The organism is Dolichospermum sp. DET69, from assembly GCA_017355425.1.
Taxonomy (GTDB): domain Bacteria; phylum Cyanobacteriota; class Cyanobacteriia; order Cyanobacteriales; family Nostocaceae; genus Dolichospermum.
Map to the genome: position 1 here is coordinate 216443 of CP070233.1, position 461373 is coordinate 677815.

403 protein-coding genes, 18 pseudogenes and 1 riboswitch (2 of these 422 only partly in view) are annotated in these 461373 nt (G+C 38.1%); of the genes and pseudogenes, 221 read left to right on the plus strand and 200 right to left on the minus strand.

Annotated features, from left to right (window positions below):
- The 4 genes from EZY12_01200 to EZY12_01215 form a co-directional block, all read left to right on the plus strand.
- On the plus strand, positions 1-1660 hold the 3' portion of the coding sequence (locus EZY12_01200; GenBank protein QSX68361.1) for an esterase-like activity of phytase family protein. The gene continues 734 nt to the left of window position 1, outside the view; the window shows 1660 of its 2394 coding nt (coding positions 735-2394); its start codon lies beyond the left edge, outside the window; its stop codon occupies positions 1658-1660.
- A 152-nt stretch (positions 1661-1812) separates the two neighbouring features.
- Complete coding sequence (locus EZY12_01205; protein ID QSX68362.1) at positions 1813-2391, plus strand: Uma2 family endonuclease; 579 nt, start codon at positions 1813-1815, stop codon at positions 2389-2391.
- Positions 2392-2452: 61 nt separating this feature from the next.
- Entirely contained in the window at positions 2453-3031 is a 579-nt protein-coding gene (locus EZY12_01210) for a hypothetical protein (protein QSX68363.1), read from the plus strand.
- 318 nt (positions 3032-3349) lie between these two features.
- Complete coding sequence (locus EZY12_01215; protein ID QSX70468.1) at positions 3350-3865, plus strand: peptidylprolyl isomerase; 516 nt, start codon at positions 3350-3352, stop codon at positions 3863-3865.
- A gap of 107 nt (positions 3866-3972) precedes the next feature.
- Here the strand turns inward: EZY12_01215 and EZY12_01220 are convergent, their stop codons facing one another.
- Both EZY12_01220 and EZY12_01225 read right to left on the minus strand, forming a co-directional pair.
- Positions 3973-4548, minus strand: coding sequence for a Uma2 family endonuclease (locus tag EZY12_01220; protein QSX68364.1), 576 nt, complete (start codon positions 4546-4548; stop codon positions 3973-3975).
- A 286-nt stretch (positions 4549-4834) separates the two neighbouring features.
- The gene (locus EZY12_01225; GenBank protein QSX68365.1) at positions 4835-5611 is read right to left on the minus strand and encodes a Uma2 family endonuclease; all 777 of its coding nucleotides are present in this window, start codon (positions 5609-5611) and stop codon (positions 4835-4837) included.
- 483 nt (positions 5612-6094) lie between these two features.
- Here EZY12_01225 and EZY12_01230 point away from each other — a divergent pair, with 483 nt between their 5' ends.
- Together EZY12_01230 and EZY12_01235 are read left to right on the plus strand one after the other, a co-directional pair.
- Positions 6095-6727, plus strand: coding sequence for a hypothetical protein (locus EZY12_01230; GenBank protein ID QSX68366.1), 633 nt, complete (start codon positions 6095-6097; stop codon positions 6725-6727).
- Between the two features lie 113 nt (positions 6728-6840).
- Positions 6841-7041, plus strand: a complete 201-nt coding sequence (locus tag EZY12_01235; protein ID QSX68367.1) for a hypothetical protein — start codon at positions 6841-6843, stop codon at positions 7039-7041.
- Positions 7042-7195: 154 nt separating this feature from the next.
- Here EZY12_01235 and EZY12_01240 read toward each other — a convergent pair whose 3' ends face one another.
- On the minus strand, positions 7196-7537 hold the full coding sequence (locus EZY12_01240; protein ID QSX68368.1) for a DUF5615 family PIN-like protein: 342 nt from the start codon (positions 7535-7537) through the stop codon (positions 7196-7198).
- Positions 7534-7758 (minus strand): DUF433 domain-containing protein, encoded by a 225-nt coding sequence (locus tag EZY12_01245; GenBank protein QSX68369.1) that lies wholly within the window; start codon positions 7756-7758, stop codon positions 7534-7536. The genes EZY12_01240 and EZY12_01245 overlap by 4 nt, the downstream gene beginning before the upstream one ends.
- 273 nt (positions 7759-8031) lie before the next feature.
- Here EZY12_01245 and EZY12_01250 point away from each other — a divergent pair, with 273 nt between their 5' ends.
- From EZY12_01250 to EZY12_01260, 3 genes are all read left to right on the plus strand, one after another.
- The gene (locus tag EZY12_01250; GenBank protein QSX68370.1) at positions 8032-8790 is read left to right on the plus strand and encodes a hypothetical protein; all 759 of its coding nucleotides are present in this window, start codon (positions 8032-8034) and stop codon (positions 8788-8790) included.
- Between the two features lie 65 nt (positions 8791-8855).
- Positions 8856-9104: a hypothetical protein gene (locus EZY12_01255; protein QSX68371.1), complete on the plus strand. Its 249-nt coding sequence runs from the start codon at positions 8856-8858 to the stop codon at positions 9102-9104.
- The gene (locus tag EZY12_01260) at positions 9091-9537 is read left to right on the plus strand and encodes an HNH endonuclease (protein ID QSX68372.1); all 447 of its coding nucleotides are present in this window, start codon (positions 9091-9093) and stop codon (positions 9535-9537) included. The genes EZY12_01255 and EZY12_01260 overlap by 14 nt, the downstream gene beginning before the upstream one ends.
- 284 nt (positions 9538-9821) lie before the next feature.
- Here EZY12_01260 and nifD read toward each other — a convergent pair whose 3' ends face one another.
- Both nifD and nifH read right to left on the minus strand, forming a co-directional pair.
- Entirely contained in the window at positions 9822-11216 is a 1395-nt protein-coding gene (gene nifD, locus EZY12_01265) for a nitrogenase molybdenum-iron protein alpha chain (protein ID QSX68373.1), read from the minus strand.
- A 174-nt stretch (positions 11217-11390) separates the two neighbouring features.
- Positions 11391-11834: pseudogene (gene nifH, locus EZY12_01270) on the minus strand (nitrogenase reductase).
- Between the two features lie 110 nt (positions 11835-11944).
- Here nifH and EZY12_01275 point away from each other — a divergent pair.
- Together EZY12_01275 and EZY12_01280 are read left to right on the plus strand one after the other, a co-directional pair.
- Positions 11945-13372, plus strand: coding sequence for an integrase (locus tag EZY12_01275; protein ID QSX68374.1), 1428 nt, complete (start codon positions 11945-11947; stop codon positions 13370-13372).
- A gap of 69 nt (positions 13373-13441) precedes the next feature.
- Positions 13442-14047, plus strand: coding sequence for a hypothetical protein (locus tag EZY12_01280; protein QSX68375.1), 606 nt, complete (start codon positions 13442-13444; stop codon positions 14045-14047).
- Between the two features lie 29 nt (positions 14048-14076).
- On the opposite strand, the gene EZY12_01285 is transcribed toward EZY12_01280, so the two are convergent.
- The 3 genes from EZY12_01285 to EZY12_01295 are packed head-to-tail and all read right to left on the minus strand — an operon-like array spanning position 14077 to position 14872.
- Positions 14077-14310, minus strand: a complete 234-nt coding sequence (locus EZY12_01285) for a hypothetical protein (GenBank protein ID QSX68376.1) — start codon at positions 14308-14310, stop codon at positions 14077-14079.
- Positions 14310-14597, minus strand: coding sequence for a type II toxin-antitoxin system HigB family toxin (locus EZY12_01290; GenBank protein QSX68377.1), 288 nt, complete (start codon positions 14595-14597; stop codon positions 14310-14312). The genes EZY12_01285 and EZY12_01290 overlap by 1 nt, the downstream gene beginning before the upstream one ends.
- A 26-nt stretch (positions 14598-14623) precedes the next feature.
- Positions 14624-14872 (minus strand): type II toxin-antitoxin system ParD family antitoxin, encoded by a 249-nt coding sequence (locus EZY12_01295; protein ID QSX68378.1) that lies wholly within the window; start codon positions 14870-14872, stop codon positions 14624-14626.
- Between the two features lie 368 nt (positions 14873-15240).
- On the opposite strand from EZY12_01295, the gene EZY12_01300 reads away from it, so the two are divergent.
- Complete coding sequence (locus EZY12_01300) at positions 15241-16119, plus strand: helix-turn-helix transcriptional regulator (GenBank protein ID QSX68379.1); 879 nt, start codon at positions 15241-15243, stop codon at positions 16117-16119.
- A gap of 34 nt (positions 16120-16153) precedes the next feature.
- Here the strand turns inward: EZY12_01300 and EZY12_01305 are convergent, their stop codons facing one another.
- The 6 genes from EZY12_01305 to nifB form a co-directional block, all read right to left on the minus strand.
- On the minus strand, positions 16154-16891 hold the full coding sequence (locus EZY12_01305; GenBank protein ID QSX68380.1) for a hypothetical protein: 738 nt from the start codon (positions 16889-16891) through the stop codon (positions 16154-16156).
- 240 nt (positions 16892-17131) lie between these two features.
- Positions 17132-17569 (minus strand): AAA family ATPase, encoded by a 438-nt coding sequence (locus EZY12_01310; protein QSX68381.1) that lies wholly within the window; start codon positions 17567-17569, stop codon positions 17132-17134.
- Between the two features lie 237 nt (positions 17570-17806).
- Positions 17807-18706, minus strand: a complete 900-nt coding sequence (gene nifU, locus EZY12_01315; GenBank protein QSX68382.1) for a Fe-S cluster assembly protein NifU — start codon at positions 18704-18706, stop codon at positions 17807-17809.
- 94 nt (positions 18707-18800) lie between these two features.
- Positions 18801-20006, minus strand: a complete 1206-nt coding sequence (gene nifS / locus EZY12_01320; protein ID QSX68383.1) for a cysteine desulfurase NifS — start codon at positions 20004-20006, stop codon at positions 18801-18803.
- A gap of 89 nt (positions 20007-20095) precedes the next feature.
- The gene (locus EZY12_01325; GenBank protein QSX68384.1) at positions 20096-20440 is read right to left on the minus strand and encodes a 4Fe-4S binding protein; all 345 of its coding nucleotides are present in this window, start codon (positions 20438-20440) and stop codon (positions 20096-20098) included.
- Positions 20441-20550: 110 nt separating this feature from the next.
- A complete protein-coding gene (gene nifB / locus EZY12_01330) occupies positions 20551-21996 on the minus strand; it encodes a nitrogenase cofactor biosynthesis protein NifB (protein QSX68385.1) in 1446 nt (481 codons plus the stop codon).
- A gap of 1433 nt (positions 21997-23429) precedes the next feature.
- Between nifB and EZY12_01335 the strand changes: the two genes are divergently transcribed.
- The 4 genes from EZY12_01335 to EZY12_01350 all read left to right on the plus strand — a co-directional run bounded on the left by EZY12_01335 (position 23430) and on the right by EZY12_01350 (position 34699).
- Positions 23430-25595 (plus strand): CHASE2 domain-containing protein, encoded by a 2166-nt coding sequence (locus EZY12_01335; protein ID QSX70469.1) that lies wholly within the window; start codon positions 23430-23432, stop codon positions 25593-25595.
- Positions 25596-25858: 263 nt separating this feature from the next.
- Positions 25859-27763, plus strand: a complete 1905-nt coding sequence (locus EZY12_01340) for a ShlB/FhaC/HecB family hemolysin secretion/activation protein (protein ID QSX68386.1) — start codon at positions 25859-25861, stop codon at positions 27761-27763.
- On the plus strand, positions 27760-31845 hold the full coding sequence (locus EZY12_01345; protein QSX68387.1) for an S-layer family protein: 4086 nt from the start codon (positions 27760-27762) through the stop codon (positions 31843-31845). The genes EZY12_01340 and EZY12_01345 overlap by 4 nt, the downstream gene beginning before the upstream one ends.
- A gap of 13 nt (positions 31846-31858) precedes the next feature.
- A complete protein-coding gene (locus EZY12_01350) occupies positions 31859-34699 on the plus strand; it encodes a CHAT domain-containing protein (protein QSX68388.1) in 2841 nt (946 codons plus the stop codon).
- Positions 34700-34785: 86 nt separating this feature from the next.
- Here EZY12_01350 and EZY12_01355 read toward each other — a convergent pair whose 3' ends face one another.
- Entirely contained in the window at positions 34786-35733 is a 948-nt protein-coding gene (locus tag EZY12_01355) for a DUF928 domain-containing protein (protein ID QSX68389.1), read from the minus strand.
- Between the two features lie 1021 nt (positions 35734-36754).
- Between EZY12_01355 and EZY12_01360 the strand changes: the two genes are divergently transcribed.
- Positions 36755-37246 (plus strand): DUF2141 domain-containing protein, encoded by a 492-nt coding sequence (locus EZY12_01360; GenBank protein ID QSX68390.1) that lies wholly within the window; start codon positions 36755-36757, stop codon positions 37244-37246.
- Between the two features lie 119 nt (positions 37247-37365).
- Here the strand turns inward: EZY12_01360 and EZY12_01365 are convergent, their stop codons facing one another.
- Positions 37366-38157, minus strand: a complete 792-nt coding sequence (locus tag EZY12_01365) for a penicillin-binding protein activator LpoB (protein QSX68391.1) — start codon at positions 38155-38157, stop codon at positions 37366-37368.
- Positions 38158-38366: 209 nt separating this feature from the next.
- On the minus strand, positions 38367-38903 hold the full coding sequence (locus tag EZY12_01370; protein QSX68392.1) for a Uma2 family endonuclease: 537 nt from the start codon (positions 38901-38903) through the stop codon (positions 38367-38369).
- A gap of 600 nt (positions 38904-39503) precedes the next feature.
- Here EZY12_01370 and cysE point away from each other — a divergent pair.
- From cysE to EZY12_01410, 8 genes and pseudogenes are all read left to right on the plus strand, one after another.
- On the plus strand, positions 39504-40235 hold the full coding sequence (gene cysE / locus EZY12_01375; GenBank protein ID QSX68393.1) for a serine O-acetyltransferase: 732 nt from the start codon (positions 39504-39506) through the stop codon (positions 40233-40235).
- Between the two features lie 28 nt (positions 40236-40263).
- Positions 40264-40518: a hypothetical protein gene (locus EZY12_01380; GenBank protein ID QSX68394.1), complete on the plus strand. Its 255-nt coding sequence runs from the start codon at positions 40264-40266 to the stop codon at positions 40516-40518.
- A gap of 271 nt (positions 40519-40789) precedes the next feature.
- Positions 40790-40987, plus strand: coding sequence for a DUF2949 domain-containing protein (locus EZY12_01385; protein QSX68395.1), 198 nt, complete (start codon positions 40790-40792; stop codon positions 40985-40987).
- Positions 40988-41335: 348 nt separating this feature from the next.
- Positions 41336-42466 carry a homocitrate synthase gene (gene nifV / locus EZY12_01390; protein ID QSX68396.1) on the plus strand — a complete coding sequence of 377 codons (1131 nt, stop codon included), beginning with the start codon at positions 41336-41338 and terminating at the stop codon, positions 42464-42466.
- Positions 42456-42743 carry a nitrogen fixation protein NifZ gene (locus tag EZY12_01395; GenBank protein ID QSX68397.1) on the plus strand — a complete coding sequence of 96 codons (288 nt, stop codon included), beginning with the start codon at positions 42456-42458 and terminating at the stop codon, positions 42741-42743. The genes nifV and EZY12_01395 overlap by 11 nt, the downstream gene beginning before the upstream one ends.
- On the plus strand, positions 42718-42921 hold the full coding sequence (nifT, locus tag EZY12_01400) for a putative nitrogen fixation protein NifT (protein QSX68398.1): 204 nt from the start codon (positions 42718-42720) through the stop codon (positions 42919-42921). Before EZY12_01395 ends, nifT begins: the two co-directional genes overlap by 26 nt.
- 166 nt (positions 42922-43087) lie before the next feature.
- Positions 43088-43162, plus strand: a pseudogene (locus EZY12_01405) ((2Fe-2S) ferredoxin domain-containing protein).
- A 127-nt stretch (positions 43163-43289) separates the two neighbouring features.
- Positions 43290-43835 (plus strand): (2Fe-2S) ferredoxin domain-containing protein, encoded by a 546-nt coding sequence (locus EZY12_01410; GenBank protein QSX68399.1) that lies wholly within the window; start codon positions 43290-43292, stop codon positions 43833-43835.
- A 2155-nt stretch (positions 43836-45990) separates the two neighbouring features.
- Here the strand turns inward: EZY12_01410 and EZY12_01415 are convergent.
- Positions 45991-47385, minus strand: a complete 1395-nt coding sequence (locus EZY12_01415) for an AAA family ATPase (protein ID QSX68400.1) — start codon at positions 47383-47385, stop codon at positions 45991-45993.
- 318 nt (positions 47386-47703) lie between these two features.
- Here EZY12_01415 and EZY12_01420 point away from each other — a divergent pair, with 318 nt between their 5' ends.
- The gene (locus tag EZY12_01420; GenBank protein ID QSX68401.1) at positions 47704-48279 is read left to right on the plus strand and encodes a Uma2 family endonuclease; all 576 of its coding nucleotides are present in this window, start codon (positions 47704-47706) and stop codon (positions 48277-48279) included.
- A gap of 364 nt (positions 48280-48643) precedes the next feature.
- Positions 48644-49177 (plus strand): hypothetical protein, encoded by a 534-nt coding sequence (locus EZY12_01425; GenBank protein QSX68402.1) that lies wholly within the window; start codon positions 48644-48646, stop codon positions 49175-49177.
- Positions 49178-49282: 105 nt separating this feature from the next.
- Here the strand turns inward: EZY12_01425 and EZY12_01430 are convergent, their stop codons facing one another.
- A complete protein-coding gene (locus EZY12_01430) occupies positions 49283-50665 on the minus strand; it encodes a 1-acyl-sn-glycerol-3-phosphate acyltransferase (GenBank protein QSX68403.1) in 1383 nt (460 codons plus the stop codon).
- A 152-nt stretch (positions 50666-50817) separates the two neighbouring features.
- Between EZY12_01430 and EZY12_01435 the strand changes: the two genes are divergently transcribed.
- From EZY12_01435 to EZY12_01450, 4 genes are all read left to right on the plus strand, one after another.
- On the plus strand, positions 50818-52626 hold the full coding sequence (locus EZY12_01435; GenBank protein ID QSX68404.1) for a proline--tRNA ligase: 1809 nt from the start codon (positions 50818-50820) through the stop codon (positions 52624-52626).
- A gap of 78 nt (positions 52627-52704) precedes the next feature.
- Positions 52705-52986, plus strand: coding sequence for a UPF0175 family protein (locus EZY12_01440; GenBank protein ID QSX68405.1), 282 nt, complete (start codon positions 52705-52707; stop codon positions 52984-52986).
- On the plus strand, positions 52983-53465 hold the full coding sequence (locus tag EZY12_01445) for a DUF3368 domain-containing protein (protein ID QSX68406.1): 483 nt from the start codon (positions 52983-52985) through the stop codon (positions 53463-53465). Before EZY12_01440 ends, EZY12_01445 begins: the two co-directional genes overlap by 4 nt.
- Positions 53466-53640: 175 nt before the next feature.
- Positions 53641-55311 (plus strand): SUMF1/EgtB/PvdO family nonheme iron enzyme, encoded by a 1671-nt coding sequence (locus EZY12_01450; protein ID QSX68407.1) that lies wholly within the window; start codon positions 53641-53643, stop codon positions 55309-55311.
- 3 nt (positions 55312-55314) lie between these two features.
- On the opposite strand, the gene EZY12_01455 is transcribed toward EZY12_01450, so the two are convergent.
- Positions 55315-56058, minus strand: coding sequence for a Uma2 family endonuclease (locus EZY12_01455; GenBank protein ID QSX70470.1), 744 nt, complete (start codon positions 56056-56058; stop codon positions 55315-55317).
- Positions 56059-56378: 320 nt separating this feature from the next.
- Here EZY12_01455 and EZY12_01460 point away from each other — a divergent pair, with 320 nt between their 5' ends.
- Positions 56379-56990, plus strand: a complete 612-nt coding sequence (locus EZY12_01460) for a GerMN domain-containing protein (GenBank protein QSX68408.1) — start codon at positions 56379-56381, stop codon at positions 56988-56990.
- A gap of 60 nt (positions 56991-57050) precedes the next feature.
- On the opposite strand, the gene accB is transcribed toward EZY12_01460, so the two are convergent.
- Positions 57051-57575, minus strand: a complete 525-nt coding sequence (gene accB / locus EZY12_01465) for an acetyl-CoA carboxylase biotin carboxyl carrier protein (GenBank protein ID QSX68409.1) — start codon at positions 57573-57575, stop codon at positions 57051-57053.
- A gap of 187 nt (positions 57576-57762) precedes the next feature.
- The gene (efp, locus tag EZY12_01470; protein QSX68410.1) at positions 57763-58320 is read right to left on the minus strand and encodes an elongation factor P; all 558 of its coding nucleotides are present in this window, start codon (positions 58318-58320) and stop codon (positions 57763-57765) included.
- Here efp and EZY12_01475 point away from each other — a divergent pair.
- Positions 58319-58513 (plus strand): hypothetical protein, encoded by a 195-nt coding sequence (locus EZY12_01475; protein ID QSX68411.1) that lies wholly within the window; start codon positions 58319-58321, stop codon positions 58511-58513. The two genes, efp and EZY12_01475, sit on opposite strands and share 2 nt — an antisense overlap.
- A 43-nt stretch (positions 58514-58556) precedes the next feature.
- Positions 58557-59663 (plus strand): peptidylprolyl isomerase, encoded by a 1107-nt coding sequence (locus tag EZY12_01480; GenBank protein ID QSX68412.1) that lies wholly within the window; start codon positions 58557-58559, stop codon positions 59661-59663.
- A gap of 144 nt (positions 59664-59807) precedes the next feature.
- On the opposite strand, the gene EZY12_01485 is transcribed toward EZY12_01480, so the two are convergent.
- From EZY12_01485 to EZY12_01495, 3 genes are all read right to left on the minus strand, one after another.
- Positions 59808-60626, minus strand: a complete 819-nt coding sequence (locus tag EZY12_01485; GenBank protein ID QSX68413.1) for a hypothetical protein — start codon at positions 60624-60626, stop codon at positions 59808-59810.
- Positions 60627-60805: 179 nt separating this feature from the next.
- Complete coding sequence (locus tag EZY12_01490; protein ID QSX68414.1) at positions 60806-61378, minus strand: hypothetical protein; 573 nt, start codon at positions 61376-61378, stop codon at positions 60806-60808.
- 129 nt (positions 61379-61507) lie between these two features.
- Positions 61508-62401 (minus strand): aspartoacylase, encoded by an 894-nt coding sequence (locus EZY12_01495; protein QSX68415.1) that lies wholly within the window; start codon positions 62399-62401, stop codon positions 61508-61510.
- A gap of 133 nt (positions 62402-62534) precedes the next feature.
- Between EZY12_01495 and EZY12_01500 the strand changes: the two genes are divergently transcribed.
- Positions 62535-63530: a LysR family transcriptional regulator gene (locus tag EZY12_01500; protein ID QSX68416.1), complete on the plus strand. Its 996-nt coding sequence runs from the start codon at positions 62535-62537 to the stop codon at positions 63528-63530.
- A gap of 41 nt (positions 63531-63571) precedes the next feature.
- On the opposite strand, the gene EZY12_01505 is transcribed toward EZY12_01500, so the two are convergent.
- Positions 63572-64207 carry a type I restriction endonuclease subunit R gene (locus EZY12_01505; protein ID QSX68417.1) on the minus strand — a complete coding sequence of 212 codons (636 nt, stop codon included), beginning with the start codon at positions 64205-64207 and terminating at the stop codon, positions 63572-63574.
- A gap of 60 nt (positions 64208-64267) precedes the next feature.
- Positions 64268-64840 (minus strand): Uma2 family endonuclease, encoded by a 573-nt coding sequence (locus tag EZY12_01510; GenBank protein ID QSX68418.1) that lies wholly within the window; start codon positions 64838-64840, stop codon positions 64268-64270.
- Between the two features lie 61 nt (positions 64841-64901).
- Between EZY12_01510 and EZY12_01515 the strand changes: the two genes are divergently transcribed.
- Complete coding sequence (locus EZY12_01515; GenBank protein ID QSX68419.1) at positions 64902-65924, plus strand: thiamine-phosphate kinase; 1023 nt, start codon at positions 64902-64904, stop codon at positions 65922-65924.
- Positions 65925-66087: 163 nt separating this feature from the next.
- Here the strand turns inward: EZY12_01515 and EZY12_01520 are convergent, their stop codons facing one another.
- Positions 66088-67101 carry a type I glyceraldehyde-3-phosphate dehydrogenase gene (locus EZY12_01520; GenBank protein ID QSX68420.1) on the minus strand — a complete coding sequence of 338 codons (1014 nt, stop codon included), beginning with the start codon at positions 67099-67101 and terminating at the stop codon, positions 66088-66090.
- A gap of 912 nt (positions 67102-68013) precedes the next feature.
- Between EZY12_01520 and EZY12_01525 the strand changes: the two genes are divergently transcribed.
- The 7 genes and pseudogenes from EZY12_01525 (at position 68014) to EZY12_01555 (ending at position 73604) form a co-directional block, all read left to right on the plus strand.
- A complete protein-coding gene (locus EZY12_01525) occupies positions 68014-69474 on the plus strand; it encodes a UDP-N-acetylmuramate--L-alanine ligase (GenBank protein QSX68421.1) in 1461 nt (486 codons plus the stop codon).
- Positions 69475-69732: 258 nt separating this feature from the next.
- Complete coding sequence (gene murB / locus EZY12_01530; GenBank protein QSX68422.1) at positions 69733-70731, plus strand: UDP-N-acetylmuramate dehydrogenase; 999 nt, start codon at positions 69733-69735, stop codon at positions 70729-70731.
- Between the two features lie 87 nt (positions 70732-70818).
- Positions 70819-71166 (plus strand): YbaB/EbfC family nucleoid-associated protein, encoded by a 348-nt coding sequence (locus tag EZY12_01535; GenBank protein QSX68423.1) that lies wholly within the window; start codon positions 70819-70821, stop codon positions 71164-71166.
- Between the two features lie 206 nt (positions 71167-71372).
- A complete protein-coding gene (locus tag EZY12_01540) occupies positions 71373-71678 on the plus strand; it encodes a low molecular weight phosphotyrosine protein phosphatase (protein ID QSX68424.1) in 306 nt (101 codons plus the stop codon).
- A 223-nt stretch (positions 71679-71901) separates the two neighbouring features.
- Entirely contained in the window at positions 71902-73149 is a 1248-nt protein-coding gene (locus EZY12_01545; protein QSX68425.1) for an RRXRR domain-containing protein, read from the plus strand.
- A 38-nt stretch (positions 73150-73187) separates the two neighbouring features.
- A pseudogene (locus EZY12_01550) lies at positions 73188-73367 on the plus strand (low molecular weight phosphotyrosine protein phosphatase).
- Between the two features lie 117 nt (positions 73368-73484).
- A pseudogene (locus EZY12_01555) lies at positions 73485-73604 on the plus strand (Uma2 family endonuclease).
- Positions 73605-74754: 1150 nt separating this feature from the next.
- Here EZY12_01555 and EZY12_01560 read toward each other — a convergent pair.
- From EZY12_01560 to EZY12_01595, 8 genes are all read right to left on the minus strand, one after another.
- Positions 74755-76665 (minus strand): DNA primase, encoded by a 1911-nt coding sequence (locus EZY12_01560; protein ID QSX68426.1) that lies wholly within the window; start codon positions 76663-76665, stop codon positions 74755-74757.
- A gap of 260 nt (positions 76666-76925) precedes the next feature.
- Complete coding sequence (locus EZY12_01565) at positions 76926-77480, minus strand: hypothetical protein (protein ID QSX68427.1); 555 nt, start codon at positions 77478-77480, stop codon at positions 76926-76928.
- Positions 77481-77576: 96 nt separating this feature from the next.
- A complete protein-coding gene (locus EZY12_01570; protein QSX68428.1) occupies positions 77577-78041 on the minus strand; it encodes a hydrocarbon-binding protein in 465 nt (154 codons plus the stop codon).
- Between the two features lie 127 nt (positions 78042-78168).
- Positions 78169-79041 carry a DUF4388 domain-containing protein gene (locus EZY12_01575; GenBank protein QSX68429.1) on the minus strand — a complete coding sequence of 291 codons (873 nt, stop codon included), beginning with the start codon at positions 79039-79041 and terminating at the stop codon, positions 78169-78171.
- 77 nt (positions 79042-79118) lie between these two features.
- Positions 79119-79664, minus strand: coding sequence for an ATP/GTP-binding protein (locus tag EZY12_01580; protein ID QSX68430.1), 546 nt, complete (start codon positions 79662-79664; stop codon positions 79119-79121).
- Positions 79665-79882: 218 nt separating this feature from the next.
- The gene (locus EZY12_01585; GenBank protein ID QSX68431.1) at positions 79883-80254 is read right to left on the minus strand and encodes a roadblock/LC7 domain-containing protein; all 372 of its coding nucleotides are present in this window, start codon (positions 80252-80254) and stop codon (positions 79883-79885) included.
- A 779-nt stretch (positions 80255-81033) separates the two neighbouring features.
- Positions 81034-81699, minus strand: a complete 666-nt coding sequence (locus tag EZY12_01590; GenBank protein QSX68432.1) for a response regulator transcription factor — start codon at positions 81697-81699, stop codon at positions 81034-81036.
- Between the two features lie 2 nt (positions 81700-81701).
- Entirely contained in the window at positions 81702-82907 is a 1206-nt protein-coding gene (locus tag EZY12_01595; GenBank protein ID QSX68433.1) for a sensor histidine kinase, read from the minus strand.
- Positions 82908-83158: 251 nt separating this feature from the next.
- On the opposite strand from EZY12_01595, the gene EZY12_01600 reads away from it, so the two are divergent.
- The 4 genes from EZY12_01600 (at position 83159) to EZY12_01615 (ending at position 88369) form a co-directional block, all read left to right on the plus strand.
- Positions 83159-83662: a P pilus assembly/Cpx signaling pathway, periplasmic inhibitor/zinc-resistance associated protein gene (locus tag EZY12_01600; protein ID QSX68434.1), complete on the plus strand. Its 504-nt coding sequence runs from the start codon at positions 83159-83161 to the stop codon at positions 83660-83662.
- 235 nt (positions 83663-83897) lie between these two features.
- On the plus strand, positions 83898-84077 hold the full coding sequence (locus tag EZY12_01605; GenBank protein ID QSX68435.1) for a ssl1498 family light-harvesting-like protein: 180 nt from the start codon (positions 83898-83900) through the stop codon (positions 84075-84077).
- 216 nt (positions 84078-84293) lie between these two features.
- Positions 84294-86477 (plus strand): tetratricopeptide repeat protein, encoded by a 2184-nt coding sequence (locus EZY12_01610; protein QSX68436.1) that lies wholly within the window; start codon positions 84294-84296, stop codon positions 86475-86477.
- A 35-nt stretch (positions 86478-86512) separates the two neighbouring features.
- On the plus strand, positions 86513-88369 hold the full coding sequence (locus tag EZY12_01615; protein QSX68437.1) for an ABC transporter ATP-binding protein: 1857 nt from the start codon (positions 86513-86515) through the stop codon (positions 88367-88369).
- 318 nt (positions 88370-88687) lie between these two features.
- Here EZY12_01615 and EZY12_01620 read toward each other — a convergent pair whose 3' ends face one another.
- A complete protein-coding gene (locus EZY12_01620; protein ID QSX70864.1) occupies positions 88688-88867 on the minus strand; it encodes a hypothetical protein in 180 nt (59 codons plus the stop codon).
- A 12-nt stretch (positions 88868-88879) separates the two neighbouring features.
- The gene (locus tag EZY12_01625; GenBank protein QSX68438.1) at positions 88880-89185 is read right to left on the minus strand and encodes a hypothetical protein; all 306 of its coding nucleotides are present in this window, start codon (positions 89183-89185) and stop codon (positions 88880-88882) included.
- A gap of 250 nt (positions 89186-89435) precedes the next feature.
- On the opposite strand from EZY12_01625, the gene EZY12_01630 reads away from it, so the two are divergent.
- From EZY12_01630 to EZY12_01640, 3 genes are all read left to right on the plus strand, one after another.
- The gene (locus EZY12_01630) at positions 89436-90410 is read left to right on the plus strand and encodes a cysteine synthase A (GenBank protein QSX68439.1); all 975 of its coding nucleotides are present in this window, start codon (positions 89436-89438) and stop codon (positions 90408-90410) included.
- A 207-nt stretch (positions 90411-90617) separates the two neighbouring features.
- The gene (locus tag EZY12_01635) at positions 90618-90941 is read left to right on the plus strand and encodes a (2Fe-2S) ferredoxin domain-containing protein (protein QSX68440.1); all 324 of its coding nucleotides are present in this window, start codon (positions 90618-90620) and stop codon (positions 90939-90941) included.
- A gap of 55 nt (positions 90942-90996) precedes the next feature.
- Complete coding sequence (locus tag EZY12_01640; protein QSX68441.1) at positions 90997-91587, plus strand: hypothetical protein; 591 nt, start codon at positions 90997-90999, stop codon at positions 91585-91587.
- Positions 91588-91737: 150 nt separating this feature from the next.
- Here the strand turns inward: EZY12_01640 and EZY12_01645 are convergent, their stop codons facing one another.
- A complete protein-coding gene (locus tag EZY12_01645; protein QSX68442.1) occupies positions 91738-91953 on the minus strand; it encodes a hypothetical protein in 216 nt (71 codons plus the stop codon).
- 379 nt (positions 91954-92332) lie between these two features.
- Here EZY12_01645 and EZY12_01650 point away from each other — a divergent pair, with 379 nt between their 5' ends.
- The 3 genes and pseudogenes from EZY12_01650 to EZY12_01660 all read left to right on the plus strand — a co-directional run bounded on the left by EZY12_01650 (position 92333) and on the right by EZY12_01660 (position 94220).
- Positions 92333-92734 (plus strand): GxxExxY protein, encoded by a 402-nt coding sequence (locus EZY12_01650; GenBank protein QSX68443.1) that lies wholly within the window; start codon positions 92333-92335, stop codon positions 92732-92734.
- A 663-nt stretch (positions 92735-93397) separates the two neighbouring features.
- A pseudogene (locus tag EZY12_01655) lies at positions 93398-93490 on the plus strand (type II toxin-antitoxin system HigB family toxin).
- 298 nt (positions 93491-93788) lie between these two features.
- On the plus strand, positions 93789-94220 hold the full coding sequence (locus EZY12_01660) for a transcriptional regulator (protein QSX68444.1): 432 nt from the start codon (positions 93789-93791) through the stop codon (positions 94218-94220).
- Positions 94221-94639: 419 nt separating this feature from the next.
- On the opposite strand, the gene EZY12_01665 is transcribed toward EZY12_01660, so the two are convergent.
- From EZY12_01665 to EZY12_01700, 8 genes are all read right to left on the minus strand, one after another.
- Positions 94640-94933 (minus strand): hypothetical protein, encoded by a 294-nt coding sequence (locus EZY12_01665; protein QSX68445.1) that lies wholly within the window; start codon positions 94931-94933, stop codon positions 94640-94642.
- A 43-nt stretch (positions 94934-94976) separates the two neighbouring features.
- Positions 94977-95384: a PIN domain nuclease gene (locus EZY12_01670; GenBank protein ID QSX70471.1), complete on the minus strand. Its 408-nt coding sequence runs from the start codon at positions 95382-95384 to the stop codon at positions 94977-94979.
- Positions 95371-95583 (minus strand): type II toxin-antitoxin system VapB family antitoxin, encoded by a 213-nt coding sequence (locus EZY12_01675; protein ID QSX68446.1) that lies wholly within the window; start codon positions 95581-95583, stop codon positions 95371-95373. The genes EZY12_01670 and EZY12_01675 overlap by 14 nt, the downstream gene beginning before the upstream one ends.
- A gap of 1459 nt (positions 95584-97042) precedes the next feature.
- Positions 97043-99913, minus strand: a complete 2871-nt coding sequence (gcvP, locus tag EZY12_01680; protein ID QSX68447.1) for an aminomethyl-transferring glycine dehydrogenase — start codon at positions 99911-99913, stop codon at positions 97043-97045.
- 109 nt (positions 99914-100022) lie between these two features.
- Positions 100023-100925, minus strand: coding sequence for a rhodanese-related sulfurtransferase (locus EZY12_01685; protein QSX68448.1), 903 nt, complete (start codon positions 100923-100925; stop codon positions 100023-100025).
- 52 nt (positions 100926-100977) lie between these two features.
- A complete protein-coding gene (locus EZY12_01690) occupies positions 100978-101430 on the minus strand; it encodes an HNH endonuclease (GenBank protein QSX68449.1) in 453 nt (150 codons plus the stop codon).
- Complete coding sequence (locus EZY12_01695; protein ID QSX68450.1) at positions 101430-101831, minus strand: hypothetical protein; 402 nt, start codon at positions 101829-101831, stop codon at positions 101430-101432. Before EZY12_01695 ends, EZY12_01690 begins: the two co-directional genes overlap by 1 nt.
- A gap of 992 nt (positions 101832-102823) precedes the next feature.
- On the minus strand, positions 102824-103456 hold the full coding sequence (locus EZY12_01700) for a DUF938 domain-containing protein (protein ID QSX68451.1): 633 nt from the start codon (positions 103454-103456) through the stop codon (positions 102824-102826).
- 93 nt (positions 103457-103549) lie between these two features.
- Between EZY12_01700 and EZY12_01705 the strand changes: the two genes are divergently transcribed.
- The gene (locus EZY12_01705; protein ID QSX68452.1) at positions 103550-104959 is read left to right on the plus strand and encodes a 1-acyl-sn-glycerol-3-phosphate acyltransferase; all 1410 of its coding nucleotides are present in this window, start codon (positions 103550-103552) and stop codon (positions 104957-104959) included.
- Between the two features lie 425 nt (positions 104960-105384).
- On the opposite strand, the gene EZY12_01710 is transcribed toward EZY12_01705, so the two are convergent.
- The 11 genes from EZY12_01710 to EZY12_01760 form a co-directional block, all read right to left on the minus strand.
- Positions 105385-106758: an HlyD family efflux transporter periplasmic adaptor subunit gene (locus EZY12_01710; GenBank protein ID QSX68453.1), complete on the minus strand. Its 1374-nt coding sequence runs from the start codon at positions 106756-106758 to the stop codon at positions 105385-105387.
- A gap of 334 nt (positions 106759-107092) precedes the next feature.
- The gene (locus tag EZY12_01715) at positions 107093-109234 is read right to left on the minus strand and encodes a peptidase domain-containing ABC transporter (protein ID QSX68454.1); all 2142 of its coding nucleotides are present in this window, start codon (positions 109232-109234) and stop codon (positions 107093-107095) included.
- Between the two features lie 127 nt (positions 109235-109361).
- Entirely contained in the window at positions 109362-109724 is a 363-nt protein-coding gene (locus EZY12_01720; protein QSX68455.1) for a hypothetical protein, read from the minus strand.
- Between the two features lie 151 nt (positions 109725-109875).
- Positions 109876-110130 carry a hypothetical protein gene (locus tag EZY12_01725; protein ID QSX68456.1) on the minus strand — a complete coding sequence of 85 codons (255 nt, stop codon included), beginning with the start codon at positions 110128-110130 and terminating at the stop codon, positions 109876-109878.
- A gap of 59 nt (positions 110131-110189) precedes the next feature.
- Entirely contained in the window at positions 110190-110561 is a 372-nt protein-coding gene (locus EZY12_01730; GenBank protein QSX68457.1) for a hypothetical protein, read from the minus strand.
- Between the two features lie 359 nt (positions 110562-110920).
- Positions 110921-111124 carry a hypothetical protein gene (locus EZY12_01735; GenBank protein ID QSX68458.1) on the minus strand — a complete coding sequence of 68 codons (204 nt, stop codon included), beginning with the start codon at positions 111122-111124 and terminating at the stop codon, positions 110921-110923.
- Between the two features lie 102 nt (positions 111125-111226).
- A complete protein-coding gene (locus tag EZY12_01740) occupies positions 111227-111406 on the minus strand; it encodes a ferrous iron transport protein A (GenBank protein ID QSX70472.1) in 180 nt (59 codons plus the stop codon).
- Complete coding sequence (locus EZY12_01745) at positions 111361-112077, minus strand: DUF4476 domain-containing protein (GenBank protein ID QSX68459.1); 717 nt, start codon at positions 112075-112077, stop codon at positions 111361-111363. Before EZY12_01745 ends, EZY12_01740 begins: the two co-directional genes overlap by 46 nt.
- Before the next feature lie 697 nt (positions 112078-112774).
- Positions 112775-113233: a hypothetical protein gene (locus EZY12_01750; GenBank protein ID QSX68460.1), complete on the minus strand. Its 459-nt coding sequence runs from the start codon at positions 113231-113233 to the stop codon at positions 112775-112777.
- 101 nt (positions 113234-113334) lie between these two features.
- Positions 113335-116361, minus strand: a complete 3027-nt coding sequence (locus tag EZY12_01755) for a valine--tRNA ligase (protein QSX68461.1) — start codon at positions 116359-116361, stop codon at positions 113335-113337.
- A 77-nt stretch (positions 116362-116438) separates the two neighbouring features.
- The gene (locus EZY12_01760; protein ID QSX68462.1) at positions 116439-117647 is read right to left on the minus strand and encodes a transposase; all 1209 of its coding nucleotides are present in this window, start codon (positions 117645-117647) and stop codon (positions 116439-116441) included.
- Positions 117648-118036: 389 nt separating this feature from the next.
- On the opposite strand from EZY12_01760, the gene EZY12_01765 reads away from it, so the two are divergent.
- The gene (locus EZY12_01765; protein ID QSX68463.1) at positions 118037-118960 is read left to right on the plus strand and encodes an SDR family oxidoreductase; all 924 of its coding nucleotides are present in this window, start codon (positions 118037-118039) and stop codon (positions 118958-118960) included.
- A gap of 231 nt (positions 118961-119191) precedes the next feature.
- The gene (locus EZY12_01770; GenBank protein QSX68464.1) at positions 119192-120583 is read left to right on the plus strand and encodes a UDP-glucose/GDP-mannose dehydrogenase family protein; all 1392 of its coding nucleotides are present in this window, start codon (positions 119192-119194) and stop codon (positions 120581-120583) included.
- 192 nt (positions 120584-120775) lie between these two features.
- On the opposite strand, the gene EZY12_01775 is transcribed toward EZY12_01770, so the two are convergent.
- Both EZY12_01775 and EZY12_01780 read right to left on the minus strand, forming a co-directional pair.
- Positions 120776-121570 (minus strand): DUF2993 domain-containing protein, encoded by a 795-nt coding sequence (locus tag EZY12_01775; protein ID QSX68465.1) that lies wholly within the window; start codon positions 121568-121570, stop codon positions 120776-120778.
- Between the two features lie 492 nt (positions 121571-122062).
- On the minus strand, positions 122063-123826 hold the full coding sequence (locus EZY12_01780; GenBank protein ID QSX68466.1) for an alkaline phosphatase: 1764 nt from the start codon (positions 123824-123826) through the stop codon (positions 122063-122065).
- A 79-nt stretch (positions 123827-123905) separates the two neighbouring features.
- On the opposite strand from EZY12_01780, the gene psb28 reads away from it, so the two are divergent.
- On the plus strand, positions 123906-124241 hold the full coding sequence (gene psb28, locus EZY12_01785; protein QSX70473.1) for a photosystem II reaction center protein Psb28: 336 nt from the start codon (positions 123906-123908) through the stop codon (positions 124239-124241).
- A gap of 78 nt (positions 124242-124319) precedes the next feature.
- Positions 124320-124829: a MogA/MoaB family molybdenum cofactor biosynthesis protein gene (locus EZY12_01790; GenBank protein QSX68467.1), complete on the plus strand. Its 510-nt coding sequence runs from the start codon at positions 124320-124322 to the stop codon at positions 124827-124829.
- Positions 124830-127519: 2690 nt separating this feature from the next.
- Here the strand turns inward: EZY12_01790 and EZY12_01795 are convergent.
- From EZY12_01795 to EZY12_01805, 3 genes are all read right to left on the minus strand, one after another.
- On the minus strand, positions 127520-128059 hold the full coding sequence (locus tag EZY12_01795; GenBank protein QSX68468.1) for a hypothetical protein: 540 nt from the start codon (positions 128057-128059) through the stop codon (positions 127520-127522).
- Between the two features lie 923 nt (positions 128060-128982).
- A complete protein-coding gene (locus tag EZY12_01800) occupies positions 128983-131634 on the minus strand; it encodes a serine protease (GenBank protein QSX68469.1) in 2652 nt (883 codons plus the stop codon).
- Positions 131635-132737: 1103 nt separating this feature from the next.
- Positions 132738-133280, minus strand: a complete 543-nt coding sequence (locus EZY12_01805) for a COP23 domain-containing protein (GenBank protein ID QSX68470.1) — start codon at positions 133278-133280, stop codon at positions 132738-132740.
- 367 nt (positions 133281-133647) lie between these two features.
- On the opposite strand from EZY12_01805, the gene EZY12_01810 reads away from it, so the two are divergent.
- Positions 133648-135159: a serine/threonine protein kinase gene (locus EZY12_01810; protein ID QSX70474.1), complete on the plus strand. Its 1512-nt coding sequence runs from the start codon at positions 133648-133650 to the stop codon at positions 135157-135159.
- A gap of 363 nt (positions 135160-135522) precedes the next feature.
- Here EZY12_01810 and EZY12_01815 read toward each other — a convergent pair whose 3' ends face one another.
- Together EZY12_01815 and EZY12_01820 are read right to left on the minus strand one after the other, a co-directional pair.
- Positions 135523-136623: a phospho-N-acetylmuramoyl-pentapeptide-transferase gene (locus EZY12_01815; GenBank protein ID QSX68471.1), complete on the minus strand. Its 1101-nt coding sequence runs from the start codon at positions 136621-136623 to the stop codon at positions 135523-135525.
- Between the two features lie 291 nt (positions 136624-136914).
- The gene (locus tag EZY12_01820) at positions 136915-137151 is read right to left on the minus strand and encodes a DUF3134 domain-containing protein (GenBank protein ID QSX68472.1); all 237 of its coding nucleotides are present in this window, start codon (positions 137149-137151) and stop codon (positions 136915-136917) included.
- Between the two features lie 670 nt (positions 137152-137821).
- On the opposite strand from EZY12_01820, the gene EZY12_01825 reads away from it, so the two are divergent.
- The 5 genes from EZY12_01825 (at position 137822) to EZY12_01845 (ending at position 140737) form a co-directional block, all read left to right on the plus strand.
- On the plus strand, positions 137822-138406 hold the full coding sequence (locus EZY12_01825) for a PAP/fibrillin family protein (GenBank protein ID QSX68473.1): 585 nt from the start codon (positions 137822-137824) through the stop codon (positions 138404-138406).
- A 211-nt stretch (positions 138407-138617) separates the two neighbouring features.
- Positions 138618-138851, plus strand: coding sequence for a photosystem I reaction center subunit IV (locus tag EZY12_01830; protein ID QSX68474.1), 234 nt, complete (start codon positions 138618-138620; stop codon positions 138849-138851).
- A gap of 115 nt (positions 138852-138966) precedes the next feature.
- Positions 138967-139842 (plus strand): DNA-formamidopyrimidine glycosylase, encoded by an 876-nt coding sequence (locus tag EZY12_01835; protein ID QSX68475.1) that lies wholly within the window; start codon positions 138967-138969, stop codon positions 139840-139842.
- Between the two features lie 255 nt (positions 139843-140097).
- Entirely contained in the window at positions 140098-140361 is a 264-nt protein-coding gene (locus EZY12_01840) for a hypothetical protein (protein ID QSX68476.1), read from the plus strand.
- A 190-nt stretch (positions 140362-140551) separates the two neighbouring features.
- A complete protein-coding gene (locus EZY12_01845; GenBank protein ID QSX70475.1) occupies positions 140552-140737 on the plus strand; it encodes a DUF2283 domain-containing protein in 186 nt (61 codons plus the stop codon).
- Positions 140738-141442: 705 nt separating this feature from the next.
- On the opposite strand, the gene EZY12_01850 is transcribed toward EZY12_01845, so the two are convergent.
- On the minus strand, positions 141443-143893 hold the full coding sequence (locus tag EZY12_01850; protein QSX68477.1) for an ATP-dependent Clp protease ATP-binding subunit: 2451 nt from the start codon (positions 143891-143893) through the stop codon (positions 141443-141445).
- A 244-nt stretch (positions 143894-144137) separates the two neighbouring features.
- On the opposite strand from EZY12_01850, the gene EZY12_01855 reads away from it, so the two are divergent.
- A complete protein-coding gene (locus EZY12_01855; protein ID QSX68478.1) occupies positions 144138-144434 on the plus strand; it encodes a DUF3288 family protein in 297 nt (98 codons plus the stop codon).
- Positions 144435-144522: 88 nt separating this feature from the next.
- On the opposite strand, the gene EZY12_01860 is transcribed toward EZY12_01855, so the two are convergent.
- Both EZY12_01860 and EZY12_01865 read right to left on the minus strand, forming a co-directional pair.
- A complete protein-coding gene (locus EZY12_01860) occupies positions 144523-145938 on the minus strand; it encodes an MCE family protein (protein ID QSX68479.1) in 1416 nt (471 codons plus the stop codon).
- Positions 145939-145988: 50 nt separating this feature from the next.
- Complete coding sequence (locus tag EZY12_01865; GenBank protein QSX68480.1) at positions 145989-146780, minus strand: ATP-binding cassette domain-containing protein; 792 nt, start codon at positions 146778-146780, stop codon at positions 145989-145991.
- Positions 146781-146877: 97 nt separating this feature from the next.
- Here EZY12_01865 and EZY12_01870 point away from each other — a divergent pair, with 97 nt between their 5' ends.
- Complete coding sequence (locus EZY12_01870) at positions 146878-147267, plus strand: MAPEG family protein (protein ID QSX68481.1); 390 nt, start codon at positions 146878-146880, stop codon at positions 147265-147267.
- Between the two features lie 91 nt (positions 147268-147358).
- On the opposite strand, the gene ald is transcribed toward EZY12_01870, so the two are convergent.
- Positions 147359-148450 (minus strand): alanine dehydrogenase, encoded by a 1092-nt coding sequence (gene ald / locus EZY12_01875; GenBank protein QSX68482.1) that lies wholly within the window; start codon positions 148448-148450, stop codon positions 147359-147361.
- 248 nt (positions 148451-148698) lie between these two features.
- Here ald and EZY12_01880 point away from each other — a divergent pair, with 248 nt between their 5' ends.
- On the plus strand, positions 148699-148869 hold the full coding sequence (locus EZY12_01880; GenBank protein QSX68483.1) for a hypothetical protein: 171 nt from the start codon (positions 148699-148701) through the stop codon (positions 148867-148869).
- Positions 148870-148914: 45 nt separating this feature from the next.
- Here EZY12_01880 and EZY12_01885 read toward each other — a convergent pair whose 3' ends face one another.
- The gene (locus EZY12_01885; protein ID QSX68484.1) at positions 148915-149106 is read right to left on the minus strand and encodes a hypothetical protein; all 192 of its coding nucleotides are present in this window, start codon (positions 149104-149106) and stop codon (positions 148915-148917) included.
- An 868-nt stretch (positions 149107-149974) separates the two neighbouring features.
- Between EZY12_01885 and EZY12_01890 the strand changes: the two genes are divergently transcribed.
- From EZY12_01890 to rdgB, 3 genes are all read left to right on the plus strand, one after another.
- Positions 149975-150268 (plus strand): hypothetical protein, encoded by a 294-nt coding sequence (locus tag EZY12_01890; protein ID QSX70476.1) that lies wholly within the window; start codon positions 149975-149977, stop codon positions 150266-150268.
- 342 nt (positions 150269-150610) lie between these two features.
- Entirely contained in the window at positions 150611-151219 is a 609-nt protein-coding gene (locus EZY12_01895) for a Uma2 family endonuclease (protein QSX68485.1), read from the plus strand.
- Positions 151220-151274: 55 nt separating this feature from the next.
- Positions 151275-151853: an RdgB/HAM1 family non-canonical purine NTP pyrophosphatase gene (rdgB, locus tag EZY12_01900; GenBank protein QSX68486.1), complete on the plus strand. Its 579-nt coding sequence runs from the start codon at positions 151275-151277 to the stop codon at positions 151851-151853.
- 60 nt (positions 151854-151913) lie between these two features.
- Here rdgB and EZY12_01905 read toward each other — a convergent pair whose 3' ends face one another.
- From EZY12_01905 to EZY12_01925, 5 genes are all read right to left on the minus strand, one after another.
- Positions 151914-152165 (minus strand): UPF0175 family protein, encoded by a 252-nt coding sequence (locus EZY12_01905; GenBank protein ID QSX68487.1) that lies wholly within the window; start codon positions 152163-152165, stop codon positions 151914-151916.
- A gap of 71 nt (positions 152166-152236) precedes the next feature.
- Complete coding sequence (locus tag EZY12_01910) at positions 152237-152551, minus strand: type II toxin-antitoxin system HicB family antitoxin (protein QSX68488.1); 315 nt, start codon at positions 152549-152551, stop codon at positions 152237-152239.
- Between the two features lie 26 nt (positions 152552-152577).
- Positions 152578-152916: a XisI protein gene (locus EZY12_01915; protein ID QSX68489.1), complete on the minus strand. Its 339-nt coding sequence runs from the start codon at positions 152914-152916 to the stop codon at positions 152578-152580.
- Positions 152917-152947: 31 nt separating this feature from the next.
- Positions 152948-153736 (minus strand): DUF1828 domain-containing protein, encoded by a 789-nt coding sequence (locus EZY12_01920; protein ID QSX68490.1) that lies wholly within the window; start codon positions 153734-153736, stop codon positions 152948-152950.
- A complete protein-coding gene (locus tag EZY12_01925; protein QSX68491.1) occupies positions 153736-154191 on the minus strand; it encodes a hypothetical protein in 456 nt (151 codons plus the stop codon). The genes EZY12_01920 and EZY12_01925 overlap by 1 nt, the downstream gene beginning before the upstream one ends.
- Before the next feature lie 298 nt (positions 154192-154489).
- Between EZY12_01925 and EZY12_01930 the strand changes: the two are divergent.
- From EZY12_01930 to EZY12_01945, 4 genes and pseudogenes are all read left to right on the plus strand, one after another.
- Positions 154490-155056 (plus strand): annotated as a pseudogene (locus tag EZY12_01930) (pentapeptide repeat-containing protein).
- Positions 155057-155233: 177 nt separating this feature from the next.
- Positions 155234-155440, plus strand: a complete 207-nt coding sequence (locus EZY12_01935) for a DUF559 domain-containing protein (GenBank protein QSX70477.1) — start codon at positions 155234-155236, stop codon at positions 155438-155440.
- A gap of 143 nt (positions 155441-155583) precedes the next feature.
- Positions 155584-156633 (plus strand): cobalamin biosynthesis protein CobW, encoded by a 1050-nt coding sequence (cobW, locus tag EZY12_01940; GenBank protein QSX68492.1) that lies wholly within the window; start codon positions 155584-155586, stop codon positions 156631-156633.
- A 1-nt stretch (position 156634) separates the two neighbouring features.
- Positions 156635-157108, plus strand: a complete 474-nt coding sequence (locus tag EZY12_01945) for a DUF4281 domain-containing protein (protein QSX68493.1) — start codon at positions 156635-156637, stop codon at positions 157106-157108.
- 254 nt (positions 157109-157362) lie between these two features.
- On the opposite strand, the gene EZY12_01950 is transcribed toward EZY12_01945, so the two are convergent.
- The 7 genes from EZY12_01950 to EZY12_01980 all read right to left on the minus strand — a co-directional run bounded on the left by EZY12_01950 (position 157363) and on the right by EZY12_01980 (position 162171).
- Positions 157363-157698, minus strand: a complete 336-nt coding sequence (locus tag EZY12_01950; protein ID QSX68494.1) for a XisI protein — start codon at positions 157696-157698, stop codon at positions 157363-157365.
- Positions 157686-158102 carry a XisH family protein gene (locus EZY12_01955; GenBank protein QSX68495.1) on the minus strand — a complete coding sequence of 139 codons (417 nt, stop codon included), beginning with the start codon at positions 158100-158102 and terminating at the stop codon, positions 157686-157688. Before EZY12_01955 ends, EZY12_01950 begins: the two co-directional genes overlap by 13 nt.
- An 83-nt stretch (positions 158103-158185) precedes the next feature.
- Positions 158186-158410 (minus strand): acetyltransferase, encoded by a 225-nt coding sequence (locus tag EZY12_01960; GenBank protein ID QSX68496.1) that lies wholly within the window; start codon positions 158408-158410, stop codon positions 158186-158188.
- Positions 158411-158467: 57 nt separating this feature from the next.
- The gene (locus tag EZY12_01965; GenBank protein QSX68497.1) at positions 158468-158776 is read right to left on the minus strand and encodes a DUF3181 family protein; all 309 of its coding nucleotides are present in this window, start codon (positions 158774-158776) and stop codon (positions 158468-158470) included.
- Positions 158777-158894: 118 nt separating this feature from the next.
- Entirely contained in the window at positions 158895-159152 is a 258-nt protein-coding gene (locus EZY12_01970; GenBank protein QSX68498.1) for a hypothetical protein, read from the minus strand.
- A 291-nt stretch (positions 159153-159443) separates the two neighbouring features.
- Positions 159444-159707: a hypothetical protein gene (locus tag EZY12_01975; protein ID QSX68499.1), complete on the minus strand. Its 264-nt coding sequence runs from the start codon at positions 159705-159707 to the stop codon at positions 159444-159446.
- A gap of 808 nt (positions 159708-160515) precedes the next feature.
- On the minus strand, positions 160516-162171 hold the full coding sequence (locus tag EZY12_01980; protein ID QSX70478.1) for an IS1634 family transposase: 1656 nt from the start codon (positions 162169-162171) through the stop codon (positions 160516-160518).
- Between the two features lie 359 nt (positions 162172-162530).
- On the opposite strand from EZY12_01980, the gene EZY12_01985 reads away from it, so the two are divergent.
- The 8 genes from EZY12_01985 to EZY12_02020 all read left to right on the plus strand — a co-directional run bounded on the left by EZY12_01985 (position 162531) and on the right by EZY12_02020 (position 166891).
- Positions 162531-162947 (plus strand): hypothetical protein, encoded by a 417-nt coding sequence (locus EZY12_01985; GenBank protein ID QSX68500.1) that lies wholly within the window; start codon positions 162531-162533, stop codon positions 162945-162947.
- Positions 162948-162979: 32 nt separating this feature from the next.
- The gene (locus EZY12_01990; protein ID QSX68501.1) at positions 162980-164380 is read left to right on the plus strand and encodes a TldD/PmbA family protein; all 1401 of its coding nucleotides are present in this window, start codon (positions 162980-162982) and stop codon (positions 164378-164380) included.
- 205 nt (positions 164381-164585) lie between these two features.
- Positions 164586-164894 (plus strand): hypothetical protein, encoded by a 309-nt coding sequence (locus EZY12_01995; protein QSX68502.1) that lies wholly within the window; start codon positions 164586-164588, stop codon positions 164892-164894.
- A 113-nt stretch (positions 164895-165007) separates the two neighbouring features.
- Positions 165008-165487, plus strand: coding sequence for a WG repeat-containing protein (locus tag EZY12_02000; GenBank protein ID QSX68503.1), 480 nt, complete (start codon positions 165008-165010; stop codon positions 165485-165487).
- Positions 165488-165494: 7 nt separating this feature from the next.
- Complete coding sequence (locus EZY12_02005; GenBank protein ID QSX68504.1) at positions 165495-165854, plus strand: type II toxin-antitoxin system RelE/ParE family toxin; 360 nt, start codon at positions 165495-165497, stop codon at positions 165852-165854.
- A gap of 10 nt (positions 165855-165864) precedes the next feature.
- Positions 165865-166194, plus strand: coding sequence for an XRE family transcriptional regulator (locus tag EZY12_02010; GenBank protein QSX68505.1), 330 nt, complete (start codon positions 165865-165867; stop codon positions 166192-166194).
- A 9-nt stretch (positions 166195-166203) separates the two neighbouring features.
- Positions 166204-166506 (plus strand): type II toxin-antitoxin system HigB family toxin, encoded by a 303-nt coding sequence (locus tag EZY12_02015; protein ID QSX68506.1) that lies wholly within the window; start codon positions 166204-166206, stop codon positions 166504-166506.
- A complete protein-coding gene (locus tag EZY12_02020) occupies positions 166466-166891 on the plus strand; it encodes a transcriptional regulator (GenBank protein ID QSX68507.1) in 426 nt (141 codons plus the stop codon). The genes EZY12_02015 and EZY12_02020 overlap by 41 nt, the downstream gene beginning before the upstream one ends.
- Positions 166892-166981: 90 nt before the next feature.
- Here EZY12_02020 and purQ read toward each other — a convergent pair whose 3' ends face one another.
- The gene (gene purQ / locus EZY12_02025; GenBank protein QSX68508.1) at positions 166982-167653 is read right to left on the minus strand and encodes a phosphoribosylformylglycinamidine synthase subunit PurQ; all 672 of its coding nucleotides are present in this window, start codon (positions 167651-167653) and stop codon (positions 166982-166984) included.
- Positions 167654-167656: 3 nt separating this feature from the next.
- Between purQ and EZY12_02030 the strand changes: the two genes are divergently transcribed.
- Entirely contained in the window at positions 167657-167824 is a 168-nt protein-coding gene (locus tag EZY12_02030; protein QSX68509.1) for a hypothetical protein, read from the plus strand.
- Between the two features lie 80 nt (positions 167825-167904).
- Here EZY12_02030 and purS read toward each other — a convergent pair whose 3' ends face one another.
- Positions 167905-168183: a phosphoribosylformylglycinamidine synthase subunit PurS gene (gene purS, locus EZY12_02035; GenBank protein QSX70479.1), complete on the minus strand. Its 279-nt coding sequence runs from the start codon at positions 168181-168183 to the stop codon at positions 167905-167907.
- A 145-nt stretch (positions 168184-168328) separates the two neighbouring features.
- On the opposite strand from purS, the gene EZY12_02040 reads away from it, so the two are divergent.
- Positions 168329-168712, plus strand: a complete 384-nt coding sequence (locus tag EZY12_02040; protein QSX68510.1) for a transcriptional repressor — start codon at positions 168329-168331, stop codon at positions 168710-168712.
- A gap of 146 nt (positions 168713-168858) precedes the next feature.
- Here EZY12_02040 and EZY12_02045 read toward each other — a convergent pair whose 3' ends face one another.
- Positions 168859-169836: an SPFH/Band 7/PHB domain protein gene (locus EZY12_02045; protein ID QSX68511.1), complete on the minus strand. Its 978-nt coding sequence runs from the start codon at positions 169834-169836 to the stop codon at positions 168859-168861.
- Positions 169837-169980: 144 nt separating this feature from the next.
- A complete protein-coding gene (locus EZY12_02050) occupies positions 169981-170415 on the minus strand; it encodes an NfeD family protein (protein ID QSX68512.1) in 435 nt (144 codons plus the stop codon).
- Between the two features lie 214 nt (positions 170416-170629).
- On the opposite strand from EZY12_02050, the gene EZY12_02055 reads away from it, so the two are divergent.
- Entirely contained in the window at positions 170630-172573 is a 1944-nt protein-coding gene (locus tag EZY12_02055) for a protein phosphatase 2C domain-containing protein (GenBank protein QSX70480.1), read from the plus strand.
- Positions 172574-172681: 108 nt separating this feature from the next.
- The gene (locus EZY12_02060; protein QSX68513.1) at positions 172682-172903 is read left to right on the plus strand and encodes a ferredoxin-thioredoxin reductase variable chain; all 222 of its coding nucleotides are present in this window, start codon (positions 172682-172684) and stop codon (positions 172901-172903) included.
- A gap of 37 nt (positions 172904-172940) precedes the next feature.
- Here the strand turns inward: EZY12_02060 and EZY12_02065 are convergent, their stop codons facing one another.
- Both EZY12_02065 and EZY12_02070 read right to left on the minus strand, forming a co-directional pair.
- Positions 172941-173717: a 4'-phosphopantetheinyl transferase superfamily protein gene (locus EZY12_02065; protein ID QSX68514.1), complete on the minus strand. Its 777-nt coding sequence runs from the start codon at positions 173715-173717 to the stop codon at positions 172941-172943.
- A gap of 356 nt (positions 173718-174073) precedes the next feature.
- Positions 174074-175114: pseudogene (locus tag EZY12_02070) on the minus strand (alpha/beta fold hydrolase).
- Between the two features lie 232 nt (positions 175115-175346).
- Between EZY12_02070 and EZY12_02075 the strand changes: the two are divergent.
- The 11 genes from EZY12_02075 (at position 175347) to EZY12_02125 (ending at position 187359) form a co-directional block, all read left to right on the plus strand.
- Entirely contained in the window at positions 175347-176090 is a 744-nt protein-coding gene (locus tag EZY12_02075) for a response regulator transcription factor (GenBank protein ID QSX68515.1), read from the plus strand.
- A gap of 543 nt (positions 176091-176633) precedes the next feature.
- Complete coding sequence (gene der, locus EZY12_02080; GenBank protein ID QSX68516.1) at positions 176634-177998, plus strand: ribosome biogenesis GTPase Der; 1365 nt, start codon at positions 176634-176636, stop codon at positions 177996-177998.
- A gap of 135 nt (positions 177999-178133) precedes the next feature.
- Entirely contained in the window at positions 178134-179066 is a 933-nt protein-coding gene (locus tag EZY12_02085; GenBank protein ID QSX68517.1) for an energy-coupling factor transporter transmembrane protein EcfT, read from the plus strand.
- Between the two features lie 199 nt (positions 179067-179265).
- Positions 179266-179697 (plus strand): nucleotidyltransferase family protein, encoded by a 432-nt coding sequence (locus EZY12_02090; GenBank protein ID QSX68518.1) that lies wholly within the window; start codon positions 179266-179268, stop codon positions 179695-179697.
- A 232-nt stretch (positions 179698-179929) separates the two neighbouring features.
- The gene (locus EZY12_02095; protein ID QSX68519.1) at positions 179930-181213 is read left to right on the plus strand and encodes an HNH endonuclease; all 1284 of its coding nucleotides are present in this window, start codon (positions 179930-179932) and stop codon (positions 181211-181213) included.
- A 213-nt stretch (positions 181214-181426) separates the two neighbouring features.
- Entirely contained in the window at positions 181427-181759 is a 333-nt protein-coding gene (locus EZY12_02100) for a hypothetical protein (protein ID QSX68520.1), read from the plus strand.
- Positions 181760-181819: 60 nt separating this feature from the next.
- Complete coding sequence (locus EZY12_02105; GenBank protein QSX68521.1) at positions 181820-183925, plus strand: pentapeptide repeat-containing protein; 2106 nt, start codon at positions 181820-181822, stop codon at positions 183923-183925.
- Between the two features lie 310 nt (positions 183926-184235).
- Positions 184236-184730: a hypothetical protein gene (locus tag EZY12_02110; GenBank protein ID QSX68522.1), complete on the plus strand. Its 495-nt coding sequence runs from the start codon at positions 184236-184238 to the stop codon at positions 184728-184730.
- Between the two features lie 52 nt (positions 184731-184782).
- The gene (locus EZY12_02115; GenBank protein QSX68523.1) at positions 184783-185604 is read left to right on the plus strand and encodes an ion transporter; all 822 of its coding nucleotides are present in this window, start codon (positions 184783-184785) and stop codon (positions 185602-185604) included.
- Positions 185605-185775: 171 nt separating this feature from the next.
- Positions 185776-186144, plus strand: a complete 369-nt coding sequence (locus EZY12_02120; protein ID QSX68524.1) for a hypothetical protein — start codon at positions 185776-185778, stop codon at positions 186142-186144.
- A gap of 150 nt (positions 186145-186294) precedes the next feature.
- Positions 186295-187359, plus strand: a complete 1065-nt coding sequence (locus EZY12_02125) for a hybrid sensor histidine kinase/response regulator (GenBank protein QSX68525.1) — start codon at positions 186295-186297, stop codon at positions 187357-187359.
- A gap of 74 nt (positions 187360-187433) precedes the next feature.
- On the opposite strand, the gene EZY12_02130 is transcribed toward EZY12_02125, so the two are convergent.
- Positions 187434-188018 carry a Uma2 family endonuclease gene (locus tag EZY12_02130; GenBank protein ID QSX68526.1) on the minus strand — a complete coding sequence of 195 codons (585 nt, stop codon included), beginning with the start codon at positions 188016-188018 and terminating at the stop codon, positions 187434-187436.
- Between the two features lie 4 nt (positions 188019-188022).
- Entirely contained in the window at positions 188023-190212 is a 2190-nt protein-coding gene (locus EZY12_02135; GenBank protein QSX68527.1) for a transglycosylase SLT domain-containing protein, read from the minus strand.
- Between the two features lie 229 nt (positions 190213-190441).
- Between EZY12_02135 and EZY12_02140 the strand changes: the two genes are divergently transcribed.
- Positions 190442-191509 (plus strand): DUF262 domain-containing protein, encoded by a 1068-nt coding sequence (locus tag EZY12_02140; GenBank protein ID QSX68528.1) that lies wholly within the window; start codon positions 190442-190444, stop codon positions 191507-191509.
- Between the two features lie 10 nt (positions 191510-191519).
- Positions 191520-192527, plus strand: coding sequence for a hypothetical protein (locus EZY12_02145; GenBank protein ID QSX68529.1), 1008 nt, complete (start codon positions 191520-191522; stop codon positions 192525-192527).
- Between the two features lie 51 nt (positions 192528-192578).
- Here EZY12_02145 and EZY12_02150 read toward each other — a convergent pair whose 3' ends face one another.
- Positions 192579-193175 carry a thylakoid membrane photosystem I accumulation factor gene (locus tag EZY12_02150; protein ID QSX68530.1) on the minus strand — a complete coding sequence of 199 codons (597 nt, stop codon included), beginning with the start codon at positions 193173-193175 and terminating at the stop codon, positions 192579-192581.
- A gap of 263 nt (positions 193176-193438) precedes the next feature.
- On the opposite strand from EZY12_02150, the gene EZY12_02155 reads away from it, so the two are divergent.
- The 8 genes from EZY12_02155 (at position 193439) to EZY12_02190 (ending at position 203812) form a co-directional block, all read left to right on the plus strand.
- On the plus strand, positions 193439-194782 hold the full coding sequence (locus tag EZY12_02155; GenBank protein QSX68531.1) for a Mur ligase family protein: 1344 nt from the start codon (positions 193439-193441) through the stop codon (positions 194780-194782).
- 11 nt (positions 194783-194793) lie between these two features.
- Positions 194794-195069 carry a hypothetical protein gene (locus EZY12_02160; protein QSX68532.1) on the plus strand — a complete coding sequence of 92 codons (276 nt, stop codon included), beginning with the start codon at positions 194794-194796 and terminating at the stop codon, positions 195067-195069.
- A 344-nt stretch (positions 195070-195413) separates the two neighbouring features.
- On the plus strand, positions 195414-196400 hold the full coding sequence (locus EZY12_02165; protein QSX68533.1) for a zinc ABC transporter substrate-binding protein: 987 nt from the start codon (positions 195414-195416) through the stop codon (positions 196398-196400).
- 132 nt (positions 196401-196532) lie between these two features.
- Positions 196533-197612 carry a trypsin-like peptidase domain-containing protein gene (locus tag EZY12_02170; GenBank protein ID QSX68534.1) on the plus strand — a complete coding sequence of 360 codons (1080 nt, stop codon included), beginning with the start codon at positions 196533-196535 and terminating at the stop codon, positions 197610-197612.
- 129 nt (positions 197613-197741) lie between these two features.
- Complete coding sequence (locus tag EZY12_02175) at positions 197742-198296, plus strand: COP23 domain-containing protein (GenBank protein ID QSX68535.1); 555 nt, start codon at positions 197742-197744, stop codon at positions 198294-198296.
- Between the two features lie 406 nt (positions 198297-198702).
- Complete coding sequence (locus EZY12_02180) at positions 198703-202713, plus strand: tetratricopeptide repeat protein (GenBank protein ID QSX68536.1); 4011 nt, start codon at positions 198703-198705, stop codon at positions 202711-202713.
- Positions 202714-203201: 488 nt separating this feature from the next.
- Positions 203202-203423, plus strand: a complete 222-nt coding sequence (locus EZY12_02185) for a hypothetical protein (GenBank protein QSX68537.1) — start codon at positions 203202-203204, stop codon at positions 203421-203423.
- Positions 203420-203812, plus strand: coding sequence for a type II toxin-antitoxin system VapC family toxin (locus tag EZY12_02190; protein QSX68538.1), 393 nt, complete (start codon positions 203420-203422; stop codon positions 203810-203812). Before EZY12_02185 ends, EZY12_02190 begins: the two co-directional genes overlap by 4 nt.
- 210 nt (positions 203813-204022) lie before the next feature.
- Here EZY12_02190 and EZY12_02195 read toward each other — a convergent pair whose 3' ends face one another.
- The 5 genes from EZY12_02195 to EZY12_02215 form a co-directional block, all read right to left on the minus strand.
- Complete coding sequence (locus EZY12_02195; GenBank protein ID QSX68539.1) at positions 204023-205465, minus strand: phosphoglucomutase/phosphomannomutase family protein; 1443 nt, start codon at positions 205463-205465, stop codon at positions 204023-204025.
- Between the two features lie 69 nt (positions 205466-205534).
- Complete coding sequence (locus tag EZY12_02200) at positions 205535-206185, minus strand: phosphoribosylglycinamide formyltransferase (GenBank protein QSX68540.1); 651 nt, start codon at positions 206183-206185, stop codon at positions 205535-205537.
- Between the two features lie 656 nt (positions 206186-206841).
- Positions 206842-207621, minus strand: a complete 780-nt coding sequence (locus EZY12_02205; protein ID QSX68541.1) for an ABC transporter permease subunit — start codon at positions 207619-207621, stop codon at positions 206842-206844.
- Positions 207622-207641: 20 nt separating this feature from the next.
- A complete protein-coding gene (locus EZY12_02210) occupies positions 207642-208652 on the minus strand; it encodes a DUF5357 domain-containing protein (protein ID QSX68542.1) in 1011 nt (336 codons plus the stop codon).
- 41 nt (positions 208653-208693) lie between these two features.
- Positions 208694-209230, minus strand: coding sequence for a filament integrity protein fraC (locus EZY12_02215; protein ID QSX68543.1), 537 nt, complete (start codon positions 209228-209230; stop codon positions 208694-208696).
- A gap of 465 nt (positions 209231-209695) precedes the next feature.
- Here EZY12_02215 and EZY12_02220 point away from each other — a divergent pair, with 465 nt between their 5' ends.
- Positions 209696-210832, plus strand: a complete 1137-nt coding sequence (locus tag EZY12_02220; GenBank protein QSX68544.1) for a cob(I)yrinic acid a,c-diamide adenosyltransferase — start codon at positions 209696-209698, stop codon at positions 210830-210832.
- 112 nt (positions 210833-210944) lie between these two features.
- On the opposite strand, the gene EZY12_02225 is transcribed toward EZY12_02220, so the two are convergent.
- The 5 genes and pseudogenes from EZY12_02225 to EZY12_02245 form a co-directional block, all read right to left on the minus strand.
- Positions 210945-211172, minus strand: a complete 228-nt coding sequence (locus EZY12_02225) for a hypothetical protein (GenBank protein QSX68545.1) — start codon at positions 211170-211172, stop codon at positions 210945-210947.
- Positions 211173-211322: 150 nt separating this feature from the next.
- Positions 211323-211668 (minus strand): annotated as a pseudogene (locus EZY12_02230) (type II toxin-antitoxin system PemK/MazF family toxin).
- Positions 211661-211852, minus strand: a complete 192-nt coding sequence (locus tag EZY12_02235) for a hypothetical protein (protein ID QSX68546.1) — start codon at positions 211850-211852, stop codon at positions 211661-211663. The pseudogene EZY12_02230 and the gene EZY12_02235 overlap by 8 nt, the downstream one beginning before the upstream one ends.
- Before the next feature lie 307 nt (positions 211853-212159).
- Positions 212160-212693, minus strand: coding sequence for a hypothetical protein (locus EZY12_02240; GenBank protein ID QSX68547.1), 534 nt, complete (start codon positions 212691-212693; stop codon positions 212160-212162).
- An 83-nt stretch (positions 212694-212776) separates the two neighbouring features.
- Entirely contained in the window at positions 212777-213676 is a 900-nt protein-coding gene (locus tag EZY12_02245; protein ID QSX68548.1) for a hypothetical protein, read from the minus strand.
- Positions 213677-213724: 48 nt separating this feature from the next.
- Here EZY12_02245 and EZY12_02250 point away from each other — a divergent pair, with 48 nt between their 5' ends.
- From EZY12_02250 to EZY12_02260, 3 genes are all read left to right on the plus strand, one after another.
- A complete protein-coding gene (locus EZY12_02250) occupies positions 213725-213958 on the plus strand; it encodes a DUF433 domain-containing protein (GenBank protein ID QSX70481.1) in 234 nt (77 codons plus the stop codon).
- On the plus strand, positions 213955-214296 hold the full coding sequence (locus tag EZY12_02255; protein ID QSX68549.1) for a DUF5615 family PIN-like protein: 342 nt from the start codon (positions 213955-213957) through the stop codon (positions 214294-214296). The genes EZY12_02250 and EZY12_02255 overlap by 4 nt, the downstream gene beginning before the upstream one ends.
- Before the next feature lie 715 nt (positions 214297-215011).
- Positions 215012-215263 carry a hypothetical protein gene (locus EZY12_02260; protein QSX68550.1) on the plus strand — a complete coding sequence of 84 codons (252 nt, stop codon included), beginning with the start codon at positions 215012-215014 and terminating at the stop codon, positions 215261-215263.
- Between the two features lie 13 nt (positions 215264-215276).
- On the opposite strand, the gene EZY12_02265 is transcribed toward EZY12_02260, so the two are convergent.
- Together EZY12_02265 and thiC are read right to left on the minus strand one after the other, a co-directional pair.
- Positions 215277-215462 (minus strand): PCP reductase family protein, encoded by a 186-nt coding sequence (locus EZY12_02265; protein QSX68551.1) that lies wholly within the window; start codon positions 215460-215462, stop codon positions 215277-215279.
- A 76-nt stretch (positions 215463-215538) separates the two neighbouring features.
- Positions 215539-216912: a phosphomethylpyrimidine synthase gene (thiC, locus tag EZY12_02270; GenBank protein ID QSX68552.1), complete on the minus strand. Its 1374-nt coding sequence runs from the start codon at positions 216910-216912 to the stop codon at positions 215539-215541.
- Positions 216913-216919: 7 nt separating this feature from the next.
- Positions 216920-217016, minus strand: a riboswitch (TPP riboswitch).
- A 543-nt stretch (positions 217017-217559) separates the two neighbouring features.
- Here thiC and EZY12_02275 point away from each other — a divergent pair.
- The 5 genes from EZY12_02275 to psbN all read left to right on the plus strand — a co-directional run bounded on the left by EZY12_02275 (position 217560) and on the right by psbN (position 220381).
- Complete coding sequence (locus tag EZY12_02275; GenBank protein QSX68553.1) at positions 217560-217748, plus strand: hypothetical protein; 189 nt, start codon at positions 217560-217562, stop codon at positions 217746-217748.
- Positions 217749-218006: 258 nt separating this feature from the next.
- Complete coding sequence (psbH, locus tag EZY12_02280; protein ID QSX68554.1) at positions 218007-218210, plus strand: photosystem II reaction center protein PsbH; 204 nt, start codon at positions 218007-218009, stop codon at positions 218208-218210.
- Positions 218211-218668: 458 nt separating this feature from the next.
- The gene (locus EZY12_02285) at positions 218669-218923 is read left to right on the plus strand and encodes a TatA/E family twin arginine-targeting protein translocase (GenBank protein ID QSX68555.1); all 255 of its coding nucleotides are present in this window, start codon (positions 218669-218671) and stop codon (positions 218921-218923) included.
- Between the two features lie 2 nt (positions 218924-218925).
- Positions 218926-219570, plus strand: coding sequence for an aminoacyl-tRNA hydrolase (locus EZY12_02290; protein QSX68556.1), 645 nt, complete (start codon positions 218926-218928; stop codon positions 219568-219570).
- A 673-nt stretch (positions 219571-220243) separates the two neighbouring features.
- On the plus strand, positions 220244-220381 hold the full coding sequence (gene psbN / locus EZY12_02295; protein QSX68557.1) for a photosystem II reaction center protein PsbN: 138 nt from the start codon (positions 220244-220246) through the stop codon (positions 220379-220381).
- A 43-nt stretch (positions 220382-220424) separates the two neighbouring features.
- Here psbN and EZY12_02300 read toward each other — a convergent pair whose 3' ends face one another.
- Positions 220425-222491, minus strand: a complete 2067-nt coding sequence (locus EZY12_02300; GenBank protein QSX68558.1) for a response regulator — start codon at positions 222489-222491, stop codon at positions 220425-220427.
- Positions 222492-222493: 2 nt separating this feature from the next.
- Positions 222494-223531 carry an ABC transporter substrate-binding protein gene (locus EZY12_02305; protein QSX68559.1) on the minus strand — a complete coding sequence of 346 codons (1038 nt, stop codon included), beginning with the start codon at positions 223529-223531 and terminating at the stop codon, positions 222494-222496.
- A 59-nt stretch (positions 223532-223590) separates the two neighbouring features.
- Between EZY12_02305 and EZY12_02310 the strand changes: the two are divergent.
- A pseudogene (locus EZY12_02310) lies at positions 223591-223758 on the plus strand (four helix bundle protein).
- A 514-nt stretch (positions 223759-224272) separates the two neighbouring features.
- Positions 224273-225601, plus strand: coding sequence for an adenylosuccinate synthase (locus tag EZY12_02315; protein ID QSX68560.1), 1329 nt, complete (start codon positions 224273-224275; stop codon positions 225599-225601).
- A 49-nt stretch (positions 225602-225650) separates the two neighbouring features.
- Here the strand turns inward: EZY12_02315 and EZY12_02320 are convergent, their stop codons facing one another.
- Positions 225651-225791: a hypothetical protein gene (locus tag EZY12_02320; protein QSX68561.1), complete on the minus strand. Its 141-nt coding sequence runs from the start codon at positions 225789-225791 to the stop codon at positions 225651-225653.
- Between the two features lie 12 nt (positions 225792-225803).
- On the opposite strand from EZY12_02320, the gene rplY reads away from it, so the two are divergent.
- The 6 genes from rplY to EZY12_02350 all read left to right on the plus strand — a co-directional run bounded on the left by rplY (position 225804) and on the right by EZY12_02350 (position 232770).
- On the plus strand, positions 225804-226103 hold the full coding sequence (rplY, locus tag EZY12_02325; protein QSX68562.1) for a 50S ribosomal protein L25: 300 nt from the start codon (positions 225804-225806) through the stop codon (positions 226101-226103).
- Between the two features lie 123 nt (positions 226104-226226).
- Positions 226227-227765 carry an AAA family ATPase gene (locus EZY12_02330; GenBank protein QSX68563.1) on the plus strand — a complete coding sequence of 513 codons (1539 nt, stop codon included), beginning with the start codon at positions 226227-226229 and terminating at the stop codon, positions 227763-227765.
- A gap of 321 nt (positions 227766-228086) precedes the next feature.
- A complete protein-coding gene (locus EZY12_02335) occupies positions 228087-228596 on the plus strand; it encodes a hypothetical protein (GenBank protein QSX68564.1) in 510 nt (169 codons plus the stop codon).
- A 24-nt stretch (positions 228597-228620) separates the two neighbouring features.
- Positions 228621-229412, plus strand: coding sequence for a YdcF family protein (locus tag EZY12_02340; protein QSX68565.1), 792 nt, complete (start codon positions 228621-228623; stop codon positions 229410-229412).
- Positions 229413-230081: 669 nt separating this feature from the next.
- Complete coding sequence (hisD, locus tag EZY12_02345; GenBank protein QSX68566.1) at positions 230082-231377, plus strand: histidinol dehydrogenase; 1296 nt, start codon at positions 230082-230084, stop codon at positions 231375-231377.
- 223 nt (positions 231378-231600) lie between these two features.
- Positions 231601-232770 carry a homocysteine biosynthesis protein gene (locus EZY12_02350; protein ID QSX68567.1) on the plus strand — a complete coding sequence of 390 codons (1170 nt, stop codon included), beginning with the start codon at positions 231601-231603 and terminating at the stop codon, positions 232768-232770.
- Between the two features lie 151 nt (positions 232771-232921).
- Here EZY12_02350 and EZY12_02355 read toward each other — a convergent pair whose 3' ends face one another.
- Entirely contained in the window at positions 232922-233923 is a 1002-nt protein-coding gene (locus tag EZY12_02355; protein ID QSX68568.1) for a hypothetical protein, read from the minus strand.
- Between the two features lie 392 nt (positions 233924-234315).
- Between EZY12_02355 and EZY12_02360 the strand changes: the two genes are divergently transcribed.
- The gene (locus EZY12_02360; GenBank protein ID QSX68569.1) at positions 234316-235209 is read left to right on the plus strand and encodes a Tfp pilus assembly protein PilF; all 894 of its coding nucleotides are present in this window, start codon (positions 234316-234318) and stop codon (positions 235207-235209) included.
- 1824 nt (positions 235210-237033) lie between these two features.
- Here the strand turns inward: EZY12_02360 and EZY12_02365 are convergent.
- Both EZY12_02365 and EZY12_02370 read right to left on the minus strand, forming a co-directional pair.
- A complete protein-coding gene (locus EZY12_02365; protein QSX68570.1) occupies positions 237034-240498 on the minus strand; it encodes a DUF4347 domain-containing protein in 3465 nt (1154 codons plus the stop codon).
- 746 nt (positions 240499-241244) lie between these two features.
- Positions 241245-241862, minus strand: coding sequence for a TMEM165/GDT1 family protein (locus tag EZY12_02370; GenBank protein QSX68571.1), 618 nt, complete (start codon positions 241860-241862; stop codon positions 241245-241247).
- Between the two features lie 579 nt (positions 241863-242441).
- Between EZY12_02370 and arsM the strand changes: the two genes are divergently transcribed.
- A complete protein-coding gene (gene arsM, locus EZY12_02375) occupies positions 242442-243410 on the plus strand; it encodes an arsenosugar biosynthesis arsenite methyltransferase ArsM (protein QSX68572.1) in 969 nt (322 codons plus the stop codon).
- A 295-nt stretch (positions 243411-243705) separates the two neighbouring features.
- Here arsM and EZY12_02380 read toward each other — a convergent pair whose 3' ends face one another.
- The gene (locus tag EZY12_02380) at positions 243706-244530 is read right to left on the minus strand and encodes an Rpn family recombination-promoting nuclease/putative transposase (GenBank protein ID QSX68573.1); all 825 of its coding nucleotides are present in this window, start codon (positions 244528-244530) and stop codon (positions 243706-243708) included.
- 324 nt (positions 244531-244854) lie between these two features.
- Between EZY12_02380 and EZY12_02385 the strand changes: the two genes are divergently transcribed.
- From EZY12_02385 to EZY12_02405, 5 genes are all read left to right on the plus strand, one after another.
- A complete protein-coding gene (locus EZY12_02385) occupies positions 244855-245352 on the plus strand; it encodes a hypothetical protein (protein QSX68574.1) in 498 nt (165 codons plus the stop codon).
- Position 245353: 1 nt separating this feature from the next.
- Positions 245354-246688 carry an SUMF1/EgtB/PvdO family nonheme iron enzyme gene (locus EZY12_02390; GenBank protein ID QSX68575.1) on the plus strand — a complete coding sequence of 445 codons (1335 nt, stop codon included), beginning with the start codon at positions 245354-245356 and terminating at the stop codon, positions 246686-246688.
- A gap of 230 nt (positions 246689-246918) precedes the next feature.
- On the plus strand, positions 246919-247926 hold the full coding sequence (gene arsS, locus EZY12_02395; protein ID QSX68576.1) for an arsenosugar biosynthesis radical SAM protein ArsS: 1008 nt from the start codon (positions 246919-246921) through the stop codon (positions 247924-247926).
- A gap of 246 nt (positions 247927-248172) precedes the next feature.
- Positions 248173-248601 carry an EVE domain-containing protein gene (locus EZY12_02400; protein ID QSX68577.1) on the plus strand — a complete coding sequence of 143 codons (429 nt, stop codon included), beginning with the start codon at positions 248173-248175 and terminating at the stop codon, positions 248599-248601.
- Positions 248602-248936: 335 nt separating this feature from the next.
- Complete coding sequence (locus EZY12_02405; protein ID QSX68578.1) at positions 248937-250121, plus strand: NAD(P)H-quinone oxidoreductase subunit H; 1185 nt, start codon at positions 248937-248939, stop codon at positions 250119-250121.
- Positions 250122-250205: 84 nt separating this feature from the next.
- On the opposite strand, the gene EZY12_02410 is transcribed toward EZY12_02405, so the two are convergent.
- Entirely contained in the window at positions 250206-250865 is a 660-nt protein-coding gene (locus tag EZY12_02410; protein QSX68579.1) for a hypothetical protein, read from the minus strand.
- A gap of 211 nt (positions 250866-251076) precedes the next feature.
- Positions 251077-251895, minus strand: coding sequence for a bifunctional hydroxymethylpyrimidine kinase/phosphomethylpyrimidine kinase (thiD, locus tag EZY12_02415; GenBank protein ID QSX68580.1), 819 nt, complete (start codon positions 251893-251895; stop codon positions 251077-251079).
- A gap of 172 nt (positions 251896-252067) precedes the next feature.
- Here thiD and EZY12_02420 point away from each other — a divergent pair, with 172 nt between their 5' ends.
- Complete coding sequence (locus EZY12_02420; protein QSX68581.1) at positions 252068-252721, plus strand: alpha-ketoglutarate-dependent dioxygenase AlkB; 654 nt, start codon at positions 252068-252070, stop codon at positions 252719-252721.
- Between the two features lie 42 nt (positions 252722-252763).
- On the opposite strand, the gene EZY12_02425 is transcribed toward EZY12_02420, so the two are convergent.
- From EZY12_02425 to EZY12_02455, 7 genes are all read right to left on the minus strand, one after another.
- Positions 252764-253630 (minus strand): DUF4435 domain-containing protein, encoded by an 867-nt coding sequence (locus EZY12_02425; protein ID QSX68582.1) that lies wholly within the window; start codon positions 253628-253630, stop codon positions 252764-252766.
- Positions 253627-254958: an AAA family ATPase gene (locus tag EZY12_02430; protein QSX68583.1), complete on the minus strand. Its 1332-nt coding sequence runs from the start codon at positions 254956-254958 to the stop codon at positions 253627-253629. Before EZY12_02430 ends, EZY12_02425 begins: the two co-directional genes overlap by 4 nt.
- A gap of 38 nt (positions 254959-254996) precedes the next feature.
- Positions 254997-255425, minus strand: coding sequence for a hypothetical protein (locus EZY12_02435; GenBank protein QSX68584.1), 429 nt, complete (start codon positions 255423-255425; stop codon positions 254997-254999).
- A gap of 548 nt (positions 255426-255973) precedes the next feature.
- A complete protein-coding gene (fabG, locus tag EZY12_02440) occupies positions 255974-256669 on the minus strand; it encodes a 3-oxoacyl-ACP reductase FabG (protein ID QSX68585.1) in 696 nt (231 codons plus the stop codon).
- Positions 256670-256801: 132 nt separating this feature from the next.
- Entirely contained in the window at positions 256802-257119 is a 318-nt protein-coding gene (gene trxA, locus EZY12_02445) for a thioredoxin (GenBank protein ID QSX68586.1), read from the minus strand.
- Between the two features lie 125 nt (positions 257120-257244).
- Positions 257245-258537, minus strand: a complete 1293-nt coding sequence (locus tag EZY12_02450; GenBank protein ID QSX68587.1) for a 2-oxo acid dehydrogenase subunit E2 — start codon at positions 258535-258537, stop codon at positions 257245-257247.
- A gap of 392 nt (positions 258538-258929) precedes the next feature.
- Complete coding sequence (locus EZY12_02455; GenBank protein ID QSX68588.1) at positions 258930-259112, minus strand: hypothetical protein; 183 nt, start codon at positions 259110-259112, stop codon at positions 258930-258932.
- Positions 259113-259191: 79 nt separating this feature from the next.
- Here EZY12_02455 and EZY12_02460 point away from each other — a divergent pair, with 79 nt between their 5' ends.
- Complete coding sequence (locus EZY12_02460; protein ID QSX70482.1) at positions 259192-260493, plus strand: transposase; 1302 nt, start codon at positions 259192-259194, stop codon at positions 260491-260493.
- Positions 260494-260632: 139 nt separating this feature from the next.
- Here the strand turns inward: EZY12_02460 and EZY12_02465 are convergent, their stop codons facing one another.
- From EZY12_02465 to recQ, 3 genes are all read right to left on the minus strand, one after another.
- Entirely contained in the window at positions 260633-261082 is a 450-nt protein-coding gene (locus EZY12_02465) for a YlqD family protein (protein ID QSX68589.1), read from the minus strand.
- Positions 261083-261101: 19 nt separating this feature from the next.
- Positions 261102-263042 carry a long-chain fatty acid--CoA ligase gene (locus tag EZY12_02470; GenBank protein QSX68590.1) on the minus strand — a complete coding sequence of 647 codons (1941 nt, stop codon included), beginning with the start codon at positions 263040-263042 and terminating at the stop codon, positions 261102-261104.
- Positions 263043-263554: 512 nt separating this feature from the next.
- Entirely contained in the window at positions 263555-265744 is a 2190-nt protein-coding gene (gene recQ / locus EZY12_02475) for a DNA helicase RecQ (GenBank protein QSX68591.1), read from the minus strand.
- 381 nt (positions 265745-266125) lie between these two features.
- Here recQ and EZY12_02480 point away from each other — a divergent pair, with 381 nt between their 5' ends.
- Complete coding sequence (locus EZY12_02480) at positions 266126-266635, plus strand: DUF29 family protein (protein QSX68592.1); 510 nt, start codon at positions 266126-266128, stop codon at positions 266633-266635.
- Positions 266636-266701: 66 nt separating this feature from the next.
- Here the strand turns inward: EZY12_02480 and EZY12_02485 are convergent, their stop codons facing one another.
- Positions 266702-268105 (minus strand): HEAT repeat domain-containing protein, encoded by a 1404-nt coding sequence (locus EZY12_02485; GenBank protein ID QSX68593.1) that lies wholly within the window; start codon positions 268103-268105, stop codon positions 266702-266704.
- A gap of 149 nt (positions 268106-268254) precedes the next feature.
- Between EZY12_02485 and EZY12_02490 the strand changes: the two genes are divergently transcribed.
- Entirely contained in the window at positions 268255-268539 is a 285-nt protein-coding gene (locus EZY12_02490; protein ID QSX70483.1) for a DUF427 domain-containing protein, read from the plus strand.
- A 733-nt stretch (positions 268540-269272) separates the two neighbouring features.
- Here EZY12_02490 and EZY12_02495 read toward each other — a convergent pair.
- Entirely contained in the window at positions 269273-269707 is a 435-nt protein-coding gene (locus tag EZY12_02495; protein ID QSX68594.1) for a molybdopterin-binding protein, read from the minus strand.
- A 265-nt stretch (positions 269708-269972) separates the two neighbouring features.
- Here EZY12_02495 and EZY12_02500 point away from each other — a divergent pair, with 265 nt between their 5' ends.
- Complete coding sequence (locus EZY12_02500; GenBank protein ID QSX68595.1) at positions 269973-270827, plus strand: DUF72 domain-containing protein; 855 nt, start codon at positions 269973-269975, stop codon at positions 270825-270827.
- 32 nt (positions 270828-270859) lie between these two features.
- Positions 270860-271288, plus strand: coding sequence for a hypothetical protein (locus EZY12_02505; GenBank protein QSX68596.1), 429 nt, complete (start codon positions 270860-270862; stop codon positions 271286-271288).
- Between the two features lie 150 nt (positions 271289-271438).
- On the opposite strand, the gene EZY12_02510 is transcribed toward EZY12_02505, so the two are convergent.
- Both EZY12_02510 and EZY12_02515 read right to left on the minus strand, forming a co-directional pair.
- Positions 271439-271864: a PIN domain-containing protein gene (locus tag EZY12_02510; protein QSX68597.1), complete on the minus strand. Its 426-nt coding sequence runs from the start codon at positions 271862-271864 to the stop codon at positions 271439-271441.
- Positions 271861-272127, minus strand: coding sequence for a hypothetical protein (locus tag EZY12_02515; protein ID QSX68598.1), 267 nt, complete (start codon positions 272125-272127; stop codon positions 271861-271863). The genes EZY12_02510 and EZY12_02515 overlap by 4 nt, the downstream gene beginning before the upstream one ends.
- Before the next feature lie 159 nt (positions 272128-272286).
- Between EZY12_02515 and EZY12_02520 the strand changes: the two genes are divergently transcribed.
- Complete coding sequence (locus EZY12_02520; protein QSX68599.1) at positions 272287-272514, plus strand: DUF2281 domain-containing protein; 228 nt, start codon at positions 272287-272289, stop codon at positions 272512-272514.
- Positions 272511-272889 (plus strand): annotated as a pseudogene (locus EZY12_02525) (type II toxin-antitoxin system VapC family toxin). Before EZY12_02520 ends, EZY12_02525 begins: the two are co-directional and overlap by 4 nt.
- A gap of 62 nt (positions 272890-272951) precedes the next feature.
- On the opposite strand, the gene hisA reads toward EZY12_02525, so the two are convergent.
- The 3 genes from hisA to EZY12_02540 form a co-directional block, all read right to left on the minus strand.
- Positions 272952-273725: a 1-(5-phosphoribosyl)-5-[(5-phosphoribosylamino)methylideneamino]imidazole-4-carboxamide isomerase gene (hisA, locus tag EZY12_02530; protein ID QSX68600.1), complete on the minus strand. Its 774-nt coding sequence runs from the start codon at positions 273723-273725 to the stop codon at positions 272952-272954.
- Positions 273726-273846: 121 nt separating this feature from the next.
- Complete coding sequence (locus EZY12_02535; GenBank protein ID QSX68601.1) at positions 273847-274170, minus strand: DUF3593 domain-containing protein; 324 nt, start codon at positions 274168-274170, stop codon at positions 273847-273849.
- Positions 274167-274502 carry a DUF2499 domain-containing protein gene (locus tag EZY12_02540; protein ID QSX68602.1) on the minus strand — a complete coding sequence of 112 codons (336 nt, stop codon included), beginning with the start codon at positions 274500-274502 and terminating at the stop codon, positions 274167-274169. The genes EZY12_02535 and EZY12_02540 overlap by 4 nt, the downstream gene beginning before the upstream one ends.
- A 27-nt stretch (positions 274503-274529) precedes the next feature.
- On the opposite strand from EZY12_02540, the gene csaB reads away from it, so the two are divergent.
- Positions 274530-275576, plus strand: coding sequence for a polysaccharide pyruvyl transferase CsaB (gene csaB, locus EZY12_02545; GenBank protein ID QSX68603.1), 1047 nt, complete (start codon positions 274530-274532; stop codon positions 275574-275576).
- A 186-nt stretch (positions 275577-275762) separates the two neighbouring features.
- On the opposite strand, the gene EZY12_02550 is transcribed toward csaB, so the two are convergent.
- From EZY12_02550 to acs, 6 genes and pseudogenes are all read right to left on the minus strand, one after another.
- Positions 275763-276176, minus strand: a complete 414-nt coding sequence (locus EZY12_02550) for a type II toxin-antitoxin system VapC family toxin (GenBank protein ID QSX68604.1) — start codon at positions 276174-276176, stop codon at positions 275763-275765.
- A 13-nt stretch (positions 276177-276189) separates the two neighbouring features.
- Positions 276190-276435: a hypothetical protein gene (locus tag EZY12_02555; protein QSX68605.1), complete on the minus strand. Its 246-nt coding sequence runs from the start codon at positions 276433-276435 to the stop codon at positions 276190-276192.
- A 614-nt stretch (positions 276436-277049) separates the two neighbouring features.
- Positions 277050-277631: a Uma2 family endonuclease gene (locus EZY12_02560; GenBank protein QSX68606.1), complete on the minus strand. Its 582-nt coding sequence runs from the start codon at positions 277629-277631 to the stop codon at positions 277050-277052.
- Between the two features lie 58 nt (positions 277632-277689).
- On the minus strand, positions 277690-278301 hold the full coding sequence (locus tag EZY12_02565) for a DUF4365 domain-containing protein (protein ID QSX68607.1): 612 nt from the start codon (positions 278299-278301) through the stop codon (positions 277690-277692).
- Between the two features lie 4 nt (positions 278302-278305).
- Positions 278306-278784 (minus strand): annotated as a pseudogene (locus tag EZY12_02570) (DUF4365 domain-containing protein).
- A gap of 116 nt (positions 278785-278900) precedes the next feature.
- Positions 278901-280871, minus strand: a complete 1971-nt coding sequence (acs, locus tag EZY12_02575; GenBank protein QSX68608.1) for an acetate--CoA ligase — start codon at positions 280869-280871, stop codon at positions 278901-278903.
- Positions 280872-281145: 274 nt separating this feature from the next.
- On the opposite strand from acs, the gene EZY12_02580 reads away from it, so the two are divergent.
- The 9 genes from EZY12_02580 to EZY12_02620 all read left to right on the plus strand — a co-directional run bounded on the left by EZY12_02580 (position 281146) and on the right by EZY12_02620 (position 294926).
- The gene (locus EZY12_02580) at positions 281146-281838 is read left to right on the plus strand and encodes a hypothetical protein (GenBank protein QSX68609.1); all 693 of its coding nucleotides are present in this window, start codon (positions 281146-281148) and stop codon (positions 281836-281838) included.
- Positions 281839-281904: 66 nt separating this feature from the next.
- Entirely contained in the window at positions 281905-282363 is a 459-nt protein-coding gene (locus EZY12_02585) for a hypothetical protein (GenBank protein ID QSX68610.1), read from the plus strand.
- A gap of 418 nt (positions 282364-282781) precedes the next feature.
- Entirely contained in the window at positions 282782-284590 is a 1809-nt protein-coding gene (locus tag EZY12_02590) for a carbohydrate porin (GenBank protein QSX68611.1), read from the plus strand.
- A gap of 4029 nt (positions 284591-288619) precedes the next feature.
- A complete protein-coding gene (locus tag EZY12_02595) occupies positions 288620-289369 on the plus strand; it encodes a DUF928 domain-containing protein (protein QSX68612.1) in 750 nt (249 codons plus the stop codon).
- Between the two features lie 2 nt (positions 289370-289371).
- A complete protein-coding gene (locus EZY12_02600) occupies positions 289372-291606 on the plus strand; it encodes an adenylate/guanylate cyclase domain-containing protein (protein QSX68613.1) in 2235 nt (744 codons plus the stop codon).
- 69 nt (positions 291607-291675) lie between these two features.
- A complete protein-coding gene (locus tag EZY12_02605) occupies positions 291676-292458 on the plus strand; it encodes an MBL fold metallo-hydrolase (GenBank protein ID QSX68614.1) in 783 nt (260 codons plus the stop codon).
- Positions 292459-292482: 24 nt separating this feature from the next.
- Positions 292483-292725: a hypothetical protein gene (locus EZY12_02610; protein ID QSX68615.1), complete on the plus strand. Its 243-nt coding sequence runs from the start codon at positions 292483-292485 to the stop codon at positions 292723-292725.
- A 47-nt stretch (positions 292726-292772) separates the two neighbouring features.
- The gene (locus tag EZY12_02615) at positions 292773-293381 is read left to right on the plus strand and encodes an IS607 family transposase (GenBank protein QSX68616.1); all 609 of its coding nucleotides are present in this window, start codon (positions 292773-292775) and stop codon (positions 293379-293381) included.
- Between the two features lie 27 nt (positions 293382-293408).
- Complete coding sequence (locus tag EZY12_02620; protein QSX68617.1) at positions 293409-294926, plus strand: addiction module component; 1518 nt, start codon at positions 293409-293411, stop codon at positions 294924-294926.
- A gap of 73 nt (positions 294927-294999) precedes the next feature.
- Here EZY12_02620 and EZY12_02625 read toward each other — a convergent pair whose 3' ends face one another.
- Positions 295000-296178 (minus strand): low temperature requirement protein A, encoded by a 1179-nt coding sequence (locus EZY12_02625; GenBank protein ID QSX68618.1) that lies wholly within the window; start codon positions 296176-296178, stop codon positions 295000-295002.
- A gap of 584 nt (positions 296179-296762) precedes the next feature.
- On the opposite strand from EZY12_02625, the gene EZY12_02630 reads away from it, so the two are divergent.
- The 16 genes and pseudogenes from EZY12_02630 (at position 296763) to EZY12_02705 (ending at position 318923) form a co-directional block, all read left to right on the plus strand.
- Positions 296763-301049: a DUF4114 domain-containing protein gene (locus EZY12_02630; protein ID QSX68619.1), complete on the plus strand. Its 4287-nt coding sequence runs from the start codon at positions 296763-296765 to the stop codon at positions 301047-301049.
- 121 nt (positions 301050-301170) lie between these two features.
- On the plus strand, positions 301171-302976 hold the full coding sequence (locus EZY12_02635; protein QSX68620.1) for a carbohydrate porin: 1806 nt from the start codon (positions 301171-301173) through the stop codon (positions 302974-302976).
- 700 nt (positions 302977-303676) lie between these two features.
- A complete protein-coding gene (locus EZY12_02640) occupies positions 303677-304018 on the plus strand; it encodes a carboxymuconolactone decarboxylase family protein (protein ID QSX68621.1) in 342 nt (113 codons plus the stop codon).
- A gap of 421 nt (positions 304019-304439) precedes the next feature.
- Positions 304440-305993, plus strand: a complete 1554-nt coding sequence (locus EZY12_02645; GenBank protein QSX68622.1) for an EthD domain-containing protein — start codon at positions 304440-304442, stop codon at positions 305991-305993.
- 1 nt (position 305994) lies between these two features.
- Positions 305995-306342: pseudogene (locus tag EZY12_02650) on the plus strand (carboxymuconolactone decarboxylase family protein).
- A gap of 30 nt (positions 306343-306372) precedes the next feature.
- Positions 306373-307287 (plus strand): annotated as a pseudogene (locus EZY12_02655) (EthD domain-containing protein).
- Positions 307288-307731: 444 nt separating this feature from the next.
- Positions 307732-308562: pseudogene (locus EZY12_02660) on the plus strand (nuclear transport factor 2 family protein).
- Between the two features lie 12 nt (positions 308563-308574).
- Positions 308575-309153, plus strand: coding sequence for a nuclear transport factor 2 family protein (locus EZY12_02665; GenBank protein QSX70484.1), 579 nt, complete (start codon positions 308575-308577; stop codon positions 309151-309153).
- Between the two features lie 25 nt (positions 309154-309178).
- Positions 309179-310687, plus strand: a complete 1509-nt coding sequence (locus EZY12_02670) for a nuclear transport factor 2 family protein (GenBank protein ID QSX68623.1) — start codon at positions 309179-309181, stop codon at positions 310685-310687.
- Between the two features lie 171 nt (positions 310688-310858).
- Entirely contained in the window at positions 310859-311461 is a 603-nt protein-coding gene (locus tag EZY12_02675; protein ID QSX68624.1) for a DJ-1/PfpI family protein, read from the plus strand.
- 54 nt (positions 311462-311515) lie between these two features.
- Positions 311516-313336 carry an AGE family epimerase/isomerase gene (locus EZY12_02680; protein QSX68625.1) on the plus strand — a complete coding sequence of 607 codons (1821 nt, stop codon included), beginning with the start codon at positions 311516-311518 and terminating at the stop codon, positions 313334-313336.
- A 92-nt stretch (positions 313337-313428) separates the two neighbouring features.
- On the plus strand, positions 313429-313761 hold the full coding sequence (locus EZY12_02685) for an STAS domain-containing protein (GenBank protein ID QSX70485.1): 333 nt from the start codon (positions 313429-313431) through the stop codon (positions 313759-313761).
- Positions 313762-313772: 11 nt separating this feature from the next.
- Entirely contained in the window at positions 313773-315893 is a 2121-nt protein-coding gene (gene glgX, locus EZY12_02690) for a glycogen debranching protein GlgX (protein QSX68626.1), read from the plus strand.
- Positions 315894-315972: 79 nt separating this feature from the next.
- On the plus strand, positions 315973-316293 hold the full coding sequence (locus EZY12_02695; protein QSX68627.1) for an anti-sigma factor antagonist: 321 nt from the start codon (positions 315973-315975) through the stop codon (positions 316291-316293).
- 222 nt (positions 316294-316515) lie between these two features.
- Positions 316516-316935: an ATP-binding protein gene (locus tag EZY12_02700; protein QSX68628.1), complete on the plus strand. Its 420-nt coding sequence runs from the start codon at positions 316516-316518 to the stop codon at positions 316933-316935.
- A 518-nt stretch (positions 316936-317453) separates the two neighbouring features.
- Positions 317454-318923: a SpoIIE family protein phosphatase gene (locus tag EZY12_02705; GenBank protein QSX68629.1), complete on the plus strand. Its 1470-nt coding sequence runs from the start codon at positions 317454-317456 to the stop codon at positions 318921-318923.
- A gap of 80 nt (positions 318924-319003) precedes the next feature.
- Here the strand turns inward: EZY12_02705 and EZY12_02710 are convergent, their stop codons facing one another.
- Positions 319004-319654 (minus strand): bifunctional phosphoribosyl-AMP cyclohydrolase/phosphoribosyl-ATP diphosphatase HisIE, encoded by a 651-nt coding sequence (locus tag EZY12_02710; protein QSX68630.1) that lies wholly within the window; start codon positions 319652-319654, stop codon positions 319004-319006.
- Positions 319655-319791: 137 nt separating this feature from the next.
- On the opposite strand from EZY12_02710, the gene hemL reads away from it, so the two are divergent.
- The 5 genes from hemL to EZY12_02735 all read left to right on the plus strand — a co-directional run bounded on the left by hemL (position 319792) and on the right by EZY12_02735 (position 327355).
- On the plus strand, positions 319792-321090 hold the full coding sequence (gene hemL, locus EZY12_02715; GenBank protein ID QSX68631.1) for a glutamate-1-semialdehyde 2,1-aminomutase: 1299 nt from the start codon (positions 319792-319794) through the stop codon (positions 321088-321090).
- Between the two features lie 788 nt (positions 321091-321878).
- Positions 321879-323498, plus strand: coding sequence for a pentapeptide repeat-containing protein (locus EZY12_02720; GenBank protein ID QSX68632.1), 1620 nt, complete (start codon positions 321879-321881; stop codon positions 323496-323498).
- 1061 nt (positions 323499-324559) lie between these two features.
- The gene (locus EZY12_02725; GenBank protein QSX68633.1) at positions 324560-325756 is read left to right on the plus strand and encodes an ABC exporter membrane fusion protein; all 1197 of its coding nucleotides are present in this window, start codon (positions 324560-324562) and stop codon (positions 325754-325756) included.
- Positions 325757-325822: 66 nt separating this feature from the next.
- Positions 325823-326008 (plus strand): hypothetical protein, encoded by a 186-nt coding sequence (locus tag EZY12_02730; protein QSX70865.1) that lies wholly within the window; start codon positions 325823-325825, stop codon positions 326006-326008.
- 171 nt (positions 326009-326179) lie between these two features.
- The gene (locus tag EZY12_02735) at positions 326180-327355 is read left to right on the plus strand and encodes an FtsX-like permease family protein (GenBank protein ID QSX68634.1); all 1176 of its coding nucleotides are present in this window, start codon (positions 326180-326182) and stop codon (positions 327353-327355) included.
- Between the two features lie 522 nt (positions 327356-327877).
- Here EZY12_02735 and EZY12_02740 read toward each other — a convergent pair.
- Positions 327878-328414 (minus strand): outer membrane beta-barrel protein, encoded by a 537-nt coding sequence (locus EZY12_02740; protein ID QSX68635.1) that lies wholly within the window; start codon positions 328412-328414, stop codon positions 327878-327880.
- 303 nt (positions 328415-328717) lie between these two features.
- On the opposite strand from EZY12_02740, the gene EZY12_02745 reads away from it, so the two are divergent.
- A complete protein-coding gene (locus EZY12_02745) occupies positions 328718-329893 on the plus strand; it encodes an ISH3 family transposase (GenBank protein QSX68636.1) in 1176 nt (391 codons plus the stop codon).
- Between the two features lie 25 nt (positions 329894-329918).
- Here the strand turns inward: EZY12_02745 and EZY12_02750 are convergent, their stop codons facing one another.
- Positions 329919-330164, minus strand: coding sequence for a hypothetical protein (locus tag EZY12_02750; GenBank protein QSX68637.1), 246 nt, complete (start codon positions 330162-330164; stop codon positions 329919-329921).
- 500 nt (positions 330165-330664) lie between these two features.
- On the opposite strand from EZY12_02750, the gene tilS reads away from it, so the two are divergent.
- Entirely contained in the window at positions 330665-331642 is a 978-nt protein-coding gene (tilS, locus tag EZY12_02755) for a tRNA lysidine(34) synthetase TilS (protein QSX68638.1), read from the plus strand.
- 540 nt (positions 331643-332182) lie between these two features.
- Here tilS and EZY12_02760 read toward each other — a convergent pair.
- Positions 332183-333937 (minus strand): hypothetical protein, encoded by a 1755-nt coding sequence (locus tag EZY12_02760; protein QSX68639.1) that lies wholly within the window; start codon positions 333935-333937, stop codon positions 332183-332185.
- A 1104-nt stretch (positions 333938-335041) separates the two neighbouring features.
- Between EZY12_02760 and EZY12_02765 the strand changes: the two genes are divergently transcribed.
- The 7 genes from EZY12_02765 (at position 335042) to EZY12_02795 (ending at position 350942) form a co-directional block, all read left to right on the plus strand.
- The gene (locus tag EZY12_02765) at positions 335042-336223 is read left to right on the plus strand and encodes a DUF4388 domain-containing protein (protein QSX68640.1); all 1182 of its coding nucleotides are present in this window, start codon (positions 335042-335044) and stop codon (positions 336221-336223) included.
- A 219-nt stretch (positions 336224-336442) separates the two neighbouring features.
- Positions 336443-336814: a response regulator gene (locus EZY12_02770; protein QSX68641.1), complete on the plus strand. Its 372-nt coding sequence runs from the start codon at positions 336443-336445 to the stop codon at positions 336812-336814.
- Between the two features lie 7 nt (positions 336815-336821).
- Positions 336822-337355 carry a purine-binding chemotaxis protein CheW gene (locus EZY12_02775; GenBank protein ID QSX68642.1) on the plus strand — a complete coding sequence of 178 codons (534 nt, stop codon included), beginning with the start codon at positions 336822-336824 and terminating at the stop codon, positions 337353-337355.
- A gap of 55 nt (positions 337356-337410) precedes the next feature.
- Entirely contained in the window at positions 337411-340371 is a 2961-nt protein-coding gene (locus tag EZY12_02780) for a HAMP domain-containing protein (GenBank protein QSX68643.1), read from the plus strand.
- Between the two features lie 324 nt (positions 340372-340695).
- Positions 340696-345924, plus strand: coding sequence for a response regulator (locus EZY12_02785; GenBank protein ID QSX68644.1), 5229 nt, complete (start codon positions 340696-340698; stop codon positions 345922-345924).
- Between the two features lie 981 nt (positions 345925-346905).
- Positions 346906-350085, plus strand: a complete 3180-nt coding sequence (locus EZY12_02790) for a DEAD/DEAH box helicase (protein QSX68645.1) — start codon at positions 346906-346908, stop codon at positions 350083-350085.
- Between the two features lie 17 nt (positions 350086-350102).
- Positions 350103-350942 carry an SWIM zinc finger family protein gene (locus EZY12_02795; protein QSX68646.1) on the plus strand — a complete coding sequence of 280 codons (840 nt, stop codon included), beginning with the start codon at positions 350103-350105 and terminating at the stop codon, positions 350940-350942.
- A 122-nt stretch (positions 350943-351064) separates the two neighbouring features.
- Here the strand turns inward: EZY12_02795 and hrmK are convergent, their stop codons facing one another.
- Entirely contained in the window at positions 351065-352882 is a 1818-nt protein-coding gene (hrmK, locus tag EZY12_02800) for a hybrid histidine kinase/response regulator HrmK (GenBank protein QSX68647.1), read from the minus strand.
- A gap of 367 nt (positions 352883-353249) precedes the next feature.
- On the opposite strand from hrmK, the gene EZY12_02805 reads away from it, so the two are divergent.
- Positions 353250-354119 carry a branched-chain amino acid ABC transporter permease gene (locus tag EZY12_02805; protein QSX68648.1) on the plus strand — a complete coding sequence of 290 codons (870 nt, stop codon included), beginning with the start codon at positions 353250-353252 and terminating at the stop codon, positions 354117-354119.
- Between the two features lie 144 nt (positions 354120-354263).
- Here EZY12_02805 and EZY12_02810 read toward each other — a convergent pair whose 3' ends face one another.
- Complete coding sequence (locus tag EZY12_02810; GenBank protein QSX68649.1) at positions 354264-354383, minus strand: photosystem I protein PsaX; 120 nt, start codon at positions 354381-354383, stop codon at positions 354264-354266.
- Between the two features lie 401 nt (positions 354384-354784).
- Positions 354785-355687, minus strand: a complete 903-nt coding sequence (gene lipA, locus EZY12_02815; protein QSX68650.1) for a lipoyl synthase — start codon at positions 355685-355687, stop codon at positions 354785-354787.
- A gap of 326 nt (positions 355688-356013) precedes the next feature.
- Here lipA and EZY12_02820 point away from each other — a divergent pair, with 326 nt between their 5' ends.
- Positions 356014-356586 (plus strand): response regulator, encoded by a 573-nt coding sequence (locus EZY12_02820; protein QSX68651.1) that lies wholly within the window; start codon positions 356014-356016, stop codon positions 356584-356586.
- A gap of 679 nt (positions 356587-357265) precedes the next feature.
- Here the strand turns inward: EZY12_02820 and EZY12_02825 are convergent.
- From EZY12_02825 to EZY12_02845, 5 genes and pseudogenes are all read right to left on the minus strand, one after another.
- Positions 357266-362683, minus strand: coding sequence for a hypothetical protein (locus EZY12_02825; GenBank protein QSX68652.1), 5418 nt, complete (start codon positions 362681-362683; stop codon positions 357266-357268).
- A gap of 233 nt (positions 362684-362916) precedes the next feature.
- Positions 362917-364479 (minus strand): NAD(P)H-quinone oxidoreductase subunit N, encoded by a 1563-nt coding sequence (locus EZY12_02830; protein QSX68653.1) that lies wholly within the window; start codon positions 364477-364479, stop codon positions 362917-362919.
- Between the two features lie 561 nt (positions 364480-365040).
- A pseudogene (locus EZY12_02835) lies at positions 365041-365394 on the minus strand (MarR family transcriptional regulator).
- A gap of 184 nt (positions 365395-365578) precedes the next feature.
- Positions 365579-366004 (minus strand): PIN domain-containing protein, encoded by a 426-nt coding sequence (locus EZY12_02840; GenBank protein ID QSX68654.1) that lies wholly within the window; start codon positions 366002-366004, stop codon positions 365579-365581.
- On the minus strand, positions 366004-366240 hold the full coding sequence (locus EZY12_02845; GenBank protein ID QSX68655.1) for a hypothetical protein: 237 nt from the start codon (positions 366238-366240) through the stop codon (positions 366004-366006). Before EZY12_02845 ends, EZY12_02840 begins: the two co-directional genes overlap by 1 nt.
- Before the next feature lie 202 nt (positions 366241-366442).
- Between EZY12_02845 and EZY12_02850 the strand changes: the two genes are divergently transcribed.
- Positions 366443-366721: a type II toxin-antitoxin system Phd/YefM family antitoxin gene (locus EZY12_02850; GenBank protein QSX68656.1), complete on the plus strand. Its 279-nt coding sequence runs from the start codon at positions 366443-366445 to the stop codon at positions 366719-366721.
- 131 nt (positions 366722-366852) lie between these two features.
- Here EZY12_02850 and EZY12_02855 read toward each other — a convergent pair whose 3' ends face one another.
- From EZY12_02855 to EZY12_02885, 7 genes are all read right to left on the minus strand, one after another.
- Complete coding sequence (locus tag EZY12_02855; GenBank protein QSX68657.1) at positions 366853-367047, minus strand: hypothetical protein; 195 nt, start codon at positions 367045-367047, stop codon at positions 366853-366855.
- 87 nt (positions 367048-367134) lie between these two features.
- Positions 367135-367296: a hypothetical protein gene (locus EZY12_02860; protein QSX68658.1), complete on the minus strand. Its 162-nt coding sequence runs from the start codon at positions 367294-367296 to the stop codon at positions 367135-367137.
- Positions 367296-367538: a type II toxin-antitoxin system HicB family antitoxin gene (locus tag EZY12_02865; GenBank protein QSX68659.1), complete on the minus strand. Its 243-nt coding sequence runs from the start codon at positions 367536-367538 to the stop codon at positions 367296-367298. The genes EZY12_02860 and EZY12_02865 overlap by 1 nt, the downstream gene beginning before the upstream one ends.
- Before the next feature lie 659 nt (positions 367539-368197).
- On the minus strand, positions 368198-373162 hold the full coding sequence (locus tag EZY12_02870) for a M10 family metallopeptidase C-terminal domain-containing protein (protein ID QSX68660.1): 4965 nt from the start codon (positions 373160-373162) through the stop codon (positions 368198-368200).
- 409 nt (positions 373163-373571) lie between these two features.
- Positions 373572-373787: a hypothetical protein gene (locus tag EZY12_02875; protein QSX68661.1), complete on the minus strand. Its 216-nt coding sequence runs from the start codon at positions 373785-373787 to the stop codon at positions 373572-373574.
- 42 nt (positions 373788-373829) lie between these two features.
- Positions 373830-374828: a hypothetical protein gene (locus tag EZY12_02880; protein QSX68662.1), complete on the minus strand. Its 999-nt coding sequence runs from the start codon at positions 374826-374828 to the stop codon at positions 373830-373832.
- An 835-nt stretch (positions 374829-375663) separates the two neighbouring features.
- Positions 375664-376674 (minus strand): hypothetical protein, encoded by a 1011-nt coding sequence (locus EZY12_02885; GenBank protein ID QSX68663.1) that lies wholly within the window; start codon positions 376672-376674, stop codon positions 375664-375666.
- 726 nt (positions 376675-377400) lie between these two features.
- Between EZY12_02885 and topA the strand changes: the two genes are divergently transcribed.
- From topA to EZY12_02930, 9 genes are all read left to right on the plus strand, one after another.
- Positions 377401-380043, plus strand: coding sequence for a type I DNA topoisomerase (topA, locus tag EZY12_02890; protein QSX68664.1), 2643 nt, complete (start codon positions 377401-377403; stop codon positions 380041-380043).
- Between the two features lie 372 nt (positions 380044-380415).
- Positions 380416-380556 carry a hypothetical protein gene (locus EZY12_02895; GenBank protein QSX68665.1) on the plus strand — a complete coding sequence of 47 codons (141 nt, stop codon included), beginning with the start codon at positions 380416-380418 and terminating at the stop codon, positions 380554-380556.
- Between the two features lie 25 nt (positions 380557-380581).
- Positions 380582-381025 (plus strand): type II 3-dehydroquinate dehydratase, encoded by a 444-nt coding sequence (aroQ, locus tag EZY12_02900; protein QSX68666.1) that lies wholly within the window; start codon positions 380582-380584, stop codon positions 381023-381025.
- A gap of 76 nt (positions 381026-381101) precedes the next feature.
- Entirely contained in the window at positions 381102-381998 is an 897-nt protein-coding gene (locus EZY12_02905; protein QSX68667.1) for an ADP-ribosylglycohydrolase family protein, read from the plus strand.
- Between the two features lie 312 nt (positions 381999-382310).
- The gene (locus EZY12_02910) at positions 382311-384926 is read left to right on the plus strand and encodes an HDIG domain-containing protein (GenBank protein ID QSX68668.1); all 2616 of its coding nucleotides are present in this window, start codon (positions 382311-382313) and stop codon (positions 384924-384926) included.
- A gap of 245 nt (positions 384927-385171) precedes the next feature.
- Positions 385172-385777: a VWA domain-containing protein gene (locus tag EZY12_02915; protein ID QSX68669.1), complete on the plus strand. Its 606-nt coding sequence runs from the start codon at positions 385172-385174 to the stop codon at positions 385775-385777.
- A gap of 34 nt (positions 385778-385811) precedes the next feature.
- Positions 385812-386417 (plus strand): VWA domain-containing protein, encoded by a 606-nt coding sequence (locus EZY12_02920; protein QSX68670.1) that lies wholly within the window; start codon positions 385812-385814, stop codon positions 386415-386417.
- A gap of 201 nt (positions 386418-386618) precedes the next feature.
- Positions 386619-387002, plus strand: coding sequence for a hypothetical protein (locus EZY12_02925; protein ID QSX70486.1), 384 nt, complete (start codon positions 386619-386621; stop codon positions 387000-387002).
- Positions 387003-388112: 1110 nt separating this feature from the next.
- Complete coding sequence (locus EZY12_02930; protein QSX68671.1) at positions 388113-388670, plus strand: Uma2 family endonuclease; 558 nt, start codon at positions 388113-388115, stop codon at positions 388668-388670.
- Positions 388671-388831: 161 nt separating this feature from the next.
- On the opposite strand, the gene EZY12_02935 is transcribed toward EZY12_02930, so the two are convergent.
- From EZY12_02935 to EZY12_02945, 3 genes are all read right to left on the minus strand, one after another.
- The gene (locus EZY12_02935) at positions 388832-390097 is read right to left on the minus strand and encodes a glycoside hydrolase family 10 protein (protein QSX68672.1); all 1266 of its coding nucleotides are present in this window, start codon (positions 390095-390097) and stop codon (positions 388832-388834) included.
- 445 nt (positions 390098-390542) lie between these two features.
- Complete coding sequence (locus EZY12_02940) at positions 390543-394919, minus strand: PAS domain S-box protein (protein ID QSX68673.1); 4377 nt, start codon at positions 394917-394919, stop codon at positions 390543-390545.
- Between the two features lie 1211 nt (positions 394920-396130).
- On the minus strand, positions 396131-396625 hold the full coding sequence (locus EZY12_02945; protein ID QSX68674.1) for a bifunctional nuclease family protein: 495 nt from the start codon (positions 396623-396625) through the stop codon (positions 396131-396133).
- A 695-nt stretch (positions 396626-397320) separates the two neighbouring features.
- Between EZY12_02945 and EZY12_02950 the strand changes: the two genes are divergently transcribed.
- Complete coding sequence (locus tag EZY12_02950; GenBank protein QSX68675.1) at positions 397321-397989, plus strand: riboflavin synthase; 669 nt, start codon at positions 397321-397323, stop codon at positions 397987-397989.
- Here the strand turns inward: EZY12_02950 and EZY12_02955 are convergent.
- From EZY12_02955 to EZY12_02965, 3 genes are all read right to left on the minus strand, one after another.
- Entirely contained in the window at positions 397943-398161 is a 219-nt protein-coding gene (locus EZY12_02955) for a hypothetical protein (protein ID QSX68676.1), read from the minus strand. The genes EZY12_02950 and EZY12_02955 overlap by 47 nt on opposite strands.
- Positions 398162-398270: 109 nt before the next feature.
- Positions 398271-399839 carry a M23 family metallopeptidase gene (locus EZY12_02960; GenBank protein QSX68677.1) on the minus strand — a complete coding sequence of 523 codons (1569 nt, stop codon included), beginning with the start codon at positions 399837-399839 and terminating at the stop codon, positions 398271-398273.
- 432 nt (positions 399840-400271) lie between these two features.
- Positions 400272-401084 (minus strand): biotin--[acetyl-CoA-carboxylase] ligase, encoded by an 813-nt coding sequence (locus EZY12_02965; GenBank protein ID QSX70487.1) that lies wholly within the window; start codon positions 401082-401084, stop codon positions 400272-400274.
- Between the two features lie 522 nt (positions 401085-401606).
- Here EZY12_02965 and pgeF point away from each other — a divergent pair.
- Positions 401607-402386, plus strand: a complete 780-nt coding sequence (gene pgeF / locus EZY12_02970; protein ID QSX68678.1) for a peptidoglycan editing factor PgeF — start codon at positions 401607-401609, stop codon at positions 402384-402386.
- Between the two features lie 31 nt (positions 402387-402417).
- Positions 402418-403020 (plus strand): Uma2 family endonuclease, encoded by a 603-nt coding sequence (locus EZY12_02975; protein ID QSX68679.1) that lies wholly within the window; start codon positions 402418-402420, stop codon positions 403018-403020.
- Between the two features lie 3 nt (positions 403021-403023).
- Here EZY12_02975 and EZY12_02980 read toward each other — a convergent pair whose 3' ends face one another.
- Genes EZY12_02980 through EZY12_02990 form a run of 3 tightly spaced genes read right to left on the minus strand, consistent with a single transcriptional unit; the run spans position 403024 to position 404740 of the window.
- The gene (locus EZY12_02980; protein QSX68680.1) at positions 403024-403602 is read right to left on the minus strand and encodes a Uma2 family endonuclease; all 579 of its coding nucleotides are present in this window, start codon (positions 403600-403602) and stop codon (positions 403024-403026) included.
- A 44-nt stretch (positions 403603-403646) separates the two neighbouring features.
- Complete coding sequence (locus tag EZY12_02985) at positions 403647-404258, minus strand: DUF4935 domain-containing protein (protein ID QSX68681.1); 612 nt, start codon at positions 404256-404258, stop codon at positions 403647-403649.
- A gap of 5 nt (positions 404259-404263) precedes the next feature.
- Entirely contained in the window at positions 404264-404740 is a 477-nt protein-coding gene (locus EZY12_02990; protein QSX68682.1) for a hypothetical protein, read from the minus strand.
- Positions 404741-405240: 500 nt separating this feature from the next.
- On the opposite strand from EZY12_02990, the gene EZY12_02995 reads away from it, so the two are divergent.
- The 3 genes from EZY12_02995 to EZY12_03005 all read left to right on the plus strand — a co-directional run bounded on the left by EZY12_02995 (position 405241) and on the right by EZY12_03005 (position 406722).
- Positions 405241-405486 (plus strand): Calvin cycle protein CP12, encoded by a 246-nt coding sequence (locus EZY12_02995; protein ID QSX68683.1) that lies wholly within the window; start codon positions 405241-405243, stop codon positions 405484-405486.
- 209 nt (positions 405487-405695) lie between these two features.
- On the plus strand, positions 405696-406286 hold the full coding sequence (locus tag EZY12_03000) for a DUF3177 family protein (GenBank protein QSX68684.1): 591 nt from the start codon (positions 405696-405698) through the stop codon (positions 406284-406286).
- A gap of 136 nt (positions 406287-406422) precedes the next feature.
- Positions 406423-406722 carry a hypothetical protein gene (locus tag EZY12_03005; protein ID QSX68685.1) on the plus strand — a complete coding sequence of 100 codons (300 nt, stop codon included), beginning with the start codon at positions 406423-406425 and terminating at the stop codon, positions 406720-406722.
- Here EZY12_03005 and EZY12_03010 read toward each other — a convergent pair.
- Complete coding sequence (locus EZY12_03010; GenBank protein QSX68686.1) at positions 406705-407286, minus strand: hypothetical protein; 582 nt, start codon at positions 407284-407286, stop codon at positions 406705-406707. The two genes, EZY12_03005 and EZY12_03010, sit on opposite strands and share 18 nt — an antisense overlap.
- Positions 407287-407322: 36 nt before the next feature.
- Here EZY12_03010 and EZY12_03015 point away from each other — a divergent pair, with 36 nt between their 5' ends.
- The 4 genes from EZY12_03015 to gshB all read left to right on the plus strand — a co-directional run bounded on the left by EZY12_03015 (position 407323) and on the right by gshB (position 413299).
- Positions 407323-408438: a cobalt-precorrin-5B (C(1))-methyltransferase gene (locus tag EZY12_03015; GenBank protein ID QSX68687.1), complete on the plus strand. Its 1116-nt coding sequence runs from the start codon at positions 407323-407325 to the stop codon at positions 408436-408438.
- Positions 408439-410012: 1574 nt separating this feature from the next.
- Positions 410013-411635, plus strand: a complete 1623-nt coding sequence (gene guaA, locus EZY12_03020; GenBank protein ID QSX68688.1) for a glutamine-hydrolyzing GMP synthase — start codon at positions 410013-410015, stop codon at positions 411633-411635.
- 224 nt (positions 411636-411859) lie between these two features.
- Positions 411860-412135 (plus strand): glutaredoxin 3, encoded by a 276-nt coding sequence (grxC, locus tag EZY12_03025; GenBank protein ID QSX68689.1) that lies wholly within the window; start codon positions 411860-411862, stop codon positions 412133-412135.
- 201 nt (positions 412136-412336) lie between these two features.
- Positions 412337-413299: a glutathione synthase gene (gshB, locus tag EZY12_03030; GenBank protein QSX68690.1), complete on the plus strand. Its 963-nt coding sequence runs from the start codon at positions 412337-412339 to the stop codon at positions 413297-413299.
- Between the two features lie 517 nt (positions 413300-413816).
- Here gshB and EZY12_03035 read toward each other — a convergent pair.
- From EZY12_03035 to EZY12_03055, 5 genes are all read right to left on the minus strand, one after another.
- Entirely contained in the window at positions 413817-415472 is a 1656-nt protein-coding gene (locus EZY12_03035) for an IS1634 family transposase (GenBank protein QSX70488.1), read from the minus strand.
- A gap of 353 nt (positions 415473-415825) precedes the next feature.
- Entirely contained in the window at positions 415826-417127 is a 1302-nt protein-coding gene (ftsZ, locus tag EZY12_03040) for a cell division protein FtsZ (protein ID QSX68691.1), read from the minus strand.
- A gap of 1067 nt (positions 417128-418194) precedes the next feature.
- Positions 418195-419100, minus strand: a complete 906-nt coding sequence (locus EZY12_03045) for an FtsQ-type POTRA domain-containing protein (GenBank protein ID QSX68692.1) — start codon at positions 419098-419100, stop codon at positions 418195-418197.
- Positions 419101-419145: 45 nt separating this feature from the next.
- Positions 419146-419499, minus strand: a complete 354-nt coding sequence (locus EZY12_03050; protein ID QSX68693.1) for a hypothetical protein — start codon at positions 419497-419499, stop codon at positions 419146-419148.
- Between the two features lie 193 nt (positions 419500-419692).
- Positions 419693-420997, minus strand: coding sequence for a transposase (locus EZY12_03055; protein QSX70489.1), 1305 nt, complete (start codon positions 420995-420997; stop codon positions 419693-419695).
- Positions 420998-421078: 81 nt separating this feature from the next.
- Here EZY12_03055 and EZY12_03060 point away from each other — a divergent pair, with 81 nt between their 5' ends.
- The 7 genes from EZY12_03060 (at position 421079) to psaI (ending at position 428189) form a co-directional block, all read left to right on the plus strand.
- On the plus strand, positions 421079-421213 hold the full coding sequence (locus EZY12_03060; GenBank protein ID QSX68694.1) for a ribbon-helix-helix protein, CopG family: 135 nt from the start codon (positions 421079-421081) through the stop codon (positions 421211-421213).
- A gap of 407 nt (positions 421214-421620) precedes the next feature.
- On the plus strand, positions 421621-422451 hold the full coding sequence (locus EZY12_03065; GenBank protein ID QSX68695.1) for a photosystem II manganese-stabilizing polypeptide: 831 nt from the start codon (positions 421621-421623) through the stop codon (positions 422449-422451).
- 755 nt (positions 422452-423206) lie between these two features.
- Positions 423207-423983, plus strand: coding sequence for an RNA polymerase sigma factor SigF (locus EZY12_03070; GenBank protein QSX68696.1), 777 nt, complete (start codon positions 423207-423209; stop codon positions 423981-423983).
- 204 nt (positions 423984-424187) lie between these two features.
- The gene (locus EZY12_03075) at positions 424188-425102 is read left to right on the plus strand and encodes a hypothetical protein (protein ID QSX68697.1); all 915 of its coding nucleotides are present in this window, start codon (positions 424188-424190) and stop codon (positions 425100-425102) included.
- 2 nt (positions 425103-425104) lie between these two features.
- On the plus strand, positions 425105-425359 hold the full coding sequence (locus EZY12_03080; protein ID QSX68698.1) for a hypothetical protein: 255 nt from the start codon (positions 425105-425107) through the stop codon (positions 425357-425359).
- A 137-nt stretch (positions 425360-425496) separates the two neighbouring features.
- Positions 425497-427971: a hypothetical protein gene (locus EZY12_03085; GenBank protein QSX68699.1), complete on the plus strand. Its 2475-nt coding sequence runs from the start codon at positions 425497-425499 to the stop codon at positions 427969-427971.
- Positions 427972-428048: 77 nt separating this feature from the next.
- A complete protein-coding gene (gene psaI / locus EZY12_03090; GenBank protein QSX68700.1) occupies positions 428049-428189 on the plus strand; it encodes a photosystem I reaction center subunit VIII in 141 nt (46 codons plus the stop codon).
- A gap of 183 nt (positions 428190-428372) precedes the next feature.
- On the opposite strand, the gene EZY12_03095 is transcribed toward psaI, so the two are convergent.
- The 6 genes from EZY12_03095 to EZY12_03120 form a co-directional block, all read right to left on the minus strand.
- Positions 428373-428492, minus strand: a complete 120-nt coding sequence (locus EZY12_03095; protein ID QSX68701.1) for a photosystem II reaction center protein J — start codon at positions 428490-428492, stop codon at positions 428373-428375.
- A 132-nt stretch (positions 428493-428624) separates the two neighbouring features.
- Positions 428625-428744, minus strand: coding sequence for a photosystem II reaction center protein L (locus tag EZY12_03100; protein ID QSX68702.1), 120 nt, complete (start codon positions 428742-428744; stop codon positions 428625-428627).
- Positions 428745-428753: 9 nt separating this feature from the next.
- Positions 428754-428891 carry a cytochrome b559 subunit beta gene (locus EZY12_03105; GenBank protein ID QSX68703.1) on the minus strand — a complete coding sequence of 46 codons (138 nt, stop codon included), beginning with the start codon at positions 428889-428891 and terminating at the stop codon, positions 428754-428756.
- Between the two features lie 9 nt (positions 428892-428900).
- On the minus strand, positions 428901-429149 hold the full coding sequence (psbE, locus tag EZY12_03110) for a cytochrome b559 subunit alpha (GenBank protein QSX68704.1): 249 nt from the start codon (positions 429147-429149) through the stop codon (positions 428901-428903).
- Between the two features lie 101 nt (positions 429150-429250).
- A complete protein-coding gene (locus EZY12_03115; protein ID QSX68705.1) occupies positions 429251-430270 on the minus strand; it encodes a photosynthesis system II assembly factor Ycf48 in 1020 nt (339 codons plus the stop codon).
- Between the two features lie 74 nt (positions 430271-430344).
- A complete protein-coding gene (locus EZY12_03120; protein ID QSX68706.1) occupies positions 430345-430689 on the minus strand; it encodes a rubredoxin in 345 nt (114 codons plus the stop codon).
- A 261-nt stretch (positions 430690-430950) separates the two neighbouring features.
- On the opposite strand from EZY12_03120, the gene EZY12_03125 reads away from it, so the two are divergent.
- The 5 genes from EZY12_03125 to EZY12_03145 all read left to right on the plus strand — a co-directional run bounded on the left by EZY12_03125 (position 430951) and on the right by EZY12_03145 (position 433793).
- Complete coding sequence (locus tag EZY12_03125) at positions 430951-431313, plus strand: NAD(P)H-quinone oxidoreductase subunit 3 (GenBank protein QSX68707.1); 363 nt, start codon at positions 430951-430953, stop codon at positions 431311-431313.
- Positions 431304-432041, plus strand: coding sequence for an NADH dehydrogenase subunit K (locus EZY12_03130; protein ID QSX68708.1), 738 nt, complete (start codon positions 431304-431306; stop codon positions 432039-432041). Before EZY12_03125 ends, EZY12_03130 begins: the two co-directional genes overlap by 10 nt.
- The gene (locus EZY12_03135; GenBank protein QSX68709.1) at positions 432034-432561 is read left to right on the plus strand and encodes an NAD(P)H-quinone oxidoreductase subunit J; all 528 of its coding nucleotides are present in this window, start codon (positions 432034-432036) and stop codon (positions 432559-432561) included. Before EZY12_03130 ends, EZY12_03135 begins: the two co-directional genes overlap by 8 nt.
- A gap of 337 nt (positions 432562-432898) precedes the next feature.
- The gene (locus EZY12_03140) at positions 432899-433342 is read left to right on the plus strand and encodes a hypothetical protein (protein ID QSX68710.1); all 444 of its coding nucleotides are present in this window, start codon (positions 432899-432901) and stop codon (positions 433340-433342) included.
- A 214-nt stretch (positions 433343-433556) separates the two neighbouring features.
- Positions 433557-433793 carry a hypothetical protein gene (locus EZY12_03145; protein QSX68711.1) on the plus strand — a complete coding sequence of 79 codons (237 nt, stop codon included), beginning with the start codon at positions 433557-433559 and terminating at the stop codon, positions 433791-433793.
- A gap of 113 nt (positions 433794-433906) precedes the next feature.
- On the opposite strand, the gene EZY12_03150 is transcribed toward EZY12_03145, so the two are convergent.
- The 4 genes from EZY12_03150 to EZY12_03165 form a co-directional block, all read right to left on the minus strand.
- On the minus strand, positions 433907-434293 hold the full coding sequence (locus EZY12_03150) for a type II toxin-antitoxin system VapC family toxin (GenBank protein ID QSX68712.1): 387 nt from the start codon (positions 434291-434293) through the stop codon (positions 433907-433909).
- A 2-nt stretch (positions 434294-434295) separates the two neighbouring features.
- The gene (locus tag EZY12_03155) at positions 434296-434517 is read right to left on the minus strand and encodes a type II toxin-antitoxin system prevent-host-death family antitoxin (GenBank protein QSX68713.1); all 222 of its coding nucleotides are present in this window, start codon (positions 434515-434517) and stop codon (positions 434296-434298) included.
- 223 nt (positions 434518-434740) lie between these two features.
- The gene (locus EZY12_03160) at positions 434741-434959 is read right to left on the minus strand and encodes a hypothetical protein (protein ID QSX68714.1); all 219 of its coding nucleotides are present in this window, start codon (positions 434957-434959) and stop codon (positions 434741-434743) included.
- A gap of 33 nt (positions 434960-434992) precedes the next feature.
- A complete protein-coding gene (locus EZY12_03165) occupies positions 434993-435838 on the minus strand; it encodes a 50S ribosome-binding GTPase (protein ID QSX70490.1) in 846 nt (281 codons plus the stop codon).
- Here EZY12_03165 and EZY12_03170 point away from each other — a divergent pair.
- Together EZY12_03170 and EZY12_03175 are read left to right on the plus strand one after the other, a co-directional pair.
- A complete protein-coding gene (locus tag EZY12_03170) occupies positions 435808-437001 on the plus strand; it encodes an AAA family ATPase (GenBank protein ID QSX68715.1) in 1194 nt (397 codons plus the stop codon). The two genes, EZY12_03165 and EZY12_03170, sit on opposite strands and share 31 nt — an antisense overlap.
- 98 nt (positions 437002-437099) lie before the next feature.
- A complete protein-coding gene (locus EZY12_03175; protein QSX68716.1) occupies positions 437100-437810 on the plus strand; it encodes a Uma2 family endonuclease in 711 nt (236 codons plus the stop codon).
- Positions 437811-437843: 33 nt separating this feature from the next.
- Here EZY12_03175 and EZY12_03180 read toward each other — a convergent pair.
- Positions 437844-438896: pseudogene (locus EZY12_03180) on the minus strand (pentapeptide repeat-containing protein).
- Positions 438871-439302 (minus strand): NUDIX hydrolase, encoded by a 432-nt coding sequence (locus tag EZY12_03185; GenBank protein ID QSX68717.1) that lies wholly within the window; start codon positions 439300-439302, stop codon positions 438871-438873. Before EZY12_03185 ends, EZY12_03180 begins: the two are co-directional and overlap by 26 nt.
- Positions 439303-439449: 147 nt before the next feature.
- On the opposite strand from EZY12_03185, the gene malQ reads away from it, so the two are divergent.
- A complete protein-coding gene (gene malQ / locus EZY12_03190) occupies positions 439450-440952 on the plus strand; it encodes a 4-alpha-glucanotransferase (protein ID QSX68718.1) in 1503 nt (500 codons plus the stop codon).
- Between the two features lie 111 nt (positions 440953-441063).
- Here the strand turns inward: malQ and EZY12_03195 are convergent, their stop codons facing one another.
- The 3 genes from EZY12_03195 to EZY12_03205 are packed head-to-tail and all read right to left on the minus strand — an operon-like array spanning position 441064 to position 442774.
- Positions 441064-441204 carry a hypothetical protein gene (locus EZY12_03195; GenBank protein QSX68719.1) on the minus strand — a complete coding sequence of 47 codons (141 nt, stop codon included), beginning with the start codon at positions 441202-441204 and terminating at the stop codon, positions 441064-441066.
- Positions 441205-441210: 6 nt separating this feature from the next.
- Positions 441211-441984: a helix-turn-helix domain-containing protein gene (locus EZY12_03200; protein QSX68720.1), complete on the minus strand. Its 774-nt coding sequence runs from the start codon at positions 441982-441984 to the stop codon at positions 441211-441213.
- 16 nt (positions 441985-442000) lie between these two features.
- Positions 442001-442774 carry an rRNA pseudouridine synthase gene (locus EZY12_03205; GenBank protein QSX68721.1) on the minus strand — a complete coding sequence of 258 codons (774 nt, stop codon included), beginning with the start codon at positions 442772-442774 and terminating at the stop codon, positions 442001-442003.
- A gap of 142 nt (positions 442775-442916) precedes the next feature.
- Between EZY12_03205 and EZY12_03210 the strand changes: the two genes are divergently transcribed.
- Positions 442917-443630, plus strand: coding sequence for a DUF2993 domain-containing protein (locus tag EZY12_03210; protein ID QSX68722.1), 714 nt, complete (start codon positions 442917-442919; stop codon positions 443628-443630).
- Between the two features lie 104 nt (positions 443631-443734).
- Here the strand turns inward: EZY12_03210 and EZY12_03215 are convergent, their stop codons facing one another.
- Both EZY12_03215 and cbiT read right to left on the minus strand, forming a co-directional pair.
- Positions 443735-444625 (minus strand): phosphatidate cytidylyltransferase, encoded by an 891-nt coding sequence (locus EZY12_03215; GenBank protein QSX68723.1) that lies wholly within the window; start codon positions 444623-444625, stop codon positions 443735-443737.
- A gap of 66 nt (positions 444626-444691) precedes the next feature.
- Positions 444692-445294, minus strand: a complete 603-nt coding sequence (cbiT, locus tag EZY12_03220) for a precorrin-6Y C5,15-methyltransferase subunit CbiT (protein ID QSX68724.1) — start codon at positions 445292-445294, stop codon at positions 444692-444694.
- A 96-nt stretch (positions 445295-445390) separates the two neighbouring features.
- Between cbiT and EZY12_03225 the strand changes: the two genes are divergently transcribed.
- Together EZY12_03225 and tatA are read left to right on the plus strand one after the other, a co-directional pair.
- Positions 445391-446827 (plus strand): serine/threonine protein kinase, encoded by a 1437-nt coding sequence (locus EZY12_03225; protein ID QSX70491.1) that lies wholly within the window; start codon positions 445391-445393, stop codon positions 446825-446827.
- 41 nt (positions 446828-446868) lie between these two features.
- Complete coding sequence (gene tatA / locus EZY12_03230; GenBank protein QSX68725.1) at positions 446869-447039, plus strand: twin-arginine translocase TatA/TatE family subunit; 171 nt, start codon at positions 446869-446871, stop codon at positions 447037-447039.
- A 132-nt stretch (positions 447040-447171) separates the two neighbouring features.
- Here the strand turns inward: tatA and EZY12_03235 are convergent, their stop codons facing one another.
- The 9 genes and pseudogenes from EZY12_03235 to EZY12_03275 form a co-directional block, all read right to left on the minus strand.
- Positions 447172-447858 (minus strand): Uma2 family endonuclease, encoded by a 687-nt coding sequence (locus EZY12_03235; GenBank protein ID QSX70492.1) that lies wholly within the window; start codon positions 447856-447858, stop codon positions 447172-447174.
- A 47-nt stretch (positions 447859-447905) separates the two neighbouring features.
- Positions 447906-448133 (minus strand): hypothetical protein, encoded by a 228-nt coding sequence (locus tag EZY12_03240; protein ID QSX68726.1) that lies wholly within the window; start codon positions 448131-448133, stop codon positions 447906-447908.
- A complete protein-coding gene (locus EZY12_03245) occupies positions 448120-448386 on the minus strand; it encodes a hypothetical protein (GenBank protein QSX68727.1) in 267 nt (88 codons plus the stop codon). Before EZY12_03245 ends, EZY12_03240 begins: the two co-directional genes overlap by 14 nt.
- A gap of 631 nt (positions 448387-449017) precedes the next feature.
- On the minus strand, positions 449018-450592 hold the full coding sequence (locus tag EZY12_03250) for a reverse transcriptase N-terminal domain-containing protein (protein QSX68728.1): 1575 nt from the start codon (positions 450590-450592) through the stop codon (positions 449018-449020).
- Between the two features lie 553 nt (positions 450593-451145).
- A pseudogene (locus tag EZY12_03255) lies at positions 451146-452369 on the minus strand (RRXRR domain-containing protein).
- A 733-nt stretch (positions 452370-453102) separates the two neighbouring features.
- Positions 453103-454584: an amidophosphoribosyltransferase gene (locus tag EZY12_03260; GenBank protein ID QSX68729.1), complete on the minus strand. Its 1482-nt coding sequence runs from the start codon at positions 454582-454584 to the stop codon at positions 453103-453105.
- Between the two features lie 210 nt (positions 454585-454794).
- Positions 454795-457227: a phosphoribosylformylglycinamidine synthase subunit PurL gene (gene purL / locus EZY12_03265; GenBank protein QSX68730.1), complete on the minus strand. Its 2433-nt coding sequence runs from the start codon at positions 457225-457227 to the stop codon at positions 454795-454797.
- A gap of 640 nt (positions 457228-457867) precedes the next feature.
- A complete protein-coding gene (locus EZY12_03270) occupies positions 457868-458080 on the minus strand; it encodes a type II toxin-antitoxin system HicB family antitoxin (GenBank protein QSX68731.1) in 213 nt (70 codons plus the stop codon).
- Between the two features lie 2 nt (positions 458081-458082).
- Entirely contained in the window at positions 458083-458271 is a 189-nt protein-coding gene (locus tag EZY12_03275; GenBank protein QSX68732.1) for a type II toxin-antitoxin system HicA family toxin, read from the minus strand.
- Between the two features lie 60 nt (positions 458272-458331).
- Here EZY12_03275 and EZY12_03280 point away from each other — a divergent pair, with 60 nt between their 5' ends.
- On the plus strand, positions 458332-458556 hold the full coding sequence (locus EZY12_03280) for a hypothetical protein (protein ID QSX68733.1): 225 nt from the start codon (positions 458332-458334) through the stop codon (positions 458554-458556).
- A 292-nt stretch (positions 458557-458848) separates the two neighbouring features.
- On the opposite strand, the pseudogene EZY12_03285 reads toward EZY12_03280, so the two are convergent.
- Positions 458849-459247, minus strand: a pseudogene (locus EZY12_03285) (type II toxin-antitoxin system VapC family toxin).
- Positions 459244-459501 carry a DUF2281 domain-containing protein gene (locus EZY12_03290; GenBank protein QSX68734.1) on the minus strand — a complete coding sequence of 86 codons (258 nt, stop codon included), beginning with the start codon at positions 459499-459501 and terminating at the stop codon, positions 459244-459246. Before EZY12_03290 ends, EZY12_03285 begins: the two are co-directional and overlap by 4 nt.
- Positions 459502-459683: 182 nt before the next feature.
- Between EZY12_03290 and EZY12_03295 the strand changes: the two genes are divergently transcribed.
- Entirely contained in the window at positions 459684-460460 is a 777-nt protein-coding gene (locus tag EZY12_03295) for a class II aldolase/adducin family protein (GenBank protein QSX68735.1), read from the plus strand.
- A gap of 261 nt (positions 460461-460721) precedes the next feature.
- Here the strand turns inward: EZY12_03295 and mnmA are convergent, their stop codons facing one another.
- Positions 460722-461373: the 3' portion of a tRNA 2-thiouridine(34) synthase MnmA gene (gene mnmA, locus EZY12_03300; GenBank protein QSX68736.1), read on the minus strand. The gene runs 404 nt beyond the window's last position; only the last 652 of its 1056 coding nucleotides appear in the window; its start codon lies beyond the right edge, outside the window; it ends in the stop codon at positions 460722-460724.

Genomic DNA, 461373 nt, shown 5'->3' on the forward strand with positions numbered 1-461373 from the left:
TAAACTGGAGAAGACTTCTAACAACCAGTCAATCAATGACTTGACAGCTATCAATGATAATGAATACTTAGTCATTGAAAAAGACCGCTTAACTGGGGCTGCTGCTGAATTCAAAAAGATTTATAAAATTAACTTGACCCAGGTAGACTCCAATGGCTATCTTATCAAGCAAGAAGTCGCTGACTTGTTAAACATTCAAGACCCCAATGACTTGAATGGTGATGGTTCAACCAGCTTTAAATTGCCATTCCAAAACGTTGAAGCTTTCACCATCGTTGACAAAAATACCATTCTGGTAACAAACGACAACGATTTTCCTTTCATTGCCGGCAGCAGAACCCCTGGTGAAGTAGATGGAAATGAAGTCGCTCTGTTGAAACTAGACACTCCTCTTAACATACCCAGAAGATTGAGCATCAGTGATGTAACTGTGGTAGAGGGATCAAATGCTTTGGTGACAGTGACTCTGAATGAAGCTAGTTCTACTGCTGTAACAGTTAACTACGCTACCACTGCTGGTACTGCTACTGCTGGTACTGACTACAGCGCTGCTCCTGGTAACACACTCAGCGGCACACTCACCTTTGCTCCAGGGCAGACCAGCAAGACTATCACCTTTCAGACTACATCTGATACAACTGCTGAAGCGAATGAAAAATTCACCGTCACATTAACTAACCCCGTTGGTGCAACTATCCCCTTCGTGACCGGCACAGTCACTATCACTGATACCGTTAGCTCTGCTACTACTGCTACATTAGCGGCAACAAAAACAAACCTGACCCTAACTGGAACTGCCAATGTTAATGGTACAGGCAACACCACTAATAACATTATTAGTGGTAACGGTGGTAATAACCTGCTTGATGGTGCTGCTGGTAATGACACCCTCATTGGTGGTGCTGGTAACGACACCCTCATTGGTGGTTTAGGTAATGACAATCTTGATGGTGGTGCAGGTGATGATACTTATCTCTTCACTCTCACTGGACTAGGTAACGACATCATTAGGGATGCCTCTGGTAAAGATACCATTAGCTTTACTGGTGCTGCGGCTACATTAGGCGCTCGTGTGAATTTGGGTGTCATCACTGCTCAAACCGTTGTGGGTACTACAAAAATCACATTAACTGCGGTAGATGCCATTGAAAACGCCATTGGTGGTTTGGGTAATGACCGTCTCATCGGTAATACTTTTAACAACCTCTTAGACGGTGGTGCTGGTAATGACTCCTTAGCTGGTGGTGCTGGTAATGACACCCTGGTTGGTGGTCTGGGTACTGACAACTTAGTTGGTGGCGCTGGTAATGACCAGTTCGTATTCAATGGCGCCACAGCTTTTAGTGCAACAACTTTTGGTTTAGACAACATCGCTGACTTTAGCGCGGGTGACAAGATAGTTTTGAGCAAGACAGTATTTGCGGCTCTAACCAGTGTTGCTGGTGCCGGATTTAGTGCTGCTTCAGACTTTGCCGTTGTTACAGATGATGCTGACGCAGCAACTAGCAGCGCTAGTATTGTTTATAACGCAGTCTTCGGTAGCCTCTTCTATAACCAAAATGGTGCTGCTGCTGGCTTTGGTACCGGTGGTGAGTTTGCAGCTGTAAGTATCATTGATGCTCCTACTTTGCTTGCTAACGACTTCATTGTTACCGTTTAATCTGGAGTTATTACTTACACCCAGATTTTTCACAAGCAATAACTTAGTTTATTGATTCTACTAATGCGGGGAAGTAACACTTCCTCGCTTTTTTTTGATTGGATATTTTTGTAGGTTGCTATAATCAACAACAAAGTTGAAAACATCCTGATATGATAGCCATTCCCCAACAACCGACAAAAATGACCATTGAGGAATATCTCCCATGGGAACTTGACCAAGATATTCGCTATGAATACATCAACGGCGAAGTTTTTGCCATGACTGGTGGTACAATTCCCCACAATGATATTACTCTCAATCTTTACACTGCTTTACATCCTCATGTCCGTCCTAGAGGTTGTCGAGTCAATGTATTAGATGTAAAACTGCAAATTAGTCCTAACAGTGTATATTTCTATCCCGATCTTATCGTTAGTTGCCACCCTGATGACCTCAATGCCCGTAAAGTTATTCAAAATCCTAAATTAATTGTTGAAGTTCTTTCTCCCGGTACAAGCGGTAAAGATAGAGGAGAAAAATTCAGATATTATTTAACAATGCCTAGTTTACAAGAATACATCTTGATTGATTCTGAAAACATCTCTGTTGAACGTTATTGTCGAGGAGAAGGAAGAATGTGGCTTTATTATCCCTATAGTAGCGGAGATATTGTCACCCTATCAAGCATTGAATTTGAATTTCCCATAGAAATGCTTTATGATGGTGTGGGATTGGAAACAGAAACATAAAATCACATTTCCCAAATAAATTTGATTAATGTCAACTAAAATTTAATACCTTATTAGAATTATGGCCAAGCGCAAAAAAAGCAATCTTCAATGGATTAAAGAAACCCTAGAATTAAAACCGGATCATCACTGGGAAGGACCTGATGATTATAAGATTTTTGTAGCTGGGAGAGGTGCGGTTCGCTTTAATGTTCCCCAAAATTGGGTATTTGAACCACAAGAAAAATCTTTCAAGTTCATGGATAAAAAACCACCTGATGATGATTGTTGTTTGGAGGTATCGTACAATCATTTACCTCCCAACGACTGGACACTGTTTCCCCTCAAACACACTTTGAAGAAAATCATGGAAGATGATAGCCGTGATGTGATTGAAAGGGGAGAAGTGATTACTGTTAAGCGACAAACAGCCCGGATTATGTGGTGTCAAATTAAATTTATTGACACTCAAACTGAACCCAGAGAAGCTTTTTCGCGGACTTGTGTTGGTTTGGGTTCAAATATTCAGTGTTTGATTACCTTTGATTATTGGGCAGATCAAGCAGAGCAATTAATACCGATTTGGGATGAAGTTATGCGGAGTTTGACACTAGGATTATATATCAGAGATCCGAGAACTGGTTTAGCTTTTCCTGATTAAGTAAGTGGGCGTTAAAAAATATAATATAAACCTAACCCCCCAACCCCCTTCCCTACCAGGGAAGGGGGAGTCAAAGCCTCTCCCCTGGTAGGGGAGAGGTTTGGAGAGAGGTTTTATATTTAATTGTGCCAAGCTACTTAAAATGCCGATAAAATAACCTCAGCTTGAGTTTTTGCATTACGAGTGGAGGTTGTTGGTTTGACAGTAGGTGGTGCGAATTTGGGTTAATTGTGGATGTTGGTGAACATTATTTCCTAGATTTTGGCTAAACTAGAAGCGACAAAGCAACCCATTACAAAGATTAGTAATTCAATATTCATGGCAAATCCCACCGCAACTCTAGAAACTTCCCTTGGTACGATTACTCTTGAGCTATTCACCGATGTTATGCCTATAACGGCGGGAAATTTCATCAAATTGGCTAAAAGTGGATTTTATGATGGTCTGCATTTCCACCGTGTAATTAAAAACTTCATGGTGCAGTTTGGTTGTCCTCACAGTAAAGATCCTAGCTCTCCTCGTGCGGGTACAGGTAATAGTCCTGATGGTTGCATTCAAGATGAGCATCCTGAAGATGGGAAACTTTCTAACGAACCAGGCACTCTATCTATGGCTAATACGGGGTCCCCTAATAGTGGCAGTTGCCAGTTTTTCATCAACACTGTCCACAATCACTATCTGGATTGGTTTACACCTGGTCAATCTAAGCATCCTGTTTTCGGTCGAGTTACTGAAGGGATGGATGTATTAAAAGCCATTGAAACTACTCCCACAGGATCAGGCGATCGCCCCAAAACTCCAGTTAAAATGATCAAAGTGACTATCCACGAATAAAATCAAGGATTTAGTGCGGAGGTTTCTCCGCACACCGTTATCTTCAGGCACAATCCCATGTTTTTCATGAAAGAACTCCACAGAACAACTAATTCGGATGAAACAAACTAACCTTGAGTTTCTTCTTCAGTAAAGATAGGAGGCCATAATTCAGAAACAGCTAATTCCCAACCTGGAAAAAGTTCTGGTAAAGTTAAAATATCGCCATTATTTAAAATAGTTGGTTTACTTTGATGACGATAAACAGTTACAGTTTCTTCATCAGGATCAATTAAAATTCCAATAATCGCACCTAATTTGATAAAGTTGAGAATTTTAGTAACTAAAGGTTTAATTCTATCACTTTGAGATTTAATTTCTACTACTAAATCTGGTACAAGTTCGCCAAAATACCGGGGACTTTGACGCAGACGTGCAGCCCGCACAAAAGAAACATCTGGTGCGGTGAGGTTGCTATCAGGTAAAATAAAACCCCCAGCAGAATCAAATACTCTTCCTAAACGACGAGGATTTACCCAAGCAAAGAGGAAAGCAATTAAACGACTACTAATTTCACTAGATACAATATCTGATGGACCCACTATAGAAATTTTCCCGTTTGTTAATTCAACATCATAATCTAAACCAGCTTCACTGAAAGCGGTTTGAACTTGTTCTACATCTTTAAGGGTCATGATTGGCATAAAATAATCCTGCTAATATATAAGAGGGTGTTTGAAAAGTCTAATTTATACCCACCTGGCGACTAGAAGTCACAGCTACACAGACAAAACCCACCTTCGTGGGTTAAATAACCTTAATTTTTCGTTAGTCCACGCACCATCTGGACTTTGCTTGTGTAGTAGCGTACCCTTCGGGAAGCAAGCTACGCGAAGCGTGCCGGAGGCATCTTTATATTCGCCCAAAACTTTTCAAACATCCTCTAAAGTTGGGGTAATTAAAACAAACACAATTTGATTTTAGATTTCCTTAAATCGTATCTGGATCAATATTTAACTCTCTCAATTTTGCGGCTAACCTTTGGGATTTTTCATCTGATATTTTCGCCTTTTCTGCTTCCATTGCTGCTCTTGTTGCTTCCATCTCTGCTCTTGTTGCTTCCATCTCTGCTCTTGTCGTTTCCATCTCTGCGCTTTCTTCCGGTGTAGGAACTAAAACTCCTGATGACGTAAAATATCTTAATAAACCCTCATGAATCCCTAAATATAACCCCAATTCTTCACTCCATAAATGTCCTTTTTCATTAGGTTGTAAGGGTTGATATTTGCCACTGATTAAATTAAATCCTGCAAATTCTAATGTATAAGGATCAAACCAAAAATAATCAGGTGTACGGAAAGTATCTTGATAAAGTAGTTTTTTAGTTTCTCTATCAGTTTTAGCTGTAGTTGGTGAAAGAATTTCGATAATGACATGAGGATATTTGCCATTTTCTTCCCACACTACCCAACTTTTTCTAGTTTTCCGTTCTGTTCCTAAAACTACGAAAAAATCTGGACCTCTAACATCTTCTGATTTTTTTTGATGAGGACTATAGTAAATACTTAGGTTTCCGACAGCATAAAAATCAGTTCTTTCCTTCCATAGCCATTCTAAACATTTAAAGAGGAGAATAATTTGTCGTAAATGTAGTTCTGTTTCCACAGGAGGTTCATCACTATATAGGTCACTGGGGGGGAAAATGATATCTTCTGATATATCTTCTGATGTGTTAGTTTGTAATTCCAGTGCTTGAGTAATCATCATGTATGATACCAAGTAATTATTGATTTATTGTAGCATTAATTGTCAATTACTTTCACTGAATTATCGCAAATCTCTTAAACATTTGCCATAGCTTTTTGCCGTCATCCACACGATCTAAAAATTGCTCGACCAAAAGGAACTTACCTTAAGGGACTTCAAATTAAAAAAATACCCAAAAATTTTTTGTGGTGCGGGACGAAAAGCCCGCTAACCATCAAGGACGGGCAGGATGCCCATCCCACAAAATTGGGTAATTTATTTTTTGGTGTTCCCTAAGAACAAGCCCCATATCTCATCAACCGCCTTGTCACCCGTTAAGCAGAAAATTAACACACATTGAAATGGCTAATTCTAGGTCATTAAATGGTAGCATAGATGATTACTTATGGTAACTATTTATAGTAAATATTGGACTGATTTGGCACAAGGTTGTTAGATGTTGTTGAGACGTTTTTTAACTTCCCTTTGATATTTCTTGTTAGTATGCATACCAACCCCTTTAAACAATTACAAGTCAATCTTTCTGTAACCGCTGCTACTATAGCCTTGTTGGTTACTGCGCCATCAATGGCTCATGGTCAAGTTAATAGTACCACCACTAAGCCGACCTCATCAAATTCTAAGACATCAGTAGTTAATATATCCATTACTGAGGCTGAAGTGCTGGCTGCTCAAAAAGCCTGGGGTGAAGCACTGGTTTCTATCAGTACCACCTATGATGAAAAGGGGATAGCCGCTGCTAGAACATTGGCTGACAATATAATAAATAAAGCATATGCTTATCAATCGGGATTGGTGTTGTTCAAGCCAACCTTGACAACTGGAGACCAGACCTTCCGCACGACACACAAAGGAGCTTTGTCTTATTTTGTGGGTGGTGATTCTTCCTTCCCTAAAGATACTGGTTTTGCTCTCAAAGGATGGCGAAAGGTGGAAATTCGCAACGCTGGTATTTTTATTGTTGGTAATACTGCTACCACTATGGGTAATGTTTCCATAACTGATAAAACAGGTAAAGTCACAACAGTAGATAAAACCTGGCAGTTTATTAGAGGTAGTGATGGAAAATTGCGTATTATTGTACACCATTCTTCTCTGCCCTATAGTCCAAAATAAATATGAAATAGACCCCTGACTTCTCTAAGAAGTCGGGGATATGAAATAACTCTATTGATGAGCGATCTGCTGGGAGCAGTGCCTTTAGAAATGAGGAAATCTAATCAACATTTATGATTATTGTTATGCGATCGCAGTTACTTCAAAATGCTAATTGGATTGGAATTTCGATTATTAGCCAGATTGAATTCTTAGTGTTTTCTGGGCTAACGGAAAGCGATATTCAACTGTTTCAACAATTTATTGAGCAGGTGGAAATTGTTGGTTTGACAGCGAGTGATGCCGTATTAGTTGAGAAGATTATTACCAAGTAATTATTGGTTTATTGTAGCATTAATTGTCAGAAATGGCTAACGCCACGCCGCGCTATCAGGATGTCCAGGATTTAAGGATTTACAGGATGTGATTGATTATTTTTTCAAATTATGTTGGGTTGTGTTGTTGCGTAACCCAACCTACAAACTAAAACTATTTGAATGCTTCGATTTGATCGGAATAAACATTAATTAGTTTGTGATTAATAACTAACATTTCAATCTCCGGCCAAACTCTAGCTAGAAATGAATGAAATTCACGTTTTCGCATATTCCCAAAACGCAGATGTACTATTTTAGGTGGGGATAAATCAACCATTAACCGATCCGAAAAATCAGCATCTTTGGTAACAATTACCAATTCTTTTTCCTTTGCATATTCCCAAATTTGGGTATCACTCGGACTATTCCCTAAAATGGAAACATGAATGATGGGCAAAGATGGAATAAATTGGATTTTAATAGGGAGATTTTCATCAAATAAAAATCCATTCATGCAATTTTTCTCACTTCGTAATGATTCCCCATCAATTTTGCTGCGAATTGGATGCAAGCATAAATATCTTCCCTTTCTAAAGATGGGTATTCTTCTAATATTTCCTCGATAGAATCACCTGCACCTAAAAATTCCATAATTGTTTGTACTGTAATTCGAGTGTTAGCAATAATAGGTCTTCCATTACAAATATCTGGATTAATATTGATTCTAGTTGCCATTTTGTTTACTCCTTTTGATGGTTTATTAATTGTAGCATTTGTCAGAATCAGGATGTCCAGGATTTTAGGATTTACAGGATGTAATGGATTATTTTTTCAAATTATATTGGGTTTTGCTGTTGCTTAACCCAAGTTTATATCTTAAAGGTATGTTAGAGGAAGTGGTAGACCATACCTACAGGTTTATAAATTTGCTAGTATTAAATCTTGACGCTGAGTGAAATTATACTCTAAAATTATACTGAATCAAATCAAATTGGAGTTTATATATCCATGATCAACCAGCAAAATACAAGTAATAAAGTTATTCAAGAACTACAAAACCAAATTGGCGACAAAATCATCGCTTCTTTTGATATGGTTGCACAAGATAGAAGTAATTATTTTGCTAAAAATCCTTATCAACATCAAAGACCTTCCACAGAGTCAGCTAATTCAATTGTGAATGGCTATGCAAAATGTAATGGAGGGATATCAGCAGCAGCTAATTTAGTACCAGCAGGTCCATTGGGAATATTAGCAGTTGCTCCAGAAATTATCACAGTAATGCGAAACCAAATTGCGATGATTTATGATGTGGGTGTAGCTTATGACAAGCAGCAATATTTAAACAAAGAACTATTAGCAAGTGTCTTAATTTCTTCATTGGGTACAGCAGCAAATAGAGTTATTGTTATCAAAGCTAGTGAAATTATCGCTAGAAAATTAACCCCGTCCATGTTTAAACGTATAGTTCATCAATTAACAGCAACCGTAGTCAACAGCGCAGCGAAATCAAGCGTTAGCAAATGGTTGCCTGGAGTTGGTCCTACTGCTATGGGTTTATGGTCAGCCTATTCAACTAAACAAGTAGGTAATAAGGCTATTCAAATATTTGAAAAAGAAATTGAGATATTAGATGAGACTCAATCATTAAGTGAAAGTAGCATTGAATATACTGATAATCTTTTTCCTACAGCTGACAACTTTACATACCGTTACATACCTTTAAATTTTCCTGTTTACCTACTTAATACAAACCTTAAACATTAATGATAGCGATCGCACTTTCCCAAATATCCAATGATAAGATCAAGAAAACTAAAGATAATTTACCAATGACAACTACACTAGTTAAACCATCCCAATTACTACCTGAAGGAATCTGCATCAAGCATATCAACAACCTCATGCTATTCAAATTTACCGATAAGCTAGGTGAACGGATGCAAGAACTGCTTGATAAAAACAAATTAGATACCCTCACCCCAGAGGAAGCAATAGAACTAGAGGCAATAGGTGAACTTGACGACATCTTCAGTTATATTAACGCTGCTGTTGCCGCTCAAGACCATGCCCATTCCTAAAACTCTTTATCAGCAAGTCAGACAACGCGCTCAATGTCGCTGCGAATACTGTCACTACCCTGAACTTCTCAGCACAGCACCTCTTTCTATTGACCATTTGCAACCTCAATCTCTGGGAGGTACGGATAATTTCGATAATCTTGCTCTGGCCTGTCGTCGTTGCAACGAAAGACGCTACAACTTCACTACGGGTATTGATCCTGATACGGGAAAAGAAACTCCCTTGTTTAATCCCCGTCAGCAAATCTGGTCTGAACACTTTATCTGGAAATATGACGGCTTATGTATTATTGGTACTACTCCTACGGGGTGTGCAACCTGTGAACGTCTTGATCTAAATGATGAACGTCGTGGAGAAAAATTCATTCAGAAATCTCGACAAAGATGGGTTGAAAGTGGTCTACATCCTCCTGAAGATGATCCACAAGAATGATGGAAAAAATAGTTATTAGGGTACATTGGACAAATAATCTAATTAGAAAAAGATCAATTAAAAATCTAACAGACCCTAGTATTTAGTCTAATAAAATTCCCAATAAAAAAGTTTTCTATTGAACATTCTTGATTTAAGCCAAATTTAAGCCAAATCTCAAAATCAGATATAATCAGACTTTTACTACTTGCAGTTATCCACAAACAATGTTATTATCAAACATAATAAATTTCATTTAGTCTAAAAATTAAACTCTCTTAATTCCCCAACAAAAAAACCTCAACTTAACGCACCTTTCCACCAACATAATCAAGTTCGGAGTAATCCCAAGAGTGCATTTGACGGAAAGGAAGACCCATCTTTTGGAAGACATACTTCTCTTTCACACCAGAAGCAACTAAGTCTGGCTTCAATGCTTTGATGAACTCTTCAAATTCGTAAGCGGTAACGTCGTCATAAACGATTGTTCCGTTTTCGATGTAGTGAGTAGTACGTTTATAGTCGTCATTATGAGCGAACTCATAACCTGTACCAATCATCTTCATTCCTAAATCTTGGAAAGCGGGAACAACGTGACGAGGACGTAGACCACCAACCATCATTGCAACTGTCTTACCTTCCAAACGGGGGCGATATTGACCAACAATCGCATCCATTGTGGGTTGGTATTTAGCAATTACTTTTTCAGCATTTGCTTGAATCTTCGCGTCAAACTTAGAAGCGATTTCACGTAAAGATGCTGCAATCTTGGTAGGTCCAAAGAAATTATATTCTAACCAGGGTATACCATAAGCCTCTTCCATATGTCTGCTGATGTAGTTCATCGAGCGGTAACAGTGGATGAGGTTCATCTTCACGTTGGGGGTCATCAACATTTCGTTGATTGTACCGTCACCAGACCATTGAGCAACAACACGCAAACCGATTTCTTCTAATAAGATGCGGCTGGCCCAAGCGTCACCACCGATGTTGTAGTCACCAATGATGGCTACGTCATAAGGAGTGCCTTCAAACTTGAGAGTACCGTCTTTCTTAGCTTTGTCTGCTCTGGGGAATACCCAGTCACGAATCATGTCGTTAGCGATGTGGTGTCCTAAAGACTGAGACACACCACGGAAACCTTCGCAACGGACAGGAATAACTGGCTTACCGATGGTTTTGGATGTATTTCTAGCTACTGCTTCGATGTCATCCCCAATTAGACCGATAGGACATTCAGATTGAATAGAAACCCCACGGTTTAAAGGGAATAATACGTCTAATTCTTCAATTAATTTAGTGAGTTTCTTGTCACCACCAAACACGATGTCGCGTTCTTGGAAGTCGGAGGTGAAGTTCATAGTACCAAAGGTATCAATACCTGTTGTACCTAAGTAGTAGTTACGACGACCAGACCAAGACCAGTAACCGCAACCTACAGGACCATGACTGATGTGGATCATGTCCTTGATAGGACCCCAAACCACACCTTTAGAACCTGCGTAAGCACAACCACGAGCGGTCATTACACCAGGTAAAGATTTGATGTTAGATTTAACACCACAATCAGCCTTACCTTCTTCATATACATTTAAATGCTTCTCACGCTTCTTAGCAGCTTTTTCGGGGTAAGCTTTGAGAACTTCTTTAACTAGTTCTTTTCTTTGTTCAACAATCTTCTTGTCGTCGGTCGAAGCCATTGTTAATCTCTCTTGCTCCTAAGGGAACGCAATTAGGGATGAGGTTGAGGTGTTTGGGGATATTAAGTCCCCTATTGTGATAGAGGAAATGTTGGTCAAAGGTGAGAGCTTTTGATGTGATGCTCTCTGCCTTTTTCCTGGTGCTAAAAATTCTTTCTTCGTAGCGAATTATGCTTATTTAGCAAGCAATTTTGCAGCATTTTCTTCGCTTTCAAGAATACCGAATTCGATTAACAATTCTTCCAACTCTTCCATTTCGATAGGTGTGGGGATGGTGAGGTGTTTGTTGTTAATGATCTTCTTAGCTAATTCGCGGTATTCGTTAGCTTGTTTGCTATCAGGTGCATACTCGTTCACTGTCATACGACGTAGTTCAGCGTGTTGAACTATGTTGTCGCGGGGAACGTAGTGAATCATTTGAGTGTTCAAACGTTTTGCCAAGGTTTCGATTAATTCGATTTCTCGGTCAGTGTTACGGCTGTTACAGATCAAACCACCTAAACGTACTCCACCGGAGTGAGCATACTTAAGTACACCACGAGCGATGTTGTTTGCAGCGTACATCGCCATCATTTCACCTGATGTAACGATGTAGATTTCTTGTGCTTTACCTTCACGGGTAAGACTATTGATATAATCTAAATTCACGTAAAGTGTTTATTTTCTACAATGTTTACTGCGATCATTGTCAGAAATGGACAGTTTTTTTATTAGGGTGAATCTAGGGTATGAACAGATCACAGGAAGCATTTGCCGATTTTCAACCAACAGCTATCACGGATGGGGGATATTTAGGTAGAATGCAAGCAGTAAATGACCAAGAAGTTCACATCACAACTAAGTTACAGACGGAATTAAAAGCGGTAAATACTAGACTAAAAGCAGCTAAGGTTTGTGTTTATATCCGAAAATCTGGTAATTGTTTACAGTTGAGAAGTACCCTACCTATTAAACCAGGGGATATTGATAAAAACGGTAGCGGTACAAAACAATATGATATTTCTTTGAATATTCCCTTTAATTTTGATGGCTTGAATACCGCAGAAGAAGAGGCTTATGAACTAGGAAAACTGATTGCTAGAAAACAATTTCAATGGACAGATAAATATTTAGGAAAAACAAGAATTAAAGCTAATTTACAAAATATTAGTGACTTAATTATAAATTTTGAAGAAACTTATTTTCAAACTAGAAAACGGACTTTGAAAAGTGAAAATACTTTTAATAGTTATCAATATATTGCCCAAAAGCATTTACCGAAGGATAAACTAGCGATAAATGCTAATTTTATTGAAGCTGTGCAATCTTGTAGTTCTTCAGATAGTGTGAAAAATGAGTTAATTAAGGTGATTCGGGTGTTATGTAAATGTTCTGGTTTAGAAGTACCGGAGTTAAATAACTTTAAAATCCAATCTACTGCTAAAAGAAAGCGGGATATACCGACAGATTTAGAAATTGAGAAAGAATATTTAAGGTTTCAAAACTATGCTTTGAACCGTCCCACTAAGTTAATAAATAGGGAAGATCGGAATAATTGGAAATTATGGAGATGGGTATATGGAATGTTGTCAACTTATGGATTAAGACCATTAGAAATTTTTGTTAAACCTGATTTAGATTGGTGGTTATCATCAGATAATACCATGAATACATGGCGAGTAAATGAAGAATGTAAAACTGGAGACAGGGAAGCATTACCATTATATCCGCGTTGGATTGAGAGTTTTAATTTGAAAAATGATCAAGAAGCAATTGAGTTATTAAAAGCAAAGATTGCCGATAAAATTACCAGTAAACAACTTAATGCCGTGCGACATGGTACAGATAGATGGTTTAGATTTGTAGAGATTCCCTTTCAACCCTATGATTTACGTCACGCCTGGGCAATTAGAGCGCATTTGATGGGGATTCCTATTAAAGCTGCGGCTGATAATTTGGGTCATTCTGTGAATATGCACACTTCAATTTATCAGAAGTGGTTTAGTTTAGAAAATCGCAATGTGGCTATTGAAGAAGCTATTAAGAAGAAGTCAAAGGCGGAAGAGTTACAAGAGATGGTTATTCACCTGGAAAGGGAAAATGATCGGTTAAGAATTGAGAATGAACGATTGAGGTTGCAGATGGGACACAGTTTGATGAAAATTGAGTTAAGATAAGAGTTAGCCTCACGCTCTAGACGCAGAGGCGCAAAGAGTAATTTTATAAAACTAGGAATGTTATAAGATATGTCTTATAGTCAATTTACATCTATTGGTAAGGTTAAAGAAGCTTTTGGGTTAAAAACTCAGGAAGGTGGGCGTTTTATTCCTGTTATTGAAAAAATTGAACCATCTGTGACGCTAAAAGCATATCTTGAAGAAAGTTTACCGCTTGCTGGTTCTGCTAGTGAAAAAGCACGTTCAGAAGGGATTATTTACCCAGTTTTGTTAGAGGTCAGAAGAATTTTAGATCGGCAAATTAGTTTATTTTCGGGTGAAGATTTTACAGTTGATGAGTCAGTGGGACTTAATGGAATTTGCGATTTTCTATTAAGTAGTTCTCCTGAAGTGTTAGAAATTGAAGCGCCTGTAATTGTCATTGTCGAAGCAAAAAAGGCTGATTTAAGAACTGGATTTGGACAATGTATTGCAGAGATGGTGGCCGCGCAAAGATTTAATGCTGCTAAAAATAATCCCCTTAGCGTTATTTATGGTGTAATTAGTAGTGGTACACAATGGCGTTTCCTGAAGTTGGAAAATGATCTTGTCACTATTGATTTGATGGATTATGCTCTCCCACCTGTGGAAGAAATTTTGAGTATGTTAGTTTGGATGATGCAAAATGGGGGTTAATTCAGCAATTAAAAATTACTTCCCAATAGTTAATCTATATCCTCTAGTTCAGGAATATGTTCATTTTCATAGTTTTCAATTAAAACTCCGATGACTTCCATGAGTGAAGCAAGGGGATGGCTTTCATCTTCACCAACTTGATCTATAAGAGAATCTAGTATATCAACTAAGTGTTCATATTCCTGTTCTGTGTGAGGAACAAAGACATTTTCGGCAATGGATGACCAAGCATTAATGGTTTTTTCAAAGTTTAAAGTTTGCATTATTCTTTCCACTTTCCTTCATCATATTCTGAATGTGTTAGCACAGCACGGATATAGATTTTTTGGCGGTTATAATGAATTGCTGCAATTAGTCTAACTTTGTTACCACCAATATTAAAAACTGTCAATTTACCAACTTGATCTGCTGATGGAAACATTTGACGGAGTTCTACAAATGAGATAAATTCATTTTCCTTTACTAATTGATACCACTGAGATAGAGCATTTTTTGTATCTGGATAAAGTTTAGCAAATTCATTTAGTCGTTTACGAGTAATAATGTGCATTTGAAAAACCCTGATTTCTTAGTAATTTAGTCATATTTTAACTTTTGTGGTAGTTGTTGAAAAACTAATTCACCTTCTATTACTTCACCTTGACGAATTTGCTCTGTTCCTTCAGCAATTTTTCGTCTTAATTCACTAAGTTGCTTTTCTTTTTCCTCATGTTGTTCTAAAAGTTGAAAAGCTATGGATAATAACTCATCAATGCTTTTATATTTACCTTGTTGTAGTTTTTCAAGAATGTATTTTTCCTGATCTGGCTTGACTGCAATTTGCATTTTTATCTCCTTATCTTTGAATTGATAATAATTCTCCAGATTATATCCTTAACATTCATTTTAGCATTAAATCACCTACTTTTATCCACTAAATGCGATTCCTACGGAGTGCTTCGCTATCGCACCTATAACCCAACAATACGGGAAAAGCGTTAGTGTAGCTCACGGAAGGTATCGCTCACTCAAAACCCACAACACCGGAAATGCGATCGCTAGGTCGCGCTGCGCTATCGCTCTCTCCTGACAAATATCGGAAATACGTTCTTTCCAGTTCATTGTAGGTATCGCTTGCAATTTAGTTTATATCCTGTTTTGGGATATCCCATATTAGGATACTAAACTGCTTATGTTTTTCTAGTTAAGTACCCATGACTTTATCTATTTTTACAGAGCAATATACAAAATTTCGAGAACTTCTTATACAATATCGTCAACGCATTTCAGTCACTCAAGCACAATTAGCGCAAACATTAAACCGTCCACAATCTTTTGTATCAAAGTATGAAAGTGGTGAACGCAGACTTGACATTATAGAGTTTCTGGAAATTGCAGCAGTTCTTCAATTTGATCCTTGTGAATTACTAAAAAGAGTTAATGATGATAAATTACCAACCCAGACTATTATGGATGAATGGGAAGTTACAGCAAATGAATTGACAATTTTATTGGAAGAAAATCCTAGTCTGAGAGGAATGCTTTTGGGCTATGTTGCCGAACTTAAACTCAGGAAAATAATTGCTAATTTTCCTGGTGTAAAATACATGAAAAAGTTTGATGATCATGATAGAAAAAAGAAAGGGGATTTGCACATTATTTATCATCATCGAGCCTTTAGTATTGAGTCTAAATCTTTGCAAAAGACTCAAAGTAAATGGAACAAAGAAAGTCAAACTTGGTTTGGAAAAGCTCAAGTAGATGCCAGTGATAATCGTGAAATTATTCTTCCTAATGGTAGAAAATTAAAAACAACCCTTCTTATAAGAGGAGAATTTGATATTCTGGCTGTTAATTGTTATGGATTTAATAAAATATGGAACTTTCAATTTGCTAAAAACTGTGATTTACCATGTTCATCCTACAAAAAATATACAGAAGAAGAAAGAAACTTTTTAATATCTAGTTTGATACCTGTAAGTTGGCCACCGCAACCCCCATTTTATAGCGATTTGACAGAATTACTGGAGCAAATGCTCGAAGCCGGGGAAGGTTGTGATCCTTCAGAGTTGGGATTAGAGCAGGAAATATAGAAATTATAAATTCTATAAGTTCCTTCTATAAATCCTACTTCTTTTTTATAAATACAAGGAAGTATGAATGATTTTTTCGAGCGTGTACTTGCTTTTTTAATCTGCTGACTGAAGGCTTATTAGTTCTCATAACAACAAATAAGTCTTTTGTGTAGTAGCCATTTTTTTCATATTCGTTAATTATTTCTACATGAGTTAACCATTGCTTTCCTGCACTAACTTCATCTTGACATTTGACTATTAATATTCCATCCTTTCTTAAAATTCTATAGGCTTCCTTGCCAGCTTTAAAGTATACATCAGTAACGGCTGCGTGCCATTTCTTGGTACCAATATTTTCAGTATCTTCATTAATTTCATTTCCATTTGAGTAAGCATCAGAAAATGAATAATGTGTACCAGAACCAGCTTTTTGTGAGGCTTCTTTTCTATAAAAGCCTTCCATATATGGAGGATCTAAAACTACACAATCTATTGATTGATTTTGATATGGTAATTTACGACAGTCTACTCCAGTGGATATGTCAGTAGCAAGAAGTTTATACTTATCTTTAGGCACATTTTGCCAAAAAACCCCTTTTCCCCAAGTAACATCCGCCACAATAGACCCTTCTGGAACGTGCAATTCGAGAATATTGGGAAAAACTTCGGCGTTTCCTGATAAATAAGCAGACATTATCAAGTCTGAAGTTGATTCACCACCTTGCTTACGCTTGTTGAGGGAGATATTTTCGCTATCGGATTGTAAGATTGATCGCTGTATGTATTGCATAGGGTTCAATATTATCCTGTTTTAAGATAAATATAATTAGAGTCATTATAAACCATCAATCAGTAACACATTTATCAAAAATCATGTATTCCTCTTGACGCTAGGGACAAAATAGGGTAAACAAAAGAATAAACCCTAACAAAAACCCCATTTCCCCCAAATTCCCCAGGGCAAAAATAGGGCATAAAAAAATCAAAATTCCCAACCAATTGCATTAACAAAAACCCTAGACAAAATAGCTTAATCTTCACGGATAGGCATAGCAAAACCACCACATACAACGTCACCTAGTACGTCATAAGATACGAAATCTAAATCTGTGTAAGCACCGTTTTCTTCTAGGAAGTTAATAGCGGTGATAATACCACGACCGGCGCAACCTACACCGGGTTCTGGACCACCAGATTCCACACATTTAACATCGCGGAAACCGGTCAACATGACTTCATGAAGTTCTAGATCTTCAACAGATCCTCTTTCAGCAGCCAAGGAAAGAACTGTGGTTTGAGCCTTAGAGTGCAACATCAAACGGGTAGAGTCAGCCTTAGGATCGCAACCTACGATCATGATGCGTTGACCCATTTCAGCCATAGCGGCTAAAGTATTTTGAGAAGTGGTAGATTTACCGATACCGCCCTTGCCGTAGAAAGCTATCTGTCTAATTTTTTCTTCAGTCATTGTTCGTGTTTCCTAGAATTAGTTGATTGGTGAGTTTATCTTTTGTCTGTTGGTTCTCACGGCCAAGTTCTACGGCGGTGAGCGTTTGTAGAACGTCGCTATGGAGGCGATCGCTCTACAGAAAATAGAGTAGTGTTCATGGTATTTATGAAGTTGTAAGGATTTTTTTCTTTGTTAGTTGTCAGCAGTCAGTTGTTTTTTGCTAATGACTAATGACCACTGACTAATGACTAATTTCTAAACTGCTTCGACGATGATTTCTTTACTAATGCGATCGCGTAATCTCGCTTCAATCGCAATCTTTAAAGTTGCAGTGCTGCTAGAACATGAACCGCAAGCACCTTTCAGAATGACTTTAATTTTATCGCCTTCTACATCATAAAGTTCTACATCTCCCCCGTCGGCGATTAAAACGGGTCGGACTTCTTCATCTAATACTTTTTGAATCAGGGCAATTTTTTGAACTGTAGTTAATGGTCTTTGTTGCTCTGAACTAGGAATTTCTGTTTTAGCGTTCGCCATGTAGCTGTAGAGATTTTTGTTGGCGGCTTCCTGCTTTACTTCTCTTATTATATCATCAATCTTCGTTAAACAGGAACCGCATCCGCCACCAGCTTTTACATAATTTGTTACTTGCTCTGCACTGAAGAGATTGTTTTGTGCAACTGCTTTCTTTATCTTAGCATCAGTTATTCCAAAACAACTACAGATGAGGACACCTTCTTCATCGTCATGTGCCTCTAAAGGAATACCACGATAATTATAAATCGCAGCTTCTAAAGCTTCTTGACCCATAACAGAACAGTGCATTTTGGCTTCAGGTAAACCACCTAAATAATCAGCGATTTCCTTATTTGTTACTCCCAAAGCTTCATCTAAAGTCAAACCTTTAACCATTTCAGTTAAAGCGCTAGAAGAAGCGATCGCACTGGTACAACCAAAAGTTTGAAATCGAGCATCAAGAATTTTATCTGTTGCTTCTTCAACTTTCAAATGTAATCTTAAAGCATCACCACAAGCAATACTTCCCACTTCACCAGTTGCCAGCTTAACACCAGCTTCACCAGTTTCTTCAATTGCACCCTGGTTTTTAGGATCGTAAAATAACTCTAATACTTTATCAGTGTAGTCCCACATAGTTAATTTTAGATTTTGGATTTTGGATTTTAGATTGCTAATTCGTAATTTTTGATTGGTCAGCAGTCTGTTTTCATCTACTACTGACCACTGACTAATGACTACTGACTACTGACTGCTGTTGTAACCAATCGGCATTATCATTTTTGAAGGGAGATAAAGCTCGAAGACGGTCAACAATTTCCGGCATGACTGCAATTACTTGCTCAATTTCAGCTTCTGTAGTGTAGCGAGAAAGACTGAAGCGAATTGAACCATGTAGAGTAGTGTAGGGTAAACCCATAGCTCGTAAAACGTGGGAAGCTTCTAAAGAACCAGAAGTACAAGCAGAACCAGAAGAAGCACAAATACCGTACTTATTTAAGGAGAGTAAAATTGCTTCACCTTCAATATATTTGAAACCGATATTTGTCGTATTTGGCAATCTATTTTTGATGTCGCCATTTACTTCACAATCGGCAATTTTAGCCAGAAGAGACTTTTCCAAATAATCACGCAACTTTCTTTCTTTAGTAGTTGCCTCTTCTAAATGTGAAAGTTCCAATTCCGCAGCTTTGCCTAAAGCGATAATTCCGGGAACATTCTCTGTACCTGCTCTTCTTCCTCTTTCTTGATGTCCACCAATTAATAAAGGACGGAATCTCACCCCACGTCTGACATACAAAGCACCAATACCTTTAGGAGCATGAATTTTGTGACCAGATATAGTTAACATATCTATTGTGCTGGTCTTCATATTCAAGGGTATTTTACCTACCGCTTGGACTGCATCAACGTGGAAGATTGCTCCATATTCTTTAACTCTAACACCAATTTCTTCAATGGGAAAAATTGTGCCGGTTTCATTATTGGCATACATTATTGTTACCAAAGCTGTATTACCAGTTAGAGCAGCTTCTAACTCATTCAAATCTATTTGTCCCTTAGCATTTACTGACAAATAGGTAACTTGATAACCTTTAGATTCTAATTGTTTGCAGACACTTAAAACTGCGGGATGTTCTACTTGGGAAGTGATGATGTGGCGTTTTTCGGGTTGAGCTAATAACGCCGCATGAATAGCAGCATTATCACCTTCAGTTCCGCAACTGGTAAAAACAATTTCTGATTCTTCTGCTCCGAGTAAAGCCGCAACTTGTTCTCTAGCTGCTTTTACAGCTTTCCCAAGTTGTCCACCAAAAGTGTGCATACTAGAAGGATTAGCATAGTAGTCCGTCAAATAAGGCATCATAGCCTCAACAACTTGAGGATCTATTTTAGTGGTGGCATTATTATCAAGATAGATACAATTATTTTGCATAATTTCCATATAAAGATTATGAGTAATTGTTAACTGTTAACTGTTAACTGTTGACGGTTGACTGTTAACTGTCAACCGTCAACCGTCAACTATATAACTACTTGTCCCTGCTGTTTTTGCAACTGTTCGGAAAACTTCTGAGAATAAGATTTGTACCAATTCTCCCAGTAGTCTTGTTTATTGGTTAACTTTGCTAAAACACGGCTGTAAGTAGCAAACCAACTTTCCCAATAATCACTAGGTTGTTTAACGCAACCATCAACAGTAGGACAACTGGCTTTACATTGAGCTACAGTGTGAATACTACCAGCGCAATTTGTGCAAAGTTTAGAGTCAATCCAATAATTACCGTCAACTTCTTGAATTGCACCGGTAGGACAAACAGATAAACACAACTTGCAGGAAATACACTGGCTAGTAATTTCGTAAGCCATGATTATTTACCTTTGTGTAAATTGGTGAAGAGGTAAAAGGTAATAGGTGATTAGTTGTTGAAAAAAAGGTGATTGGAACGTAATACCCATTACCAATTACCAATTACCTATTACCCATTAGCCTTAACGTATTGCTCGTAAAATTCTAAAGCAACCTTTTCAATTACGTCATAGGCTTCAACAGTTTTTATTCCTGCTGCTTCTAGTTTTTCTTTGGGACAATTGCCTATTTTCGATACCAAAACTGCTTTACAATCCGCGATTGCTTTCATTATATTATCTGCGGTAGCTTCTTCGCTGTAACCACCTTGACAATATTGATCAATCTTGCGGTGACTTACAAAACGGACTTCATTACCATCAACTTCATAAACTTGAAATTCTTTGGCGTGTCCGAAGTGTTGGTTAACTAATCCACCGCCTTTTGTTGCTACTGCAATCAAAATTTTGGGTTTATTTTCTAGAGACTCCACAGCATTTGATTTTGCTTTGTCTTTAGCTGCTTTAATTTCTTCTCTAAATTTCTCAATCCCTTCGTGAACTTCTTGACGGGTTTCAAAGTTATATTCTGGAGCCATTTCCATGAACTTATCTTTAGTAAATTCTTGGCTACGATCTTCTCCTAATAATCCTACCGCATCTGCTCGACACTGACGACAGTGGCGCATCATTTTCATATTACCAGAGCAATTGTCTTGGACTTCTTTCAGTTCTTTTCCTGTTGGTCCACGTTGACCAGTTAAACCGAAATGTGTACCATGTTCTGGTGCAGAAATTAGCGGCATGATGTTGTGTAAGAATGCACCTCTTTCACGAATAGCCTTATTAACTTCTACCAAATGTTGATCATTAACTCCGGGAATCATCACAGAATTAACTTTGCATAAGATATCAGCTTCTCTGAGAGCTTGCAATCCTTCCAACTGCTTTTCTAGGAGAATTTTTGCTCCTTCAACACCTCTGTAACGTTTGCGTTTATAGTGAACCCAAGAATAGATTTGTGCGCCTATTTCAGGGTCAATGGTATTAAGAGTGATAGTAACGTGATCTATATTTAATTGTTTGATGCGATCAATATGTTCTGTCAGCATCAAACCGTTAGTAGATAAGCACAATTTAATATCTGGTGCTTTATCGGCAATTAATTCAAAAGTCCGAAAAGTTTTTTCTGGATTAGCCAAAGGATCACCAGGTCCCGCAACTCCCAATACAGTCATTTGGGGAATTTTACCCGCAATTACTAACACTTTATGTGCGGCTTCTTCCGGTGTGAGCAGTTCGCTCACTACTCCAGGACGACTTTCGTTAGCGCAGTCATACTTGCGGTTACAATAGTTACATTGAATATTACAAGCTGGAGCAACGGCAACGTGCATCCGTGCATAGTGATGATGAGCCTCTTCACTATAGCAAGGGTGTTTAGAAATGCGTTCTATGAGTTTTTCGTCCATTTCTGGAGTTGTGCTGCTGTCGCAACCGCAAGCAGCAGATGTAGCGGGGGTGATAATGGCATTCTGAAAGTCGGAGGTGAGAATATCTGTAGCAGGTAGTGTCATTGAATTTCGCTGTTGGAGGTGGACTTGAGAGCCACTGTGGGAGATGCTTTTACTACTGCCAATATCTAAATTATTTTAGACATGGTGCTAATCTCATCCCTCCACTCACTTTTGACTGCTAACTTGGTTTTGTTAAGGAGCGTTAAGTGATTGGCGATAAATGATTTATAGCAGCCCTTTTTTTTGCCCCCCTTGGTTTGCAAAGGATAGAACTTATTAGATTTATTATGTTTGTACTCAAATCCTTAAATCCTTGCATTGCAACCATACAAAAATTAAAAAATATTTTTTCGGGTTGGGGTGCGAGTATTTATAGTTAGGGGTACGAGTATTTATAGTTAGGGGTTCAGGATTTCTTTGTACTCATCTCAAACTCAATATCTGTAAGGGTCTTGGCTATATTTTTAGCGAATTTTCCTGATATTCGACTGTACTCAACTTTCCTGCAAATTCTCCTAAAAACTCTTGTTATTCAGAGATTTGAGGTTAAAAAACTGGAGTAAAATCAACCCGATTACTCCAGGTAGGTGCGAAATTCAATTCTGTATACAACCTATCATTTTTTTTGGCGTAAAAATGCAATTTATATTTTTTTAAGTTTTCGATTATTAATGATATTTTTATAGCTGTATTGCTTGCTATACAATAAATACAGCCTAATTACACCATCTATATTAATGCAGATAATTTGCAAAAGATTTAATTTTTTGATCATTATTAGGACTTATACTCAAAACGGCTAGTACCGCAGAGCGGAAGTCAAAAGTCAAAAGTCAAAACGAAGACAGTATAGGCTTTGTAACGATTTAGAATGGTTGGTTCACTTACGCCGCAGTGTACTAGAAGCTAGACTTTTTTATCATACAAAGAACAAGGTTCAAAGCCTCTCCAGTATTAAATATTATTCCTTTTCCCTCTCCTCTTAGGAGAGGGATAGGGAGAGGTGCGGGGAGAGGTTTGGAGAGGGGTTTTAGGGAACACCAAAAAATAAATTACCCAATTTTGTGGGATGGGCATCCTGCCCGTCCTTGATGATTAGCGGGCTTTTCGCCCCGCACCACAAGAAATTTTTGGGTATTTTTTTAATTGGAAGTCCCTTAGAAGGTATTTGAAGAGTTTTGAGTTGGTTACGCAAAACCATCTTCAATATATTATACTCTATAGTAATGCCAGATCGGTTATACAGTAGACATCTCCAAAAAAGAATGTAGAGACGTTCCATGGAACGTCTTTACAAGAGTTCTAGGATACGTACATTTAATTTCTGGAGATGTCTAATATAAGCGTTGTGGAAATGTAGTCATTATGCAACGCCTTAACTTGTCCAGATTTCCGCTTAAATATATTCAAGCTAGTTAACTATCATTTCTAAGTTGAAAAGTATGGAAAGGACTATTTTACATGACTCCAATATCATCAATAAACTGATGAGAATGTTGTCAAACTTCCTCAAATTCCGAAACCAACCAGTGATTATTTGTGGTGCGGTTACAGTCTTAGTCATAGGACTTCAGAAACTGCAAGTATTAGAGACCATAGAATTGAAAATCTATGATCAGATGATACAACTACTTCCTGATCAAGGTCCAGATCAGCGACTATTAATCATCAGTATAACGGAAGAAGACCTGCAAAAATGGAATTGGCCTTTATCCGGTGAAACTTTAGATCGGTTGTTCGATAAACTAGAACAATATCAACCCAGAGCCATTGGTTTAGATATTTTCCGTGACTTACCAGTACAACCCGGTCACGAAAAACTACTACAACGCCTACAGCAAAGTGATGTGATTATCCCAGTCTGTAAACACGCTGACAGTAAAAGTGATGGTATTGCATCACCCCAAGGTGTAGAACCATCACAGGCAGGATTTAGTGACCTAGTGGAAGATACTGATGGTTTTATTCGCCGTAATTTAATCTCAGTGAATGTGGAGAAGTCCGATAATTGCCAAAGTCCCTATTCCTTAAGCTGGCAATTAGCCACAAAATATCTAGCAGTTGGCGGTATTCAACCCCAATTAACAACTAAAAAAGAACTAAAACTCCGCAATGTTGTTTTTAAACCTCTAGAAGCTCACTCTGGTGGTTATGAGAATGCAGATACCCAAGGATACCAAATTCTCCTGAATTATCGTTCTCACCGTCAAATTGCCCCACAAGTCACTCTTACAGACATACTTTCAGATAAAATTCAACCCAACTTAGTTAAAGACCGGATTGTTTTCATAGGTTCTACAGCACCAAGCTTAAAAGATGTTTTTAATACCCCATTTAATTCTGGAAAAGCGGACGATTCTGGGAGAATAACAGGTGTAGAAATTCATGCACAAATTACTAGTGAGATTCTCAGTACCGTTTTAAACAACCAGCCTTTATTTTGGTTTTTACCCCTTTGGGGTGAATTCCTCTGGATAGGAACATGGTCTGCCATTGGTGGATTTTTAGCTTGCCGCATTCGTCATCCATTAGGCTTAGGTATAGGACAAACTATATCCTTACTGGTTCTATTTGCTGGCAACTTTATTATTTTTACTCAAGCGGGATGGTTGCCAGTGATTGCTCCAGCACTGAGTTTAATTTTGACAACTAATGCCGTAATTGCCTACAGTAATTATGCAAGTAAGCAAGAAGAACAAAAAATTAGGGGAATATTAGAGAAACAAGCAGAGATAATCGCCCAGTTGCGATCGCATCAGGTCAATGCTGAGTATAATAATACCAATTATGTTTCAGGACAACCATTAAACAACAATACCCTCCTCAAAGGACGTTATCAAATTACTGAGAGATTGGGTGGTGGTGGATTTGGTAAAACTTACTTAGCCGCAGATACTCAACGGCCAAGAAATCCTCTCTGTGTTGTCAAACAAATGAGTCCGGCCAAACGAGATCCAGAATACTTGAAAATAGCTACTCGTCTATTCAATAATGAAGCATCTATTCTGGAAACCTTGGGAAAACACCAACAAATACCCCAATTATTAGCATTCTTTGAACAAAATCAGGAATTTTATTTAATTCAGGAATATATTGAGGGTCATACTTTAACTAAGGAGTTAACTCCTGGGATATGTTGCTCCTATGATCAGGTAATCAATATCCTCAAAGAGGTTTTACAGGTACTCGTTTTTGTCCATAGTTATGGTGTCATTCACCGAGATATTAAACCCGATAACTTAATCAGGCGAAAAGAAGATGATAAGATTGTTTTGATTGATTTTGGTGGTGTTAAACAAATCCAATCTCAACAGCAGACTCCAGAGAATCTGACTATTGGTTTTGGTACCATGAATTACGCACCCGGTGAACAATTGAATGGAATGCCAAGATTGAACAGTGATATTTATGCTTTGGGAATTATCGCTATCCAAGCCTTAACAGGGATAACTCCCAAAGATTTTCGGAGACATGGGAATACGGGTTTAATTGTCATTGCTAACACATCTTCCACGGGTGAGGGGACTTTGCAAAATTGGCAACGAATAGCAAGTATCAATGACAATAACGAATTGGTTAGAGTCTTAAATAAGATGGTAAGTATTGATTTTACCAAAAGATATGAGTCAGTTAAGGAGATACTGGAAGATCTTAATTAAGTCAGAGGAGAGCGCGGTATATTAAATCACCCCACCCTAACCCTCCCCTTGTAAAGGGGAGGGGACTGGATTTTTGTTTTCACTCTTCACAAGGGACTAAGGGGGGTAAATCTTTTCACAAAAGCGAACTAAACAAAGGTAGCCACATAAGGTTAATTCTCAAGGATATTTAATAAATTTTAACCATATTTTAAATTGATACTTGTGAAATTAATTACGGTTCATCGTATACTGAGGGTGTCGAAAAACTTGGGAGTTATTCCATGTCCCCGCCAGCATCCAGTGTGAGAGTTAGTTATCAGCAACAGCATTATTGCCAAGATGATATTACCAGCATCTCGTCCAGGTTTTCCTTACTATCAGAGATTTTCGCCCATGGAAACCCTCAAAACCTAAAAATTTACCCACCTAATCATGGTTTTCCGATTGTATTATCTGCCACTCAAACAGCTTGGGTAGGTGTAGCTTGTTTTGGGATTTTTTCCTTGGGATTGATGAATGCAGGGGTTGTTCAAGCACAATCAATCGTGAGTCAAATCCCCACCAGACCCACATTAACGACACCTGAACCCCCTCTACCCACTCCCCAACCCATAGAAGAACCGAAACTGGAAACCCCACCCTCTCCAGTCACTCCTTCTCCTTTGGAAAATATTCCGGGGACTGTGAATATCAAGGGATTTGAATTTGTCGGTAATACAGCCTTTACTCAGGAAAAATTAAGATCAGCAGTCAATGATTTAATTGATAAAGAAATTACATTTCCTGATTTAATATCAGTGGAATATCGTATAAATAACCTGTACCGGAATCAGGGTTATATCAACTCTGCGGCCGTGATTGAGCCTCAAAATATTTCCGCTCAAGGGGGAATAGTTAAGGTGACAATTATTGAAGGAGGCATCGAAAATATTGTTATTAAAGGAACTCGACGCTTAAAATCTGATTATATTCGTTCCCGGTTGGGTTTAAGCACCAAAGCTCCCCTCAATCAAGAGCGTATTCTTCAAGCTTTACAACTGCTGAAAACTGACCCCCAAATTCAGGATATTTCTGCACAAATATCACAGGGAGTTAGACCAGATTTAAGTGTCTTAGAAGTTACTATCAAAGAAGCAGATACCTTTCATATTGATATTTTCACCAATAACGGCCGCGCTCCCAGTGTCGGTAGTTGGCGACGGGGAACGACAATTACTGACAATAATCTGTCTGGTTGGGGTGATAGTTTTAGTCTTAGTTACTCTAACACCGATGGTAGCAACGCCTTAGATGTCAGCTATGGTTTACCACTAAATCCCCGCAATGGGACAATTAAAGTCTCTGGAGGAGTCACCAGAACCAGCGTCACAGAACCACCCTTTGATCAACTAGATATTACTGGTAACTCCAGTTACTACGAAGTAGGTTTTAATCAACCATTATGGCAAACTCCTAGTCAAGAATTGGGTTTAGGTTTAGCTTTTTCCCGACAAATCAGTAAAACTAAACTCGGTTCAGACGGTTTTCCTTTGTCTATTGGTGCAAATGACAACGGTGAAACTCGCATTTCTAAAATTGCTTTTTCTCAAAATTGGGTGACACGCAACTCAAAATCTGTACTAGGTCTTTATTCTCAATTTAATTTTGGACTAGGGATATTGGATGCTACTATCAATAATAACGGTATTCCCGATAGTCGTTTTTTCGCATGGCGTGGACAGGGACAATACGTACGTTCTTTGAATCGCCAAAATGATATGTTACTGATGGTGCGTTCTAACTTACAGTTGAGCAAAGAGAGTCTTGTACCTCTAGAACAGTTTGGTATAGGGGGATTATCCAGCGTCCGGGGTTATCGTCAGGATGCTTTGTTAAAGGATAATGGCTTCTTACTATCTACAGAACTTCAGTTTCCTATTATACGTAGAGTCAATCAGCAAGGTGGATTATCTCTTATTCCCTTTGTAGATTTTGGCACGGGATGGAGTAGTGGTAACACTAAGAATATAAATCCTGGTAATACCAGCAAAGATGGCTCTTTGGTCGGTGCTGGTCTGGGTTTACAGTGGAAATCAGATCAACTCAAGGCTCGTATTGATTGGGGACATACTCTAATTGATCTGAATTCTCAGGATAAAACATCATCAGAAAACCGTTTATACTTCTCTGTGGAGTCAAGATTATGAAGCTTAACCTATCTGGAACAACCCTAATTCAACAATTAATATTACAGATTATCACTGGCTTAATTGTCGCTGCTAATACTGGGATAGTTAAGGCGCAACTGACACCGGATAATACCGTTGGTTCTACTACTAGAAGTGATACTGTTAAGGGACTTACCAGTGATATCATTGAGGGAGGAGCAACCCGTGGTACTAATTTATTTCACAGTTTCACTAATTTTAATGTAGATGCTGGTAAGGGAGTTTATTTTAGTAACCCTGCTGATATTAACAACATTTTAACCAGGGTTACTGGCAGCAGTCAGTCAAATATTTTCGGAACTTTAGGGGTGTTAGGTAATGCTAACCTGTTTTTAATTAATCCCAATGGTATTAGTTTTGGTCCAAATGCTCAGTTAGATGTCAAAGGTTCTTTTGTCGCTTCCACTGCGGATAAAATTGTTTTTGATAACTACGAGTTTACTACCACTAATCCCACAGCGCCACCGTTGTTAACTGTGAATATTCCTCTAGGGTTAGGTTTCCGCAATAATCCTGGGGATATTAATGTTAATCTAGCTGGTTCTACCCTAGCATTTAATAACGGTCAGGGATTGAAAGTTCCTCAAGACAAAACCCTAGCCCTAATTGGTGGTAATGTCAATATTAATGGTAATGGTGTTGATGCAGAAGGATTGAGAGCGGGAATTTTATCACCGGGAAGTCAGATACAATTGGGTGGTTTAACCCAGACGGGAACTGTTAATTTCAACGAAAATTTCTACTCAACCTTTCCTCAAGGTGTGACTAGGGGAAATGTCAGTTTAAGTAATGGTGCTGAAATCAATGTCCGTGCTGCTGGTGGTGGTAGTATTACCATAAATTCCCGAAATTTGAATGTGAATGAGAATAGTAGGGTGCGTGGGGGGATACAAAAGAATTTAGGTTCAGTAAATGCTCAAGCAGGGAATATTGACATTAATAATATTGAGCAAGTCACCCTAGATAATGCGGTTATTGCTAATATTGTAGACGAGTTTGGTAAGGGGAATGCTGGGAATATTAATATCCACACTTCATCTTTAACCTTGAAAAATGATAGTACGATTAATACTAGTGTCTTTGCTGCCTCTAGTGAAGGGAATGGGGGTAACATCACTATTGATACTGCAAATTTAACTCTGGAAAATGGTAATTTCATTAGTGCCGATACCAATGGTAAAGGTAATGCTGGAAATGTTGCAATTAAGGCTACCCAAGGGGTGACTGTGGGGGAAAAAGCCGTGCTATCTAGTGACGTAAACGATACAGCACAAGGAAATAGCGGGGGTATTACTATTGATACTGCAACTTTAACTCTGGAAAATGGTAGTTTTATTGGTGCCGATACCAGAGGTAAAGGTAATGCTGGAAGTGTTGCAATTAAGGCTACCCAAGGGGTCAATGTCCGGGGGTGGCTATCTAGTGACGTAAAAGGTACAGCACAGGGGAATAGTGGAGGTATTACTATTGATACTTCAACTTTAACCCTGGAAAATGGTGGTTTTATTAGTGCCGATACCAGAGGTAAAGGTAATGCTGGAAGTGTTGCAATTAAGGCTACCCAAGGGGTGACTGTCGGGGAAAAAGCCCTGCTATCTAGTGACGTAACCGATACAGCACAAGGGAATGGAGGTAACGTTACTATTGATACTTCAACTTTAACTCTGAAAAATGGTGGTTTTATTAGTGCCGATACCAAAGGTAAAGGTAATGCTGGGAATGTTGCAATTCAGGCTAACCAAGGGGTGACTGTCGGGGGATTTCTATCTAGTGGGGTAACGGATACAGGAGAGGGAAATGGTGGAGGTATTACTATTGATACTTCTTCTTTAACCCTGGAAAATGGTGGTATTATTAGTACCAGTATTCTTGGTAAAGGTGATGCGGGAAATATCACAATTAACGCTACCCAAGGGGTAAATGTCCGAGGGGGCCTATCTAGTGGGGTATTCAATACAGGAGAGGGAAATAGCGGGGATATCACTATTACCACTCCTACTCTAAATTTGGAAAATGGTGGTATTATTAGTACCAGTATTCTTGGTAAAGGTGATGCGGGAAATATCACAATTAACGCTATTCAAGGGGTGACTGTCGGGGGACTCCTAACTAGTGGGGTATTCAGTACAATAGAGACAATAGATAGAAATAGCGGGGGTAAAGTCACCATTAATACTTCAACTTTAACTGTGGAAAATGGTGGTTCTATTAATGCCAGTACCTATGGTAAAGGTGATGCTGGGAATATCGCAATTAAGGCTACTCAAGGGGTAAATGTCCGGGGAGAGCTAACTAGTGACGTAAAAAATACAGCACAGGGGAATAGTGGGGGTATTAATATTGATACTTCAACTTTAACTCTGAAAAATGGTGGTCTTATTAATGCCAGTACCTATGGCAAAGGTAATGCTGGGAATATCGCAATTCAGGCTACCCAAGGGGTGACTGTCGGGGGACTGCTATCTAGTGGAGTAACGGCTACAGGAGAGGGAAATAGCGGGGGTATTACTATTGATACTTCTTCTTTAACCCTGGAAAATGGTGGTTTTATTAATGCCAGTACCTTTGGTAAAGGTAATGCTGGGAATATCGCAATTCAGGCTACCCAAGGAGTAAATGTCGGGGGACTCCTAACTAGTGGGGTAACGGATACAGGAGTGGGAAATAGTGGGGGTATTACTATTGATACTTCAACTTTAACCCTGGAAAATGGTGGTTTTATTAATGCCAGTACCAGTGGTAAAGGTAATGCTGGGGACATCGTAATTAGCGCTTACCAAGGGGTAACTATTGGGGGATATCTATCTAGTGGAGTATTCAGTACGGGAGAGGGAAATAGTGGGGGTATCACTATCAAAGCTGGTGATATAAACATCAAGGGCGTTGGTGACAATAATATTACTTCTCAAATTAATACTACTACTTCTGGTAAAGGTAATGCTGGTGATATTAATATATCAGCAAGTAACATTACCATTGATCAAGGTGTGGTTTATAGTTCTGCGCTTGGAGATGGTGAAGGAAAAGGTGGTAATATCAACATTAATACCTCTAATTTAACATTAAAAAATGGTTATATTAGTACTGAAACTACTAGTAAAGGTGATGCTGGGAATATTCAACTTGGAATCACAGACAACCTCAAATTAACCAATAGTACCATCTCCTCCGGGACAGACTCTACGGGAAAAGCAGGAAGCATTAACATTGACCCCAAATTTTATTATAATTCTTGCATCGTGGGGGGATGTGTTACAATATTCATCTCAGAATATAATGTCTCCACACTGATAGAATTGGATAGTTCTCAAATCACTGTGAATAGTCAAGGATCAGCAGATGGTGGTAATATTACTCTAATAGGAAATAACCTAAATCTGAATAATTCTACCATCTCAGCCAGTACCAAAAGTGGACAGGGCGGTAATATCACCCTGAATATTCCCGATACTATCCGTCAAAATAATAGCCAAATTGAAGCTAGTGCCGGAGACAAGGGTAATGGTGGTAACGTGACAATTAACACTAATTTTATCATTGGTAATAGTAGTGAAAATAGAATTAGTGCTAATGCAAAGCAAGGTGCAGGTGGGAATATCAAGATTACCACCCAGGGAATATTCGGGTATAAAGATAATCAAATTGACGCTAGTTCGGAAACAGGTGTTAATGGAGTTGTAGAAACAAAGACTCCAGAAGTAGACCCTAGTCAAGGATTAATTGATTTACCTGAAAATTTACTCACTGCTGCCATTATCACCAATTCTTGCCGTCAAGGACAAAATTCATTAATAGTTAAAGGTAGGGGGGGTTTAGCCTTGACTTCAGATCAACTGCCTAGTAGTAGTGAGGTAGAAGTAAGTTTAATTGCCTCCACATCTGTAAAATCATCATCAGCAATTAACCCTACATCTGCAAACATAGAAAAAACAGCATTTAAAACCATTATTCCAGCCCAGGGTTGGGAAATCAATAGTCAGGGAGATGTGGTTTTGGTCGGTCATTCCACAGGAAACCCCGCTGAGAGAGTCAATACTGCTATTACTTGTGCATCAAATTAAGGTGGAGTTGAAAATGAGCATAAATCAGAAAACAACCCGGAAAACAACCCAGAAAAACAAATTCTCCCTGCAAAAAAGATTCTATCGTTCTCTTTTGCCACTGATTTTACTTTTTTGTTTTTCCCTGGCTATTACTCCCGTAATTGCCCAAAATCAGATAAATAAACCGGATAATGGCCAATTAATTCAACAAGCAAGCCAATTGTATAAAGCTGGGAAATTTAGCGAAGCTATCCCAATTTGGGAACAAGCTATCCAGTCCTTACCCCAGGATTCTCTTAATCAAGCCTTAGTACGAAGTAATCTTGCTTTGACTTATCAGCAAGAGGGAAAATGGGAATTAGCTAAGAGCGAAATTAACCAAAGTCTGAAGATTTTAGAGTCTGCTAAAATTACTACAGAACAACAGAGTATTTTAGCTCAAGCCCTGGATATTCAAGGACAACTTCAGCAAAAAACCGGAGATTCTCAAGCAGCTTTAAATACATGGCAGCAAGCAGCGAAACTATATCCTAACTCTGTAAATAATCAAATGGGGTTGATAAATCAGATTAACCAAGCTCAAGCTATGCAAGACTTGGGACTGTATCCGCGAGCTTGTCAAACTTTATTGGCTGTTCTTGGTTATACTGAGAAAAAATGTATGATTTCTGATTTGGAAATTAATACAATTAAAGATAAAATATCAGGTAGTTATCAGAAAACCTATCAAGCTAAGGCTTTCAGAAGTCTTGGTAATGTCATGCGTCTGACAGGTAATTTAGCAGAAGCTGAAAAAATTCTCCAAGCTAGTTTAGATATTGCCAGAAAAAGTGGTTCTAGAGAAGATCAGAGTAAGGTTTTACTGAATTTAGGTAACACTCAACGGGACTTAGCTAATAGAAATATAGAACTAAATAATGATGCAGGACTTCAATACCAAGAACAAGCTTTAGAACAATATCAAAAAGCGGCTTCTCCTTCTTCTTCACCGATTGTACAACTTCAATCTCAACTGAGTCAATTAGAAATTTTAATGGAACAGGGAGAATTATTCACAAAACAGGGAAAAAATGATATAAAACAGGGAAACGATGAAGGGCAGAAAAACAAGGAAATGGGACAGAAAAAATGGAAAGAAGCCACTGATTTAAAAAATAAAATCAAAGTTCCATTAACCTATTTGTCCCCTAGTCGAGAGAGTATTTATGCTCAAATTAAATACGTGAAAAATTCTCTGTGTTTAGAGCAACAACAGCCTAATTGTCTGAAACCAACCACCCTAAATTTATCATCTGTGAAAGCAGAATCTTTCCAAGAGGCGGTGAAGATGTTAAATCAAACTGATGAAGTTGCCAGTCAATTGGAAGACAAGGGGACACAATCTTCTATCATGGGATTATTGGGTCAATTAGCCGAAAGTCGTCAAGACTGGAATAGTGCTAATAATTACACCCAAAAAGCATTAGATTATTCTCGCCAAGCTAAAGCACCAGAACTAACCTATCAATGGCAATGGCAAGAGGGACGGATATTTAAGGCTCAGGGTAAAAATAAAGAGGCTCTTAACTCTTATAAAACATCATTAGCAACACTGAAATCTCTCCGCCGTGATCTTGTTGCTGTTAACCGAGATAGTCAATTTAATTTTCGGGAGAATACTGAGCCTGTTTATCTAGAATATGTAAGTTTACTTTTGCAACCGCAAGAAGTACCACCAGAAGACCTGAAATTGGCTCGTGAAACCATTGATTCTTTAAAATTAGCAGAGTTAGAAAACTTTTTGCGATCAGCCTGTGATGATAATTCTAGCAAGCCAGTGAGTATTGATGAGGTGATTGATAAACAAGATCCTAACGCCGCGCTGATTTATCCTGTGCTATTAGAAGACCGTTTTGAGGTGATTGTCAAGTTACCCCAAAGGCCTTTAACTCGTTATACTTCCAAGATTGAGAAAAATAAACAAGATTTTGAGCGTGACATTGCAGACGCAAGAACTATTATTACCGCTGAAAGTGATGGTAGTGATCGTGAATTACCCGTTATTGCCCAAACATTATATAATTTGATTATTCGTCCTGGGGAAAAAGACTTACAGGAGAGTGAGGTGAAAACTTTAGTTTTTGTCCTAGATAGTTCTTTGCAAAATTTTCCCATGTCGGTGTTAAGCAAGGGTAAGGAAAACGGTCAGCGAAAATATCTGATCGAACAGTATAATATTGCTTTAGCTCCTAGTTTGCAACTGGTGGACGTTCAGCGGTTCCAAAAGAAAAATGTCCCGGCCTTAATCGCTGGATTGAGTGATTCACGAACTATTGAAGGTAGAGAGTTTGGTGAGTTAAAGTCTGTGAAGGATGAAATTAACAATATTAAATCCCTACTGCCTAATTCAACTAAGTTACTTAATCAAGAGTTTACCAGCAACGCCTTGACTAATAGGCTTAATTCCTCCTCTTTTTCAATTATTCATCTGGCCACCCATGGTGCGTTTAGTTCCCAACCTGATCAGACTTTTATTGTTACCTCCGATAAGAAGCTAAGAGTCAATGAGTTAGATAATTTATTGCGTTCGAGAGATCCGGTGGAATTATTGGTATTAAGTGCCTGTGAGACTTTAACGGGGGACAAGAGAGCATCTTTGGGATTAGCGGGTGTTGCTATCAGGGGAGGTACACGGAGTACATTGGGAACTCTGTGGCTAGTTGATGACGAGTCAACCTCCATGCTCATGGCTAAGTTTTATGAGGCTTTTAAGAATCAGAATATTAGTAAAGCTGATGCTTTGCGTCAAGCCCAACTAGCATTACTGCAAAGTCAGGACTACAAAGATCCTAAGTATTGGGCGGGTTACGTTCTTTTGGGTAATTGGTTGTAAATCCTCTTAAATCAAAAAGATCCCCGACTTCTTTAAGAAGTCGGGGATCTGGGTTAAGTATTTGCAAAAAAACTGCTCAATTATCTTCAATTCAGAGGTGGTTCTTGGGCAATGTTTGCCTCTTCCAAGTGTTTAACTGATGTTAATAATTGCTCCCAATAATTCTGAACTGTGGGATCATTGGGTTTTTCACGACGTAAATCAGCCAAGGTGGTAATGGCATTTTCCCAAATTCCAGATGCAGCATAAAGCATTACTTGCTCTATAGGATTACTGGTCTGTTGGATGGCATCTGAGAGGTTATCATCTTTAACAACCTGAATTACACCAGTTAAGGACAGGTCTGCTTGTTTGCCAGAATTAGAGCAATTTGCTGATAAAATCCAATTGTATTTCTGATCCAGTTTTAATGGGCTATGATCAGGTACTTTGATACTGAAAATGCCTCCTTGGGGAGGTGTTTTGAAGTTCTTGGTGTACAAGGGTTCATCAGCCTCATCTCTGAGGACAAATTCGAGAGATTGAATTGGTTCAGCAGTTTTAGGAATGTAGAAAAAGAATGTCGGATGATTTGATGTCGTCAGTTGTGAGCTATCAGTATCAGACATAGCTGTTAAGGCTGTCAATTCTGATTGATGATTTTTCCCATCCAAACTACTAACAGCATTTAAGCAACTTCTTGTTGATCCTGTTCTGGTTGCTCCTTGTCTCAGTCTCATGGGTTTGGTGGGAACAAAGCTAAGGCTAAGTAGCTTACCCCGGCCAATGTAGGCTTGTACATTGCTGATAGCATTTTGAGCATAGCGATCGCCGGGAATTAATTGTTCAGCCTGCTTGAAAAAAGGTAAAGCTGCTTTAAAATTTCTAACTGCGGTTTTTTTGTACCCTTCCCGCATATACTGATTGTAAAGTTCACGGTTATGATTATTGGGAGTAGCTAGAGCAACAGATGAACCGGGGGTTTGACTGACCACCTCTAAAGGTAGAGATAGAAACCCCGCTAGAAGTAATCCTGTCAGAATGGAGTTTCGCATAAAACAGATAATGATTGGTTGAAAAGTCTTTTATTAATCAATCCTTAATGTCTGGAACCACCGAGATATGTAACTGTTAAGTTGCCGTCTATAGGGTCATTGTTCTGCAATCAGATAAAATCTGGATCTTTGCAGTTGGTTTAAGCTAGAATACAAAATATATTATACTCCATAATTTTAATGATGACGGATTTTAATTGATTAGTTTTAATTAAGTAAGTTAGCGTTAAAAATTGTCCTGATGACAAAGAAATAGGAAAGGGTGAACAGCGACAGAGAAGGCATTTTGGGCAATTTTACCTTCCGTTACTTATGTCGGTTTTCTGCTATTCACTTACTTAGGGTTTGCTGAATAAAACTGAACCCTTTTATTAATAAGGGTTTCGCTAATTTTTATCACAAGAAAGTGCAAGGTTTTGGCAAATGGAGTCTCAAAATTGGTGCATTTTCCTGGGTCAGATTTAGAAAATTGAGGATATCCAGATGGCTGAAACTGTTCCCTGTTAAGAGTTCCCTGCCCTCACGAACAACTTTTATGGCTTACGCCACGCTACGCTATCAGCAAACCCTATTTAATAATTTTTAACAGTATTTTTAATTGATATTTGTGAAGTTAATACCATTTACCTACTTATCAATTAATTTTTCTGTCACCACATCAGACTTTAGAGGGTGTTTGATAGCGAAGCGTGGCGTTAGCCATAAAGTATTAAATAAAACCAATAATCTCCAAAAACCTAACCCCCCTACCCCCCTTCCCTACGTTAGCGCAGCGTGCCGAAGGCTGGGAAGGGGGGTTTCAAAGCCTCTCCCCGCTTCGGGGGAGAGGTTTACAAGAGGGGTTAATTTATACCTTGAAAACTTTTAAAACATCCTCTTAATCCCCATGATTTTTAATATCTTCTTACTTCCTGTTATACTTGTAAAAGTGATGTTCTTGTAGCTATTACACAATCGTAAAATCTACATTTACAAGATTGCTAAATAAAATATTGGTTCTATTTATATAGAGGGTAAATTAATGAAGCAAGATTTAAAAATTCCGTTAGGTCAAGCGTCAAGTCGGGGGCTAATATTGCTACTTCCTATTTTGATAAATTTCCTATTTTTAGCGAGTGCTAGAGCCGATTCAAATAGTAATTTGACAATTGATGTGGCTGGAATAAAAAAACAATCTGGAAAAATTTGCGCTACTCTTTTTTCTGAGAGTAAAGGATTTCCTAGCGATAGTAAACAAGCTTTGCAATCCGAGTGTATCGAAGTTAAAGAAACACTTCAAAAACTGATTTTCAAGAACTTAAAGCCAGGTAATTACGCTGTTGCATTAATTCATGATGCCAATGGAGATGGTATTCTCAATAGTAATTCTTTTGGTATGCCCACCGAAGGTTTTGGATTTTCTAAAAATCCATTAGTTCTCACAGGACCACCTAAGTTTAATGACTCTGCTGTTGCAGTAGCAGGTATTAATACTGATATTCAGATTGAGTTAAAATACTTTGTAAATCCTTAATTGAAATGTTGGCGTTGCATCATAGCAATATGAATTTAGCAACGCCCAAATGAAGATGAGCGAGCATTGGGGAAAATTGCGATCCACTATGTAGTTATTCACTCTTCCCCCATCTGCATTTATTCTAATTCTAAAACTTTTTGAGTATTATCACGACGACGCTGTTCTTTCTTTTCAAAATCAGCTACACAGCTACCTTTATCAACCATTACACAGCTTAGATAATTGGTGATTTCGACCAACCCTGCACGAAGTGCTTTACCGACAGGGGCTTTGGTTGTTTTCTCATTATTACCACCAATATTGATACCAGAAAAACTTATACCACCAGAATTGCCCTTAGATTCACTAGTTGCAAGTCCTTCAACTGTGCGGGAATAAACTACTTCTCCATTGCTGGAATCCACAACACGCAGGTCAATGGCAACATAAGCTTTTTCCTTTTCTTTTCTGGTGCCACCACCTAGACCAAAACCACCTATCCTAATCCCGCTTATCCCTAATCCACCAGATTCCTTATTAACCCCTTCTTCATAAGCAGTGACTTTGCCCAGAATAATATATTTTGCTCCAGTCAGTTCTCCCTTCTTTGCACCGGTTTCCTTGCGAACTAATCCAGCTTCAGCAAGCTCTTGTTCGGAAAGGACTGCTCCTAGCTTTTGTCTCTCAACAACGGTGAATTTTCCTGTTGATGTTAATTCATTGCTAAGAGCATCTGCCAACTGCTGAGATGTGTTAGTGTTCCACCACCACCAGTTTGAGTTAGTTTCATTCTTGAAGTCTGGTACTGAAATTCTAGGCTTTTCTTGAGCAAAAGCATTAAGGCTGCCAATGGACAAACTCAAAGTTACGGTTGTTAAAGCAAGTAAAGTCTGCTGAATTAAGCGCTGATAAGCAGAAGACGTTTTCATAATTATAGTCCTGTGGCAATTAAACTAAAATTGTTATAACAGTGATCAACACATAGAGAATTTATCATAATCTAAAGTAAATAACAATACCAAATTTTTTTTAAGAAAGCCGGAAGAATAAGGATTTTGGACTATGGACTGATTTAGATATTGTGGTTCTACCGTTAAAATCCGGTTTTAGCTAGGAGTCTTCAACACTTACTCAAAAATCATCGTTGCTGAGTCAACGCGATTACGGTGGCGACAGTCAATTCTGAAATGTTGCCAAGAGTGGGGAGTATGTCCGTGCCAGCATAAACAAGTGGTAACTCTTTATTTTCCCAAACCCAGATTTGCTTTCTCTGAATATCAATAAGCCAAGCAAGTTGTGTACCGTTACTTAAGCAGTGCAGAATTTTGTTTTGTATATCTAAGGTGCTTTGGTCTGGGGAGCGAATTTCAATTAACCAGTCTGGTGGACCTTGTAGCGGTCCATCTTCATGAGAAAGACGCTCGCTCTTAATAACAGCAATATCCGGTACGGGAGACATCGGAGGTACGATACAGCGGAGTTCTTGGATAGCCTCGTAGGCATTAGTTTGGCTGTTGATTGCATTAACAAGGTTACGTTGGAGGCGGGAATGAAACAGCGTTGGCATGGGTTTTTGCTGGGCTTTTCCTTGGATAAACTCCCAGGCAGGAGAGGCTTCAATATTGGGTTGCTGAAGAAAATCGTCTAAGGGATTGATGAGGGTAAAAGATTGCATAGTTGCCTCAGCAGTAAGAAAAAATTCTTATGATGTTAATTTTGTTTTTACAAACATTTTATAATTAATGTCTTGATTATAACACAATATAGCAACAATCACCAGACAAAAATTTATAATTTCTCAACTTTTATTCTTTCTGTTTTAATTTTATATTCCCACATACAGCAAACAAAGCCTAAAACAAAATAAAGAAATTCACCTTTCAACTACCAGAACTATAAGATAATAGTAGTAGTCGGTAATACATAAAATTTATATTTACTGTCATCCAGGCAACGTTTATCATAAAATGAGTACAACTGAATATATCTGAAAATATCTTACCTAAATACCTGTAAAGCCTCACAGGTTAAGAGATTAGTTTTGAGTACAAAAAAGCTGCATCCCTAACCTAAAAATACCAGTACCTCTGTCATAAAAAGCTAGTACCCCTACCCCAATAGAAAATGTAAACTTATATTAAATAGGGGTTTAAACCTATTGAGTACAAGCGTAATAAATTTAATAAATCTAATCTGCGTTGCTAATTTTGTCTGCTTGGGAGTGATCTGATATAAGCATAAAAACAGTACAGGCTATTTTCACCTGATAATCCCAATGCACCAGTCCTTAAACAGTATCAGTAAAACCAAAACTGTCAATACCAAACTCAGGAAAAATGAAAGTTCTCGACTTTTTTTAGCACCATTAATCAGTGATTTTCAAATTATTTTTGAGCGTGATCCAGCAGCACGTAATTGGTTAGAGGTCATATTTTGCTACCCTGGATTTCATGCTCTTTGTTTACATCGTTTTGCCCATTGGTTACACCTCCATAAAGTGAGTTTTATTCCCCGATTTATTTCCCATTTAGGACGGTTTTTCACAGGAATTGAAATTCATCCAGGGGCAAAAATTGGTAAAGGTGTATTCATTGATCATGGCATGGGTGTGGTAATTGGTGAAACTGCAATTGTGGGAGATTATACTCTTATTTATCAGGGTGTAACATTGGGGGGAACTGGCAAAGAAAGCGGTAAACGTCATCCTACCTTGGGTAATAATGTGATAGTTGGTGCGGGTGCGAAAGTATTAGGAAATATTCAAATTAGCGATCGCGTGCGGATCGGTGCAGGTTCAATTGTCTTGCGTGATGTGCCTCCAGATGCCACTGTAGTCGGCATTCCTGGACGGATTATTGCTCCTAAGTCGAGTAACCCCATTTCCCCCTTAGAACATGGCAAATTACCCGATATAGAAGCAGATATGATTCGTTCTTTGCTCTTCCGCATTGAACAACTAGAACAACAAGTAAAAACACTCAAAAATCATCACGAAGATGATCAATAATGTCAAATTTATAAGTTTTGAATTACTGATGTCACAAAATTGTAATTTTTTAACTATCGGTGAACAAGTTTTGCAGATTCCTTTAGGTGATAGATGGTGTATTTATCACCGTTTGCAAGAGTTGATGATTTCCTGTTCTTGTCCCCCGGACGGATCTTTGCGCGTACAAATTAATAACTTGCAAGAAGCGATTCTTTTTCGCAGTACATTGATGCAATTTTTTGCTTCTCGTCATCAATTAGTAACATGGTTAGAGAATTGTTTGTGTAATGGTATTGAGTAAAGACGACTGAAAACAATAATGTTTTTTGGAATTAGTATAAATGATGACAATTAATGATTTTGAGAATGTCTAATTAAAAGCATATCAAATCTTAATTCTTGATGCAAGTCTGAATTTGTCTCAAGTCATTGTTCACTCACAAACTATCTTGCATATTCCAGATAATTCACATAAGCTTAGGTTCACCCAGTTTGCGGAAACTAAAATAATTAGTAATTGCTAATGGGAATAACTGGTACTTTATGTTGATTTCAATTGTCAATGTCCAATTATGGTGATCAATAGTATTGATAAGAAGTTACTGCAATTTCTTCAAAAAGAACTAGCACTTTCCACGGCTGATATTGCTGTAGCAACGCGACATCCTGAGTTCAATCATGGACCCTTACCGATGCTGCTTTGGCAATATGGTTTAGTGGATTTACAACAACTAGACAGAATTTTTGATTGGCTTGCAGAACACTCTTAGTGAAGGTAGATGAAAAATTACCAGTAAACATAAGAGGTTGAAATTATGTTTATTAGCTTAATTGTTGGTATGAGTATGTTATTTTTTACAGGATTTATGAATGTTTCTATGGGTTATTGGCTACTAACAAAATCTATAAATAATACCATCAAAAGTATTGGATAAATTATACTTATTTTTTGTTTCCTGTCATACAGATGCAACAGAAATATTTGACTAATAATTAAGGATCGTAAATCATAATTCATGATTTATTCGCTCAATTAAGTATTTATTGGACATCTACCACTATGAAGAATTGTAGCGAACAAGGATATTACAAAAAACTCCGCTAGAGGGATGTTGAAAATGTATCAAATCATGATTAATGATACGACATTACGTGATGGTGAACAAGCAGCAGGTGTTGCTTTTAACTTAGAAGAAAAAGTAGCGATCGCTCAATTCCTAGATGCCATTGGTGTTCACGAATTAGAAGTAGGAATTCCGGCAATGGGGCAAGAAGAAATTCGCGCAATTGTTGCCATTCGTAACTTAAATTTACGAGCTAAATTATTAGGTTGGAATCGGGCTGTATTATCAGATATTAAAGCATCTATAGCCTGCGGATTAGAGCGAGTACATATTGCCATTCCTGTATCTGGAGTGCAAATTGCAGCTAAATTTCATGGACAATGGCGAGTCAGTTTACAAAAACTAAAAGACTGTCTTAGCTTTGCCTTAGATCAAGGTCTTTGGGTATCAGTTGGTGGTGAAGATTCTTCTAGAGCCGACGAGAATTTTCTCCAAGATGTTGCCATGTTATCCCAAGAATGGGGAGCATCACGTTTTCGGTTTTGTGATACAGTTGGGGTACTTGATCCCTTCCGCACTCACCTTAAAGTTAAGCATTTAGTATCAACCCTATCAATTCCAATTGAGATTCACACTCATAATGATTTTGGACTAGCAACTGCTAACGCCTTAGCTGGAATCAAAGCAGGTGCTGTATCTGTAAATACTACCGTTAATGGACTAGGAGAAAGAGCCGGAAATGCAGCTTTAGAAGAAGTAATTATGGCTCTAAAATGTATTTACGGTGTTGACTTGGGAATTCAAACTCAACACTTGTTAAAACTATCTCAATTAGTCGCTAAAGCCTCCGGTGCTAACGTTCAACCTTGGAAAGCAATTGTGGGTGAAAATACCTTTGCTCATGAGTCTGGTATTCATGCTCATGGTGTATTGCAAAACCCCGTTACTTATGAACCTTATGCTCCTGAAGATGTAGGTTGGGAGAGGCGTTTAGTCATAGGTAAACATTCTGGTCGGCATTCATTATCTAACTTATTAGAACAGTATGGTATTTTTCTCGATTCTCAAGAAATCCAAGCTGTTTTAGATGTAGTCCGTCAGCAATCAATCCTCAAAAAACGCAGTCTCACTACAGAAGAATTATTAAATTTAGTCAGCGAAAAAAGGTATTCCCATGCAACGTGATGAAATAGAACTAGACTCGCAACCTATTTTTGAAATTGGTCAGAAAGTTCGAGTTAAGAAACTAATCAAAAACGATGGAACTTTTCCCGGTCGAGAAATTGGGGAAGTTTTAGCCAAAATTGGTGATGTTGGTTATGTCTCCAGCATTGGCACATTTTTGCAAGCTTATTATATCTATGCTGTACATTTTTTGGAAACAGGGTACATCATCGGTTGTCGAAAAAGAGAACTAGAATCGGCTGAGGAAAAACATGAAAGTAATGCTCCGACTGAATGATGCTGGGACTTTAATTGTCTACGTTCCTAAAAAAGATTTAGAAGAAGAAGTAGTCAAAGAAACAGATGGTGCAGCAGGTAAAATTCTCACTTTAGCTAATGGTTGGGAATTAGAATTTAGTGATTTTCCAGATAAAAGCCGTTTACCCTTTACTGTAGAAGGTAAACGTCTTCCTTAAAATGCAAGCATTCAGCCGTTAGTCATTAACTATGGTTCTCGGTTGAGTGAGATACAAGAACCCCACCCCTAACCCCTCCCCGCAAGCGAGGAGGGGGATATGAATTAATTATTAATTGGTAATGTGGGGTTTATTATTTTCTATTTGAAACATAGGGTTATCACAAATGGGTGAAAAATATTTGGCTTTATCGGAATTGAATATTGAAGGACAGTTTTTAGGTTTTGTGGGGAAAAAAACTCGGTTGAGTGAGATACAAGAACCCCACCCCTAACCCCTCCCCGCAAGCGAGGAGGGGGATATGAATTAATTATTAATTGGTAATGTGGGGTTTATTATTTTCTATTTGAAACATAGGGTTATCACAAATGGGTGAAAAATATTTGGCTTTATCGGAATTGAATATTGAAGGACAGTTTTTAGGTTTTGTGGGGAAAAAAACTGAAAAATATAAACATTTACAGTTAGGAATTTCCGGGGGAAATATCAAAATTAAAATTCCTAAAAATTTACGTTGTTCTATAGGTTTATCTTTAGTTCCTGGTGAGCAAATTCATATAGATGCTATTAGTAAATTAAACCCCCGTAACAGGAAATTAAAACTCGAAGCTTATCAAATTCAAGCAGTTGGTTTTTGTCTGATCAAGAATCCGCTTCCTCTTCCTCAACCCAAAGCCAAGATTATGGTTTGTCAAAAATCAGGTTGTATGAAACGGGGTGGAAAGGGATTATTATCAGACTTAGAAAAAACTTTGGGCGATCGCGGTTTATCTGATAAAGTCACAATTGAACATACGGATTGTCAAAAACGCTGTAGCAGCGCCCCCAACTGTGTTTTGATGTTAGGAAAAAAGCAATACAAGAAAGTTCATCCAGAAGCGATCGCCTCTTTGTTAGAGAATTATTTGAGTTAATATAATAACTTTCTAGTAATTTATCTACATCTATTTTCCGTCCAGAAGCTTCAATTTCTAGAGAAATATTGTCTTTATTCACCAAAGATGTATTTTTTGATGGTTTTAACCAACCCGCACCAATAAACGCCCGCAAACCAAATTGTTGTTCAATAGAACGAGATTCTAATTTGGTGTTAAAAGCTTCCAGATAATCTGTTTTTTCAAAAAATAACTGTTGTAAAAGATTAAGAATTTTAACATAAAGTTTTGGTTGATTATTGATAATCCCGATATCTTTAGCAAGTTCTAAATTTTTAATTGCTTGTTCGTGTTGTTGTAATTTTTCTTGAGATTGCGCTAAAAGTAAAAATAGACTTTGACGATAAAAATCTTGTAGGGGTAATTCATGAATTACCCCACGAATTCCCCCATGAATTACCCCTACAGTATTTAATCCTTGATTAGCAATTTTTTCTGCTTCTGAAAAATTAGATTGTGCAAAGATAGCTTTTGCTAAAAATGTATAATCTTCAGCTATTTTCAAGATATTATTTTCAGCTTGATGTATTTCTAACGCTTGTGTAGCTAACTTTTGTAATTCTGTCCATTCTTCTAAATCTTCCAAAATCAAACCAAATTTTGTTAAAGAACTAGCAACTAAATCCAACCTTTGAGAATTTTCAAATCTTTCTAATGTTTGTTGAACATAATCTTTTATTTCTCCGCTTTCTCTGACTTCGGTTTTGATTTGAGAATTTTCATAATTACAAATAGTCAAATTATAAAATATTCTACCTTGAATTTCTAAATTATCAGTTGTTTGCCAAAAATCTAGACTTTGTTGATAATAAATAATAGCTGTATTCAGTTGCTTGTTGTTGTATTCAATAAAACCGCGTAAAAAATCACAATTTGCGGTAAAATCTGGTTCTAAATCTTGTCCGATTTTTTGTAAATCTTGCAATGCTAATTCAATTTCCTGTAAATTCACATTCAAATCATCATTGAGTATTTTCTCTATTGTTAATTTGAGAAAGTTGATTAATTGATGATTAGGAATAGTAAAATTTATGGTAATCCCCCAACTTTCCAAATCTGTAGCAGATTCCATGATTTGTTGATAAATTTGATCATTAATCCATAGCACTACCGGATAACGACAATTACTTCTAAATTCTTCTCGTACTTGATTAGCTGAACTTAGCATCTGTGATAAATTGGGTAAGGATTCCCAACCAACTATCATTAATGCTTGAATTTGATCATTAAATTCTTCTCGAATCGCATTATATAATGTTCTTTCTGATATTTGTAGTTGTAAAATTTGAATTTCAACCGAGCATATTTTCTGCAATTCTTCAATCAATTGAGTTTGTAAGTTGAGATAATTACACTTAACTAAAATCAGTTTAAATTCTCCCGCAGAAGCTTCTATAGCCCATGCTAAATCTTCTAGTTGTTGTGAGTTTGTCATAGTGTTAATTTGTGATAAAAAATATCCCCAACTTCTCAACTTTAATCTTGATAAATAATAACATTAATCGAAGAAGTCGGGGATCTAAATCCTGAAAATCCTAAAATCCTGGAAATCCTGATTCAGACATTTTCTTAAATCCGGTAAATCATAATTCAGACAATCTCCAAATCCTGAAAATCCTTAAATCCTGGATATCCTGATTCAGAGGATGTTTTAAAAGTTTTCAAGGTATAAATTAACCCCTCTCCAAACCTCTCCCCGAAGCGGGGTGAGGCTTTGAAAACCCCCTTCCCTCGTAGGGAAGGGGGGTAGGGGGGTTAGGTTTTTGGAGATTATTGGTTTTATTTAATACTTTTCAAACACCCTCTCAGACATTTTCTTAAATCTGGTAAATCCTAATTCAAACAATCTCCAAATCCTGAAAATCCTAAAATCCTGGATATCCTGATTCAGACATTTTCTTAAATCCGGTAAATCCTAATTCAAACAATCTCCAAATCCTGAAAATCCTTAAATCCTGGATATCCTGATTCAGACAAAATCTTAAATCCGGTAAATCCTAATTCAGACAATCTCCAAATCCTGAAAATCCTTAAATCCTGGATATCCTGATTCAGACAAAATCTTAATCTAAGAACCCCACCCCCAACCCCCTCCCCGCAAGCGAGGAGGGGGCTATGATATATCTTAATCCTGTTAATCCTTTAATCGGTGGATATCCTGATATGGCTTGCGCCACGCTACGCTATCAGACAAATTTTCTGATTCTGCTAAAATCGGATTTACATCAAACCATAATTCACCTTTATCTCGATATTCAAATACAAATCTACTGCGAATTAATTTTTGATATCCTTGATCATCACTAACTTTCTTTGTCTTTTTGACCTGACGTAATAATTCCCATTCTTCATTAGAAATATTTAAAGACATTTCATTACATCTTTCACGAATAATCAGCTTTAAAGTATTACCCTGGAGAGGAAATTTTTTATCTTTCATAATCCAAGGATTTAATAACCGCAAAATATCGCGCACATGACCACCGCTAACCTGACATAAGCGGTCTAAAGTTGCTGGAGCATCAAAAATTTCGCTAATCTTATTTAAGCGGTCTTCTGGTGATAAATTAGGAAAAGCTCTGGCTAAAATCATTTGTTGCATGAGTTCTAATCCCTTCTCATGCACTCTACCATCTGACCACCTCACAGGAACCATTGGTAATATTTTGGGTTCTTCTGGAAATCGTTGCGTTAATGTACCATATTCATTAGAAAATTTCAAAGCCAAAGGCATGGTATAAATGACATGACAATTAAGTTTGGTGAGATATTCAGCTTGGTCTACAAATAGATATTCTTGTTGTGTCCGACCCCAAGGTTTAACAGTATTATCTATGCGGTCTAAGTTATCAACAATCACAACTAAACCCTGTTTACCCTGTTGTTTGAGTTTAGAAATCGCAGGTTCTAATAATTCTTGATTAATTGCTTGGATTAAGTTAGTTTTCTGAGGTCCTAAATATTGATTTATTTTAGTTCTTAATGTGGAATCATTTTTGATTTTTGTAGTGATTTCACCAATACCCAAAGAGAGAGAAAATTTTTGTCCGTCAACACTAATCCCAACATCTTGACCAGCAAATTTGCCTTTAATCCCTGTAACTTCAGAGTTTAATATATTCCATCCACCTTGGAGTAATTCTTGAAATTTTTTCGGTTCTTCTAAGACAATTTTATCAAGACTTTTACTAATACGACTAGCAATAGCCAAAAACACATCAGCAATATCTACATCTGTGATTTCTAAATCTTCGCTAGATTCAAAATAAACAACATGAAAATCTGCTGCTTCCAATTCCACTTGTAACCGTAATAATTCTGTTGATTTACCGCAACCAATATGTCCAGTAAATAGGTTACAGGTAGGATCATCTATGTTCCAATCTATATGATCCTTGATAGTGCTGATAATATCTTCACCACGCACCTCGGAAAAGTCAATATAACATTTTTGATCTTCCACGTTCCTAGCTACAAGAGTGCGAGCGGGGTTAGTGGCTTTATAAAAATCCTTGATATCTATGGTCATAGTGTCAGTAGTAGATTGTTCTGGTAGTTGCGGAATATCCTTATAGACAATAATACCTATTTTAGTGCATATAAAAACCACCCATCAATCGAAACCGCCAATATTTTTGCGAAGTATAAAAAACTATCAGAATGAAATTTTTCTGCCTATTTAGATGTGCTAGAAATGATAGATGTTGAAAAAGCAGAATGAAGCAAAGACAATTGGGTAATTTTTTACTGGGAATACTCTTGCTAATGTGAAAGAAATCAAATCTGATTCACCTGTTTTTACTGTCAAGAGTTAATATAAAAATAGTTCTGTAATTCTGTAACTTTTATGACTGTAGCTACTGCTAAACGCTTTACCGTCACTGAATATCACCGTCTAGCGGAACTCGGCTTCTTTGAAGAAGATGAACGAGTAGAATTAATTAAAGGTGAAATAATTCAAATGGCTGCAAAAGGTACACCGCATTGTGTTTGTGAAACGCTCTTATTCAGGGAATTAATTAGACTTTTGCTAGACCGTGCTATGGTCAGAGGACAACAACCTATTATTATCCGTGATCATAGCGAACCAGAACCTGATTTAACCATTGTTCGCAATATCAAGGATAACTATCTTTCAAGTCACCCTAAACCATCTGATATATTACTTGTAATTGAAATTTCCAATTCCACCTTAAAATATGATCGAGAAGTAAAATTACCTCTTTATGCAGAAGCAGGTATTTCTGATTATTGGATCTTTAATTTAATCAAATATTGTCTAGAGTGTTATAGTCAGCCTTATCAAGATTCACAAGGTAATTTTGATTATCGTCGTAAATTAATTTTATTACCTAATGAGTCAGTTAAATTACCATCTTTTCCTGATTTAGTTTTAGATTTATCTAAAGTATTTCCAGAATAATTAACCATGATATCTACACTGTTGGATGATTTATAAGAGGATGTTTGAAAAGTTTTGGGCGAATATAAAGATGCCTCCGGCACGCTTCGCGTAGCTTGCTTCCCGAAGGGTACGCTACTACACAAGCAAAGTCCAGATGGTGCGTGGACTAACGAAAAATTAAGGTTATTTAACCCACGAAGGTGGGTTTTGTCTGTGTAGCTGTGACTTCTAGTCGCCAGGTGGGTATAAATTAGACTTTTCAAACACCCTCTAAGCAATGATATGACATCCTGTAAATCCTGATTTAAACAACAAGGAAACAATTCCCAATTACCCAACGTCAATAATGATTGATCATCCTTGTATTCTTGATCAATAAATAATGAAAAACATCCTTATATTAACCACAATTTTATCTTTAGCTAGTGTCATAACTTTCCCATCTCTTCCTACAATGGCTAATCCCAGCGACCAACATCATCAAAGTAACAAAAGTAATAAAATCAAACCTGTAGTAATTCCTAATGATCAATTACCAGAACCTTTAACCAAAGAAACAGTATTTAGAGAAATTGCTAGTGGGGGAATAGCAGGGAGAACCTATCAAACCGTTTTACTTAATGATGGTAGACTAATACGAGTATCAATAGGAGATCCTAACGACTCACAACGTAGTGTTTTGAGAGTTTCCAAAGAAAAAATCAGACAATTTGAACGATTACTAAACCAAACCAAATTTGAAAAATTCAACAAATTGAGTTTCCCAGCATCCAAAGGTTCAGCAGATTATATTACCTATACCCTAACAAGTCAAAAAGCCACAACACAATACAATGATATTTCTCAACCTCAACTACCAGACAAATTAGATGAAGTTGTCAAAGCATGGAAAGAATTAAAAAATAGCGCCAAATAATTAATTAAACATCTGGTGAAAAATAATGTAGAGACGTTCCATGGAAAGTCTCTACACACTCTCTACACAGGTTTTTGATAACTTTTGGAATTTTTTAATTGTCTATCATCCCTGATCAAGCAAACCCTCCAAAACCTGCTGTAAATCACTCGTCAACTCAGCCACAGCTTGTCTAGCAGCAACCCGACTACTTTTATAACCCGAATAACGTTCAGAAACAGAAATTGGTTCACCCACAGTTATCTTCACCTGCTGCTTACCCAATTGTGGACGATTTAAAGGAATATTACCCTTAATTTTATTAACCATATCCCCTAAAATTAAAGTTGTTTCTGCAAATCTTTCTACCGTTGGTTTTTCGCGGATATAAATAGTAGAAACAGCCACAAAACTCTCAACTAATCTCATGTGCCACATCCGAAAATATGCTTCTTCAGCGATTCTATCCCCCAAACTTTTATCAATGGGTGATAATAACTTAATATCTTTAAAATCTTCCCTAAATATATAATTCCAACCCGATTGTTCTACCCGTCTACATCTATCATTCCAATTACCTCTAGATGGTAAATCAAAATATTGTTCAGCAATAAATAACGCAATATTCATAACAGATTGTAACCGATAAGCTAAAGCCTCATTTCTATCTGTAATTTCCCCACTAGTAATCTTTTCATCTGGCAATGTTTGATGATAAAACTTAGTATAAAATTGCTCCATTACCGATAATAAATGTTCAGCCAAACCTAACAATCGCGGATAAAGCCCAGCAAAATCAGCCTCCTTTTTCTCTTGATTTACAGATAACCCACTAGCGGCTTCTAATTCAGTTAACAAATTTGCTATATTATCCCAAGGCTCATTAACATAACTATATTTAATGCCAATTGGTAAAATTAAAACTTCCTCATCTCTTCCCGCTTTTTGCAAATCTTCCGCACACCAAAAACCCATCTGTGCGATACCAGGTTCTAAAGGACTGATAATCTCCGATAAACCATTTGTAGCCCCTTCCGGCGCAGCAGCCATAGGAAACTGACCATTAATATACAAATCCCGCGCAGAACGCAACCCAGTCCAGTCAGCTTTACCGCGTTGAATGGGAGTTCCTCCCAAATGGGAAATTACCCAACCCACGTGAGAACCAGCCCAAAGAGGAATTCCCCGATCATAGATAAAATGGGCATGAAGGGGATATTGTAGCTGTGTACCCCCAACTCGTGCTACTTTAGGCAAGATTTGGGACAGTAAATAAGTTAAACAAAGAGGGTCTGCTGTTTGAGGATGACGAAACGCCAACATAAACCGGATTTTACCATCCTGAAATCGCTGATAGCAATCCGCTAAAGTTTCAACATTGTTTGCTTCAATGTTGCTAATAGGTGTTCTCCACCGAATCCACTCAGGTAGCACTAAATGTACCAATTTTAACAATAAAGGGTTAAAAGCTGGCGGAATAAATTCTAAAGGTGGTTGTGCTTGATACATTTTATCGGTAATAGGTAATGGGTAATAGGTAATAGGTAATGGGTAATAGGTAATAGGTAAACATTTTCTGCACCTTGGTTCCTATTTTCTTCTGAAGTGGAAACATTTTAAACATACCCGATTTGAAAAGTTAGTAAGTAAAGGTAAAAAGAATGCGATTATCACAAATGTTATTTGTTACACTACGGGATGATCCTGCTGATGCGGAAATCCCTAGTCATAAATTATTACTCCGGGCTGGTTATATCCGTCGCATTGGTAGTGGGATTTATGCTTATCTTCCTCTAATGTGGCGGGTTTTGCAAAAGGTTTCCCAAATTGTGCGGGAAGAAATGAACGCTACTGGCGCACAAGAATGTTTATTACCGCAGCTACAACCTTCAGAATTATGGCAGGAGTCAGGACGCTGGGACACCTATACTAAAGCTGAGGGAATTATGTTTTCTCTTGTTGATAGAAGAGAACAACAATTAGGACTTGGACCCACTCACGAGGAAGTAATTACCACAGTTGCCCGTGATATGATTCGTTCATATCGGCAACTACCCGTACATTTATATCAAATTCAAACTAAGTTTCGTGATGAAATTCGTCCCCGTTTCGGTTTAATGCGCGGACGAGAATTTATTATGAAAGATGGTTATTCTTTCCATGCTGATGAAGAAAGTTTGAAAAAAACTTACCAGGAAATGTACACTGCTTATAGTAATATGCTGCGGCGTTCTGGTTTAGCTTTTCGGGCTGTGGAAGCTGATTCTGGTGCTATTGGTGGTTCTGGTTCGACAGAATTTATGGTATTAGCAGATGCGGGAGAAGATGAAGTTCTCTATACTGAAGATGGTAAATATGCAGCAAACGTAGAAAAAGCAGTTTCTTTACCAGCAGCAGCGGAAACTTCACCTTTTACAACTTCCGAAAAACGAGAAACTCCCGGAACTGATACAATTGAAAAACTTTGTAATTTTTTGAACTGTTCTCCTACCCAAATTGTCAAAAACGTTTTATATCAAGTTGTGTATGATAACGGTTTAACGGTTTTGGTATTGATAAATATTCGTGGAGATCAGGAAATTAATGAAGTTAAATTACAAAATGAATTAACTAAATTAGCACCTCAATTTGGAGCTAAAACTATCCTAACTTTAACTGTACCCAATGCCGAAGCCCAAGAAACATGGCAGGCTAAATCTCTACCTTTAGGTTATATAGCACCAGATATTGCTGATGATTATATTGCTGGCAGTAAACAGGTAAATTCTCAATTTATGCGATTGGTAGATCAAACTGCGGTGGAGTTAAAGAACTTTGTCACTGGTGCAAATGAAGCTGGTTTTCATGTTGTTGGGGCAAATTGGGATGAGCAATTTAAATTACCAGCCTTAACCGTAGATATTCGTAAAGCAAGACCAGGCGATCGCTCCCTTCACGACTCAACCCAAACCCTACAAACAGCTAGAGGGATCGAAGCTGGTCACATCTTCCAATTAGGTACAAAATACTCTCAAGCGATGGGTGCAACTTATACCAACGAACAAGGAGAAGAAAAACCTTTAGTTATGGGTTGCTATGGTGTTGGTGTGTCTCGGTTAGCACAATCAGCCGTAGAACAATCCTATGATAAAGATGGGATAATTTGGCCAGTAGCGATCGCACCATATCACGCTATCATCACAATTCCTAACATTAAAGATGCCCAACAAATCGAAGTTGCCGAAAAACTTTACACAGAACTCAACAAAGCTGGTGTAGAAACATTATTAGATGACCGCGATGAACGTGCAGGTGTTAAATTCAAAGATGCAGATTTAATCGGTATACCTTTTAGAATAGTCACAGGTAGAGCAATTACAAATGGTAAAGTTGAAGTAGTCAAACGCGCAAACCGTGAAGCTCAAGAAATCCCCATTGACGAAGTTGTCAATATATTACAACAATGGATTAAAGAAGCGATCGCAGGGTAAAATCGAAATCTTGTGAGGTGGGCATCTTGCCCGCCCAAGCAAGCGAATATTTCCCAACATTAGGAAAGGTAAAATAAAATGGCTACAACAGAAATCAAATTTACCCTCACCTTACCAGAAGTCCCAGAAATTCATCATTTAGAAGCAGAAAAAAAAGCCAAAGAAGCATACATCATGACATTATTAAGTCATGGAGATATTAGTGCTGGACGTGCAGCAGAACTATTACAAATTGAACGGTGGCAACTTTCTGATTTAATGGATAGTTATAAAATCTCTCCCTTCCCCACCCAAACTAAGGAAGAATTGCAACAAGAAGTTACTCAAACATTAGAAATTTTAAACCAGTATAAAAAGTGATTATTGTTTCCGATACAACTCCTTTAAGTGAATTAGCAAAAGTTGGACAACTCAATTTACTGCGAGATATTTTTGACAAAGTTATTATTCCCATAGAAGTTTATAATGAAGTAACCACAGGAACTCATCCAGCAGTTAATTTAGTTAAATCAGCAGATTGGATAGAGATAATAGCAGTTAATAATTTAGAACAACTATCTAATCTGAAAAAAGCAACGAATTTAGGTGCAGGTGAATGTGCCGCAATGATTCTTGCTGAAGAGTTATCATCTGATCAATTATTAATGGATGATTTGGATGCTAGACGAGTTGCTTTATCTCGAAATTTAAAAATTATTGGCACAATTGGTATTTTATTAGTAGCAAAACAACAAGGGTTAATTCCTACAATAAAAGATGTTTTAGATGGGTTAATTGTACAAGGTAAACATATTAATTCACGACTCTATCAAGAAGCTTTATTGGCTGCACAAGAGTAATGCAATCATAATTGTTTAAGCTAGAATTTACTCAAATAGCCATTGCCGATTATCAGTTAAAAATTATTGTCTATAACATTGACCAGGAGGCAATATATCAATGGATAAATTAGAAAAATTTCGCCACTAACCTATATTACGGCTAAAATGTGACTATAATTACTTACTATCATGTATGAGTCAGTGTCTTAACCCCGAATGTCTACAGCAAAATTCACCAAAAACTATCCTTTGTCAATCATGTGGCAGTAAAATAGTGCTGCAAGAACGGTATCGTGGTATCCGTGTTATTGGTGAAGGTGGTTTTGGGAGAACCTTTTTAGCAGTAGACGAACAAAGATTAGATACACCTTGTGTCATTAAGCAATTTTTACCACAACAATCAGGCAGTAGTGCGCTAAAAAAAGCCACAGAGTTATTTGAACAAGAAGCAATTAGACTAAAAGATTTAGGCAAGCATCCGCATATTCCAGATTTACTCGCATTCTTTCCCCAAGAAGGCAGACTTTATCTAATTCAGGAATTTATCGAAGGTCAAAATTTATTAAATGAATTACGACAAAAGGGAACATTTAGCGAATCTGAAGTTAAAAAAGTATTAACTGAATTATTACAGATTTTACAATTTGTTCACAATAATAAAATAATTCATAGAGATATTAAACCAGAAAATATTATTAAAAGTTCTCAAACAGGTGCTTTATTCCTGATTGATTTTGGAGTTTCTAAAGAAGTAGGTAGCAATGTTCTCACCAAACTGGGAACGATTACAGGTACACCTGGTTATGCACCACCAGAACAATTTCGCGGCATGGTTTTTCCTAATAGCGATATTTATAGTTTAGCTGTAACTTGTATTAGATTATTAACGGGATATTTACAAAGAACAGATGGTACTGATCCACTATTTGATTCAATGAATATGCAGTGGTTGTGGAAAAAATATATCTCTGTGAGTTATGACTTAGAAACAGTATTAGATAAAATGCTGCAAGACTTACCCATAAATCGCTTTCAGTCTGCAACAGAAGTTTTATCAGCATTGCAAACACCACATAATTCACCAACAATTATTCCTCCTAGTTACTCCCAGCAAATTTCCACAACTATTATTTACCCAACACAACCCATACTGTTTAGAGACAATTTAGGAAATGATTTATTTTTGGAGATGGTAGCTATTCCGGGAGGAATATTCCTGATGGGTTCACCAGCAGGAGAGGGATATAAAAATGAAAAACTCCAACATGAAGTCACAATTTCACCTTTCTACATGGGAAAATTCCCTATTACTCAAGCACAATGGGAAAGAATAGCAAGTTTACCTAAAATCAACATAGATTTAAAAGTCAAACCCTCATATTTTCAAGGTGCGAATCTGCCAGTGGAAAAAGTGTCATGGTTGGATGCCCAGGAATTTTATGGTAGGTTGGGGGAATATACGGGTAAGATGTATCGCTTACCTAGTGAGGCTGAATGGGAATATGCCTGTAGAGCCAACACCACAACTCCATTTTATTTTGGTGAAACCATCACTACAGATTTAGTTAATCATCACAACAAATATGGACAAACCACAGACGTAGGAAAATTTACCCCTAATGATTTTGGTTTATATGATATGCACGGTAATGTGTGGGAATGGTGCGAAGATGCTTGGTATAAAGATTATACAAACGCACCTAATGATGGTAGTGCTTGGATTGGCGACGATAATAAACGCATATTACGCGGTGGTTCTTGGTTCCAAGATTCTGAAAACTGCCGTTGTGCCTATCGTAACTATATAATTGCTGGCGCTAACAACTACGGTAGTGGTTTTCGAGTCGCGTGTTCTTCCGGGTGATTATTAACCCTCAATTCCTGCATCTCGCAATCGTTTCTCCAACTCGGCTAAACGTTGTAAAGCAGCCTCCTTTTCCCGTCGTTCTTGTTGCTTTTCACGTCGTTCTTTCTCAACTGACTCAAACCCCCACAATAGTAAATTACCCTCTTTATCCCACCACCGCAACCAATAACCATCACGGTTTTCTCGCTTTCCTGACCACACACCAATAAATAAATCCATTTCCCCTAACCAGTAACGGTTATTTTCATCAGGGGAACGTAGTTGGTATTTTCCTGACTCCTGTAAACGATGTACTTCTATAATACCCGTATCAGGAGCAAAAATCAGGTAATTTGCTACTTGTAAAACTTCTTCATAAAAAAACCATTTACCAGGAGGAAAAGTCCGTTTACTAGAATATTCACTCCCATTTGAATCAGAAAGAAATTCCATCACCACAACAGGAATTTCCCCCTGTTTGTGAGGAGTATAGCTACGTTGTACTTGCTCTCTAGGTACGGTAATTTTCGGTATGTAAGCCCAATCAGGTGCTTTGATGACAAGTTTGTCATTAACTGTAGTACAAATGCCATAGTTAGTTGTAGCCAGGGCTGTTTCTGGCAGTTTTCCTGCTAGTTGTAGGCTTTCCGTCAGTGCCGCAGCCAAAGAGGGTTGATTGACATTATCCACAGGTTCATCTTCTAAAACAAAGTCTTCAGGTAAGAGTTCCCAGGTAATCTTCTGGGTCGAAGCAGTGACAACCATAGCAGCCACAAATAAGAGATTAATAATTATTATAGATGATCTGTAAATTTGTTTTTTTGAGGTAATCTTTAATTTTGTCCCACGACATAGCACATTTTCGTCAATTTTAATTTAAAAGTTTTTTCAAGAAACCATAAAATTTAGATGAAGAAAAAAGTGACGGACTAGAAAAGATAACTCTACAATTGGAGTCAGCAGGGGCAAGATTAGCAATAGCAGTTTATGTACAAATCAAAGCATCTATTTAAGATATAACCTTTATAAACAGGCTAGTTGTCTGACAAATACTATTTCCATCCTCAATCCAGTAGGTTTTATATATGAATAACCAACAAAGAACTAACAGGATTTCTGCCGGTGTGGTAGCAGCTATTTCCGCAACAGTGGTAGCGGTAAGCGGTGGTGTGGCTTGGTTTTCTAACCAGACTCCTGATCTCACCACACCTGGCAACTCCTCCCAAACCATTAAACAGCCCATCAAGCAATCAACAACCCAACAAGGTAATGAACAGACTGCTAGTATATATTGGCTCAGATCCCAGGAGAATCGCCTTGATTTAGTTCCCCAACCCTTTAAAGTTGCTGCTACCCAACCCAACCAAGTTTTAGAAGCAGCATTTAAAACTTTATTAACAGGTCCAACTGAAGGCACAGACTCTACCACTATTCCCCAGGGTACTCAACTATTGGGACTAAAAACAGAAAACAATGATGTTCATGTGAATTTATCTGAACACTTTACCACTGGTGGAGGTAGCACCTCCATGATGGGGCGTGTGGGACAAGTTGTATATACTGCTACTAGTTTAAATCCTCAAGCCAAAGTATATATTGAAGTTAATGGCAAACCTTTAGAAGTTTTAGGGGGTGAAGGTGTGGAACTATTACAACCACTCACCCGCGAAAGTTTTCAGAAAAATTATCCGCTTTAGTCAGTTGTTGGTGGTCATGACTATTGCCTCCTGCGTTCTAGCTTGGTGCTAGGCTGAAACTTAATCAGGGTTAATTCTCATTAAAGGTTGACCATATTCCACCGGTTCACCATTTTGAAGTAAAATTTCCATCACTTGTCCAGAGACTTCGGCTTCAATTTCGTTCATCAGCTTCATGGCTTCAATGATACATACACTTTGACCAGCTTTGACGCGATCGCCCACTTCCACAAATGCCGCTTCTCCTGGTGCTGGAGAGCGGTAAAATGTCCCCACCATTGGTGATGGTACTTCAACCAATTTTTGATTAATTGGTGAAGAAGAATGAGCAGGTTGTGCTACCGAATTATCCACAACCTTATTTGTCATGCCCCCCTCAGACATGGAACCTGGTAACGCTGTAGATACCAACTGGGTGACACCAGCATTTACCACACCACTAACCGTTCCTTGGGCATTATTGCTAAAACTGACAGCTTTCCGGACTGTTAGCTCAAATTCATTATTTTTGAGGGTAACTTCCGCAATATCTGTTTGGGCAATAGTTACTAATAGCTGACGGATTTCATTAAAGTCTAATGTCACAATTATTTTACCTCGACCTAACTGTTAAATTAAAATTCTCAGTAAAGCAGGGATTTAATCCCTCTATAAAAAAGGGATTGAAATCATGATTACCAATTTGGGATTTTGGGCTTCGACTCCACTCAAGTCGAACGAGTTGGGATTTTATTCCTCACTATTCCCAGTTGGGATCAAAAAAATAGGAAAATTATTCCCTGCCTAAATACTTGCCTTCTCTGGTATCAATCTTTATCCGCTCCCCTTGGGCAATAAACAAAGGCACCATGATAGTTGCACCAGTTTCTAATTTCGCTGGTTTAGTACCACCGGTTGCAGTATCACCCTTAACACCAGGATCTGTTTCGACAATTTCCAAAACCACAGAGTTAGGTAGTTCTACTTCTAGAACCTGTTCACCCCAGCGAATCACGTTCACTTCCATACCTTCTTTAAGGTACTTGACGCGATCGCCGATTTGCTGTGTAGTTAATCTACCTTCTTCATAAGTTTCCATATCCATAAAGATAAACTCATCGCCTTCTTTATAGGTATGTTGCATCGTTAATTTTTCCAAAGTAGCCTGGGGAAGGCTTTCTCCAGCTCGAAAAGTTTTTTCTAACTGTTTCCCACTTTGAACGTTTTTGAGTGTTGTCCGCACGAAGGCAGAACCCTTGCCTGGCTTAACATGAAGAAAATCTATCACGCGCCAAACCGAACCATCTAAAACAATTGAAACACCAGGTCGAAAGTCGTTACTAGAGATCATGAAACTTTCAAATTTTCCAAGACAATCGGCATTTATTGTACCCTTCCAGCGTCATAATTTGTTAGTTATCAGTTGTCAGTTGTTAGTTGTCAGTTGTCAGTTGTCAGTAGAAAATATCTTTTCCCTGCCCTCTGCCCCCTTCTCCTGTGCCTCTTCAGTTCCCAGTCCCTCAATGTGGGAAGATAATCAATGAGTTAGTTCCAGTCAACACTTTGATGCTGAAGAAAGAGAAATTCATGTTGAACTTATTAAAGTCTTGGGTGAAGAACAGCCTAAAGGTAATATTGCTATTAACAATATTTTTAGGCATAAGTACGGCTGGGTGGACTTCCACTAGTAATGCTGGCTTACCAGCGGGGAACGCAATCACTGACGGTAAGGCTTTGTTGCGCTATGCACTGCCGATAAATAATCAACCTGTACGTAAACTGCAAGCTAGTTTGGAGGATATTTCTAACCAACTGCGGGCAAATAAGCGATGGAGCGCAGTTAATAATGACCTCAAGCAAGCATCGCGGATACTCGATAAACCTTCTCAAATATTAGCAAGCGTTCCGGAAGAACGCCAACCTCAAGCCGAAGCTTGGATGACTGAATTGAAATCTGGCATCACAGAACTGCAAGAAGTAGTTAAAACTAAACAAAAAGAACCTATTCTTGACGGAAGAGCCAAATTACTCAATCTTGTCAGCTTGTTAGAAGAATCAATGGTGAAGGAATTCCCCTTTGAAGTTCCGGTTGAGTACAGTAATTTACCCCAACTCAAGGGCCGCGCTACTATTGCTTTCAAAACTAGTAAAGGTGATCTCACTGTAGTTGTAGACGGCTATAGCGCCCCTGTTACCGCTGGTAATTTCGTAGATTTAGTACAAAGAGGTTTTTATAACGGTTTAGAATTCACCCGTTCGGAAGAATCTTACTTCCTCCAAACCGGAGATCCTGTTGGTAAGGAAGTCGGTTTTATTGATCCTCAAACTGGCAAATATCGGGCTATTCCTTTAGAAATTTTGGTCGAAGGCGAAAAAGAACCAACCTACGGTACTACTCTCGAAGAAGCTGGGCGTTATTTAGATATGCCGGTTTTGCCTTTTTCGTCTTTTGGTGCGTTAGTCATGGCACGTCCAGAAAATGAACCTAATGGTGGTTCTTCTCAGATTTTCTTCTTTCTGTTTGAACCAGAACTTACTCCAGCAGGACGCAATCTTTTAGATGGTCGTTATTCTGTATTTGGTTATCTTACTGAAGGGAGAGAGATTTTAGATAAACTCAAAGCTGGTGACAAAATCGAATCAGCAACTGTTGTTAAAGGCGTAGAAAATTTAATTCAGCCTCAAGCAACATAGTCAATTTTAGATTTTAGATTTTGGATTTTGGATTAATTCTAAAATCTAAAATCTATTAATTTTTTATCAAAAATGGAACGTAATAATTCAACCGTCTTGCGTCTGCTGCAAAATATTTGTTAGACTGCTGGGACTTTTTGTGAATTATTCAAAACCAGCCGAATCACCTGAATCATCAATAATAGGAATTGTTTCAACTTTATTTTCCTGTTGAGAACAATAGTTGCAAGTATAAATAACTAATCTTTCGCCTTTTTCTTCAGTTGTAGCCTTTCTTATAATTTTACTAGAAGTTACAGTCATGGTTAATCCCCCACAATGACTACAAGTTTTAAATCTATCTGATAAACTTACATAGCCCCGTAGATGGATAGAATTACGATCAATTTTTGTACAACAGCTTTGACAATACCATGCCTCAAAATAAATACTTTTAATTCCCATAGCGGTGATTTGTTTTTCATTTAAGAAATCAACCACCGATTTTATTAGTTTGAGTTCTTTTTTGCATTTCTCACAATATATTGGTCGTAAAGATTTGCGTTTATTAATTTTTCCTAAAATTCCTATTAATCCTTGATAGATTATTTGTATAAAACATAAGAAACTAAAAAATAGGAAACTAAAACATAAGAAATCAGAAAAACTAATACTGAAAGAAAAATCAAAAAACCTAGTAATCATACCGAAATTCGGATAATTATTTGTGTATGACTCACTAGCTAAAGTGTACAAGAAATTAAAGAAAGGAAGTGATATGCAAAAAGATCCTATATAAAAGGCAAAATGAATTATGCCATCATGCTCATCATTACCTTTAATTTGTATACCTTTCGTCGGAGGAGTAAAAACAGGTCTTGAGGATAAGAATATTCCTACTACAAAACTCAAAATTCCTAGAATATATAAAATATAGTCAAATTTCAACTGTAATAGAGGCTTGATAGATATCCAACTTAGCATTATTTTTATCTCCTTTGTTTTTCAGTAATATTCAAAATTGCTTTCATGTATAATGCCAAAACTCAAAATTTATCTTTAGCATTCAGATAGAAATATTTGCTATTCCAAACCTATCATAATTGATAATGTTTATAGCTATGATAACATCCAATTTTCGAGATTAAAATATCAGATATTAATTAATTTTTGCTTTCCCATGATTGTAGGATAGTAATCACGATTGACAACCCCATGAAGAAAGAAAAAATCGAAGCAAGTAAACCTGATAGATGAATTCCAATATCACTTTGAAGGGTTGTAAATAGGTTTATTAAACCTACAATTAGGTTGGCTATCCCAAAGATAGCAGCATAGAGAAAATATACTTTGCTTCCTTTCTCTTTTCTCCAGGCTATTATTACCGAAAAAAGTATTCCCCAGCCTAAGCAAAAGTTACCTAAACCTGGATTGAATTTAAATAAAGGTAATGGATTGTGATAACCTGATATGTAGGTGAACGATGCTTGACCTATGAAAGCTGATGAAATACCTGACCAAATTATTAAAGAGCCAACCACTATTGCAGAAATTTGACCTGCCAATGTTACTAATAAAATTGCAGCCCCTACTAACCAGACAGACAAACCTACTAACAAGCCAAACAAACCTATTAACAATTCACAGAAAGCAAGAGAAGTTTCTTTTATTCTTTTGTAGTATTTAGTATCTTTGTTAGGTTTTAATCTTCTTTTAGATATTGGTGGTTCAGGCATACCACGCCTGCGTATTTCGGCTCGAATTACCTGTTCAGCTTCTTCTGTATTGTCAAAACTAACCAACAGGTAATAAAATGAACGGCGAATGAGTTATTGAAAGTTATTTGTGTAAGTCCTAATTTTGGCTTACTCAACAGTAATCATTCGTTTTTTGGTAAAACACATAGCAGTACCTTTTTCGTAATAAGCAGCTTCATTGATAAAGATGGGATAGACAGTAGAGTTTCCTTGATAGCTAATTATTTGACCATCAAATGTTAAGAACATAGGATCACCGGGATGCAAAACTTCATAATCTTTAAACTGAAGATCAGGATGGATCATAGCTTGAATTTCTCCCTGTTCGTTTCTCGGATAATCAATTTTTTCTAGATATTCATAGCAGATTAGGTTATTTGAAAAAGATGGAACTTTTCCCTGGTTGTACAGTTCCAAATAATCTAAAATTGTGTATATTATGGCTTCAGTTTTGAAAAAAAACTCTGCATTTAAAACACCTTGAGGAACAGATCCCACCTCAATACAAATTCCAAATTTGCCAAGGGATCGCAGTGAATCATAACTTCGACCAGAGTTTCCCAAACTACAAACCTTGATTAAAGGATTAATATAATTAAGATAGGCGGCTAATTGCAAATTGAATGTTTCATCATTATCTACAATTATGGTTATGCCCATATTAGCAGTGGTACTATGTAAATCAACGATAAAATCAACAGGAGTTTTACCATTTTGTCCAAAAAGATGGTTAATCTCTCTAGCTCGTAAATCCTCATAACTAGAAAGTTTTGAATTTTCTAAATTTTGGCGCAGGAAGCACCGATTTAAATCTTTGTTTATGTATCGTATTACTGCTGTAAAGGCTTGAGGATTAGCCAATAGGGTCAGTGTTTCAAAACTGGATCTGTGAATTAATTGAGGGAATTGCTCAAACTTTTTGATCAAGTGTACTCCAGTGAACTCATTCCCGTGAGTTCCACCGGCAATCAACACTCGACTCAGTTTATTTTCAGGCTTCATTTCTGCTTCTCCAGTGACAAGTGGTTGTGTTGTTCTGAAGATATCCGAGAAACCTATGATACAATCACCCTATTTATGCAACATTCCATGACTAAAATGTCATAATGCCGATAAAACAAGAATTTTTAGCCCTATGACTAACCCCAAACTGCCCGATGATCATAAATGGTCGAATTGGGATCAACTCGAACTGTGTCATCTGAAATATGCGATCGCTGTAAATGATAAACAGGGATTTACCAACGCTGCTGCATATTTGGAAATCGATCAGGGATTTCTGAGTAAGCAAATAAAGTGGCTGGAAAAAAAAATTGGATTTCAAATATTTGACCGTAACCAGCGCCCGTTAAAATTAACAGATGCTGGCAATGAATTTTTGCAAGCAGCCCGTCAAATTCTCCATCAGGTTGAACAATCAATTGAATTAGGTCAACGATTCAGTCGTGGTGAGAAAGGACGATTAAATATAGGAATCAATACCTCCATTGCCAATAGTAAACTACCCGACATTCTCAGAGCATTTAACGAGAAATTTCCCGAAGTAGAATTGATGTTACAGGAACTAGCTTCTTATGAGCAAATTGACAAATTGCGAAACCAAAAACTTGATTTAGGTTTCTTTCATTTGCATAATTTGCATAATATTAATAACGATAATGATAATGTTTTTACTTTTATACCTGTTCTTCAAGAATCGCTGGTCATTGTTTTACCTGAAAACCATCGTTTTGCAAGACGAACTAGTATTTCACTTGCAGCACTGGCAAATGAGCAATTTATTCTCCCACCTATTTCACTTGCAGCACTGGCAAATGAGCAATTTATTCTCCCACCAAATAACCTGTTATATAATTTACGTGAGCAAATTAATGGTCTTTGTCTGGATGCAGGTTTTAAGCCAAAAGTTAAACAAGAAGCTGCATGGATATCAACCGTTCTGAGTTTAGTTGCAGGTGGAATGGGAATTTCACTACTTCCAGCTAATGTACAAAATTTGCAACGAAATGGTGTAATCTATCGTTCTATAGAAGGACAATTACCAGTATTAGAAATTGTTGCTGTTTGGCGAAGTGATAATGTATCTATAATTTTGAAAAATTTCCTGGAAGTTATTTCTAATTTAGCCTAAATGCTGACAACGCAATATCTGACTACACCAGATTACCTGCATTAAGCTACAACAGCTTCTCCTAATCGTTTTAAAATTTGCAAAACTTCAGCTAATTCATGTCGTCGAGGAAACAGGGAAAATGTGCGTGATACTTCATATTCAGGTTTATCTATGATAGCTAGTTTTATAAATATAAATTCATCGCCATTTGTAGCCATACCAAATACAGATTTATCCCGGTGGGGAGTAGTTAACATATAGGCTAATAATTGCGGTATTGCTGCGACAACTGGAATGCTATTTCGTTTAGATTCAACCACAAAAATCCAAAGTTTTTCTTGGACAACTAGGACATCAATAAAACCGCGAATTGTTTCCTCTGGTTCTTCAATTTCTAAATTTATGCCATAGGGTGAACGAATTCGGTAAGGTGAATCTAGAAACCCTGCAAGTTCCAAAAGTGGCGAAACTACTAAAAGATTAATTGTCCCTTTTAATAATAGACCATCAAGGCGATGATAATCATAACGCTGTTTGATGCGAGTAACACCTGATTTTTCTTGTGGGTTGAGTTGGGGTAAGTCTGTCAACCATTCGTTAAAAAAGTTTTCATCTTCTGCTTGGTGTAAGTGACAACGAGTTTGTAAATCACTCAAGCTTTTAATGGTGTCTGTGATGCCAACGGTAGAAACCATTTGCTGTTACCTTTAAATAAATCTCAAATTTGTAGGTAGCTGACCCACTATTTACACTGATTACCCTAAATTACCTGCATTGAATATCTGCTCAACTGTAATATTCAATTCAGGAAAAGTCCGCGATATAATTTTTTCATTAGCAGTAAATACCGTATCTTCATATAATCCTTCTTCCAGAAATAAAATAGAAATCTTATTCTCTAAAGGATCGACAATCCAATATTCAGAAACTCCTAAAGCTGCATATTCCGACCGTTTATAACGATAATCTCTTTTTACCGATTCTGGACTAACCACTTCTACAATCAATAATGGTGGTGATTGAAATATAGCAGAAGTATTTTGTAATTCCTTTGCATCTTCTAGGGTTACTACACACAAATCACTCAACCGCGATTTGTTTCTACTTGTTCTCACCCCAGTTTCCCGAAAACACAGCCAATGCAGAGTTAAACGCTTTATTTCCGTTGTTAATGTTGTATCAAGAAAATTGACAATCAAGAAATGTTCAATTCTTGGTGGGTTGATAATTTCTAACTGTCCATCAACCAGTTCATACTTCAAACCAAGTCCATCATCATAGTTTAAGTATTCCTCAAAGGAGAGGTTTTTTACTAATGTTGTTACCATATCAATAGTCTCCTAGATGATAGTTTTATTTTAGTCTGTAAAGTCATCAGTAAATTTTATTATGAATAATAATTTATCTTCCCTGCGAGTTCGAGATATTGGTGAACAAGGTCTTTTAGAAAAATTACAACGCTTTTGTCCACCGGATATAATTGGTGATGATGCCGCAGTTTTGGAAACCTTACCAAATCAATCTTTAATAGTCACTACAGATATGCTCATTGACGGCGTGCATTTTAGTGATGTTACCACCTCTCCAGAGGATGCAGGTTGGCGGGCTGCGGCGGCTAATTTGTCCGATTTAGCAGCAATGGGAGCGAATCCGGTGGGCATAACTGTGGGACTAGGTTTACCACCAGATGTAACTGTAAATTGGGTAGAGCGACTATATCAGGGCATGACAGAATGTTTATCAAAATATCATGTCAAGATAGTTGGTGGTGATATAGTGCGATCGCCTATTACCACTTTAGCAATTACCGCCTTTGGTCAAGCTCACCCCGATTTTATTATTCGTCGTGCTACTGCTCAACCAGAAGATGTAATAGTCGTCACAGGGACTCATGGCGGTTCGCGTGGCGGCTTAGAATTGCTCTTACACCCCGAAATTGGACAACACCTCAAAGTTGAACAAAAACAGGCTCTCATCACCGCTCACCAACGCCCCAACCCCCGTTTAGATGTAATATCCATCCTCAAGGAAATTATTATATCCCCCGTCCCTATTTCTATCTCCGGTATGGATAGCAGCGACGGTTTAGCAGATGCAGTATTACAAATTTGCCGAGCCAGTAAAGTTGGTGCAGTTATAGAATCTAGTAAAATACCCTTACCATCAGCCTTTGAAGAGTGGCTAACACCAGAAAAAGCATTAGAATATGCCCTCTATGGTGGGGAAGATTTTGAATTAGTCCTGTGTTTACCACTAGAACCTGCATTAAAATTAGTGCAAAAACTAGGCACAGGTGCAGCCATAATCGGCACAATTACCCCAAGCTCAACAGTAATTCTCCACCATAAAAAAGCAGAAATCCCCAACCAAGTTCTCAGTCTCAGTCAGGGATTCCAACATTTTGGTCAGTAGGGGCGCAAGGCCTGCGCCCATTTCATTAATCAGTGGTCAGTGCCTTATAGTTTCTTGTAACCCCTCACCAGTAGGGGCGCAGGCCCTGCGCCCATTTCATTAATCAGTGGTCAGTGGTATTGAAACAACTGACAACGAACAACTGACTACTGACAATTAACAATTAAACCCATTTTTGGGCGACTAATTCAGCCAAATCAAGAACACGTTGGCTATAACCCCACTCATTGTCATACCATGCCATGACTTTTACCATGTCATTGCCCATAACGATAGTTAAGTGAGAATCAACGATAGAAGATTCATTTGTACCTTGATAGTCAGAAGACACAAGTTCCAATTCGCTGTAACCTAAAATTCCTTTTAGAGAACCTTCAGCCGCTTCTTTGAGAGCTTGGTTAACTTCTTCAGCAATAGTCCGTTTTTCAGTCTGAACTACAAAATCCACCATAGAAACGTTAGGAGTTGGTACACGCAAAGCGACACCATTTAGCTTACCCTTCAACTGGGGAAGTACCAAAGCTACCGCTTTGGCTGCACCAGTGGAAGTAGGGACAATGTTGATAGCAGCCGCTCTAGCCCGACGCAAATCACGGTGGGAAGCGTCTAATAAACGCTGATCACCTGTGTAGCTGTGGGTAGTGGTCATTATGCCCTTGATGATCCCAAATTTTTCATCTAATACCTTAGCAATTGGAGCTAAACAGTTGGTTGTACAACTGGCATTACTGATGATGTTATGGATGTTGTGGTCATAATCAAGATGGTTTACACCGATCACAAAAGTACCATCTTCATTTTTGCCAGGGGCTGTAATCAGAACCTTTTTAGCTCCGGCATTTACGTGCCTCATTGCCCCTTCTTTGCTGGTAAAAACACCCGTTGATTCGATAATCAGGTCAATTCCCCACTCTTTCCAGGGCAAGTTATCTGGGTTGCGATCAGATACGCATTTAATTGTATTACCATTAATAGTGATGGAATTATCATCAGCACTAATATCTACACCTTGCAACTTGCCTAGCATTGAGTCATATCTAAGCAAGTGAGCATTAGTTCTAGGGTCGGAAGTGTCATTAATACCGACCAATTGAATATTGCTATTTTCTCTACCCACCCAGCAGCGGGCAAAGTTACGTCCAATGCGCCCAAAACCGTTAATTGCAACTCTAATCACAGTATCTTGCCCTCTGTATTTATGCCTATAAGTTGATATCGTTGACCCCAATCATATCGCAAAGGGGGAGGCTATTTATAACGATAAATTCTTAGATCAACAAAAAAATACAGCTTTTATTAATAAACTCTTAAAGTCGAGGGGGCAGGAAGCAGTTTACAGGGGGATGATAATAACCATAAGTGTCAACTTAACATAAAACCTACATCCCGCAAGGCACTCAAGTTCCTTGCTAATAGCCAAAGTTGTCTTTTGATGACTAAACAATGGGAAAATTCCTTAGTCCGCTTTAGTGGACTTGAGCTATTAGATAGGGAATTTATTCCCTGACGGACGTATTGCAAACAGGCAAGTAGGGGCGTATTGCAAATAGATAAATAGGGACGTATTGCAAACAGATAAATAGGGGCGTATTGCAAATAGATAAGTAGGGGCGTATTGCAATACGCCCCTACGTAAGTTGACACCAATGGATAATAACCAATAACCAATAACCAATAACTAATAACAACTGACTATTATGATTTTTAGAAATTGAACAATAATTTTACTACCAATGTACTATTGTAGTCAATTCCAACAGAAGCTTTTGGTAAGTGATGCAAATTGCTATATCCAAGGCTATGGTACTTAGTTCTAAAAAGTCATCACAAAATGTATTTAAATTTACAAAGTTTTCTTTCCCGATGTAGCAGAAATTGTCAGAATAATCTTATGAGCAGATTAGAAAAAATCAGAATTTTCGACCGGGGGGTAATCTGGCTCACAGGACCAAACAAAAGTCAAAATTTAATCATTCAGCAGGGATGAATATTTTGAATGGGATAGTTAGTATCTGTAAAAATCAAAATCCTGGTATGATATGCGTGTCTTATGTGATTCTGGTGTGGTGTGGTGTAAGAGGTAAATAAAATGAGTAATTCTATAGATTTTAGTGGTAGACCATTTCATTTCATTGGGATTGGTGGGATTGGAATGTCTGCTTTGGCTTATGTTTTAACCAAACGCCAGTTGCCAGTATCCGGTTCAGATTTACGTGCTAATCATATTACGCACAAGTTAGAATCCCTGGGCGCTCACATTTTTAGTAGACAAGAAGCCAATAATTTGGAATTTTTTCTGCCTGAATTAGAGACTGATACCGTACTATTAACTTCTCCAGAAAAGTTGTCTGTGGCAAAAACAACCTTACCTCAAGTGGTTTGTTCTACAGCTATTAATGCTAATAATTTAGAATATAAAGCTGCACTGGAATTAGGCTGCCCAATTTGGCATCGTTCCGATGTTCTCGCAGCTTTGATTGCCGACTATTATAGCATTGCTGTGGCAGGAACTCATGGCAAAACTACTACGAGTAGTATGATTGGTTATATGCTCTTGCAAGCTGGACTTGATCCGACAATTTTAGTCGGTGGTGAAGTTAAGGCTTGGGAAGGTAATGCCAGAATGGGAGCAAGCCGTTATTTAGTAGCGGAAGCCGATGAGTCTGATGGTTCTTTGGTAAAACACGCTCCAGAGATTGGCATTATTACTAATATTGAATTAGATCATCCTGACCACTATGAGACATTAGAACAGGTAATTGATACTTTCCAAATCTTTGCTCAAGGTTGCAAAACTTTGGTAGGTAGCATTGATTGTGAAACTGTGCGTGATTGCCTCAAACCAACCATTAGCTATAGTCTTTACCCAGATAAAGGTGCTGATTACACCGTTACCAATGTAGATTATCGTGCTGATGGGACAACGGCTTTGGTATGGGAAAAAGGTAAAGCCTTGGGGTTATTAAATTTACAGCTATTAAGTCATCATAACCTGAGTAATTCTCTAGCAGCAGTAGCTGTGGGTAGAGTTTTAGGATTAGAATTTGGGGAAATTGCTAAAGGTATTGCCACCTTTGAAGGGGCAAGACGACGGTTTGAGTTCCGAGGTGAAGCTGCTGGGGTGACTTTTATTGATGACTATGCCCATCATCCTAGCGAAATCCGTGCTACTCTAGCCGCAGCCCGTCTTCAAGCTAGACCTGGACAAAGAGTAGTTGCTATCTTCCAACCTCATCGGTATACTCGGACATTAACGTTTTTAAAAGAGTTTGCTGAGTCTTTTACTCACGCCGATTTAGTCGTGCTGACTGATATTTACAGTGCGGGTGAACCTGATTTAGGACAAATCAGTGGAGAAAATTTAGCCACTGCAATTAGTAACCATAACCCTGAAGTAGTTTATCAACAAACTTTACCTTTGGTGAGTGAGTTTTTACTGCAAAATCTTCGTCCCGGAGATTTGGCGCTGTTTTTAGGTGCAGGTAACTTGAATCAGGCTATTCCTGAACTTATTACCACCATGAGCGAACCAGCAAAAGCCACATCTTAAAGGATATTTGAAAAGTCATGATCTATCAAATATCTTTTTACCCCACCCTAACCCTCCCCTTGGAAAGGTGAGGGAACTTGATTTTCCGGTTTCCCCTATTTATAAAGGGGGATTAAGGGGGGGTAAAAAATCACTTACTTTTCAAACACCCTCTTAGGCTAATAACCGTATTTAGCAGAGTTTGATAAGCTCATGGCAATACCGGATTTGTCCGGTAAATAAATCACATAAGTCAAAAATTCACTAATTGAAGTAAAGATGATAACTTCCCAAGGATTTGGCAAAATATGCGAATTTTCTGATTTGACTCCACAACTGCAAACTCGAAATGATGTGGATTATAGTAAATTAATTTACTTACCAGGAACGAATTGTCCTCTCAAAACCCATACCTCTTTGTCAGCGTTTACTTCTTATCGAGTTGGAGGAGAGGCTGAATGCTATGTTTCTCCCCAGGATTTAGGGGCGTTGCAAGCAAGTATTGAGTACGCAAAAGAAAATGATTTAGCAGTCACAATATTAGGCGCTGGTTCTAATTTGTTGGTGAGCGATCGCGGTATCCCCGGTTTAGTTATCGCTACTCGTCATCTTCGGTCTAAAAACTTCGACCCAGCCACAGGTCAACTAACTGTATCTGCGGGAGAAGCTATCCCTACTTTAGCATGGGATGCAGCGGGCTTGGGGTGGGAAGGATTAGAATGGGCTGTGGGCATTCCGGGAACGGTGGGAGGTGCGGTAGTAATGAATGCTGGAGCGCATAGTGCTTGTATTGCAGATATGTTAGTTAGCGCCCAAGTTCTTTCCCCAGATGGAACTTTATCCACTCTCACCCCAGAGGAGTTAGGCTACACATACAGAAGTTCACAACTCCAAGGTGGCAAACGGATTGTGACTCAAGCCACCTTCCAACTTCAACCAGGGGCTGATCCTGTGCAAGTGACAGCTAGAACGAAGGAACATAAAAAACACCGACTTAGCACTCAACCTTACAGCTATCCTAGTTGTGGCAGTGTATTTAGAAATCCTAAACCTTATACTGCTGGTTGGTTAATTGAACAAACCGGACTCAAAGGTTATCAATTAGGGGGAGCGCAAGTTGCCCAACTCCATGCTAATTTTATTGTCAATCGGGGTGGAGCTAAAGCCAGTGATATTTTCTACCTCATTCGTCATATTCAACATGAGGTACAAGCACGCTGGTCAATTTGGTTAGAACCAGAAGTGAAAATGTTGGGTGAGTTTCAAGCAGGTTGCTAAAGGTAAAAGGCAATAGTAATTACCAATTACCCACGCCATCTATAATTGAATTTGATTTGTTAGTAATCGTACAGCGGATAACCAGTTATGGCAGAAAAAGGACAGGGATTTGGCTTTGGCTTAGGCAAAATGAAGGAATTAGCCGAAGCTTTTAAAAAAGCCCAGCAGGTTCAAGAAGGTGCAAAGCGTCTTCAAGAAGAACTAGAGCAAATGGAGATTCTCGGAGAATCTGGTGGTGGACTTGTTAAAGTTATTGTCAGTGGCAACCAAGAACCCAAACGAGTGGAAATTGCTGCATCTGCTTTAGAAGAAGGTGCAGAAGTGCTTTCTGATTTAGTCGTTGCGGCTATGAAAGATGCCTATAAAAAGTCTACCGAAACCATGCGGGAACGGATGGAAGAGTTAACCAGTGGACTGGAATTACCAGGAATGTAGTCACTCAATTTTGGATTTATGATTTTGGATTTTGGATTGACTCCAACCTAATGTGTAGAAGCTCAAAAATTTTGGATTTACGATTTTTCTGTTCTCAAAGATGGGAACTCGTACCAAATTTTTTTATCTAAAATCTAAAATCTAAAATTCCCGGTCAGGGGTCAGTGGTATAAAATAACTGACAACTGACACAAAAATCAAAATACATGACTTATAAGTTACTTTTTGTCTGCCTTGGTAATATTTGCCGATCACCATCGGCAGAAAATATTATGAATCATCTGATTGACCAAGCAGGTTTAACTAATACAATTCTTTGCGATTCTGCGGGTACTGCTGGTTATCACATCGGTGCTTCCCCAGATAGACGCATGAGCGCCGCAGCAGAGAATAAGTTAGGATTTAAACTCCAAGGCCAAGCTCGTCAATTTCAAATCTCGGACTTTCAAGAGTTTGATTTGATTTTAGCGATGGATAGAAATAATTATGATGATATCCTGGGATCATTCTAAAACGTAGTAATACGGATTAGATGTGAACCAGACCACCCTGAGCGTAATCAAAGGGTAACTGTTATTTAAGTCAAGACACCTTGGGATTCGCTAGTTCCATGCTCTGTCGGTACTGATTAAACATTCCGAAAGGAAAGTGTCTTTACCTTAACAAGCTTAGATAACCAGGTTGAAGCAAACTTTACTTAGAAATAAGGATTGGTCAAACAGACCAAATTTAACAATGTCAAATTTCGTTTTTCTAATTGATGCTAACAAAACGCCGATGAATCCTATTCATCCAGCACAAGCTAAAAAGCTTTTGAATAGCGGTAAAGCAGCAGTATTTCGCCGCTTCCCGTTTGTCTTAATCATGAATCGTGTAGTCGAAAATATCGTTACTTGTCCCATTGATTTAAAGATAGATCCCGGCTCTAAATTTACAGGTATTTCCTTGGTAAATAACCGAGATGAGGTTATTTGGGGAATGGAATTACAGCATCGTGGTGATGTAATCAAAGGTGAGTTGGAAACACGCAGAGGAATTAGGCGTAGTAGAAGAAACCGCCATACTCGCTATAGAAAGCCACGGTTTTTGAATAGAACCCGCACAAGAAGTTGGTTAGCTCCAAGTTTAAAACATCGGGTATTGACTACTAACACTTGGGTCAAAAGATTAATAAAATATGCCCCAATTGCAGCTATTACTCAAGAGTTAGTTAGATTTGATTTACAACAATTAGAGAACCCTGAGATATCGGGAATAGAGTATCAGCAAGGGGAGTTACAAGGTTACGAAGTTAGAGAGTATTTACTAGAGAAATGGGAGAGAAAATGTAGCTACTGTGATGCAAAAGATATCCCGCTTCAAATAGAACATATTCAACCTAAAGCGAAAGAAGGAAGTAACAGAATAAGTAATTTATGCTTATCCTGTGAAAAATGCAATCAAAAAAAAGGAACACAGGACATTGAAAAGTTTTTGGCTAAAAAACCAGAACTCTTAACAAAAATTAAGTTTCAGTCAAAAAGACCTTTAAAGGATGCGGCTGCTGTTAACTCTACAAGATGGGATTTATTCCACACTTTAAAAGAAACTGGATTACCAATTACGACAGCTTCTGGTGGAAGGACAAAATTTAATAGGAGAAAATTAAATCTCCCCAAGGAACACTGGATAGATGCGGCTTGTGTTGGAGTAGTAGAAAACTTAAATATATTAACAACAAATATATTAAAAGTGAAATCTACTGGACAGGGAACAAGAAGATTGTGCCGTATAAACAAGTTCGGTTTCCCTTGCTCTAACCCCCGACAAAAGTATGAACACAAATGGAACACAGGTGATATCGCCTGTTGTCAAGGTGTCTCAGGTCGAGTTGTAGTGCAATCTGCGACTAGGCTAGAGATAAGGGTAGACGGGAAAAGAATTGGCGGTAAACTTACTGATTTCAAAAAACTCCACAGCAAAGATGCTTATTCCTACTTTTGACTACGAAACACTACATTATTCTGGGATTAGGACGTAAGGCTGTTGACCCTTCTGGGCAATATCATTCTAAAGTTAGGTTAATGTGTGATTTTTGCTCTACACACACCCTTAAGGAAGTTCCAGACCCCTATTATGGTGGAGTTGAGGGTTTTAATCAAGTAATTTATTTGCTGATGGATGCTTGTGAAGGTTTGCTACAACATATTACCCAGAAGTAATCAACAATTTCATAATTCTTAGATCCTCGATTTCTTAAAGAAGTCGGGGATCTAATTTTTGGATTTATAGTAGTAAAGAAGAGTGAACCTAAACACCTCAATGTGATTAAAGCCGCTATGCAAAGTACAGAAACAAATCTACAATTGCGCTTGTGGACTGTGGAAGAATATCACCGTATGGCTGAAGCGGGTATTTTTGCACCAGATGAACGGGTAGAATTGTTAGAAGGAAAGATACTTTGTAAAATTTGGAGTTTCCAGATTTGCAAATTCGTTTATCTGATATGTTACCATTGATGTAATCAGATCCCAAAATATAATTGTAGGGTGGGCAATGCCCACCGTCCGTATATTTTAAAAATGAAGCTTTAAAATTAGAACAGCGACTTTCAGATTTAGTCAACGAAGCTTATCAACTCACACTAGCAGAAATTGATTTAATGTAGAAAACTGCACCACGAATAATGCTGATTTCTAGAGTTGAATAATTGTCTGAATCAGGATACCCAGGATTTAAGGATTTTCAGGATTGTAATCTCCGGATGACAAAAATATCCCAATTAGGATGATAATCTTTAATCCTAAAATATTCTCAGAAAATACCAAATTATGTAAACATAAAAATCATCTCCATCTAAAATCAAACAAAATTCTGTAAATCCTTAAATCCTGTAAATCCTGATTCAGACAATAAAGGATTAAATATTCTCAGAAAACAGCAAATTATAGAAACATAAAAATCATCTCCATCTAAAATCAAACAAAATCCTGTAAATCCTTAAATCCTGTAAATCCTGATTCAGACAATAAAGGATTAAATATTCTCAGAAAACAGCAAATTATAGAAACATAAAAATCATCTCCATCTAAAATCAAACAAAATCCTGTAAATCCTTAAATCCTGGACATCCTGATTCAGACAATAAAGGATTAAATATTCTCAGAAAATACCAAATTATGTAAACATAAAAATCATCTCCATCTAAAATCAAACAAAATTCTGTAAATCCTTAAATCCTGTAAATCCTGATTCAGACAATAAAGGATTAAATATTCTCAGAAAACAGCAAATTATAGAAACATAAAAATCATCTCCATCTAAAATCAAACAAAATCCTGTAAATCCTTAAATCCTGGACATCCTGATTCAGACAATAAAGGATTAAATATTCTCAGAAAATACCAAATTATGTAAACATAAAAATCATCTCCATCTAAAATCAAACAAAATTCTGTAAATCCTTAAATCCTGTAAATCCTGATTCAGACAATAAAGGATTAAATATTCTAAGAAAATACCAAATTATGGAAACATAAAAATCATCTCCATCTAAAATCAAACAAAATCCTGTAAATCCTTAAATCCTGGACATCCTGATTCTGACAATTAAATTAAGTCAGTAATAGAAAATTGTCGCTGTTTCTCTAAGTCTTGTAAATGAATTTTTTCTATATATATGGCTTCAGCAAAATATTTATCTTTTTCTGGTTCAGTTTCAGGATCTATTTTTTCCCATTGTTCCATAAAATAACGATAGCGTTTTTCTCTGAATACTCTCTCCATACAAGCTAATGCTGCTTGGATAACGTGAGGAGTTCGTAATATTTCTGTTTTATTTTTTTCGTTAAGATGAAATAAATGGGAAACTACTTCCAATTCTTCTGCTAATTCTAAATATCTATTTTGCACGCTAGAAATTAAATCAACTTCATCAACTGTAAATTCTGCCATTTGTTGCCATAAAAAGCGATGATGAGAAAGACTAAATTCTAAATTGCGGGTTTCTAAATCTTCAATAATTATTTGTCTTTGTCGGGAAGAATGAAGATAAATTATTAATAATAATGCCTCGGCTCGTTCTAGTAAACTCCGTTCTGTGGTTACTAAAGATAATTTTGAGGTTTTAGGTTGCTGGTTGCGTATTTGCTGAGGTGAAGATTTTATCCTCCCAGGTTTAATTTGAGTGAGGAGATTTTCAACTCTTAAAGGAATAAGTCGAGTATCTCCTAAACTCAATATTTCTGCACAGGAGGAAACATAATAGTTAAGTGTATCACTATTAACAATATTTTGTAATAATTTAACTATTTGCTGGGTGACTTGTTGAAAGTCTGTAGCTTGTTTCAAATCCCGATTTTCAATAATTTTCTGAATTTGCCAATCGAGCCAAAGTGGCGCATTTACTAATAGTTGTTGATAATCGGCTGAGGTATGACTATGTAGATATTCATCAGCATCTTTTCCATTCGGTAAATTAAGGATTTTTAATTGTACTTCTCCTGCATAAGCTAAATTAGCAATTTCCCCAATTGCTCTTTCTGTGGCGTTTGTTCCGGCTTTATCAGCATCGAAATTGAGAATTAATTGTTTGGATTCAGAGTAACGTAATAAGAGCCGTACTTGTTCGATACTCAAGGCTGTACCCAGAGAAGCAACAGCGTTATTAATTCCGGCTGCATGGAGAGCGATCGCATCAAAGTATCCCTCCACAACTACCGCTTGATCAACTTTAGAAATACCGTCTTTGGCTTCATCTAAAGCATATAAGGTTTTGCCTTTACTAAATAATTCTGTTTCGGGAGAATTGAGATATTTCGGTTGCTCATCTGTTAATGTTCTGCCACCAAAAGCAATAACTCTGCCTTGAATATCCCGAATAGGAATCATTAAGCGATCACGGAATACATCATAATATCCACCCCCTTCTTTCCGGGGTTTAATTAATCCCGCTTGTTCTACCAATTGCACAGGATGATGTTTACTTTCTACCAAATAACGGTAGAGAGTTTCCCAACCAGCAGGAGCATAACCTAAACCAAATTGTTGAATTGTTCCTTGTTGAAATTGCCGACTTTTTTCTAAATACTCTAAGGCCTTTTGTCCTTGAGACTGTCTTAAAGTGTGTTGATAAAATTGAGCAGCGGAAGCCAGAACAGTATATAATTGGTCACGTAAAGATATTTGCCGTTGTAATTCTTGTCTTTGTTCAGGTTCTAAAGTTTTAACCGGGACTTGATAACGCTTTGCTAAATCTAGTACCACATCTGCAAACTGGCGTTTTCCCAAATCCATGACAAATTTAATGGCATTACCAGCAGCTTGACAGCCAAAGCAATAATACATTTGCTTATTGGGACTGACAGTAAAACTGGGGCTTTTTTCATCATGAAAAGGACATAAACCCACAAAATCTTTACCCCGCTTCCGCAAGACTACATACTCCGAAACTACATCAACAATATCAGCCCGGAGTTTAACTTCTTCAATAGTATCTGGATGTAAGCGGGGAATTTGCATTAGGGGTCAATGATCAGAACTGACATCCATTATAATTCAAAAAATAAAGCCCTTGGTATATTACCAGGGCTGAAAAAACATGGATAAATATATCTAATTGTAGAATACACAGATAAGAGAACACCAAAAAATAAATTATCCAATCTTGTGGGATGGGCATCTTGCCCGTCTTTTATTATTAGCAGGCAAGATGCCTGCACCACAACAAATTTTAGGATATTTTTTTATTGGGAAGTCCCTCAAACTAGATAATGTTAAGATTACATATCAGATGCACCAGTAGCAATTAAACGTCTAAATAAGGCTGCTGACCAACCTGTTTCTTTTAGTACCGCAGCCGAAGAAACTTCTACATAAGCTTGTTCAATAAAAGCTAAATCAATCATGCAAACTTTAGCTAAGGCATCTTTTAATTCATCTGACTTACCATCAGCTTTGAGTTTTTTACCAACTTTATCAACGACAACTGCCATTGCAGGTACTACGTGCTGAGGAGCGATACCAATTTTCACATGAATTAATCCAATGTGCCAACGACATTTTGCATAGTCATCACCCCAATTATCCATCCCTGTGAACATTTGATTGAACCAGTCAATAAAGGTGGCGTGTAAGCGATGAACTCGTCCCTCAGTAGCATTCAAAATGCCATTCATTTCTGCATCGCGTCCGAGGAAATCATAAAAATGATTTGCCATTTCTTCAGCAACCGCTGTTCCCCAATCTGTATTTGCTTGCATTACCTTTTTATCTTCAGCAGTCAGACCAATACGAGTTTCCATTGTGGTCAAAAAAGCACGAGGTTCAATAGCCATAACTAATCCTTAAAAACATTTAGGTGGAGATTTAATTAACTTTTGTTGATACTCTAGAAAGGATAAAGTATCAACCTTTTTCAAAATTTAGTATTCCTATAAAGGAGTAAACTCAAACACATCATGAGTACCACCTCTGAGGACGGATTCGGTATGAACTCCTCTCAATCGCTTGCCAATTAGTTGCTCAACAGCGCCCCAAACTGCACCCATCGTAAAAGTGCATTTACGGGGAGAATCCATAGCTTCACCAGCAGAACAAAGAGTTTCCGTAGTATAGACTTTAATGATTTCACCTTCAGAAATCATCTTTTCAACAATACATAAACAAGTCCCTTCTTTACCTAAAGCTTGGTTTAATTTAGCAGCCGCATCATCTAATGACATTGAAGATCCTGCTAAACCTAAATCTTCAGCTAACTTTTTGCCTCTAGCACGACCGGCTGTGGTCAGGGCAATAGCTGTAGCTTTTTCTCCCAAAGCTTCTTCCATGCCTATAATAGCAGCTTTAAAGCAGAAAATACTACTAAAATCGCCTAATTCTTTACGTAATAGTGACATAATTCAAATTCTCAGGAAAAGGATTCTATGCATTAATAATTGTGGATTTAATGAACTTTTATTCATACTCTAAAAAGATAAAGTATGGAAATTTCTCAAAATTAAGATAGTAGCGGTAGAAGTATAATCAACCAGTTTTACTCCGCAGAAAACCCACTAGATTTTTGAGAAATGATTGACTAACGGCTGGCTTTTGAGCAGGTTCTGGTACTGGTTCAAATACATGAATTTCGTGAATAGATTCTTCCATCATGGGGACAGAAGCATTCATAACCATAAAATGCTCTTCTGCTAAACCGACAACAATCAGACGGAAAGCTATTTGCAATACTGCATCTACAGTGAGATTAAGTTGGGTGGCAATTTTTTCTAGGGGAACTTCACCATTAGCAAATTCCCATACTTGCCATTCTTGAGCATTTAGCTGTAATCGGGGTTTTGCACTTAATCCTGATAAACCGGAAGTGGGATCTGGTAGTTTCTCGGCTAAAGCACTCCAGTCTCGCAATGCTCGCAAACCGATTAATATAACTTCGGTTGCGGACATACTTAAACCTGTCATTTCTCCTAATGGCAATGCTGAGATTGGCTCAAATTTAAACTCGCCATTTTTGATTTGAAATAAAGCACAGACTGGACGGAGAACTTGACCATTAAACAACAGTTTTAGTTGTTCTGGTTGGATTAAACCTTGGGATTTTAGGCATAGTCCTAGAGGTGAATTAATAAAACAGGAAGAAATATGAGTCACCCTAGAGATAACGCGCTCACTTATCCAGCCTCGTTGAGCAATCATTAAGGTTAAACCTTGTTGATCTAAACGATCGGATGCAGCTATAACCCGTCCTTGATGCAGCCAAATATAATAAATTTGTTTGGCGTTATTTTGATTTTCGTTAGGTGACAATTCAATGTGAAGTACACCTGTTTTTTTGCCTTGGTCTAAAAATTGCAATAATTCTGGCAAAGAAAAATCTGCAAAGTTACCAGTAATAGACATAACCGACCTCCTTATTCGTAAGAAAATTATTAAAATCTAGAATCCAAATATGCTGATATGCAATTTGAAAAAAGCTCTTAGCTTTCAACTGCACAGCTTTCCATTAAGTGCTGTACTAAATGAATTACGGCTTCAGCTACTGAGTCTCTTTCGTTGGGATTGACTTTAACTAGAGGAGGCCGATTTTCTTCGTCTACATAACCAATTGCTAGATATATATCTTCCTCTGCCCAAGCTCCAGGAAAATCTGTATGGGTAATACCGATTATCATCGGCACACTGACTCGCGCTTGCATAAAATTGATAATATTCCGTGCCTGACGAAATTCTCTCGGTCTATGGGCTGCTATGAGTACAATATAAGCGTGTGCTTTATTAATAAGAATATCCCACATAAAGTCAAAGCGAGTTTGACCAGGTGTTCCGTAAAGATGCAATGCCATATCAGGCCCAAATTGCAATCTGCCAAAGTCAAAGGCTACAGTGGTTCTTTTCTTCAGCAATGCCGTTTCATCAGTTGCACGGGTATCTGTATCTACAACCTCAATTTCACTAACGGCACGAATGAAGGTAGATTTACCTGCTCCTACAGTTCCCGTAACAACCAAACGCATAACTTCCATTTTTCTCCACTCCGCAAAAATGCTAAAAATTGTTCACATTTTTTCCTATTTCACCCTAGCAACATCGGCACTATACAGTTAAAAGACTGACATAGTTAACCTAACTAACCACTCGCTGCCAAAATAAACACATCCAAAATAAAATAGCAAGTTCCCTAAAATTAGCAGTATGTATCTACCAGGGAACTCTAATTAAGTTACCTGTAATGTGCTGTTATTTACTGGACGATTAGCTTTAATTCTGCAAGAACGCGCTTGATTTCTAGCATTAGTAATCCTTGTTTGGCACTTTCACTAGCTAAGACTAGGAGAACGGCATCTTGACCACAACCAGTTAAAATCCCAAAGCCTTTATTACCTTCTACAAAGATCCGGTCAATAGTGCCTCTGGCTAATTCCATCCCAATTCTTTCGCCCAAGGATAACATAGATGCTGACATCGCTGATACCCGTTCTTCATCCATCCCACCAGGCAAGCTTGCTGCTAAAGGTAGTCCGTCAGGAGTGACAAGTGCTGCTCCTTGTACATCAGTAGTACCGCTAACAAAGTTTTGTAAAACCATGCCGAGTTTTTCTGCGTTAATAGCCATGATGATGATTCTCCGTGATTTTGAATTGGAAAGCGGGTATGAAAGTCAAGTAAATACCGAATTAAACAAACTCTTTTTTACTTGGACGAATATAGTATCCTTTATTCTAAAGGCGTAAATTAAAATACATGATTATCGCCCCTTAAATACACAATTTAGTTCCTGCCTGTTCTTTTGCTACCTTTCCCCATAAGATTACTTATCTTCTTCCTTCTTCCTTCGTGGTTCATTTAGGGACTTCCAAATAAAAAAATGTCCCAAAACTGACGCAAAAATTCTCTCTCTGTGTTCTCTGTGCCTCTGTGGTTCGTTTATTGGGATAATTTATTTCTTGGAAGTCCCTTAATCTATATTTTTTTAATGGGAAAGGAGTAATAGACTTGACTTGATTTTAATTACATCTGAATAACTAAGGAGTTAGGAGTGTAAATGGATGCTGTTTCTCTAGCGCCCTTGTGATTTAAATTATGCCCCAGTCACAATTAACATGATACCGAGAAAATACTGAATTTAGGTTTTCTTATCATTAATATAAGTTAAGACTATATATAAGATTTTTTGGTTAGCTGAGGCTGTGTAACTCATATAGAATAAGCTTTTTAGGCTATTCGACCAGAATCAATACATAGTATCGTCTATTAACGTTTGTCAAGAGTATCCACTCTAATAAACTTTTAGTATTGTGTATTAATTTTATCAAGAATATCAATTTTGTATACATAGACATGATGGTAAAGAAAAGTTACCAGCTAGTAATAACTACTTAAGTAGACTATGTGCTATTTCTTAAAAGTATCTTGTTCTAAGTAGGTAAAAAAACTATTGGCTAGAATAGCAGCTTGTGTGCGATCGCGTAAATTGAGGCAATTCAAAATGTTGGTAACATGATTTTTGACTGTCCCTTCAGAAATGTACAGTTTTTGGGCAATTTCTCGATTATTGTCACCAATAGCAATTAACCGCAAAACTTCCTTTTCTCTAGGGGTGAGTTCTGCTAAATTCGCTGGTACAGATGGTTGGGGAGGAGTAGCAGGAAATTGAGTCATAAGTTTTTTAACTATTCCTGGGCCTAATTGGGAATATCCTTTATCAACCGCACGAATGGCAACGGCTAATTCTTCTGAGGGTGTATCTTTAAGTAAATAACCCATTGCCCCATTTTGAATTGCTGCTTTCACATATTCATCATCATCAAAGGTTGTTAATACAAGCACTTTACTATGGGGAAAGTTTTGATTAATTTCTTTAGTAGCAGCAACTCCATCCATAATTGGCATTCTAATATCCATTAAAATTACATTTGGTTGGAGTTCTCTGACTAAATTAATTGCTATTTGACCATTTTCGGCTTCTCCGACAATTTCTATATCTGGTTCTAATTCTAATAAGGCTCTTAAACCTTGACGAATTAAACTTTGATCATCTACAAGTAAAATGCTAATCATTATTATTTGTCTCTGGGTAAGGGGATATTAACTATTATTTGACAACCAGCATTATAACTACTATGAATATAAAATTCACCTCTTAATGATAAAGTGCGATCGCGCATACTTTGTAAACCAAATCCGGTAGTATTTTGTTCCACATCAAAACCGCTGCCATTATCCTGAATTATTAATTTTAAATTTTCTAAAGTTGTCATTAATTCTAATTTAACTTCTGTAGCTTGTGCATATTTAGAAATATTAGTGAATGATTCTTGAATAATCCGATAAATGGGAGTGCTGATTTCCATAGACAATGGAGCCATAATAGAAATTTGACAATTAGGTAAAACGCCAGTAGAACGCTGAAAATCTGCTGCTAGGATCGGAATTGCTTGTTCTAATGTTTGTCCCTGTAAAGGATGGGATCTCATCGTAGAAACAGATTGACGGACATCTTGTAAGGCTTTTGAACCCAGTTCTTTAGCAGTGGCTAAAAACGTCATAGCTCTAGGTATATCAGATTTTGATAACTTTAAAGCAGTTTCCAATTGAAGATTTAAAGCTGTCAGCGAATGTCCTAAAGAATCATGAATTTCTCTAGCAATGCGGTTACGTTCTTCTAAGGTAGCTTGATTTTCAATTTTTAAAGCATATTGACGGAGTTTTTCATTTGCAATTTCTAGTTTATCTCGACTTTGCCGTTCAGACAAAACAGTATTCATTAATACTAAAACAAATACTAAACTTAAACCAAACAAAACGGCTAAACTAAAACTAAAAAATCTAAATCTTTCTTGAGCTATTGGTGAAAATCTTCCTGGAGGCATCCTTTGTTTAAGGGTAAGTAAAAATAAAACAAATGAGGAAAAGGTAATTGTTAATCGTCCTGGAAGTTGAAAAATCAAACAACTGCGAGTTACTAAAATCAAATAAAGAAAGGGAAAAAGTCTGGCACTTCTACCTCCATAAAAGCCAGTAATTAAGATTAATAATACTTCAATAGCTGTATAAATAATTTTATTGGTTTTATTGTAAGTCGGTAATCTTAAACCCATTAAACCAAAAATTGCCAAACTGCAAATTGTCAGTTCTGGATACATTGCAGAAAAGCGCGGTGAAGGAGATGGCATCAATACCATTAAACCAGAAAATCCTAACAACAGCCATTCTAAATACAGTAGAAATCTAAAAGGATGATTATTAAACTGAATAGGACGATTCATAAATAATTGATAATTGATAATTGACAATTGAAAGTTAAAAATCAAGAAACTTCATACATGAGGACTTAAACGTCTGTCTGACTTAAAATATTTTTATCACAATTAAATGCAAATTGAACAGGGGTAGAATATCTAAATGCTAATGTCATGACTAAAGTAACGGATGTAGACGTGACTTTTGCCTCATATCATTCCTGGATGTTAATCCCTATGATAGAAACATAGAAAACCGACATAACCAAAAGCTAATTATGAAACTGAAGACATTATCACTGATTGCTGGCACTCTGGCTTTGACTTTAATCGCAACTCCCTTTGCAGTTCAAGCACAATCAAGTATACCCTCACCCCAACCTGGTAAGGAAATGCGGGAAAAAGGTCCATTCAAAGGCTTGAATTTGACGACCGAACAAAAAGCGAAAATGAAGGAAATTGGCCGCAATACCCGCGCTCAAATGGAAGCTGTTTTAACTCCTGAACAAAAGACTAAATTACAAGCTGCAATGGCTCAACGTAAGGCTGAATATCAAGCACAACGTCAGCAAGGACAAGGGCAACGTCAGGAAAGACGTGAGAAGAGGGGGAATATTTTTGCTTCTTTGAACTTAACTCAAGCACAAAAAGATCAAATGAAACAAATCAGAGAATCATCAAAACAACAAATACAAGCTGTGTTAACTCCCCAACAGCAAGCGCAAATGAAGCAAATGCGAGAAAATATGCGTTCTCGTCGTCAACAAGATAAACCTCAATAATTCTTAACTATTTAATAAATTAGGGGTGGGCATAAAAGCTCATCTCTTTTTCTAACCAAGTAAGTAAGTCGACGGAGAAATTTATAGTTACGCAATTTACATAAATTGTCTATTTTGTCAAGATATAAGCTAAAGTATCAGAAATTTTGATTCATGTAATTATTTGTTTATTTTTATGAGAGTGATGCAAAATTTATGTACTATTAAGTAAAGAAAGATAACAAGGAATTACTTCATGCCCTATACAAACGAAGAACGCGGTCTTCTCAATAATTTTGCTAAAGAACCCAAGGTTTATCAAGCTGAACCTCCTACAAACAGTCAAAAGCTTACTTATATTATATTAGGAATTGCGGGGGTACTTTTAATTGGGGGGGTAATTTTTGTGGCCTTCTCTGTTTCTAATGTTAGTTAATTGCCAAAATGTCCTATAAATTTTAAATTTTCCGGAGATCAGGTTCTTATTTTTATCAAGAGCCTGGTTTTTTTGTTAGAATGGGAAAATACAAATATAGTTAGCAATTTTTTGACATTCTAGCCCGCAAAACGTGATTCATCCTGAAAAAGAACACATCTGAGTGAAAATTAAAGTTATGAGATGTGACATTAATATTTAATTTATTCAATCAGGATGTATACAGAAAAAAAGGCTAAAACCCAAGTAAATACAAACGTGAATGAAACTGTACACACAGAAAACATTAGTTTGAATCGGCAAGTATATCAACGCCTAAAACTTGCCCTGAGTCTGGGTTTACGTAGACAAATTTTATTTGCTATATGTGATGATTTACATTTAAGAAATCGGATAGCAGCCCGATTGCATTCAACCCTTGCTTATCCGGTGGGTAAGGTATTATATCAAAGAGCCAATTCGGGGAATTTTAGCACTCCAGCTTATCCGCGATTAGTTACTTTGCGTTTAGATGTAAGCGATCCTAATCCTATAGCGCAGATCAATCAATGGTTAGCTAATTATCCACCTCCGCTGATGGGGAAATCAACAGATAATCCCGGTCGTCCCTTACCAATCCCTGCATTTCAAATTGTCGGGGTGGAAATGCTGACTAAAGAACCAGTAGCAGTACAACGGTTATTTTTGAATTATCTCCGCTTAGGTGAACAGCACTTATCTGGTGATGAATCTAGCCGCTTTTTAGAATCAAGTTTGTTATTTTGGGTTTCTCGTCCTTGGTTGTCTACAATTCAGCAATCAGCACCCAAATTTTGGCATTATCGAACGGGTGTATTTGTGTTTGCGGGAGAACCAACACCAACTATAGAGAATAGAGGTTATTCAGAGGTTTTAGCGGATTCTCGGAGTTTAGACCGGGAAAATTTAGATCATTTATTTGTTAATGAAGAGAAAATCTCTCCAGATATCCAACAAATAAATAAACCGGATTTGCCTTTAACTGCAACTACAGATTCAGTCACAGAAATACCAGACGTGCCTGCTGTTCAATCTTCTCAAATAACCAATAATCAAAGTTTCTTGTCCTTGTCTCATATTAACGAGGAGTTGCAAAAATTAATTCAGGCAACAATAAATGCTGATGATAGTGATCAAATTCAACAAATACTCTGGGAAATTGAACAATTACACATTCAAAAAGCTACTGAAGAGGAATTAGCGATTCCTTCGGGGCGCCTCGCTATCGCTTATCAGAATCTGGGTAATTTCTATCGGTTGCAGATTGAGCAAGGACAACCAACCATAGAAAACTTAATGATAGCAATTCTGGCTTATCAGGAAGCGGTGAGCCATGATGAAAGTTCTCCACAACTTCCCGACATTTTGAATGATTTGGGGACACTTTACTGGATGTTGCACCGCATCCCTGATAATTCTGAAGAAGCGAAAATTTATATTCAGCAAGGAATAGATTTTTATAAGTTAGCACTCAAGTTGATTACAGGTGATATTCAGCCAGAAACTTATGCTCGGATTCAAAATAACATTGGTACTGCCTATGGTGATTTGGCTCGGTTTGCTGACGCAGTAGAAAACTGGAATTGGGCAATTGTTGCTTACAATGAAGCACTTCGTTACCGACAGGAGGAGATAGAACCATTAAAATATGCTGCTTGTCAAAATAACTTAGGTACAGCGTACTGGCATCTAGGACAGTATAATCAGCCTGTGGAACATCTCACAAAAGCGATCGCTGCTTATAAATTAGCCATTGTTCACTATAAACCGGCGGATGAACCCCTCAAATATGGGATGATTCAGAATAATATTGGTACAGCTTATTGGAATCTTTCCCAATATGAACAACCAAAAGAAAATCTCCAGTTAGCAATTCAGGTTTATAATGAAGCACTAAAATATCGCACATCTTTTGATGTTCCTCAATCCTATGCTGCTACTCAAAATAATCTGGGTATCGCTTATTGGCATCTAGCAAATCAGCCCCAAAGGACAAAGGAAGATCAACAAAAACTCGTAAAATTATGTATTCATGCTTATGAAGAAGCTGTGAATATAGCTCACTCACTTATTAGTGTATCTTTGAATTTTGATTTATATGTGACACATAATAATTTAGGATTAGCTCATCATTACTTAGTGACAGATGTATCTTTTATTGGTGACAAAAAAACACTTTCTCAACACTTAGAAGCTGCTTTAGAAAATCATTTACACGCGTTAAGTGGATTTGATAGACAAACAGAAAATTATCAAACAACAATCAGTTACATTATTAACACAATTCGTGCTTTCCATAATAAGTTAGGAATTCAAGGACAAAATTTAGCTTTGTCTAAACTTCCAGGACAATTGTTGCCAGATGTTTTGCCGAAGTTATAAATTGATAATTAATTTATAAATTAATAATTGGTGATATGAAAGAAATAGTTTTAGGGGTTCGCAATCTACAAGTTGAATTTATCAGTGATAGCAGTAATGTCAAAGCTATTGATGATATTAGCTTCCAGTTACATCAAGGTGAAACTCTGGGAATAGTGGGAGAGTCTGGGAGTGGAAAGTCAGTTACAGCTTTAGCAATCATGGGTTTGTTGCAATATCCTGGAAAAGTAACTAGAGGGGAAATTTTCTTTTCGCGGACAAATAACCAACCCCTGGATTTATTAACATTATCACCTCAAGAAATGCAGCTTTATCGAGGTGGTGATATTGCAATGATTTTCCAAGAACCGATGACTTCTTTAAATCCGGTTTATAGTATCGGTTTTCAGTTGCAAGAAGCAATTATGCGACATCAAAATGTAAATGCAATTGCAGCGAAAAGAATTGCGATTGCGGGTTTACAAGAAGTTAAACTTTTACCTAGTGATGAGCAAATTCAAGAACAATATATTAATAATGATTTGTCTGAATCAGGGAGTTTTAAATTAGCACAATTGGTGAAAGAACACAAAGAAGCAATGCTGGAACGCTATCCTCATCAACTATCTGGGGGACAATTGCAACGAGTGATGATTGCAATGGCAATTTCTTGTAATCCCTCTGTATTAATTGCTGACGAGCCAACTACAGCTTTAGATGTAACTGTGCAAGCGACAATTTTAGCATTGTTGTATGAATTACAACAAAGTCGCAATATGGCAATGATTTTTATTAGCCATGACTTGGGGTTAATTTCGGAAATTACTGACCAAGTGGCAGTGATGTATAAAGGTAAAATTGTGGAATATGGTGCTGCTGCACAAATTTTCAACAATCCCCAACATCCTTATACTAAAGGACTTGTAGCTTGTCGTCCTAGTTTGAACCGTCGTCCCCACAAACTGCTGACTGTTTCTGACTATATGAGTGTCACAGAAGATGAATTTGGCAAAGTCATAATTCAGGCTAAAGAACCCGCACAACCATCGGAAATTACTAGGGAAGAGATTAATCAAAGATTAGCAAATAACAGTGCAAAACAACCTCTGTTGACAGTTCGTAACTTGGAAGTTGGTTTTCCAGTTCGGGGAGTATTTGGAGCCACAAAACGTTACCATAAGGCGGTAAATGGCGTTTCTTTTGATGTCTTTCCGGGAGAAACTTTGGGATTGGTGGGGGAATCGGGTTGCGGTAAAACTACTTTGGGTAGAACCCTGCTGCGATTAATCGAACCGATGAGCGGTAAAATATTCTTTGATGGACAAGATATTACTCACTTGACTGGGAAAACTTTGCAGCACTTACGACGGGAAATGCAAATTATTTTCCAAAATCCTTTTAGTTCCCTCAACCCCCGGATGAAAGTTGGGGAAGCGATTATTGAACCCCTATTGATTCATGGTGTGGGTAAGTCAAAACAACAGCAACAAGCTAGGGTTGTGGAACTTTTAGAAAGGGTGGGTTTAAGTGCAGATGATCAGAAAAAGTATCCTCATCAATTTTCAGGTGGTCAGCGTCAACGGGTTTGTATTGCTCGCGCTTTAGCTTTGAATCCTAAGTTTATTATCTGCGATGAGTCTGTTTCTGCTTTGGATGTGTCAGTGCAAGCACAGGTTTTAAATTTATTAAAAGAATTGCAAGCGGATTTTCAACTAACTTATATCTTTATTTCCCATGATTTAAGTGTAGTGAAATTTTTGAGCGATCGCATTTTGGTGATGAACCAAGGAAAAATTGTGGAATCAGGGACATCTGAAAGTATCTATTTAGAACCAAAGGAAGAATATACGCAAAAATTAATTGCTGCAATTCCTACTGGTAGTCCTGAACGGATCAGAAATCGGCACAATTAAATAATAAAAGTGTACACACATCTCTAGACAGGATGCTAAACGTGATCCGATCCCCCTAAATCCCCCTTAAAAAGGGGGACTTTGAAGAATTTAGCCCCCCTTTTTAAGGGGGGTTGGGGGGATCTAAACGTTGTGGGGCAACTCTAGAAGACTTGTGTGTACACTGTAGGCTTGCGGGGAGGGGGCTAAGATGTACCTCATAAGAGCGCAAACCGCTGTATCGTACTTTCTTTCATTAACCAAATAATCACAAAGAGAATTTACATCTTGATTAAGTTGGGAATTGCGATCTAATTTCAATACTTTACAAGTAGATTTTCAAGCATCCGTTAATTCATTATAACGTTGATTCGCTCTTTCCCTGGTCAGAAACGTATTTAACGCCCCCATAAACTCAGGAAAGCCAGTTTTGCTTAAACAAATAGAAATCTCAGAACGAACTTGAGCAACCCGTTCTAAATCATTAATAAATTGGTCAGTTCCCACTTGATTATTCATGATAATGCCACTTTATTTAATATTCTTAAATTTAGATTCTAGAAAAAGTTTATAAACCAGAAAAGCCAAAGCCCCAAACATTACAATTCCTGCCAAAGCTGAGGCTACTTTCACTGCAACTATAGTTGCCACAGCCAAACCAAAAAGCTGTCCACCAAGAATTACTTTTCTCAGCCAAGATTTTTGAGATTGTGCTGGTTGGTGTTTTTGCGTTTGATAGAAAGGTGCATCAATACCATGGATTTGATCATCCATTTCGCGCAGTCGCTTTTCTACCTGACGTTGAAGGTCTTGATTATGTTCATGGGGAGATTTCATCAGCGTCCACCTTGTTTAGGACATTATCGATTATATTATATGATAATTTGTACCAGGAAATTCACAAAGCATATTATCATTGCTGCATTTAGTTTAGATTCAAGATTGTGTCCTGGCTTTTCGGAAATTATGGGGAAAAAGATCACAATAGGATTTCGTTAAATGTCAAAATTTGATAGCGTTCGCGAAGCGTCCCGGAGGGAACTAGCGCTGCTGCAAGCAGATCGGGAATAACTCAGGTAGATTCAACATGAATATCAAAAATGGATTTATTGGTACGATTGGTAACACACCTCTAATTCGCTTGAACAGTTTTAGTGAAGAAACAGGTTGTGAAATCCTGGCCAAAGCCGAATTTCTTAACCCTGGTGGTTCTGTGAAAGATCGGGCTGCACTTTACATTATCGAAGACGCAGAAAAAAAAGGACTCCTCAAACCTGGAGGTACAGTAGTAGAAGGAACTGCGGGTAATACGGGTATTGGACTAGCACATATCTGCAATGTCAAAGGTTACAAATGCTTGATTTTTATTCCCAATACCCAATCTCAAGAAAAAATTGATGCTTTGACTACCTTGGGTGCGGAAGTTCGTCCTGTTCCGGCTGTACCTTACAAAGATCCGAATAATTACGTCAAACTATCTGGTAAGATTGCGGCGGAAATGGAAAACGCCATTTGGGCTAATCAGTTTGATAATTTAGCCAATCGTGTTGCCCATTATGAAACCACAGGTAGAGAGATTTGGCAACAGACAGGCGGTAAAATTGATGGTTGGGTGGCGGCCACTGGTACGGGTGGTACTTATGCTGGTGTGGCTATGTACCTCAAGGATCAAAATCCGGGCGTTAAATGTGTAGTTGCTGATCCTTTGGGTAGTGGACTATATAGCTATATCAAAACTGGGGAAATCAAAATGGAAGGAAATTCTATTACTGAAGGTATTGGTAATAGTAGAATTACCGCTAATATGGAAAGCGCACCTATTGATGATGCGATCCAAATTGATGATTCTGAAGCCTTGCGAGTGGTTTATCAACTATTAAGAAAAGATGGTTTATTAATGGGTGGTTCAACGGGAATTAATGTCGGTGCGGCTGTGGCTTTAGCTAAACAATTAGGACCAGGACATACTATTGTGACTATCTTATGTGACAGTGGTTCTCGCTATCAATCACGGATATTTAATAGTGAATGGTTAGCAAGTAAAGGATTAGTTATCAATTAGGATTTTTTTACTTATCTGTTATGAGGTACATCATAGCCCCCTCCTCGCTTGCGGGGAGGGGGTTGGGGGTGGGGTTCATGTACCTCACTCAATCAAAAATCGTTGTAATCTTACTTTAGTTACTGGTAATTTGTCTCATTACCAAATAATTCAAGATTTAGGCTATTCACTAATACTAGATAACTGGCGTTTATAGTCAAAATGGTGATGAATGAATTAATATCAAATATCTCAAATCAGGAACAACCTCTTCCTATTTGTGTCCAAGTATGTCAACATCGTACTTGTAGGAAACAAGGTGCAGCAGAAGTATTAGCGGCTTTACAAGCTTTACCTATACTTAATGTGACAGTTATACCAAGTGGCTGCTTAGGTCAATGTGGTAATGGGCCAATGGTGTTAGTGTTACCGGAGATGGTTTGGTATTGTCGGGTTTTACCCCAAGAAATACCTAGATTGGTAGAACAACATTTATTAAGTGGTAAAAGAGTTAAGAAAATGCTTTATTATCGGTTTCATCCCCACGGGTAAACTAACTGAAAATATATAAATCCTTTAATTTAGCACAAATGCAGTGAGGGAATGAATGGATATTCAGCATCTACGTCAATCATTAAAAATCAAGTGGCTGAGTTATTACGAACAAAATCGTGCTTGGCTAGTAAAAATGCGAATTTGGAAAGATTATGATGGTATACGCCGACCTTCTTCTGGGTACATTTTAGCAACTTTATCTACTTTAGAACCAGAGCTAAAAAAAATCCTGCCTTTTATTTTGGATTTAAACAATGATCCTGATCAAATAATTGTGGCTTTGCATTTACACTTCAATCCTGAACAGGAGTTAAAATTATTAAAAGCCCAGCATTCTACAGCCAGAAATGAGATTGTTAGTACGTCTCCTGCTCATATACATTTAATAGATTCACCTATCTCCAAAGAACGTAAACAGGTGTTATTGAAAATGTCTACAAGTGTTTCCGTGATGGCTGTTGCTACGCCGGTGCATCATCATTCTTCTGTTAAGTTACCTGTGGGACTGGAAAGGGAGCAAATAGACAAACGATTTATCAATACTAGAATTCCCGTCCAAAATATTCCCGGTGTTTCATCTACCCATAGCAGTATTTTTCCGTCTTGGATAGATGAATTGTGTCCAGGTAGAGGAAATAGATAATCATTACAGCGATTCTTGATTGAATGAGGTACATGAACCCCACCCCCAACCCCCTCCCCGCTTGCGAGGAGGGGGCTATGATGTATCTTATAACAGCATCATCTATATTATTGTGAAAGTATTGGGTTTTCTCAACTTTGTCGCGGGTCTTCATCTGGTGGATGCCAACCTGTCCAGTTCTAATATTCCAGTTAATTCAGCTTGTTCTGTTGTATTTAACATTCCTGCTTTGTTTTTATCAACAAGTTCTTCTAACCTAGATTGTAATTCTGGAGTGAATTTAAACAAATTCAAATTTCTGACTTTGCTGATTTCAATTCCAGATTCTATCCAGTATGAGGGTTGAATCATTACTTGAGTCATCATAGAATTATCTTAATAATTTTGATAACCTTTATATTATAACATAATCAATAATGAAAATATTGATTATGTTATAATATTTTTTGTCTGATAGCGTAGCGTGGCGCAAGCCATATCAGGATAACCAGGATTAGAGGATTTTCAGGATGTGGTTGTTTGATTGTCTATAATATATACAGATTTTGGGATAATAGATAAGTTATCAGTTAAATTATCCGCTGTTAATTCTTGACTATTACTGTAACTGGATTTTATAATCTTCAAATCTTCACAGACAATTTATCAATAATCCTGTACATCCTAAAATCCTGGACATCCTGATTCAGACAATTACAATTTCAGCATCCCACCAACAACCTACAAATTACCATCCTGTAAATTCATGAACACATCTCATACCCAAAATCTAAAATTAGACGAAATTACATATATAATCAATGGATGTGCAATGAAAATACACCGAACTTTGGGAAATGGTTTTCAGGAGGTTATTTATCAAAGATGTATGGAAATTGAACTTAAAAAATCAGGTTTAAGTTTTGGAAGGGAGGTGGAACAAACAATTTATTATGAAGGAATTGAAGTAGGAACACGCAGGGCGGATTTTATAGTTGAAAATCAGGTTGTGGTGGAGTTAAAAGCGGTTATTTCTTTAGAAGATGTTCATTTAGCGCAAGCGAAGAATTATTTGGTAGCTTATAATTTTCCTGTGGGATTATTGATTAATTTTGGTGGGTTGAAGTTGGAATACAAGAAGGTTTTTAATCCTAGATTTCAGGGTTAATTTGTCTGATAGCGAAGCGTGGCGAAGCCATATCAGGATAACCAGGATTAGAGGATTTTCAGGATGTGGTTGTTTGATTGTCTATAATATATACAGATTTTGGGATAATAGATAAGTTATCAGTTAAATTATCCGCTGTTAATTCTTGACTATTACTATAACTGGATTTTATAATCTTCAAATCTTCACAGACAATTTATCAATAACAATCTGTCTGAATCAGGATAACCAGGATTAGAGGATTTTCAGGATGTAGTTGTTTGATTGTCTATAAAATATACAGATTTTGGGATAATAGATAAGTTATCAGTTAAATTATCCGCTGTTAATTCTTGACTATTACTGTAACTGGATTTTATAATCTTCAGATCTTCACAGACAATTTATCAATAACAATCCTGTACATCCTAAAATCCTGGACATCCTGATTCAGACAATAACAATTTTATCATCCCACCAATAACCTACAAATAAAAATCCTGTACATCCTAAAATCCTGGACATCCTGATTCAGACAATAACAATTTTATCATCCCACCAATAACCTACAAATAACAATCCTGTACATCCTAAAATCCTGGACATCCTGATTCAGACAATAACAATTTTATCATCCCACCAATAACCTACAAATAACAATCCTGTACATCCTAAAATCCTGTACATAAAACCAAAGTCATATATATCCGTGATTTTCTTACTCATGCAGAATATGATAGAGATAAATGGAAAGATGATGAATGGTTTAATAGCTAATACTAATTAGGATTGATAAATTAGGTAAAACTAAGATTGGTATTATTCAATCTCAGTCATAATATTTGGTTCTACCGCTCCCCTTGTGATTAAATATCCCTTTTAGATATCCAAAACCATTGATGTATATAGGTTTTATCTAAATTAATAGCGATCGCCTATTTCTGAAAACATTAAAACCTCAAATCCAGTCAGGGCAAGGGGTTCAGGGATATTATATCGAAAATATCATAAAGGGAGCGGTAGAGCCTAATATTTTTATTCCTAATATTTAAGCAAATAATACCATAATGAGCGAATGTTGAATCATCACAGCAGCTATACACAATTACTTGTATCTTTCCCCCCACGTTCTATAAAGAATGAAGAAGATTTAGAAAAAATTCAAGCAGTTGTTGATAATCTACTTGACAAGGGGGAACTAACAGAGGAAGAAGAAGACTATTTGGATTTACTGGGAATTTTAATTTATGAATATGAGGAAAAACAAAATCTGATTCCAGATATCTATGGAGTAGAACTTTTAAAAGTTTTAATTGCGGAATTAAATCTGAAACAAAAAGATTTAGTTCCTATTTTTAAAACGGAGTCAATTGTTTCCGATGTACTTAAAAACAAGCGTAAATTAACAGTTGAACATATTGAAAAGCTGGCAAAGTTTTTTAATGTTTCAGCCGCTGTATTCTTTCCAAAAAATCCATTAGAAAGAGATTTTTTAGAAGTAGCGTAACGCACTATTTCAATAACAAAATCAAAATGGTGCGTTAATGAAATGTAACGCACACTACAAATTAACTGTCTCTGTCTGAATCAGGATAACCAGGATTACGGGATTTATGGCTAACGCCACGCTTCGCTATCAGGATGTTGTTGTTTGAAGTGGGGATTTTGAGGATTTTTTTGTCTGAATCAGGATGTCCAGGATTAGAGGATTTTCAGGATGTAATTTTTTATTACTGTGATTGTAATTATCATTTTTCCTCTTTCAATATTCACAAACAATTCATCAATAACAATCCTGTACATCCTAAAATCCTGGACATCCTGATTCAGACAATTACAATTTTATCATCCCACCAATAACCTACAAATAACAATCCTGAAAATCCTAAAATCCTGGACATCCTGATTCAGACAATTACAATTTTATCATTGTTCTAATTTATGGATTTTTTGTAAAATATCTTGGCGTAGTTCGCATAAGCCAAACCACTCAAAATAATCCATTTCATCCCCTAAACTTCCTGAGTTAAATTTTTTTACGAATTGTTCAGAGGTGAGTTGATATTTTATTTCAAATTGTTCTAAATCAGAGTTGTAAATGGCTAATTTTTGACGATGACGGATTAAGATTACATTTAAAAGTTGTCCAATAATTCTTTCTAATTCTGTGTTGTCGTTACAGTTTTCACTCAGCAATTCTAATTTTTCCAATGTATTCATAATTATATATACCTTTGGTGATTTTCTCAAATGGTGCTAATTGTTAATTTCCAGAAGATGGAAACCGCAAACATAACAGAGGTCTTACTTGTTGAATAGTTTCAAAATCACGATCATTATGAATTAGGGTTAGCTGGTTTTCTATTGCTATTTGGGCAATACAACAATCTATACTACTTCTAACAGTTAACCCTTGTCTTTGTAAATCATAATAAATTCGTGCAGCGAAAACCCAAGTATTATCAGTTGCTTCAAGATAGTCTTGTTCTTGCAGGTAGGTTTGCAATAACATCCACTCCCTTTCATCCCGACAACCTTGTAATAATTCCATTTGGGTAAATCGAGTCAGAAAGACATTTTCATCTTTTATAAATGTCTGGAGATTTTGACGTGCAACTCCTGTTTTATTGCGTAAAACATTTATCCAAATGGAAGTATCAATCAGAAACATTTCGATTTTCTCGCAATGCTTTGTAGTCATAGTCAGGAGTAAATTGAATTTGTCCACTTAAATCAAGTAAATTCCGTTTTTTACGAACGCGAATTAGTTCTTGTAATGCTAGATGAATTAATTCTTTTTTGGTTCGCACGTTAGTTAAACGAAATGCTTCTTCTAGTAACCCGTCGTCAAGTTCAATATTGGTTCGCATGATATTTAGGTAGATTATGTGTATGGATATGTGTATTATACACTATTTTGTCTGAATCAGGATAACCAGGATTAGAGGATTTATGGCTAACGCCACGCTTCGCTATCAGGATGTAGTTGTTTGATTGTCTATAAAATATACAGATTTTGGGATAATAGATAAGTTATCAGTTAAATTATCCCCTGTTAATTCTTGACTATTACTGTAACTGGATTTTATAATCTTCAAATCTTCACAGACAATTTATCAATAACAATCCTGTACATCCTAAAATCCTGGACATCCTGATTCAGACAATTAAAATATCAGCATCCCACCAATAACCTACAAATCACAATCCTGTACATCCTAAAATCCTGGACATCCTGATTCAGACAATTAAAATATCAGCATCCCACCAATAACCTACAAATCACAATCCTGTACATCCTAAAATCCTGGACATCCTGATTCAGACAATTAAAATATCAGCATCCCACCAATAACCTACAAATCACAATCCTGTACATCCTAAAATCCTGGACATCCTGATTCAGACAATTAAAATATCAGCATCCCACCAATAACCTACAAATCACAATCCTGTACATCCTAAAATCCTGGACATCCTGATTCAGACAATTAAAATATCAGCATCCCACCAATAACCTACAAATCACAATCCTGTACATCCTAAAATCCTGGACATCCTGATTCAGACAATTAAAATATCAGCATCCCACCAATAACCTACAAATCACAATCCTGTACATCCTAAAATCCTGGACATCCTGATTCAGACAATTAAAATATCAGCATCCCACCAATAACCTACAAATCACAATCCTGTACATCCTAAAATCCTGGACATCCTGATTCAGACAATTAAAATATCAGCATCCCACCAATAACCTACAAATCACAATCCTGTACATCCTAAAATCCTGGACATCCTGATTCAGACAATTAAAATATCAGCATCCCACCAATAACCTACAAATCACAATCCTGTACATCCTAAAATCCTGGACATCCTGATTCAGACAATTAAAATATCAGCATCCCACCAATAACCTACAAATCACAATCCTGTACATCCTAAAATCCTGGACATCCTGATTCAGACAATTAAAATATCAGCATCCCACCAATAACCTACAAATCACAATCCTGTACATCCTAAAATCCTGGACATCCTGATTCAGACAATTACAAATAATGGAAGGTATTTTGCAGCTTATTTTTATGTTCGCATTGTTTTGTCTAATAGGCTCTTTATCTGGTGCTGTTCCTGCTATTTTAGTACCTTATTTCTTTTGCGGTTCTTTAATAGTAATGTTTGTAACAGCAGGTATGATCTCTAAGTAATCTACGTATTTAGTCCGTAGGGTGCGTTAGCACCAGCGTAACGCACCTTAAATAATTAACAAATCACAATCAAAAAGGTGCGTTACATTTCAATAACGCACCCTACAATTAATTAACTATAAGCCTCCATCGGTAAACAAGAACAAACAAAATTCCTATCCCCAAAAGCTGCGTCTATTCTCCCCACACTGGGCCAGAACTTATATTCCTTATTCCAAGGTGCAGGATAAGCAGCTTGTTCACGGGAATAAGGATGATTCCACTCACCAATAATCAAACTTTCCGCAGTGTGAGGGGCATTTTTCAAAACATTATCTTCAATGTCCATCTTACCAGATTCAATTGCCGCAACTTCCTCACGAATCGCAATCAAAGCATCACAAAAACGATCTAATTCCTGTTTAGATTCACTTTCCGTTGGTTCTACCATAATTGTCCCCGCAACAGGCCAAGAAACAGTAGGTGCATGAAAACCATAATCCATTAACCGCTTCGCAACATCATCAATTTCAATCTGCGCTGATTTCTTCAAAGAACGCAAATCTAAAATACATTCATGTGCCACCAAACCATTTTTTCCCTGATACAAAACCGGATAATAAGACTCTAATTTCTTAGCCATGTAATTAGCATTCAAAATGGCAATTTTGGTTGCTTCCGTCAACCCATCTGCACCCATCATGATAATATACATCCAAGAAATCACTAGGATACTTGCACTACCCCAAGGTGCAGCAGAAACAGCACCCAAATCACCACCCATTCTCACCACAGAATGTCCAGGAAGGAAGGGGACAAGGTGGGAAGCCACACCAATGGGACCCATACCGGGACCACCACCACCATGAGGAATACAGAAAGTTTTGTGTAAATTCAAATGACAGACATCTGCACCAATATCACCAGGACGACAAATACCTACTTGGGCATTCATATTAGCGCCGTCCATGTAAACTTGTCCACCATGTTCATGAATGACAGCACAAATTTCTTGAATTGCTTCTTCAAATACCCCATGAGTTGATGGATATGTCACCATTAAAGCTGAAAGTTCACTACTATGTTTTTCAGCTTTGGCTTTTAAATCTTCAACGTCAATATTACCATGATCATCACAAGCAACTCCTACTACTTTCATTCCACACATTACCGCACTTGCAGGATTTGTTCCATGGGCAGATTGGGGAATTAAACAAATATTTCTGTGTCCTTCTCCCCGACTTTGATGATATTCATGAATTACTAAAAGTCCTGCATATTCACCTTGAGAACCTGCATTTGGTTGTAAGGAAATTCCTGCAAAACCTGTGATTTCTCCTAACCATGCTTCTAGTTGTTGGAACAGAATTTGATAACCTCTAGTTTGGGAAATTGGCGCAAAAGGATGGATTTTCCCAAATTCTGCCCAAGTTACGGGAATCATTTCCGAAGTTGCGTTTAACTTCATGGTGCAAGAACCCAAAGGAATCATTGATGTTGTTAATGATAAATCCTTGCTTTCTAGTTGATGTAAATAACGTAATAACTCAGTTTCTGAATGATAACGGTTAAAAACTGAGTGAGTGAGATATTTACTTGTTCTTGATAGTTGATAATGAGAAATTGATAATTCTTCTACAGTGAACGGTAATTGATCTTTCAATGCAAAAATTTGCCAAATATCAATTAAATCTGCTTCTGTGGTAGTTTCATCTAAGGAAATACCAACAGTGGAATTATCAAAAATTCTCAAGTTGATATTTCTCTCATTCGCAGCGTCGAGAATTGCATCTAATTTGGTATTTCCTAATTCTACCCGCAAGGTATCAAAGAAGTTTTCCGAACTGATTTTATAACCTAACTTTTTCAGTCCTGCTGCTAAGGTTGCGGTAAGTTCATGGATATTTTGAGCGATCGCTCTGAGTCCATCCGGTCCATGATAAACTGCATACATACTCGCCATTACTGCAAGTAAAACCTGTGCCGTGCAAATATTACTGGTGGCTTTATCTCTGCGAATGTGTTGTTCACGGGTTTGTAAAGCCAGACGTAAGGCAGGTTTACCATTTACGTCCTTGGATACCCCAATAATTCGCCCTGGAACGAGCCGTTTATACTCTTCCTTCGTGGCAAAATAAGCAGCGTGTGGTCCCCCAAAGCCCAAGGGAATACCAAATCTTTGTGTACTGCCTACAGCAATATCAGCCCCTAATTCACCGGGAGGTGTAAGTAATGTTAAACTCAAAGGATCTGCGGCTACAGTCACCAATGCACCCTGAGCATGAGACTTTGTGATAAAATTGCGGTAGTCGTAAATTGTGCCGTCGGTTGCGGGATATTGGAGAATTGCACCAAAAATTGATTCTGAGAAATCAAAAGTTTGATGATTACCGATAATGATATTTATCCCTAAAGGTTTTGCGCGTGTTTGCAATACATCAATGGTTTGAGGATGACATTCACTAGAAACAAAATAGTTATGGGATTTGTTTTTGCACACACCATAACTCATACTCATTGCTTCTGCGGCTGCTGTTCCTTCATCAAGTAAAGAAGCGTTAGCAATTTCTAACCCCGTCAAGTCAATAATCATGGTTTGGAAATTTAACAACGCTTCCAAACGTCCTTGGGCAATTTCTGGCTGATAAGGGGTGTAAGCTGTATACCAACCGGGATTTTCTAAAATGTTGCGTTGAATGACTGCGGGGGTGATACAGTCGTAATAACCCATGCCAATAAATGAGCGATAAACCTGATTTTTGTCAGCTATCTGTTTTAACATTCCTAATGCTGCATATTCGCTTTGTGCTGCTGGTAAATTTAGGGTTTGATGAAAGCGAATCCCCTGTGGTACTGTTTTATCAATGAGATCATCAAGGCTGGAAAGACCTAATATATTCAGCATTTGCTGAACATCATCAGGGTTTGGTCCAATGTGTCTTTGTGTAAAGTCGCTCAGTTTCTGACTACTGTGAGCTTGAATGCGCGGGGAATTAGTTACCACAAATCGTTCTCCAAAGATTTCTATATTAATATATTGTAATGATCACTTTTGGATATTAGGGTTTTTTCTATATCTTGTTTTTATCTCACGCTCCAGACGCAGAGAGTTTTTAAGTGTTGGTTTGTTTCATTGATTGGTAATGTTGCCATTTTTGTTGTAGTCGTTTTCTTTTTTCCTGTGTTAGACTCTCGAAACAATGGTGACAAGAAATACCTTGTTCATATTCAGATGAAGATTTATCTGCTTCAGATATGGGATATCCACAACAAAAGCATAATTCATGATATCCCGCTTCTAAGTCATGATTAACTGTGTTTCTTTCATCAAAAACAAAACATTCTCCTTCCCATAAACTTTCTTCTGGGGGAATTTCTTCTAAATATTTGAGAATGCCTCCTTGGAGGTGATAAACTTCTGCAAACCCTTGAGAAAGTAAATAAGATGAGGCTTTTTCACAGCGAATACCTCCAGTACAAAACATAGCTACTTTTTTATGTTTATTAGTATCAAGATGTTTTTGGACATATTCAGGAAAGTCTCGAAATATTTGGGTTTGCGGATTTTCTGCACCTTTAAATGTGCCAATAGTGACTTCATAATCATTGCGGGTATCAATGACGGTGACTTCGGGGTTAGAAATTAATTCGTTCCAATCTTCAGGTTTTACATAAGTTCCTACTTTTTCCGCAGGGTTCACTTCTGGTAATCCTAAAGTGACAATTTCTGGCTTTAATTTAATTTTTAATCGTTCAAAAGGGGGAATTTCTGTATAAGATTCTTTGTGTTCTATATCTGCAAATCGTGAATCATTGCGAAGAAAGGCTAAAACTACATCAATTTGTTGACGAGAACCAGCAATTGTGCCGTTAATTCCTTCTTGTGCTAGTAAGATTGTTCCTTTAATCTCTTGTGACTGACAGAAGGATAATAAGGCTGTTTGCAGTTCGTCACAATCAGGCAGATTCACAAATTTATACATTGCAGCAACAACAATCAGATTTTCTGGGTTCATGGTCTTGGTAAATTAATAATAATTGAAATAAAAGTATTTTAGGATATTGAGTTTAGATTGAGTCCAAATCACTTAAACCAACTTTCTCAGGTGGATGTAAATTTGCAGCAAATAACAAACGACGTAGATTAACAACACCGGCACGATTCAAACGCAAAGATTCAACCGTTACCCGTCCAGAAGGTGTTTTACCAATAACCTGAGTAAAATCATCATTCCAATTAAAATGATCAGTCCAAGCTTGCTGACGAGGATTAAATAATGCTATTTTTTCCTCAGTTTCTGGATCAATTGCCTCTGTTTTGGTATGTTTATGAGCATTACATCCAAAGCAACTCCAAGCGAGATTTTCTAAAACATTTTCACCACCTGCTTTTCGAGGTTTTATGTGTTCAACTGTAAAACTTTGTGTTGCAAATTTTTCAGAACAACGACAATACTCACAGTAACCACAACTACGAGCAGCAACAGCACGTCTAATTGATTCCGTAACTCGATCTGACATCAGGTTAAATTAATATCTGTAGGTGAAAATTGATTAATCAGCACGTTTAAATCAACTTGTCGAACTTGAGCTAATTGAATCAATGCTTGTACGCGTTCAGTATCTTCTTGTTCAATCCGATCAATATAGGTTAGCAATTCTTGATACTCTATCTCTGTAATTTCTTCATTTTCGTTTTGTTCCCGTAAATAAGATAATCTATTTTGTTGCTCAGAAGATAACCGATGTTGAATTATTTGCAATAAAGCAACTTCGCTCATAGAATAATTTTGCGTTTGTGATAGCTGTAAAGACTCATGAGAAAGAACTTCTAAAAATTCAACTGCTTTAATTAATGACTCTCCTGGTAATTGTTCCAGTAGTTCAATTGCTCTTTGACGAATTTCCGTAGTTACAGTCATAATTACATGACCTCATTTTATATTTATAGATAGCTTAAATTGTAACTCATAATCATCTTAATAATGGATTATTTTGTCAGAATCAGGATATCCACCGATTCAAGGATGTACAGGATAGCGATTTTGTTGTGTTTTCTAATCTGAAAAAATCATCTGCGTTTATCCGCGTTTATCTGCGTTCAATAATTTGTCTGATAGCGTAGCGCAAGCCATATCAGGATATCCACCGATTTAAAGATTTACAGGATGTTAGTTTGCGTTGGGGATTTTTTGGATTTCAGAGGTAACAGGGAATAGGCACACCGGAACAGGAAAAACTCATGTTTGAGTAGAACATGAGATTGAAATAATGACACTGTTTTTTTCGGGCTACGCATCTTGTAAAAACATCTTTTTTTTGACTGAAGCTCTAAACTGGTGCAAATGAGTGTTTCTTATCTGTTCCCTGTTCCCTGTTCCCTGTTCCCTTCTTTTGTAACATGGCACGAGCTTTTATTTGGTTGTTATCGTTTACCTCTTTCTAAAAAGAAAAATAAAATTGTTCACTATCTGCACGAAATAATTAAGAGAACTCCACAAAAAAGATTATCCAATTTTGTGGGATGGGCATCTTGCCCGTCCCTGTATTATTAGCGGGCAAGATGCCCGCACCACAAGAAATTTTAGATATTTCTTTAATTGGAAGTCTCTAAACCAAAAATTCCTATTTTGCATGATGATGGTGTAGCTGCTGAGTGATTTGCTAATAAAAGATCACGACTTGTAGGAATAGGAAAAACTCCTGCATATCCAGATGGGCAAATTGCAGCTATATCAAAGGTAAATGATTTAATTTTAGTAACAAATAATGTTTCAGATTTTAATAATTTTGAAAAAATGAAAATAGAAAATTGGTTTATGGTGTAACCTTGGAAAAACGGAAATGTTTATATAGCGGTTATCGTTCGGATGCAATACAATCGAGAGGGCGGGGAAACCCCGCCCCTACGAAATTAATTATGTTTAAATATTAGTGACAAGTTATTTGCTGGCATAATGCGAGTTTCTTGCAAAGTCAGGTTTTCCACTGCTGCTGCTGTAATCACATCTTCCAAATTCCGCACTCCCCAATCTGGATTTTCTGCTTGTAAAGACTCATCAAAAGCGGCGTTACTAGGTGCGGTATGCTCACCATCTTGTTTGTAGGGACCATATAAATAGAGGATACCACCAGGTGGCAGAATCCTTCCAGCCCCTGCCATAAGTCCTAAACAGGCTGACCAAGGGGAAATATGAATCATGTTAATATTGACAATAGCAGAAATAGGAAGCTCTGGTAACGGCTCTGTTTCCACAGCCCAAATTGCCGAACTAGCATCTAAATTTACGGGTGGTTGCAGAACATCACAGGGAAAAAATTCAGCCCACGCGCTAATACTAGCAAGCAGTTCTGGGTTAGGGTCAGAAGGTAGCCATTGTCGAGGTGCTAAGTGATAGGAAAAAAATGTAGCGTGTTCACCTGTACCACTGGCTATTTCTAAAACAGTCCCATGTTGAGGCAATATTTGTAATAGTACCTCTAAAATCGGTTCACGGTTGCGCTGGGTTGCGGGGGCAAATTTTCGCTGGTCTGGTGATGTGTTCATATCTGGCTATATCTAGTTATTATTCAATATGATAATTAAATTAGCAGCGATTTCTCAATTTTAGCCTTTTTCGCCATACCACAGGAGAACAACTTGCCTAAATCTATTCATTCCACCAAACCACCGCTAAAATTTATTCCTCAACGTCATAATCCCTTTGTTGTTAAAATTATATCTTGGTTTTTGCCTTTTATTTTGCGGGTGAGAACTAGACCTTGGCTACCTGCGGGTATTGTCAATATTGAAGCTAAAAATGCGGAAGTCTTAGCCAAATTATACCAAGAATTTCAAGCAGGTAAAGTCCGATTTTTAATCGCTTTCCGTCACCCAGAGGTAGAAGATCCGCTGTCTATGTTATATCTGCTATCACGGATTGTCCCAAAAGTGGCACGGGAAAAAGGTATTAATCTCAAATACCCAGTTCACAGTCATTTTATGTATGAACGGGGGATGACTTTATGGGCAGGAAATTGGTTAGGATGGTTATTTTCCCGACTTGGTGGTGTACCTGTTCGCAGGGGAAAACGCGTAGATAAAAACGCCATTCAAATGGCCCGAGAATTATTTGCTAATGCTGAAATGCCGATAGCGATCGCTCCTGAAGGTGGTACAAATGGACATAGTAGTAGAGTCAGTCCCTTAGAACCAGGTGTAGCACAATTGGGTTTTTGGTGTGTGGAAGATTTAAAAAAGGCTAACCGCGAAGAACAGGTTTTTATTATTCCTATTGGTATTAAATATAGTTACGTTAACCCCCCTTGGCAAAAAATAGATTGGCTATTATCTAAATTAGAAGCTGATAGCGGTTTACCTGTGACAGAAATTAGTGCAAATGGTAAGGATTTAGAAGGAATTTTATATCAGCGAGTCCTGCGTTTAGCTGAATATCTAATTTCAGAAATGGAGGAATTTTATCGGCGTTTTTATCATCAAGAATTGCCAGAAATTATTACTTCAGAAATTCCGATAAATGAGGCATTAATTACTAGATTACATCGCTTAATGGATACTGCTTTAAAAATCACAGAAAAGTATTTTAATGTGCAGTCTCACGGTAATTTTATTGATAGATGTCGGCGTTTAGAAGATGCTGGTTGGAATTATATTTATCGAGATGATATTGCCGATATTCAAAGTTTACCACCTTTTAAACGTGGTCTAGCTGATTGGGTAGCCCAAGAAGCAGATTTAAAAATGCAGCACATGAGAATTGCGGAAAGTTTTGTGGCAGTTACTTCTAATTATATTCTCGAAAAACCCACACCAGAAAGATTTGCAGAAACAATATTATTAATGTTTGATATGTTGTCTCGCATTCAGGATTCTACCTTACCAGGAAGGCCGCGTTTAGGTTTAAAACAAGCAATGATTTTTGTCGGTGAGCCGATTAATATTAATGAAAGATGGGAAAGTTGTCAGGGAAATAAACAAGTTTTGCGGAAGGGTGTTAGTCAGTTGACGCAGGATTTACAAATGATGTTGGAGAGCTTAATTAAAGATTAATCTGTATTTTCTCTAAGAGGATGTTTGATAGCTTGCCTAGCGTTAGCCATAAAGTTCTCTTGTCGGTATCAAAAGTTTTAGATCCCTCTAAATCTCCCTGAAAAAGGGAGACTTTGATGACCGTTCCCCCGTTTTTAAGACTACGGTGTACACACATCTCTAGACAGGATGCTAAACGTTATCCGATCCCCCTAAATCCCCCTTAAAAAGGGGGACTTTGAAGAATTTAGCCCCCCTTTTTAAGGGGGGTTGGGGGGATCTAAACGTTGTGGGGCAACTCTAGAAGACTTGTGTGTACACCGTAGGTTTTTAAGGGGGGTTATGGGGGATGTAAAAGTCTCTAAAGTCATAGCGAAACACTTTATGGCTACGCCACGCTTCGCTATCAAATAACCTCTAAGAAAGCATTATTTCCTGCTATACAATTACACATCTGCAATTAACCTAGCCTTTCTCAAGAAAAATTGCAGTACCGTTTCCTCGCGGGAAATAATATCAACTCTACCTTCCATTCCCAATTGAATGTTACACAGATTTTTCCCTTTACCTAAAACCAAAGTTTCTGGTTTAATAGTCACTTCATAAAAGGCATTTGGGGCTACTGCTTTCGGACTACTATGAGGATGGGAAATTCCCTCATTTGTGCTATTTTGTCGGGGAGTAATAGCGTCTGGAGAAATCGCCTCCACTTTACCATTGAGAGTGCCATAATCGGGGTAAGGACAAGCACTAACTCGCATTTGGACTGGTTGACCTATTTTGAGCTTACTTTTCGCTTCTGATGCCACTGCTGCCTTAATAATCTGATTAACATTGTTGGGGACAATCTGCAATATTTCCTCCCCAGGACGTACAGTTTGACCAGAATTACGCAAGTTGATTTGAGAAATAATACCATCAGCCGTAGCAGTAATAGTAGTTTGATTTAGTTCAGTTTCCACTTGTTTTAGTTCGCTCGTATCACGTTCTAGCTGTTTTTGAGCTTCCATGCTTTGTTTGATCATTCCTTGATGTTCTTTCTCTAAAGCTGCTTTATTACTTTCACCCCCAGCTTTTTCTTGAGCTATGCGCTCATTAGCAATTTTTACTTCAGCATTACTAGGATTTAAGGCGGCTTTAGCACGTTGCTTTTTAGCGATCGCAGCAGATACCGCTTGTTCCTGCTGTTTTGTAGCTAACTGTGCTTCCTCTAATTGATTCTTAGACAATGCTTCCGCTAGACTCTCATATCGCTTTTGCTTTAACTTCGCTACATTCAAAGCTGCCTCAGTAGAATGGAGATTAGCATCAGCTTCTTCAAGTTCAGAAACAGTGGTAATTTTTTTATCATGATATTGTCGTTGGCTATCGCTTAATCCGGCTTTGGCAGCATTAATAATTCGATTAACTTTATCAGTTTCGGCTCTAATTTGACTCTCAAGAATTTGAATTTGAGTATGAATTTGTAATATTTGCAATTTACTTTGCTGAATATTAATTATCAATTGGCTTTTTTTAGTTTGCAAACGAGAGTCATCAATAATAGCAATCTGATCTCCTGTTTTCACAACCTGATTTTCTTTGACATAAATCTGCATTACTTTACCTTCCGTTGTAGCCTGGACAATTCGCAATTCTCCAGATGGACGTACAACCCCCTGTCCTTGAATTGTCACCTTATATTTAGCGACTGCGGCCACAGGAATAGCTAGTCCGAGAACGCAGAGAATAAACATACCGCCAAAGGTAGTCCAACGAGCAATTGGAGGCAGGAATTCATCTGTTTGAATAGGGGGTAAAAAGTCGTTGTTGGTAGTCATGGTTAATAGAAAGTGACGGGATAGAAATTTACAAGATATAAATTTACATAATATAAAATCAGAAAATAACAGTTAATAATTACCGTAGGGGTTTAGCACTGCTCATTTGTGTCAACTTAGGCTACAGATAGCTTATTTGTTTGGCTTCCACACCCGCCAGGGAATAAATTCCCTGTCTAATAGCTCAAGTCCGTTAAAACGGACTAATAAATTTTCCTAGTATTCAGTCATCTTTAGATGACTTTTGCTATGAGACTGGGAATTCATTCCCAGACGGGTTAAAGGTTTTACGTTAAGTTGACAACAATGAGCATTACTAAACCCCTACAAATCCTTAATCTAAAAAGTCCAAATGTTCGCCAGGAATTTTAGATAAATCTGCTGGTGTCCCCTGGACTTTTAAGCGTCCTTGTTCTAGAAATACAATCCAATCTGCACACTGGATTACCTTGGGACGGTGACTAATTAAAATAGTGGTTTTACCCTGACGATATTCTAAAAGCCTCTTGAGTATTTGTGCTTCACTCACTGGGTCAAGTGCGCCCGTAGACTCATCTAAAATCAACAAAGGGGGGTTAGTAACGATGGCTCTAGCTATGGCTAATCGCTGCTTTTGTCCTCCCGAAAGATTAGCTCCAAATTCTCCTAAAACCGTTTGATATTTATCAGGTAATTCGCTAATAAAATCATCTGTCCCAGTAATTTGACAAGCTTTGACAATTTCCTCAAAACTGATGTGAGGATAGCTAAAATGGAAATTGTCAATAATAGAGCGACTCCAAAAATGTGGTTCTTGGGGAATTAAAATTACTTGTTGTCTGAGACATTCCAAAGATATATCCTGTTGATTGTAAAGTCCATAACGAATATTTCCTGACTGCGATTGATATAAACCAGTCATTAATTTTGATAGGGTACTTTTACCACAACCAGATTTACCAATTAAAGCAATGACCTGACCACCAGGAATAGTTACAGAAAAATCTTGCAATAAATCAACTCTACCTGTGTGGTGAAAATTAATTTCTGTGCAAGTAATCTCTGCATTGGCAGGAATTTCTACCCACTGTTTTTTTAGATCATTTTCATCTTCTGGAGTCGCATCAATAACTTCTGTCAGCCGTTGAATAACTATTTGCGAAGTGATAAATTCATCTACTAAACCAATGACAGAACTTAAAAAGCCGAGAAGATTACCACTCATCCCGTTATAAGCCATCAATTGTCCAATTGTTAAAGTTCGATTAATTACTAAATAGCTACCAATCCAGAGAATACCAATATTAATAAATGTAGAAAGAATATTTGTAACTGTGCTGCTATAAAGTCCTAGCTGCATAGTAGTCCAGGACAAGTTAGCCAAACGACCAAAATTTCCTTGATATTCTTCCCAGGCTTGGGGTGTAGCTTGGGTAGTTTTTAAGACTTGTACTCCTCGAAATGTTTCGACCAAAAAGCCTTGGTTTTCTGTACCAGAAACAATCATATTGCGGGTTTTCTGTCGCAGTGCTGGTAAAAAAAGCAAGTTAACACCCGTAATTATGACAAATGCCAATATAGACGCTAGAGTTAACTCCCAAGTATAAAAGAGCATAAAACCCAAGGAGACTACCGCAATAAAAAATTGACTGGGTAATCCCAAAACAATTTGGGAAACTAAGTTATTGATAGCGTGAACATCTGCAATGCGGCTGACAACTTCCCCGCTACGTCGTCCTTCAAAATAGGATAGGGGTAAATGTAAGAGTTTGCGCCCATATTCTAGGATTAGTCCTAATTGTAATCTTTGACTAAAATGACCGATGAGGTGGGATTGTACCAAACTAATGGCGCTTTTAATTAAGTTCATGGCGATAACGCCAATAGCGACGGTAGTTAATAGTTGGGTATCTCCGCGCACTAGGACATCATCCGTAAGTAGCTGCATCATGAAGGGAGATGCCAGGGAAAGCAGACCAATAGCGATATTTAGGGAAATGGCTTGGGCTATAATAAAGCGATAGGGGTAAATCCGTTGCAGATAACGGACAAAACCAGCAATTTTATCTGATTCCTGTTGATAAAAGCGGCTTTCATCTGGAAGCAGCAGCAACATCACCCCATTATTCCAACCTGTAATTAATTCTTGGTGAGTCAAGTAACGAATACCAACGCTGGGGTCGCCAATGACATATTTATTGCCCTTCTGCCCGTATAATACTACCCAGTGGTAGCCTTTCCAGTGAATAATCGCAGGGAGAGGAGTTTGATCTAATTGATTGATGAGTTGAGGAGAGGCTTTAACTTGTCTAGTATGGAATCCCAGGGCTTCTGCACCCCGTCGTAATCCTAACAAAGTAGTTCCTCTCGCTCCAGTACCAACAGCTTCGCGCACTCGATTGAGGGTAAATGTGCGTCCGTAGTGTTGGGAAATTGTGGCTAAAGCGGCTGCACCACAATCTTCTTCACTGTGTTGAAGGACTATTTTGTATTTCATTTTCTGGCGTGATTTTTGAGGAGAAAATTAGATACCCGACTTCTTTTTTCTGATAAATAAATTATGAGGCGATATAAGAAGTGGGGGATATTGGAGCAAATATTGAAGGAGGATTGACGCAGAAAAACTATTTATTAAAGCCGGGGTCAAAGATTGACTGGTCTACCCTATGGAGATAGATGTCATGAATGGTTTTTTTCTCTCGAAATTCATATATACCCTTATCGAACAAGTTATATTCTTTGGAATCAAATTCAATTTTCTCTCTTTGACCCCTAGTCATCAATTGAACTATTTCACCGGGTCTTAGTAGTGATTGTTTGCCACCTACTAGTCTGTAAGCGATGTCGTACCTTGTTTTATTTCTAATTGTACATCGTATACCACCAGAAATTATTTCCGCAGCCTGTTCGTCAAGTTCTTCCACCAAAGCCAAATTTTGTAAGATACTTTGGTTATTTTGTAGAGATTTTTTTTCTGTGATAGCCATTTGATTTTCTCCTAAAAGTTCCTGTTTAGGAAATACGCTAAATATTTATGATCGCCCTAAATACTCAATAAAAAGGGTAATTGTAATTATAGATCCTTCTTTTTGAATGGCTTAGGGCGATCGCAATTATGTAGGATTAAGATTAGCCTACTTAGTCGCAGTGATGTCTGTTTCTATCTCTATATCCATCTCTTCTTCTCGATCTTCTTTGAGTGCCAAAGCCTAGATTAGCCTTGTTAGTATTTTCTACTATTGGATCGTCTTCACCGTCAAAAACAGATATTTCTTTATTGGATTGACCACCAGAAATTATTTCCGCAGCTTGTTCGTCAATTTCTTGAACCAAAGCAATATTTTGCAATATGCTTTGATTGTTTAACAGAGTTTTTTCGATAGTAATAGCCATTTGAGTTGCTCCTGAAATTTAATGCAATTGATTTACATCACCTGAAAAATCAGATGAGCTTACCTACGTACCCAATAGAGGTCGAGATCATATTGGTAAGGGGTTGTTCGATCATCTTGAAATTCATATATCCCCCCATTGGATAAGTCATATTCTTTCTTTTGCTCACCGGGTCTAAGAGCATCGGAATCAAATCTAATGATACCTCCTCGACCAGTACGCCATTTAACTGCGTCACCAGGGTGCAGTGTTGACCGTTTGCCATCTAGTATGTAAGTAATGTCATACCTTGTTTTATTTCTAATGGTAAATCTCTCAGTTTGACCACCAGAAATTATTTCCGCAGCTTGTTCATCAAGTTCTTCCACCAAACCAAAATTTTGCAAAATGCTTTGGTTGTTTTGCAGGGCTTTTTCTGCTGTCATCGCCATTTTATTTTCTCCTAAAAGTTGATATTTAGGAAATACGCCCAATATTACAACCTTAATGTCATAGAAAACTACCAGCCCCCACACAGTAGTCGTTCTTGCAGAGTGGACACAAAGATAAAAAGCAAAGGTTTTATTTTGAGGGGATATTATTCAATCCTCTATTTTTAGTATATGAGAAAAAGAAGATTTTTCAAGATGAATTAGACAATTTTTATTTTTTCTTTTGTTTTTCGCAAAATATGAAAAACTTCTCTATAGACATCTCCCCTAGTATTATTGTAAGGGAGAGAAGAGGAGATACTTGAAAATTTTTATTGCTGCGTTGGGTCAGGTGCTGAATGTTTAGATAACGTAAGAAATCAGATTAGCTTACGCGATAGAGCCGGATTTCCAGTATCTACTCCATTCATTGAGTAAGTAATCGGCTGATTTGTTGTATTTTTAATCGTAACGTAGCCGCCAGAAATTATTTCCGCAGCTTGTGCATCAATTTCTTCACCCAAAGCAAAATTTTGCAAGATGCTTTGATTGTTTAACTGGGCTGTTTCCACTGTCATAGCCATGTAATTTTCTCCTAAAAGTTGGTGTTTAGGAAGTACGCTAAAGATTTCTCAACGCCTACAAATTAACTGCTGCTGATAGAATAACGTTAATAATTGATGTTTTCACTCCTCAATCATACGCACATAAATAGCCCGTGCTATTTCCCGATCTATAGTCAGAGATAAATTACTACATTTAATTACAAACGTAGGAAATTGCTGTTCTACAGTAATAGTATTACCTGTTTTTATTCCCATTAATATGAGCTTTTTTCTAATTGTCTCATCTTGACTTTGACAAATGGTTTTGTCTCAGTAGGCTCTGGTGGAAGCTTTGTCTCAGTAGGCTCTGGTGGAAGTTTTGTCTCAGTAGGCTCTTCATTTGGAAGCTTTGTTTCAGTAGGCTCTGGTGGAAGCTTTGTCTCAGTAGGCTCTGGTGGAAGTTTTGTCTCAGTAGGCTCTACATTCGGAAGCTTTGTCTCAGTAGGCTCTACATTCGTATCATTTATTTTACGACGCACTTCCTGGCGATCGCTCTCGAAAGTAATAGCCTGTTCAACGACAAACCAGTTACCATGATCCACAACTTGCGGATATAGCATCACCGCTGCTTCTACCTCACGATCCCCAAATTTCATCTCCTTAACAATCTGACTGGCCTGAACAGATGTGAAGTAGTTTTGAGGAACTATCTGAATTAGGAATTGAAGCTCATTAGGCCAGCTACGACGAAGATCATCCATTAGTTGGCTAAAATCACTATCACTTATAGGGCAAGAATGGGACCGATTTCCCCAGATTATAAACTTATTAAATAGAATACTTAGTCCTTGACCATTGGGGCTAATATTCACACGAGAAGACTCACCTGTACAACTGTTATCACTAATTTCAACTTTATCATTAGCCAAGGTAGGGCTAATAGAAACTACCATTAATGTAGCTGTAGCCAGAAATACTTTTGCAAAATTCATGACTGCTCTCCTATTGTTAGATATGAGTTTTAGCAATACGGACTGACGCTAAAGATGAGGATGAAACATAAGTTTTATCCTGTATCCTTAGCCAGAAATGCTTTTGAAATTTTCATAAATGCTTTCCTGTTATTAGGTGTGAATTTTAGGGACATTTATGGCGTTATGTTTAAGATGAAAGATATGACTCATCCTTCATCTTTGTGGCTGTAATGTATCTGCCAGAAATTATTTCCGCAGCTTGTTCGTCAGTTTCTTCACCAAAAGCAAAACTTGCCAAAATGCTTTGGTTGTTTAACTAGGCTGTTTCCACTGTGATAGCCATGTGATTTTCTCCTAAAAGTTGGTTTCTAGGAATTATGCATAATATTTATAACCTTAATGTCATAGAAGACTAGTAGATTCCACATAGTAGTCATTCTTGCAGAGTGGACACAAAGATAAAAAGCAAAGATTTTGTTCTGAGAGGATATTATTCACTCCTCTATTCTCACTATATGAGGAAAAGAAGATTTTTCAAGATGAATTATGCAAATTTTATTTTTTCTTTTGTTTTTCGCTTTATTGTGATAAATCCTGGATTGTTCTATCGTTATTAGCTCATTTCCGATGGAAAAACTGTTTTAAAAAATACCGTTTTTGATATTCTCCTTGAGTTTTAATCTAAAATATCCGGTATAAATATAATCTTTCCTATTTATCCTTCAGTTTTTTTATGACCATTTCTTTCCCGGTTGAGACTTTCTTCTAAAGCTTCAATTTGTTCCCGACGGGCTTCTAATTCCAAACTCCGACGGGCTAAATCTTGATTTTGCAAAGTTAAATTTTGCTGCCAATTCTCCATTTTTTCTGTCTCTTGCTTGAGAAATTCAGAAGTAACACCTGTAGAAAGATAGGTTTTGACCAGATTAATTACCCAATCAGTAGCATTTTCAATTGTTTCAATTTTATTTGTAGTAGATAGTTTAACTAACACCAATAAGTTATGACTTATAGTGTTTTCCTTTCCTAAGAAAATTAAAGTTTCTATGGTTAATATCAAACTATCGCTATCAGAAATTGTTAGCCAAAAGTTTTCTGATTCTTGTCGCGCTAATAAACGTAACTGATATTGGTCTAAAAAATCATTTTTATGTACTTGGGCAAGATATAACATAATTTTACTTCTCTACTAATTTAATATTTAAGTATTAGAGCTAGGTAATGGGTAATGGGTAAATATTAAACCAATCACCAATTACCAATCTCCCATTATACTTATACTAAACTACGCAGACGTTCGCGTAAAATTTCTGCTTGTTTTTGTACCTCGGCTAAAGTAGCCTTAGCACTCTCAACTACATCTACAGGCGCTTTATCTACAAACTTAGAATTACTTAATCTCGCACTCAAAGAGTCTGCTTCCGTTTCAGCTTTTTGTAAACTCTTCTCTAGTTTTACCCGCACAGATTCAATATCCACAACTCCTTTTAAAGGGATTACTACCTGTATAGTACCGACAACACCAGCAATAGAATTTTCTTGTTCCTGGGGTGCTGTTATAGGTAATTCTGGTTCAATTGATATTTCACTGGGTGGAAAATATTTGGACAATAACTCTTTTCTAGCTTCACCATTGAGTATATAGCGGAAAATAAACCAAGCAACATAACCCAAACCAATGATTTCAAAGCTAGTTCCAAACACAGGAATATCTAAAGCAGTATTACCAACAAATACAGCTACTTTCAAAGCGATAAGTGCGACAACGGTTAAAGCAATTATTTTAATCCCACCCCAATATTTACCACCTTCAACTATAGCAATTTCTTCTGAAATAACAACAGCATTAGGATCAGTAATTGTTAAAGTTTCCACTTTGGCTGAATCTTGAATATAAGCCTGGCCAGCAGTGAGAATAAATCTTTCACTTTCGCTTTCAGTTTGCAAATTTGCAGTAATTTTTACCCCTGGTTTAATATCTGCTTCTGCTCGTAAATTACGAATTGTGCGAATTGTGTCAATTAACAAATCAAACTGGGTTTCCAAAGCTGAATCAATGAGATTTTCATCTACTTCAGGATATAATTGTAAAGGTAAAAGTTGGGGATTTTCTGTTGGTTGTTGGGTGAGAGTTTGCCAAATTTCCTCAGTAATGTGAGGCATAAAGGGATGAAGTAATTTTAAAATCCCTTCTAAAATGTAGGCAATGATTTGTTGGGCAACTTTGCGAGATTCTGGTTCTGCATCTTGCTGTAATCTGGATTTGACTAATTCAATATACCAATCACAGAAATCACCTCTAATAAATTCATAAAGTCCTTTAGCTGCTTCTCCTAAACCATAATTACCAATGTCATGGTTGGTTTGTTTGACAACTTGATTAAAACGGGAAAGAATCCATCTATCACTTAATTCTGTGGGAACTGGTTGACCTAATTGGACTGGAGTTTGTCCGTCCAAATTCATCATCACGAATCGCGCAGCATTCCACAACTTATTGGCAAAATTGCGAGAAGCTTCTACCGAAATAGATTCATCTTTTTTGCGGTCATATTCTAAACGAATATCTTGACCAGCCCCAGCTACTTCCTTAATTAAGGTATAGCGTAAAGCATCCGTTCCATATTTGGCAATCAACAATAAAGGGTCAATTCCATTATTTGCTGATTTGGACATTTTCTTATTATTTTCATCCCGCACCAAACCATGAATGTACACAGTTTTAAACGGCATTTTTCCGGTAAAATGTGTTCCCATCATCGTCATTCTGGCGACCCAGAAAAAGATAATATCAAAACCAGTAACTAGGGTAGCTGTGGGGTAATATGCCGCTAAATCTTCGGTTTCTTCCGGCCAACCTAAAGTTGAAAATGGCCACAATCCCGAAGAAAACCAAGTATCTAAAACATCGGGGTCTTGAACTAATTTGACATCTTCCCCAAATTGAACTTTGGCTTTTTCTAATGCTTCTTCTTCATTACGGGCAACAAAATAGGGTGTAGAGTCAGTAATTTCTCCTTCAGTTTCGCTAACAGCATACCAAGCGGGAATTTGATGACCCCACCACAACTGCCGAGAAATACACCAATCACGCAGATTTACTAACCAATCACGATAAACTTTAGACCATCGTTGGGGAACAATTTCGGGGGAATTTTGGTTATCGAGCAAATCTAAAGTTTCATCAGCCAGAGGGCGGATTTTCACAAACCACTGGGTAGAAAGTAGGGGTTCAACAGGGACTTTTCCGCGATCGCTATAAGGTACTGTATGTTTATATTCCTCAACCTTGACTAAAACGCCATCAGCTTCTAAACGGGCTACAACATTTTTCCGCGCCACAAAACGGTCTTGTCCTTGAAAATCTCCTGCATTTTCATTTAATGTGCCGTCCTTATTCATAATATTAATGAACGGCAAATCATGACGTTTCCCCATTTCAAAATCATTGGGGTCATGTGCCGGTGTCACTTTTACGCAACCTGTACCAAAAGTTGGATCTACCAATTCATCACCAATAATGGGGATTTCCCGGTTCATAATTGGTAAAGTCAGAGTTTTGCCAATTAGGTGTTTATATCTGTCGTCAGTGGGATTAACTGCCACACCCGTATCACCTAACATGGTTTCGGGGCGAGTTGTGGCTACTTCCAGAAAACCAGAACCGTCGCTGAGGGGATAACGGAAATACCAGAGATTCCCATTTACCTCTTTGGGTTCGACTTCCAAATCAGACACAGCCGAACCAGAAGCGGGACACCAATTGACTAAATAGTTACTGCGATGAATTAAGCCTTCTTCATGAAGGCGAATAAATGCTTCTAAAACTGCTTTTGATAAACCTTCATCTAAAGTAAAGCGTTCCCGTGACCAGTCCACGGACACGCCTAACCGTTTTAACTGATTAATAATTGTGCCACCGGATTCTGCTTTCCATTGCCAAGCCCGTTCTAGGAACTTTTCGCGCCCTAAATCATCACGGGTTTTCCCTTCAGCTTTGAGTTGCTTTTCTAAAATCGTTTGGACTGCAATGCTGGCGTGGTCAGTTCCCGGTAGCCACAGGGTATTACGTCCCTTCATGCGGTGGTAGCGGACAAGGGTATCAATGATAGCCCCTTCAAAGGCGTGACCCATGTGCAAACTGCCAGTCACGTTAGGTGGAGGGATAACGACGCAATAGGGTTCACCCTTGTGGTTGGGGTCAGCTTTGTAAACTTGGTTGTCTTCCCAGAATTTTTGCCATTTGGCTTCTGTGGAAAAGGCTTCGTAAAGACTAGGGAGATTAGGAATAGTTGCGGTCATGCTGGGAATGGTAATTATATGACAAGTTTATTGACATCCTCCCCACCTTACTTCGTTGAAGGTGGGGATTCCAAAGATCACTCTTTGGGCTTCCTCTTTCCACGAGTTGATTTGCTTGAAGGAGTTTCCCCACTCAAGTATTGATCAGTCTCTCCCGAGGCGTTAGTTCCGACGTGACCCGCCGTACTCAATCCTTTTTCTAATATGTTACGCGCTGCGTTCCAATCACGGTCTTGGATATGCCCACAATGAGGGCATACATGGGTTCTGATGCTCAGGGTTTTTTTCACCACTTCACCACAATTCGAGCAGTTTTGTGAGGTGAAATGAGGCGGCACCGCAACCGTGACTGCGCCAAACACTTTACCAAAATACTCAACCCATTCACGGAACAAAGTCCACGCTGCGTCACTAATCGACTTGGCAAGGTGTCTGTTCCTTACCATATTCCGCACTTTCAAATCTTCATACGCCACGAGGTCGTAAGACTTCACTACGCACCTTGCTGTTTTTACAGCAAAGTCTTTACGTTGGCGACTTACTTTGAGGTGCTTACGTGCCAGTTTATTTCTCAACTTGACTCTATTTTGAGAACCCTTTTTAGTCTTGGACATCCGGCGTTGCCATCGTTTTAAAGACTTCTCGCTCTGGCGAAGATGTCTAGGATTGGCGACTGTTTCACCGTTACTATCGGTGTAGAAATGGTTCAATCCCACATCAATACCAATAGTCTTACCCGTTGGTTCACGCCTTTCTACTCGTTCTTGGTCAATGCAAAACTGGGCATAATACCCATCAGCACGACGCACAACCCGCACTCTTTTAAACTGTTTGAGTTGGTAGAAATGTAGGTCACGAGTTCCCCAAAGTTTAAATGTTCCTGCTTCAAATCCATCGGTGAAAGTGATGTACCTGCGGTTGTCAGAAAGTTTCCAACCACAGGTTTTGTATTCAACAGAACCGTGTGTTTGTTCTTTCTTAAACTTTGGAAAACCTTTCTTCCCTGGTTGGCATTTCTTGCAGTTATCAAAAAACCTAGCAATAGCAGACCACGCTCTTTCAGCGCTGGCTTGTCTTGCCATCGAGTTGAGTTTCGATACCCAAGGAAACTCAATATTGGCTGCAAGCACAGCGCAGAATTTATTCAGGTCATAGCGTCCAATACCCTTATTGTCCATCCAGTATCTCAGGCAACTATTCCGCACAAAACGAGCAGTTCTAATCGCTTCATCAAGCGCTCGATACTGCTCGTCAAGTCCTTCAAGTTTTGCCTCAAATACGATCATTTATGTCTAACTTTGGTACATAAATAGTATATCATGATTTGTTAAAAACTTAGCTACTATGCAGATTCTATTTCGCTAACGCTCAATATTTATCTGCCTAGTGCTGCGTTTTGAACCGCTTTACATCCCCCGCCTAGGAGACCTTGAGGCGGGGGTCTTACAGCGATTCGATAAAACATTCCCATAACAACACCTTCGCCATTTTTTTGCTTTGGCTAAGGTATTGCATAAGTAACCTATTTATTAGAAAATACCTGGCAGGCAATTAATATTAAACTTAAAAGCCATAGATGAGATTCTGGGATAAATATCTACTTTTATATTACCCATATTGGTAATATAAAACAGCATGATAGGTACTGAAAATATATGTTAGTCAAAGGAAAAATATGAGAATTTTAGTAACGGGTGGTGCTGGTTTTATTGGTTCTCATCTAATTGACCGATTAATGAATGATGGTCATGAAGTCATCTGCTTAGATAATTTTTATACAGGAAAGAAACAGAATCTCCTCCCATGGTTAGATAATCCTAATTTTGAACTGATTCGTCACGATATCACCGAGCCAATCCGCTTAGAAGTAGATCAAGTTTATCATCTGGCTTGTCCGGCTTCTCCAGTGCATTATCAGTATAACCCAATTAAAACAGTTAAAACTAACGTTATTGGCACACTCAATATGTTGGGGTTAGCTAAACGAGTTAAAGCCAGATTTTTATTAGCTTCCACCAGCGAAGTCTACGGAGATCCAGAAGTTCATCCTCAAACTGAAGATTATCGAGGCAGCGTCAATCCCATTGGGATTCGGTCATGTTATGACGAAGGCAAAAGAATGGCTGAAACCTTGGCATTTGACTATTACAGAGAGAATAAAGTTGAAATTCGCGTCGCCAGAATCTTCAACACTTATGGACCGAGAATGTTGGAAAATGATGGTCGCGTAGTCAGCAATTTTGTGGCGCAAGCATTACGAGGTGTGCCTTTAACTGTTTATGGTGAAGGTCAACAAACCCGGAGTTTTTGTTACGTTTCCGACTTGGTAAATGGGCTAATGCGATTAATGAATGGTGAACATACTGGCCCCATAAATTTGGGTAATCCTGATGAGTACACAATTTTAGAACTAGCTCAGGCTGTGCAAAACTTAATTAACCCAGATGCACAGATTAAGTTTGAACCCCTACCTGCTGATGATCCCCGTCGTCGTCGTCCTGATATTACCAAGGCACAAACTTTGTTAAATTGGGAACCTACTATTCCTCTGCAAGACGGGTTAAAGTTAATGATTGAAGATTTCCGTCAACGTTTCTAAAAGGTTTAGCAGGGCTACATTCCATTTAGAGACTTTTAAATCAAAAAATATCCGGCATTCTTTCTCTTGTGGTGCAGGCATCTTGCCTGATCATAATACAAGGACGGGCAAGATGCCCATCCCACAAAATTGGATAGCGGACGAGCAGGATGCTCATCCCACAAGATTGGATTATTTTTTTATTGAGTTCTTTTATTCACTGATAACTGTACAAAACGGGGGAATTCAAAAATGCGTGTTTGTGTAATCGGTACTGGTTATGTTGGTTTGGTAACAGGTGCTTGTTTGGCTCACATTGGTCATGATGTCATTTGCATAGATAATAACGAAGAAAAAGTTAAATTAATGAAGTCTGGGCAGTCGCCAATTTTCGAGCCAGGACTTTCGGAAATTATGCAGTCTGCCATCAATAGTGGCAAGATTCTATTTTCTAGTGATCTCGCGGCTGGTGTTCATCATGGAGAAATCCTGTTTATTGCGGTGGGAACTCCTCCTTTACCTAATGGTGAAAGCGATACCCGATACGTAGAAGCTGTTGCTCGTGGTATTGGTGAAAATCTCAATGGTGGTTATAAGGTAATTGTTAACAAATCTACCGTTCCCATTGGTTCTGGCGACTGGGTAAGAATGATTGTTTTAGACGGGATTGCTGAACGTCAGAAAACATTGGTGGCTGCTGGTGATACAGCCTGTGAAGAAAAGTTTTCGGCGATCGCTAATGAGTTTGATGTAGTTAGTAATCCAGAGTTTTTACGGGAAGGTTCAGCAGTTCATGATACCTTTAATCCTGATCGGATTGTCTTAGGCGGCAATAGTCAACAAGCCACCGGCATGATGAAAGAACTATATGCCCCAATTGTCGAACGCAAATTTGCGGCTGATAAGTCTTTACCTCCCGTTCCAGTTTTAGTTACAGACTTAAGTTCGGCTGAAATGATCAAATATGCGGCTAATGCTTTTTTAGCTACCAAGATTAGTTTTATTAACGAAGTTGCTAATATATGCGATCGCGTTGGTGCGGATGTTACCCAAGTAGCAAAAGGCATTGGTTTAGATTCCCGCATTGGTAGCAAGTTCTTACAAGCTGGGATTGGTTGGGGTGGTTCATGTTTCCCCAAAGATGTTTCTGCCCTCATTCACACCGCTGATGATTATGGCTATGAAGCCCAACTAATGAAAGCTGCGGTTAGTGTCAACGAACGTCAACGTTTAATCGCCCTAGAAAAGCTCCAACAGGCTCTAAAAATCCTTAAAGGTAAAACGGTGGGACTACTCGGTTTAACCTTCAAACCAGATACCGACGATTTACGGGATGCACCCGCACTCATCTTGATTGAACAACTTAACCGACTGGGAGCTAAAGTCAAGGCTTATGACCCCATTATTTCCCAAACCGGAATGCGTCATGGTCTTTCCGGTGTCTTAGTAGAAACCGATGCCGAAAGACTAGCTGATGGCTGTGATGCTTTGGTACTTGTAACTGAATGGCAACAGTTCAGCACTTTAGATTACGGGAAAATGGCAAAATTAATGAACCACGCCGTCATGATTGATGGTCGTAATTTCCTTGATCCTCAAGCAATGACCAGGGCTGGATTCCAATATGTAGGTGTAGGAAGGTAAAAAAGGCAGGGGGCAGGAGGGATTTTCTTCTTTCTCCTTTCTCTCTCCTTTCTCTCTCCTGACTCGGTGACTCCTGACTCGGTGACTCCTGACTCCTGACTCGGTGACTCGGTGACTCCTGACTCCTATAGAAATTAAATCGCCGCCCAAAGTCAACTAGGCGGCGTTAATTTTTTTCAATTTCAAGAATTGTTAAGAACTGTGAGGAATTCTTTCTATTTCTGCATAACCGCTAAAAATCAATCTTTGACCTTCTGTTTCTAAACGATTTAGTCGCATTTTTACCCCATCTAAATCAAAGCGATCTAAATCAACCATATTATCCAAAATTTCTACCAATGCCACACTTAAAGTCTGGGAAATTTCTCTTTGTACTTCTGGAACTCCCTCAAGTTCAATCTTCGGTTCTTTGAAAGAAACCCGCCTTCTTCTTTCAATCCCGATACCAATGGTCATACTTAGGGGTATGAGTTCGCCGTTGTTTAAATCGGCTTTAGCTACTAGATGTAAGCGATTTTCCGGTAATAGCTTGACTTGAACTTCTGTAAAGGAAACTGGCTCACCATCGGATATTGCCATCAAAGTGGGTTCAGAAAGGTTCAGCAGGCGCTTTTGCACCAGTTCCGACTCAAAAGCCTTATTAATGCCTACTTCTGATAGAATCACCTGGGCGACAGCTTGGGTGGGTTGTTTGAGATTAAGTTTGCCACTTAAAACCGAGCCGAAGTCAATGGCTACAGCATCGGTTTCAAAGAACATTTCCTCAACTGCGAAGTCTCTACGAATTACTAAGCCGCGGCCGTTCATTTGAAAGCTATCAATGCTGCCTTGCAACAGTTTGCTGGAGGGGTAGCAGCGCACAAAGACTTCTACCGACTCGCTTTGGGTAAACAGGTGGCGAATCGTTTGGCTGGCGACTGTGTTGAGCATTCGCTCTCCCCAATCGGTGCTTTTGGGATCTGTTAAACCGGTAAGTCCGCCGAACATTAGGTTTTAGTCTCTAGAAGTTCTTTATATTTTTGTAACAAATTGTGAACAATAATGCAAGCGATCCCCTGATTTAATCTGCTAATGACTTAGAACAGGATAACTGATGGTTAATTAATAATTAATACTGAACTACTATAATTGTCAATTTTTATACTACTAGCGATAGTATATATACTAAGGTTATGAAATATCAGTTACAACTTACAAGATTACTCAGTAAGCGTAAAGCTCAGTCACAAAGCGTGCTGAGAGTGTCAAACAAAGCACAAATTTATCTGCGTTTGATTTCTAGTAATAGTACTTTACCATCTGAACTATGATTTGTCTGATTTTTGTGATTTGTCTGATACTGAAGCAAAATTCATCATCTTAATCAAAATAATCACAAAAATCACAGTTCAGACAATGATTTTAATCCTTGTAGAAACAAATACGAAAAAGTTAGGTTTCCTCACGTCAACCCAACTTAAGTAATTTAAACGGATTGAATTATAGTGCTTTCCGTTGAGTTTGATAAATGTGAATTTCATCTACTAAACCCTGAATACCAGGAATATTATAACCGTAAAGTGGAAAACCTTTACCGACAGAATTGGTTAAAACTGCTGAACCTTTACCTTGATAATAAACAGGAACTGGACGGTTAGTATGAGTTCCCCAACCATATTTGATCTTAGGATTAGCACCCCAAAAATGACCCGCTTTCATAGAATCAGATTCAGCAGTTAAAGCTTCCGTACCTTTTTCTTTCAGCAGTTCAGAAAAGTTGGGATTTAAAGTCAGATAATGATCATGATCAGCGGTAACAATCAACAGATTATTTTCCCAACCACCGTTATTTTTAATCCAGTCAATTGTCGTTTTTACAGCTTTATCAAAATCTAATACTGTGCCAATCATATTATCTAAGTTATCATCATGGGCAGCCCAATCAATATCACCACCTTCTACCATTAACCAAAATCCATCTTTGTCTTTAGATAAAACTGTTAAAGCGGCTTTAGTTAAATCATTGAGTGTGGGATTTTCATTAATTTCCTTAGCAATAAAAGATTGATCGGTTTCTCCAGGAAGTAACGGCCGCAAGATATCCGGTTTTTGTCCTTGAGAAGCAAATAGGGAAAAGAGACTCAAACCTGTATTACTGTAATCTCCATTAGCGGTACTTACAGGCAGATTTCCCTCTTGTCCTCTAGCTCCATATAATCCTAGCAAGCGATCGCCCCGATTTGGATTTAATTTAGCGGCAGTCTTTGCTAACTTCTTAGCCGCATCTTTTCCCCGTTCTAAAAATGTATACTTATAGCGGTTTCGATTGGGGTTTTTGCTCAACTCTGCATAAGTTGATTTAGTGATATATTCAAATTTAGTTGGTGGTTCTACACCCGTTGGCAGAGGTTGACTACTAGCACCCCTAAGTGGATGTCCACCACCTAGAATTACAGTAGGTTGATATATGCGAAGTTCCTGCTGGAGAATATTATCCAAAGATGGGTAATCACTATCATATTTATTACGACGATTTACATTAGCTGCTGCTGCTCCTGGTGTAGCATGATCCACAGGAACAGAAGTTACAATCCCTGTAGATTTACCATGATCAGCCGCAGTTTTGAGAATAGTTTCTAAGGGTTTTTCAAATATATCAACGGAAATAGCATTGTTATAACTTTTTACTCCCGTATACAAAGTAGTCGCTGTATTTGCAGAATCAGGATAACTATGCTGGATATATTCAGGATCATTACCAGGTGTCCAAGGATTTATCCCTCCACGGAGAGGATCATAACCCACTAAATTACCCACTGCATTGGGCTGGGGATTCTCCGCACCTCCAGATGGTTTATTTCCTGGATTAAATTGGGGTTGAAATTTAAAGCCTGGTAAAATCGAACTTGCACCAGTCATGGGATTAGAGCCATTCAATGCAGAATTACCAGTGCTGAAAACTCCATCACCGGGAGCAACAGTAGTACCATAGGTGGTAGCAAGGGCGTAATGATCCAGAGTTTGAAAACTGAGTCCTTCCCCCTTACCAGAATTGTAATTATATCCCTTAGCTATAGCCCCAGCACGAGCCATTTCCCAGCCCATACCGTCCCCAATCATGAGAATGACGTTTTTGGTTTTGGTGGCAGATATAGCTGGGGTAGAATGGTTAGTCACAGTGATGAATATACCAACTACAATGATCAACGCTGTGGCCAATAACCGGCGTTTAAATCGGAATTGTGAACTAGATTTAATAACCATCGGTAAAATGCCTGTGAGGAAATCGCTCTATGATGAGAGAATATTACAAAATGATCACAAAAGTTTAAATTTACTCATCATGGCGAAAATTCAGTTTGCTAGAGGTATTGACGAAGCAGTAGTTCCAGATGTCCGGTTGACGAGAGCAAAAACAGGTGAAAGTGGTACAGCAACATTTGTGTTCACCAATCCTGATATTTTGGCACAAGATGGCAAAGATGAAGTTACCGGATTGTATTTAATTGACGAAGAAGGGGAAATAGTTATTAAGGAAGTTCAGGGTAAATTTGTCAACGGTAAACCTGAATCCTTAGAAGCAATTTATGTGATGAAGTCTAATGATGAGTGGGATCGTTTTATGCGCTTCATGAATCGTTATGCTGAGGACAATGGACTAGGATTGAGTAAATCTTAATTAGTCCGTAGGGGCGCAGGGCCTGCGCCCAGTCAGTATTCATTGATTATTGACTAAAACCTAAATATAATATTATGTATGAAATTTCAACCACATCCAAACACACAGAAAATTTCTGTAACCTGTGCGGTAATTACAGTTAGTGATACCCGTTCTCCAGATACAGATAAAAGTGGTCAATTAATTAAAGAACTACTTTTAGCGGATGATCACACAGTGGAATTTTATCAGATTATCAAAGATGAACCAAGAGAGATTGCGGATCAAATGGCAGTTTTAGGTAAAGATACTCATATCAATGCTGTGATTTTTAATGGGGGAACGGGAATTGCTCCTAGGGATACTACCTATGATGCTTTAGAAAAGTTGTTAGAAAAAACCTTACCAGGATTTGGGGAATTATTTCGGTTTTTAAGTTATCAAGAAATTGGTTCCCGCGCTATGGCTTCCCGTGCTGTTGCTGGTATTTATAAAAATAAAATCATTTTTTCTCTTCCTGGTTCTAGTAATGCTGTGCGACTGGGGATGGAAAAGTTGATTTTACCGGAATTGGTGCATTTAGTAAAACAGGTAAATTTTCTGAATTAAACGAATCAGGATGTAAGGATGTAAGGATGTACAGGTTGGGTATTTACTGTTATTTTAACCTATTAATTGTCTGAATCAGGATGTCCAGGATTTAAGGATGTACAGGATGGGTATTTACTGTTGTTTCAACATATTAATTGTCTGAATCAGGATATCCAGGATTTAAGGATGTACAGGATGGGTATTTACTGTTGTTTCAACATATTAATTGTCTGAATCAGGATATCCAGGATTTAAGGATGTACAGGATGGGTATTTACTGTTGTTTCAACATATTAATTGTCTGAATCAGGATATCCAGGATGCAAGGATGTACAGGTTGGGTATTTACTGTTATTTTAACCTATTAATTGTCTGAATCAGGATGTCCAGGATTTAAGGATGTACAGGATGGGTATTTACTGTTATTTTAACATATTAATTGTCTGAATCAGGATATCCAGGATTTAAGGATGTACAGGATGGGTATTTACTGTTGTTTCAACATATTAATTGTCTGAATCAGGATATCCAGGATGCAAGGATGTACAGGATGGGTATTTACTGTTATTTTAACCTATTAATTGTCTGAATCAGGATATCCAGGATGTAAGGATGTACAGGATGGGTATTTACTGTTGTTTCAACATATTAATTGTCTGAATCAGGATGTCCAGGATGTAAGGATGTACAGGATGGGTATTTACTGTTATTTTAACCTATTAATTGTCTGAATCAGGATATCCAGGATGTAAGGATGTACAGGATGGGTATTTACTGTTGTTTCAACATATTAATTGTCTGAATCAGGATGTCCAGGATGTAAGGATGTACAGGATGGGTATTTACTGTTGTTTCAACATATTAATTGTCTGAATCAGGATATCCAGGATGTAAGGATGTACAGGATGGGTATTTACTGTTGTTTCAACATATTAATTGTCTGAATCAGGATATCCAGGATGTAAGGATGTACAGGATGGGTATTTACTGTTGTTTCAACATATTAATTGTCTGAATCAGGATATCCAGGATGTAAGGATGTACAGGATGGGTATTTACTGTTGTTTCAACATATTAATTGTCTGAATCAGGATATCCAGGATTTAAGGATGTACAGGATGGGTATTTACTGTTGTTTCAACATATTAATTGTCTGAATCAGGATATCCAGGATTTAAGGATGTACAGGATGGGTATTTACTGTTGTTTCAACATATTAATTGTCTGAATCAGGATATCCAGGATTTAAGGATGTACAGGATGGGTATTTACTGTTGTTTCAACATATTAATTGTCTGAATCAGGATATCCAGGATGCAAGGATGTACAGGATGGGTATTTACTGTTATTTTAACATATTAATTGTCTGAATCAGGATATCCAGGATGTAAGGATGTACAGGATGGGTATTTACTGTTATTTTAACCTATTAATTGTCTGAATCAGGATATCCAGGATGTAAGGATGTACAGGATGGGTATTTACTGTTGTTTCAACATATTAATTGTCTGAATCAGGATATCCAGGATTTAAGGATGTACAGGATGGGTATTTACTGTTGTTTCAACATATTAATTGTCTGAATCAGGATATCCAGGATTTAAGGATGTACAGGATGGGTATTTACTGTTGTTTCAACATATTAATTATCTGAATCAGGATATCCAGGATTTAAGGATGTACAGGATGGGTATTTACTGTTATTTTAACCTATTAATTGTCTGAATCAGGATGTCCAGGATTTAAGGATGTACAGGATGGGTATTTACTGTTGTTTCAACATATTAATTGTCTGAATCAGGATGTCCAGGATTTAAGGATGTACAGGATTTTTATTAACTCAATATTGTCAAAATTATCCTTAACTACCTCTTGACAAATTTCTGAATTTAGCCTATCATTAAATTATAGTGGGAATCTGTGTCGCCATATATAGTCATGTTATTAACAGGCTCATAGAAAAACAGATATCAAACATTCCCAAAAACTCATCAACCCAACCATTATCAAACATCCTGTTAATCCTTAAATCCTGGACATCCTGATTCAGACAAAATATTATTGTTGTCATCCAGAGCCTCCCGTGAGCATTCCCCAGCAGAGCCAGGGAACGAGGGAAAATCTCACAATCACATCCTGTTAATCCTCAAATCCTGGACATCCTGATTCAGACAAAATATTATTGTTGTCATCCAGAGCCTCCCGTGGGCATTCCCCAGCAGAGCCAGGGAACCAGGGAAAATCTCACAATCACATCCTGTTAATCCTTAAATCCTGGATATCCTGATTCAGACAAAATATTATTGTTGTCATCCAGAGCCTCCCGTGAGCATTCCCCAGCAGAGCCAGGGAACCAGGGAAAATCTCACAATCACATCCTGTTAATCCTTAAATCCTGGACATCCTGATTCAGACAAAATATTATTGTTGTCATCCAGAGCCTCCCGTGAGCATTCCCCAGCAGAGCCAGGGAACCAGGGAAAATCTCACAATCACATCCTGTTAATCCTTAAATCCTGGACATCCTGATTCAGACAAAATATTATTGTTGTCATGCAGAGCCTCCCGTGAGCATTCCCCAGCAGAGCCAAGGAACCAGGGAAAATCCCACAATCACATCCTGTTAATCCTTAAATCCTGGACATCCTGATATGGCTACGCCACGCTTCGCTATCAGACAAAATTTTAATTAATTACATCATCAACAGTCATCCATCAATTTGTAAATTTTTCGGATTGTTGAGAATAAAATGATTATCTTCTTTCACTAAATCACCTATACAGTGAATTTGCAACCGTTCTTGATAAGCTTTAATAGCTAAGATATAATCCTGATTAGTTAAAACTGTTTTAATTTCTTGTAATTTCTCAAACACTGCACCTAATAATGTAATTTCTCCTCTCAGCTTATCAATTTCTGGAGTGGCGATTTGCATGACAACACCTTGAACAGTAAAGTTAGGATAATTGGTGATAAATTCGCTTAAAATATCAAATTGATCTCTATTTTCTACTATCTCTAATGTTTTCAAAATATCGCTAATTCTTTCAGCATAATCTCCTAAATTATGTTGGAGAGGTAACAAAATTTCATATCCATCTGCGGTGTCTTTTTTTAATCGCCAAATTGCCCCAGCATCATTATAAATTCTTCCTGTTTCTTGCCATCCTGTAGCTTGCAAGTGTATCTGGATAATATCAGGTTGAACTGTTTTGAGTATTTGACTATCTTTGATAGTAACTTTCATGGCAAATCTCTGATCGCCCTAATATATGTGATGCTAAATTGTTCCTTTTGTTGATTAATATCCATTAAATTAGAAATCTAAAATCAAATTAAAACACTCCTAACAATACCCTAAAAATTCTTTTGTCAGAATCAGGATATCCAGGATTTAAGGATGTACAGGATGGGTATTTACTGTTATTTTAACATATTAATTGTCTGAATCAGGATATCCAGGATTTAAAGATGTACAGGATGGGTATTTACTGTTATTTTAACATATTAATTGTCTGAATCAGGATGTCCAGGATGTAAGGATGTACAGGATTTTCATTATCTCAATATTGTCAAGATTATCCTTAACTACCCCTTGACAAATTTCTGAATTTAGCCTATCATTAAATTATAGTGGGAATCTGTGTCGCCATATATAGTCAGGTTATTAACAAGATCATAGAAAAACAGATATCAAACATTCCCAAAAACTCATCAACCCAACCATTATCAAACATCCTGTTAATCCTCAAATTCTGGACATCCTGATTCTGACAAAATATTATTGTTGTCATGCAGAGCCTCCCGTGGGCATTCCCCAGCAGAGCCAGGGAACGAGGGAAAATCTCACAATCACATCCTGTTAATCCTTAAATCCTGGACATCCTGATTCAGACAAAATATTATTGTTGTCATGCAGAGCCTCCCGTGAGCATTCCCCAGCAGAGCCAGGGAACGAGGGAAAATCTCACAATCACATCCTGTTAATCCTTAAATCCTGGACATCCTGATTCTGACAAAATATTATTGTTGTCATGCAGAGCCTCCTGTGGGCATTCCCCAGCAGAGCCAGGGAACGAGGGAAAATCTCACAATCACATCCTGTTAATCCTTAAATCCTGGACATCCTGATTCAGACAAAATCACAATTAACATCACCAAAGAAACTCCCTACAACCTTTTTAATAAACCCATTATTTTTTCATAAAGAGCAGTATTCCCTTGAGCCATGAACAATTGCGCTGCTCGTTGCAGGTCTTCTCTGGCTTTTTGTTTGTCACCAAGTTGATAATAAACAATTCCCCGACCGGCGTAGGCTTGGGCATAGTTAGGATTAATCTTGATAGCTTGGTTGAAATCATCTATTGCACCTTGCTTATCTCCTAATTTATAACGGACAATTCCCCGGTTGGTGTAGGCTTGGGCATAGTTAGGATTAATCTTGATAGCTTGGTTGTAATCATCTATTGCTCCTTGCTTATCTCCTAATTCATTACGGACAACTCCCCGGTTGTTGTAGGCTAGGGCATAGTTAGGATTAATCTTGATAGCTTGGTTGTAATCATTTATTGCTCCTTGCTTATCTCCTAATTCATTACGGACACTTCCCCGGTTGTAGTAGGCATCGGCATAGTTAGGATTAATCTTGATAGCTTGGTTGTAATCATCTATTGCTCCTGGCTTATCTCCTAATTCATCACGGACAATTCCCCGGTTGACGTAAAATGCTGCACGGGGACTGAGTTCAATGGCTTTATTTATCGCTGCTGCTGCTTCTCTATATCTTTTTAAATCTATTAAAACTACCGACTTCTGATTATACAAATTAGGATTATTAGGCTGGAGTTGAATGGCTTTATCTATGGCTGCTAAGGCTTTATCCAGTTGGTTTGATTCTTTATAAACTGCACTTAGCAACAACCAAGCAGGAACAAAATCAGGTTGAGATTGCACCGATTGCTGTAATGCAGGTAATGCAGTTATAGCCTCTGGATATTCTCCACTCCTAGCTAACGCCAAACCCTTGCCATAATAAGCTAGGTGAATAAACTTTGGTTTTTGCTTAATTGCTGCGTCAAAAGCCTGTATTGCTTCTGGATAACGACGTAACCGCCACAGTTGATTTCCTCTTTCTAACCATTGACTGGCGGTAGTATTGCCTTGGGAAACATCTACTGATAAAATCGCTGTTTTAATAGACCTAACTTTCTGTTGATTTAGTTCTGGTGTTGGGGTGGTTTCTACCTTTTGTGCTTGGGTATTCAGTCGGGTAGCTAATGCCAAAAATGTACTCACCGGAATACCCAAACTATTACCTAATTGGATAGTTTCTTGACTACTACTATTATTATCAATAGCAGCTTGTCCCTCAGTTCTGCCATGAATACCAATTACCCGCCCTTGAGAGTCTAATACAGGTCCCCCACTCATGCCCCCAAAGGTGATACTACTATAAACTAATTCATATCCTCCTGTTAAAGAAACTGCTGCTTGGGCTGTACCAGAACTGTTATTGTTAAAGTCTGATTGGGTAGTTTGTAATAACCCTCTTTCCTGACTATAAATCTGTCCCAATGTGAACCGCCAAGGTGATTTTTCTCCTAACCTGGGATAACCAGCAGTGAACATATATTCATAATCTTTGGTGGGATAATTGGCTAAAGTTGCAACTTGATAATTTTCCCGACTGGTGAATTTAACTACTGCTAAATCTACCCCTTCTTCTAATTTAATGGTGCTTGGTTCTACGGGATATTGTTTACCATCTACTGTGAGGATTTTATAGGTATTTGGCTCACATTTTCCCGGTTTATCTGGTGGTTTACAAACTACATGAGCCGCAGTTAAAACGGTGTAAATATCTCCTTCCTTAGCGATAATAATTCCTGAACCATTAGCACCGCTACTGCTATCAATTCTGACGGTAATTTGTTTAGCTTTTGCTTCTAATTCTCCTAACCACCCTGTTAATGGTACTTCTGCTATTTGCTGTTTAATATCTGGTAGAGGTAAATTATAAGCGGTAAGAACTTCTGGTCTTACCTGAGCTAAAACGGTTTTAATGGGTATTCCCCAACTGAGTTTTCTAAATTCTTGAATTTCTGTATTTGTGGGGCGTTTTCCGTTGGTATAAGTATAAGCAGAATTGGACAAAGGATAGGAACTAATGCCATTAATTCCTATTAAATTTCCTGTATTACTAATAATTGCACCGCCACTCATTCCCGGTTGAATATCGCTGGTATAGCCAATTTCATAACCATCTTTTAAACTGGGTTGAGAAATTATTTGTTGTATTTTTCCTGTTGTTAATACTAATTTATCTTCAGATACAGCATAGCCTGCGGACATAACTGGTGTTTCTAAGTTAATATCAAAAGAGGCGATTCTGTCAGCAATTTCTGATGGTAAACAATATTTTTGATTAGATGTAAATTCTACTATAGCTAAATCGAATTTATCAAAGTTAGTATCAGGTAAAATTTTACCTGCATATTTTTGACCATCGGCTGTGATAATATTGATATTATTAATTCTTCTGACAACGTGGGAATTAGTAACTACTAAATAAGAATTATCTTTTCTAGCGAAAATTGTCCCGGAAGCGCCTCTTTCTTTGTCTCTGACTCTAACTGTAATTTGTTTAGCAATGGTTTGTAATTGTGGGTCTGAATAAATACCGTTTTCTGGGTCTGCTGGTTGTAATTTGCACCTTTGCGATGTCTGTGTAAGTAGTTTTGTCGTCTTGGTTTGGGTTTCTGTTGCTGACACTGGATAAGGTAGCAGCAGTAAGCAGGAGATCATGGCGATTTGACGTTTCATGATTAGTTAAATAGTGTTTTTATTAGTAGTGATTTACCCCCCTTAATCCCCCCTTTACAAGCTACGGTGTACACACAAGTCTTCTAGAGTTGCCCCACAACGTTTAGATCCCCCCAACCCCCCTTAAAAAGGGGGGCTAAATTCTTCAAAGTCCCCCTTTTTAAGGGGGATTTAGGGGGATCGGATCACGTTTAGCATCCTGTCTAGAGATGTGTGTGTACACCGTAGCCTTAAAAAGGGGGGCTAAATTCTTCAAAGTCCCCCTTTTTAAGGGGGATTTAGGGGGATCGGATCACGTTTAGCATCCTGTCTAGAGATGTGTGTACACCGTAGCCTTTACAAGGGGGGCTAAATTCTTCAAAGTCCCCCTTTTTAAGGGGGATTTAGGGGGATCGGATCACGTTTAGCATCCTGTCTAGAGATGTGTGTACACCGTAGCCTTTACAAGGGGGGCTAAATTCTTCAAAGTCCCCCTTTTTAAGGGGGATTTAGGGGGATCGGATCACGTTTAGCATCCTGTCTAGAGATGTGTGTACACCGTAGCCTTTACAAGGGGGGCTAAATTCTTCAAAGTCCCCCTTTTTAAGGGGGATTTAGGGGGATCGGATCACGTTTAGCATCCTGTCTAGAGATGTGTGTACACCGTAGCCTTTACAAGGGGGGCTAAATTCTTCAAAGTCCCCCTTTTTAAGGGGGATTTAGGGGGATCGGATCACGTTTAGCATCCTGTCTAGAGATGTGTATACACCGTAGCCTTTATAAGGGGGGCTAAATTCTTCAAAGTCCCCCTTTTTAAGGGGGATTTAGGGGGAGCGGATCACGTTTAGCATCCTGTCTAGAGATGTGTGTACACCGTAGCCTTAAAAAGGGGGGCTAAATTCTTCAAAGTCCCCCTTTTTAAGGGGGATTTAGGGGGATCGGATCACGTTTAGCATCCTGTCTAGAGATGTGTGTACACCGTAGCCTTAAAAAGGGGGGCTAAATTCTTCAAAGTCCCCCTTTTTAAGGGAGATTTAGGGGGATCGGATCACGTTTAGCATCCTGTCTAGAGATGTGTGTACACCGTAGCCTTTACAAGGGGAGGGTTAGGGTGGGGTATTTTGTTATTTAGAGATTTTTTTGAGATATTCACCCAGATTCAAGTAAGTATTTTCACCTGAATTTTGCCAAGTTAGGTCTGAAGTTCTACCTTCTCTGATGTCATTAAGTTCGGCTAAAACTGTAGTGGGATTTACACCTGGCCTGACACTAAATAAAATATTGTTTTTATTGCATTCACCAGGTTTAGCCGCACAGATAACTCCCAAACCATTCAACTTACCGGTAGTTAAATAATCTAATCGGCCTTGTTGGTGAAATTGCTGGAATTTTTTACTTACTTGTTCACAGCGTTTTTTAGGAGTCCATTCGCTACTGGGAAAAGAGTCAGATTTCCAAGCAATAATGGGTACATAAGGCTCAGGTTTTTTGTCGGGAACGAAGGCCATGGTAGTGGGAACTCTTTCCGTATTACTTTTGTAAGAAATTGAACGACAAGCAAAACTAACTTCTTGCTTGGGAATCTCTTGACTCAAACCAGGGTTAACACTCAGGGTAACTGTCAATGCGGTGAATGCTAAGACACTAGTTAATGCTGGTAGTTGCATAATGCTTGACCTTTGATTACTGAATTTTGGTGATTATGGTAGTATTTAACTAGATTTATGTTATCTAAACTTTATACTTGGCGTAAGAATATGCACGCCCATAACTGATTATATACTAATTCTTATCAAAGATTAAGGCGTTTACCCAGAAGTTAACTTTATGATACAATCCTGTTTAATAGGTGAAGTGAACAGACTTATATAAATACCTGTTTTTGGTTAATGGATTAACTCTGTAACTATATCATGTACTATTTTATCTATCATGTACTATTGTACCAGACCCCACTGCCCTAGTCCCGAAAACCGTTTTCCCGACTCTCCAGATTCTAATACTACCTCAGAAATATTCTGTCAAGCTTGTGGAATGCCCCTAATATTAAAGGGGAGAAAAGGACATTATCAAACTATTAAACCTCTGGGAAAAGGAGGATTTGGTGCTACTTTTCAAGCTATTGATTTAGATTCTGTGAATCAGCGTCAATGTGTGATCAAACGATTGAATATTAATGACAACCCGGAAATTGCTGACAAAATTGTTGAAGCAATCAAAGCAGCTTTTGATCGAGAAGCTCAGGTTTTAGAATTTTTAGGTGACAATAACGGGAATATTCCCACATTATATGATTATTTTTCCCTGACCGCTCCCGCTTTTGGTCAACAAAAAGAACTTGAGTTTAAATATTCAGTACAACAATATATCCAAGGTGAAGATCTGTCTCAAGAACTCAGAAGAAAAGTTCGTTTTTCCGAAACAGATATTTTAGATTTTTTAAAGCAAATTTTACCGATTATACAATTTATTCATGATCAAAATTCTATCCATCGAGATATTAAACCCAGTAATATTGTTAGAGAAACAGCAACACAAAAACTATTTTTAATTGATTTTGGGGCGGTTAAACAAGTTGTTTCTGGTGAAACAAATATAAAAAAATCTGTACCTATTTTTACAAAAGTGTACGCTTCTCCTGAACAAAGACCTGAAGAAGGAAGAATAGGAGAAATTTATCCGTCTAGTGATTTATATAGTTTAGCTGTTACTTGTCTGGAGTTACTCACAGGTACAACTCCTGTTGATTACCTTGACAATAATTACCGAAATTGGCGACAACAAGCTAGTATAATTACTAGCCCTTCTCTAGCTAATATTTTAGATAAAATGCTCAAGATTAACCCTAGACACCGGTTTCAATCAGCAGCAGAAGTTATGACGGCTGTAAATGAATCTCAAATAACCACACAACCAGATCATTCAGTCAATAATAATAATACAAAGCCCATCAATAAACCAGCTCACAATTTAAAATTTTTACTCATAAAATCGGCTTTTTTAATAACTTTAATAACTATTGGTGTGATGGGTATTAATATTTATTTGCAACCATCAATTAAAGTAGTAGAATATGCAAAAGCTGGGGTTAAATTTAAATATCCTAAAAATTGGCAAGAAACACCAGCAATAGATAAAATAACGCGAATTATCCCGAAAAATACGATTTCATCTTCTCTAACTCCAGAATTTTTTATCACTATAGATGAGTTATTCCAGTCGGAGTCTTTGGAAGATTATACTAAGTTTTCTATCGGACAAATTGAAGCATTAGGACAAAATGCGAAAATTATCAAATCTGGACGAATACAACTTGGTGAAACACAAGGTCATCAAGTAGTTTATGAGAGCAGAGATAATATCCACAAGGTAAATTTCCAAGAAATGCAAGTATGGATTGTTAATGGTAAAAAAGCCTATATTCTCACCTATCGCGCTGAAGATAAATCCTATCCAGAGTTTGCGAAAACTGTGGAAGACACCATAATTAAATCCTTTAGACTGGAAAAATCCACATCTGAAAAATCCACAAATCCAATCTGGTAATTAAGAGGATGTTTGAAAAGTATCAGAATTAATCGAGATTCCTCAAAGTCCCCCTTTTCAAGGGGGATTTAGGGGGATCAGATCCCACAGGAAAAAGTTTTCAAATAACCTCTTACTTAAACTCCAAATTCAAGGGTGTAAATGACAATTTGAGTATTAGACATCTGGTGAAAATTAAATATGCGTGACTTACAACCCTTGTAGAGACGTTCCATGGGTAGGGATTCTCGGCTCTACATTCTTTTCTGGAGATGTCTATTGGGAATTGGGGTAATTTACGTTCTGGACAGAACCCCCAATCTCAAAACAAAAACAACCCCCAAATTTGGAGGTTGTGAATTTTTATTTTTAAAACAAAACTGATTATTTTATAGACATAATACAAACAGATGCCAGAAAAGCAGCGATAATATAAAATACAGCCACTACTTGTAACTCTGACCAACCAGTTAATTCTAAATGATGATGTAAAGGAGCCATTTTAAATAAGCGCTTACCTTTGCCATCTGGTCCTTTTGTAGCTTTATAATAACCAACTTGTGCCATAACAGAGAGAGTTTCTACAAAGAAAATCCCACTCAGAATAAATAGTGCTACTAAGGTATTTGTTAGCAGTGCAACAGCAGCTAAAGCGCCACCTAGAGCTAAAGAACCTGTGTCACCCATAAAAACACTAGCGGGGTTGCGATTATAGGCTAAAAACCCTAAGCAACTACCACTGACAGCCGCACAGAAAACCATCAAGTCGGGAGAAGTTGGCGCAATAATCACACCTAATGCGAAAATAGCGATCGCTACTGTTCCCGCAGCTAAACCATCAACACCATCTGTTAAATTAGTAGCATTGCTCTGGGCAACTAGAACAAAACCCGCGACAGGCCAAAACAACATTCCTAAAGGTAAGGATAAACCCCACCAAGGTAAATAGATATTAGTTATACTAAAATCACCTTTAAACATCAACCAGCCACAAAATACAGCCCCAAAGATAACTTGCAAAGCTAACTTCATTTTTGGAGAAATTCCTTTGTTAGACTTACGACGCAAAATTTGCCAGTCGTCTATCCAGCCAATGAAACCGTAGCTGAGTGTTAAAGCAGAAACCGCTAGGACATTTTCCGAAAAATCGGATAATATGCCAGCAATTATCACCGCTACAGGGATAAAAAACACACCCCCCATAGTTGGTGTCCCCGCCTTTTTTAGATGTGCCTGGGGTCCATCCTCCCGGATAATCTGCCCCGTTTTCAGTGCTTGTAACAGAGGAATTACCCACTGTCCCAGAACTGTTACACCAACAGCAGACAATAAAAGAGGTAGGGTAAGGGAATTAGTATACCAGGGAGTCCTATTTCCCATCCAATCGAAAATCAAGGCTGTCGTACTGAGTAACAGAGCCAGCAAGGAGGCCAACCCAATTCCCGAAAAATTCACACTTTGATTAGGAGATAATTTAGCGTCCACAAAAAAAAGTCCCTTCACTCCACACTTAAAAAAAACCTAAATAAAACAATAAAAGCTGTTTTCCTTTCCTAGCTCCTAAAATACAGTGTACTAATACACTGCATCCTAAATAAACTAACCATTCCAAATTTGACAACCAGCTGATTATGTATTCTTTTTGACTTCCGCTCCAGGTTACTAGTACAGTAGGGAGTAAATAAAACAACCATTCTCAATCGCCAAAAAGCTTACGCCATATTACTTTTGACTTTTGACTTTTGACTTTTGACTTTTGACTTTCGCCTTGCGGTGCTAGTCTTCGTCAGGACCTGCATCATCATCATCATAATCAATATCACTAATTCCGTCGTCTGCGCCCAGAAAATCGGATATTACTTCTACATCTTCCCGCGAGTCTGTTTCGTGGATATCACGGGCTATGAGTCGGCCACCCAGCCGCAACCAATCTAGCATGGAAGACTCTTGTTTTAAGGGAATAACCGATGCTCGTTGGTTTCGGGGGGCTTCACGGAGAGGAGAATCTAACATATCAGCAATCACACAATAGGGTTTATATAACTAGACATTAAGAGTCTATCATTTGATACGAGTTAATTTATTCCTTCATACAACTCTTTAATTGCTTAATCCGAATCAAAGAAAATTTTCATAAGAATACCCGGTAAGTGGGAAACTCAGACACTTCAGTGCTGAGAGGGAAACGACTCGTGCGGTTTTAACCGCCTTGAATATTTTTTCATTACCGCCTTGGAGTTGGGAAATTCGGGGTACTTTTGTGGTGTACTTTCAACGGGACAATTACCGATTCAAATTTTCCAACTCTGTACGCATAATGTTTTGCTCACTCATAGCCTCCCATTTCTGGGGTAATGTTAGCTTCGTCAATGTTTTAAGAGCTTGTTAGGCTTGCAACACTGTTTCAGTGACTTTGAAACTGTTTAATCACAAGCGACAGGGCAGGGAACTAGCTTCGGATTCCAGGGTGTCGTGACTCAAAAAACGTAGTCAGTTAAGACTTAGACTGGTCAGTACAGCTTGCAATTTCTTACAAGCTCAGTCCCTTTAGGGCTGAGTTACTGACTTAATTAGGGAACGGTAGCCAAAAAGGCATTATTCATGAATTGTATGCTCGTAGACAAACAACATTAATATTTTATTAATGATGTTTCATCATGCAAACTCTACCAGGTACAGGGCAATGATAGGCAAATCAACTCTCATAGATTTAATTGTTGGCACAAATCGCGGTTTGTTAGCAAATCAGCAACAACAACAAGCTATCTTAGCAGCGATCGCTAACTTAGAAGATTTTAATCCTACACCCAATCCATTAGCAGCTAGTAATTTACTAGAAGGCAACTGGCGACTACTATACACCACAAGCAAAGCTTTATTAAAGATAGATCGTTTCCCCTTTTGTAAACTTGGTCAAATTTACCAATGTATTCGGGTAGAAAGCAACAGTATCTACAATATAGCTGAGATTTACGGGATTCCTTCCCTAGAAGGATTAGTCAGCGTTGCTGCTAAATTTGAACCAGTATCGGGGCGGCGTGTCCAAGTAAAATTCCAACGTTCTATTATTGGTTTACAAAGGCTTATTGGCTATACAACACCAGAAAACTTGATCCAACAAATTGAATTAGGCAAAAAATTTACAGCTTTTGATTTTCTCATTCAAAGTGAACAACAACAAGGTTGGCTAGATATTACTTATATAGATGATGATCTCCGTATTGCCAGGGGGAACGAAGGTAGTGTTTTTGTATTAAGTAAGACATAAGCCATGATGCAAAAAGTATTTGGGAATGAACATACTCTGTTATGGGTACTTTGTCAAGGGGGAATTAGGAAGATTAACAACTGATTAACCATCAAAACCCACCAATTTGACAAATAACTTAACAAAACCACAAGCAAACACATTCAGGCTGTAAAGTAAGAACAATCAGCCCTACATTAAGGCATTTATATTTTAAAAGGGAAGATCCATCATGGTTCAAAAAGGTTCTAAAGTACGTGTTCTCCGCCCTGAGTCCTACTGGTTTCAGGATCTTGGTACAGTGGTTTCTGTTGAAAAAAGTGCCATCAAATACCCTGTAATTGTCCGGTTTGACAAAGTTAACTACTCCAACCTCACTACTGCCAACTATGCTGTAGATGAGTTAATCGAAGTAGAAGCACCTAAAGCGAAACCAGCAGCAAAACCAGCAGCAGCAGCAAAATAAACAGTCAAGCGCCTAGGGGATTGTTTCATGGGATAATAGCAGGAGATGTCAAGGAAAAACCTTGCACATTTTCTCTCTTTAACCACAGCTTCCCCTAAAAATATTATTTGCTTGAATGCCTGAACTGCCTGAAGTTGAAACAGTCCGCCGGGGTTTAAATCAATTAACCCTCGGTCAAGAAATTACGGGAGGAGATGTGTTGCTACAACGCACCATCGCCTACCCGTTTTCTGTTGATGAATTTATTGATAGAATTAAAGGGAATACCATTGCTACCTGGCATCGTCGTGGTAAATATCTCCTAGCTGAACTTTCCGCACCTGCTCCCAATTATTTGGGGGTGCATTTGCGAATGACCGGTCAGTTATTATGGTTAACCCAAGATGAACCTTTACACAAACACACCAGAGTTAGATTATTTTTCGGAGAAAAGCAGGAATTACGCTTTGTTGACCAGCGCACATTCGGGCAAATGTGGTATGTTCCTGGTGATGTGGCTGTAGAAAGTATTATTACAGGTTTGGCAAAACTGGCAGTTGACCCCTTTTCCCCAGAGTTCACCGTTGAGTATTTGTCTGATAAATTAAAAAAATCCCGTCGTCCCATTAAAACTGGATTATTAGATCAGTCAATGGTGGCAGGATTAGGTAATATTTATGCAGATGAAGCTTTGTTTAAAAGTGGGATTTTACCAACTACTCTTTGTACAGAATTACAACTTCCGCAAATCGAATTTTTACGAACGGCAATTATTGAAGTTCTATCAGCGAGTATTGCGGTAGGTGGGACAACTTTTAGTAATTTCTTGAGTGTTAAAGGTGTTAATGGTAATTATGGTGGTGAAGCCTGGGTTTATAACCGCACGGGAGAACCTTGTAAGGTTTGTGGTAACGTTATACAGCGAATTAAATTAGGTGGACGTTCTAGTCATTTCTGTTCTCAGTGTCAAAGTAGGGGCAGGGTTTCCCCACCCTCTATATTTCCCATTTAAATTGTATAACCTGTTAGGAGTCTAAATCTTGTTACAGCGGTTTCCGCTCTTATGAGGTACATCTTAGCCCCCTCATCGCTTGCGGGGAGGGGGTTGGGGGTGGGGTTCTTGTACCTCATAACACCGAGAATTCCTGTAAGTGGGCATCCCTAGCTGCTTTGAATATTTAAATTAGAGACTTGCAAATAAAAAAATATCCCAGAATTTTTTGTGGTGTAGTCCCAATAGGTTGCTAATAATACTAGGACGGGCAAGATGCCCATCCCACAATATTGGATATTGGCTACTCTAATACAAGCGAAAACCATAACAGTACAAGAACGAGCCACAAATCTAGAACTAAATGGAATTAAAGCTTTAGATGCTCTCCATGTTGCTTGTTCAGAAATAAGTAAATGTAATTATTTTATTACTTGTGATAAAAGGTTAATTAATCGCTCTCAGACTTTAGCTATAGTAAAAACAGTTAACCCCATTAATTTTATTCTGGAGATAGAAAATGAAAATCAAAACTACTGACGATCAACAAATTCTTCAAGAAGCATTAATGATATTAATGAATCATTTAGAACCTACTAAATTTCTCCGGTTTATAGCAAAATATAATCTAGGACAAGGGAATTATTTACAATTTAAAGATAAAGAATTTGCAAATGAAACAGTGGCTACTTTATCACAAAAAATAGATGCTGAACAAAAACCTGAATCTATAAATTACACACATAGTCAATATAATCCTGAGATTGATGAATTAAAAATCTGTTGGAGTCAAGCAGAAATTCAAGAAAGTGATTCTGTTAGTCCTGGGGTGATTCTTGATTATGATACAGCAGGTAATGTTATAGGAATTGAAATTCTCAACGCTTCCGAAAAAATTAGAAACTTTCACTCATAGTAATAAAATTAACTGGACTGAAAACGGTTAAAACATAGACTTTTACAAGATTAAAAAAATCCCAGACGTGTAAGGGTTTAGCACTGCTAAACCCCTACCTATAGAATCAAATAATTAAGTCGTGTTGAGTCTTCCTTCTTCCTTCTTCCTTCTTCCTTCTTCGTCCCTTCGTGGTTCATAAGACCTCGCGGTAAGTGGGAAACTCAGTGGCTAAAGCCGGTGAGAGGGAAGCGACACGAGGGATTTTAATCCCTGTGGTATGCTAGAATGAAATCGTGAGTAAGAACAATAAACATCTACGTGTTGAAACATCCTAGTCCGGAGAAATCCCGGCTCATAAGAAACAACGGTTAGGTTCAAGTCCTAGCGGCAGTATTGACTTAAAAGAGCAAGTAATGGCAGGTTGTGGAGCGTACCGCATCTTGGCTTAGTGATGGACTCACAAAAACACTGAAAATAATAAAAGTAAGCGCAATTTCGACACCTTGATTGGTGGTTGTATTGAGCGTCTAGGCGGCGTTTGACGGTCGCAGCGAGATTAGATTAGGCTAAACCCTTAATCTAATTCTGTCAGTAGAATCTCAGTGGCTGTCTTCCCTGAGAGTGTCAATTATCTATATTCCTCCGTAAAAAAACCATAAAAAAAGGTGGGTTAACAATAAAGTCACCCACCAAATAATTTACAAATGTTGTAGAAATCCCGAATTAACCAACGTTAGTTAATAGCAACTCACGGGTTTCCGATTTCCTGACTTTCACTTGTCCATCATCATCTACATCCACAATAGCCTTATCTCCATTTGCTATTTCCCCAGATAAGATAGCTTCAACCAGAGAATCTTCCAACAGACGGACAATAGCGCGGCGTAATGGTCTAGCACCGTAGCTAGGATCATAGCCTTCTTGTACCACCTTCTCTTTAAAGGCTTCTGTCACTTCTAAGGTGATATCCTTATCTTTGAGACGACTACCAACATCACGCAGCATGATTTCAGCAATTTGCTTGACTTCATCTTTGTTGAGTTGAGTGAAGACGATAATATCATCCACACGGTTGAGGAATTCTGGACGGAAATAAGCTTTGAGTTCTTCGTTAACTAAGTTACGAATCCGATGATAACTAGCTTCTGCTGCATTATCAAACTCAAACCCTAAGCTACTACCACCTTTTTCAATTACCTTAGAACCAATATTAGAAGTCAAGATAATTAATGTATTCTTGAAGTCTACCTTCCGACCTTTCGCATCCGTGAGATGACCGTCATCTAAAATTTGCAGCAGCATATTGAATACATCGGGATGTGCTTTTTCGATTTCGTCGAATAGCAATACCGTGTAGGGTTTGCGCCGCACAGCTTCCGTTAATTGTCCGCCTTCGTTGTATCCTACATAACCTGGAGGTGAACCAATCAACTTAGAAACGTTGTGGCTTTCCATGTATTCGGACATATCTAAACGCACCATTGATTCCTCAGAACCAAAGAAGTAAGCCGCTAAAGCTTTGGCTAATTCGGTTTTACCGACACCGGTTGGACCTGAGAAGATAAAACTGGCAATGGGACGATGAGGATTTTTTAAGCCGACACGGGCGCGACGAATAGCGCGAGAAACAGATGTAACTGCTTGTTCTTGACCGATTAATCTTGTATGTAAGGTATCTTCCAGATGTAACAATAACTCTGATTCAGATTCAGTCAGTTTGTTAACGGGAACACCAGTCCAAGAAGCGACAATTTGAGCAATGTCTTCTTCATTGACTAGGGGAGTGTTAACAGTTTCCTGGTTTTCCTCTAAATCAAGTTTGGTTTGTAGTTCCAACTCTTGTATCCGCAACTTACCAGCTTTGCTAAAATCTTGAACTCTGATGGCTTCAGATTTGGATTTGGTAGCAGTGGTTAATTCCCGTTTGAGTTCTTTGTTATTTGCAATCCGCGAGTTACGTAACCGCACACGAGAACCAGCTTCATCAATCAGGTCAATGGCTTTATCGGGCAAAAAGCGATCGCTAATATAACGATCTGCCAATTCAGCCGCCGCCACTACCGCTTCATCAGTAATATTGACTTTATGGTGCTGTTCATAAGCACTGCGTAAACCATAGAGAATATCAATAGTTTCTGCTATTGATGGTTCACCAACCAAAATTGGCTGAAAACGCCGTTCTAGTGCCGCATCACGCTCAATGTATTGACGATATTCATCTAGGGTAGTAGCACCAATACACTGGAGTTCACCCCGTGCTAAAGCTGGTTTAAGGATATTAGCTGCATCCAAACCACCTTCTGTACCACCTGCACCCACCAAGGTATGAATTTCATCAATCACTAAGATGATGTTGCCTGCGGTGCGAACTTCTTCCATGATTTTTTTCAGGCGTTCTTCAAAATCACCACGGAAGCGAGTTCCTGCCACTACAGACCCCATGTCCAGACTGATGACTTGCTTATCCAGCAAGACTTCGGGGACATCTTGATTGACAATCCGTTGAGCTAGACCTTCGGCGATCGCAGTCTTACCAACGCCAGGTTCTCCAATCAAGACTGGGTTATTCTTAGTCCTACGACCGAGAATTTGTACAGTTCTTTCAATTTCCTTCTGGCGACCAACTACGGGGTCTAGTCTGCCCTCCTGAGCCAGTTTGGTGAGGTTTCTGCCAAACTCCTCGATGGTCAGATTTTGATTGCGCTGGGAATTACTTCTACCACCAGCCACAACCGCTGTATCTTCACCCAATCGGCTCATAACAGCGGAACGGATAACTGGTAAATCCACTCCTAGATTTTGTAATACTTTGGCGGCGACTCCTTCACCGGCCTCCGTTAAACCTAATAATAAGTGTTCAGTGTTTATGTAATTATGTCCAAGGCCATGAGCTTCTCGGAAAGATTGCTCAAATAAGCTTTTTACTTTGGGGGTAAAGGGAATTTCCGGTGGGACAAACCCAGAACCCCGGCCAATTATTTTTTCTACTTCCCGACGGGCTTCTTTCAGGGTGACACCCAACTCAGCTAACACCTTAGCAGCAACACCTGTTCCTTCTCCCATTAAACCCAGGAGAATTTGTTCTGTGCCTACAAAGTTGTGTCCCAGTCGTCGTGCTTCTTCCTGGGCTAACATGATTACCCGAATGGCTTCGGACGTGAAGTGTTCAAACATAGCGGGTTCTTTCCCTCGTGCTGCTTGGAGTTTGGGTGAGATATAAGTTCACCCTTATATAAAGTTTCTTGTACTTTCTTAAAGATAATGTATCTTTATTTAAAGCTGAATGGCAGTAGTGAGAGCCGTAAGTGACAAGGCGTGGTTGCCGTCATTCTCCAGACAATGGTGCATAATTAGCAATGGTGAAGATTTTTCTGATCCCCGTTGTTGATGGATTGCTAACTTAATACTGGTATTAACTATGATAGATTCTTCTGGTGGTAAAGACCAACAACATCCACTCTACAACCGCGATCGCCCCTCTATTGATATTTTACTCGCTCAAGGCGCAACGGACTACAATTTATCAGAATTAGCTAGACTAAAAATCCGCTATCAAGGTTTTCCAGGGGCGCGAGACATCCAAACTGGCTTAGATAAAGTTTTGCAAAGCTGGGGTTTAACGGAAACTGAACTATTTGAAAAAACCCGTCAACTCCATGATATCGGCGGAATTTACAAAAGTCGTGGCAAAAAAGAAGAACAGGATTGGAATTAGTTATTAGTCATTAGTCATTAGTCATTAGTTATTAGTTATTAGTCATTGGTCATTAGTCATTAGTTATTGGTCTGTCACCTGTTCTCTGTCACCTGTCACCTGTTCCCTGTTCTCGATAATCGCGGAGTTGCTGTAGGAGTTGTTTTTGGGATGAATTGGGTGGTTCTGTGATTGGTTGGGGGGTTTGTTCTACTTTTTCTGGGACTTTGGGTACGGGATTGATGACTACAGTTTGTTTTTGAGGAACAGGTGCGGTAATTACTACCTTTGATTGATTAGCAGCAGCTTTGAGAGAATCTAAAGTTATAGCTACTTTGGTTGTCTCCTGGATGTCTTTGCTAGAAGAAACTAATTTACTCAAACCATTCACTAATCGCAGCATATTTTGGCGGAACTTAGGATCGCCTGTTAATTCATCTAAATCAGAAGTAATTTTTTGGGTATTTTCAAACGTTACTCTAGCTGCATCTAAAGTTTGTTGCAGTAAAACAATGTTTTTTGGATCATTTAAACTTTTAGAAGCATCTTTTAAATTTGCAGAAGCTTCGGCTGCATTTGCAGATAGGGTTTCTAAGTTATCTAATAATTTTCCTTGAGTTAAGCGATTAATTGCTGGGGATAAACTTGTTACTGTCTGACGAAGTTGGTTACTAGTTTCCGTCATACTATTCAAAGCCCCAACTAAAGAAGAACGATTGGTGCTGACAAGATTATCTAAATTGGTAAGTAAGCGACCTGCCTGTTTAGCTGTTGTACTAAAGTCCTTTGCAGTTGAACCTAATTGATCCGCTGTTTTGGTAGCGGTTGCAGTCAATTGAGTTGTAGAACGTTGTAATGTTACCGCAGTTCCAGAGAATACGCCTATTTGTCCTTTGAAGGTTTTGCTCAAACCTTGTAAATCCTTAGTCAAGTCGGCGATATTAGCAGCAGCATTAGCCGATGTTTCTAAAGTCCGATTAATATTTTTATAGAACTTTTCGTTACTGTATTGAGCCGCAAAATTAGATGATTGACGCACCAGTTCATCAACACTGATCCCAATTACACCTTGTAAGCGAGAACCATTACAAATAATTAGGCTGCGATTACAGTCTTTATCTAGGGGTTTAGCAGACACACTCCCAGGAGGTAAATCGCCTTTTGGGGTAATGTCAATAATATTTTCGCTAATTAATCCACTTTGATTGGCTTCAATGAGTGCATTGCTGGGAATTATCAAATCAGGGGAGTTAATTTGAATTTCTACATCAATTGCATTAGAACCAGCTTTAACATTGGTAATACTCCCTACTTTTACACCACGAAAACGCACGGCTGAACCCTTTTGCATTCCCCCAGCGTTAGCAAATTCGATAGTTGCTTTATAAGAAGTTTGTCCAGGGGTGATTCTATTCAACCACAGTAAAATTACTCCAAATGCGCCTAACCCTAGCAGGAGCAACAATCCGACAGAACCTTCTCTCCATGTACGTGCAGACGTGAAACTGCTAATTAGACCTCGCATTTATTCCTCCACCGACAAATTAAACTTAACAATTTTTTTGGATTTGATACTTAACCAGCTATTTGAATCGGTCCGTTGACACTTCCACTCATAAATTGTCTAATCAAAGGATTTTCTGTGTGATCTAATGCAACTACTGTACCTTGCCATTGCACTTTTCCTTGATAAAGAAATACTATTTGGTCAGATGTCCGGCGAATTGTACTATCTTGATGAGTAACTATGGAATATGTACTACAGACCCCTTGTGTGTGTTGTAAATCGCGGATTAAGTCCTCAATTACCGTTGAGGCAATGGGGTCGAGTCCGGCGGTAGGTTCATCGTATAATAAAACTTCTGGACTGTCTGTAGGCCGCTGAGGATTGGACATAATGGCCCGAGCAAAGCTGACCCTTTTTCGCATCCCTCCAGAAAGTTCGGACGGGTAAAGATGACTAATATCTGCTAAACCGACCATTTCTAATTTTTCATTGACTAGTTCACGAATATGCGATCGCTTTAATCGGGAATTTTGATAAAGTAGAAATCCGATATTCTCTTCGACTGTCAAGGAATCAAATAAGGCTGCTTGCTGGAATACCATGCCAATACCTACAGGATCGGCAGCATCTTCAATTAAACCTTCTCGGCGGACTCCTTGAATATAAATTTCTCCCTCATCAGGTTTTAACAATCCGGCTATAATCCGCAAAACTGTTGATTTACCAGTTCCCGAAGGGCCAATAATTCCTAATGCTTGTCCTCGGTATATTTTTAAATCAACATTGTCTAAAACCTTGTTGTTACCAAAGGTTTTAGAAATACCTCTTAATTCAATTAATGGTTCTAATGGTTCTGTCATTGCTGGTTGGTAATTGATCAAATTTTCATCTGTCACTGATCACCTGTCACCTATAATATTTTGTAAATAAAGCTAATTTGCAATTTTACTAAAGTTTATGTCACCTTATCCCAGTTTAGTCACTGTTTCCGCACTTTTACTATATTTTGTAGTTACAATTAATGTTGGTAGAGCTAGATTTAAATATCAAGTTCCTGTACCGCAAACTACAGGAAACCTGGATTTTGAGCGTGTGCTAAGGGTACAACAAAATACCTTAGAACAGCTTGCTTTATTTATCCCGGCTTTATGGTTGTTTTCTATTTATGTTAATCCTATTTGGGGTTCTGCGCTTGGTGCAGCTTGGGTAGTAGGAAGGATTGCTTACGCTTGGGGATATTATATAGCAGCAGAAAAACGCGGTCCAGGTTTTGCAATTAGTTCTCTGAGCAGTATCGTACTAATTCTCGGTTCGCTAGTTGGTATTATTTTATCTATGGTGAAATAAACTGGGTAATGGGTAATGGGTAATGGGTAATGGGTAATGGGTAATGGGTAATGGGTAAGAGTTCTACCAATTACCAATTACCAATTACCAATTACCCAACTAAATCAGGAAAAACTTCTTGGACAGCGGGATGTACAAGCCGATGATTTTGGACATTTAAACCTTTGGCCAAGGCTGGGTTAATGTCTAAAGCTTTAAGTCCCAGATTTGCTAACTGGACAGTATAGGGTAATGTGCTATTGTTGAGAGCTTGTGTTGATGTCCAAGGAACTGCTCCTGGCATATTAGGAACGCCATAATGCACTACTCCCTCATCAATGTACACTGGTTTAGTGTGGGATGTGGGGTGTAGTGTTTCAACACAGCCACCTTGATCAACAGCGACATCTACAATCACTGAACCAGGACGCATTTGTTTAACTAATGCACGAGATACTAAAATCGGAGCTTTTTTACCAGGAATCAAAACTGCACCAATGAGTAAATCGGCTTCTTTAACTGCGGCTTCAATATGGGCAGAGTTGCTGTAAAGTAATTCTACTCTCGAACCGAAGAGGGTTTCTAGGTAGGATAGACGCTCAACGTTGACATCTAATATTTGCACCATTGCACCCATACCTACAGCGATTTTAGCGGCTTCTGTACCCACTACACCACCGCCTAGAATCACGACTTGACCTGCTTTAACTCCGGGTATACCGCCTAAAAGTACGCCTCTTCCTCCTTGTTGACTTTCTAGAAATCTTGCCCCAAATTGTACGGCTAACCGACCAGCAACAATACTCATGGGGGTGAGTAAGGGGAGTTTATTTGCTCCTGGTTGTTCTACGGTTTCATAAGCGATCGCACAAGTGCCACAATCAATTAAATGTTCTGTTAGTTGACGATTTGCCGCTAAATGTAAATAAGTAAATAACAATTGTCCTTTTTGCAAGAATTTATACTCACTTGTTAAAGGCTCTTTAACTTTGATAACTAACTCTCGATTCCAAGTAGCATCGGCAGTATTGACAATTTCTGCTCCAGCATTGCGGTAATCTTCATCAGTAAATCCCGCAACCGTACCCGCTTCACTTTCTACAAAAATATTATGACCGTTTTCTCGTAATACCCGAACACTGGAAGGACTTAAACCGACCCGAAATTCTTGATCTTTAGTTTCTTTGGGAACACCAATTTCCATTGATAACCTCTAATATTTTATTGTTTCACTTTAGCGTGCCAGTACCTAGCTGATTATTTCCGTATTCAGTAATTCAAAATGCAAAATTTTTAGTCTCCCTCACACTACATCTTGACTAATTCGCCAGTGTTCTTACAATAGATAAAGAATAATTAAAAATTGTTAAGCAGCGATCGCCATCCCCAGCAATTTTTCCAAAAATCCCTGTAAATCTTTGTTTGCGAATTACTAGAAAGGAATTACTGATTATGACACAACAACAACCAACCATTACCCCTAAATTAGAAGAACCCAAGTTTGGATTTAATGAATATGCTGAACGTTTAAATGGTAGAGCCGCTATGATTGGCTTTATTTTAATGGTGGTAATCGAATATGTTACCAATCAAGGTGTAATTGCATGGCTGGGTTTAACTTAAACAGTAGAAGCCTCTAAGTAAGGTGGGCAATGCCCACCCTACAAGTTAAATGATGATCAATGCCGGCTCTTCTGGATCTGGCGCACCACTGCCACCAGGATAACGCAAGGTTTTGCCAGCACTCCAACCATTAGTAGTATCTTTCTTAACGTCGCTACTACCAGTTGCATTTGGTATAAGTTTAAAGAGTTTTGATAGTGAGTTTTGCACCGCCCAAATGTTGGAAGCACCACTCAAGGTTACTAATCCACAGGTAATTCCACTAATCCATTGCCAAGAAGATCGAATTTTTATTAAAATATATGTTCTTTTTTCAACTGTTTTAAAAAGCAAAATTATGTTGCCAGCCTTTAATAGTAGTCTGTTAAATTTAAGAATAAATTAAGGCGTTATTAATTTAAGTTCTCTTAGAGGATGAATGAACAAGTCTCTTATGTTGTACTAAAGATTGTTTTACCCCTCCCTAACCCTCCTCTTGCTAAGGGGAGGGGACTTGATTTTCCCGTTATCATTGTTTTACCCCTCCCTAACCCTCCCCTTGCTAAGGGAGGGGACTTGATTTTTCCGTTATCAATGAATCGTTTTTTACTTGTAGGGGCGCAGGGCCTGCGCCCTCTTCTCTCCTTGCATCAAGGGCGATAACCGCTATAGGTTAGGAAAATGAACTTGCCAAAGCCGTTGTTTTTTGCCCATTGCTAAGAGCGTGTTGAAGATGACCCGATAAACAGGATTGATAATTTATATTCGGCGTAAGTCCTAATATCTATTCTTTTTTTTGGAGATGTTTAATAAGCGATCGCTATGTTTTATCAGTAGATGACTTGGGTATTCGTTATGTAACCTCTCAACTCTATAGTTTACCTATCGCTGGCTGGTATATGTGGTATAGTTGGGGGAATAGCTGAAACTCTATCCAGTATGGAGTATTCTGAATTTATTGTTTAAACTTATTTCCATAGGTGTTAATTACCGTACTCCCTTTTTTGCTCAAAGAAACTACAATTATTTGTGTTATTATTTGCCATTAGTGCAAGGAATCAAGTTGGAGTTAGAATATTCTGAGCAAATCTATACAAAAAATATAAGTGGAACTAAGTAAGCTGTGATGAATGCTGTATTACCTCGTTTTTTAAAGTCAGCCTACCGCAAAGAACCCATCATTAGCGTATTGATAACAGTGGGAATAATGGATGCGTTGATTGGTGGTTTGGATGATAGTTGGTCACTTTTCACCTTTGGTTTGGGAACAGCCGGAATAGCTCTCGTCTTTAGATTATGGCGAATGCAGCAACGTCCGTCTTTACCAGAGGAGCCTGTTGTGCAATATTATTTACCTCCTCAGTCTTCTGCTGATCCTTTGCCTGTATTAAAGGTTTCCAAGAAGAAACCCCGTCAGTGATGTATAGATAGAGACAGAAGATAAGACTCTGGTATTAATGGTATTTGTGGTTGTATCTATTCAATTATTGGGTAAATGCGATTCCTAGGTCGCGCTTCGCTATCGCTATTAATCCAGATAAACTCTCTTGCTAGTGGTAATTTTAATATAAAAATTAGAACTGTAGGGTGGGCAATGCCCACCGTTCAGGGGTTTTGGTGGGCAATGCCCACCCTACAAGAGCTAAAATTTTTCAAATATCATTGATGATTTCTTGTAGTCTTTAACTGTGGTTCAGCACGAGAAATTTATACTATTCAAAATCTAGTAAAATTCAATTAGTAACTATTACTGAATAGACCTATGAAACTACAAACTACTACCCAAGAAATCAAAGTGGTCACTGCTTACTATACTCCTGAAGAATATTTAGAATTAGAAGAAAAAGCTGATTATAAAAATGAATATAGAGATGGAGAAATTATATCTATGACTGGTGGAACAACACAACATAATAAACTGGCATTAAATTTAGCAACTGGCTTGAATGTAGCATTAAATGATTTAAACTATGAAATTTATATTGGTGATGTCAAATTGTGGATACCACGTTATCGGGAATTTACTTATCCAGATGTCATGGTAATTGAGGGTCAACCTGTTTATTACAGCACAAATACGACAATAGTTACGAATCCTTTGTTAATTGCGGAAGTTTTATCTAAATCAACAAAAGATTATGACCGTGGTGATAAATTTCTTTATTATCGCTCAATTCCCGAATTTAAAGAATATATTTTAATTGACCAAACCCAATATTATGTGATGCAATATGTTAAAACTTCAGAAAATCAATGGATTTTGACAGAGTATGAAACAGAAGATGCTATGATAAATATGTCATCAATTAATGTAAAATTGTCTTTAAAGCAATTATATAAAAAAATCAATTTCTCTGAAAATTTAGAATAAATAAAATCTCTGAATTTTATTTATTTTCTGATAACTAATAAATAACAAATGACCAATGAATAAATTACTTGTAGTAGCGACAGGAAACCCCGGTAAATTGCGGGAAATGCAAGCTTATTTGGCTGATTCTGGTTGGGAATTAGCTTTAAAACCGGAAGATTTGGATGTAGAAGAAACAGGAGAAACTTTTGCGGAAAATGCTTGTCTGAAAGCCTCAGAAATTGCGAAAGTTACAGGTAATTGGGCGATCGCTGATGATTCTGGTTTACAGGTAGATGGCCTCAATGGTGCGCCGGGTGTGTATTCTGCGCGTTATGGGAACACGGATACAGAAAGGATTGAGAGGTTATTAAGAGAATTAGGTGATCAGGAAAATCGCCAAGCTCAATTTGTGTGTGCGATCGCAGTTGCAAATCCTCAAGGAGAAATAGTAATTCAATCTGAGGGTATTTGTCACGGTGAAATTTTGTTTGCACCTTCTGGAGATGGTGGTTTTGGTTATGATCCGGTTTTTTATGTACCAGAGAAACAATTAACTTTTGCCCAAATGACGACGGATTTGAAAAAATCAATTAGTCATCGTGGTAATGCTTTGAAAGCTTTAGTTCCCCAGTTAATAAAAGTTGTGAGTTGACAAATTGAGAATTTAACCCTCTGTCTCAACAATTGTTAGATAAATTAGGACAGTGATTTTTCAGACACGATTTAACTCTTCTTGTAAATCATCAAAGTCTACAGAAAACACATCTATTTGCTGACGAGAAAGGGCTAAAATAAAATCACGGCGGTTTAATCCTGCTATTTGTGCGGCTTTTTCTTGGGAGATTTCGTTTTTTTGATACCAAAATATAGCTGCTGCTAGGCGCATATCACGCACAAAATCATCTGGGGAAAGACGACGGGCTGAAAATACTTCAGGGGGTAAGTCTAGGTTTACTTTAGTCATAATAATATGGTTGATTGTGACAGATATATATTAATTTAATTTTGTTGTAAAAGTGTCTTGTTCATAGTTTCTTATAATTCTTGATCTATATTTTGGGCTAAACTCCCATTTTCTACCAAACCAATAAACTCAGCTAGTGGATCATTTATGATATCTTTTTCACTGGGTAAAGGAATATTATCCCCCGCTTCATAAGCTGTTTCTATCCACAATTCCCGCGCTTCATTGATATTTGTCATTGTCTCTTCTAGGGTTTCTCCTTGAGTGAAACATCCAGGTAAATCTTTTATTTCTGCTACATATCCACCTTGTTCTACGTCAGGGTAAAGAGTGACGGGATATTGAAGGTTTAAATAGTATTCTAGGGATGGTTTTATCAATTTCATGAATTTGCTGATAAAAAAATGAACTATTAACTAACAGCAAAGTTTGTATATGGTCTGATTTTAGGATGGCGAAAACCAAGTACAATATCCTGTGTAGGAACGCCTGCTGCTATGAAATCATTTGCAATACCTTCTTCTGTATCATCATATTGAATCCAAATTTTATGATCAATTAAATCTATATGAATTGGTGTGGTATGTAGATATTGATCATCACTCCAACCAATATCTAAAACTAAATAACGCCCATGTTCATCATCAAATAAAACTTGGGAGTTATAACCATCAGGTATAGAAGCGCGATATTTGGCGGTTTCTGTTAATATGCTTTTGATGATTTCTTGATATTTTAAATTGGTATCCATTGTACTATTTCCTCCTATCCCTCTTTTGGCTTTAGGTTTGAGGAAGTGATGGGGTATTGTTTGTAAGGAGCATTTCTTGAAATTCAGCTTTGCGCGACCAGTATGCTACATTAGACACTTGTTCTAGAAGAGTAATATTTTCAAGTTTCCAAATGTCTATGGTATCGTCAAATAATGAAATAAATTTGTAATTTCCTTCTTGAAGGTAGCTAAGGTCTGACCAAACAGTAAAAATATTATCAGCCCTACTATTACCTGCTGTCACACTTGCTGTACTTAGTACATCAATTAATGATGTTTGTTGGCGATATTCGGTGCAAAAATCTACTTTTCGAGAACGCCCAGAACGTCCTGCAAATTTCTTATTTTGTTTAAAAGGTATTTGTTTCTCTGTTAAAAATTCTGCTACTTCTTCTATAATTGACTCAAAAGCTCTAGTTCTAAATGTAAACCAAATATCAGAAACTCTAAATGCTGCTTGCGATAAAGTTGTGACAGCAGAAGCTAAGTTTTCATTTTCTTGTATTCTAATTATTAACATTCCTTTATATCTTTCAACACCATGAGTTAATAGAGTATCTTGAATTAGCGTTTCTTGCTTTTCTGACCTTTTCTCAGATATAGTTTGCATCCGTAGCCAGCGTAAAGTTTCACCTAAATCTGTCAAGATATATTGTCCCTCTTTTTCCTTTAGATATATATCAATAACGTCACCATCAGGATAAAGTAATGGGGTACGTATACGGATATAGTCGTTGACCGTTGAACAGGTAAACAACTCTCCAATCGTTCTGGCAATTTCTTGGCAAGGGGTTAACATTAGAGGAATAAATCTAACTGTAATGGCGGTGGATCTTGCATAATTCCATTATGCTTTATTTTCGACTCTAGACAAAACTGTTGCCATACTTTGACTGGATCGGTGACAGGAGCAGTTATATCCTCTGGAACATAAGCTTCTTTATCTCGATACGGCTCTCTCCAGCGATGCTTGTGTTTTTCTCCTACTAGGTTTCCATCAGGATTTTTATGATCTTGTCCTAAATCCAAAGCATATATTCTACCAGCAGCGCGATGGATGAGTGCGTAGGTGAGTTTTTCTGTTAGGGGGTTATAACTACCTTTGACGAAAATGGGATAGTCAGGATTTGAGGTAAGTTCAACACGAAATTCTACAGCAGGAGAATGGTCTTCATCTTCAATCCATAAAATATTACCATCAATTTGTTTTGTCGTATCATTTATAAATTCCTCAAATTCTGCTTGAGTTAACATCAGTAGCCAAAAAACACAACATAAATTATTGTGTCATATAAAACATTTGAAAAATCTGGTTAATGCTAAATGCGATCGCTATTTTGATTAAACTTTGTTTATTGCATTCTGAGCTTAAGAGACTTCCAATTAAAAAAATATCCCAAAATTTCTTGTGGTGCGGGCATCTTGCCCGCTAATAATACAAGGACGGGCAAGATGCCCATCCCACAAAATTGGATAATCTTTTTTGTGGAGTTCTCTAATGAAATTAGGTTAAAATCCGAATATTGGCAATTTTAGGTATAAAAACTAGATTATGGCAAATCCAGAGCATTTAGCAATACTGAGGCAAGGGTTAGAGGCTTGGAATAAGTGGAGATGTGAAAATTCAGGTGTGATAATTGACCTCAGTTCTGCTAATCTCTATCAAGCTGACCTGTCATTTGCCAACTTGTATCAAGCTAATTTGTATCAAGCTAACCTGATATGGGCTAATCTGACAGGGGCTAATCTGACAGGGGCTAACCTGATATGGTCTAATCTGACAGGGGCTAACCTGATATGGTCTAATCTGACATGGGCTAACCTGACAGGGGCTAACTTGACATGGGCTAACTTATTTATGTCCCGAATAATCAGGACAAATTTTAACAATGCAAATTTGACAGGTGCTTGTATCAAAGATTGGCATATTAACAGTGAAACAAACCTGAATGAAGTTATTTGTGAATATGTTTATCTTGATGAGAAAAAGACAGAAAGACGACCCAGAAATGGTAATTTTTTACCTGGAGAATTTGCCAGTTTATATAAAAAAATTCTAGAAAATACAGACTTAATTTTAAGCAAAACTCCCCAAAATGATAATAATATTAATAACCAAGGAGTTCAATTTTATTCAAACTCAACAATTCACACATGGGAAAATCTACGCTTCCGCTCAAAAACAGAAATCAAAATTGCTGAAGCATTAGACAGAACTGGAGTTTTATTTGTACCCAACTCCTTAGCACGACTTACCACACCCAAAGGTAGAGAAAATAAAGAAGCTGATTTCCTCATTTGTTATAACGGTAAATGGGGAGTTTTAGAAGTTGATGGACCATTTCACACCGCAGAACGCAGAGTAGAAGAACAAGAAAGAGAACGCATTTTTAAGAAAAACGGTATCAAAGTAGTAGAAAGATTTGATTCTGAAAGATGTTATAACAATCCTGATGAAGTAGTCCAGGAATTTTTCAAAATGATAGAAATTGGATATTCTTAAAACTTCCTTCCTTCTTCCTTTCTTCCTTCGTGTACTTCGCGCCTTCGTGGTTCATTTACTCCATATTCTTCCAACGAAAAGAGAGTAATTAATTATTATTTTGCAAATAGTGTACAATTAATTGATTAAACCACACAGAAAACATGGCTACAAAAATCCCCGTTACCGTGATCACAGGCTTCTTAGGAAGCGGTAAAACCAGCATTATCCGTCACCTCCTCCAAAACAACCAAGGACGACGGATAGCAGTATTAGTCAACGAATTTGGCGAACTGGGGATAGATGGAGAACTATTAAAATCCTGTCAAATTTGCCCCGAAGATGAAACAGAAGCAAATCCAGAAACTAATATATTTGAACTGACAAACGGCTGTTTATGCTGCACCGTTCAAGAGGAATTTTATCCGACAATGCGGGAATTAATCAAACGCCGAGATAGCATTGATTGTATTATCATTGAAACCTCTGGTTTAGCATTACCAAAACCTTTGATTAAAGCCTTTCGTTGGCAAGAAATCCGCAATGCTGCTACAGTAGATGCAGTAATTACAGTGGTAGATTGTGCTGCGGTTGCGGAAGGGACATTTGCTAGTGATTTAGATGCGATCGCTGCCCAACGCCAAGAAGATGATAGTCTAGAACATGAAACCCCATTACAAGAATTGTTTGAAGATCAACTTGCTTGTGCTGATTTAGTAATTTTGAATAAAACTGATTTAGTTGATAGTGAAACTCAAGCAAAAGTTTTAGAATTAGTCAAGCATGAATTACCGAGAGTTGTGAAAATAGTCTCTAGTGATTATGGTAAATTAGACCCATCTATATTATTAGGATTTGCAGCCGCAGTTGAAGATAATTTAGATTCTCGTCCTAGTCATCATGATACAGAAGAAGACCATGATCATGATGATGAAATTAACTCTACTCACGTAATTTTAGACCGGACATTTGACCCAGACAAGCTCCAAGCAACATTAGAAAAACTAGCACAAGAACAGGAAATTTACCGGATTAAAGGTTTTGTGGCAGTTGCTAATAAACCGATGCGGTTAGTTATGCAAGGTGTGGGAAATAGATTTGATAAATTTTATGATCGTCCTTGGAAACTAGAAGAAGCAAAACAAACCAGTTTAGTTTTTATCGGTCGTAATTTACAATCTTCAGTAATAGAATCTCAATTAGTAGCTTTGTAATATGAATATCGCAGATTTATTTAATTTTGCCAATCTTTTGGTTTTGCCTTTTTGGGCTTTGATGATTTTGTTACCTAACTGGAATGTCACTCGCAAGGTAATGGAATCTTATCTACCTTTTGTGGTTTTAGCTGGTGCTTATGTGTATTTATTCGTTACTAGCATTACTCCAGAAAACGCCGCTGCTTTATCAAATCCTCAATTAGCAGATATAGCCAGATTCTTCAGTAATGAAACTGCTGCTGCTACAGGTTGGATTCATTTTCTGGTAATGGATTTATTTGTCGGTAGATGGATTTATTGGGAAGGACAAAAAACCGGAATTTGGACAATTCATTCTCTAGCTTTGTGTTTATTCGCGGGTCCAATAGGTGTGCTTTCTCATATTTTCACCTATTGGATTACAAAAGCCTTTTCTAAAGGTTCTAAAGGTTCTGAAGGTGTGAAAGTCGCAGAAAAAGCTGCTGTGAATTAAATAAGTGTAGAGGTTTAGCAATGCTCATTGGTGTCAACTTAACGTAAAACCCATAGCCCGACTGGGAATGAATTCCCAGTCTAATAGCGGAAGTCATCTAAAGATGACTAAAGAACCTGAAAATTGTTTAGTAAACTTTAGTTTACTTTGGCTAAAAGCCTGTGAAATTCATTTCTGGGCGGGTGTGGAAGCAAACAGATAAGCCATTTTTAACTTAAGTTGACACCAATGAGCAATGCTAAACCTTTATTAATTTAACTAACAGCATATTCTGTATAAGGACGAATTTCCAAAGGATGAAAGCCTAAAACAATTTGATCTTTAGGAATACCAGCACTAACTAAATCGTTAGCAATTCCATCTTCTGTTCCATCCCTTTGAATCCAAATTTTATTATCAATAATTTGTATATGGACAATACAAGCATGAACTCTCACATCTTTTTCCCAACCAGAAGTTATTAATAAATAATCTTTATCATCTTTACTAATAATTAATTCTGTTTTTAGTTCTCTGTAGTGATAAGGAATTTCTGCATATTCAGTTAATACTTTTTGAATAATTTGTTGATATCCATTTAGTCTATCCATTGTGTAATCTCCTGCTGGTTGGGATCAAAAATAAGTAAGTGGATTTTATGTTTTTTCAAAACTAATGTACCAATAGGTTCAGAAAAAATTTCTTTATATGTTGATTCACGAATAGCTAGATATAGTAAATATTCGTTTGCACTTTCTTCTAGAATGTCTGTGTATAAAAGATATTGTCCTAGTGCATTTTGTAAATCAGCTATCGCAGATGGACTAATAAAACTTTTAATTTCTACAATAATTTTTTGTTCTGCTTTTTCAGCAGCTAGTAATTTTTTTGCCCCTAAATCAACAAATAATTCTCGTAACCCCCACTTTAGTTTAAAGGGATCATCTGTAATTATCCATCCATCTTTTTCTAACGCAGTTCTAACTGTATTGTGATAAATATCTTTGGCTGGCATTTCTAGTTAATCTTAAATCCAATCTATGCGGTTAATACAAATTATAATTATAGGGTGAGATAAATCACCCTATATAATTAATATTAAGCCGCCACGGCTTCTCTTCCTCTAAATTTGGCATCTAACCAACAGCGTGGTAATTTTTCCCCAGAAGGAAATACTAATTCTTCCTTTTTATAGATGTCTGTTTCCTGTTCTTCTTGTTCTTGTTGGTCTTGGGCGTGTACAGTCTCAATATTGGGGTCAAATAGTTCTTGAACATCAACTATTTTGACCAAATCCCGGCTATCTTTGATTTGTAAAAACATATTGATAATCCTCCATTATTTAAATGTGTAAATTTGCTAATGGGAAGAAAATGAAGATCAGATTTCCCGTTGATATTTTTCCACAATATCTACTAAGGTAACTTGACATTGCACGGGTAATAAATCAATTAAAGATAGTTCCTTTCTCCCACCACCAACTTTGACGGTGATAGATTCTAAAGCGGCAATTACTTTGTCTTCATTAACGCCTTTAGAAGTAATTAAAGGATACAATTTTTCAGCAACAACATTATGCAGTTTGGCATCCGATAGATAAAGATGCCATTTTGCAATATCTATATAAACACTTTCACCAATTTCTGCGGCTAGGGTTTCTAGTAATTCTGTGGTATTAGTTTTAGCCATAAATATAACCTCATTGTTAGTAACATTCGGATATCTTAGCTTATTTTCCATTATTACTCAATTAGCTAGACTTTATCTACTACCACAGGTAAGAATTCCCTAGCTTGATTTTCTTTCTTTAGGTAGATTTCGGTGGAGTTGAGTTGTAATTAGCGATCGCCCCAATGTAAATGAGATGCAATAACAATACTCCTACCCAACCAACTGTTAAAGGTGTTAACCATTCCCAGTTAGTAGTTTTCAAAATGTGGAAAAACCATAACCCAGATGTGACAGTTGCACAAATACCGACATGAACAGCAAAATTCATGCGATCATCTAGTTTACGGAAATCTGGATCTTTGCGATCTGGTTTGCGAGGCCAACGGGGAGGCATAAATATAAATGTTCGTGACAGCAGTTAACGCACCTTTTATATTGTAAGGTGTTTGGGGTTTACTTGCTCAGATATACGAACAATTTTCAACAGGTGACTCCTACTCCCTTCCCATTAAAAGAATATGGATTAAATGAACCACGTTCGCGGAGCGTCCCGGAGGGATATAGGAGCGAAGAACACGAAGGAAGAAGGAAGAAGGAAGAAGGAAGATAATCTTTATACTGGGAAGGGAATATCACCAATCTGGGGATAAAAATGTTGATGGTTTTCCCCAGATGGTAATATTGGCTATGAACTCTGCACTGTTGACTCTGCGTAGGAACTAGCTCCAAATTCGCTACCTCTAGCGCTAGGAACTAAAGTCCAACCTGCTTTCAAGAGTTTTTGGTAAGTTGCCCAACCTTTAGAACCACGAGGAACGCGATAATCTGGAACTGAAAATTGCGGAAAAGCTGTGTAAGGCCGCCAAGGTTGTCCCAGTGCAGTTTGCAAGTACAAAATCTTTTCATCATCACCGCTAGACTTAGATAACCAGCACATTTGTCGAAGCATAGTCAACTCCTTGATTGTTTAGCTGAAATATCACAAGGACACTAACTACGGATATTTAGGGGTGTGGGAAATTGCTGTAAAAATGTTTTTCATTCCCAATCTAATATCCCGAATTGGTATGACAGATTTTTGTGCTGTCATACTGAATTGTGATAAAGTGGTTTTGTCCTTATGTTTAAGGCAGTAAAGATTATTTTTGTCAGGTAAATTATTTAAGAAGATAAACTCCTGTAGGCTGCTGTTTATTAAGGTAGAAAGATGAACAAGAACAATGGTTTTTTTGGTTCTTGATGTTTTTTTTGCTAGGGGAATATTTTTATCATGTTATCTACGGTTGCGATAATTGTATGTATCCATAGTTACGATTTTGTAAAAATTATTAAAAATTTATTGAGAAGGTGTGGAGTTGAAGGTCAGAATGCTTGTCAAATAAGCATTTAAAAGATTTGAGATTTTTTGCATATCAACCATTACCATTATGATTTAACCCACATTCCGCACCCTTGACTGTCACAAACGGTGATTACGGAGGTAAATTGATGAAGAAGGAGTAAAAGAATACATTGATATATAAAAAAACAAATTTTAGATAGGAAAATTGATTCAGATGTATTCTCAATAAGAAGCAATAAAGAATAAGGGTGGTTTCTGGCAAAAAATATAATATAATTTTATTGTTAGTCTATCAAGACTTAATCATAACTTATATCCTTCTAGAAATAAACTTAAAAATAGCATTAAAACTTAAACTCATTAATAAAATTAATGAGTCAAATTGTATAATTAAACTATTAATAATGTTGATAAATCAACTTATATATCTGTAGTAATTACGGCAAGCTTCTGGGAGAAATAGAAGAATGTACTTCATTTCAGATGTTAAGTTATAAAAGTCTGTTTTTTGTTGAAAAGTAACAAGATGAACTGATTGAAAACATTGAAATATCCACCGCATTGTTGGATTGTTGATGGCTTTGCCCAATTGATTTTTTACAGTATAGTTTAAGGATTTTAAAGCAGCCCTAATTTCTCTTTGTGCTAGAGTATAAACTAGCAGACATAACCCCATTATCATTGCTAATGCCTCTATTCTTTCTGGGCTTTTCAGGAAAATACTATCTGCTAAAAATAAAGGATTTTTGAGAAAACTAAATCCTCGTTCACAGGATTGCTGTGCTTTATATTCAGACAGCATTTTCTCTTTACTCAGTTCTTTTTCTGATAAAACATTTGTGGCAATTATAAACCTTCCTGCACTTAATACTTCTTGGTCAATAGCATCTTTATTTTCAGCAACTGTTGCTAAGATTTGATAGCATTTTGATTGATTTTCTTCTTTGATGTTAGGACTTTTTTCGATAACTTCGATATTTTCTACTTGATGATATTTAAATTCTTTACTTATTTTGATTAATTCTTTTCTAGCATCAGCAGCACAAGCAAATTTTTCTTGCAATAGGTTTTTTAACTTAGTTTGAGTATTAGTCAAAGCTTTTTCTATTTTCTTTGATAATTTCTTTAAGTCAGATTTTTTTCTATCTTGACTTTGCACAACTAACCATCTTTGTTCTATATCTCCATAAGTTATTTTCTTTTCGGCATAAGAATATCCTACTTTTTCACTTTTAACAAATTCCGATTCTGCTAAACTCATCACTAAGTTTTTTGCTGATTTTATCGTTAAGGGTACTCTGGTTAACCATTTGAGACTCGACATTAACTTGATATTTGATTCTGTATATAATGCGCTATCTGCTACTATCAAACTATCAACTTGTATTCTTTTCTGATATTCAACTGCGATTTCTCCAAATTTTTTAGAATCAACTTCATTCCCTGATACTGCTTTTATATATATTGGTATATCTCCATCTCCTGAACATACTAATTGTGTAATAAATTGTTTTAAATCTGGACGATGATCTCTTGAATAACCATAGGTCAGCTTTATCGCTTGAGGTGATTGACTCTCTTCATTTTCTTTTTCCAATGAACCTGATTCTTTTTGATTTTTAAATATTACTGATGGTAAACTATTTTCATATTCTCCATCTACATGAAATGATGTCGAATCCAAGTGTGATGATGAAAGTGATATCTGATATATTTTTACCGCATTTAAACTGACTGCTAAAAATGTTGTATCTAGTCCTTTTATAAATAATTTATCTAATACTCTTCCCAGCTTATCATCGTTGAAATATTCTGGTTTTGCTCCTGCACCAATTAAGTGTTCACAAGCGATTAATTCAAAGAATTTTGGGAACATATATAAAGGCTGTGACATCATGCTTAATCCATTTAAAATCATCGCCTTTACTACCTGACCCGCACTGACTTTTTCTTCTGGTTCTGACCCTAGTAAATTATTAATTATTTCTACTATCCCAATTGAATCTACTATTCCTGCTACTATTCCTAAATGGTCAATCTTCTTCAATTCAAGGTCTTTTATATTCAACATGACAACAGAAACTCCACAAAAGTATCTGTTTTGTATTTTCTCATTTTTCTGTTGAGTCAACACATTTTTTTAGTTTTTTCATTGTCATTGAGGATAAACCTTTCAATGATTTTAAACTAAGTTTTCTATCAAAATAACCTAAGAACCAATAATTTCGTACTTAGTCGTGAATATTTAACTGTATCTCTAACTTAATAGTAATAATTCCTATTTAGCTTTAACAAATCCTCTCAACATTTAGTTCTTATGTACTAAATACATCCGTTTGCTTGGGGTGTGACAGTTGTGGGTGCGGAATGTGGGATTTAAGATAGCTATATATATATTTGTTTTTCTATTGATATAGATAAGCGCAGATAATGAATAACCCAGTTGTTTGGATACATGGAGACTGTTTGAGTCCCCACAACCCTGCATTCCTAGAATATCCCCAAGCCCCAGCCCTTTGGGTTTGGGATGATGCTTTAATTGCAGAATGGCAAATTGGACTCAAACGTCTAACTTTTATTTATGAATGTTTGCTAGAATTACCTGTAGAAATTCGCCGGGGAAATGTAGCAGAGGAAGTTTTAGCTTTTGCTCAAGAACATAATACTAATTTAGTTGTAACTACAGATAGCCCAAGTCCAAGATTTAATGATATTTGTGATCACATTAAACAGGCTGTAAGTTTGGAAGTTTTGGCTGTAGAACCGTTTTTTGAATATGACGGATATATTGATTTAAAACGGTTTTCCCGTTATTGGAAAGTAGCGGAAAAATATGTTTTTCAATAAGAAAATAAATTTAATTTATAGCGATTTGTGAAATGACAACTAAACTTACTGATGTTCAAAATCTCCTCTCAGATTTAATTTCCCGTTATTCTTCCCGTGTGGATTATTTGATGATTCGCTTGGAAGAATCTGAGGGAACAGATATTGTATTGCGTGGTGATAAAGTGGAAACTCTCAGCGAGGGAATTTCTATTGGTGGCCATGTTCGCACTTGTTATAAAGGTGGCTGGGGATTAAGTAGTTTTAATAAACTAGCAACCATTGAAGAACGCATCGAAGAAGCCATTGCTGCTGCTAGAATAGTTGGTGATGAACAGACTATCCTCGCAGCGATTGATCCTATACAAGCTGTATGTGTATTACCTCTTTTGGGTACTGATCCTTCTCAGGTTTCGCTGAAGCAGAAAAAACAATTATGCGATCGCTATACTGACCTACTCAAAACAGTTGATCACCGGATTACTACTACGTCTGTTCATTATAGCGACAGCACCCAAAGAGTGATTATTGTCACATCTGAAGGAACTTTCATTGATCAATCTTGGGTAGATATGGAAATGCGCTTTGCTGCTACAGCCAGGAATGGGGAAACTGTCCAAACCGGCAGAGAAACCACTGGTTCTCGCAAAGCCTACGAAGATTTAACTAATTTAGACAAGCAAGTCAAAGGTGCAGCGGAAAGAGCAGTTACGTCTTTATCTTTACCATCGGTTAAAGGCAACACTTATACCGTAGTTATTGATCCCATTCTCAGCGGTTTATTCGTTCATGAAGCTTTTGGACATCTTTCCGAAGCAGATATGGCCTATGAAAACCCCGATATTCTGGAAGTGATGACCCTAGGACGGCGTTTTGGTCCTGAAGAACTGCAAATATATGATGGTGCTGCACCCCAAGGACATCGCGGTAGTTATTTTTACGACGACGAAGGGACACCTGCAACAACTACCCAATTAATTGAAGATGGTGTATTAGTTGGGAGACTCCATTCCCGTGAAACTGCGGGTAAATTAGATGAGAAACCCACTGGTAATGCTCGTTGTCTTAATTATCACTATTCCCCTATTGTGAGAATGACGAATACCTGGATTGAACGCGGTAAAACTCCAGTTGCAGATTTATTTACTGATATTAAAGAAGGTGTTTATGCTCAAAATTGGTTAGGGGGAATGACGAATGGGGAAATGTTCACTTTCAGCGCTGGGGAAGCTTGGATGATTAGAAATGGTAAAATTGCTGAACCTGTGAAGGATGTAACTCTTTCCGGTAATGTTTTCCAAACCCTCGCAGATATTGAAGCCATTGGTGATGATTTTTACTGGGATGAATCTGGGGGTTGTGGTAAAGGTGGACAAAATGGTTTACCTGTCGGTTGCGGTGGTCCCAGTTTGCGAATTCGGGATGTTGTGGTTGGAGGGGAAAGTGGAGAATAGTTCTTCCTTATCAGGATTGAGTTTAACAGATTTTTTGGTGCAAGTCAATAGCCTCAACCCATAAAACGCGAAAAATTATCATTTATTTTAGATACTCGGCTTCTCCAAGCAGTCGGGTATTTTATTTTTGGAGACTTATGGGAAATTGACGTTATCTTTTATGATTTATAATATACAAAAACAGAGATATAAAAGGAACATCATTATGATTGGTAATATTCTCCGTCAGCGTTATAAGATTGTCAAACAACTAGATGTAGGTGGGTTTGGGAAAACTTACCTTGCGGACGATTTAGATATTCCTGTGACTCCTAAATCCGTTTGTGTGGTAAAAAAGCTACATCCAACAATAATTGACCCAGAAATTATCCGTTTATTTGAACAAGAAGCAGAGATTTTATATAAATTAGGACAAAATCACGATCAAATTCCTAAATTATATGCTTATTTTGAGAACGATGAAGAATTATACACTATCAATTTGATTGGGCTTATAGTTTTGAAAAAGGAATAGCTCCAGTCGAAACAGACAAAAAATGGGGATATATTAATACTTCTGGTCAGATAGTTGTTCCCTATCAGTTTGATTGGGCTTATAGTTTTGAAGAAGGAATATCAAGTGTGAAAATGAATGAAAAATACGGATGTATCAACACCAGAGGTCAACTAGTTGTTCCCTGTGAGTTTGATAGGGTTTTTCTTAATTACTTTCGGGATTATGATTTTGAAAAAGGAATGATGAAAGTAAAAATGGGAGATAAATGGGGATATATCAATACGAGCAGTTCAATAGTTATTCCCTGTCAGTTTGATAGTAATGGATGGTTTTTTGAAGGATTAGCAAGTGTAAAAATGGGAGATAAATGGGGATATGTCAATACGAGTGGTTCAATAGTTATTCCCTGTCAGTTTGATAGTGACGGACGGTTTTCCGAAGGATTAGCAGGTGTAAAAATGGGAGATAAATGGGGATATATCAATACGAGCGGTTTAGTAGTTATTCCCTACCAGTTTGATGTTGCTTATAGTTTTGGAGAAGGACTCGCAAAAGTAACAATTAATGGCAAAGAACACTTAATAGATAAAACAGGAAACATAGTTTATTAACTAAATTATGACTAATGATACAATCAAAACAGTTATCTGGGTAAATTCTTCCAAAGAAGAACTTCTAGAATTTCCTGAAGATGTAATTGATGAAATTGGATATATTCTCTATCGCGTGCAAATCAATCAAAATCATCCTAAAATAAAACCATTAAAAGGATTTAATGGAGTATTTGAAATTCGCAGCAATTATCAAACTGATACATACCGCACTATTTATGCTATAAAAATTGATGATACTGTTTATGTTCTCCATGCTTTCAATAAAAAATCACCCAAAGGTATTAAAACACCTCAACAAACTATTGACTTAATTCAGCAAAGATTACAAACAGCAATCCAAATTTCACAAACTAGACAATCATGAGAGGAAGATCATGTTAGATTATACAATCAGTTCTGGTAACATATTTCAAGATTTAGGATTTGCTAATGCAGAAGAAAAACTAGCCAAAGTTAAATTAGCTTCTGTCATTGCTGATATTTTAGAACAGCAACAAATTACACATCAAGAAGCTGGAGAAGTTTTAGACTTAGAAGTTGAAAAAGTAAATAATTTAATTAATGGTATTCTCAAAGAATTTACAATTGAAAATTTATTAAGTTATTTAATTAAACTAGGTCAAAATGTAGAAATAATGGTAACAAATCAACAGCAAGATAAATCTCAACCTAAAATTAATGTTGTTTATCAAAAAATTGCTTAACGTCTAGATATGCACATTATCAGCAAAAAGAGATTAAAAGAATTTTCGCAGCAGCATCCAAAATCTGAATCAAATCTAGAAACATGGTATAAAATTGTTAATAAAGCCAAATGGGAAAACTTTGTTCAATTACGTCAAGTATTCCCATCTGCGGATTTAGTTGGTAATTTCACCGTTTTCAATGTTAGTGGGAACAATTACCGACTGATCGCTTTAGTAGACTATCAATATCAAGAAGTGTATATTCGCCATATCCTTACCCATGCAGAATATGACAAACAAAATTGGAAACAAGACCCTTGGTACACCTAAAACATATCTAGAATTGATCACTGCTTTTCCTCCCAGAAAAATTACCTCGGAGGAAGAATTAGCCATAACTCAAAATATTATTGATTCTTTATTAGATCAAGAAAGGCTAACTCCTGACGAACGAGATTATCTGCATTTATTAGGATTAGTAGTATCTGAATATGAAGAAGAAAATTATCCTGTAGCAGATATTTATGGAGTAGAACTATTAAAAGTATTAATGACAGAATTGAATTTACAACCCAAAGATTTAATGCCAATTTTTGCCGATGAAACTATAATATCTGATATTTTGTCAGAAGAACAACCCCTAACTATTGAACAAATCGAGAAACTTAGTAATTTCTTTCATGTTTCTCCATCTGTGTTCTTAAAAAATGTTTAGTTGATGTAATGAATACTAGTAATAGAATAATTTGATACTAAGTATAGTAAACATACAAATCCCCGACTCCACTCAGAAGCCGGGAATCTATTACACCAAAGCCGCTACCTTCCCCAACAAACCTTGAAACAAGCGCAAACCATCAGTATTACCTAACGCTTTATCTGCTGCTCGTTCTGGATGTGGCATCATGCCCAAAACATTGCCTTGAAGATTACAAATCCCCGCAATGTTGTTAAGTGAACCGTTGGGATTTTCTTGATAACGAAATAAAACTTGTCCGTTGGCTTCGATTTCTGCTAAAGTGGTCTCGTCACTGTAGAATCGCCCCTCTCCGTGAGCAATGGGCAAAGTCATAATTTCCCCTTCAGCATAACCTTGAGTCCAAGGTAAATTATTCCGCTCAACTTTCAAGGGAGAGCGATCGCAAATAAAATGCAAATCTTGATTTCTAGCCAATGCCCCAGGTAATAAACCAGCTTCAGTTAATACCTGAAACCCGTTGCAAATACCCAAGACAAATTTACCTTGTTGTGCATGGTTAATTACTTGCTGCATCACAGGAGAGAAGCGAGCGATCGCCCCACAACGCAAATAATCCCCATAACTAAAGCCACCAGGGACAATCACCACATCTATATCACTAATATCAGTATCTTGATGCCAAACCATGCGCGTTGGTTGTCCTAGCAAATCTCTAGTCACATACGCCACATCACGATCACAATTAGAACCGGGAAAAACTAAAATACCAAATTTCATTGTTTGTTAGTTGTCAGTGGTCAGTGGTCAGTTGTCAGTGGTCAGTTGTCAGTTGTCAGTTGTCAGTTGTCAGTTGTCAGTTGTCAGTTGTCAGTTGTCAGTTGTCAGTTGTCAGTTGTCAGTGGTCAGTTGTCAGTTGTCAGTTGTCAGGGAATAGGGAATAGGGAATAGGGAATAGGGAATAGGGAATAGGGAAGGTAAAAGTTTTTCCCCATTACCAATTACCAATTACCTATTACCCATTACCTAGTTTAAAAAACTCCAGTTTGTGATTCTACTTCAATCAACTCAAAACGATAATTTTCGATGACCGGATTTGATAACATTTGGTCACAGATTTGATTTAAGTCTCGACGCGCTTTCATTTGATCAGGTGCGACAATAGTTAACTCAATGTACTTACCAATTCTCACCTGTTCCACGTTGTCGTATCCCATTTGTTGAAGGCCAGATTGTACAGCCACACCAGCAGGATCTAAAACCGAAGTCCGAAGGGTCACGAAAATTTTAGCTAAATATTTTATTTGCACAGGCTTTTTGCTGAATGCTGCGATCGCTATCCTATAACTTTTATGGTCTAACTGAGTCAAAATATAATAACAAGGCAGCTAAAGTCAGTGTTTGAGTGACACAATCTGATAGCTGCTACCATAGATACAAATTTAACAAACATTTATGAGAGCGATCCACACCCGTAGTCAAGAACGGATTTTAAACCTGCTACAAAACATCAAACAAGGCATTTCTGCTCAAGATATTTACGTAGAATTACGTAATCTTAAACAAAGTATGGGTTTAGCAACAGTTTACCGTTCCTTGGATGCTCTCAAGTTAGAAGGCTTAGTACAGGTGCGAACATTGGCAAATGGTGAAGCCCTTTATAGCTTAATACAGCAAGATAAACACCATCTAACTTGCCTACAATGCGGTATTTCCATCCCCATTCATCAATGTCCTGTCCATGAACTCGAAAACCAATTACAAACCAGCCATCACTTTAAAGTTTTTTATCACACTTTAGAGTTTTTTGGACTATGTACAAAATGTCAAGGCGGTTAGAAACCGCATCTACACAGACAAAACCCACCTGCGTGGGTTTTAAACTGTTAATTTTTTCTTAGTCCGCGTAGGCGGACTTTGTTTGTATGGTTCCGTGACTTCCAGTCGCCAAGGCTTAAATTTTATTGACCTAGAATTTTCTGTAACTAATTACTGGGAAAGAGAGGTTTAGGATCACCATCATTATTGGAGACAATAGAACGAATACCTTCTAAAGTAGCAGGAATAGTGCGAGGATCCATAAACATCACCTTGCTACTATCGCTTTTACCAATAGTTGTCCCCATATCCAGATAACTTAAAGCCAATAACACATCTACCGCTTTTTGAGCATCAGGATTAGCCTTCATTTTTTGTGCTAAAATTTCTGCTGATTCAGCGATCGCTTGCGCCTTTAAAACCTGTTGTTGCCGTTCTGCTTGCGCCCTGAGAACTATCGCTTTTTGTTCAGCTTCTGCTTGCATAATTACGGATTTTTGCCTAGCTTCCGCGTCCAAAATCTGAGCATCAGCCTTACCTCTAGCACTATTTACCGCAGATTCTCTATCTCCTTCCGAAGTCAGAATTGATGCCCGTTTGCGGCGTTCTGCCGACATTTGTAATTCCATTGCTTCCCGCACAGCCTGAGAAGGAATAATATCTCTCAACTCCACCCTTGTTACCTTCACACCCCAAGGATCGGTAGAAACGTCCAAATCTTGTAATAAAAGCTCACTAATTTGCGAGCGGGCAGTAAAAGTTTGATCTAACTCCAATTGTCCCATTTCCGAACGAATTTGAGTTAATACCAAATTCACCATAGCCATCTGGAGATTTTCTACCCGATACCAGGCTTTTTCCATATCCACAATTCGCCAGTAGACTACAGCATCTACCTCAACCCCCACATTATCGCGGGTAATACATTTTTGGGGAGGAATATCCAAGACTTTTTCCCGAATAGTTTCGCGGTAAACAACCTTATCCAGAAAAGGGAGGACAAAATTTAGCCCTGGTTGCATTTTTTTGTTATAACTACCCAATCTTTCCACCAAAGCTTCATTTCCCTGATTGACAACCCGCACAGATCCAGCTACAGCCGAACCACCAAGCGCCAAAAAGACAAGTAAAAAAAACTGTTCCATAATAATTTTATCCTTATTTACGGGTATTAAATGACAACTGACTATTGACTGGGCGCAGGTTCTGAGGTAATAACTGGGCGCAGGCCCTGCGCCCCTACTGACTCAATGGTTCTGAGGTAATAACTGGGCGCAGGCCCTGCGCCCCTACTGACTCAATAAATAATCTGGTATCACAATCAAAGTTGTTCCTTCCCTTCTCACTACGTAAACTGTTTGCTGGGGTGGTAGGCTGATTTTGTGATCATCACATTTTGCTCGCCAAGAGTTACCCTCGTATAGTACCCTTCCTACCTGTCCGGGTAAAATCTCTGTGATAGTTTCTCCTATGACTGCATCTTGAATTTGCGATTTCCGTCGTCGTGGTTGCAAAAACCGCCGGGAAAAGACAATTAGCATGGTGGAAAATAATAGCCAAGCTGCAACCTGTATCCACAAGTTGCCTATACCCAAGTAGGACAACAATCCCACCATCAAGGCACTAATTCCCATCATGAAGGAAACAAAAGCTGATGGCAAAAAAAGCTCCGTTAAACACAATATCGAGCCAGCTAACAGCCAAATTAAGCTAGAACTTGGCATAACGCTTTTCCTTTACAATAGATTTTCTTAAATACAGTTGCACAGTCAATATTTACGAAAAAAAACAATCCCCATGACATACAATTTACAAGAGTAAGTTGGGTTAAACAAAAGCTTTAACAAAACTAGGTTTTCTTGCCTTCGGGCAATTTCCGTAAATATTGTCTTATATTTTTCCAGTCCTGACCAGTTAAATTTAATTATTCTTTTAATGATGATTTCTACCCAACGGGTGATGAATTGCCCAAATGCAGAATGTGATCAGCCAATTAACTCTGTGGGAGATACTAATTGCGATCGCTGTCAAACTCCTCTAATTTATCGCTATCTCTGGGCAACTGGCCACCAAGCCGCAGAAATTCCCCCAGGAACAAAGGTAGCAGATAGATATGAAGTCATGAAACCGCAAATTTGGCTAGATACCCAACCTGCAATATTACCAAATATACCCGCAGAACTCCCAAATATCGTTATTCCCTATCTGCGCTTGTATTCAGAACATTTGCATATTCCCCAAGCCTATGGATTTACTTTATTAGCAGAAGCAGATAGTGATATTCTTTTGCTAGAAAATGCCCCCATAGATGAAACAGGCTGCATTTACCCCACTATTAGCGACTCTTGGGAACAAGCATCTCCCGTCAGACAAGTTTACTGGTTATGGCAAATTCTCCAATTGTGGACACCTTTATCAGCATTGGGAGTTACCCAAAGTTTACTACTAGCAGATAACTTATGTGTACAAGGTTGGTGTATTCGCTTATTAGAACTGCATCAAAACACAGAACAACCGACTTTACAAGATTTAGGTAATTTTTGGCAGTCTTGGACGACAACAGCAAAAACTACCATTGCCCCAAAATTACGAACCATAGTTGAGTTAATGTGTCAAGGGGAAGTTGATTTAGAAATTATTAATACTCAACTCAATGAATTATTGCTAACAACAGCCGCAGACTTACCCTTATTTTTAACCATAGCCGGGGCAACAGATTCAGGCCCTATTATTAAACATAATGAAGATGCTTGTTATCCCAGTCATCCTAGAGATATAGATGATAAATTACAACCACGACTATCAATTATTTGTGATGGGATTGGTGGCCATGAAGGTGGTGAAGTTGCGAGTCAATTAGCCTTACTGTCTCTTAAATTGCAAATGCGGGCTTTATTGGCAGAAATAAACGAACAAACAGAACTCTTAACCCCAGACTTATTATCTCAACAAATAGAGTCTTGTTTGCGAGTTATTAATAATGTAGTATGGTCACGCAATGACGAGCAAAAACGCCAGGGGAAAGAACGCATGGCCACAACTTTGGTAATGTCATTGCAGATACCCCAAAGAGTAGTGATGTCTTCGGGAGAACAGTTAGAAAATTCCCATGAACTGTATGTAGCGCATATTGGTGATAGTCGAGCTTATTGGATAACCCAGAATTATTGTCAACTGCTGACTGTAGATGATGATATGGTAAAACGAGAAGTAGGTTTAGGAAAAAGTTTATATCGTCAAGCACTGCAAATACTTGAAGCTAAGGCCCTGACACAAGCATTAGGCACAAAAGAAGCCGAATTTCTCAACTTTTCCATTCAACGATTTATTATAGAAGAGGATGGGATATTATTACTTTGTTCCGATGGATTGAGCGATCATAACTTAGTAGAACAATCATGGCAAGATTACGCAATTCCCGTCCTAACAGGCGATTTAACCATAGAAGACGCTACCCAGGAATTAATTAAACTAGCGAATGAAAAGAATGGCCAAGATAATATATCTGTAATATTGACTCTTTGCCGTGTTACCAAACCATCCTCAATGGCAATTGTCCCTGCACCTCCGGCAGAAATTATTCCTCCCCCACCAATAGCCGTCCCCGATTCAGAAGCCTTAATTATATCAGCATCCATAGAAACAGATTTAACAGTAAGTTCCCAAGCCCTTCTCGATTTAAATCTAACAGACGAACCGACAGCAGCGATAAAACCATCTAGGGGTAAAGGTTTGGCTTTATTTGCTCAGATTTTAGTTTTATTACTAGGAAGTACCACCCTCGGTTTATTTGCTTGGTGGCAATTATCTCCTCAATCTTTCCAACCAGTCTGTCGGCAACTTCCTCAAAAGGTGCGAGAATTTTGCCCAGGACGGGAATAATAGCGCGATGTATTGTAAAATTGGGTTTGCCATTAAACCATGGTGGATTCCGTCAAAATAGCTGTGGACATGGTTTAGGAAAAACAAAACTTAGATACAAATAATACTATGAAAGTAGGCGATCGCGTGCGTGTTAAAGAATCAGTAGTAGTTTATCATCATCCTGAACATCGCAGTCAGGCTTTTGACATTCTAGGTACAGAAGGAGAAGTCGTAGCTATTGTCACCCAATGGCAAAATAGACCTGTAAGTGCAAACTTTCCTTTCTTAGTCCAGTTTAGCAAAAAATTTAAAGCCCATTTACGCGATTTTGAACTAGAAAGCATTTAGAGTCAGTGGTCAGTGGTCAGTGGTCAGTGGTCAGTGGTCAGAATTTATTCTTTTGTTTCCTCTTCCCTGTTCCCTGTTCCCTGTTCCCTGTTCCGGTGTATTCCCAACAATGCAAATTAATATTACTACCTGAAACTACAACCGCAGCCGCAAAATTTTCTGCTGGGGTCAATTCTCTTAAACTCCAATTTTCTGATACCAATAATTGACTGGGTTGATTTGGTGTCAAACAAATTTCAATTTCTTCTAACTGCACCAAACCATCTCCTGTAGCTTTTAAATAAGCTTCTTTGCAAGTCCAGTAACGGAAAAATATTTGTTTTTGTTCGTCGGGAGAAATTAGTCGTAGATATTCATATTCTCTAGGAGAAAAGAATCTTTTTGCCAGATTTTCCAAATCCGACATAGTGCGAATATATTCTAAATCCACACCAATTTGCTGTTGATAACTTACCCCGCATAAAGCCAAATGTTGGGAATGAGATAAATTAAATAATAAGCCTTTATCAGCAAACTTAGCCGCTAATAAAGGCTTACCACGGGGCTGATATTCAAATTCCACCTCTTTTGGATCAATGTCCAAATATTGCCCTAAAATAGCCCGAAGAGAACCACGTCCAGCGATAAATCTTTGGCGATGTTCAGGAAAATAGAACCTTTCAGCGCGAGCAATTTCATCCCTAGATAAAGTTTCCCGAAGAGATTGTAATTGTGATTCTGACTGATGTAAATTAATCCGCCAAATATGCACATTATCTAATAATAAATTTAAGTTTTTGGGTGCAGGTAGCCAATTAAAATTAAACACAGTCACGTTGCATTACTCCAAATTAAAAATTAATAATTAGGGTTTTCTGAATAATAGAGAAGTCAAATATCTAATATGGGCAGGCAGGATGCCCACCCCACAATAAGTATAATATTCTTGTGGGGTGGGCTTCTAGCCTGCCCAGAGTCAACAATATTATTTTGATATTATTTCAGCCCATCTACTTAAATATACTTCATTGACACTCTCAGGTCTAAAGACACTGAGATTCTTTGATCAACGATATGACTTGCTCAGGCAGGATTTCTCCAGTCTGCTCCTGCGTCGCCACGCAAGCTATCGAGACGCTCCGCGAACGCTCCTTCGTGGTTCAGTAGGGGCGTATTGCAATACGCCCCTACCAACTCCTGATTACGTTTGATTTCTATCCACTGCAAAACGCGATTCCAAGCCCACCATGGATCAGGATCATCATATTGATTTTGACATTTTTTGCTACTCACGTAACCAACATGGCCACCGTAGCGAGTGAGTAACAAATCTATATCGGGATTATTCCTGGCAGCAGTTTCTAAATCAGGAATAATTGCCGGATCAAATAGAGGGTCATCAGCAGCATATAAAATTAAAGTTGGTTTAGATAGTTTAGGTAACAATTCCAACCCACTGCTGGCTTGATAATAATCGGCAACCGTGGCAAAACCCAAACGTTCAATTACGAGTTCTTCATCAAATCCCCAAATGCTATTAGCCCTTTCAATAGCGTCTGGATTGATAGATTCAGGATAAACAGCATGGATTTTCCAGGCTAGTTTTTTCAATTCCTTAGCAATGCGAGACTCAATATATTTACCGAAAGGATGCGTAACTAAATAACTCAATGAGCGGAAAGAATCCAAACTGGGACAAATCACCGCTCCACCGGCAATATCAATGTCTTTGGCTGCTAAATCCGCAGCGGCTTTCACTCCCCACAAAGCCAACTGTCCACCTAAAGAATAACCTGTAAACCAAAATTGGGGAGGACAACCCATTTTGGCGGCAGTTTCGGCAATTCTGACAAAATCTTCCCCCTCATACAAACCGTCAGAAGTCAATGTTGGCGATAATTCTGCGGTTTTCCCATGCGCCCGCCAATCAAATAACACCACAGCATAGCCTTGAGCATAAGCCTTGCGTCCTAAAATTCGTAAAAACCATTGCTGGTCTAATTCTCCAGTAATACCATAAGTGCCAACAATCGTACTATGGGCATTGGGAGGAATAGCAACCTGACCAAAAATTGGCACACCTTGACCACCTGTGAAGATGACCTCATGATATTTTGGTTCTGGATGAGTAATTTTACTCTCCCAATCACGATTAGCCCATAAAGCTGTATATGTAGTCATGGTCACGCCATTTTGCAAAAAATAGGGTGGCAAATACTCGTATTCATACATAAAGACAACGTGATGAATTTTACAATTATTTTATTTTAATATTTATATTAGGTTTAACATATTTTTTATAATTAAGATGCTAATGTTTTTATATATCAAGGAAAACAACGGTTTACAGTTCGCTTGATGATCTCATCATCCCTCAGCTTTTTCCCAGAATTAGCGTAGCGAAATTTTGGCAGTCGGGGGAGCGTCAATTATCGTTAAATAAAGTAGTTATAATTTTTTAAGAATGCCGAGGATTCTTGTCATAGACGATGACCTAGCGATTTCAGAACTTGTTGCCGTCAACTTGGAAATGGCGGGCTACGATGTTAGTCAGGCTGAAGACGGCATTAAAGGTCAGGCTCTGGCTCTCCAGCTACAACCTGACTTAATTATGCTCGATCTTATGTTACCTAGAGTAGATGGGTTTACAGTTTGTCAACGCTTACGCCGGGATGAACGCACTGCGGAAATTCCGGTATTGATGTTAACTGCTTTAAGTCAAACTCATGACAAGGTAGAAGGGTTTAATGCTGGGGCAGATGACTACCTGACTAAACCATTTGAGCTAGAAGAATTGTTAGCGCGGGTACGGGCTTTATTACGACGCACTGACCGGATTCCCCAAGCTGCAAAACATAGCGAAATTCTTAACTATGGACCGATTACCCTTGTTCCCGAAAGATTTGAGGCTATCTGGTTCAAAGCAACGGTGAAACTAACTCATTTAGAGTTTGAGTTACTGCACTGTTTGTTACAACGTCATGGACAAACAGTTTCCCCCAGCGAAATCCTCAAAGAAGTTTGGGGTTATGATCCTGATGATGACATTGAAACTATTCGGGTACATATTCGCCATCTGAGAACCAAACTCGAACCCGATCCTCGTCATCCACACTACATTAAGACTGTCTACGGTGCAGGATATTGTCTAGAATTACCTAGTGTACCGCCTAGTTTTGAAGGAACTGTCGCTACGGTGGGGGAGTAGGGGAGTTGGGGGAGGTTAATAACCTAATGACTAATGACTAATGACTAATGACTGAAAAGTATTGGTAAACTTCTCTGATTTTATAGACAGGCATTGCCGAATATAGACAAATGTCTGAAAATTATTGGTAAAATTCTAGTAATTTTATAGACATTGTCATTCATGGTAAATTGCCTATAAAATAAAACTATATTCTCAAGAGTCGAAAACATCTGAATGTTGGGTGAGAGTCCTTTTGGGGTGCGAAGTCGGTAAACAATCCGAATCTATAGGAACTAAAAAGTAAATCACATCAGATCGAGATAATCAATCAGAGAATAAAATGCAAAAAACCATAAAAGTAATCCCTAATGATAAAATCTGATGGGATAAAGGGGATTGTAGTTTCTCCAGTAAAGGTAACACTTTCAAAGTAAAAGATATTTGTCTATATTTTTTACAACTATGATATGATTAGTAGTTCTCTAAAACAGTGCTGGGTGAAGAGAGTAGAGACAAAACTCAGCACACCTACACAACTCAGCACTAAAAGAACTCTAGTTTATGGCATTGCCAATTGTTGCAATTATCGGTCGCCCAAATGTGGGCAAATCTACCTTTGTAAATCGTCTAGCCGGAGATCAAACGGCGATAGTCCACGATGAACCAGGGGTAACACGCGATCGCACTTACCGTCCAGCTTTTTGGAATGATCGGGAATTTGTGGTGGTAGACACAGGTGGCTTAGTTTTTAACGATGACACTGAATTTCTCCCCATGATTCGCCAACAGGCTTTAACGGCTCTTTCAGAAGCCTGTGCTGCTATTTTTGTAGTGGATGGACAAGCTGGTTTGATGCCCGCAGATGAAGAAATTTCTGAATGGTTACGTCAACAACCGTTACCTGTACTACTGGCTGTGAATAAATGTGAATCTCCAGATCAAGGAGCCATTCAAGCCGCTGAATTTTGGGAATTAGGACTAGGTGAACCTTTCCCCCTTTCCGCTATTCATGGTAGTGGTACAGGAGAAATTCTGGATGAGTTAATGAATCACATTCCTCTGACAGTAGAACCAGAGGAAAATAAGGAAATTAAAGTTGCCATTATTGGTAGACCAAATGTCGGCAAATCCAGCTTATTAAATGCTTTTGTTGGTGAAGATAGAGCTATTGTCAGTCCTATTTCGGGAACAACCAGAGATACAATTGATTCAATAGTTGAACGAGGTGGGCAAACCTACAGGTTAATTGATACTGCTGGTATTCGCAAAAAGAAACATATAGAATACGGTACGGAATTTTTCAGTATTAACCGCGCTTTTAAAGCTATTCGTCGTTCTGATGTGGTTTTATTGGTGATTGATGCCGTAGATGGCGTAACTGAACAAGATCAAAAATTAGCAGGGCGCATCTTAGAAGAAGGTCGCGCTTGTGTTGTCGTTGTTAATAAATGGGATGCTGTTGAGAAAGACTCTTACACGATCTATGATCATGAAAAAGAGTTAGAGACACGTTTACATTTTACTGAATGGGCAGATACCATTTATGTAAGTGCTGTTACGGGACAACGGGTAGAAAAGATTTTAGAATTGGTAAATACAGCGGCTGAGGCACACAAACGCCGTGTGAGTACATCAGTAATTAATGAAGTTCTGGAAGATGCTATCAGTTGGCATTCACCACCGACTTCACGGGGTGGTCGTCAGGGTAAAATATACTATGGTACTCAGGTGAGTAGTCAACCTCCTTCCATAGCTCTGTTTGTGAATGACAATACCCGTTTCAATGACAATTATCGCCGCTACATTGAACGCCAATTCCGGAAGCAGTTGGGCTTTCAAGGTACACCCATTCGGCTATTTTGGCGCAGTAAGAAAGTTAGAGAAATGGAAATTGGCGGTCCGAATCGAGCTACTCGTGTAAAATAGAAAACGTAAGAATTCAGGAGTCACCGAGTCAGGAGTCAGGAGTCACCGAGTCAGAATATTTGTATTTATTTAGGCAAAAACTACTGACAACTGACAACTGACAACTGACCAATGACAACTGACAAATGACTATATATGGACTTATTGCGATCGCTCCCTCTCGGACTTTACTTAGAAGAACCGCAAACTTGGTTACACAAACTCGATCCGCGAGTGAAGTTAATTTGGTTATTGAGCTTTCTAAGTAGCTATATTGTCGCTAATAACTATTGGCGGGTATTACTGGTATTACTGCTAATTACCTTTACTGTATTTGCCAAAATTCCTCTGAGAGTGTGGCGACAACAAATGGGCTGGTTGTTGATACTATCATTTATGGTCTTAGTCATCGGCTCAATTAGTCCTGATGGATTAGGTGTAAGTTATCAATCCCGCTTACCTGCAAATGAACAAATCCTCACTCAACCAATACCTGATAAAAATACCCAAGTTACCCCAGAAATAGCAGACAGTAATAAAAAATATAGTTATGTGCTATTTCAGAAAGGATTTGTGAAAATAAATCGCCGTTCTTTGGATTTAGCAATTAGTTTGAGTACAATAGTTTTTACATTAATCTACAGCACTAATTTATATTTACTCACAACCGCACCGGAAGAAATCACTTCTGGTTTGGAAAGTTTAATGCAGCCTTTGCGAAGGTTCAATATTCCCGTCACAGAAATTACCCTGACTCTAACTTTATCTTTGCGGTTTATTCCCCTGGTTTTAGAAGAAATTCAAAATCTAGTTCGTTCCGTGATGACTAGGGCAATTAATTGGAAAAAGCTCGGATTAAAAGGAGGAGCAAAAGTTTGGTTAATCGTGACTGAAAGGTTATTAGAAAATCTGCTTTTGCGGGCAGAACAAATGGCAAATGCGATGATAGTAAGGGGTTTTACCAGTCCCAATGAGCATCGAGTTAGATGGCAAGAGTTAAAATTAAAAATAGGTGATTGGTTAGCGATCGCAATTTTAATAGTATTTTGGGGAATTAGGATAGCTTTCGGCGCTGATATTACAGCGTAACATCAGCCTAACCTCAAACTCAGATCCCCGACTGCTTAGAGAAGTCGGGGATCTTATAATTATTTTTTAGTGCTGAAAACGGTAGTAAACATCATCAACATTCCCCCTGCCAAAATAATGATGGCTAATCCCCCAGTCACTAAATCTAAAGTATTATTGTCTATGTTCATATTATTCATGCTCATCTAAATCATCCATTATGAATAATAATACACAACTACAAATTATTCTTTCTGAATCAATTATTGCCACCGTCTTACCTGCAATAGCCCAACTTGACTTACCTAATTGGTGGTTGGCTGGGGGTGCAGTCAGAAATACAGTTTGGCGTTCTCTTTTTGGGCAAGAATGTAATTTATTTATCAAAGACTTTGATATTGCTTTCTTTGATGATGCCGGAAATCGTGATCAAGAATTATTTGCTAAGTCTACTCTGAAAACACAGTTTCCTGAACAGGCGTTTGATGTCAAAAATCAAGCCAGTTTTGGGCATTGGCGGCCGGGAAAAATGACCTATAATAGTACGGAAGATGGGATTCAAAATTGGTTACATACGGCGACTGCTGTAGCAGTTCGCATGACTAAACAAGGAGAATGGCAATTTTTTACTCCCTACGGTCTAGGTCAGTAACCCAGCCCTAAAGGGACTGAGCTTGTAAGAGAAATTAAACAAGCTGTACTGACCAGTCTAAGTTTTAACTGACTACGTTTTTAGAGTCACGACACCCACCGGATGCGTAGCTAGTCCCATGCTCTGTCGCTTGCGGTTAAACAGTTCTAAGGTCAATGGAACAGTGTTGCAAGCATAACAAGCTCTTAAAACATTGACGAAGCTAACTTTACCCGTTCGCGGAGGGACTTTAATGTCCAAAGTATTTTTAATTGACACAAACAAAAAGCCATTAAATCCAATTCATCCAGCACAAGCAAGACAATTACTAAGAAATAAAAAAGCAGCCATTTTTAGACGATTTCCATTTGTTTTAATCCTTAAAGAATCATGCCAAGATCCTATAATTTCACCATTGAGATTAAAAATTGATCCTGGCGCAGAAACAACAGGAATTGCACTAGTCAATGACACTACTGGCGAGGTTGTATTCGCAGCCGAATTAAAGCATAGAGGCTTTGCAATTCGAAATTCTTTAATATCGAGAAGACAATTAAGACGTAGTAGGAGAAGCCGAAAAACAAGATATCGTCAATCAAGGTTCTTAAATAGAACCCGTCCAAAAGACTGGTTGCCACCAAGCTTACAAAGTCGCATTGAAAATATCAAAACTTGGGTTAATAAGTTACAGCGATTTGCACCTATTATTGCAATTAGCCAAGAACTTGTACGTTTCGATATGCAATTAATGCAAAATCCCGATATTCAAGGAAAAGAATATCAGCAAGGCACATTGTCTGGCTACGAAGCAAGGGAATATTTACTAGAAAAATGGGATAGACAGTGTGCTTACTGCGGAGCTAAGGATGTGCCATTGCAGGTTGAACATATTCATCCACGCGCAAAAGGTGGCACTAATTCAATTACAAATTTGACATTAAGCTGTGAAAAATGCAATGTCAAAAAAGGGACTAAAGATATCAAAGATTTTCTTAAAAAAGACACCAACAGACTAGAAAAAATCTTGAAACAAGCCAAAAGACCATTAGCCGATGCAGCAGCAGTTAATACAACTAGATTTGCGTTGCTCGAAGCTTTGAAAGCCACTGGCTTGCCAGTAGAAACTGGCTCTGGAGGGTTAACAAAATTCAATAGAAGTCAACAGAATATTGATAAAACACATTGGCTAGATGCAGCCTGTGTCGGCAAATCAACGCCCAAACTAATAATCAAAAATATCAAACCGTTACTGATAACTGCCAATGGGCATGGTAGTAGACAATCATGTCGTACAGATAAATATGGCTTTCCAAAACGCTATGTTCCTAGATTCAAATTTGTTCAAGGGTTTCAAACTGGGGATATTGTCAAAGCTATTGTCAAAACAGGCAAGAAAATTGGTAAGTATCTAGGGAGAGTCGCTGTCAGAACTACAGGAAGTTTCAATATTTCTACTAAGAACAAGTTAGTTCAAGGCATCGGGCATAAAAACTGTATTTGTGTCCATAAAAAAGACGGCTATAGTTACTCAAATTAAAAAGATTCAATGCCTTTATTACCGCTCGTGTCGTTTCCCTCTCAGCACGCTTTGTGACTGAGTTTCCCACTTGCCGGAAGTTCTTATGATTTATTTAACGGGATTATTCAACCAACACCAGTACATATTAATAATCCAGATGCTGATGAAAAAGCAGCCAGTTTTTTGCAAAAATGTCCTTGTTTACGATCGCTAAAAGATGAATAAAGATTTATGAACTCCCAACCAGAAGAAGATTTGCAACGTCGTCTCCAAAATCTAGCAGCAAAAATCAAATCTGCTCGTGTTAATGCTCCTCAACCAGAAGCACAGATACCTGCAACCAGGTTTTCTCAATGGAATTTATATCTAGAACGATCCAGAAATTGGTTTAATAGTTTATCAATAATTAAAAAGCTGGCAGTTACAGGTATAGTCATGCTGTTAACTGTTTGGGTGCTGCAAACAGTATTTGCTCTAGTTGCTGCTGTCATTAGTCTGGCGGTTTTGGCAGGGTTAGTGTATGTTGGATACAAATTTTTTATTGCTAATGGACAAGCAAAATAAGCAATAGCATATTTTAATCATGCCAACAGTGGCGAAAAAAAAATCACAGGTAATTATTTAATGGCGAATCCAATGATCGGCAAAAGTAGTAGTCAGTCTAGCCGCTCCAAAGAACCGAAAAAAGCCAAAATTACGCCATTAGCAACCAGGCGTTTTGTGGCTTGGACGGTGGAAATAACACTCTTTGTTGCCAGTGGGTTAGTTCCTTATGCTTTGGGCGTATATGTAAATTCTCGTAGTGATCTCCGGCGAGTTCCTCTTAATCCTGTGTTAGTAATCACAGAAAAAGCGATCGCCAGACCCTTAGCATTACCTGTCAGTTATGGTATTCGCAACGTTGCTTGGCCGACGAATATCTTGTGGACATTAGCCCTATTATTACCCACAGGACTCTCTGCGTGGCAATTGTATTTATTAGGTAAAACTGGTAGTACCATCCCCAAACGTTGGTTTGGTGTGCGAGTAGTTAACGCAGCCGGAACAGCCCCAGGTTTAGGCACAGTGATAGTTAGAGAAGGATTAGGGCGTTGGACTGTACCAATTTCCGCAGCTTATTTGCTCTGGCGTTACAGCTTTGTTTTCCCCAACTTAGCTCTGTTTACATCTTTGACGATGTTAATGATTCTAGCAGAATCAAAGGGCTGGCCTGTGCAAAAGCAGCGCCGCTCTTTCCATGATCAACTAGCAGGGACATACACAATAGATGTAACAAGCACTGTTACTCATCCTGGGGAGCAGTCAACAATAAACGAAGTTGATGTAGATAGTGCCTCAACTCAACAATCTAGTCCCAGTCCTTCCCCAAAAAATAACCCTAATCTCAGTCTGTTTTTAGTAGGGATGACTAGCATGATTGCTGTGTTATCAACGTTAATTGGTACACAAATATATATCCAAACCCAAGAAAGCCAACGAAGAAGCGAACAAACTAATAGTGAAAAGTTTATCGAACTAATCAAAGCACTGAATCCTAACAACAGTGCGACTAATGAAGACCGGCAAAGAGCCATTTTAGCTTTGGGTAGTATTGATAATAAGCAATCCATCAAATTATTAATTGACTTACTAGTCAAAGAAACAGACCCCAAAACCCTAGATACCATTCAACAAGCTTTAACTAATACTGGTTTTAAAGCTATCCCTGAATTAAACCGCATGAATCAATTTCTAGCGAGAGAACTAGGATCTATGGGTAAAAGTCCAAATTGGGAAATTAGACAAAATCAGTTAATTCTCACTCAACAGGTAATTAATAAAATTCTGGCTATCTATAGTGGCAAAATTAACAAAATTGATTTGAGCAACGCTCAATTAGGTTCTCAAATATCTAGAGCAAAGCCCTTATTTAACCTGGTATTAAACAACATTGATTTATCAGGAATTGTTTTGAAATCTGCAAATCTCAACCAAGCTAATTTCCAAGGTAGTCGGTTCCGCAGCGTCGGTGAAGATGGACGTTGGGATACTTATGATGATGTCATCGCAGATTTAAATAACACTCAGTTAAAGCAAGCTAACTTAAGTAATGCCAATTTGAGTCGTGTTTCCATGAGTCGTAGTGATTTAAGTCAGGCTAATCTTAACAAAGCCAACTTATCCTACACCCGTTTATTTGCTGCTAATCTCAGCAGTACCCAGTTAGTAGGTACAGATTTAAGCAATGCAATTTTAGAAAATGCCATTCTGACAAATGCAGATTTAAGCAATGCTAATTTAACAGAAGCAAATTTGTATGCTGCTCATTTAGTCCGTGTTTCTGCCATTGGTACACAATTAGCTTACGCAAATTTAACTAAAACTGATTGGCAAGGTGCAGATTTATCTGAATCCTATTTAGATTATGCTAATCTCAGTAATGCCAACTTAAGTGCTACTCGGCTTACTGGTACTAATTTACGCTCTGCTAACTTAGAAAACGCCAATTTGCGAAATGCTGATTTAAGTCGTGCTGATTTACGGGGAGCAAATGTTGCTGGAGCAGATTTTCAAGGCACAATTCTCTTTGTCGGTAAACAAAATCCCGCAGATCAATTTGTGAAAACACCTGATCTTGGTTCACAAAATGCTTCAATCAAAGGAGTAGATTTTAGTAAAGCTAAAAATTTAGATCCTCAACAATTGGCATTTATTTGTACTCAAGGTGGACAGCATTCTCGTTGTCCATAATGGGTATAGTAGGGAACAGGGAACAGGGAACAGGTGACCGAAAAATTTTAGATTTTGGATTTTAGATTTTGGACCCTAGAATTTTCGGTACAGGTTCCCCGCCTCTTCAGGGCGGAATTAATCCAAAATACCCGCTGCGCTGCGTACGCTTCGCTAACGCCAATCTAAAATTCTCAAGCTCCACACTTGAGGGTGGAGTCAATCCAAAATCCAAAATCGCAAATCCAAAATTGGCTTGACAGGTATAGGTTAATGGGGAATTTAGCTTAAATTCACTTAAAATCAGATGGTGTGAGGAGTAAGTAGGGTAATGAAGCATTTTCAATGTTGGCTTGGGGTGATGTCCATGGGAACAGTTTTGAGTTTAGCTGTAAACTCTCAACCAGTACAAGCTCAAGTAGCCTATGGTAGCTATGTTGGTCTTGCTCCTACGGTGGGATTGACAGGTGGTACTCAATTAGGTGGAGTGCTGGCTTTTCGCTACAAGTTACTAAAAACACCTATTTCTTTCCGCGCTCAAGCTTTGATTGGTAAGGGAACAGCCATAGTCCCGACTGTTTCCTATGACCTTCCTCTCAACTGGCAAACTGATGCTTATTTAGGTGCTGGTTTAGTCTTAACTAGTGGTGATACAGCGTCTCCTGTAGGTAATAAAATTAGCTTTGCTTTGCAACCAGGGATTGATTACGTTATTCCTAATAGTAATACTGTGATTTTTGGTAATGCTATTATTGCCTTTGATGCCTATCGAAATAGTGGTGGTACAGCGGTATCTTTACAAGGTGGCGTTGGTTTAAGGTTTTAATTTGTAATTGGTCATGGGTAAGCATTTTTTTTGATTTTTAATTCTGGAAAATATGGTACTAAACCGAGAAAAAGTAGAGTTTTACTTAACAGACCTAGAAACTCCTGTAGGTAAGGTAATTAGTGTAACTATTGCTGTATTGGTTTTAGTATCTTCGGGAATTTTTGTGGCGGAAACCTATGATCTTTCTCAAAATACGCGTTGTGAATTAAGAGGATTAGATGATTGTATATTAATAATTTTTGCGGTGGAATATTTACTCCGCCTATGGAGTACAAAAGATAGAATTAAATATATTCTGAGTTTTTATGCAATTATTGATTTAATGTCAATTTTGCCATCTTTTGTCGGATTAGTAGATATTAGTTTTATTCGATTATTAAGATGGTTTAGAATTTTACGTCTACTGCGATTTATTGACAAAAAGTTTTTAATTGGTAGTATCAGCAATCAAGATGGTGTGATTTTTGCGAGAATATTATTTACTTTATTTGCCATAGTTTTTGTTTTTTCTGGGTTAATTTATCAAGTTGAGCATCCTGTTAATCCAGAGAGTTTTGATACTTTTTTAGATGCTTTTTATTTCTCAGTCGTGACAATGACAACGGTGGGATTTGGTGATGTGACACCAATTTCTGAATTAGGTCGCTTACTAACAGTATTGATGATTTTAACAGGAGTGGCTTTGATTCCTTGGCAGATTGGTGACTTAATTAGACGATTGGTAAAAACTGCAAATCAAGTAGAAACTGTTTGTCAAGGGTGCGGTTTAGCGTTTCATGATACAGATGCCGGATTTTGTAAAAAATGCGGTGAGCAATTAAAAATTAAAGCAGGAATCAGAACGGATAAAACAGATTTATTTATGTTATAAAATGAAGTGCTGAATGTGGGTTAAGACATCAAATCTTGAGAAACAAACGACAATGAGATATGAAAGATAATACAGTTTTTTAGTCCAAACTTAGCAATTAATAAACCACCTAAAATTCCCCCGCATATCAGAGAGATAACCCCAAAAGTACCGTAAACTAAACCAGAAAAATTGGAGTTATTGCAAAACCGTAATATTGAACTAGAAGCAGAAGTTAAAAAACGTACAGGAGAATTACAAGCAAAGACAGAACGGGAACGTTTAGTCAGTGCTATAGCTAACCGGATTCGTACTTCCTTAGACTTAGAAGAAATCCTCAATTCTTTGGCTACCGAGGTAAGGAAAGTATTAACCTGCGATCGCTTTGGTAATTGGCATTGGTTTCTGAGTCACGATACTGTATTTAATCGGGATAGTAACAACCTCCCCAAACAAATTATCGGTGCAGCTTCAGAAATCAGCGAGCGGGTTTACAAAAAATCTTCTTCTATAATCCTTTTGAAAATTCTTCTTGATAAAATTCAAACCTTACTAAATTAACACTAATTTTTATATAAGTAGGTTAGCATTGAAAATTGTCGTTATGGCCAGGCAAGAGGCACTCATGCAAGAGGCAAGAGTGAAGAGGTTTTGGGAGATTTTACTTTTCTTTACATACCTTTAAATTTTTATGTTCACCTACTTATACCTATGCTTCCTAAAATTTTAATTATTGATGATGAACCTAATAATTTTGATGTGATTGAGACCTTATTAGATAATCAAGGTTATGAATTAAGCTATGTTAACAATGCACAACAAGCTCTAGAACTTTTAGATTATTTCCAACCGGATGTAATTTTATTAGATGTGATGATGCCAGAAATGAATGGGATCGAATTTTGTCAAAAATTTAAGTCTAATCCTCATTGGAAACATATTTCCATAATTATGGTGACAGCCCTTGCCAGTAAAGAAGATTTATCCCAATGTTTATTAGCAGGTGCTGATGATTTTATCACTAAACCCATTAATGGATTAGAATTACGTTTGCGGACGCGTTCTATGCTCAGAATTAAACAACAATATGATGCTTTACAAGAAATTTTATATTTACGGGAAGACCTGTCTAATATGATAGTTCATGATTTGCGAAATCCCCTGGCAGCTATCATTATGTCTGCGGAAATTTTACAAGTTGCAGAATATTCACAAGAACGTCAGGAAAAAAAAACCAGTCAAATTATCACTAATGTCCGAAAATTACAATCCATGATTGATAGTTTACTAATCATGGCAAAATTAGATTCGGGTAAGATCACGCTTCAACGTACAGATACTAATATTTTTGATATCTGTTCGGCTGCGATTGCTGATATTGAACTCACCATAACTAAAAAAAATCTAGAACTAATTACTAAACTACCACAATCTGGAATTACAGCCAGTTTAGATCCCCATCTTTTCCGAAGAGTCATTGATAATTTACTTTCTAATGCGATTAAATTCACCCCAGGAAAAAGTCAGATTTCTTTTGTTGCTGATTACACATCATCAGGAAAATTCATTATCCAAATTGCTGATTCAGGTTCAGGTGTAAAACAAGAATTAAGAGAAGTGATTTTTGCCAAATATGAAGTAGGCAATCTTATTACAGGTGCATATCAAATTGGCTTAGGTTTGGCTTTCTGTAAAATGGTTGTCGAAGCTCATGGAGGATGTATTACGGTAGAAGAAAATTATCCAACTGGGGCAATTTTTATAGTTGAAATTTAGTAGGGGCAATCCCCCTGTGGTTGCCCCTCTTGAGGAGTCACTGAGTCAGAACCAAGGAGGAAGAAGGAATTGAGTCAATTTTCTACAGCAGGAGATTCAAAACTCACATCTTCATATACATTTTCTGTGGGACAGCGAAAATCTACACTTGCTAAATGCACATTTTCCCCTTGTCCATAACTATCAAATACCCATTGTCCCTCGGAATTACGCCGGAAAATTTCGACATTTATCCGGGTTTGACTTACTAATACATATTCCTGAAGTGATTCTAAGTGACGATAATCAGCAAATTTATCACCTCTATCAAAAGCTTCTGTGCTGGGAGATAACACTTCAATAATTAAACAGGGATAACGCAAAAAGTTATGAAAAGCCTTATCTTTTTCGTCGCAACTGACTATGACATCAGGATAATAATAGGTGTTAATTGATTCAATGTCTGCTTTAGTATCGGCAATGTAAGCTTGACATCCACTACCACGCAGATGATTTCTCAGCATAGAAGCAATATTGAGGGTAATAATGACATGAGTATTACTAGCCCCTGCCATTGCGTATACTTCTCCGTCTCTGTATTCATGTTTGATAGGGCTGGTTTCCTCCCATTGGAGATATTCTGCGGGGGAAAGATAGTTATAGTTGGGAGTGGCAATCATAGTATTAATTAGGTGGTAATTTGGGGTGTGTTTCTGAGTATTTGGTGACTATGGCAGAAACTTCTGGGTTATAAAGTCGCAGATAATTCCAGTAGTTTCCGAAAACTTGCCGAACATAATTTTTAGTTTCATCAAAGGGAATTTCTTCCACAAATTCATCTGGATCTTTTTTAGGGATGGTTTGCAGCCATTTAGCAACGTTACCAGGTCCGGCATTATAACTAGCGATCGCTAACATGGAATTATTGCCATATTGTTGATGGGTATAATCTAAATACCAAGTCCCTAACATAATGTTATCGTTGGGATTTTCTAGATTGATTTTTTTAAAGTCTACACCGATTTGTGGGGTTATCCATGCTCCTGTACTGGGCATAACCTGCATTAAACCAGTTGCCCCAACGGGGGATTTAATTTTCGCCTGAAAGCGGGATTCTTGCCGCATTAAAGCTGTAACTAATAGGGGATTGAGTTGACGGGAAGTAGACCATTTTTCAATTTCTTTAAAATAAGGAAAAGGATAACGGGCTTGCCAATAAATACTTTGTTGACTTAAAGCTTGATATTCAGCTTTTTCTGCTGGTGTTTCTCTGTTTTCTAATTTAGCAATTTTGTCAATTCCAATCAGATATTCACCCTTTGTCAACCTCATTAATCCTTCGGTAAATTGTTCAGTGACACTGGGCTGATTTTTATTTTTAAATTCTGTTTCCCATTGCAACCAAGCATCACGATCTTGTCCCAGTAAATACAATTCATGGAAAGTCTCAGAACCTGCTGGAGGAACAGGACGTTGGGGAGGGATAATTGTCGGATTCATCACGCGCAGATTGTTAAAATCCCCCACATTTAAACCCAAAATACTCGCAGAACGCCAAGCATAATAAGACTGAGGAAATTCACTAATTACAGACTTATAAGCAGTAATAGCTTCCTGTTGTTTGCCGAGTGTTGTTGCCCATTTGCCTACCCAAAATCCGGCTCTAGGGGCTAAAATACTGGTTTTATTATTAATAGTAATTGGTTGCGCCCATTGCCATGCTCCTAAATAGTCATTGTTTTTAGCTTTAGTTTGGGCAATTTTCCAACGAAATTCCGCAGCTTCATCGGTGCTGCTATATTTACCTAATAATAATTTCCATGTTGTACTAGCTGACTGATTATCTTTAAGAGATTCTAGCAGATTGGCTTTTTTTACTAATGCTTGAGGGGCTTGATCGGGAAATTTATTAATTATTTGATCAAGATAGAGAATAGAATCTTTGCCTTTAGCAATATCAGACAATCTTGATAGGGCTGTACCGGTTTCTTTGGCCGTGGGAAACTTTTGTAGTAGTTGTTTATAAACTGCAATAGCTTGATCTTGTTCTTTATTTAATTGTAATCCTCTGGCGATGCGATAGAGGCTAGTGGCTGTTTTTGGGGCTTGAATATAAGCATTTTTAGCCTTCGTAAATTCATTATTATTCCAGTAAGCTGAACCAATGATTTCCCAATCTGCGGGTTTGAGTTGTGGCTGTTTCACCAACTGATCTAATATCCCCACAATTCCCGGCTCATCAGCGGCGTATTCAGCTAAGATTAATTGTAATTTGGGTTGATTAGGATTGTCTTTTAAGCGTTTGCGGATAATTTCCCAAGTGAGGGGATGAGAGGGAAATTGAGCGATCGCTTGATCAGATAATTTTGGTTGAGCGATCGCATATATAGCCTTAACTACGGCTGCCTCTTTTGCATATTCCTTTAGCACTTTTCGGCGCAAATCGGAAGCTGGCTTATCTTCGCCCAAAATATCATGAGCCTGGGCTTGTTTAAGTAAAATATAAGGTGCTAAAACAGGATAGTCTTTTTCTAGTCCTGTCAATAAACTCAGTGCTTTTTTCCCTTGAGAAGTTTCCACGTAATCACTAGCCAACAGATAACGAGCGCGTTCCCGATCTGGGGAACTACCTGTTTGGGCAATTTCTGTGAGTTTTGTTAATCTTTCTGGTACGGATTGAGACAATAGAGAAAAGACAACTGACTTAAGTTTGGTAGTCTCAGATAGTTTTTCTGGCTTACTCTGACTCATGTTCAGCCATTGACTGAGAGTTTTGCCGGCTTGGGGCGCTGATACCATTGCCCCAGCTAAAAAGGCACATAGTCCAGCACCAGCAAGGAGATAAATTTGTGTTTTCTGTAGTTTTTTAAACATTGATACTCGCTGTTGCCTAGTGTCTTACGGAGAAAGTTAGTGATTAGATGAATATTCTTGCAACCAACTTTAATCATTAGGGTAACACCCCTGATTAAGTTTTACAGCTATGATGCAGGACTTTCCGCTAGGTTGGAGAAGTTGTCAGCACTACAAGCAGTGTACTATAACTTCTAATGATATAATTATATAATGATTTTAATATCCAAATTTTTTATTAAATAAGCCTATGAACAGGACAATTAATTTTCAAACTATTTCTTGGTTTTGGGATCTCCATACAAGAAAACTCATTGAACTTGATCCACCTTATCAAAGACGTAGTGTTTGGAATCAAGATTATAAAGACTACTTTATTGACACAGTGCTTAATGGTTATCCTGCACCTGCCATATTTATATATCAAGAGATTACACCTGAAGGAGTATCTAAAATTAGTATAGTTGATGGCAAGCAGAGATTATCTACTTTATTTGAATTCGCTAATAATGAATTTCCTGTATATGAAAAAGCTACAATTGCAAGATTGCGTGGTAAATATTTCAAGGATTTAGATATTGAAGCTAAACAGAATTTCTGGAAATATCAGTTCGCTATTGAATATTTACCATCATCTGATGAGAAAATTATTGGTAATATATTTGACCGGATTAATCGCAATATAATTAAGCTGACTTCTCAAGAACTTCGCCATGCCAAGTTTAATGGAGTTTTTATTACTGCTGTAGAAGATTTAACTATATGGATGTTTGAATATTTAGGGGGCAATTTTCCGAATATTGATCAAAGAACAAAAAAGCAAATGAAAGATGTAGAAATAGTTGCACAACTATTACTTTTTCTAGAAGAAGGCGTGAGGGCTTATAGTCAAGAATATCTTGATAAATCATTTAGTGAAAGAGATATTAATTGGGAATCTCAAGAAGAAGTTGAAAACGAATTTCGTCATACTATTGAATCCATTAAAGAAATATTAGAATTCTCACAAGATATAAATTTATCCAAAACTAGATTAAAAAATCAAGCCGATTTTTATTCTTTATTTGGCGCTGTTGCTGAGTTAAATCGTGAAAATACACTTAATGCAAGTGCAGAGATTGGAGAGAGAATCAAGAAATTTTTAGAAGTAATAGAAGATGAAAAAATCAGAAACCAAGCTATAGATAGTTTAAATAATTATCAAATCAACGCTCTCGAATATTATAAAGCGGTTAAACAATCATTTACAGATTCAGGTGCAAGAAAAACTAGAATTAGAATTATGAAATCTGTAATTCAGGGAAGTTTTAATTTATAAAATTCAATATATGATCTATCCCTCTATATTAGAGCGCAAATATAATGAATATCTACCTTTTGTGAGAGTAGTTGCTGAAAGGGTAAAATCCACCTTAATAAACTTCTGTGAAAGCAAAGGATATGCTTTTTCGTCACGGATTAAAAGTATTGAATCTCTAGCGGAGAAAATTGAAACAGGCAGATTTAAAAGCTGGTCAGATTTAGATGATTTATTTGCTTGCACAATTATCATACCGACATTATTACATGAAGAAGACGTGATAACATTTTGTCAAGATGTTTTTGAGATTAAACCTAAACCACGCATAATTAAACGAGGACAACATAAAAAATCTCCTGATACTTTTAAATTTGACTCAACAAGAATTTATACTCAACTAAAAAAAGAAGATAACATAGATTTAAACAATCAATTAAATATTTATAATATTACCTTTGAAATTCAGGTTAAAAGTGCTTTTGAACACGCTTGGGCAGTTTCAACTCATGATTTAGTATATAAAAGTCCTGAGATTGATTGGAAAAGATTACGTTTAGCAGCACAAATTAAAGCTAATGTTGAACAACTGGATACTCTAATTCTGGCGTTTGAACAAACCTCTGCTATTATCAAAGAAAATGATTATCCTGAAATAAAAATCAAAAATAAATTAGCGCGTGAGATTAAAAATTTGTTTGAAACAGATAAACTTCCTGATGAACTAAAACCAAAAGATATGAACCGTTTTTGTGATAATTTATATCGTCTTTTAGCTGCTAGAGATCCGGAAATAAATAACCAAGAAATTCAAAAAATTATTAATGTTATTAAAACAGAAATTCAAGCAACATCATTTGCACAAATTCCTCGAAGTATTTCCTTATTTCAATATTTTTTGGCTATTTTAATACGCAATCAAATTATTGAATTTCCTATAAAAAAATATTATTACCATATAACAGAAGAAGTGACTACTCTCTACCCTAATACAAACATAGATAATAATTCTATTTTCCTTTATAGCAATGATATTTAAGTAACTTTTGGCTATTAGCCCAGAAATTAATTTCCGGGCTAGTAAGAAAGTTTATTGATCTTCTAACTGACTACTGAATTCTCTAGGAGAACGTCGTTTTAACTCAACTGACTCAGTACGCGGTAATAAGTCAAATACTTCTCTCAATTTGTTGTCTATTTCCTCAAAAGGTACTTGACCTTTTTTATTGAAAACTACCTTACCTGATTGGTCAAAAATCACAACTTGAGGAACACTTCCTCCATAATAATATCCTGGTTCTGTGGGTTGATAGGTGGTTTTGTCAGCTAAAATAGTATCAACGCTGATAGGAATGATTTCTGTTGCGCGGCCATAGAATGCTTGCATCTCCGAAACAACCGGCGCATATTGTTTGCAATCGCTACTATCATCAGTGTAGAATGTCATTATTACTGGTTTATGTTCTGCTAATGTCTGCGCTAATGTTTCTTTAGAAGGAACTAGGGAACCATTACCAGCATAAATTACAAAAATATTGCCATCATATCTGTCATCTTTAATACCTGCTAATGCTGGCTGCATAGTAATTAAGAATAGGCAAACAAGCAGCACTAAGCATTTCGCCACTAACCGGCGACCATTAGTAATTATTTGAGTTTGTAAAAAAAGCCACTTTATGTTATTCATTAACAGAAACCTTGTCTTTGCTACTATTTTTCCTAAGTTTGTGCTGAACTGATGTTAACTGGTTGGATAATAATCACGCGCACGCACTATTTTTTAAGATACCCTTTACATGGTAGTTTCTGGAAAAAATTATTTTTTAGTGAATAATGTGGAGACTTTTCATGTAACTTCTCCACTAGAGATGTCTTTTTGATGCTATCTTCTCTAATTAGTTAAACTTGCAGGTTGAAATTCTTTTTGCAATTATAGGTTATTCATAAATCATGACTGTGGCTAAGAAAATAAAAGTTATAGATAGACTCCGCTTGGGTTTTGCAGTATCAATGGCAAAAAGTGTCACCTTTGTGGTGAGGTCACTGCGTCTTGGTGCTGCTAGTGTCTTACCAGGTGCAATTGCGCGACGGATAGAACCGCGAATTTTGGAGTTATTGAGTCAGCAAGTGCAGAATGGGGTAATTCTCATTGCGGGGACGAATGGGAAGACGACTACTGCTTTACTATTATCCACTATTTTAGAACGGCAGGGTTTCCGTGTTGCCCATAATTCTACAGGTGCAAATCTGGAAAATGGGTTAGCAACGGCTTTGATAGATAATGCGAATCTGTTAGGAAACCTGAATGTAGATTATGCAATTTTGGAAGTTGATGAAAATATAGTTCCCAAGGTTTTAAAACCGCTACAACCTCGAATTATTCTTTGTTTAAATCTGTTCCGTGACCAGTTGGATAGATATGGGGAAGTGGATAGTATTAGTAAGCGGTGGACTAAGGTGATTGCTACTTTACCCGCAACAACTGTAGTTATTCCCAATGCTGATGATCCGACTTTATCCTATTTGGGTCAACAGTTACCCCAAAAGGTTTTATTCTTTGGTTTAAATGAACCTGAAAATTATTTAGAAGCTATTCCTCATGCTGTGGATTCTATTTATTGTCCTAGCTGTGGTCATGCTTTAGATTATCAAGGGGTTTATTTGTCCCATTTGGGAGATTTTACTTGTCCTAGTTGTGGTTTTACTAAAAGTCAACCCGCATTATTAAGCCAGGAATGGTCACAAATTCTTGTGGGTTTGTACAACAAATATAATACTTTAGCCGCAGCCACAGCAGCAAAAGAATTAGGAGTTGATGAAGTTAGTATTAGAGATGGAATTAATAATTTCCAAGCTGCTTTTGGTCGTGCAGAAGATTTGGTAATTGATGGTAAACGGGTAAGAATTTTATTATCAAAAAACCCTGTAGGAACAAATGAAACTATTCGCGTCGTCACTCAAAGTACCGATAAAACTACTTTATTGGTGTTGAATGATAGAACCCCAGATGGTACTGACGTATCATGGATTTGGGATGTGGATACAGAAAAGTTGGTAGCACGGGGTGGAACGTTGATTGTCAGTGGCGATCGCGTGTATGATATGGCTTTACGTCTACGTTATAGTCAGGAGTCTCTGGACAGTGACATCAATCTGATTGTAGAGTCAAATTTGCAGCAAGCGATCGCTACTGCTCTAGAGCATACACCAGCGAATGAAACCTTACACATTCTCCCCACCTATTCAGCCATGCTAGAAGTGCGAGAAGTATTAACTGGTAGGAAAATCCTCTAACAACTAACATTATGAAAATAGTCAAACTGATTTTGCTTGCTTTTCCTGTGTTTTTAGCATCTCTGTTATTGGTAGTTAACCCAGCACAGGCTTCCAGATTGAAAGCTACACCAGCTGTACAAATGATTGTGGTGACATCTACTCAAGCAAATCGTGATATAGCTACACCGCAAATAAATAGCATTACACATTCTGTGATAGAACAAACTGGTTGCAGTTGCACTAATTGCGTTCAAGCTAATCTACATAAATTACAAGGTAAGTTACCTATGGCTGGGATTTTCTAAATTAGAATAATAAATTTTTTAAAAGCAAATCTGGCGACTGGAAGTCACGACTACACAGACAAAACCCACCTCCGTGGGTTAAGAACAAGTAGTTTTTCTTAGTCCACGCAGGTGGACTTTGTTTGTGTAGTTGCGGTTTCTAACCGCCTCAAAATTAAAAAGCAAATCTGGCGACTGGAAGTCACGACTATACAGACAAAACCCACCTCCGTGGGTTAAGAATAAGTAGTTTTTCTTAGTCCACGCAGGTGGACTTTGTTTGTGTAGTTGCGGTTTCTAACCGCCTCAAAATTAAAAAGTTTAAATTCTGGAGTTTTTAATATATTTAAAAATTACAATACATTATGTTAGAGAAAAAACTATCTACACATTTATTAAAAACTACTATTTTAGGTTTAATATTGGGTTTGTTTGGATGTGGGAATAAAACTACTAATACCACCAATAGGAATATTAATAATAATTTACCCTTAGTAGTAGCAACTAATAGCGTAATTTGCGATTTAACAAAACAAGTTGCTGGAGATACAATTAATCTGATTTGTTTAATTCCTCCTGGGATAAATCCTATAAATTATAAACCCATTCCAGAAGATAATCAAGCCATTAAAAATGCTAATTTAGTATTATATCATGGTTATAATTTTGAACCAGGTTTAATTAAAATTATTGAAGAGATTAAAAAACCTAAATTAAGAATTGCCGTTGCTAAAACTATGGGTGTAAATTCCATCCAAATCAGAAAAAATGGTAAGCAAATTATTGAACCTCATGTTTGGCATAATCCTATTAATACTATCAAAATGGTAGAAATAATTAATAGTAGTTTAGTTAAATTAGCACCAGAAAATAAAAATATCTATAATAAAAATACCAAAAAAGTAACTAAAGAAATCAATCAAATCAATAGTTGGATTAAAAGCAGATTAGCTAGTATTCCCGATAAAAATCGAAACTTAGTGACAACAAATTCAGCAATGATTTATTATGTCAAAGCTTATGATATTGCCTATTCAGTCAATTTAGGTAATGTCAAAAATATAGGAAAATTGACAGATACAAAAGTCGAAAATTTGGCTAGAGATATTCAAAAAGCTCAAGTACCAACAATTTTTGCAGATACAAATACCAATTCTAATTTACTCGCACCTGTAGCGACAGCAGCGAAAGTAAAGGTTTCTCAAAGACCACTTTATATTAACGGACTAGGTGAACCAGGAAGTGACGGAGAAACCTATCAAAAAATGATGACTGCTAATACAAGGATAATTGTAGAAGGATTGGGAGGAACATATTTGAAATTTGAGCCGAAAAATCCTCGAAATAAATAGCTACTGGATTTCCATAGAAACAAAATATTTGCTACTTACGTCTAATCACTAAGCTGCTGTCACAAGCAATGCTACGCTTGAAATATATACAGCATTGGATTGGGTGTAAAGTTACCAGGGAACACAACTAATATGAAGCATCTATCGTACCGATATGGTATTTTAACGCTGTTTTCTATATGTACCCTCACGGGTGTGACTAGCAATAATCAGGTTTTAGCATTAACGGCTGAGGAAGAAGCGAATCGAACTTGCACCAAAGGGAGTGCTGCTGTTGTCACAGTTAAAAATGGGAATGGACATGGTAGCGGATTTTTGGTCAGTCAGGATGGTTTAATTATTACCAACGCTCATGTGGTTGATGGTGGTCCTAGCGTTGTCACTGTGGTGTTTCGGGATGGTAAGCAAGTACCCGCAGATGTGATAGGTTTTGCGAGGGGTGGCGTGGATTTAGCAGCCTTAAAAATCCAAAATCGCAAAAATTTACCACATCTGAATTTAGCTCGTCCTGGGACAGCAAAAGTGGGTTATCGAGTATTTGCTATTGGTAGTCCACTTGAGGCTGATAACCGTGATACCTGCACTCAAGGAAATATTAGCCGCATTCGTCCAGATGGAATTATTCAACATACTGCAACTTTGAATCCTGGAAACTCTGGAGGACCTTTATTAAACACTAAAGGAGAAGTTATTGGTGTGAATACCTGGGGAGGAAAATCTGAAGTTGTCGGTCCTGAAGGTAACTTTGTTGGTTATGTAAACGGTGGAACTGGTATTAACCTTTCTCAACCAGGAAAAAAAGTCGAATCTTTTTTAGCAGATATCCGAAAACAAAAAGTCTCTCCCGTATCAACTTTAGATAAACCAAAAGAAAAATCTGTAGAAACTATTGCACTTGATGGTCAGGTAATTAATGGTAGTTTAAATGGCAGTCCTGATGGTTATATATTTTCAGGTCAAGCAGGTCAAAAAGTTGTAATTGAGATGAATAGTCAGAAGATTAATCCATTTTTAACTTTGTCTCAAGTGATAGAATCTGCTAATGGAAAAGAGTTAGAAAAAATTGCTGAAAATGATGACAAAGGAGCAGGTAATTTTAATGCTGAAATTGTCACCACTTTACCAGCAGATGGCATTTATTTGATAGTTGCTAAATCTTCACAAAGGGGGGAAACTGGTAATTATAGCTTACGCGCAACTGTCCAACAGTAGGTTGGGTTGACGAAGGAAACCCAACATTTGTAAACAACGCAGTTAGAACTTTGTTGGGTTTCGCTATCGCTCTACCCAACCTACATTTTGACAATCAATATCAATTTTTTAATCAAGGACTCAAAAATCATGAAATTACAATCATTCTGCACCGCATTGGGATTAACAGCTTTAACATTGAGCGTCAGCACATTTCCTGGCTTTAGTCAAGATAATTCTTCTGCAAATCAACCGACTTTCTTCTGTCAGGAAGTATTTGATTCAGCCAGTGGTGAAAAAATTCCGGCTACAGTTGCTTGGATTCCCGAACGTCAAGCTCATGTCCGGTTTATTGGTTGGAAATCTGAAGCTTTTCCGCAATGGAGTCCTCAAAAACGTTGTCAAGTCGTCTCTGAGAAGTTTCAAAAATTTCATGAAGCAGGCCTTTTGAATTACCTAACAACTGGTAAAAACAAAGGTTTTCCTGTGATTTGTGTTGCGAAAACTAATCAAGAAACTTGCAATGGAAGCAATCAATTGTTTACCCTAAAAAATGGTAGTGATCCTGAATTAGTTTTAAAACAACTTGTTAATATAGCCGTGGGGACAAGTTCAAAAGAAATTCTACAAAGTACAGGAGGTAAAACCTATTTCAATGTGGGTAATTATTTGCAGAATGCACCCGTTGTCAATGTTAGGAAATAGGCGAATAAAATAGCCCTGCTATTTCGTTTTCTACACATTTTTTTCTCTGGTTCTGCTTCTACTATACTTGAGACAGAGCCTCAAAATTGCATTCCCAGCCGGAGTCTGGGAACGAGTCAATTAGTCATTTAGCCGGGGAATAAATTCCCCGTCTTATAGCTAAAGTCGGTTGAAACCGACTGGGAATTCAGGGGAGAGAATTGATTTATAACTGTTCGTATATAAACCTCCACCAATTCTCCAATTCATCACTAAAACCTGATAAAATACCCAACCAACATCTTACAAATTAGTCGGTTTTAACCGACTTTAGCTATCAGACAGGGAATTTATTCCCTGGCTAAATGAACGGCTAAATAAATGGCTAAATTAATAACTACAAATCATCTACCAATCAACAAATACCATGAACCGTAAAGTTGCTATCATTTCCTCCTTATTATTCCTATCTTTCCCTTCATTGACATTAGCAAATCCTCCTCATTTTTTGGCTCAAACAATTACTCCAGCCACCTGCAACATAGAACCAGAAAACGGTGAGACTGGAGAATATTCACCACAACAACTCCAAAATATTGCTAAACAAATTACAGTGAGAGTAATTGGTGATAATAACGGTGGTTCAGGAACAATGTTTGCTAAAAAGGGAAACTCTTATTTAGTTGTAACCAACTCTCATGTACTTCTGGGAGTTAATAAAATGCAAGTTAAAACACCTGACGGTAAAACCTATTCAGCCCAAATTCTTCCTAATACTAATTTTGGTAACTTAGATTTAGCCGTCTTGCAATTCACCTCTAATCAAATATATTGTCTACCTCCAGAAATTGCTAGTTTCGATATTAATAAAGATACAGAAGTTTTAGCCGCCGGATATTCTAGCAGCAAAGGTGAAATAGCTTTTAAAACTGGAAAAGTACAACGAATAATTTATCAACCAAGTTTAAAAGAAGGATATGAAATTGGCTATAGCAGCGATATTGAACAGGGAATGAGTGGCGGTGCAATTATTGATAGTCGAGGCTATCTCCTGGGAATTAATGGTAAAAGTGCTTATCCTGTGTTAAATTCTGGCTATGTTTATGCAGACGGAAAACGCCCCACAGATACAGAAATTAAAGAACTGCGAAAACTGAGTTGGGGAATACCTATCACAACTGTTTTAGCTCAAGTAAAACCAGATATTCTTACTGCTTATGCTTTACCTTTCCCAGAAACTCCACCGATAGTACCAGACCCACCATTAACAGGATGGTTAGGAGATTTAGAACAAAAAGCGAAACAAATTACTGTCAGAATTGATAGCAGTAGCGGGGCTAATGGTTCAGGGGTAATTATTGCTAAGGAAGGGGATATTTACACTGTTTTAACTGCGGCTCATGTTCTCTGTGAAAGGGAAGATGCTACAAAACCCTGTGGAGGATTTAATTATCAAATCCTCGCCGCAAATGGTAAACAATATGCTGTGGAGAAAAGCAGTATTAAATTAGAAGAAGGGGTAGATTTGGCGGTAGTTAAATTTAGAAGTCAGGAAAATTATCAAGTTGCAACTTTGGCAAAGTATCCCACGAAAGATTTTGAATATATGTTTACGGCTGGGTATCCCAAATTAGGAGATAAATCACCTTGGCGGTTCACATTGGGACGGATTTATAGTAAAGAAACAGGACTATTAGTAACTACCCAATCAGACTTTAAAAATAATAGTTTTGGTACATCACAAAGCTCAATTTTCTTAACAGGAGGATATGAATTACTTTATAGTAGTATCACCTTTGGGGGCATGAGTGGGGGACCAGTATTGGACTCCCAAGGGCGGGTAATTGGTATTCATGGCAGAACTGAGGGAGAAGCTGTTATTGATAATAATAGTAGTAGTGGAGGGACAATCCAATTAGGTAATAGTTTAGGTATTCCTGTGAGTACCTTCTTAGCAATAGCAACCCGACTGAATACCCAAGCACAAAAAGTAGAAACGACCCCACCACCAGAACTAAATAAACAAAAGGCTGATTCTATTCAAACAGCAATATTGTCAGTAGATGTTGACAAAAGAAATACTACCGCCGGTCAATGGCTAGAAAGAGGAAATCAACTTTGGCGGTTACGTCGTTATTCAGAAGCAATACAGGCTTTTGAGGAAGCTATTAAGCAGAAACCAAAGTTTATTTACCTAGCTTATTATGGTAAGGGTTTAGCATTAGATAGGAGTAAAAAATATCCAGAGGCTATAGCTGCATTTGATCAAGCAGTGAAATATCAGCCTGATTTTGTTCCAGCTTGGGAATCTCTAGGTATAGCTTATATGAAAATTCAGCAATTCGATAAAGGATTAGTAGCAGTAAATAAAGCGTTTCAACTCCAACCAAAAAGACCTTCGCTATTTATGATGAGGGCGCTATTCTTAACAGTTCTAAAAAGGTATACAGAAGCAGAGGTAGTAATAAATGAACAGATTAAATTCAGTCCTTATCATAGTTACGGTTACATTGTGAGGGGATTGATATACAGTGTCCAAGAAAAATGGGCTTTAGCAAGTAATGATTTGAATAAAGCGGTTGAAATTAACCCTGATAATTATTTAGCTTACAACTTTCGTGGGCTTGTTTACGTTTACCAGAAAAAATGGGAATTAGCCCTGGCTGATTACAACAAAGCTATTGCTATTAATCCTGATGATGCTTTAGGTTACAACTTTCGTGGTGCTGTTTATTATATCCAGAAAAAATGGGAATTAGCCATAGCTGATTACAACAAAGCTATTGCTATTAATCCTGATGATGTTGATACTTACAACCGTCGTGGGCTTGTTTACTATAACCAGAAAAAAGAGGAATTAGCCCTGGCTGATTTCAACAAGGCGATCGCTATTAATCCTGATAATGCTGATGCTTACCTCAACCGTGGGAATATTTACGTTGACCAGAAAAAATGGGAATTAGCCCTGGCTGATTTTAACAAGGCGATCGCTATTAATCCTGATAATGCTGATGCTTACCTCAACCGTGGGCTTGTTTACGATAAGCAGAAAAAATGGGAATTAGCCCTAGCTGATTATAACAAGGCTATTGCTATTAATCCTGATTTTGCTCAAGCTTACTACAATCGCGGGATTCTTTACTATAACCAGAAAAAAGAGGAATTAGCCCTAGCTGATTGGACTAAGGCTATTGCTATTAATCCTGATTTTGCTCAAGCTTACTACAATCGCGGGATTCTTTACTATAACCAGAAAAAAGAGGAATTAGCCCTAGCTGATTATAACAAGGCTATTGCTATTAATCCTGATTTTGCTCAAGCTTACTACAATCGCGGGAATATTTACGTTGACCAGAAAAAATGGGAATTAGCCCTGGCTGATTTTAACAAGGCTATTGCTATTAATCCTAATTATGCTCAAGCTTATAACAGTCGTGCTGGTGTTTATGCTAACCAGAAAAAATGGGAATTAGCCCTAGCTGATTACAACAAGGCTATTGCTATTAATCCTGATTTTGCTCAAGCTTACAACAATCGCGGGAATATTTACGTTGACCAGAAAAAATGGGAATTAGCCCTGGCTGATTTTAACAAGGCTATTGCTATTAATCCTAATTATGCTCAAGCTTATAACCGTCGTGCTGTTGTTTATGCTAACCAGAAAAAATGGGAATTAGCCCTAGCTGATTACAACAAGGCTATTGCTATTAATCCTGATTTTGCTCAAGCTTACAACAATCGCGGGATTGTTTATTATATCCAGAAAAAATGGGAATTAGCCCTGGCTGATTTTAACAAGGCTATTGCTATTAATCCTGATTATGCTTTAGCTTACAACTTTCGCGGGCTTGTTTATGCTAACCAGAAAAAATGGGAATTAGCCCTAGCTGATTACAACAAGGCTATTAATCCTAATTATGCTGAAGCTTACTACAATCGCGGGGTTGTTTACTATGAGCAGAAAAAATTCGATTTAGCATTGGCTGATTACACCAATGCTATCAAAATTAATCCTGATTATGCTGATGCTTACACCGGTCGTGGAGTTGTTTATCATCAAAAAGAAAACTACACAGCCGCAATATCTGATTACAATCAAGCAGTTGCTAAAGATGCCAACAGTGTTGCAGCTATTAACAATATAGGCTGCATAAAATATGAACAGGGAGACATAGAAACAGCGATTAAACAATGGCAACAAGCTATAAAAATTAACAATCAATTTGCCGAACCTATGTTAGCACTTGCTGTTGCTTTATATAATAAAGGCGAACAACAACAGGCTTATCAGTTAGCTGAAACCGCATTAAAATCAGACAAAAACCTTGCCGATACCAACATTCTGAAAAAGAGTCTTTGGGGTAATAAAATGATTGCTGATACTCAGAAATTGCTATCTACTCCCAAGATGAAAACCCTGTTATCACAGTTGCGTTAATACCAATAAACTTCTCAGATCCTAGCTTCTTTTAATTAGTCTAGGATCTTATGGAGATATTTTATGAATCGTTTCTATCTATTCTGCATTTGTAGGGTTAAAGCCAGAACAGCCATTCATTTAGCCATTTATCCGGGGAATAAATTCATCGTCTCATAGCGGAAGTCATTTATCCGAGGAATAAATTCCCCGTCTTATAGTTAAAGTCGGTTAAAACCGACTGGGAATTAAGACGAGGAAATTAATTTATAACCCTTCGTAAATAAATCGCCACAAATTCCCCAATCCATCACCAAAACCTGATAAAATACCCAAACAACATCTTAAAAACTAGTCGGTTTCAACCGACTTGAGCTATTAGACAGGGAATTTATTCCCTGGATAAATGAACTAGCAATTAAGGGAGAAAATTGATTAACAACAAATAGTTGTCAACACAACCAAATAATTGTACAATTTAGATAGAATTGTTTCACAATAGCGCAACCATGGAACAACTAATCATTAAAGTCGCCGATAAAGAAAAAGCACAGATGCTATTAGCAATTATTTCTGCCTTAGATTTTGTCAACTCTGTAGAAGTAATAAAAGATAAGACAACTATATCTGATAATGAGGAAGATTTCTTTTCTTTAGCAGGACTCTGGGAAACTAGAAATATTACTACTGAGTCCATTCGTAAAGAAGCATGGAGAAAAGAAGTTAAATGATTTTATGTGACACAAATATTCTCATAGAATTCTATAAAAACAATTTTCAGATTATCTCTGAGCTTCGTTTTGTGGGACTAAATCAATTAGCAATTAGTACAATTACTCAAGCTGAATTATATTATGGTGCTATTAATAATGTGGAATTGAAGAAAATTAAGAAACATTTACAATTAATTCATATTTTTCCTGTGGATATTACGGTATCTGATCAATTTATTGAATTAATGGAAACATACTCTTTCAGTCATAAACTCAGTATTCCTGATGCTTTCATTGCCTCAACCGCATTAGTTCATAAAATTGATTTATATACTTTAAATGTTAAAGATTTTCGCTTTATTGTCGGGTTAAATTTGCATCAGTCTTCTAGTAACTATTCATCATAATTAGTGATTGAAAAAAAAGTAATTAAGAGAGGAAATTGATTGAAACCCGTTTCTAGATAAATCGCAATAAAGTCCCCAACCCATCACCAAAACCTGATAAAATACCCAAATAACATCTTACAAAATAGCCATTTATCCGGGGAATAAATTCCCCGTCTCATAGTTAAAGTCGGTTAAAACCGACTGGGAATTAAAGTTATCAATTGTCAATTAATTGGATTCAGCCCAATTTTTTGCCCAATTTAGGGTTTTATGAACTTCTTCCACTGTTGCGGCTTCACAATAAAGACGTAAAACAGGTTCAGTGCCGCTAAATCTAATCATTAACCAACTTTGATCAGCCAAACGGAATTTATAACCATCAATTGTTTGACAACCTATTACCGCTTTACCCGCAATTTCTGTCAAAGGTTGGGACTGTAACTGTTGTAATAGTCGCCCTCTGACTTCCATATTCGCTAAAGGTAAATCAATCCGATCATAGGCTGATGAAAAACCAGTTTTTTGTTGTAAATAGCGATAATATTCACCTAAATCCAAACCCGATTCAACCACAGCTTCTAATACGTAAAGTGCCGATAATAAAGCATCGCGTTCGGGAATATGGCTACCATAACCAATCCCACCGGATTCTTCTCCACCGAGTAATACCTGTGTAGTTAACATTCGGTCAGCAATGTATTTATAACCTACTGCCGTTTCATGGATAGAAAGGTTATGTAATGCGGCTACACGGGGCATTAAGTCCGAACCACTCACAGTTTTAACGATTTCGCCCTGAAAGTTCCGCCGGAGGGTGAGATGGTCAATTAAGATGGGAATCAAGATTTGAGAACTGAAGAAATTAGCATCTTGATCTACTGCCGCAATGCGATCGCAATCTCCATCAAATACTAAACCCACAGTTAAACCAGTTTTATTTGTTTCCCTGTGGTCTTTCATGACTGTAAATAGCCGGGAAAGATACTTTGGTAAAGGTTCAGGCGCACCACCTTCAAATAGAGGATCACGGTCGCTATTAATTTCCTTGACTTGTGACCCTAATAATCGTGCTAATCCCCCAGCCGCAGCCCCGTGCATAACATCCACAAATATTGTTAACTTGCCAGAATTAATGACTTCTTTAATTTTGTCAATATCAACTTTAGCCGCTAATGCTTGACAATAACTTGGCCAAGGATCAAAAGTATTTTCCTTACCTGGAGCCGCTGCTGGGGCAACTTTTTCTGATAATAAGGCTTCTATCTCTTGTGTAACTTCTGACGGTACAGAACCACCAAAAGCACTTTTAACTTTTAATCCTAAATATGTACCAGGATTATGACTAGCTGTAACAACTAATGCCCCCAAAGCTTTGAGTTCTTTAGCTGCCCAACTAAAAGCTGGAGTGGGTGCAAAAGTTTCGCTAAACAGAACATCAAAACCCATTGCAGTCACGGCATTAGCAACTACACGGGCAAACTCTTCTGCCATAAATCGGCGGTCATAACCGACAATAATCGTCCGGCTACCCACTTCGGAAAAATAAGTGTTATGTAAGACTTTGGCTGCTACGGTTGCTACTAAGGCCAGGCGTTCAAAGGTAAACTCCTCACCTATTACACCCCTCCAGCCATCTGTACCAAACTTGATTGGATTAGTCACAACTGGCATAAAAATATCCTAAATTTCTAAATCAGGATTCTAGCATTAGTCAGTTGTCAGTTGTCAGTTGTCAGTTGTCTATTTCCTTTGACTCAACAAAGAAATCGCCATTGGTAAAATCCGATGCTCTTGTACTTGAATTCTAGCGTGTAGTGTTTCTGATGTATCATCTGGTAGTACGGGAACAGCAGCTTGGATTAAAATCTCGCCACTGTCAACTTCTAAAGAAACAAGATGTACAGTACAGCCAGTGATTTTGACTTTAGCAACTAAAGCCTGTTCTACAGCTTGCACTCCTTTAAAACTTGGTAATAAGCTGGGATGAATATTAATCATCCGATTAGGAAAAGCGTCAATTAAAACTTGTGTTACTAATCGCATCCATCCCGCCATAATCACGAATTCCACATCATACTGCTGTAATATTTGGACAACCTGACTATCAAATTTTTCCCGATTTTTATAGTCACGATGATTTAACAATACAGCTTCTACACCCCAATTTTCTGCCCTAACTGCTGCCTTAGCTCCAGGATTGTTGTAAATTAAAACTTGAATTTGGGCGTTAATTTTACCGTCGGCAATAGCTTGGGCAATTACTTCAAAATTACTACCATTTCCCGATGCCATAATCCCTAGTTTCAAAGGTTGATTAGATGAAACTTGATAATTATAAATATCAGGAGAAATGAGACTAGCTGGAGTATTTATTAAGGGATTCTGAATCATAAATAATGATTATTTTAACAAAATTGAACCTGATGAACATTTAACTTGTTATAACAGAGGTCAGAAGTAAAAGTTCCTTAATCTAAGGCTTTTAAGATAAATTCTGTATTTCATTCAAACTAATACCACTATAAGATGATTAATCATCTTCATCAAAAAAATCACCCAAATCACAGTTCAGACATTTCATCTTCATCAAAAAAATCACCCAAATCATAGTTCAGACATTTCATCTTCATCAAAAAAATCACCCAAATCATAGTTCAGATATTTCATCTTCATCAAATAAATCACACAAATCACAGTTCAGACATTTCATCTTCATCAAAAAAATCACCCAAATCACAGTTCAGACATTTCATCTTCATCAAATAAATCACACAAATCATAGTTCAGACATTTCATCTTCATCAAATAAATCACCCAAATCACAGTTCAGACATTTCATCTTCATCAAAAAAATCACCCAAATCACAGTTCAGACATTTCATCCTCATCAAAAAAATCACCCAAATCATAGTTCAGACATTTCATCTTCATCAAATAAATCACCCAAATCATAGTTCAGACATTTCATCTTCATCAAATAAATCACCCAAATCATAGTTCAGACATTTCATCTTCATCAAATAAATCACCCAAATCATAGTTCAGAATTAAAATTCTCGTCGTAAGAAAATCAGAATAGCGATCGCTAACAACATAAAACTGTAAAGTAAACCATAACCTGCATTGGCAATTAATGTGATTGTATCGGGTAGTGCTTGTAAAGCATAAACAGCATCATTTTTTAAATCTAATCTGGATAAATCGGGCAATATCAGATATAAACCTTGGGTAATGCGTTCCATACCAGGATTATGACTTAATCTACCCAATGCAACTAAATCTTGAGTAATATTCCCCATTAAATACACAGCAAATGTTAGGGCTGTAGCGATGAGAGAACTGGTAAAAACTCCTAGAGTAATGGCTACGGCAGTAATTAAACATAATTGAAAAAATATGAATAGCGTAGCCAAAAAAATACTGATAACTGGATAGGATACTTTACCAAATTGCAAGAAGCCTAAATAAATTATTGTCATTGCGCTAATTAGGACAGCTATAACTGCTGATAATCCTAAATATTTACTAGCAATAAATTCACTCCGACTGATGGGTTTGGCAATTAATACTAAGATAGTCCGTTTTTCAATTTCCTTGTTAACTAATCCTGTGCCGATAAATATAGCCACAATTAAACCAATGACGTTCATGGTTGCCAAACCAAAGTCTAAAAATATTTTATCAGATGTGGTACTGGCAAATTCAGGAATTGCGCGGAAAGCAATACCGAGGATGATTGCATAAAAACCGATAATGTAGAGGATGCGATCGCGGATCACTTCCTGAAACACATTTTTCGCCATGACAAAAGTTCTAATTACATTCATGGTAATTCCTTATTCCTTCCTTATTGTTGTGGTGGTGGAGAACCAATGATGAATTTACTTGTGCGGTCGCAAGTAAGACGAGCAACAGTGTTTTTATTATCTGTTTGTTTACCAGAGTTAGATGGTTGAATTAGACAAGATTTTTGCCAGTAATATCCTCGAGAATTGGCACTTGGTCCGCCCCAAATTGTCAAAATATCCAGCTTATATCCAGACTTGATATTTACTACACGGGGTTCAACTCGCCATAATAGTCTTTCTTGAGATTTACCCAAATTACTATTAATCGTTTTTCTCCCCAAGTTGCCTAGTTGCTGATTAGCTTCTAGTAACCATTTTTCTACATCTGCCCAAGGTTTGTTGGCAATTTGTTGATTAACTAGGGGTTGCAATTTATTTAAGATCAAATCACCAGTTTTTGGCTTTTTTGTTGGTGGTTCTAATCTAATGACAAAAGCACTTTTATTAAAATTGTCTGCTCGTAAACTAGGATATTCTTTTAACCATTGATCTATAACGAAGTAAAACTGAAGCCAACAACTAATTAGCATACACCAAGCTAATAAAACTACAACTTTTTGACGATCTTGTAATTTAGGAAGTTTTGCCTTTGCGGATCTTCCACCTGTGCCTTCAAAGAAGTTAGGTATGGCTGTAACGATAGCCGCTATAGTCGGCCAAATAACTATGGTATTAGATGTTAATCCACTTTCCTGATTTCCCAAGGCAAAGACGCTTACTAAAAAGCCCGTTATTACTGCCCCAACAGGCATAAAAGTTCCTGGAACTCTCAAAGGATCATCAGTAGTATACCAAGCTGTTCCTGCTAACAAAAACAACCAACCGCAAAAGGCAATAATATCCCTGATATATCCTAGGGCAAAATATGATATTCCCCAAGAAAAAACACTCAAGTAAATTAATGTCTGCCATGAGTATGCTTTGGCTGGGGTCAGAAATTTTTGAACTCCTGCAAATAAATCCTGAGTATATTTAAATATGCCAAATACTTCTTTAAATAATGAATTCATGGGATTACCTCTAATTAATAAAGTGATGAATATTGATCATTTTACCGAGAGCGAATTATTATAATGAAAGTGATGGCACTGTAACTGAGTGAATTCGCTATTAACGTTGCAGTTATTAAATTAGTATTTTGCAACTTAGCCATATTCATGTAACTGGTTCTTTGTTGTGGAGAAACAATTTCTGTTTCTGATTTTTTTCCTCCTTCATCCATAAAAATTATGAGGATCTTCAGTAATAAAAACTTGACTGAAAAAGTCGCTAGGAAAATAGCAAATGATAATCCAATTATCGTTGTGTTAATGCTGGGATCTTGCAGTTTATTAAAAAATACATAATTGATCAATTCTGCTTTGAGAGCAATAGGTAACTTAGGTTCGGCTGCGAAAAACACAATCCAGCCAATTACACTAGAAAAAACGTTTAAAGCAATGGCGTAAAAAATACTGGTTCTTTTATCAAACTTCAGCCATTTATTGAGAACATAAGCTTCTACGGGAATAGCAGTGAGTAAGAATAATAGTTCAAAAAATATCGCCCCAATGGGCAAAATTATGGGTAGTGATAATTCATCAGACATAATGGTTACAACAAGGAGATTAGTAATTCGTAATTTGTTGTTTATTTTCAACTACTGATTTTTGATAGCGAGGCGCTGCCGTAAGCAGTTCAGGTAGTCCGCTCAGGGGATACTGGGGATTAGGTTTTTTGACTTAGAGACTTCCAAATAAAAAAATGTCCCAAAATTTCTTGTGGTGCAGGCATCTGGTCCTCTAATAATCTCAGGACGGGCAGGATGCCCATCCCACAATATTGGGTAATTTATTTTTTGGAGTTCTCTTAGTTGTACAGAGTATAACTGAAAAAATACGGATAATCGGCAATTATCTCATGCTTCTAGCATTTATGATCTGTGTGCGCCAAGATATTTAAATTAATTTTATTAATACATCCATCAAGCTTTAATACGTAAAGATAAAACCGTACATCCTAGACTCTAGTTTCGTTAAGATAAAGAATTGCCACTTTATAGCTTTTCAATCTTATGACAAGGAACGGTATCGGTATTCGCACAGCACAAGTGCGTTCTGAGCGGCTTACGGGTCAAATTCACGTCTATGATGGTATTGGGAAAGGGAAATCCCAAGCGGCTTTAGGGGTGGTTTTGCGCTCGATTGGGTTGGGAATCAATACACCTAGTGATTCTAGCCGCGTTTTATTGCTGCGGTTTTTGAAAGGACCAGAACGGGATTATGATGAAGATGGAGCGATTACGGCTTTACAGCGCGGGTTTCCCCATTTGATTGATCAGGTTCGCACAGGGAGAGCCGAATTTTTTGGCCATGATCAAATTACAGTTTTTGATAGAACAGAAGCTACACGGGGTTGGGATGTGGCTAAAGGTGCGATCGCTTCGGGGTTATATTCAGTAGTTGTTCTAGATGAAATTAACCCGGTTTTGGATTTGGGTTTGCTATCAGTAGATGAAGTAGTAAACACTTTAAAATCTAAACCCCAGGAATTGGAAATCATCACAACCGGACGCGCTGCACCGCCACAATTATTAGATATTGCGGATTTGCATTCAGAAATGAAACCCCACCACCACCCGATGGCCGCAGAACTTTTTATTGAAGGGATTGAAATTTATACGGGTGCAGGTAAGGGTAAATCTACTAGTGCTTTAGGTAAGGCTTTGCAAGCTATTGGCAGAGGTATTAATCATCCTGGTTCTACCCGTGTATTAATTATGCAGTGGCTCAAAGGTGGTAGTGGTTATACTGAAGATGCAGCGATCGCCGCTTTGCAGCAATCCTATCCAGAAGTGGTTGATCATCAACGTTGTGGACGTGATGCTATTGTGTGGCGGAATTGTCGCCAAGATTTAGACTATATAGAAGCGGAGAGAGGTTGGGAAATTGCCAAAATTGCGATCGCTTCTGGTGTGTATAAAACGATTATTCTCGATGAACTCAATCCCACGGTTGATTTAGAATTGCTACCTGTTGATCCAATTGTTCAAGCCTTACTAAGGAAACCTCGTGATACGGAAGTTATTATCACAGGCCGCTGTCAAAACCAGCCCGCTTATTTTGATTTGGCTAGTATTCACTCTGAGGTTTACTGTCATAAACACTATGCAAATCAAGGTGTAGAACTAAAACGAGGAGTAGATTTTTAAATTAATCCTATATTGCGATGGCTTTACCTATAGAAAGCATCGCACTCCTCACTATAAGCGATATCTTCAATCAGCTTCGTTAATCTATTTAAGGTATCAATCAGAATTTTCACTAAAGATACTTCTCTACTCGATGTTGTTCTAACATTGCATTTACTTGTTCATCAGTTGGTGCTGGTTGATTGGTTTTTAATAAACCTTTCATTTGTTTGATTATGCGAGTCCGCTCAGATTTTTGACTGGGTTGATTTTGTAATGATTCGATGATTGCACGAACCAGTTCTAAGCGATCGCTCTCAGGTAGTTGAAAGGCTTTCTCTTTAAGCTCTTGTAGGGACATAGAAGTTATTTTAACAAACGCTATATTTACCTTTATTCTATTTTATCTGAAAGCGATACCTTTGGAGTGCTACGCGATTCCTAGGTCGCGCTTCGCTATCGCACCTCTCCAAAATCTCACAAGCACTAAATTATCAATTTGCTGCACAGACTACTCATCATCATCTTGAACGTTTTTTTCGTCAAATCCCAGCCAAAATAGTAGCACCTGTTCTAACTCCAGCATTTGTTCTGGTGTTATGTTTCCCAATTTGCGTAAAAGCTTTGCATGAGGAATTGTGATGATATTTTGCACATCAAATACTCCTTACCGAAGAAAATTTGTTTTGACTTGCACCTCAAATCTACAAAGTGCGTGAATTTATTGTGTGTGGAACAAGAGTCGCTAATGCACGATCTCGATCTAGTGCAGGAATACTAATTACTAAACATGGTCTGACTTTTGCTACATAACCTAAATCTACTAGCCAAACTTCACTACGTTTAGGACTACTTATATGTCGCTTCTTCCTCATCTAAATCAAGAAAAAGTCCCTCAGCATTCATGACTAAATCTTCATCAGATAAGGGCGAAAAATCTAAATCAACTGTCCGCTTTAAAATCTCTAATACTAAATCTAACCGTTCTGAGTCTGTCAAGCGGTCGAATGTATTCAGAAGTTCTTGTACTAAAGCAGTCATAGCTTTTTTCCTATATATGGAAATATCATAACATGAGCTTGATATGGCTCTCACAAAAATCACACTATAAGCGATACCTTCGGTCAGCTTCGCTATCGCATTCCCAAAATTATCTACAAGCGATACCTTCGGTCAGCTTCGCTATCGCATTTATCATGAAGTGACTCGATATACACTATCAGGAATTAAGCAACTGGCACATTGGTAAGGTGCATCAGACCGCAAAAATCTAGCAAATAAACAGATTGTTGATATCTGATACACCCTACAATTTTTGGTGTGACACTTGCGTAAGTCCTATTACCCTTCAAAATTTCTCTTTGATCAAAGAATCTATTAAAACAGTTATTGTACATTTGTCATTGGGCTTTTCCTCACCAAATGGAACATTTTGCTTCAATATGATCAGGGTTCCCTCGGTTTCAAACCCATCGCCCTCAGTTACATACACTCTGTTCTTATCGAAGTTTTCTGCCCATTCTTTAGCATATTTTGGTAGTTTTGCTTTAACAACAGCAACACGAGCGGGATTTGCTTCGTTAAGTTTAGCAATTAAGTTAGTCGCATATTTCTTCAAAGTCTTTTTAAAATCGTTTAGAGATGTAATGGTAACAGGCTCTTCCAAACGAAAAGCTTTTAGGAGAGCATTCACAATAGGCTTATACTCAGTCACGTCTTCACCTTCAGCACTCTTGTTATCTCCGAAGAGGCTATCATCAAATTTTTGATCACTGAGTTCTTCATATTTCCCTTCAACAATCCAAACAAAATCATCTTCAATTTTGTGTGAGTAGGCATCTGAGAATACCTTTTTTCCCGTAAAAATACAGTTAAAATACATAGGCTTCGGTTTTCTATCTAGGTTTTCGGTGAATTCGGCTTATTATATCACACATTCCGCAGATATACAGCCATACCTTAAATTTATTGATCCTGTAATCTTTGCAACAATTCCTCACGGGATAAATTACCCAAAGAAAGAAGTAACTGAGTGCGTTCAGAAATAGGAATATTAGCAATCTTTGCCACCAAACCAGATAACTCAGCATCCAAACTACCAAAACGCGCTTCCAGAAGACAATTTATCAAAGAAAATCGTTCTTCTTCTTTTCCTTCTTGCTTCCAATCTTCTATTTGTTGTAAATAAGCCGGTGATAAGTTCATAATTACTTCCTCTTCTTCCCTACTTAAATTATCTCTCAATTCTAAATTCTTGCGCCAGTCCGCTAAAATTTCTAACAAATTCTCTCGAAAAGGGTTATTCTCTGGTAATTCAGTTAACTCCTCCACTGCTCTTTTTTGTGTTCCTCCTTTCCCCAAAACTCTCAACCATAAGGTATCCTCATTTACTGGTAATTGATGAATAGCGACTATTGCTGTTTTCAGAATATTTGGCAGAAAATAAACACCTTGAACCCAATCTTCTGCAATTTCAGTTGCACCTAATCCGGTAATCATCCGAGATGAAAAAGTTGGTGTTAAAATCCATAAAATCGGTAAATCTGATTCAGCAATATTTTTGTTTTCGCGTTTTGCTTTCCTGACTACATCACCATGAACAGCATATAGTTTAAGTAAACAACTACGAATTTCTATTTCAGAGGGTGGATTGCGAAAAGGCTCAAATAAACATTGAGTTTTTGCCATCTTCCCTAATAAACCCAAAGGGAGATTTTCCTGATTTTGATCAGAAAATGGTTCAAACCAAACATCAATTTCTTGAACTTCACTTTTAACCTTTTCGCTTTTTTTAATTGTTCCTAGAGGTGTTAATAATTCCTCTAGATATTCTTTGGCAAATTGATCATGATATTGTCGAGTCATTTTATTATATCAAAAATTATGGTACAATATTCTTTATTCTAATCACTAATTAACTCAATGAACGAATTATTAAATCGGATTACGCAAATTCCTGGTCAATGTGGTGGTCGTCCTTGCATCCGCGGAATGAGAATTAGAGTCAGTGACATTTTAGAAATGTTAGCCGAAAATGTCAGCGTTAGCGAAATTTTAGAAGACTTTCCTGATTTAGAACCAGAAGATATCCAAGCTTGTCTTGTGTTTGCTGCACGACGGACTGATTTTGTGCGGTTGACAGCATGAAAATTTGGATTGATGCACAATTACCCCCGACATTAGCAAGTTGGATAACAGATACTTTTGCTATAGAAGCATTTTCATTAAGAGATATTGGGTTACGTGACGCTAAAGATATAGAAATTTTTGAATCTGCAAAAATCGCTAATGTCATCATCATGACGAAAGACAGTGATTTTGTTGATTTGGTTTGTCGGTTAGGAATACCTCCTCAAATTCTTTGGTTAACTTGTGGAAACGTGACGAATCGTAATTTACGTCAACTTCTGACAATTACTTTACCTGATGCTTTGGAACAATTACAGCAAGGAGAAATGATTATGGAAATTAGTAATAGTCGTTAAATAATTACTTTATCTCAAATAACTCTCTAATCGCCATAATCGCACTTCTTATACAAATTCAATAAAATTCCAATACAGATTTTTTCGTAGAGGTTTAGAGGGTGTTTGAAAAGTATTAAATAAAACCAATAATCTCCAAAAACCTAACCCCCCTGCCCCCCTTCCCTTGTAGGGAAGGGGGGTTTCAAAGCCTCTCTCCGCTTCGGGGAGAGGTTTGGAGAGGGGTTAATTTATACCTTGAAAACTTTTAAAACATCCTCTTAGCACTGCTCATTGGTGTCAACTTAACGTAAAACTGATGTCCCGACTGGGAATTCATTCCCAGTCTCATAGCCAAAGTCATCTAAAGATGACTAAATATCCCGAAAATATTTAGTCTACTTCAGTAGACTTTGGTTATTAGCCCTGAACTGAAGTTCAGGGCGGGTGTGGAAACCAACAAATAAGCCATCTGTCGTTTTGTATTTGATAAAAATGTTGTTGTAAGTGCATTTTTATTTGCTCAAAGTAAACCACGTCAGGCATTAGATAAAGCTCAAGATATAGGTATTATCTTGTTAAGTGCTGCTGTTTTCTCAGAGTTACAAGAAGTTCTATCAAGACCAAAATCTTTTACTATATCAAAAATCATACTAAACATGAAAAATATTATATAATAATTATGTTACTACCAAAAGCATAGTTTGAAAAGTAGTTTACCCCAAAAATTAAACTAATGTTACAATCAATCGAAGGCATTTACAAAGACGGGAAAATTGAATTAACTGAAACGCCAACAGGCATAAATACAGCGCGAGTAATTGTAACTTTTCTTGATACTAATACTTCTGTAGATTTGTCATCGCGCGGAATTAATGAAGAACAAGCTGCAAATTTAAGAGCTAGATTACAATGTTTTGCACAAGATTGGGATCAACCAGATTCTGCATCTTGTAAAAATGACGATCTAACAAATCATCTAAAATAATGTTAATTAACTATTATAATTCATTATAATTCTTATTAAATAGTTTTTTAGCCTGTTCATAAACTTCAAAAGTGATTAGAAATATACTATTCTCTTGAGCATAATTTTCAATCTTTTTACGAGCAAAAGGACGCACAAAAAAAGGAATATCTTTGAGTTTAACTTCAGCTTCAGCAGTCCATTTAATTTGTTCACTCATGGATTTTTAGGGTTTAATTTTGATGTTCTCAGATCCCCGACTTCTTGGAGAAGTCAGGGATCTTGTTATTTAGTGCTTAACCTTGCGCTACAGGTTCCTTAGCCAAAAATTTCTCCAACTCAGTCAAAGCATCAGCATCAACCTTAGTCTGCATTGGACAGAATTTAGGCCCACACATAGAACAGAACTCAGCAGTTTTATAGATATCTGCTGGTAAAGTTTCATCGTGATATTCCTTAGCTCTTTCAGGGTCCAAAGATAATTCAAACTGACGATTCCAGTCGAAATTATAACGGGCTGCGGAGAGTTCATCATCTCTATCTCTAGCACCAGGGCGATGTCTGGCAATATCCGCCGCATGAGCCGCGATTTTATACGCAATTAAACCATTGCGGACATCTTCAGCATTAGGTAAACCTAAATGTTCTTTAGGAGTCACATAACACAACATTGCTGTACCATACCAACCCGCCATAGCTGCCCCAATCGCTGAGGTAATATGGTCGTAACCAGGAGCAATATCAGTCACCAAAGGACCGAGAACATAGAAAGGAGCTTCCGAACACTCTTCCATTTGCTTGCGGACATTGAACTCAATTTGATCCATAGGTACGTGGCCGGGACCTTCCACCATTACCTGGATATCATCTTCCCAGGCGCGACGGGTGAGTTGTCCTAGTGTTTTCAGTTCCGCTAACTGAGCTTCATCGGACGCATCATGGGTACATCCAGGGCGCAGGGAGTCGCCTAAACTGAAGGAAACATCATATCTCTTGAAAATCTCAATGATGTCTTTGAAATGGGTATACAGGGGGTTTTGTTTGTGGTGATGCAACATCCACCGCGCCAAAATACCGCCACCGCGAGAGACAATCCCTGTAATCCGGTTTCTGACTAAAGGTAAATGTTCAATCAAGATTCCCGCGTGGATAGTTTGATAGTCTACCCCTTGCTGGGCGTGTTTTTCGATGATGTGGAGAAAGTCGTCAGCGGTGAGATTTTCGATAGTGCCGTGAACGCTTTCCAACGCTTGGTAAACTGGAACTGTACCAATGGGAACAGGTGAAGCGTTGATAATTGCGGTACGAATTTCATCTAAATTACCGCCACCTGTGGACAAATCCATCACGGTATCAGCACCGTATTTTACCGCCAGGTTGAGTTTATCAACTTCTTCCTGAAGGTTGGAAAAGTTAGGAGAAGCGCCAATATTGGCATTTACTTTACATCTAGAAGCGATACCAATGGCCATCGGTTCTAAATTAGTGTGATTAATATTCGCAGGGATAATCATTCGTCCCCGTGCCACTTCAGAGCGGATAAGTTCAGCAGGCAGATTTTCCCGCTTGGCTACGTATTGCATTTCTTCGGTGATTACACCCTGACGAGCGTAGTGCATTTGCGATACGTTTTTTTGTCCACGTCGCTTGGCTACCCATTCTGTCCGCATATTACAATCCTCAAATAAACAGCTTCCCTCCGCTGGTATTACCCAGACTCAGGTGTTAAGGGTTTGATCTCAGCTTGTTTTCCCAAGCACCCCTAGCATGGTGTAGATTGTAGCATTTTGGTGATGGTTAGGAGAGGATTGTGAGGATGGAGGGTAATAATCTTCAAGCCAGGGAATAAATTCCCTGTCTAAAAGCTCAAGTCGGTTAAAACCGACTATTTGAGATTTATTCTTTTTCTTGAATAGTTTTTTAAAGGACTCCACAAAAAAGATGAACCGCTTGCAGCAGTGCTAGTTCTACGCTATCCAATCTTGTGGGATGGGCATCTGGTTCCCTCCTAATATTATTAGCAGGCAAGATGCCTGCACCACAAGAAATTTTGGGATATTTTTTTATTTGAAACTCTCTTATTTTTATTCAGAGTACGTTTTAACGTACTTTAGCTATTAGCCCGGAAATTGATTTCCGGGCAGTTTGGTATTAAGCTGTGGCTTCGGGCGTAAAATCCAAACGTACCATATAAATTGGCAAGTAGGCTCTTGTCAACATTTGACATAAGTAGATACACTTTATCCTCTGTGCTGATGTAGATAAAATAAATACTCCTGGGAAATAATAGATTATATCGACATATTCTAACAATTTGATGGTGTTAATGGATTTTGTTGAAAAAGCTAATTCTCCCTATTTATACAAACATATCCGTCAAAAATGTAGAGACATCCCATGTAACGTCTCTACAAGGATTATTGATGACTGGCAACATTACCGCTTTAGCACACCGAAAATCAAGTATTTTTGTAAATGTGGCGAAAACCTCCGACAATATCGCTAAACAAAGATCAAAAACTGCAATAATTTAAAAACAGCTTTTGGATTAATCCATGTCCCGTGAGACAACCGGGAACTTATCCACTACTGGATAAAAGCTTGGGTAATTATTCGTAATCAATACGAGTAAGCACGAACTGTTAAACTTGTAATTAGATCAATCTAAAACAGGTCAGTTTAAACCAAGAATCCTTGCCCTGTGAAGGTTTGGGAATGTCTGAAAAAATTTAAAAAAGCTTTTGTAAGTAATCTTAGGTGAACTATGGCACAACGGACTAGGTTAGGAGATGTTCTCAGACCCTTAAATGCTGAGTATGGTAAGGTATCTCCAGGTTGGGGAACAACACCTTTAATGGGTGCGTTTATGGGTTTATTCTTGGTATTTCTGCTCATAATCCTCCAAGTTTATAACAAGTCTCTGTTAATTCAGGATGTGCTTGTTGATTGGCGCAGTTTCGGCGGCTAACGGCTATTCAGCCATCAAGCTGATAGTTAGCATCTACCCGGGATCATTCTAAAAAGTAGTAATACGAATTAGATGTGAACCAAACCACCCACAAGCGTAGTCAAAGGGTAAACGTTATTTAAGTCATGACACCTTGGGATTCGCTAGTTCCATGCTCTGTCGGTACTGATTAAACATTCCGAAAGGAAAGTGTCTTTACCTTAACAAGCTTAGATAACTAGGTTGAAGCAAACTTTACTTAGAAATAATGACTGGTCAAACCGACCGCAAACGTCAATAGCGGGGAAATATTTTCCTGCTATTGACTACGAAACACTACATTATTCTGGGATTAGGACTTATGGCTTGTCCGGGTTTTTTTATTATTGATAAAAACGCCGGAAAATAGCGATAAAATTAGTCTAAATCCCAAAGCTATGGAGTGGCTGTGGCGGTTTCTCAGTCTACAGGAGAGGAAAATGAATATATTTGGTATCGGTTTACCAGAAATGGGCGTAATCATGGTAGTCGCGTTATTAATCTTTGGTCCGAAGAAGTTACCAGAAATTGGGCGCAGTTTGGGGAAAACCATTCGCAGTTTTCAAGAAGCTTCTAATGAATTTCAAAGCGAGTTTAAACGAGAAACTGAACAATTGAAAGAAACTGTGCAAACAACCGCTGAACTAGAACATAAACACATTGAAGCTGGAAAATCCCAGCCAGAAAATATATAAGGATGAAAGATGAAGAAATAAAACCAACGGCTTTGGTGATTCCCCAGCTAATCGTTGGACTGGGAAACCCAGAACCTAAGTATGATCAAACTCGTCATAATATTGGCTTTGCAGCTATAGATACCCTAGCTCGCGCTTGGCAAATTTCTCTGGCTGAAAATCGCAAGTTTCAAGGAGAGTTTGGGGAGGGGAATACAAGAGGTAAGGGTAAAATCCGCTTACTCAAACCCTTAACCTATATGAATCTTTCTGGACAAGCTGTGCAAGCGGTAACTAATTGGTACAAATTACCGCCTGAATCAGTATTAGTTATTTATGACGATTTGGACTTACCCTTGGGCAAAACTCGCTTACGCTTATCTGGTTCTGCGGGTGGACATAACGGCATGAAAAGCATTATTTCTCACCTCAATACCCAAAATTTCCCCAGATTGCGGATTGGTATAGGTAAACCAAAAGGGGCAATAGATGGGGATAATTCTCATACTGTTTCTCATGTTTTAGGACGATTTTCCGCCACTGAAAATAAGGTCATGTCTCAAGTTTTAAACTTTGTTGTTGAGTGCGGAGAATTTAGCTTCAAACAGGGAGTAGAAAAAGCCATGAATCTTTGCAATACTCAGAATTTTACAGGTGTTGATTCTTAACAGAACATACTAAATATGTATAGCGGAGAAAACCACAAGAGGAACACGGGAAGGTTGGGAGCTTCGTGTCTTCAGACCGAAGGGGAAAACCGACAAATGCCGAATTTATCCGCCTTCAATATTGTGGTATGATTGAGTTGTCAGTACAAGACATAAAAACCTACCGGGGGACTCTCGGAAAGTATACGCTTGTCAGATATGATTTCGCCCTTTTGGGCAAACGAAATCAGGGCAAGAACCCAATATTAAGGAGCCCTGCCTGAAACTGGAATAACTGAGGGATATAGACTGAAACTCTCTATAGAATCTGCGTCTCTTTAGAGCGCAGAGTGTCAAGCTTATTGTAGGGATTTAGCAATGCTCATTGGTGTCAATTTAATGTAAAACCTATATCTGGCAAAGTGTTCAAGTTCATTGCTAATAGTCAGAATTATCTAAAAATGACTAAACATTTGGAAAACTCCTTAGTCTACTTCAGTAGACTTGAGCTATTAGACAGGGAATTTATTCCCTGGCAGGTGTGGAAACTAACGGATAAGTAGGGGCGTATTGCAATACGCCCCTATTTGGCTAATAGTGAAGCCTAAGCTATAAAAGTTTTTTAGTGATTAATAATTAAGTTAAATTTTGTAATATTCTATAGATATGGCTTTCATAATATGTGTCTAAATTTATGGACTTAGAACCCGCTACGATGCTTGGAATTACCTTTTGCGCGGCGTTAGTTGCTATTACTGGTATGGCAATTTACACATCTTTTGGACCTCCAAGTCAGCAATTAGATGATCCTTTCGATGATCACGAGGATTAATAGGGTTATTAATTTAACATAATGGTGGGCATTGCCCACCCTACTAATTATGAATTTGCAAATAATTTGATAGGACGCGGGTAATTTCTGCAATTACAATGGGCTTGGTGATAAAATCGTTCATGCCTACATCTAAACATATTTGACGGTCTGTTTCTAGGGCATTAGCTGTTAAAGCGATAATATAAGGTTGATTTTGAGGTGATTGACGAATTATTTTGGTGGCTGTGACACCATCCATTTCTGGCATTTGCATATCCATGAGAATGACATCATAGTATTTATTTTCTAACATGGCTAATACTTCTAAGCCGTTGTTAGCAATATCGGCAATATAACCAAGTTTTTTAAGTGTCAAAGCTGCTACTTTTTGATTAACTTTATTATCTTCAGCTAAGAGAATTTTTAATTGTAATTGAGAGTTTGTATCTTCTGATTGAGATGGTTTTATTGCATCTTTGGGAATTAAGTCAATAGATAAAATACCTTTAGCAATTAATGTAAAATTAAATATTGAGCCTTGATGATGGTCATTTTCATTTGCTATCCAATTATCAGGAGGAGTTCCGGCAATATTTCCTAAACTTTCTACCCAAATTCTTCCACTCATTAAATTAACTAAACTTTTACTAATTGCTAAACCTAAACCTGTACCACCATATCTGCGACTAATGGAAGCATCAGCTTGGGTAAATGGTTGAAATAGTTTTTGCAATTGATCGCTATTAATACCAATTCCTGTATCTTTAATGCTAATTATTACTTGATATTCTGGACATTTTTGATCATTAGCAATTAATTTACTATTGACTGACACATAAACGCTGCCAGAGTTGGTAAATTTAATGGCATTACCGATCAGATTGAGAAGTATTTGACGTAAGCGTAAACTATCTCCTAAAAGATGAAGAGGAATATTGGGATCTATGAAATATTCAAGGTTAATATTTTTTATATCTGCTTGTGTAGCCAGAAGACTACATACAGATTTGATGATATCTCTTAAAACAAAAGGTTGTTCTTCTAATTGCAAATTTCCTGACTCAATTTTTGAGACATCAAGAATATCGTTAATAATGGTTAAAAGGGCATCACCACTATCTCGAATAGTATGAATAAAATCTATTTGTTCTTCTGTAAGATTTGTCATTGAGAAGAGTTGGGTGATCCCAATTATACCATTCATGGGTGTGCGAATTTCATGACTCATATTAGCTAGAAATTCACTTTTAGCATTAGTTGCAGAGGCAAGTTCCAGATTGGAAATAGAAAGTTGTGCGTTGCTTTCTGTAAGTTTGGTTTCTATAATCTCCCTTTTTATTAACTCCTGTTGCAGGATTCTAGTATTTTCTTGAATCTTATTTGCCATGTCATCAAAAGCAATGGAGATTTGAGCAAGTTCATCTGAACCTGATAATTTAGTTCTGATATTAAGGTTGCCTTCAGCTAAACTATTACTAGCTGCAACTAATTGAGAAACTCGCCGAGTGAGAGTTAATTCAAAGAAAAACCATAATCCTAAACAAAATATAGTTAATGAACCATTGAATATGAGAGATCGCTTTAAAGCATCATTAAAAGCTTGTTGTTTAGTCCGGGTAAGATCATATTCAAAAAACAAAATTCCCACTCTAGAAGGGCGGATTTCGTTGGGCAAAACCTGTAGAAAAACGGGATAAATCGCAATTAGTTTTTTCTTATTTGGTGAGAGGATAATTTTTCCGGCTAGATTCTCTCGGACAGTAGTTAACTCAGCCGTATAATCTGCCGCAACTGTGTTACTTATGGGAGTATCTTCAAGTTCATAACGGTTGGATAAATGAATGATATTTTTATCATTAATTAGTATGACTAAATTGAGGTTGGGATCACTACCAAGTTGACTAATAATCGTAATTTCCGCATCTTCAATATCTGATCTGCGATACAAATATTCTAAGATTCTTGATGTTTGTCCTGCGGAAATCTGCAAATAGTCTTTAGTATTTAATTCTGTTTTTTTATAATTTTCGGCAACTTCTTGATTGAAAGAAGTTACTCCCAATAATCCACCACACAAGATTAAAACCGTCGGAATAGAAAATCTTAGAGGTAGGGGAAAACTTTTCATTTTTATGAGTTTTTCTGACTGGATAATTTGGCATTTTTAATAAAACGATCATCAAGAATATTTACAGGATCAATTGCTTTTGATATTAATTTATTTTCCATCATAATCTGGATAAGTTTTTTCATCCCGTTCACCAGAGCAGGATCAGTTTGATCGAGTAATTTTTGATTTTCTTGTAAGTTGGGTTGACTTAATCCTTTAAAAGCATCCAAAATTTGTTTAGAGGTTACTTTAGTGCGTTTTGCCATGCGATTCGCTGCATCTTGGGGATTTTTTTCTAAATAATCTAAAGCCCGAAATCGCCCATTGATTAATGCTTGAATGGTATCAGGAGAATTAGCGATCGCTTCTGTGCTAACAGCGATAATATCTACAATTTCTCCAGGAATCTGGCTACTATCAAATAATAATTTTGCCCCGGCTGCTAATAGTTTAATTCTAGCAGGTCCAAAGGTAACAACGGCATCTACTTTTCCCTGTTTATAAGCTCGTTCGTGTTCGATTGGTTCTAAAGAAACTATCTGAATATCTTTCACAGACATTCCATTCTTTTCTAAGGCACGAGCCATGAAAAATGCGCCTAAAGAGGTGGATTCTACACCAACCCGTTTGCCTTTTAAAGCTTTTATGTCTGTTATTTCTGGTTTTCCTAAAATCACATCTGCACCATGAGAAACATCCACGATGGCAATAATTTTAATGTTTTCTTGATTTGCAGCTAAGACTAAAGCTTGATCAATTGATAATCCTGCACCTTCAATTTCATTATTGCGATAAGCCCGTACTTCCTCTGTTCCTGAAGGATAATCTACCAATTTGATCGGGCTTTGATCATAATAACCCAAATCACGGGCTAGATATAAGGTTTCATATCCTGTCCAAAGGTTAGTACCGATGCGTAGTGGTGAGGAGGTTGAAGTGGTACAATTCGTTAAGGAGATGGCTAAAATCGCTGTAATCAAACTGAGAGGAAAATACTTGCGGAATTTGACGAAAAACACGCCTAATTGTTTTTTAATTAGGCTTGATAGATAATTCATAAGACCTCGCGGTAAATTAGAAACTCAGACACTTCAGTGTAAGATATAGAGGAGAATATATAAGATTTTTAAACATAGCTCAAGGGTCAGTTAATGAATTAAAAACTCATCTAATTTTATCTCACCGAGTAGGATTATGTTCATAAAAAGATGTAGAAATGATTCTTAATTTATTAAAAGAAGAAAGCAGAATGATTATTAGTCTTATTAAAAAACTAGAAAATTAAAATTTTTTCCCTGTTCCCTGTTCCCTTCTCTCAATTTCTCGGTTTAGCATAACAAGTACTGAAGAGCCGAAGTATTTTAAACTGAAATTCATTTTTCAATGCTTTAGTCTCTATATCAGGATTGAGGACAAGACTTGGCAGACAAGGCAGACAAGGTGACAAGGGAGGAAAACCGGACAAAGGAATGTACGATTGGCAATAAAACAAACTACAAACTGAGTATTTTGTGGATAAAATCCTCCTTGTCTACTATCCTTCCTCGTCATCAGTTGGTCTTGCCTTTACAGAGAATATTAAAAACCTACACCTGTCAGATTTGGATCCCCCCAGCTTATGCAGCTTAAATGCTGATTAGCTTAGTCAATTCTGAAAGAATTAAAAGTTAGCGGTCAAAGTCATTCGCTATGTTATTTTTATCACTTGTAATTATTCACCATTTTTAATTTCTTGACAAGGACAAAGAAATCTGCTAATAATTGTAATTTGTGGAAACTTTACCCTTTAATATAATCTCTTGGCTAACGTCATTGTCATAGGTGCCCAGTGGGGCGATGAAGGAAAAGGTAAAATAACTGACTTACTCAGCGGCTCGGCAGACGTGGTTGTCCGTTACCAAGGGGGAGTTAACGCTGGGCATACAATCGTAGTCCAAGGTCAGACGTTTAAGCTGCACTTAATCCCTTCTGGTATTTTGTATCCAAATACCGAGTGTATCATCGGCTGTGGAACAGTGATAGATCCACAGGTTTTAATCAAAGAACTCGATCAACTAGAACAATTAAATATTTCCACGGCTAATCTATTGATATCTCAGACGGCTCATGTTACCATGCCTTATCATCGCATGATTGACAAAGCATCAGAGGAAGTCCGGGGAAATCATAAAATCGGCACAACAGGTAGAGGTATTGGTCCTACCTACGCGGATAAATCGGAACGTACAGGTATCAGGATGTTAGACCTGATGGACACCGATGGACTTCGTGAGCAATTAGAGCGGACGATAAACTATAAAAATACCATTTTAGAAAAGCTGTATAATCTGCCACCCCTAAATCCGCAAGATGTGATTGAGGAATATTTAGGTTATGCAGAACGCTTGCGTCCTTTTGTCGTTGATACATCGTTGAAAATTTACGATGCAGTTTTGCGACGACGGAATATTTTGTTTGAAGGCGCACAAGGGACATTACTTGACCTAGATCACGGAACTTATCCCTATGTCACATCCTCTAACCCAGTTGCTGGTGGGGCTTGCGTTGGGAGTGGACTAGGCCCAACAATGATAGACCGGGTAATTGGAGTATCCAAAGCCTATACTACAAGAGTCGGAGAAGGTCCATTCCCCACGGAATTAGATGACGAAATTGGGGAATTGTTGGGCGATCGCGGTGCGGAATTTGGCACAACAACAGGGCGGAAACGTCGCTGTGGTTGGTTTGATGCGGTTATAGGTCGTTATGCAGTCCGCATTAACGGTATGGATTGTATGGCACTTACCAAACTTGATGTTCTCGATGAACTAGAGGAAATCAAGGTTTGTATCGCTTATGACATTGATGGTGAACGTTGCGATCACTTCCCCACTAGCGCTCGTTTGTTCGCTCGTTGTCGTCCCATCTACAAAACTGTACCAGGATGGAAAGTTTCAACAAGTCACTGTCGTACCCTGGAAGAGTTACCACAGCCAGCTCTAGACTATCTAAAATTCTTAGCAGAATTGATGGAAGTTCCGATAGCGATTGTTTCCCTGGGAGCAAGTCGTGATCAAACCATCATTGTAGAAGACCCTATTCACGGTCCCAAACGCGCACTGTTGCACCCCAATGGTATACCTGTTTAGTTATTAGTTATTAGTCATTAGTTATTAGTCATTAGTCATTAGTTATTAGTCATTGATAAAATAACTGACAACTGACAACTGACGACTGACAACTGACAACTGACAACTGACAACTGACAACTAACAACTGACAACTAACAACTAACAACTGACAACTAACAATTGACAACTGACAACTAACAACTAACAACTAACAACTTATATGGCAATTACACTCGAATCTAAAACACGCCCAGAAGGTAGCAAACCCAGAGCTTTGCGCCGTTCTGGCTTAATTCCCGCCAATTTGTATGGTCACAAAGGGATTGAAACAATTTGTCTAGTTCTTGACGCTAAAGTTGTAGAACGCTTGCTCAAACAAGTTACTGCTAATAAAACCGAAATTGAACTCAGCATTCCTGAATTAGAATGGACTGGTACAACCGTACTTCGTGAAATTCAGATTCATCCAGCCAAAGGCACACCTTATCACCTAAGTTTTTTTGCTGGCACTAAAGGCTAGAATTCAGGTAATAATAACTAAGAGAACCAGGGTTAGCCCTGGTTTTTTTGTTGAGAAATTACCTATAGTAGGGAACAGGGAATAGAAGCAACAATTTTCCCAATTACCAATTACCAATTACCAATGACAGACACAAATCTTCCCACTTTCATTACACAAATGTTACAGCCAGGATTTTATCCTCATTCCGTAACAGAACCAATTCAACTGATTCAAACTCATATTTCTTATGTCCTCTTAACAGGGGATTATGCTTATAAGCTAAAAAAACCGGCCAACTTTGGTTTCTTAGACTTTTCCACCCTAGAAAAACGACAACATTTTTGTCAGGAAGAGTTGCGCTTAAATCAAAGGGGTGCAGGTGAATTATATTTGGAAGTTGTCCCTTTAACTTTAGTCGGTGAACAATACCATTTAAGCGGAACAGGAGAGGCTGTAGAATATGCAGTCAAGATGCGACAATTTCCCCAATCATCACTTTTTAGTGAACTTTTTGCCAGTGGAAAATTAGAAGAAAGTCACTTGGAAGAATTGGGACGAGTGGTGGCGCAATACCATGCTCAAGCCCAGACAAATGATTATATTCGCAGTTTTGGGGAAGTCTCACAAGTCCGATTAGCAATTGATGAGAATTATCAGCAAGCTCAAAACTATATTGGTGGACCTCAGACAAAAGAGCAGTTTGAGGAAACAAAACAATATACAGATAACTTCTTTGTTCAATATCCAGAACTATTTAAAAGCAGAATTGACGGTAACTATATTTGCGAATGTCACGGCGATTTACACCTCAGAAATATTGCTCTTTGGCATAACAAAATCATGCTATTTGATTGCATAGAATTTAATGAGCCTTTTCGCTTCGTTGATGTTATGTATGATGTGGCTTTTACAGTTATGGATATTGAAGCCAGAGGACGTAAAGATTTAGGAAATGCTTTTTTAAATGCCTATGTAGAGCAAACTGGAGATTGGGAAGGTTTACAGGTATTACCTTTATATCTAAGCCGTCAAGCTTATGTAAGAGCCAAGGTAAATTCCTTTTTGTTAGATGATCCTAATATCCCCGCTACGGTAAAGGAAGAGTCAGCAAAAACAGCTTCTGCATATTATCGTCAAGCTTGGGAATATACTAAACCTCAACAGGGAAAACTGATTTTGATGTCGGGGTTATCTGGTGCTGGTAAAAGTACCACAGCGAAACATTTAGCACGGAAACTAAATGCAGTTCATCTCCGTTCTGATGCTGTGCGTAAGCATTTAGCAGGAATTCCTCTATTAGAAAGAGGTGGAGATGAAATATATACACCAGAAATGACTGAAAAAACCTATAGCCGATTGTTGGCATTAGGAATTATACTGGCTAATCAAGGTTGGTCAGTGATTTTAGATGCCAAATATGACCGTCAGGATTTACGAGCAGAAGCTATTTCTCAAGCTACAAAGCATCAATTACCTGTGCATATTATCAATTGCACTGCACCGTTAGAAGTCTTAAAAGAACGACTGCTTAACCGGACTGGTGATATTGCTGATGCAACTGCTGATTTATTAACATCCCAAATCAATCAATCTGAACCATTTACAGATCAAGAACAACCTTATATAACAGTTGTGGATACAACTCAACCACTAGAAGCACAATTATCAGGATTGATTTAATTTTTGCCTATAGGAATCATCAATGATGATTTAAGTATGTAGGGTAGGCATTGCCCACCCTACGTAACATTTCCACTATCAAATATTACTTCTATAGTAACAATACCTTAGCCAAATCAAAAAATTCGTTGATTCGTAGGTTAGGTTGGGTCACGTGAACGTTCGCGGAGCAATGGGACCAAACCCAACAAATACGTCGGGTTTCTCTTCGCTCAACCCGACCTACACAAAAATGGCTAAGGTATTGTAGTAAGTTAGGGTTTAGCAATACACTGAATTTTTAGAGGCTGTTTTAATTCTAAATTCTAAATTCTTACTGTTATGGCACCAAAAAACAATCTGCTAGGCAATATTTTCTCTTCTTCACCTAATTTCTTTTCTCAATTATTATTTGGGTTATTTATATTCATTATCTCCAGAACTGCTCAAGCTTCAGTTCCTTTAAGTCTATTTATAGCCATTATGGGGGGTGTCAGTTTGGGGTGGTTCACAGCCGCAAATGATAATAACCCTGAACCTAGCACAGTAGCCTCTAACGAGGGCATTGATGCTGGATTAAAATATTGGTTATTTTTTATGATGGGGTGTCTTTTTTTAGGTTATTCAGCACCTATGAGCATTGTGTTTGGCGCTATTGCTGGAGTTGGTGGTGGCTGGATTATTGGTTGGTGGCGTAGTGAGGAAGCATTACAAACACAATTATCTGAGGATATTGTAGTAGAAGATATAGAACAACCTAGTGAAAGAAGTGCTAAAAGACGTAAAAGAAAACCTACCAAACGTTTCCGTCGCATATCTACAACTTTCAATTTTCGATTTTGGGAAAAGTAATTAACAGTTGATAATTGACTAATTATGTTTCTATACCTATCAAAATTACTCCCATTATTTTTCTACCCTTTGGGTTTGATAAGTGTTTGTTTAATTGTGGCTTTAGTGACTTTGCGAAAACGTCCCCGCATGGCCACAATTGCCATTTCTCTATCTTTAGCTGTCTTACTGCTTTCTAGTAATGCTTGGGTGGCAAAATACATGATCCGTAGCCTAGAATGGCAAAATATCCCTGGGACTCAAATTCCTAATGCAGAAGCTATTGTTGTCTTAGGTGGTGCAACTAAATCAGCAACTTGGCCACGTCCGACGGTAGATTTAAGTGAAGCAGGCGATCGCGTTATTTATGCTGCTCAACTCTATTTTCAGAAAAAAGCCCCTATAATTATCCTTAGTGGTGGTCGCATAGATTGGCGCGGAAGTGGTTCTCCAGAATCAGCAGATATGGCCACTATTCTCACATCTATTGGTGTGCCAGCAGCAGCAATTATTCAAGAACCTGATTCTCTCAATACCTATCAAAACGCTGTCAATGTCCATAAAATACTTGAAGCTCGTGGTATTAAAAAAGTATTATTAATCACTTCAGCAATACATACGCCGCGATCTTTGAAGATTTTCAAACGTCAAGGGATTGATGTCATCCCCACACCGACAGATTTCCTGGTTAGTCAGGGTGAACTTGAAGAACTTACCAATACTCCTAAAGCTGCCATTCTTAATTTACTACCTGATACTAACAATTTAAACCAATTCACAAGTGCATTAAAAGAATATTTTGGTACTTTTATTTATAGCCTCCGGGGTTGGTTATAAAGGTGGGAATATTAAGTTGGATTATTAAAGAGAATAGACAACTAGCGATCGCAAATCTAATTTTGGCAACAATTCACTTTTACCTACAATACCTTAGCCATTTTTGTATAGGTCGGGTTGAGCGAAGAGAAACCCATAAAATACAAATTTATTTATCTTTATCTGCGTTTATCTGCGTTTATTTGCGTTTATCTACGTTTAATTCTGGAGAATTACCTGGAATAGGGAAAATAAGTTAAAATGAGTTATGGACCAAAAAATAAAACAAAACGATAGCTAAACCCTACAAATTCAGGTACACAAAGAGGGAATTAAATTTCTAGCCTGGTCTGAGTTTTATAAAGTAGTATCAAAAAAAATTCAGGTTAAGCTAGAGAAGAGAATCGTGCGATTCAGGTTCATACCCTACCAGGTAAAAAGCCCAAATGGTTCTTATCAAACAGAATTCAGGAGTCACAGAGTCAGAATTCAGTTGGGTATTCTGTGCGAGTGGCGGATGAATAACCGGCGTTTTTGCACCCCCACCAAATCGCAGATTTGGTGGTCTTTAATCAGTTGCAGGTCTGAATCTTCGACTGATTGATTCTGACTCGGTGGCTACTGACTCGGTGACTCGGTGACTCCTTCTGCAACTAAGATTATTGTAAAATTTGGTATTATCATTACTCCATGCTGCGAATTATTACTCAGCAGGCAGACGTTAGATCAGAAATTCAACGGATCTGCGATCGCACCCAAGATGATCAGGTAATTCACAAAGAAGCAACAGTGCGCGAAGTGTTGCAAGCGGTGAAGCGTCAAGGTGATAAAGCTGTATTACATTATACAGAAGAATTTGATCACCAAAGTCTCAAAGCAGACGAACTCAAGGTAACAGGATCAGAACTGGATGCAGCCTACCAACAGGTTTCTAAGGATTTGCTTCAGTCTATTCGTCTCGCTTGCCAAAAAATAGAAGCTTTTCACCGTCAACGAGTTCCCAAAAGCTGGGTACATTTTGACAATGATGAAGTAGTATTAGGCAAACGCTATACTCCCGTAGACCGCGCGGGTTTATATATACCAGGTGGTCGGGCTTGTTATCCCAGTACAGTATTAATGAACGCCATTCCCGCCAAAGTGGCAGGTGTCCCCCGTGTAGTCATGGTGACACCCGTCAGAAGTGGGAAAATGGTCAATCCGGCGGTTTTGGTAGCCGCCCAAGAAGCCGGAGTTCAGGAAATTTACCGCATTGGTGGCGCTCAAGCGATCGCTGCTTTAGCCTATGGTACAGAAACAATTCCCAAAGTCAATATCATTACTGGACCTGGTAATATTTATGTCACCTTGGCCAAAAAATTAGTTTACGGAACTGTGGGGATTGATTCTTTAGCTGGTCCTAGCGAAGTACTGGTAATTGCTGATGAAACAGCCAATCCTGTGTATGTAGCGGCTGATTTATTAGCTCAAGCAGAACATGACCCCATGGCCGCAGCGATTTTGCTGACAACAGATGCTAATTTAGCCAAACAAGTGCAAATAGAAGTAGAAAGACAATTGGTAGATCATCCCCGGCGGATAGATACAGAAAAAGCGATCGCCCATTATGGTTTAATCGTGGTGGTGGACTCCCTCGAAGCCGCAGCCGAACTTTCTAACGAGTTTGCACCCGAACACCTAGAATTGGAAGTTGCCGATCCTTGGGCTTTAATTAATCATATTCGCCATGCTGGGGCAATCTTCCTAGGAAGTTCCACACCAGAAGCCGTAGGAGACTATTTAGCAGGGCCTAACCATACCTTACCTACTTCCGGTGCAGCCCGTTATGCTTCAGCTTTAGGGGTAGAAACATTTTTAAAACACTCAAGTATTATTCAATACTCACAAACTGCTTTGGAAAAAGTGGCATCTGCCATTGATATCTTAGCAACTACAGAGGGTTTACCTTCTCATGCTGATTCCGTTAAACTCAGAGTAAAGGATTGACAATCTTAGATTTACTGGGCTTGATGCTTACCAAGTTGTTTTGTAAATAAGTCTTTAAAAATGACTCCTCCGTGGTCATGTAGGCTATCGTCAACTCCCCCAGGGTAACGATAGTCTCTTACAGAATATTGTGCTGAGGACGTAAAAGCGCTGCTAAATACTGTTTTTGTAGCATAAGAAATAGCATGACTAACGCCATGCTTCGCTATCAGATGAGTTAAAAATGCGAACAATTGCGGAGATTAATGAGAAAATCAGCCAGAAACGGGCGGTAGTTTGGACTGCTGAAGAGTTAAAAGCGCGAGTTGCGGAAATTGGTGTTAGTAAAGCTGCCAAAGAAGTAGATGTAATTACCACTGGCACATTTGAACCAATGGAATCAAGTGGTGCAATTATTAACTTAGGACATACTGACCCACCGATTAAAATTCGCCGTTGCTGGTTGGATGGAGTTCCTGCTTATGCTGGTTTTGGGGCGGTAGATTTATATTTGGGTGCTAGTTGTCCAGTTGACTCCGTAGATGGGGAAGACGTGCGAGAACGGGGTGGTGGTCATGTGATTGAGGAATTAATTGCCGGGAAATCTATCCAAGTCCGCGCTGTTGGCCAAGTTACCGATTGCTACCCTAGAGCCACATTTGAAACCACTATCACCCGTGACACTATCAATCAGTTTTATTTATTTAATCCGCGCAATCTTTATCAAAATTTTATTGTCGGTGTGAATGGAGGCGATCGCCCACTACATACCTATTTAGGACCATTGCAGCCACGCTTAGGGAATGCGGTTTATTCTAACCCTGGTTCGCTTTCACCCCTACTGAATGACCCTGATTTACAACTTGTGGGGATTGGGACAAAGATTTTTTTAGCTGGGGGTATTGGTTATGTAGCTTGGGAAGGGACACAACATTTTCCCTTACAAAAGCGGTTAGAAAATCGCACACCTATTGGACCATCGGCAACTTTAGCTTTAATTGGTGATGCTAAACAAATGGATGCCCGATGGATCCGAGGCTGTTATTTTAAAAGCTATGGACCATCCTTGATGATGGGTGTAGGTGTGCCATTGCCAGTATTAAATGCTGGTGTGGTAGCACACTGTGCTGTCCAAGATAAAGACCTAGTAGCGCCAATAGTAGATTTTTCTATTCCTCGTCGTGTCCGTCCTACCTTCGGTTTAGTGAGTTACGCCCAACTTAAATCTGGACGCATCACTATCGAAGGCAGAACGGTACGAGTAGCATCCTTAGCTAGTTTATTTCTATCCCGAAAAGTAGCTCAGGAATTGAAACAATGGATTACAGAAGGGATATTCACCCTCACTGAACCAGTAGCCCCAATTCCCATGGAACGTTCTTTTTTACCCCAAGACCGTTGGACGGAGTTTTAGAATTCAGGAGTCAGGAGTCAGGAGTCAGGAGTCAGGAGTCAGGAGTCAGGAGTCAGGAGTCAGGAGTCAGGAGTCAGAAGAGCAATGACTAATGACTAATGACTAATAACTAATAACTAATGACTAATAACTAATGACTAATGACTAATGACTAATTTCCAGTTGCTTTTGGCTTGATAACTGGCTTAGGAGTGGGGGTTTTGGGGATGGGTTTGGTGATGACAGTTGAATCACCCCCTGTCTTTTTAATGGGACGTGGGGCTTCTCCATTGCGTCTGGGAAGGAATGGTTTTCTGTCACCACCACCACCGGCACCACGAGGCGCTCCTTTGAAGGGTGGTTTGCGTTTTTTGGGTAAATCGGCGATCGCTTCGGCATTAACTACTACTAATGCGTCATCTTCCCGTTTAACATTGAAGTCCCAGAATTTACCCACAGCTTTTGTGGTTAATATTCCCTTGAGTTTCAACTTAAAATATTTAGCTTTATCAGTAGGTTTACGGGGAGCTTGTTTGATTTTCACCACCAAACTCCTTTCGTCAAAAGACTGGTAAACTACCTCACCACGCACAGAAAAGCCACCATCAGGGACTGCTGAGGAGGGTTTCGGGTGAATAGCTAACGCCACACTACCACTATCAGAAACTACTGTGGAATCTGGGTTGTCTTCATCTAGGTCATATTTTGCTAGATTTTCAGGTTCCCAAACGCCGACAATTTGCAGGTGCAATGCGTCGTTTTCTTGTCTAGTGCGGGGATAAACTACCCATAGATGTTCTTTTTCTAGGTCTAAGTGATTTTTGACTAAACTCATAATCCGACCTAAGAGGACGGCATTAAGTTCAACCCCATCTTTTGTGATTAGTGTTCCTTGGGTGAACTGTTCATCACTGGCATGGTAACATCCCCGAATTAACCCAATAGCTCGGTATTGAGTCGGTTCGCTCGGAGGTGGAATTGGTTGTTCTCGATTAGCAAAATGCCCATTAGATTCAGGCTTGCTAGAGTCAGTAGAGTGAGTGAGAGAATTTTCCAGTTTAGAGGATTGGTCTGCTAATGTATTAGCATTAACAGCGGGTTCAATCTCTTTTATGCCTTGGTTAGAGGCTGTGAAATTTGCAGATTCAGAAGACGGCATCAGGTCGGAATTCATAAAAACTCCTTGCGGCACAAGACATACCCCATGGTGGGATTTAATAAAGACAAAGGAAAAGAGCAACTAGGTAGCTGAATAAAAGGATATTTCCTTTTAATCTGGCCACTCGTTTGATGCTCTGTACAAAAATGAAGACGCTAAATCTGACATTTACACACTAAATGCGTAATTTAGCGTCTTTAATCCAGTTATGGCATTTGCCACGCTTCGCTATCGGAAGCATAGCATAGCGATAATTCTGACGGATCTTCCTAAAGTCATCACTTACTTTAGCAGGATAGATATTTATTTGTTATAAAATTCACAGACAAATGACCGTATTCCGCAAAGTTTTGGAAATTTTTAACTTTGCAATTAATTTCATTACCTTTTAGGAGCAAAATAATATTGTGTCTGAATCGCGTAATCGCTGGATAGTCCGAGTAGTGTTAGCTTTTGCTGTTGTGGCTTTTGTAGGGGTTTCTATTATACCCATCCTGACAGCGATTAATAAACCAGAATCATCTCCACAAAATCAGCCCGCTGGTGATAATAAATTACCTTCATCTGCACAAAAGTCAAAACTGGAAGATCAAGTTCGGGGTTATGAATTAGTTTTACAAAAAGATGCAGAAAATCAAACTGCACTCAAGGGGCTTTTGCAAGCGCGTCTGGAGTTGTTAAGTCAAAAAAGCCAAGGGGAAGTTAAACCAGCGGATATTCAAGCCATAATTGAACCTTTGGAAAAACTTGCTAAACTCAATCCCCAAAAGTCAGAATATGGGGTTTTACTGGCACAAGCTAAACAACAAATTGGCGATAAGGAGGGGGCTGCTCAAACTTACCGGACTATTTTAACTACAAAACCTGGTGATTTAAAAGCTTTACAGGGGATGGTGAATTTGCAATTAAGCGAAAAGCGTCCAGAAGCAGCTATTGGCTTATTACAAGAAAGTCTAGCTGCTGCTACCCAGGCTAATACTATTCAGCCAGGAAGTGTGGATGTAGTCGCTGTCCAAGTGCTTTTGGGTAGTGTCTACGCTTTAACGAAAAACGATACTCAAGCTATTTATGCTTATGATCAAGCGATCAAGAAAGATGCTCAAGATTTTCGTCCCGTTTTAGCAAAGGCAATGCTGTTTAAGCAACAGGGGAAGGTTGATGAAGCAAAACCTTTATTTGATAGTGCCATAGCTTTAGCACCGGCTAAGTATAAGGACGAAATCAATAAAGCCGCAGCAGTTTCTCAGCCTACTCCTATATCTTCGCCTACCGAATCATCTACACCTTCACCTACTCCGTAAGAGGTTGTTTCTACTCAAACCGACGTAGGGTGGGTTAGCGCAGCGTAACCCACCATTATCCCCTAAATTTATGGTGAGTTAGGACAGTAATCCGTAACCCACCCTACCCGAGTATTTTTGGGTAATTTGTTTTTTGTTGTCTAAGAGGATGTTTGAAAAGTATCAGAATTAATCGAGATCCCCCCAACCCCCCTTAAAAAGCTACAGTGTACACACAAGTCTTCTAGAGTTGCCCCACAACGTTTAGATCCCCCCAACCCCCCTTAAAAAGGGGGGCTAAATTCTTCAAAGTCCCCCTTTTTAAGGGGGATTTAGGGGGATCGGATCACGTTTAGCATCCTGTCTAGAGATGTGTGTACACCGTAGCCTTAAAAAGGGGGGCTAAATTCTTCAAAGTCCCCCTTTTTAAGGGGGATTTAGGGGGATCGGATCACGTTTAGCATCCTGTCTAGAGATGTGTGTACACCGTAGCCTTAAAAAGGGGGGCTAAATTCTTCAAAGTCCCCCTTTTTAAGGGGGATTTAGGGGGATCGGATCACGTTTAGCATCCTGTCTAGAGATGTGTGTACACCGTAGCCTTAAAAAGGGGGGCTAAATTCTTCAAAGTCCCCCTTTTTAAGGGGGATTTAGGGGGATCGGATCACGTTTAGCATCCTGTCTAGAGATGTGTGTACACCGTAGCCTTAAAAAGGGGGGCTAAATTTTTCAAAGTCCCCCTTTTTAAGGGGGATTTAGGGGGATCGGATCACGTTTAGCATCCTGTCTAGAGATGTGTGTACACCGTAGCCTTAAAAAGGGGGGCTAAATTCTTCAAAGTCCCCCTTTTTAAGGGGGATTTAGGGGGATCGGATCACGTTTAGCATCCTGTCTAGAGATGTGTGTACACCGTAGCCTTAAAAAGGGGGGCTAAATTCTTCAAAGTCCCCCTTTTTAAGGGGGATTTAGGGGGATCGGATCACGTTTAGCATCCTGTCTAGAGATGTGTGTACACCGTAGCCTTAAAAAGGGGGGCTAAATTCCTCAAAGTCCCCCTTTTTAAGGGGGATTTAGGGGGATCGGATCACGTTTAGCATCCTGTCTAGAGATGTGTGTACACCGTAGCCTTAAAAAGGGGGGCTAAATTCCTCAAAGTCCCCCTTTTTAAGGGGGATTTAGGGGGATCGGATCACGTTTAGCATCCTGTCTAGAGATGTGTGTACACCGTAGCCTTAAAAAGGGGGGCTAAATTCCTCAAAGTCCCCCTTTTTAAGGGGGATTTAGGGGGATCGGATCACGTTTAGCATCCTGTCTAGAGATGTGTGTACACCGTAGCCTTAAAAAGGGGGGCTAAATTCCTCAAAGTCCCCCTTTTTAAGGGGGATTTAGGGGGATCGGATCACGTTTAGCATCCTGTCTAGAGATGTGTGTACACCGTAGCCTTAAAAAGGGGGGCTAAATTCCTCAAAGTCCCCCTTTTTAAGGGGGATTTAGGGGGATCTGCGGGTGTTAGATACCACACGAAAAAGTTTTCAAACAACCTCTAAGCGACAGCGCAACCAAAGCCAAAAATCAAGGCTTTTTTCAATTTGAGAACTCCACAAAAAAAATGAACTGCTTGCAGCAGCGCTTCGCTATCCAATGGTATCTTGCCCGTCCTTGTATTATTAGGAATGTGAATTAAATAAAGTGCAAAAGTAGGGTGTGTTAGCGACAGCGTAACGCACCATTTCAGGTTAAGTCAGAATTGCAGGTTATTAAATTTGCGTTCCTTGACGGGCAAGATGCCCGCACTACAAGAAATTTTGGAATATTTTTTAAATTGGAAGTCTCTTTGGAGATGTCTATTTAATTGAATAGGAAAGCACCACCAAAGAGGTTGATATTCGCATTGGCGCTGGTAAATCCTGATGTCCCTGATAAGGTAACTAATAACTGACCGTTACCAAAACCAGTATTACCACCAATACCATCACCAATGCGTATTTCCGTATTTGCACCCAATTTCCTAACATCAAAATTGGCAATACCTGTAAAGTTCAGTTTATCACCACCGACACCGCGCACAAATTGATAAACTGTATCTGTACCATCACCAAGAACGTAATTAACGTTATCGACAACATTATCGTTGAAACCCAAATACAGGCTATCATTACCCAAACCACCAATTAAAGTATCTGAACCTGCATTACCAGTGAGGGTATCATTTCCTAAACCACCTGTAAGAACGTTATTACCAGTATTACCTGTAATGCTGTTATTGAGGTCATTACCTATGCCATTAATCGCAGTTGTTCCTTGTAAAGTCAGGTTTTCTAGGTTGGTGGTGAGGGTGTAAGTTACACTGCTGAAAACAATATCAGTTCCTTCATTCAGATTTTCTGTAATGCTATCTGCTGTATTATCCACATAGTAGGAATCATTACCAGCGCCACCAATGAGGGTATCATTTCCTAAACCACCAGTGAGAACGTTATTACCAGTATTACCTGTAATGATATTATTCAGGTTATTGCCTGTACCGTTAATAGCGGTTGTTCCTTGTAAAGTCAGGTTTTCGATATTGGTGGTGAGGGTGTAAGTTACACTGCTGAAAACGATATCAGTTCCTTCATTAGCATTTTCTGTAATGCTATCTGCTGTATTGTCCACATAATAGGAGTCATTACCAGCGCCACCAATTAAAGTATCAGCACCCGTACCACCTGTGAGAACGTTATCGGCTGCGTTACCTGTAATGATATTATTCAGGTTATTACCTGTACCATTAATAGCGGTTGTTCCCTGTAACGTTAGGTTTTCGGTGTAGGTTGTTAGAGTGTAAGTTATAGTGCTGTAAACGCTATCTATTCCTTGTCCTACTAATTCTGTAATGATATTTGCTGTACTGTCAACATAGTAGGAATCGTTACCAACACCACCAATGAGGGTATCATTTCCTAAACCACCAATGAGGGTATCATTTCCTAAACCACCATCAAGAGTGTTATTACCAGTGTTACCTGTAATGATATTATTCAGATTATTACCTGTACCATTAATAGCGGTTGTTCCGGTTAAAGTCAGGTTTTCTAAGTGGTTTTTTAATGTCCAGGTGATAGAAGATTCAACGGTATCTATTCCATCATTTAAACCTTCAGCAATGATATCACCAATATCGTCTACGACAAAGGTATCATTTCCTTTACCACCGATTAAAAAGTCTATACCTGTTCCCCCGTTCAAGTAGTCATTACCGTTTCCACCGGTTAAATCATCGTTTCCTGTACCACCTTTAACCCAATCATTACCAGTAGTACCGTTAAAGCTGATAGTACCTGTAAAGCCACTTAAATCAAAGCGTTCAAATCCGAATACTGTTGTCCCAGGAATATCTAATTGATTGGTGGTGTTACTGGTATCTATGGAGATAAGATCATTAACTGTCCCTCCGCTGATAATTAAGGTGTCTGTGCCATTACCACCTTTGATGGTGTCGTTTTGTTGTAAATTGCCCCATGTGCTGGTGATGGTGTCGTCTCCATAGTCAGCATCTATGATATCTTGTTGGGCTGTGGTGGTGAAGCTTTCGTTATCGTTAAGATCAGTTACACTGATGTTTAATTGTTTCTCAAAAAATAACCCCCCTTGGTCTGTTGTCCTGAGTCGAACGCTATAACTGTTTTTGGTTTCGTAGTCAAATATAGCGTTGGTTTTGAGTTGATTATTGGTAATGGTGAAGAAACTATTATCTGTTGCACCGTTCCCAGTGACTAAACTATAGGTAAAGGAGTTTGCTGTATCTGGGTCTGTGGTGGTGAGATTACCAATTACTGTACCACTAACTTGGTTTTCGGCAATTGTGCTGGTGGAGAGTGTGAGGTTGGTGGGTGCTTTGTTAGTAAACTCACTCACGTCAATGATTTGTAGTCCTGAATCAGAATCAGCAACATAAGCGTAGTTACCGACTACTTGCACACCATAAGCATAGCCAGAAGTATCATAATTGCCCTTGAGGGTGGGGGTAGTGGGGTTGCTTATGTCTATTATTTGTAGTCCTCCATCATACCCATCACCTACATAAGCATAGTTACCGACTACTTGCACACCATAAGCATTGCCAGAAGTATCATAATTGCCCTTGAGGGTGGGGGTAGTGGGGTTGCTTATGTCTATTATTTGTAGTCCTGAATCAGAATCAGCTACGTAAGCGTAGTTACCGACTACTTGCACACCTAAAGCAGCACCAGATGTATTATAATTGCCCTTGAGGGTGGGGGTAGTGGGGTTACTTATGTCTATTATTTGTAGTCCTGAATAATAATCAGCTACGTAAGCGTAGTTACCGACTACTTGCACACCATAAGCATAGCCAGAAGTATCATAATTGCCCTTAAGGGTGGGGGTTGTGGGATTGCTTATATCAATGATTTGTAGTCCTGAATCAGAATCAGCTACGTAAGCATAGTTACCGACTACTTGCACACCATAAGCATAGCCAGAAGTAGCATAATTGCCCTTGAAGGTGGGGTTAGTGGGGTTGCTTATGTCTATTATTTGTAGTCCTGATTCACTATAAGCTACGTAAGCATAGTTACCGACTACTTGCACACCATAAGCAGGGTCAAAATTGTAAGATGTATCATAATTGCCCTTGAGGGTGGGGGTTGTGGGGTTGCTTATATCAATGATTTGTAGTCCTGACCAATAATCAGCTACGTAAGCATAGTTACCGACTACTTGCACACCATAAGCATTGCCAGAAGTATTATAATTGCCCACTAATGTGGGTGCAAATACTCCCTGGTAGGTGTTGAGGGTGTCTGCAACAATATCTGACAAATGTAGAGACGTTCCATGGAAGGTCTCTGTAACGGGAATATTCACCTCTAATTCCCAATTTCCCCCTAATGCTGCATTACCGGTTTTTGTTGTGGAGGCGCTAATGGTTGCGGTTGTAATTTGATGTAATTTGTGAATAAATTCTTCCCCAGCATCCCCGGCGGCGACGTTACAGCCATATAGTAAAATATTCTGACGTTGCCAGTGTTGTAACTGTTGGGTGTAATTGTGAATATTGGTTAAGTTTAATTGACTATTTCCTAAATACAAGCATCCAGGAGAACCGTGGGAAAGGATGTGAATGGTGGTAATGTGGGGATGTTGTTGTAAAACTTGGCTAATTTGCTCAATCCCGTCTTGATTTGGGGAAAGAATCACCGTTTCTACACCCTCTACAACTCCTGCTTGGAGGGTCTGATAGTCAGAAAGGGAAGAATCAATAAAAACAATAGTTGTCGCGGTTTGACGCAGGGAAGAGTTGTTGAACATATTTTTTTCCTTTGTACTTGCTAACTAAGCTTTTATACCCGCCCGGAACTGAAGTTCCGGTCTAATAGCTAAAGTGCGTTAAAACGCACTGTGATGACATCGAAATCAGAAATTATCCTATTTCTCGAACAAATACCGCCAAAATAGTCGGTTAAAACCGACTTGAGCTATTAGACAGGGAATTTATTCCCTGGCTCAAGTCTCTGATGACATCGAAATCAGAAATTATCCTATTTCTCGAATAAATACCGCCAAAATAGTCGGTTTTAACCGACTTGAGCGTTTAGACAGGGAATTTATTCCCTGGCTTGAAGGTACTTGACACTGTTGAGCAGTGCTAAACCTCTACAAAATCTTATCCAAACAGGGTTAATCTGTGTATAATAATAAAAGATTTTTTTTCTAAACAAAACCGTAATTTTTATCTAATAAATGTTTTTTTTGTGACGTATACCTAGAGTCACGCGAGTGACATAACTAAAATGAAAGTTAAATAATTCATAAGTATAAGCTGTTACGCAGCTAAATTTAATATTTTCTAGCTTAGAGTCCTTGCAGTAAGGCTTTTGGGTAAAAAAGTGAACAGCCAAAGAGGGTGTTTGAAAAGTATTAAATAAAACCAATAATTTCCAAAAACCTAACCCCCCTGCCCCCCTTCCCTACGTTAGCGCAGCGTGCCGAAGGCTGGGAAGGGGGGTTTCAAAGCCTCTCTCCGCTTCGGGGAGAGGTTTACAAGAGGGGTTAATTTATTTTCCTTCTATGGCTGCGACTATCCCAAAGATGATAAACAGAAAGCCACCTACAAAGGTAATTTGCCGTTCGGATATCCTACCTGCTATTAATCTACCACCAATGACGGCGATCGCCGCACAAATAGAATGTCCTAATATTGCTCCCAGTGTCACACCAATGGGGTTATTTCCGGCTGCTAGGGCAATCGTGGCTATTTGTGTGCGATCGCCCCATTCTGCTATAAATGTTAATACGAAGGATTTCAGTAAAATTGACCAAACTGTTTTTTGCTGGGAATTATCTAAATCTGCTTTTTCTACTGCCTCTTGTGCCTCTTCTACTACTTCTTCAGTAGCGGATACAGCCATTTTATTGGCATCATAAATTAACTTTAAACCAAAGGCAATAAACAAAACTATTTCCGCATAATGAATATAACTTTTTGGTAATAAAGATACTACCTGTCCAAACATTACAGATAAAATAGTCATAGCCGCTAAAGCAGCTACCACACCAGTAAATACCAAGCGCCGTGGGTGGTGCATGGACAAAATTACAGCAATAAAAAAGGTTTTATCACCTAGTTCGGAAATGGTAATTAGTAATAAACCTGCGGTAAAAGCTGTTAACATTCTCTCAAACTCCTAAAGGATTTTTTTCCCGGTGTGGAGTATCAATGAGAGTCATCACAACTTCACTGAACTCCACACGTTTAAATGTGTAGTCAGTGAAGGTCTCGCTTTCAAATACTTTATTTATTCGCTATCTAAACCAGGCTCATCACCAGTATGTTGACTTAGATATACTGAACAGAAAATATTGATTTACTGCCAGCAGCTACTCCCCTTCTATATAGTTATGTATAATACTCTTTCTGGGGGGAGAAGTCAAGTCTTAGTAATAAAAAAATGAACCACGTTCGCGGAGCGTCCCGAAGGGATAGACACGAAGGACACGAAGAAAGAAGATTTTAAGAGAAATTTTGCGATCTAAAAATTACAATAACTTTAATATAATCGGTTCTTACGTTGTTTTTATGCAGAATTAATACTAAGATGCCAGTATTCGGCGATTAGAAATCGCTACTACACAAACGAAGTCCACCTTCGTGGACTAATCATTAAGTGTTTCAAACCCACGTAGGTGGGTTTTGTCTGTGTAGCCGCGATTTCTAATCGCTTGGGTTTATTATTAATTCCTAATTTGCGATTATGACCTATTTAGAAACCGCAGCCAAATTTTACAGCCAAGTTGCTCAAACACCAGAAATAGGATTGTGCTGTGTTCAAAGTACGCCTTTACAATTACCAGGGTTGAAAATTCCTTTAGCTATGCAGGAGATGAACTATGGTTGTGGAACTACAGTACATCACAATGAACTCACTAATGAACCTACAGTTTTATATGTTGGTGTTGGCGGTGGCTTAGAAGCTTTGCAATTTGCTTATTTTTCTCGTCGTCCTGGTGCAGTAATTGCTGTTGAACCAGTGGAAGCCATGCGAGAAGCTGCAACGCGTAATTTGCAAATTGCAGCAAAAGAAAACCCTTGGTTTGATCCTAGTTTTGTGGAAATTCGTCCGGGAGACGCTTTTAATTTACCTATTGCTGATGCTTCAGTTGATATAGTCGCGCAAAATTGCCTGTTCAATATTTTTGAACCGACAGATTTAACTCTGGCTTTAAAAGAAGCATATCGGGTATTGAAACCAGGTGGACGTTTGCAGATGAGTGACCCAATTGCTACGAGTCCTGTTCCTGGACATTTACAACAAAATGAACATTTACGCGCCCTTTGTTTGTCCGGTGCTATTACATATCAAGAATATACTCAACTGATTATTAATGCTGGTTTTGGACAAATTGAAATTCGCGCTCGTCGTCCTTATCGCTTATTAGATAAACATACTTATAAACTCACAGAAAATCTGCTTTTAGAAAGTCTAGATTCTGTGGCTTTTAAAGTAGAAATTCCCGCAGATGGTGCTTGTATTTTTACTGGTAAAACCGCGATTTATGCAGGTAAGAAAGAATTTTTTGATGATCAAGCTGGACATATTTTGCAACGTGGTATTCCTGCGGCAGTTTGTGATAAGACTGCCAAAAATTTAGCAATTGCCAATCCTGAAGAAATCATAATTACTGATTCCACATGGTATTATGATGGTGGAGGCTGTTGTTAATTTTATATAGTTATAGCTTGCGTGACAATGCAAGAATCATCCGCCACGCTACGCTATTAACAAGTCCTAATTAGGGCTTACTGAATAAAGCTAGAACCGTCTATTAATAAGGGTTTCGCGGATTTTAATAACAAGCAAGTGCAAGGTTTTGGCTTAGGGTGTCTCAAAACAGTTGCATTTTTCCTTGTCGGATATGGGAAATTGAGGATATCCAGATAGTTGAAACTGTTCCCTGTTCCCTGTTCCCAGTTAAGAGTTCCCTCTCCTCACAGACAACTTTTTCAGCAAGCCCTAATTAAAACTGCGATTCTCGAATTTCCTTTTGTAAAGCCTGAATTTGTGCAAGAGATAATTCAGTAACTTCAGAAATTTGTTGTAAATTCATGCCAGTTCGTAACAATTTTAAAGTAAACTTTCTGGTTGCTTCAGCTTCACCTTCTTGTTTACCTTCAGCTTTACCTTCAGCTTTACCTTCTTCCAAAGCTTCTTGATAAACTCTGGTTTGTTTCAACTCACTTAAACCTAGCATAGCTTCAATCTCCTCTCTGCTTTTTTTGGGTAATTTGTAAACGATAATTGTCTCAATCAGATTAATTAAATCCCGTTTGATTTTGGTATCAGTTAGTTGTTGGTTTGCTTGTGCAATTAAACGTTTTGCTAATGCTGGTGCAGCCTTCTCTGTTTCTACTACCAGTTTAACAACTCCCACCCCTAAAGAACTCACTCCCAACTCATCTAAGTAAATGCGTGTAACTCGCTCAAGTAGCAAGATTTCCCCAAATTGTAAATTCTGTTCTCTTTCTATATTACGACTAGGATAGATGATTACAGCTTGCCAAGGGTGAGGAGTTTTGTATTGTCGCAGGTAGAGAAAAAGCTCTGCAAAGAGACGATAATATAAATTATCATCGGGTTGAAATTGAACCTCGACAATGTAAAACGGCTTTTTGGGATCTTTGGTGGTTGGTAAAAATAAACCGTCTAAACGAAAAGCTAGTTGTTTAACTTCACGAGAGGTAAATTCATAAACATCTGCTTCTGTGGGAGAATTATTAATTAATTCAAAGAAAATGCTCGGAAATGCTTGAAATAAGCTATAGAAAATAGTATCTGTTTTCACGATAATTGAGTAATTCTTATATCTAATCTAGCTGAGTTTTCGCGCAAACATACAAAGGAGCAAAGACGCAAAGAAAGAAAATTTTCCTCGTTCCCAGTCTCCAGATTTACGGTTTCCTCGTTCCCAGTCTCTGACTGGGAATGTTATCTTTGAGGTTCTACCTCCAGGTATAATAGAGGCAGAGCCTCTTAACTACATTCCCACGCAGAGCATGGGAACGAGAAAATGGGGTAAAATCCTCAGATTTCTAATCTTTGCTTTTATTTCTAAACTAAGTATGGTTTAATTTAGATGGAATAAATAATTTTATAAAAATGGCTGTTTATGCCTAAACAAGATCCCGCAAAATTAAAAAAGGTATCCATTAGTCTTCCTTTTGGTATTGGTGCTGCGGAATGGGAATCTGACACAACAGAAAGGAAAGCCGCTTGGTCGTTGTATGTAGAACTGGTGACACGCATTGCTGTCCAGTCGTTAGAAGTTGACCAGGGGTTGGTGCGGGAAGCGTTGAATTCTTTGTATAGTTTATTCGGAACTACCCGCGAAATTCTCAAAGTGGCTGGACCTGATGTGGGTGCTTCTAAGAACTCAGTCGGGGGTATTGCTATTGCGGTGTTGAATAATGGGTTGCGACCATTTTTAGCTAAATGGCATCCTATTTTACAGGCTTGGGAAGCAAAACGACCTGTAGGGGTGAGTGTTAAAGAACATGAGATGGGTTGGTCAGAAGAATCAAAGTTGCGAACTGAGTTGGCTGCTTTGCGAGGTGATTTAGAAGAGTATGCGAAGGCTTTGGCGATTATTTCAGGTGTGGAGGAGTAAAATGTCTGATAACCAACTACAATTTGATGTTTTTCTTGCTCACAATAGTAAAGATAAACCCGAAGTTATAAAAATTGCCAACAAACTACGAGAAAGTGGTTTAAATCCTTGGTTAGATAAGGAGCAAATTTTTGGTGGAGACAATATTCACGAAGTTGTTTTTCAAGGAATTTCGCAGTCTAAAGTAGGTGCTTTTTTTATTGGACAAAATAGCTTGGGATCTTTTCAGAAGAATTTAGAACTTGGTGCAATAATACAATTTTTTTTGGAGAAAAAAGAAAAAGGTTTTCGGGTGATTCCCGTTTTACTTCCTGGTATCAGCGATATTCCAAATGAATTATTTCATTTAAAACAGTGGGCTTGGATTAAATTTACTAATTCAAATATTGAAGAAGATGAAGAAGCACTACAGGATTTGATCCGTGGTATTAGAGGACGAGAAAAAGTTATTCTAACGCCGCCATTAGTAACAACTACAAAATTATATAACTTAAGAAGTTTCCAATTTGAAACTTTTCAGATAAATAAGAGTGGGAAAGAAATTAACCGCATTACCAAAAACGCAGATTATTTTGACCAAAACTTGGGAAATGGTGTAAATTTAGAAATGGTAGCTATTCCTGGAGGGACTTTTATCATGGGTTCTCCAGAAAATGAGGAAGGTTATGATTCTTCTCAAAGTCCACAACATCAAGTTACTGTTCCCCCGTTTTTCATGGGTAAATATCCAGTTACTCAAAAACAATGGCAAGCTGTAGCTGTACTGGAAAAGGTTAAGATTGATTTAGAATCTGATCCATCTAAATTTAAAGGTGATAATCAACCTGTTGAGCGTGTATCATGGGATGATGCTCAAGAGTTTTGTGCCAGACTCTCCCAAAAGGCAAATAAAATTTACCGCTTGCCTAGTGAAGCAGAATGGGAATATGCTTGTCGTGCAGGAACTACTACCCCGTTTTATTGTGGGGAAACAATTTCTACAGATTTGGCTAATTATAATGGTAACTACACCTATGGACAGGGACAAAAAGGAGAATATCGAAAAAAAACCACAGTGGTAGGAATTTTTCCGGCCAATCCTTTTGGTTTATATGATATGTGTGGTAATGTGTGGGAATGGTGCGAAGATGAGTGGCATGAAAATTATATAAATGCGCCTATAGATGGCAGTGCTTTGACAAGTCTAATTGTTAACAGCAAGCTGCTGCGCGGTGGTTCGTGGATCAACGGTCCTGGGAGTTGCCGGTCTGCTTGTCGCTACTACTACGACCTCGACTACTACATCAACGATATTGGTTTTCGGGTTGTATGTAGTGGTGCGGCGAGGACTTATTAGCACTCTACACTCTTGCTCTTTTGCGCTCTGCGCTCTTGATTCTTTTCACTTCTCTAGCGTAACGGAGTGGAGCGATCAAAAATATTTTATTTAGATTTCGGGAATAACTGATGAGTTGTTCCTCCATGATATAGGAAACTTTCGATTTAGTCAAGTGGTATGTCCCAATTATCAATAGTTTGCCACTTCCCGCTGTCTCTTCGGTTGAATGACTTTTAAAACATCCTCTTATGGAAATTCGTGCTAGAGATGCTTCTATGATTACACCTTTTTTTCAGCAGCTAAATTCACCTTTGACAAAAAAGCAAATCAATGTTTTACAAATTAATTTAGGAAAGCGTTGTAACCTAGCTTGTAACCATTGCCATGTAGAAGCTAGTCCCAAAAGAACTGAGGAATTAACACCGGAAATTTGTCAACAATTAATCACTTTAATTGAAAGATTTCCACAAATCAAAATTGTTGATTTAACTGGTGGCGCTCCAGAAATGAATTATGGTTTTAAGTTTCTGGTACAAGCTGCTAGAAAATCAGGTAAACAGGTAATTGTCAGATCAAATTTAACAATTTATTTTGTTGATGGATTTGAAGATTTACCAGATTTTTTGGCTCAACATCAAGTAAAGATTGTTGCTTCTCTACCCTGTTATTTAGCCGATAATGTGGATAAAATGCGGGGAGATGGTGTTTTTGATCAATCAATCAAAGCTTTGCAATGGTTGAATAAGTTAGGTTATGGTCAAAACCCGAATTTAATTTTAGATTTGGTGTATAATCCGCAATTACCAAATAGTGCAGATTTTTCTCTAACTCCTGAACAGCAAAATTTAGAAAGGGCTTATAAAACCTTTTTGATAGAGAAATTTGATATTCGATTTAATCATCTTTTCACAATTACTAATATCCCTGTGGGGAGAACAAAGTTTCATTTAGAAAGAAAACAGCTTTATTTTAGCTATTTGCATTTTTTAGAGTCTCATTTTAATGCAAAAACAATTGATGGTTTAATGTGTCTTGAACAACTTTCTATTGATTATTTGGGGAATATTTATGATTGTGACTTTAATCAAATGATGAATTTATCTGCAAAAACTAGCAATGGTGAAAAGTTGACAGTCAGTAAATTGTTGGAAATTGGTAGTTTAGATATAATCAAGGAAATCCAAACTGCTGAATATTGCTATGGTTGTACTGCGGGGGCTGGTTCTAGTTGCGGTGGTGCTATTAGTATAAATTGACAAAAGTTAAAAAAATATATATGTCATCAAAAAATTATTTTGTAAAGAAATTTGGGGTAGTTCAACTTATAATTTTCAGGTGAAGTATGATATAGGGGAGTTAAGTCTCCTCACACCACATTTTTTATTAAAGCCGTGAATTTATTTTTTTCACGGTTTTTATTTTTTATGACAATTAATTACCGGAGTCAGATCCAGAATCCCAAAAATGGTATGATCCGGGCAGATGACTGTTAGTAAAATTATATGGCTTATTGGCTATTTCAAGGTAATCCCGAATATTATCGAGTTTTAGATGCTATTAAGGAGTTAGAACAACTACCTTGGTTAGTAACTCGCTATGCTAAAGATATCGTTCCCGGTGATGGTGTTATTATTTGGATATCTGGTAAACAAGCAGGAATTTATGCAATTGCAGAAGTTATTGAACCTGCTCAATTTTTGACTCAAGTACCGGATAAAAAATATTGGTTAGATTCGACAAGGGCTTTAGGAAAACAACAAGCAATGATTAAATTTACGCATAAACTGGTAGAATCTGCTGTGTTGAAAAATAGGTTACAGGAAGATTCTCTACTGAAAAATTTATTGATACTTCGCGCTCCCAATTCCACTAATTTTAAGGTAAGTTACCAGGAGTGGGAAGGGGTGCAAAAATTAATTCAGGAAATATAGGAAATAATAAAATTTAAACCTATGTTATATTTAATTAGGTCTGCCTACTAATAATGTTTATTTCTAATTTTAATAAATTCCCTGACTTTATAGGACAATAGGGAATCTTATTGTGAGCATCTGAAAAAAAATATTACTTTTCAATCCCTAGAATCTCATACTCCCTATAATAATTAAAGTAGCTGCACAAAATCAAACATCAAGTACAACACTGGAATTGCTATTTTTGCTGCAACCAAAGCTTGTAGGATCATCTCAAAATTGTGCCTACACGCTTGATATTATCATCTTAGCAGGTCAATTTACAACATCCATCACGGGAGAATAGCAAATCTATGAGTAGAATAGAAACCCGCACTGAACCAATGGTGCTAAATATGGGACCTCACCACCCATCAATGCACGGGGTTTTACGGTTAATTATGACACTAGATGGTGAAGATGTGGTTGACTGTGAACCAGTCATTGGCTATCTGCACCGAGGAATGGAGAAAATTGCTGAAAACCGGACTACAATCATGTACGTCCCCTACGTCAGCCGTTGGGACTACGCTGCGGGGATGTTTAATGAAGCTGTGACAGTGAACGCACCGGAAAAATTAGCGGGTATCACTGTTCCCAAACGCGCCAGCTATATCCGCGTGATTATGCTGGAATTAAATCGGATTGCTAACCACTTATTATGGTTTGGTCCGTTCCTCGCTGACGTGGGCGCACAAACACCATTTTTCTACCAATTCCGGGAACGGGAAATGATTTATGATCTGTGGGAAGCTGCAACTGGCTACCGCATGGTTAATCATAACTATTTCCGCGTTGGTGGTGTGGCTGCTGATTTACCCTATGGTTGGGTAGATAAGTGCTTAGATTTCTGTGAATACTTTATCCCTAAAGTTGATGAGTACGAGCGCTTAGTTACCAATAACCCCATTTTCCGTCGTCGGATTGAAGGTTTGGGAACTATTACCCGTGACGAAGCGATTAACTGGGGACTTTCTGGACCAATGTTACGCGCTTCTGGGGTAAAATGGGATTTACGGAAAGTTGACCACTACGAATGTTACGATGATTTCGATTGGGATGTGCAGTGGGAAACTGTGGGTGATTGTCTTGCTAGGTATATGGTACGGATGCGAGAAATGCGCGAATCCGTGAAAATCATTAAGCAAGCGATCGCCGGATTACCCGGTGGCCCCTACGAAAACCTGGAAGCCAAGCGGATCATGGCTGGGAAAAAATCCGAATGGGATGCTTTTGATTATCAGTTTGTTGCGAAAAAAGTTTCTCCTACTTTTAAAGTTCCTAAAGGTGAAATTTACTCCCGTGTCGAAAGTGGTAAGGGAGAATTGGGAATTTATTTAGTTGGTGATAATAATGTTTTCCCTTGGCGCTGGAAAATTCGCGCTGCTGATTTTAACAACTTGCAAATTCTCCCTCATTTACTCCGGGGAATGAAGGTTGCAGATATCGTCGTTATTCTTGGTAGTATTGACGTGATCATGGGTTCTGTTGATAGATAATAGACATCTTCAACAAATATTTGGAGACGTTCCATGGAACGTCTCTACAAAAGTTATTTAGGAATTTTATTTAATTCTTAATTCTTAATTTTTAATTGTTTCCAGTTGGGTTTGATGTTGGAATAAAGGACGGACAATTAAATACCCAGCCGCAAAACCAGTCACCATAATTAATAAAATAGTAATTACTAGCCACCAACCGTTTAATCCTTTTATCTGAGAATGAGGATTAGGAGAATAACGGACTTTTTCTTCTTCTATAAATACTGTTTCTGACACCGGAGAATTTATATTCTTGATATGTACAGCAGACTCCTGACGACGTTTTTGAGGGGGTGTAGCTTTTATTACTGGTTTTGTCCGGGGGACAGCAGCTTGTTGACGGGGAGTTGCTGTCTTAACAGTTGGCTTATTTGTATATTTAACCTCGTTATTGTTACGGGGTACAGGCTGCGGTTGAGGTTGATATTTTACTTCGTTATCAAGTTGAGACGGTGCGGGAGAACTGGGTGATGGTATACTAATGAACTTTTGCAGTTCTAAGCAAGACTGAATTACCTGACTAATTTCTTGACGCAGTTGTTGATTTTCTTGGACTAATTTCTGATTATGATTTGTAACTACATCCAACTTGGATTGGACTGCTTGTAACTCCGCTGTTAATTCTCGATAAACACAAAGGGGAACAGAGGGTGGGTAGTTGGTAGGTGGTTGACTATAGTTAGATCCTGTAGTTGTTTTCATGGATATTTGAGTATCAAAATACAGTAATTAGAGTAAGGATAAGCAGGAACTGAATATAGTTATTTGTGAGATTATGCCCAAGAATAATAGAAAAATGCAAAAAAGGCAAAGATTGGGAATTAGTAGGGGTAAAGCAAGAGCTAAACCCCGACAATGGTATAAGTATAGTAGCTAATTATATGTTATTAATGCGACTTATATAAAAACGGGTCTATTTTGTCAATAATGGGAAAAAGTGTCCTACAGGTCCTTGTCCTTTACCAATATCTAGGGAATAGGTAAGAGCATTTGTAACATATTCTTTTGCTGCTTGCGCTGCTGTCCATAAGTCTTTACCTAAAGCTAGGTTAGCAGCAATGGCCGCTGATAAAGTGCAACCTGTACCATGAGTATTTTTTGTCTCTACCTGTTTCGTTGTTAAAATCTCCAATTTCTCCCCATTAAACCAAACATCAACACCCCGCAAATTTCCAGACATTCCTCCTCCTTTGACTAAAACAGCCTTTACTCCTAATTCCCTGTGCATAATTTCCGCTGCTGCTTGCATATCTACTAAAGAAGTAATTTCCAACCCGCTTAAAATTTGTGCCTCATAGCGATTTGGTGTAATAATAACAGCTTGGGGAATCAGCGTATTCCGTAGGGTTTGCACTGCATTATCATCAATTAATTGCGCTCCTGTGCGTGATACCATGACGGGATCAACTACTAAATTATCAATTTTATAAGCTGCTATTTGCTGGGCTACAGCGGCGATAATTTCTTGGTTGAGTAACATTCCTGTTTTGGCTGCTTGCACTCCAATATCCTCTACAACCGCCTGAATTTGGGCTACAACCGATTCTGCCGCCATAGCATCAACCCTTGTAACTCCTACGGTGTTTTGGGCTGTAACACAGGTAATAGCACTTGTTCCATGCACACAGTGAAAGGCAAATGTCCGTAAATCGGTTTGAATTCCTGCACCCCCACCACTATCAGAACCAGCAATAGTTAAAGCAACGGGAACTAAATTTTTGTTTGTGGTCATGATAGAGTTTAATTATTTAAAATACATATACAGCAGATTATAGGTAAATGAGGGACAAAATTTAACTAAAAAATCAAGACAAGCTCTGGCGATTATAAATCACGGAACCACACAAACAAAGTCCACCTCCGTGAACCAAGAAAAAATACTTATATTTTACAGTATTTACTCAATGAAATACGATACCGATACTCAATTAAACTTAAATTTCTCCCAGCAATCTGAAATTATCTCAAATTTGCAGGTAAAGCAATTCTCTGTTGCTGACGCGGAACTTATCCTTTATTCTCGCTATTTTTCAGAGACAGAAAGTGATGTAATGTTTCAGAATTTATTGACGGAAGTTAATTGGCGACAAGATCAGATAAAGTTCTATGGTAAGGAGATCAATATACCCAGACTGACGGCATGGTATGGGGATTCTGGTAAATCCTATACATATTCAAATATTACCATGAGTCCAACTCCTTGGACACCTGTTTTATTGACTATTAAACAGAGGATTGAAGAAGTAGAGAAAATATCTTTTAATAGTGTGTTGATTAATCTTTATCGTGATGGTAAAGACAGTGTTGCATGGCATTCTGATGATGAACCAGAATTAGGGAAAGATCCAATTATTGCTTCTGTGAGTTTTGGGGGTGTCAGAAAATTCCAGCTTCGACATAGATTTGATAAAACATTAGATAAAGTGGAATTTAATTTAACTCATGGTAGCTTGTTAATGATGAAAGGGAAAACACAGGAATTTTGGCAACATCAAATCCCGAAAACTGCTAAGTCTGTAATGCCGAGAATAAATCTTACTTTTAGAATCATCAAATGAATTTGTTTACAGCTATAGATATTAGGGAGAATTTTAAAACAGTTATCCATCATTTTGTAAAACTTTAAATGGTTTATTGTTGATTTCCCATAGAGTAATTTCTAAATATAGTTGAGTTTTGCAGAAGTAAGCTACTTCATAAGCAAGTCGTAAACTTCTCTCAAGACTATTTGGTTCAACATCAACTGCTTTATTAGTTCCAATAGCTTTGCGTAAACCAATTGATAAAATTTCTACCAAATCATGACCACAACAGACTTGCCAATGATCATGATTATTGATTTTTTTGCTATTTAACCCTTGTTGTAAATCTTCATCTTTTAATGCGAAAGCTTGAGATTTATTTTTGACTTCTTGAATTAGTTTTAGTTCATTAAATTGCCAGTTTTTTTCATCAATAAATTTGCTAAATGTAATACCATTAAAAGTTAGATTTAATTTATCAACCTGAGAAATATAACGCAAATAACCAATTGAAATAGCAATTTTCAGTAATACTTCCCTAACATCTTGATTTAAGTGGGAAATTTTTTCTTCAGAACCAAATTCAGCAACTACTTTTTCCAAAGCAGGAGACTTGATTAACATAGTTTCAAGATCATGAGTATCTGTAGGTAATAAATTAGGACGTTTGTTTGCTAAATTTTCAAGACGATCAAAATCTGCATCAATAATTGCTAGAACTCCCTGAAAATTTGATTTTTCCAAGATTTCTAAAATTTCAATAGCACACTGCTTACTAGATGGTTTTCCCGCAGTAATTTCTAAGTGACAAGCTAATTTATTCACAAATCTTTCATAAAAAACTTTGTCGGAACTTCCTTCTACTAATAAGAAAGATCCTGAATAAGTCTCTCTCAATTGTCTAATTTTGTTAGCAACACGGTCAACTGTTATAAATTCTCTCACTTTCCTGTACCTTTCAATTCAACCGTTAAATCCCAGCGATCTTGTATAATATCTGGTGAATGAGTAGCTATGAGAATATCTACATTAGCAAGCTTTGTAATTTCTTGTAAGTCTTTTAAAAACTGTATTTGCCAACCTACATGAAGCGATAATTCAGGTTCATCAATCAAAACTAAGGAATTAGGTTGAACTTTAAATAGTAGTTCATATAAAAGCACTAATTCATGTTGTTCACCTGATGATAAATCATTTGGTGAAAGTATTTTTGAATCAGACAATGAAGAATTGTAAAGTGTTGTGAAAATGAACCCCTTTTCTTTGCTAAAATTTATTTCTTTATAAGAAAATTTATTATTAATAATTCTCTTCAATAAATTAATTTTGATCGCTATTTCATTAAATACATTCAACTTCTTTTCTACATCTTCAACATATACAGATAAAGCATTTTTTGTACTTTCATCTATGTCTTGTGGTTGAATTTGAAACTCCGAATCTTCATCTTGATCTAAAAGACCTACTTCTATAAGACGAGAACGAGTTTCTTCAAGTTCTTTAAGTTGATTCCGAAGGTGTTCATCTGTTAAATCTGGTGATGATTGTTGTTTTACAACTCTCATAGGAAAACTTCTATCAAGAGATTGAGATATTGTTCCATATTCCTTAAATTTATCTTGCATTAACTTGGCAAGTTCATTAGAATATGCAGATACAGTTGATTCAATTGTAGGTGTTCTATCATCGAATTTTAAACGGAGATTAGGAACTAAGTTTAGTAACCGTTGCGATTCTATAAGACGAATATGAATATTATTCTTTAATTTTTCAAGCCATTCTGCTTCTGATTGAAATTTCACGGGTAATAAATCACTAAAACGCTCTAAAACTTCTTCTAAAGAAAGATTTTCTTGAGTAGGAGTATAAAGCCATTTTCTAGATGATATTCGTTCTAATCCTGGTATAAGGTCATCCAAAATACGTAAAAGATTTTCTGTATCAGAACGACGTTTTGGCTTAAAATTAATTATATCTACATTGTTATCATGAAAATTAAAAACAAAATTGTTCTCTATCTCTTTTGAGTTATCAGTATTTTTGATAATCTCAATATTACTATCATCATCAAATTCAACACAAAATTTACTAAAAGGAATAGTTCGTAACTCCGAGTATCGGGAGTTAAACAATCCATTTAAAATTCTCAACATTGCTGTTTTGCCAAACCCATTAGGTCCATGAATGACCGTGATTCTATCATCCATATTTAATGGAATTACATGATCAAAAATTCCAAATAAGCCACTAACTGAAATTTGCTTAATTCGCATAATAATTAACTCCTATATTCATAGCGTTACAGTAAACGTTAACAGTTTTCTGATTGCAAATTCTTTAATGTTCTTTGCAAAAACTTACCCCATTCTGCTGCAAGGGGAACTTCTGTAAAAGGAACACAAATTGATTTAGAAGTAGTTAATAAAAACTCTATTTCAATTTTCCGACCTTTTGAAGGGGGATTTTCGATATCTACAGCATTACCATTTACCAGAAAGCGGATTTCTTGAACATCTAATAAAGAAAAAGTTTCTAGTTCAATAGGTCCTTTAGTTGTGGGTTTTCCCCAAGTAATATCATCACCTTTTTGCGCTAATACTGCATAAATATCATATTTAGCTCGTTCAAATTGTTTTGCCCAAATTTGATAAGCTTGGAGTTTCTTAAATTCCTGTGAACCTTGCCACGCTAACCAGAAAAATGCTACTAACAAAGGCAACCATAAAAGACCACGTTCCATAATAATTCGTAATGCCTCTTTGAGAGGAACTTTGTTAAGGTATGTCCAAAAATCAACAAGAAGATAGAATTTGCTCTAAAATCTCCCAAATACTATTTTACAATATCTAATATAAATAGGGTTTGCTGAAAAAGTCTTCTCGTGAAGGCTAGGAGTCAGGAGTCACCGAGTCAGGAGTCACCGAGTCAGGAGGAATAAAGAGGAGGAAGAAGAAGGAAGAAGAAGGAAGAAGAAGGAAGAGAAGGTTGGACAATTAGTCCTCAAATTTACGCGATTATTTTTGATGAAAATGCAAGGGTTTTAAACATCTATTGTCAATAATCTTGCACTTGTTTGGTTATAAAACCCTGCAAACCTTTATCTATCAACCCTTTTGCTTTCTTTTTTGCAAACCCTAAATATAGCGATAGCGAAGCACTCCGCAGGAATCCCTTGAGCAAAGCTACAAAATTCAATTCTCTAACTTCTCGTGAGTATTGTTTGGCTCAACCTTTACGAGTGAAAATCTCTTAAGAATCTCAGTGTCTAAAGACGGTGAGATTGTCAATTTAAACATTGCCGTAAACAGGAATTGCAGCACCACGGACATCAATAGCTGCTTTTGAGGCTAAAAAGCAGATAACTTGGGCGATAGATTCCGGTTTTACCCATTTATCAGCGTTTTCTGCACCCGCAGTTTCTCTATTTGTGGGGGTATCAATGATACTGGGCAGGATAGTATTAGCAGTAATATTAGTATTTTTGGTTTCATCAGCTATCGCTTTTGTTAAGGCTATCACACCAGCCTTAGCCGCAGAATAAGCTGCTAATTTCCCCACAGGTTCTGCACCAGCGCGAGAACTGACGGTAACAATTCGCCCATAGCCATTTTCTAACATACTTTTGAGGCTATATTTGCAAGTTAAAAAAGTTGTATTTAAGTTTGAATCTATTTGTTGTTTCCAATCATAAAAGCTGTATTCATGGGTTTTTCCCATAGAAAAACCGCCGACTAAATGAATTAAAACATCCACTTTTGTCATCCGGCTGATCAGTTTTTCTACTGATGCTTCATCTTCTAAATTAGCAGGAATAAAATTAATTCTGGCAAAATCCGCAGGTGAGATAATTCCCTTGAGACGTTCTACATCTTTGGGATTGCGATAAGGAATAGTCACCTCTGCACCTTGGGCTATAACTGCTGGTGTTACACCTAAACCCAGTCCCCCTGTGCCACCTGTAAGTAAAACTTGTTGACCTTTCATAAAAAGACGCACTCCTTGGATCTTCTTCCTTCAAGATAGCGCGGATTTTTCAGAATCAATTTAATTATTTACTTTCCTGTTGTCTTCCGTAATAGAGACGCGGAATTTCGCATCTCTAATTGGAGAAACTATTTAAAGCTGTGGTTGTAGATGTTGTACTAACTGTGCGGCTTGCATGACACCTTCAATTTTATCGATGGGCTTTCCTTGTTTAAATAGTACCAGAGTTGGTAAGGCGGAAATCCCATATTGACTTGCCAATTCTGTATACTTTTCTGTATCAATCTTGACAATCCGTAAACGGTCTTTTAATTGAAGATTAACCTGTTCTAAAATAGGTGTCATCATTTGACAAGGACCACACCAGTCAGCATAAAAATCTACTAACACAGGTACATCTGAGCCGGAAAGCATTTCTTCAAAGCTGTTGAATTGTTTTTTGGTTGTCATAACACACCAATTTTTAATTAATTGTTTGTTTTAATGTTACTTCTTAGAATCTGGAATTTGTATATGTTTATATTTTTTATAGATCCCCGACTTCTCGAAGAAGTCGGGGATCTGGGTATTAGTCCTTACATAGTCAAAGAATGAGGATTGGTTTCAATCAACTTAGCAAAGTCTTGCAAGAATCCGGCGGCATCAGCACCGTAAATAATGCGATGATCACAGGTAATAGTAACTTGCATTTGTTGACACACACCAAATAATCCGTCGGCTGTGGCTACTACTTGGGGACGAGATGCACCAATGGCTAAAATAGAACCTTGTCCAGGAGGTAAAATGGCATCAAAGGTATCTACACCAAACATTCCTAAGTTGGAAAGGGTAAAAGTACCGCTGTTGTATTCTACTGGTTGTAGTTGTTTAGCTCTAGCGCGTTCTACTAAAGATTTCCAGTTGCGAGATAAAGAGTAGATATCAACTGCATCTGCATTCTGTAAAACTGGTGTAATTAAACCACCATCACCCATGGCTACGGCTACAGCTACGTTGATGTTAGCGTGATTAACAACTCCCTGATCTGAGTAGCTGGCATTGAGAATGGGGTGTTTTTGTAATGTTACGGCTACTGCTTTGGCTAGTAGCGCGGTCATTGTTACACCTTTGGACTTAATTTGTTTGTAAAGTTTATCGAGTCCATCTGTGCTAATTGTGTAACTGACACGGAATACAGGTACAGATAGACTGGCTACCATGCCCCGGACTACAGCATTTTGTAAGGTCGTGAATGGTACTACTTGACCAGGAACAGCGGTACTAACTACTGGTGCAGGTGCTGGTGCAGTTACTGGTGCAGCTACTGCTGTAGCTACTGCTGTAGCTACTGGTACAGAGGTAGTAACGGGCTGAACTTTACCGACTGCAACTTCTACATCTTCAGCGACAATGCGACCGTAGGGACCACTACCTTGCAGGGTATTTAAATCAACTTTGAGTTCTTTGGCTAATTTGCGGGCGCGGGGTGAAACTACGACTCTGCCGGGTTGATGGTTAGAACCATTTTGAGATGCGGTGACAGGAGTAGCAACTGCGGCAGCAGCGGTAACTGGTATGGGTGCAGGTGTGGAGGGAGCAGCAGCGCCACCTGCGTTGGCTAAGGACTTGGCTGTGGCTATTTCTGCTTCTGTTTCGGCGATATAAGCGATCGCTGCACCGACTGGGGCAGTTTCACCAGCGGGAACAATAATATAGGCTAGATATCCTTCATAGAAGGTTTCTACATCCATATCAGCCTTATCTGATTCGACAACCACCACCGTTTCGCCTTTCTCCACTTTATCTCCAGGTGACTTGACCCAGGAGACAATTTTGCCTTCGGTCATGGTGGAACTCAGCGCCGGCATAAATACTTCGTTAATGCTCATGATATGGTGGTTTCAGAATCAATAATATATGGACTTTAATCTATAGAATTTTAACAGTTTTGTCATCAAGTGGGTGATTTTTTAGAAAAATCAGGTCTTATGAGAACTATCTGTTTTTTTTCCAGAAAACACAACCGCTTACTTCATTGTCGGCGGTTTTGGGGAATTGAATATATTTCTGTGGGAAGATAGTTCTTCCTTGTCAAGTTTACGATAACAAATTTAAAATAATTTGTCAACCCTCTTAATTATTAATTTCCCCCCCCCCCCCCAAAGTCAGAGTAGAGGTCAAGCGCAATGCTGATTAGTGTCAACTTACTGCTTATAGGATAGCTTGGTAAGCGTAAAACTCAGTGGCTAAAGCCGGAGAGATATAAGCGACACGGGCGAATTTATTCGCCTTCAATCTTCATTTCTTCTATAAGCTTATCAGTAAATTCTCTTAATCGTTCTTGCCAGTTTGGGACGGCCTTTAACTTTGCCTTGACTCCAGGTAACACTTTAAAGCAAACAGGGTCTTTGTCAAACGGCTGTTTACTTGCGAAACCTAATTTGTTATTTTTTTGAAATGGCATCGCTATTTACTAAATATGTTGATATACTAACAATATCACAGCATTGCAGGTCGAAACAATGTCTAAGGCTAAAAAGTTAATGGGGGTCCAACAAGTTTTATTATCCCCAGATAACGAAACAAAAACGGTATTAGAGTATCTTTGTCAACAATCAGGCAAGATTTATAATAGTGGTGTTTACTTTGCTCGACAGACATTTTTCAAAACTGGAAAGTTGCTAACTAACAAGTTTGATTTGATTTACGAAAAATCTATCAGTAAATCACTTGTAGCTCAATCAATGCCGTCAGTCCCGATGCAACAAACTTTGATGTCAGTAGCTGAAAGTTTTAAATCTTTTAAAGAATTACGCTCTTTGTTTCTCAAAGGTCAATTACATTTTAAACCTAAAGTACCAGATTACTTAACAGGTTCTAAACTTTTCAAGGTCGCTTATCCAAATTCAGGAGGACAACCCCCAACATTAATTAACGGGCAACTTAGATTTTCTCTAGGATTAACTGTTAGACGATGGTTTGGTATTTCTGATTTTTTCCTAACAATGCCTTCAAACATTGATTACTCAAAGGTTAAAGAGTTTACTATCCTCCCTAAGAATGAGGCTTTTTATCTGGAAATTTCTTATGAAGTCGAGAGACAAAAGCATGATTTAGATATTAGCCAAGCTCTGTCAATTGACTTAGGAACTGCCGATAATTTAGCTGCTTGTGTTGATACTTTGGGTAATTCTTTATTGATTGATGCTCGTTCGATGAAAGCAATGAATCAGTTATGGAATAAGAAAGTATCAACCCGTAAAGAAAATAAACCAGAAGCTTACTGGGATAATTGGTTAGACAGAGTAACCCGTAAACGCAACCATCAAATGAAAGATGGCATTAATAAAGCTGCAAAACTAATTATTGACCATTGCCTAAAGTACAGCATTGGTACATTAGTAATTGGCTGGAATGAAGGTTTTAAATCTAATGCCAATATGGGTAAATTAAACAATCAAAAGTTCGTTCAAATGCCTTTGGGTAAACTCAAAGACCGACTAAAACAATTATGTGATTTACACGGAATTAGATTTCAAGAAACTGAAGAATCTTATACGTCAAAAGCATCTTTCTTGGATGGAGACTCCCTACCCGTTTATGGTCAAAAACCAGAAGGGTGGAAAGCATCGGGTAAGCGCGTTAAACGTGGATTGTATCAGTCAGCTAATGGTTCAATTGTTAACGCTGATCTAAACGGCGCAGCGAACATTTTAAGAAAAGTAGCCAGCAATCTAAGCTTAGACTTAGGCTCACTGGGTAGGCGTTGTTTGACGAACGCAGCGAGAATTAGGCTTTGGGTTTTACCTAAATCTATTCTGTCAGTAGAATCTCAGTGTCTTTAGACCTGAGAGTGTCAATCTTATGAAAATGAATTTTAGAAGGATCTAGTTTTGATAACTGTGGAGGCAGAGCCTCTGTGATAGCATTCCCAGTCAGAGACTGGGAACGAGATATGCTAAACTTCTACTTCAGTGGTAATGTTTAGATATCACCACGAATTTCTTCGACAATGCCATCACGCAGGACAACTTCAACCTGCATTTTACTAATCAGGTTATCTCCTAGTTCAATGCGGAAAAAGCTTTCCATTTGAAATTGGTTGACTTCTTGATCTAATTCCAACAATTGTACTTGTTGGAGGTTTTGCAGCATTTGATTTTTCTGCTCTAGAAGTTCACTTTTCTTCTGATTGACTTGAAGTTGAACATTGTCAATTTGTTGGAGTGTTTGTGGTCCTGGGGGTTGAACACTCTGTTTTTGAATGGCGCTAACTGCTCTTTGACCTTCAACGTCTAGTTGTTGCAGTTGTTGGTCAACTTGGTTAATCTGACCTTGTAGTTGCTGTTGCACTTCCTCTTTCCAGAGACTCGTAACTATGGCTTTGACATTAATCGGGCGTTTTAAAAGCAATTGCGGGTTGGAGACATCCATAAATATTGTACTTAGGAAATTATTTGGTAAACATTCCGTCAATAATATCGCAATATCGTTCCATAACAATATGACGACGGATTTTGAGAGTTTGTGTCATTAGTCCATTTTCAATTGAGAATTGTTCCTCAATGAGTTTGAACGGTCCAATACGATCATCGGCTCGATAGCTGGGACGGTTTTGAACTTCTCTATTTAATTCTTGACGAAATAAATCCTGGACTATTTTACCCTCTAAGTCAATCTTTTGAGTATTATTTTGAGTTTGGTCCCATTTTGCTAAGGCTTCCAGGTTAGGAACAATCAAAGCGCCAATGCTCCGTTGATCTTGTCCTACTAACATGATTTGGTCAATGTAGGGCGATCGCAAACAAGCATCTTCTATGGGCTGAGGTTCGATATTTTCGCCGTTGGTTAAGACAATGGTATCCTTTGCTCTACCTGTTAATACTAGGTCATTTTCGGGAGTTACCCAACCTAAATCACCGCTATCAAACCAACCCTCTGCGTCTATAGCTTTCTTTGTGGCTTCGGGATTTTGATAATAGCCCTGCATGATTTGTGGCCCTTTGAGCAGAACTAAACCCCGTTCTCCTACTGGTAGAGGTTGACGAGTTTCCGGATTGACAATTTTAACTTCCGTACCGGGAATTGGCTGTCCTGACGAACCCCGTAAATTCCGCCAAGGACGACGGGCATTAGTTACGGGTGAGGTTTCCGTCAAACCATAACCTTGTAATATTTCAACGCCGACAATTTCAAAAAAGTTATCTATGTATCCAGGTAGCGCCCCACCACCACTAATGACGTGCTTAATGTTGCCACCTGTGGCTTCTCGCACTTTGCCATAAACTAATTTTTCACCTAGTTTATGGAACGATAACAAACCTAATTCTACTATTTTGGCTTGCGATCGCTCAATCACTGAAGCATGAAGATGATTCAAACTCAATCCTTGAGAAATGCGTCGCGCTTCAATATATTTCTGGCTCATTTCCAGTAAAAACTTCACCAAGCTTTGTTTTTTGGCTGGTTGTTCGCGGAATTGCTTTTGCACTCCTTCATAAATTGACTCCCATAATCGAGGCACAGCAATCATGTAATTGGGTTTAAATTTCTTTAAATCTCCTTTAACAGAACGCAAGTTAGTGTAAATTTGGGTACAGCCTTGAGAAATTAAGAAATACTCACCACTGCGTTCATAACTATGCCATGTAGGTAAAATGCTGAGAGCTATATCTCCTTTTTCTGGTTGTACTACCGTTCCCAAATTTTTAACTTGGTGCAGCAAATTTTTGTGAGATAGCATCACACCCTTAGGTTTTCCCGTAGTTCCAGAGGTATAAATTAGGGTGGCTAAAGTTTCGCCGCTGTATTTAGTTGCTACTAAGGTGTTGTTACTACCAATGTCTAATAACTGAGAAAAGTTCACCACTTGAAAATTAAGTTCTGTGGATGGTATTTCATCAGAAATCAGCACTACCAGTTTAATCGGTAATTCATTGAGGCTTTCTCCTAGTTTATTGAGAGTTTTGATATCCTCAACTACTAGCGCTGTACTACCACTATGGGAAATAATATAAAGTAATTCTTCTTTGTCTGCTTGGGCGCTACGAACTGCATTTACCGCTCCAGCAGTCATGATACCCTGATCGGCAATAAACCAACGGGGACTATTATCAGCAATTAGAGAAACCCTTTCACCATAGGTAACTCCTAATGTCTGCAAACCAGCCGCAAATTGTTGAATTTGCTCTGACAACTGACTATAGGTAATTTTAACTTCTGGTTTAGAGTGGGGATTATGTAGAGCCACAATATTACCAAATTTCTTGGCAGCTAAAGTCCAAATTTCTGGTAGTGACTCAACTTTTGTGTAATCCACTAAACTCTGTAATGCCAGGCTTTCTCGCTCGGAAATATTAGCTAAGAAAGAAGTTGCAGATTGGTTATTTGTCATTGTTAAATTAAATTAATAACGCTATCTAATATTTAGTTTACATATTATTGGATAAAAATTACTGAATTATTCCCCCGTTCCATCTACAAAAATCTATGCTAAACTGATTATAGATAAACTAAATACTATGGTTACGTCTTATTACTTTCCATATATTTTAAGACTAACCAAACTGTTCCTATGTAATTTCGTTTGGGAATAATTCCCTATGGGTTTAATGGATGTATTATTGCTTACCGTCATCAATGCTGGGGCTTGTTTAGTTTTACCAAAGCTGCTATCTATGATTGTGGTTCGTAAACCTGAACAATCTTCCCTATTTTCCCTTGCTTCTAGTTGCAAATCCGCCAATAGGAAAATGACGAGTTTCCCATATTGTACAGTTTACTCATTAACTGGTAGTCAATTTTGTAAATTTAGTCCGCGTTTTTGTGATCAATGTTCTCTTAATTAAAGAGAATAAAATTTTAAGTGTAATCAAACGCAGATAAATTGGCTTTGTCTGCGAAAAACTAAAAGTCAATATCATTTTTAATGGATTTCTGTTTTTCACGGCGCCATTTTGCTCTAACTAAACGAATATCGTCAAAACTGTAGCTTTCACCTAAATTTTCTCGAATGGGTGTGAGCGCAATATCACCAACAATTTCTAAGACGTTCCAGATTTTTTTCTGGCGTTCTAAGGGGACTAATTGACTTAAATCTAGAGGTTGTTTTTTCTCAATTAAGTCGGAGAGATGACGAATAATTGTTGTAGGACGGATGTTGCGTTTGTGCGCGATTTCCTGAATACTCAAACCCTGGTTATATAACTCTAATGTTGTTAGTTCTGTATCGGAGGGTGAGTTAGGAGAAGGTGAGAAATGAACTTGATTAATGGTTTTTTCTGGTAAACCTTGTTCTTGACGATATGCTTGAATTTCTGCTAGGAAACTTTTGCCATATTGGGATAATTTATGACTACCAACTCCAGAAAGATTGCCAAATTCATCTAAAGTGTTAGGCTGCATTTGTGCCATTAATTTTAAGGTAGAATCATGGAAGATGACGTAGGGTGGCACTGCTTGTTCGTCTGCGAGTTGTTTACGAAGCGATCGCAATTTTTGCATGAGAACTTCCACATCTGCGGCTTTACCACCACTATCTTCCCAAGTAACTTTTTGAGCAATGGGAACAGCAATAGAAACTGTGCGTTGTTTTCGCATTACTTCCCAACTTAAAGCATTAAGTTTTAAAATTGAATAACCATCAGATGTTTGTTCTAATAAACCTTGATGTAAAAGTGATCTTCCTAACATTCTCCATTCATCTACTGTTTTATCTTTACCAATTCCATAGGTAGAAAGTTGATCATGTTTATTAACAACGATTTTCTGATTTTTTCCACCTCTTAACACATCAATAATATGTAACATCCCAAATCTTTCTTTAGACCTAGCCACACAAGATAAAAATTTCATGGCTTCAATTGTCCAATCTTGGATAGGTTTGGGGTAAAGACAATTATCACAATTTCCGCAATTTCCCGGAAATCTTTCCCCAAAATAACTTAATTGAATTGTGCGTCTACAATCTGTTCCTTCTGCATAATCAATAACTTGACGAAGTTGCTGTTTAGCTATTAGCTGTTCTTGCGGATCTGGTTTTTGATTAATACTCCATTCAATGGTTTTAATATCACCATAATTAAAAAATAGTGTACATTTGGAAGGTTCATCATCTCTGCCGGCTCGTCCTGACTCTTGATAATAACTTTCTAAATTTCGGGGTAAATCAGAATGAACTACAAACCGGACATCAGGTTTATTAATGCCCATACCAAAGGCAACTGTGGCTACCATTACCCGCACATCATCCCGAATAAATCGAGTTTGATTTTTTGATCTTTCATCATCACTTAAACCAGCATGATAAGGCAGAACTGAAACTTGATCATTTTGTAATTTTAAAGTTATTTCATCAACTTTTTTCCGGGTTAAACAATAGATAATTCCTGAACCTTCATTTTCTCTAACTATTGCTAATAATTCGGCATAAGCGCGGTTACTTTTAGCGCGGACTTCATAATGAAGATTTTGGCGGTTAAAACTAGCAATATGAATACTTGGCTGTTTTAATCCTAATTGTTCAATAATATCAGCCTTGACTCTATCTGTAGCAGTAGCAGTTAAAGCAACTGTAGGCACATTAGGATAACGTTTTCTGAGTAATCTTAGTTGCCGATATTCTGGGCGGAAATCATGCCCCCATTCGGAGACACAATGGGCTTCATCAATAGCAAATGTAGAAATACCAAATTTTTCTTTAACTACGTCTAAAAGAGGGAGAAATCGGTCACTGACGAGACGTTCTGGGGCGACATAAAGTAATTTTATTTTACCATTCATGATCGCTTCTTCACGGGAGCGAACTTTATAGGCATTAAGACTACTATTCAGAAATGTGGCGGAAATATTATTAGTTCGCAGTGCTTCTACTTGATCTTGCATTAAAGCTATCAATGGTGACACTACCACTGTTAAACCTGGTTTTAATAGTGCTGGTAATTGAAAGCATAGAGATTTTCCGCCACCTGTGGGCATAATTACCATTAAATCACGATTTGCTAAGGCATCTTCAATAATTTGCCTTTGTCCAGGGCGAAATTGATCATAACCAAAATGATGTTTTAAGTGTTTTTCTAAGTCCGGGTACTGAAGCATGGTAGATGGCCACTGCGTGTCTGGGTTGTGATGAAGATATTAAAATTTTAACTCACGTTGGGGAATTGGAAGAGGGATAGTAGTTATAATTATAGACACAAGATTAATGAAAATTGTCTGATAGCGAAGCGTGGCGTTAGCCATATCAGGATTTCCACCGATTTTAGGATTGACAGAATGAAGATGAGGGTTTTCTCCGTAATTACCATTTATAGGAAATTGTCAGAATCAGGATTTCCACCGATTTTAGGATTTACAGGATGAAGACGAGGGTTTTCTCCGTAATTACCAATTATGGGAAATTGTCAGAATCAGGATTTTAGAGATTTACAGAATGAAGATGAGGGTTTTCTCCGTAATTACCATTTATAGGAAATAACAATGACACAAGAATTGATGGAATTAAGACAAAGTATCTTGGAAGGACGTTATGATGATGCGTTGGAAATTGTTGATGATTTGGAGGATATGAGTAAACAGGGAACTTTGCGAAAAATAGAAGCTTTTTTAGTTAGGTTGGTTATTCATCTGATTAAAAATCAACTTGAACAGCGGTTAACTAATTCTTGGATTGCTTCTATTTCTGATTCTGTGATTCAAATTGCTAAATTAAATATTAAAGATAATCAAAAATCCTATTATATTAAATCTGATGAATGGGGTGAATATTTAGTGGAATCTGTAGAAATGGCAATTCGTCCAGCTAGTGCGGAGATTTTTAGTGGGACGTTAAAACCAAGTCAAGTTTCTCAAAGATTGAATCGAGAAGAATTGATTGATTTTGCGGAAAATCTTTTGTTGTTAACTTATGAATATCAACCTAAAGAGTTAGCAAAAATGATTGATAATTATTTAGCAGAATTACCAGGTGGTGAAGATTGGTTTGAGTAATTTTGAAAGGATAGATATTTTGGCTATATTTTTAATTAAGTTTGAAGCTGCTAAACTAATCAAGAATCAGAACTGATGCCAAGCTTGATAAAATTCTGGATAGGGCATATTTTGGGCGCAGTTCCAAATCAGATCATAGTCTTCACTATCTAGTTTATAGCGACGTAAGACTTGTAGCACCAAAGATATATCTTGAGTGCTAGTGACTATCTTCCCTAAGCTTTTAGCTGCTAGTTTATGGGTATATTCATTCTGTGATTTATCCAAAAGTTGCACTAAAGCGGAAATGGCTTTTTCATTGCCCATACCTATATTGCCTAAGCTTTCTACTGCCCAAACAATAGTTTCATCATTTTCTGATGTATTTATAAGTTGCAATAAAGTAGAGATAGATTTTTCATTCCCATGATCTATATTCCCTAAGCTTTCAGCTACTTGTACAAGGATAGATTCATTCTGGGATGTATCCAAGATTTGCACTAAAGCAGCAATGGCTTTTTTATCATCAGCGCCTATTTCTCCTAATATATAAGCTGCTTGACTAAGCGTGTCATCATCTTCTGATGTATCTATAAGTTGGATTAAATCAGCGATCGCTTTTTCGTTATCAGTTTCTATTTTCTGTGGGTTTTTAACCGCTTGCAAAAAGATGGCTTTTTCCTTGTCAGTGTCTATTTTCCCTAATCTATAACCTGCCAACGGACGAGGATATTTATTGTCTGATATATTCAATAATTGTAATAAAGCGGAGATGGCTTTTTCATTGCCAATGCCTATCTTTCCTAAGCTTTCAGCCGCTTGATTACGGGTGTCATTATTCTGTGACATATCCAGAATTTGCACTAAGGCAGATATGGCTTTTTCATGACCCATACCTATTTCCCCTAAACTTTTCATCGCTCGTATACGGATATTTTCCTCCTGTGATGTATCCAGAAGTTGTACTAAAGCATCTATTGCTTTTTCATTACCTATGGCTATTTTCTCTAAACTTGTAATTGCGAGAAAAAGGGTAAAATTATGTTGTAATGTATTTATTAATGGTACTAAAATATCTATAGCTGTTGTGCGCTCGGTTTCTTGCAATCCTACTGTAACTGGTTCTTCAATACTATTAAAACGATAATAATCTAATTTCCAATTAACAAGTTGCTGGACTATTTCATTGGCTTTTTCACAGTCTTTGAATTCAGCAATTGCCGCAGCCGCTAAAAAATAGGCTTGATATCCATAAAAACCTTTACCTTCATATTGCACACAACCATCTTCAAAATCTACCAAAGCTTGAATGAATGCCTCTTTTTCCTGTTTGGGTAAATCTTCGCGCCTAAACCAGGACAATATTGCTGGTTTCCATTGTGGTTCAAAAATGCGGTATTGTTGGGTTTCTACGGGTTGATTTTTATGGTTTCTGGGTAAAAAAAAGTCCCAGTCATCAATCGCTGCTGTTACAAAATCTTTTGGTTCCATAAATTTACTATAAATTAAGCTGCATAAAAGTTATTTCGATAGTTATAGTGGATATTTCACAAAAGCTCATACCAAAATCCAGTATATCACTTCAATAAACAGTCATATTAAATGTAACAATATAAATTGTTAACTTTTTTGAAACTCACATCATGAAAGCAATTTGGAACGGCGCAGTTTTAGCCGAAAGCGATAATACCGTAATTGTCGACAGAAATCATTATTTCCCTGCTGACAGCATTAACAAGCAATACTTCACAGACAGCAGCACCCACACTACTTGTTCTTGGAAAGGAGTTGCTAGTTATTACAGTGTTGAAGTTGATGGACAAATCAATCAAGATGCAGCTTGGTACTATCCTAGTGCTAAAGAGAAAGCTAAAAATATAGAAGGTTATGTTGCTTTCTGGAAAGGTGTAAAAGTTGAAGATTAGATTAATATGAGCGGGGTTTCCCTGCCCTCGATTGTATTTCATCTGACCGAGAACCGCTATGTCTTTTAGCCAGGGAATAAATTCCCTGTCTAATAGCTAAAGTCGGTTAAAACCGACTAATTATTTCGTTGTGATCTAAATCTTTTTCTAATCTTTAGCTATGACAATATCATTAGATTTAATCACAGCATAAGTTACTATATAGCGGTATGCACTTGAATGAGATCCAGTAGTTTCCCCGCCCCTACTATATTGCTATTCTTTTATCCAGGGAATCAATTCCCTGTCTAATAGCTAAAGTCGGTTAAAACCGACTAATTATTTCGTTGTGATCTAAATCTTTTTCTAATCTTTAGCTATGACAATATCATTAGATTTAATCACAGCATAAGTTACTATATAGCGGTATGCACTTGAATGAGATCCAGTAGTTTCCCCGCCCCTACTATATTGCTATTCTTTTATCCAGGGAATAAATTCCCTGTCTAATAGCTAAAGTCGGTTAAAACCGACTAATTATTTCGTTGTGATCTAAATCTTTTTCTCATCTTTAGCTATGACAATATCATTAGATTTAATCACAGCATAAGTTACTATATAGCGGTATGCACTTGAATGAGATCCAGGGATTAAATTTCAAAATACCTGTAGGGGCGGGGTTTCCCCGCCCTCAATTGTATTGCTAAAGTCGGTTAAAACCGACTAATTATTTCGTTGTGATCTAAATCCTTTTCTAATCTTTAGCTATGACAATATCATTAGATTTGATCACAGCATAAGCTTCTGTACCTTCAAATAATTCTAACTCTTCAGCCGAAACTTTAGTAATCATTGAAGTTAACTCAACCCTATGAACAATTTCTAAAGTTACTTCGGTATTAACGCTTCCTGTCGTTATGCGTTTGACAACTCCTTTTAAAACATTACGCGAACTGACTTTTAAAGCTTTTTTGGGACTAACAATCTCAAATTCAGGATGCTTATTTTCTACTTTTTCTTGTGAAGTTGATGATGATATATTCGGTGATGAATATTTATTAAGTCCCCGCACTAACTCCCGCAAAATCTCTGTTTTAGTCCGCTGGGAGTTTTGACAAAACTCTTCTAAAATCTTGCGTTCTTCTTCTGATGTTTGGAATGTCACCCAACCTTGGTCTTTTCTTGGCATAAAATTACTACTTTATTTAGTAAGTAAGTATAATATTTATATAGCAATCCTAAATAATTTCTGAAAAATAAAATAGTAAGTAGTGTAGGGTGGGCAATACCCACCAGAGGCTGGTTTTAGTGGGCAATGCCCACCCTACGTATAGTATGGCTACGCTACGCAAGCTATCAAAAATCAAATAGGAATCCTATACAATACTAGCAAGAGTCAATGTTTTTTACTTACTTGTATAATTGAATAGAACATATCAAAGCATTTTAATTTTGTGAACTTTTATATCGGGTGTGCAGTTTGGGCTTATAAAGGTTGGGGGGGTAAACTTTATCCCCCAGGGACTCGCAGTGGTGACTTCTTAAATCTTTACAGTCGTCGCTTTACTACTGTAGAAGGAAACACTACTTTCTATGCTACACCTAATGCAGAAACTGTTACCCGTTGGGCGACGGAAACACCACCAGGGTTTGAATTTTGTCTGAAATTACCTAAAAATATCACCCACCAAAAATTACTACAACCCCATATTTCCGAAGCTTTAGCTTTTTTAGAGCAAATGCGCCCTTTAGGTACGCATTTGGGTTCTCTATTTGCCCAACTCCCTCCCAGCTATTCTCCGGCTTTACTGGAGGATTTGATGGCTTTTTTGACGGCTTGGCCACGTTCAGAGACACCCTTAGCATTGGAAGTTAGACATATTGACTGGTTTCAAGAACCTCATGCTAGTAATTTGACAAGTTTGCTAGAGGAATTAGGGGTAGGGAGGGTATTATTAGATTCACGTCCCATTTATACCGGAGATGATGACCCACAGTTATTATCAGAACGACGTAAACCTAAATTACCTGTGCAATTTAGTGTCACCGCGCCCTTTACTTTGATTCGCTTCATTTCTCACCCACAGTTATCAATGAATCAGATATTTATGGAAGAGTGGGTTAGGCAAATTCAAGAATGGTTACAAGCAGGAATAAAAATTTATTTCTTTGTGCATTGTCCCACGGAAGATATGTCTCCTATTAATGCTCGTTATTTCCAACAGTTATTAGAAGAAAGTGGTGTAGTCGTTCCCCCTCTTCCTGGGAACAATTTGCAACAATCTCCTCATCAACTCAGTTTGTGGTAATAAAATAATAATTAACACCAAAGGATCTGAAAATGAATCGGCTGCTTTATGAAAGTTCTGTGTCATATAAAGGATATTTAATTATCCCTTTTATTTTTGGTAAATTTGATGATTATGAAATTTATTCATATAAGTTATTGGCAGAAAATGGGCATAAAAGCCGATTTCATGCTGCGGACAATCCAGCAAAAATGTATGGTAATACTGTTACCAATATTCTTGATATTGCTAAAGAACATATTGATATAAAGATAGACTTTATAAATCAAGGTGATTATTTTAAAACTCGCTATATTTATCGTCATAATCTAATTATTGTTTATCAAAAAAATGGTAGATGTTATTATGACCATTATGCACCAGAATCATTAATTAATATTGCTGCACCCAAATTATTTTCATCATCTTATGAATGTTTAAATTGGGTACAAAAAGGTTTAGATGGGAGAAATAAAGGTTAATGTTACTATAATTAAAACTATTTTATTCCGGGTATATTGCCTGTCAATTTTATTAATTATGGCATTTTTCTTGCTCATAATTACACTCATTTAATAGTGGATCTGACGTTGTGTCAATTAATACAGATGACCATGATTGAAACAAATCTTTCATTCTAAATAGATTCTTTGAAAAGGTTGTTTTCGATAACGACGGTAAATATCAAAATCACTGTCTAATGTAATAATTGCGGAAATATTTAACCTTTCAGAGATAGCAATTAGAGATAGGTCAGCAAAATCACCAGGTAAATCAGCGTACTGTTCATTGAGTTGTCTGATTCGAGTAAAGTCTTCTGGTAACAAAGGAATACATTGATAAAGTTTTTGTGCTAAATCGTTGAGAAATTCATTTTGTGTCCGATAATCTTTATTCAAAAGATACATTACTTCAGTCACACAAGGAATGGTAGTAATTAGTTGACTTGAACATTGCTCAAAAAAATTAAAAACTGAGTTATGATAATTGTCTTTAGCACTGTAATAAGCTACTAAAATACTGCTATCAGTGAGAATAATAGGGGGATAATCTTTCATTGATTATATTGTTGATGACGATTTTCAATATATTCAGCAACGATTTTTTTACGGGTTTCTCGTAATGATAAATCAGCAGGAGCATCTTGTAGGATATTTTGAGGATGACCTCCTCTACGTTCCGCTAAGGTTTGGCGAGGTTTTAATGTTTGCCAATGTTGGTGAATTAGTTTTTTAAGCAGTTCTTCAGATGTCATATTTTCTTGAGTCATGATTTCTGCTAGGTAGGTTTCTGTTTCTCGATCTAGGTTGATAGATAACATTGTTACTTCCTGTGATAGTCTTTTATATTTTATAATATTTTTAAGGATATCTAATTATTTTTTTGTTTTTGAAAAATTTAATTATAATCATTATGTACCATTTTGATGACTAAGAAAAGGTTAACCTATGTCAGAATAAAAGCATAGAGTTTGCAGGTTATGACAATGAGTATTTTAGAAACCATTATCAGAGAACTATCATCAGCACCAGAAGCATTGCTATTGCAGGTTTTCAGCTTTATCCAGTCTGCAAAAGATGATTCTACTTTAGAATCCAATTCCTCTAGTTTGCCACGAATTCCAGGCTTACATCAAGGAGAAATTTGGATAAGTGATGATTTTAATGATCCTTTACCGGATGAATTTTGGTTAGGTGAAGATGAATGAAAGTTTTGATTGATACTCATGTATTTATTTGGTGGACAAGTGATTCTCAAAAGCTCTCACTTCTGGTTTACAATCTTCTCGGTGATTCCAATACTCAAGTATTTTTAAGTGTTGTCAGTATTTGGGAAATGCAAATTAAGTTATCTTTGGGTAAGCTTCAGTTAAAAACGGCGTTACCTGAACTTATTGAGGATGAGATTAAGCGCAATCGAATTAAGTTGTTACCTCTGGATTTATCTCATATTTATTAATCTATCTAACCATCATCGAGATCCTTTTGATCGCTTGTTGATATCTCAATCACAGAGCGAAAAATTAGTAATTGTCAGTATTGATGCGAAATTTGATGGTTATGAGATAGAGCGATTATGGTAAATTATATTTTTCATAATTTTTGTAGAGAAATTCCAGAGAATATCTCTACAATCTTTTTCATTTTAAGCAATATTAGAAAAACCTAAATCAGGAGGAATATCTTGCAGTCTTCCTGGTCCGATAGCTTGTAATCCTTCTTTGAGGATAATATCACCAGTATACAAGGCTTTACCGACTATCACACCTGTTACACCTTGAGGTTCTAAAGCTAATAAACTTAATAAATCGATGACAGAACTTACACCACCAGAAGCAATTACGGGTATGGAAATTGCCCCAGCGAGTTCTCGTAATGCGTCTAAATTCGGGCCTTCTAAAGTACCATCACGGTTGATATCAGTGTAAATGATGGCTGCTGCACCTAATTCTTGCATTTGTACAGCTAATTGGGTGGCTAATACTGTTGATGTTTCCAACCAACCACGAGTAGCAACTAAGCCATTACGGGCATCTATGCCAATAATAATCTGTTCGGGAAATTCTGCACAGAGTTCTTGGACTAGCTGGGGTTGTTCGACGGCGACAGTGCCAAGAATTGCCCAATTGACACCCAGATTAAATAATTGTACAACACTGGAGCGATCGCGCAATCCTCCCCCAACTTCAATGGGTATATCAAGTTCATTTCTAATGGCTTCAATGGCTGCTAAGTTAACGATTTTCCCAGCCTTCGCGCCGTCTAAATCAACTAAATGTAGTCTTGTCGCGCCTTGGTCTGCCCACATTTTGGCAACTTCCAGGGGGTTTTCGCTGAATACTTGAGATTGTGCGTAATCTCCTTTGTATAGTCGCACGCAGCGACCTTCTAGTAAATCAATTGCGGGGATTACTTCCATAATTTGTCAGTTGTCAGTTGTTAGTTGTCAGTTGTTAGTTGTCAGTTGTCAGTTGTCAGTTGTTAGTTGTTAGTTGTCAGTTGTTAGTTGTCAGTTGTCAGTTGTTAGTTGTCAGTTGTGATTAAATAATTATTCTCTGTTCCCTGTTCCGGTGTTCCCTGTTCCCTAATTCTTGTACTGCTTGGCGAAAGCCTAATACTAGTAAGATATTAGCAAGGGTTAAAAATACTTCGGCACTGCCATGCAACCAGTCTACATTGGCTAGTTGTTCTCCATACTGCATTTTGGCGTAAATGGCGGCGGGAATGGTGATAGCCACAAATACCAATGTCCCGTAAAATCCATATAGGGCTAAACGTGGCATTTGTGGACTGCGGCTGATAAACCACAAGAAACCCAAGTAGGGAAACAAAGACAGGGCAAAGAGGGCTTCTTTTGATATCATTGTTCTGATTTGATAGATTGTGTCTCAATGGGGCTTACAGACTTGGTGGAACGCCAAATTATATAAGCTGCTGCCCAGAGAGTAAAGTTACCAACTAATGTCATGGTAGCTTGGAGGGTGACAACCCATTCTAAAGATTCGGAATTGTCGAAATAATGCCAAGTGCAAGCACACATTGCGCTAATTAAAGCTGGTAACATGGCAAAGGATAATCCCCACCAACTCCGATTTTCTGTCAGTTCACCGTATCTCCAAATTAGCCAAATTGCGGCTATCCACTCAATGACGCTAGAAATATGAATTATCCAGGTGGGAATTGAAAGGGCGTGCATAATTAATTTAAAATCTAAAATCTAAAAATGGGGAAAATGCGGGTTTTATTGTCTGGGTATTACGGTAAAGGTAATGGTGGTGATGAAGCTTTGTTAGCCACACTTCTGCAAATGTTACCATCTGATGTTACGCCGGTGGTGCTTTCTGGAAATCCTGAAGAAACTCATCGGCATTATGGTGTGGAATGTTACAACCGCATGGCGTTTTTGTCCGTTTTTAAGGCTTTGCGTTCTTGTGATGCTTTTGTTTGGGGTGGAGGAAGTTTAATTCAAGATGTGACTAGTACCATTAGCCCTTTTTATTATGGGGGATTGATGGCTTTAGCTCAAGTTATGGGTTTGAAAACTGTGGCTTGGGGACAGGGTATAGGTCCTCTGTTACATTATCCAACTCGGTTTTTAGCCAGGAGAAATTTTGCAGGTTGTACTCATGTGAGTGTGCGCGATCGCTCTAGTTCTGCATTATTATCAAATTGGAGTATACCTCATATTATTGCACCTGACCCGGTTTGGGCATTGGAATCGAAGCCAGTCCCGAAATTAGTAGATTTACCAAAACCCAGAATTGCAGTTACTTTAAGAAATCATCCTCAATTAACAGAAAATCGGTTAATAAATTTAACTCAGGCTTTAGTTAATTTGCAGAAAGAGACCCAAGCTTTTATTCTCTTATTACCATTTCAAAAAAGCGAAGATTTAGGAATTGCGGAAAAAATTCACACTCAATTAAAAGATGTGAGTAGAGTTATTTGTTCAGAAGATCCGCAAATTTTAAAAGGTGTATTTCGCGGTGTGGAAATGTCCATAGGAATGCGTCTTCATAGTTTAATTATGGCAGCTAGTGAAGGTTCTCGTTGTTTTGCATTGAGTTATGATCCTAAAGTCAACCGATTAATGGAAGATTTAGACATACCTGGCTGGGATTTAAAGGATTTACCAGATGATGTAGATTTAATTAGTAAAACTTGGATTAATTATTATGATCATGGTGCATCTTTGTCATCGGAGAAAATCCAATCTTTGGTAGATAAGGCTTTTTTGCATCGGGATTTATTAAAGGAAGCGTTAAAATGAAATTTAGCTAAATTTGAGATCGTAGACATTTGTAGGTGTCAGCGTCCAAATATGAGAATTTAAAGGCATACTCTCAGCACCAATCCGGGTTTTTTAGTTTAGATGGTGAGTCTATGCCTTTTCATCTGTCTGGGGTGTGGGGGTATCAGCAATATCGCTCTTATAAACCCATAGATAATTTGATTTTTAATCTTTAAACAATATCAGAAATCCCTCTTGTGTAAAATGTTTATCATGGGTTAAAATTTCCATGATGTTGAGATTTTTCATTGTTATCATAGAAATACAGTCTGTTAAACTATATCCTTTATCAAATCTTTGTTGAAATAACTCTAAACCTGCTAGAAATGATTCATGAGTCTGAGGTATTACTTGAATATTATGATCTTGAATAATTTGAACTACTAGCCGAGAAACTGCTACTCTCATTGGTGTGGGAAAGGAAGCAAAAAAATTTATTGTTTCTGTTAAAACTTCCTCTGTTGTAATAATTTCAATATTTTCAAGATTAACCCTATAGCTTTTTACAGGCTGATACCACGAATCACTTTTATTAATCAACGCTATCCAATAAAACGTATCTGCAAAAACTCTTTTCATTATTTATTGTCTATTATTGTATGGATTTTTGTTGATAAAGATAGTAATCATGTTTTTCTGCTCCATCAGTAGGAAGTGTTTCTAAGACTTCTTCAGGAATGTCTTTAATAATATCATCAGCTACTTCCCAAATAGGTTTATATTCAGTTGGTTTCGAGTTGGTTTTTTCTTTGATAGCACGAACGAAATTAAGTATTTGGGTTAGTTCAATTTCTGGTATTTGCTGTATTTCTTGTATAATTAGTTCTTTGGTTTGCATAAGATGATGGTATTTTAAGGGATGACTAATATGATTTTAGCAAGAGTTTTGCAAAGAAGTATAAACAAAAGGCCAAGCCAGAAAAAAGAAATCATTGGGGAAGTTGGTTTTTTACCATAATAGTTTGTTTATGCCTTTTCATCTGTCTGAAGTTTGTTTTTGGCGATTAAATATTTTGAGACTTGACAAGATGTAAAAACTATGTTATGATTACGAGTCTATCCGCGCATATATAGTATAATTTTGTATTATTAACATCATTAAATATCCCTAATTTCTTTGATCCAATCATGCTGTATCAAAATCAATTATCCTAGAAGTTGAGGATCTAAATCCTGTTAATCCTTAAATCCTGTAAATCCTGATATGGCTTGCGCCACGCTACGCTATCAGACAAAATATTATTTCATCATGTTACAACCAGGCAAATGTTTAAAACAACGTCCTCATTTTGTTATGGAAGCAGAAATTGGTATTGGAGGTTTTGGTGTTACTTATAAAGCAAAACATCAAGATTTGAATTTTCCCGTTGTTATTACGTTCTCGCTACAGTTCAGGGTTTACATTTAACTTGTGATTTTATTGTTTACTCTGCTGCTTTGTATAGTTGATATTTATTCAGATTTAAAATCAATTTTGTCATAAATATCTACCAGAGAAATTTGACAAGGAACAGAAGTTAAATTTAAAGTATCATTAATATCTTCATATTCTAAAAACGTCCATTTTTTATTATCAGTTTTCACGTATTGTTCAACGTGAATTGTATATTGATCAATTAAAATATATTCTTGAAAATTGCCAATAGTCCGATAAGCTGCAAATTTTTCATCTCTATCATAACCTTTAGTAGATTTTGATAAGACTTCAGCTATCATCACAGGGTTAGTGATAGTGTCATTTCTTCCTTCTTCAAATATTAGAGGAGTTTGGACAACCATGACATCAGGATAAGTATGAATCCGTCGTTTAGGAATCCAAAGCCGTTGGTCTGTATAATAGACTTCGTAAGGCTGACGCTTGAGGGCAAAATGTATGGCAACATATAAATTACCAGCTATTTTATTATGACTTGGTGTTCCGCCTGTCATGGGTATAATTAGACCATCAATATATTCGTGACGTAGTTCTGAATTTACCTCAAATTCCAGGTATTCTTCAGGTGAATAGTAGCGTGTTTCTTGTGCAAGAGTCATGATATTCATATCCTCAAAATACTTTTTGCATTTCCTTTGATTAGTTCTTGTTTTGCTGTCATGACTTTACATCGTTTATTTCGTGATTTATATCATTTTTATTTGAGTGTTTTTTTGTAAGTTGTTTTAGCTGTTTAAGTACCCGATAACGGTTACGTCCTGATATTACATCATCGGTTGGTTGATTTTCATAATCAGTTGGTTGATTCTCGTACCATTGATTCACCACAGAAACAATATCATTTATTGCCTCGTTGGTTAATTTTCTAAATTCTGGATTTGGATTTAACTTCAGTTTGTTACTTTTTTCTTGATCAAGAATTGGTTCGAGAATCCATTTGTAATATCCATTATCATTATCCAGAGTAAAGAAAAATAGACATATTGGAAAATTACACTTTGTAAATCGTGATTGCAGAACATTTATATCTGCTCCTTCTATATTGAAAATATCATCATTTTGAATTATTTTAGGTGTGGATTTTACAGCTTTTATTTCCACACCAAAAAGCCTATTAATATCCTCACCTTTTTTGCTAATGGAAACTAGAACATCTAAATCATAATCTTTTGTATCTCTATAAACAATCAAATCATCACGTTCAGTTAAAGATACTATTGCTAAAGCTTTTGAACGTAAACCAATATACCAAGGTTGTTCTGTTTGCATTGCTTCATCTCCATTTAAACTGGGAACTTAAATTGTTTTGTTTATTCTGTGTATAAGGTTTCCAGAAATCATTGACTTCATTCCAAAGGATTTCTCTATTTTGTTTATCAATAGGAAATTCAGTAGATAGGCTTGAGAGAGATTTTAAATTTTCTCCATTAGCAGAAACTATATAACCTGTTCTTTGAATTTCATCAATTCCAACTATATAAGTTGGTGCTGGATAAGATGCTATACCAATTACAGATTTTTTTTCTACTTTCACATTGAGGCGGTTATTTTTAGTACAACCTTGTCTGGTAGTTTTGACTTGTACAAAGAAATAGGGAACACAAGAAACAGCACCTACTCAACAATAAAATCAACATACTGCCATTTATCTCCTAAAAACTGTGGCTTAAAAATTGGACCATCATCAGAGTGAAATTCTGTGATTAAAAGGTTAAATAACCATTCACCTCTTTGTCCTAGTGCATCCCTCATTTTCTTATATATATCCCTATTTTAATTGAAGTTATAATTTTATTCATATAATAACAGGGTAGGCAATTTTGCCCACCCCATACAGATTTTACACAGTTATACGAAACTAACCTAAATTAATTCCCTTCCCGCAACTTATCCAAAACACCACGATCTTCAAGAGTCGAAGTATCCCCGGATATTTCCTGACCTGCTGCCAGATTCCGCAATAAACGCCGCATAATCTTACCAGAACGGGTTTTCGGTAACGCATCAGTAAACCTGATTTCACCAGGTCGAGCGATCGCCCCTATTTCATTAACAACGTGCTTCTTGAGTTCCTTACTCAACTCCTCACTGGCTTGATAAGTCCCCTGCAAAGTCACAAAAGCCACAACTTCCTCACCCTTTAACTCATCCGGTTTACCGACAACAGCAGCCTCAGCTACCGCCGGATGAGACACCAAAGCAGATTCTACTTCCATCGTTCCTAGGCGGTGTCCAGACACATTCAGGACATCATCGACGCGCCCCATGACCCAGAAATAGCCATCTTCATCCTTTCTTGCACCATCGCCAGCAAAGTACGTATAATTACCATCTTGGGGTGGAATATGTTCCCAGTAGGTGCGACGGAAACGATCTGGATCACCATACACATTCCGCATCATCCCTGGCCAAGGATGACGAATCGCTAAATAACCGCCTTCATTTTCTGGAACAGAATTACCTGACAAATCCACAACATCCGCGATAATACCAGGGAAAGGCAGGGTAGCTGAACCTGGTTTAGTGGCAATTGCCCCAGGTAGAGGTGTAATCATTATTCCACCTGTTTCCGTTTGCCACCAAGTATCCACAATCGGACAGCGTTCACCACCGATGATTTTGTGATACCACATCCAAGCTTCAGGGTTGATAGGTTCACCCACACTTCCCAATAAACGCAGAGAAGAAAGATTCCGGGCTTTGGGTAAATGTTCACCCATTTTGATAAAGGCGCGAATTGCCGTTGGTGCAGTATAAAAAGTTGTTACACCATATTTTTCAATCACATCCCAGAAACAACCAGGATTAGAGGCACGGGGCGCACCTTCATACATGAGAGTGGTTGCACCGTTGGAAAGGGGACCATAAACTATATAGCTGTGTCCAGTAATCCAACCTACATCAGCAGTACACCAATATACATCTGTGTCTTGGAGATCAAAAATCCATTTGCTGGTGATATGACTATATAAGTTATAACCGCCTGTGGTATGAACTATCCCCTTCGGTTTGCCCGTACTACCGGAAGTGTAGAGAACAAACAGCATATCCTCGCTGTCCATTGGTTCTGCGGGACAATCAGCAGAAACGCCTTTTTGTAAATCGTGCCACCAATGGTCCCGTCCCGCTGCCATCGGTGTCGTTTGATTTGTACGTTTCACCACTAGCACATCTGTAACGCTGGGGACTGCGTTATTGTCTAAAGCTTTATCTACCTGCTCTTTGAGAGGGACAATTGCATCTTTGCGCCAACCACCATCGGCTGTGATTACTAATTTAGCTTCTGTATCGTTCAAGCGATCGCGCAAAGCTTCAGCACTAAAACCACCAAACACAACGCTATGGGGTGCGCCAATTCTCGCACAGGCTAACATAGCAATAGCTGCTTCGGGAATCATTGGCATATAGATACCAATGCGATCGCCTTTTTTTGCTCCCAACTGCTTCAATACATTAGCAAATTGACAAACTTCTCGATGTAATTGGGCATAAGTCAGAGTCCGTGAATCTCCCGGTTCACCTTCCCAAATCAAAGCCGCCTTATTTTTCCGCCAAGTGGTAAGGTGTCTGTCAAGACAGTTGTAAGAAATATTAATCTTACCGTTGACAAACCACTTAGCAAAAGGTGGTTGCCAATCTAGCACAGTGTCCCATTTTTGAAACCAATCTAACTCAGATTCTGCTAATTCTGCCCAAAATTGCTGAGGATCAGCTTTTGCTTTGTCGTAAAGACGCTGATAGTCTGCTAAACTTTTGATCTGGGCTTTTTCCGAAAAATCACTAGCAGGCTGAAATAGCCGCTTTTCCTGTAAAATGGATTCTATAGTTGGTTGAGACATAATGATGGATGCAAATGATATTGTGACTGAAAACTATTTTTAACGAAGTTGGGCAAAAAAACTGGAAAGTTTCATGAAATCGCGCTCAGTGTAAAGATTATTTACGGATATGTTAATCTAGTCTTACTTTAGTTTGACAATTAACTAATGCTGAATTGTTCAGTACCGCCGGAAGATACCATAATAATAATAATGTTTTTAACAACTTTATTTACCGATTTAGTAGGATATAACTCTTTAGATACTGTGTTAGTGTTTTACAATAGGGTATAGTTTGCAAGCAAGAGAAATTAAGGATAAACTAAATTTACTGATCGAGCGAGCTTCTGGGATAGATCCAAATCTCACCACAAAACTAAGAGAGATAGACCGTTGGATTAAACATATCAAGCTTGGTTCTCTGATATCCAAACCCATCGTTGTCGCTTTTTTATTAGAAGTGATTACGGACTCTAAGGTTTGGTTAGCAATTAAATCTTTACCTTCAGAGGAAGACCAAAGACTACAGTTTGAGCAAATGACCGCCAATGAGAGGTATTGGTACGGTTATCTATTTCCTAAATGGATAAATGCCACAGACACCAAATTTTATATTTGGAAGAAAAAAATGATGGCGGGGGAGTTTAATCAGGCTGATAGTGATATTATTAAATATATAGCTCAGGATGTTGTTCACCGGGAAGGGGATTTTTGGCGGCGTTATATAGCTGACCTTTCTATGGCAACAGACCTAATTGTTAGCAATCAACAAAATAAACCACTCTGTATTCAAGTTACCAGTGTAAGTGAAGAATTCCATAACACAAAATATCAAAAGTGGCAAAATTCACTGCAATTGTGGGAAATAGGACGAGGATTGTTTCTCAGTTACAATCCCCAAGAAAATGATTTTATCCATCAGTTAGTCAATGTGGCACTGTATAACAGTGATCATCTTGACGAAGGAAAGTATGTGAATTTTTCCTGATTCCCAAATATTGAAATCGAAATCTGTGTCCTAGCCAACATCATTAATCCGCTGAAAATACCATTTATGGTTAACCAACAACAGACTAATAATAGCGCTCAACTCGAAGACTTGACTGAAGCGTTAGCAGCAGCCAGGAATATGCAGCAAGATTGGCTAAATTATGGACTTAATTTTGTCCATATTTATGTAGAAGATGTGGAAAGTGATTGGCTAGAAAGTTGGGGAGATGATGAAATATCCAATCCTTTATTTGATGCTATTAAAGACTTTTTAGTGAGTGATGATGATGTAGCTATCAAAATTAGAAAGTATATAGGAGATACATCATTGTTTGATTTAGCAGTAGACTTAGAAGAATGTTTGAGAATATCTAGAGAAAATGATAAAACATCTGCTGTGAAAGAGGTGTTAGCAAATGATATTGATTTTGATATTGATGATCTGGAATTATGGAATTTAGCTAATAATTTTGTAGATAGATGTTATCCAAAAAATTTAGAATCTAGAACTATTGAAGTATAGTTTGAGGTTATAGCGGTTCTCGGTCGGATGAAATACAATCGAGGGCGGGGAAACCCTACAGGGTTTGTAATTTAATGACTGTATCTCATCTAAGTGCATACCGCTATATTACTTTTCAATTAACCCTGTGGAGACTTTTCATAAAACGTTTCCATATTATTCTATCCATATGTAGATGACATCACTTACCTAAAACGGATATGAATCTTAATAATTTATTCTTAACCAAAAGATAATTTATCACTCTTTGTTGCTATAATAACGATCAATGTATCAGTAAATTAAACTAGATACAATAAATCATTAGAAACACAAATCTTATTCATAAATCAATATATATACATAATCAGGTTCAAAAATTGTTCCTGAAGTGTTGCTATTGATTCTTAACTTTATAACCAATCTGTGAGGAGTCTCTATGAACATAAAAATAGCTAATGCTTGTGGTATAGGCGTGCTGTACCTATTTGCAGGAATATTACCTGCACAAGCGATGGATGCGTTTGCTGAAGGTTTTGCTAGTTTAGGTGAAGATACACATAATAGTCAAACTGTCAACTCTTCCAAAATTAGCACAGCAGGATTAAGTGATCAAAAAGTCGCTTCTTCAGCGACCGACGATAAGACACAGACAGATTCATCAATGGAACAGGTAACATCTGTATCTCAACTTTCCGATGTTCAGCCTAATTCATGGGCTTTTGGAGCATTACAGTCTTTAGTTGAGCGATATGGCTGTATTGCAGGATATCCCAACGGGACATTTCGCGGGAATCGGGCTTTAAGTCGCTATGAATTTGCGGCTGGTTTAAATGCTTGTTTAGATAGAATTAACGAGTTAATTGCCACTGCAACTGCTGATTTACCATCAAAGCAGGATTTAGAGACATTAAAAAAACTGCAAGCAGACTTTTCCACCGAAGTAGCCACATTACGGGGAAGAGTAGATGTAGTAGCAGCACGGACAGCAGAGTTAGAAAAAAATCAATTTTCTACAACCACTAAATTAAGTGGAGAAGCGATTATTTCTGCTATTGGTGCTACAGGGGGTACTCCTGGTGGAAGTGATCCAAAGATAGTTTTAAACAACCGAGTTCGTTTAAACCTGCTCACTAGCTTCACAGGTAAAGACTTACTTATCACTGGGTTGCAAGCACATAACTTTTTGGGTGGTGTGGATGGTACTGGTAGCGTCCAAAACGGTTTGGGATTATCTTCAGGTTTACTCAGTGCTAGTAGCGCTCGCACCAGCTTTGAACCGCAATTTCCCGGAGTTGACCCTAAAAATTTATCGGCTGTTGGTGCAAACTCAGTTCAGCTTTACAAACTGCTGTATATCTTCCCCGTTGCTAAAAAATTAACCTTATTTGCGGGAACGGGTGCAGAAGTATCTGATGCTTTCCCTGCGGTTACACCCTTCTATGGAGAGGGACAGGAATCTATTTCTCGGTTTGCTAACTTAAACCCTGTCGTCAGGGTTTCTGGAGGGACTTCTGGCTCTGGTTTAGCCTCTGCGGCTGGCTTTATTTACAGTGTATCCCCTCAACTTGATTTGAGAGCTTTATACGGTAGCGTAAATGCAAATCTGCCTCAAAGTGCGGCTGATATAGCCCCTGGAGTTTCCGGGACACCTTTAGGCTCAGGAGTCTTTAGTGGTAGTAGCGTTATAGCTACACAATTAACTTTTAAACCCTCCAAATCCATAGATATTGGCTTGAACTATGCGAATAGTTATCACCAAATCAATATTTTAGGTACGGGATTAACTAGTAGTGATATTGGCGCATTAGCAACAGTTCCTTTGGGAACACCTGTCAAACTCAACTCATTTGGTGGAACTGTTAATTTGCGGTTTTCTCCCAAAATAGCTTTGTCTGGTTATGGTGCAGCTATGTTTGTGGATGATTCTTCTCCCTCTGTGACTGCTTCCACAACCTTTACTAGTTGGATGGTAGGTTTACACTTTAATGATTTAATCAAACAGGGTAATAATGCCGGTTTGATTTTTGGACAACCTCTATATCGGACTGATGCTAGTGGAGATGCTAAACTTGCTGACGCTGGGGTAAATAGAGCCGTTCCTTATCATTTAGAAGGTTACTACCGTTTCCGTGTGAATGATCATGTGAGTATTACTCCAGGTGCGATTGTCCTGTTTAATCCTGAAGGAAACAAAGATAACGAAACCACAACTATCGGGGTGCTGCGGACTACCTTTACTTTCTAAGCAAAAATCAGTTTAAATTTTTCATTAGAAATTGAAAATCAAAAGATAGTTGTAGGGGTTTAGCAGTGCTAAATCCCTATTTTTACGCTAAATCATTTATTTTTTAAGGTGCGTCAGACTCGATAATTTAGTAACAATCAAGAGGCAGTTGATAGATGGTTTAGATTGCTAAATTGTCTGCATCAGGATTTACAGGATTGTTGTTTGTGGGTTGTTTGTGATGATTCAATGATTCAATTGTCTGAATCAGGATTTACAGGATTTTAGGATTTACAGGATTGTTGTTTGTGGGTTGTTTGTGATGATTCAATGATTCAATTGTCTGAATCAGGATTTACAGGATTTTAGGATTTACAGGATTGTTGTTTGTGGGTTGTTTATGATGATTCAATGATTCAATTGTCTGAATCAGGATTTACAGGATTTTAGGATTTACAGGATTGTTGTTTGTGGGTTGTTTGTGATAATTCAATGATTCAATTGTCTGAATCAGGATTTACAGGATTTTAGGATTTACAGGATTGTTGTTTGTGGGTTGTTTGTGATGATTCAATGATTCAATTGTCTGAATCAGGATTTACAGGATTTTAGGATTTACAGGATTGTTGTTTGTGGGTTGTTTATGATGATTCAATGATTCAATTGTCTGAATCAGGATTTACAGGATTTTAGGATTTACAGGATTGTTGTTTGTGGGGTGTTTATGATGATTCAATGATTCAATTGTCTGAATCAGGATTTACAGGATTTTAGGATTTACAGGATTGTTGTTTGTGGGGTGTTTATGATGATTCAATGATTCAATTGTCTGAATCAGGATTTACAGGATTTTAGGATTTACAGGATTGTTGTTTGTGGGTTGTTTATGATGATTCAATGATTCAATTGTCTGAATCAGGATTTACAGGATTTTAAGATTTACAGGATTGTTGTTTGTGGGTTGTTTGTGATGATTCAATGATTCAATTGTCTGAATCAGGATTTACAGGATTTTAGGATTTACAGGATTGTTGTTTGTGGGTTGTTTATGATGATTCAATGATTCAATTGTCTGAATCAGGATTTACAGGATTTTAGGATTTACAGGATTGTTGTTTGTGGGGTGTTTATGATGATTCAATGATTCAATTGTCTGAATCAGGATTTACAGGATTTTAGGATTTACAGGATTGTTGTTTGTGGGTTGTTTATGATGATTCAATGATTCAATTGTCTGAATCAGGATTTACAGGATTTTAAGATTTACAGGATTGTTGTTTGTGGGTTGTTTGTGATGATTCAATGATTCAATTGTCTGAATCAGGATTTACAGGATTTTAGGATTTACAGGATTGTTGTTTGTGGGTTGTTTGTGATGATTCAATGATTCAATTGTCTGAATCAGGATTTACAGGATTTTAGGATTTACAGGATTGTTGTTTGTGGGTTGTTTGTGATAATTCAATGATTCAATTGTCTGAATCAGGATTTACAGGATTTTAGGATTTACAGGATTGTTGTTTGTGGGTTGTTTGTGATAATTCAATGATTCAATTGTCTGAATCAGGATTTACAGGATTTTAGGATTTACAGGATTGTTGTTTGTGGGGTGTTTATGATGATTCAATGATTCAATTGTCTGAATCAGGATTTACAGGATTTTAGGATTTACAGGATTGTTGTTTGTGGGTTGTTTGTGATGATTCAATGATTCAATTGTCTGAATCAGGATTTACAGGATTTTAAGATTTACAGGATTGTTGTTTGTGGGTTGTTTGTGATGATTCAATGATTCAATTGTCTGAATCAGGATTTACAGGATTTTAGGATTTATAGGATTGTTGTTTGTGGGTTGTTTATGATGATTCAATGATTCAATTGTCTGAATCAGGATTTACAGGATTTTAGGATTTACAGGATTGTTGTTTGTGGGTTGTTTATGATGATTCAATGATTCAATTGTCTGAATCAGGATTTACAGGATTTTAGGATTTACAGGATTGTTGTTTGTGGGTTGTTTATGATGATTCAATGATTCAATTGTCTGAATCAGGATTTACAGGATTTTAGGATTTACAGGATTGTTGTTTGTGGGTTGTTTGTGATAATTCAATGATTCAATTGTCTGAATCAGGATTTACAGGATTTTAGGATTTACAGGATTGTTGTTTGTGGGTTGTTTGTGATGATTCAATGATTCAATTGTCTGAATCAGGATTTACAGGATTTTAGGATTTACAGGATTGTTGTTTGTGGGTTGTTTGTGATGATTCAATGATTCAATTGTCTGAATCAGGATTTACAAGATTTTAGGATTTACAGGATTGTTGTTTGTGGGTTGTTTATGATGATTCAATGATTCAATTGTCTGAATCAGGATTTACAGGATTTTAGGATTTACAGGATTGTTGTTTGTGGGTTGTTTATGATGATTCAATGATTCAATTGTCTGAATCAGGATTTACAGGATTTTAGGATTTACAGGATTGTTGTTTGTGGGTTGTTTATGATGATTCAATGATTCAATTGTCTGAATCAGGATTTACAGGATTTTAGGATTTACAGGATTGTTGTTTGTGGGTTGTTTGTGATAATTCAATGATTCAATTGTCTGAATCAGGATTTACAGGATTTTAGGATTTACAGGATTGTTGTTTGTGGGTTGTTTGTGATAATTCAATGATTCAATTGTCTGAATCAGGATTTACAGGATTTTAGGATTTACAGGATTGTTGTTTGTGGGTTGTTTATGATGATTCAATGATTCAATTGTCTGAATCAGGATTTACAGGATTTTAGGATTTACAGGATTGTTGTTTGTGGGTTGTTTGTGATGATTCAATGATTCAATTGTCTGAATCAGGATTTACAGGATTTTAGGATTTACAGGATTGTTGTTTGTGGGTTGTTTGTGATGATTCAATGATTCAATTGTCTGAATCAGGATTTACAGGATTTTAGGATTTACAGGATTGTTGTTTGTGGGTTGTTTGTGATGATTCAATGATTCAATTGTCTGAATCAGGATTTACAGGATTGTTGTTTGTGGGTTGTTTGTGATGATTCAATGATTCAATTGTCTGAATCAGGATTTACAGGATTTTAGGATTTACAGGATTGTTGTTTGTGGGTTGTTTGTGATAATTCAATGATTCAATTGTCTGAATCAGGATTTACAGGATTTTAGGATTTACAGGATTGTTGTTTGTGGGTTGTTTATGATGATTCAATGATTCAATTGTCTGAATCAGGATTTACAGGATTTTAGGATTTACAGGATTGTTGTTTGTGGGTTGTTTGTGATGATTCAATGATTCAATTGTCTGAATCAGGATTTACAGGATTTTAGGATTTACAGGATTGTTGTTTGTGGGGTGTTTATGATGATTCAATGATTCAATTGTCTGAATCAGGATTTACAGGATTTTAGGATTTACAGGATTGTTGTTTGTGGGGTGTTTATGATGATTCAATGATTCAATTGTCTGAATCAGGATTTACAGGATTTTAGGATTTACAGGATTGTTGTTTGTGGGTTGTTTATGATGATTCAATGATTCAATTGTCTGAATCAGGATTTACAGGATTTTAGGATTTACAGGATTGTTGTTTGTGGGTTGTTTATGATGGTTTAGATAATTCAGACAAAAAATAGACTCAAAAACATCCTGAAAATCCTTTAATCCTGAAAATCCTGATTCAGACAAAAAATAGACTCAAAAACATCCTGAAAATCCTTGAATCCTGAAAATCCTGATTCAGACAAAAAATATGCTCAAAGACATTCTGAAAATCCTTTAATCCTGAAAATCCTTTAATCCTGAAAATCCCATTAAAGTCAACAGACTAGGCTACCTTCTGGAAACAAATTTTCCTTTCTGACTGAGCTTTAAAGTCAGAACTAAAGTTTTAGGGAATAGAACACTTTCTGTTTCCTGTTTTCTATTGCCTTTTTTTGTAAATTTTTCTTAAAACAGTATATTAATCCAACATATATTAATCTCATACAGTAGAATAGCGTAGAGAGTAATAAACTAAGTATTAACCGTTATGAATTTGCCAAAATATTTCCTGTACCTAAGAAAACTAATCAGCATTATTTCACCCACACTATTAATTACATCTGCCCTGCCTACACAGTTACTGGCACAGCCATTACCAATGAAAATAAGTCTGGAGTTCCCGTCTGGAGATTCTAGAGGCACACCTAAATCAACACTAGGTGGAGGAAGAAGAGGAAATTCGTGTCTCACACGTGACAAAAAGAAAGCCTCTTTAACTGCCTTAATGCCCAACCGAAGTAATAAAAGCCTCACAGTTTCCGCAACTCCAGAATTCTATTTTTATGTTCCTACAAGTACTGCAACCACCGGAGAATTTGTTATCAGATCCGGTGAAGAAGATGGTTTCGAAACAACCTTTCAAGTACCTAGTAAATCAGGAATAGTAAAACTGCAACTCCCCTCCCAATTCCCTCTGAAAACAGGTTTAACATATAAATGGTACTTTGCAGTCATCTGTGATGATCTTGACAGAAGTGCCGATGAATATACACAGGGAATAATAGAACGAACAGCTATCAGTAAATCTTCGAATGAGGCTCTTCAGCAAGCAACTCCTTTAAAACAAGCAAAAATTTATGCTCAGTATAATATTTGGTCAGAAACTCTCACCAATATTGCCCAGTTACGCATCCAAAAGCCAAATGAATGGAAAGAACTGCTAAAATCAGTTGGTTTAGAGGCAATAGCCGAAGAACAGCTAGTTGATTGTTGCCAATTAAACCCTAAACTTAAGTAAAAATGGATGCAAACAATCTGAAAAATTTTCTTTGGCAAGGACGCGGCTTGTGGAGTACCACACCAATAATTGCCTTAGCAGTAATTCTCATCCGTTTTGTAGGTTTATTACAGAGCTGGGAATGGGGCGTTTTTGACCAATATGTGCGTTGGCGACCCCCAGAAACCCGTGACGACCGCATTGTTATTGTTGGTATTGATGAAGAAGACTTGGCTAATCTCAAACAAGTAAAGATTACAGATCAAGTATTAGCTAACTTCCTCAACAAACTTAAAGCCAAAAAACCAAGAGCCATTGGACTTGATCTGTATCGTAACTTACCTGAATCACCCGGTACTTCAGAATTAGAACAGGTATTTAAATCTACCCCTAATCTAGTTGGTATCGAGAAAGTAGTAGGAAAAAGCAGATACGAACGAGTAGCACCACCACCAGTCCTCAAATCTTTGGGTCAAGTGGGTGCAAATGACTTAATGGTTGATTCAGATAACAAAGTGCGGCGCGCTTTGATGTATGTAGATACGGAAGACAAGAAAAAAGCTTACAGTTTCAGCTTACATTTAGCTTTGCGTTATCTGGAAAAAGAAGGAATTGTCGTCAGCAAAGATTTTCGACTAGGGAAAACTAAATTTATTCCCTTTGAAAGTAATGATGGTGGTTATGTTCATGCTGATGCTAATTCCTACCAGATATTAATGAACTATCGAGGAAACAACAGTTACTTCGACACCGTTTCCATGACAGATATTATGGAAGACAAAGTACCTGCTGGTTGGGGGAGAGAGCGTATCATCCTCATTGGATATACAGGAGAGAGTTTCAAAGACTCATTTTTTACTCCATACAGCAGCGAACTTCTCAGCTTCTCAAAACAAATGAGTGGGATAGAAATTCATGCCAATATCACCAGCCAAATTATCAGTGCAGCCTTAGAAAATCGCCATCTATTTAAAACTTTCTCAGAACCTCAAGAGTGGGTATGGATAATATTTTGGAGTGGGGTTGGTGCGTTATTGACTTGGAACTTGCGATTACAAGACCTATTCACATTTCAGAGGGCAGCGGCTGCTGTACTGGCAGGAGGCGCTTTACTAGGTAGCACCTATCTAGCTTTTCTATGGGGTTGGTGGCTACCCGTAGTTCCACCATTTTTAGCACTCATAGGCTCAGTGGTTGCCATCACAGCTTACATTGCTCGTACTGCTGGAAATATCCGCAAGATCTTTGGGCGTTACTTAACGGATGAAGTTGTAGCTAATATACTAGAAAGTCCAGAAGGATTGAAACTTGGTGGTGAACGGCGGCAAATTACCATTTTTACATCCGACTTAAGAGGATTTACAGCAACATCAGAAAGATTACCACCTGAAGAAGTTGTCAAAATCCTCAACTTTTATCTGGAATGTATGGCAGATGAAATTACCAGGTATCAGGGAACTATTGATGAATTCATGGGTGATGGGATTTTGGTACTTTTTGGCGCTCCTACAGCCAGAGAAGATGATGCTGTTAGAGCCGTTGCTTGCGGTATCGCCATGCAGTTAGCTATGGTCAAAGTTAACGCTAAAATGCAGGAATGGGGTTTACCAGCCCTAGAAATGGGCATCGGTATTAATACAGGTGTTGTGGTCGTGGGCAATATTGGCTCGGAAAAGCGCACTAAATATGGCATCGTTGGTAGTCAAGTAAATTTAACTTATCGCATTGAGGGCTATACCACAGGTGGTGAAATTATTATTTCTGAATCTACTTTTCAAGAAGTAGAGTCAATAGTGGTAATTGATAGTCAAATGCAAGTTACTCCAAAAGGGGTTCAAGAACCAATCAATGTTTATAAAATAGCTGGCATTACCGGGCAATACAATCTTTTTCTCTCTCAACATCAAGAAGAATTATGCACTCTTCCTGAACCCCTTGCTATTGAATATGCGTTGGTAGATGGTAAAGATATTGGTAGTTTATCTGTCAAAGGACTTTTAGTGCGACTTTCAATCAATGAAGCAGAAATTTGTTTTGTCAGTGAAGAACTTCAAGAACCACCATCTTGCTTAACCAATATCAAACTTAATTTATGTACACCCAATCAATCGGGAGAAACAGGCGATATATATGCCAAAGTTTTAGAAAAATCTGCCCAAATAGGGCATTTTTGTATTCGCTTTACTGCCAAACCTCCAGAAATTATCAGCAAATTTAGTAATTTAATTGAACAAATTAATTCACAAAATTCTCAATAATTTAGAAGTTAGGCATCAGAAATCAAAATAATTGTAAAATTAATATATTCGATACCGAATAATAGCAAAATGACAAAATTGATATTTTTAGGTTCTGGTTCAGCTTTTACAGTTGGTGCCAATAACTTCCAGTCTAATATGATCTTAGTAACTGAGCAAAATCATAAACTATTAATTGATTGTGGCACAGATATTAGACTTTCTCTCCATGCGGCTGGTTTATCATATCTTGATATTACCGATATTTATATTAGTCATCTCCATTCTGATCATGTAGGAGGACTTGAATATATTGCTTTTAGTACATTATTTGACCCCAGGTGTCAAAAGCCAACTATTTATTTAAGCAAAGATGTTTCTAGTAATCTTTGGGATAGAACTTTATCAGGTGGACTCAGATTTCTTGATGGCGATATTGCGACGATAGATACATTTTTTAAAGAGCATAAAATTAATCATCATGGTCATTTTACCTGGCAAGAAATCAAATTTGACCTCGTCAAAGTTAGTCATGTTAATAATGGCTTTTATCTGATGCCTAGCTATGGATTATTTTTTACATTAGAAGGCGTTAAAATATTTTTATCCACCGATGCTCAATTATGTTTAAATACAAATGGAGAATACTATGAGCAAGCAGATATAATTTTTCATGATTGTGAAACATCACGTTATCAAACTCCTGTTCATGCCAATTATGAACAATTATCAATGCTACCAGCAAAAATCAAAAATAAAATGTGGCTATATGGTTATCAACCGGGTTTTCTGCCTGATGCTAAAAAAGACGGTTTTTGCGGTTTTGTAAAGTGTGGTCAGGTTTTTGAATTTTCATCTTTAGAGAATGTTTGATAGCTTGCGTAGCGTAGCCATAAAGTGTTTCGCTTTAATGGCATTCATACTCAACCAGGTGAGGTAGTTGTAGTAACAGGAGATTGTCCTGAATTGGGCAATTGGGATATTAGTAAAGCTTGTGTTCTAGAATACATCAATCAAAATACTTGGTTTGGAGAAATACCTTTTGATCAAAGTGCTGGTCAAGCGATCGCTGATAAATATGCCATTTTTAGGGAAAACCAAACCCCCCTGCGCGAAAATATCGTTAGCCACACTCTCTAATCTCAAAATAACGTAGTATACTGGGGTTAATCGTATTTAACCGAAAGATGAAATACCTAACCCCAGAACAAGTTTATAAACAGTTCGGCTATCACCCTAAGACGACGGCAGAATGGGCTGACTTAGGGAAAATAGAATGTATCCGTTCCCCTGGTGGACATCGAAGATATCCAGAATCAGCGTTTATAAAAACAGTCTCAACGGATAAAGAGCGGGTTCTTTACGCCCGTGTCAGCACAAAAACCCAGTTGTTAGACCTTGACACACAAATAGAATTTTTAGGTAAAACCTACCCAGGATGTCGAGTCGTCAAGGATGTGGCTAGTGGCATGAATTGGAAGCGGAAAAACTTTCTTAAATTAATGACTCAAGTTGCCCAGAATCAAATCTCTGAAATTGTCGTAGGGCATAAAGACAGATTATGCAGATTTGGATTTGAGTTCGTTGAGTGGTTTTGCAACCTTCACAGCTGCAAAATTGTTGTGGTAAACAATGCCAAGTTATCACCACACGAAGAGTTAATGCAGGACTTTATGGCTATCATGCACTGCTTTTCCTCCAAACTTTACTTCCTTCGGGCTTACAAGAAAAAAATAGCCGAAGAGCAAAATATTCATGAAACAAATAGTAGTCAATACGAGTCAATGGGTGTATAGTAGTAAAAGACGTAGTAATCCAAACTCATGAAACTCAAGGTAAAGAATCAGTTAACCGTTACGAGAATCGCTATTTTAGGAACTGAAAAACTAAATAACTGGAAATCTAACGAGCTTGATTTGATCGCTTTGAGCTTGGGTAAACTACGCTCTGACCTGTGGAACGAGTTCGGGTCGTTGAAAGCCTGGGGTGTTTCTAAATTTGAGATTGACAAACAGCTACGCACCTTAAAAGACAAATATCAATTACCTGCTAAGTTATGGGAAGCGACTCTCTATGACGTAATTGATGATATTCATTTAGTTCAGGCTGCTTGTGTTGAGAAGGTGATAAAATCTTTGGGGCAATCGTTCCAGTCTTTTCAGGCTAAAAAAGGAGTTTTACAACTTACCTTAGAAAGTCGGGAATGGTTGGAACATCCCAAACTTTGCACCTTAGTTAGAAAGTTTTGGTATCGAGGACACACGAAAGTTTGTAACCAAATTATTGTAAAGGCTTATGATACTAAAACAGATGATAAAGGTGTGGTGTGGTTGCGTTTTGGAGGTTTAACTCCATGTAAAACTCTCAAACTACCAACGACTTTACCAACAGAAATCAAGTGTCAGATAAGGCTAATTAAGCGTAATAGTAGATGGGAAATTCATTACACAACTGATATCCAAAAAGCTGAAAAAAAGACCGAGGGTAAAATAATTGGATGTGATAGAGGTTACACCGAAGTTTATGCCACATCTTCTAATGATGGTGCTAGATTTTTAGGTAATGATTTTGGTAAAATCCAAACTCAAGAAACCGATTACAGAACAGCGAAACAAGTAAAACGTAATAAAATCAAGTCAGTTTTTAACAAGTCTACAGCTAAAGGAAATGGTGCTAAGGCTGATAGAATTAAACGGAATAATCTTGGTAGAATCAAGTGGGACAATCGGGAAACATCCTTTAAAGGTAGGATTCAAACAATAGTTTTTACAGCTACGCATGACTTGATGACAGATGCGATCAAGGTAGCTTTTGAAGATTTGACGGAGCAAATAAAAGGCAAAAAGCCCATGAGAAAGCGCATGAAGAGAAATGTTTCTTCATGGTGCAAGGGGATAGTTGCGGATGCCCTCAAACAAGTTTCAACCCGTGTAGGTTGCACGGTTGTTAGTGTTAATTGTGCGTATACGTCACAACTTGACTCCAGATTTAGTACCTTAACGGGGACTAGAAATGGTGACAAGTTTACCGGACATGATGGGGTCGTGATGCACTCAGATACTAACGCTGCTGATAACGTTCTAGTAAGAATGGGTGACGTTGAAATCACTCGTTACATGAAACATTCAAACGTAAAAGTAATATTACTAGAACGAACTCAGAAGTTTCGGGAATCCCTAATAGTGGAGACTGAAGCGAAACCGGGCAAGGATAAGCCCCAGACTCTAGAACCTAAAAGCAAACTTGCGAACAAGGTCAATCAGAGAGCGAACTATAAGCAATTGACGTTGTTTGACCAAGGTTTAACTACGTTATTTGTGTATCCCGTCGCTGGATTTTAGCAGAACAAGGAACTGTGAAATGGCGCGACAATTGGGCTAGTTAACCGTGGGGTTTGGTGTCTTTATCAATCACCTAATCACTCACAAAAAACTGGCTTTTTGTGAATAAATCTAGAACTACCGTCACCATACAAGCACCAGCCACAAGAGCAATTAAAACCACAGGAGATAAATTATTTCCCGCAATAGCTAAGAATAAAACAAAACTTCCCGCGCCCAGACGATAGACACTCAAAATTCTCCCTGTTTGCATTTTATCTAAAACACAAGTCGAGAAATTAATCACGGCTAAAACCATTAAGCATAGTGTTACCGCACCACAAAAAAGCCAACGTTCATTTCCTGGTAGAACATTAACTCCACTTTTAGCAATTATATGCTCAACCCCTACCCCCATTGCTCCTAAACCTATAGCTAGGAACAGGTGAGAATAAAGCCAAGTGAGAAAGATTTTGACTCTACCTGCTTTCATAGTTTCTAGTGGTGAAACATCAACGCTATCGAAATAAAGCCACCAAAAACTAAAAGCAATACTCACACCTAACACAGCCATTAATATTGATGAGGTATCCCATTGTTTTCCTGCTACCCCCCGCACGACTGCGTGCATTGATTCACCCAAGACAATAATTGTAAATAGTCCTAGACGTTCGGGAACATGAGACATATTTGGTGGGATTTGAACTGCTAAATTACCTGTACCTAGCGGAGTCATAAATTCTATTAGCAAACCTAATACCCAGAATCCAAACCGCCAGGGAACTGGCACAAACAGTGAAACTAACCACAATGCTATACCAATACTAAAACCTTTGACATACCAATTAGTTAAGGGACGAGCTTCTGTGACATAGTGTCCGGCAATCAGATATTGAAGAATAAGAATACAACGAGCAACTATGTAAGAAATAGCAAATTCTTGAGAAGATGTACTTAAACCATGATGTAAATTTACCGTCAAAGCGACAATAATTGACATTTGTAGTAAAGTTAGCAAGCGATCGCCAAGGTCGTCAGTATCAAAAAGTGTAGCGTAAAAAGTAGCACCTATCCAACACCACCAAATAGGTATAAACAGAGCCACAAAACCAATAAATCCCCCCAAAGAAACATCTTTACTGAGATTATGAGATAATTCAGCGATCGCTACTACAAACACTAAATCATAGAAAAGTTCCAACCAAGTTGCACGTCTTTCTTCATGCTCCTCGTCAATGCGTAATCTAGGCGGTTGCCATAAATTTTTTTTCATGAGTTTAGGTACTAAAAACTACTAGCCAAAAACTATTTTAGGGGGTTTAGGAGATATTTTTATAAAAAATTTACAGCACTTCCCGATGTTATGATGTTCGTCATATGATCAAAAACTGCGGTACATTTAACAATTAGGATTAAATAGGGTTTGCTGAAAAAGTCTTCTCGTGAAGGCTAGGAGTCACCGAGTCAGGAGTCACCGAGTCAGGAGGAATAAAGAGGAGGAAGAAGAAGGAAGAGAAGGTTGGACAATTAGTCCTCAAATTTACGCGATTATTTTTGATGAAAATGCCAGGGTTTTAAACATCTATTGTCAATAATCTTGCACTTGTTTGGTTATAAAACCCTGCAAACCTTTATCTATCAACTCTTTTGCTTTCTTTTATGCAAACCCTAAATATTGAAAACCCTGTTAGATAAGAGAACTTCACAAAAAAGATGATCCAAATTTCTGATATCAAAATGTTAAAGAATAACACTACGTGTTGTATCATATTTAATAGAACCGACATAGATCACGTGGAAAATAAACATTCAAATAGCTTTTTCAACTAATTTTTGTAACCTTGGAGCATTTTCATCATGACATTACAAAATAGATACATTATCGGTACTGACAATTTTCAGAACTGGAGTAAGGGTTATAACACATCAGGTTACTTAAAAGTATTGCCGCATCCAGACCTAAAAGTTGTCTTTAAAGACCCATTTGCTAACTGGCAAAAAGATCATCAAAATGGTCAGTATAAATCAACAGATGCAACTGGTACGTACTACTCCAGTTGGGGACCAGATAAAGAGTTAAATGTCACGTTAGACATGAAGTACCTAAGCCAGATCAGCATTGATGGTTTTGGTACTTTAAAAGCAGGTGACGGGATCATTCCTTGGTTAAAAGACCAAACAGGAAGTCAGGAAACAACAGCCTATGAATTTCTCCGGGCATATAATGGTTTAGTTCCTGGACCATTGCTAGTTGCAGAACCTGGCGACACCATCAAAATTACCCTCAAAAATAACTTAAAACCTAGCTCAGTTGCGCCATCTGCTCCAGAACAACCAACAAATCTACATACACATGGACTACACGTTTCACCCGTAGGAGCAGGAGATAACGTTCTTGTTAGCGTTGCTGCTGGAGATACTAGAGAGATATCAATTAAATTACCTGATAATCACGCTATTGGATTTGACTGGTATCATCCTCACTTGCACGGGATAACTAGTGAGCAAGTGGCTTCCGGTTTAGAAGGTCTTTTATCAATTAACGCTCCATACAACCTCCCCGATCTAGACAAATTTAATGTTACAAAAGAGCCAATCTATACCCTATCCATTAATACATTTGGGATTCAGCAAGAACTAAGAAATGCCAGCAATGATGATCCTTTAAACCAGAGTGCAGATGGATTAAAAGTTCCTGCTGGTACACCCCTACAAATAACTGATGGGGCTTATCAACTTTCTGATGCAGTTTTTGGAGGTTACAACGCTAAACCAGGATTCTATGATCCAAAATACCCGGTTGGAAATCCTACAACCCGTTCATTTGAATACGGTGGCGGAGGTTTATCAGAACCAGTAGAAAATGTCATTCACACCGTTAATGGACAATACAACCCCACAATAGAAAACGTTCACACAGGCAAATGGAGTCTCTTTAACTTCGCCAACATGAGTATCAACTCATTCCACCTCTTACAGTTGGTGCATGAAGATGAAGATGGTCATCTGACCCCTGAAGAAGTTACCTTGGTGTCTATTGACGGTAACGCCAGCGGTGTCGTAGAGGGGACGAGAAGAGAAGTCACACAGTTTCCAGTCCTAGCACCTGGAGATCGTGTTGCTATTCAACACGCTTTTACCAAGCCAGGTAAATACTACTTTCTTTCCAATGGCACAAATGAAATTCTCGATCAACAATACGTATCCAAACTTATTAATAATGGTAAAGGCTTTAACGATGGTCACTTAATTTGGGCTCCTCAAGTTTTAGCTACTATTGAAGTCACGGGTGATGAATTGGCAGTAACTGATTTACCTCCCTTCCCTGAAGTTTATGACGTTTTAGTCGAAGAAAGTAACAAGATTAATGCGACTATAGAAGCTGCCAAAAAGGGTGTTGATCGGGAAAGAACTTTTGTTTGGGATGCCAACGTAGGTGGTGCTATCCTGGCTGGCAATTCTCCTAGTGATACCAAAGTCAAAACCTTTGAAGGCACATATACAATCAACGGGGAATATTTTTCCACACAGCCCGGTGAGAGTATGCCCCCCCTGGCAATGCCTATGTTGGGGACAAAAGAAATTTGGACTATTGTGAATAAATCGGGATTGCTAAATCCCAATTTACCCCAAGGTTTAAATATTCCTTTGTCAGAGTGGCATCCATTCCACATTCACCAAAATGACTTTACTCTTTTAGAAATCAATGGCTTGAAGGTAGAAGATATTCAGCAAACCTACTTAGCTGGCATCTTAGCTGATACGATTTCTCTACCACCTGCCTATGTTGATGGTACTATTACCAAAGATAATCCTTACGGTACACCGTTCAATAGTCAAGTCAATAACCCTGCTACAGGTAAAGCATCAGAGGTGAAAATCCTGATGAATTTTGAGGATTTTCCTGGCAGCTATGTCAATCACTGTCATATTCTTTTTCATGAAGATGCCGGGATGATGGCTACTATCAGAGTCATTCTCAACACAGAAGATACCTGGTTGGGTTTGGGGGTGGATCAGAATGCTAAAGGACAAATAGAGTTGGTTAGAGCTAACAACTATCAACAAAGCATTACTCTCAACCCCTATGGTGACAACTTCAACGCAGGAATTGATCTAGCGATCGCTGATGTCAAGTATAAAACCATCAATTCAGCAGAAAATCAGAACGTTACTGATAACGTTACTGACATCATCACCATTCAGAAATCCCTGGAAAAAGCTAACGATAAATTTACCGTTAAAGTATTTGATGGTGAAACATTAATTCACAAACAAGAAACAGGGACTAAAAAAATTACAGAGGCAGAAAACGCTGCCCTGTTAATTACAGAATTCAATCCCTTCCAAAATATCACTGCATCCAAAAACCAAATTGCCTCAGTCGCATCAGGTGACATTGATGGTGATGGCTTTGCAGATATCATCGTGGGTTTAGGTGGGGACATAGCACCCATAATTGAGATTTACAGCGGTAAAGATTTTCAGTTGATGAGTCGCATTAGTGCCTTCCATCACGAAACTTTCACAGGTAAAATCAACCTAGCAGTTGGCGATATCAACGGTGATAACTATGACGACATCATTGTGGGACAAGGCAGTGGTGGACGTGGCTTAGTCGAAGTCTATGACGGGATCTTAATTCAGGAAAAAGGTAGTTTGGTTGGCAAAGATACAGCACATGATACAAAACTGCTATCCCAAGTTTTCCAACCCTACGGCACTAACTACACTGGTGAAGTAGATATCACCTCTGGTTATGTTCTCCAAAGACCAGATGAACCCAATGGCTTCCGTGTTCAGACCAACAATGCCAACCTGACTACAATCGCTAAGGGTAATAAACCTGAAGATTATGAACAAATTCAGGTATTTACCTATATGGGTGGAACTCATCATGAGGATCATCAAAGTAGCTCCCAGGAAGAGGAACTTCGTCTTGATGTCTCATTAACCCCCACTGGTAACACCCAAGAAATCTTGGGAACTTTTGCGGATCTGACTGGCTTACCCAAAGGTGAACCAGTTATGTTTACCCGCAGGAAAAATGGTGAGTATGAAATTATTCACCTGGGAGCAAAAAACACCCCTGAATCCTGGACATTTGGTGAAGCCACTAACCAGTCAGTTACAGAAATAAGTAAAGGGAATGGCAAAGATATTTTCACGCTCAACGGTGGTAGTAACGGCAAAATCAAATTAAAAGTCACCCTGGAAGAATACAGTTCTAGTTTCGTCAACGAAATGGGAGTATTTTCTGTTGATGGTGATGATGGTAACATTGGCGGTATAGCTCCGGGAGCATCTGGTTACACTGAGGCAGCTTTAGCACGATCCAAAGTTGTGTTTTCATCCATTGCCAATTTACCTACAGGCTTTAATAACACTGGTATATCTAGCCTATTAGAATTTAACTCTGGTGAGAGAGTGAGATTCTTGTTAGTTAATAACAGCACTTTAAACGCTGTATCATCTGGAGTCACCCCGAAAACAGAAGTGTTGTTTTCCGAAACATCCCAACAAATTGATACTTTAACAGGTGGTGAATTTTCCCTCAAATGGCAAGATAAATCTGCCAACAGTAACCTTAAAGTCAAAATTAAAGCTACCAGTGAAAGTTTATTGCAGGGTACGAGCCTGCAAGGTAATTTGGCCGGAGAAATCCTTGATTTTAGATCTGCTACCACTGATGTCAAGGCTGAGTTTAAGGTTTACAGAGAAGCAGCATTTAACAACTTTGTCGGTTTTTATCCCATCTTAGATGCAACAGGGAAAATTGATACTAACAAAGATGGTAAAGCCGATTTTGCCCCAGGTGATGCAGGTTATCTCCAAGCCGCTATTAATTCATACCTGAAAGATATGCGACTATCTGTCAGCAACCAAGGGGAAGCAACTTACCAAGGGACTTTTGCCAAAGGCTCACTCTTTGCACCATTTATGATTGCTGATGGCACACCAGAGGCAGTTTTAGGCAATTCTGGTAACATTCCCGCAGTTTATTTCCCATTCTTAGGAGCTAATTCAGATCGGGCTGATCATATTCGTCTACTAGGCAATAACGTCTTTGGTTTTGAAGATTTACCAAATGGTAGTAGTGACAGAGATTACAATGATATCATTGTGAAAATTACTGTGGTTTAAGTTATGGGGGGTGAATTTACGTTTACCCCTAATCAATTTAGAATTCTCCTGTATGTACTTATGACAGATGAGAATTTAAACCATAAAAATTGTTTTGATTACGTGGTGTGAGATTAATAAAATGTTGGCATTAATAAAATTACTCGCTAGTCCAATGGTAGTCGTGGGAGCGATCGCTACTTCAACTTTAATAAGTAGTATTGCTGCTGCTCAGGTAGTATTGACAGATAATTCCTCCCCATCTGAATCAACTACCCTATCTAATTCAATTGATCCTCTCCTGGATAGTTCCTCTACTGTTAGCCCTGTTTTAGATCAAAATGGCAGCAAAGCAACTACCCTATCCAATTCAGTTGATCATCTCCTAGATAGTTCCTCTACTGTTAACCCTATTTTGGATCAAGTTGATAGCAGTGCCGATCAAGATATGGCACAAATTAATAGTGTGGCTCAGTTTTCTGATGTTCAACCAACAGACTGGGCTTTTGGTGCTTTACAGTCCCTAGTTGAACGCTATGGCTGTATTGCAGGTTATCCTAATGGGACATTCCGTGGAAACCGTGCTATCAGCCGTTATGAATTTGCGGCAGGGTTAAATGCTTGCTTAGATCGGATTAAAGAATTAATCGCCACAGGCACGAAGGATATTGTCGTCAAAGCTGATTTAGTTTCTTTGCAGCGGTTAGAACAAGATTTCTCCTCTGAACTAGCAACTCTCCGGGGACGTGTAGATACATTAGAAGCTAAAACTACCGAAATATCTGAAAATCAGTTCTCTACTACTACTAAACTATTTGGTAATTTAAGAGTTCAAAATAATGCCTATTTCTCCGGTGATGGTAATCCCCAAGCTAATATGCAATACAACCTATTCCTGGGGTTACTTACTAGTTTCACAGGTAAGGATTTGTTACTCACTGCACTTGGTGCTACCAGCAGTGAATTTCCTAATTTAACTACAAACAATAATGGTAGAGATGTGGGTTCTACCAGAGAAGGTGCCAGTGATACCACTGGTTCAGGTGATACTGGAGGAAATGTCAGAATTATAGGTTTGGAATATCAATTCCCTGTCGGAGAGAATTTAGTTATAGATGTAGTAGCTGCTAATCGTTATCGTTTTAGTCCCGTTTTACTATCTAAATTTGCTCCTTATTATCGGATTGGCGGTGGTCCAACCAGTGCCTTTGCTGAAGCACCTCCTATTTATCTCGTTGGTGCTGGATCTGGTGTTTCTGCCAGTTATAAGGTTGTAGACTCGACAGTGCTAACTTTGACTTATTTATCAACTTTTGCCAATGATGCCAATGCCGGGGGTTTATTTAACGGAGATTATGTAGCGTCTGGACAGATTAACTATAATCCCAATCCTGGGCTGTTTTTACAATTGTTATACCAGAACGGCTACTTTGCTCCTGGTAATTTTGGTTTTAATAATGGTCAAACTTTTAGAGGTAACGGTTTTGTAGGTAGTGCTTTAGCAAATCGCTTTGATGATACTGGTGTATTATTCCGTGATGCTTCTGCTGTTAGTAGTAATGCTTATCAGGCTGGTGGCTATGTTGCTATTAGTCCCAAGGTACTAATTGGCGGTTGGGCTAACTTAATCAAAGCTAGGCTAATTGGTAAAGGGGATGCTGATATCTGGACTTACTCAATTCAAACGGCTTTTCCTGATTTGTTTAAGCGAGGGAATCAGGGGGGGTTAATTGTGGGAATGGAACCTACTCTCACAGATGTGAGAAGTCAATTACCTTACGCACAATTCAAAAAAGATAAATCATTGCACATAGAAGCATATTACAAGCATCAGATTACAGACAATATCTCAATTACTCCTTCTGTCACCTGGATTACAGCCCCTAATCAAGATGCTGACAACAAAGATATTGTTATGGGTGGGCTGAGAACAACATTCAACTTTTAGACGGCTTAATCATTTAATTCTGTGAGTAGGGGTTTAGCAGTGCTAAACCCTTAAAAATCTAGTAATTTCGTAAAAGTCCATGTCCCAAATGTGTTTAGTATAATTAAGCAATATCAACCAAATTATCGGTAAAAAGTGTGAGAAATAATCCCAGCCTTTTTACCAACAAGTAAGAATTGTTAACCTAATCTTAATTTAGTTACAAGTTAAATCCCACATTCCGCACCCTTGACTGTCACAAACGGTGATTACGGAGGTAAATTGATAAAAAAGGAGTAAAAAAATACATTTGTTCCTTTTCTGATAAAACATTGGTGGCAATTATAAACTACAACATAATATTCCGAGTTTATGCTGTATACTCAAAAAAGGTTAGTTAACCATTAATTGAGAATAGAATTCAAAATCCAGTGGATACCTTGATAGAGGGTTCTTTTTAGGAACTACGGTCAGAAACGGTAAGTTCTACCGAGATTGTCTGTGGAGCGGGCAAACAAGATTAGAAGTCATTCTAAGACCGCGATGAAGCAGGAAATAAACACTAAGATTATCGCTGTCCAGATGTGTCTAGACTTTGGTAATTTTGGGTAAGTTTTATAGAACGGCTAACAAATCTTGGTTTCTGATTACGGAACTAGAATTGTAAATCTCAATTGTTACATAGTTGATAGATGCCAAGATAATTAGGAAAAGTCAAGCTATGAAGTATGAAAATGCCGTTTTAGATGATTTAGAACTTCAAGAGGCTTTAAAACAGATAAATCCGAAATTTGGTGATTTTGTTACGCGAGTAGCAGGTGAAGCTTGGGGACTGCCATTAATTGACCAAAAAACCAAAGCCTTGATTACCATTGCTGTTGATGTCGTCAACCAAGGACAAGCAGGACCTGGAAGCCCCTTTGGTGCTCATGTCGGTATGGCTCTCAAACAGGGAGCAACTCCTGAAGAAATCGAAGAACTGTTATTGTTTCTTTGCGCTTATGCAGGATTTAATAAAGTTGCAGGCTGCTTTGGGGCTTTGAATGAAATTATGAGAAAATAATTTTCGGTGTAATTCTGGAATCGGCTAACCTTGATTTGTAGTTAAAGAAAGTGTAATTATTGAAGTGCAGAAACACGGATATTTGGGAAAAATAAAATCCTATTTTTTCACAAAGAAAAGTTCAGTTGTATGCCACTGTAAGAGTTAATATAGAAATGATAATTATTAACCTTAAAAAAACAGACATAACAACTCACTTTTAGTTTGAGACAATTGCATTAAACGACTTCAACCTTGTCGCTGAATAAACTTTTTCAAATATTCTGCCTCTGTCTAGTGGTAGAAAATAAGTCCGAGTGTAAATATAGGCGATCGCTTGATTTGTAAAACTTAATTATTATCAGCTTTTAGCCTTTATTTTCATCAAAGTAACATCAACAGTAATTGAAATTTAAGTATTGGTGGAAAAAGGACAGCAATAATGCTTTCAGCAATTAATAACGCAATCAAAACTGATTATTCAGCACGGGATCAAAAAGGAAAAGTAGCCTTTTATGTACTCCTGTGGAAAAGACAAGGAATCTCCCTAGAGCTTTTTGATGACTATTGGAGAGACGTACACGGACCAGTTTGTGCGAGATTACCAGGACAGCATCAATACTGGCAATTTCATGTAGGACATAATCAAGGTGGTTTCTATCCAGAAATTCCCAGACTAGACTATACAAATGACTCAGAAGATAATTTTGATGGGATTGCCGAGCTAACATTTGCTAGTGACGCAGATCGTCAGACATGGTTTACAGCCTCAGCCATCCTCATGGATGACGAACATAACCTATTTCGTAAAGCCATCGGTTACAACAGCAATCCTGGCAATTCTATTACATACATAGATAGAATACCTACAGGCGATCCCAACGGCGAAAGTGGCGCGATCAAATTTCACGTCATGGTGAAAAAAGCCAATGGTGCAAGTACGGAAGCTTTTCGGCGTTATTTCACCGAAACTTTTGCCCCTAAAGTTAGCAGTAGTGATTCCATCCTCAAATTCCGACTACATTTATTTGAAGAAGTAGATAATTCTCGTCCAGATGCAGCAGGAGTTGGTCATTATGAACCAGCCGAAAAGCAATATCATGCAGCTTATGAAATTGCCTTTGCTAATCATCTAGAAAGAGAAAAGTTTTTCGCATCTTCTGAATATTTAGCAGCAGTAAAAGATGCCGCTAAATATATTAAACAAATCCAACCATTTCCTGAAAGATCAGCTTATACCTTTGTTTATGAAGGTGATATGACTCTGGCTGGAAAACGCAGTTCCTCCGTAGCAGAACTGATCACAGAAATTGGTGCAGTTAATCAAATTCAAGAAGACATAGAATCTCTCATGCTAAATCAAACTCTTTACAGTCAACAAACCAACGGATCTTCTTCCCAAACCAGCCAAAACCAGCCAAAAGCAATGAAAAAAAGAACAAGTTATTATACTGGCTTATCAGCCGATTATTCTCGTCCCGGTTTAGTTACTCCTTACGTAGCCAAAAAACTGATCGAGGATGGAGAAAGAATTGTAGCGATGAAAGAACCAAAATTACCAGAAATTGGTCCGTATTACACCCTCGCACAAATAGAACAAGAAAACAGAGATTGGTGGCCTACCCATTGTGAAGCCTTAAGACAAGGAAGAGGCGATATCTTAACTGGAGAATATCGTGATGATCTAGTTTATTTTTGTCAGGATGGACCATACCAAGGTTTAGAACAACAAAAAGAAAGAGAAAAACATTGGTGGGCTTTAATTGCTCAACCAGGAGTGACAATGTGCTGGCCAATTGTCATGTTTTTTGGTGAACATACTTACTTTGAATGGAAGTGTGTGGATGATGAAACCAACGAAACATTAGCTAAAGGTAATGTAACTTGGGTGCGTCGTGGACATCGTGGTGCTTGCTATTTGAAGACAGAGCAACTAACTTTCTATCGTGATGTTTTTGCTGCTAATGAATTATTGACTTTGATCACTACTGCTTAAAATGCAACAGGAGCGAGTGGACAAAAACGCGGTTTTGGATGACCTTGAACTTCAAAAAGGTCTAAAACAAATTAATCCCAAATTTGGTGATTTTGTCATTCGGGTCGCAGGTGAAGGTTGGGGTTTGCCATTAATTGACCAAAAAACTAAGGCTTTGATTACCATCGCTATTGATGTTGTTAATCAGGATCATAGAGGTCCTGGCAACCCTTTCGCTGCTCATGTAAACATGGCTCTCCAGCAAGGTGCAACTCGCGCAGAAATTGAAGAACTGCTTTTGTTTCTTTGTCCTTATGCGGGATTCAATAAAGTTGCGGCTTGCTTTGCTAACCTGAATTTGATTTTTGATCATGCAAATAGCACACCAAGGATAGCAGAAATGCTGACAATGAGTAGAAAGGCAATCACAGCAGATTATTCAGACCGGGATCAAGAAGGGAAAGTCGCCTTTTATGTACTCCTGTGGAAAAGACACGGCATCTCTCTAGAGCTTTTTGATAACTATTGGAAAGACGTACATGGGCCAGTTTGTGCCAGATTACCTGGACAACATCAATATTGGCAGTTTCATGTAGCTCATAACCAAGGTGGATTCTGTCCAGAGATTCCTGGTTTAGACGATACAACAGACTCAGAAGATAACTTTGATGGTATTGCCGAGTTAACATTTGCCAGTGATGCAGACCGTCAAAAATGGTTTACAGCTTCTGCCATTCTGATGGATGATGAACACAACTTATTCCGCAAAGCCATCGGTTATAACAGCAGTCCTGGCAATTCTATTACATACATAGATAGGATTCCTAACGGCGATCCCAACGGCGAAGTTGGCGCAATCAAATTTCACGTCATGGTGAAAAAAGCTAATGGTGCAAGTACAGAAGCTTTTCGACGTTATCTCACCGAAACTTTTGCCCCCAAAGTTAGCAGTAGTGATTCCGTCCTCAAATTCCGACTACATTTATTTGAAGAAGTAGATAATTCTCGTCCAGATGCAGCAGGAGTTGGTCATTATGAACCAGCCGAAAAGCAATATCATGCAGCTTATGAAATTGCCTTTGCTAATCATCTAGAAAGAGAGAAATTTTTTGCCTCTTCCGAGTATTCAGCAGCCATAAAAGATGCCGCTAAATATATTCAACAAATTCAGCCATTTCCCGAAAGAACAGCTTATACCTTTGTTTACGATGGTCAAATGACCCTGGCAGGTCAACGGAGTGCCAAAGTAGCAGAGTTAATTACTAAAATTGGAGCTGCTAATCAAATCAAAAATGATATTGTTACCTTAATGGTTGGTGGTCAAACTAATGGCAAAGGTTTAATCAACAATGGTCAAACTGATTTAAAGCATACCCCCTTGACTACTTCTGGTTTAGGTCATTTGTTGCAAGGCGTTCAACACGTCGGTGTCACAGTTGATGACATGAAACAATCCCTCGAATTTTACACAGAAATATTAGGAGGGAAATTAGTTGCTGGTGAAAATGAGTTAGTCGGTGATGTCATTCAAAATACTCTTTTTCAACAAGAAGAACTAGATGCGATCGCCAAAGGTATTGATCCAAAAAACCTAACTATTCCCCATCTCAGAAGCACCAAAGAAGACGCATTAGATGTCAAGTTTATTTCTTTTGGTAACACCGCTGTAGAACTAATCTACTTCCGAGAAGCGGGTAAACCTCATGCCTCTCATGCTTCAGTTCCTACCATTCCTTCCCACATTGGTAATGTCAATGCCATGCACATTTCTTTCAACGTCAAAGAAGGCGTTGATTTGAATGTTTTTGCCAATATGTTAGAAGCAGAATGTCATAAAAGAGGGATGACAAACGTCGTTTGTAACCGAGTTGTCCACGTCAAATCTGAAGCCGAAAGAAGAGCCGTTGCCCTCAGATATAATTCTTTTAAATTTTGGAACGAACCAGAGTCTTTAGCAGCAGGAGAACCAGAAATAGATTGGAGTCATGACCCAATGGAAGGTTGGTCTTTGTTCTACTGCAAAGGACCAAATGGGGAACAATTGGAATTTAACCAAGTTACCCGTAAAGTTAAAACCAGCTTCCAAAAAGGAATGGCAGAATATAACCAAGCCAACGGCACTACATTCACCTTTCCAGAAGCAATAGTTACCAACTTCAATCACACAGGAAACGGCCAACATCCTCAAATTGACCAGATGCAAAATCACAACTCTGGCAATTTAACAGCAACCAATAATGGAACTATCTCCATGTCCAAACAATTTCCCGGAACAAATACAGACTTAGTAAAGCGATTATTCTCCAGAGGGGAAGCCTTTGATGCCGAAGGTTTCATTGCTTTTTTTACAGATACACCAGTTTATCAATTTGGTAACTTTGATGTCTGTTTGAATAAAGAAGCCATCAAAAAATCAGCCGATGCTTTCTTTAGTCAAATTGATGCGGTTTACCACGAAATCAAAATGATCTGGGAAGTCGGCAACGTCGTCTTCGTAGAAATGGATGTTCTCTATTGGCGTAAAGATGGCTCAGTTATCTCACTTCCTTGTAGTGACATCTTCCGAGTTGAAGGAGATAAATTCAGCGAACTGCGGATTTTTATGGATGTAAATCCCGTATTTAACCCTACAATTCCTGTGCCTAAATCTGCTTCTGTGTTAACAGTTAGCAAAGGACAAAAAATGGTTCCTCCCGACACCATGAGGAGACATTTTGCCGAACATCCTGAAGGTAAACAAAGAGTAGCCCAAGGATTTATTCCTAAATGGTCAATTGCCGGGCCAAAATGGCCTATAGATGGTGTTCAACCGCCATCACCACAATTACAAGTAGTTGGGGAACTATCAGCCGCAATCATGGCTGAAGATTGGGAAAAAGTCAAAACTTACCTGACAGATGACCTGTTTTATAAGGTTGGTTCAGGTGAGCCAATGTATGGACCCAATGCAGTTGTAGATTTCTTTAAACACACCTTTAAAACTACTGCTAAGTTTTATGGTCATGATGCTCGAAAAATTTGGATAGAACCAGACATCATCACCATTGAAATGGACGCTAAATATGAAATGGTGGGCAGTAAGAAACACGTGGTAGTTGCCTGTTGTGATATCTATCGGATGCGGGGAAATAAGGTCAGTGAATGGCGAGTTTATGCTGATATGACCCCGTGGCAAAACTGAACTGAAATCATTTAGGAGAATAGTTATGTCACATAAAGTAATAGACCTATTACAAGCAGCTTTTGATCAACCCAATCTACAACAGCAACTGCATTCTGCTAATACGGCTGAACAGTTTGTCAAGATTGCTAGAGAAAACGGCTATGAATTAAGTCAGCAAGAATTGGCAGCAGCACTTGGCAAAGTTCATATGGTTTTTGGCCAAGTTGTGGAGTCAATGATGGGTGATTTGATGGCACAAGGCGCAACTGATAATGCCGAAACTGCCAGCATAGAGAGTATTTCTGGAACTAATACAGACTTAGTAAAACGCTTGTTTTCCAGAGGTGAAGCTTTTGATGCTGAAGGTTTCATTACTTTCTTTACCGACACACCAGTTTATCAATTTGGTAATTTTGATGTCTGTTTAAATAAAGCAGATATTAAAAAATCAGCCGATGCTTTCTTTAGTCAAATTGATGCCGTATACCACGAGATCAAAATGATCTGGGAAGAAGGAGATGCGGTATTCGTAGAAATGGACGTGACATACTGGCGCAAAGATGGCTCAGTTGTTTCACTGCCTTGTTTTGATATCTTCCGAGTTGAGGAAGATAAATTCAGTGAATTGCGGATTTTTATGGATGTAAATCCTGTATTTAATCCCTCAATTCCCGTTCCTGAATCTGCTTCTGTATTAACAGTTAGCAAAGGACAGCAAATGCTTCCTCCCGGCACAATGAGAAGACATTTTGCCGAACATCCTGAAGGTAAACAAAGAGTATCTCAAGGATTTATTCCTAAATGGTCAATTGCCGGACCAAAGTGGTCAGTAGATGGGAATATGGAAATGCCGTCAGAACAGTTACAAGTAGTTGGGGAACTATCAGCCGCAATCATGGCGGAAGATTGGGAAAAAGTCAAAACTTACCTGACAGATGATCTATTTTATAAAGTTGGTTCAGGTGAGCCAATGTATGGACCAAATGCAGTTGTAGACTTCTTTAAACACACCTTTAAAACTACTGCTAAGTTTTATGGTCATGAGGCTCGAAAAATTTGGATAGAGCCAGACATCATCACCATTGAAATGGACGCTGAATATGAAATGGTGGGCAGTAAGAAACACGTGACAGTAGCTTGCTGTGATATCTATCGAATGCGGGGCAACAAGGTCAGCGAATGGCGCGTTTATGCTGATATGTCTCCTTGGGGTGAAGCTGCTGGTAAATCCGTTGCGCTGGATAAAGAAAAGGCTTCCCAAGTGTTTCCAGTAATTGTGGTATTTGAAGTCGAAACATGGAAACAACAAGAGATTTTAAAGAGCATTGTTGATTACATGGAAAACCACGTTAAATACCAACCAGGCTTTATTTCCTCCACTTTGCACAGAAGTTTAGATGGTACTAGAGTGATCAACTATTCCCAGTGGGAAAGCCCAGAATTCTTTAAGAAATCCATTGATGGTAAAATGCGATCGCTCGAACCAAAAATATTCCAAGAAATCTCTCCAGACGGACATCTATACGAGATTTATCACCAAGCCACAGCTTAAAGTTACCCCAAATCAAGAAATTTATTGATCTGCAATATTCTTGATTTAAGCAGCATTAACTAGGGGTAAACGGTTGTTTACCCTTACCTCTAAACTATTGTATTTTTTCACTCTGTCATACAGTTTTTACAATTCTCTTAATTTTCCAAATCACCAAGGATTAAAATTTAGATGACAGCTACTAGTAAAGGTAAAATCGGTGTACTCGTTGAAGAACATTTTGACGGCACAGAGTTCCGCCGTTTTAATGAATATTTTCCTGAACAGGGTTATGAAGTAGAGTATATTTCCCATCTTTGGGGCAACAAAGAACTACACTTTGGTTCCAACCCCGAAAATGATCAAGTAGAATATCATGTCACTGTCAGCACAGAAGTTAAAGACGTAAAACCCAGCGACTATAAAGGCATTATTTGTATCGGAGCCTATGCAATGGATAGACTCCGATATGAAGTCAATGTCAAAAAAGGGCAAAAAAATCAAGCTCCAGCCGTGGTTTTTCTGCGTGATGCCGTCGCTGAAGATAAAGTTAAATTAGGGACAATTTGCCATAGCTTATGGCTATTTTGTGCAGATCCAGACCTAATTAAAGGTAAAAAAGTCACCTGCGCTCATAACATCATCTGTGATGTAGAAAATGCTGGAGCAGATGTTATTTATGAAGGTGATGTTACTACAGATTTAGTCATTGATGGTAATCTGATTACAGGCAAACATCCCGGCATGGTTGACCAATTTATGGAAATTTTTGTCCAAGAAATTGAAAAAAATTAGTCCTGTACGTACGTAATTTAACCCAATCAATTCTTAACAAAACGAGGATATCTTATGACTACCAAGGTAGATTTTACCTTTTCTGACCTCATCGCTGGCTACGTTACCGAATATGACGGTAATAGCGATACCTTTGGACTAAAAACTTCTGATGGCAGAGAATTTGAAGTTAAAATCAGTCCCATGGCCTATGCGAAGTTAATTCAAAACTTTGATGAAGGCTATCCTGATGCAACTGCCAGCATGAGAGCTATGCTATTACCAGGAAGGTATTTGTTTACATACGGGGTATTTTATCCAGATAAAGATATCTTTGATGCTAAACAGATAGTTTTTGCTGGTCGTCAGAAAACAGATTACGTTTTCGAGAAACAAGATTGGTGGATAAAACAGGTGAATGCTTTAGGTAAATTTTACCTCAAAGCTCAATTTGGCGATGGTGACTACGACTACCGCAGGTATCGCACTACTTTAAATCTCAGTGGTGTACAATCAACCACCAATTTCCGCCAAGAAACCGATACTATTTCTCGTCTAGTCTATGGTTTTGCGACTGCTTTCTTGATGACAGGGAATGATAGCTTCCTCAAAGCTGCTGAAAATGGGACTGAGTACCTGCGGGAACACATGAGGTTTGTAGACTTAGACGAAGGGATTGTCTACTGGTATCACGGTATTGATGTCAAGGGAGAAAAAGAAGATAAAATCTTTGCTTCTGAATTTGGGGATGATTACTATGCTATCCCTGCTTATGAACAAATTTACGCCCTAGCGGGTCCGATTCAAACCTATCGGTGTACTGGTGATCCCCGCATTATGGATGACACGGAGAAAACCATTAAGCTATTTAACGAGTTTCTACTCGATAAAAGTGAACAGGGCGGATATTTCTCTCACCTCGATCCATTGACATTAGATCCTCTCAGCGACTCATTAGGACAGAACAAGGGAACAAAAAACTGGAACTCCGTCGGTGATCATGCTCCAGCTTACCTAATTAACCTGTGGTTAGCGACAGGTAAACAAGAATATGCTGATATGTTGGAGTCTACTTTTGACACTATCGAAAAGCATTTCCCTGACGACGAAAATAGTCCATTTGTCCAAGAACGTTTCTTCCAAGACTGGTCTAAAGACACATCTTGGGGTTGGCAACAAAACCGCGCTGTCGTCGGTCACAACCTGAAAATTGCCTGGAATTTGATGCGGATGCAAAGCCTCAAAGCTAAGGATAGCTATGTCAATCTCGCTCAAAAAATTGCTGATGTCATGCCAGCAGTGGGTAGTGATCAGCAACGTGGTGGCTGGTACGACGTTGTAGAACGCACCCTAGCAGAAGGTGAAGAGCATTATCGCTTTGTTTGGCATGATCGCAAAGCTTGGTGGCAACAGGAACAAGCTATCTTAGCCTATCAAATTCTCGCAGGTATTCTGGATAACAAAGAATATCACCGCTTGGCTCGTGAATCCGCAGCATTTTATAACGCTTGGTTCTTAGATTTAGAAGAGGGTGGGGTTTATTTCAACGTTTTAGCTAACGGTATTCCCTATCTAGCTGGGGGTAACGAACGGGGTAAAGGTTCTCACTCCATGAGTGGTTATCACTCCTTTGAATTATGTTATTTAGCAGCAGTTTATACAAACCTGCTAATTACTAAGCAGCCTATGGACTTCTACTTTAAGCCTATTCCCGGTGGATTCCCTGACGATATTCTGCGAGTATCACCTGATATTTTACCACCCGGTAGCGTAAAAATTGGTAAGTGCGAAATTGACGGCGAACCTTATAGCAATTTCGATGCAGAAGCTTTAACTGTCACATTACCCAAAACCAGCGAACGGGTTAAAGTTAAGGTACAGATTGTGCCTGTATAACTAGAGAGAGAAAAAAGGGAGGAGTGTTTCTCACCTCTTCCCCATATCTAAGTATAAATCTACCGGAAGTTGGCAAGATGGAAGAAACTAAAATTGAGATTAATATCACAACGATTGAAGACATAAACATAGTTGTGGTGAAGGGTGATATAGATGCCAGTACAGCACAATCGGTGACAAAAAAAGTTTTACCACTAGTAGAACCAGGAAGTAAAATTCTGCTCGATATGACTGCTGTACCTTATATGTCCAGTGCGGGTTTGCGAACTTTGTTAAGTGTACATCGGCAAGCAGCATCCAAAGAAGGAAAACTGGTGCTTGTGGGTTTGGTACAAGATGTTAAAGATACAATGGATGTAACTGGATTCCTAGAACATTTTGTCACTACTGAAAACCTGGAAGCAGGATTAGCAGCCCTCAAATAAGGAAAAGTTTAATGGAAAGAATTGATGTTCATCCAACGCATACTTATGAAGGGTTTAAATTACGCAACGGAAAACCATTTCCGTTTGGTGCAACCCTAGTTCCAGGAGGGGTTAACTTCTCGATCTTTTCGAGTTATGCCAAATCCTGTACTCTAGTTCTATTTGAAAGACACGCCAAGAAACCATTAGCAGAAATTCCTTTTCCTGAAGAATTTCGGATTGGTAATGTTTATTGCATGACTGTCTTTGACCTGGATTATGAAAATCTGGAATATGGCTATCGGATGGATGGTCCGAATAGTTTCCAGGAAGGTCATTGGTTTGATACTAGCAAAGTCTTGATGGACCCCTACGCCAAGATTATTGGTGGTCGGGATGTTTGGGGTGTAACTCCAGACTGGAATGATATTTATCACCATCGGGCGAGAATTGCTTTTGATGATTTTGACTGGGAAAATGATCGTCCGTTGGAAATTCCCCCAGAGGATCAAGTCATCTATGAAATGCACGTTCGCAGTTTTACCCGTCATCCTTCATCTGGTGTGAAAGACAAGCATCAGGGAACATTTGCGGGTATCAGGGACAAAATTTCTTATCTCAAAGAGTTGGGTGTCAACGCTGTGGAGTTGATGCCTATTTATGAGTTTGATGAGTTTGAAAACAGTCGTCCTAATCCCCAAACTGGCGAAACTCTATATAATTACTGGGGTTACAGTACCGTTGGTTTTTTTGCCCCCAAGGCTGGTTATGCGGCTACGGGCAAATTTGGGATGCAGGTGGATGAGTTAAAAACACTGGTTAAAGAATTACATAAAAACGGGATTGAGGTAATTCTTGATGTAGTTTTCAACCACACGGCTGAAGGTAATGAGCATGGTCCGACAATTTCTTTTCGAGGGATTGATAATAAGATCTACTATATGCTGACCCCAGAAGGGTATTATTACAACTTTAGCGGGACTGGTAATACTCTCAACTGTAATAACCCCATTGTTCGCGGTATAGTTTTAGATTGTCTGCGTTACTGGGCTTCAGAATATCATATTGATGGCTTCCGATTTGACTTGGCGGCTATTTTAGGTCGTGACCCTTGGGGCGCACCTTTAGCAAATCCACCTCTGCTTGAATCTTTGGCCTTTGACCCGATTTTGGCTAAGTGTAAACTGATTGCTGAAGCTTGGGATGCTGGCGGTTTATACCAAGTAGGTTCTTTCCCAGCTTACGGACGTTGGGCAGAATGGAATGGTAAATACCGTGATGGTATTCGTAAGTTTTTGAAGGGTGATGGTACGGTTGGGGATGCTGCTCAACGTTTGCAAGGCTCTCCTGATTTGTATGCTTGGTCTGGCCGCGCTCCGGCAACATCAATTAATTTCATTACGGCACACGATGGTTTCACCATGATGGATCTGTTTTCCTACGATGGGAAACATAATGAGGCTAATGGTGAAAATAATAACGATGGCACTAATGATAATGATAGCTGGAACTGTGGTTGGGAAGGTCAAACAGATGATCCAGGTATCAATGCTTTACGCCGTCGGCAAATTAAAAATGCCCTGGCTATGCTGATGGTAAGTCAAGGTGTACCCATGATTCTCATGGGTGATGAAGTGGGACGCACTCAGTATGGTAATAATAATACTTATTGCCACGATAATGACTTAAACTGGTTAGACTGGAAACTATTAGAAACTAATGCAGATTTGTTTAAGTTTTTTAAACACTGTATTGCTTTCCGTAATCTCCACCCAGTGTTAAGAAGTCCCTGGCATTTCCAGAACCGCGATTATGTGGGCAGTGGTTATGCAGATATCACTTGGCATGGCACACAGGCATGGAATGCAGATTGGTCTGATTCTAACCGCAGTCTGGCTTTTATGCTTTGTGGAAAACACGCCAAGCAAGGCACAGTGGAAGATAATTATATCTACGTGGCTATGAATATGCACTGGGAATCTATGTGGTTTGAACTTCCTGGCTTGCCTTTAGGCATGAATTGGCATATTTTTGCGAATACTGGGGCTACAACACCGCATGATAGTTGGCAACCTGGGACTGAACCAATGTTAGAAAATCAATCGGGGTTGCTTTTGGGCGATCGCTCTATGGCAATTTTGGTAGGTAAGTAAATTCAAGTTTGGCAAAGTTAAATTTGCCAACTTTCAACTTTCAACTACTTTTTTGTAATTCAAATACTAACAGGAAATTATGGCTTTAGAAGTAACGCTACAAACAAGTGAAGATATCGCTCAAATTACCTTAGTTGGAGAACTGGATGCTAGTACAGCAACAGTTTTTAAAGACAAGGTAGAAGAGGCTGCTAAACTTAATCCTCAACGTTTAGTGCTGATGATGCAAGGACTAGAGTACATGGCCAGTGCCGGACTCCGGGTGCTAATCTTCGCTAAACAAAAGATGGGAACAGATGTAAAAATCTATATGGTTGGCACTCAAGAGACTGTATTAGATACTATTACGAAGACTGGCTTTGACCAAAGTGTTTATTTGGTAGATGAGTACGACGCTTAATAAATAAGCAGATTGTAGCAATTTGACATTGCACCAAACACAATCTGAATTTAATTGTAGAGACGTTCCATGGAACGTCTCTACAGGGGTTAGGAAATCACAAAAAATCATTTTCATAGATAAAATTAGCAACACTAGAAATTTGAAAAGATATCAATCTTCGTTTCTGGGAAAGTTGCAAATATTCAACTGAATTATCGATCAATATCAAAACCAGTGTTTATGGAAAGTTTAACCGTATCGGGAACATTAGACTCTTTAGGAGCGATCGCTAAATATGTGATCAAAGCGGCTGAATTAGCGGGCTTGGATAAAAAAGCCACCTATAAGCTGCGTCTAGCAGTTGACGAAATTGCCACTAACATAATTATTCATGGCTATGAAGAAGCTGGTTTACAAGGACAATTAGATATATCTGGGACTTTTCAGGAATCAACTTTAACAATTTGTATTGAAGATACAGGAGCCAAATATGATCCTCACGAAAAGGTGACTGTCGCAGTTGAAGAATTAAATAAGCCATTGGCAGAGCGTCCCATAGGTGGACTGGGAGTATATTTAGCCATTCAAGGTGTTGATGAATATTTCTATGAACGTGAAGGAAATAAAAATCGCAACATTTTTATTGTCAATTGCAAATAGACGAGTTTATAGATGTTTGTTTAGGGTATATTGAGTTAATTCAGCCCCGATTAATCTAAGTTAGTAGGTTAAGCATTTGCACAATAGAAAACATACAGGTATTAAGCATCTAATTTTTGAGACAACTCAGTTTACAAGTTCATGGTGGGAATCATTTGCTTAGGGGGAATGTCACTGACTCAACCCTAAAGGGATTGAGCTTGTAAAGAACAAACTTTACAACACAAGCAGCGACTAGCCCATTGAGACTAATCCTGATACGCACTTCCGAATACTTCCCCAGTATGGCTTACGCCACGCTACGCTATCGGATTATCTGCAAGACTGTTTGTTAAGTCGTTGGTTAAAGACAAGACATTTTGGATTAGTTGGGCGAGGGGACTTGAACGGGTTTGCTGGTTCCCGGGATTATATCCATTCAAAAATCAGCATTTAAATACCACAGTGAATAAATTCACTCGTGTCGCTTCCCTCTCACCGGCTAAAGCCACTGAGTTTCCCGCATACCGCGAGGTTTTATGAATTTTAACAATCAAACTCAAACAGTAGATTACAAAGAACTAGAATCACTCCGCTGCGAAGTAGCAAAACTCAGAAATGAAAAAGCTGTTTTCAAGGCTCAAAGTCATTTGCTAGAAAAATTAGTATCAATGGCCCGCTCTTCAACGGAAGGGGAGGTACTAAAATCAGCATTACAGAATACATTAGATGTGGCCACGGATCAAACTAACTCGGAAAAAGGTAGTTTGTTCTTGCTTGAACCTTCTGGAAAGGTAGCAGACGCAATTTTGTCACGCACAGAAGTAACGTCAGAACAACGCAAGAATCTGATTGGTAATGTATTAGATAAGGGTTTAGCTGGTTGGGTAATCCGTCACCGTGAACTAGGATTAATTACGGATACTGAAAATGATGATCGCTGGCTTACCTTGCCTAATCAGCCTTACATTGTCCGTTCGGCTTTGGCTGTTCCCATTATCAGGGGTGAAGAATTACTCGGTATTATTACTTTATTGCATTCTCAACCGGGGCATTTTAGTCAAGAAACAGCTAATCTGATGCTGCTAACGGCCGACCAGATGGCTTTAGTCTTGGAAAATGCTCGTCTGTACTCCAAACTTGATAAATATTCCAAAGCTCTTGATGCTGAACTAGAAAAGGGACGACAAATACAGATTGATTTTCTCCCCTACGAATTGGTTAAATTGCCTAATTGGGAAATTGCTGCTTGTTTTTATCCAGCCCGTCAAGTAGCTGGAGACTTCTACGATACTTTTGAACTTCCTAATAATCAGGTAGGACTCGTAATTGCGGATGTATGTGATAAAGGGGTAGGAGCAGCATTATTCATGGCTTTAATGCGGAGTTTAATCCGTGTTTTTTCTTCAGAAACGCAATTGCGTGGACTGGCTTATCAAATTCTTGAGGACAATCAGCCCATTGGTGGTTGGATTGGTGAGTCTGACTTCAAAAATTTAGATCACCTAAATGCGCTGCAAGCAGTTTCCAGAACAAATGAATATGTTGCCCAAAATCACTGGCAAATGAGTATGTTTGCCACCATGTTTTTTGGTGTTCTAGAACCGGAAACGGGAATACTTACTTATATTAATGGTGGACATGAACCACTGTTTATTGTTAACCAATCTGGTGTGAAGAATATTCTTAAATCCACTGGGCCAGCGGTAGGGATGATGACTGGGAGTAAATTTAAAATCCAGCAAGTTCAGCTTGAACCCGGTGATATATTGATTGGTTATACTGACGGTGTGACTGAAGGCAAAAACCCTGAAGGTAAGTTATTTACAGACAAGCGACTGCGAGATATTCTGGAGCAGCCATCCAGTTCGGCTAAGGATTTGCTCAATTCTATTAGAACTAATTTATTTGCTTTTGTTGCTGATGCTCCACAGTTTGATGATATTACAATGCTTTGTGTAGGCAGACTTGCGGAAGATGAAGAAGGAGTCACCGAGTCACCGAGTTAGGAGTTAGGAGTCAGAATCAATCAGTCGGGGATACCCTGCACAGAAGCAGACAACTTCAGATAGTATTGAGTTGTTATTGGTTATTTCCGCCGTTCCTGCAACTTGCGATAAACTGCTTTTAAATCAACTTTGTGATGTGCTAAAGCTACGAGGGTATGATAAAACAAATCTGCAACCTCACCAGCAATACCATCGGCATCATCATCCTTACAAGCCATGACTACCTCGGCGCTTTCTTCACCAATCTTTTTCAAAATCTTATTATCACCACCAGCCAATAACTTACAGGTATAAGAACTTTCATTGGGATGATCACGGCGATCGCAGATCACCTCATACAACTGTGATAGACTATCCCCTGGTGGTGGTGTTACCGTCCCATCAACCTGATGAAAACAACTACGTTCCCCAGTATGACAAGCAACATCACCTAACTGCTCCACCCCTACCAATAGAGCATCGCTATCACAATCATAACGAATACTTTGCACCTTCTGAATATGTCCAGAAGTCTCGCCCTTATGCCAAAATTGCTGACGAGAGCGACTCCAAAACCAAGTTTCCCCAGTTTCTAAAGTCTTTTGTAATGATTCTTGATTCATCCACGCCATCATGAGTACAGTACCATCCAAATAATCTTGGATAATAGCCGGCACTAAACCCTGATCATCGTAGCGAATTTTTTCCACAGGGATAGCAGATTGGAGAGATTGCTGTTTGGAAGAAGACATACTAGTTAATTTACAATAATTCTTTGACTCAACATACCATTTTCAGCTAATTCTATACCATAGAAATTCACAAGCAACTTTTCACCCTATTCTAAGATAGAAGCTCAATTTTAATCACCAATCATTAGGAGATACCCTTGGTAAACACCTCAATTAAAACCACAAAATCCCAAGAAATCTTTGCTGCTGCTCAAAATCTTATGCCCGGAGGAGTCAGTTCTCCCGTCCGCGCATTTAAATCCGTTGGTGGACAACCCATAGTATTTGATCGTGTTAATGGCGCTTATGTTTGGGATGTAGACGGCAACAAATACATTGACTATGTTGGTACATGGGGACCAGCTATTTGTGGTCATGCACATCCAGAAGTAATATCTGCACTACACACAGCCTTAGATAAAGGAACAAGCTTTGGCGCTCCCTGTGTCCTCGAAAACGTATTAGCCGAAATGGTTATTGATGCTGTTCCTAGCGTCGAAATGGTAAGATTTGTCAATTCTGGAACAGAAGCTTGTATGTCCGTATTACGACTGATGCGAGCCTTCACTAACAGAGAAAAAATTATCAAGTTTGAAGGTTGCTATCACGGACACGCGGATATGTTCTTGGTAAAAGCTGGTTCTGGTGTCGCTACCCTGGGCTTACCCGACTCACCAGGAGTACCAAAAGCAACAACAGCCAGCACGTTAACCGCGCCTTTCAATGATTTGGAAGCCGTAAAAGCCTTATTTGAAGAAAACCCCAAGGAAATCGCTGGTGTCATTCTCGAACCAGTAGTTGGTAACGCCGGTTTTATTACTCCTGATGCCGGTTTCTTGGAAGGACTACGGGAACTTACGCAAGAGTATGGAGCATTATTGGTATTTGATGAAGTGATGACAGGCTTCCGCATTGCTTACGGTGGCGCACAAGCAAAATTTGGTGTTACCCCCGACTTAACCACTATGGGTAAAGTCATTGGTGGTGGTTTACCTGTGGGCGCTTATGGTGGTCGCCGCGACATCATGTCAATGGTTGCCCCAGCAGGCCCAGTTTATCAAGCAGGGACTCTATCCGGTAATCCTTTGGCTATGACAGCCGGGATTAAAACCCTAGAACTACTTAGCAAACCCGGTACTTATGAGTATTTAGAAAAGATTACTAAACAGTTAGCTGATGGGTTGCTAAAAATCTGCTCAGATACGGGTCATGCTGCTTGCGGTGGTAATATCAGTGCCATGTTTGGGCTGTTCTTTACTGCTGGCCCTGTTCATAACTATGAAGATGCGAAAAAAGCAGATACAGTTAAATTTGGTCGTTTTCATCGCGGAATGTTAGAGCATGGTATTTACTTAGCACCATCTCAATTTGAAGCTGGATTCACTTCTTTAGCACACACCCCTGAAGACATTGAACAGACATTAGTCGCGGCCAAAGAGGTGCTATCTAGTCTGTAAATAAGCAAGAGGTAAAGGGCAAAAGTAAAGATAAATTTCTTTGCTTTTTCCTCTTTCCTGCCTCTACGAATAATTTGAGAAATTAAACCAGATTTTTATAGTTAATAATGATTTAATGGCTACAATTTGAAGTAGTATCAAATAGCTTTGGGAAATAGTTTAAAAAATTCCCGCATCAATAACTTAGGATAAATTTGAATTTGCTCTTAATCATGTAATACAGCACTTCCTGCTGTTATGAGGTACATCATAGCCCCCTCCTCACTTGCCTACCGTGTACACACAAGTCCTACCTGTCTTTGTTTCCGGCTATTTAGCCCCCTAAATCCACCAATTCTGGGGGACTTTGAAATTCTTGTTCCCCCAATTTTGGGGGTTAGGGGGCGATTCGGTCAGGGCTTGGCTAAATTCAATCACTTGTGTGTACACCGTAGCCTCACTTGCGGGGAGGGGGTTAGGGCTGACAGGTGTAGGTTTTTTACATTGAGATTTATAATAGGGGCCAGACTTGGCAGACAAGGAGGGAAAGTGGACAAGGAAGAAGGACAAAGAAGAATTAAAACCCATGAAGATAGGGAACATATCGGGCAGAATTTTCCGGTTCTTTCTCTTCACACTCCCTTGTCTACTTTCCTTCCTGGTCTTCCAAGTCCCGCATAAAACCCAATTGTAAAAAACCTATACCTGTCAGGGGGGTTAGGGGTGGGGTTCATGTACCTCACTCAATCAAGAACCGCTGTAAGAGTATAGTTAGACCCATTATTCATCGGGTAACGAGTTAACAGTGCATGAGCTATTGCGTAAATCCCACCTGTTCCAATCCTCAAAATTCAGCCTCTAGTCAGATATGTCAGGCTTGTGGCTCGCAATTGCTGTTACGCGATCGCTTTCGCGTGGTAAAACCAATAGGTCAAGGTGGTTTTGGGGCAACATTTTTAGCAGTAGAGGAAAAGCTGCCAGGCAAACCACCTTGTGTAATTAAACAATTACGTCCATCAAGTACAACTCCGTATATATTAAAAATGGCCCGGGAGCTATTTGCCAGAGAAGCAGAAACTCTAGGTAAAATCGGTAATCATCCGCAAATACCCAGGCTACTGGACTATTTTGAAGATAGTAATCAATTCTACTTAGTTCAAGAATATGTGAGCGGTTTGACTCTCCAACAAGAGGTGAAACAAAATGGAGTTTATAGTGAAACCGGAATCAGGCAATTTTTAAGTGAAATCATGCCATTGTTGCAATATATCCACGAGCAACAGGTAATTCACCGCGATATTAAGCCAGCTAACTTAATCCGTCGTTCTCAAGATGCCAGACTGGTACTAATTGATTTTGGTGCTGTCAAAAACCAAGTGAGTCAAATCACAACTAGTGAATCAGAAAAATCAGCTTTAACAGCTTATGCAATCGGTACTCCTGGTTTTGCGCCCCCAGAGCAAATGGCTATGCGCCCAGTTTATGCCAGTGATATCTATGCAGTGGGAGTGACTTGTATTTATTTGCTGACTGCGAAAATTCCTAAAGACTTAGAATACAATTCCAGCACAGGTGACATTCTGTGGGAGCATTTGGTAGAGGTTAGTGATCATTTGACCAAAGTATTGAAAAAAATGTTGGATGTGTCTGTACGCAATCGCTATAAGGTAGCACAAGACGTACTCACAGCTTTGGACATAGAGCCATACTTAGATAGTTTATCTCAAGGTTTACTATCCCAACCCACTGGATTTGCACCAGCACAAAACAATCCAAATTTTGGTGTTGATTCTATTGGTTATACTCGTGGTAACAATGATAGTGTCGCAAAATTAGCTGCATCTATTCGAGCCAGAAAGGATAAGACACCGGACGGAACGGAACAAAAACATGGACAAATTCAGGGTAGAGAATTTGTTCCTAAATCAGCCGCTAAATCATCTCCGAAATCACCTACTAGAGATGTTGTCACTAATATTGATAATCCATTATCTCCACGAAAATTAGATTCCCAAGGTCTACTAGCAGCTTATCAAAAAGGCAGACGGGATTTTGCAGCCTATCACTTTATGCGCTTGAGTGTACCTGGTGCTAACTTATCAGGAATTAATTTCCATGCTGCTCAATTTGATAAACCCAATTTTCAAGCAACTAATCTTCAGAATACTGACTTTGGTAGAACAAGTTTAAAAGAAGCAAATTTCAAAGAAGCGGATTTAAGCAAGGCTTATTTTAGTAATGCTGATTTAGAAGGTGCAGACCTTAGAGGTGCAAACCTGAGTCAAGCTTATCTGAGTCAAGCTAATCTGCGGGGAGCTAATTTGTCCGGAGCTAATCTTACTGGTGCTAAGGTGACTGATGAGCAGTTAGCTGTAGCTAAAACTAATTGGCTAACGGTGCGGACTAATGGTAAACGTGGTTTATTTTAATTAATCTTAATGAATCAAATTTACAGTATAAGGAGCTACATTTTTTTGTCTCAGACTCTAAGAGGTTGTTTGATAGCGTTCACGAAGTGTGCCGAAGGCATAGCGTGGCGTAGCCATAAAGTCATGATTGATGTAGCAAATATTTTTTACCCCACCCTAACCCTCCCCTGGGAAAGGCTACGGTGTACACACATCTCTAGACAGGATGCTAAACGTTATCCGATCCCCCTAAATCCCCCTTAAAAAGGGGGACTTTGAAGAATTTAGCCCCCCTTTTTAAGGGGGGTTGGGGGGATCTAAACGTTGTGGGGCAACTCTAGAAGACTTGTGTGTACACCGTAGCCTGGGAAAGGTGAGGGAACTTCATTTTCCGATTTCCCCCCTTTATCAGCTATCCATTACCCACATCTTTCTTAATATTTGAAAGCCTTGTGGGACAAGGCTTTCAAGCCTCAATTCACAAACTGTAACAATCCTTATTGACAGGGTTATTGACAATAAAAAATCGAGAAATCCAAGCATAGTAAGGATTGGAGCAATTGCTCACAAAAGTGTTGAGAAAGATCCGGGTAATGAATAGCTTTATCAGGGGGGATTAAGGGGGGTAAAAAATCACGACGGATTACTTTTCAAACATCCTCTCAGCGCAGAGTCACAGGGAAAAATTAACAGAAAATTTAGGCGTTTCTGAAACCAAGTATAAATTTAGATGTAGAGACGTTCCATGGAACGTCTCTATCAGGATTTTGAGATCATTGAAAATCAATTTCATCCCTCCAATCAGCAACGCCAGAATTTAAATTAAATCATTATGTCTAAAATATACTATTTTTATGAAAACTGTTATCTGCTAACCATCTGACTTTCTATTTCAGCATATCATCTCTAAATGTTCGTTTCTGTCAAAAATTTAGAATTGATTTGTCATCTGTAACGCAATAAATTGACTAAATTATTTCCTTTAGTATAGAAACTACATTTTTAGGCTTTCCAGGCTTTTGTTTTCTACCTGATATTTTTCTTTAACTAATTTTGAAACAGCACTGAAAAGGTATGCAGTTGTGCAAAACCACAAGCTACAAGGTTCATTATCTTCTCAGTCTATTCTCCGATTAGCGATAGCTATTGCTATGCTGGCATCTTTATCTGTAGCTAGTATTAGTGTTTTTATTGTCCTCAAGTTTCGGGATATAGATAATCAGAAACTAGCAAATCCTGCGTTAACAATGCCAGAGATAAAAACAGTCACAGCCCTAGGTAGAATTGAACCAGAAGGGGAAGTGATTAAATTATCAGCGGCTATATCTGGAGAAGGGAGTCGAGTCGCAAAGATATTAGTTCAGGAGGGGGATATGATCAAAGCCGGACAGGTAATTGCTATTTTAGATAATAGCGATCGCTTGCAAGCAGAATTAACTGAAGCCAAAGCAGAAGTAAAAATAATTCAATCTAAAATTGCCCAAGTTCAAGCAGGTGCTAAACCTGGAGAAATTACGGCACAAAGAGCTATCATTGACAGATTAGCCGCAGAAAGCCAAGGTGATACTGATAGTCAAAAAGCAACTTTAGAAAAATTGCAAGCTGAATTACTCAATGCTGAATCTGAAAATAAACGTTATCAGGAATTATATAGAGAAGGAGCAATTTCTGCTTCCCAAAAAGATAGTAAAAACTTGAACGTAGAAACAGCTAAAAAAAGTCTTCAAGCAGCACAGTCACAGTTGAAAAAGCTGGAATTAAGTAGTCAACAAAAAATAAAAGAAGCTTCAGCTACATTAAATCAAATTTCTGAAGTCAGGAAAGTAGATGTAGATGCTGCAATTGCTGAATTAAATCGAGCAGACACAGTAGTTAAAAAAGCTACTATTAATCTTCAACAAGCTTATGTAAAATCGCCTCAAAATGGACAAGTATTTGAAATCTACACTCATCCAGGAGAATTAATTTCTAATAATGGTATTGCTGACATTGGTAAAACCAGTCAGATGTATGTAGTTGCTGAAGTTTACGAAAGTGATATTACTAAAATTATTCAAGGAAAACAGGTGCGGATAGTTAGTGATACTTTTACTCAAGAATTGCAGGGAAAAGTCGAACGAATCGGTTTACAAGTAAGAAAGCAAAATCTCACTAATACAGATCCTTCTAGCAATATTGATAACAGAATAGTAAAAGTCCATATCCGACTAAATAAAGTTTCTACTCAGCAAGCAGCCAAATTTACCAATATGCAAGTTAAGGCAATTATTAGTCTTTAGTTATTAGTCATTAGTCATTAGTCATTGGTCATTAGTCTTTAGTTATTAGTCATTGGTCATTGGTCATTGGTCATTAGTCATTGGTCATTGGTCATTGGTCATTGGTCATTGGTCATTGGTCATTGGTCATTGGTCATTGGTCATTGGTCATTAGTCATTGGTCATTGGTCATTAGTCATTGGTCATTGGTCATTAGTCATTGGTCATTGGTCATTAGTCATTAGTCATTGGTCATTGGTCATTGGTCATTAGTCATTGGTCATTGGTCATTGGTCATTAGTTAAAAACTCTTCTTCTTTCTTCTTCTTTCTTCTTTCTTCTTTCTTCTTTCTTCTTTGTTCTTCTTTCTTCTTTCTTCGTGTCCTTCGTGTCTTCGTGGTTCATTAACTCCTAATAACACAGCGTAGCGTAAGCCTGACTCCTATGATTCCTTTTTTTCAACAATTGCGACGACGAACTCCTGTGGGTTGGTTACAACTTACTCATGAAAAAAGCCGTTTATTAGTAGCAATCGCAGGTATTGCTTTTGCCGATGTTCTTATGTTTATGCAGTCAGGCTTTCAAACCGCTTTATATGATAGTAATACTAGATTGCATCGGAGTTTACAGGCTGATATAATTCTTATTAGTCCCCAAGCCCGTAGTTTACAAAGTATGTCTATTTTTTCCCGGAGACGACTTTATCAAGCAATGGATGTACCAGGGGTAAAATCTGCCGAAGCTATGTATTGTAACCATATTATTTGGAAGAATCCCCAAACACATTCAGAAACAGGAGTTTTAATTATTGGTATCAATCCAGATCAACCAGCTTTTGATTTGCCAGAAATTAATCAACAATTACAAAAGATTAAATTACCAAATACAGTTTTATTTGATCTTGCTACTAGAGGAGAATATCAACAAGCAATTAAGAAAATTCAACAAGGTAAAACTGTCACAACCGAAATTAATGGCAGCACAATCACTATAGGTGGTTTATTTAAACTTGGTGCTTCCTTTGCTGCTGATGGTAGTTTAATTACCAGTGCCGATAATTTCTCCCAAATATTTGCTAGACAGCCTACAAGTAGCGTGAGTATCGGTTTAGTTAAAATCAAACTAGGTTATAAAACAGAGCAAGTTATTGCCAAATTAAAAGCTTATTTAAAAGATGATGTTAGAGTTCTCACTCATGATGAATTTATTCAGTTTGAAAATAATTTTTGGAGTAATTATTCCCCCATTGGATTTATTTTTAACCTAGGGGTATCAATGGGATTCGTAGTAGGAGTAATTATTGTTTATCAAGTTCTCTCCACAGATGTTAATGCCCATTTGCGAGAATATGCCACTTTGAAAGCCATAGGATATCGTCATTACTATTTACTAACTATAGTTTTTGAAGAAGCTTTAATCTTAGCAATTTTAGGATTTTTTCCAGGAGTAGCCGTATCTTTAGGACTTTACCAGCTAACCCGAACAGCAACAAATTTACCCATGTATATGACGATAATTCGTGGTGTACAAGTCCTACTTTTAACCATAATTATGTGTGCTATTTCTGGAGCAATTGCTACTAGCAAACTCCAATCTGCTGACCCTGCGGATATGTTTTAAAAAGTATGTATAACGATTTTAATCTCGGTGATGTACAGCAATAGACAAGGTAGTTCACGACATCAATTTTTCTTGTCAAAGTACCGTAGGTATTCATAAAAATCAGCCCATAACAGGATTTTACACTATAGTAAATCGCAAAGCCTGTAGGGGCGCAGGGCCTGCGCCCTCAATAATATTCCATCAAGAGCGATAACTATAGCGGTATGCTATTAACGATTAAAAACCTTGGCGATAACTATAGCGGTATGCAATCTTTGTGAGATACAGTCAGTAAATCGCAAAGCCTGTAGGGGCGCAGGGCCTGCGCCCTCAATAATATTCCATCAAGAGCGATAACCGCTATATCCTATTACAGCGGTTTCCGCTCTTATGAGGTACATCTTAGCCCCCTCATCGCACCCCCCTCAATCCCCCCGCAACGGGGGGAAGAAAAGGATAAACTTTTGATATTGGAGGGGGTTGGGGGTGGGGTTCTTGTACCTCATAACACAAAGGAAGTGCTGTAAATGCTATTAACGATTAAAAACCTTGGCGATAACCAACGCTCAAACCATAAGAATTGGGTGGACTTACATCATTACCACTATCATTTTTGTAAGAGCTTAATCCCAAATATTTAAATTCAGCAAAAGCATTACCTTTGTTGGCAATTTCATATTGAAGACCTACTTTTCCTTGATAGGCAAAAGATGAACCAGTACCAAGGTCAGCTTCTGTTCCCTGATCTTTAATCTTGCCGCTAATGATACCAACACCTATACCAGCACCAATGTAAGGACGAAATTTAGAACCAGTCGGGATATCATAGTAGCCATTAACAAGTACAGAAGTTGTACTGACATTGCCATCTAATGGAAAGGATTGAGTATTGACAGTACCTTTATTAATACCAAAGGAACTGTAATTAAGTTCCAATTCAGTGCGATAGTTTTTCAACTGATAACCCCCAGCTATGCTCCATTGAGCGGTAGAATCCAAACCAAAGTTAACTTGATCAAATGCATCCCTGACTTTTAAATCGTTACCAGGGGAAGCAATACCAACACCTCCACTCACATACCAGTAATTACTTGCAGGCAATTTAGAATCAGTTAAATCAATAGAAGGCTCATTATTCTGAGCTACTAAATTAGACGAATTAGATTTCTTGATAGTCAGTAAACCAAAAAGTTTTTCCCAAAGAGTGATTTTTACGGAGTGCTGACGCTATTGCTACAGACGCAGCAGGCATCACTAACAAAATACGACAGATACTCATGTACTATAGAATACCAAATATATAAGAAATAGTTATCATAATTTGCACTGGATCAAAATATGAAATGATGAAAGTAGTGTGTAGCATATTGGCTGAAAAAATTGACTGTTTCATCTCTAACAAAAGCCACGCGGGGCGAGTCTACAGAAGAACTCGTTTTAACCGACTCAGAAACTCTTGATGAGGTTATTCAGTGTTTAGTAGAAAATTTTTCGATTGAAACGCAAGGAGCCTGTGACCAACAAACTTTATTCGAGATTCTGGTTAAAGCAGCCAGCACTGGAGACAGTATTGAAAACACAGCTAAATTGTTAAAAAATATTCCGACAGCTAATGATATTAGATATCATCTCAATAAAATTAACAATTTTGAGGAATTAGAAGCGCAAATAAATCAAGCATTAAAAAGTCGAATTCCTTTAGGATTAAAAAAAGGGTGTTTGAAAATAGCGATTGATTTAAATTTAATTTGTTATTATGGTCAACCAACATCGTCAGAATTACCCTACATATATCGAAGTGAAGCTAAATCTGGTACTAATTCATTTTATGCCTATGCCACTTTATATGTTATTAGTAATAATAAGCGTGTAACTCTAGCAATAAGAGGTGTTCGCCAATTAGATACTAGTGTGGCTTTAATTACTTATTTATTAGCAGAACTTGAATCCCTAAAAATAAATGTAAAAAAACTCTATTTGGATAGGGGATTTTTTAATACTCCTGTAATTAGATGGTTACAGGCATTAGATATTCCCTTTCTTATGCCTGCTATCAAGACTGGAAAAAAAGGAGGAATCAAACAATTCCTCAAGGGTAAAAAAAGTTATAAAACTACCTATACTATTACAAGAGACAAAGATGATTTTGTCACATTTGATTTATGGATCGTCTGTAAATATAGAAAGGGAAAGCATAAAAAGCATGGGGTTCAATACTTTGTTTATGTTGCTTATAAGGTCAAAACAAATTTAAATTATATCTATCAAGATTATCGAAAAAGATTTGGCATTGAAACCAGTTATCGTCTGAAAAATATTTGTCGAATTAAGACGAATAACAAAAATCCAGTCTTGAGATTACTATTCATTGGAATATCCTTTCTTCTAATTAACATCTGGGTGAATCTACTATGGCTCAAAATCAGTCGTAAAAGGAAAGGTAGTAGATTAATTTATCGCACACTTTTTACACTCAAACAGATGTTAGCCTTTTTATCTCAAGCCCTACAGAAGAAATATCAAGTCGTTGAAAGCATTTATATTCCATCCGGTTAGCGTCAAGAAATTATTAACCAGCTAATCATAAGTAATTATTATCTATACTATGTCTGCTGATTAGAGTATCGGGAATAAAAAAGTATTTTATACTACACAGTATTTGGCGATCTCCCTTCAGGAAAAAACTTTTTGGTTTACTGATAGTAGGTAATAAAGAAGAATTTGCCATTAAATCAGCGGCTTTTCTCGAAACTTCCTCAGCTTGAGCAGAGGTAGTGAATAAAGTAGCTAAGATAGCAACTACAAAAAAGCACAAATTTTTATTCATGATGTAGATAAACCTTAATTTTCAACCTGAAAAACGAAATTATTCTGAGTTAGAGACGTTGTCAAATTGACCTTAGCTGCGATACCAGCAAGGCCTTTCCTGAATCTGATTAGCTTTGGTTATAAAAGCATTTCTTCCCCCCAGTTACATCACAAAATTTGATTTTAGTGACACAACTTACAATTACAAATGTGACACAACTACTTACAGGTGTCAACCCCAGGAGAGAGTTATTCCCTATCTGACCAATTTATAGACAAAACTAGACATATATCAACAGATAGATACAAGATTTTAGGTGTAAACAAGAGTAAACTTGCTCAAAAATTAGTTATATCCATAAAAACAGCCTAATATTGGGATATTTACTAGAAAATAACCGCAAAAATCATCTTATTTATAGATGATTTTGTGATAAAATTACAGAAAGAGGTAATGAGCCTCCTGTTTTTTGTTAAAGTGTTCAACAATAAATTTATAAATATCCCCGTTAACGAAAAATGAGCTTATGGACTCCCCTCCACGCCCAAATACATCGGACGATTCGCGCTCGTCATCTATTTGAGCATAACCAAAAGCTATTAGTCGCGGTTTCTGGTGGACAGGATTCTTTATGCTTAATTAGATTATTATTAGATTTACAACCTAAATGGGGATGGGATATAGCCGTAGCCCATTGTGATCATTGTTGGCGTGAAGATTCCCAAGCTAATGCTCACCACGTCGAAAATTTAGCTAAAACTTGGAATACACCTTTTTATTTAGAAACCGCTAACCAACCCGTCAACAGCGAAGCCACAGCTAGAAATTGGCGATATCAAGCATTAACAAAAATTGCTCAACTTAATAACTATCAATATATTATTACCGGACACACCGCAAGCGATCGCGCCGAAACTTTACTATACAATTTAATGCGTGGTACTGGTGCAGATGGTTTACAGGCATTAACTTGGCAACGGCCACTAACGGAGAATATTATCCTAGTCCGTCCATTATTAGAAATTACCCGTTCCCAAACAGAACAGTTTTGCCAAAAATTTAATTTACCAATTTGGGAAGATTCCACCAATCAAAACTTACAATATCCACGCAACCGCATTCGTCAAGAATTAATTCCATATTTAAAAGAAAATTTTAATCCCCAAGTAGAAGCCAACTTAGCGCAAACAGCAGAACTTCTTCAAGCAGAGGTAGAATTTTTAGAACAAACAGCCCTTCAGTGGCGGCTAGAAGCCTCAAGCAAGGGTGATAAAGATAATTTACAAATTGATAGGCGAATCTTACAAAAAGCACCATTAGCATTGCAACGTCGTGTCATGCGTCAAATCCTCCAAGAAATACTTCCCGACTCTCCCAACTTTGAACACATTGAAAAATTAACAGCCTTAATTACAGCCCCCAATCGTTCCCAAACAGATCCTTTTCCTGGAGGTTTGACAGCAACAGTACAAGATGATTGGATTGTTTTCAATTAATCAATAAAGAAAGATTTTGAGCTTTCCTTCTAACAGGTTGTTTGATAGCTTGCGTGGCGTAGCTATAAAGTTTTGGAGGTGATTTTAGGCACTTACTGATTCCCCCTAACCCTTAAAAAGGCTACGGTGTATACACAAGTCCTACCTGTCTTCGTTTCGGCCTATTTCGCCCCCTAAATCCCCCAATTCTGGGGGACTTTAAAAATTCTTGTTCCCCCAATTTTGGGGGTTAGGGGGCGATTCAATCACTTGTGTGTACACCGTAGCTTAAAAAGGGGGGAACTAGTAGTCTGTCAAATAAATTTTGACGGATAAGAAACGAACCACGAAGGACACGAAGGAAGAAGGAAGAAGGAAGAAGGAAGAAGGAAGAAGGAAGAAGGAAGAAGGAAGAAGGAAGAAGGAAGAAGCAAAATGGCAACGAATGAACCCGTCAATTAGTTCTTGACAGACTACTAGAGTCAAAGTCCCCCTTTTTAAGGGGGATTTAGGGGGATCTTAAAATATTTGATACACCATAAGAGACTTTTAAAACATCCTCTAAGATGCTAATGCCTCTGGCAGATTCATAAAACTCTCAATAACCTGACGCAGATCAGTAACAATTTGCCGATGAGAATCACCAATTGCTTGAATTTGAGTTAAAGATTCAGCAATTTTTTGTAATTGATACCGTAACCCATCAAGAGCATCCTGAATAGGTTGCAGAGCTTCTTGATAAAGATTGACTCTACCCCAACATTCAGCAGTTGCTGTTCGTAAATTCAGTAATTGCTCCTCCAGGGATCTTACTTCCTGACGCTTGGCTTCTACCTCCTGGGTTTGATGATCAATTGTTCCTTGATCTGTTTCAATAGTAGTGATCATCTGAGCTATATCACTCTCTAGCTTTTCGATTTGGGCAGATTTTTGCTGTTTTTGGGCTTCAAGTTGTAAAACCATTGCTTCTAAATCACTAGATTCACCCTTGATATCTACTGAAATCCCTTGTCTTTGCCACAATACAACTTGGTTCTGTTGGAGAGTTTTTTGCTGTCCAATCAAATTGCGTCTTTGTCCAACTAAGCTTTCGTTCAGCATCTGGTAAAGATCCTGTTCATCAGCTAGTTCTAATTCTAAATTTTCCCGTTCTTTCTCAGCGGAATGGATAATTTTTTGTTGAAGTTCTTCTATAAGTTCTTGCTTGTATTTAAGTTCCTGCTCTTGTTCTTGCACAAAGTCAGAGTCCCTATCTAACTTCTCTTGCCAATTTTGTACCATTTTCTCCAATTCTTTCAGAGGCATTTGCTGCAAAGCTGCCACATCAATTTCTGGTTTAGGAACTTCAGTATCAGTTTTAGTCGCCAAAATATGCAGCTTTTCGGAAAATTCCTCCTCAGTTTCTAGATGCTGTTTCACTATGGCAGTCAATTCCTGTTTACTACTAACTGTTGTTATTTTTAATTGCACCTGGGTAATTTGTTGAGCTAAAGAATCCTGTTCCTGCTGCAATTCATTTTGGCGACCAAACAAAGTTTGCACCAGTTCATCTCCCTCCTTTTGCTGTTGATTAGCCCAGTGACGTTGGATCTCCAATTTTCGCCAGTGTAGGTTTAAAGCATCCTGTTGCTTCTCGGCAAATTCAAAAGCGTAATTAAGACTTTCCTTAACCATGTCAATGGGAGCAGTTTGACTAGATAAGCGATTAAGTAAATCACTTAATGCCTGATTACGTCCTTCATCTATAGATTGAGAATGTTGAACGTTTAACCTGATCTCTTCTAAACAGCGCTGCTCAACCCGCAAATGTTCCCAGGCACTTTCTAGCTCCTGGCGATTACGTTCAACCTCTAACCGTAAACGGTCAATTTCCGTGCGAGAGGTATTAACTAATTGCTGTTGTGTATCTATCCGTCTAGAGTCATGTTCCAGTTTTTGTACTTCGTCCCAACGGGATTCCATTTCCATTTCCCGGCGATTCAGTTCCTCAATTTGTAGCTTCAGCGACTGTTTCCACTGGTCAATTTCCTCTTCCTTGAGTTTAAACTTTTCCACCTGTCGGGAAAAATTCTGCAAAATATTCACCAATGGACGACCTGCATCTTGAATCCGCTGCACTTGACGATTCGGACTCAATTCCACCAGTACCAATGCGCCATCATTTAATTTACCTGCGTCATCAGCAGCAATCATCTCGTCCGGGACTGGACTCCAATTTTGATCATTACGTTGACAAGCAATCAATTTTAGTTCGCTTTTGCCACCGCCACTAAGTAAGCCACCCTTCTGTTTTTGAACTTCTGCTAAATACAGCACACCGTCAATCCTTTTGATGTACTTTGTGTCCGTGTTCTAGGATATACTTTAGATGATTCTGTTAACTTGGTTTTGTTTAACATTAGTCTAGTACCGCTTTCTCGGAATTTAGAATTTAGAATGAATACAGCATAAGCTTTTCAGAGATTCGGAATGGTTCATTAACTTACGCCATCCGGTACTAGTAACAAAAGTAAGATAAAGCTATTTTCTTAGACATGACATATATTGATATTTGCTGATACTTAATTAAAATCATAAGAATACCCGGTAAGTGGGAAACTCAGCGGCTTGGCTCCCTGAGAGGGAAACGACACGGGCGGTAATAAAGGCTTTGAATCTTTTTTCATTACCGCCTTGGAGTTGGGGAATTCGGGGTACTCTTGTGATGTACTTTCAACGGGACAATTACCGATTCAAATTTCCCAACTCTGTACGCGTAATGTGTTGCTCCGAAGAGCCTCCCATTTCTGGGGTAATGTTAGCTTCGTCAATGTTTTAAGAGCTTGTTAGGCTTGCAACACTGTTTCAGTGACTTTGAAACTGTTTAATCACAAACGACAGAGCAGGGAACTAGCTACGCATTCCAAGGTGTCGTGACTCAAAAAACGTAGTCAGTGAAGACTTAGACTGGTCAGTACAGCTTGCAATTTCTTGCAAGCCCAGTCCCTTTAGGGCTGGGTTACTGACTTTTACTAAATCTCCTAATTATATATTCTCAACCAATAGTTTCAGGATGGCTTCCGTGCAATCACTGTCTTTACCTTTATGATACTGCACAATTAACCGAGTCTCTGAGTTAGGAGTAAAAATTTTTGCCTGTCTGGCTTTCAACTTAATTTTTATACCTCATGCCAGTGGATATCGCTATATTACAATATTGACCCCTAGGAAACATCATGAGAATATAGAAGTCAAAATCAAGGTAGGTGTAAAAAGTAACCTGTAAAAAAGCTGATCAAGAAATTTCCGAATTTCATAAATTTTATTTAGACTGAGTGTAACCTATAGAAATAAAAATAGTGCTGTTGTGAACTGTGAGACAATCAAGTCAAAATTCATCAGGTAATAACACTGGAACATTAAGGAGCGCTTTGTAGCTAAATGCAGGGAAATTTAAATGAGATTGATATTTGCAGCATCCTACAACTAATTGAGTTAGGACAGCGGACTGGACAGTTATGGGTGGAAGCCCATACAACACATCAAAGTCACAAACTCAGTGGAGAAGAAACTTTCAAAAATCGGCAAAAAGCGGAAAATAGACCACAATCATGGTTTGTATTTTTTCTCAATGGTCAAATTGTCTATTGCCAAACAGGTGACAGTAGTTTATCGCGGCTTGATGATTATTTACGTCATTACCGAGTTGAACAGCGACTTGAATCCAAACAACTGGCATCCCTAACAGTCACTAATTCTCCAGAGTATGCTTATATTTGGGCGCTTTTAGAGCAGAATATTATTACTCCGAAAATTGCTCGGACAATAATTTATGGTTTAGTACAAGAGACTTTATTTGATCTGTTGAGCTTACACCAAGGCAGTTTCATTTTTAATTTAGGGACAGCGCTAGTACCACAATTAACCACCTTTGAAATTGCTCCGCTAGTTGCCAAAATTACGAAACAAGTGCAAGAATGGAAACAATTATACCCACATATTCAATCTACAGAACAATTACCTATTTTAGCCGACAAGGCTAAATTAAGTGCCTCGCTATCAGAAGATACAGTCAAAAAATTACATAAATGGGCTGATGGAAAAACTTCTTTACGCCAACTAGCTCGCTATCTCAACCGTGATATTTTAACATTAGCAAAAACTATATATCCTTACGTACAGGAAGGTTGGTTGCAATTAGTGTATTCGGATACGAATAAATTCGGCAAAGAAAAACAAAATCTGGAAACAAAAAAATATAAAGGGCGAATAGTATGTATTGAAGATACATTAGTGATCTGTGAGACAATAGAATCCATCTTAAAATTACAAGGTTATGAAGCGATTTCCATTACTAATCCCTTGCAAGCCCTTAGTCTCGTCTTTCAACTTCAGCCAGATTTAATTCTCTGCGACATTACGATGCCGGAATTAGATGGTTACGATATTTGTGCTATGTTGCGGCATTCCACAGTATTTCGGGTTGTACCAATTATTATGCTGACTGGTAAAGACGGATTTATTGATCGCGTTCGTGCCAGGATGGTAGGAGCAACTGATTATCTGACGAAACCCTTTACAGATCAAGAATTGCTAATGCTAGTAGAGCAACATCTTAATTGAGATTATTCTACAGGTATACAAATAGGATATAAGAATTGTTAATTGGGTGCAAGATGGGGTAAAAGATGTTATCACAAGAATAAAATTAGTTGTCTAACTAACTTCCATATACCGTAAAGTAGGGAAACAATAGACTTAATTTATACAGTTAATCTTTGTTATCAGAGCATAATTATTTTTCTGACCGGAAAATCTAAATTAGGAGGTAAATGGACATTTATGAGCACAATTCTAATCGTTGAAGACAGTCTTGCCCAAAGGGAGATGATTACAGACCTTCTGAAAGCTAGTGGCTTAAAAGTTACCCATGCAAGCGATGGAGCAGAAGCTTTAGAGGCGATTCAAAAGGCACCTCCAGATTTGGTGGTTTTGGATATTGTCATGCCCCGCATGAATGGCTATGAACTCTGCCGTCGGTTAAAATCTGATCCTAAAACCCAAAATGTTCCTGTAGTGATGTGTTCTTCTAAAGGTGAAGAATTTGATCGCTATTGGGGGATGAAGCAAGGAGCCGATGCCTATATAGCTAAACCCTTTCAACCAACTGAGTTGGTAGGAACAGTTAAACAACTACTGCGAGGACAAGGATGAAAATAATATGGGGAGCATTCCAGATTTTTTAAGTGGTACTGGGCAAGATCAATTCCGTCCCGAATTACAACTAGAGAGTCCTGAAGGTGAGTTGCATTTGCGGTTTTATCTGCCCTCACGTCAGGAGTTTGCATTACAAGCCACTGGAATTCGGGAAGTAATTGAACTTAGTCCTAATCGGATTACACCAATTCCTAATACATCTCCCTTGCTTTTAGGTACACTAAATTTACGGGGACGCTTGATTTGGGTGGCTGATTTGGGTCAATTTCTCGGTGAAACAACCCCATTAAACACGGATTGCTCAGAAATACCCGTAATTGCTATTGAAGATCAAGATACAATAGTGGGCTTAGGAGTAGAAGAAATTTGTGGGATGGACTGGCTTGATGTACAGTATCTAAGGCCACAAAATAACGTACCAGATGCTATGTCCCCATTTTTGCGTGGAGAGTGGTTATTTGATACAGAAAAAGAAAAAAAATATTTACGATTACTAGATCAAATAGCAATTTTACGAAGTGCGCGGTGGGCAGGGTGAACTTAGTCATTAGCAATGAAAGAAATACAGGCGAAATTAACTTGGGAGGGAGGAAATGGAAACACGTATAGATGATAGCGAAGTGCTTCGCAAGAATCAAGAGCTAACTTATGATCAGGCAAGAATAGCTTATGAACAGCAAGACTATGAATTAGCTGCGGTTGTAATTAATCAGTTGATGCAAAATTCACCAGATGACCCTAATGCACACTTATTGAAGGGACACATCTATTATATGCTACAACAATATGATGTAGCAAAGGATGGATACAAAAGCGTATTGCATCTAACAGACGATCAAGAAATTATTAATCTTGTTCATCATTGTCTTGCAACTATACAACAGTATACACAGCCTTTTGGTGATTATGAACCTCCATCTAATAGTTTGGTAACAACTGAAGAATCTTTGGATGTAGGGATGATAGCGAAGCACTCCGCAGAAATCGGGAATTTGAATGGCAGTATCAACTCCTGTGAAGAATACGAACCAGTCCTAGATCCTCTAGAACATAATCCGTTTGCAGATCATCCAGATGGTACGGAATTTGACAGCAATTCATGGGATGGTGCGATGACTGATGATCCCTTTGGTCTATCTACTGAATATCTCTCAGCTGATCCGATATCAGATCAATTAGAGTTACCACCTTTTTGGCAAGAAGAAATTTCTGTCGGTGATAATTATGCTGATAGTAATAACAATTTAGGTAATGGAAGTTCAGTAATAAGTGATGATGCCCAAAGCTATTCACCTTTTGCAGAAACAAAATTATCGGTTGATGATGACCCTGAAAATCAACCTAAGCTATTTCTAGTAGGGGAAGATATAGACGACTTGATGGATGAGCATTTTGCAGACTTAAACACCAGTCTAAAAGATCCATATTTAGAGATTGATGAACAGGCAGTCAACAATAATATCAGAAATAATTGGCAAGATAGCCGAGAAAATGATTTGTCTAGGAGTGGACAAGATAGTTTAGTGAATGAGATTTCTGGGGAAATAGCACCTGTGTCAGGGGGCCAACTGAATCAGCATCAACCAGTATCAGGATCATTTACCAATAATTCTTCGTCACCACAACGGGAGCTTAATTCTAACTCTTCATCAGCAAAAAGTAATTTTGATGATGATAGTTTTGATTTGGATGCGTTTGAATCTGCTTTTGGGGCAGAAAATGAAGCAGATTTTGGTACTGAAACTTTTGTTTCCATTAAAAATACCAGTAATATTTCCAGCGGAGACAGTAATAAGAATAATATAGAGTTTTTAAACGACTTTGATGAATTCGATGATCTCGGTGATATACCAGGATTTGAACTCACTGAAGATGGCAGTTTTGATGATGGAGGAATGCTATCAGAATCTTTAGATAGTCGAGGAAGTTCTCTAAATCAATTTGTTGATGACTCCTTCGATGATTCCTCCGCAGCACTTCGCTATCAAAAAGGTGATTCATATCAAGATATTAGCCGTCGTGACGAAGAACTATTCACAATTACAGGCACTCAAGAATCAGTTCCTGTCTTTACTCAATTAGACGTTGCTAAGACAGAACCAATTGTAGCCTTAGAACAAGGAATATTGGCACCATTTGAAAATGCCCCCTTAGACCAGAAACAATGGTGGATAGCTGGAACTGTAGGTTTGGTATCAGTGGTAGGTGTAGCTCTTGTTAGTGCATTGGCAATTGCAATTTCACCAGCCCAACAACGGGAATCAGTGAGAAATACAGGGTTGTTAATGGCCTTAGTTGCCGGAGCTACAGGTGCAACCACTGCTGGGTTTATGGGTAATCTCACTCTCAAACAAATTCGTCGTACCACTAAGGATCTCCAAAGTCAGTTTGATTCTGTTCGTCAAGGCAATTTGAATGTGGAAGCGACAGTCTATTCACAAGATGAATTAGGCTACTTAGCCACTGGCTTTAATGATATGGCTAGGGTAGTTTTCACAACTACCAATGAAGCCCAACGGAAAGCCATTGAGATGGAAGAAGCTAAAGAAAATCTGCAACGTCAGGTAATTCGCCTTCTTGATGACGTAGAAGGAGCAGCTAGAGGAGATTTGACAGTTCAAGCGGAAGTTACAGCGGACGTACTTGGAGCGGTAGCTGATGCCTTTAACCTGACAATTCAAAATCTCCGAGATATTGTCCAACAGGTAAAAGTCGCAGCCCGGGACGTAACCAAAGGTTCAACTAATTCAGAAACCTTTGCGAGAGCCTTGTCTGGGGATGCTTTACGACAAGCCGAAGAGTTAGCTGTCACCTTGAATTCTGTCCAGGTAATGACTGATTCCATCCAACGGGTAGCAGAAGCAGCCAAGGAAGCGGAAACTGTAGCCCGTGAGGCTAGTAAAATTGCTCAAAAAGGAGGAGAAGCGGTAGAAAATACGGTAGCGGGGATTTTAGAAATTCGAGAAACAGTGGCGGAAACTACCCGAAAAGTGAAACGATTGGCAGAATCTTCCCAAGAAATTAACTCTATCGTTGCCATAGTTTCGCAAATTGCCTCCCGTACCAATTTATTAGCTCTTAATGCCAGTATTGAAGCGGCAAGAGCAGGAGAAGCAGGTCGAGGATTCGCTATTGTGGCTGATGAAGTGCGACAGTTGGCAGATCGATCTGCTAAGTCCTTGAAAGAAATTGAGCAAATCGTGATGCAAATTCAAAGCGAAACTAGCTCAGTGATGACAGCAATGGAAGAAGGTACACAACAGGTAATTCATCAAACTAAATTAGCTGAAGAAGCCAAGCGATCGCTAGATAATATTATCCAAGTAGCAGATCACATTGATATTTTGGTACGATCAATCACTAGTGATACCGTAGAACAAACGGAAACTTCTCGCGCTGTCGCACAAGTAATGCAATCTGTGGAACTAACAGCACAAGAAACCTCTCAAGAAGCACAGCGGGTTTCTGGAGCCTTGCAACATTTAGTGGGAGTATCCCGCGACTTGATTGCCTCCGTGGAACGTTTCCGAGTGGAAACTATCGAATCAAGGTAAAAGGCAATAGTAAAAAGGCAACAGTAAAAATTAATGTATACTTCTGTGCGTATTACATCACAGCGGCAATAAACTAACTAGGGCTTGCATAAAAGGAAGCAAAAGGGTTGATAGATAAATGTTTGCAGGGTTTTATAACCAAACAAGTGCAAGATTATTGACAATAGATGTTTAAGACCCTTGCATTTTCACTCTTCTATAACCGCGTAAATTTGAGGACTAATTGTCCAACCTTCTCTTCCTGCTGACTCCTGACTCCTAGCCCATGGCTTACGCCACGCTGCGCTTTCACGAAAAGACTTATTCAGCAAACCCTAACTAACTATGCAGCCGGAACAACAACAACGGATTTTAGGTTACTTTCTCGAAGAAGCTAGAGAACACCTGAACACCATCGAACAGGGCTTACTGAATCTCCAAAGTACCCTGAACGATTCAGAAATGATTAATGAAGTCTTCCGTGCAGCCCACTCTATCAAAGGTGGTGCGGCTATGTTGGGTTTGAGTAGTATTCAACACACATCCCACCAACTTGAGGATTGCTTCAAAATTCTGAAAGAACATCCTATTCAAGTAGACCAAAGGTTAGAATCTTTACTTCTGGATATATGTGATACCTTAAAAGCTCTAATAGACAATCTTGGCAATCCCTTTGGGTTATCAGAGGAAAAAGCTCAAGCTTTGATGTCTAAAACTGAACCAGTCATGCAATGGCTGAATGAGCATATAGAAATACTGTTAAAGCAGGGAAATGGTGGAGCAAAAAGCTTCAATAACTCACCTGTGACCCGTTTACAACTAGATGTAGCTGTTCCCACACAGGTACAGAAGTTACCTATAACAACTAAACAAAATCAGGATTGGACAGAGTTTCAAACTCAAGTGTTACAAATCCTTCGGGAAATGTTGCAACAGTTTAAACAAACTAACTTAGGGAATTCTCGCGAAAATTTGCAAGAATGCTGTTACCAATTAGCAAAAATTGGCAGAGACTTAAATTTATCAAATTGGTGCGGTTTGTGTGAATCGGCAGCCCTGGCTATATCCAATCCTAATAATAGTTATCTGACTTTAGCCAAAATTATTATTACTGAGATTAAACAGGCTCAAGAATTAGTTCTCCAAAATAGAGATGCGGAAATTGCTATTAGTCAACAATTAGAAACTCTGTTCCCGCTCCTACAACGGTCGTTATTGGAATTCGAGGAAACAGCAACTGGGGAAACTTTATTTACAGACTCAACAGAACTAAATTTAGAATCAGTAGCATCAGTAAATATCACTAACACAATTGAATTTACTGATCAACCTTTGTTTAATCATCATCAATCAATCTTCACTCACAATTCTTCAGAGATCGGACTTTCTGAGTTAAACACTCTTGCTGATTTATTTGAAGGTGATACACCTGATTTAGATGATACTTGGCAACAAGAAGAAATACTAGAAGTAGGAGCGAACGGCCGTTCGCCCCTACCAATTACCAATAGTGAAGTTGAAAATAATAATCATGATTTAGCTGATTTACTCTTCTTTGAAGATGACGATAACCAGGCAATAACTGCAAATCATCAAGAGGATTTAACTCTCTTCTTTGATGAAAGTTTCTTAGAAACGGAGAATATATCTTTATCAAATCTGCAACAGTCAACAGTTAATTTTCAACCTATAGAATCTAGTAATCTGTTGTCAAATAATACAGATTCACAATTTCCATCAGATGATGTATTGCTAGAATTAATCTCGATTTCCAGAGAATCTCGTCAGCCTAATCCTGAAGATGGGGCAACTAGCAATAATAAGTTGAAAGAGTTATTAACATTCACCGCAGATGATGAATTATTGTTTACGGCTGAAACAACTGAATCAGAAAATCTGGCTATCTTAGAACCAGCGACAGAATCGGAAATCAGTTTTGATAATTCTTTCTTGTTAGAAGATCAATATGCTGGAGATACTGAACCAGCAAATCTGGCTATCTCAGAAACAGCGACAGAATCGGAAATCAGTTTTGATTCCTTCTTGTTAGAAGATCAAGATGCTGGAGATGCTGAACCAGAAAATCTGGCTATCTTAGAAACAGCGACAGAATCGGAAATCAGTTTTGATAATTCTTTCTTGTTAGAAGATCAATATGCTGGAGATACTGAACCAGAAAATCTGGCTATCTCAGAAACAGCGACAAAATCGGAAATCAGTTTTGATTCCTTCTTATCGGCAGCCGAAAATGCTAAGGATAAGGTAAATAAAGATGCCAATTCGACCGCAGAAATTATTCCCACAACCATAAAAATATCAAAAACAAAACCACCAGCACCAGAAAGTTTATCATTAAATAATATATTTGCAGAACTGGAAAAAAATACTCCACTGTCAATAAGTGAAATTGATGATTTATTTAGTACACCAGAAATAACAACTAATCTTGCTAATTCAGTAGATAATCTAGATAACTTCTGGGATGATCTAAACACAACTAACTCAGAAAGCACTGCTTCAGGTAATCAAGATGTAGCTAAAGAATTAGAGGAAAGTCTATTTAGTGCGTCAGTTGAAAATGTGGCAAAAAATCAACAATCAACTAGAAGTAATAGTTTAAACAAAAAAGAGTTTGATCTAATTTTTCAAGAGCAAGAACAATCTTTCGATCTATTTTTTACATCAGATACCGATAGCGGGGCGCAAGCCACAGATAATCTATTTGATGATGTTATTGCCACAAACTCTAGTTTTAGCAATGTTCCCATAGTTGAATCTAGGGAATTATTTTTGCCAGAAATTAATAATTTTTCCCAATCTCCAGAAGAACTTAATTCAATACCAGAATTTACTTATCAATCTCCAGAAAAAACGGCAAATATCCCACTAGTTGAGATTCTTGAAGATAGCAATGATGACAATTTAATCTTGTTGGCAGCAGAAATAACAAGTTCTTCAAGTGATGTTTCTGAAGACTTGATTACAAACACTGATAGGAATGATTTAGCAATATTTGCTGAAGCAGAATCTAACTTAGATTTTACTGTACACTTTGCTGAGTTTAACTTAGAACTAGAATCAGATTCGACAACAGAACTAGCCGCAGATGTTTTTGTAGTGGGTGAAACTTCTACAGAATTAGAGTGGGAAAATCTGGTAGAGGAATCTTCACTGGATGAGTTTGCAGGAATAGAAGCACTTTTAAATGAACCTACCAAAGAAAATCTGGTAGAGGAATCTTCACTGGATGAGTTTGCAGGAATAGAGGCACTTTTAAATGAACCTGCCAAAGAAAATCTGGTAGAGGAATCTTCACTGGATGAGTTTGCAGGAATAGAAGCATTTTTAGCCGCAGCATCAGGAGAAATTACTAATCAGGAATCTATTGAAGATGAAGATTTTGCAGCATTAGAAGCGTTGCTGGGTGAGAATGAAGACAACAAATTAGAGATAATTTCACCGCCACCGGCAATTATTCAACCTGCGGTAATTAAATCTCAAAATAGTTTTTCAGACTTGGGACTAGAAGATGAATTTAGTGAATTAGAGGATTTGTTAGAACAGGCTGATAAAACAATATCTAGCTCTTCAGCAACATCACAGAAAACTTCTAACAGTAAAATCCCCCGTCCCATGACTCGACGGACGATAAAAGAAGAAAGTATGAAGATTCCAGTTAAACAACTGGATGATATGAGTAACTTAGTTGGGGAGTTGGTGGTAAATCGTAATACATTAGAGCAGGATCATGAACGTCTGCGACAGTCACTAGATAGCCTCTTGGTTCAGGTACAACACCTCTCAGATGTGGGAGTAAGGATGCAGCAATATTACGAGCGATCGCTCTTGGAAGCCTCTCTCCTATCCAGTCGCCGCTCTAGAGAATCTGATAACTCATCTGGTCATTCCCATAATCGTGGGTTTAGCGAAATCGAAATGGATCGGTTTACGCCTTTTCATAGCCTGGCGCAAGAAATGATTGAGTTCATCGTGCGAGTCCGGGAGTCAGCCAGTGATATTGACTTTGTTACCGAAGAAACAGAACAGGTAGCGCGACAGTTACGCCAAGCAACTAGTCAGCTACAAGAAGGATTGACAAAAGCCCGAATGGTGCCATTTAACCAAGCGATTGATCGTTTGCGGCGAGGAGTGCGGGATAATGCCATTAGATATGGCAAACAAGTAGAGTTAGTCACAGAAGGTGTTGATACCTTAGTTGACAAAATGATTTTAGACCATCTTACAGATCCTTTGACTCACATGGTCAATAATGCGATCGCCCACGGAATCGAAACTCCAGAAGTGCGTCAAGCAGGGGGTAAATCACCTGTAGGTATTATTAGCATTCGCGCCTTACAACAAGGAAACCAAACGATTATTTCCGTCAGTGACGACGGCGCAGGTATTGATCATCAAAAAGTTAAAAATAAGGCAGTTAAAAAAGGTATCCTCACCCCCGAACAGGCAAAAACCATATCTCGGATTGAAACCTATGAACTTTTATTCCTCCCTAACTTCAGCACCGCTGATGAAGTAGACGATATCAAAGGTAGAGGTGTGGGCATGAACGTTGTCCACAACGATATTAGCGAAATTCGCGGTACAGTTGGTACTGACTCCAAACTAGGTCAAGGAACTACCTTTACTATCCGTCTGCCACTAACTCTGAGTATTTGTAAAGCCCTATTCTGCATCTGTGATAGAACCAGAATCGCTTTTCCAATGGATGGTGTAGAGGATACCCTAAATATCTCCGCCAAAAACATTCAGCAAGATGCTGATGGAGAATCATTTATTGTCTGGAGAGAGACTATCCTTCCCTTCAAACCGTTAAAAGAAATATTAGTTTTTAATCGTCAGCTTAGTCGTGGAAACGTCTATGGTACTAAGACAGAGGATGACATGATTTCTGTAATCATTGTTCGCTCAGGTAATACAATGATTGCCTTACAAATTGATCAAGTCCTGAGTGAACAAGAAATTGTAATTAAGCAATTTGAGGGGCCAGCACCTAAACCTAGTGGTGTAGCTGGTGCTACAGTTCTTGGTGACGGCATGATTATGCCCATTGCTGACGTGCTAGAAATCATTGATATCTTTCAAGGTAAGATGTCTAAACATATTGGTGGCAATTGGCAGCACCCAGGATTACCATCAATTAAGGTTGTTCCCGCTGAAAAAATAGAAACAACAGTATTAATTGTTGATGACTCAATCACAGTTAGAGAACTTCTATCTCTTACCTTTACCAAAGCTGGTTATCGTGTAGAACAAGCCCGCGATGGCCAAGAAGCTTGGGATAAACTTCGTTCTGGTTTACCTTGCGATATCGTTTTCTGTGATATTGAAATGCCCCGTTGTGATGGACTAGAATTTCTCTCACGGATTCAGAAAGATGGTTCTTTCGGCCATTTACCTATTGCGATGCTCACCTCTCGTGGTGCTGACAAACATAGACAAATGGCATTACAACTGGGAGCTAGTGGCTACTTTACGAAACCTTATTTAGAAGAAGCGCTTTTAGAAGCAGCTTCTCGAATGCTCAAAGGAGAAAATCTTGTAGCTACTACTTAACTCTAGGAACGCAAATTTAATAACCTGCAATTCCGACTTAACCTGAAATGGTGCGTTACGCTGTCGCTAACACACCCTACTTTTGCACTTTATTTAATTCATATTCCTTAATTTGTCAGCCGTAGGGGTTTACGGTGTAAACCCCTTAACTCGTTTCCCATACAAAGTAGCTTATGCCTACGAGCAATCAACTAATTGGCATTTACAAAAATCTAAAATTGCTTAGGAACGCAAATTTAATAACCTGCAATTCTGACTTAACCTGAAATGGTGCGTTACGCTGTCGCTAACACACCCTACTTTTGCACTTTATTTAATTCATATTCCTTAATTTGTCAGTCGTAGGGGTTTACGGTGTAAACCCCTTAACTCGTAAACCCCTTAACTCGTAAACCCCTTAACTCGTAAACCCCTTAACTCGTAAACCCCTTAACTTGTAAACCCCTTAACTCGTAAACCCCTTAACTCGTAAACCCCTTAACTCGTAAACCCCTTAACTCGTAAACCCCTTAACTCGTAAACCCCTTAACTCGTAAACCCCTTAACTCGTAAACCCCTTAACTCGTAAACCCCTTAACTCGTTTCCCATGCCAAGTAGCTTATGCCTACGAGCAATCAACTAATTGGCATTTACAAAAACCCAAAATAAACAGATTTCCTCTATCTGACGTGGTTGGTGAGCAGTTCGACAGGTGTTACAGTGAGCTTGTCGAACTGCTCACTGTAACACTTGCCGAACCACACCCTACTCAATAAGTTATTCCCAAAGCCGAAAACGAGGCAATTTCGTTCATTCATATCATGGCAAGTTAGTGAGCGTGCGTAAGTCCTAGTACTGTGGGCATTGCCCAGCCTACGTAGGGCTTGCCGAACAAGTATGACCTACCGTTAGGCATATTCTTAGCGTTTTCAAGATATTCTCACCCAATCCATGTATGCTAAATATTAAAGTTTATTTTCATACATTATAGGAATAAAGCTATGAAAATCGTTCATGGCACTTGGATACCAAATGCAGAAACCGAATTTATTCAGTCAGGCTCTTTTTATCTGTGGATAGAAACGCCTATACTCAAAAAGAAATTAGACCCTAAACAACAAATTCATCCTGGACATCTAGCCAAGGGTGACTTAATCAATTTTTTAGCCCAGGAATTGGGAATTAAAGAACCTGTACCGCAATTAAACCAACGTATATCTAGCAAATATTTTGCACTGCCAACCGCAGATAATCAACCTTTACCTTCACCAGAATTAATTAAATATCTAGAAATAGAAACACCAGAAGAATACACAGAATTTCAATATTGGCAAGTAGATTGTTATGAAACTTTAAGTTCTGTCAAAAGTAATATACCAGCCATTAATATTATTAGACTACTTAACGATATCCATTTTTTAGCAATTAATAACCTGAGTGAAATTCAACTTGGCTCAGATTTATTATTTTGGTATCATTATACGCAATCATTTAAACAAATAATCCTCAAAGACCAATATATTCCTACTCTGAAATATCGAGAATTAGAACTTCCCCAACCCAAAAGTAACAGCAAAACTAAAAAAACGATTCCACCTGCATTTGAAATCTATGGTGGATGGTCAATTATTTCTGAGCAATATGAAGCCAATATCCAAAAATATATTGAATATATGCCATTGATTTGTGTGGCAGGTTCAACAGTAAAAACTGAGAATATTGAATTTTTTAACCAAGAAACATTATTACGCCATTTTTCTGAATTTATCCTCAATAATATAGTTACTCACACATCATCAACTGCTGCCTTTGATAAACAAATTACAGATTCCTTAGTTTACTATTGTTTTTCTCAACAGCATAATTTTCACAAAGTAAATGTCAACTTAGAAGAATATAAACAATGGCAAACATGGAAAAATAAAATTACTCGTTCCCAATCAGAATTACCCTTTTATCTGTGTTTTCAACTCAATTCCCCTGCTGCTGAAAAAATAGATAACTGGCAAATGCAGTTTTTGGTATCTAGTAAACAAGACCCTTCTCTCAAGTTACCTTTGGCAGATTATTGGCCAATGAGTCAAAAAACTAAAACAGGTCTACACAAGCAATATGGTGAAAACTTTGAAACTAATTTGTTGTTAAATTTAGGATATGCGGCGCGGATGTTTCCTAAATTATGGCAAGGATTAGAAACAGATAGTCCCATGGGAATGGAATTAACATTAGAAGAATCGTTTTCATTCCTCCAAGAAAGTGCTTGGGTATTAGAAGATGCGGGTTTTAAAGTTACTGTTCCCGCTTGGTATACTCCTACTGGTCGTCGTCGTGCTAAACTGCGACTCAAGGCTGCCGGTAAAAGTCGTTCTGTAACTAAAGGCAAAGAAAAAAGCTATTTTGGTTTAGATTCTTTGGTGCAATATGAATATGAATTAGCAATTGGTGAGGAAGTTGTCACCAAAAAAGAGTGGGAACAATTAATTAATGCTAAAGCTCCTTTAGTGCATTTTCGCGGTCAATGGATGGAATTAGACCGAGACAAAATGCAGCAATTACTAGAATTTTGGCAGTCTCATGGTGATGAAAAACCAGAGATGTCTGTGCTGGAATTTCTGCAACGTAATGCCGAATCTGGAGAAGATTGGGATATTGAACATGATGATATTCTGTCAGATATGATGGCGAAATTACAAGATAAAAGTAGATTAGAGCCAATTTCTGACCAGCTAAATCTACAAGGTAATCTGCGCGAATATCAAAAACGTGGTGTTGCGTGGTTAGAATATTTGGAAAGGTTGGGTTTAAATGGCTGTTTAGCAGATGATATGGGTTTAGGTAAGTCGGTACAGGTAATTGCTAGACTTGTGCAGGAGAGGGAGTCAGTTGATTCTGTGCTACCAACCCTGTTAATTGCACCTACATCTGTGGTTGGGAATTGGCAGAAAGAGATTGTTAAGTTTGCGCCTCATCTTCAGAGTATGATACATCACGGGAGCGATCGCTTACAAAACCCTGCTGATTTCAAACAGGCTTGTCAACAACAGGATGTAATCATCACTTCTTTTACTTTAGCTCGCAAAGATGAAAAGCTCCTACAAAGTATCGAGTGGCAACGGATTGTTTTAGATGAAGCGCAAAATATTAAAAATCCCAAAGCTGCACAAACCAAAGCAATTCTTAAACTTTCTGCTAAACACCGTCTGGCTTTAACAGGAACTCCTGTGGAAAATCGGTTGCTAGATTTATGGTCAATTTTTAATTTTCTCAATCCTGGTTATTTGGGTAAAGAAGCACAGTTTCGTAAATCATTTGAAGTTCCCATTCAAAAAGATAATAACCGAGTCAAATCAACGACGCTGAAGAAATTAGTTGAACCCTTGATTTTACGTCGGTTAAAAACAGACAAATCTATTATTAATGATTTACCTGATAAAGTTGAACAAAAACTTTACACCAATTTAACTAAAGAACAAGCTTCATTATATGAAGTAGTTGTTAAAGATGTAGAAGAGAAATTAAAAACAGTCGAGGGAATTCAACGCAAAGGATTGATTCTTTCTACTTTGATGAAATTAAAACAGATTTGTAATCATCCGGCTCAGTTTTTACAGGATAATAGTGAATTTTCGACTGAACGTTCTCACAAACTTAGTCGCTTAGTAGAAATGGTAGATGAGGCAGTTTCTGAAGGTGAAAGTTTACTCATCTTTAGTCAATTTACGGAAGTATGTGCAGGGATTGAAAAGTATCTTAAACAGAATTTACGCTGCAATACTTACTATTTACATGGTGGCACAAGCCGGCAACGTCGAGAAAAGATGATTACTGAATTTCAAGAACCTGATACAGAAGCATCTGCATTTATATTATCATTAAAAGCAGGTGGTGTCGGGATTACTTTAACTAAAGCTAATCATGTTTTTCACTTTGATAGATGGTGGAATCCCGCAGTTGAAAATCAGGCCACAGATAGAGCTTTTCGGATTGGACAACAAAAGAATGTGTTTGTGCATAAATTTGTGGCTATTGGGACTTTAGAGGAGAAAATTGACCAGATGATTGAAGATAAGAAAAAACTCGCTGCTGCTGTTGTCGGTAACGATGAATCTTGGTTGACAGAGTTGGATAATGATGCTTTTAAACAACTTATTGCTTTAAATAAAAGTGCAATTTTGGAGTAAAACTGGAGGAAAATATTATGGTTAAATTTAGTCGAACATGGTGGGGTGATAGGTTTATTAAAGCACTGGAAGATTTTACTGATGATGGTCGTTTGCAACGAGGACGTTCCTATGCCAACAATGGTAAAGTCCTAAATTTTGAAATAGAGCAAAATCATATCACGGCTAAAGTTAGAGGTTCTGTTAATCCTTACTTTGGTGTGTATAAAGAACCAACTTATAAAATTTCCATTGAAATTAAAGAAATAGCTAAAAGTAGTTGGAATGAAGCTGTTCAAAAGCTATCATCTAAAGCTAGTATTGTTTCTAGATTATTACTGAATGAAGTACCTGAGAATATAGAAGATACTTTTAAGGAATTGGGATTACATTTATTACCGCATAGTAGTGAAGACTTTAAAACTAAATGTTCCTGTCCAGATTATGCTAATCCTTGTAAACATATAGCTGGTGTTTATTATTTAGTTGCTTCTCAATTGGATAATAATCCCTTTCTGTTATTTGAATTGCGAGGTTTATCGAAAGATGAACTTCAGTCTAAACTGGCTAATTCTAATTTGGGTAAAGCACTAGCACAGGAATTGAATGCTCAAGAAGTTAGTTTAGAATCTTCTGCATCGTTTTATCCCAAGCTAGAAAAACAATCTGTTTCTGAAAAGCCAAGTGTGAGAGAGTTTTGGTTAGGGACAAAGCGTTTACCTCAAACGATAGAAGTCTCAAGTTCCAGTGGCGTTTCGGCAATTCTTGTGAAGAAACAAGGCGATTTTCCAGCTTTTTGGCACAAAGATAATTCTTTTATTGAAACAATGGAGGAACTTTATCAACGGGTAAAAACGAAAAATCAAAGTTTAATGTAAATTTGAAGAAGGAGTCAGGAGTCAGGAGTCAGAATCAATCAGGCGGGGATACCCTGCACCGAAGCAAGCTTCTGTAGGGGCGTATAGCAATACGCCCCTACCCCTGTTCGATAAATCAGAATTTAGAATAAAATCAACTTGCTATACTTGTCCATCAAATGGGCTAAAAGTTGTAAGTCTATCGGCTTAGAAATATACTCATTGACACCAGCAGCTAGACAACGTTCTCTATCCCCTTTCATTGCCATTGCCGTTTGAGCAACAATTGGTATGTGCTGATATTTAGGATTTTCTCGTAATTGCTGCACCAAATTTAAACCATTAGTATCCGGTAAACTTACATCCATTAAAATAACTGTTGGTTCTATTTCTTCGAGACTATTCAACATTTCTGCCCCATTCTTTACCCAAGTTACTTGATATCCTAATCTTCGCAAATAAATCCCTATTAATTCTCCATTGGGTAAATCATCTTCTACCAGCAAAATTACAGGTGGAGAAGTCATACTGTCATCAGCACAAGGATGACTGACTACTTGTAAATCATATTCTGCTGTTATTTCTATAGCTGTTAAAACTTTTTCTATTGGTTTGAGGGGTAGTAAGATACTAAACCGAGAACCTTGATCAACTACTGATTCTAACTCTAAATAACCACCGTGAATTTCTGCCAATTTTTGAGTCACAACTAATCCCAAACCCGTCCCCTCATTACGACCAGTTGCGGAATTGACTACTTGACTATAGGGTCGAAATAGTCGAGATTGATCTTCGCAAGAGATACCTATACCAGTATCCCAAACTGTAAACCGCAAAAATCTATCTTGACTAGAAATCTGTAAGCCAACAGTACCTTTTATGGTCAATTTAATAGCATTGAAAAGTAAATTCAATAGCATTTGTTTAAGTCGCAAAGGATCAGCCATGATATCTTTAATATCTGCCTCAATTTCTAAACGCAGTGTTAAACCTTTATTAGCAGCTTTCTCTTTTACCAAAGCTAAAACATTCCGGCATAAGGTAGAAATATCAATAATTTCCCATTCCACTTCTAGTTGATTGGCTTCAATTTTAGAGAGATCTAAAATATCATTAATCACTGCTAGTAAATGCTTACCACTGGATTGAATGATCTGTAAATATTCTTGATGACGGGCTTTGTCAGGTTCGTAACCCTGTGCCAATAGTAAATGAGTAAAACCAATAATCGAACTTAGAGGGGTGCGGATTTCGTGACTGGTATTCGCCAAAAACTGATTTTTGAGTTGATTAGTGCGTTCTAGCTCTTGATTAAAATTAGCTAAATGTTGAGAATGTTGCTGCAAAGATTGTATTTGTAAAAGTTGTGCTAATGCTGTACGACAATTTCCCACAGTTTTTGTGATTAATTGCAACTTTAGATACAAGAAAGCATCTTTCAATAAATTGCAATTGGATGAAAAATTGCTTGTATGAATAATTAACCATCCTTTCATCCCTTGAGGATTTTCAAATAAATACCAAGCAGTTTGGGATTTTTGAGTCTCCATTTGCTCTACATCTTTAAGATTGATAGATTTATTCAATCTCAAAGTTAGCCTCTGCTCTATTATCTCCAAACTAGGAGTTAATGATGATGAATGGGAAATATAGGAGATTTGACCAACTATTTGCTGTGGTTCAAATATGGCAATAGCTACGATACACGGGGTGAACGAAATCAGACTATCACTTAAAGCTGTGTGCAGTTCATTGACCATTATTTGGAAAATTTCTGCTTCTGTAGCTATTCCTGATGTAGTGGTAGTAGCCACAGAAATTAGATAATCCTGGAGACGAATTTGCAACTTATTCAAGTTGCTTTCTAGCCATAATTGATACCGCAGATGTTTAATTGTTGTCAAAAGGGGCTTTTCGTTTATTTGTGAGTTTCGTTCTGGTAAGCTTGAAGACTGCTGCATTCTCAACTAGACCGCTGGAAAAAATATCCTGCTTACAAATAAAAATGTAAACAGCATTTATGTATATTAACTTACAAATGCTTTTTATATATAATCTATAACTGGCAGGGCTGAATGTGACGAAGATCCCAAAAGTGATTAAATACAATCAATTACTAGTAAGTAGGTTGGCGTTAAAAATTGTCGTTGGGGCAAGGGAACAGGGAACTCTTAACAGGGAACAGGGAACAGGGAACAGGGAACAGGAAGAGAGTTTTGGGCGATTTTACTTTTCTTCACATACATTTAAATTTTTCGGTTCACCTACTTAATTTGCCAAATAGTAAGTTCCAAAATTTACAATAATTTCACGGTAATTTGATAATTTATGGATATACAACAATTTGCTCAATTAATCATCAATGGTATTGCTGTAGGTAGCATTATTGCCCTAGCAGCGGTTGGACTCACTTTAACCTATGGGATTTTGCGGTTGTCTAATTTTGCCCACGGTGATTTTCTCACATTGGGTGCTTATCTGACGCTTATGGTCAATGGTATAGGTCTAAATATTTGGCTATCAATGATCGTGGCTGCTTTCGGCACAGTAGGGGGAATGTTACTAGCGGAAAAGTTGCTGTGGTCAAAAATGCGGTCTATCCGTGCTAGTTCGACAACTTTGATCATTATCTCTATTGGTTTGGCTTTGTTCCTCCGCAATGGAATTATTTTTCTCTGGGGAGGTAAAAACCAAAACTATAATTTGCCGGTTATCCCGGCTTTAGAATTTAGGAATTTAAAAGTACCACAAAATCAATTATTGGTACTGGGATTAGCTATTTTGGCGATTTTATCGCTGCACTATTTGCTACAAAATACCAAAATTGGTAAAGCAATGCGGGCAGTAGCTGATGATTTAGATTTAGCTAGAGTTTCTGGTATTAATGTTGATAGAGTAATTCTCTGGACTTGGGTAATTGCTGGAACATTCACTTCTTTGGGTGGTAGTATGTACGGGCTAATTACAGCGGTGCGTCCGAATATGGGCTGGTTTTTGATTTTACCTTTATTTGCTTCGGTAATTTTGGGAGGAATTGGCAATCCTTACGGAGCGATCGCCGCAGCCTTTATTATTGGTATTGCCCAGGAAGTTAGCACCCCTTGGCTAGGTTCACAGTATAAACAAGGTGTAGCCCTATTAATTATGATTTTGGTACTGCTTATTCGCCCCAAGGGTTTATTCAAAGGCACGATTTAAGCAGCACCAGCCTACTTTTAGAGAACTCCACAAAAAAAATAATCCAATCTTGTGGGATGGGCATCCTGCCCGTCCTTGTATTATTTAGCAGGCAAGATGCCTGCACCACAAGAAAATTTGGGATATTTTTTATTTGGAAGTCTCCTAATCAATAATGTGGAAGTAGTAAGCTGCAACTAAAAAGTTAACAGCCAAAAGTAGCAATGCCCAACCAGTACGGAAAACATAGGAAGGTTTAGCAGCAGGTTTACTTTTAGCGGTCATAAGCGATTCTCCTAAATTTAGTGACTTTTTAAGAAATAGCAAACTCAAGCGCCAATTTTGCAAATTCTTTAGAAATATTTTTGTAAGAGGATGTTTTAAAAGTATCTTATGGTGTATCAAATATTTTCAGATCCCCCTAAATTCCCCTTAAAAAGGGGGACTTTGACTCTAGTTCCCCCCTTATTAAGGCTACGGTGTACACACAAGTCTTCTAGAGTTGCCCCACAACGTTTAGATCCCCCCAACCCCCCTTAAAAAGCTACGGTGTACACACAAGTCTTCTAGAGTTGCCCCACAACGTTTAGATCCCCCCAACCCCCCTTAAAAAGGGGGGCTAAATTCTTCAAAGTCCCCCTTTTTAAGGGGGATTTAGGGGGATCGGATCACGTTTAGCATCCTGTCTAGAGATGTGTGTCCCCTGCATGGTAGGAACTGCGAACCAGGGGACCGGAACGGACATGATTAAATCCCATATCCTTAGCTATGTTACCCAGTTCTGTAAATTCCTCCGGTGTCCAATATTTTTGCACGGGTAGATGTTCTAATGAAGGACGCATATATTGACCAATGGTGAGGCGATCGCAGTTTACAGATCGCAAATCCGCCATTGTCTCCATCAATTCCTCGATAGTTTCTCCGTGTCCCACCATCACACCTGATTTTGTCGGAATCTGATGATTAAATTCCTTAACTGTTGCTAATACAGCCAAAGAGCGGTCATATTTTGCCCCTCGGCGCACCGTCGGGGTTAACCTGCGGACAGTTTCGACATTATGGTTAAAACAAGCTGGTTGAGCTTTAATAATCATTTCTAAGCTGTGACGTTGCCCTGCTAAACCGCCACTCCCCCAAAAATCAGATGTCAGCACTTCAATTTGAGTTTCGGGGTTAAGGTAGCGGATAGTTTCCATTGTCTGGACAAAATGATTTGCTCCCCCGTCAGCTAAATCATCACGGGCTACAGAAGTTAACACCACATACCGCAATCCTAAAAGCTGGACGGATTCTGCGACCTTTTGCGGTTCTTCCGCATCTAAAGCCATTGGGGCATGACCTTTATCTACTTGACAAAAAGCACAGGCGCGGGTGCAAGTTGGACCCATTAATAAAAAAGTCGCTGTTTTTTGGGCGTAGCATTCACCCCGATTCGGACAGCGACCTTCTTCACAAATTGTGTGAATTTGTCGCTGCTTAATGATCCGTTGGACAGTAGAGATTTCACTAGCTTTGCCAATAGGACGGCGCAACCAGCTAGGCATCGTCATAATTTCTGACTTGATATCAACTTGTTGTGGAGAATTCATATAACGATTTGTTAGTTAAGCAAAAAGTGGGAGGGCGTAATTACGATTTACATAGCGGTAGTGTGGTTTTAACCATACCCCTAACTGGGAACTTAGGTTAATAAGTCTTTAACTACATAAATATTATTTCTGTGTAGTCTATATAACTATGATGCAAATTGATCATAATGTCAGTAGAAGTTTCATACAGCACTAATGTTTTTTGGAATTTGTGTCAGAAAATACTCTTCCCCAATCTACATAAATTTTGGATATAGTGAGAGAATTATTAAGAGTAGTCGGTAATCAGGCATCTAAACATAAAATTTTTAGTAGAGTAATCAGTTGTGGCAAGTAACAAAATTTTAGTTATTGACGACACTACCGTTGTCAGGGTGAAAGTACGAGAAATGTTACCTCCGGGTAATTTCGAGGTGATAGAAGCAAAGGATGGGTTGGAAGGATACAACCTGATGCGTAAGGAAAAAGTCAGCTTGATCATGCTGGATTTCCTCTTGCCAAAAATGAGTGGTTGGGAGGTTTTTCAGAATATTCAAGCTCAACCAGAGTTACGGAAAATTCCTTTAGTCATTATGTCAGGCCGCAAGGAAGAGGTAACGGAAAAATTTGTAGAACCATTTGAATATTTTGAATTTTTAGGCAAACCTTTTGATCAAAAGCAACTCATTGGGGCTATTAAGTCAGCAATGGTTAAGTCGAAAAAGGAGCGCCCAGACTTAAATACATCTCCAGTTGATTCTGTAAACAAACAAACTATCCTAGCTGCTGTTAATGGCGTAGATTCATCCGCCCAGATAAAATTACTAAATGACAAAATTGTCAATATGCAAGGAGAAATTGACAGCTTGAAAAAACAGCTTAATCAAATTGTGACTTTCATTAAACAGAAAATTAAGTAGGGTTTGCTGAAGTAGAAAAAATAAACCTTTTCAAAATATTGAATCATGCCAATTCGCTATTGGTGGTTGTTGTAAAAATTTACCCCACCCTAACCCTCCCCTTTCTAAGGGGAGGGAACATGATTTTCCGGTTTCCCCCATTGATAAGCTACGGTGTACACACAAGTCTTCTAGCCCACCTTCCGCACCCTAAACTGTCACACAACGAAAAATGGTCGTTTGGGGATTTGAGATTGGCGATCGCCACCTGAGATTTCGACAATTTTGTATCAAAATTATCATTAAAGGTATTCAAAAATCCGAAATTACCGATTGTGACACTAGGGGGTGCGGAATGTGGGTTCTAGAGTTGCCCCACAACGTTTAGATCCCCCCAACCCCCCTTAAAAAGGGGGGCTAAATTCTTCAAAGTCCCCCTTTTTAAGGGGGATTTAGGGGGATCAGATAAGGTTTAGCATCCTGTCTAGAGATGTGTGTACACCGTAGCCCCTACAAGGGATAAAATTCACTTTACATATTTGGGGAATCTTGTCAATGCGTAAATCCTAAATTGTTTAGTTTACTTTAGTAAACTTTAGCTATTAGCCTGGAACTTCAGTTCCAGGCGGGTCTGTCAGCCAAACAAATAAGCCATCTGTAGCTTATAGCGTAAATCAAATCGGACAGCTATAGCAGCAAACTAAGCAATCAAACTGAAATTACTACTACTGAGGGTGATATCAGGATTACTTAAACGGGCAAATTCAAACACTGCTGTTGCACCCAAAAGGTTTCCGTCTTGGTTATAGAACAAACTGCCAGTATTTTGACTAAAAACAACATGAGCATTACTAGCGTCTACAAATTCATCATCAGTGACAACGGCAAAATCAGTTAAAGCCTGTCCTGCAAGATTAGTAATGGCATTGAAAGTAATTTTGCTTAATACAATCTGGTCTAGTCCCGCTTCAAAGTTGCTAATGTAATCAATGCCTAAGCTGGTAGCAAAGACACTAGAGCTTTGAAATAGATATTTATCATTACCAACTCCTCCCGTCAGGACATCATCACCAAGTCCTCCCCAGAGGGTATCATTACCGGTTCCACCGTCGAGAATATCATTACCAACTCCTCCCCAAAGGTTGTCATCTCCTCCTAAGCCTTGCAGTTGGTCATTTCCATCACCACTACTGAGAATATTATTCAGTGTATTACCCGTGAGACGGTCATTTCCTGTGCCACCTGTAGCATTTTCAGTCACATTATTAGCAGAAAGAATGAGTTTGAGATTGCTATTAACTGTTTGTGATGTGGTGACACCTAGATTTACATTCACCGCAGCAGTTGTTCCCGTAAAATCAATAGTATCAGTTCCCCCTGTTGCCGTTTCTGTAATTGTGTCAGTTCCCAAGGCACTATTAGCAACAAAGGAGTATGTATCATTACCATTGAGACCTGAGAGGGTGTTATTGGCACCGTTACCAGTAATGACGTTATTACCCGCATTACCCGTGCCATTGATAGCCGCTGTTCCTGTGAGGGTGAGATTTTCTACGTTGGTTGTTAGAGTAGTGGTAACAGCGGCGCTGAGGGTATCGCTTATGGTTGTAGTTACAGTTTGGCTTGTACCCAAGCTGGCATTAGTGGGAGAATTAAGGGTGAGGCTAAATGTTTCATTAGCTTCATTTATGGAATCATTGAGAATAGGAATATTGATCACTTGACTGGTAACACCAGGGTTAAAGGTGAGAGTTCCGCTGGTGCTGGTATAGTCTGCTCCTGCTATGGCTGTACCGTTAGCAGTGGCATATTGGACGGTAATGCTTTGGCTACTGGCGCTAGTAAGAGTAACTGTGTAGGTGACGTTTTGAGGGTTGGTATTACCTTCAACTATGGTCTTGTTAGCACTGAGGTTAAGATTAGGTAATAAGTCATCATTAGTAATAGTTCCTATGACGGCCGTTGTTGTCCCAATGGTGTAATCTGTTCCTGTTGCCAAAGTTAAAGCCACAGTTTCATTACTTTCAACAATTGTATCGGCTGTGGGGTCTATGGTTAAGGTTGCGGTACTCGAACCAGCAGCAAAGGTAATAGTTTTGCCTGTTCCTGGTGTTGCACCAGTGTAGTCGCTAGTATTAGCTGTACCAGTGATGCCATAGTTGACGGTTAAGGCATTGGTGGTACTTCCGGTACGAGTAAAAGTGTAAATTAGGTTGGTTGTACCGTCTTCTAGGACGCTGGTGGGGGATACTGCTAGGGTAATGGTGGGAAGAGTCACATCATCATTAGTAATAGTACCCTGAGCTTGAGCATCTGCAATACTCGCATTTGTGGCGTTACTCAAGTTAACAAAAAAGGTTTCGTCCCCTTCAAATAAACTATCTCCAAGGACAGGAACAGTAATTTGTTTACTGGTTTCTCCAGGGTTAACATTAAAGATTAATGTTCCCGTTGTGGCTGTGTAGTCACTTCCTGCGGTAGCTGTGCCATTAGCTGTAGCATAATTAACGGTGACAGGTTGGAAAGTTTCACCAGAAAGGGTAACGGTAAAGGTGGCGTTTTTTGTCCCACTGTTGCCTTCAGTTAAGGTAACATCATTAATACTGAGATTGAGGTTAGGGGCGGGTTGAAATTCAAATGCCCCGATATCAACTGTACCACTGGAAATTCGGGTAAATCCACTGCCTCGGTTATCAAAGGGGATATTTTCGCTATTATTGCCATCAAAATCAATATCAAAAACGTCTGTTAAAACTAAGGCGTTATTGCCTTTATTAATTGCTGGGCTACCGCTAAGTAGTGCATGAGTAAAAATGCCATTACCATTATCTTGTAATGGTCCAAGTTTAGGATTGACGTTAACGATATCTGTTCCTGTGCCAATTGTGCCACTTGCTCCTGAAAGATTGCCGATTAGGTTGTTATTATTGCCATTAACGTTGCCCTCAATATCAGGAGATGTGCCAATATTTCCAGCAACAATTGAATTTTTTAGGTTAACAGTAGCGCCATTATAGTTACTAGTATAAATTCCTCCACCGCCGTATGAACTGGTACTTATATTCTGAGTAATCGTACTATTAACTACATTTACTACTCCACCACTTGCCTTAATTCCACCACCATTGTAAGCTTGATTACCGCTTACTGTACTGTTAATTAAGTTAATTGTAGAATCGGAAGATTCTATTCCCGCACCAATGTTGTTATAAATAGTGCTAGTGCTGATGGTTAAGGTTCCGACACTATAGATACCACCTCCTGAACTTCCAGTGTTATTTTTAATCGTTGTTCCCAACAGAATAGCTTGACCAGAATTATAGATACCACCACCGTAGGTAGAAGAACCAACCACTTTATTATCAGCAACAGTTGAGTTGACTAAAGCTAATACACCACCATTGAATATTCCTCCTCCGTCCGAGAAGTACGATGAATTGGAATTGTTTTTTACAGTTGTGTTGAATAATAAGGCTGTAGCATTCGAGCGAATATAAATCCCACCACCATCTTCAGTTGTTAATCCTCCTTTGACTACAATATTGCTCAAGTTTAAGTAATTAGACACCTCAAAAACACGATCTGCGCTTGTCAAACCACTAGCATCAATTGTGGCAGGTTGAGTTCCTGTTGATTGAATGGTGACATTACCAAGAATATCTAAATCTCCCCCCTTGGTATCAGTGAGAGAAAAGGCAGTGAGACTATAGGTTGTTCCCCCTGTCAAATTGATAATGTATTGGTTTGCTATATCACTGTTAGCTATTAAAATCGCATCCCGCAAAGATAACCCACCCGTAGCACTACCATCATTTTGATCTGCGGTTGTATTTACAGTTAGGGTAATAGCTGGATTGGGTAGTGAATTACCTCCCAAAATGATAGGATGGGGTTCATCATCGGTAATAGTGACAATTCCTGATCCAGCATTGGGATCAATTATGGCATTCGTGGGATTACTAAGGTTAACAAAGAAACTTTCATTAGCCTCAGCAATATTATCTCCCAAAATATTCACATTAATGGTTTTAGTGGTTTCTCCTGGTGCAAAAGACAATTGACCACTGGTAGCTGTATAATCATTTCCAGCAATAGCGTTATTATTAGCTGTTGTGTAATTAACTGTCACTGTCTTATCAGTTACGGCATTTAATGTAACTGTTACAGTTCCCGTTTTTGTGCCACTGTTCCCTTCAACAATAGAAATATTATTGATTTTGATAATAGGAGAAGGGATTCCTTGAAACTCAAATGCACCAATATCAACAAGATTATTTGCAATTCGAGAAAAACCCGTTCCGCGTTGATCAAAAGGAATGGTTTCAGTCGTATTTCCATCACCATCAAGATCCTTCGTGTCTAAGGGAACTAGACTATTTTTACCCGCATTAATCGCTGGACTTCCATCTAATAAAGCATGGGTTTGGGTTGTACCACCGTTATTTTGTAGAGGACCAAGGAGAATATTGGGTTTAACAATATCTGTTCCTGTGCCTATTGTGCCACTTGCTCCATTTATGTTGCCTATTAAGTTGAAATTATTCCCGTTAATTGGTCCATAAATATCAGGATTGTAAATGCCTGTGTCAAAATTACCTGCAATGATGGTGTTTTTGGTGTAAACTTCTCCTGGATTGTAGTCATCATCGAGGTTATAAATTCCGCCACCCGTGCCGTTATTATTACTGTCTAAATCAGCAGTATTATTAGTAATAGTGCTATTATTGAGATAAGTTTTTTCTTGATTGAAAATACCGCCACCATTTTCTTTAGCACTATTACCACTAATTGTAGTATTACTCATGGTAATAATTCCCTCCGTATCATAGGAAAAACCATCACCATTGAAAATACCGCCACCATTTTCTTTGGCACTATTACCACTAATTGTAGTATTATTTATGGTAATAGTTCCCCCCGTATAAGAGTAAATACCATCACCATTGGAAATTCCACCACCACTTTTTTCAGCACTATTATTACTAATAGTTGTATTGGTAATGGTTACTGTTCCACTGTTGTTGAATCCACTGTTGTTGAAAATACCACCACCCGAACCAGCCGCACTATTATTACTAATAGTGCTGTCTTTTAAAAGTAGAGTTCCATAATTTGTAATACCGCCCCCATTGGGGTTAAGATCAGAACCAGCAGATGCGACGGTGATGGTATTATTAGTAATGAGACTATTACTAATTTCTGCGGTGCTAGTATCAGCGATAAAAACTGCACTTATAGACGCGCCAGTAACAGTCACACCATTCAAAATAAAATAGGCATTTTCTTTGACATCAATTGCCGAATCTCCAAAGCCTGATGCAAAACTTGTTTTTAAATTTGTTGCGTCAATAATTGCTTTTTGAGTGCCAACAGATTTAATGGTGATTTTTCCACCGGCTAAAATATCTAAATCACCTCTGACTGCTTCTTGCTCATCTCCTCCATTATTAAGTGAAGCAGTATTCTTAATACTCAATGAATAAGTTTGTCCTCCCTGCAATTCAATAACGTAATCATTGGTTGTATTAGCATTGGCTATTAAAATCGCATCCCGCAAAGATAACCCACCCGTAGCACTACCATCATTTTGATCTGCGGTTGTTGTCACTGTTAAAACAATTGGTGTATTTTGCTCTACAGCAACTTGTTCACCTCCTACAGTAATATTTGCCCAATCATTTTCTGTGTTAATTCTGCCTAATTCTTGAGTTGTTAAATTCTGTCCCCGCAGCAATGCTGAGAATTTTTCCCCTTCATCTCCTAGAGTATCTATTTGATTAATTTGACCATCAATAAAATGCCCAATTTCCTCTAACAAAACCGCACTAATAGCTTCTGCTGTAGAAGTTGCGAGAAAATTAGCTGATAAATAAATCTTATTGGTACTACTGGCATAAGCCCCATTAGCACCACCAAGAATATTACTATCAAGAATTTCAATTTGCGGAAGTTGACCAAAATCACCAGATAGCCATTGTAAACGCAGAATTTCCGCACCGCTGCGATTGTATTGCGTACCAAAAGCAGTATCGAAAACCTGCCAGAAATTGTTTAAACCAGAAAAAGTGCTGAGTTGGTTATAGGTCAGTGTCAGGGCAGAATTGAGTAGAGTATTCATGGATTTAATTAATTAATTATTGATATTAAAATGATGTTTGAAGGCAATAGGATGTGTCACAACTTGTAACACTTTTTAGTTAAAGACTATACACGCACAAGTTTGACACAAATACTGATAAGTGTCAAGCTATATATCTATGCGACCAGTTAGGATATTTTTAATCATAAAAATGGGTAATTGGACATTGAAGATCAGCTTCATTACCAATTACCCATTATTTTAGGAATAACTTAAAATTCCTGTGACTGTTGATTTGTAATAACACTAGCTTGTGTACTGGCAACTTTTGCTGCTTGCAACATAGGAGTGTTAGTAACAGAATTATTAGCCAAAGTAAACAAAGGATTGGATAAAATTCCAGAAATAGTAGTAGCTATTAAAGTTACTACCAACCCCACTTGTAAAGGTCTAAGTCCTGGTAAATCCCACCGAACTTGAGGATAATTCTTGACTACATCGGACATTTCCTGGGGTTCTTTGACTACCATCATTTTCACTACCCGAATATAGTAATAGATGGAAACCACGCTGGTAACTAAACCGAGTAATACTAACCAGTAAAGTCCAGCTTGCCAACCTGCCCAAAATAGGTAAATCTTCCCGAAAAATCCGGCTAATGGGGGAATACCACCCAAAGATAACAGGGAGATACTCAAACCCAATGTTAAGAGTGGGTCTTTTTGATACAAACCAGAATATTCAGAAATTTGGTCTGTTCCGGTTCTCAGAGAGAACAATACCACACAGCTAAAGGCGCACAGGTTCATAAACAGATATACCAGTAGATAGAAGATCATACTGGAATAACCGGCATCAGTTCCCGCAATTAAGCCAATCATCACAAACCCAGCTTGGGCAATAGATGAATAAGCTAACATCCGTTTCATGCTTGTTTGAGCTAGAGCAACGACGTTACCCAAAATCATACTCAGCACAGCCAAAGCGGTGAAGACAAATCTCCACTCATCAGCCACAATAGGAAAGACAGTGGTTAATAAGCGAATAGCGAGGGCAAATCCTGCTGTTTTAGAACCGACGGATAAAAAGGCAATAACTGGGGTGGGTGCGCCTTCATAAACGTCCGGTGTCCATTGGTGAAAGGGTGCAGCGGAGATCTTGAAGCCAATACCCGCAATTACGAAAACCAGAGCAATTACTAAACCTAGAGACTGACCTACATTAGCTGTAGCAATACCCTGAGCGATCGCAGTTAGTTCTGTTTGTCCACCGGATAAACCATACAGCAGTGAGACACCATACAAAAATACCGCCGTACTGGAAGCACCAATCAAGAGGTATTTCAGTGCTGCTTCATTGGAACGGGGGTCACGTTTTGTATAACCGCTCAACAAATAAGAGGAAATACTCAAGGCTTCTAGAGAGATGAAAATCATCACCAACTCATTAGCGCCGGACAAAAACATTCCTCCCACAGTCGCAGTCATCAAAATGGCGATAAATTCGGCTAAAGCCGTACCACTTTGTTCGACGTAGCGAATGGACATTAATATTGTCGCCATTGCTGACAACGCGATGATACCGCGAAAGATAATACTCAGGTCATCACCGTTAAAGCTACCAGTGAAGGCTATGGGATTAGTTGTATCCCATTGGAAGTATAGAGCAATAATCGCGGCTGTTAAACCAGCGATCGCTAGATATCCAATCCAGCGCGCAGATGTCCGTCCCAAAATCAAATCAACAATCAAAACCCCCAAGAGGGTAACAATGACAATTCCCTCTGGTAAAATCGTTCCAGCATTTAACTGGGATGCAAAATTAGCAAAATCCATGAGATATATAGGTTTTAGCGATTAAACATTAGGGATAACACAAGTTTATTCTATCTATACTTCTTGACTAAAATTGCATTGATCTTTCTATCTTTAACAGTTGGAAATTTATATATTTGATTTTAGCTTAACAGCAAGAAGCCCCACGTCTCACTATACCGGAGCGTGGGATGAATGCGCGTGAGTTGAGTTGCGTAGCCCAAATTGTATTTAAGCGTAGCGAAAACAAAGAAGGCTACAGCGACGAAACGAACAAAATATTGATTTTATGTTATTATGACCAGAGTAGGTGTAGTCCAATTAAATGCTCCAAATGCAGCCTACAAAACAAAAAACAAATCTCAAAACCAAAGAACCGTGGGGCGCACGGTCTTAAAGCTCAGTTAATGTCCTCATAGAGGAGTCACTGAGAAGCCCACACTCACCTGAAAGGGAGTGTGTGGGGTACGTCACCTATCCGCAAATGTACCGCAATAACTCAAAATAAACAGTAGAGTACATAACTGAACTGTTCAGAGTGGGGCAATTTTTCTGAAAGACCTTCGCCGTTTTTTCAAATTCTCATACTGCTTTCGCTAGTGGCATGAATATTTCAACGGCTTCAAACGGTACAGATATTTTGTTTTCTTCTGTCCGTTCAATTAATCCGAGTTCTTCCAGGCGATTTACGTCTGTGTGTACGTTTGAATAGTTTCTTTCGGCTGTTTTTGCCAGCGCGTAAATACTGCATGGACCTGTTTTGCTTAAAGTATCAAGCAAATCAAGTCAAGCAGGCGTTAGCTCGCTAAAAAGTGATTTTGTAGATTCAAATGAAAGTCTAAAATTTACTGGCTTTCCAATTTCGGAGTCTTTAATTTGTTGACGAGCGGCTCGGATTGCAGAACCACGCTTGGCTACTTCAATAATTGCTTTCATGATTCACTCCATGTTTCGAGTAGCAATATTATGGGATGAAGGATGGGCAAGCGATCGCACTAAATTTTTTTTAAAATAGTAACAGTAGGATGTATTAGCGTAGCGCATAATAATTACAAACTAATCATAATTACAAGCAAAAAGGCGCGTTAAGTAACGCACTTTACAATATCTAGAATCATATTTAAGCATCTAATAGAGGCATAAGCAAAGGAATTGGGCGATCGCGGTTCTTTCTGTAAACGAGAAAATCGCTATCGAGAGTAAAAATCAGACTGCTAGGGTATAGCTCCGACATTCGGACTAATTCGGCATCTGCTAAAGAAACTGGTACTGATTGATAGCGACTTAATAATGTCATTACTGTCACCAACTCCGCATCCAAATCAAACTGAATAATGATCTGTTTCTGAGCTAACAATTGCAGCAAAATTTCTCGCCCCCTTTTTACTCGTTGTAACAAAAACCAACTTTCTGAAATCACCGCTTCACAAGTTAGTAATGGGGGAGCAATTTCCTTTAATTGTTCTGTTACCCAAGTATGGTGGCCATCATTGCGGTCAATTAAAGCCAGTAAAATCCCTGTGTCAACAATTACCTGATAGTGCATCACTGGCCATAGCCCTGCATATAATCAGGATTTGTTGAAAGATCGCTTGGCCCCTCCCCTGCCCCAATCAAATCTTGGGCTACCTCAAAAAACGAGGAGGAATTTGTTTTTAGAGACGTAGTGATTGCTTCCTGACGTTTTTTCCAAAGAGATTCTACAAAAGTTAACACCTGATACTGATCTTCCGTCGGTAATACCTCTACCGTTTGTAAAATTTGTTTAGATAAGGTAGACATACTAAGTTATTCCTACAAAAGACACGACCTTATAATTACGACAAATATAACATCAACTTCTCCATAATGAAAAGCGAACTGCTTGCAGCAGCGCTTCGCTATCGCAATTTAGAATCTTTGTTTATGTTTTATGTTAGAGGCTTCGCTATCGCCCTACAGGGTATGTTACAATGACCAGAGTTATTTCTCAAACAAAATGTAAATGCGACAAGTTTCAGTTTCAGAAGTAAAGGAAGATTTTGCTTACATTATGGATAGCGCCCAACAAGAACCCATTCTTGTTAAGGAACATGATCGCAATTATGTGGCTATTATTTCGATGAATGATTATGAAGATTTGGTAAAGATTAAAAATCTTCGTTTAAAAAATATATCGGCGGATTTAGGGGCAGAAGCTCAGGCAAATGGACTAACCTTAGAACTGTTAAACGAGATACTTGACGGCGATCGCACTATAATTTTTCCCATTCATCTCTGTTAATATGGGCTTGTTTTAGTATTTTGCTCAATAAACCTATGCTAATGTCGGCCTCATGAGGATTAGGAATCGTGAGTTTGAGTTCTGATACTTTTAACCGAGACATTCCCCGACATCTGAGATATCGTGAATATCTAGTATAACATCACCAACTGAGTTAGTGAAGCTAGTATAACATCACCAACTGAGTTAGTGAAGGTGGTATCCCACATGGCCTTAGAACATAATTCTAAGGCTCTTGATTGTCTATCAACGAGTTCAATACCCAAATTTTCTCTAGAACTACCAAGTTTTCTAAGGAAAGGTTTATTTTCTTTGTAGCCATTCAAGTCTATTCGGAACCATTACAGTTACTCAAAATATTTATTGACTTTAAATTAACTACAAAACTCTCGTATATATTTAATATTATGAACCTATTGTTGGAAAATGTCAATAGATGTCTGAAGATTTGATGTCCTATTCTTTACTCCCTTAACCAAGTATTGATGTTTACCACCTGAATAAGGACCTTCAAAGCCTGCTTCTTTAAGAAAAATAACCAGTTCCCGCCATTTTATGGCTTTCCAAGTAGGCATCAGGCAGCCTCTTGTAGTGAATTTAAGCCCACACCATCAAGCACGGGGAATTGATGACCCAAACGGATTCCCACGATAACCCAGCCTTCTAAAGCATCTTGCAAGTTCTCTCGACAGGATTCCAGGGTGTTGGCTTGACTCCACACACCTTCACAATCAGGAATTTCCCCGTAAAAAGTACCGTCTTCTAGCAACTCATAGTTTGCCTTTTGCATGGCTTTGGCAATGTATTCAGTTATCATTACTGTTTGCTCAAACGAATTCCAACTACCTTAATAGTATCACACAAATTTCCTGTTGTACTAATGCTAAGTTTATCATTGCGTTTCTCAATTTTTTTAATTAAGAGACTTCCAATTAAAAAAAATATCCCAAAATTTCTTGTGGTGCGGGCATCTGGTCCCCTAATAATATAAGGACGGGCAAGATGCCCATCCCACAAAATTGGATCATCTTTTTTGTGTAGTTCTCTAAATAAAATATCTTTGTAATCATCGCACAGAATATCATTTTGCCCAAAGTTTGTCGGTGTTATTGAAGATTACTGGGTTGAACAATGTTCAACCCCTACGTTGATGATAAAATCGGCTATAGCGCTGCATACCCCATAAGTATTGTTAGCAGGGAATAGTGAACAATTTACATAGCTTGACAAGTCTCTACTGAGAGTAATATCAGCATTACTTAAACGGGCAAAAGCTATGGTTAAGCTAGAAATTGCTGATCTGTTGGCTTCCACACCCGCCCAGAAATGAATTTCCGGGCTAATAACCAAAGTTTACTCAAGTAAACTGGGGATATTTTCGGATTTTTAGTCATCAAAAGACAACTTTTGCTATTAGACAGGGAATTCATTCCCTGGCGGGTTATGGATTTTGCGGAAGACAGCTATAGCAGCAAATTAAGCAATCAAACTGAAATTACTACTACTGAGGGTGATATCAGGATTACCTAAACGGGCAAATTCAAACACTGTTCCTGTACCCAAAACGTTTCCGTCTTGGTTATAGAACAGACTTCCCGTACCTTGACTAAAGACAATACGAGCGTTACTAGCATTGACAAATTCATCATCACTAACAACTGCAAAGTCAGTTAAAGCCTGTCCGACAGTATTAGTAATGGCATTGAAAGTGATTTTACTTAATACAATCTGATCAATTCCTGCTTCAAAATCGCTAATGTAATCAACGCCTAAGCTGGTACTAAAGACACTATCACTTTGAAACAGATATTGATCATTACCAACTCCGCCCGTCAGGACATCATCACCAAGTCCTCCCCAGAGGCTATCATTACCGATTCCACCGTTGAGAATATCATTACCTGCTCCTCCCCCAAGACTGTCATCTCCTCCTAACCCTTGCAGTTGGTCATTACCACTACCGCCATTTAAGGTATTATTTAGAGCATTACCTGTTAGACGGTCATTTCCTGTACCACCTGTCGCATTTTCGATGACGTTATTAGCAGAGAGAATCAGTTTAAGATTACTATTGACCGTTTGTGAAGTTGCAACACCCAAATTCACATTGACAGCAGGAGTCGTCCCAGTAAAGTCAAGATTATCAATACCCCCTGTTGTTGTTTCCGTAATTGTGTCAGTTCCCAAGGCACTATTAGCAACAAAGGAGTATGTATCATTACCATTGAGACCTGAGAGGGTGTTATTGGCACTATTACCAGTAAGGACATTATTACCTGCGTTACCCGTGCCATTGATAGCCGCTGTTCCTGTGAGGGTGAGGTTTTCGACGTTGGTTGGTAGAGTAGTGGTAGCAGCGGCGCTGAGGGTATCGCTTATGGTTGTAGTTACAGTTTGGCTTGTACCCAAGCTGGCATTAGTGGGAGAATTAAGGGTGAGGCTAAATGTTTCATTAGCTTCATTTATGGAATCATTGAGAATAGGAATATTGATCACTTGACTGGTAACACCAGGGTTAAAGGTGAGAGTTCCGCTGGTGCTGGTATAGTCTGATCCTGCTATGGCTGTACCGTTAGCAGTGGCATATTGGACAGTAATAGTTTGGGTGCTAGTGCTGGAAAGAGTAACGGTATAAGTAACGTTTTGAAGGTTGGTATTACCTTCAACTATGGTCTGGTTAGCACTGAGGTTAAGATTAGGTAATAAGTCATCATTAGTAATAGTTCCTATGACGGCTGTTGTTGTCCCAATGGTGTAATCTGTTCCTGTTGCCAAAGTTAAAGCCACAGTTTCATTACTTTCAACAATTGTATCGGCTGTGGGGTCAATGGTTAAAGTGGCTGTGGCTGAATTAGCTGCAAAGGTAATAGTTTTGCCTGTTCCTGGTGTTGCACCTATATAGTCGGTACTATCGGCTGTACCAGTGATGCCATAGTTGACAGTTAAAGCATTAGTGGTAATTCCAGTTCGGGTGAAAGTGTAAACTAGGTTAGCTGTACCATCTTCGGTGACGCTGGTTGGAGATACTGCTAGGGTAATGGTGGGTAGAGCTACATCATCATTATTGATAGTACCCTGACCTTGAGTATCGGCAATAGTGGCATTTGTGGCGTTACTCAGGTTAACAAAAAATGTCTCATTACCCTCCACACTGGTATCACCAAGAATGAGTATTGTGATAGTCTTAGTAGTTTCATTTGTGGCAAAGGTGAGAGTACCAGTAGTGTTAGTAAAGTCGGTACCTGCTGTTGCTGTACCATTAGCAGTGGCATAGTTAACAGTGATAGGTTGACTAGCAGTACCAGAACGGGTGACGGTAAACACTGCATTGGTTGTACCGCTATTTCCTTCCGTGATAGTTACATCATTAATGGAGAGGGTTGGTAAACCATCATTATCAGTAATAGTTATGGTTTGATCTGAAAATTGTACTTTTTGAATTCCATATAATGTATCTATACCATCACGATTATTGACAGAATCGGTAATGGTAAATACTCCTCCTGAACTGGTAATTTGATATTGGGAATAAGTACCTGAATAAACAGCCGTATCGCTTCCTTCACCTCCATAAAGGGTATCAGAACCAGAACCACCGGATAATTTATCATCTCCTTGTTCACCGAATAAACGGTCATCACCTCCATTTCCTTGGAGGCTATCATTACCGAAACCACCAAACAAATCATCCCGATAAGAAGTTCCCGTGAAAGTGTCATCAACCACCGCAGTCTTGAAATTAAAATCAGTGGCTTGTAGTTGACTTTTACTAATACCATTGATTTTTAGTTGATAATAACCATCCGCGTAATAGTTGTAATAACGGGTGGTAATTAAGGCATTAGCGTTAATATCATCACTGGTCAAAGCTAAGATAGTGTTATAGTCACTAATACCAATAGTTCTGACATCAATTTGGTCTTCTCCTTTGATAAAATCACTAACTATATCTTGGTTTTGGGCAGAAGAAGAATCAGAGAAATATTCTAAGGCAAATTGATCTTTACCAGCACCCCCATAAAGGGTATCAGAACCAGAACCACCGGATAATTTATCATCTCCTTGTTCACCGAATAAACGGTCATCACCTCCATTTCCTTGGAGGCTATCATTACCGAAACCACCAAACAAATCATCCCGATAAGAAGTTCCCGTGAAAGTGTCATCAACCACCGCAGTCTTGAAATTAAAATCAGTGGCTTGTAGTTGACTTTTACTAATACCATTGATTTTTAGTTGATAATAACCATCCGCGTAATAGTTGTAATAACGGGTGGTAATTAAGGCATTAGCGTTAATATCATCACTGGTCAAAGCTAAGATAGTGTTATAGTCACTAATACCAATAGTTCTGACATCAATTTGGTCTTCTCCTTTGATAAAATCACTAACTATATCTTGGTTTTGGGCAGAAGAAGAATCAGAGAAATATTCTAAGGCAAATTGATCTTTACCAGCACCCCCATACAGGGTATCAGAACCAGAACCACCGGATAATTTATCATCTCCTTGTTCACCGAATAAACGGTCATCACCTCCATTTCCTTGGAGGCTATCATTACCGAAACCACCAAACAAATCATCCCGATAAGAAGTTCCGGTGAAAGTGTCATTTGCAACTGTGGTATTAAAATTAAAATCAGTGGCTTGCAGTTGAGTTTTGCTAATACCATTGATTTTGAGGCGATAATAACCATCCGCGTAATAGTTGTAATAACGGGTGGTAATTAAGGCATTAGCATCAATATCATCACTGGTCAGAGCTAAGATAGTGTTATAGTCACTGATACCAATAGTTCTGACATCAATTTGGTCTTCTCCCTTGATAAAATCACTAACTATATCTTGATTTTGAGCAGAAGAAGAATCAGAGAAATATTCTAAGGCAAATTGATCTTTACCAGCACCCCCATACAGGGTATCAGAACCAGAACCACCGGATAATTTATCATCTCCTTGTTCACCGAATAAACGGTCATCACCTCCATTTCCTTGGAGGCTATCATTACCGAAACCACCAAACAAATCATCCCGATTAGAAGTTCCGGTGAAAGTGTCATTGACAACCGCAGTCTTGAAATTAAAATCAGTGGCTTGTAGTTGACTTTTACTAATACCATTGATTTTTAGTTGATAATAACCATCCGCGTAATAGTTGTAATAGCGGGTGGTAATTAAGGCATTAGCATCAATATCATCACTGGTCAGAGCTAAGATAGTGTTATAGTCACTGATACCAATAGTTCTGACATCAATTTGGTCTTCTCCCTTGATAAAATCACTAACTATATCTTGATTTTGAGCAGAAGAAGAATCAGAGAAATATTCTAAGGCAAATTGATCTTTACCAGCACCCCCATACAGGGTATCAGAACCAGAACCACCGGATAATTTATCATCTCCTTGTTCACCGAATAAACGGTCATCACCTCCATTTCCTTGGAGGCTATCATTACCGAAACCACCAAACAAATCATCCCGATAAGAAGTTCCGGTGAAAGTGTCATTTACAACTGTGGTATTAAAATTAAAATCAGTGGCTTGCAGTTGAGTTTTGCTAATACCATTGATTTTGAGGCGATAATAACCATCCGCGTAATAGTTGTAATAACGGGTGGTAATTAAGGCATTAGCATCAATATCATCACTGGTCAGAGCTAAGATAGTGTTATAGTCACTGATACCAATAGTTCTGACATCAATTTGGTCTTCTCCCTTGATAAAATCACTAACTATATCTTGATTTTGAGCAGAAGAAGAATCAGAGAAATATTCTAAGGCAAATTGATCTTTACCAGTGCCTCCTGTTAGTATATCAGAACCTAATCCCCCGGATAATTGATCATTTCCTCCTTGTCCAGAAAGTGTATCATTACCGCCTAACCCTTGAATGACATCATCTCCAGATGTTCCCGTAATATTGTCATTACCTGACGTTCCCGTAAAATTCTGCTGTTCTACCTGAATAAATTGCCCATTTACCGTAATAGTCGCGTGATCATCCTCAGCCTTCAAAGCCTGTAAAGTCTGAGTATCCAGACTGTAACCCTGTACCAACTCAGCAAAAATCGCCCCTTCATCTCCAGCACTATCACTGAGATTGATATGAGCATCCACAAAATGTCCAATTTCTTCTAACAGCGTACCAACCAAAGTTTCTGCTGTAGAAGTTGCGAGAAAATTAGCTGATAAATAAATCTTATTATTGCTACTAGCATAAGCCCCATTAGCACCGCCAAGAATGTTACTATCAAGAATTTCAATTTGCGGAAGTTGACCAAAATCACCAGATAGCCACTGTAAACGCAGAATTTCCGCACCGCTGCGGTTGTATTGTGTACCAAAAGCGGTATCAAAAACCTGCCAGAACTTCTCTAAACCAGCAAAGGTGCTGAGTTGGTTATATGTCAGCGTCAGGGCAGAATTGAGTACAGTATTCATGGATTTGATTAATTATTGGGATTAAAATGATGTCTGAAAGCGATAGGATGTGTCACAACTTGTAACACTTTTTATTTGAAGATTATACTAGCACAAGTGTGACACAAATACTTACAAGTGTCAAGCTCTATATCTATGCGACCAGTTAGGATATTTTTTTAAATGGACAAGGTATTGCAAAATCTTTCAGATACAGTCCTACTTGTTCTAGGGCTGGGTTAAGGTACAATTCATCAGCAATCAAACCGTTAGTAAGTGTATATGTAATAAAATTAACCTGGTTTTTGTAAATAATTGTGCCAAAACGATAATATTAAGTATAAAAAAACTAAAAATTACGAATCAATCGTAGAATTTGATCATGAAGCTGAAATTTTTCACGGCGAAGTTATTAATATTAGAGATGTGATTACATTTCAAGGCAGTAGTGTAGAGGAATTAAAACAAGCATTTCAAGATTCAATAGATAATCAAAATAACTTGATTTTTTAGTAAAATAGTCATGCGATCGCGGTTTAATAGAGAGTGAGTGAGATAGCGATCGCATTAATGGTATCTTTCCCAGTACATTCAAGGGTAAAGCATGAGCTAAACCCTGACCTAGAGAATCCAACAATTCAGCCATTTTTAGGATAAAAGGGCGAATATAATTGGCCAGGACTATTAATTATTTCAATGTTGCTGATTCTAAAGCCTGTTTAAAATCATCCAAAGAACTAACTGTTACAGCCAGTTTCAGCATTTCATCCAAAATAGATAGATTAGAAATCAGAGATAGAGATACTATAATCTCTAAAGAAACCTCACCTAGTCGAGCTTGTAAAACAGTTTTGATGTAATTACGAGCATTTTGTAACGCACCAATCTCCTTACCAATCTCTTTACCAATCTCCTTACCAATCTCTTTACCGCGTTCTATTGCCATTTGTTCTGTAGGACTGATAAAAGGCATTTTTCTTTCCTCCTCAAAACTGTTAATTTTCTTCACTAACTTTTGCTGTAATTGCTCAGGTAATGTCATCATCATGTCAATGATTTTAAAGAGTTTCACAATTTGCTCTTTATTTAATCCTCGTTCATAAAGTCCGCGAACTAATGTCCATTTCCATTGCTCCCGTTCTGATAAATTACCAGTGGTTGCTTTAGTTTTTAAATGTGCCATGACTATGATAGCAAAGGGATTGGTATTAGTTTCTAATTCTGGCCAACGCGATTCATAGTCAAGCAGTTTAGCAATGGGAAATTTAAGACTAACTTCACACCCGCCAATGGCATAGCTATAAGTATTAGGTCGCCATTTATTACTTTCATCACCTAAAACAGCTAGACTAACCACAGGTTTGTGATACAGATCAAAGGAACGATAATTATAAACATACATTCGTTCACCAAAATCTACTTCATATTGACTTTGAATTTCAATGTGAATCAATATCCAAATTACTCGTTTATCAAGTAACCAAACTTGATAAAGTTTATCAGCAATACGTTTTTCTGTGGCTGATGAAGCCGTAATTTCCTGTAGTTCTTTATCAAGAGAACGAGGGGTTTGTCTCCAATCAATTAATTGATGGACTTCAGGAAAAAAGAAGATTAAGAAGCTTTCAAAATACTCGTTTAGTGCTTCTTTCCATGATTCATCATAATTGGCAGTTACTTCTTTCATAATTAACTTTTCTGGGTAACTGGACTTTAGAGGATGTTTGAAAAGTATTAGATGAAACCGATAATCTCCAAAAACCTAACCCCCCTGCCCTGACAGGTGTAGGTTTTTAATATTTTCTGTAAAGGCAAGACCAGGAGGACAAGGAAGGATAGTAGACAAGGTGGATTTTATCCACAAAATACTCAGTTTATGGTTTATTTTGTCCGCTTTTCCTCCCTTGCCACCTTGTCTGCCTTGTCTTCCAAGTCTTGCCCTCACGACAATGTAAAAAACCTACCCTTGTGAGACCCCCCTGCCCCCCTTCCCTAAGAGGGAAGGGGGGTTTCAAAGCCTCTCCAATCATAAAAGCTGCTCCTTTTCCCTCCCTTGTAGGGGAGGGTCAGGGAGGGGTGCGGGGAGAGGTTTACAAGAGGGGTTAATTTATACATTAAAAACTTGTTCATTCATCCTCTAAGGGTTTAGCAATGCTCAAAGATGTCAATCTTGCCGTGAGTCAGTCGAATGGTTAGGCTAGAAATTGCTGATCTGTTGGCTTCCACACCCGCCCAGAAATGAATTTCCGGGCTAATAACCAAAGTTTACTCAAGTAAACTGGGGATATTTTCAGTCATCAAAAGACAACTTTTGCTATTAGACAGGGAATTCATTCCCTGGCGGGTTATGGATTTAGTTAAACCTGTCACCTCAATGATGGCATCCGTAGTTTTTAACCGCCCATTTAACATTAAGTTGACACCAATGAGCTTTTGCTTTACCCCGACAATACCGACCCATTGACGATCACTAACTTTCGCTGTAATTGCTTAGGTAATGTCATCATCATGTCAATAATTAATTATTTCAATGTTGCTGATTCTAAAGCCTGTTTAAAATCATCCAAAGAATTAACTGTTACAGCCAGTTTCAGCATTTCATCCAAAATAGATAGATTAGAAACCTGAGATAGAGATACTGTAATCTCTGAAGAAACCTCACCTAGTCGAGCTTGCAAAACAGTTTTGATGTAATTACGAGCATTCTGTAACGCACCAATCTCCTTACCAATCTCCTTACCAATTTCCTTACCAATCTCCTTACCAATCTCTTTACCGCGTTCTATTGCCATTTGTTCTGTAGGACTGATAAAAGGCATTTTTCTTTCCTCCTCAAAACTGTTAATTTTCTTCACTAACTTTTGCTGTAATTGCTCAGGTAATGTCATCATCATGTCAATGATTTTAAAGAGTTTCACAATTTGCTCTTTATTTAATCCTCGTTCATAAAGTCCGCGAACTAATGTCCATTTCCATTGCTCCCGTTCTGATAAATTACCAGTGGTTGCTTTAGTTTTTAAATGTGCCATGACTATGATAGCAAAGGGATTGGTATTAGTTTCTAATTCTGGCCAACGCGATTCATAGTCAAGCAGTTTAGCAATGGGAAATTTAAGACTAACTTCACACCCGCCAATGGCATAGCTATAAGTATTAGGTCGCCATTTATTACTTTCATCACCTAAAACAGCTAGACTAACCACAGGTTTGTGATACAGATCAAAGGAACGATAATTATAAACATACATTCGTTCACCAAAAGCTACTTCATATTGACTTTGAATTTCAATGTGAATCAATATCCAAATCACTTGTTTATCAAGTAACAAAACTTGATACAGTTTATCAGCAATACGTTTTTCTGTGGTTGATGAAGCCGTAATTTTCTGTAGTTCTTTATCAAGAGAACGAGGGGTTTGTCTCCAATCAATTAATTGATGGACTTCAGGAAAAAAGAAGATTAAGAAGCTTTCAAAATACTCGTTTAGTGCTTCTTTCCATGATTCATCATAATTGGCAGTTACTTCTTTCATAATTAAATTTTCTGGGTAACTGGACTTTAGACTAAGAGGATGTTTTAAAAGTATCTTATGGTGTATCAAATATTTTCAGATCCCCCTAAATCCCCCTTAAAAAGGGGGACTTTGAGGAATTTAGCCCCCCTTTGTAAGGGGGGTTGGGGGGATCTCGATTAATTCTGATACTTTTCAAACATCCTCTTAGACTAAGAAGCATATTGTGCAATGCAAAAACATCCATAGCGGTTAATGAAAACAGGCTGTGCTTTTTTTATCTTCTATTATTAGGGTGTCTAAGTATTAAGACGCTTGTAATCAAGTTTGCAGGTGTAATTTATATAATTTTAGCACTTCTTCACGTATAAGTTAATTTTGACACAACACCCGAAAAAAATGGCAAATTAGAAAAATTAAGCTAATTTTAAATTATTTATATTTCCCTAATCTTTAACAACTGTGAGTCTTGTACTATTAAATTCCAGGGATATTTTACAAACTATAGTCGCCAACTATGCGCTAGATAAGTTAAAGATGGAAACAACTAACAATTGACTCTTAAAGGTGGCTGCTCCCATGCTTAAAAGCACCACTGCGCCTAAAGTTGAGAAAAAATTCTCCCCATAGGGTAGTTTGTGTAAGTATACAATCACTGCTGAGGCGTGATATTTCATCTTGACATTTCGCAAAAATTAACCCAACTTAACTATTTAGCTGCATAGCTATTATTCTTTTTAAATTTCCATGTCAACTCTTGTTATCGTCGAATCTCCCACAAAAGCGCGTACCATTCGCAACTACCTACCAAAAGACTATGTGGTAGAAGCTTCAATGGGTCATGTCCGTGACCTTCCCCAGTCGGCCAGTGAAATTCCCGCCGCCGTCAAAGGGGAAAAATGGGCGCAGCTTGGGGTAAATGTAGAAGCCGACTTTGAACCAATTTATGTTGTCCCCAAAGACAAAAAGAAAATTGTCACTCAGCTAAAAGAAGCCCTCAAAGGCGTAACTGAACTGATTTTGGCCACAGACGAAGACCGGGAAGGGGAAAGCATTAGTTGGCATTTATACCAATTGCTCAAGCCTAAAGTGCCGACAAAGCGGATGGTATTTCATGAAATAACCAAAGAAGCCATTCAAAAAGCTTTGAAGGACTGCCGCACCATTGATGAGCAGTTAGTTCGCGCCCAAGAAACCCGGCGGATTTTAGATCGCTTGGTAGGATATACCCTATCGCCGCTGCTGTGGAAAAAAATTGCCTGGGGGTTATCCGCTGGGCGAGTGCAATCTGTAGCAGTCAGATTATTAGTCACAAAAGAACGACAACGCAGAGCCTTCCATGAAGGTACATATTGGGATTTAAAAGCCATTCTTGAGCAAGAAAAAACTCCTTTCAGTGCCGTGCTAATAGCTCTAGGAGGCACAAAAGTTGCTACAGGCAGCGATTTCGACTCAACAACGGGCAGAATTACCGCAGGTCGCAATGTCGTCTTACTCAACGAAGCCGAAGCCGAAGCCCTAAGAACCCGCCTAGAAGGAAAACCTTGGACAGTGACAGAGATGGAAGAACGTCCTGTCACCCGCAAACCTGCACCACCATTCACTACTTCCACACTACAACAAGAATCTAACCGCAAATTGCGCTTGACGGCACGGGATACCATGCGGGTTGCCCAGAATTTGTATGAGCAAGGGTATATTACCTATATGCGGACAGATTCGGTGCATTTATCCGATCAAGCGATTACCGCCGCCCGCAATTGTGTAGAACAAAAATACGGGAAAGAATATCTTAGTCCCCAACCAAGACAATACACAACCAAATCTAAAGGCGCACAAGAAGCACACGAAGCCATTCGTCCCGCTGGTAGCAGTTTCCGCACGCCCCAAGAAACCGGTTTAGGTGGAAGAGAATTTGCTGTATATGACTTGATTTGGAAACGCACTGTCGCTTGTCAAATGGCTGACTCTCGCCAAACTCAAGTTACTGTGCAGATTCAAGTGGAAGACGCTGGTTTTCGTTCCTCTGGTAAGCGCATAGATTTTCCAGGATACCTCCGCGCCTATGTAGAAGGTTCTGATGATCCTGAAGCCGCTTTAGAAGATCAAGAAGTAATTTTACCTGCTCTTAAAGTTGGAGATCATCCTCAATGTAATGAACTCGCAGCGGTAGGACATGAAACCCAACCTCCCGCCCGTTACACCGAAGCAACTCTCGTTAAAACCTTAGAAAGTGAAGGTATTGGTCGTCCTAGTACCTACGCCAGCATTATTGGCACAATCATTGATAAAGATTATGCCCAACTGGTGAATAATGCCCTAGTTCCCACTTTCACCGCTTTTGCTGTGACTGATTTACTGGAAAAACATTTTCCCGATATTGTTGATCCCAGTTTTACTTCTAAAATGGAGCAAACCTTGGATGAAATTGCCACAGGTGAAGCTAAATGGCTACCTTACTTAAAGAAATTTTATCTTGGTGAAAAAGGTTTAGAAACTTTAGTCAGGGAACGAGAAACCGAAATTGATGCTAGTCAAGCCAGAACTGTACAACTAGAAAATTTAGATGCTAAAGTCCGAATTGGTAAATATGGGCCTTACATCGAAGTTACCAATGGTGAGGAAGTAATTACAGCTTCTATCCCCAAAAACCTCACACCGGCTGACCTGAACCCCAAACAGGTGGAAATTCTCCTCAAACAAAAAACCGTCGGACCAGACCAACTTGGTCGTCACCCGGAAACTGGAGAACCAATTTATATCAAACTTGGTACTTATGGTCCCTACGTTCAGTTAGGCGATAAAACTGAAGAAAATCCCAAACCTAAACAAGCTTCTTTACTCAAAGGTGTAACACCGGAAACAGTCACTTTAGACATGGCTGTTGGTTTATTATCCCTCCCCCGTGCCTTGGGAACTCACCCAGAAACTGGTGGTAAAATCCAAACTAGTTTAGGACGATTTGGCCCCTATGTTGTCCATGATCAAGGGAAAGAGGGAAAAGATTACCGTTCCCTAAAATCTACAGATGATGTCTTGACAATTTCTTTAAATCGGGCTTTAGAATTATTGGCAGAACCCAAAAAAGGGCGTGCGTCCAGCAAGAGTAAGTCCAAAGAAGCTTTACGGGAGTTGGGTTTACATCCAGAAGATGATTCCCCAGTCAATATCTATGATGGACCCTATGGACCTTACATTAAACATGGGAAAACTAATGCCAGTATTCCTGAAGGTGAATCAGTAGAAAATATCACGTTATCGACAGCTATCGAATTACTTTCCGCCAAAGCATCTACAAAATCTCCTCGCAAAAGCACTAAATCAACTACTAAGTCAACTACTACTAAATCAACAACCTCTAGAGGGAAAAAGAAAGACGCTGCAAGTTAAGTTAGACCCAGGGAGCAGAGTGATCTTCTTCCTTCTTTCTTCGTGTCCTTCGTTCCTATATCCCTCCGGGACGCTCCTTCTTCCTTCTTCCTTCTTCGGTGACTCCTTCTTCCTTCTTCCTGATTCGGTGACTCCTGATTCGGTGACTCCTGATTCGGTGACTCCTGAATTCATATCACCAATTACCCATTACTAATTAAGGATGTGATAATCTAATAAGTAAGGGAGAACACAAAATTAGAATTTCCTGGTATCTAATACCATTTTTATGGAAATGTGTCAACCCCATAAAGGCTAAAGGTGCGATAATATGCCGGTTTTTGCGACCCGGTTAAATAAAATTGAGGTAGTATCTCAGGAGCGGTCAGTTTAATGGATTATATAGAAAAGCTGCTGGAAAAGCTAAAAGAATTAGCGCGGAAGTTAATTGATAGCCTGCTAGGTCCAGAAACTGAGCCGGAACCGGAACTGATTCCGATTCCTGTCCATGAACGTTCTATGGGCCGTCGTTAAAATCTTGAAGGTGTGAGGGTTGAATTTGCCAGCTTTAAGTATTCTGGTGCTGCACGGTCCAAATCTAAATTTGCTAGGACTCAGAGAACCCGGCATTTATGGTTCTTTAACCTTGGCAGAAATTAATCGCTTGTTAGAGTCCAAAGCTATGGAACTACAAGCGAAAGTGTCGTCTGTGCAGTCAAATCATGAAGGGGTTTTAGTAGATGCTATTCACGGAGCATTAGGCAAAAATCAGGGAATTGTCATTAATGCTGGAGCTTACACTCATACTAGTGTAGCTTTGCGAGATGCGATCGCTGCTGTTAATTTACCTACTGTTGAAGTACATCTGAGTAATATTTATCGTCGGGAAGATTTCCGCCATCATTCTTATATCGCACCAGTGGTAATTGGTCAAATAAGTGGCTTTGGCGCTCAAAGTTATCTATTAGGCTTACAAGCACTAGTGTATCATTTACGGCAGTAATAGGTAATGGGTAATGAGTAATGGGTAATAGGTAACAGGAAATTAGGAAATAATTACCAATTACCAAGGATGAATTATGCGTTATTCTCTCGTTAATCGGGTTAGGGGTGCTTTTCTAGGAGCTTTTTTAGGAGAGAGTTTAGCTAAACCGAATAGTTTTAATTTGGGTAAAATTGCCGTTTTAGGTACGGAAAGTTTAATCAGTTTAGGCAAGTTGGATGTAGATGACTGGTTAAAGCGTCAACAACAAGCAAATATTAAATTAGAAACAAATATTAACTCCTGGGGACAAATAATTCTCGCTACATTACCAGTGGCGATATTTTTTCATGAAGATACTGGGAAAATGCGAGAAAATATCCTAGAAGTGCAAAAAATATGGAATTGGCAAAATGAGCCAGTGGTAAGAGATGCTAGTTTAATCATAGGATATGCGATCGCTCAATCCCTCAATGAAAAACTTAACCCCCATAGCCTCATTTCTGAAATGGTTAGTTTTTTAGATCAAACATCAACTTCTTTACCACAACAATTAATAAAAGTCAATGACTTATTAAAAAAAGGTGCGGGACTAGAAACAGCACGAAGGGAATTAAGCAGTGCAGAAAAATTAACTAGTAATATTGGTTTAGCTTTTTACTGCTTTCTGAGTACCCTAGAAGACTTTCCCCTAACTGTATTACGAGCTAATCAAAATCACGATTTTGCCAATCAAAATGTTACAGGTGCGATCGCTGGAGTATTATCGGGGTCATATAACACTACAGTTGGTATACCTGTAAATTGGCAAATTTCCCCCTCAGTCACTAACTCCCCAGCCTGGGGACTTGAGAATTTTACCCAAATATTAAAATTAGCCGATACAATGATGGCGGTGTGGTCTGGAGTTTATAACTTTAGTAATGATTGTGGCAAATTTGTAGAGACAAGATATACTATTTTTGCAGCTCCTCATATTATCCGTAGACGCTGAAATAATTTAAGAGACTTCCAAATAAAAAAATATGCCAAAATTTCTTGTGGTGCAGGCCAAACAGCCTGCTAATAATATCAGGACGGGCAGGATGCCCATCCCACAAGATTGGATCATCTTTTTTGTGAAGTCCTCTAATTCAGCGAAGCAGGCGGTTAATTGTACCGGACACTTGGAGACTGTAGTATTTAATCCTAAAAGGGTTAAAATGCGAACCGCTATCCCTCCTGAAGTTGTTATGCAGCTTGGGCGGCGTTCACGATAGCGTGCCGGAGGCATTAGCCATATTTGGGGTATTTCGCGGCAGGAAAGATGAAAACGCAGCAATTTTTGCATTCCTTGAGTCAGCAATTAAGGCAATGGCAGCGACAGTATAAAATCCTATTTTGTGAAGGAAAGTGTCAACAGAAACTGCATAGGAATTTTTTCAATAATCTACTTCTGTATTTATCAGCACATAGTCACCAGGGAAAACAAGGAAAACGGGGACAGACACAAAAATCAACTGTTAAATTAGTTAGAAAAACCAGTGGTATTGATAAAGTTATTTTCAGATGGGTACACCAAAAACGCGCCTCACTAATTTTGGTGTTGGCCATATTATCACTAACAAGTGTAGTGGGTCATGACTTATATAATCAACCAAGAATGAAAGTTGATAATATTGCTTTCCAAACATTTATTGCTCCCTATTCGGATCATATTGAAGATCGACAGGAGACAGAACAGCAACGACAAAATGCTATAGATAGATCTGCGCCAATTTTGATGATTGATAACCAAATAAATGAGGAAATCAATGAGTATTTAGAAGAAATTTTCGATAAAAGTAATCAATTGCGGGGGATAGTTGGTACTTTTCCCTTTGCTGACACTTCACGGTTATCAATTTCTACTCAACGTTATCTTAGGACTTTTCCTGAATCGGAATGGCAGAAAATCACAGGAACTTTAGAAAATAATAGAAAACAGAATTTAAAAAAACAAAGTTCAAAATTGTTGTTACTGCCGCAAAGTTTAATAAATGGCAAAAAACTCTCTAATTCATCAAATTTTCCAGGATTACCTTTGCCTAGTTATGGAAATCATAGTGATGAAGCATCTTTTATTCAAGCATTATCAGAACTGGAAGCTGATCAATTTACTGCATCAGAATCTGATTTTTTAGAACTGATTAATCAAATATCACAAGTTAGGCAAGGATATAATCAAGCTATTAAGAAAGCATCACAACTAGAAACTGGACAAGTAAAAAAAATTTATATAGAACCTATTATTTTAGATTTAACTGATAATGATTGGTTAAAAACACAAACTGGAATTCATAAAATTGCCGAGCGAATTCTTGCCCAAGGTATATCTGCTGGATTACCTAAAACTATTTTGAATGATGCAGTTAGTTTGCAAGTAGAATTATCTGTACCTAGTGAAGCTGAACCATTAGCAAAAAATGTATTATTAGCCGTACTAAAGCCAAATATTAAACAAGATGAAGCACAAACTAAACAACAAGGTGAACTGGTAGCCAATAAAATACCATCTGTAATGATGCAGGTAGAAAAAGGAGAGATAATTGTTAGTAAAGGAGAAAAAATTACAATCAGGAAATTTCAGGTATTAGAACATTATCGCCTGATTTTCCGCCAAGTGAATTGGATGGGTTTAACAGTTGTTTCCATACTTATTACGCTAGTAATTGGAATTTTTGTTTGGTTAGAAAGAAAAAGTCATAACTATTTGCGACAACGCGATCGCCTATTAGTTTTACTACTTACCATCAGTGTTCCCGGAGTATTAGCAATGAGTTTACCCTATACTACATGGAGCGCTATTGGTTTATTATTAGGCAGTTTCTATGGCCCAACTATAGGGATAACAGTGGTGGGGCTATTGTCGTTGGTACTACCGATTACCACCGATACAAATATTTTGGTATTGCTGGCTGGGGCTGCGGGAGGAATGTTAAGTAGTTATGTAGCGCATAGATTGCGATCGCGTGAAGAACTAGCATTATTAGGTGTTATCACTGCCTTAACCCAAGGTGGGGTATTCTTATTATTAAAAATTCTCACTGGTGGGGTATTTGGTTCAGGTTGGTATGTTCTCCAAGAAGCAGGTTTATTTGCTGTCTCTGGCTTATCTTGGAGTGTTGTGGCTTTGGGTTTAAGTCCTTATTTAGAAACACTATTTGATGTCATTACCCCCATCCGGTTGGCGGAATTAGCTAACCCCAACCGCCCATTATTAAAGCGACTAGCTACAGAAACTCCAGGAACTTTTCAACATACTTTATTAGTGGCAACTTTAGCGGAAGCTGCGGCTAAACAATTGGGATGTAATGTAGAGTTAGTTAGGGCTGGAACTCTATATCATGATATTGGGAAAATGCACGATCCTCTAGGATTTATTGAAAATCAAATTGGTAGTCCTAATAAACATGAAACAGAAATTAAAGATCCTTGGGAAAGTGCAAGACTAATTAAAAAGCACGTTACGGAAGGGTTAGTAATGGCCAAGAAACACAGTTTACCAACGGCAATTCAGGCTTTTATTCCCGAACATCAAGGAACAATGGCGATCGCCTATTTTTATCACCAAGCACAACAAATAGCTCAAGAAAATCCGCATATCATCGTAGATAAAGCCGATTTTTGTTATGATGGACCTATACCCCAATCACGGGAAACAGGAATCGTTATGTTAGCAGATTCTTGTGAAGCCGCATTAAGAAGTCTTAAAGATGCAACTCCAGAAAAAGCATTAAATATGCTGAATAATATTCTCAAAGCAAAATGGCAAGATGAACAATTAATAGATTCAGGATTGACAAGAGAAGAAATGCCAAAAATTGCCCAAATCTTTGTAGATGTTTGGCAACAATTTCATCACAAACGCATTGCTTACCCTAAGTCCAAAACTAGTAATTAACAATTAATTACTTTATCCTCAAAACGGCTAGAACTTGGACTTTTTTATAATATAACGAACAGGCTCAAAGCCTCTCCCCGTTGCGGGGAGAGGTTGGGAGAGAGGTTCCATATTTGGTTAAATTATAAACCGTTTGCAGTATACTGTGCCTCTTGGCTCTTGCCTTTAAAAAATATTACTATTGATAATGCTGTATTCATACTCAACAGTTAAAATAGAGATAGAAAAATAACAATAGGGCAATTATGATGAGCGATAGAGATTATACCTTAATTATTGACAAAAGTGGCAGTATGTCCACACCAGATCAAGTGGGTGGTAGAAGTAGATGGAAGATAGCCGAAGAATCTACCATTGCTTTAGCCAGAAAGTGTGAAGAATTTGATCCTGATGGCATTACAGTTTACGTTTTTTCCGGCAAATTTAAACGTTATGAAAATGTTACTGCTGCCAAAGTAGCCCAGATATTTCAGGAAAATGATCCAGCAGGTACGACTAACTTAGGAAGTGTACTCCAAGATGCCCTGAATAACTACTTTCAACGCAAAACCGCTGGGACAACAAAACTTAATGGAGAAACCATTTTAGTTATTACTGACGGGGAACCAGATGATCGCAAAGCCGTATTTGAAATCATCATCCGTGCTACCCAACAAATGGAAAAAGATGAAGAATTAGGAATTTCCATGATTCAAGTTGGTTCAGATCCGCAAGCAACCAAATTTCTCAAAGCCTTAGATGATCAATTAGAAGGTGTTGGGGCAAAATTTGATATTTGTGACACCATTACTTTAGATGATTTAGAAGATATGAGTTTGGCTGATGTTTTAATGAATGCCATCACTGATTAATTAACAAAAACACTAATATCTGGAGAGTTTAGTCATGCTAGAAAACCGTGATTACACCTTAATTATTGATAAAAGCGGTAGCATGGCTACCCCAGATCAAAAAGGTGGGAGAACTAGATGGGCAACAGCACAAGAATCTACTTTTGCCTTAGCAAGTAAATGTGAACAATTTGATCCAGATGGCATTACTATTTACTTGTTTTCTGGGAGATTTAAACGTTATGAAAATGTTACATCTGCCAAAGTATTACAGATTTTCACAGAAAATGATCCTTCGGGAACAACAGATTTAGCTGGTGTTTTAAAACACGCTACTGATGATTATCTACAACGCAAAGCCTCCGGTACAAATAAACCGAATGGAGAAACAATTTTAGTAGTTACTGATGGTGAACCAGATGATCGCAAAGCAGTAATGAAGGTCATTATTGAAGCTTCTCGTCGTCTGGATAAAGATGAAGAATTGGCTATTTCCTTTATTCAGGTTGGTAATGATCCTCAAGCTACCCGCTTTTTGAAAATCTTGGATGATGAACTACAAAGTGCAGGTGCTAAGTTTGATATTTGCGACACTATCACAATGGATGATATGGAAGATATGAGTTTATCAGAAGTTTTACTTAATGCGATTAATGATTAATGATTAATGGGTAGGGTTTGGTGGGCATTGCCCACCAAACTTCGATGGTAATATATTTTTTAAGGAATTATAGATATGGATTCTATTGATAAGCTTTTATCTGAAATTAAAACTGAATATACAGAAGCAAAAACCACAGCACAACAGAATAATTTAGCCCCAGTTAAATTGATTTCACCGACAATAAAATCAGATGTATTTATAGATAAGTTGCTATCAGAAGTACAAGCTGATTTTGCTGAAAATAAAACAGGATTACAGAATAATTTACCCCCAATTCAATTTATACATTCACCTGCTACTAAGTCTGATGTATTTGTAGATAAATTATTAGCAGATGTTAAAGCTGATTTAGCAGAACAAGATGCGGCTGAACAACTGCGAAAAAAAGAAGAATTAACACAGGAGAAAATTCGTCAAGCCAAACTTCAAGCTGAACAAAAAAAAGCCCTAGAAAAACCTGCTAAACAATGGTTAGCTAAGTTAGATCCATTATCATCAGAAGGATTATGGTTTGAAAGATTTGCTGAAGGTTATCCTGATAAATTAGCAGCCGCAATTGATTATTTACAAACTAATTCCTAAATCTCTAGGACTTACGCACTGTACAAATCAATTATGATATGCCTTTACTAAAATACCTGATTTCAGGCTGCAACCAATTCTATTATTACCGATAAATCAACCTTGGGGTAGGGGTTTAGAACTGCTCATTGGTGTCAACTTAACGGTAATTAATTCTTCTTCTATTTGTGGTCTATTAATTTAGATGAAACCCTTGTACACCAATGGTTTTAGATATATAAAAAGGATGTTTGATCACAAGGGGATCTGTAGAGCCTATTAAATTAAGTTGCTAGTACCGCAAGGCGGAATTTAGAATTTAGAATTTAGAATGAATACAGCATAAGCTTTTCACTGATTCGGAATGGTTCATTAACTTACGCCGTACTGTACTAGTAGTCTGTCAAGTAAATTTTGACGGATAAGAAACGAACCACGTTCGCGGAGCGTCCCGGAGGGATATAGGAACGAAGGACACGAAGGAAGAAGGAAGAAGGAAGAATCAAAATGGCAACGAATGAACCCGTCAATTAGTTCTTGACAGACCACTAGTTATCTACTTGAGGTTAGTTATTGGTAATGGGTAATTAATAAAATATCTATTATCAATCCTGTTAATCCTTAAATCCTGGGTATCCTGATTCAGACAAAAAATTCAGATAATTAGGAATTAAAATCCTGTTAATCCTTAAATCCTGGGTATCCTGATGCAGACAAAAAATTCAGATAATTAGGAATTAAAATCCTGTTAATCCTTAAATCCTGGGTATCCTGATGCAGACAAAAAATTCAGATAATTAGGAATTAAAATCCTGTTAATCCTTAAATCCTGGGTATCCTGATGCAGACAAAAAATTCAGATAATTAGGAATTAAAATCCTGTTAATCCTTAAATCCTGGGTATCCTGATTCAGACAAAAAATTCAGATAATTAGGAATTAAAATCCTGTTAATCCTTAAATCCTGGGTATCCTGATGCAGACAAAAAATTCAGATAATTAGGAATTAAAATCCTGTTAATCCTTAAATCCTGATAGCGAAGTGTGGCGTTAGGCATATATCCTGATTCAGACAAACAAAATCTTATTTATTTAAGATATCATGTAATCATTGCCAAAAAGAAAGTTAGTTATGATTTCTATTAAACATCAACTGACATTACAAGAGTTTCTGAATCTTCCCGAAGAGGATATCACTTATGAATTAGTTAATGGGGAAGCAAAACCAAAAATGTCACCAAAAAGATTCCATTCCAGATTAACTATTGCATTGTGTATAATTCTCACCCAATGGGCAGAGAATAAAGGTGAAGTTGGAGTAGAATGGGCGGTTATTTTAAAAAAGCGTGGTCAGGATTGGGTTCCTGTACCAGACTTATTATATATTTCTTATGCTCGTTTTTCTAGTGATGTGATTGAAAATGAAGCTTGTCCAATTCCCCCAGATTTAGTAATTGAAATTATATCACCTGATCAATCTTTTGGAGAGATGAGTGCTAAAGCTAGTGATTATCTTGATGCTGATGTGATGAGAGTTTGGGTAATAGATCCTAAATCGAAAACTGTAACTATATTTTATCCTGATGTCCGTCCACAAACTAAGCACGGTACAGATAGTTTAGAAGATGCTCTTTTTCCAGGTTTGGTAATTTCTGCTGAACAAATTTTCAACCAAGCTGGTATTCCTTAAGAGGGTGTAGAAGCCTACAGATAAGGCATTTTTGGGCTAAGTTGACACCAGTGATCACTGCTAAACCCCTCCGATAAATGTGGTTTCTACAGCCATAAATATTTGATATTTTTGTCAATGCGTAAGTCCTAATCTCAATAAAAAATCAATCAAATGACATATTAAAATGGTATTTTGTCAGTCACAGTTAGATTCGTTTCCCCTTCTGGATTTATTGCCCCTTTCCCAGACTCTACAACCGTTCTTAATGCAGGATATGGAAATAAACTTTGAAATCCAGCCAAACGTTCTTTTAATGGTTCTGGTGCAGTATTCCAAAGACTTTCATAATAGAAAAAAGCTACACCGAGTCCCCGTTGTTGGGCAGCACGAACTTGAGATTGAATCTGTTGAATTGATACGGGTTTAGTTCTTAAACCTGCCATGATACCGATTCCCGCTGGAATTTTTTGTTTTACTTCTGCCATTTCTGGACGGGAAAGTTTATCAATAAAATGATCTAAATTCTCCCGATAAACTTGCACAATTAACTCATCTACTATATCTAATCTCACCCAATTTAACCAATCTTGAAGGTGAAATTTATAGGCATAATCATAGTAATTAGGAGAGACAGAGAAAATCATTTTCGGTTTTATCTGTTTAACTGTTTGGTTAAGTCTCACCATAAAATCTGTAATCTTATTGGCCCGCCAATTTATCCATTCTGGATCTTGAGGATCACTTGGTGGAGTTTTTTGGGTTTCTTGTTGATATAAGGCAACTGTATATTTATCGTAGCCAAATTCAGAAGGTAAACTCATATGATCATCAAATTGGATACCATCAAGATTATATTTGTTTGTAAGTTCTACAAGTAAATCGCTAATAAACTGTTGTACTTGTGGATGAAATGGATTTAACCAAGAAACCTCACCAGCAGCACCAACAGATAGTTTACTACCATCTTTTTTTTGTGTGAGCCATTCTGGTTTATTCATGGCTAATTCTGAACTGGGAGGAACCATAAACCCAAATTCAAACCAGGGAATTACCAGTAAATTTTGCCGATGAGATTTATCAATTAAATCGGCAAGAATATCATGTCCATCTAGTCCTTGAAATACAAATGGTTGAATTTCTAACCGCTTGGCTACAGCACTAGGATACATGACATAACCAGAATTCCAAACTACAGGATAGATAGTGTTAAAATTGAGTTTTTGCAGTTGGATTACTGCTTCCTGAACTTTAGTCCTATCTCTAAGAATATTCAGATCATTATTTGTCATCCACACACCACGAATTTCTTGACGTGATCCTTCTTGTGCGATAACCGGTATAAAGCTGTTTTCCCAAAAAACCATGAGTAGGGAAATTAAAAACAAAGGCAGAAATAACTTTTTCAGTAGTTTCTGAGAACTAAATTTATGGAAATTGAATTTCATTTTAATTTGAAACCATTGTATTGAAGAAGGAGAGGGGCAACCACGGGGGGATTGCCCCTACCGTTTGAGGGCAACCACGGGGGGATTGCCTGACAGGTGTAGGTTTTTAATATTCTCTGTAAAGGCAAGACCAGGAAGACAAGGAGGGATAGTAGACAAGGAAGATTTTATCCATAAAATACCCAATTTATGGTTTGTTTTATGACCAATCATCCATTTCTTGTCCGGTTTTCCTCCCTTGTCACCTTGTCTGCCTTGTCTTCCAAGTCCTGTCCTCACCCAATTGTAAAAAACCTACACCTGTCAGGGGGGGATTGCCCCTATCGTTTCAGGGCAACCACGGGGGGATTGCCCCTACCGTTTGATATTTTTGAATAAAATCAAGATATTTGACGGATTTAATCCAAAGTAGTGCCTGTTTTGCAAAATTCTTCTACACAACCGTTTATAAATCCGGACTTAGCACATTGTGTTTCACCAAACTAGCCACAACTGTAGCCAATTCCTCTGGTTCAATGGGCTTAGGCAAATACAACTGAAAGCCTGTCTGGATAGCTCGCATTCTATCTTCTACACCTGCATAAGCTGTTAATGCGGCTGCGGGAATATTTCCGCCTTTTTGTGGAGATAGCGATCGCACTTTACGAATTAAAGAGTAACCATCTTCTCCTGGCATCCCAATATCACTAACTAAAACATCAGGTTGCCATTGGATCAGCATTTGCAATGCTTCTGGCACAGATGTCACTGCTGTAACTTCTGCTTGACATTCTTTGAGTACCATAGCAATAAATTCACGACTATCAGCTTCGTCATCTACAACTAACACTTTTACGCCTTCAAGTATTGGCAAACAGGCTGAAGAACCCAGCAAGACAGAAGGAGATTTTTCTGTTTCTCCCTCAAACTTTTGCTCCTGGGCATTTCTGCTTGCTTCTAGGAGTGGTATTTTGACTGTAAATGTTGATCCTTGATTTTCACCTAAACTTTCGACATCAACAGTACCACCATGCATTTCTGTTAAATGGCGCACGAGTGATAATCCCAGTCCTAGTCCACCATAAGACCTAGTGCTGGAACTATCAGCTTGACGAAAGCGATCAAAGACGTAGGGGAGGAAATCAGCAGTAATCCCAACTCCGTCGTCAATTACTTGAATTTCAGCATATTTTGTCAATTGAGGATGATCACTTTTTAGCTCTGGGCTGCAAATCCCAGTCTTATTTAGTCTGATTTCTACATTACCGCCTTGGGGTGTGAACTTGATAGCATTGATTAACAAATTCCAGATAATCTGTTGTAAGCGATCGCTATCACCGGAAACAATCACAGAAGAGGCTAACTGCCTTGTTTGGGTTCCCAACTCCCCAGACTCTTCAGAATAGGGGTAAAAGTGCAAATTGATTTCCTTCGCTTGGGCAGCTAGGGAGACAGTATCAATTGCTAACTTAATGATGGGAACTAAATCGCAATTCCGAGGATTAAACTTCAACTTGCCTCTAGTGATGCGCGAAATATCCAACAGATCATCAATTAGCTGGTTTTGCATCTTCGCATTGCGCTCTATAGTTTCTAAACCTTGTGCCATCTGATCTTCGCTGAACTTGCGAATCTGTAGTAGATGAGACCAGCCGACTATGGCATTGAGAGGCGATCGCAATTCATGGGATAAAACCGCCAAAAACTCATCTTTCATCCGGTTAGCATCCCGTAACTCCTCAGTTTGTACCTGTAAGGAAGCGATCAAATTAGCTCTATCCTTAGCGATCGCTATTTGGTCACACACTGCTTGCATCAGAGATTTTTGAGTTTCATTGAATTTACACAGACTCCGACTACCAAAAGAAAGAGTCCCAATCAGTCGTCCCTGAGCAATCAACGGATAACCATAAAAAGTTTTAATTCCCAGAGAGCGGAGTATCTCTGTTTTTGGGTCGGTAGATTCCTGAACATGATCTAAAGCAATTGTCTGGAGTGTCTGAGCTACAGTACCGCACAGACCTTGACCAAACTCCAGCATTTCAATTTTTTCAGCCAATTCCTCAGAAATACCTTCATAAGAAACTAACCGCATCACCTGAGAGTTTCCTTCAACCGCATAGTTAAAGTAAACATCCAAATCAATCTGCTCTGCTAGTTGTTGAAAAATACTGTCAATCAATGCTAATGGTTGCTGGGTAGATAGGAGACTGTTAGCCGTATTAAATAGTAGCTGGAGATTTTTGTAGCCTGATAACAGATCTTTTTGAATTTGTTTGAGTTTAGTAACATCTTGGAAGGTCATAATACAGGTTATTGGATAACCGTGTATAGCTGGCAGAGCATCAGAATATATGAGAAGAGAGTAAATACCTTTAGATGTATGCCAGTCTACCTCAACTCCCACCAAACTTTCTCCACGCGCCACTCGCACCCCTGGCATTTGTTCATTAGGGATGCGATTACCTGCGGCATCCGTACAATGGTAAATAGTGTGATATTCTTCCGCTGGTTTGTTTTTGGGAAATTCACCCCCAGCTAATTTATCAGCAGCTTGATTAGAAAATGTCACCCGCGCCGTTACTGGTTCGAGAAATATTACTGGAATCGGTATCCAGTTAAGTACATCCTCTAGCCATTTTTGGTGATTTCGCAGCAAATTCTCGGACTGCTTTCGCCCTGTAATATCTAAGAATGCTCCGATACATCCTCTGGTTTTACCATCTTCACTAAATAGCGGGGTGACAGACTCTAACAAAGTCATGACTGTGCCATCGTCATAGACAACATCAACTTCAAAATCCAAAATTTCTACACCATGAGCCGCAGAATACTGCATGGGCAGTTCTGTTTCGGTCAGTTCTTTACCTTCATGGAACACTTTAAATTTTGTTGGCCTTTCTTCTGGGGGAGCAGTAAGAGAGCCATTTTGATCAGTCTGCATCCTTAGTAACTTGGCAAAAGCCGGATTCATGTTAATAGTTTTGCATTCTGGATCTTTTGCGATGCCAATACCAATAGGAATCATGTCCAACAAAGTTTGTAACTCGGTGACTTTTCGCTGTAATTTTTGGTTGAGTTGGAGGATTTTTTCCTCAGTCTGCTTTTTATCGGTAATATTCCGTGTCACAGTAGCGAAGGCTATTGGCTCTCCTGTGTTTCTATCATTGATAGTGAAGAGTTGATAATCAACGGGTATTGCTTGGCCTGTCTCAAAGTTACGGAAACGAAATTCTCCTTGCCAACGTCCAACTTTGATTGCAGTTGGTAAAATATGCTCTTGTAGATATGCCTGATCTGCCGAAATGATGAAATCTGATATTTGCTTTTGCTTTACCTCTTCCATGCTTGTCAGCCCAACCAACTTTTGCCCCGCCTCATTGATATAAGTAGCTTGTCCTGTAAGAGTAGCTATCCCAATAAAGTCTGAGCTATTTTCGATCACGGATACTAATTTTTGTTGTGCCGCTTCTGCTTCTTGGAGTTGACGAAGTGCAGCTTGCTGTTCCGTTAAATCTAGAATAAAGCATACTGCTTTCTCCCGTTCTTCTCCCAGTAACACAAAACCAACTAACACGGAAACACGACTACCATCTTTGCGAATATATTCTTTGTTAAATGGTACACAATTGGCATCCGCACTAGACTGGGCTTGAGCGATTACTTGTTCATCAAAATCTATATATTCTGGTGGTGTCAGATTCCACCAATTTATCCTCCCAGCTAATAAATCCTCTTGTGTATAACCAACTATTCTCAGAAATTCGTCGTTTCCTTGGTAAATACTCCCATCAATATTGCTAAATAAAATCCCAATAATATTAGCGTTGACGAAACTTTGCAGTTTCTCTTCATTTTCTTTCAATGCTGCTTGGGTGCTTTTACGCTGACGACTAAGGCGATCAATTACCATAGCCATTTGCCAAATTAAAACGCTAAAAATTATAATTAGAATAGTAGCAAACAGTGAAATGGCAAGGACAGGATCATACATCCTCCCTTGTAAACCTTTAAGTATTAACCAACCGACAACAAAAGGTACTGTTATTGCTGGGAATAATAAACGCCGAGCTATTAAACCACCATCACTCTTACTGGTTATTACCTGCATTAAACCATGTTTTGAACCCGCCCACAGAATGCCGATAGATAACGCCATTAAAGTCAGTGCCGTATGCAATGCCATTGATGTTGTATATCGGGTAACACCATAGAGAATTTTCTGTTCGTAGGCATAACCCAGCAACGACTCTAAGGAAATAAAAGCGACTATGAGGGCAAAAATTTGGGTAGACCAATAGGTAAGCTGTTTTTTTGGCTGAACAATGAAATATAGTGCTAAACCAATTAGCGTAAAACTTGTTGCCGTATTAATCCCCATCCGTCCAGCATGGGATGTCGTCACTACTATTGGTGAGTCCGGAAATAACAGTTCGTCAATACCGAAATTCCAGTCAAACAAATATTGAATAAGGGTCAGTAAACCAATTCCAGTTACTGTTACCGCACAAAATCGAGCCAGCCACAAATAAAGAAAATACCGACGGGGAGAATTCCTATTATTTACCTCTGTCTCTGTTTCCCCTAAACTTATCCTCCGAGCCGCTATGATTTGGGATAGCCAGAGGGACAATCCAGACAACAAAAAACACAGTGCTGTATTCGCCTTCATTGTGGCAGGACTACCTGGAAAGCCCTTTTTAAGAATTTCAATATCAAAATACCAACCTAGTATTACCAAACTACCAATGAAGATAGCGATTACACTAGTAACTTTGACTACCCCTAGCCGTGCAAGTATTGTCGGTAAATATTTTATCCTCAAATAATGAATATTTAACATTGAGGTTTTTGCACCTGTATCTTAGCTATGAAAAAAATGATTTTACTATTTTTAATACTTTAATAGCAATCATTGGTGTCAACTTAAGTAAGGGCGTATTTTTTAATTAGGGGCGTATTGCAATACGCCCCTACTTATCCGTCGGCTTCCACACCCGCGGTGGGAATAAATTCCCTGTCTAATAGCTCAAGTCCACGCTCAGTGGACTAAGAGGATGAATGAACTGGTGTACCAAATGTTATTTTACCCCTCCCTAACCCTCACCTCTCTTTAGAGAGGTGACTTGATTTTCTGTTGGAAAGCTGCGGTGTACACACAAGTGATTGAATCGCCCCCTAACCCCCAAAATTGGGGGAACAAGAATTTTCAAAGTCCCCCAAAATTGGGGGATTTAGGGGACGAAATAGGCCGAAACTAAGACAGGTAAGACTTGTGCGTACACCGCAGCCTTGGAAAGGGGGGACTAAGGCTGACAGGTGTAGGTTTTTTACATTGAGATTTATAATAGGGGCCAGACTTGGCAGACAAGGAGGGAAAGTGGACAAGGAAGAAGGACAAAGAAGAATTAAAACCCATGAAGATAGGGAACATATCGGGCAGAATTTTCCGGTTCTTTCTCTTCACACTCCCTTGTCTACTTTCCTTCCTTGTCTTCCAAGTCCCGCATAAAACCCAATTGTAAAAAACCTACACCTGTCGGGGGGACTAAGGGGGGTAAACAATCATACCTGATACCACTTTTCAAACAACCGCTAAGGAATTTGAATACCTTACAGGATATGGGTTTTACGTTAAGTTGACACCAATGAATATCAATATAATCCTACACCTTTAATAATACTTCTAGTTGAAATAATTCTCATCTAACTATTAGCATAATATTGCACATAGGGATATAGAAGATAATCATGGTTAAAAATCTATCTTAGGAAGTATTTTATAATTATCTCTGTTGAAATCCTGGATGATCTAGGAGACTTCCAAATAAAAAAATATCCCAAAATTTCTTGTGGTGCAGGCATCTGTCCCTGCTAATAATATCTATCAGGAGGGAACCAGATGCCCATCCCACAAGATTGAATTATCTTTTTTGTGGAGTCTTCTAGGATGCGAAATCTCAACTTGTTATGATTGTTGAGTATGAAGAAAAAAGCCGAAATTTTAGCTTTTTTGCTACTTTCTTTTTCTTCTCCATTCTCAGCATTCACAACTTAATCACCATTACCAAAGCGCTTAATTAAATCCTCAGGACGAAGATTAGAAATAAATTCGCGGAAAGCTTCCTGTTCAGCTTCATCAGCATCACGATCTACAGGAATAGAAGCATCAGCAACGACTTCTTCCATCACCCAAATGGGGGTATTTGTCCTGAGAGCGATCGCTATCGCATCACTGGGACGAGCATCAATTTCTTTTTTGACATCCCCTTGCTGAAGAATCAACGCCGCATAAAAGGTATCCTTTTGGAGAGTATGAATAATGACCCGATCTAAAGTCATATTCCATATTTCCAACATATTCACAATCAGATCATGGGTTAAAGGTCGAGGAGGCTTTTGATTTTCCATCGCCCCCATAATTGCCCTAGCTTGTTCCTGACCGATGTAAATGGGCAAAGCGCGACGATCTGAACCATCCTTCAGAAGTACAATCGGGCTGCGGGTGAGCGCATCTAATGCTATACCAGCGACTTTCATTTCTATCATTGGTTTAGCCTCTAAGATTCTTTAATCGCTTGGAACTATGTTGCAGGTAATACATTTCTTCAGTTTTTTCTAGGACAGAAATAAACATAGGAATTTTCTTGTCTATAATGCTTCTATTAAACTCCGATAGCGTGGCATAAGCCATGGGCTAGGAGTCACCGAGTCAGTAGGGGCGTATAGCAATACGCCCGTACTGAACCACGTTCGCGGAGCGTCCCGGAGGGATATAGGAACGAAGGACACGAAGGAAGAAAGAAGAAGGAAGAAGGAAGAAGGAAGAAAGAAGGAAGAGAAGAGTTCACCAATGAGTCCTCAAATTTATCCGGTTATAGAAGAGTGAAAATGCAAGGGTTTTCAACATCTATTTTCAATAATATTGCACTTGTTTGCTGATAAAACTCTGTAAACATTTATCTATCAACGCTTTGGCTTTCTTTCAGCAAGTCCTATCTACTGATCAGGTATAAATGAGCCAATTACATACCCTCGTAACAACTAATTTATTTATCCTTCATAATTTTATCCTTCTTTAATCTTATGATTCAAGTATGCCTTGGGATTGATGTTAATATGTTAATATTCATTTACCAGAATTGGGAAATAAATTAAACTTACAGGCTTTACATTTTTTCCGAGAATTATTAGTTGATTTCCGCCAAAATTAGGCAATAAATAAAATTAGTTTCCCAAAAGCTGTGTTTACAGGATTAATTCAAGGTTTAGGAACCATAAAACCCTTAACGGCAGATTCGTGGCAGATTAGTTATCTTAGTCAGCCAGAGATGATTATTCAGGATTTAGCCTATGGTGATAGTGTGGCAGTAGATGGAGTCTGTCTCACAGTTGAAGAGATATTAAAGGATGGGTTTATTGCCACCGCTTCACCAGAAACCCTCCGCCGCACAACATTAGGTAAAGAAGAAACACAACAAAGATATGTAAATTTAGAAGCGTCACTGCGGGTGGGTGGTAAAGTCGGCGGTCATTTTGTCATGGGTCATGTAGACGGAATTGGTCAGTTAATTACATCTGAACAAACGGCTAGTTCGTGGGAAATGACCTTTCTTGCACCACAAGCGATCGCGCGTTATATTGTCCCTAAAGGTAGCATTGCTGTAAATGGTATCAGCCTCACCGTAGCTGAATATAAATCAGAATCATCTCAATTTACAGTTGCAGTCATCCCCCTCACATATAGCGAAACTAATTTAAGTCATTTAATCGCCGGTAGTTGGGTAAATCTGGAAGGAGACATCCTCGGTAAATACGTAGAAAAATTCCTAACTCCTGGAAATAATCACCATCAACAAGAGGAAATTACAACTGCATTCCTAGCAGAAAATGGATATTTGGAGAAGGAATAGGTGACTGTTGACTGTTGACTGTTGACTGTTGACTGTTGACTGGTGACTGTTGACTGGTGACTGTTGACTGTTGACTGTTGACTGTTGACTGTTGACTGTTGACTGGTGACTGTTGACTGTTGACTGTTGACTGTTGACTGGTGACTGTTGACTGCCAAGAAGTAAGAGACAATATCAATATTCTCTCTGTTTCCTATTCCCTGCCCCCTGTCACCTGTCAACGGTCAACGGTCAACGGTCAACGGTCAACGGTCAACTGTCAACTGTCAACTGTCACCTAATTACTGAGCTTGGGCTGTTTTTGTGCCTTGTGTGCCTTGTGCCAACTGGCTGATGCCACCTTCTAACTGCACACCTGGGTCAACAGCAACCCATCCATCTTGGGTGAGGTGACGAATTTCAAAGTGGAGGTGGGGACCAGTAGATTTACCGGTGCTACCAACTCGACCAATGACAGTTCCGGGTTCTACCCATTGACCAGGTTGAACAAAGATTTCTGACATATGCCCGTAGAGACTTTGTTGCGCCGAACTGTGATTAATGGTGACAGCTAAACCATAACCACCCTGCCAGTTAGCAGATTCTACTTGACCCCTAGCTGCTGCTAAAATTGGTGTGCCTGTGGGCGCTCCTAAGTCTGTACCAGCGTGAAAACGGCGATCGCCTGTGATAGGATGAACCCGCCAGCCAAATAAAGACGTAATTGGTGCAGCAGCAGCCAGAGGGAAGATCATTCCGCCACCGACAGTGCCACGATAGGCCAGGGTATTAGTATAAGGAACTTCAGGTAATACTGATGCCAGAGCGAAGTTATAAGACACCATACTAGGACGGGGGGCAAGATTACCCTCCATCATTGGTACTGGTAAACTGCCTACCTGGGGAGCGATAGGAGCAGAACTCACTTTTGTTGTACTAAACTCGCTAGGACTGGGGATAAAGCGATTAGCATGATAGGCAGCCTTGGTATGACTGCTCGTATTAGTTCTGGAAATCCGCCAATTATTTTGAGGTTGACTAATTTTACTGACATTACTAGCAACAGTTTCAGTAATGTTCTTAGCAACATTCTCACTTTGATTGCTGTTTGTAGTTATAGTTTTCCAGCCTAATTTATTTGGCACAGAGACTGGAGTTAATTTAGCAATTTCACTTTTCTTCAGCCAAGTTGGTGATGATTCTTTAGACTTAGCTACAGTAGGAATTTGTTTCGCTTCAGCGCAACTATCTTGTCTAATAGATACAGTTAGACCACAACCGCTAGACCGTTCTGTCACCACTACAGAACTAGGTGGTTGATATTTTTCCGCAGCCACACTATTGTATTCATTGGTATCAATATAAGCGTTGTTATAATCCTTGGGTTTATTCTCTGTATCCTTAGTAATGTCTTGAGAATTATTACCTGCTTGAGAAACTTCTGGGAGTTTTTTAATTACAGAATCAACTTTACTAACACTAGCAGCGGGTTGAGTATTTTCTGCTTTGGATTTAGAAATTCTTACACTAGCAGTCGGTTGAGCATTTTCTGATTCAGAAACACTTTTGCTATTTAGCCTCTTTCTCAGATTAGCTTGACGGGCAGAAAAATCTGGTTGTTGCTTGACTATTTCTGGAACAATAGTTTCTTTCTGAACTGGATTTGCAACTACTGTTGGTTGAGAATTCTCAATAGTGGGGACAATGTTGTCTATTGATGAAGTTTCTGTTTGAGCAGTTACAAACCCGCTACCGATAAGACTAAAACTACTTAATAAGCAGAGACTTTGTGCTGGTAGTCTAGAAGCCAAGCGTTTACTCGTACCACCGGAGTAAGATTTTTTATGGGCAGATTTATGGTGCTGCGGCATTTTTTCTCTTTTGTTGTGTGTAATAAAGGATAAATAATCAATTTTGGACTTTGAACTTCGGCAAAAACGCGCAGTCGAACCATGTGGGATTAACTCTAATCTTAGAGGTTGTTTAATAGCGTTCACGAAGTGTGCCGTATCCCTGCGGGAGCCGGAGGCATCAGGCATAGCGTGGCGTAGCCATAAAGTGTTTCGCTGTGACTTTAGGCACATTTAGATCCCCCCTAACTCCCTTAAAAAAGGGGGAACGGTCAACAAATTCTCCCTTTTTAAGGGAGATTTAGAGGGATCTAAAACTTTTGATACCGACAAGAGAACTTTATGGCTAAAACCACGCAAGCTATCAAACATCCTCTTATATATTAAATCCCAACTTGCTGCACTCAGTTATTGGTTTTGCTCAAAGCACTAAGTTTTTAACAAACTGAATCACTAAATAGAAGTTTGACGATAACCCAAACTAATTGTACCTGGTTGGACAGAAATTTCTGGTGTTAAAGCTGCTTTTGGATCATAAGTTGCCATTTTTAACCGCAGATTACCCTCTTGAGTTACTCCAACTACTTTACCTAAAAAATTATTGACATAAACCTGATCACCCATATTTGTGAGTAGATCAAGGTAGCGAGATAAAAGTATGCTTATTCCTTCTACCTGTAGGCACTCTATACCGGACTTAATTCCGATTAAAACCTGTGAGGTTAAGATTTCCAGATGATGAATCATCTGACAATTCTGGGAATTTTGCCATAATTGCAGATTAATTCCAGTTTCTGGAACTTGATTTGCCCAATTAATCCCCACACCAATAACGGCTTGAGTAATTTGTCCTTGATTAACCTTAGTTTCCGTTAAAATACCACCTAACTTACGACCATCTAATACTAAATCATTTGGCCATTTTATGCCTACAGATATACCACATTTTCTGAATTGTGCGGTAATTCCCCACGCACTGGCTAAAGTAAGTTGATAACTGCTGGTAGCTTCTAAGTTAGGAGTTATTGCCATCGAAAGATATAGACCCCCTGTAGAAGACTGCCATTGACGACCCCATTGCCCCTTGCCAGCGGTTTGCTGGGTGGCAATAACCACAGAGCTAGGTTTTTCTCCTTGGTCTATTAGTTCCCACAGGGTTTGATTTGTAGAGGATACTGTGTTAAAAATATGTAGAGAGAATGGTATATCTTGATGCTTATATTCTGCTTTTAAGCTATCTACCAGAAGTTGCTGATTAAATTCCACCACAGTTCACCATAGTTCAATTTTTTTTTGGCTGTTGTTCAAGTTATTATAAGAGCATCCGGTAAGCGTAAAGCTCACTGGCACTTAGCCTGTGAGATACAAGCGACACGGGGGATTTTAATCCATGCGGTATGTTAGAATTAAATTGTGAGTAAGAACAAAAAACATCTACGTATTGAAGCATCCTAGTCCGGAGAAATCCCGGCTCTTATGAAACAACGGTTAGGTTTAAGTCCTAACGGCAGTAAGACAAGAAAGAGCGAATAATGGCAGGTTGTGGAGCGTACCACATCTTGGCTTAGTGATGGATTCACAAAAACACTGAAAACAATAAAAGTAAGCGCAATTTCGACACTTTGATTAGCAGTTGTTTTGAGCGTTTAGGCGGCGTTTGACGGTCGCAGCAAGATTGGATTGGGCTAAACCCTTAATCTAATTCTGTTAGCAGAATCTCACAGGCTAAAGCCAGTGAGAGTGTCAATGATTAACGGTTGTTAATTTTCTGTTTAGGTTTGGTTAAAGATGCACACTTGGCACTGGCACAATTGGGAAGGTCTACCTTACCTAACCTGTAATCTTCTAAAACCCTGGTCTCATGGTTTCTTTACCCAACAGTTTTGGCCACGCTTACCTCATGAGCTAACTCTGGCACTACAACCAGAGGCTTTAGCTTATCGCTTAAAACAGGTACATGGCAATACTGTTTTAACTCCCCAGGAAGTTGATGATCATGTCAATACCAGTGATGATAATTTGGCATTGGCAGATGGTTTAATTAGTCAGCAAGCTTTACAAGCTGTGTGGGTAGCTTCTGCTGATTGTACACCTGTTTTGATTGGAGATGTGAAAACCGGACAGGTGGCAGCTTTACACGCTGGTTGGCGGGGGACTGCGGCGAAGATTATTCCGGAAGCTATTATGAGAATGCAATCTCATGGTAGTAATTTAGCAGATTTGCGCGTGGCTATGGGTCCGGCTATTGCAGGAGAAGTTTACCAAGTTTCTGTGGAAGTGGCTGCGGAAATCGGCAGTAGTGTTGTACCACATAATGAACCAGAAAAAATAGTTAATGCGTTACACGATTTACCCAATTCACCTTTACTTGTAGATACAGAACCGGGAAAGGTGCGTTTAGATGTGCGGCGGGTAAATGCTTTACAGTTGGAACAGTTAGGAATTAGTTTAGAACAAATTGCGATCGCTCCCTATTGTACTTTCCAAACTCCCGAACATTTCTTTTCTTATCGTCGAGAAAGGGAAAAAAAGGTGCAATGGTCAGGAATCGTCAGTACAGGTAAATAATTACATCTATAGTTTTTAAGGAAGCATTGTTATGACTATGCCACTTGTAGATGATCAAGTAATAGAAGAAAAATTGGTGACACTAAAAGATGTTTCTTGGGAGCAATTCAAAGGCATTGAAGCACATCTTCATGAAAAACAAAATGTTCGCTTGTCTTATTTATCAGGGATTTTAGAAATTATGGCTCCTATTGGTGAAAAACACGAAAAAGTTAAAAGAACTCTTGGCTATTTGTTAGAAGTTTACATGAGAGAGAAAGGAATCCGCTTTTATGGTCGAGGTGGTTTCACGTTAGAAGAACCTGGATATGCTGCGGGAACACCAGATGAATCTTACAGCATTGGGACAGAAAAGGAAATTCCCGATATCGTTATTGAGGTTATTGTCACCAGCGGAACTATTAACAGAACAGAGTTATTTAAACCTAAGAGAATACCAGAGATTTGGTTTTGGAAATCTAATCAAATTAAAATATTCAGTTTTACAGAATCTGGAGAATATGTAGAGGTAAATCGGAGTAGGTTTTTTCCAGATTTAGATCCAGCTTTGCTACTACATTATATTGCTATGCCTGATCAATATGATGCCGTTATTGCATTTGGGAAAATTATCCGAGAGCAAATTAATAAATAATCTCTATCCCCAGATAATTTGCATATCTAAAATAAAACCTGGTAAAATATCCTCACCTGATAATTCTTGAGGAAAATCTAATATTTCTATTGGTTTACCAAGACGATAAATTTCCACTTGCCGCATTTTCCGATTAATTAACCATCCTAATTTAACTCCATTATTGATATATTCCTGCATTTTTGCTTGAGTTTCCTGCAAAGTATCGCTCGGTGACATTAACTCTAAAACAAAATCAGGAGCAATGGGGGGAAACTTTTCTTGTTCTTCTGCTGTCAGTGAATTCCATCTATCATTTTGTATCCAAGCAACATCAGGAGAACGATTTGCACCATTGGGAAGTTTAAAACAGGTAGAAGAATCGAAACAAACTCCTAGTTTAGTTTGACGATTCCACATACCAAAATCTGCTGAAATTTCAGCATTTTTATTTCCTGTTATTCCTCCTGTCGGTGATATTATCAATAATTTTCCGTCTGCACTTCGTTCAAATTTAACTTCAGGATTTTCCCGACAAAGTTGATAAAATTGATTTTCGTTAAGTTGGATAATGGGGTTTAAGTTGACGGTAATAGCTGTCATAATCATCTCCTTGTGGATTGTATCAATTTGAGTTAGTAAATTATTTAAACAATACCAATTTGATTTTTAATATAGCTAAATCCAGAATCAAATTTAAATAATATACGGCAACTATATTTATCTAAAGCTTCTGCAATATCTGGATTATCAAAGTCTTTAGAGTTTCTATTAATAAAACAGCATTGGCGTTCATTTGACTTACTTAAATGCTCAACAATCGAAGCATAAACAATAGCATCTTGGGGTGTAAAGTCAAGTTCAGACTGATGTTTTATAGCTGCGGTTAGTATCTCCACTGTTAAAGGTATAATTTCACTAATCCCTAATAACTTTTCTACAATTATTTGGAATCTTTCCTTTTCTTCTTTCCCACTATTGACTAAAAACTCAGTAATTTCTTGATAAGTACGCACCTGTTGTTGATAAGGTAGAGAACGTCCAAGCTGAGAAAGCTCTTGGTGCAAATTTTGTGATAAATTTCGGCGTTTTTTTTCCCTACGAATCAGTGTTTCATAAGGTTCTGTGAAACTGAATGCAGGTAAAATCAAATTTATTCTGTCGGCTTCTGCTAAGTTTAGCAATTGTTGACAACTCTCCTGCTGTTCCTGAAGCAGTGCTAGTTCTAAAACAAAATTCGTTTCTACATAAACATTCATTGCAATTAAACTAATTCCTCCAATTTTAGGTAACCGTTGTGAATAGCATCAAATAAACCTGAATTCACTATCCAATTCATATTTGCTGGGAGTAAATCAACCGACGGTACTGTTAATATTTGATGCAGCCAAGCAGAAAGTATGAGTTCAAAACCTTCGCTACTAATGTCATATTCTGATAGCGTAAGCGTAACGTTAGGCATAGTATATGCTTTAGGATAATAAGCTTCAAGAAAAGGTTCTGGATTAATTTCATAATCTGGTTCTATTAAATCAGTAGATAAGCCTACATCTTTCCACAAATAAAACTTATCTGGGAGTGCTAATAGAAAAAAAGGTGTTTCTGGGAGTAAACCATGAGCATACATATTGCGTCGCATTTTGGCTGCCCAAATTTTAGATGTACCACGTTTATTTTTAGCTTCAAGTAAAAGCTGTAAATGTTGATCTTTGCCTTGTACAGCCATGTCCGCATAATACATAATTATCACATAGTAACTAAGGGGATGACAAACCTATCTTTTGTTATTAATTATAATAATAATTAGATTGTAATTATCAGGTTATTAGCGATAAATACATATTATGGCTGTGTACAATAAAAAATTGACCTAAAAGCCTTACTGTATATGAACAATCCATTATTCAAGGAAAAATTAGTGTATAAATTATTTATGTCAAAATAAAATAATGCTTGCAAGCGAGTATAATAAATGGAAATTACACATAAAATTCTTGCAAGCGATATTCCCAGTCTGTATTAAAAATGAAAATCATGTAAGTTAGTAGGTGTAACAGCTTATCATATTCATGGGATAATTCTCTAGACATATCTTTTCTCAATGAGCAAAGAGCCTTTTGGAAGATACTACCTACCAGAATCATCACCAAGAAGCGTAAAACTAGTTATCTCAGAGAAAGAAAACTACAATTTTCCCAGATTTTCTATACTAGTATAAACAAAACATAAAGAGACACAATCATGACCAATACCCAAACAGAAGTTACCACAGGCATCCAAGAAAAAATCCAAGAAGAAGTTGAACAAGCTCGGGCTGTATGCGATATTTCCGGTGGTAACTCCGCTGAATGTGCTGCGGCTTGGGATGCTGTAGAAGAATTGCAAGCTGAAGCCTCTCACCAGCGTCAAGTCAAGCCTAAAAATGCTTTGGAAAAATACTGCGATGATAATCCAGAAGCAGATGAGTGCCGTCTTTACGAAGACTAGAACCAGCAGTTGTACCTTTTTTTAATAAGTGACAATTTACTGAAATATCAATGGTTTTATACTCCATTGGTATAGGGATTGGAAGCAGACGGGGAATAAACTCCCCGTTTTTCACTTTTGAATCAAACCCCCCAACGCACTTTTTTCTTACATGGCTAACGCCACGCTACGCTATTAAATATCCAGTCACACATTTTTCTATTGACTTTATGACACAAGTATGGTTTCGCCCTTATGTTTGGATGGACTACCGACTGGCGTTATTATTTACGCTTATTATTCCTTTAATTATTCTTGTATGGGCATTTGTGCAAAAAGCAGAAGTAGTCCAACGCTTATTAATGATTTACTGGCGAGTAGCTAGTTTATTAGCGATTAGTATGTACTTAATGATTGGCGGTTTTGGAGTGAGTTTTATCTCCGCTTTAATGGCGCGGATTCTCATCCCTATTTCACTATGGTTTTGGGTAGATATCAATGATGAAATTGACTACTATCCCAATAGTCCATTAAAATTGATTTTTACTTCTTGGCGTTGGGCAACAACAGTTTATTGTAGTTTAGGAGCAATAGCCCTTCTACCTTTTTTGGGTTGTGCTTTTTCAGGAACTGCTCTCAAAACTCCTTACTGTAGCGTCTGGTTAGAAGCACCATTAATCTTTAAAGACTACTTTCACTACAATAGTAAACCTGCTTTTCTAGGATTTCTGGGTATAGTTACTTTAGGATTTTACATCGTTTATTTAAGTTATTTTGTCGCCGTTAAACTGGGTAAACATGGGCGTTCGGCTACACACTAAAGAATCTAGAATTTAGAATCAAAAAAGTAGATGATACTAGCTTTCTAGAGATCTTCAATTCTTTTTTTTATTATAGCGGTATGCATTTAAATGATATACATCATAGCCTTACCGGGTAATACTGTAAAAATAATCAATGAATAACTCTGTTGGTAAAAGACTGGAACAATATACAGTCAAAAAATCACAAGAAGTTCTTATCGTCACTGTAGAAATTGATGATGAACCCGACCAAATTGCTGTGTTTAAAGGTTTTTCTAGTTCTTTAATGCGCCCTACTGCTTATGATCCAGATGTTCCTGTATTACCAGATACGGCTAAAATTATCACAATTGACCGCATAGCAAGTCCCTATAATCCAGACGCACCTCTTTATCTTCAACAAGATATTTCTTGGAAAGATATGCAAGTTTTATTATCAAAAGTTGGTGTGTAAATTGGGAACAACTGACAACTGACAACTGACAACTGACAACTGACAACTGACAACTGACAACTGACAACTGACAACTGACAACTGACAACTGACAACTGACAACTGACAACTGACAACTGACAACTGACAACTGACAACTGACAACTGACAACTGACAACTGACAACTGACAACTGACAACTGACAACTGACAACTGACAACTGACAACTGACAACTGACAACTGACAACTGACAACTGACAACTGACAACTGACAACTGACAACTGACAACTGACAACTGACAACTGACAACTGACAACTGACAACTGACAACTGACAACTGACAACTGACAACTGACAACTGACAACTGACAACTGACAACTGACAACTGACAACTGACAACTGACAACTGACAACTGACAACTGACAACTGACAACTGACAACTGACAACTGACAACTGACAACTGACAACTGACAACTGACAACTGACAACTGACAACTGACAACTGACAACTGACAACTGACAACTGACAACTGACAACTGACAACTGACAACTGACAACTGACAACTGACAACTGACAACTGACAACTGACAACTAACTATTTTTAATTGTTGCTATGTCCCGTTCTGGATACACTCTCCCGGTTTTTGCTTGTGCTGCTGCTGTTGCAGCTTTGTATTGGTTACGTCATCATCAACCTCTAACTGTTATTTCTATAGATTTACTTCAACCTGCGGAAATTGCCGAAATACCGATTGAGCAAGTCGCAGGAATATCTGAAAATCAAGCTTTGGCTATTACTCGTAGTGATCCTGGTGATAACCTGGATTTAACGAAGAATACACCAATTTGGGCTGTAGTGGAATGGTACGAGGGAGATGGAGAAGCGGTAATTATTCAGGGTGGAGAGGGGATTGGGAAGCAATTCAATGGCGAGGGGAAAGCCGCAATTTATGGTTATGCTCAAAGGTTATTAACAGAGAATTTACAGCGATTATTAGCACCCACAGAAAAAATCAAGGTAACAATTATTTTACCAGAGGGGCGATCGCTTGCTGTCCGAACTTCTAATTCCGCGTTTGGGGTAGTAGAAGGACTGTCTTTATTAGGAACAACAGGGATTTCTCAACCTTTAAGTACACCAGATCAATTAACAGCTTTCCGCGCTGATTTGGCAGAAAAAGCTAGTCAATTTACAACTTTGGTATTTTGTATTGGCGAAAATGGACTAGATTTAGCCCAAAAGCTGGGTATTAAGCCCGCACAAATGGTAAAAACTGCTAATTGGTTGGGGCCAATGTTAGTTGCTGCTGATGCCTTAGGTGTCAAAGAAATTTTATTATTTGGTTATCACGGTAAATTGATGAAATTAGCGGGGGGAATCTTTCATACTCATCATCATTTAGCCGATGGTCGGCGGGAAATTTTAACCGCCCATTGTTCTATGCTGGGTTTACACTCTCCAGATATTCAAGCCATTTTTCAAAGTCCGACAGCAGAAGCAGCTTTAAAATATCTGAGAATTCTAGATAGTAATACAGGTAGTAATTGGGTAAATCAGGTTTATAGTGCCATTGCAGAAACAATTGATACCCGCACTCAAGCATATATGAATAGCCACAATGAACAAGGTAAAACCAGCATAGCCTGTGGTTCTGTGCTTTTTGACCGCGATCGCCAAATCCTCATTAAAAGCAAAACTGGTTGGATGTTACTGGAAAAATTGTGCTAACTTAATAAGAATTATCATAATTACCCCAAATAAATATTTTTCAAACCCAAACTATGATTTACATGATTAATTTGTCTGAACTATGATTTGCGTGATTAATTTGATGGAGATGATTAATTGATCTGTGATCACGAGGAATCATCTAAGTCACAAAAATCACAGTTCTGAACTATGATTTGCGTGATTAATTTGATGGAGATGATTAATTGATCTGTGATCACGAGGAATCATCTAAGTCACAAAAATCACAGTTCTGAACTATGATTTGCGTGATTAATTTGATGGAGATGATTAATTTATCTGTGATCACGAGGAATCATCTAAGTCACAAAAATCACAGTTCTGAACTATGATTTGCGTGATTAATTTGATGGAGATGATTAATTTATCTGTGATCACGAGGAATCATGTAAGTCACAAAAATCACAGTTCTGAACTATGATTTGCGTGATTAATTTGATGGAGATGATTAATTTATCTGTGATCACAAGGAATCATCTAAGTCACAAAAATCACAGTTCTGAACTATGATTTGCGTGATTAATTTGATGGAGATGATTAATTTATCTGTGATCACAAGGAATCATCTAAGTCACAAAAATCACAGTTCTGAACTATGATTTGCGTGATTAATTTGATGGAGATGATTAATTTATCTGTGATCACGAGGAATCATCTAAGTCACAAAAATTACAGTTTTGAACTATGATTTGCGTGATTAATTTGATGGAGATGATTAATTGATCTGTGATCACGAGGAATCATCTAAGTCACAAAAATCACAGTTCTGAACTATGATTTGCGTGATTAATTGATCTGTGATCACGAGGAATCATCTAAGTCACAAAAATCACAGTTCTGAACTATGATTTGCGTGATTAATTTGATGGAGATGATTAATTTATCTGTGATCACGAGGAATCATCTAAGTCACAAAAATTACAGTTCTGAACTATGATTTGCGTGATTAATTTGATGGAGATGATTAATTTATCTGTGATCACGAGGAATCATCTAAGTCACAAAAATCACAGTTCTGAACTATGATTTGCGTGATTAATTTGATGGAGATGATTAATTTATCTGTGATCACGAGGAATCATCTAAGTCACAAAAATCACAGTTCTGAACTATGATTTGCGTGATTAATTTGATGGAGATGATTAATTTATCTGTGATCACGAGGAATCATCTAAGTCACAAAAATCACAGTTCTGAACTATGATTTGCGTGATTAATTTGATTGAGATGATTAATTTATCTGTGATCACGAGGAATCATCTAAGTCACAAAAATTACAGTTCTGAACTATGATTTGCGTGATTAATTTGATGGAGATGATTAATTTATCTGTGATCACGAGGAATCATCTAAGTCACAAAAATCACAGTCCTGAACTATGATTTGCGTGATTAATTTGATTGAGATGATTAATTTATCTGTGATCACGAGGAATCATCTAAGTCACAAAAATCACAAAAATCACAGTTCAGACAATTATGAATCATCTAAGTCACAAAAATCACAAAAATCACAGTTCAGACAATTATCCTTAACGACACACTTTCTCTACCATGAATACAGCGGTGACTCTACCAACTGAAGCAGTACCTCAAACATTAGAAAATTTGGGGAAACTGAAAGGTCAAATAATTGTAATTTTAGACTTTGGCTCTCAATATTCTGAATTAATTGCTCGTCGTATCCGCGAAACTCAAGTATATTCAGAAGTTATTTCCTATCGCACTACAGCAGAACAGTTACGCCAAATTAATCCCAAGGGAATCATCCTCTCTGGTGGTCCAAATTCTGTATATAGCGACTACGCTCCCCATTGTGACCCAGAAATTTGGCAATTGGGCATACCCGTTCTCGGAGTCTGCTATGGTATGCAACTCATGGTTAATCAATTGGGTGGGGAAGTTCTCAAAGCAGAACGGGGTGAATACGGTAAAGCATCTCTATACATAGATGACCCTACAGACTTATTAACTAATGTCGAAGAGGCTACAACTATGTGGATGAGTCATGGGGACTCAGTTAAAACCATGCCTCCAGGATTTGAGTTACTAGCACATACTGATAATACTCCTTGTGCAGCGATCGCTGACCATCAGAAAAAACTTTATGGTGTCCAGTTTCATCCAGAAGTCGTCCATTCTCAAGGTGGTTTAGCCTTAATTCGCAATTTTGTTTACCATATCTGTGACTGCGAACCTACCTGGACAACAGCCGCTTTTGTCGAAGAATCAATTCGAGAAATTCGCGCTAGAGTTGGTGATAAGCGAGTGCTGTTGGCACTTTCTGGCGGTGTAGACTCCTCGACTTTAGCGTTTTTACTCTATAAAGCCATTGGTGAACAATTAACTTGTGTGTTTATTGACCAAGGCTTTATGCGGAAATTAGAACCAGAAAGATTACTGAAGTTATTTAAAGAACAATTTCATATTCCTGTAGAATACGTCAGTGCCCGCCAGCGATTTATTTCAGCTATCGCTGGAGTAACAGATCCTGAAGAAAAACGGCGCATCATTGGACATGAATTTATCAGTGTTTTTGAGGAGACATCAAAGGAACTCGGTCATTTTGATTACTTAGCCCAAGGAACACTTTATCCAGACGTAATTGAATCTGCTGATACCAATGTTGATCCGAAAAATGGTGAACGGGTAGCAGTGAAAATTAAAAGTCATCACAATGTTGGTGGTTTACCAAAAGATTTAAGATTTAAACTAGTAGAACCGCTCCGAAAACTCTTTAAAGATGAAGTCCGCAAAGTTGGGCGTTCCATTGGTTTACCAGAAGAAATTGTTCAACGTCAACCTTTCCCTGGACCTGGTTTAGCTATTCGCATTTTAGGTGAAGTCACCTCTGAGCGCTTGAATATTTTGCGAGATGCTGATTTAATTGTCCGTCAGGAAATTAATCAACGTGGCTTATATCATGAGGTTTGGCAAGCTTTTGCTGTCTTGTTACCTGTTCGTAGCGTTGGGGTTATGGGTGATAAGCGTACCTATGCCTATCCTATTGTTTTACGAATTGTTACCAGTGAAGATGGAATGACAGCAGACTGGGCGCGGATTCCTTACGATGTATTAGAAGCAATTTCTACTCGCATTGTCAATGAAGTCAAAGGCGTTAACCGTGTGGTTTATGACATCACCTCCAAACCACCTGGAACTATTGAGTGGGAATAGGTAATGGGTAATGGGTAATGGGTAATGGGTAATGGGTAATGGGTAATGGGTAATGGGTAATGGGTAATGGGTAATGGGTAATGGGTAATGGGTAATGGGTAATGGGTAATGGGTAATGGGTAATGGGTAATGGGTAATTGGGAAGTATCTATTCCTTTATCTTTTGCCTTTTGCCTATGACTTTCAGTAAAATTAAGAAGTATTACAATTTCGTTGAGAATATTATGGCTGCAAAAGTAGAAATTTATACTTGGAGAACCTGCCCTTTTTGTATTCGTGCTAAAGGTCTACTGAACAACAAAGGTGTTGAGTTTATCGAATACAGTATTGACGGAGACGAAATAACAAGAGATAAAATGTCCCGAAGAGCTAATGGAAAACGCTCTTTACCCCAAATTTTTATTAATGATAAACACATAGGTGGTTGTGATGATATACACGATTTAGAGAGTCAAGGTAAATTAGAGGAGATGCTAGTTTCTGAAAATATTGTGGATTAGATCCCCGACTTCTGAAATTAATTTAATCGTCTCCGAGAAAAATTTAGCAAAGAAGTCGGGGATCTTTAAGAGGAATGTGGATCAGATCCCCGACTTCTAAAATTAATTTAATCATCTCCGAGAAAAATTTAGCAAAGAAGTTGGGGATCTTTAGTAGGACATTTAAATATTAAAAATCGTAAATATAAAGAGGTATAAAGAGTGAAATTAGCTTTTATTATTGATCCTATCCATCGGCTTGATCCATGTCATGATACCAGTGTTGCTCTGATGGAAGCAGCGCAAATTCTGGGACACGAAATTTGGATAACTCAGGCAAATTTGCTGAGTGTTATTGATGCTAAAGCTTGGGCTGTTTTGCAACAGGTAGAACTTGTTCCCGTGGAGTTGTTAGAGGGACGTTGGTTAGCAGCTAATCCTTGGTTTAAATTAAGCCCTAGTGCCTTTACTGCTTTAGAAACAATGGATGCCGTATTTATGCGGACAGATCCACCAATCAATGATGCTTATCTTTATGCTACTTACATTCTTGATTACGTTGACCAAAACAAAACTTTAGTCATCAATAATCCTGCGGGAATTCGTAGCGCTAATGAAAAAATGTATGCTCTCCAGTTTAGGGAATGTATTCCTGAAACCATTGTCAGTGCTGATAAGCAAGTAATCCGCCAATTTGTGTCAGCGAAAGAGGCAACAATTCTCAAACCACTGGGGAATAAAGCTGGGGAAGGAATTTTATTTTTACAATCAGGCGATCGCAATTTTAATTCTATCGTCGAACTTAGCACACTCCAAGGGCAAGTTCCCGTCATGGTACAGAACTATTTGCCCCAAGCCAAGGAGGGAGATAAACGGATTATCCTACTCAATGGTGAACCTATAGGGGCGCTTAATCGCCTTTCTAGTAGTAGTGATTTTCGTAATAACATGGCAACTGGTGGCACAGTGGCTCAAACCATTATCACCCCAAGAGAACAGGAAATTTGCCGCCATTTAGCCGCAAAACTCCGCCAAGATGGCTTAATTTTCGTTGGTATTGACGTAATTGGTGGCTACTTAACGGAAGTCAATGTCACAAGTCCCACCGGCATCCGTGAAATTGACCGTCTTGATGGTACTCATCTTGCTTATCAGGTTATTAAATGGGTAGAAGCCAATATATAATCTGCCCCAAGAGCAGGAATCAGGGGATAAATTAATTAATTAATTTATTTATTTACTTCCTTCTTTCTTCTTCTCTCTTGACTCGGTGACTCGGTGACTCCTGACTTCACAAGAGGGGCAACCACAGGGGGATTGCCCCTACTCTGACTCGGTGACTTCTCCTATTAAAACCCTGAAACTAACAACTTGTATACAGCCCACATTCCGCACCCTTGACTGTCACAAACGGTGATTACGGAGGTAAATTGATGAAGAAGGAGTAAAAGAATACATTGATATATAAAAAAACAAATTTTAGATAGGAAAATTGATTCAGATGTATTCTCAATAAGAAGCAATAAAGAATAAGGGTGGTTTCTGGCAAAAAATATAATATAATTTTATTGTTAGTCTATCAAGACTTAATCATAACTTATATCCTTCTAGAAATAAACTTAAAAATAGCATTAAAACTTAAACTCATTAATAAAATTAATGAGTCAAATTGTATAATTAAACTATTAATAATGTTGATAAATCAACTTATATATCTGTAGTAATTACGGCAAGCTTCTGGGAGAAATAGAAGAATGTACTTCATTTCAGATGTTAAGTTATAAAAGTCTGTTTTTTGTTGAAAAGTAACAAGATGAACTGATTGAAAACATTGAAATATCCACCGCATTGTTGGATTGTTGATGGCTTTGCCCAATTGATTTTTTACAGTATAGTTTAAGGATTTTAAAGCAGCCCTAATTTCTCTTTGTGCTAGAGTATAAACTAGCAGACATAACCCCATTATCATTGCTAATGCCTCTATTCTTTCTGGGCTTTTCAGGAAAATACTATCTGCTAAAAATAAAGGATTTTTGAGAAAACTAAATCCTCGTTCACAGGATTGCTGTGCTTTATATTCAGACAGCATTTTCTCTTTACTCAGTTCTTTTTCTGATAAAACATTTGTGGCAATTATAAACCTTCCTGCACTTAATACTTCTTGGTCAATAGCATCTTTATTTTCAGCAACTGTTGCTAAGATTTGATAGCATTTTGATTGATTTTCTTCTTTGATGTTAGGACTTTTTTCGATAACTTCGATATTTTCTACTTGATGATATTTAAATTCTTTACTTATTTTGATTAATTCTTTTCTAGCATCAGCAGCACAAGCAAATTTTTCTTGCAATAGGTTTTTTAACTTAGTTTGAGTATTAGTCAAAGCTTTTTCTATTTTCTTTGATAATTTCTTTAAGTCAGATTTTTTTCTATCTTGACTTTGCACAACTAACCATCTTTGTTCTATATCTCCATAAGTTATTTTCTTTTCGGCATAAGAATATCCTACTTTTTCACTTTTAACAAATTCCGATTCTGCTAAACTCATCACTAAGTTTTTTGCTGATTTTATCGTTAAGGGTACTCTGGTTAACCATTTGAGACTCGACATTAACTTGATATTTGATTCTGTATATAATGCGCTATCTGCTACTATCAAACTATCAACTTGTATTCTTTTCTGATATTCAACTGCGATTTCTCCAAATTTTTTAGAATCAACTTCATTCCCTGATACTGCTTTTATATATATTGGTATATCTCCATCTCCTGAACATACTAATTGTGTAATAAATTGTTTTAAATCTGGACGATGATCTCTTGAATAACCATAGGTCAGCTTTATCGCTTGAGGTGATTGACTCTCTTCATTTTCTTTTTCCAATGAACCTGATTCTTTTTGATTTTTAAATATTACTGATGGTAAACTATTTTCATATTCTCCATCTACATGAAATGATGTCGAATCCAAGTGTGATGATGAAAGTGATATCTGATATATTTTTACCGCATTTAAACTGACTGCTAAAAATGTTGTATCTAGTCCTTTTATAAATAATTTATCTAATACTCTTCCCAGCTTATCATCGTTGAAATATTCTGGTTTTGCTCCTGCACCAATTAAGTGTTCACAAGCGATTAATTCAAAGAATTTTGGGAACATATATAAAGGCTGTGACATCATGCTTAATCCATTTAAAATCATCGCCTTTACTACCTGACCCGCACTGACTTTTTCTTCTGGTTCTGACCCTAGTAAATTATTAATTATTTCTACTATCCCAATTGAATCTACTATTCCTGCTACTATTCCTAAATGGTCAATCTTCTTCAATTCAAGGTCTTTTATATTCAACATGACAACAGAAACTCCACAAAAGTATCTGTTTTGTATTTTCTCATTTTTCTGTTGAGTCAACACATTTTTTTAGTTTTTTCATTGTCATTGAGGATAAACCTTTCAATGATTTTAAACTAAGTTTTCTATCAAAATAACCTAAGAACCAATAATTTCGTACTTAGTCGTGAATATTTAACTGTATCTCTAACTTAATAGTAATAATTCCTATTTAGCTTTAACAAATCCTCTCAACATTTAGTTCTTATGTACTAAATACATCCGTTTGCTTGGGGTGTGACAGTTGTGGGTGCGGAATGTGGGATACAGCACTCAGCCTTAACTGAGACTGTGAATTTAATCTAAAATCTCATTTAATTTCTTGGTGGAGTCCGTCGTCTTTGCAGAAAATCAGGAATATCCAATGAAGGTTTTTCTTTCGGTTGTTCTACAGATGGAGCGGGGTTATTAACAGGTTGTTGCAATGGTGTAGGTCTTCTAGTAGTGCTAGTGGGAGTAGGTGTGACAACTCTAGGAGTAACTACAGTTTGTGCTGATGGAATTTGGATTTCCCCAGTAAATCCAGTAGCAATCACAGTAATTCTGACTTCTCCTTGAAGTCTGTCATCAATGACCGCTCCAAAAATAATATTGGCATTAGGATCAACCACTTCATAGATTGTTTCCGCCGCAGCATTAACTTCATGGAGCGTTAGATCACTACCACCAGTAATATTAAAGACAACTCCTCTAGCTCCTTCAATAGAACATTCTAATAAAGGTGAAGAAATGGCAGCGATTGCCGCTTCTCTGGCTCTAGACTTGCCAGAACTCACACCAATCCCCATCAAAGCTGATCCCGCATCTGCCATCACAGCCCGCACATCAGCGAAGTCAACGTTGACTAACCCAGGGATGGTAATAATATCGGAAATTCCTTGCACACCTTGACGTAATACATCATCAGCATAGCGAAAAGCTTCTTGCACAGGAGTTTGTTCAGGAATAACTTCCAACAGCTTATTATTAGGAATAATAATTAAGGTATCCACCCGACTTTTCAAGCCTTCAATCCCTTGTTCTGCTTGCTGGGTGCGTCTGCGTCCCTCAAAAATAAATGGCCGAGTAACAACACCAACAGTAAGAGCGCCCATTTCCTTGGCTATTTCTGCCACAATCGGGGCTGCACCTGTACCTGTACCACCACCCATGCCAGCAGTAATAAATACTAAGTCTGCACCTTCTAAAGCAGTAGCAATTTCATCACGAGATTCTTCCGCTGCCTTTTGGCCAATAGCAGGATTTCCCCCCGCACCCAATCCTCTGGTTAATTTTTGCCCAATTTGTAAGCGACTAGGAGCGCCCGCTAAAGTCAGAGCTTGAGCATCAGTATTAATTGACCAAAACTCAACACCAGATACATCAGACTCAATCATGCGGTTAACAGCATTACCACCGCCACCACCCACACCAATCACTTTAATGTTGGCAACACGACCTGGCACGATTTCACCAATACCGCTATGTTCGACAGAAATTCTCTTGCCATCTTTAGCTTGGGCGAAATTTAGCCCAGAATTATTAAAGGGATTGTTGGAGTTAACTGCCAGAGAGAACCCTTGTTGTCCCGGAGTTTGAGAGTTATGAGTAAGCCCTTGGTTCTTATCAAGTGTCATTGGATTTGTGAAAGGTAGATAAACGACTTTTTCCGGTGTGATTCACCTAAGAGTTAACCAACTGCCAAGATAAACTTTGGCACCGAATTTTATTTTTTTTACTATTCCGCAACCTACATAATGGCAGGTGAAATGTGGCAATTTGTCCGTGAGTGAGGTATAAAACCTCTGGCGGAGAGTCAGATATCTAGCCTATTGCCTTCTAACTCTTGTATTTATGAATTTTTGATTAGTTATACAGTTTATGATACCGTCCGCTCATTTTACTGACTCCCCCCTATTCTTAAAAAGTATAGTTCCAAAAAGCATAGACATTTATTTATCTCATAAAAATACCCGGTAAGTGGGAAACTCAGACACAAAGCGTGCTGAGAGGGAAACGACTCGTGCGGTTTTAACCGCCTTGAATATTTTTTCATTACCGCCTTGGAGTTGGTAAATTCGGTGTACTTTTGTAATGTACTTTCAACGGGACAATTACCGATTCAAAATTCCCAACTCTGTACGCATAATGTGTTGCACGCGATGTGCCTCCCTTTCGGGGTGATGTTAGCTGAATGCCTCCGGCACGCTGGCGCGAACGTCAATGTTTTAAGAGCTTTTTAAACTTGCAACACTGTTTCAGTGACTTTAAAACTGTTTAATTGCAAATGACAGAGCAGGGAACTAGCTACGCATTCCGGGGTGTCGTGACTCAAAAAACGTAGTCAGTGAAGACTTAGACTGGTCAGTACAGCTGGCAATTTCTTACAAGCTCAGTCCCTTTAGGGCTGAGTTACTGACATTATTTATCAGCGGCAGATTACTCTAACAATAGCGTCAACCAAATTGATCCGCAGACTCGACCATAATAACCCTATCTATGGTTGAACAGCAGTTACTTTAGCAGGATTTTTTAACTAAGGGCTAAAAAATTCTATATCTATATGTATAATATATACCTAATTTACAAAAATATAAAATTAGTAACTTGAGTTGTTAAGTTGGAATATCTGTTTATTTAGATAAACAAAGGACAAAGGGAGCAGAAAGAAAAAATATTTATCTTCAGCGCATTGGTGTTTTGTTTAGTTCTTAATAACTAAGCCTGATTTTTTTTGATTCATTTGTACTAATGGAATAGCCGGATTTTTGAGATCAATGTGATCTATATTACTAGGATTAACTTCATTCGGTAAACGGCGCATTTGTGCGAGCGCTTGAATTTGCTCAGGTAATCTATTGCTGGGGCTGCCTAAATGCACATTTCCTAATTCAGTTTTCAAAATTAAATTTGTCGGATCTTGAAAATTAATTTCCGTTACCTTGAGAGAACTTTGGCTAATAGCTTCATAAAGTTGCGTCCAGAATGGCTTGTATTGTGCAGTCGAGCCAATCACTATGAGTTGAGGTAATTTTACTTTAGGGTTAATGGAGATATACCTTGATAAAGGCATCCATACGCCACTAGCATCTAGTAAACCTAGTTCATTCGGTTTATTACCGCTATTTTGTAAACAAGACTTAATCTCAGAAGACTTCCCCATAAATGAAGGGTTAAGAACACAACTAATCACTGTTTGATCTTGGCTTATTTGAGCTATAGCCACTGGGATTCGTTCCTGGATTTCAATAATTAAACCAGGCGGTAATAAACGACGATTAACCGTAACTTGGGCAATATGCGGTTGTTTTCTGAAAGAATCAGCGATTAGGGAGGGTTCAACTCGCCATAAAGACTGGGGAGATGATAACCCCAACAATGAATAAATGTCTTTTTGTGTCAAAACCTGATTACCAGATTTGATCACTATTTGCCCTGAATCCTTTAATACCCACATTGGCTGGATTGCCACCCAGAACAAAACTGAGGCAAATCCAGTTACAGCAATTGTGCGCCAAATAGCCTGAATAATTTTGATTTGCCGCTGTCGGCGTAATTTTTGGCGGCGTTGAGCTAAATTTGTCCGAGAAACTGATAATATCCCAGCCATATAAACCTCTTATGAATATCCATCCCACTTATTCTATAAATTGAATTATTCTGACGAGTTATCAATTTTAAAAACATCATGAGTATAGTTGGCAAGAGCCTCCTCATCACTAACTTCCTCTGATAAATTTACCAACAAAGCTTGTACTCGCATCCGGGCAATATAAGGCCAACCCCCCTCAGATTCAATATCTCTGAGAAGCGAGTATAGTCTTTGGCGATTAGCAGGCAAATTTTCCTGAAATACTCCATCCCGAATTTCTTTGTGCAACTGTTCTAAATGACGCAACAAAGCCAATAGAGCAATGACATCGCCTTTGCATTCTTGAGCTACATCTTTAACTGCACCGGAAATCGCTTGTAGTTCGCTGGACAAATCCTTATTTTGATCATGGTTCATGGAACGTTTTAATCCATAAAACTAATACGATACTGGAAAAGTCCCTAAATTGATCAACAAAACAGTCAAATACAACAGTCTATAATAGATTGAGGGACAAAAATTAGGGACAAAACATCCAGTCACTGCCCCAAACTCCTGAATGGGCATAGTTCCTGCGCCCCTACCTCGTGAATATTTGACACTCTCAGGTCTAAAGACACTGAGATTCTGCGGACAGAGTAAGCTTAGGGCTTAATACCCAAAGTCTAATTCTCGCTGCGTTCGTCAAACAACGCCTACCCAGTAAGCCCAAGTCTAAGCTTAGATTGCTGGCTACTTTTCTTAAAATGTTCGCTGCACCATTTAAATCAGCGTTAACAATTGAACCATTAGCGGACCGATACAATCCACGTTTAACGCGCTTACCTGATGCTTTCCACCCATCTGGTTTTTGACCATAAACGGGTAGGGAGTCTCCATCTAAGAAAGATGCTTTTGACGTATAAGATTCTTCGGTTTCTTGAAATCTAATCCCGTGTAAATCACATAATTGTTTTAATCGGTCTTTGAGTTTACCTAAAGGCATTTGAACAAACTTTTGATTGTTCAATCCACCCATATTAGCGTGAGATTTAAAGCCTTCATTCCAGCCAATGATTAATGTGCCAATGCCGTATTTTAGGCAATGGTCAATAATTAGTTTTGCAGCTTTATTAACGCCATCTCGCATTTGATGATTGCGTTTACGGGTTACTCGGTCTAGCCAATTATCCCAGTAAGCTTCCGGTTTATTTTCTTTACGGGTTGATACTTTCTTGTTCCATAACTGATTCATTGCTTTCATCGCCCGAGCATCAATCAATAAAGAATTGCCCAAAGTATCAACACAAGCTGCTAAATTGTCAGCAGTTCCTAGATCAATTGATAAAGCTTGATTGATGTCTAAATCATGTTTTTGCCTCTCGACTTGGTATGACATTTCCAGATAAAAAGCCCCATTTTTTGGGGAGATCGTAAACTCTTTAACCTTTGAATAATCAATGTTTGAAGGCATTGTCAAGAAGAAATCAGAAATACCAAACCATCGCCTAACAGTTGTTCCTAATGAAAATCTAAGTTGTCCGTTAATTAATGTCGGAGGCTGTCCTCCTGAGTTTGGATAAGCTACCTTAAATAACTTAGATCCTGTTAAGTAATCTGGTACTTTAGGTTTAAAATGTAACTGACCTTTCAGAAATAAATCTCGCAACTCTTTAAAAGATTTAAACCCCTCTGCTACTGACATTAGAGTCTGCTGCATCGGAACTGATGGCAAAGACTTAGCAACAAGTGATTTACTAATAGATTTTTCGTAAATCAAATCAAACTTGTTAGTTAGCAACTTTCCGGTTTTAAAAAATGTCTGTCTGGCAAAGTAAACACCACTATTATAAATCTTACCTGACTGTTGACAAAGATATTCCAATAATGCTTTCGTCTCGTTGTCTGGGGATAACAAAACTTGTTGAACCCCCATTGACTTCTTAATTTTAGACATTGTTTCGACCTGCAATGTTGTGATAATATTATATTAGCACAACATTAGTAGATTGGATATATGTCTAGGAAAAAAGGTTCTATGGTTTATTTGTCCGAAAAAGACAAAGAAAAATTAGAGAGTATTGCTCAAAACTGGGGAGTCTCTCAATCGTCGGCAATACAAAGGTTGATTAAAGAATATAAACTAGAATAGAGAATGTCACGGCGATTAAAATCGCCCGTGTCGCTTATATCTCAGGGCTTAAGCCACTGAGTTTTCCGCTTACCGAGTGATCCTATAAGTTTCTAACTATTCTCAAGCAACAAGAATCCTTGATGGTAAGGTAGAGAAGGCTTTTTGATGATTTGTGCTGGATGACAGCAAAATTTAACCACTAGAGCGCTTTGATTTTGAGTTAAAAAAAATCGTATGATCTGGCTAATTTCCCTATCCAAACATTCTTGTTGTATGTACTAACAACATATACATCATCCAAAATGGATGTGGTTCGCTGCTTAGTCTATGGTTTGAATTCCAGACTCAGGAACGCAATGCGTTTAAGTAAGTTTACTAAAGCAGCTCGACAACTTAGATATTAATTTTTGAAATTGAGGTTAACCATGAGGTATCGCGCTTTAATTGTTGCTTTTTTCGCTCTCTGCCTAGGGCTAATCACTGCTTGCAGTGATGCACCTTCTACCAGCGTTCGTGATGTCCTCACTTACGAACAAATTCGCGGCACTGGCTTGGCTAATAAATGCCCTCAACTGGCAGAAACTAGTCGTGGTTCAATTGCTCTTGATCCCAACTTGACATACAGCATCAAAGAACTTTGTTTAGAACCAACCAATTTCTTTGTCAAAGAAGAACCTGCTAACAAACGTCAAATAGCAGAATTTGTACCTGGTAAAGTTATGACTAGGTATACTTCTACCATTGACCAAGTACAAGGTCAACTAAACATTAATTCAGATAATAGCTTAACCTTTACGGAAGAAGATGGTCTTGACTTCCAAGCTATTACTGTTAAACTTCCTGGTGGTGAACTAGTACCTTTCTTATTTACCATCAAAAACTTAGTTGCACAAACACAACCTAATTTGACCAGCATTAATACATCCACCGACTTTAAAGGAACTTTTAAAGTCCCTTCCTATCGTGGTGCTGCTTTCTTAGATCCCAAAGGTCGTGGTGTTGTGAGTGGCTATGATAACGCTGTAGCTCTGCCAGCCCAAGCTGATGATGAAGATTTAACACGGACTAATGTTAAACGTGCAGAAGTCCTCAAAGGTAAAATTTCCTTGCAAGTCGCCAAAGTAGATAATATTTCTGGTGAAATAGCTGGAACTTTTGAAAGTGAACAACCTTCAGATACAGATTTAGGTGCAGGTGAACCTAAAGAAGTGAAGATTCGTGGTTTGTTCTACGCACACATTGAACCCCGCGCCTAAATATTGACACAACATTATGGAAGCGTGAAATTCATAAATATTTTGGTGATTCAGTAACCTAATATACCTCCATAATGTTAAGAGTTCAGAAGTCACAAAAATATATTTGTGGAAATTTCCTTAACCAAGATGCACTTTTATACCAGAGTGTATCTTGGTTTTTTTTTTGAGAAAACTAGGGCTTTTTGATAGCTGCGTAAATTTACTGACTTAAAATTTTATTTTATTTTTTTTTAAAGTTCGAGATGAATTTATTTATTTAATTACGTAATATTACTCACTCAACAAAGAGAAGACGGTTGATAAACAAAAATAATCGCCGTCTCAGGCTTGATAATCATCAATTGTTTGTAATTTTTGATACCTGCAAGCAAGTCTCATAGTTAATTAGTGAAATTAAGTATAATCCCGGTTTAATATTGGATCGCTAATTGTATATTTTAAGTCTATGATAGGTTTTCAATAAATTACGAAACATACTCAAATTAGTTGAGTAAAAAATATCGAGGTAATGTTGCAATTACTTATTGTACTGTTTAAAGCATTTACGGCAATTTTGTAGAGGCAAAACTTTTATTTGATATGGAGCTTTATAAATTCTGTATCTCAACATCTGTCTGAATATAGTTCTTCTGTCTTGTGGCAACTTTTTCGGGAAGCAAGATACGCGCATCGTCTCGACTCAAAAAGTAGCTGTCGCAGCTAAATTCAAAAACGATTATACACCAAACCTACTTGCTTGAAATCAAATTATCATGTCTAATACAATCACAAATGAAGTCAAACATGAAATTTCACAGTTGTTACGAGAGTATCAACAATCCCGCTCGGAAAAAGTCCGCAATCAACTGGTACAAATCAATTTTGGACTAGTCAGAAAGGAAGCCCATTATTGGATTAATCAGTGCAATGAGAGCTATGAGGATCTTCTTCAGGTAGGTTGTATGGGCTTAATTAGAGCAATTGAGAAATTTGAACTTTCTAAGGGAAATGCTTTTAGTTCCTATGCAATGCCCTATATTCGTGGTGAAATTCAACACTATCTGCGAGATAAAGGCGTAACTATAAAAATACCCAGACGTTGGTTAGCACTCCAACAACAAGCTGTTGGGCTTTCCCGTTCTCTCCAGGAACAATATAATCGCCCCCCTACTGATAGGGAATTAGCCGTTGCATTGGAAATTTCTTTGAGTGAATGGCAAGAAATTAAATTAGCATGGATTAACCGCGCTCCATTAAGCTTAGATGTACCAATACAAGATGCAGAAGAAGGCTCTACTTGTTTGGGTGAATTAGTTCCAGATAACAACTATCGTAGTTTTCAATTAGCACAAGAAGATCAAATTCGTTTGCAACAAGCCCTAATTCAGTTAGAACAACGGACTCGTGACGTTGTTGAGTGTGTATTTTTGTATGATTTAACACAAAAGCAAGTAGCAGCGCATTTGGGTATTAGTGTTGTGACCGTTTCTCGTCAAGTCAAGAAAGGCTTGGATTTGTTGAAAAAAATCATGGGTGTGGCAGAAAATTAGCTGTTTATATAGGACTCCAATTTGATGTTTTTAGTGAAGTGTGGGCTGACAAAACATTGGATAATATAACAAGCAACTTCCGCATTATCAAAATTTAGGTTATAAAGAAAACAGATTAAGCCTGTGATTTAAAACAAAGGCTTATCAGATCAGGCAAATTGTATTCCTATAAACAAACTTTTCTATAGTTTTTGAGAGCAGCTAATGAGTAAAAATTCACATATTACAGCCGCAGTTATTTTAACAACCTTGGCACTTACTGGATGTACGATAGGTGAAACGCCAACCGCTACTAATACTGCTAGTCCTGTGCCAAATCCTGTAGGGGCGTATAGCAATACGCCCGGGCTTCAAGCAACTGCTCCGCAGATGGCACAGCCACCTTCTTTGACTCAACCCTTTAATAATCCTATTGTATCTAGCAAACTACCAATAAATCCTGGGTCAGTTGCGAGTTTGATTCAACCGACAAATAGCACAGAGCGCTTGGGTGTTGTCCAGAAAGGACGAACAGATCCCTTTGGGCAAATTGTGGAGCCGATAGGTGTGACAAATACTAAGGTACCAGGTGACAAAATTGCAGTTCCTAAATTACCCCCTTTACCTACTACAGCAACTCTGCCGAAATCAATCCCACCGCAACCCACCAAGACAATAGTAACTAAACCAGCAATTTCATTACCCAAAAAACCAACGCAAATAGCACAAAAACCCCTAATAAAACCAGTTCTACCTACGGTTTTACCTGGATCTGTCCCCTCGCCTCAACTCAAGACAGTATTGCCAGTAGCACCACAGCCAGAAACTGCTAGAGCAGTTATTGTTACTGGTGTAGTCTTGATTGGTAAAGTACCTCAAGCAATTGTTAAAGTGCCAGATGAGCCAACTAGTAGATATGTACAACCGGGACAGAGACTAGTAAATGGGGTGTTGGTAAAACGGATTGAGATGAGCAACGGTGGTAATCCTACTGTGATTTTTGAACAGTATGGGATTGAAGTTGCTAAACAAGTAGGAGACCAACCTACTAAAGTATCTAAACCAGCTACTACGGCTGCTTTGGGTAATGCCATTTCGGTGATTAAGCCTATTGAAAATCTTGTGGGGGCGGCTTTATAGATATGGATATACAGGAGAAAATAGAATTTCCTGATTTACCTTTGGCTGTATATCGGGAAATAGCGGCGCATCTGGGTCAGGTGGTAGGGGTACAAGTGGGATTAATACCACAAACATCCTTGGAGTTTGATTACAATCAAAGTCAAATTTCTGGCTTGTGGATTTTATGGACACCAAATGCTGATGCAGAAAGTCGAGAAAGGTTCAAGCAGATAGTGGCTTATTATCAAAATCGCTATGAACTTGAAGGAACATAAAATTTAAGGGGATGTAGAAACCCCATCTTCAACGAAGTAAGATGGGGTAGTTCATTAGAAGATAGCTGGGTTAAACTGACAAGCAAGTTAATGCAAAATATTAATTGGCTGTTCTTCAGTTTAGGCGCTTATTTATAATGGAAAACTGGCAATTTCTGATCCAGAAACAGGGGGATCACACTTGGCGCACTTTGGATTCGCCAAATTTAAATATTTGGGCGGGTAATTATCGAGTTTTAGCTCGTTCTTCTCTGAAGAATACGGCTGTAGATGTGCGGGTGACTCATATATCAATTGATGAAATTCCACCCAAACGGAGAGTCCTCAAGCGATCGCGCCGGACTAATAGCGAAGGACTAATGGCAGTAATTCCCTTTACCCACTTTAAACCAGGGATTTGGGAGTTACGATGCTCTGGCGATGTCATGTCAGATATGCTGGGTAAATCCTGGCAAAGTACGCTCATCATTCAAGTATCACCCCCAGAAACCAGCCCAACGCTGCCAACGTCCGGGCAAACCCCCCGTGGTTGCCCTGAGGAATCTGATCTGGCTTCAGAGGCTGATACTGAAGTAAATATAGTGATGAATTATGGGACTCCAGTTTGGTTTAAGGGGGAAACAACAGAGCAGATTTTACAAAACTTATTAGATCTAGCTCTACCCAAAGATGAACCCCTACTAGATGAGGAAACTATTGAGAATGCTCCCACTCTCCCACCACCTCTAGCACTGAATTTGAGTCTAGATCAAGATAATTATATTGCTCGTTGGGGAGATAATTTTATCATTCATGGCGATGTGGAAGTAAATGAAATAGAAAATCTGGAAGATGAACGATTTTCTCTGGATGGACTTTGTCAACTTCGGCTAGAAATTGCTCTGCGATCGCCTTTAGAATCAAGAATCTTTAACCAGATCCAGCAACCATTAACAGATCAAATCTTACCTTTCAGCTTTAGTACCCTGATTGATATTCCCCGTAACTGTGAATCTAAGTTACTTTTAGCAGATATTAATTTATATGGTGCATTAACTGATATTGGTGAAGTCATACTTTTAGCTAACCATACCTTCACAATTACAGCCGATGTCACTGAATTATTATCACTGCAAACCTCCCAATCCCATTCCCGTGAATCTTTAGCAGCAAGTAACCCATCAGTTAAGCCAAAGCCTTCTGTTAAGATTCGGTTAGAACTTTTCAATTTAGCTAAGACTCCTAAGTTAGCGCAGTTTCATCTTTTAAAGCCATCCCCAAACCATCCTTTACCACCCCAAATTAAACCCATCGTATCCCAGAAGATTTTTTCACCACAATTGCCAAATTTACCTCATAATCCTACCCCTGAGATTACTACTGCTTCGGAAAAGGACTCCCTCACAAAAACCCTGGCTATCCACCCAATTGATTTAAAAAAGTTGGTAATTAAACCAGTCAACACTACTTTTCCGTACTTAACACGGTTAAAAGTTAAGCCAGCTAAAAGGGAAACAGTTAATGACAAGTTAGATGTTGAAGAATTAGCAACTTTGAATAAATCCCCACATTTACCCACTGTAGGCACTTTATCAGCAAAAATATCAGAATTCCCCACAGATGATCTTTCACTGACTGATGAGTCTATGACAGATGACACATCCTATGCAGAATTAATAGCGGAGATTGTGACGGGGGTGATCAAGAGTGAAGCATTGGATGTGGTTGATACTGGGGAAAATTTCTTAGTTCCCAATGGTGAAGAATTGGATGTGGTTGATACTGGGGAAAATTTCTTAGTTCCCAATGGTGAAGAATTGGATGTGGTTGATACTGGGGAAAATTTCTTAATTCCCAATGGTGAAGAATTGGATGTGGTTGATACTGGGGAAAATTCCCCGCTCCTGCAACAATGGATAGACAGTCAAGGATACTTATTAACTGAATCTATTGCGGAAGGATCATTAGACAATGATCCTGGGGAAGAAACTCAACCTCTAGATGGAGAAGTTTTGTTAAGTGGGGAAATACAAACCCAGGAAGATCCTATTGCTGAGAATATTCTTTTAGAACTTAATGAATCGGAAATAGTCACTCTCACTAGTCTAATACCCACCCAGCCAGTATGGTTGTCTCAGGAAATAGTTATAGATGATCTGGTTATTAAACTAGACGCGGATAGCTTGAGTGATGAAGCTATAGAAGATAATAATTATTCTCTCCTACTGGAGGATGAAACTACGCCAGACTTCTCTTCTGTGATGATGGAGTCTTTACCAACTCCCCAATTGTATTTACCAGAAGGTGAACTTGTCGCTGGTACATCCGTAATCGTGCGTATAAAATTATCTGAAGTCTCATCTTCTGTAGCAGTCAAATTATGGGTTGAAGATTACCAAACCCGGAGTCTACTAGATGGACCACATATTCTGCCAGATTTACGTTCTAATGCCTGGGGAGGAGGGGAAACGACAATTTACCTAAAAATTCCTTTTGGCTGTTTAGAAATCCGTTTATCAGCGATCGCTCTTGATCAGGCTACCCAACAGGAAAGTAACAAAGTTACCATAATTAAGACAGTGATTCCACCTGATTTACCAAAAATAGAATTGGATGAAATCCTGGGAATGTAAAAATCTGTGTTAAAAATCTTCATAATTTAACAAATTGGGTAGAATTTTCTAGTAACACTTTACAGGACTTAAACATAATGTCAAGTTCATTTTTCCCTACTATTTTGGCTTATTCTTCCTTTTTGCCCTCTGTTTTGGTTCCCCTAACCGGCTTGGTTTTACCAGCAGTTATTTTTGCGTTTTTATTTTCATACATTGAACGTGAAGATGTTGCTTAATTAGGGTATGGGTAGTTGGTGACTTAATTTTTTTACCAACTACCTATTTGAAAACAAACAAAACCGCCTACCTCTATGAGATAGGCGGTTTTTATGCCGATTTTTGCAGAAGCAGTTCAGAAATGATGATCAAGGAAAAATCTAGTTTTTTATATTTCTAATTACTATCTTCTTCCCGTAGCATTACATTGAAGAACCAACTCCTGCATAAGATCCATAAAAGAAAATACCTACAACAGTAATTACACCTAAACCTGCGATCGTAGCCACGACCCACAGGGGAATTCTTCCACTTCCAGACACAGTTTTTTCCTCACTTATAAAAATTGTCAGTTGTCAGTTGTCAGTTGTCAGTTGTCAGTTGGAAGAATTTATTCTTCTGTTCTGGTGTTCCCTGTTCCCTGTTGCCTGTTCCGGTGTTCCCTATCTACCCAGTTAGTTAAAGAAGTAACTGGAAAATAGAATTCCGAGAACGAAGACTAATAGTAGTCCGAGGTAGAGAGAGGTACGGTTTAATTCAACCGGTTGTTGATTAGGATTAGGCGTTCTTTCCATGATTAACTCCTAGCGTTGAATAAATTGCATTGAGGCGATCGCGCCCAAAAAGAATACAGTGGGGACAGCTAATGTATGAATTGCGATCCATCTGACTGTAAAAATGGGATAGGTAACGGGTTGATTAATGTTATTACCGCTAGTCATGATGTCAAATTACTTTCCAATAAAGGTTTCTACTTGTTTTTTTGCTTCAAAACGATTGCTCACAATTGGCACTTCTTGACGGATTTGAGTAAAATACTCATTAGGACGAGGTGTGCCAAATACATCATAAGCCAAACCAGTGCTGACAAATAACCAACCTGCCACAAACAATGCAGGAATGGTGATGCTGTGAATTACCCAGTAACGAATACTGGTAACAATGTCAGAAAATGGACGTTCTCCAGTGGTACCTGCCATTTATTTCACTCCCTTATCAAAAACTATTATTGATTTTATTATCCTACAGAGTTACAACTTACAGCTTCACTTCTGGTGAATACATCCATTGTGGGGTGTAATTACGCCGCTGGTGCTGGTGCTGCCTCTGTTTTGGGGTTATACTTGAGCAAAACGCCGCGATCGCCAATGATAAAGCCTTGATCAGGGCTAAAAAACACAATTTTGTAAAGATTAGCCGCAACTTTTTCTACACCACGGTCTTTTTCCCAAGTTTCACCACCGTCACCACTGCGAAGTAAATTACCGCTACCACCACCAATCCAAATTTCATCAGGTGTGCGATAAGCTAAATCGAGTAAACCCCAACTTGTGGACAACTCTGGATATTTTACCTTTAACCACTCTTCAGGTTTAGTAGGATCACTAAACTGCACTTGGCCACCGCGAGCTAATAACCACATTTGTCCATCGTTAGTAAAACCCATATTTTCCAAACGGCGGGAACTATTGCGGTTATGGGGTTGCCAAGCATTTTGTCCAGGTTCCCAAGTGGAGTAAAAACTACCTTTAGCAGAAACAGCGATATACTTACCGTCAGGCGATCGCTCCATATTCCGCACTACACCAACGGCTGCTTCCAAACTAGCTTTCCAGTTTTGACCACCATCTGTAGTTTGGTAAATAGCTCCCACATCAGTAGCCATTTCCGCTGTATTTTCACCTGTGGCGGTAATTGAAATTGGGCTACCAGGTAACTTTTCGCTTAAAGCAATCCGTGACCAAGACTTGCCTTCATCAGTAGTATGGAGCAGTAGAGAAGGCTCTCCCGCAATCCAACCTTCCTGACCAGAAAAACTCACAGAGTTAAACCGATATCTGGGATCATCTAATTCTAACTTTAGTGGTTGCCAAGTCCCACCACCATCATTAGTTTCTAAGAGAGTGGCATTACCACCCACCAAATAACCATGTTGAGAGTTATTAGCAAAGCCAATGTCTAACAATTTCGCGTTTGTTGGCACATTAATTACCTGCCAAGGACTGGAGCTAATAGAAGGAACACTACTACACCCAATACAGGCGATAACTACTATTAATGCGGCAATAAATCCTTGCCACTTCTTTACAATTGAGTGCATCAGTATTACTGAGGTTTTCCAGTTCAGGTTTAATTAGATTATTGTCGAATTGAGGTAAATAAAGATAGCGGTTTTTACTGTAGTCCGTAAAGACTCAAAAAAAACAAGAATCCCAGAGCCAAAGCCCCAAAAATCAAAATGTTCTTTTGGTTTGGTGTCATTGTATTAACACCTAAACCGTAACCTAGGTTTTCCTTAAAACCAGACGCAGTACCCGCTGGTCCAATATTTGCAAAAACAGTTTTTTTAGCTACACAAACGGGACAACGCCAATTTGTAGGTAGCTGTTCAAAAAGTGTTCCTGCGGGAATATCATTCCTGTCGTCTCCCTTTTCAGGTTCATAAACGTAACCGCAAGAGCGACACTCATAGCGGTCTAACTCTGGAGTTTCCACAGCTTCTTCAGCTTTTTCACTCATAGCTCTTAGTCTCGCAGAGGGGAATTATTAAAGATACGTTACAAATTATGACATAATTGCTGGACTTTTCTATCACGAATCAAAAGGATTCAAATATAAGGATCTACTCTGTCACCCAGATTTCAGAAAGCCCTAACAGATATAATGTAGAAGAAGATTATCCATATATTTCAGTCAACAGTTGTCAGTAACCATCTGTCAAGCTATGAATCTGATAACTGATAGCTTATTCCCTTACACCATTAGCGGTAGAAAACCATTGTGTTTGTTCTTAGCGGTTACGAGTACCTTCTAGGCTTTTTTATTCTGTGTAGCCTAGTTCCAGCCCTAGCACTGTCAGCCTCAAAAATTCTTAGACCCAGTGGGAACAGTCTAGAAAGACGCACTACCTACGAATGCGGACTAGAACCCATTGGCGGAGCTTGGATTCAGTTCAACATTCGTTACTATATGTTTGCTCTGGTCTTCGTTGTTTTTGACGTAGAAACAGTATTTTTGTATCCTTGGGCAGTTGCTTTTAACCGTTTGGGTTTATTGGCATTCATTGAAGCCCTGGTCTTTATTTCAATTCTCATCATCGCCTTAGTTTACGCATGGCGTAAAGGAGCTTTAGAATGGTCCTAAATTCTAATATTATTACCCAGGACACAGAAGAAATCATCAACCCCATGCAACGGCCGACAGTTACCCATGAACTGTCAGAAAACGTTATTTTAACCACCGTTGATGACCTTTACAACTGGGCGCGGCTTTCGAGTTTGTGGCCATTACTATTTGGTACAGCTTGCTGCTTCATTGAATTTGCCGCGTTAATCGGCTCTCGCTTTGACTTTGACCGCTTTGGGTTAATCCCTCGTTGTAGCCCCCGCCAAGCGGATTTAATCATCACTGCGGGAACAATTACCATGAAGATGGCTCCTCAATTGGTGCGTCTTTATGAACAAATGCCCGAACCCAAGTATGTGATTGCTATGGGTGCTTGTACAATTACTGGTGGGATGTTTAGCGTTGACTCACCTACAGCAGTGCGCGGAGTTGATAAGCTAATTCCTGTAGATGTATATTTGCCTGGTTGTCCTCCCCGTCCAGAAGCGATTATTGACGCAATTATTAAACTGCGGAAAAAAATCTCCAATGAGTCCATGCAGGAACGGGATAACATCAAGCAAATTCACCGCTACTACAGTACAACTCATAATCTCAAGCCAGTTCCCGAAATCTTGACTGGTAAGTATATGCAGTCAGATACTCGCTTTAATCCTCCCAAAGAATTAACAGAAGCAATTGGTATGGCTGTACCCCCAGGATTGTTGACAGCAAAGACACAGAAGGAGGAACAAGCGCGTGGCTGAAGCAGAATCTAAACCAGTTCCCGCAGAGGAAGTATCTTTAGTTCAAGCTGGCAAAATTTCCCAATGGTTAGCGGACAACGGCTTTATCCATGAGTTTTTAGAACTTGATGCTAACGGTGTAGAAATAATTAAAGTCCCAGCAGATTTCCTCCTTCCTATTTCTACAGCTTTGTATGCTTATGGGTTTAATTATCTCCAATTTCAGGGAGCTATGGACTTAGGTGCGGGACAAGATTTGGTAAGTATTTATCATTTACTCAAAGTTAGTGATAATGCTGACCGTCCCGAAGAAATCAGGGTAAAAGTGTTTTTACCGAGAGAGAATCCCTCTGTGCCTTCAGTTTATTGGATTTGGAAAACAGCAGACTGGCAAGAACGGGAAAGCTATGATATGTATGGCATCATCTATGAAGGTCATCCTAACTTAAAGCGGATTTTGATGCCAGAAGATTGGGTAGGTTGGCCTTTACGTAAAGATTACATCTCACCTGATTTCTACGAGTTACAAAATGCTTATTAAGGATTGCTGGAATTGAATTTTCAGTAGTAACAATTAACCCCTTTCCAGTTGTGGAGAGGGGTTTAAGTTGTAAATCTTTATTTGTGTAATAGGGAATTATAAATAATTAGGCTAAGTAAGTGGGCGTTAAAAAATATAATATAAACCTAACCCCCCAACCCCCTTCCCTGGTAGGGAAGGGGGAGTCAAAGCCTCTCCCCTCGCAGGGGAGAGGTTTGGAGAGAGGTTTTATATTTAATTGTGCCAAGGTACTTATCATCAATTACTGTAATTATAAGTTAAGAATTTTAGTTATAATAAAAAATATAAATGCTGGTTAATTAAGAGGTAAAATATCATGTTAAAAATACAACCTCCAACCATAATTGATTTTTATCCTTCCATAGTTGCTAAAGATAAAGATGATAAATCTATTTTGATCATAGATGTGAGATTTTCCGCCATGTATTCTTCCCCGGATCTGAAAATCTTAAAAATGGAACAATACCAGCATATTCCTTTTTTAATGTTCGTTAATTCTCATGTCATGAGAATTTTTAAGAGTCCGACTTTTACAGAAGTAGCAAGATTGGACACGAAAAAGGTTTTAGGATATTATAATCCAAAAAGTATCGAAGGAATCATCTATCAATCTACTTTAATAACTTTAATTCAATCTTGGTTAAGAGATTTAGCTTATCATTGGAAAAATGAAACCCCTCCTTACATTGAGGAAATGAAGGAAATTGGCTTATTTACTCTTTTGTTTGATGGCACTACAGAGGAGTTAGAATTATTATGATTATTATTTATTTAGAAACTAATTCAATTATGGCAATTGCCAAAGGAAGAAACAAAGAATTAGAAGAGTTTGTCTATCATTCATCAGACAATTTAAAATTTGTCATAATGATGGATTTGAATATAATTTTAATCTGATTATAGAATGATATAATAAAATGTAATAGAAATATCTTCTGCATCAAAATTAGTTAAACAAAAAGCAGCTAAAAACTATGAAAGCCTTAGAAGTTACTGGAAAAATACAAGAAGGACAATTAACCCTAGATTATCCTTTACAAATTGATAATTTTAATGCTGTTAAGGTAATTATTCTTTTACCAGAAGCGGATGATCCTGATGATACTCCCATTGAGGAAATAAAAGAGAGTTTAAAAATATCATTGCAAGAAGCAAAAGCAGGAAAAAGAATACCTTTAGAACAAATGTGGGAAGGAATTGATGCAGAATGATTCTTTCTTAATTAAAATTGATTTAACTCCTGAATATCAGAGAAATTTAAAAAAATTAGCCAAAAAATACTGTTTTAGGAAAAGATCAAGGAATCTCTTCTCAATAATTGAGATCACCATATAAGATTAACTTTGTATGAATCAAACATAGAATCTCGACTAATAATAGGGATATTTTTGACCATAGCTTGTGCTATTAATAATCTATCAAAGGGGTCATTATGATGAAAAGGCAAGCTAGAAACTGCTTGTAAATGACTTAGTTGAATATATAGGATTTTAAAATCAGCAAATTGGATTTTTTGTTGAATATAATCATCTATAGGTACAGACAAATTCAGCCTACCTTTACTTTGCTTAATTGCCATTTCCCAAACACTAGCAATACTTATATATTTGAGATTATTGGTATCTTCAATTAATTCTCTAGCAGTTATACTAATATTTTCATTGCCTGAGAAAAACCATAAAAGTGTATGAGTATCTAATAAAACTTGCATGGTTAATCTTCAAATTCTTCTAATGGGGCATCAAAATTATCAGCAATAGAAATGATATCTTTATCTGTACCAAATAAAGGAGGACGTTGAGATTTAGATTTAAGTGCTGTTAATTTTAATAAAGGTTGGTGGTTTTCGGTAATAATAATTTCTTCTCCATTTAATGCTAAATGGAATAATTCTGATATTTGGTTAATTGCCTGTGTGATTTCTATGGAAGACATAGTAAGCGATTTTCATGAAATTTTGTAATTTTGATATGATTATAGCATTTTTTATGCAAAAATAACGTAGGGGTTTAGCATTGCTCATTGGTGTTAATTTAATCTGAAATCATTAATAAATGATGAATAAAAAACGCCAATAAGAGAAATATCATAAATGTTGGGTTATGGCTAACGCCTCCCGTCAGGGATACGTTACCTCAACCCAACCTACTTAACTAAATTAATTAAATAAGTTAAGTCCATAGTGAATCAAACTTTCAAGAGCAGCTTTCCCCAGTCCTATACCAATACCTTCAGCCAATTTCAGACATAAATCACGTACAAATTTCCTTAAAGATGCCTCTCCTTTATGTTTAGTTTTTAGTGTAGCAGCGTCCATAGCTTTAATTTCTGCGATTAGTTTATCTCTAATTTTAGCTATTTCTTGGGAATCATCCATAATTATCCATCTCCTAGTTATAGGCTAAATTAATTAGTTATTTTCTTTTTGTTTTAACCAAGCTAAAAATGCTTCTTTGTTATTTGCAAATTTAGCAAAATCTTCGTCTGACATACTGTTTACAACATCGGAAATTTTTGATGATTGCACTTGTTGATTAATAAATTTTTGCGGTATTTTATCTGGAGGTAGTAATTTAGGATCAACTAATTCTAAAAAATCAGCCAAAGATTTACGAGAAGCAACTACCCATTGTCTTTCTGCGGGTACAGCATCCATAATTGCATCAAATAGTTGAGGTAATTTATATCTTTTGTTTGCAGAATAACCTACAATTATTCCTTTCCAATTTGGTAGGACTTCTCGAATTTTATTTTCCACATCCTTAATTCTACCATTGATGTTTTCTTCTTGTTCATCACTTGGTATATTTGCCGAAGGATGCCAATCTCCAGGATGCACTAAATCCACTTTATTTAAAGCAATTACCATTCTTTCTAATAATCTTGGATCAAGAAATTTAAGGTCAGTTTCTAAATACTGTTGTACTGAAGCGATCGCTCTACCTTGTGCATCCAAAATCCACAAAGCAACATCAACATCTTTTAACACTTCCTCATAAAGAGCAATATGTTCTTTCTGCTTTAAACGACTTTCTCCCAATCCTGGCATATCATAGAAAATTAATGACCCTTGTGTACCCTGAACTTCACTCAAAGGGATTTCTATTAAATTAGGAGCTTGAGTACAAGCTTCCGTATGACTGACTTCTACACCTGCATTAAATAGTGCATTCAGTGTAGATGATTTTCCTACTCCTGTTTCACCAATAAAAGCAACCCGAGGAGGTGGAGTTATATAAAATCCTAGGAAAAGAATTAGGTGAAGATGTTACTAAATCTAATTTTTGTTGGTCAATAGAAAGAATAGCAAATTCATTTAATCAGCAAATCCTGGGAATAGGAATAAAAAATCATGTTAATTGGTGTCCTAACAATACAGATACTCAAAAACAAGCAATTACTGATGAAGTTAAAATTAAACAAAAAACATCTTATATTAACCTCAAACAATCTCCAAAAATAACCCATTTTCTCGGACGAACCTACGAACTATCAACTCTATCCAAATGGATAGAAAATCCCAATATTCGCTTAATCTCAATCTTAGGAATTTCCGGTATTGGTAAAAGTACATTAGTGAAACACTTTCTTGATACTCACACAATACCATTTGATGCAATTATCTGGAAAAATATTAAATTATCTAATTCTTTAAATTCTATCCTAATAGAAATTCTCACTGAATTAAACGTAAACACTCAAGATATAAATACTAATAACTTATTAAATCAATGCTTACAATTATTTAATCAAAAACGCTGCTTAATTATTCTCGATAACCTAGAAGAAATATTTACCCCTCAACAATTTGCAGGACAATATAAACCAGAACACCAAGATTATCAAACCTTCCTCCAAATGATCACAGAAATTGAACATCAAAGCTGTTTAATTCTCATCAGTCAAGAAAAATGCCAAGAAATGATTTCTTTAGATAGTGAACTTTACCCAATTCATTGTTTGGAACTATCAGGATTAGATAATTCAGCTACAGAAATATTAAAAAATCAAAGATTAAAAAATGAGGAAACTTGGTTAGACTTAATTAACTTATATGAAAGTCATCCTAGACATTTACAGTATATCAGCATCTTAATTAAAGAAGTATTTCAGGGAGAAGTTTCAGAATTTATCAAAGAAAATAATTTGATATTAACAGAAGATTTCAAATCTCTGTTTGATTCAATATGGATAAGATTATCTAACATTGAAAAAGAAATATTATTAAAAATCAGTCAACATGATCAACCCATATCTAGAGATGAGATAAAACAGTCTTTATCATTGTCATCAATGGATATAATTAACGGCTTACAATCATTAACAAGAAGATTTCTATTAACAAAATTAGAAAGTGATCAAAAACTATATACTCTCTCTGCTGTTTTTAGAGAATATCTAAGAATTTATCATCAGTAATCAGACTCATTTCTTCTCAAAGTTTGAGTACATTCAAAGAATTAATTTCAATAACTGGTTAAACTAGAATTTACAACCTGAATACAGGAAAACCCATCATGATCATTGCTACCCAAGCATACCAAATCACTTGGGAAAAACTACCCGATGATTACATTCTCCCAGATGATCCAGTGGACAACATCTACCAACCAGCCCAAGCCGCAGCCCTGACTGAAAGCCTGCAACTAGCAGGTAAACTTCCCTCCAATTGCCTCACACCGACTAACTACGGTATCTGTGCCACCGTAAATGGCAAATTTGTCATTAAAGCTCCTGATTGGGCTTATATACCGGAAATTCGGGCAACTAAAAAAGAAGTTTTTCGTAGTTATACACCCCAACTACAGGGAGATATTCCGGTTATCGTGATGGAATTTATTTCTGATACAGACGGAACAGAATATTCCATTAAACCAACTTATCCTCCAGGAAAATGGTTTTTCTATGAAAAAATCTTAAAAGTACCCAATTACGCTATTTTTGAACCAGATAGCGGCATTTTAGAATTTTATCAGCTAAATTTCAATACAGGTTTGTACACTTTGCAAAACCCTAATGAAAACCAACATTACTGGATAGAAGAAATGAACCTTTTCCTGGGACTGTGGGAAGGAACAAGGGAAAACCTAACTAGTAAATGGTTAAGATGGTGGGATGAACAAGGTAACTTATTATTATGGGGTTCAGAATTAATCAGCCAAGAACGACAACGGGCTGAAAAACTAGCTGCACAACTACGAGCATTAGGAATTGAACCAGAAAACTAAACGTAGGGTGGGCATTGCCCACCTTATAATTATTTAACCACCAATCACCGCAATACAATCAATTTCTACCAACACATTTTTAGGCAAACGCGACACCTCCACACAAGCACGCGCTGGGGCTGTATCTTCGGAAAAATATTTTGCATAAACCGCATTTACAGCGGCAAAATCATTCATATCAGCTAAAAATACACCTGTTTTGACAACATCTGCAAAAGTCGCACCGGCTTCTGTCAGAATAGCTTCAATATTTCTCATCACTTGCTCAGTTTGTTTAACTACATCTTCTGTGTAAACAACATCACCCAAACGCGGATCTATGGCAATTTGTCCAGCCACAAACAACATTTGTCCAGAAGCGAGAATTGCTTGATTGTAGGGGCCAACTGGTGCGGGGGCTTTATCGGTACGGATTACTTGACGAGTCATAATATTAATCTCTTTTGGCTGGTTTGCTAATGGTGTTTCTGGTTTACCGAAATCTAAATCAGTAGATGTTTGATAAACTTCTCCATCTGGCATTATCGCACCTGTGAGGTCAGCATTTTTAAAGGTTGCACCATAAATATTTGCACCTTTTAAATCTGCTTTTCTTAAATTTGCATCATTGAGATTTGCTTTCATTAAATCTGTTTTTTGCAAATCTGCTCTTTCTAAATTTGTCCCTTGTAAATTGGCTTTTCGGAAATTTACACTGTTGAGATTTGCTGCACCTAAATCAGCATTAGCAAGATTTATACCTGATAAATCTTTATTTGGTAGATTAACACCTCAAATCTTTGAACCTTGAAAATTTGTATTTTTGATTGTGATATTAGCTAAGTTATTAGCTTGACTTAAATCACAATCATTCAAGTTAGCTTTAGTGAAATTTGCAGAATTCAGGTTAGTTTTGGCAAGGTTTGCATCTATCAAAGAAGCTTCAGTGAAATTTGCAGATTGTAGAGTAGCATCTTTTAAGTTAGCGCTATCCAAGTTAGCATTACTGAAATTTGCATTATCTAAGTTTGCTTTCCCCAAATTAGCACCACTCAAATCAGCCCAAGTTAAATTTATTTTCTTACCCCAACCTCGGACGAATCCCATAATGCCGATATTGCCAATAATCCCGTAAAATCCGGTCATGATCAAAACACAAATTACCAGGAACAGACCAAGGCTCAAAAATACCCACATTCTTAGCATCATCACCCGCCAAAGGTTCACCTGTAGCTGTTGCTAAAAACACAATACTAATAGTATGCTTACGAGGGTCACGACTGGGATCAGAATAAACTAATAACTGTTCGATTAACTCTATTTTTAAACCTATTTCCTCTTCTGCTTCCCTAATTGCCGCCTTTTCCACCGATTCACCATAATCCACAAAACCACCGGGAAGCGCCCAGCCTAAAGGCTCATTATGCCTTTCAATGAGAATAATAGGACGATGAGGTTTATCAATTAATTCAATAATAATATCAACGGTAGGTGCAGGATTTCTGTAAGTCATGGTTTAGTTATTGTTAAGGATTATAGATCCCCGACTTCTCAAAGAAGTCGGGGATCTGGGGATCATTGTGGTCAAGACTGACTAGTCCATGATAAATTCGATGCGTGCCTTATAAGCAATTACGTTTTCCTATATTTCAGGTTAAATATGCCTTTTCCTAGATCAAGTGGTATTTTACTGCATCCTAGTTCTTTCCCCAGTCGTTTTGGTATTGGGGATTTAGGTTCGGAAGCTTATCGGTTTATTGATTTTCTCAAAAATAGTCATCAGCAATATTGGCAAGTTTTACCGCTTGGTCCGACTGGTTACGGTAATTCTCCTTATATGTGTTATTCCGCAATGGCAGGAAATTACTTTTTAATTAGTCCCGAAAAGTTACTGGAAGAGGGTTTGTTAGTTGAGGAAGATTTGGCAGATTTACCAGATTTTTCGGGAGATAAAGTTGATTTTAACGAAGTTATCCCTATTAAGGTTGATCTCCTCATTAAAGCTTGTGAGGATTTTAAAACTAAGGCTAATTCAACCCAAAAACAGGCTTTTGCTAAGTTTTGTGTTGATAAAGGCTATTGGTTAAATAATTACGCGCTGTTCATGGCGATTAAAGATACTCAAAAGGGTGAAAGCTGGCATAATTGGCAACCAGAATTGGCAAAGCGTGAACCAGCAGCAATAGCCAAAATTACCCAAGAGTTAGAACAGGAGATTTTTTATTACAAGTTCATTCAATATGAGTTCTTTCGGCAGTGGTCAGAACTCAAAAATTATGCTAATGAAAACGGTGTAGATATTATTGGTGATATTCCCATTTACGTATCCCATGATAGTGCTGATGTCTGGGCGAATCCTGAGATTTTCGCTTTAGACGCAGAAACAGGAGAAGTGGCTTTAATGGCGGGTGTACCACCGGATTATTTTAGTGCCACAGGTCAATTATGGGGTAATCCTGTTTATAACTGGGAAGAATTGCAAAAACAAGACTTTAAATGGTGGATATTACGCTTTGAGGCGATGCTGGATTATGTAGATATAATTCGCATTGATCATTTCCGGGGTTTTGAGGCTTATTGGGCTGTACCCCAAGGAGAAACCACTGCTATGAATGGGGAATGGATAGAAGCCCCTGGTGTGGCTTTGTTTGAAACTATTAGAAAGCAGTTAGGTAAGTTACCCGTTTTGGCGGAAGATTTGGGGATTATTACTCCAGAGGTGGAAGCACTGCGAGATCAGTTTGAGTTTCCAGGAATGAAGGTATTACAGTTTGCTTTTGGTTCTGATCCCGGTAATCCGTTTTTACCGTTTAACTACACTCGAAATGCCGTAGTTTATACTGGTACTCATGACAATGATACGACTATAGGCTGGTTTAACACTGGAAATGATTACGAAAAGCAAAATTTATTGTTGTATTTGGGTTGTATCAGTCCCGATGGTATACACTGGGATTTAATTAGATTAGCTTTAAGTTCTATCGCCAATCAAGCGATTATACCTTTGCAGGATGTATTAGGTCTGGGTACTGATGCGCGGATGAATTTTCCGAGTACAGCAGAGGGAAATTGGGGATGGCGTTACCAAGCAGGTGTATTAACGCCAGAATTAAGCGATCGCTTAAAAACCCTCACTCTCCGTTATGGACGCGCCCATAGATAAGCGTAAGTTAGACAATTCTCAATTAATACTGTTTGGTTAAAAACAGTAGCTGAGAATTCTAACTAAGATAGTGAAAAGGAGGAAGGGGAGAAAAGATAATTCCAATTCCTCCTAACAACTGACCAATGACAACTGACAACTGACAACTGACAACTGACCACTGACAACTGACAACTGACAACTGACAACTGACAACTGACCACTGACCACTGACAACTGACCACTGACCACTGACCACTGACCACTGACCACTAACTATTAGTTTGGTTTAGCAGCAATCTTGATTTCTTGAGTTTTCCCAAGTTCTCCCATTTCCTTTGCTTCCTGCTGATTCACGCTCATTAATACACCACCGGCATTATCAGTTTTTACTGTCAGTTGCTCAGTGGCTTTCCAAGTGCGACTAGAACCTTGTGGTAGAACTCCCTCAAAGGCGGTTTTACCATCCGTAACCACACTAATCCAAGATGAGGCTTTTAAAGTAACACCAATTTGTACGGATTGATCCTCTTTCTTGCTGATTAATGTATTATTCGCTGTTTCTTGACCTGGTGTTTGGGTTAGAGTTTTTGGTTGAACTTGGCGGTTATTTGCCTGTAATGAGGCATTATTCAATAACTGGGATAAACCATTCACAGAGGAGAAAATTAGGACAATGTAAAGCACATAAAGATGAATAGGACGTAATTGAGGAATAGATTGGCTTTTCCATTTGGATTGCACACCCACTGATTGAGAACCAATGGGGAAATGACTGGCAAATTCCCCTCCCTGAATTCCTAAAGCGTCTGCAAATTGTCTAATTAAGCCTTGAATATAGATTGGTTCTGGTAAGTCAGTTAAATTACCTTCTTCAATTGCTTGCAAAAGTCGTCGAGGAATTCTAGTGAATACTACTAACTCATCCAGAGTTAAACCCTTTTCCTGCCGTAGTGAAGCTAGTTGAGAGCCAAGTTGTCCTAACTTTTCGGCTTGATATTCCTGGATAGAAGGTTTGATTGGCTGTTCATCCTTCTTTCTGAACCATTTCATGTTTTTCCTTTACTCCTTAACTCGGCTTTGTCTTAATAGGTGTGCAACTTATCTGCTTATTTAAAAAACTAATCTCATCTGCACTGAGATGACGATATTTACCCGATGGCAAAAATGCTGTTGTTGACGTTTTTAATTGGATTGAACCAATGGCCGTCCGATGTAGCTTAATAACTGGATATCCCAACTGTTCTGCTATTCGGCGAATTTGACGGTTTCGTCCTTCCTGTAAAACTATCTCTAAACAGCTTTGATCAATATAATTTTCAATCAAACGCACTTGAGCAGGTCTTGTTATTCTTCCTTCCAGAACTATACCCTGACTCCACCTTTTGAGAACTGTTGCTGGGGGGTATCCTTGAACTACAACACGGTAGGTCTTGGAAATACTATGACTAGGATGAGTAAGTCCATAGGTCAGTTCCCCGTCATTGGTTAAAATCAATGCTCCTGTCGAGTCTACATCTAAACGGCCTACAGGGTGAATACCCCATCCTGCTCTTAATTCTGACGGTAGCAGATCTAAAACTGTTGGTCTTCCTTGGGGATCATGACAAGTAGAAACAACTCCTACTGGTTTATGCAATAGTAAATATATTAGTGATGGACGTTGTTGGGCTATTACAGGTTGACCATCAATAGATATTTTGTCCTGGGAGGGATCAACTTTTTGACCTAAGTGTGCTAATACCCCATTAACAGATACCCGTGATTGCCTAATCATTTCTTCAGCTTCACGACGTGAGGCAATACCCCATTGAGCTAAAATCTTTTGTAACCGTGCCTCCATGTCTAAATTGTTAATTTTTTGCTGAATATTTTTATACTGTTAATGTTGGCGCTTTGTTGTTAACAAACTTCCATGTTAAAGTTAAGAATTGTTTAAGATGCTCAGTTTTTGAGCATATTTACATTGACACAACCGTCGAAAAATGACCCAAGTAAGTTCCCCAAAAACAAATAATAGCAAAGTCAGGATAATTACAAAGGTTTTAACCTCAGCGATTAAGCTATGGTTAAGAAGCCAATTAAACCAAGTATCTCATTTAGAGGTACAGATCACAGCAAGCGATCGCCAATTGCTTTCTGGTTGTATTCCCAGTGTATTTATTTCTGCCAGTAACTTGGTATATCAAGGTCTGCATATTACAGAAATCGAACTTCACGCAGAAAACATCCAACTGAATGTGGCCTCAATATTAAAAGGACAACCTTTGCAATTATCAGCAATAGTACCTGTGGTTGGTAAGCTGATCATTACAGAACAGAATCTGAATAACTCCCTTTCGTCTCCATTATTGTTAACGGCTGTAAATGATGTACTGATTCCACTATTAGCAGAATACAGCCCAAATTCCAAGTCCATTACTTGGCGAAAAATCACCCTTGACAATCAGCTACTAATTCTGCATGGTATCCCCATCTCTGAGATAGAAGGGGCATTCTTCAATATTTATTTAGGCTTAGAACTACTTAATGGTCAAGAACTGCAATTAACACAGATTCAGGTCAAGACCGATCAAGAGATGCTTTTAGCAAGGAATTCTCCTTATATTATAAATTTAGGAACAGATGTTGATTTTGAGAAAATTTCTCTGATGCCAGGACAACTCAGTTGTTATGGACGTATCAACATTAACCCATAAACATCAAAAAATCCAAACTCAATATTCCCTGAATTTACTTTAAATTATATGGCTTATTATGAGTTACATCAGCAACTGAAGATTAAATCTTATCTTAGTTCGAATTACAGCGTTTTTTCTAATAAAGGTAAAAGTAATGTAACGAAATAATACACTAAAGGCGCAGTGAAAATATAGCTATCAGTGCGATCTAAAATCCCTCCATGACCGGGGATCAATTGCCCTGAATCTTTCACACCAGCATCACGTTTAAGCAAGGATTCTGTTAAGTCACCTAATAAACTAGCAATACCAATAATTAAACCCAATGTTATCCCAGTGATTAACCAGTAGGGAAAATGCAGAAAGTAAGATCCTAATATAGCAACAGCTACACTGGCAGTAATACCGAAAACTGCACCTTCTACAGTTTTTTTGGGACTAATATCTGATAACCGAGTTTTACCGAAGAATTTGCCAAAAGTATAAGCACCAATATCAGCAGCCCAAATACATAAAAATGTGAGGATAGTTGCTGTTAAACCTGTTGGGAAAGAAGTAAAATTGCCTTGTCCAATATCTTGCCAATTAGATGGCCAATAACCACCTAAAGGTAAATTACTGCTAATAGTATGTTCAATTCCCCGTAAGCGTACCCAGTAACTTGGTAAGTAACCTACATAAAACAAACCCATAATAGAAGCGGAAATATCAGCAATGGTGGCTAATTTGGGTTGAAAAAGCAGGTAAAAACAAATAAGTGTCCCGGCTATGGGCATAATTGCATCAGCTAAACTACTATTAAGGGTACAAATTGCTAGTAAAACTTGACTAACAATCATAGTAATTTTGACTGAGGGTGTTATGCCTCGAGAACGCACCAAATTAAAATATTCTTGTTGACCTAAAAATACGACAATAGCGATCGCTACTGTAAAATACCAACCCCCTAAGAGGGTTGCAGATAGCGCCATGATAATCGCAATAATTCCACTAATAATTCGAGGCCAGGGCATAGGATAGTATTTTGGATTTTAGATTTTGGATTTTGGATTCCATCCAAAACCGAAAACCGAACGAGTTTAATCTAGTTTCTCACCACTGAGAATGAAAATGGGATCGGCTGCTACAAAGGTTTGAGAATAGCCCCGTGTTTCTAAGCGATTTACCGCTGACTGGACAACTTCAATATTCCTAACTCTCAATTGAGAAAAGCTTTGAGAAATAGCATACAGACTTTCTAGACTAGCAGCAGTGGCGACCACTCGGCCAGATGTTGGTAAATATTGCCAGGCAGCTTGGACAATTTCCTGTATGGCTTTTCCACCTTCAATGCAGATCCGATCAGGTAGTAACTTGATTTGATCTAAGCATTCTGGGGCGCTACCTTCAATTACTTCGACGTTTTTGACTTCAAAGCGATCGCAGTTGCGTTTAATTAGATTAGCAACATCCTCATCTCTTTCGATAGCAATCACCCGTGCTTGGGGACACAATAAACCCACCTCTATAGGAATTGTACCTGTTCCTGCGCCAATATCCCACAATACAGAATCGGCTTGTAGTCGCAATTGGGAAATTAACAGCAATCTTAATTCTCGCTGACTGAGGGGAATACCTGGTAAATTCTCAAATAATTCGTCGGGAATACCTGGGGTAATATAAGGCCAAAGTGGGGAAGGCATAAGCAATTAAAAATTAACAATTAAAATTTAACAGTTGGGAAAGGGGAAGATAATTTTGGTAGTTATGCTCATCAATGACATCAGGAAACTGCAATGATGAATAGGGAAATATTAGCCGACCGCTATGAAGTTCAACAACAGCTAGGCAAAAAAGCCGGGAGAAGGACTTTTTTAGCTACTGATTTAGTAACTGGAAAATCGGTAATTGTCAAGTTACTTGCTTTTAGTAGTGATTTTGAATGGGATGATCTGAAGTTATTTGAGAGAGAAGCTCAAACTTTAAAATCTTTATCACATCCCTGTATCCCTCTTTACTTAGACTATTTTGAGGTAAATTCCCCTGAATATAAAGGATTTGCCCTTGTTCAGACTTATATATCGGCCCAAACCATAGAACAATATTTACAAGCTGGGAGGAAATTTACAGAAATTGAAGTTAAAGAAATTGCTAAAGCAGTTTTAGAGATCCTTAAATACTTGCATGAGTTAAATCCACCTGTTGTCCACCGTGATATTAAGCCTAGCAATATTTTATTAGGAGAGCGCTCTGGCAATAGTATTGGTACAGTTTATTTAATAGATTTTGGTTCAGTTCAGACCGTCCTAGCAGCAGAAGGAGGGACAAGAACTGTTGTCGGGACCTATGGTTATATGCCACAGGAGCAGTTTGGAGGGAGAACTGTTCCTGCTTCTGATCTTTATAGTTTAGGATGCACAATGATTTATTTGGTGACTGGTACTAACCCAGCAGATTTACCCCAAAAGGATTTTCGCATTCAATTTCAGCAAGTTGCTAATATTAGTCCTAGTTTTGCTAACTGGTTGCAGCGAGTCACAGAACCCAGTTTAGAAAAGCGGTTTTCTACAGCAACTCAAGCCCTCACCGCTTTAGAACAGGGAGAGGGAGAACATACCAAAATTACAGCTTTAGCTGTTGGTAAACCAGCAGGTAGTGAAGTTCAACTTACAAAAAATCAAGATTTTTTAGAAATTATTATTCCTCCGGTTTGCTCCGAATGCTCAATAGTTTTTTATAATTTGTGTTTTGGCACATTTTTTAGTTCATTTGCTTCACTTAGTTTATTATATTTTATTGGCCTTAGTTATTCACATTTTCTCGACAATATAGTTCGCACGATAGGTCTTCTCACGATGCAAGCGGCCTTGCACTTACCTTTTTTGATTGGAGGATTTTCGATGATCTATTCTGCATTATATCACTTATTTGGTAGTAGCGGGATACATATAGATCAGCAACAAATCACCGTTTATAATCTCTTGTGGAAATGGAAAACTCCCCGCAGTCGTTCAGCTTTTAGGAAAAATATTCATAAACTGGTTTATACTCCACAATATTACACTAAAGGTGAAAAACGATATGGACATCAAGAGCAAATTCTAGTCCCAGCACAATTGGTGATTTGGGCAGGATCTGAAAAATTTGAGTTATGTGTCATTAAATCTGAAGCAGAATTAGAATGGTTAGCTAGAGAATTGAGTCAGTGGTTAGATATGCCAATTAGAACGCAATAAATTCTCTAGTTAATTACAGTGACTCAAAAAGGAAAATCATCATGTTTGGATTAGGATGGCCGGAAATAGTGATAATTGCCATAGTTGCAATTTTGATTTTTGGACCCAAGAAAATTCCTGAATTGGGGGGAGTTTTGGGAAAAAGTATCAGAAGTTTCCAAGAAGGAATGAAAAAATCTGATGAAGATCATAATTCAGACAAAGAAAACTGAGATTAGGTAAAATAACGAGAAATAATTAGATCCCAGACTTTACCAAAAAATCGGGGATCTTTGTGTTTAGAATTTGCGAAGAATAGCAATCTATCTTTCTGTAATCGAAAAAATCTGAAAATTTTTAATTTCCTAAATGTCTTCTGTATTCACCCCCAAATCACGTAATTTTTGCGCTAATCTTTCAGCTTTTAATCTTTCTTTTTGCGCTAATTCTTCAGGAGTTGGTAATCTTTTTCCCTGTTCATCATACCAATACAACCATTCTCGCGTTCGTCCTAAATATGTACCCCGTTCTCTTCCTAATGCTAAACCTATTTCTGGCATCCATACCGGTGAATTAGGCTGCAAGATATATTCACTATTTTCTAATTTATAAATTTCTAAAGGTTGACGTTTGCGGCGATATTGACGAGTCGGTACATAAATTGCATAATATAAAATCCCTAATTTCGCATAATCAACTTTCTTTTTTTCATACTCGCCACCATAGGTTTTAGAAACTACTTCTAACGCCAAAATAGGCGGAATATTATCTTCTTCCCAAAAGACATAACTTAACCGTCCTTCTTCTCCAATAAAGCGTTCTACTCCCAAACTCAAAAATCCATCGGGAACTAATGCTGGTTGACTTGGTGCGTAGTAAATACCCATATCCACACCGAAAAACCAATCATTACGGTTATTCCAAAACAAAGCTAAAATCGCTTCTAATAAATTGGGAATCAGGTTTTGTAGTTCGTTATCCACTGGAGTATCATCAGAGTCAAGAAGTTCGGCGGAAGATGGCAGACATTCACGCAATTGGTAATTTACCATAATAGTCTTCACCATAACTATGTAAATTTATTTTATCGCCAAAATACTCATACATGATAAGCAGTAATTACCTTTTTTCTATCAGGAGTATAAATAGATTCTACTATTGGGTATTGTTCATGAACCCACCAAACTTTAATTCTGTTACCTTGTGCTGGAGCAGTTCCTGATATAGAATAACCAGCATCAATCATTAATTTTTCAAATTGATTTGCATCTAAAATTGTACATTTAAACTTTGGTAGTCCCTCTATTTGATGCTTATTGAGGGTCATAACTACCATTATAAGTTGAAAATATCTTATAACCTGGTAATACTAAAGCCACACCTAAATTACAGTGAATCTTACCTGGATATCTGTAAGGTTGATCATCAGGAACAGCCCCACCAAACCGAATATGTATTCCTGGTAGCCATAAGTAAAATCCAGGAATTAATAAGTCCATACTGTAAGCTATTTCTCTCATTGCTTCATTAGTGAAGTTATTGCTTATCAGTCTGAAATTGGTGTTTGTAATGTTCAACATAAGTTTTCAATCTCCAATTAGAATTGTGACAATAAAAATTAGTGTCAATTAATAATCAAATAAAAATCCTGTACATCCTTTCATCCTGGGTATCCTGATTTGTGACAATTTAATTTAGGCATAAATTGGTTGCACTTCAAAGACAAACCGAATACTAGTACACTACGGCGTAAATAAACCAACCATGATAAATCTCCCAAAAGCCTATACTGTATTCGTTTTGACTTTTGACTTTTGACTTTTGACTTCCGCCCTGCGGTGCTAGGATGTTCACTTAATCCAAAATCATTGAGATTTTCCCCTTCCAAGTGCAAAGACACTGCTTCAGTCAAATTGCTGACAACTGCATCCAAACTACCACCTTGGGTAACTACAGATATTTCTACACATTCTGCAACATAACCAAAATCATAAAACCTCGTGGGAAGTGGGAAACTCAGTCCCTTTAGGGACCAGAGGGAAGCGGCTCAAGGGATTTTAATCCCCGTCAATCTTAAAATGTGTAATCGTAGCCATCTTTGCGCTGAATGATTTTGCAATATTTAGGTAGAGTCGAGGGGGAATATTATTTCCCGCCCCTCTCTGTTAAATCTGGGCGTGCAGCTTTCGCTGCACCCAGCTTCCGACGTTCTTAGCTTTTGCGTTTGCTCATGTGAGTATAATCGTGGCAGCTTTCGTGAATTGCTAGAAGGTTTTTAGGTTTACCATTCTTATGGTTTCCATCTATATGATGTAAATGTACCTTCTCATCATTGAGCAATTTCAGTCCACAATGACCACATTTATGGCTTTGCCGTTTAAGGGCTTTAGAGGTATCGTTGTTATAGAGCTTGCTGTTACGCTCGCTCCAATAACTCAAATCTCCGTCGTAGGGTGATTTCTCACCTTTGACATTGATATGTTTGTTTTCGGAGTAAGGGACTGCTGGGAATGCCTTCTTTATTAGCACCTGGCTAGTAAGGCGGTTCTGTTTAGTTTCCTTGTTGAATACCTTAAATGCTCTGTGATTGATGTGCCATAGGGAGAACCTTGACCCGTCCATCTTGCAGAAGCGGTGGTAGTTCCTCCAACCTCTAACTACAGGGGCTAATTTCTCCGCCTTTGTGGTAGCACCATAATTCGAGTTGTTGACGATGTGTTTTACTTTCTTGCGAAAAGCCTTAAAGTTATCCACTGAAGGGACACATCTAAACTTTCCGTTTTTCTGGACTTTAAAGTTCCAGCCGAGGAAATCAAACCCATCTGTCGCGGCGGTTAGCTTTGTCTTTTTCTCGCTGACTTTCATTCCCCGCTCTGCTAGGAACTGACTGATTTTGTCAAGTATTTCTGTGGCATCGTCTTGGGGTCTGAGTATTATTACCATGTCATCCGCATAACGGATTGTTGGCTCTATAATCTGTTCCCTTGAGGTTTTGTCTGTAATTCTGTTCTTAGATATCACATGATATCTATGAATACTTTCAATCCCATTTAAGGCGATGTTGGCTAAAAGTGGACTTACCACGCCCCCTTGGGGTGTTCCTTGTTCAGGAAATTCTGGGTTGACTCCGGCTTTGAGACATCGGAAAATTCCTTGTCTTATGCTCTTAGGAGCGATGAGTCTATCCATTATGGCAGTGTGGTTTATCCTATCGAAGCATTTCTCGATATCGAGTTCTATAACTCGTTTATCTTTTCCATTGCAAGCTGAACGTAGATTGTTAAACAGGATTTTCTGTGCATCATGTGCCGAGCGTCCTGTCCTAAACCCGTAGCTGTATGCGTGGAACGTTGCCTCGTGTGCTGGTTCTAATGCGTACTTGATAAGGCACTGATATGCCCTGTCCGCAATAGTAGGGATTTTCAGTATCCTGGTAGTACCGTCCTTTTTGGGGATAGGTATTTCTCTTAGCCGCTGGTGTTTCCAGTTGCTAACGGATGCTTTTAGCAGTTCATTAAGCTCGAAGCGTTCCTTAAAGGTAAGGGACTTTTTGCCATCAATTCCTGCGGTCTTTTTCCCAGCGTTTAGCTGTGATACTTGACGGATAGCCAGTAATCTTGCTGCGGTTGATTTCAGAATCAGCTTTTGTAGGGACTTTGCTTTACGCTTGTCTCCAACTTGAACCGCTTTATACACTCGTTTTTGTAGGCGGAATAAGTTACGGCGGAATTTCTTCCACGGTAACGTCTTCCAAGATTCACTAGAGTTGTCTCTGTGTCCAATCATGCTCTGCTCCAATTTGTGTATTCTGAACACCTCAGACCAATTACGGTCTGTCCTACCCGAATTGAGGGATTTCCGCTGCTCGTCCAGCCTACTTAGGGTTCGACCGCCCTTAGACCATCAACCCGTTTTTATTCGTTCCCTCGGTTGATTGTTAGTTCCGTTAGGTGTAGCCATTTCAACTATTAGAACCCCTGGACTCTTGCCGATACTTAGTTAAAGGTTCGGCGGGGTTTTTAGCTCTAATGAAGTCAGGTTTTATTGTTGTGTCCTGCTTAGGCATAAGTTGCTTTTTGAGGCTCTGTTTCACCGTAGGAACTCCCCATTAGCACCAGTGTCACCCCACAACGGATATCTGATTGCGCCCTGTTCCTAGCTTCGACCTCCCGAAACCGAGTCGGGTCATCGTAGGCAGATAGGGAGTCATACCTGAGTCTGGTAGATGGGACTTACACCCATATCAGACCGAGAGTTCAACCTTTCCTCTATTACTAGAGTTGGGTTGGTTAGCTTATGTACGGGCTGGATACCGTGATTCAGCTAACAACGAATCGCACTAACTAATGCCCTGAACTAATTTTGACGCAGAAATATTGAAAGAACCTGTTGCTCTAATTGCAACACGACCAATATATTTACCGATTTTCTTCCCAGTAGTAACAATTGCTTTCACAATATCACCGGTCTGAAAACCTTTAACAAATTTAATTCTCGGCACATATCGAGATGGAAAACCAAACTTGTCAGTCCGACACATTTGACGAGTTCCATGCCCTGTTGCTTTGATTAGCAAAGGCTTGTTCGTTAAAATTTCCAATTCTCCAATTTGTCCAACACAAGCAGCATCTAGCCAATGAGTTTTAGGAAAGTTTAATCTAGTTCGGTTGAACTTAGTTTGACCACCAGAACCAGTGGAAACGGGTAAACCAGTTTCTTTGAGTCGGCTAAACAATGCCCAACGGGTAGAGTTCACAGCCGCTGCATCTTTTAAAGGTCGTTTTGCTTGTGCCAGAATACATTTGAGAAGATCCGGTTTCTTAGCCAGGAAGTCTTTAATATCCTGAGTGCCTTTTTTGATATTGCACTTCTCGCAAGCAAGACAAAGATTAGAAATTCAATTAGTGCCACCTCTGGCTTGAGGATGAATATGCTCAACTTGCAAGGGAACATTCTCAATCCCACAGTAAGCACATTTTCTCTGCCATTTTTCTAGTAGATACTCACGGACTTCGTACCCGGACAAAGTGCCTTGCTGATATTCAATACCTGATATTTCTGGATTGTCTATTTGTTGCAAGTCAAACCTGACAAGCTCTTGAGATATCCTTGTGATGGGAGCAAACTTAATGAGTTTGTTAACCCAAGTGAAAGTAGTCTCAACTCGATGCTGCAAACTTGGAGCTAACCAATTTTTTGTCCTAGTTCTATTCAAGAATCTGGCTTGACGATAGCGAGTATGGCGGTTTCGTCTCCCCCTGCGGAGTGAGCGACGGGATTCTAGGGACGCTTTAATTGCATTTCCTCGATGAGAAAGTTCTCCACCAAAAATGATTTTTTCTCCCTGAATCAATGCTATGCCCGTAGTTTTGGAACCAGGGTCTATTTTGAGTTCTATTGGTTGGTTAACAATATCTGAGCATGACTTGTTTAAGATGATAGTAAAGGGATACCTCCTAAATAAAGCAGCTTTTCCAGAATCCAATAATTTCCTTGCTACCGAGGGATGACAAGGGCTTAAAGGTTGTTTGTTTGTGTCGAGAACTAATGCGTAATTTGACATTTCTGCCTCTCTGATTGCTCAGGTGATGTTCGCTTCGACCTTGTTATTTGAGCTTGCTTGAGCTTGCAACACTGTTTCAGTGACTTTAAAACTGTTTAATTACAAACGACAGAGCGGAAAACTAGCGTCGCATTCTCCGGTGTCTTGACTCAAATAACGGCTACCCTAACCTTCGGTATGCTACGCAAACGATTATGCTCAGGGTGGTCTGGTCAGTATAGCTTGCTTGATTACTCTTACAAGCTCAGTGGCTTTAGCCCTGAGTTACTGACCACCTTGATGAATGATTGCTGTAATGCTTTCTTTGTTCATATTTGTCAGAATCAGGATATCCAGGATTTGAGGATGTACAGGATTGAATTTTTTAAAAGCTGTTATATATGGGCGACACAGATTCCCACTTTTTTATGATATGTCAATATTGATATTTTGTCAAGTGTTTTTTGGGTAAAAAGTTTGTTGGAATGAGGATTTTTTCAGAAGTTTGATTTGGGGGATATGATAATTTTTGGATGTTATATAAATGATGATGTAGCTGATTTTTAAAAGATATGATAGTTAATCAAATAAAAATCCTGTAAATCCTTTAATCGGTGGATATCCTGATTCTGACAACATCCTGTAAATCTTCAAATCCTGGGTATCCTGATATGGCTTGCGCCACGCTACGCTATCAGACAGTTAAATATTGAGGCGCGGGCAAGATGCCCACCCCACAAGATGATAGAATTATCTAAACTACAACCTTTTCTAAAATCAATTTAGAGCGCTTCATTTTTTCAGGAATAGCAACAGGATAATCACCAGTAAAACAAGCCGAACAGAAACTATTAGTATCTTCTCTGGTTGTTTCTAGCATTCCTTCCCAACTCAAATAAGCCAGACTATCAACTTGTAATTGTTTGGCTATTTCCTCGACTGATTTTGTCGCTGCAATTAATTGATCTTGGGTATCGGTATCAATCCCATAGAAGCAAGGATGAGTTACAGGAGGAGAAGAAATTCTCATGTGGACTTCAGCGACACCAGCATCACGCAAGGCCTGCACGAGTTTACGGCTAGTAGTTCCCCGGACGATGGAATCATCAATGATTACTACTCGCTTACCGAATAAGACATCTTTGAGGGGGTTGAGTTTCATTTTAATCCCTGACTCCCGCATGGCTTGGGTAGGCTGAATAAAGGTGCGGCCGACGTAGCGATTTTTAATCAGTCCTTCACCATAAGCAATACCAGAAGCTTGGGAATAACCAATGGCCGCAGGGATACCAGAATCAGGGACACCGAATACTAAATCAGCTTCTACAGGAGCTTCTGCCGCCATTTTTCGTCCTAAGCGCATTCGATAACTGTATAAAGTTTCGTTGTGCATGAGGCTATCAGGACGAGCAAAATAGATCATTTCAAAGATACAAAGTTTGCGTTCTGGCTGTTGATGCCACTGAAATGATTCTAAACCAGTTTCTGTAATCCACACTAATTCCCCAGGGGCGACATCCCGCAGATATTCTGCACCGATAATATCTAAACCGCAAGTTTCGGATGCGAGAACATAACGCAGAGGTTCGCTATCTAACGTACCAATTACTAAGGGACGAATCCCGTTAGGATCACGGACTCCCATCACACCTACGGGTGTACCAATAGTCAGGCTAAATGCTCCATCGCAACGATGAAAGGCACTGATAGCTCCTGTTACCCAATCTGCACCGGCGTTGACTTCCTGAGCGATCGCATAAGCAATCATTTCTGAGTCGGTGGTCGTGATTAAGTTAAACTTATCTTTAAGTAACTCTTCTCGCAGTTTTACAGTATTGACTAAATTTCCATTATGTGCTAGAGCCAATAAACCTAAACGAGTTTCCACCACAGCAGGTTGGGCATTAACTCTGCGACTAGAACCGGTAGTGGAATAGCGAGTATGTCCAACTGCCAGATTTCCGGGTAATTGATCTAAGATGGTTTCATTGAAGACTTGAGACACCAAACCCATATCTTTGTGCTGGTGAACGTGGGGACCTTCAAAGGTAGCAATCCCAGCAGATTCTTGACCCCGGTGCTGAAGCGCATACAATCCAAAGTAGGTCAATTTAGCAACGTCTTGTTCTGGGGCGTAAATGCCAAATACACCACAAGCCTCTTCTGGCTTGTCAGGGCGATCTTCATCACTGTTAATTGGGTTGTTGGCAATTTCGGGGTATTCAATGGGAATCATGCTGGTATTGCTCCTGGTGGGGTGTCGAGTCACTGGGAATGGGGAACAGGGAAGAGGGAAGAGGGAACAGGGAACAGGAAATAATTAATTTTCCTCCTGATTCCTATCTTCTTAACAAATCTTTAACCATCCATTAAAACAGTATCGTAAATTGGTCAAGGATTAAGTGTAAATTGTAAATTTTCTTCAATCCTTGGTTTTTGATATCTATTAGGTATTAGTGTAGATAGCGAGACGTTTAGCGATCGACTGAGAATAGCTATCGTTCATATCTTCAAGACTAATCTGGAGTAATTTGTGGTTATCAGCCGTTAAAATTGCCAAACTAGCAGAATTAGCCACTGTTCCCAATTTTTGCCAACTCTCTGGTAAATGTTCCTGTAAATAGGATTCCCATTTTTCTTGGTTTTCTTCACTCACAGAAACTAAAATTCTTGCCCCACCTTCACCAAATAGCACTTCGTCAAAGCGGGAATCGTGATTTGCAGAAATCGGGAAATTAATCTCAGCACCCAAATTTCCCGAAAGACAAGATTCCGCTATAGCTACAGTTAAACCACCTTCAGCCGAATCATGGGCAGAATTTACCCAACCTGCGCGAATCCCTTCACGACAAGCTTTTTGTACCCGACGTTCTAAATCAAAATCAACTCTTGGTGGTTTTCCAGCAATAGTTTTATGAATAGTTGCCAAATATTCAGAAGCACCCAATTCAATTGTAGATATTTTGGCCGCCTTTTCTAGATGAGACTCTATAGCCCCCCTTTCTAAGGGGGGTTGGGGGGATCTCCATTGCACAGGTAAACCCAAAAGGTAAATTACATCCCCGACATTTTGCCAACCTTGTCCGCAAATTTTGGTTAAATCAGGAATCAACCCCACCATACCCACAACAGGAGTCGGGTAAATTGGTTGAGGATTACCTTGGGCATCAAAAGTTTCATTGTAGAGAGAAACATTTCCCCCAGTTACTGGCGTTCCCAACTCACTACAACCCTCGCTCAAACCCCGACAAGCGGACGCTAATTGCCAATAACCAATGGGTTTTTCTGGGCTACCAAAATTGAGGTTATCCGTCACCGCAATGGGTTCAGCACCCACACAACTAAGATTCCGAGCAGCTTCTGCTACCACTGCCTTAGCCCCTTCATAAGGATCTAGATAAACATAACGAGAATTACAATCTACCGTCGCTGCAACCCCCGATTTTAGATTTTGGATTTTGGATTTTGGGGTTCGGGGTTCTTCTAAAGGACGTAAACGAATAACAGCCGCATCTGCACCACCGGGTAACAATACGGTATTATTCTGAACTTGATGGTCATATTGGCGATAAACCCAGCTTTTAGAAGCAATGGTAGGAGTATCTAGCAAAGTCAATAGAATATCATTCCAACTTTGCAAACTTCCCGCAATCTCAATACCTGCAACAGTACAAGAAGGTAAACTATCACTTGTCCATGTCCAAGCTTTTTGGGCATATTCGGGGGGTTCTGCTAATAATTCCCGTTCATACAAAGGCGTATTTTCTGCTAAAGCATCAGCCGGAATTTCTGCGGCAATTTCCCCTTTAAACCAAATCCTGACAATGGGTTCTTCTATTACCGTACCGGCAACTACCGCTTGTAGTCCCCAACGGTGGAAAATATCAATTAATTCCTGTTCTCGTCCCTTATGGGCAACAAACAACATTCTTTCTTGAGATTCCGAAAGCAGATATTCATAAGGTATCATTCCCAATTCCCGGGCTGGAATTTTATCTAAATCGAAATCAATGCCGACTCCACCTTTAGCAGCCATTTCGGAAGTTGAACAGGTAATACCCGCAGCACCCATATCTTGTGCCGCAACTACAGCCCCGGTTTTAAATGCCTCTAAACAAGCTTCAATTAAAGATTTTTCTACAAATGGATCTCCTACTTGGACAGCAGGACGATTATCCATTGATTCCTCGGTTAATTCGGCACTGGCAAAACTTGCGCCGCCCATGCCATCTCTTCCGGTGGTTGAACCCACATACAGCACGGGATTTCCTAAGCCTGAAGCCCCTGATTTGACAATTTCCGACGTTTCCATCAATCCTAACGCCATGACGTTGACAAGGGGATTTCCAGAGTAAGCAGGGTCAAAATACACTTCACCACCCACGGTGGGGACTCCAACGCAGTTGCCATAATGGCTTATGCCTGCTACAACGCCTGCAAACAATCTTTGGGTTTTGGGATCATTCAAATCTCCAAAGCGAAGAGAATTTAATAAAGCTATGGGACGCGCCCCCATTGTAAAGATATCTCTGAGGATACCACCAACTCCGGTGGCTGCTCCTTGGAAGGGTTCAACGGCAGAAGGGTGGTTATGGGATTCTATTTTAAATGCTAATTGTAGTCCGTCGCCGATATCCACAACTCCGGCATTTTCACCAGGTCCGACGAGAATGCGGGGTCCTGTGGTGGGAAACTGTTTGAGTAAGGGGCGGGAATTTTTATAACAGCAATGTTCTGACCACATCACCCCAAACATACCTAATTCGGCTTTGTTGGGATGGCGACCTAGGCGGCGGACAATTTCGGTATATTCGTCTGGTTTGATGCCTTCTGAGGCTATTTCTTGGGGAGAAAAGGGATTTTCTGAGGTGGTTGTCATGGCAGTTATGCACCAAGGGGACAGAGGAATATTCTATCTTTTTTGACGCAGTTCTGATATTTTCATCCAATTACATTTTTTTTACTAGGTTATAAATAAAATCATCTGAACTATGATTTTTGTGATTTTTGTGATTAAGATGATTTTTTTAACATTATGTTAATTTGACTATTTAAACAAAAACTTCTACTTCCTGGGCGATACTTGTCGGTTGAGGAATTGGTAAACCTTCTTCTATTAACCCTTCAATATGAAATTCTTCTGAACTATGATTTTTGTGATTTTTGTGATTAGGATGATTTTTTCAACATTATGTTAATTTTACTATTTAAACAAAAACTTCCACTTCCTGGACGATAGTTGTAGTTCGAGGAATTGGTAAACTTTCTTCTATTAATCCTTCAATATGAAATTCTTCTGAACTATGATTTTTGTGATTTTTGTGATTAAGATGATTTTTTCAACATTATGTTAATTTTACTATTTAAACAAAAACTTCCACTTCCTGGACGATAGTTGTAGTTCGAGGAATTGGTAAACTTTCTTCTATTAATCCTTCAATATGAAATTCTTCTGAACTATGATTTTTGTGATTTTTGTGATTAGGATGATTTTTTCAACATTATGTTAATTTTACTATTTAAACAAAAACTTCCACTTCCTGGGCGATACTTGTTGGCTGAGGAATTGGTAAACCTTCTTCTATTAACCCTTCAATATGAAATTCTATGGCTTCAACAATCATTTGTTGAACTTCTACTAATGTTTCGGCAACTGCTACACAACCTGGTAAATCAGGAACATAAGCCCCATAGCTGGTATTTCCTTTTTCAATTACTACTGTATAACGCATTATTATTCCTCCAATTGAGCTTGTCTCCAAATACTTTTTAATGTACCAATGGGTACGTCAATATTCGGTTTACCGGAAACTGTAACTGTACCAAGTTTACCAAAATGTTTAAACTGTCGGTGACTCCCTCTAGTTCTTGCTAAATACCAACCATCAGCTTCTAGTCGCTGAATGACTGCTCGTAATTTCATGTTAACGTTTATCTGTGATAAATAGTTTCTGAATCTTGTACAATTAACTAATTATATGAAGTGTTTTTTAGCCAGTATCTTAGTTTGCCATTTGATGGTAAATCGGCTGTAATTTACGGCAGTATTCGTGCTAATTTAGAAGCTAAAGGTACTCCTATTGGTGCTTATGATTTACAAATTGCTTCTATCGCATTAGCAAATGATTTAATTTTAGTTTCACATAATTTAAGAGAGTTCAACCGTGTTGAAAATTTAAAAACTGAAGATTGGGAAATAATAATTTGAGCTATGTATTCTATTACTGGTTATTTTATGATTTTCTTGTTTATAAGCGACGTAAGCGAGTTGAGAAATACAAGCAATTCCTAAAGAATATATATCAAATTATACAAAACAGCTTAGGAGTATTACAAGCAACAACCGCCCTCATCGGTGTAGGAACAGTTGCAGGTGTAGCATTAACAGCAGTGAACTTACACCAAACCCTGAAAATGCGGAAAGAAGTTGAGCAAATGCGGTTAGAGGTCAAAAATGGCTTTATTGATTTGAAACAAGCCTTAAAAGACCAAGGAGCAGAAATTAGACTATCAAAATCTTGAAAATCTACCACATTATTTGTTACTAAAATCACATCATTTGTGAGCGCAATAGAGGCAATTTGACCATCAATAAAAGCAGGAGTTTTACCAACCTTAGATAACCTTGCTCTTTGCTGGGCGTGATATTGTGCTGCTTTGAGATTATAATCAAATAAAGGAAGTTGTGCTAAAATCACATCATTTATATAATCCTCTATATCTTGACGTTTTTTAGACAAGGAAAGACGTAAACAACCATATAACATCTCGTGGATAACTATGGTAGCGGTAGCTGTTTCTTGTCTATATAACCTGAGCTTTTCCATTACTTTCTCATTCGGTTGAGGGCGTTTAGCCTCAGATAAGATGTTAGTATCTAGTAAATATTTTAGAGTCATAAATTAACATCTCTCCCTGGTGACTTATCCCGAAGATTTTCAAAAATATCATCATCAATACTTTCTAAATCCACTCTTTGTCTAAATTCTTGTAAAGCAGACCAAAAATCATTAACTTCTTGATTATCAGATAGACAAATTGGTTTTTGAACTGATAATTGAGATTTGAGAAATTGAATAAAATCTAAAACTTCTTGTTGTTTATCTATGGGTAATTCTCGAAAGTTTTCTAAAACTGTTTGTTCAATAGTCATAAGAATACCTCTGCTAAATGAGATACAATTATATTATAGAACTCCTATTTAATTTTTGAAAAATATGTTCTCTTCGGACTCCACTACAAGAATTGTCCATTTTTGGGTTATGTAGTTTAAGTATGTTTTATTTCTGAGTAAATGGTTTTATCTAGCGTCTTATTAGTTCGCTTTTTTTATATATGACAGAAACACCGATACAAAAACCCAATATTCCCCAACTTCCCACATTTACCTCCATTCCTGAAGAAAGATTACATCGTCAACAACGACTAGCGGCTGCATTCCGTCTCTTTTCCCGATTTGGATTTGATGAAGGTGTGGCCGGACACATTACAGCGCGTGATCCAGAAAACCCCGAACACTTTTGGGTAAATCCCTTTGGAATGAACTTTGGTTTAATTCGAGTTAGTGACCTAATATTAGTTAATCAGCAAGGTGATGTAATTTACGGTAATCGTCCAGTAAATCGCGCAGCTTTCGCTATTCATTCTCAAGTTCACGCAGCCCGTCCTGACGTGGTAGCCGCAGCCCACGCTCATTCTATCTATGGTAAAAGCTGGTCTAGTCTAGGTCGTCTTCTTGACCCCCTCACCCAAGATGCCTGTGCTTTTTACCAAGACCATAGTATATTTACTGATTATACGGGAGTTGTTCTTGACCCGGAAGAAGGCAAGCGCATTGGTCAAACTTTAGGCAAAAATAAAGCTGTCATTCTCCAAAATCACGGCTTATTGACAGTCGGTAAGACTATTGATGAGGCTGCTTGGTGGTTCATCACTATGGAGCGCTCTTGTCAAGCCCAATTATTGGCAGAAGCAGCCGGCAGACCTAGAGTAATTAAACCAGAGTATGCTAAGATAGCGCATAGTCAAGTCGGTTCTGCTGAGTTGGGTTGGTTTAGTTTTCAATCTTTGTATGAGATGATTGTGCGCCAAGAACCGGATTTTTTGGAATAACTTCTGTTGCGGTTGTAGGGGTTATGGGTGGGATGCAACATGATTTGGGGTGCAATTTGGGGTGCAATTTGGGGTGTAATTTAGGGCGCAATTTAAGGCGTAATTTACAGCAATTTCCAATCATATAAGGTACATCTTAGCCCCCTCATCGCTTGCGGGGAGGGGGTTGGGGGTGGGGTTGGGGGTGGGGTTCTTGTTCCAGGTTTGATGACAATTTGCTGTAGGGCGCAATTTGGGGCGCAGGCCCTGCGCCCCTACGGGTCAACTGAATTGTTCGATAATTCCTCCACCTAATACCTGATCTCCATCGTACCAAACGGCGGCTTGTCCAGGTGTGATGCTGAATTGCGGTTCATCAAAGACTAAACGCACGCGGTAATCTGCTAGGGGAATGACGGTGACGGGTACGGGTTGGGAACGATAACGGATTTGCACTTCAGCGCGTATGGGGGTAGCAGGTTCAGCTATGGAAACCCAATTTACTCGATTTACTGTACATTCTGATTGTGTGCCTTTGGTGCGATCGCCTACAACTACCTTGTTATTAACTGCATCTAATTCAATCACATACAAGGGTTCAGCCGCAGCAATGCCTAAGCCTTTTCGCTGACCGATAGTGTAATGATGAACACCATCATGTTGACCTAAAATTTTACCAGTTTCATCAACAATATCACCTGGTTTGGGAGCTAAATATTTATCTAAAAATGCCCGCATAGAACCATTGCTTTCTACTAAGCATAGATCTTGACTTTCTGGTTTATCGGCGGTTTTTAAGTTGTATTCGGTGGCGATTCTACGGGTATCGGTTTTATTGAGTTCACCCAGGGGAAAAATTGTCGCCCCTAATAAGTCTTGGGATAAGTCGTAGAGAAAATAGGATTGATCTTTGTTGCGGTCAACGGCTCGTAAT

Excerpts from the sequence above, each read along its gene's own strand:
- psbE (QSX68704.1), bottom strand. The coding sequence starts at position 429,149 with ATGGCAGGTACCACTGGAGAACGTCCATTTTCTGACATTGTTACCAGT.
- EZY12_02540 (QSX68602.1), bottom strand. The coding sequence starts at position 274,502 with ATGCACGCCCTTTCAATTCCCACCTGGATAATTCATATTTCTAGCGTC.
- EZY12_01360 (QSX68390.1), top strand. The coding sequence starts at position 36,755 with ATGAAGCAAGATTTAAAAATTCCGTTAGGTCAAGCGTCAAGTCGGGGG.
- EZY12_02015 (QSX68506.1), top strand. The coding sequence starts at position 166,204 with ATGCACATTATCAGCAAAAAGAGATTAAAAGAATTTTCGCAGCAGCAT.
- EZY12_02000 (QSX68503.1), top strand. The coding sequence starts at position 165,008 with ATGAATGAAAAATACGGATGTATCAACACCAGAGGTCAACTAGTTGTT.
- EZY12_02075 (QSX68515.1), top strand. The coding sequence starts at position 175,347 with ATGCCGAGGATTCTTGTCATAGACGATGACCTAGCGATTTCAGAACTT.
- EZY12_01945 (QSX68493.1), top strand. The coding sequence starts at position 156,635 with ATGAATATCGCAGATTTATTTAATTTTGCCAATCTTTTGGTTTTGCCT.
- EZY12_02350 (QSX68567.1), top strand. The coding sequence starts at position 231,601 with ATGCGAACAATTGCGGAGATTAATGAGAAAATCAGCCAGAAACGGGCG.
- EZY12_01210 (QSX68363.1), top strand. The coding sequence starts at position 2,453 with ATGGCCAAGCGCAAAAAAAGCAATCTTCAATGGATTAAAGAAACCCTA.
- EZY12_02010 (QSX68505.1), top strand. The coding sequence starts at position 165,865 with ATGTTAGATTATACAATCAGTTCTGGTAACATATTTCAAGATTTAGGA.
- EZY12_01745 (QSX68459.1), bottom strand. The coding sequence starts at position 112,077 with ATGAATTTTGCAAAAGTATTTCTGGCTACAGCTACATTAATGGTAGTT.
- EZY12_02645 (QSX68622.1), top strand. The coding sequence starts at position 304,440 with ATGCTTTCAGCAATTAATAACGCAATCAAAACTGATTATTCAGCACGG.
- EZY12_02920 (QSX68670.1), top strand. The coding sequence starts at position 385,812 with ATGCTAGAAAACCGTGATTACACCTTAATTATTGATAAAAGCGGTAGC.
- EZY12_02790 (QSX68645.1), top strand. The coding sequence starts at position 346,906 with ATGAAAATCGTTCATGGCACTTGGATACCAAATGCAGAAACCGAATTT.
- EZY12_02085 (QSX68517.1), top strand. The coding sequence starts at position 178,134 with ATGGACTTATTGCGATCGCTCCCTCTCGGACTTTACTTAGAAGAACCG.
- EZY12_02590 (QSX68611.1), top strand. The coding sequence starts at position 282,782 with ATGAACATAAAAATAGCTAATGCTTGTGGTATAGGCGTGCTGTACCTA.
- EZY12_02595 (QSX68612.1), top strand. The coding sequence starts at position 288,620 with ATGAATTTGCCAAAATATTTCCTGTACCTAAGAAAACTAATCAGCATT.
- EZY12_03295 (QSX68735.1), top strand. The coding sequence starts at position 459,684 with ATGACAGAAACACCGATACAAAAACCCAATATTCCCCAACTTCCCACA.
- EZY12_02515 (QSX68598.1), bottom strand. The coding sequence starts at position 272,127 with ATGTTATCTATCAACCTAGATCGAGAAACAGAAACCTACCTAGCAGAA.
- EZY12_02915 (QSX68669.1), top strand. The coding sequence starts at position 385,172 with ATGATGAGCGATAGAGATTATACCTTAATTATTGACAAAAGTGGCAGT.
- EZY12_02340 (QSX68565.1), top strand. The coding sequence starts at position 228,621 with ATGTTTCTATACCTATCAAAATTACTCCCATTATTTTTCTACCCTTTG.
- EZY12_02770 (QSX68641.1), top strand. The coding sequence starts at position 336,443 with ATGAGCACAATTCTAATCGTTGAAGACAGTCTTGCCCAAAGGGAGATG.
- nifV (QSX68396.1), top strand. The coding sequence starts at position 41,336 with ATGTATCAAATCATGATTAATGATACGACATTACGTGATGGTGAACAA.
- EZY12_01820 (QSX68472.1), bottom strand. The coding sequence starts at position 137,151 with ATGTTAGATTCTCCTCTCCGTGAAGCCCCCCGAAACCAACGAGCATCG.
- EZY12_02370 (QSX68571.1), bottom strand. The coding sequence starts at position 241,862 with ATGTTAACAGCTTTTACCGCAGGTTTATTACTAATTACCATTTCCGAA.
- EZY12_02785 (QSX68644.1), top strand. The coding sequence starts at position 340,696 with ATGCAGCCGGAACAACAACAACGGATTTTAGGTTACTTTCTCGAAGAA.
- EZY12_03045 (QSX68692.1), bottom strand. The coding sequence starts at position 419,100 with ATGGCTGGGATATTATCAGTTTCTCGGACAAATTTAGCTCAACGCCGC.
- EZY12_01340 (QSX68386.1), top strand. The coding sequence starts at position 25,859 with ATGTCCCCGCCAGCATCCAGTGTGAGAGTTAGTTATCAGCAACAGCAT.
- EZY12_03205 (QSX68721.1), bottom strand. The coding sequence starts at position 442,774 with ATGGAGGCACGGTTACAAAAGATTTTAGCTCAATGGGGTATTGCCTCA.
- EZY12_02620 (QSX68617.1), top strand. The coding sequence starts at position 293,409 with ATGAAACTCAAGGTAAAGAATCAGTTAACCGTTACGAGAATCGCTATT.
- EZY12_01675 (QSX68446.1), bottom strand. The coding sequence starts at position 95,583 with ATGCGAACCAATATTGAACTTGACGACGGGTTACTAGAAGAAGCATTT.
- EZY12_01835 (QSX68475.1), top strand. The coding sequence starts at position 138,967 with ATGCCTGAACTGCCTGAAGTTGAAACAGTCCGCCGGGGTTTAAATCAA.
- recQ (QSX68591.1), bottom strand. The coding sequence starts at position 265,744 with ATGCTTCAGTACCCGGACTTAGAAAAACACTTAAAACATCATTTTGGT.
- EZY12_01985 (QSX68500.1), top strand. The coding sequence starts at position 162,531 with ATGAATAACCCAGTTGTTTGGATACATGGAGACTGTTTGAGTCCCCAC.
- thiC (QSX68552.1), bottom strand. The coding sequence starts at position 216,912 with ATGCGGACAGAATGGGTAGCCAAGCGACGTGGACAAAAAAACGTATCG.
- EZY12_02220 (QSX68544.1), top strand. The coding sequence starts at position 209,696 with ATGACAAGGAACGGTATCGGTATTCGCACAGCACAAGTGCGTTCTGAG.
- EZY12_02405 (QSX68578.1), top strand. The coding sequence starts at position 248,937 with ATGAGTAGAATAGAAACCCGCACTGAACCAATGGTGCTAAATATGGGA.
- EZY12_01685 (QSX68448.1), bottom strand. The coding sequence starts at position 100,925 with ATGAACCCAGAAAATCTGATTGTTGTTGCTGCAATGTATAAATTTGTG.
- EZY12_01325 (QSX68384.1), bottom strand. The coding sequence starts at position 20,440 with ATGGCTTACGAAATTACTAGCCAGTGTATTTCCTGCAAGTTGTGTTTA.
- EZY12_02330 (QSX68563.1), top strand. The coding sequence starts at position 226,227 with ATGACAGACACAAATCTTCCCACTTTCATTACACAAATGTTACAGCCA.
- EZY12_01750 (QSX68460.1), bottom strand. The coding sequence starts at position 113,233 with ATGTTATATCTTGCCCAAGTACATAAAAATGATTTTTTAGACCAATAT.
- EZY12_01810 (QSX70474.1), top strand. The coding sequence starts at position 133,648 with ATGCCCCTAATATTAAAGGGGAGAAAAGGACATTATCAAACTATTAAA.
- EZY12_02045 (QSX68511.1), bottom strand. The coding sequence starts at position 169,836 with ATGGAACAGTTTTTTTTACTTGTCTTTTTGGCGCTTGGTGGTTCGGCT.
- EZY12_02775 (QSX68642.1), top strand. The coding sequence starts at position 336,822 with ATGGGGAGCATTCCAGATTTTTTAAGTGGTACTGGGCAAGATCAATTC.
- EZY12_02225 (QSX68545.1), bottom strand. The coding sequence starts at position 211,172 with ATGTCCCTACAAGAGCTTAAAGAGAAAGCCTTTCAACTACCTGAGAGC.
- EZY12_02535 (QSX68601.1), bottom strand. The coding sequence starts at position 274,170 with ATGATATCAAAAGAAGCCCTCTTTGCCCTGTCTTTGTTTCCCTACTTG.
- EZY12_01435 (QSX68404.1), top strand. The coding sequence starts at position 50,818 with ATGCGATTATCACAAATGTTATTTGTTACACTACGGGATGATCCTGCT.
- EZY12_01430 (QSX68403.1), bottom strand. The coding sequence starts at position 50,665 with ATGTATCAAGCACAACCACCTTTAGAATTTATTCCGCCAGCTTTTAAC.
- EZY12_02435 (QSX68584.1), bottom strand. The coding sequence starts at position 255,425 with ATGGAACGTGGTCTTTTATGGTTGCCTTTGTTAGTAGCATTTTTCTGG.
- fabG (QSX68585.1), bottom strand. The coding sequence starts at position 256,669 with ATGAAAGGTCAACAAGTTTTACTTACAGGTGGCACAGGGGGACTGGGT.
- EZY12_01905 (QSX68487.1), bottom strand. The coding sequence starts at position 152,165 with ATGACTAAAGTAAACCTAGACTTACCCCCTGAAGTATTTTCAGCCCGT.
- glgX (QSX68626.1), top strand. The coding sequence starts at position 313,773 with ATGGAAAGAATTGATGTTCATCCAACGCATACTTATGAAGGGTTTAAA.
- EZY12_03200 (QSX68720.1), bottom strand. The coding sequence starts at position 441,984 with ATGAAATGGTTCAGAAAGAAGGATGAACAGCCAATCAAACCTTCTATC.
- EZY12_01295 (QSX68378.1), bottom strand. The coding sequence starts at position 14,872 with ATGCAAATTGCAGTCAAGCCAGATCAGGAAAAATACATTCTTGAAAAA.
- EZY12_03060 (QSX68694.1), top strand. The coding sequence starts at position 421,079 with ATGTCTAGGAAAAAAGGTTCTATGGTTTATTTGTCCGAAAAAGACAAA.
- EZY12_01230 (QSX68366.1), top strand. The coding sequence starts at position 6,095 with ATGCATACCAACCCCTTTAAACAATTACAAGTCAATCTTTCTGTAACC.
- EZY12_02870 (QSX68660.1), bottom strand. The coding sequence starts at position 373,162 with ATGAATACTGTACTCAATTCTGCCCTGACGCTGACATATAACCAACTC.
- EZY12_01920 (QSX68490.1), bottom strand. The coding sequence starts at position 153,736 with ATGTTAACCCCTTGCCAAGAAATTGCCAGAACGATTGGAGAGTTGTTT.
- guaA (QSX68688.1), top strand. The coding sequence starts at position 410,013 with ATGAATACAGCGGTGACTCTACCAACTGAAGCAGTACCTCAAACATTA.
- cobW (QSX68492.1), top strand. The coding sequence starts at position 155,584 with ATGGCTACAAAAATCCCCGTTACCGTGATCACAGGCTTCTTAGGAAGC.
- EZY12_03085 (QSX68699.1), top strand. The coding sequence starts at position 425,497 with ATGGAAAACTGGCAATTTCTGATCCAGAAACAGGGGGATCACACTTGG.
- EZY12_01545 (QSX68425.1), top strand. The coding sequence starts at position 71,902 with ATGTCAAATTTCGTTTTTCTAATTGATGCTAACAAAACGCCGATGAAT.
- EZY12_01730 (QSX68457.1), bottom strand. The coding sequence starts at position 110,561 with ATGGCGATGACAGCAGAAAAAGCCCTGCAAAACAACCAAAGCATTTTG.
- EZY12_01625 (QSX68438.1), bottom strand. The coding sequence starts at position 89,185 with ATGAAATCTCCCCATGAACATAATCAAGACCTTCAACGTCAGGTAGAA.
- EZY12_02290 (QSX68556.1), top strand. The coding sequence starts at position 218,926 with ATGAAAGATGAAGAAATAAAACCAACGGCTTTGGTGATTCCCCAGCTA.
- hisA (QSX68600.1), bottom strand. The coding sequence starts at position 273,725 with ATGGAAGTAATCCCCGCAATTGATTTACTAGAAGGTCGCTGCGTGCGA.
- EZY12_01225 (QSX68365.1), bottom strand. The coding sequence starts at position 5,611 with ATGATGATTACTCAAGCACTGGAATTACAAACTAACACATCAGAAGAT.
- EZY12_01575 (QSX68429.1), bottom strand. The coding sequence starts at position 79,041 with ATGTCTATTACTGGTAACTTTGCAGATTTTTCTTTGCCAGAATTATTG.
- EZY12_02200 (QSX68540.1), bottom strand. The coding sequence starts at position 206,185 with ATGATTCAGAATCCCTTAATAAATACTCCAGCTAGTCTCATTTCTCCT.
- EZY12_01970 (QSX68498.1), bottom strand. The coding sequence starts at position 159,152 with ATGCCTCCCCGTTGGCCTCGCAAACCAGATCGCAAAGATCCAGATTTC.
- EZY12_03015 (QSX68687.1), top strand. The coding sequence starts at position 407,323 with ATGTCCCGTTCTGGATACACTCTCCCGGTTTTTGCTTGTGCTGCTGCT.
- EZY12_02710 (QSX68630.1), bottom strand. The coding sequence starts at position 319,654 with ATGTCTTCTTCCAAACAGCAATCTCTCCAATCTGCTATCCCTGTGGAA.
- EZY12_03000 (QSX68684.1), top strand. The coding sequence starts at position 405,696 with ATGACACAAGTATGGTTTCGCCCTTATGTTTGGATGGACTACCGACTG.
- EZY12_01635 (QSX68440.1), top strand. The coding sequence starts at position 90,618 with ATGAATGAATTAATATCAAATATCTCAAATCAGGAACAACCTCTTCCT.
- EZY12_01980 (QSX70478.1), bottom strand. The coding sequence starts at position 162,171 with ATGTTGAATATAAAAGACCTTGAATTGAAGAAGATTGACCATTTAGGA.
- EZY12_02810 (QSX68649.1), bottom strand. The coding sequence starts at position 354,383 with ATGACCGCTAAAAGTAAACCTGCTGCTAAACCTTCCTATGTTTTCCGT.
- EZY12_02780 (QSX68643.1), top strand. The coding sequence starts at position 337,411 with ATGGAAACACGTATAGATGATAGCGAAGTGCTTCGCAAGAATCAAGAG.
- EZY12_01990 (QSX68501.1), top strand. The coding sequence starts at position 162,980 with ATGACAACTAAACTTACTGATGTTCAAAATCTCCTCTCAGATTTAATT.
- EZY12_02735 (QSX68634.1), top strand. The coding sequence starts at position 326,180 with ATGATTCCTTTTTTTCAACAATTGCGACGACGAACTCCTGTGGGTTGG.
- EZY12_02105 (QSX68521.1), top strand. The coding sequence starts at position 181,820 with ATGGCGAATCCAATGATCGGCAAAAGTAGTAGTCAGTCTAGCCGCTCC.
- EZY12_03185 (QSX68717.1), bottom strand. The coding sequence starts at position 439,302 with ATGACTTACAGAAATCCTGCACCTACCGTTGATATTATTATTGAATTA.
- EZY12_02115 (QSX68523.1), top strand. The coding sequence starts at position 184,783 with ATGGTACTAAACCGAGAAAAAGTAGAGTTTTACTTAACAGACCTAGAA.
- EZY12_02720 (QSX68632.1), top strand. The coding sequence starts at position 321,879 with ATGAGCTATTGCGTAAATCCCACCTGTTCCAATCCTCAAAATTCAGCC.
- EZY12_02110 (QSX68522.1), top strand. The coding sequence starts at position 184,236 with ATGAAGCATTTTCAATGTTGGCTTGGGGTGATGTCCATGGGAACAGTT.
- EZY12_01615 (QSX68437.1), top strand. The coding sequence starts at position 86,513 with ATGAAAGAAATAGTTTTAGGGGTTCGCAATCTACAAGTTGAATTTATC.
- EZY12_02060 (QSX68513.1), top strand. The coding sequence starts at position 172,682 with ATGAAAGTAGGCGATCGCGTGCGTGTTAAAGAATCAGTAGTAGTTTAT.
- EZY12_01215 (QSX70468.1), top strand. The coding sequence starts at position 3,350 with ATGGCAAATCCCACCGCAACTCTAGAAACTTCCCTTGGTACGATTACT.
- EZY12_01630 (QSX68439.1), top strand. The coding sequence starts at position 89,436 with ATGAATATCAAAAATGGATTTATTGGTACGATTGGTAACACACCTCTA.
- EZY12_01650 (QSX68443.1), top strand. The coding sequence starts at position 92,333 with ATGAACACATCTCATACCCAAAATCTAAAATTAGACGAAATTACATAT.
- EZY12_01715 (QSX68454.1), bottom strand. The coding sequence starts at position 109,234 with ATGAAATACAAAATAGTCCTTCAACACAGTGAAGAAGATTGTGGTGCA.
- EZY12_03100 (QSX68702.1), bottom strand. The coding sequence starts at position 428,744 with ATGGAAAGAACGCCTAATCCTAATCAACAACCGGTTGAATTAAACCGT.
- EZY12_01565 (QSX68427.1), bottom strand. The coding sequence starts at position 77,480 with ATGGCTATTGAACCTCGTGCTTTTTTGACCACAATGGAAACTCGTATT.
- EZY12_02305 (QSX68559.1), bottom strand. The coding sequence starts at position 223,531 with ATGAATTATCTATCAAGCCTAATTAAAAAACAATTAGGCGTGTTTTTC.
- EZY12_02485 (QSX68593.1), bottom strand. The coding sequence starts at position 268,105 with ATGGAACCAAAAGATTTTGTAACAGCAGCGATTGATGACTGGGACTTT.
- EZY12_02465 (QSX68589.1), bottom strand. The coding sequence starts at position 261,082 with ATGGATGTCTCCAACCCGCAATTGCTTTTAAAACGCCCGATTAATGTC.
- rdgB (QSX68486.1), top strand. The coding sequence starts at position 151,275 with ATGAATAAATTACTTGTAGTAGCGACAGGAAACCCCGGTAAATTGCGG.
- EZY12_03160 (QSX68714.1), bottom strand. The coding sequence starts at position 434,959 with ATGGATGATTCCCAAGAAATAGCTAAAATTAGAGATAAACTAATCGCA.
- EZY12_01690 (QSX68449.1), bottom strand. The coding sequence starts at position 101,430 with ATGTCAGATCGAGTTACGGAATCAATTAGACGTGCTGTTGCTGCTCGT.
- EZY12_02875 (QSX68661.1), bottom strand. The coding sequence starts at position 373,787 with ATGGCTGAATTGTTGGATTCTCTAGGTCAGGGTTTAGCTCATGCTTTA.
- EZY12_03115 (QSX68705.1), bottom strand. The coding sequence starts at position 430,270 with ATGCACTCAATTGTAAAGAAGTGGCAAGGATTTATTGCCGCATTAATA.
- nifD (QSX68373.1), bottom strand. The coding sequence starts at position 11,216 with ATGGCTTCGACCGACGACAAGAAGATTGTTGAACAAAGAAAAGAACTA.
- EZY12_01205 (QSX68362.1), top strand. The coding sequence starts at position 1,813 with ATGATAGCCATTCCCCAACAACCGACAAAAATGACCATTGAGGAATAT.
- EZY12_02275 (QSX68553.1), top strand. The coding sequence starts at position 217,560 with ATGGTGTTAATGGATTTTGTTGAAAAAGCTAATTCTCCCTATTTATAC.
- EZY12_02185 (QSX68537.1), top strand. The coding sequence starts at position 203,202 with ATGGAACAACTAATCATTAAAGTCGCCGATAAAGAAAAAGCACAGATG.
- EZY12_02510 (QSX68597.1), bottom strand. The coding sequence starts at position 271,864 with ATGAAAGATTATCCCCCTATTATTCTCACTGATAGCAGTATTTTAGTA.
- cbiT (QSX68724.1), bottom strand. The coding sequence starts at position 445,294 with ATGCCTTCCCCACTTTGGCCTTATATTACCCCAGGTATTCCCGACGAA.
- EZY12_02095 (QSX68519.1), top strand. The coding sequence starts at position 179,930 with ATGTCCAAAGTATTTTTAATTGACACAAACAAAAAGCCATTAAATCCA.
- EZY12_01710 (QSX68453.1), bottom strand. The coding sequence starts at position 106,758 with ATGACTACCAACAACGACTTTTTACCCCCTATTCAAACAGATGAATTC.
- EZY12_02675 (QSX68624.1), top strand. The coding sequence starts at position 310,859 with ATGACAGCTACTAGTAAAGGTAAAATCGGTGTACTCGTTGAAGAACAT.
- EZY12_01475 (QSX68411.1), top strand. The coding sequence starts at position 58,319 with ATGAAACTTTCAAATTTTCCAAGACAATCGGCATTTATTGTACCCTTC.
- EZY12_02020 (QSX68507.1), top strand. The coding sequence starts at position 166,466 with ATGACAAACAAAATTGGAAACAAGACCCTTGGTACACCTAAAACATAT.
- EZY12_01255 (QSX68371.1), top strand. The coding sequence starts at position 8,856 with ATGACAACTACACTAGTTAAACCATCCCAATTACTACCTGAAGGAATC.
- EZY12_01570 (QSX68428.1), bottom strand. The coding sequence starts at position 78,041 with ATGTCACTATTACGTAAAGAATTAGGCGATTTTAGTAGTATTTTCTGC.
- EZY12_01300 (QSX68379.1), top strand. The coding sequence starts at position 15,241 with ATGACTTTATCTATTTTTACAGAGCAATATACAAAATTTCGAGAACTT.
- EZY12_02390 (QSX68575.1), top strand. The coding sequence starts at position 245,354 with ATGTCTGATAACCAACTACAATTTGATGTTTTTCTTGCTCACAATAGT.
- EZY12_02130 (QSX68526.1), bottom strand. The coding sequence starts at position 188,018 with ATGATTGCCACTCCCAACTATAACTATCTTTCCCCCGCAGAATATCTC.
- EZY12_02235 (QSX68546.1), bottom strand. The coding sequence starts at position 211,852 with ATGACTGCTTTAGTACAAGAACTTCTGAATACATTCGACCGCTTGACA.
- EZY12_02055 (QSX70480.1), top strand. The coding sequence starts at position 170,630 with ATGATTTCTACCCAACGGGTGATGAATTGCCCAAATGCAGAATGTGAT.
- EZY12_02455 (QSX68588.1), bottom strand. The coding sequence starts at position 259,112 with ATGCCATTTCAAAAAAATAACAAATTAGGTTTCGCAAGTAAACAGCCG.
- EZY12_02635 (QSX68620.1), top strand. The coding sequence starts at position 301,171 with ATGTTGGCATTAATAAAATTACTCGCTAGTCCAATGGTAGTCGTGGGA.
- EZY12_01760 (QSX68462.1), bottom strand. The coding sequence starts at position 117,647 with ATGATCGTATTTGAGGCAAAACTTGAAGGACTTGACGAGCAGTATCGA.
- EZY12_01460 (QSX68408.1), top strand. The coding sequence starts at position 56,379 with ATGAATAACCAACAAAGAACTAACAGGATTTCTGCCGGTGTGGTAGCA.
- EZY12_02615 (QSX68616.1), top strand. The coding sequence starts at position 292,773 with ATGAAATACCTAACCCCAGAACAAGTTTATAAACAGTTCGGCTATCAC.
- malQ (QSX68718.1), top strand. The coding sequence starts at position 439,450 with ATGCCTTTTCCTAGATCAAGTGGTATTTTACTGCATCCTAGTTCTTTC.
- EZY12_03105 (QSX68703.1), bottom strand. The coding sequence starts at position 428,891 with ATGACTAGCGGTAATAACATTAATCAACCCGTTACCTATCCCATTTTT.
- EZY12_01250 (QSX68370.1), top strand. The coding sequence starts at position 8,032 with ATGATCAACCAGCAAAATACAAGTAATAAAGTTATTCAAGAACTACAA.
- lipA (QSX68650.1), bottom strand. The coding sequence starts at position 355,687 with ATGAATTCTCCACAACAAGTTGATATCAAGTCAGAAATTATGACGATG.
- EZY12_02695 (QSX68627.1), top strand. The coding sequence starts at position 315,973 with ATGGCTTTAGAAGTAACGCTACAAACAAGTGAAGATATCGCTCAAATT.
- EZY12_03140 (QSX68710.1), top strand. The coding sequence starts at position 432,899 with ATGTTAAAAATACAACCTCCAACCATAATTGATTTTTATCCTTCCATA.
- EZY12_01560 (QSX68426.1), bottom strand. The coding sequence starts at position 76,665 with ATGCAAATTCCCCGCTTACATCCAGATACTATTGAAGAAGTTAAACTC.
- EZY12_01795 (QSX68468.1), bottom strand. The coding sequence starts at position 128,059 with ATGAAAGTTACTATCAAAGATAGTCAAATACTCAAAACAGTTCAACCT.
- purL (QSX68730.1), bottom strand. The coding sequence starts at position 457,227 with ATGACAACCACCTCAGAAAATCCCTTTTCTCCCCAAGAAATAGCCTCA.
- EZY12_02640 (QSX68621.1), top strand. The coding sequence starts at position 303,677 with ATGAAGTATGAAAATGCCGTTTTAGATGATTTAGAACTTCAAGAGGCT.
- pgeF (QSX68678.1), top strand. The coding sequence starts at position 401,607 with ATGCACACTTGGCACTGGCACAATTGGGAAGGTCTACCTTACCTAACC.
- EZY12_02865 (QSX68659.1), bottom strand. The coding sequence starts at position 367,538 with ATGATAACTGAATACATTGCCAAAGCCATGCAAAAGGCAAACTATGAG.
- purQ (QSX68508.1), bottom strand. The coding sequence starts at position 167,653 with ATGAAATTTGGTATTTTAGTTTTTCCCGGTTCTAATTGTGATCGTGAT.
- EZY12_02480 (QSX68592.1), top strand. The coding sequence starts at position 266,126 with ATGACACAAGAATTGATGGAATTAAGACAAAGTATCTTGGAAGGACGT.
- EZY12_02795 (QSX68646.1), top strand. The coding sequence starts at position 350,103 with ATGGTTAAATTTAGTCGAACATGGTGGGGTGATAGGTTTATTAAAGCA.
- EZY12_01595 (QSX68433.1), bottom strand. The coding sequence starts at position 82,907 with ATGAATCGTCCTATTCAGTTTAATAATCATCCTTTTAGATTTCTACTG.
- EZY12_02210 (QSX68542.1), bottom strand. The coding sequence starts at position 208,652 with ATGAATTCATTATTTAAAGAAGTATTTGGCATATTTAAATATACTCAG.
- cysE (QSX68393.1), top strand. The coding sequence starts at position 39,504 with ATGCACCAGTCCTTAAACAGTATCAGTAAAACCAAAACTGTCAATACC.
- EZY12_02265 (QSX68551.1), bottom strand. The coding sequence starts at position 215,462 with ATGAGTGAACAAATTAAATGGACTGCTGAAGCTGAAGTTAAACTCAAA.
- EZY12_02585 (QSX68610.1), top strand. The coding sequence starts at position 281,905 with ATGGTTAACCAACAACAGACTAATAATAGCGCTCAACTCGAAGACTTG.
- EZY12_02335 (QSX68564.1), top strand. The coding sequence starts at position 228,087 with ATGGCACCAAAAAACAATCTGCTAGGCAATATTTTCTCTTCTTCACCT.
- EZY12_02040 (QSX68510.1), top strand. The coding sequence starts at position 168,329 with ATGAGAGCGATCCACACCCGTAGTCAAGAACGGATTTTAAACCTGCTA.
- EZY12_02750 (QSX68637.1), bottom strand. The coding sequence starts at position 330,164 with ATGAATAAAAATTTGTGCTTTTTTGTAGTTGCTATCTTAGCTACTTTA.
- EZY12_02505 (QSX68596.1), top strand. The coding sequence starts at position 270,860 with ATGAATCGGCTGCTTTATGAAAGTTCTGTGTCATATAAAGGATATTTA.
- EZY12_02680 (QSX68625.1), top strand. The coding sequence starts at position 311,516 with ATGACTACCAAGGTAGATTTTACCTTTTCTGACCTCATCGCTGGCTAC.
- EZY12_01260 (QSX68372.1), top strand. The coding sequence starts at position 9,091 with ATGCCCATTCCTAAAACTCTTTATCAGCAAGTCAGACAACGCGCTCAA.
- EZY12_02850 (QSX68656.1), top strand. The coding sequence starts at position 366,443 with ATGCGACAAGTTTCAGTTTCAGAAGTAAAGGAAGATTTTGCTTACATT.
- efp (QSX68410.1), bottom strand. The coding sequence starts at position 58,320 with ATGATCTCTAGTAACGACTTTCGACCTGGTGTTTCAATTGTTTTAGAT.
- EZY12_01220 (QSX68364.1), bottom strand. The coding sequence starts at position 4,548 with ATGCCAATCATGACCCTTAAAGATGTAGAACAAGTTCAAACCGCTTTC.
- EZY12_02805 (QSX68648.1), top strand. The coding sequence starts at position 353,250 with ATGGATATACAACAATTTGCTCAATTAATCATCAATGGTATTGCTGTA.
- EZY12_02240 (QSX68547.1), bottom strand. The coding sequence starts at position 212,693 with ATGTATTTTAACTGTATTTTTACGGGAAAAAAGGTATTCTCAGATGCC.
- EZY12_02995 (QSX68683.1), top strand. The coding sequence starts at position 405,241 with ATGACCAATACCCAAACAGAAGTTACCACAGGCATCCAAGAAAAAATC.
- nifT (QSX68398.1), top strand. The coding sequence starts at position 42,718 with ATGAAAGTAATGCTCCGACTGAATGATGCTGGGACTTTAATTGTCTAC.
- EZY12_03145 (QSX68711.1), top strand. The coding sequence starts at position 433,557 with ATGAAAGCCTTAGAAGTTACTGGAAAAATACAAGAAGGACAATTAACC.
- EZY12_03005 (QSX68685.1), top strand. The coding sequence starts at position 406,423 with ATGAATAACTCTGTTGGTAAAAGACTGGAACAATATACAGTCAAAAAA.
- EZY12_01585 (QSX68431.1), bottom strand. The coding sequence starts at position 80,254 with ATGGCTATTAACGCAGAAAAACTCGGCATGGTTTTACAAAACTTTGTT.
- EZY12_02560 (QSX68606.1), bottom strand. The coding sequence starts at position 277,631 with ATGACTCTTGCACAAGAAACACGCTACTATTCACCTGAAGAATACCTG.
- EZY12_03035 (QSX70488.1), bottom strand. The coding sequence starts at position 415,472 with ATGTTGAATATAAAAGACCTTGAATTGAAGAAGATTGACCATTTAGGA.
- EZY12_02670 (QSX68623.1), top strand. The coding sequence starts at position 309,179 with ATGTCACATAAAGTAATAGACCTATTACAAGCAGCTTTTGATCAACCC.
- EZY12_02495 (QSX68594.1), bottom strand. The coding sequence starts at position 269,707 with ATGCCAAGAAAAGACCAAGGTTGGGTGACATTCCAAACATCAGAAGAA.
- EZY12_02090 (QSX68518.1), top strand. The coding sequence starts at position 179,266 with ATGAATAATAATACACAACTACAAATTATTCTTTCTGAATCAATTATT.
- EZY12_01495 (QSX68415.1), bottom strand. The coding sequence starts at position 62,401 with ATGAAGCCTGAAAATAAACTGAGTCGAGTGTTGATTGCCGGTGGAACT.
- EZY12_02665 (QSX70484.1), top strand. The coding sequence starts at position 308,575 with ATGGATGTAAATCCCGTATTTAACCCTACAATTCCTGTGCCTAAATCT.
- EZY12_03215 (QSX68723.1), bottom strand. The coding sequence starts at position 444,625 with ATGCCCTGGCCTCGAATTATTAGTGGAATTATTGCGATTATCATGGCG.
- EZY12_01695 (QSX68450.1), bottom strand. The coding sequence starts at position 101,831 with ATGACTGTAACTACGGAAATTCGTCAAAGAGCAATTGAACTACTGGAA.
- EZY12_02255 (QSX68549.1), top strand. The coding sequence starts at position 213,955 with ATGAAAATTTGGATTGATGCACAATTACCCCCGACATTAGCAAGTTGG.
- EZY12_02145 (QSX68529.1), top strand. The coding sequence starts at position 191,520 with ATGATCTATCCCTCTATATTAGAGCGCAAATATAATGAATATCTACCT.
- EZY12_03070 (QSX68696.1), top strand. The coding sequence starts at position 423,207 with ATGTCTAATACAATCACAAATGAAGTCAAACATGAAATTTCACAGTTG.
- ald (QSX68482.1), bottom strand. The coding sequence starts at position 148,450 with ATGGAAATTGGTGTTCCCAAAGAAACTAAAGATCAAGAATTTCGGGTC.
- EZY12_02150 (QSX68530.1), bottom strand. The coding sequence starts at position 193,175 with ATGAATAACATAAAGTGGCTTTTTTTACAAACTCAAATAATTACTAAT.
- EZY12_01850 (QSX68477.1), bottom strand. The coding sequence starts at position 143,893 with ATGTTTGAACACTTCACGTCCGAAGCCATTCGGGTAATCATGTTAGCC.
- EZY12_02420 (QSX68581.1), top strand. The coding sequence starts at position 252,068 with ATGAAATACGATACCGATACTCAATTAAACTTAAATTTCTCCCAGCAA.
- EZY12_02990 (QSX68682.1), bottom strand. The coding sequence starts at position 404,740 with ATGTATTATGCGGACATGGCTGTACAAGGCAAAGATCAACATTTACAG.
- EZY12_02400 (QSX68577.1), top strand. The coding sequence starts at position 248,173 with ATGGCTTATTGGCTATTTCAAGGTAATCCCGAATATTATCGAGTTTTA.
- EZY12_02565 (QSX68607.1), bottom strand. The coding sequence starts at position 278,301 with ATGCAAACAGAACAACCTTGGTATATTGGTTTACGTTCAAAAGCTTTA.
- EZY12_01645 (QSX68442.1), bottom strand. The coding sequence starts at position 91,953 with ATGATGACTCAAGTAATGATTCAACCCTCATACTGGATAGAATCTGGA.
- EZY12_01350 (QSX68388.1), top strand. The coding sequence starts at position 31,859 with ATGAGCATAAATCAGAAAACAACCCGGAAAACAACCCAGAAAAACAAA.
- EZY12_01245 (QSX68369.1), bottom strand. The coding sequence starts at position 7,758 with ATGGCAACTAGAATCAATATTAATCCAGATATTTGTAATGGAAGACCT.
- EZY12_02135 (QSX68527.1), bottom strand. The coding sequence starts at position 190,212 with ATGTTTAAAAAACTACAGAAAACACAAATTTATCTCCTTGCTGGTGCT.
- EZY12_01590 (QSX68432.1), bottom strand. The coding sequence starts at position 81,699 with ATGATTAGCATTTTACTTGTAGATGATCAAAGTTTAATTCGTCAAGGT.
- arsS (QSX68576.1), top strand. The coding sequence starts at position 246,919 with ATGGAAATTCGTGCTAGAGATGCTTCTATGATTACACCTTTTTTTCAG.
- EZY12_02980 (QSX68680.1), bottom strand. The coding sequence starts at position 403,602 with ATGACAGCTATTACCGTCAACTTAAACCCCATTATCCAACTTAACGAA.
- EZY12_01355 (QSX68389.1), bottom strand. The coding sequence starts at position 35,733 with ATGCGAAACTCCATTCTGACAGGATTACTTCTAGCGGGGTTTCTATCT.
- EZY12_03245 (QSX68727.1), bottom strand. The coding sequence starts at position 448,386 with ATGTTGAACATTACAAACACCAATTTCAGACTGATAAGCAATAACTTC.
- EZY12_01830 (QSX68474.1), top strand. The coding sequence starts at position 138,618 with ATGGTTCAAAAAGGTTCTAAAGTACGTGTTCTCCGCCCTGAGTCCTAC.
- nifB (QSX68385.1), bottom strand. The coding sequence starts at position 21,996 with ATGACACTACCTGCTACAGATATTCTCACCTCCGACTTTCAGAATGCC.
- EZY12_02450 (QSX68587.1), bottom strand. The coding sequence starts at position 258,537 with ATGAGCATTAACGAAGTATTTATGCCGGCGCTGAGTTCCACCATGACC.
- EZY12_01660 (QSX68444.1), top strand. The coding sequence starts at position 93,789 with ATGTTGAATCATCACAGCAGCTATACACAATTACTTGTATCTTTCCCC.
- EZY12_01370 (QSX68392.1), bottom strand. The coding sequence starts at position 38,903 with ATGCAATCTTTTACCCTCATCAATCCCTTAGACGATTTTCTTCAGCAA.
- EZY12_01725 (QSX68456.1), bottom strand. The coding sequence starts at position 110,130 with ATGGCTATTACTATCGAAAAAACTCTGTTAAACAATCAAAGCATATTG.
- EZY12_01665 (QSX68445.1), bottom strand. The coding sequence starts at position 94,933 with ATGAATACATTGGAAAAATTAGAATTGCTGAGTGAAAACTGTAACGAC.
- EZY12_01450 (QSX68407.1), top strand. The coding sequence starts at position 53,641 with ATGAGTCAGTGTCTTAACCCCGAATGTCTACAGCAAAATTCACCAAAA.
- EZY12_02930 (QSX68671.1), top strand. The coding sequence starts at position 388,113 with ATGATTTCTATTAAACATCAACTGACATTACAAGAGTTTCTGAATCTT.
- EZY12_02880 (QSX68662.1), bottom strand. The coding sequence starts at position 374,828 with ATGAAAGAAGTAACTGCCAATTATGATGAATCATGGAAAGAAGCACTA.
- psbH (QSX68554.1), top strand. The coding sequence starts at position 218,007 with ATGGCACAACGGACTAGGTTAGGAGATGTTCTCAGACCCTTAAATGCT.
- EZY12_02140 (QSX68528.1), top strand. The coding sequence starts at position 190,442 with ATGAACAGGACAATTAATTTTCAAACTATTTCTTGGTTTTGGGATCTC.
- EZY12_02260 (QSX68550.1), top strand. The coding sequence starts at position 215,012 with ATGTTACAATCAATCGAAGGCATTTACAAAGACGGGAAAATTGAATTA.
- EZY12_01580 (QSX68430.1), bottom strand. The coding sequence starts at position 79,664 with ATGGAAGTTATGCGTTTGGTTGTTACGGGAACTGTAGGAGCAGGTAAA.
- EZY12_02630 (QSX68619.1), top strand. The coding sequence starts at position 296,763 with ATGACATTACAAAATAGATACATTATCGGTACTGACAATTTTCAGAAC.
- murB (QSX68422.1), top strand. The coding sequence starts at position 69,733 with ATGATAACTTCCCAAGGATTTGGCAAAATATGCGAATTTTCTGATTTG.
- EZY12_01620 (QSX70864.1), bottom strand. The coding sequence starts at position 88,867 with ATGAATAATCAAGTGGGAACTGACCAATTTATTAATGATTTAGAACGG.
- EZY12_03290 (QSX68734.1), bottom strand. The coding sequence starts at position 459,501 with ATGACTATTGAACAAACAGTTTTAGAAAACTTTCGAGAATTACCCATA.
- EZY12_01670 (QSX70471.1), bottom strand. The coding sequence starts at position 95,384 with ATGTTTCTGATTGATACTTCCATTTGGATAAATGTTTTACGCAATAAA.
- EZY12_02190 (QSX68538.1), top strand. The coding sequence starts at position 203,420 with ATGATTTTATGTGACACAAATATTCTCATAGAATTCTATAAAAACAAT.
- rplY (QSX68562.1), top strand. The coding sequence starts at position 225,804 with ATGGCAATTACACTCGAATCTAAAACACGCCCAGAAGGTAGCAAACCC.
- EZY12_03065 (QSX68695.1), top strand. The coding sequence starts at position 421,621 with ATGAGGTATCGCGCTTTAATTGTTGCTTTTTTCGCTCTCTGCCTAGGG.
- EZY12_03130 (QSX68708.1), top strand. The coding sequence starts at position 431,304 with ATGGTCCTAAATTCTAATATTATTACCCAGGACACAGAAGAAATCATC.
- EZY12_02165 (QSX68533.1), top strand. The coding sequence starts at position 195,414 with ATGTTAGAGAAAAAACTATCTACACATTTATTAAAAACTACTATTTTA.
- EZY12_02470 (QSX68590.1), bottom strand. The coding sequence starts at position 263,042 with ATGACAAATAACCAATCTGCAACTTCTTTCTTAGCTAATATTTCCGAG.
- EZY12_01395 (QSX68397.1), top strand. The coding sequence starts at position 42,456 with ATGCAACGTGATGAAATAGAACTAGACTCGCAACCTATTTTTGAAATT.
- EZY12_01505 (QSX68417.1), bottom strand. The coding sequence starts at position 64,207 with ATGGTTTCTACCGTTGGCATCACAGACACCATTAAAAGCTTGAGTGAT.
- EZY12_02975 (QSX68679.1), top strand. The coding sequence starts at position 402,418 with ATGACTATGCCACTTGTAGATGATCAAGTAATAGAAGAAAAATTGGTG.
- EZY12_02520 (QSX68599.1), top strand. The coding sequence starts at position 272,287 with ATGACAATGAGTATTTTAGAAACCATTATCAGAGAACTATCATCAGCA.
- EZY12_02825 (QSX68652.1), bottom strand. The coding sequence starts at position 362,683 with ATGAATACTCTACTCAATTCTGCCCTGACACTGACCTATAACCAACTC.
- EZY12_01335 (QSX70469.1), top strand. The coding sequence starts at position 23,430 with ATGTTGTCAAACTTCCTCAAATTCCGAAACCAACCAGTGATTATTTGT.
- EZY12_02300 (QSX68558.1), bottom strand. The coding sequence starts at position 222,491 with ATGAAAAGTTTTCCCCTACCTCTAAGATTTTCTATTCCGACGGTTTTA.
- EZY12_03080 (QSX68698.1), top strand. The coding sequence starts at position 425,105 with ATGGATATACAGGAGAAAATAGAATTTCCTGATTTACCTTTGGCTGTA.
- EZY12_01790 (QSX68467.1), top strand. The coding sequence starts at position 124,320 with ATGAAATTTCAACCACATCCAAACACACAGAAAATTTCTGTAACCTGT.
- EZY12_01455 (QSX70470.1), bottom strand. The coding sequence starts at position 56,058 with ATGGTTGTCACTGCTTCGACCCAGAAGATTACCTGGGAACTCTTACCT.
- EZY12_03150 (QSX68712.1), bottom strand. The coding sequence starts at position 434,293 with ATGCAAGTTTTATTAGATACTCATACACTTTTATGGTTTTTCTCAGGC.
- EZY12_02170 (QSX68534.1), top strand. The coding sequence starts at position 196,533 with ATGAAGCATCTATCGTACCGATATGGTATTTTAACGCTGTTTTCTATA.
- EZY12_02460 (QSX70482.1), top strand. The coding sequence starts at position 259,192 with ATGGGGGTCCAACAAGTTTTATTATCCCCAGATAACGAAACAAAAACG.
- EZY12_03175 (QSX68716.1), top strand. The coding sequence starts at position 437,100 with ATGATCATTGCTACCCAAGCATACCAAATCACTTGGGAAAAACTACCC.
- EZY12_02830 (QSX68653.1), bottom strand. The coding sequence starts at position 364,479 with ATGGATTTTGCTAATTTTGCATCCCAGTTAAATGCTGGAACGATTTTA.
- EZY12_03240 (QSX68726.1), bottom strand. The coding sequence starts at position 448,133 with ATGACCCTCAATAAGCATCAAATAGAGGGACTACCAAAGTTTAAATGT.
- EZY12_02550 (QSX68604.1), bottom strand. The coding sequence starts at position 276,176 with ATGAAAAGAGTTTTTGCAGATACGTTTTATTGGATAGCGTTGATTAAT.
- EZY12_01490 (QSX68414.1), bottom strand. The coding sequence starts at position 61,378 with ATGCCTGAACCACCAATATCTAAAAGAAGATTAAAACCTAACAAAGAT.
- EZY12_01240 (QSX68368.1), bottom strand. The coding sequence starts at position 7,537 with ATGAATGGATTTTTATTTGATGAAAATCTCCCTATTAAAATCCAATTT.
- EZY12_02845 (QSX68655.1), bottom strand. The coding sequence starts at position 366,240 with ATGTCTACCTTATCTAAACAAATTTTACAAACGGTAGAGGTATTACCG.
- EZY12_01860 (QSX68479.1), bottom strand. The coding sequence starts at position 145,938 with ATGCGAGGTCTAATTAGCAGTTTCACGTCTGCACGTACATGGAGAGAA.
- EZY12_01825 (QSX68473.1), top strand. The coding sequence starts at position 137,822 with ATGATAGGCAAATCAACTCTCATAGATTTAATTGTTGGCACAAATCGC.
- EZY12_01310 (QSX68381.1), bottom strand. The coding sequence starts at position 17,569 with ATGACTGAAGAAAAAATTAGACAGATAGCTTTCTACGGCAAGGGCGGT.
- EZY12_01840 (QSX68476.1), top strand. The coding sequence starts at position 140,098 with ATGCCCATCCCACAATATTGGATATTGGCTACTCTAATACAAGCGAAA.
- EZY12_01950 (QSX68494.1), bottom strand. The coding sequence starts at position 157,698 with ATGGATAGACTAAATGGATATCAACAAATTATTCAAAAAGTATTAACT.
- EZY12_01700 (QSX68451.1), bottom strand. The coding sequence starts at position 103,456 with ATGAACACATCACCAGACCAGCGAAAATTTGCCCCCGCAACCCAGCGC.
- EZY12_01755 (QSX68461.1), bottom strand. The coding sequence starts at position 116,361 with ATGACCGCAACTATTCCTAATCTCCCTAGTCTTTACGAAGCCTTTTCC.
- EZY12_01640 (QSX68441.1), top strand. The coding sequence starts at position 90,997 with ATGGATATTCAGCATCTACGTCAATCATTAAAAATCAAGTGGCTGAGT.
- psb28 (QSX70473.1), top strand. The coding sequence starts at position 123,906 with ATGGCGAAAATTCAGTTTGCTAGAGGTATTGACGAAGCAGTAGTTCCA.
- EZY12_03235 (QSX70492.1), bottom strand. The coding sequence starts at position 447,858 with ATGGTAAATTACCAATTGCGTGAATGTCTGCCATCTTCCGCCGAACTT.
- EZY12_02125 (QSX68525.1), top strand. The coding sequence starts at position 186,295 with ATGCTTCCTAAAATTTTAATTATTGATGATGAACCTAATAATTTTGAT.
- EZY12_02100 (QSX68520.1), top strand. The coding sequence starts at position 181,427 with ATGAACTCCCAACCAGAAGAAGATTTGCAACGTCGTCTCCAAAATCTA.
- EZY12_03275 (QSX68732.1), bottom strand. The coding sequence starts at position 458,271 with ATGAAATTACGAGCAGTCATTCAGCGACTAGAAGCTGATGGTTGGTAT.
- EZY12_01735 (QSX68458.1), bottom strand. The coding sequence starts at position 111,124 with ATGGCTATGACAGTGGAAACAGCCCAGTTAAACAATCAAAGCATCTTG.
- EZY12_01855 (QSX68478.1), top strand. The coding sequence starts at position 144,138 with ATGATAGATTCTTCTGGTGGTAAAGACCAACAACATCCACTCTACAAC.
- EZY12_01960 (QSX68496.1), bottom strand. The coding sequence starts at position 158,410 with ATGTTTTTACAAATCAAAGATAGCCGGGATTTGGTCAAAATAGTTGAT.
- thiD (QSX68580.1), bottom strand. The coding sequence starts at position 251,895 with ATGACCACAAACAAAAATTTAGTTCCCGTTGCTTTAACTATTGCTGGT.
- EZY12_02050 (QSX68512.1), bottom strand. The coding sequence starts at position 170,415 with ATGCCAAGTTCTAGCTTAATTTGGCTGTTAGCTGGCTCGATATTGTGT.
- EZY12_01440 (QSX68405.1), top strand. The coding sequence starts at position 52,705 with ATGGCTACAACAGAAATCAAATTTACCCTCACCTTACCAGAAGTCCCA.
- EZY12_01380 (QSX68394.1), top strand. The coding sequence starts at position 40,264 with ATGTCACAAAATTGTAATTTTTTAACTATCGGTGAACAAGTTTTGCAG.
- EZY12_01515 (QSX68419.1), top strand. The coding sequence starts at position 64,902 with ATGAATAATAATTTATCTTCCCTGCGAGTTCGAGATATTGGTGAACAA.
- psaI (QSX68700.1), top strand. The coding sequence starts at position 428,049 with ATGTCAAGTTCATTTTTCCCTACTATTTTGGCTTATTCTTCCTTTTTG.
- EZY12_01800 (QSX68469.1), bottom strand. The coding sequence starts at position 131,634 with ATGAAACGTCAAATCGCCATGATCTCCTGCTTACTGCTGCTACCTTAT.
- EZY12_02180 (QSX68536.1), top strand. The coding sequence starts at position 198,703 with ATGAACCGTAAAGTTGCTATCATTTCCTCCTTATTATTCCTATCTTTC.
- EZY12_01890 (QSX70476.1), top strand. The coding sequence starts at position 149,975 with ATGAATGCTGTATTACCTCGTTTTTTAAAGTCAGCCTACCGCAAAGAA.
- tilS (QSX68638.1), top strand. The coding sequence starts at position 330,665 with ATGAGCTTATGGACTCCCCTCCACGCCCAAATACATCGGACGATTCGC.
- nifU (QSX68382.1), bottom strand. The coding sequence starts at position 18,706 with ATGTGGGACTACACTGATAAAGTATTAGAGTTATTTTACGATCCTAAA.
- EZY12_01385 (QSX68395.1), top strand. The coding sequence starts at position 40,790 with ATGGTGATCAATAGTATTGATAAGAAGTTACTGCAATTTCTTCAAAAA.
- EZY12_02885 (QSX68663.1), bottom strand. The coding sequence starts at position 376,674 with ATGAAAGAAGTAACTGCCAATTATGATGAATCATGGAAAGAAGCACTA.
- EZY12_02935 (QSX68672.1), bottom strand. The coding sequence starts at position 390,097 with ATGAAATTCAATTTCCATAAATTTAGTTCTCAGAAACTACTGAAAAAG.
- acs (QSX68608.1), bottom strand. The coding sequence starts at position 280,871 with ATGTCTCAACCAACTATAGAATCCATTTTACAGGAAAAGCGGCTATTT.
- EZY12_01765 (QSX68463.1), top strand. The coding sequence starts at position 118,037 with ATGAGAATTTTAGTAACGGGTGGTGCTGGTTTTATTGGTTCTCATCTA.
- EZY12_03050 (QSX68693.1), bottom strand. The coding sequence starts at position 419,499 with ATGAACCATGATCAAAATAAGGATTTGTCCAGCGAACTACAAGCGATT.
- EZY12_01600 (QSX68434.1), top strand. The coding sequence starts at position 83,159 with ATGAAACTGAAGACATTATCACTGATTGCTGGCACTCTGGCTTTGACT.
- EZY12_01365 (QSX68391.1), bottom strand. The coding sequence starts at position 38,157 with ATGAAAACGTCTTCTGCTTATCAGCGCTTAATTCAGCAGACTTTACTT.
- EZY12_03270 (QSX68731.1), bottom strand. The coding sequence starts at position 458,080 with ATGCGTTATACAGTAGTAATTGAAAAAGGAAATACCAGCTATGGGGCT.
- EZY12_01415 (QSX68400.1), bottom strand. The coding sequence starts at position 47,385 with ATGACCATAGATATCAAGGATTTTTATAAAGCCACTAACCCCGCTCGC.
- EZY12_01915 (QSX68489.1), bottom strand. The coding sequence starts at position 152,916 with ATGGATACCAATTTAAAATATCAAGAAATCATCAAAAGCATATTAACA.
- EZY12_01895 (QSX68485.1), top strand. The coding sequence starts at position 150,611 with ATGAAACTACAAACTACTACCCAAGAAATCAAAGTGGTCACTGCTTAC.
- EZY12_01510 (QSX68418.1), bottom strand. The coding sequence starts at position 64,840 with ATGGTAACAACATTAGTAAAAAACCTCTCCTTTGAGGAATACTTAAAC.
- EZY12_02245 (QSX68548.1), bottom strand. The coding sequence starts at position 213,676 with ATGACTCGACAATATCATGATCAATTTGCCAAAGAATATCTAGAGGAA.
- nifS (QSX68383.1), bottom strand. The coding sequence starts at position 20,006 with ATGCAAAATAATTGTATCTATCTTGATAATAATGCCACCACTAAAATA.
- EZY12_02215 (QSX68543.1), bottom strand. The coding sequence starts at position 209,230 with ATGTCTGATGAATTATCACTACCCATAATTTTGCCCATTGGGGCGATA.
- EZY12_01610 (QSX68436.1), top strand. The coding sequence starts at position 84,294 with ATGTATACAGAAAAAAAGGCTAAAACCCAAGTAAATACAAACGTGAAT.
- EZY12_02195 (QSX68539.1), bottom strand. The coding sequence starts at position 205,465 with ATGCCAGTTGTGACTAATCCAATCAAGTTTGGTACAGATGGCTGGAGG.
- EZY12_01975 (QSX68499.1), bottom strand. The coding sequence starts at position 159,707 with ATGCTTCGACAAATGTGCTGGTTATCTAAGTCTAGCGGTGATGATGAA.
- EZY12_01910 (QSX68488.1), bottom strand. The coding sequence starts at position 152,551 with ATGAAATTGATAAAACCATCCCTAGAATACTATTTAAACCTTCAATAT.
- EZY12_01965 (QSX68497.1), bottom strand. The coding sequence starts at position 158,776 with ATGGCTAAAACTAATACCACAGAATTACTAGAAACCCTAGCCGCAGAA.
- EZY12_01305 (QSX68380.1), bottom strand. The coding sequence starts at position 16,891 with ATGCAATACATACAGCGATCAATCTTACAATCCGATAGCGAAAATATC.
- EZY12_01500 (QSX68416.1), top strand. The coding sequence starts at position 62,535 with ATGACTAACCCCAAACTGCCCGATGATCATAAATGGTCGAATTGGGAT.
- EZY12_03155 (QSX68713.1), bottom strand. The coding sequence starts at position 434,517 with ATGTCTTCCATAGAAATCACACAGGCAATTAACCAAATATCAGAATTA.
- EZY12_03055 (QSX70489.1), bottom strand. The coding sequence starts at position 420,997 with ATGGGGGTTCAACAAGTTTTGTTATCCCCAGACAACGAGACGAAAGCA.
- EZY12_03250 (QSX68728.1), bottom strand. The coding sequence starts at position 450,592 with ATGATTGGACACAGAGACAACTCTAGTGAATCTTGGAAGACGTTACCG.
- psbN (QSX68557.1), top strand. The coding sequence starts at position 220,244 with ATGGACTTAGAACCCGCTACGATGCTTGGAATTACCTTTTGCGCGGCG.
- EZY12_01535 (QSX68423.1), top strand. The coding sequence starts at position 70,819 with ATGGCAGAAAAAGGACAGGGATTTGGCTTTGGCTTAGGCAAAATGAAG.
- EZY12_01995 (QSX68502.1), top strand. The coding sequence starts at position 164,586 with ATGATTGGTAATATTCTCCGTCAGCGTTATAAGATTGTCAAACAACTA.
- EZY12_02160 (QSX68532.1), top strand. The coding sequence starts at position 194,794 with ATGAAAATAGTCAAACTGATTTTGCTTGCTTTTCCTGTGTTTTTAGCA.
- csaB (QSX68603.1), top strand. The coding sequence starts at position 274,530 with ATGGGGAAAATGCGGGTTTTATTGTCTGGGTATTACGGTAAAGGTAAT.
- der (QSX68516.1), top strand. The coding sequence starts at position 176,634 with ATGGCATTGCCAATTGTTGCAATTATCGGTCGCCCAAATGTGGGCAAA.
- EZY12_02555 (QSX68605.1), bottom strand. The coding sequence starts at position 276,435 with ATGCAAACCAAAGAACTAATTATACAAGAAATACAGCAAATACCAGAA.
- EZY12_01485 (QSX68413.1), bottom strand. The coding sequence starts at position 60,626 with ATGCTAAGTTGGATATCTATCAAGCCTCTATTACAGTTGAAATTTGAC.
- EZY12_02365 (QSX68570.1), bottom strand. The coding sequence starts at position 240,498 with ATGTTCAACAACTCTTCCCTGCGTCAAACCGCGACAACTATTGTTTTT.
- EZY12_02155 (QSX68531.1), top strand. The coding sequence starts at position 193,439 with ATGACTGTGGCTAAGAAAATAAAAGTTATAGATAGACTCCGCTTGGGT.
- EZY12_01235 (QSX68367.1), top strand. The coding sequence starts at position 6,841 with ATGATTATTGTTATGCGATCGCAGTTACTTCAAAATGCTAATTGGATT.
- EZY12_01605 (QSX68435.1), top strand. The coding sequence starts at position 83,898 with ATGCCCTATACAAACGAAGAACGCGGTCTTCTCAATAATTTTGCTAAA.
- EZY12_03210 (QSX68722.1), top strand. The coding sequence starts at position 442,917 with ATGACCCAAGTAAGTTCCCCAAAAACAAATAATAGCAAAGTCAGGATA.
- EZY12_02905 (QSX68667.1), top strand. The coding sequence starts at position 381,102 with ATGCGTTATTCTCTCGTTAATCGGGTTAGGGGTGCTTTTCTAGGAGCT.
- EZY12_01865 (QSX68480.1), bottom strand. The coding sequence starts at position 146,780 with ATGACAGAACCATTAGAACCATTAATTGAATTAAGAGGTATTTCTAAA.
- EZY12_03120 (QSX68706.1), bottom strand. The coding sequence starts at position 430,689 with ATGAGTGAAAAAGCTGAAGAAGCTGTGGAAACTCCAGAGTTAGACCGC.
- EZY12_01955 (QSX68495.1), bottom strand. The coding sequence starts at position 158,102 with ATGCCAGCCAAAGATATTTATCACAATACAGTTAGAACTGCGTTAGAA.
- EZY12_02940 (QSX68673.1), bottom strand. The coding sequence starts at position 394,919 with ATGTTAAATATTCATTATTTGAGGATAAAATATTTACCGACAATACTT.
- EZY12_01775 (QSX68465.1), bottom strand. The coding sequence starts at position 121,570 with ATGTTCGGCGGACTTACCGGTTTAACAGATCCCAAAAGCACCGATTGG.
- EZY12_02625 (QSX68618.1), bottom strand. The coding sequence starts at position 296,178 with ATGAAAAAAAATTTATGGCAACCGCCTAGATTACGCATTGACGAGGAG.
- EZY12_02005 (QSX68504.1), top strand. The coding sequence starts at position 165,495 with ATGACTAATGATACAATCAAAACAGTTATCTGGGTAAATTCTTCCAAA.
- EZY12_02410 (QSX68579.1), bottom strand. The coding sequence starts at position 250,865 with ATGAAAACAACTACAGGATCTAACTATAGTCAACCACCTACCAACTAC.
- EZY12_02705 (QSX68629.1), top strand. The coding sequence starts at position 317,454 with ATGAATTTTAACAATCAAACTCAAACAGTAGATTACAAAGAACTAGAA.
- EZY12_02895 (QSX68665.1), top strand. The coding sequence starts at position 380,416 with ATGGATTATATAGAAAAGCTGCTGGAAAAGCTAAAAGAATTAGCGCGG.
- EZY12_02175 (QSX68535.1), top strand. The coding sequence starts at position 197,742 with ATGAAATTACAATCATTCTGCACCGCATTGGGATTAACAGCTTTAACA.
- EZY12_01540 (QSX68424.1), top strand. The coding sequence starts at position 71,373 with ATGACTTATAAGTTACTTTTTGTCTGCCTTGGTAATATTTGCCGATCA.
- EZY12_01780 (QSX68466.1), bottom strand. The coding sequence starts at position 123,826 with ATGGTTATTAAATCTAGTTCACAATTCCGATTTAAACGCCGGTTATTG.
- topA (QSX68664.1), top strand. The coding sequence starts at position 377,401 with ATGTCAACTCTTGTTATCGTCGAATCTCCCACAAAAGCGCGTACCATT.
- EZY12_02430 (QSX68583.1), bottom strand. The coding sequence starts at position 254,958 with ATGCGAATTAAGCAAATTTCAGTTAGTGGCTTATTTGGAATTTTTGAT.
- EZY12_01285 (QSX68376.1), bottom strand. The coding sequence starts at position 14,310 with ATGCAAACTTTAAACTTTGAAAAAACCATTAATGCTTGGTCATCCATT.
- EZY12_01925 (QSX68491.1), bottom strand. The coding sequence starts at position 154,191 with ATGTTAACTCAAGCAGAATTTGAGGAATTTATAAATGATACGACAAAA.
- EZY12_02960 (QSX68677.1), bottom strand. The coding sequence starts at position 399,839 with ATGCCGCAGCACCATAAATCTGCCCATAAAAAATCTTACTCCGGTGGT.
- EZY12_01410 (QSX68399.1), top strand. The coding sequence starts at position 43,290 with ATGGGTGAAAAATATTTGGCTTTATCGGAATTGAATATTGAAGGACAG.
- EZY12_02840 (QSX68654.1), bottom strand. The coding sequence starts at position 366,004 with ATGCACTATCAGGTAATTGTTGACACAGGGATTTTACTGGCTTTAATT.
- EZY12_02945 (QSX68674.1), bottom strand. The coding sequence starts at position 396,625 with ATGATAGAAATGAAAGTCGCTGGTATAGCATTAGATGCGCTCACCCGC.
- EZY12_02355 (QSX68568.1), bottom strand. The coding sequence starts at position 233,923 with ATGAATTCCGACCTGATGCCGTCTTCTGAATCTGCAAATTTCACAGCC.
- hisD (QSX68566.1), top strand. The coding sequence starts at position 230,082 with ATGCTGCGAATTATTACTCAGCAGGCAGACGTTAGATCAGAAATTCAA.
- EZY12_01480 (QSX68412.1), top strand. The coding sequence starts at position 58,557 with ATGTTGAACTTATTAAAGTCTTGGGTGAAGAACAGCCTAAAGGTAATA.
- EZY12_02860 (QSX68658.1), bottom strand. The coding sequence starts at position 367,296 with ATGCCTACTTGGAAAGCCATAAAATGGCGGGAACTGGTTATTTTTCTT.
- EZY12_01280 (QSX68375.1), top strand. The coding sequence starts at position 13,442 with ATGTCTTATAGTCAATTTACATCTATTGGTAAGGTTAAAGAAGCTTTT.
- EZY12_01420 (QSX68401.1), top strand. The coding sequence starts at position 47,704 with ATGACTGTAGCTACTGCTAAACGCTTTACCGTCACTGAATATCACCGT.
- arsM (QSX68572.1), top strand. The coding sequence starts at position 242,442 with ATGACCTATTTAGAAACCGCAGCCAAATTTTACAGCCAAGTTGCTCAA.
- EZY12_01290 (QSX68377.1), bottom strand. The coding sequence starts at position 14,597 with ATGCACATTATTACTCGTAAACGACTAAATGAATTTGCTAAACTTTAT.
- grxC (QSX68689.1), top strand. The coding sequence starts at position 411,860 with ATGGCTGCAAAAGTAGAAATTTATACTTGGAGAACCTGCCCTTTTTGT.
- EZY12_02285 (QSX68555.1), top strand. The coding sequence starts at position 218,669 with ATGAATATATTTGGTATCGGTTTACCAGAAATGGGCGTAATCATGGTA.
- EZY12_01525 (QSX68421.1), top strand. The coding sequence starts at position 68,014 with ATGAGTAATTCTATAGATTTTAGTGGTAGACCATTTCATTTCATTGGG.
- EZY12_03260 (QSX68729.1), bottom strand. The coding sequence starts at position 454,584 with ATGATTCCCATTGAATACCCCGAAATTGCCAACAACCCAATTAACAGT.
- tatA (QSX68725.1), top strand. The coding sequence starts at position 446,869 with ATGTTTGGATTAGGATGGCCGGAAATAGTGATAATTGCCATAGTTGCA.
- EZY12_01770 (QSX68464.1), top strand. The coding sequence starts at position 119,192 with ATGCGTGTTTGTGTAATCGGTACTGGTTATGTTGGTTTGGTAACAGGT.
- EZY12_01275 (QSX68374.1), top strand. The coding sequence starts at position 11,945 with ATGAACAGATCACAGGAAGCATTTGCCGATTTTCAACCAACAGCTATC.
- EZY12_01870 (QSX68481.1), top strand. The coding sequence starts at position 146,878 with ATGTCACCTTATCCCAGTTTAGTCACTGTTTCCGCACTTTTACTATAT.
- EZY12_02700 (QSX68628.1), top strand. The coding sequence starts at position 316,516 with ATGGAAAGTTTAACCGTATCGGGAACATTAGACTCTTTAGGAGCGATC.
- EZY12_02910 (QSX68668.1), top strand. The coding sequence starts at position 382,311 with ATGAAAACGCAGCAATTTTTGCATTCCTTGAGTCAGCAATTAAGGCAA.
- trxA (QSX68586.1), bottom strand. The coding sequence starts at position 257,119 with ATGACAACCAAAAAACAATTCAACAGCTTTGAAGAAATGCTTTCCGGC.
- EZY12_03075 (QSX68697.1), top strand. The coding sequence starts at position 424,188 with ATGAGTAAAAATTCACATATTACAGCCGCAGTTATTTTAACAACCTTG.
- EZY12_02605 (QSX68614.1), top strand. The coding sequence starts at position 291,676 with ATGACAAAATTGATATTTTTAGGTTCTGGTTCAGCTTTTACAGTTGGT.
- hrmK (QSX68647.1), bottom strand. The coding sequence starts at position 352,882 with ATGCAGCAGTCTTCAAGCTTACCAGAACGAAACTCACAAATAAACGAA.
- EZY12_01720 (QSX68455.1), bottom strand. The coding sequence starts at position 109,724 with ATGGCTATCACAGAAAAAAAATCTCTACAAAATAACCAAAGTATCTTA.
- EZY12_01880 (QSX68483.1), top strand. The coding sequence starts at position 148,699 with ATGACACAACAACAACCAACCATTACCCCTAAATTAGAAGAACCCAAG.
- EZY12_02765 (QSX68640.1), top strand. The coding sequence starts at position 335,042 with ATGCAGGGAAATTTAAATGAGATTGATATTTGCAGCATCCTACAACTA.
- ftsZ (QSX68691.1), bottom strand. The coding sequence starts at position 417,127 with ATGACACTTGATAAGAACCAAGGGCTTACTCATAACTCTCAAACTCCG.
- EZY12_01805 (QSX68470.1), bottom strand. The coding sequence starts at position 133,280 with ATGCAACTACCAGCATTAACTAGTGTCTTAGCATTCACCGCATTGACA.
- EZY12_01345 (QSX68387.1), top strand. The coding sequence starts at position 27,760 with ATGAAGCTTAACCTATCTGGAACAACCCTAATTCAACAATTAATATTA.
- EZY12_03225 (QSX70491.1), top strand. The coding sequence starts at position 445,391 with ATGAATAGGGAAATATTAGCCGACCGCTATGAAGTTCAACAACAGCTA.
- EZY12_02600 (QSX68613.1), top strand. The coding sequence starts at position 289,372 with ATGGATGCAAACAATCTGAAAAATTTTCTTTGGCAAGGACGCGGCTTG.
- EZY12_02205 (QSX68541.1), bottom strand. The coding sequence starts at position 207,621 with ATGAATGTAATTAGAACTTTTGTCATGGCGAAAAATGTGTTTCAGGAA.
- EZY12_02985 (QSX68681.1), bottom strand. The coding sequence starts at position 404,258 with ATGAATGTTTATGTAGAAACGAATTTTGTTTTAGAACTAGCACTGCTT.
- EZY12_01425 (QSX68402.1), top strand. The coding sequence starts at position 48,644 with ATGAAAAACATCCTTATATTAACCACAATTTTATCTTTAGCTAGTGTC.
- EZY12_02385 (QSX68574.1), top strand. The coding sequence starts at position 244,855 with ATGCCTAAACAAGATCCCGCAAAATTAAAAAAGGTATCCATTAGTCTT.